General features: G+C 69.7%; 449 protein-coding genes, 2 tRNA genes, 1 pseudogene and 3 riboswitches (2 of these 455 only partly in view). Of the genes and pseudogenes, 245 read left to right on the top strand and 207 right to left on the bottom strand.

Translation table 11 applies throughout. From position 1 onward, the window contains the following. The 4 genes from ACY1JX_RS03405 to ACY1JX_RS03390 form a co-directional block, all read left to right on the top strand. Window positions 1-490 carry the 3' portion of a flavin reductase gene (locus ACY1JX_RS03405; RefSeq protein WP_462565217.1) on the top strand. Its footprint begins 17 nt before the window's first position, so the window shows 490 of its 507 coding nt (coding positions 18-507); its start codon lies beyond the left edge, outside the window; the stop codon is at window positions 488-490. 47 nt (window positions 491-537) lie between these two features. Further along, on the top strand, window positions 538-2,427 hold the full coding sequence (gene dxs, locus ACY1JX_RS03400) for a 1-deoxy-D-xylulose-5-phosphate synthase (RefSeq protein WP_462565216.1): 1,890 nt from the start codon (window positions 538-540) through the stop codon (window positions 2,425-2,427). Next, window positions 2,424-3,320: a proteasome assembly chaperone family protein gene (locus tag ACY1JX_RS03395; protein WP_286927851.1), complete on the top strand. Its 897-nt coding sequence runs from the start codon at window positions 2,424-2,426 to the stop codon at window positions 3,318-3,320. The genes dxs and ACY1JX_RS03395 overlap by 4 nt, the downstream gene beginning before the upstream one ends. Window positions 3,321-3,458: 138 nt before the next feature. Further along, entirely contained in the window at window positions 3,459-4,337 is an 879-nt protein-coding gene (locus ACY1JX_RS03390; protein ID WP_462565215.1) for an acyl-CoA thioesterase, read from the top strand. A 51-nt stretch (window positions 4,338-4,388) separates the two neighbouring features. Here the strand turns inward: ACY1JX_RS03390 and ACY1JX_RS03385 are convergent, their stop codons facing one another. Both ACY1JX_RS03385 and ACY1JX_RS03380 read right to left on the bottom strand, forming a co-directional pair. Then, window positions 4,389-5,267, bottom strand: coding sequence for a MaoC family dehydratase (locus ACY1JX_RS03385; protein ID WP_462565214.1), 879 nt, complete (start codon window positions 5,265-5,267; stop codon window positions 4,389-4,391). A 1-nt stretch (window position 5,268) separates the two neighbouring features. Then, window positions 5,269-6,600 carry a 3-oxoacyl-ACP reductase gene (locus ACY1JX_RS03380; protein ID WP_462565213.1) on the bottom strand — a complete coding sequence of 444 codons (1,332 nt, stop codon included), beginning with the start codon at window positions 6,598-6,600 and terminating at the stop codon, window positions 5,269-5,271. Between the two features lie 129 nt (window positions 6,601-6,729). Here ACY1JX_RS03380 and ACY1JX_RS03375 point away from each other — a divergent pair, with 129 nt between their 5' ends. Continuing rightward, the gene (locus ACY1JX_RS03375) at window positions 6,730-8,079 is read left to right on the top strand and encodes an acetyl-CoA C-acetyltransferase (protein WP_462565212.1); all 1,350 of its coding nucleotides are present in this window, start codon (window positions 6,730-6,732) and stop codon (window positions 8,077-8,079) included. A 73-nt stretch (window positions 8,080-8,152) separates the two neighbouring features. Here ACY1JX_RS03375 and ACY1JX_RS03370 read toward each other — a convergent pair whose 3' ends face one another. Next, window positions 8,153-8,806 carry a TetR/AcrR family transcriptional regulator gene (locus ACY1JX_RS03370; RefSeq protein WP_462565211.1) on the bottom strand — a complete coding sequence of 218 codons (654 nt, stop codon included), beginning with the start codon at window positions 8,804-8,806 and terminating at the stop codon, window positions 8,153-8,155. Window positions 8,807-8,935: 129 nt separating this feature from the next. On the opposite strand from ACY1JX_RS03370, the gene ACY1JX_RS03365 reads away from it, so the two are divergent. The 5 genes from ACY1JX_RS03365 to ACY1JX_RS03345 all read left to right on the top strand — a co-directional run bounded on the left by ACY1JX_RS03365 (window position 8,936) and on the right by ACY1JX_RS03345 (window position 14,246). After that, window positions 8,936-9,766, top strand: coding sequence for an SDR family oxidoreductase (locus ACY1JX_RS03365; protein ID WP_462565210.1), 831 nt, complete (start codon window positions 8,936-8,938; stop codon window positions 9,764-9,766). Further along, window positions 9,763-10,302 carry a carboxymuconolactone decarboxylase family protein gene (locus ACY1JX_RS03360; protein WP_462565209.1) on the top strand — a complete coding sequence of 180 codons (540 nt, stop codon included), beginning with the start codon at window positions 9,763-9,765 and terminating at the stop codon, window positions 10,300-10,302. Before ACY1JX_RS03365 ends, ACY1JX_RS03360 begins: the two co-directional genes overlap by 4 nt. 43 nt (window positions 10,303-10,345) lie before the next feature. Next, window positions 10,346-10,918, top strand: a complete 573-nt coding sequence (locus tag ACY1JX_RS03355; protein WP_462565208.1) for a dihydrofolate reductase family protein — start codon at window positions 10,346-10,348, stop codon at window positions 10,916-10,918. A 57-nt stretch (window positions 10,919-10,975) separates the two neighbouring features. After that, entirely contained in the window at window positions 10,976-13,060 is a 2,085-nt protein-coding gene (gene uvrB, locus ACY1JX_RS03350; protein ID WP_286927838.1) for an excinuclease ABC subunit UvrB, read from the top strand. Between the two features lie 184 nt (window positions 13,061-13,244). Further along, the gene (locus ACY1JX_RS03345) at window positions 13,245-14,246 is read left to right on the top strand and encodes a TerC family protein (protein WP_286927835.1); all 1,002 of its coding nucleotides are present in this window, start codon (window positions 13,245-13,247) and stop codon (window positions 14,244-14,246) included. 16 nt (window positions 14,247-14,262) lie between these two features. On the opposite strand, the gene ACY1JX_RS03340 is transcribed toward ACY1JX_RS03345, so the two are convergent. Beyond that, window positions 14,263-15,669 carry an APC family permease gene (locus ACY1JX_RS03340; protein WP_462565207.1) on the bottom strand — a complete coding sequence of 469 codons (1,407 nt, stop codon included), beginning with the start codon at window positions 15,667-15,669 and terminating at the stop codon, window positions 14,263-14,265. 102 nt (window positions 15,670-15,771) lie between these two features. Here ACY1JX_RS03340 and ACY1JX_RS03335 point away from each other — a divergent pair, with 102 nt between their 5' ends. After that, entirely contained in the window at window positions 15,772-17,046 is a 1,275-nt protein-coding gene (locus ACY1JX_RS03335; RefSeq protein WP_462565206.1) for a cytochrome P450, read from the top strand. An 88-nt stretch (window positions 17,047-17,134) separates the two neighbouring features. On the opposite strand, the gene ACY1JX_RS03330 is transcribed toward ACY1JX_RS03335, so the two are convergent. After that, entirely contained in the window at window positions 17,135-17,788 is a 654-nt protein-coding gene (locus tag ACY1JX_RS03330; protein ID WP_462565205.1) for an MBL fold metallo-hydrolase, read from the bottom strand. A 57-nt stretch (window positions 17,789-17,845) separates the two neighbouring features. On the opposite strand from ACY1JX_RS03330, the gene uvrA (ACY1JX_RS03325) reads away from it, so the two are divergent. From uvrA (ACY1JX_RS03325) to ACY1JX_RS03280, 10 genes are all read left to right on the top strand, one after another. Beyond that, the gene (gene uvrA, locus ACY1JX_RS03325; protein WP_181755593.1) at window positions 17,846-20,704 is read left to right on the top strand and encodes an excinuclease ABC subunit UvrA; all 2,859 of its coding nucleotides are present in this window, start codon (window positions 17,846-17,848) and stop codon (window positions 20,702-20,704) included. Window positions 20,705-20,722: 18 nt separating this feature from the next. Continuing rightward, window positions 20,723-22,666 carry an excinuclease ABC subunit UvrC gene (gene uvrC, locus ACY1JX_RS03320; protein WP_462565204.1) on the top strand — a complete coding sequence of 648 codons (1,944 nt, stop codon included), beginning with the start codon at window positions 20,723-20,725 and terminating at the stop codon, window positions 22,664-22,666. A gap of 8 nt (window positions 22,667-22,674) precedes the next feature. Next, window positions 22,675-23,538, top strand: coding sequence for an RNase adapter RapZ (gene rapZ, locus ACY1JX_RS03315; protein ID WP_286927827.1), 864 nt, complete (start codon window positions 22,675-22,677; stop codon window positions 23,536-23,538). After that, complete coding sequence (locus ACY1JX_RS03310; RefSeq protein ID WP_286927825.1) at window positions 23,535-24,500, top strand: gluconeogenesis factor YvcK family protein; 966 nt, start codon at window positions 23,535-23,537, stop codon at window positions 24,498-24,500. Before rapZ ends, ACY1JX_RS03310 begins: the two co-directional genes overlap by 4 nt. Window positions 24,501-24,551: 51 nt before the next feature. Continuing rightward, on the top strand, window positions 24,552-25,535 hold the full coding sequence (gene whiA, locus ACY1JX_RS03305) for a DNA-binding protein WhiA (RefSeq protein ID WP_078698295.1): 984 nt from the start codon (window positions 24,552-24,554) through the stop codon (window positions 25,533-25,535). 95 nt (window positions 25,536-25,630) lie between these two features. Then, on the top strand, window positions 25,631-26,629 hold the full coding sequence (gene gap / locus ACY1JX_RS03300; protein ID WP_078698294.1) for a type I glyceraldehyde-3-phosphate dehydrogenase: 999 nt from the start codon (window positions 25,631-25,633) through the stop codon (window positions 26,627-26,629). An 8-nt stretch (window positions 26,630-26,637) separates the two neighbouring features. Further along, window positions 26,638-27,834 (top strand): phosphoglycerate kinase, encoded by a 1,197-nt coding sequence (locus ACY1JX_RS03295; RefSeq protein ID WP_462565203.1) that lies wholly within the window; start codon window positions 26,638-26,640, stop codon window positions 27,832-27,834. Next, window positions 27,831-28,628, top strand: coding sequence for a triose-phosphate isomerase (gene tpiA / locus ACY1JX_RS03290; protein ID WP_181755600.1), 798 nt, complete (start codon window positions 27,831-27,833; stop codon window positions 28,626-28,628). Before ACY1JX_RS03295 ends, tpiA begins: the two co-directional genes overlap by 4 nt. Window positions 28,629-28,642: 14 nt before the next feature. Beyond that, complete coding sequence (secG, locus tag ACY1JX_RS03285) at window positions 28,643-28,879, top strand: preprotein translocase subunit SecG (protein ID WP_078698291.1); 237 nt, start codon at window positions 28,643-28,645, stop codon at window positions 28,877-28,879. After that, entirely contained in the window at window positions 28,876-29,232 is a 357-nt protein-coding gene (locus ACY1JX_RS03280) for an RNA polymerase-binding protein RbpA (protein ID WP_462565866.1), read from the top strand. Before secG ends, ACY1JX_RS03280 begins: the two co-directional genes overlap by 4 nt. Window positions 29,233-29,413: 181 nt before the next feature. On the opposite strand, the gene pgl is transcribed toward ACY1JX_RS03280, so the two are convergent. The 6 genes from pgl to tkt are packed head-to-tail and all read right to left on the bottom strand — an operon-like array spanning window position 29,414 to window position 37,394. After that, the gene (gene pgl / locus ACY1JX_RS03275; RefSeq protein ID WP_462565202.1) at window positions 29,414-30,112 is read right to left on the bottom strand and encodes a 6-phosphogluconolactonase; all 699 of its coding nucleotides are present in this window, start codon (window positions 30,110-30,112) and stop codon (window positions 29,414-29,416) included. Between the two features lie 2 nt (window positions 30,113-30,114). Continuing rightward, on the bottom strand, window positions 30,115-31,023 hold the full coding sequence (locus ACY1JX_RS03270; RefSeq protein WP_181755603.1) for a glucose-6-phosphate dehydrogenase assembly protein OpcA: 909 nt from the start codon (window positions 31,021-31,023) through the stop codon (window positions 30,115-30,117). Further along, entirely contained in the window at window positions 31,023-32,540 is a 1,518-nt protein-coding gene (zwf, locus tag ACY1JX_RS03265) for a glucose-6-phosphate dehydrogenase (protein WP_181755604.1), read from the bottom strand. The genes ACY1JX_RS03270 and zwf overlap by 1 nt, the downstream gene beginning before the upstream one ends. Beyond that, window positions 32,537-34,096 (bottom strand): glucose-6-phosphate isomerase, encoded by a 1,560-nt coding sequence (locus tag ACY1JX_RS03260; RefSeq protein WP_462565201.1) that lies wholly within the window; start codon window positions 34,094-34,096, stop codon window positions 32,537-32,539. The genes zwf and ACY1JX_RS03260 overlap by 4 nt, the downstream gene beginning before the upstream one ends. Window positions 34,097-34,098: 2 nt before the next feature. Further along, complete coding sequence (tal, locus tag ACY1JX_RS03255; protein WP_462565200.1) at window positions 34,099-35,187, bottom strand: transaldolase; 1,089 nt, start codon at window positions 35,185-35,187, stop codon at window positions 34,099-34,101. Window positions 35,188-35,210: 23 nt separating this feature from the next. After that, window positions 35,211-37,394, bottom strand: coding sequence for a transketolase (gene tkt, locus ACY1JX_RS03250; RefSeq protein WP_462565199.1), 2,184 nt, complete (start codon window positions 37,392-37,394; stop codon window positions 35,211-35,213). An 82-nt stretch (window positions 37,395-37,476) separates the two neighbouring features. Here tkt and ACY1JX_RS03245 point away from each other — a divergent pair, with 82 nt between their 5' ends. Genes ACY1JX_RS03245 through ACY1JX_RS03235 form a run of 3 tightly spaced genes read left to right on the top strand, consistent with a single transcriptional unit; the run spans window position 37,477 to window position 39,341 of the window. Next, window positions 37,477-38,412: a heme o synthase gene (locus tag ACY1JX_RS03245; protein ID WP_462565198.1), complete on the top strand. Its 936-nt coding sequence runs from the start codon at window positions 37,477-37,479 to the stop codon at window positions 38,410-38,412. Between the two features lie 27 nt (window positions 38,413-38,439). Beyond that, window positions 38,440-38,805 (top strand): hypothetical protein, encoded by a 366-nt coding sequence (locus tag ACY1JX_RS03240; RefSeq protein WP_462565197.1) that lies wholly within the window; start codon window positions 38,440-38,442, stop codon window positions 38,803-38,805. Then, window positions 38,802-39,341, top strand: coding sequence for an N-acetyltransferase family protein (locus tag ACY1JX_RS03235; RefSeq protein WP_462565196.1), 540 nt, complete (start codon window positions 38,802-38,804; stop codon window positions 39,339-39,341). The genes ACY1JX_RS03240 and ACY1JX_RS03235 overlap by 4 nt, the downstream gene beginning before the upstream one ends. Here the strand turns inward: ACY1JX_RS03235 and ACY1JX_RS03230 are convergent. Genes ACY1JX_RS03230 through ACY1JX_RS03220 form a run of 3 tightly spaced genes read right to left on the bottom strand, consistent with a single transcriptional unit; the run spans window position 39,235 to window position 41,809 of the window. After that, entirely contained in the window at window positions 39,235-40,107 is an 873-nt protein-coding gene (locus ACY1JX_RS03230) for a COX15/CtaA family protein (RefSeq protein WP_462565194.1), read from the bottom strand. The genes ACY1JX_RS03235 and ACY1JX_RS03230 overlap by 107 nt on opposite strands. Beyond that, window positions 40,098-40,868, bottom strand: coding sequence for an ABC transporter permease (locus tag ACY1JX_RS03225; protein WP_462565193.1), 771 nt, complete (start codon window positions 40,866-40,868; stop codon window positions 40,098-40,100). The genes ACY1JX_RS03230 and ACY1JX_RS03225 overlap by 10 nt, the downstream gene beginning before the upstream one ends. Beyond that, on the bottom strand, window positions 40,865-41,809 hold the full coding sequence (locus ACY1JX_RS03220; protein ID WP_462565192.1) for an ABC transporter ATP-binding protein: 945 nt from the start codon (window positions 41,807-41,809) through the stop codon (window positions 40,865-40,867). Before ACY1JX_RS03220 ends, ACY1JX_RS03225 begins: the two co-directional genes overlap by 4 nt. 31 nt (window positions 41,810-41,840) lie before the next feature. Between ACY1JX_RS03220 and ACY1JX_RS03215 the strand changes: the two genes are divergently transcribed. Next, window positions 41,841-42,929 carry an ATP-dependent DNA ligase gene (locus ACY1JX_RS03215; RefSeq protein WP_462565191.1) on the top strand — a complete coding sequence of 363 codons (1,089 nt, stop codon included), beginning with the start codon at window positions 41,841-41,843 and terminating at the stop codon, window positions 42,927-42,929. Window position 42,930: 1 nt separating this feature from the next. Here ACY1JX_RS03215 and ACY1JX_RS03210 read toward each other — a convergent pair whose 3' ends face one another. From ACY1JX_RS03210 to ACY1JX_RS03195, 4 genes are all read right to left on the bottom strand, one after another. Next, window positions 42,931-43,314 carry a DUF2510 domain-containing protein gene (locus ACY1JX_RS03210; RefSeq protein WP_462565190.1) on the bottom strand — a complete coding sequence of 128 codons (384 nt, stop codon included), beginning with the start codon at window positions 43,312-43,314 and terminating at the stop codon, window positions 42,931-42,933. Between the two features lie 105 nt (window positions 43,315-43,419). Next, the gene (locus ACY1JX_RS03205) at window positions 43,420-44,484 is read right to left on the bottom strand and encodes a DNA polymerase domain-containing protein (RefSeq protein ID WP_462565189.1); all 1,065 of its coding nucleotides are present in this window, start codon (window positions 44,482-44,484) and stop codon (window positions 43,420-43,422) included. 15 nt (window positions 44,485-44,499) lie between these two features. Continuing rightward, window positions 44,500-45,384: a hypothetical protein gene (locus ACY1JX_RS03200; protein WP_181755614.1), complete on the bottom strand. Its 885-nt coding sequence runs from the start codon at window positions 45,382-45,384 to the stop codon at window positions 44,500-44,502. Further along, entirely contained in the window at window positions 45,378-45,896 is a 519-nt protein-coding gene (locus ACY1JX_RS03195) for a hypothetical protein (RefSeq protein ID WP_462565188.1), read from the bottom strand. The genes ACY1JX_RS03200 and ACY1JX_RS03195 overlap by 7 nt, the downstream gene beginning before the upstream one ends. Window positions 45,897-46,021: 125 nt before the next feature. On the opposite strand from ACY1JX_RS03195, the gene ACY1JX_RS03190 reads away from it, so the two are divergent. From ACY1JX_RS03190 to ACY1JX_RS03150, 9 genes are all read left to right on the top strand, one after another. Further along, entirely contained in the window at window positions 46,022-46,738 is a 717-nt protein-coding gene (locus ACY1JX_RS03190) for a helix-turn-helix transcriptional regulator (protein ID WP_376785951.1), read from the top strand. Beyond that, window positions 46,735-48,171 carry a Fe-S cluster assembly protein SufB gene (gene sufB, locus ACY1JX_RS03185; RefSeq protein ID WP_181755616.1) on the top strand — a complete coding sequence of 479 codons (1,437 nt, stop codon included), beginning with the start codon at window positions 46,735-46,737 and terminating at the stop codon, window positions 48,169-48,171. The genes ACY1JX_RS03190 and sufB overlap by 4 nt, the downstream gene beginning before the upstream one ends. A gap of 32 nt (window positions 48,172-48,203) precedes the next feature. Continuing rightward, entirely contained in the window at window positions 48,204-49,382 is a 1,179-nt protein-coding gene (gene sufD, locus ACY1JX_RS03180; protein ID WP_462565187.1) for a Fe-S cluster assembly protein SufD, read from the top strand. Further along, complete coding sequence (locus tag ACY1JX_RS03175; protein ID WP_181755617.1) at window positions 49,379-49,705, top strand: Rieske (2Fe-2S) protein; 327 nt, start codon at window positions 49,379-49,381, stop codon at window positions 49,703-49,705. Before sufD ends, ACY1JX_RS03175 begins: the two co-directional genes overlap by 4 nt. Further along, entirely contained in the window at window positions 49,702-50,460 is a 759-nt protein-coding gene (gene sufC, locus ACY1JX_RS03170) for a Fe-S cluster assembly ATPase SufC (protein ID WP_462565186.1), read from the top strand. The genes ACY1JX_RS03175 and sufC overlap by 4 nt, the downstream gene beginning before the upstream one ends. 2 nt (window positions 50,461-50,462) lie before the next feature. After that, on the top strand, window positions 50,463-51,695 hold the full coding sequence (locus ACY1JX_RS03165) for a cysteine desulfurase (protein WP_181755619.1): 1,233 nt from the start codon (window positions 50,463-50,465) through the stop codon (window positions 51,693-51,695). Between the two features lies 1 nt (window position 51,696). Continuing rightward, on the top strand, window positions 51,697-52,152 hold the full coding sequence (gene sufU / locus ACY1JX_RS03160) for a Fe-S cluster assembly sulfur transfer protein SufU (protein WP_181755620.1): 456 nt from the start codon (window positions 51,697-51,699) through the stop codon (window positions 52,150-52,152). Then, window positions 52,149-52,508 (top strand): metal-sulfur cluster assembly factor, encoded by a 360-nt coding sequence (locus ACY1JX_RS03155; protein WP_181755621.1) that lies wholly within the window; start codon window positions 52,149-52,151, stop codon window positions 52,506-52,508. Before sufU ends, ACY1JX_RS03155 begins: the two co-directional genes overlap by 4 nt. 227 nt (window positions 52,509-52,735) lie before the next feature. Beyond that, the gene (locus ACY1JX_RS03150) at window positions 52,736-54,337 is read left to right on the top strand and encodes an ABC-F family ATP-binding cassette domain-containing protein (protein WP_462565185.1); all 1,602 of its coding nucleotides are present in this window, start codon (window positions 52,736-52,738) and stop codon (window positions 54,335-54,337) included. 18 nt (window positions 54,338-54,355) lie between these two features. Here the strand turns inward: ACY1JX_RS03150 and ACY1JX_RS03145 are convergent, their stop codons facing one another. The 3 genes from ACY1JX_RS03145 to ACY1JX_RS03135 form a co-directional block, all read right to left on the bottom strand. Further along, on the bottom strand, window positions 54,356-55,246 hold the full coding sequence (locus ACY1JX_RS03145; RefSeq protein ID WP_462565184.1) for a phospholipase A2: 891 nt from the start codon (window positions 55,244-55,246) through the stop codon (window positions 54,356-54,358). 150 nt (window positions 55,247-55,396) lie between these two features. Next, on the bottom strand, window positions 55,397-56,128 hold the full coding sequence (locus ACY1JX_RS03140) for an SURF1 family cytochrome oxidase biogenesis protein (RefSeq protein WP_462565183.1): 732 nt from the start codon (window positions 56,126-56,128) through the stop codon (window positions 55,397-55,399). After that, complete coding sequence (locus ACY1JX_RS03135) at window positions 56,129-56,410, bottom strand: DUF3099 domain-containing protein (protein ID WP_078698267.1); 282 nt, start codon at window positions 56,408-56,410, stop codon at window positions 56,129-56,131. Between the two features lie 60 nt (window positions 56,411-56,470). Between ACY1JX_RS03135 and ACY1JX_RS03130 the strand changes: the two genes are divergently transcribed. Then, entirely contained in the window at window positions 56,471-56,686 is a 216-nt protein-coding gene (locus tag ACY1JX_RS03130) for a dodecin (RefSeq protein ID WP_078698266.1), read from the top strand. Window positions 56,687-56,693: 7 nt separating this feature from the next. Here ACY1JX_RS03130 and serB read toward each other — a convergent pair whose 3' ends face one another. Continuing rightward, entirely contained in the window at window positions 56,694-57,926 is a 1,233-nt protein-coding gene (gene serB, locus ACY1JX_RS03125; RefSeq protein WP_286928992.1) for a phosphoserine phosphatase SerB, read from the bottom strand. A 50-nt stretch (window positions 57,927-57,976) separates the two neighbouring features. Between serB and ACY1JX_RS03120 the strand changes: the two genes are divergently transcribed. Genes ACY1JX_RS03120 through ACY1JX_RS03105 form a run of 4 tightly spaced genes read left to right on the top strand, consistent with a single transcriptional unit; the run spans window position 57,977 to window position 61,043 of the window. Beyond that, a complete protein-coding gene (locus ACY1JX_RS03120; RefSeq protein WP_181755625.1) occupies window positions 57,977-58,780 on the top strand; it encodes an ABC transporter ATP-binding protein in 804 nt (267 codons plus the stop codon). Window positions 58,781-58,788: 8 nt separating this feature from the next. Further along, window positions 58,789-59,238, top strand: a complete 450-nt coding sequence (locus ACY1JX_RS03115; protein WP_462565182.1) for an NfeD family protein — start codon at window positions 58,789-58,791, stop codon at window positions 59,236-59,238. Further along, window positions 59,239-60,324, top strand: coding sequence for an SPFH domain-containing protein (locus ACY1JX_RS03110; RefSeq protein ID WP_181755627.1), 1,086 nt, complete (start codon window positions 59,239-59,241; stop codon window positions 60,322-60,324). A gap of 5 nt (window positions 60,325-60,329) precedes the next feature. After that, window positions 60,330-61,043, top strand: a complete 714-nt coding sequence (locus tag ACY1JX_RS03105) for a lytic transglycosylase domain-containing protein (protein WP_462565181.1) — start codon at window positions 60,330-60,332, stop codon at window positions 61,041-61,043. A 16-nt stretch (window positions 61,044-61,059) separates the two neighbouring features. Here ACY1JX_RS03105 and ACY1JX_RS03100 read toward each other — a convergent pair whose 3' ends face one another. Beyond that, the gene (locus ACY1JX_RS03100; protein WP_462565180.1) at window positions 61,060-61,587 is read right to left on the bottom strand and encodes a YbhB/YbcL family Raf kinase inhibitor-like protein; all 528 of its coding nucleotides are present in this window, start codon (window positions 61,585-61,587) and stop codon (window positions 61,060-61,062) included. Window positions 61,588-61,605: 18 nt separating this feature from the next. On the opposite strand from ACY1JX_RS03100, the gene ACY1JX_RS03095 reads away from it, so the two are divergent. Beyond that, on the top strand, window positions 61,606-62,403 hold the full coding sequence (locus tag ACY1JX_RS03095) for a TrmH family RNA methyltransferase (protein ID WP_462565179.1): 798 nt from the start codon (window positions 61,606-61,608) through the stop codon (window positions 62,401-62,403). 16 nt (window positions 62,404-62,419) lie between these two features. On the opposite strand, the gene def is transcribed toward ACY1JX_RS03095, so the two are convergent. After that, entirely contained in the window at window positions 62,420-62,938 is a 519-nt protein-coding gene (def, locus tag ACY1JX_RS03090) for a peptide deformylase (protein WP_462565865.1), read from the bottom strand. Window positions 62,939-63,141: 203 nt separating this feature from the next. On the opposite strand from def, the gene ACY1JX_RS03085 reads away from it, so the two are divergent. Together ACY1JX_RS03085 and ACY1JX_RS03080 are read left to right on the top strand one after the other, a co-directional pair. Then, window positions 63,142-64,449: an acyl-CoA dehydrogenase family protein gene (locus ACY1JX_RS03085; RefSeq protein WP_462565178.1), complete on the top strand. Its 1,308-nt coding sequence runs from the start codon at window positions 63,142-63,144 to the stop codon at window positions 64,447-64,449. 14 nt (window positions 64,450-64,463) lie between these two features. Next, window positions 64,464-65,678, top strand: a complete 1,215-nt coding sequence (locus ACY1JX_RS03080; protein WP_194956257.1) for an acyl-CoA dehydrogenase family protein — start codon at window positions 64,464-64,466, stop codon at window positions 65,676-65,678. A 30-nt stretch (window positions 65,679-65,708) separates the two neighbouring features. Here the strand turns inward: ACY1JX_RS03080 and ACY1JX_RS03075 are convergent, their stop codons facing one another. Beyond that, window positions 65,709-66,728, bottom strand: coding sequence for a zinc-dependent alcohol dehydrogenase family protein (locus tag ACY1JX_RS03075; protein WP_286928981.1), 1,020 nt, complete (start codon window positions 66,726-66,728; stop codon window positions 65,709-65,711). Between the two features lie 19 nt (window positions 66,729-66,747). Between ACY1JX_RS03075 and ACY1JX_RS03070 the strand changes: the two genes are divergently transcribed. Continuing rightward, on the top strand, window positions 66,748-67,110 hold the full coding sequence (locus tag ACY1JX_RS03070; RefSeq protein WP_181755632.1) for an FKBP-type peptidyl-prolyl cis-trans isomerase: 363 nt from the start codon (window positions 66,748-66,750) through the stop codon (window positions 67,108-67,110). Window positions 67,111-67,123: 13 nt separating this feature from the next. Here ACY1JX_RS03070 and hrpA read toward each other — a convergent pair whose 3' ends face one another. From hrpA to ACY1JX_RS03050, 4 genes are read right to left on the bottom strand one after another with little or no spacing between them, the layout of a single operon-like run. After that, the gene (hrpA, locus tag ACY1JX_RS03065) at window positions 67,124-70,714 is read right to left on the bottom strand and encodes an ATP-dependent RNA helicase HrpA (protein WP_462565177.1); all 3,591 of its coding nucleotides are present in this window, start codon (window positions 70,712-70,714) and stop codon (window positions 67,124-67,126) included. Between the two features lie 11 nt (window positions 70,715-70,725). Continuing rightward, a complete protein-coding gene (locus tag ACY1JX_RS03060) occupies window positions 70,726-71,466 on the bottom strand; it encodes a CPBP family intramembrane glutamic endopeptidase (protein WP_462565176.1) in 741 nt (246 codons plus the stop codon). Between the two features lie 4 nt (window positions 71,467-71,470). After that, complete coding sequence (gene ypfJ / locus ACY1JX_RS03055; RefSeq protein WP_462565175.1) at window positions 71,471-72,370, bottom strand: KPN_02809 family neutral zinc metallopeptidase; 900 nt, start codon at window positions 72,368-72,370, stop codon at window positions 71,471-71,473. A gap of 19 nt (window positions 72,371-72,389) precedes the next feature. Further along, a complete protein-coding gene (locus ACY1JX_RS03050; RefSeq protein WP_286928975.1) occupies window positions 72,390-72,929 on the bottom strand; it encodes a DUF937 domain-containing protein in 540 nt (179 codons plus the stop codon). Window positions 72,930-73,011: 82 nt separating this feature from the next. On the opposite strand from ACY1JX_RS03050, the gene ACY1JX_RS03045 reads away from it, so the two are divergent. Further along, window positions 73,012-74,274 (top strand): DUF445 domain-containing protein, encoded by a 1,263-nt coding sequence (locus ACY1JX_RS03045; RefSeq protein ID WP_462565174.1) that lies wholly within the window; start codon window positions 73,012-73,014, stop codon window positions 74,272-74,274. Between the two features lie 379 nt (window positions 74,275-74,653). Then, window positions 74,654-74,739 (top strand) — tRNA-Leu (locus ACY1JX_RS03040). A 357-nt stretch (window positions 74,740-75,096) separates the two neighbouring features. On the opposite strand, the gene ACY1JX_RS03035 is transcribed toward ACY1JX_RS03040, so the two are convergent. Continuing rightward, entirely contained in the window at window positions 75,097-75,342 is a 246-nt protein-coding gene (locus tag ACY1JX_RS03035; protein WP_462565907.1) for a hypothetical protein, read from the bottom strand. Between the two features lie 558 nt (window positions 75,343-75,900). On the opposite strand from ACY1JX_RS03035, the gene ACY1JX_RS03030 reads away from it, so the two are divergent. After that, on the top strand, window positions 75,901-77,520 hold the full coding sequence (locus ACY1JX_RS03030) for a flavin-containing monooxygenase (protein WP_462565173.1): 1,620 nt from the start codon (window positions 75,901-75,903) through the stop codon (window positions 77,518-77,520). Window positions 77,521-77,601: 81 nt separating this feature from the next. Then, window positions 77,602-78,639: a zinc-binding dehydrogenase gene (locus tag ACY1JX_RS03025; RefSeq protein ID WP_462565172.1), complete on the top strand. Its 1,038-nt coding sequence runs from the start codon at window positions 77,602-77,604 to the stop codon at window positions 78,637-78,639. 83 nt (window positions 78,640-78,722) lie between these two features. On the opposite strand, the gene ACY1JX_RS03020 is transcribed toward ACY1JX_RS03025, so the two are convergent. Continuing rightward, window positions 78,723-79,622, bottom strand: a complete 900-nt coding sequence (locus tag ACY1JX_RS03020; RefSeq protein ID WP_462565171.1) for an SMP-30/gluconolactonase/LRE family protein — start codon at window positions 79,620-79,622, stop codon at window positions 78,723-78,725. 214 nt (window positions 79,623-79,836) lie between these two features. Here ACY1JX_RS03020 and ACY1JX_RS03015 point away from each other — a divergent pair, with 214 nt between their 5' ends. From ACY1JX_RS03015 to ACY1JX_RS02980, 8 genes and pseudogenes are all read left to right on the top strand, one after another. Next, on the top strand, window positions 79,837-81,405 hold the full coding sequence (locus ACY1JX_RS03015; RefSeq protein ID WP_462565170.1) for an AMP-binding protein: 1,569 nt from the start codon (window positions 79,837-79,839) through the stop codon (window positions 81,403-81,405). 83 nt (window positions 81,406-81,488) lie between these two features. Beyond that, a complete protein-coding gene (locus ACY1JX_RS03010) occupies window positions 81,489-83,312 on the top strand; it encodes a sigma-54-dependent Fis family transcriptional regulator (RefSeq protein ID WP_462565169.1) in 1,824 nt (607 codons plus the stop codon). A gap of 151 nt (window positions 83,313-83,463) precedes the next feature. Further along, the gene (locus tag ACY1JX_RS03005; protein ID WP_462565168.1) at window positions 83,464-84,411 is read left to right on the top strand and encodes an NAD(P)H-dependent flavin oxidoreductase; all 948 of its coding nucleotides are present in this window, start codon (window positions 83,464-83,466) and stop codon (window positions 84,409-84,411) included. Continuing rightward, complete coding sequence (locus ACY1JX_RS03000; protein ID WP_462565167.1) at window positions 84,408-85,286, top strand: crotonase/enoyl-CoA hydratase family protein; 879 nt, start codon at window positions 84,408-84,410, stop codon at window positions 85,284-85,286. The genes ACY1JX_RS03005 and ACY1JX_RS03000 overlap by 4 nt, the downstream gene beginning before the upstream one ends. Window positions 85,287-85,356: 70 nt before the next feature. Further along, a complete protein-coding gene (locus ACY1JX_RS02995; RefSeq protein ID WP_462565166.1) occupies window positions 85,357-85,650 on the top strand; it encodes a DUF1330 domain-containing protein in 294 nt (97 codons plus the stop codon). 391 nt (window positions 85,651-86,041) lie between these two features. Beyond that, window positions 86,042-86,317 (top strand): annotated as a pseudogene (locus tag ACY1JX_RS02990) (hypothetical protein); the annotation flags it as partial. A gap of 61 nt (window positions 86,318-86,378) precedes the next feature. Further along, window positions 86,379-86,522 carry a hypothetical protein gene (locus ACY1JX_RS02985; RefSeq protein ID WP_462565906.1) on the top strand — a complete coding sequence of 48 codons (144 nt, stop codon included), beginning with the start codon at window positions 86,379-86,381 and terminating at the stop codon, window positions 86,520-86,522. A gap of 20 nt (window positions 86,523-86,542) precedes the next feature. Next, window positions 86,543-87,781 carry an alpha-hydroxy acid oxidase gene (locus ACY1JX_RS02980; protein WP_462565864.1) on the top strand — a complete coding sequence of 413 codons (1,239 nt, stop codon included), beginning with the start codon at window positions 86,543-86,545 and terminating at the stop codon, window positions 87,779-87,781. Between the two features lie 135 nt (window positions 87,782-87,916). Here the strand turns inward: ACY1JX_RS02980 and acmB are convergent, their stop codons facing one another. After that, entirely contained in the window at window positions 87,917-89,116 is a 1,200-nt protein-coding gene (acmB, locus tag ACY1JX_RS02975) for a methyl acetate hydrolase AcmB (RefSeq protein WP_462565165.1), read from the bottom strand. A 193-nt stretch (window positions 89,117-89,309) separates the two neighbouring features. Here acmB and ACY1JX_RS02970 point away from each other — a divergent pair, with 193 nt between their 5' ends. From ACY1JX_RS02970 to ACY1JX_RS02960, 3 genes are all read left to right on the top strand, one after another. Beyond that, window positions 89,310-90,275 carry an alpha/beta hydrolase gene (locus tag ACY1JX_RS02970; protein WP_462565164.1) on the top strand — a complete coding sequence of 322 codons (966 nt, stop codon included), beginning with the start codon at window positions 89,310-89,312 and terminating at the stop codon, window positions 90,273-90,275. A gap of 38 nt (window positions 90,276-90,313) precedes the next feature. Further along, the gene (locus ACY1JX_RS02965) at window positions 90,314-91,369 is read left to right on the top strand and encodes a helix-turn-helix domain-containing protein (RefSeq protein ID WP_462565163.1); all 1,056 of its coding nucleotides are present in this window, start codon (window positions 90,314-90,316) and stop codon (window positions 91,367-91,369) included. A gap of 282 nt (window positions 91,370-91,651) precedes the next feature. After that, window positions 91,652-91,882: an integrase core domain-containing protein gene (locus tag ACY1JX_RS02960; RefSeq protein WP_462565162.1), complete on the top strand. Its 231-nt coding sequence runs from the start codon at window positions 91,652-91,654 to the stop codon at window positions 91,880-91,882. 53 nt (window positions 91,883-91,935) lie between these two features. Here ACY1JX_RS02960 and ACY1JX_RS02955 read toward each other — a convergent pair whose 3' ends face one another. Together ACY1JX_RS02955 and uvrA (ACY1JX_RS02950) are read right to left on the bottom strand one after the other, a co-directional pair. Continuing rightward, window positions 91,936-92,349 carry a GlcG/HbpS family heme-binding protein gene (locus tag ACY1JX_RS02955; RefSeq protein ID WP_462565161.1) on the bottom strand — a complete coding sequence of 138 codons (414 nt, stop codon included), beginning with the start codon at window positions 92,347-92,349 and terminating at the stop codon, window positions 91,936-91,938. Window positions 92,350-93,121: 772 nt separating this feature from the next. Next, complete coding sequence (gene uvrA, locus ACY1JX_RS02950; RefSeq protein WP_462565160.1) at window positions 93,122-95,572, bottom strand: excinuclease ABC subunit UvrA; 2,451 nt, start codon at window positions 95,570-95,572, stop codon at window positions 93,122-93,124. Between the two features lie 43 nt (window positions 95,573-95,615). Between uvrA (ACY1JX_RS02950) and ACY1JX_RS02945 the strand changes: the two genes are divergently transcribed. Further along, window positions 95,616-95,792 carry a hypothetical protein gene (locus tag ACY1JX_RS02945; RefSeq protein WP_462565159.1) on the top strand — a complete coding sequence of 59 codons (177 nt, stop codon included), beginning with the start codon at window positions 95,616-95,618 and terminating at the stop codon, window positions 95,790-95,792. A gap of 220 nt (window positions 95,793-96,012) precedes the next feature. Beyond that, window positions 96,013-97,149, top strand: a complete 1,137-nt coding sequence (locus tag ACY1JX_RS02940) for a low temperature requirement protein A (protein ID WP_462565158.1) — start codon at window positions 96,013-96,015, stop codon at window positions 97,147-97,149. 91 nt (window positions 97,150-97,240) lie between these two features. Here the strand turns inward: ACY1JX_RS02940 and ACY1JX_RS02935 are convergent, their stop codons facing one another. Then, the gene (locus ACY1JX_RS02935; protein WP_181755638.1) at window positions 97,241-97,504 is read right to left on the bottom strand and encodes a GlsB/YeaQ/YmgE family stress response membrane protein; all 264 of its coding nucleotides are present in this window, start codon (window positions 97,502-97,504) and stop codon (window positions 97,241-97,243) included. 90 nt (window positions 97,505-97,594) lie between these two features. On the opposite strand from ACY1JX_RS02935, the gene ACY1JX_RS02930 reads away from it, so the two are divergent. Continuing rightward, window positions 97,595-98,014, top strand: coding sequence for a Fur family transcriptional regulator (locus ACY1JX_RS02930; RefSeq protein WP_181755639.1), 420 nt, complete (start codon window positions 97,595-97,597; stop codon window positions 98,012-98,014). A 13-nt stretch (window positions 98,015-98,027) separates the two neighbouring features. Here the strand turns inward: ACY1JX_RS02930 and rpsN are convergent, their stop codons facing one another. The 3 genes from rpsN to rpmB are packed head-to-tail and all read right to left on the bottom strand — an operon-like array spanning window position 98,028 to window position 98,736. Further along, complete coding sequence (rpsN, locus tag ACY1JX_RS02925; protein WP_462565157.1) at window positions 98,028-98,330, bottom strand: 30S ribosomal protein S14; 303 nt, start codon at window positions 98,328-98,330, stop codon at window positions 98,028-98,030. Continuing rightward, window positions 98,330-98,500: a 50S ribosomal protein L33 gene (gene rpmG / locus ACY1JX_RS02920; protein ID WP_462565156.1), complete on the bottom strand. Its 171-nt coding sequence runs from the start codon at window positions 98,498-98,500 to the stop codon at window positions 98,330-98,332. Before rpmG ends, rpsN begins: the two co-directional genes overlap by 1 nt. Continuing rightward, window positions 98,500-98,736: a 50S ribosomal protein L28 gene (rpmB, locus tag ACY1JX_RS02915; RefSeq protein WP_286928968.1), complete on the bottom strand. Its 237-nt coding sequence runs from the start codon at window positions 98,734-98,736 to the stop codon at window positions 98,500-98,502. The genes rpmG and rpmB overlap by 1 nt, the downstream gene beginning before the upstream one ends. Before the next feature lie 60 nt (window positions 98,737-98,796). Between rpmB and ACY1JX_RS02910 the strand changes: the two genes are divergently transcribed. The 5 genes from ACY1JX_RS02910 (at window position 98,797) to ACY1JX_RS02890 (ending at window position 102,910) form a co-directional block, all read left to right on the top strand. Further along, the gene (locus ACY1JX_RS02910; protein WP_181755643.1) at window positions 98,797-99,060 is read left to right on the top strand and encodes a type B 50S ribosomal protein L31; all 264 of its coding nucleotides are present in this window, start codon (window positions 98,797-98,799) and stop codon (window positions 99,058-99,060) included. Next, the gene (gene ykgO / locus ACY1JX_RS02905) at window positions 99,057-99,179 is read left to right on the top strand and encodes a type B 50S ribosomal protein L36 (protein ID WP_023645249.1); all 123 of its coding nucleotides are present in this window, start codon (window positions 99,057-99,059) and stop codon (window positions 99,177-99,179) included. Before ACY1JX_RS02910 ends, ykgO begins: the two co-directional genes overlap by 4 nt. Next, entirely contained in the window at window positions 99,176-100,264 is a 1,089-nt protein-coding gene (locus ACY1JX_RS02900) for a GTP-binding protein (RefSeq protein WP_462565155.1), read from the top strand. The genes ykgO and ACY1JX_RS02900 overlap by 4 nt, the downstream gene beginning before the upstream one ends. 33 nt (window positions 100,265-100,297) lie before the next feature. Further along, complete coding sequence (gene rpmF / locus ACY1JX_RS02895) at window positions 100,298-100,474, top strand: 50S ribosomal protein L32 (protein ID WP_286928964.1); 177 nt, start codon at window positions 100,298-100,300, stop codon at window positions 100,472-100,474. A 411-nt stretch (window positions 100,475-100,885) separates the two neighbouring features. Next, window positions 100,886-102,910: a DEAD/DEAH box helicase gene (locus ACY1JX_RS02890; RefSeq protein ID WP_462565154.1), complete on the top strand. Its 2,025-nt coding sequence runs from the start codon at window positions 100,886-100,888 to the stop codon at window positions 102,908-102,910. A gap of 7 nt (window positions 102,911-102,917) precedes the next feature. Here ACY1JX_RS02890 and ACY1JX_RS02885 read toward each other — a convergent pair whose 3' ends face one another. Together ACY1JX_RS02885 and ACY1JX_RS02880 are read right to left on the bottom strand one after the other, a co-directional pair. Next, window positions 102,918-103,526 carry a TetR/AcrR family transcriptional regulator gene (locus tag ACY1JX_RS02885; RefSeq protein WP_462565153.1) on the bottom strand — a complete coding sequence of 203 codons (609 nt, stop codon included), beginning with the start codon at window positions 103,524-103,526 and terminating at the stop codon, window positions 102,918-102,920. Window positions 103,527-103,528: 2 nt separating this feature from the next. Further along, a complete protein-coding gene (locus ACY1JX_RS02880) occupies window positions 103,529-104,194 on the bottom strand; it encodes an enoyl-CoA hydratase/isomerase family protein (protein ID WP_462565152.1) in 666 nt (221 codons plus the stop codon). A 126-nt stretch (window positions 104,195-104,320) separates the two neighbouring features. Here ACY1JX_RS02880 and ACY1JX_RS02875 point away from each other — a divergent pair, with 126 nt between their 5' ends. Both ACY1JX_RS02875 and ACY1JX_RS02870 read left to right on the top strand, forming a co-directional pair. Beyond that, window positions 104,321-104,827, top strand: a complete 507-nt coding sequence (locus tag ACY1JX_RS02875) for a DUF2975 domain-containing protein (protein ID WP_181755649.1) — start codon at window positions 104,321-104,323, stop codon at window positions 104,825-104,827. Next, window positions 104,827-105,081, top strand: a complete 255-nt coding sequence (locus ACY1JX_RS02870; protein WP_462565151.1) for a helix-turn-helix domain-containing protein — start codon at window positions 104,827-104,829, stop codon at window positions 105,079-105,081. The genes ACY1JX_RS02875 and ACY1JX_RS02870 overlap by 1 nt, the downstream gene beginning before the upstream one ends. 49 nt (window positions 105,082-105,130) lie before the next feature. Here the strand turns inward: ACY1JX_RS02870 and ACY1JX_RS02865 are convergent, their stop codons facing one another. From ACY1JX_RS02865 to ACY1JX_RS02835, 7 genes are all read right to left on the bottom strand, one after another. Then, window positions 105,131-106,273 carry an HNH endonuclease signature motif containing protein gene (locus tag ACY1JX_RS02865; protein WP_462565150.1) on the bottom strand — a complete coding sequence of 381 codons (1,143 nt, stop codon included), beginning with the start codon at window positions 106,271-106,273 and terminating at the stop codon, window positions 105,131-105,133. A gap of 52 nt (window positions 106,274-106,325) precedes the next feature. Further along, window positions 106,326-107,009, bottom strand: coding sequence for a hypothetical protein (locus tag ACY1JX_RS02860; protein ID WP_462565149.1), 684 nt, complete (start codon window positions 107,007-107,009; stop codon window positions 106,326-106,328). After that, complete coding sequence (locus tag ACY1JX_RS02855; RefSeq protein WP_462565148.1) at window positions 107,006-107,530, bottom strand: metallophosphoesterase family protein; 525 nt, start codon at window positions 107,528-107,530, stop codon at window positions 107,006-107,008. The genes ACY1JX_RS02860 and ACY1JX_RS02855 overlap by 4 nt, the downstream gene beginning before the upstream one ends. Before the next feature lie 8 nt (window positions 107,531-107,538). Beyond that, a complete protein-coding gene (locus ACY1JX_RS02850) occupies window positions 107,539-108,054 on the bottom strand; it encodes an O-acetyl-ADP-ribose deacetylase (protein ID WP_462565147.1) in 516 nt (171 codons plus the stop codon). After that, window positions 108,051-108,509 carry a hypothetical protein gene (locus ACY1JX_RS02845; protein WP_462565146.1) on the bottom strand — a complete coding sequence of 153 codons (459 nt, stop codon included), beginning with the start codon at window positions 108,507-108,509 and terminating at the stop codon, window positions 108,051-108,053. The genes ACY1JX_RS02850 and ACY1JX_RS02845 overlap by 4 nt, the downstream gene beginning before the upstream one ends. A gap of 16 nt (window positions 108,510-108,525) precedes the next feature. Continuing rightward, window positions 108,526-109,920 (bottom strand): VWA domain-containing protein, encoded by a 1,395-nt coding sequence (locus ACY1JX_RS02840; protein ID WP_286928947.1) that lies wholly within the window; start codon window positions 109,918-109,920, stop codon window positions 108,526-108,528. 76 nt (window positions 109,921-109,996) lie between these two features. Next, complete coding sequence (locus ACY1JX_RS02835) at window positions 109,997-110,881, bottom strand: AAA family ATPase (protein WP_286928945.1); 885 nt, start codon at window positions 110,879-110,881, stop codon at window positions 109,997-109,999. A 23-nt stretch (window positions 110,882-110,904) separates the two neighbouring features. On the opposite strand from ACY1JX_RS02835, the gene ACY1JX_RS02830 reads away from it, so the two are divergent. The 6 genes from ACY1JX_RS02830 to ACY1JX_RS02805 all read left to right on the top strand — a co-directional run bounded on the left by ACY1JX_RS02830 (window position 110,905) and on the right by ACY1JX_RS02805 (window position 114,687). After that, window positions 110,905-111,294 carry an SRPBCC family protein gene (locus ACY1JX_RS02830; protein ID WP_286928943.1) on the top strand — a complete coding sequence of 130 codons (390 nt, stop codon included), beginning with the start codon at window positions 110,905-110,907 and terminating at the stop codon, window positions 111,292-111,294. Window positions 111,295-111,307: 13 nt separating this feature from the next. Next, window positions 111,308-112,597 carry a M20/M25/M40 family metallo-hydrolase gene (locus tag ACY1JX_RS02825; RefSeq protein WP_286928942.1) on the top strand — a complete coding sequence of 430 codons (1,290 nt, stop codon included), beginning with the start codon at window positions 111,308-111,310 and terminating at the stop codon, window positions 112,595-112,597. A gap of 73 nt (window positions 112,598-112,670) precedes the next feature. Further along, the gene (locus tag ACY1JX_RS02820; protein WP_286928940.1) at window positions 112,671-112,970 is read left to right on the top strand and encodes a YtxH domain-containing protein; all 300 of its coding nucleotides are present in this window, start codon (window positions 112,671-112,673) and stop codon (window positions 112,968-112,970) included. Further along, a complete protein-coding gene (locus ACY1JX_RS02815; protein WP_286928939.1) occupies window positions 112,967-113,377 on the top strand; it encodes a phage holin family protein in 411 nt (136 codons plus the stop codon). The genes ACY1JX_RS02820 and ACY1JX_RS02815 overlap by 4 nt, the downstream gene beginning before the upstream one ends. Before the next feature lie 12 nt (window positions 113,378-113,389). After that, window positions 113,390-113,656 (top strand): DUF3618 domain-containing protein, encoded by a 267-nt coding sequence (locus tag ACY1JX_RS02810; RefSeq protein ID WP_462565145.1) that lies wholly within the window; start codon window positions 113,390-113,392, stop codon window positions 113,654-113,656. Next, the gene (locus ACY1JX_RS02805; RefSeq protein WP_462565144.1) at window positions 113,656-114,687 is read left to right on the top strand and encodes a YihY/virulence factor BrkB family protein; all 1,032 of its coding nucleotides are present in this window, start codon (window positions 113,656-113,658) and stop codon (window positions 114,685-114,687) included. Before ACY1JX_RS02810 ends, ACY1JX_RS02805 begins: the two co-directional genes overlap by 1 nt. An 8-nt stretch (window positions 114,688-114,695) precedes the next feature. On the opposite strand, the gene ACY1JX_RS02800 is transcribed toward ACY1JX_RS02805, so the two are convergent. Both ACY1JX_RS02800 and ACY1JX_RS02795 read right to left on the bottom strand, forming a co-directional pair. Next, window positions 114,696-114,881 carry a DUF5703 family protein gene (locus ACY1JX_RS02800; protein ID WP_078701178.1) on the bottom strand — a complete coding sequence of 62 codons (186 nt, stop codon included), beginning with the start codon at window positions 114,879-114,881 and terminating at the stop codon, window positions 114,696-114,698. Continuing rightward, window positions 114,878-115,831, bottom strand: a complete 954-nt coding sequence (locus ACY1JX_RS02795) for an aldo/keto reductase (RefSeq protein ID WP_462565143.1) — start codon at window positions 115,829-115,831, stop codon at window positions 114,878-114,880. The genes ACY1JX_RS02800 and ACY1JX_RS02795 overlap by 4 nt, the downstream gene beginning before the upstream one ends. 48 nt (window positions 115,832-115,879) lie before the next feature. Between ACY1JX_RS02795 and ACY1JX_RS02790 the strand changes: the two genes are divergently transcribed. Then, entirely contained in the window at window positions 115,880-116,713 is an 834-nt protein-coding gene (locus tag ACY1JX_RS02790; RefSeq protein ID WP_462565142.1) for an undecaprenyl-diphosphate phosphatase, read from the top strand. Window positions 116,714-116,844: 131 nt separating this feature from the next. Here ACY1JX_RS02790 and corA read toward each other — a convergent pair whose 3' ends face one another. Further along, a complete protein-coding gene (corA, locus tag ACY1JX_RS02785; RefSeq protein ID WP_462565141.1) occupies window positions 116,845-117,798 on the bottom strand; it encodes a magnesium/cobalt transporter CorA in 954 nt (317 codons plus the stop codon). 47 nt (window positions 117,799-117,845) lie between these two features. Between corA and mshC the strand changes: the two genes are divergently transcribed. Further along, entirely contained in the window at window positions 117,846-119,069 is a 1,224-nt protein-coding gene (mshC, locus tag ACY1JX_RS02780; protein ID WP_462565140.1) for a cysteine--1-D-myo-inosityl 2-amino-2-deoxy-alpha-D-glucopyranoside ligase, read from the top strand. A 27-nt stretch (window positions 119,070-119,096) separates the two neighbouring features. On the opposite strand, the gene ACY1JX_RS02775 is transcribed toward mshC, so the two are convergent. The 3 genes from ACY1JX_RS02775 to ACY1JX_RS02765 all read right to left on the bottom strand — a co-directional run bounded on the left by ACY1JX_RS02775 (window position 119,097) and on the right by ACY1JX_RS02765 (window position 125,297). Further along, a complete protein-coding gene (locus ACY1JX_RS02775) occupies window positions 119,097-119,945 on the bottom strand; it encodes a PAC2 family protein (RefSeq protein ID WP_286928930.1) in 849 nt (282 codons plus the stop codon). A 9-nt stretch (window positions 119,946-119,954) separates the two neighbouring features. Then, a complete protein-coding gene (metH, locus tag ACY1JX_RS02770) occupies window positions 119,955-123,683 on the bottom strand; it encodes a methionine synthase (RefSeq protein WP_462565139.1) in 3,729 nt (1,242 codons plus the stop codon). Window positions 123,684-123,845: 162 nt separating this feature from the next. Continuing rightward, the gene (locus tag ACY1JX_RS02765) at window positions 123,846-125,297 is read right to left on the bottom strand and encodes an MDR family MFS transporter (protein WP_462565138.1); all 1,452 of its coding nucleotides are present in this window, start codon (window positions 125,295-125,297) and stop codon (window positions 123,846-123,848) included. A gap of 172 nt (window positions 125,298-125,469) precedes the next feature. On the opposite strand from ACY1JX_RS02765, the gene ACY1JX_RS02760 reads away from it, so the two are divergent. Both ACY1JX_RS02760 and ACY1JX_RS02755 read left to right on the top strand, forming a co-directional pair. Then, a complete protein-coding gene (locus ACY1JX_RS02760; RefSeq protein ID WP_462565137.1) occupies window positions 125,470-126,438 on the top strand; it encodes a carboxypeptidase-like regulatory domain-containing protein in 969 nt (322 codons plus the stop codon). A 51-nt stretch (window positions 126,439-126,489) separates the two neighbouring features. After that, window positions 126,490-127,323: a class I SAM-dependent methyltransferase gene (locus tag ACY1JX_RS02755; RefSeq protein WP_462565136.1), complete on the top strand. Its 834-nt coding sequence runs from the start codon at window positions 126,490-126,492 to the stop codon at window positions 127,321-127,323. Here the strand turns inward: ACY1JX_RS02755 and ACY1JX_RS02750 are convergent. Beyond that, window positions 127,303-128,460, bottom strand: a complete 1,158-nt coding sequence (locus ACY1JX_RS02750; protein ID WP_462565135.1) for an epoxide hydrolase family protein — start codon at window positions 128,458-128,460, stop codon at window positions 127,303-127,305. The two genes, ACY1JX_RS02755 and ACY1JX_RS02750, sit on opposite strands and share 21 nt — an antisense overlap. Window positions 128,461-128,587: 127 nt before the next feature. Here ACY1JX_RS02750 and ACY1JX_RS02745 point away from each other — a divergent pair, with 127 nt between their 5' ends. Together ACY1JX_RS02745 and ACY1JX_RS02740 are read left to right on the top strand one after the other, a co-directional pair. Continuing rightward, the gene (locus ACY1JX_RS02745) at window positions 128,588-130,051 is read left to right on the top strand and encodes a cobyric acid synthase (protein WP_462565863.1); all 1,464 of its coding nucleotides are present in this window, start codon (window positions 128,588-128,590) and stop codon (window positions 130,049-130,051) included. Beyond that, on the top strand, window positions 130,048-130,788 hold the full coding sequence (locus tag ACY1JX_RS02740; RefSeq protein WP_462565134.1) for a cobalt-precorrin-6A reductase: 741 nt from the start codon (window positions 130,048-130,050) through the stop codon (window positions 130,786-130,788). The genes ACY1JX_RS02745 and ACY1JX_RS02740 overlap by 4 nt, the downstream gene beginning before the upstream one ends. On the opposite strand, the gene ACY1JX_RS02735 is transcribed toward ACY1JX_RS02740, so the two are convergent. From ACY1JX_RS02735 to ACY1JX_RS02710, 6 genes are all read right to left on the bottom strand, one after another. Further along, window positions 130,727-131,686: a cobalamin biosynthesis protein gene (locus tag ACY1JX_RS02735; RefSeq protein WP_462565133.1), complete on the bottom strand. Its 960-nt coding sequence runs from the start codon at window positions 131,684-131,686 to the stop codon at window positions 130,727-130,729. The genes ACY1JX_RS02740 and ACY1JX_RS02735 overlap by 62 nt on opposite strands. Further along, the gene (locus ACY1JX_RS02730) at window positions 131,683-132,096 is read right to left on the bottom strand and encodes a histidine phosphatase family protein (RefSeq protein WP_462565132.1); all 414 of its coding nucleotides are present in this window, start codon (window positions 132,094-132,096) and stop codon (window positions 131,683-131,685) included. The genes ACY1JX_RS02735 and ACY1JX_RS02730 overlap by 4 nt, the downstream gene beginning before the upstream one ends. Window positions 132,097-132,104: 8 nt before the next feature. Next, window positions 132,105-132,863, bottom strand: coding sequence for a uroporphyrinogen-III C-methyltransferase (gene cobA / locus ACY1JX_RS02725; protein ID WP_462565862.1), 759 nt, complete (start codon window positions 132,861-132,863; stop codon window positions 132,105-132,107). Between the two features lie 203 nt (window positions 132,864-133,066). Next, a complete protein-coding gene (locus ACY1JX_RS02720; protein WP_462565131.1) occupies window positions 133,067-135,487 on the bottom strand; it encodes a cobyrinate a,c-diamide synthase in 2,421 nt (806 codons plus the stop codon). Then, window positions 135,484-136,098 carry a cob(I)yrinic acid a,c-diamide adenosyltransferase gene (gene cobO, locus ACY1JX_RS02715; RefSeq protein WP_241732836.1) on the bottom strand — a complete coding sequence of 205 codons (615 nt, stop codon included), beginning with the start codon at window positions 136,096-136,098 and terminating at the stop codon, window positions 135,484-135,486. The genes ACY1JX_RS02720 and cobO overlap by 4 nt, the downstream gene beginning before the upstream one ends. After that, the gene (locus tag ACY1JX_RS02710) at window positions 136,098-138,098 is read right to left on the bottom strand and encodes a VWA domain-containing protein (protein WP_462565130.1); all 2,001 of its coding nucleotides are present in this window, start codon (window positions 138,096-138,098) and stop codon (window positions 136,098-136,100) included. Before ACY1JX_RS02710 ends, cobO begins: the two co-directional genes overlap by 1 nt. 47 nt (window positions 138,099-138,145) lie before the next feature. Next, a riboswitch (cobalamin riboswitch) is annotated at window positions 138,146-138,290 on the bottom strand. A 70-nt stretch (window positions 138,291-138,360) separates the two neighbouring features. On the opposite strand from ACY1JX_RS02710, the gene cbiE reads away from it, so the two are divergent. Both cbiE and cobM read left to right on the top strand, forming a co-directional pair. Then, window positions 138,361-139,569: a precorrin-6y C5,15-methyltransferase (decarboxylating) subunit CbiE gene (cbiE, locus tag ACY1JX_RS02705; protein ID WP_462565129.1), complete on the top strand. Its 1,209-nt coding sequence runs from the start codon at window positions 138,361-138,363 to the stop codon at window positions 139,567-139,569. Then, on the top strand, window positions 139,566-140,321 hold the full coding sequence (cobM, locus tag ACY1JX_RS02700) for a precorrin-4 C(11)-methyltransferase (protein WP_462565128.1): 756 nt from the start codon (window positions 139,566-139,568) through the stop codon (window positions 140,319-140,321). The genes cbiE and cobM overlap by 4 nt, the downstream gene beginning before the upstream one ends. On the opposite strand, the gene ACY1JX_RS02695 is transcribed toward cobM, so the two are convergent. From ACY1JX_RS02695 to ACY1JX_RS02685, 3 genes are read right to left on the bottom strand one after another with little or no spacing between them, the layout of a single operon-like run. Beyond that, window positions 140,322-141,824 (bottom strand): precorrin-2 C(20)-methyltransferase, encoded by a 1,503-nt coding sequence (locus tag ACY1JX_RS02695; protein WP_462565127.1) that lies wholly within the window; start codon window positions 141,822-141,824, stop codon window positions 140,322-140,324. Beyond that, window positions 141,821-142,486, bottom strand: coding sequence for a precorrin-8X methylmutase (locus ACY1JX_RS02690; protein WP_462565126.1), 666 nt, complete (start codon window positions 142,484-142,486; stop codon window positions 141,821-141,823). Before ACY1JX_RS02690 ends, ACY1JX_RS02695 begins: the two co-directional genes overlap by 4 nt. After that, window positions 142,483-143,361, bottom strand: a complete 879-nt coding sequence (locus ACY1JX_RS02685; RefSeq protein ID WP_462565125.1) for a nitrite reductase — start codon at window positions 143,359-143,361, stop codon at window positions 142,483-142,485. Before ACY1JX_RS02685 ends, ACY1JX_RS02690 begins: the two co-directional genes overlap by 4 nt. Before the next feature lie 49 nt (window positions 143,362-143,410). Then, window positions 143,411-143,591: riboswitch (cobalamin riboswitch) on the top strand. A gap of 55 nt (window positions 143,592-143,646) precedes the next feature. Between ACY1JX_RS02685 and ACY1JX_RS02680 the strand changes: the two genes are divergently transcribed. From ACY1JX_RS02680 to cobF, 5 genes are read left to right on the top strand one after another with little or no spacing between them, the layout of a single operon-like run. Then, entirely contained in the window at window positions 143,647-144,675 is a 1,029-nt protein-coding gene (locus ACY1JX_RS02680) for an ABC transporter substrate-binding protein (RefSeq protein WP_462565124.1), read from the top strand. Beyond that, complete coding sequence (locus ACY1JX_RS02675; protein WP_181755684.1) at window positions 144,672-145,694, top strand: FecCD family ABC transporter permease; 1,023 nt, start codon at window positions 144,672-144,674, stop codon at window positions 145,692-145,694. Before ACY1JX_RS02680 ends, ACY1JX_RS02675 begins: the two co-directional genes overlap by 4 nt. Next, a complete protein-coding gene (locus ACY1JX_RS02670; protein WP_462565123.1) occupies window positions 145,691-146,452 on the top strand; it encodes an ABC transporter ATP-binding protein in 762 nt (253 codons plus the stop codon). Before ACY1JX_RS02675 ends, ACY1JX_RS02670 begins: the two co-directional genes overlap by 4 nt. Window positions 146,453-146,501: 49 nt before the next feature. Further along, a complete protein-coding gene (gene cobN, locus ACY1JX_RS02665; RefSeq protein ID WP_462565122.1) occupies window positions 146,502-150,101 on the top strand; it encodes a cobaltochelatase subunit CobN in 3,600 nt (1,199 codons plus the stop codon). Next, window positions 150,098-150,877, top strand: a complete 780-nt coding sequence (gene cobF / locus ACY1JX_RS02660) for a precorrin-6A synthase (deacetylating) (RefSeq protein ID WP_462565121.1) — start codon at window positions 150,098-150,100, stop codon at window positions 150,875-150,877. Before cobN ends, cobF begins: the two co-directional genes overlap by 4 nt. On the opposite strand, the gene ACY1JX_RS02655 is transcribed toward cobF, so the two are convergent. Further along, window positions 150,865-151,755, bottom strand: a complete 891-nt coding sequence (locus ACY1JX_RS02655) for a sulfite exporter TauE/SafE family protein (protein WP_462565120.1) — start codon at window positions 151,753-151,755, stop codon at window positions 150,865-150,867. The two genes, cobF and ACY1JX_RS02655, sit on opposite strands and share 13 nt — an antisense overlap. Before the next feature lie 157 nt (window positions 151,756-151,912). On the opposite strand from ACY1JX_RS02655, the gene ACY1JX_RS02650 reads away from it, so the two are divergent. The 10 genes from ACY1JX_RS02650 (at window position 151,913) to ACY1JX_RS02605 (ending at window position 164,253) form a co-directional block, all read left to right on the top strand. Then, on the top strand, window positions 151,913-152,977 hold the full coding sequence (locus ACY1JX_RS02650) for a nitronate monooxygenase (protein WP_462565119.1): 1,065 nt from the start codon (window positions 151,913-151,915) through the stop codon (window positions 152,975-152,977). Continuing rightward, window positions 152,974-153,708 carry an NUDIX hydrolase gene (locus ACY1JX_RS02645; RefSeq protein WP_462565118.1) on the top strand — a complete coding sequence of 245 codons (735 nt, stop codon included), beginning with the start codon at window positions 152,974-152,976 and terminating at the stop codon, window positions 153,706-153,708. The genes ACY1JX_RS02650 and ACY1JX_RS02645 overlap by 4 nt, the downstream gene beginning before the upstream one ends. A gap of 326 nt (window positions 153,709-154,034) precedes the next feature. Further along, the gene (locus ACY1JX_RS02640) at window positions 154,035-155,390 is read left to right on the top strand and encodes a hypothetical protein (protein ID WP_462565117.1); all 1,356 of its coding nucleotides are present in this window, start codon (window positions 154,035-154,037) and stop codon (window positions 155,388-155,390) included. 59 nt (window positions 155,391-155,449) lie between these two features. Next, complete coding sequence (locus ACY1JX_RS02635; RefSeq protein WP_462565116.1) at window positions 155,450-155,968, top strand: N-acetyltransferase family protein; 519 nt, start codon at window positions 155,450-155,452, stop codon at window positions 155,966-155,968. A 1,475-nt stretch (window positions 155,969-157,443) separates the two neighbouring features. Further along, a complete protein-coding gene (locus tag ACY1JX_RS02630; protein WP_462565115.1) occupies window positions 157,444-159,093 on the top strand; it encodes a flavin-containing monooxygenase in 1,650 nt (549 codons plus the stop codon). Further along, complete coding sequence (locus ACY1JX_RS02625; protein ID WP_462565114.1) at window positions 159,090-159,386, top strand: Dabb family protein; 297 nt, start codon at window positions 159,090-159,092, stop codon at window positions 159,384-159,386. The genes ACY1JX_RS02630 and ACY1JX_RS02625 overlap by 4 nt, the downstream gene beginning before the upstream one ends. A gap of 69 nt (window positions 159,387-159,455) precedes the next feature. Further along, a complete protein-coding gene (locus ACY1JX_RS02620) occupies window positions 159,456-160,328 on the top strand; it encodes an SMP-30/gluconolactonase/LRE family protein (protein WP_462565113.1) in 873 nt (290 codons plus the stop codon). Between the two features lie 222 nt (window positions 160,329-160,550). Next, the gene (locus ACY1JX_RS02615) at window positions 160,551-161,996 is read left to right on the top strand and encodes an aldehyde dehydrogenase (protein WP_462565112.1); all 1,446 of its coding nucleotides are present in this window, start codon (window positions 160,551-160,553) and stop codon (window positions 161,994-161,996) included. A gap of 120 nt (window positions 161,997-162,116) precedes the next feature. Then, a complete protein-coding gene (locus ACY1JX_RS02610; RefSeq protein WP_462565111.1) occupies window positions 162,117-163,370 on the top strand; it encodes a CaiB/BaiF CoA transferase family protein in 1,254 nt (417 codons plus the stop codon). 79 nt (window positions 163,371-163,449) lie between these two features. After that, entirely contained in the window at window positions 163,450-164,253 is an 804-nt protein-coding gene (locus ACY1JX_RS02605) for a crotonase/enoyl-CoA hydratase family protein (RefSeq protein ID WP_462565110.1), read from the top strand. A 4-nt stretch (window positions 164,254-164,257) separates the two neighbouring features. Here the strand turns inward: ACY1JX_RS02605 and ACY1JX_RS02600 are convergent, their stop codons facing one another. Then, window positions 164,258-165,583, bottom strand: coding sequence for an ISL3-like element ISPfr2 family transposase (locus tag ACY1JX_RS02600; protein ID WP_462565109.1), 1,326 nt, complete (start codon window positions 165,581-165,583; stop codon window positions 164,258-164,260). A gap of 631 nt (window positions 165,584-166,214) precedes the next feature. Further along, on the bottom strand, window positions 166,215-166,526 hold the full coding sequence (locus ACY1JX_RS02595; RefSeq protein ID WP_003941073.1) for a putative quinol monooxygenase: 312 nt from the start codon (window positions 166,524-166,526) through the stop codon (window positions 166,215-166,217). 65 nt (window positions 166,527-166,591) lie between these two features. Between ACY1JX_RS02595 and ACY1JX_RS02590 the strand changes: the two genes are divergently transcribed. Next, window positions 166,592-167,575: a GlxA family transcriptional regulator gene (locus tag ACY1JX_RS02590; protein WP_462565108.1), complete on the top strand. Its 984-nt coding sequence runs from the start codon at window positions 166,592-166,594 to the stop codon at window positions 167,573-167,575. A 635-nt stretch (window positions 167,576-168,210) separates the two neighbouring features. Here the strand turns inward: ACY1JX_RS02590 and ACY1JX_RS02585 are convergent. Further along, the gene (locus ACY1JX_RS02585) at window positions 168,211-169,299 is read right to left on the bottom strand and encodes an acyl-CoA dehydrogenase family protein (protein ID WP_462565107.1); all 1,089 of its coding nucleotides are present in this window, start codon (window positions 169,297-169,299) and stop codon (window positions 168,211-168,213) included. Next, window positions 169,299-170,432 (bottom strand): acyl-CoA dehydrogenase family protein, encoded by a 1,134-nt coding sequence (locus ACY1JX_RS02580; protein ID WP_462565106.1) that lies wholly within the window; start codon window positions 170,430-170,432, stop codon window positions 169,299-169,301. Before ACY1JX_RS02580 ends, ACY1JX_RS02585 begins: the two co-directional genes overlap by 1 nt. A 328-nt stretch (window positions 170,433-170,760) precedes the next feature. On the opposite strand from ACY1JX_RS02580, the gene ACY1JX_RS02575 reads away from it, so the two are divergent. The 11 genes from ACY1JX_RS02575 (at window position 170,761) to ACY1JX_RS02525 (ending at window position 183,780) form a co-directional block, all read left to right on the top strand. Next, entirely contained in the window at window positions 170,761-171,459 is a 699-nt protein-coding gene (locus ACY1JX_RS02575; protein WP_462565105.1) for an IclR family transcriptional regulator, read from the top strand. Window positions 171,460-172,445: 986 nt separating this feature from the next. After that, window positions 172,446-173,219, top strand: a complete 774-nt coding sequence (locus ACY1JX_RS02570) for an enoyl-CoA hydratase-related protein (protein WP_462565104.1) — start codon at window positions 172,446-172,448, stop codon at window positions 173,217-173,219. 5 nt (window positions 173,220-173,224) lie between these two features. Beyond that, window positions 173,225-174,388: an acyl-CoA dehydrogenase family protein gene (locus tag ACY1JX_RS02565; RefSeq protein ID WP_462565103.1), complete on the top strand. Its 1,164-nt coding sequence runs from the start codon at window positions 173,225-173,227 to the stop codon at window positions 174,386-174,388. After that, a complete protein-coding gene (locus ACY1JX_RS02560; protein ID WP_462565102.1) occupies window positions 174,381-175,499 on the top strand; it encodes an acyl-CoA dehydrogenase family protein in 1,119 nt (372 codons plus the stop codon). Before ACY1JX_RS02565 ends, ACY1JX_RS02560 begins: the two co-directional genes overlap by 8 nt. A gap of 3 nt (window positions 175,500-175,502) precedes the next feature. Then, the gene (locus tag ACY1JX_RS02555; RefSeq protein ID WP_462565101.1) at window positions 175,503-177,200 is read left to right on the top strand and encodes an AMP-binding protein; all 1,698 of its coding nucleotides are present in this window, start codon (window positions 175,503-175,505) and stop codon (window positions 177,198-177,200) included. Window positions 177,201-177,234: 34 nt separating this feature from the next. Next, window positions 177,235-178,098, top strand: coding sequence for an SMP-30/gluconolactonase/LRE family protein (locus tag ACY1JX_RS02550; RefSeq protein ID WP_462565100.1), 864 nt, complete (start codon window positions 177,235-177,237; stop codon window positions 178,096-178,098). 244 nt (window positions 178,099-178,342) lie between these two features. After that, window positions 178,343-179,515 carry a TetR/AcrR family transcriptional regulator gene (locus ACY1JX_RS02545; protein WP_462565099.1) on the top strand — a complete coding sequence of 391 codons (1,173 nt, stop codon included), beginning with the start codon at window positions 178,343-178,345 and terminating at the stop codon, window positions 179,513-179,515. Between the two features lie 640 nt (window positions 179,516-180,155). Continuing rightward, window positions 180,156-181,799, top strand: coding sequence for a flavin-containing monooxygenase (locus ACY1JX_RS02540; RefSeq protein ID WP_462565098.1), 1,644 nt, complete (start codon window positions 180,156-180,158; stop codon window positions 181,797-181,799). A 93-nt stretch (window positions 181,800-181,892) separates the two neighbouring features. Then, the gene (locus ACY1JX_RS02535) at window positions 181,893-182,177 is read left to right on the top strand and encodes a Dabb family protein (protein WP_462565097.1); all 285 of its coding nucleotides are present in this window, start codon (window positions 181,893-181,895) and stop codon (window positions 182,175-182,177) included. Window positions 182,178-182,258: 81 nt separating this feature from the next. Beyond that, entirely contained in the window at window positions 182,259-183,251 is a 993-nt protein-coding gene (locus ACY1JX_RS02530; RefSeq protein ID WP_462565096.1) for a zinc-dependent alcohol dehydrogenase family protein, read from the top strand. A gap of 190 nt (window positions 183,252-183,441) precedes the next feature. Continuing rightward, window positions 183,442-183,780 (top strand): hypothetical protein, encoded by a 339-nt coding sequence (locus ACY1JX_RS02525; protein ID WP_462565095.1) that lies wholly within the window; start codon window positions 183,442-183,444, stop codon window positions 183,778-183,780. A gap of 262 nt (window positions 183,781-184,042) precedes the next feature. Here ACY1JX_RS02525 and ACY1JX_RS02520 read toward each other — a convergent pair whose 3' ends face one another. Continuing rightward, window positions 184,043-184,630, bottom strand: coding sequence for a hypothetical protein (locus tag ACY1JX_RS02520; RefSeq protein ID WP_462565094.1), 588 nt, complete (start codon window positions 184,628-184,630; stop codon window positions 184,043-184,045). Next, window positions 184,630-184,878, bottom strand: coding sequence for a helix-turn-helix domain-containing protein (locus ACY1JX_RS02515; protein ID WP_462565093.1), 249 nt, complete (start codon window positions 184,876-184,878; stop codon window positions 184,630-184,632). Before ACY1JX_RS02515 ends, ACY1JX_RS02520 begins: the two co-directional genes overlap by 1 nt. 187 nt (window positions 184,879-185,065) lie before the next feature. Between ACY1JX_RS02515 and ACY1JX_RS02510 the strand changes: the two genes are divergently transcribed. The 10 genes from ACY1JX_RS02510 to prcA all read left to right on the top strand — a co-directional run bounded on the left by ACY1JX_RS02510 (window position 185,066) and on the right by prcA (window position 193,576). Beyond that, entirely contained in the window at window positions 185,066-185,722 is a 657-nt protein-coding gene (locus ACY1JX_RS02510) for an HAD family hydrolase (RefSeq protein ID WP_462565092.1), read from the top strand. A 73-nt stretch (window positions 185,723-185,795) separates the two neighbouring features. Beyond that, entirely contained in the window at window positions 185,796-186,713 is a 918-nt protein-coding gene (locus tag ACY1JX_RS02505) for a M50 family metallopeptidase (RefSeq protein ID WP_462565091.1), read from the top strand. Further along, complete coding sequence (locus ACY1JX_RS02500) at window positions 186,710-187,591, top strand: tRNA (adenine-N1)-methyltransferase (protein WP_286928842.1); 882 nt, start codon at window positions 186,710-186,712, stop codon at window positions 187,589-187,591. The genes ACY1JX_RS02505 and ACY1JX_RS02500 overlap by 4 nt, the downstream gene beginning before the upstream one ends. Before the next feature lie 92 nt (window positions 187,592-187,683). After that, window positions 187,684-189,333, top strand: a complete 1,650-nt coding sequence (gene arc / locus ACY1JX_RS02495; RefSeq protein WP_286928840.1) for a proteasome ATPase — start codon at window positions 187,684-187,686, stop codon at window positions 189,331-189,333. Between the two features lie 14 nt (window positions 189,334-189,347). Further along, entirely contained in the window at window positions 189,348-189,800 is a 453-nt protein-coding gene (locus ACY1JX_RS02490) for a GNAT family N-acetyltransferase (protein ID WP_462565090.1), read from the top strand. Window positions 189,801-189,870: 70 nt separating this feature from the next. After that, window positions 189,871-190,284, top strand: coding sequence for a VOC family protein (locus tag ACY1JX_RS02485; RefSeq protein WP_462565089.1), 414 nt, complete (start codon window positions 189,871-189,873; stop codon window positions 190,282-190,284). Between the two features lie 63 nt (window positions 190,285-190,347). Next, window positions 190,348-191,853 (top strand): depupylase/deamidase Dop, encoded by a 1,506-nt coding sequence (gene dop, locus ACY1JX_RS02480; protein WP_462565088.1) that lies wholly within the window; start codon window positions 190,348-190,350, stop codon window positions 191,851-191,853. A 16-nt stretch (window positions 191,854-191,869) separates the two neighbouring features. Continuing rightward, a complete protein-coding gene (locus ACY1JX_RS02475; protein ID WP_181755706.1) occupies window positions 191,870-192,064 on the top strand; it encodes a ubiquitin-like protein Pup in 195 nt (64 codons plus the stop codon). Then, the gene (gene prcB, locus ACY1JX_RS02470; protein ID WP_462565861.1) at window positions 192,064-192,876 is read left to right on the top strand and encodes a proteasome subunit beta; all 813 of its coding nucleotides are present in this window, start codon (window positions 192,064-192,066) and stop codon (window positions 192,874-192,876) included. The genes ACY1JX_RS02475 and prcB overlap by 1 nt, the downstream gene beginning before the upstream one ends. Window positions 192,877-192,883: 7 nt before the next feature. Further along, window positions 192,884-193,576 carry a proteasome subunit alpha gene (prcA, locus tag ACY1JX_RS02465; RefSeq protein ID WP_462565087.1) on the top strand — a complete coding sequence of 231 codons (693 nt, stop codon included), beginning with the start codon at window positions 192,884-192,886 and terminating at the stop codon, window positions 193,574-193,576. Window positions 193,577-193,788: 212 nt separating this feature from the next. On the opposite strand, the gene ACY1JX_RS02460 is transcribed toward prcA, so the two are convergent. Next, a complete protein-coding gene (locus tag ACY1JX_RS02460) occupies window positions 193,789-196,641 on the bottom strand; it encodes an immune inhibitor A domain-containing protein (RefSeq protein WP_462565086.1) in 2,853 nt (950 codons plus the stop codon). A gap of 169 nt (window positions 196,642-196,810) precedes the next feature. On the opposite strand from ACY1JX_RS02460, the gene pafA reads away from it, so the two are divergent. The 7 genes from pafA (at window position 196,811) to ACY1JX_RS02425 (ending at window position 204,892) form a co-directional block, all read left to right on the top strand. Continuing rightward, complete coding sequence (gene pafA, locus ACY1JX_RS02455; protein WP_181755709.1) at window positions 196,811-198,172, top strand: Pup--protein ligase; 1,362 nt, start codon at window positions 196,811-196,813, stop codon at window positions 198,170-198,172. Between the two features lie 68 nt (window positions 198,173-198,240). After that, window positions 198,241-199,149, top strand: a complete 909-nt coding sequence (locus ACY1JX_RS02450) for an FKBP-type peptidyl-prolyl cis-trans isomerase (protein ID WP_462565085.1) — start codon at window positions 198,241-198,243, stop codon at window positions 199,147-199,149. Window positions 199,150-199,159: 10 nt separating this feature from the next. Continuing rightward, window positions 199,160-200,116: a helix-turn-helix transcriptional regulator gene (locus ACY1JX_RS02445; protein ID WP_286928827.1), complete on the top strand. Its 957-nt coding sequence runs from the start codon at window positions 199,160-199,162 to the stop codon at window positions 200,114-200,116. Beyond that, entirely contained in the window at window positions 200,113-201,084 is a 972-nt protein-coding gene (locus tag ACY1JX_RS02440) for a helix-turn-helix transcriptional regulator (RefSeq protein ID WP_286928826.1), read from the top strand. Before ACY1JX_RS02445 ends, ACY1JX_RS02440 begins: the two co-directional genes overlap by 4 nt. 1 nt (window position 201,085) lies before the next feature. Next, window positions 201,086-201,304, top strand: a complete 219-nt coding sequence (tatA, locus tag ACY1JX_RS02435; RefSeq protein ID WP_181755713.1) for a twin-arginine translocase TatA/TatE family subunit — start codon at window positions 201,086-201,088, stop codon at window positions 201,302-201,304. A gap of 5 nt (window positions 201,305-201,309) precedes the next feature. Continuing rightward, the gene (gene tatC / locus ACY1JX_RS02430; RefSeq protein ID WP_286928824.1) at window positions 201,310-202,152 is read left to right on the top strand and encodes a twin-arginine translocase subunit TatC; all 843 of its coding nucleotides are present in this window, start codon (window positions 201,310-201,312) and stop codon (window positions 202,150-202,152) included. 19 nt (window positions 202,153-202,171) lie between these two features. Next, window positions 202,172-204,892: a DEAD/DEAH box helicase gene (locus tag ACY1JX_RS02425; protein ID WP_181755714.1), complete on the top strand. Its 2,721-nt coding sequence runs from the start codon at window positions 202,172-202,174 to the stop codon at window positions 204,890-204,892. Here the strand turns inward: ACY1JX_RS02425 and ACY1JX_RS02420 are convergent. After that, window positions 204,882-205,781, bottom strand: a complete 900-nt coding sequence (locus ACY1JX_RS02420; RefSeq protein ID WP_462565084.1) for a 5'-3' exonuclease — start codon at window positions 205,779-205,781, stop codon at window positions 204,882-204,884. The genes ACY1JX_RS02425 and ACY1JX_RS02420 overlap by 11 nt on opposite strands. A gap of 88 nt (window positions 205,782-205,869) precedes the next feature. Continuing rightward, on the bottom strand, window positions 205,870-207,417 hold the full coding sequence (locus tag ACY1JX_RS02415) for a M28 family metallopeptidase (RefSeq protein WP_286928822.1): 1,548 nt from the start codon (window positions 207,415-207,417) through the stop codon (window positions 205,870-205,872). A gap of 83 nt (window positions 207,418-207,500) precedes the next feature. On the opposite strand from ACY1JX_RS02415, the gene ACY1JX_RS02410 reads away from it, so the two are divergent. Genes ACY1JX_RS02410 through ACY1JX_RS02400 form a run of 3 tightly spaced genes read left to right on the top strand, consistent with a single transcriptional unit; the run spans window position 207,501 to window position 210,750 of the window. Continuing rightward, window positions 207,501-208,580, top strand: coding sequence for a M24 family metallopeptidase (locus tag ACY1JX_RS02410; RefSeq protein WP_286928821.1), 1,080 nt, complete (start codon window positions 207,501-207,503; stop codon window positions 208,578-208,580). After that, window positions 208,577-210,034 (top strand): apolipoprotein N-acyltransferase, encoded by a 1,458-nt coding sequence (gene lnt, locus ACY1JX_RS02405; protein WP_462565083.1) that lies wholly within the window; start codon window positions 208,577-208,579, stop codon window positions 210,032-210,034. The genes ACY1JX_RS02410 and lnt (ACY1JX_RS02405) overlap by 4 nt, the downstream gene beginning before the upstream one ends. Next, entirely contained in the window at window positions 210,007-210,750 is a 744-nt protein-coding gene (locus ACY1JX_RS02400; RefSeq protein WP_181755719.1) for a polyprenol monophosphomannose synthase, read from the top strand. Before lnt (ACY1JX_RS02405) ends, ACY1JX_RS02400 begins: the two co-directional genes overlap by 28 nt. Here the strand turns inward: ACY1JX_RS02400 and ACY1JX_RS02395 are convergent. The 5 genes from ACY1JX_RS02395 to ACY1JX_RS02375 all read right to left on the bottom strand — a co-directional run bounded on the left by ACY1JX_RS02395 (window position 210,740) and on the right by ACY1JX_RS02375 (window position 215,634). Continuing rightward, window positions 210,740-211,129 (bottom strand): RNA polymerase-binding protein RbpA, encoded by a 390-nt coding sequence (locus ACY1JX_RS02395; protein WP_181755720.1) that lies wholly within the window; start codon window positions 211,127-211,129, stop codon window positions 210,740-210,742. The genes ACY1JX_RS02400 and ACY1JX_RS02395 overlap by 11 nt on opposite strands. Before the next feature lie 84 nt (window positions 211,130-211,213). Then, complete coding sequence (locus tag ACY1JX_RS02390; protein WP_462565082.1) at window positions 211,214-212,560, bottom strand: MFS transporter; 1,347 nt, start codon at window positions 212,558-212,560, stop codon at window positions 211,214-211,216. Then, window positions 212,557-213,318 carry a glycerophosphodiester phosphodiesterase family protein gene (locus ACY1JX_RS02385; protein ID WP_462565081.1) on the bottom strand — a complete coding sequence of 254 codons (762 nt, stop codon included), beginning with the start codon at window positions 213,316-213,318 and terminating at the stop codon, window positions 212,557-212,559. The genes ACY1JX_RS02390 and ACY1JX_RS02385 overlap by 4 nt, the downstream gene beginning before the upstream one ends. Window positions 213,319-213,371: 53 nt before the next feature. Then, window positions 213,372-214,910 carry a UDP-N-acetylglucosamine 1-carboxyvinyltransferase gene (locus ACY1JX_RS02380; protein WP_181755723.1) on the bottom strand — a complete coding sequence of 513 codons (1,539 nt, stop codon included), beginning with the start codon at window positions 214,908-214,910 and terminating at the stop codon, window positions 213,372-213,374. A gap of 85 nt (window positions 214,911-214,995) precedes the next feature. Beyond that, window positions 214,996-215,634, bottom strand: a complete 639-nt coding sequence (locus ACY1JX_RS02375; RefSeq protein WP_462565080.1) for an MBL fold metallo-hydrolase — start codon at window positions 215,632-215,634, stop codon at window positions 214,996-214,998. A 26-nt stretch (window positions 215,635-215,660) separates the two neighbouring features. Here ACY1JX_RS02375 and ACY1JX_RS02370 point away from each other — a divergent pair, with 26 nt between their 5' ends. The 3 genes from ACY1JX_RS02370 to ACY1JX_RS02360 are packed head-to-tail and all read left to right on the top strand — an operon-like array spanning window position 215,661 to window position 217,976. Next, window positions 215,661-216,152: a phosphoribosyltransferase gene (locus ACY1JX_RS02370; RefSeq protein ID WP_181755725.1), complete on the top strand. Its 492-nt coding sequence runs from the start codon at window positions 215,661-215,663 to the stop codon at window positions 216,150-216,152. Window positions 216,153-216,159: 7 nt separating this feature from the next. After that, complete coding sequence (locus ACY1JX_RS02365) at window positions 216,160-217,302, top strand: serine hydrolase domain-containing protein (RefSeq protein WP_462565079.1); 1,143 nt, start codon at window positions 216,160-216,162, stop codon at window positions 217,300-217,302. Window positions 217,303-217,355: 53 nt separating this feature from the next. Then, window positions 217,356-217,976 (top strand): alpha-ketoglutarate-dependent dioxygenase AlkB, encoded by a 621-nt coding sequence (locus tag ACY1JX_RS02360; protein WP_462565078.1) that lies wholly within the window; start codon window positions 217,356-217,358, stop codon window positions 217,974-217,976. Here the strand turns inward: ACY1JX_RS02360 and ACY1JX_RS02355 are convergent. Beyond that, window positions 217,942-218,352 (bottom strand): DoxX family protein, encoded by a 411-nt coding sequence (locus ACY1JX_RS02355; RefSeq protein ID WP_181755728.1) that lies wholly within the window; start codon window positions 218,350-218,352, stop codon window positions 217,942-217,944. The genes ACY1JX_RS02360 and ACY1JX_RS02355 overlap by 35 nt on opposite strands. A gap of 14 nt (window positions 218,353-218,366) precedes the next feature. Beyond that, window positions 218,367-218,885 carry a GNAT family N-acetyltransferase gene (locus ACY1JX_RS02350; RefSeq protein WP_181755729.1) on the bottom strand — a complete coding sequence of 173 codons (519 nt, stop codon included), beginning with the start codon at window positions 218,883-218,885 and terminating at the stop codon, window positions 218,367-218,369. A 103-nt stretch (window positions 218,886-218,988) separates the two neighbouring features. On the opposite strand from ACY1JX_RS02350, the gene ACY1JX_RS02345 reads away from it, so the two are divergent. From ACY1JX_RS02345 to ACY1JX_RS02330, 4 genes are read left to right on the top strand one after another with little or no spacing between them, the layout of a single operon-like run. Continuing rightward, window positions 218,989-219,594, top strand: coding sequence for a DUF2975 domain-containing protein (locus tag ACY1JX_RS02345; protein ID WP_462565077.1), 606 nt, complete (start codon window positions 218,989-218,991; stop codon window positions 219,592-219,594). Further along, complete coding sequence (locus ACY1JX_RS02340) at window positions 219,594-219,818, top strand: helix-turn-helix domain-containing protein (RefSeq protein ID WP_181755731.1); 225 nt, start codon at window positions 219,594-219,596, stop codon at window positions 219,816-219,818. Before ACY1JX_RS02345 ends, ACY1JX_RS02340 begins: the two co-directional genes overlap by 1 nt. 45 nt (window positions 219,819-219,863) lie before the next feature. Then, on the top strand, window positions 219,864-220,883 hold the full coding sequence (locus ACY1JX_RS02335) for an LLM class flavin-dependent oxidoreductase (RefSeq protein WP_462565076.1): 1,020 nt from the start codon (window positions 219,864-219,866) through the stop codon (window positions 220,881-220,883). 26 nt (window positions 220,884-220,909) lie between these two features. Continuing rightward, a complete protein-coding gene (locus ACY1JX_RS02330) occupies window positions 220,910-221,563 on the top strand; it encodes a 4a-hydroxytetrahydrobiopterin dehydratase (protein WP_462565075.1) in 654 nt (217 codons plus the stop codon). Window positions 221,564-221,573: 10 nt separating this feature from the next. On the opposite strand, the gene ACY1JX_RS02325 is transcribed toward ACY1JX_RS02330, so the two are convergent. Beyond that, the gene (locus tag ACY1JX_RS02325) at window positions 221,574-222,818 is read right to left on the bottom strand and encodes an RNA polymerase sigma factor (protein ID WP_462565074.1); all 1,245 of its coding nucleotides are present in this window, start codon (window positions 222,816-222,818) and stop codon (window positions 221,574-221,576) included. Window position 222,819: 1 nt separating this feature from the next. Beyond that, window positions 222,820-223,245 (bottom strand): YciI family protein, encoded by a 426-nt coding sequence (locus tag ACY1JX_RS02320; RefSeq protein ID WP_181755735.1) that lies wholly within the window; start codon window positions 223,243-223,245, stop codon window positions 222,820-222,822. Window positions 223,246-223,398: 153 nt separating this feature from the next. On the opposite strand from ACY1JX_RS02320, the gene ACY1JX_RS02315 reads away from it, so the two are divergent. From ACY1JX_RS02315 to ACY1JX_RS02300, 4 genes are all read left to right on the top strand, one after another. Then, on the top strand, window positions 223,399-225,753 hold the full coding sequence (locus ACY1JX_RS02315) for an ATP-binding cassette domain-containing protein (RefSeq protein WP_462565073.1): 2,355 nt from the start codon (window positions 223,399-223,401) through the stop codon (window positions 225,751-225,753). A gap of 58 nt (window positions 225,754-225,811) precedes the next feature. Then, a complete protein-coding gene (locus ACY1JX_RS02310; protein ID WP_462565072.1) occupies window positions 225,812-227,014 on the top strand; it encodes an MFS transporter in 1,203 nt (400 codons plus the stop codon). A 73-nt stretch (window positions 227,015-227,087) separates the two neighbouring features. Further along, entirely contained in the window at window positions 227,088-227,999 is a 912-nt protein-coding gene (locus tag ACY1JX_RS02305) for a GNAT family N-acetyltransferase (protein WP_462565071.1), read from the top strand. Between the two features lie 27 nt (window positions 228,000-228,026). Beyond that, entirely contained in the window at window positions 228,027-228,884 is an 858-nt protein-coding gene (locus ACY1JX_RS02300; RefSeq protein ID WP_286928801.1) for an alpha/beta fold hydrolase, read from the top strand. On the opposite strand, the gene ACY1JX_RS02295 is transcribed toward ACY1JX_RS02300, so the two are convergent. After that, entirely contained in the window at window positions 228,867-229,595 is a 729-nt protein-coding gene (locus tag ACY1JX_RS02295) for a VOC family protein (protein ID WP_462565070.1), read from the bottom strand. The two genes, ACY1JX_RS02300 and ACY1JX_RS02295, sit on opposite strands and share 18 nt — an antisense overlap. A 19-nt stretch (window positions 229,596-229,614) precedes the next feature. On the opposite strand from ACY1JX_RS02295, the gene ACY1JX_RS02290 reads away from it, so the two are divergent. Further along, window positions 229,615-230,019, top strand: coding sequence for a VOC family protein (locus ACY1JX_RS02290; protein WP_462565069.1), 405 nt, complete (start codon window positions 229,615-229,617; stop codon window positions 230,017-230,019). Continuing rightward, complete coding sequence (locus ACY1JX_RS02285) at window positions 230,016-230,579, top strand: GNAT family N-acetyltransferase (RefSeq protein ID WP_462565068.1); 564 nt, start codon at window positions 230,016-230,018, stop codon at window positions 230,577-230,579. Before ACY1JX_RS02290 ends, ACY1JX_RS02285 begins: the two co-directional genes overlap by 4 nt. Here ACY1JX_RS02285 and ACY1JX_RS02280 read toward each other — a convergent pair. The 3 genes from ACY1JX_RS02280 to ACY1JX_RS02270 all read right to left on the bottom strand — a co-directional run bounded on the left by ACY1JX_RS02280 (window position 230,576) and on the right by ACY1JX_RS02270 (window position 232,091). Then, complete coding sequence (locus ACY1JX_RS02280) at window positions 230,576-230,962, bottom strand: amino acid-binding ACT domain-containing protein (RefSeq protein ID WP_181755741.1); 387 nt, start codon at window positions 230,960-230,962, stop codon at window positions 230,576-230,578. The two genes, ACY1JX_RS02285 and ACY1JX_RS02280, sit on opposite strands and share 4 nt — an antisense overlap. Further along, entirely contained in the window at window positions 230,959-231,411 is a 453-nt protein-coding gene (locus tag ACY1JX_RS02275) for an OsmC family protein (RefSeq protein ID WP_462565067.1), read from the bottom strand. Before ACY1JX_RS02275 ends, ACY1JX_RS02280 begins: the two co-directional genes overlap by 4 nt. A gap of 110 nt (window positions 231,412-231,521) precedes the next feature. Next, window positions 231,522-232,091, bottom strand: coding sequence for a dihydrofolate reductase family protein (locus ACY1JX_RS02270; RefSeq protein WP_462565066.1), 570 nt, complete (start codon window positions 232,089-232,091; stop codon window positions 231,522-231,524). A gap of 75 nt (window positions 232,092-232,166) precedes the next feature. On the opposite strand from ACY1JX_RS02270, the gene ACY1JX_RS02265 reads away from it, so the two are divergent. From ACY1JX_RS02265 to ACY1JX_RS02255, 3 genes are read left to right on the top strand one after another with little or no spacing between them, the layout of a single operon-like run. After that, a complete protein-coding gene (locus ACY1JX_RS02265; protein ID WP_462565065.1) occupies window positions 232,167-232,736 on the top strand; it encodes a TetR/AcrR family transcriptional regulator in 570 nt (189 codons plus the stop codon). A gap of 56 nt (window positions 232,737-232,792) precedes the next feature. Then, window positions 232,793-233,611: a DUF1206 domain-containing protein gene (locus ACY1JX_RS02260; RefSeq protein WP_181755745.1), complete on the top strand. Its 819-nt coding sequence runs from the start codon at window positions 232,793-232,795 to the stop codon at window positions 233,609-233,611. Window positions 233,612-233,659: 48 nt separating this feature from the next. After that, a complete protein-coding gene (locus ACY1JX_RS02255) occupies window positions 233,660-233,920 on the top strand; it encodes a hypothetical protein (protein ID WP_179424339.1) in 261 nt (86 codons plus the stop codon). Window positions 233,921-233,988: 68 nt separating this feature from the next. Here ACY1JX_RS02255 and ACY1JX_RS02250 read toward each other — a convergent pair whose 3' ends face one another. Next, a complete protein-coding gene (locus ACY1JX_RS02250) occupies window positions 233,989-234,513 on the bottom strand; it encodes a polymer-forming cytoskeletal protein (RefSeq protein ID WP_286928788.1) in 525 nt (174 codons plus the stop codon). Window positions 234,514-234,643: 130 nt separating this feature from the next. On the opposite strand from ACY1JX_RS02250, the gene ACY1JX_RS02245 reads away from it, so the two are divergent. From ACY1JX_RS02245 to ACY1JX_RS02215, 7 genes are all read left to right on the top strand, one after another. Continuing rightward, a complete protein-coding gene (locus ACY1JX_RS02245; protein WP_462565064.1) occupies window positions 234,644-236,152 on the top strand; it encodes a molybdopterin-dependent oxidoreductase in 1,509 nt (502 codons plus the stop codon). A gap of 69 nt (window positions 236,153-236,221) precedes the next feature. Further along, the gene (locus ACY1JX_RS02240) at window positions 236,222-236,839 is read left to right on the top strand and encodes a fasciclin domain-containing protein (protein WP_286928786.1); all 618 of its coding nucleotides are present in this window, start codon (window positions 236,222-236,224) and stop codon (window positions 236,837-236,839) included. A gap of 24 nt (window positions 236,840-236,863) precedes the next feature. Further along, window positions 236,864-237,454, top strand: coding sequence for an ECF RNA polymerase sigma factor SigK (sigK, locus tag ACY1JX_RS02235; protein WP_181755750.1), 591 nt, complete (start codon window positions 236,864-236,866; stop codon window positions 237,452-237,454). Next, entirely contained in the window at window positions 237,451-238,152 is a 702-nt protein-coding gene (locus ACY1JX_RS02230) for an anti-sigma factor (RefSeq protein WP_181755751.1), read from the top strand. The genes sigK and ACY1JX_RS02230 overlap by 4 nt, the downstream gene beginning before the upstream one ends. Window positions 238,153-238,177: 25 nt before the next feature. Continuing rightward, window positions 238,178-238,465, top strand: a complete 288-nt coding sequence (locus ACY1JX_RS02225; protein ID WP_462565063.1) for a DUF1905 domain-containing protein — start codon at window positions 238,178-238,180, stop codon at window positions 238,463-238,465. Between the two features lie 9 nt (window positions 238,466-238,474). Continuing rightward, a complete protein-coding gene (locus ACY1JX_RS02220) occupies window positions 238,475-238,717 on the top strand; it encodes a superinfection immunity protein (protein ID WP_206680006.1) in 243 nt (80 codons plus the stop codon). A gap of 4 nt (window positions 238,718-238,721) precedes the next feature. Continuing rightward, on the top strand, window positions 238,722-239,306 hold the full coding sequence (locus ACY1JX_RS02215) for a DnaJ family domain-containing protein (RefSeq protein ID WP_181755752.1): 585 nt from the start codon (window positions 238,722-238,724) through the stop codon (window positions 239,304-239,306). On the opposite strand, the gene ACY1JX_RS02210 is transcribed toward ACY1JX_RS02215, so the two are convergent. Continuing rightward, window positions 239,266-239,889, bottom strand: a complete 624-nt coding sequence (locus ACY1JX_RS02210) for an L-threonylcarbamoyladenylate synthase (RefSeq protein WP_462565062.1) — start codon at window positions 239,887-239,889, stop codon at window positions 239,266-239,268. The two genes, ACY1JX_RS02215 and ACY1JX_RS02210, sit on opposite strands and share 41 nt — an antisense overlap. 20 nt (window positions 239,890-239,909) lie before the next feature. After that, entirely contained in the window at window positions 239,910-240,056 is a 147-nt protein-coding gene (locus ACY1JX_RS02205) for a GPGG-motif small membrane protein (RefSeq protein ID WP_172806395.1), read from the bottom strand. 106 nt (window positions 240,057-240,162) lie between these two features. Between ACY1JX_RS02205 and ACY1JX_RS02200 the strand changes: the two genes are divergently transcribed. Together ACY1JX_RS02200 and cobA (ACY1JX_RS02195) are read left to right on the top strand one after the other, a co-directional pair. Further along, window positions 240,163-240,948 (top strand): phosphoadenylyl-sulfate reductase, encoded by a 786-nt coding sequence (locus tag ACY1JX_RS02200; RefSeq protein WP_462565061.1) that lies wholly within the window; start codon window positions 240,163-240,165, stop codon window positions 240,946-240,948. After that, window positions 240,945-242,150: a uroporphyrinogen-III C-methyltransferase gene (gene cobA / locus ACY1JX_RS02195; RefSeq protein ID WP_462565060.1), complete on the top strand. Its 1,206-nt coding sequence runs from the start codon at window positions 240,945-240,947 to the stop codon at window positions 242,148-242,150. The genes ACY1JX_RS02200 and cobA (ACY1JX_RS02195) overlap by 4 nt, the downstream gene beginning before the upstream one ends. Here cobA (ACY1JX_RS02195) and ACY1JX_RS02190 read toward each other — a convergent pair. The 3 genes from ACY1JX_RS02190 to ACY1JX_RS02180 all read right to left on the bottom strand — a co-directional run bounded on the left by ACY1JX_RS02190 (window position 242,098) and on the right by ACY1JX_RS02180 (window position 243,382). Beyond that, window positions 242,098-242,553: an SRPBCC family protein gene (locus ACY1JX_RS02190; protein ID WP_462565059.1), complete on the bottom strand. Its 456-nt coding sequence runs from the start codon at window positions 242,551-242,553 to the stop codon at window positions 242,098-242,100. The two genes, cobA (ACY1JX_RS02195) and ACY1JX_RS02190, sit on opposite strands and share 53 nt — an antisense overlap. 81 nt (window positions 242,554-242,634) lie before the next feature. After that, window positions 242,635-243,027, bottom strand: a complete 393-nt coding sequence (locus ACY1JX_RS02185) for a hypothetical protein (RefSeq protein ID WP_462565058.1) — start codon at window positions 243,025-243,027, stop codon at window positions 242,635-242,637. Further along, a complete protein-coding gene (locus ACY1JX_RS02180) occupies window positions 243,020-243,382 on the bottom strand; it encodes a hypothetical protein (protein ID WP_462565056.1) in 363 nt (120 codons plus the stop codon). Before ACY1JX_RS02180 ends, ACY1JX_RS02185 begins: the two co-directional genes overlap by 8 nt. A gap of 37 nt (window positions 243,383-243,419) precedes the next feature. Here ACY1JX_RS02180 and ACY1JX_RS02175 point away from each other — a divergent pair, with 37 nt between their 5' ends. Next, entirely contained in the window at window positions 243,420-244,211 is a 792-nt protein-coding gene (locus tag ACY1JX_RS02175) for a serine aminopeptidase domain-containing protein (protein WP_462565055.1), read from the top strand. Here the strand turns inward: ACY1JX_RS02175 and gcvP are convergent. The 10 genes from gcvP to ACY1JX_RS02125 all read right to left on the bottom strand — a co-directional run bounded on the left by gcvP (window position 244,157) and on the right by ACY1JX_RS02125 (window position 252,629). Then, window positions 244,157-247,012 carry an aminomethyl-transferring glycine dehydrogenase gene (gcvP, locus tag ACY1JX_RS02170; RefSeq protein WP_462565054.1) on the bottom strand — a complete coding sequence of 952 codons (2,856 nt, stop codon included), beginning with the start codon at window positions 247,010-247,012 and terminating at the stop codon, window positions 244,157-244,159. The genes ACY1JX_RS02175 and gcvP overlap by 55 nt on opposite strands. 75 nt (window positions 247,013-247,087) lie before the next feature. Beyond that, window positions 247,088-247,175: riboswitch (glycine riboswitch) on the bottom strand. A gap of 50 nt (window positions 247,176-247,225) precedes the next feature. Beyond that, window positions 247,226-247,798, bottom strand: coding sequence for a MerR family transcriptional regulator (locus ACY1JX_RS02165; protein ID WP_181755761.1), 573 nt, complete (start codon window positions 247,796-247,798; stop codon window positions 247,226-247,228). Between the two features lie 138 nt (window positions 247,799-247,936). Beyond that, a complete protein-coding gene (locus ACY1JX_RS02160; protein ID WP_181755762.1) occupies window positions 247,937-248,416 on the bottom strand; it encodes a bifunctional nuclease domain-containing protein in 480 nt (159 codons plus the stop codon). 13 nt (window positions 248,417-248,429) lie between these two features. Next, the gene (gene ftsR / locus ACY1JX_RS02155; RefSeq protein ID WP_462565053.1) at window positions 248,430-249,146 is read right to left on the bottom strand and encodes a transcriptional regulator FtsR; all 717 of its coding nucleotides are present in this window, start codon (window positions 249,144-249,146) and stop codon (window positions 248,430-248,432) included. Further along, window positions 249,143-249,568, bottom strand: a complete 426-nt coding sequence (locus ACY1JX_RS02150) for an FHA domain-containing protein (RefSeq protein ID WP_446678467.1) — start codon at window positions 249,566-249,568, stop codon at window positions 249,143-249,145. Before ACY1JX_RS02150 ends, ftsR begins: the two co-directional genes overlap by 4 nt. A gap of 96 nt (window positions 249,569-249,664) precedes the next feature. Further along, the gene (gene gcvH / locus ACY1JX_RS02145) at window positions 249,665-250,042 is read right to left on the bottom strand and encodes a glycine cleavage system protein GcvH (protein ID WP_078701086.1); all 378 of its coding nucleotides are present in this window, start codon (window positions 250,040-250,042) and stop codon (window positions 249,665-249,667) included. Window positions 250,043-250,065: 23 nt separating this feature from the next. Continuing rightward, window positions 250,066-250,755, bottom strand: coding sequence for a DUF881 domain-containing protein (locus ACY1JX_RS02140; RefSeq protein ID WP_462565052.1), 690 nt, complete (start codon window positions 250,753-250,755; stop codon window positions 250,066-250,068). Continuing rightward, window positions 250,748-251,080 (bottom strand): small basic family protein, encoded by a 333-nt coding sequence (locus tag ACY1JX_RS02135; RefSeq protein ID WP_181755766.1) that lies wholly within the window; start codon window positions 251,078-251,080, stop codon window positions 250,748-250,750. Before ACY1JX_RS02135 ends, ACY1JX_RS02140 begins: the two co-directional genes overlap by 8 nt. After that, the gene (locus tag ACY1JX_RS02130) at window positions 251,077-251,880 is read right to left on the bottom strand and encodes a DUF881 domain-containing protein (RefSeq protein ID WP_462565051.1); all 804 of its coding nucleotides are present in this window, start codon (window positions 251,878-251,880) and stop codon (window positions 251,077-251,079) included. The genes ACY1JX_RS02135 and ACY1JX_RS02130 overlap by 4 nt, the downstream gene beginning before the upstream one ends. Continuing rightward, window positions 251,877-252,629, bottom strand: a complete 753-nt coding sequence (locus ACY1JX_RS02125; protein WP_338072882.1) for a CDP-alcohol phosphatidyltransferase family protein — start codon at window positions 252,627-252,629, stop codon at window positions 251,877-251,879. The genes ACY1JX_RS02130 and ACY1JX_RS02125 overlap by 4 nt, the downstream gene beginning before the upstream one ends. A 118-nt stretch (window positions 252,630-252,747) precedes the next feature. Here ACY1JX_RS02125 and ACY1JX_RS02120 point away from each other — a divergent pair, with 118 nt between their 5' ends. Next, entirely contained in the window at window positions 252,748-253,365 is a 618-nt protein-coding gene (locus ACY1JX_RS02120) for a superoxide dismutase (RefSeq protein ID WP_181755768.1), read from the top strand. 79 nt (window positions 253,366-253,444) lie between these two features. Here the strand turns inward: ACY1JX_RS02120 and ACY1JX_RS02115 are convergent, their stop codons facing one another. Next, on the bottom strand, window positions 253,445-255,406 hold the full coding sequence (locus ACY1JX_RS02115) for a bifunctional copper resistance protein CopD/cytochrome c oxidase assembly protein (RefSeq protein WP_286928762.1): 1,962 nt from the start codon (window positions 255,404-255,406) through the stop codon (window positions 253,445-253,447). Beyond that, on the bottom strand, window positions 255,393-255,977 hold the full coding sequence (locus ACY1JX_RS02110; RefSeq protein ID WP_181755770.1) for a copper resistance protein CopC: 585 nt from the start codon (window positions 255,975-255,977) through the stop codon (window positions 255,393-255,395). The genes ACY1JX_RS02115 and ACY1JX_RS02110 overlap by 14 nt, the downstream gene beginning before the upstream one ends. 141 nt (window positions 255,978-256,118) lie before the next feature. On the opposite strand from ACY1JX_RS02110, the gene ACY1JX_RS02105 reads away from it, so the two are divergent. Both ACY1JX_RS02105 and ACY1JX_RS02100 read left to right on the top strand, forming a co-directional pair. Then, window positions 256,119-258,092, top strand: a complete 1,974-nt coding sequence (locus ACY1JX_RS02105) for a peptidoglycan DD-metalloendopeptidase family protein (protein ID WP_286928760.1) — start codon at window positions 256,119-256,121, stop codon at window positions 258,090-258,092. Window positions 258,093-258,201: 109 nt separating this feature from the next. Continuing rightward, the gene (locus ACY1JX_RS02100; protein ID WP_286928759.1) at window positions 258,202-259,125 is read left to right on the top strand and encodes an EamA family transporter; all 924 of its coding nucleotides are present in this window, start codon (window positions 258,202-258,204) and stop codon (window positions 259,123-259,125) included. 46 nt (window positions 259,126-259,171) lie between these two features. Here the strand turns inward: ACY1JX_RS02100 and ACY1JX_RS02095 are convergent, their stop codons facing one another. The 3 genes from ACY1JX_RS02095 to ACY1JX_RS02085 all read right to left on the bottom strand — a co-directional run bounded on the left by ACY1JX_RS02095 (window position 259,172) and on the right by ACY1JX_RS02085 (window position 262,822). Beyond that, window positions 259,172-261,013: a phosphoenolpyruvate carboxykinase (GTP) gene (locus ACY1JX_RS02095; RefSeq protein WP_286928758.1), complete on the bottom strand. Its 1,842-nt coding sequence runs from the start codon at window positions 261,011-261,013 to the stop codon at window positions 259,172-259,174. 175 nt (window positions 261,014-261,188) lie between these two features. Beyond that, window positions 261,189-261,977: an ABC transporter permease subunit gene (locus tag ACY1JX_RS02090; protein ID WP_462565050.1), complete on the bottom strand. Its 789-nt coding sequence runs from the start codon at window positions 261,975-261,977 to the stop codon at window positions 261,189-261,191. Next, window positions 261,974-262,822, bottom strand: a complete 849-nt coding sequence (locus ACY1JX_RS02085; protein WP_286928755.1) for an ABC transporter ATP-binding protein — start codon at window positions 262,820-262,822, stop codon at window positions 261,974-261,976. Before ACY1JX_RS02085 ends, ACY1JX_RS02090 begins: the two co-directional genes overlap by 4 nt. A gap of 155 nt (window positions 262,823-262,977) precedes the next feature. Here ACY1JX_RS02085 and ACY1JX_RS02080 point away from each other — a divergent pair, with 155 nt between their 5' ends. Continuing rightward, window positions 262,978-263,634: a Pr6Pr family membrane protein gene (locus ACY1JX_RS02080; protein WP_286928754.1), complete on the top strand. Its 657-nt coding sequence runs from the start codon at window positions 262,978-262,980 to the stop codon at window positions 263,632-263,634. Window positions 263,635-263,640: 6 nt separating this feature from the next. Here ACY1JX_RS02080 and ACY1JX_RS02075 read toward each other — a convergent pair whose 3' ends face one another. From ACY1JX_RS02075 to ACY1JX_RS02065, 3 genes are read right to left on the bottom strand one after another with little or no spacing between them, the layout of a single operon-like run. Then, window positions 263,641-265,110 carry a glycosyltransferase family 39 protein gene (locus ACY1JX_RS02075; RefSeq protein WP_462565049.1) on the bottom strand — a complete coding sequence of 490 codons (1,470 nt, stop codon included), beginning with the start codon at window positions 265,108-265,110 and terminating at the stop codon, window positions 263,641-263,643. Between the two features lie 14 nt (window positions 265,111-265,124). Then, window positions 265,125-265,934, bottom strand: a complete 810-nt coding sequence (locus tag ACY1JX_RS02070; RefSeq protein ID WP_462565048.1) for an aldo/keto reductase — start codon at window positions 265,932-265,934, stop codon at window positions 265,125-265,127. A gap of 9 nt (window positions 265,935-265,943) precedes the next feature. Continuing rightward, complete coding sequence (locus ACY1JX_RS02065; protein WP_462565047.1) at window positions 265,944-266,924, bottom strand: formylglycine-generating enzyme family protein; 981 nt, start codon at window positions 266,922-266,924, stop codon at window positions 265,944-265,946. Window positions 266,925-266,994: 70 nt separating this feature from the next. On the opposite strand from ACY1JX_RS02065, the gene ACY1JX_RS02060 reads away from it, so the two are divergent. Then, window positions 266,995-269,418, top strand: coding sequence for a sulfatase-like hydrolase/transferase (locus ACY1JX_RS02060; protein ID WP_462565046.1), 2,424 nt, complete (start codon window positions 266,995-266,997; stop codon window positions 269,416-269,418). Window positions 269,419-269,447: 29 nt separating this feature from the next. Here the strand turns inward: ACY1JX_RS02060 and ACY1JX_RS02055 are convergent, their stop codons facing one another. The 4 genes from ACY1JX_RS02055 to ACY1JX_RS02040 all read right to left on the bottom strand — a co-directional run bounded on the left by ACY1JX_RS02055 (window position 269,448) and on the right by ACY1JX_RS02040 (window position 274,843). Further along, a complete protein-coding gene (locus ACY1JX_RS02055) occupies window positions 269,448-272,102 on the bottom strand; it encodes a LuxR C-terminal-related transcriptional regulator (protein ID WP_462565045.1) in 2,655 nt (884 codons plus the stop codon). Window positions 272,103-272,202: 100 nt separating this feature from the next. After that, complete coding sequence (locus ACY1JX_RS02050; RefSeq protein ID WP_462565044.1) at window positions 272,203-274,347, bottom strand: LuxR C-terminal-related transcriptional regulator; 2,145 nt, start codon at window positions 274,345-274,347, stop codon at window positions 272,203-272,205. Between the two features lie 2 nt (window positions 274,348-274,349). Continuing rightward, window positions 274,350-274,580: a hypothetical protein gene (locus ACY1JX_RS02045; RefSeq protein ID WP_286928746.1), complete on the bottom strand. Its 231-nt coding sequence runs from the start codon at window positions 274,578-274,580 to the stop codon at window positions 274,350-274,352. Beyond that, window positions 274,577-274,843 (bottom strand): hypothetical protein, encoded by a 267-nt coding sequence (locus ACY1JX_RS02040; protein ID WP_286928745.1) that lies wholly within the window; start codon window positions 274,841-274,843, stop codon window positions 274,577-274,579. The genes ACY1JX_RS02045 and ACY1JX_RS02040 overlap by 4 nt, the downstream gene beginning before the upstream one ends. Window positions 274,844-275,061: 218 nt before the next feature. Here ACY1JX_RS02040 and ACY1JX_RS02035 point away from each other — a divergent pair, with 218 nt between their 5' ends. Genes ACY1JX_RS02035 through ACY1JX_RS02025 form a run of 3 tightly spaced genes read left to right on the top strand, consistent with a single transcriptional unit; the run spans window position 275,062 to window position 276,362 of the window. Next, window positions 275,062-275,499 (top strand): DUF6325 family protein, encoded by a 438-nt coding sequence (locus ACY1JX_RS02035; RefSeq protein ID WP_286928744.1) that lies wholly within the window; start codon window positions 275,062-275,064, stop codon window positions 275,497-275,499. Between the two features lie 35 nt (window positions 275,500-275,534). Further along, the gene (locus ACY1JX_RS02030) at window positions 275,535-275,813 is read left to right on the top strand and encodes an SHOCT domain-containing protein (RefSeq protein WP_286928743.1); all 279 of its coding nucleotides are present in this window, start codon (window positions 275,535-275,537) and stop codon (window positions 275,811-275,813) included. 3 nt (window positions 275,814-275,816) lie between these two features. After that, on the top strand, window positions 275,817-276,362 hold the full coding sequence (locus tag ACY1JX_RS02025; protein WP_286928741.1) for a potassium channel family protein: 546 nt from the start codon (window positions 275,817-275,819) through the stop codon (window positions 276,360-276,362). Here ACY1JX_RS02025 and ACY1JX_RS02020 read toward each other — a convergent pair. From ACY1JX_RS02020 to ACY1JX_RS02005, 4 genes are read right to left on the bottom strand one after another with little or no spacing between them, the layout of a single operon-like run. Then, a complete protein-coding gene (locus ACY1JX_RS02020) occupies window positions 276,313-277,596 on the bottom strand; it encodes a hypothetical protein (RefSeq protein WP_462565043.1) in 1,284 nt (427 codons plus the stop codon). The genes ACY1JX_RS02025 and ACY1JX_RS02020 overlap by 50 nt on opposite strands. A gap of 53 nt (window positions 277,597-277,649) precedes the next feature. Beyond that, window positions 277,650-278,522: a YhjD/YihY/BrkB family envelope integrity protein gene (locus ACY1JX_RS02015; protein ID WP_286928738.1), complete on the bottom strand. Its 873-nt coding sequence runs from the start codon at window positions 278,520-278,522 to the stop codon at window positions 277,650-277,652. Window positions 278,523-278,547: 25 nt separating this feature from the next. Continuing rightward, window positions 278,548-279,645: an AI-2E family transporter gene (locus ACY1JX_RS02010; protein WP_286928736.1), complete on the bottom strand. Its 1,098-nt coding sequence runs from the start codon at window positions 279,643-279,645 to the stop codon at window positions 278,548-278,550. Between the two features lie 34 nt (window positions 279,646-279,679). Beyond that, window positions 279,680-280,117 (bottom strand): DUF7144 family membrane protein, encoded by a 438-nt coding sequence (locus tag ACY1JX_RS02005; protein WP_286928734.1) that lies wholly within the window; start codon window positions 280,115-280,117, stop codon window positions 279,680-279,682. 168 nt (window positions 280,118-280,285) lie between these two features. Here ACY1JX_RS02005 and ACY1JX_RS02000 point away from each other — a divergent pair, with 168 nt between their 5' ends. Both ACY1JX_RS02000 and ACY1JX_RS01995 read left to right on the top strand, forming a co-directional pair. Next, entirely contained in the window at window positions 280,286-280,744 is a 459-nt protein-coding gene (locus tag ACY1JX_RS02000) for a DUF7144 family membrane protein (protein ID WP_181755791.1), read from the top strand. 116 nt (window positions 280,745-280,860) lie between these two features. Next, on the top strand, window positions 280,861-283,593 hold the full coding sequence (locus tag ACY1JX_RS01995) for a cation-translocating P-type ATPase (protein WP_462565042.1): 2,733 nt from the start codon (window positions 280,861-280,863) through the stop codon (window positions 283,591-283,593). 22 nt (window positions 283,594-283,615) lie between these two features. Here ACY1JX_RS01995 and ACY1JX_RS01990 read toward each other — a convergent pair whose 3' ends face one another. After that, on the bottom strand, window positions 283,616-284,131 hold the full coding sequence (locus tag ACY1JX_RS01990) for a hypothetical protein (protein WP_286928730.1): 516 nt from the start codon (window positions 284,129-284,131) through the stop codon (window positions 283,616-283,618). Next, a complete protein-coding gene (locus ACY1JX_RS01985) occupies window positions 284,128-285,207 on the bottom strand; it encodes a carboxylate-amine ligase (protein ID WP_462565041.1) in 1,080 nt (359 codons plus the stop codon). The genes ACY1JX_RS01990 and ACY1JX_RS01985 overlap by 4 nt, the downstream gene beginning before the upstream one ends. A 115-nt stretch (window positions 285,208-285,322) precedes the next feature. Here ACY1JX_RS01985 and ACY1JX_RS01980 point away from each other — a divergent pair, with 115 nt between their 5' ends. The 7 genes from ACY1JX_RS01980 to ACY1JX_RS01950 all read left to right on the top strand — a co-directional run bounded on the left by ACY1JX_RS01980 (window position 285,323) and on the right by ACY1JX_RS01950 (window position 293,451). Beyond that, entirely contained in the window at window positions 285,323-286,186 is an 864-nt protein-coding gene (locus ACY1JX_RS01980; protein WP_462565040.1) for a class II glutamine amidotransferase, read from the top strand. A 32-nt stretch (window positions 286,187-286,218) separates the two neighbouring features. After that, on the top strand, window positions 286,219-287,700 hold the full coding sequence (locus ACY1JX_RS01975) for an MFS transporter (RefSeq protein ID WP_462565039.1): 1,482 nt from the start codon (window positions 286,219-286,221) through the stop codon (window positions 287,698-287,700). Then, window positions 287,697-288,827: an aminopeptidase P family protein gene (locus ACY1JX_RS01970; RefSeq protein WP_462565038.1), complete on the top strand. Its 1,131-nt coding sequence runs from the start codon at window positions 287,697-287,699 to the stop codon at window positions 288,825-288,827. Before ACY1JX_RS01975 ends, ACY1JX_RS01970 begins: the two co-directional genes overlap by 4 nt. Window positions 288,828-288,917: 90 nt before the next feature. Then, window positions 288,918-290,378 carry an APC family permease gene (locus ACY1JX_RS01965; protein WP_462565037.1) on the top strand — a complete coding sequence of 487 codons (1,461 nt, stop codon included), beginning with the start codon at window positions 288,918-288,920 and terminating at the stop codon, window positions 290,376-290,378. After that, window positions 290,375-290,824 (top strand): hypothetical protein, encoded by a 450-nt coding sequence (locus ACY1JX_RS01960; protein ID WP_462565036.1) that lies wholly within the window; start codon window positions 290,375-290,377, stop codon window positions 290,822-290,824. Before ACY1JX_RS01965 ends, ACY1JX_RS01960 begins: the two co-directional genes overlap by 4 nt. A gap of 3 nt (window positions 290,825-290,827) precedes the next feature. Then, window positions 290,828-292,159 carry a M20/M25/M40 family metallo-hydrolase gene (locus tag ACY1JX_RS01955; RefSeq protein WP_462565035.1) on the top strand — a complete coding sequence of 444 codons (1,332 nt, stop codon included), beginning with the start codon at window positions 290,828-290,830 and terminating at the stop codon, window positions 292,157-292,159. Next, complete coding sequence (locus tag ACY1JX_RS01950; RefSeq protein WP_462565034.1) at window positions 292,156-293,451, top strand: threonine/serine exporter family protein; 1,296 nt, start codon at window positions 292,156-292,158, stop codon at window positions 293,449-293,451. Before ACY1JX_RS01955 ends, ACY1JX_RS01950 begins: the two co-directional genes overlap by 4 nt. A 4-nt stretch (window positions 293,452-293,455) precedes the next feature. Here ACY1JX_RS01950 and ACY1JX_RS01945 read toward each other — a convergent pair whose 3' ends face one another. From ACY1JX_RS01945 to ACY1JX_RS01930, 4 genes are all read right to left on the bottom strand, one after another. After that, window positions 293,456-294,925, bottom strand: a complete 1,470-nt coding sequence (locus tag ACY1JX_RS01945) for a SulP family inorganic anion transporter (RefSeq protein ID WP_462565033.1) — start codon at window positions 294,923-294,925, stop codon at window positions 293,456-293,458. Window positions 294,926-294,960: 35 nt separating this feature from the next. Then, window positions 294,961-295,107, bottom strand: a complete 147-nt coding sequence (locus ACY1JX_RS01940) for an ANTAR domain-containing protein (RefSeq protein WP_462565032.1) — start codon at window positions 295,105-295,107, stop codon at window positions 294,961-294,963. A 1-nt stretch (window position 295,108) separates the two neighbouring features. After that, complete coding sequence (locus tag ACY1JX_RS01935; protein WP_462565031.1) at window positions 295,109-295,816, bottom strand: GAF and ANTAR domain-containing protein; 708 nt, start codon at window positions 295,814-295,816, stop codon at window positions 295,109-295,111. A gap of 136 nt (window positions 295,817-295,952) precedes the next feature. Next, window positions 295,953-296,690: an ANTAR domain-containing protein gene (locus tag ACY1JX_RS01930; RefSeq protein ID WP_462565030.1), complete on the bottom strand. Its 738-nt coding sequence runs from the start codon at window positions 296,688-296,690 to the stop codon at window positions 295,953-295,955. Between the two features lie 114 nt (window positions 296,691-296,804). On the opposite strand from ACY1JX_RS01930, the gene ACY1JX_RS01925 reads away from it, so the two are divergent. Next, complete coding sequence (locus tag ACY1JX_RS01925) at window positions 296,805-298,355, top strand: protein kinase domain-containing protein (RefSeq protein ID WP_462565029.1); 1,551 nt, start codon at window positions 296,805-296,807, stop codon at window positions 298,353-298,355. Window positions 298,356-298,361: 6 nt separating this feature from the next. On the opposite strand, the gene ACY1JX_RS01920 is transcribed toward ACY1JX_RS01925, so the two are convergent. After that, window positions 298,362-299,360: an endonuclease/exonuclease/phosphatase family protein gene (locus ACY1JX_RS01920; protein ID WP_462565028.1), complete on the bottom strand. Its 999-nt coding sequence runs from the start codon at window positions 299,358-299,360 to the stop codon at window positions 298,362-298,364. Window positions 299,361-299,491: 131 nt separating this feature from the next. Here ACY1JX_RS01920 and ACY1JX_RS01915 point away from each other — a divergent pair, with 131 nt between their 5' ends. After that, on the top strand, window positions 299,492-300,250 hold the full coding sequence (locus tag ACY1JX_RS01915; RefSeq protein WP_462565027.1) for a ZIP family metal transporter: 759 nt from the start codon (window positions 299,492-299,494) through the stop codon (window positions 300,248-300,250). A 1-nt stretch (window position 300,251) separates the two neighbouring features. On the opposite strand, the gene ACY1JX_RS01910 is transcribed toward ACY1JX_RS01915, so the two are convergent. Together ACY1JX_RS01910 and ACY1JX_RS01905 are read right to left on the bottom strand one after the other, a co-directional pair. After that, window positions 300,252-300,896, bottom strand: coding sequence for a dihydrofolate reductase family protein (locus ACY1JX_RS01910; protein ID WP_462565026.1), 645 nt, complete (start codon window positions 300,894-300,896; stop codon window positions 300,252-300,254). Window positions 300,897-300,927: 31 nt separating this feature from the next. Then, entirely contained in the window at window positions 300,928-301,326 is a 399-nt protein-coding gene (locus ACY1JX_RS01905) for an NUDIX hydrolase (protein WP_462565025.1), read from the bottom strand. 33 nt (window positions 301,327-301,359) lie between these two features. Here ACY1JX_RS01905 and ACY1JX_RS01900 point away from each other — a divergent pair, with 33 nt between their 5' ends. Continuing rightward, window positions 301,360-301,824: a PPOX class F420-dependent oxidoreductase gene (locus ACY1JX_RS01900; RefSeq protein WP_462565024.1), complete on the top strand. Its 465-nt coding sequence runs from the start codon at window positions 301,360-301,362 to the stop codon at window positions 301,822-301,824. Here the strand turns inward: ACY1JX_RS01900 and ACY1JX_RS01895 are convergent, their stop codons facing one another. Continuing rightward, window positions 301,825-302,400, bottom strand: a complete 576-nt coding sequence (locus tag ACY1JX_RS01895) for an MOSC domain-containing protein (RefSeq protein ID WP_181755809.1) — start codon at window positions 302,398-302,400, stop codon at window positions 301,825-301,827. Between the two features lie 85 nt (window positions 302,401-302,485). Here ACY1JX_RS01895 and ACY1JX_RS01890 point away from each other — a divergent pair, with 85 nt between their 5' ends. Beyond that, entirely contained in the window at window positions 302,486-303,100 is a 615-nt protein-coding gene (locus tag ACY1JX_RS01890; RefSeq protein ID WP_462565023.1) for a dihydrofolate reductase family protein, read from the top strand. Next, the gene (locus ACY1JX_RS01885; RefSeq protein ID WP_462565022.1) at window positions 303,097-303,837 is read left to right on the top strand and encodes a gamma-glutamyl-gamma-aminobutyrate hydrolase family protein; all 741 of its coding nucleotides are present in this window, start codon (window positions 303,097-303,099) and stop codon (window positions 303,835-303,837) included. The genes ACY1JX_RS01890 and ACY1JX_RS01885 overlap by 4 nt, the downstream gene beginning before the upstream one ends. Window positions 303,838-303,845: 8 nt before the next feature. Here ACY1JX_RS01885 and ACY1JX_RS01880 read toward each other — a convergent pair whose 3' ends face one another. The 6 genes from ACY1JX_RS01880 to ACY1JX_RS01855 form a co-directional block, all read right to left on the bottom strand. Beyond that, window positions 303,846-305,219 (bottom strand): glutamate decarboxylase, encoded by a 1,374-nt coding sequence (locus ACY1JX_RS01880; protein ID WP_462565021.1) that lies wholly within the window; start codon window positions 305,217-305,219, stop codon window positions 303,846-303,848. Then, window positions 305,216-305,857, bottom strand: a complete 642-nt coding sequence (locus tag ACY1JX_RS01875) for a hypothetical protein (protein WP_462565020.1) — start codon at window positions 305,855-305,857, stop codon at window positions 305,216-305,218. Before ACY1JX_RS01875 ends, ACY1JX_RS01880 begins: the two co-directional genes overlap by 4 nt. A gap of 86 nt (window positions 305,858-305,943) precedes the next feature. Further along, window positions 305,944-306,768, bottom strand: a complete 825-nt coding sequence (locus ACY1JX_RS01870; RefSeq protein ID WP_181755813.1) for a bestrophin-like domain — start codon at window positions 306,766-306,768, stop codon at window positions 305,944-305,946. A 130-nt stretch (window positions 306,769-306,898) separates the two neighbouring features. Then, entirely contained in the window at window positions 306,899-308,023 is a 1,125-nt protein-coding gene (locus ACY1JX_RS01865) for an alpha/beta hydrolase fold domain-containing protein (RefSeq protein ID WP_462565019.1), read from the bottom strand. A gap of 100 nt (window positions 308,024-308,123) precedes the next feature. Then, window positions 308,124-308,675: a QsdR family transcriptional regulator gene (locus ACY1JX_RS01860; RefSeq protein ID WP_181755815.1), complete on the bottom strand. Its 552-nt coding sequence runs from the start codon at window positions 308,673-308,675 to the stop codon at window positions 308,124-308,126. Continuing rightward, entirely contained in the window at window positions 308,653-309,654 is a 1,002-nt protein-coding gene (locus ACY1JX_RS01855) for an epimerase (RefSeq protein WP_462565018.1), read from the bottom strand. The genes ACY1JX_RS01860 and ACY1JX_RS01855 overlap by 23 nt, the downstream gene beginning before the upstream one ends. Window positions 309,655-309,796: 142 nt before the next feature. On the opposite strand from ACY1JX_RS01855, the gene ACY1JX_RS01850 reads away from it, so the two are divergent. Together ACY1JX_RS01850 and ACY1JX_RS01845 are read left to right on the top strand one after the other, a co-directional pair. Then, a complete protein-coding gene (locus ACY1JX_RS01850) occupies window positions 309,797-310,717 on the top strand; it encodes an ABC transporter ATP-binding protein (RefSeq protein WP_462565017.1) in 921 nt (306 codons plus the stop codon). Continuing rightward, window positions 310,714-311,526 (top strand): ABC-2 transporter permease, encoded by an 813-nt coding sequence (locus ACY1JX_RS01845; protein ID WP_462565016.1) that lies wholly within the window; start codon window positions 310,714-310,716, stop codon window positions 311,524-311,526. Before ACY1JX_RS01850 ends, ACY1JX_RS01845 begins: the two co-directional genes overlap by 4 nt. Before the next feature lie 42 nt (window positions 311,527-311,568). Here the strand turns inward: ACY1JX_RS01845 and ACY1JX_RS01840 are convergent, their stop codons facing one another. From ACY1JX_RS01840 to ACY1JX_RS01830, 3 genes are all read right to left on the bottom strand, one after another. Further along, a complete protein-coding gene (locus ACY1JX_RS01840) occupies window positions 311,569-312,210 on the bottom strand; it encodes a phosphoribosyltransferase (RefSeq protein ID WP_462565015.1) in 642 nt (213 codons plus the stop codon). Then, complete coding sequence (locus tag ACY1JX_RS01835; RefSeq protein WP_462565014.1) at window positions 312,207-313,787, bottom strand: hypothetical protein; 1,581 nt, start codon at window positions 313,785-313,787, stop codon at window positions 312,207-312,209. The genes ACY1JX_RS01840 and ACY1JX_RS01835 overlap by 4 nt, the downstream gene beginning before the upstream one ends. 163 nt (window positions 313,788-313,950) lie before the next feature. Beyond that, window positions 313,951-314,310: a hypothetical protein gene (locus tag ACY1JX_RS01830; RefSeq protein WP_462565013.1), complete on the bottom strand. Its 360-nt coding sequence runs from the start codon at window positions 314,308-314,310 to the stop codon at window positions 313,951-313,953. Between the two features lie 438 nt (window positions 314,311-314,748). On the opposite strand from ACY1JX_RS01830, the gene ACY1JX_RS01825 reads away from it, so the two are divergent. Further along, on the top strand, window positions 314,749-315,975 hold the full coding sequence (locus ACY1JX_RS01825; RefSeq protein ID WP_462565012.1) for an ArsO family NAD(P)H-dependent flavin-containing monooxygenase: 1,227 nt from the start codon (window positions 314,749-314,751) through the stop codon (window positions 315,973-315,975). A gap of 148 nt (window positions 315,976-316,123) precedes the next feature. Here the strand turns inward: ACY1JX_RS01825 and ACY1JX_RS01820 are convergent, their stop codons facing one another. From ACY1JX_RS01820 to ACY1JX_RS01810, 3 genes are read right to left on the bottom strand one after another with little or no spacing between them, the layout of a single operon-like run. Then, window positions 316,124-316,264 (bottom strand): GNAT family N-acetyltransferase, encoded by a 141-nt coding sequence (locus ACY1JX_RS01820; RefSeq protein ID WP_462565011.1) that lies wholly within the window; start codon window positions 316,262-316,264, stop codon window positions 316,124-316,126. Between the two features lie 26 nt (window positions 316,265-316,290). Beyond that, window positions 316,291-316,473 (bottom strand): hypothetical protein, encoded by a 183-nt coding sequence (locus ACY1JX_RS01815; protein ID WP_462565010.1) that lies wholly within the window; start codon window positions 316,471-316,473, stop codon window positions 316,291-316,293. Between the two features lie 55 nt (window positions 316,474-316,528). Then, window positions 316,529-317,146 carry an arsenate reductase ArsC gene (locus ACY1JX_RS01810; protein WP_462565009.1) on the bottom strand — a complete coding sequence of 206 codons (618 nt, stop codon included), beginning with the start codon at window positions 317,144-317,146 and terminating at the stop codon, window positions 316,529-316,531. Between the two features lie 288 nt (window positions 317,147-317,434). Here ACY1JX_RS01810 and ACY1JX_RS01805 point away from each other — a divergent pair, with 288 nt between their 5' ends. The 5 genes from ACY1JX_RS01805 (at window position 317,435) to ACY1JX_RS01785 (ending at window position 321,896) form a co-directional block, all read left to right on the top strand. Beyond that, window positions 317,435-318,373 (top strand): PstS family phosphate ABC transporter substrate-binding protein, encoded by a 939-nt coding sequence (locus tag ACY1JX_RS01805; protein ID WP_462565008.1) that lies wholly within the window; start codon window positions 317,435-317,437, stop codon window positions 318,371-318,373. A 14-nt stretch (window positions 318,374-318,387) separates the two neighbouring features. Next, complete coding sequence (gene pstC / locus ACY1JX_RS01800; RefSeq protein ID WP_462565007.1) at window positions 318,388-319,332, top strand: phosphate ABC transporter permease subunit PstC; 945 nt, start codon at window positions 318,388-318,390, stop codon at window positions 319,330-319,332. Then, entirely contained in the window at window positions 319,332-320,240 is a 909-nt protein-coding gene (pstA, locus tag ACY1JX_RS01795; protein WP_462565006.1) for a phosphate ABC transporter permease PstA, read from the top strand. Before pstC ends, pstA begins: the two co-directional genes overlap by 1 nt. 133 nt (window positions 320,241-320,373) lie before the next feature. After that, window positions 320,374-321,144 (top strand): phosphate ABC transporter ATP-binding protein PstB, encoded by a 771-nt coding sequence (pstB, locus tag ACY1JX_RS01790; protein WP_462565860.1) that lies wholly within the window; start codon window positions 320,374-320,376, stop codon window positions 321,142-321,144. Then, on the top strand, window positions 321,141-321,896 hold the full coding sequence (locus ACY1JX_RS01785) for a winged helix-turn-helix domain-containing protein (RefSeq protein ID WP_462565005.1): 756 nt from the start codon (window positions 321,141-321,143) through the stop codon (window positions 321,894-321,896). Before pstB ends, ACY1JX_RS01785 begins: the two co-directional genes overlap by 4 nt. Here the strand turns inward: ACY1JX_RS01785 and ACY1JX_RS01780 are convergent. The 3 genes from ACY1JX_RS01780 to ACY1JX_RS01770 form a co-directional block, all read right to left on the bottom strand. Then, complete coding sequence (locus ACY1JX_RS01780; protein WP_462565004.1) at window positions 321,893-322,765, bottom strand: arsenate-mycothiol transferase ArsC; 873 nt, start codon at window positions 322,763-322,765, stop codon at window positions 321,893-321,895. The two genes, ACY1JX_RS01785 and ACY1JX_RS01780, sit on opposite strands and share 4 nt — an antisense overlap. A gap of 58 nt (window positions 322,766-322,823) precedes the next feature. Then, entirely contained in the window at window positions 322,824-323,168 is a 345-nt protein-coding gene (locus tag ACY1JX_RS01775; RefSeq protein ID WP_462565003.1) for an ArsR/SmtB family transcription factor, read from the bottom strand. 66 nt (window positions 323,169-323,234) lie between these two features. Then, window positions 323,235-324,572, bottom strand: coding sequence for an FAD-dependent oxidoreductase (locus ACY1JX_RS01770; protein WP_462565002.1), 1,338 nt, complete (start codon window positions 324,570-324,572; stop codon window positions 323,235-323,237). A gap of 91 nt (window positions 324,573-324,663) precedes the next feature. Between ACY1JX_RS01770 and ACY1JX_RS01765 the strand changes: the two genes are divergently transcribed. After that, the gene (locus ACY1JX_RS01765) at window positions 324,664-325,017 is read left to right on the top strand and encodes an ArsR/SmtB family transcription factor (protein ID WP_462565001.1); all 354 of its coding nucleotides are present in this window, start codon (window positions 324,664-324,666) and stop codon (window positions 325,015-325,017) included. Here the strand turns inward: ACY1JX_RS01765 and trxB are convergent. From trxB to arsB, 3 genes are read right to left on the bottom strand one after another with little or no spacing between them, the layout of a single operon-like run. Beyond that, on the bottom strand, window positions 325,014-325,964 hold the full coding sequence (gene trxB, locus ACY1JX_RS01760; RefSeq protein ID WP_462565000.1) for a thioredoxin-disulfide reductase: 951 nt from the start codon (window positions 325,962-325,964) through the stop codon (window positions 325,014-325,016). The genes ACY1JX_RS01765 and trxB overlap by 4 nt on opposite strands. Beyond that, the gene (locus ACY1JX_RS01755) at window positions 325,957-326,376 is read right to left on the bottom strand and encodes an arsenate reductase ArsC (RefSeq protein WP_462564999.1); all 420 of its coding nucleotides are present in this window, start codon (window positions 326,374-326,376) and stop codon (window positions 325,957-325,959) included. Before ACY1JX_RS01755 ends, trxB begins: the two co-directional genes overlap by 8 nt. Then, window positions 326,369-327,475 (bottom strand): ACR3 family arsenite efflux transporter, encoded by a 1,107-nt coding sequence (arsB, locus tag ACY1JX_RS01750; protein WP_462564998.1) that lies wholly within the window; start codon window positions 327,473-327,475, stop codon window positions 326,369-326,371. Before arsB ends, ACY1JX_RS01755 begins: the two co-directional genes overlap by 8 nt. Window positions 327,476-327,655: 180 nt before the next feature. Between arsB and ACY1JX_RS01745 the strand changes: the two genes are divergently transcribed. Then, window positions 327,656-328,027, top strand: coding sequence for an ArsR/SmtB family transcription factor (locus tag ACY1JX_RS01745; protein WP_462564997.1), 372 nt, complete (start codon window positions 327,656-327,658; stop codon window positions 328,025-328,027). Window positions 328,028-328,313: 286 nt separating this feature from the next. Here ACY1JX_RS01745 and ACY1JX_RS01740 read toward each other — a convergent pair whose 3' ends face one another. Beyond that, window positions 328,314-329,252 carry a DUF3152 domain-containing protein gene (locus tag ACY1JX_RS01740; protein ID WP_462564996.1) on the bottom strand — a complete coding sequence of 313 codons (939 nt, stop codon included), beginning with the start codon at window positions 329,250-329,252 and terminating at the stop codon, window positions 328,314-328,316. A gap of 118 nt (window positions 329,253-329,370) precedes the next feature. Between ACY1JX_RS01740 and ACY1JX_RS01735 the strand changes: the two genes are divergently transcribed. Both ACY1JX_RS01735 and ACY1JX_RS01730 read left to right on the top strand, forming a co-directional pair. Further along, window positions 329,371-330,027, top strand: a complete 657-nt coding sequence (locus ACY1JX_RS01735; RefSeq protein ID WP_462564995.1) for a DsbA family protein — start codon at window positions 329,371-329,373, stop codon at window positions 330,025-330,027. Further along, window positions 330,024-330,635, top strand: a complete 612-nt coding sequence (locus ACY1JX_RS01730; protein WP_462564994.1) for a vitamin K epoxide reductase family protein — start codon at window positions 330,024-330,026, stop codon at window positions 330,633-330,635. The genes ACY1JX_RS01735 and ACY1JX_RS01730 overlap by 4 nt, the downstream gene beginning before the upstream one ends. A 68-nt stretch (window positions 330,636-330,703) precedes the next feature. Here the strand turns inward: ACY1JX_RS01730 and ACY1JX_RS01725 are convergent, their stop codons facing one another. Further along, window positions 330,704-331,471, bottom strand: coding sequence for a cytochrome c biogenesis CcdA family protein (locus tag ACY1JX_RS01725; RefSeq protein WP_181756273.1), 768 nt, complete (start codon window positions 331,469-331,471; stop codon window positions 330,704-330,706). 270 nt (window positions 331,472-331,741) lie between these two features. Between ACY1JX_RS01725 and ACY1JX_RS01720 the strand changes: the two genes are divergently transcribed. The 3 genes from ACY1JX_RS01720 to ACY1JX_RS01710 all read left to right on the top strand — a co-directional run bounded on the left by ACY1JX_RS01720 (window position 331,742) and on the right by ACY1JX_RS01710 (window position 333,955). After that, a complete protein-coding gene (locus ACY1JX_RS01720; RefSeq protein WP_286928668.1) occupies window positions 331,742-332,119 on the top strand; it encodes a BlaI/MecI/CopY family transcriptional regulator in 378 nt (125 codons plus the stop codon). Then, window positions 332,116-333,147 carry a M56 family metallopeptidase gene (locus ACY1JX_RS01715; protein ID WP_286928666.1) on the top strand — a complete coding sequence of 344 codons (1,032 nt, stop codon included), beginning with the start codon at window positions 332,116-332,118 and terminating at the stop codon, window positions 333,145-333,147. Before ACY1JX_RS01720 ends, ACY1JX_RS01715 begins: the two co-directional genes overlap by 4 nt. A 223-nt stretch (window positions 333,148-333,370) precedes the next feature. Continuing rightward, window positions 333,371-333,955, top strand: coding sequence for a copper resistance CopC family protein (locus ACY1JX_RS01710; RefSeq protein ID WP_181755827.1), 585 nt, complete (start codon window positions 333,371-333,373; stop codon window positions 333,953-333,955). 60 nt (window positions 333,956-334,015) lie between these two features. Here the strand turns inward: ACY1JX_RS01710 and ACY1JX_RS01705 are convergent, their stop codons facing one another. The 3 genes from ACY1JX_RS01705 to ACY1JX_RS01695 are packed head-to-tail and all read right to left on the bottom strand — an operon-like array spanning window position 334,016 to window position 335,522. Continuing rightward, window positions 334,016-334,276: a hypothetical protein gene (locus ACY1JX_RS01705; protein ID WP_462565905.1), complete on the bottom strand. Its 261-nt coding sequence runs from the start codon at window positions 334,274-334,276 to the stop codon at window positions 334,016-334,018. Next, the gene (locus tag ACY1JX_RS01700; protein WP_087623239.1) at window positions 334,273-335,181 is read right to left on the bottom strand and encodes a cation diffusion facilitator family transporter; all 909 of its coding nucleotides are present in this window, start codon (window positions 335,179-335,181) and stop codon (window positions 334,273-334,275) included. The genes ACY1JX_RS01705 and ACY1JX_RS01700 overlap by 4 nt, the downstream gene beginning before the upstream one ends. Then, window positions 335,181-335,522, bottom strand: coding sequence for an ArsR/SmtB family transcription factor (locus tag ACY1JX_RS01695; protein ID WP_462564993.1), 342 nt, complete (start codon window positions 335,520-335,522; stop codon window positions 335,181-335,183). Before ACY1JX_RS01695 ends, ACY1JX_RS01700 begins: the two co-directional genes overlap by 1 nt. Before the next feature lie 193 nt (window positions 335,523-335,715). Between ACY1JX_RS01695 and ACY1JX_RS01690 the strand changes: the two genes are divergently transcribed. The 5 genes from ACY1JX_RS01690 to ACY1JX_RS01670 all read left to right on the top strand — a co-directional run bounded on the left by ACY1JX_RS01690 (window position 335,716) and on the right by ACY1JX_RS01670 (window position 340,237). Continuing rightward, the gene (locus ACY1JX_RS01690) at window positions 335,716-336,711 is read left to right on the top strand and encodes a flavin-containing monooxygenase (protein ID WP_462564992.1); all 996 of its coding nucleotides are present in this window, start codon (window positions 335,716-335,718) and stop codon (window positions 336,709-336,711) included. A 49-nt stretch (window positions 336,712-336,760) separates the two neighbouring features. After that, on the top strand, window positions 336,761-337,120 hold the full coding sequence (cmtR, locus tag ACY1JX_RS01685) for a Cd(II)/Pb(II)-sensing metalloregulatory transcriptional regulator CmtR (RefSeq protein WP_462564991.1): 360 nt from the start codon (window positions 336,761-336,763) through the stop codon (window positions 337,118-337,120). Next, complete coding sequence (locus ACY1JX_RS01680; protein ID WP_462564990.1) at window positions 337,117-339,033, top strand: heavy metal translocating P-type ATPase; 1,917 nt, start codon at window positions 337,117-337,119, stop codon at window positions 339,031-339,033. Before cmtR ends, ACY1JX_RS01680 begins: the two co-directional genes overlap by 4 nt. Further along, window positions 339,033-339,638: a cadmium resistance transporter gene (locus ACY1JX_RS01675; protein ID WP_146825579.1), complete on the top strand. Its 606-nt coding sequence runs from the start codon at window positions 339,033-339,035 to the stop codon at window positions 339,636-339,638. The genes ACY1JX_RS01680 and ACY1JX_RS01675 overlap by 1 nt, the downstream gene beginning before the upstream one ends. Window positions 339,639-339,712: 74 nt before the next feature. Continuing rightward, window positions 339,713-340,237, top strand: coding sequence for a signal peptidase II (locus ACY1JX_RS01670; RefSeq protein ID WP_286928659.1), 525 nt, complete (start codon window positions 339,713-339,715; stop codon window positions 340,235-340,237). 54 nt (window positions 340,238-340,291) lie between these two features. Here ACY1JX_RS01670 and ACY1JX_RS01665 read toward each other — a convergent pair whose 3' ends face one another. Both ACY1JX_RS01665 and merA read right to left on the bottom strand, forming a co-directional pair. Continuing rightward, window positions 340,292-340,453, bottom strand: a complete 162-nt coding sequence (locus ACY1JX_RS01665) for a hypothetical protein (RefSeq protein ID WP_181755834.1) — start codon at window positions 340,451-340,453, stop codon at window positions 340,292-340,294. A gap of 177 nt (window positions 340,454-340,630) precedes the next feature. Further along, entirely contained in the window at window positions 340,631-342,055 is a 1,425-nt protein-coding gene (gene merA / locus ACY1JX_RS01660) for a mercury(II) reductase (RefSeq protein WP_146825575.1), read from the bottom strand. 111 nt (window positions 342,056-342,166) lie between these two features. Between merA and ACY1JX_RS01655 the strand changes: the two genes are divergently transcribed. The 9 genes from ACY1JX_RS01655 to lnt (ACY1JX_RS01615) all read left to right on the top strand — a co-directional run bounded on the left by ACY1JX_RS01655 (window position 342,167) and on the right by lnt (ACY1JX_RS01615) (window position 348,867). Next, on the top strand, window positions 342,167-342,556 hold the full coding sequence (locus ACY1JX_RS01655) for a heavy metal-responsive transcriptional regulator (RefSeq protein ID WP_087623269.1): 390 nt from the start codon (window positions 342,167-342,169) through the stop codon (window positions 342,554-342,556). A gap of 106 nt (window positions 342,557-342,662) precedes the next feature. After that, window positions 342,663-342,797 (top strand): hypothetical protein, encoded by a 135-nt coding sequence (locus tag ACY1JX_RS01650; RefSeq protein ID WP_281285720.1) that lies wholly within the window; start codon window positions 342,663-342,665, stop codon window positions 342,795-342,797. 2 nt (window positions 342,798-342,799) lie between these two features. After that, window positions 342,800-342,979 carry a hypothetical protein gene (locus tag ACY1JX_RS01645; protein ID WP_087623232.1) on the top strand — a complete coding sequence of 60 codons (180 nt, stop codon included), beginning with the start codon at window positions 342,800-342,802 and terminating at the stop codon, window positions 342,977-342,979. Between the two features lie 723 nt (window positions 342,980-343,702). Continuing rightward, window positions 343,703-344,044, top strand: coding sequence for a BlaI/MecI/CopY family transcriptional regulator (locus ACY1JX_RS01640; protein ID WP_236757788.1), 342 nt, complete (start codon window positions 343,703-343,705; stop codon window positions 344,042-344,044). Beyond that, window positions 344,041-345,018, top strand: coding sequence for a M56 family metallopeptidase (locus ACY1JX_RS01635; protein ID WP_087625523.1), 978 nt, complete (start codon window positions 344,041-344,043; stop codon window positions 345,016-345,018). Before ACY1JX_RS01640 ends, ACY1JX_RS01635 begins: the two co-directional genes overlap by 4 nt. A gap of 172 nt (window positions 345,019-345,190) precedes the next feature. Further along, the gene (locus tag ACY1JX_RS01630; RefSeq protein WP_222593358.1) at window positions 345,191-345,970 is read left to right on the top strand and encodes a cytochrome c biogenesis CcdA family protein; all 780 of its coding nucleotides are present in this window, start codon (window positions 345,191-345,193) and stop codon (window positions 345,968-345,970) included. 15 nt (window positions 345,971-345,985) lie between these two features. Next, complete coding sequence (locus ACY1JX_RS01625; RefSeq protein ID WP_087625522.1) at window positions 345,986-346,600, top strand: TlpA family protein disulfide reductase; 615 nt, start codon at window positions 345,986-345,988, stop codon at window positions 346,598-346,600. Then, window positions 346,600-347,253, top strand: a complete 654-nt coding sequence (locus ACY1JX_RS01620; RefSeq protein ID WP_462564988.1) for a CueP family metal-binding protein — start codon at window positions 346,600-346,602, stop codon at window positions 347,251-347,253. Before ACY1JX_RS01625 ends, ACY1JX_RS01620 begins: the two co-directional genes overlap by 1 nt. Window positions 347,254-347,367: 114 nt before the next feature. Further along, the gene (lnt, locus tag ACY1JX_RS01615) at window positions 347,368-348,867 is read left to right on the top strand and encodes an apolipoprotein N-acyltransferase (RefSeq protein ID WP_462564987.1); all 1,500 of its coding nucleotides are present in this window, start codon (window positions 347,368-347,370) and stop codon (window positions 348,865-348,867) included. 34 nt (window positions 348,868-348,901) lie between these two features. On the opposite strand, the gene ccsA is transcribed toward lnt (ACY1JX_RS01615), so the two are convergent. Beyond that, the gene (ccsA, locus tag ACY1JX_RS01610) at window positions 348,902-349,774 is read right to left on the bottom strand and encodes a cytochrome c biogenesis protein CcsA (protein WP_462564986.1); all 873 of its coding nucleotides are present in this window, start codon (window positions 349,772-349,774) and stop codon (window positions 348,902-348,904) included. Between the two features lie 38 nt (window positions 349,775-349,812). Next, window positions 349,813-351,378, bottom strand: coding sequence for a cytochrome c biogenesis protein ResB (gene resB, locus ACY1JX_RS01605; protein ID WP_462564985.1), 1,566 nt, complete (start codon window positions 351,376-351,378; stop codon window positions 349,813-349,815). A gap of 203 nt (window positions 351,379-351,581) precedes the next feature. Between resB and ACY1JX_RS01600 the strand changes: the two genes are divergently transcribed. Both ACY1JX_RS01600 and ACY1JX_RS01595 read left to right on the top strand, forming a co-directional pair. Further along, window positions 351,582-352,187, top strand: coding sequence for a DUF305 domain-containing protein (locus ACY1JX_RS01600; RefSeq protein ID WP_087625517.1), 606 nt, complete (start codon window positions 351,582-351,584; stop codon window positions 352,185-352,187). A gap of 26 nt (window positions 352,188-352,213) precedes the next feature. Further along, window positions 352,214-353,194, top strand: a complete 981-nt coding sequence (locus tag ACY1JX_RS01595; protein WP_146825561.1) for a DUF3152 domain-containing protein — start codon at window positions 352,214-352,216, stop codon at window positions 353,192-353,194. Window positions 353,195-353,275: 81 nt separating this feature from the next. Here ACY1JX_RS01595 and ACY1JX_RS01590 read toward each other — a convergent pair whose 3' ends face one another. Then, window positions 353,276-353,521 (bottom strand): DUF2933 domain-containing protein, encoded by a 246-nt coding sequence (locus ACY1JX_RS01590; protein WP_313600928.1) that lies wholly within the window; start codon window positions 353,519-353,521, stop codon window positions 353,276-353,278. Window positions 353,522-353,890: 369 nt separating this feature from the next. Here ACY1JX_RS01590 and ACY1JX_RS01585 point away from each other — a divergent pair, with 369 nt between their 5' ends. Then, window positions 353,891-354,733 carry a F510_1955 family glycosylhydrolase gene (locus ACY1JX_RS01585; RefSeq protein WP_462564984.1) on the top strand — a complete coding sequence of 281 codons (843 nt, stop codon included), beginning with the start codon at window positions 353,891-353,893 and terminating at the stop codon, window positions 354,731-354,733. A gap of 113 nt (window positions 354,734-354,846) precedes the next feature. Here the strand turns inward: ACY1JX_RS01585 and ACY1JX_RS01580 are convergent, their stop codons facing one another. After that, on the bottom strand, window positions 354,847-355,209 hold the full coding sequence (locus ACY1JX_RS01580) for an ArsR/SmtB family transcription factor (protein WP_286928650.1): 363 nt from the start codon (window positions 355,207-355,209) through the stop codon (window positions 354,847-354,849). A 26-nt stretch (window positions 355,210-355,235) separates the two neighbouring features. Then, the gene (locus tag ACY1JX_RS01575) at window positions 355,236-356,450 is read right to left on the bottom strand and encodes an MFS transporter (protein WP_462564983.1); all 1,215 of its coding nucleotides are present in this window, start codon (window positions 356,448-356,450) and stop codon (window positions 355,236-355,238) included. Between the two features lie 164 nt (window positions 356,451-356,614). On the opposite strand from ACY1JX_RS01575, the gene ACY1JX_RS01570 reads away from it, so the two are divergent. Further along, entirely contained in the window at window positions 356,615-357,019 is a 405-nt protein-coding gene (locus tag ACY1JX_RS01570) for a four-helix bundle copper-binding protein (protein ID WP_286928646.1), read from the top strand. A gap of 13 nt (window positions 357,020-357,032) precedes the next feature. Here ACY1JX_RS01570 and ACY1JX_RS01565 read toward each other — a convergent pair whose 3' ends face one another. From ACY1JX_RS01565 to ACY1JX_RS01540, 6 genes are all read right to left on the bottom strand, one after another. Further along, window positions 357,033-359,492, bottom strand: coding sequence for a heavy metal translocating P-type ATPase (locus tag ACY1JX_RS01565; protein WP_286928644.1), 2,460 nt, complete (start codon window positions 359,490-359,492; stop codon window positions 357,033-357,035). Further along, window positions 359,489-361,834, bottom strand: a complete 2,346-nt coding sequence (locus ACY1JX_RS01560) for a heavy metal translocating P-type ATPase (RefSeq protein ID WP_286928642.1) — start codon at window positions 361,832-361,834, stop codon at window positions 359,489-359,491. The genes ACY1JX_RS01565 and ACY1JX_RS01560 overlap by 4 nt, the downstream gene beginning before the upstream one ends. 52 nt (window positions 361,835-361,886) lie before the next feature. Next, the gene (locus ACY1JX_RS01555; RefSeq protein WP_343286128.1) at window positions 361,887-362,270 is read right to left on the bottom strand and encodes a heavy-metal-associated domain-containing protein; all 384 of its coding nucleotides are present in this window, start codon (window positions 362,268-362,270) and stop codon (window positions 361,887-361,889) included. A gap of 26 nt (window positions 362,271-362,296) precedes the next feature. Further along, window positions 362,297-362,581 carry a metal-sensitive transcriptional regulator gene (locus tag ACY1JX_RS01550; RefSeq protein ID WP_087625510.1) on the bottom strand — a complete coding sequence of 95 codons (285 nt, stop codon included), beginning with the start codon at window positions 362,579-362,581 and terminating at the stop codon, window positions 362,297-362,299. A 260-nt stretch (window positions 362,582-362,841) separates the two neighbouring features. Continuing rightward, a complete protein-coding gene (locus ACY1JX_RS01545; RefSeq protein WP_087625539.1) occupies window positions 362,842-363,852 on the bottom strand; it encodes an ATP-binding protein in 1,011 nt (336 codons plus the stop codon). Between the two features lie 110 nt (window positions 363,853-363,962). After that, the gene (locus ACY1JX_RS01540) at window positions 363,963-364,730 is read right to left on the bottom strand and encodes a response regulator (protein ID WP_462564982.1); all 768 of its coding nucleotides are present in this window, start codon (window positions 364,728-364,730) and stop codon (window positions 363,963-363,965) included. Between the two features lie 153 nt (window positions 364,731-364,883). On the opposite strand from ACY1JX_RS01540, the gene ACY1JX_RS01535 reads away from it, so the two are divergent. The 4 genes from ACY1JX_RS01535 to ACY1JX_RS01520 all read left to right on the top strand — a co-directional run bounded on the left by ACY1JX_RS01535 (window position 364,884) and on the right by ACY1JX_RS01520 (window position 366,494). Beyond that, on the top strand, window positions 364,884-365,132 hold the full coding sequence (locus tag ACY1JX_RS01535; protein ID WP_462564981.1) for an SHOCT domain-containing protein: 249 nt from the start codon (window positions 364,884-364,886) through the stop codon (window positions 365,130-365,132). Between the two features lie 336 nt (window positions 365,133-365,468). Further along, complete coding sequence (locus tag ACY1JX_RS01530) at window positions 365,469-365,768, top strand: hypothetical protein (RefSeq protein ID WP_222593354.1); 300 nt, start codon at window positions 365,469-365,471, stop codon at window positions 365,766-365,768. Window positions 365,769-365,946: 178 nt separating this feature from the next. Next, window positions 365,947-366,192, top strand: a complete 246-nt coding sequence (locus ACY1JX_RS01525) for a YgaP family membrane protein (RefSeq protein WP_146825552.1) — start codon at window positions 365,947-365,949, stop codon at window positions 366,190-366,192. After that, entirely contained in the window at window positions 366,189-366,494 is a 306-nt protein-coding gene (locus ACY1JX_RS01520; RefSeq protein WP_286928632.1) for a hypothetical protein, read from the top strand. The genes ACY1JX_RS01525 and ACY1JX_RS01520 overlap by 4 nt, the downstream gene beginning before the upstream one ends. 109 nt (window positions 366,495-366,603) lie before the next feature. Here ACY1JX_RS01520 and ACY1JX_RS01515 read toward each other — a convergent pair whose 3' ends face one another. The 5 genes from ACY1JX_RS01515 to ACY1JX_RS01495 all read right to left on the bottom strand — a co-directional run bounded on the left by ACY1JX_RS01515 (window position 366,604) and on the right by ACY1JX_RS01495 (window position 376,008). Beyond that, window positions 366,604-367,167 (bottom strand): class I SAM-dependent methyltransferase, encoded by a 564-nt coding sequence (locus ACY1JX_RS01515; RefSeq protein WP_286928631.1) that lies wholly within the window; start codon window positions 367,165-367,167, stop codon window positions 366,604-366,606. Window positions 367,168-367,246: 79 nt separating this feature from the next. Then, window positions 367,247-370,381, bottom strand: a complete 3,135-nt coding sequence (locus ACY1JX_RS01510) for a beta-phosphoglucomutase family hydrolase (protein ID WP_462564980.1) — start codon at window positions 370,379-370,381, stop codon at window positions 367,247-367,249. A 10-nt stretch (window positions 370,382-370,391) separates the two neighbouring features. Beyond that, window positions 370,392-371,459, bottom strand: a complete 1,068-nt coding sequence (locus tag ACY1JX_RS01505) for a type II glyceraldehyde-3-phosphate dehydrogenase (RefSeq protein WP_286928627.1) — start codon at window positions 371,457-371,459, stop codon at window positions 370,392-370,394. Window positions 371,460-371,594: 135 nt separating this feature from the next. Further along, window positions 371,595-374,021: a phosphoketolase family protein gene (locus tag ACY1JX_RS01500; protein WP_462564979.1), complete on the bottom strand. Its 2,427-nt coding sequence runs from the start codon at window positions 374,019-374,021 to the stop codon at window positions 371,595-371,597. Window positions 374,022-374,064: 43 nt separating this feature from the next. Further along, a complete protein-coding gene (locus ACY1JX_RS01495; protein ID WP_286928624.1) occupies window positions 374,065-376,008 on the bottom strand; it encodes a copper-translocating P-type ATPase in 1,944 nt (647 codons plus the stop codon). A gap of 66 nt (window positions 376,009-376,074) precedes the next feature. Between ACY1JX_RS01495 and ACY1JX_RS01490 the strand changes: the two genes are divergently transcribed. After that, a complete protein-coding gene (locus ACY1JX_RS01490) occupies window positions 376,075-376,254 on the top strand; it encodes a hypothetical protein (RefSeq protein ID WP_286928622.1) in 180 nt (59 codons plus the stop codon). 140 nt (window positions 376,255-376,394) lie between these two features. Here ACY1JX_RS01490 and arcC read toward each other — a convergent pair whose 3' ends face one another. Genes arcC through ACY1JX_RS01475 form a run of 3 tightly spaced genes read right to left on the bottom strand, consistent with a single transcriptional unit; the run spans window position 376,395 to window position 379,561 of the window. After that, entirely contained in the window at window positions 376,395-377,330 is a 936-nt protein-coding gene (arcC, locus tag ACY1JX_RS01485) for a carbamate kinase (protein ID WP_286928620.1), read from the bottom strand. A gap of 1 nt (window position 377,331) precedes the next feature. Then, window positions 377,332-378,333 (bottom strand): ornithine carbamoyltransferase, encoded by a 1,002-nt coding sequence (argF, locus tag ACY1JX_RS01480; protein ID WP_286928619.1) that lies wholly within the window; start codon window positions 378,331-378,333, stop codon window positions 377,332-377,334. 4 nt (window positions 378,334-378,337) lie between these two features. Further along, window positions 378,338-379,561, bottom strand: coding sequence for an arginine deiminase (locus tag ACY1JX_RS01475; RefSeq protein WP_462564978.1), 1,224 nt, complete (start codon window positions 379,559-379,561; stop codon window positions 378,338-378,340). A gap of 229 nt (window positions 379,562-379,790) precedes the next feature. On the opposite strand from ACY1JX_RS01475, the gene ACY1JX_RS01470 reads away from it, so the two are divergent. Continuing rightward, window positions 379,791-381,314: a YfcC family protein gene (locus ACY1JX_RS01470; protein ID WP_462564977.1), complete on the top strand. Its 1,524-nt coding sequence runs from the start codon at window positions 379,791-379,793 to the stop codon at window positions 381,312-381,314. Between the two features lie 283 nt (window positions 381,315-381,597). Here ACY1JX_RS01470 and ACY1JX_RS01465 read toward each other — a convergent pair whose 3' ends face one another. The 4 genes from ACY1JX_RS01465 to ACY1JX_RS01450 form a co-directional block, all read right to left on the bottom strand. Continuing rightward, on the bottom strand, window positions 381,598-381,720 hold the full coding sequence (locus tag ACY1JX_RS01465; protein WP_286928615.1) for a hypothetical protein: 123 nt from the start codon (window positions 381,718-381,720) through the stop codon (window positions 381,598-381,600). A 234-nt stretch (window positions 381,721-381,954) separates the two neighbouring features. Beyond that, the gene (locus ACY1JX_RS01460; protein ID WP_286928614.1) at window positions 381,955-382,371 is read right to left on the bottom strand and encodes a pyridoxamine 5'-phosphate oxidase family protein; all 417 of its coding nucleotides are present in this window, start codon (window positions 382,369-382,371) and stop codon (window positions 381,955-381,957) included. 430 nt (window positions 382,372-382,801) lie between these two features. Further along, a complete protein-coding gene (locus tag ACY1JX_RS01455; RefSeq protein WP_286928612.1) occupies window positions 382,802-383,290 on the bottom strand; it encodes a transposase in 489 nt (162 codons plus the stop codon). A gap of 572 nt (window positions 383,291-383,862) precedes the next feature. Next, window positions 383,863-383,936 (bottom strand) — tRNA-Pro (locus ACY1JX_RS01450). A gap of 73 nt (window positions 383,937-384,009) precedes the next feature. On the opposite strand from ACY1JX_RS01450, the gene ACY1JX_RS01445 reads away from it, so the two are divergent. The 3 genes from ACY1JX_RS01445 (at window position 384,010) to ACY1JX_RS01435 (ending at window position 387,276) form a co-directional block, all read left to right on the top strand. After that, window positions 384,010-384,975 carry an L-lactate dehydrogenase gene (locus tag ACY1JX_RS01445; protein WP_462564976.1) on the top strand — a complete coding sequence of 322 codons (966 nt, stop codon included), beginning with the start codon at window positions 384,010-384,012 and terminating at the stop codon, window positions 384,973-384,975. Between the two features lie 143 nt (window positions 384,976-385,118). Beyond that, window positions 385,119-385,943, top strand: a complete 825-nt coding sequence (locus ACY1JX_RS01440) for a DUF4190 domain-containing protein (protein ID WP_462564975.1) — start codon at window positions 385,119-385,121, stop codon at window positions 385,941-385,943. Window positions 385,944-386,082: 139 nt separating this feature from the next. Next, window positions 386,083-387,276, top strand: a complete 1,194-nt coding sequence (locus ACY1JX_RS01435; RefSeq protein WP_462564974.1) for an HNH endonuclease — start codon at window positions 386,083-386,085, stop codon at window positions 387,274-387,276. Here ACY1JX_RS01435 and glsA read toward each other — a convergent pair. The 19 genes from glsA to nagA all read right to left on the bottom strand — a co-directional run bounded on the left by glsA (window position 387,273) and on the right by nagA (window position 413,182). After that, window positions 387,273-388,463, bottom strand: a complete 1,191-nt coding sequence (gene glsA, locus ACY1JX_RS01430; protein ID WP_462564973.1) for a glutaminase A — start codon at window positions 388,461-388,463, stop codon at window positions 387,273-387,275. The two genes, ACY1JX_RS01435 and glsA, sit on opposite strands and share 4 nt — an antisense overlap. Next, entirely contained in the window at window positions 388,463-389,785 is a 1,323-nt protein-coding gene (der, locus tag ACY1JX_RS01425) for a ribosome biogenesis GTPase Der (protein ID WP_286928606.1), read from the bottom strand. Before der ends, glsA begins: the two co-directional genes overlap by 1 nt. Window positions 389,786-389,794: 9 nt before the next feature. Beyond that, window positions 389,795-391,705: an ABC transporter ATP-binding protein gene (locus ACY1JX_RS01420; protein WP_462564972.1), complete on the bottom strand. Its 1,911-nt coding sequence runs from the start codon at window positions 391,703-391,705 to the stop codon at window positions 389,795-389,797. Then, the gene (locus ACY1JX_RS01415; RefSeq protein ID WP_462564971.1) at window positions 391,702-393,435 is read right to left on the bottom strand and encodes an ABC transporter ATP-binding protein; all 1,734 of its coding nucleotides are present in this window, start codon (window positions 393,433-393,435) and stop codon (window positions 391,702-391,704) included. The genes ACY1JX_RS01420 and ACY1JX_RS01415 overlap by 4 nt, the downstream gene beginning before the upstream one ends. Window positions 393,436-393,439: 4 nt before the next feature. Further along, on the bottom strand, window positions 393,440-394,774 hold the full coding sequence (locus ACY1JX_RS01410; RefSeq protein ID WP_462564970.1) for a GntP family permease: 1,335 nt from the start codon (window positions 394,772-394,774) through the stop codon (window positions 393,440-393,442). Then, window positions 394,774-395,283: a gluconokinase gene (locus ACY1JX_RS01405; RefSeq protein WP_462564969.1), complete on the bottom strand. Its 510-nt coding sequence runs from the start codon at window positions 395,281-395,283 to the stop codon at window positions 394,774-394,776. Before ACY1JX_RS01405 ends, ACY1JX_RS01410 begins: the two co-directional genes overlap by 1 nt. 37 nt (window positions 395,284-395,320) lie before the next feature. Further along, window positions 395,321-396,901, bottom strand: a complete 1,581-nt coding sequence (ffh, locus tag ACY1JX_RS01400) for a signal recognition particle protein (protein ID WP_462564968.1) — start codon at window positions 396,899-396,901, stop codon at window positions 395,321-395,323. Window positions 396,902-396,927: 26 nt separating this feature from the next. After that, window positions 396,928-399,237: a [protein-PII] uridylyltransferase gene (locus tag ACY1JX_RS01395; RefSeq protein WP_462564967.1), complete on the bottom strand. Its 2,310-nt coding sequence runs from the start codon at window positions 399,235-399,237 to the stop codon at window positions 396,928-396,930. Beyond that, the gene (locus ACY1JX_RS01390; protein ID WP_181755884.1) at window positions 399,171-399,509 is read right to left on the bottom strand and encodes a P-II family nitrogen regulator; all 339 of its coding nucleotides are present in this window, start codon (window positions 399,507-399,509) and stop codon (window positions 399,171-399,173) included. Before ACY1JX_RS01390 ends, ACY1JX_RS01395 begins: the two co-directional genes overlap by 67 nt. A 17-nt stretch (window positions 399,510-399,526) precedes the next feature. Continuing rightward, on the bottom strand, window positions 399,527-400,786 hold the full coding sequence (locus ACY1JX_RS01385) for an ammonium transporter (RefSeq protein WP_462564966.1): 1,260 nt from the start codon (window positions 400,784-400,786) through the stop codon (window positions 399,527-399,529). A gap of 57 nt (window positions 400,787-400,843) precedes the next feature. Then, entirely contained in the window at window positions 400,844-402,013 is a 1,170-nt protein-coding gene (ftsY, locus tag ACY1JX_RS01380) for a signal recognition particle-docking protein FtsY (protein WP_462564965.1), read from the bottom strand. Beyond that, window positions 402,010-403,611 (bottom strand): thiol reductant ABC exporter subunit CydC, encoded by a 1,602-nt coding sequence (gene cydC / locus ACY1JX_RS01375; RefSeq protein WP_462564964.1) that lies wholly within the window; start codon window positions 403,609-403,611, stop codon window positions 402,010-402,012. Before cydC ends, ftsY begins: the two co-directional genes overlap by 4 nt. After that, window positions 403,608-405,203: a thiol reductant ABC exporter subunit CydD gene (gene cydD / locus ACY1JX_RS01370; RefSeq protein ID WP_462564963.1), complete on the bottom strand. Its 1,596-nt coding sequence runs from the start codon at window positions 405,201-405,203 to the stop codon at window positions 403,608-403,610. Before cydD ends, cydC begins: the two co-directional genes overlap by 4 nt. After that, window positions 405,200-406,195, bottom strand: a complete 996-nt coding sequence (gene cydB / locus ACY1JX_RS01365; protein ID WP_462564962.1) for a cytochrome d ubiquinol oxidase subunit II — start codon at window positions 406,193-406,195, stop codon at window positions 405,200-405,202. The genes cydD and cydB overlap by 4 nt, the downstream gene beginning before the upstream one ends. A 10-nt stretch (window positions 406,196-406,205) precedes the next feature. Beyond that, complete coding sequence (locus ACY1JX_RS01360) at window positions 406,206-407,639, bottom strand: cytochrome ubiquinol oxidase subunit I (protein WP_462564961.1); 1,434 nt, start codon at window positions 407,637-407,639, stop codon at window positions 406,206-406,208. Between the two features lie 119 nt (window positions 407,640-407,758). Then, window positions 407,759-408,169 carry an acyl-CoA thioesterase gene (locus tag ACY1JX_RS01355; RefSeq protein ID WP_181755891.1) on the bottom strand — a complete coding sequence of 137 codons (411 nt, stop codon included), beginning with the start codon at window positions 408,167-408,169 and terminating at the stop codon, window positions 407,759-407,761. Beyond that, window positions 408,166-411,696, bottom strand: a complete 3,531-nt coding sequence (smc, locus tag ACY1JX_RS01350) for a chromosome segregation protein SMC (RefSeq protein ID WP_462564960.1) — start codon at window positions 411,694-411,696, stop codon at window positions 408,166-408,168. The genes ACY1JX_RS01355 and smc overlap by 4 nt, the downstream gene beginning before the upstream one ends. A 53-nt stretch (window positions 411,697-411,749) precedes the next feature. Beyond that, window positions 411,750-411,950, bottom strand: a complete 201-nt coding sequence (locus tag ACY1JX_RS01345) for a hypothetical protein (RefSeq protein WP_181755893.1) — start codon at window positions 411,948-411,950, stop codon at window positions 411,750-411,752. A gap of 83 nt (window positions 411,951-412,033) precedes the next feature. Continuing rightward, the gene (gene nagA / locus ACY1JX_RS01340; RefSeq protein ID WP_462564959.1) at window positions 412,034-413,182 is read right to left on the bottom strand and encodes an N-acetylglucosamine-6-phosphate deacetylase; all 1,149 of its coding nucleotides are present in this window, start codon (window positions 413,180-413,182) and stop codon (window positions 412,034-412,036) included. Window positions 413,183-413,229: 47 nt separating this feature from the next. Between nagA and ACY1JX_RS01335 the strand changes: the two genes are divergently transcribed. Together ACY1JX_RS01335 and ACY1JX_RS01330 are read left to right on the top strand one after the other, a co-directional pair. Next, a complete protein-coding gene (locus ACY1JX_RS01335; RefSeq protein WP_462564958.1) occupies window positions 413,230-413,736 on the top strand; it encodes a PH domain-containing protein in 507 nt (168 codons plus the stop codon). After that, the gene (locus tag ACY1JX_RS01330) at window positions 413,720-415,030 is read left to right on the top strand and encodes a PH domain-containing protein (protein ID WP_286928583.1); all 1,311 of its coding nucleotides are present in this window, start codon (window positions 413,720-413,722) and stop codon (window positions 415,028-415,030) included. The genes ACY1JX_RS01335 and ACY1JX_RS01330 overlap by 17 nt, the downstream gene beginning before the upstream one ends. Here the strand turns inward: ACY1JX_RS01330 and dusB are convergent. From dusB to ACY1JX_RS01315, 3 genes are read right to left on the bottom strand one after another with little or no spacing between them, the layout of a single operon-like run. Next, window positions 415,017-416,153: a tRNA dihydrouridine synthase DusB gene (gene dusB / locus ACY1JX_RS01325; protein WP_462564957.1), complete on the bottom strand. Its 1,137-nt coding sequence runs from the start codon at window positions 416,151-416,153 to the stop codon at window positions 415,017-415,019. The genes ACY1JX_RS01330 and dusB overlap by 14 nt on opposite strands. Continuing rightward, window positions 416,141-416,698, bottom strand: a complete 558-nt coding sequence (locus tag ACY1JX_RS01320) for a hypothetical protein (RefSeq protein ID WP_462564956.1) — start codon at window positions 416,696-416,698, stop codon at window positions 416,141-416,143. Before ACY1JX_RS01320 ends, dusB begins: the two co-directional genes overlap by 13 nt. Before the next feature lie 2 nt (window positions 416,699-416,700). After that, window positions 416,701-418,086 carry a glycine--tRNA ligase gene (locus ACY1JX_RS01315; RefSeq protein WP_462564955.1) on the bottom strand — a complete coding sequence of 462 codons (1,386 nt, stop codon included), beginning with the start codon at window positions 418,084-418,086 and terminating at the stop codon, window positions 416,701-416,703. A 162-nt stretch (window positions 418,087-418,248) separates the two neighbouring features. Here ACY1JX_RS01315 and ACY1JX_RS01310 point away from each other — a divergent pair, with 162 nt between their 5' ends. From ACY1JX_RS01310 to ACY1JX_RS01210, 21 genes are all read left to right on the top strand, one after another. Further along, a complete protein-coding gene (locus ACY1JX_RS01310) occupies window positions 418,249-419,346 on the top strand; it encodes an ROK family transcriptional regulator (RefSeq protein ID WP_462564954.1) in 1,098 nt (365 codons plus the stop codon). A 53-nt stretch (window positions 419,347-419,399) separates the two neighbouring features. Continuing rightward, window positions 419,400-420,647: an extracellular solute-binding protein gene (locus tag ACY1JX_RS01305; RefSeq protein ID WP_462564953.1), complete on the top strand. Its 1,248-nt coding sequence runs from the start codon at window positions 419,400-419,402 to the stop codon at window positions 420,645-420,647. 90 nt (window positions 420,648-420,737) lie between these two features. Continuing rightward, the gene (locus tag ACY1JX_RS01300; RefSeq protein WP_181755901.1) at window positions 420,738-421,637 is read left to right on the top strand and encodes a carbohydrate ABC transporter permease; all 900 of its coding nucleotides are present in this window, start codon (window positions 420,738-420,740) and stop codon (window positions 421,635-421,637) included. Then, window positions 421,634-422,461: a carbohydrate ABC transporter permease gene (locus ACY1JX_RS01295; RefSeq protein ID WP_462564952.1), complete on the top strand. Its 828-nt coding sequence runs from the start codon at window positions 421,634-421,636 to the stop codon at window positions 422,459-422,461. Before ACY1JX_RS01300 ends, ACY1JX_RS01295 begins: the two co-directional genes overlap by 4 nt. Then, window positions 422,458-423,906, top strand: coding sequence for a glycoside hydrolase family 3 N-terminal domain-containing protein (locus ACY1JX_RS01290; protein ID WP_462564951.1), 1,449 nt, complete (start codon window positions 422,458-422,460; stop codon window positions 423,904-423,906). The genes ACY1JX_RS01295 and ACY1JX_RS01290 overlap by 4 nt, the downstream gene beginning before the upstream one ends. Beyond that, entirely contained in the window at window positions 423,903-424,826 is a 924-nt protein-coding gene (locus ACY1JX_RS01285) for an ROK family protein (RefSeq protein WP_462564950.1), read from the top strand. The genes ACY1JX_RS01290 and ACY1JX_RS01285 overlap by 4 nt, the downstream gene beginning before the upstream one ends. Beyond that, on the top strand, window positions 424,826-425,584 hold the full coding sequence (locus ACY1JX_RS01280) for a glucosamine-6-phosphate deaminase (RefSeq protein ID WP_462564949.1): 759 nt from the start codon (window positions 424,826-424,828) through the stop codon (window positions 425,582-425,584). The genes ACY1JX_RS01285 and ACY1JX_RS01280 overlap by 1 nt, the downstream gene beginning before the upstream one ends. Before the next feature lie 43 nt (window positions 425,585-425,627). Further along, window positions 425,628-426,692: an ABC transporter ATP-binding protein gene (locus tag ACY1JX_RS01275; protein WP_462564948.1), complete on the top strand. Its 1,065-nt coding sequence runs from the start codon at window positions 425,628-425,630 to the stop codon at window positions 426,690-426,692. A gap of 38 nt (window positions 426,693-426,730) precedes the next feature. Next, complete coding sequence (locus tag ACY1JX_RS01270; protein WP_462564947.1) at window positions 426,731-427,666, top strand: metal ABC transporter substrate-binding protein; 936 nt, start codon at window positions 426,731-426,733, stop codon at window positions 427,664-427,666. After that, on the top strand, window positions 427,663-428,451 hold the full coding sequence (locus ACY1JX_RS01265) for a metal ABC transporter ATP-binding protein (RefSeq protein ID WP_338072891.1): 789 nt from the start codon (window positions 427,663-427,665) through the stop codon (window positions 428,449-428,451). The genes ACY1JX_RS01270 and ACY1JX_RS01265 overlap by 4 nt, the downstream gene beginning before the upstream one ends. Beyond that, entirely contained in the window at window positions 428,448-429,290 is an 843-nt protein-coding gene (locus ACY1JX_RS01260; RefSeq protein ID WP_181755908.1) for a metal ABC transporter permease, read from the top strand. Before ACY1JX_RS01265 ends, ACY1JX_RS01260 begins: the two co-directional genes overlap by 4 nt. Then, on the top strand, window positions 429,271-429,660 hold the full coding sequence (locus tag ACY1JX_RS01255) for a Fur family transcriptional regulator (RefSeq protein WP_181755909.1): 390 nt from the start codon (window positions 429,271-429,273) through the stop codon (window positions 429,658-429,660). The genes ACY1JX_RS01260 and ACY1JX_RS01255 overlap by 20 nt, the downstream gene beginning before the upstream one ends. Continuing rightward, window positions 429,648-430,511: a 3-methyladenine DNA glycosylase gene (locus ACY1JX_RS01250; protein WP_462564946.1), complete on the top strand. Its 864-nt coding sequence runs from the start codon at window positions 429,648-429,650 to the stop codon at window positions 430,509-430,511. Before ACY1JX_RS01255 ends, ACY1JX_RS01250 begins: the two co-directional genes overlap by 13 nt. Window positions 430,512-430,568: 57 nt before the next feature. Continuing rightward, window positions 430,569-431,027 carry a GNAT family N-acetyltransferase gene (locus ACY1JX_RS01245; protein ID WP_462564945.1) on the top strand — a complete coding sequence of 153 codons (459 nt, stop codon included), beginning with the start codon at window positions 430,569-430,571 and terminating at the stop codon, window positions 431,025-431,027. Window positions 431,028-431,066: 39 nt separating this feature from the next. Next, window positions 431,067-431,444 (top strand): VOC family protein, encoded by a 378-nt coding sequence (locus ACY1JX_RS01240; protein WP_181755911.1) that lies wholly within the window; start codon window positions 431,067-431,069, stop codon window positions 431,442-431,444. Continuing rightward, on the top strand, window positions 431,441-432,361 hold the full coding sequence (locus tag ACY1JX_RS01235) for a PfkB family carbohydrate kinase (RefSeq protein ID WP_462564944.1): 921 nt from the start codon (window positions 431,441-431,443) through the stop codon (window positions 432,359-432,361). The genes ACY1JX_RS01240 and ACY1JX_RS01235 overlap by 4 nt, the downstream gene beginning before the upstream one ends. Before the next feature lie 112 nt (window positions 432,362-432,473). Further along, a complete protein-coding gene (locus ACY1JX_RS01230; RefSeq protein ID WP_462564943.1) occupies window positions 432,474-432,833 on the top strand; it encodes an ArsR/SmtB family transcription factor in 360 nt (119 codons plus the stop codon). After that, a complete protein-coding gene (locus ACY1JX_RS01225; RefSeq protein ID WP_462564942.1) occupies window positions 432,830-433,333 on the top strand; it encodes an SRPBCC family protein in 504 nt (167 codons plus the stop codon). The genes ACY1JX_RS01230 and ACY1JX_RS01225 overlap by 4 nt, the downstream gene beginning before the upstream one ends. A 79-nt stretch (window positions 433,334-433,412) precedes the next feature. Continuing rightward, window positions 433,413-434,144, top strand: a complete 732-nt coding sequence (locus tag ACY1JX_RS01220; protein ID WP_462564941.1) for a M15 family metallopeptidase — start codon at window positions 433,413-433,415, stop codon at window positions 434,142-434,144. A gap of 24 nt (window positions 434,145-434,168) precedes the next feature. Continuing rightward, entirely contained in the window at window positions 434,169-435,749 is a 1,581-nt protein-coding gene (locus ACY1JX_RS01215) for a Na+/H+ antiporter (RefSeq protein ID WP_462564940.1), read from the top strand. A gap of 54 nt (window positions 435,750-435,803) precedes the next feature. Then, window positions 435,804-437,183 carry a pyridoxal phosphate-dependent decarboxylase family protein gene (locus ACY1JX_RS01210; RefSeq protein ID WP_462564939.1) on the top strand — a complete coding sequence of 460 codons (1,380 nt, stop codon included), beginning with the start codon at window positions 435,804-435,806 and terminating at the stop codon, window positions 437,181-437,183. Between the two features lie 6 nt (window positions 437,184-437,189). Here ACY1JX_RS01210 and ACY1JX_RS01205 read toward each other — a convergent pair whose 3' ends face one another. The 7 genes from ACY1JX_RS01205 to ACY1JX_RS01175 form a co-directional block, all read right to left on the bottom strand. Continuing rightward, entirely contained in the window at window positions 437,190-437,996 is an 807-nt protein-coding gene (locus ACY1JX_RS01205) for a methyltransferase domain-containing protein (protein WP_462564938.1), read from the bottom strand. Beyond that, entirely contained in the window at window positions 437,986-438,876 is an 891-nt protein-coding gene (locus ACY1JX_RS01200; protein WP_462564937.1) for a class I SAM-dependent methyltransferase, read from the bottom strand. Before ACY1JX_RS01200 ends, ACY1JX_RS01205 begins: the two co-directional genes overlap by 11 nt. A gap of 74 nt (window positions 438,877-438,950) precedes the next feature. Continuing rightward, a complete protein-coding gene (locus ACY1JX_RS01195; protein WP_462564936.1) occupies window positions 438,951-441,446 on the bottom strand; it encodes a polynucleotide kinase-phosphatase in 2,496 nt (831 codons plus the stop codon). Then, complete coding sequence (locus ACY1JX_RS01190; RefSeq protein ID WP_462564935.1) at window positions 441,443-442,840, bottom strand: 3' terminal RNA ribose 2'-O-methyltransferase Hen1; 1,398 nt, start codon at window positions 442,838-442,840, stop codon at window positions 441,443-441,445. Before ACY1JX_RS01190 ends, ACY1JX_RS01195 begins: the two co-directional genes overlap by 4 nt. Before the next feature lie 224 nt (window positions 442,841-443,064). Continuing rightward, on the bottom strand, window positions 443,065-443,457 hold the full coding sequence (locus ACY1JX_RS01185) for a VOC family protein (protein WP_462564934.1): 393 nt from the start codon (window positions 443,455-443,457) through the stop codon (window positions 443,065-443,067). After that, a complete protein-coding gene (locus tag ACY1JX_RS01180) occupies window positions 443,454-443,735 on the bottom strand; it encodes an ArsR/SmtB family transcription factor (protein ID WP_462564933.1) in 282 nt (93 codons plus the stop codon). Before ACY1JX_RS01180 ends, ACY1JX_RS01185 begins: the two co-directional genes overlap by 4 nt. A 36-nt stretch (window positions 443,736-443,771) precedes the next feature. Beyond that, complete coding sequence (locus ACY1JX_RS01175; protein ID WP_462565859.1) at window positions 443,772-444,590, bottom strand: pseudouridine synthase; 819 nt, start codon at window positions 444,588-444,590, stop codon at window positions 443,772-443,774. Between the two features lie 206 nt (window positions 444,591-444,796). Between ACY1JX_RS01175 and ACY1JX_RS01170 the strand changes: the two genes are divergently transcribed. The 3 genes from ACY1JX_RS01170 (at window position 444,797) to ACY1JX_RS01160 (ending at window position 446,565) form a co-directional block, all read left to right on the top strand. After that, a complete protein-coding gene (locus ACY1JX_RS01170) occupies window positions 444,797-444,997 on the top strand; it encodes a hypothetical protein (RefSeq protein WP_462564932.1) in 201 nt (66 codons plus the stop codon). 70 nt (window positions 444,998-445,067) lie between these two features. Beyond that, window positions 445,068-445,310 carry a DUF1272 domain-containing protein gene (locus tag ACY1JX_RS01165; RefSeq protein ID WP_462564931.1) on the top strand — a complete coding sequence of 81 codons (243 nt, stop codon included), beginning with the start codon at window positions 445,068-445,070 and terminating at the stop codon, window positions 445,308-445,310. Window positions 445,311-445,401: 91 nt separating this feature from the next. Beyond that, window positions 445,402-446,565 (top strand): HNH endonuclease signature motif containing protein, encoded by a 1,164-nt coding sequence (locus ACY1JX_RS01160; protein ID WP_462564930.1) that lies wholly within the window; start codon window positions 445,402-445,404, stop codon window positions 446,563-446,565. Here ACY1JX_RS01160 and cimA read toward each other — a convergent pair. Beyond that, complete coding sequence (gene cimA, locus ACY1JX_RS01155) at window positions 446,529-448,130, bottom strand: citramalate synthase (RefSeq protein WP_462564929.1); 1,602 nt, start codon at window positions 448,128-448,130, stop codon at window positions 446,529-446,531. The genes ACY1JX_RS01160 and cimA overlap by 37 nt on opposite strands. A gap of 152 nt (window positions 448,131-448,282) precedes the next feature. Further along, window positions 448,283-449,329 carry the 3' portion of an aspartate ammonia-lyase gene (gene aspA, locus ACY1JX_RS01150; protein WP_462564928.1) on the bottom strand. Its footprint extends 387 nt past the window's final position, so 1,047 of the gene's 1,434 nt are visible here — the last part of the coding sequence; its start codon lies off the right edge, out of view; it ends in the stop codon at window positions 448,283-448,285.

Below are 449,329 nucleotides of genomic sequence, written 5' to 3'. Positions count from 1 at the left end.
GCACCCGTTCGTGCCGGCCGACCGCGACAAGGACGCCTTCCGCCGGCTCCGGGGCCGCCTCCCCGCGCCGGTCACGATCGTTGCCGCCGGGGCGGGCCGCGACCGCGTCGGACTCACCGTCTCCTCGGTGCTGCTCGCTGACGGGGAGCCGCCCCGGATCGAGCTGCTCGTCGATCCCGACTCCGACCTGGGGGAGTCGCTCGACGTGGGCTCCCGCGCCGCGGCCAGCGTGCTGCAGCCCGGCGACGACTACCTCGCCGAGGTGTTCGCCGGCATGGCGCCGGCGCCGGGAGGCATGTTCACCGTCGGTCGCTGGACCGACTCCGCGTGGGGACCCCGACTCGAGGACCGCTCGTGGTGCGGCCTCACCGTGGACGAGGTGACCGAGATCGGCTGGTCGCTGCGCGTGACCGGAACGGTCCACGAGGTCGGCGTCGAGGCCTCCACCGGGACGGCCCACGCCCGCGGGCGCTTCCACGACCTCGGCTGACGGCCGGTCGTGGCGCCTCGCTGGCCGGGCGTCGTTACGATGGAGGAATGCCGTCAGTGCTCAGCTCCGTGTCCGGTCCCGCCGACCTGCGACGCCTGGACGACGAATCGCTGGCGCGGCTCGCTGCCGAGGTCCGTGAGTTGCTGATCGAGTCGGTCGCCGCGAACGGTGGGCACCTCGGTCCCAACCTCGGCGTGGTCGAGCTGACGATCGCGCTGCACCGCGTGTTCGACTCCCCGAACGACAAGATCGTCTGGGACACCGGACACCAGGCCTACGTCCACAAGATGCTCACCGGCCGCGCCGACCAGTTCGGCGACCTGCGCAAGGAGGGCGGCCTCTCGGGCTACCCCAGCCACGCCGAGTCGCCCCACGACTGGGTCGAGAACTCGCACGCCTCCACGTCGCTGTCGTACGCCGACGGCCTCGCGCGCGCCAACGCCGTGCAGGGCAAGGACGACCACGTCGTCGCGGTCATCGGCGACGGCGCGCTCACCGGCGGCATGGCGTGGGAGGCCATCAACAACATCTGCGCCGACAACTGCCGGCGCGTGGTGATCGTCGTCAACGACAACGGACGCTCCTACACGCCCACCGTCGGTGGCCTGGCGAACCGCCTCACGCAGATCCGCACCAACCCGCGCTACGAGCCGGCCCTGAGCGCCATCCGCGAGCGGATGACCACCGGCCCCAAGTTCGCCGAGGTCGCCTACGAGGCGCTCCACGCGATCAAGAAGGGCTTCAAGGACGTCCTCGCGCCGCAGGGCATGTTCGAGGACCTCGGCATCAAGTACCTCGGTCCGGTCGACGGTCACGACCGCCACGCGATGGAGCAGGCGCTCACGGCGGCCCGCAACTTCGGCGGTCCCGTGCTCGTCCACGCGATCACCACGAAGGGCCACGGCTACGACATCGCCGTCGCCAACGAGAACGACCAGATGCACCAGGCGACCCCGTTCGACCGCCTGACGGGCGAGGCCATCAGCATCGCGCCCGCGGGCTGGACCTCCGTCTTCCGCGACGAGATCGTGCGCATCGCCGACGACCGTCCCGACGTCGTGGGCATCACCGCGGCCATGCTGTACCCGACGGGGCTCGACGCCTTCGCCGACAAGTTCCCCGATCGCGTCCTCGACGTCGGCATCGCCGAGCAGCACGCCGTCACCAGCGCGGCCGGCATGGCGATGGGCGGCCTGCACCCGGTCGTCGCGGTGTACGCCACGTTCCTGAACCGCGCGTTCGACCAGGTCCTGATGGACGTGGCCCTGCACCGCCAGGGCGTCACTTTCGTGCTCGACCGCGCCGGCGTCACGGGTGACGACGGCGCCAGCCACAACGGCATGTGGGACCTCTCCCTCATGCAGCTCGTCCCCGGCCTGCACCTGGCCGCCCCGCGTGACGGCAGCCGACTGCGCGAGCTGCTGCGCGAGGCCGTCGAGATCGACGACGCGCCCAGCGTGGTGCGCTTCGCCAAGGGCCCCGTGGCCCCCGACCTCGAGGCCGTCGACCGCGTCGGCGGTGTCGATGTCCTGCACCGGTCCGACGACGCCCAGGTCCTCGTCGTCGGCGTCGGCACGATGGCCGCGATGGCGGTCGACGTGGCCCAGCGCCTCGAGCAGGAGGGCGTGGCCGCGACGGCGATCGACCCCCGCTGGATCAAGCCGCTGGACCCGGCCGTGCTCGACCTCGCCGCCGACCACCGTCTCGTGGTGACGATCGAGGACAACGGCCGCCAGGGCGGGGTGGGGTCCACGATCCTGCACGCCGTCAGCGACCGCGGCCTCGACGTGCCGGTGCGGATCCACGCCGTCGCGCAGGAGTTCCTCGACCACGCGAAGCGCGACGTGATCCTGCGCCGCCTCGGCCTGACCCCCGAGTCGATCACGCAGGACGCACTGGCCCGGCTCGGGGAATGTCCCGAGGGTGACCGGCGTTGACTCCGAAGTGGTTCTCACGACGACGTTCCGATGAATACGAGCGCGACCCGATCCCGCTGATCGTCGCCCTCGACGGCTTCCTGAGCGCGGGCTCCTCCTCGGTCCTCGCGGCCGAGCAGCTGCGCACCGACGGCGGCGAGGTGGTGCACGAGTTCGACCTCGACTCGATGCTCGACTACCGCGCCCGGCGGCCCCCGATCACGTTCCGGCGTGACCACTACGTCGACTACGTCGAGCCCGTCCTGCAGCTCACGCGTCACACCGACCGCGTCGGCACGCCGTACCTGCTGCTCGCCGGTCCCGAGCCCGACTTCGGCTGGGAGGCCTTCGCGGCCGAGACGATCGACGTCATCACCGAGCTGGGCGTCCCGCTCACGGTGGGCCTCGGTGGCGTGCCGATGGGCGTGCCGCACACGCGGCCGCCGCTGCTGACGATGCACGGCACCCGCCCCGAGCTGGTCGACCGGAAGAACTTCTGGAACGCCGAGGTCACGGTGCCGTCGTCCGCGCAGTCGCTGCTGGAGTTCCGGATGCGCGAGCACCGGCTCGACGCGATCGGCTACGTCGTGCACGTGCCGCACTACCTGGCGCAGATCGAGTACCCGACCGCCGCGATCGCCCTGCTGGAGGCCGTGGGCCTGCGCCTGGGCCTCGAGTTCGACCTCGAGGACCTCCGGGCCCGCCAGCCCGAGTCGATCACCGAGATCGAGCAGCAGATCGCCGAGCAGGACGGTGAGCAGGTGCTGGCCGGCCTGGAGGAGCAGTACGACATCTTCAGCCGCGGCGCGGCCGAGTCGCTGCTCGCCGACGACGCCAGCCTCCCGACCGGAGACGAGCTCGCGAGCCAGCTGGAGCAGTTCCTGGCCAGGCAGCGCAAGGACGATCAGGGCTGACCGAGCCTGGCGTGATCTCGATACACCGCCTCGCTTCGCTCGTCGGCACTCGATCACCGGAAGTTGTGACGACGGTTACGGCTGCGCCGTGCCGTCGTCGGCCCGGCGACGCCGGCCGACTTCGATAGGATCGCGATCGTGCCTGCCTCCGTGAACGAACTCGTCGACCTGCTGCAGATCGAACAGCTGGAGGTCAACCTCTTCCGCGGTGGTCAGCCCAAGGAGTCGCGCCTGCCGCGCGTCTTCGGCGGCCAGGTGGCCGGTCAGGCCGTGAGCGCGGCCCAGCACACCGTCACCGACGGGAAGCACCTGCACTCGCTGCACGCGTACTTCATCCTCGGCGGCGACCCGAGCATCCCGATCATCTACGACGTGGAGAGCGTGCGCGACGGCCGCTCCTTCGCCACGCGCCGGGTGTCGGCACGTCAGCACGGCGAGGTCATCTTCTACATGACCGCCTCGTTCCAGCGCGACGAGGAGGGCTGGGACCACCAGGACGTCCTGCCGCCCACGCCGGGCCCCGAGGAGGCCACCTCGATGCTCGACCTGGTGAAGTACATCAGCCCGGACGGCGCCGAGCAGTGGAAGCGCGAGTGGGGCGGGTTCGACATGCGCTACGTCGGGGACCCGCGGCCCGAGGACGACCCCTCCCGCCCGTACGTCCCCGTCGTGCAGCGCATGTGGTTCCGCGCGAGCGACGCTCTGCCGGACGATCCCGAGCTGCACCGCGCCGCGTTCACCTACTACAGCGACTTCAGCCTGCTGGGCGCCGCCCTGGTGCCGCACGGCCTCGTGATCAGCTCTCCGAAGGTGCAGCCGGCCTCCCTCGACCACGTGGTCTGGTTCCACCGGCCGTTCCGGGTGGACGAGTGGCTGCTCTACGACCAGACGTCGCCGTCGGCCTCCGGTGCCCGCGGCCTCAGCACGGCCCGCGTGTTCACCCAGGACGGCACGCTCGTCGCCACGGTCGCGCAGGAGGGCCTCATCCGCCCGGCCAAGCCCCGCGACGAGCGCTGACGAGACGAAAGGGCCCGCCACACAGCACGTGTGGCGGGCCCTTTCGTTCGCTCAGGCGGGCGTGATGCGCCCCACGAGGTGGGGAGCTGCCGAGCGGGCGTCGCGGACGCCGAACGTCGTCACGGCGCCCTCGGCCTCGGTGCCGAACACGACGGTGGCGGGCAGCAGGACCGGCTTCTTGAACTCGACGTCCACCGTGTAGGCGTCGGGCAGCCGGTTCTGCAGCGCGGCGAGGCTGTGCGCCTTCGTCCACATGCCGTGCGCGATCTGGCGCGGGAAGCCGAACGCCTTGGCCGTCCACGGGTAGAGGTGGATCGGGTTCCGGTCGCCCGACACGGCGCCGTAGCGACGTCCGAGGTTGCCACCGAGCTTCCAGTGGACGACTCCCTCGGGAGCGTCCACGCCCGCCAGCGGGGGCACTGCGGGCTCGTCGCCGCCCTTGCTGCTGCGGAACAGGACCGTCATGGTCTCGTCCCACACCAGCTCGCCCGCCACGTGGGCCTCGCTGACCAGCGAGATGAGGCGTCCCTTCGGGTGCGGGTCGTCCGCCGTGGCCCGCAGCGAGAGGTCGTAGATCTCCTCGCGACCGATCGGCCGGTGCTGGGTGATGCGGTTGCGCAGGTGCACCGCGCCCATGGGCGGGAACGGGAACGCCGTGTCCGTCATGAGGCTCAGGTGCAGCGTGTGCGCCGCGATGTGCGGGTACGTGGCCGGGAGGGTCTCGGCGCGGGCGAACCCGCACACCTCGTTGTATCGGTCGAGGTGCGCCAGGTCGGTGGCCACCCGCGTGCGCCGCAGGGTGACGTCGGGCAGGCCGCCGCGCTCGTGCTTGATGCCGGGCAGGCCGCCGACGACCGGGATCGCCGGCAGCGCCGCCTTGAGCATCAGCGGCAGGCCCGCGGGCGCCTTGTCGAAGGTGCGCGTGGTCACGTCAGGCACCGAGGAAGCCCTGGCCGCAGACCCGCACGACGTTGCCCGAGATCGCCGACGAGCCGGGGTGGCAGTACCAGGCGATCGCCTCGGCGACGTCGACCGGCTGGCCGCCCTGCGACAGCGAGCTGAGGCGGCGTCCGGCCTCGCGGATGCCCAGCGGCATCGTCTGGACCATGTCGGTCTCGATGAAGCCCGGGGCGATCGCGTTGACCGTGATGCCGTCGCCGGCGACCCGGGGCGCCAGCGCCTGGACGAAGCCGATGACGCCGGCCTTGGCCGTGCCGTAGTTCGTCTGGCCGTTGTTCCCGGCAATGCCCGCGATCGACGAGATGCCGATGACGCGGCCACCGGGGCGGATGAGCTTCTGCTCGAGCAGGTGGGCCGTGATGCGCTCCGGCGCGCCGACGCTGATGTCGACGACCTTCGCCCAGTTCTCGGCCTTCATGTTCCTGAGCCGCTTGTCGCGGGTGATGCCGGCGTTGTGGACCACGAAGTCGACGCCGTCGCCCAGGCCCGCGGCGATCGTCTCGGGCGCGTCGTCGGCGGTGATGTCGCAGACGATCGAGGAGCCGCCCAGCTCGGCCATGAGGGCGTCGAGGTCCTCCTGCAGCGGCGGGACGTCGAGGCCGATGATGGTGGCGCCGTCGCGGTGAAGCGTGCGCGCCATCGCTGCGCCCAGGCCGCGGGAGGCACCCGTGACGAGGGCGACCTTGCCGGCGAGCGGACGCGTCGGATCGGCGGGGGAGTCGGCCTCCGCGAGGTCGGTGGTGCCCAGGCGGACGACCTGGCCGTCGACGAACGCCGACTTGGCCGAGAGCAGGAACTGCAGGGTCGAGCCCACGGCGTCCTTGGACTCGGGCGTCACGTACACGAGGTTGGCGGTGCTGCCGTTCGCGCCGACCTCCTTGCCGAGCGAGCGGACGAAGCCCTCCAGGCCGCGCTGCGCGATGGCGGCGCCGACAGTCTCGGCGCGCTCGGGCAGCAGGCCGATCACGACGATCTTGGCGCTGCCGGCGAGGCTACGCAGGACCGGCGTGAAGAACTCCTGGAGGGTCACGGTGCCGGCGGCCGAGTCGATCCCGGAGGCGTCGAGCACGAGGCCCTTGTAGCGGCGACCCTCGGCCCGCACGGTGGTGGTGTCGATGCCGGCGCCCTTGAGCAGCCCGGGCAGTGAACCCACGACGAGGCCCTCTCCGCCGATCAGGACGGGACCGTCGACCAGCGCACCGCCTCGGTAGCGCTCCAGCTCCGGAGGGTTCGGCAGGCCCAGGTTCTTCACCAGGAACTGACCGATCGGGTTCTGGATCATCGACTTGTAACGGTCGCTCATCGCAGGATGTGTCCTATCTCTCGGATCTCTCGGATACCATCGGTATCTGAACGCGTTAAGGTGACTCTAGCCTGCACGGCAGCGCCACGGCAAAGGAAAGCGACGTAGGTCGCAGACGAAAGGTTCCGCATGGCTGACAAGCCCTCCACGAAGACCGCGAAGGCCACCAAGGCCGCCTCCCAGGACGCCGCCACCATCCGTCGCGTCGCCGTCATCGGCGGCAACCGCATCCCGTTCGCGCGCTCGAACTCGGTTTACTCGGGCGTCTCCAACCAGGAGATGCTCACGGCCGCGCTCGACGGGCTCGTCGACCGCTTCGGCCTCGAGGGAGAGCGGGCCGGCGAGGTCGTCGCCGGTGCCGTCCTGAAGCACGCGCGCGACTTCAACCTCACGCGTGAGGTCGTCCTCGGCTCCAAGCTCTCGCCCGCCACGCCCGCCACCGACATCCAGCAGGCCTGCGGCACCGGCCTGCAGGCGGCGTTCCAGGTCGCGAACAAGATCGCGCTTGGCAAGATCGAGTTCGGCATCGCCGGCGGCACCGACACCACGTCCGACGCCCCGCTGGCCGTCAACGACAAGCTGCGCAAGATCCTGCTGCAGGCCAACCAGGCCAACGCCAAGGGCGACAAGAAGGCACTGGTCAAGCTGCTCACCAAGATCCGCCCGAGCTACCTGGCCCCAGACCAGCCGCGCAACGCCGAGCCGCGCACCGGCCTGTCGATGGGCGACCACCAGGCGCTCACCACGCACGAGTGGGGCATCACCCGCGAGGCGCAGGACGAGCTGGCCGCCCGCTCGCACCAGAACCTCGCCGCCGCGTGGGAATCGGGCTGGCAGGACGACCTCGTCTCGCCGTTCAACGGCGTGGAGCGCGACAACCACCTGCGCCCCGACTCCACGGTCGAGAAGCTGGCCAAGCTCAAGCCGGTCTTCGGCAAGCAGCTCGGCGACGCCGCCACGATGACCGCCGGCAACTCCACGCCGCTGTCCGACGGCGCCTCGGTGGCGCTGCTGGCCTCGGAGGAGGAGGCCGCGCGTCGCGGCTGGGACGTGAAGGCGTTCCTCGTCGACTACGAGACGGCCGCGGTCGACTACGTCAACGGCGGCGAGGGCCTGCTGATGGCTCCGGCCTACGCGGTGCCGCGGATGCTCGAGCGCAACGGCCTGACCCTGCAGGACTTCGACTTCTACGAGATCCACGAGGCGTTCGCCGGCCAAGTGCTTTCCACGCTCGCGGCGTGGGAGGACGCGGACTTCTGCAAGCACCGCCTCGGCCTCGACAGCCCGCTGGGCTCGATCGACCGCAGCAAGCTCAACGTGAAGGGCTCGTCGCTCGCCGCGGCGCACCCGTTCGCGGCCACGGGCGGGCGCATCATCGCCAACCTCGCCAAGCTGCTGGAGGAGAAGGGCTCGGGTCGCGGCCTGATCTCAATCTGCGCCGCCGGCGGCCAGGGCGTCGTGGCGATCCTCGAGCGCTGACGCGACGGACGAACGAAGCGGGGCCGGTGGCATCAGCCACCGGCCCCGCTTCGTGTGCGTCGTTGGGGGAGTGTCAGTCCTGGATCTCGACGATGGCGCGCACCGAGCGCTTCGCGAGGTCGAGCACCTCGGTCGTGGGCAGGTGCTCCATCGTCGGCAGGCCCGAGTTCAGCTCGCGGATCGAGCGCTGGAACGTGACGAGGTTCAGGATGCCCAGACCCTGCGTGTACATGATGTTCGCGACGAGCTCGGGGTCCTTGACGTCGAAGTCGCCGCTGGCGTTGCCGGCCAGGATGGCCGAGGTGATGTGGTCGAAGCAGCGGTTGATCGCGGCGCCCAGCTCGGTGAGGCGGTCGAGGCTGATCTGCTCGAGCAGCTCGGAGCCGCGGTGGCGCAGCAGCGACTGCGCGCAGTCGACGAACGCGGGGTACTCGCTGCCGTAGGAGAGGAACTCGACGGTGATCGTGTCGATCCGCTCGATGGGGCTCAACCGGGAGTCGTCGGACTTGGCCAGACGGGTCTCGAGCTGATTGAGGTAGTCCACCAGCGTCATCGCGAAGAGCTCTTCCTTCGTGGTGAAGTGGCGGTAGATGATCGCGCGGTTGATGCCGACGGCCCGGGCGATGTCCTCGATCTGCGCGTCCCGCATTCGACGTTCGTCGAACAGGGCGCGGGTCGCATCGAGGATCTCGCGCGTGCGTTGCGCCCTGCGCTCGACGATGGCCATACCGACGACCTTATCGGCTCCGTCCGCGAAAGTGACGTCCGGCACCGCGCGCGCGTCAAGGCGATGTGACGCACAGCACGTAGGGTGTGCAGCATGGCGAAGTTGGACATACGTACCAAGCAGTGTGTCGTGACCGGTGCAGCCGGCGGGATCGGAGCCGCCACGGCGCTCGCGCTGGCTCGCGCCGGTGCGCGTCTGGTGCTCACGGACCTGGACCCGGTGGGGCTCGAGCGCACGGTGGAGCAGGTCAGGGCATCTCGGGGCCAGGTCGTGCTCAGCCGTGCGGTCGACCTCACCGACGCCGACGCGGTCCGACGCTTCGCCGCTGACGTGCGGGAGGAGGTGGGATCGCCCGACGTGCTGCTGAACATCGCCGGCATCTCGATCTGGGGCACGATCGACCGGCTCCAGGAGGAGCACTGGCGCCGGCTCCTCGACGTGAACCTCATGGGGCCCGTCCACGTCATGTCGTCCTTCCTGCCCGGGATGATCGAGGCGGGCCGCGGAGGTCACGTGGTCAACGTCTCGAGCGCCGCGGGGATCTTCGGGCTTCCGTGGCACGCGGCCTACAGCGCCAGCAAGTTCGGGCTCCGTGGCGTCTCGGAGGTGCTGCGGTTCGACCTGCGGCGGCACGGGATCGGCGTGAGCCTCGTCTGCCCCGGGGCGGTCGCGACACCGCTGGTGCGCGATCTCGAGGTCGTGGGCGTCGACCGCTCCGCGCCGTCGTTCCAGGCGATCGAGCACCGGTTCCTCCGCCACGCGATCAGCCCCGAGGCCGCGGCGGACGCCATCGTCAAGGGCCTCGAGCGACGGCGCTACTGGGTCTACACGTCACGCGACATCCGGCTCGGTCACTACGCCCAGCGCTGGTTCCCCTGGGGGTACGGACTGGCGATGCGGTACCTCAACCGGATGCTGACGCGCGCCGAGGCCCGGGCGATGAGCGGAGGGAGGCGATGAGGGCGCCGCGCGTCACCCCCGGCGGGCGCCGGCAGCTCGGGCCGGTGAACCACCTGCTCGGCCGTCTGCTGTCCCGCGGTGCGGGCGTCAGGAACGCCCACCTGTTCACCACGCTCGGCCGCAACCGCGGCCTGTTCCGCGCGTGGCTGCTCTACTCCGGTGCGCTGATGCTGCGCGGACGGCTGCCGCGCCGGGAGACCGAGCTGGTGATCCTGCGGGTCGCCCACCGGTGCGACAGCGAGTACGAGCGGCAGCACCACGTGCGGCTCGGTGCCAGGGCCGGCCTCGGGCGCGACGAGATGGAGCGGGTGCGTGCCGACGACCTCGCCGGGTGGAAGCCGTCGGACGAGGTGCTGCTCGCGGCCACCGACCGGCTGCTGACCGAGGACGACGTCGACGACGCGACGTGGCGGCGCCTGCGCGCCTACTGGGACGAGGCGCAGGCGATCGAGCTGTGCCTGCTCGTGGGCCAGTACCGCGGCCTCGCCACCACGATCCGCACGCTCGGCATCGCCCCCGACCGCTCGACGGACTGACGACCGTCGTCGTACGGTCGGACCACCGAGACGGGGAGGTCAGATGCACGACGTGACGTACTCGATGGGCCTGTCGCTCGACGGCTACATCGTCGGGCCGGACGGGGGATTCGACTGGGGCGCGCCGGAGGAGCAGATCAGCGACGTCATGGAGATCTCGATGGACGAGATCCAGGGCGTCTCCACCCACCTCATGGGCCGGCGGATCTACGAGACGATGCTCTACTGGGAGACCGCCGCCGAGGACCCGGACCTGGGGGACCAGGAGCGCCGCTGGACGGAGCTGTGGAACCCGTTGCCCAAGGTCGTGTTCTCGCGCACGCTCACCGAGGTGGAGGGCGCGGCGCGGCTGGCCACCGGCACGCTGCAGGAGGAGATCGAGCGGCTCAGGGCCGAGCCCGGCGACGGCGACATCGCGATCGCCGGGGCCACGCTGGCGGCGCAGGCCGCCGACCTCGGCCTCATCGACGAGTACCGCCTGCGGGTCAGCCCGGTGCTGGTGGGCGGCGGCATCCCCTACTTCACGCGCGGTCGTCAGCACGTCGACCTCGAGCTCGTCGAGAGCCGGGAGTGCGCCGCGGGGCTGATGTACCTGCGGTACCGCGTCCGGCGGTGATCACCCCGCGGGTCCTTCCGCGCGATTCTGTCGGTGTCCGCCCGTAGGCTCGAAGGCATGAGACCCGTCTCCGAACTCACGCGGCAGGTGGCACCGTTCGAGGTCGTCTCCGACTACCAGCCCGCCGGCGACCAGCCGGCCGCGATCGCCGAGATCACCCAGCGCATCCAGGGTGGCACCGACGACGTCGTGCTGATGGGTGCCACCGGCACCGGCAAGACGGCCACCACCGCCTGGCTCGCCGAGCAGCTGCAGCGCCCGATGCTCGTGATGCTGCCGAACAAGACCCTCGCCGCGCAGTTCGCCAACGAGCTGCGCGAGCTGCTGCCGAACAACGCCGTCGAGTACTTCGTCTCGTACTACGACTACTACCAGCCCGAGGCGTACATCGCGCAGAGCGACACCTACATCGAGAAGGACTCCTCGATCAACGAGGAGGTCGAGCGGCTGCGCCACTCGGCCACGTGGTCGCTGCTCACGCGGCGTGACGTCATCGTGGTGGCCACCGTGTCGTGCATCTACGGCCTCGGCTCGGCGCAGGAGTACCTGAACCGGATGATCGGGTTCAAGGTCGGCGACGAGATGGGCCGCGACCACCTGCTGCGCACGCTCGTGCAGGCGCAGTACGTCCGCAACGACGTCAGCGCCACGCGCGGCACCTTCCGCGTCAAGGGCGACACCGTCGAGATCTTCCCCGTCTACCAGGAGATGGCGGTGCGGGTGGAGTTCTTCGGCGACGAGATCGAGCGGCTGATGACCCTGCACCCGCTCACCGGCGAGGTGCTCAGCGACGACCAGGAGCTCTTCGTCGGCGCGGCCACCCACTACGCGGCCGGCCCCGAGATCATGGTGCGCGCGATCGAGCGCATCAAGGCCGAGCTGGAGGAGCGGCTCGCGGTGCTCGAGCGCGAGAACAAGCTGCTCGAGGCCCAGCGACTGCGCATGCGCACCACGTACGACCTCGAGATGATGGAGCAGGTCGGCACCTGCTCGGGCATCGAGAACTACTCGCTGCACATGGACGGACGGCCGCCGGGATCGGCGCCGAACTGCCTGCTCGACTACTTCCCGAAGGACTTCGTCCTCGTCGTCGACGAGTCCCACGTCACGATCCCGCAGATCGGCGCGATGTACGAGGGCGACATGAGCCGCAAGCGCTCGCTCGTCGAGCACGGCTTCCGGCTGCCCAGTGCGATGGACAACCGGCCGCTCAAGTGGCCCGAGTTCCTCCAGCGGATCGGCCAGACCGTCTACCTCTCGGCCACGCCGGGCGACTACGAGATGAACAAGGTCGAGGGTGACGTCGTCGAGCAGGTCATCCGCCCCACCGGCCTGATCGACCCCGAGGTCGTCGTCAAGCCGACGAAGGGCCAGATCGACGACCTCATCGGCGAGATCAACGACCGCGTCGCCAAGAACGAGCGCGTCCTGGTCACCACGCTGACCAAGAAGATGTCCGAGGACCTCACCGACTACCTGCTGGAGGCGGGCATCCGCACGCGCTACCTGCACAGCGAGGTCGACACGCTGCGCCGCGTCGAGCTGCTGCGCGAGCTCCGGATGGGGGAGTACGACGTCCTCGTCGGCATCAACCTGCTGCGTGAGGGCCTCGACCTGCCCGAGGTCAGCCTCGTGGCGATCCTCGACGCCGACAAGGAGGGCTTCCTGCGCTCGGGTCGCTCGCTGATCCAGACGATCGGCCGCGCGGCGCGCAACGTCTCCGGTCAGGTGATCATGTACGCCGACCGCATCACCGACTCGATGGAGAAGGCGATCGACGAGACGAACCGTCGCCGGGCCAAGCAGGTCGCCTACAACACCGAGCGCGGCATCGATCCGCAGCCGCTGCGCAAGAAGATCGGCGACATCACCGACATGCTCGCCCGCGAGGACGAGGACACCCGAGCCCTGCTCGCCGCCACGGGCGACCACAAGCGCAAGGGCGCAGCCGTCCCGCTGGGCCAGCACACGAAGGGTCTCGCCGACCTGCCCTCGGGCGAGCTGGCGTCGCTCATCGACCAGCTCTCCCAGCAGATGCACCAGGCCGCGGCCGACCTGCAGTTCGAGGTCGCGGCGCGCCTGCGCGACGAGATCGGCGAGCTCAAGCGGGAGCTGCGCGGAATGATGAGCGCCGGCACCTGAGTTGGCGCCGGCTTCGCGGCGCTGTCAGACTGGTCCGCGGAGGGGAGTATTCCCATCACCGGCGTGTCGTCAGCACGGGGGTCATCGTCGACCACCCCGGGGCGCCGGACCGGCCACATCTGCATTCCGGTGGAAGAGACCTCCGAGTCCTTGATGACCCGGAGAGAGAAGCAGAGGAACGCCTGTGAACGTCAGCACGCTCGAGTGGGGTGTCACCATCGCGGTGACGATCGCCATCCTGCTGTTCGACATCGTCGTGATCGCCCGCAAGCCGCACGAGCCCACCACGAAGGAGTGCGCGCTCTACCTGTCGTTCTACATTGGCCTGGCCATCGCGTTCGGCGCGTGGGTCTGGGGCTTCCACGGCAGTCAGTACGGCGTGGAGTTCTACGCCGGCTGGCTCACCGAGTACAGCCTGTCGATCGACAACCTGTTCATCTTCATCATCATCATGAGCAGCTTCGCCGTCCCGCGGAAGTACCAGCAGGAGGCGCTGCTCGTCGGCATCATCCTGGCGCTGATCTTCCGCGGCATCTTCATCGCGCTCGGCGCGGTGGCGATCAACGAGTTCTCGTGGGTCTTCTACATCTTCGGCGCCTTCCTGCTCTACACGGCGGTCAAACTGGCGAAGAACGACGACGAGGACGAGGACGTCGAGAACGCCGTCGTCCGGTTCGCCCGCAAGCGCTTCAACATGAGCGACCAGTGGGACGGCCTCAAGCTGGTCGTCCGCGAGAACGGCCGTCGTGCGATCACGCCGATGGCGCTGGTCATCATCGCGCTCGGCACCACCGACATCCTGTTCGCGCTCGACTCGATCCCGGCGATCTTCGGCCTCACGCAGGAGCCGTACATCGTCTTCACCGCGAACGTCTTCGCGCTGATGGGCCTGCGCCAGCTGTACTTCCTGCTCGGCGACCTGCTGCAGCGTCTGGTGTTCCTGTCCTACGGCCTGGCGTTCCTGCTGTTCTACATCGGCATCAAGCTCGTCCTGCACGCGCTGCACGAGAACGAGCTGCCGTTCATCAACGGCGGTGAGCCGGTGCACCACATCGGCCCGATCCCGATCCCCGAGGTGCCCACCCTGCTGAGCCTGGGCGTCATCATCGCGACGCTCACGATCACGGCCGTGGCCAGCCTCTGGTACTCCAACAAGTACCCCGACCGGGTGGGCGGCGGCCACTGACACCGAGCGGCTGGGGTCAGGGGATGTCGTGCGGCGGAAGGTCGTCCGGCGCCCCGACCTCCAGCCGCTCGCCCCGGCGACGGCTGAGGAAGTACATCGGCACCGACAGCACCAGGCCGATCACCAGCAGGATCCCCGCGATCTCGTACTGCTCACCCGGCCGGCCCGACAGCGGCGTCACAAGGTAGACGCACGTCACGATGCCGAGCACCGCGATCGGCGCCCGGGTCGAGAAGTGGGAGTGCTCCACGGTGTCCTTGCGCAGCACCAGCACGGCGGTGTTGACGACGGCGAAGACGGCCAGCAGCAGCAGGCTCGTCGTGCCGCCGAGGATGGCGACCGCCTCGGTGCTGGCGTTCGAGACGTAGGCGATCAGGCCCAGCGCCAGGCCGGTGGTCAGGGCGATCGACGCCCAGGGCGTCTGGCGCTTGCTGATCTTCGACAGGCTCCGGGGGATGATGCCCTGCTTCGCCATGCCGTACAGCAGCCGGCTGGCCATCAGCATGTTGATCAGGGCCGAGTTCGCGACGGCGAACATCGAGATGAACGGCAGGATCTGGTCGATCGGGACGCCGGGCGCGCCCTGCTCGACCACGGTGACCAGCGGGGTGTCGTTCCCGGCGAGCTCCCCGATGGGCACGATCGCCACCGCGCAGATCGACACGAGGATGTAGATCACGCCGGTGACTCCCAGGCCGGTCAGCATGATCTTGGGGAAGATGCGGTTCGGCTCGTGGCACTCCTCGGCCATGTTGACGGCGTCCTCGAAGCCGACCATCGCGAAGAACGCCAGCGAGGTGGCGGTGGTAGCCGCGAGGAACACGTTCTTGTCGTCGGGTGTCTCGAACGCGACGACAGCACCCCAGTCGGCGTTGCCGCCCGCGATCGCCCAGAGGCCCACCATGATCACCAGGAGCAGGCCCGAGAGCTCGATGAGCGTCAGCACGACGTTGGTCTTCACGCCCTCGCTCACGCCACGCAGGTTGATGGCCGCGATCAGGAACATGAATCCGAGCGCGATGAGCATGATCTCGAAGTTCGACGCCTCCCAGTCGAAGCCCACGGCGAGGTTCGCCGCGAACGCGCGTGCCGCGGTGGAGGCGGACGTGATGCCCGAGCACATCACGGTGAAGGCCACCATGAACGTGAACAGGTGGATGCCGAAGGCCTTGTGCACGTACAGCGCGGCACCGGCGGCCTGCGGGTACTTCGTCACCAGCTCGAGGTAGGAGAGCGCCGTCAGCAGCGCCACGCCGAAGGCGACGAGGAACGGCAGCCACGCGGCGCCGCCCACCTCCGCCGCGACCTGCCCGGTCAGGGCGTAGACGCCCGTACCGAGGATGTCCCCGACGATGAACAACAGCAGGAGCTTGGGTCCGAGGACCCGCCTGAGCTCGGTGGGCTGATCGGTGCTGGTCGCCATGGCTCCCCCTCGTAGGTTGCCTACACCTTCGTCCCACGCGCCCGAAACGGCAACCGCGCACGGTTCGTGAGGTGGGACCGATATCGTGTGCGGGTGAGATTGATGCGGAGAATCCGCGCGAAGGTGGTGTCGTCGCTGGCACGGCGGCACGTCGCCAAGCGCGGCATCGACCTCGCGAGCTTCTCCTTCATCCCCGAGGCCACGAAGGCCCCGCTGCAGCGGGTCGGTCTCGACCCGGTGCCCGAGATGGCCCGCATCCGGCACGAGGAGCCGCTGCACCGGCTCGACCTGCCGTTCGACTTCACCGCCTACCTGGTCACGGGATATGAGCAGTCGCGCCAGGTGATGACGGCCCGCGACACGTACTCCACCGACATCCGTCACCTGTTCTCCGGCGACGGACCCGCGACGTCGGACGACATCGGGGGACTGGGATTCACCGACCCGCCCGTGCACACCCGGCTGCGCAAGATCATCACGCCGGAGTTCACGATGCGCCGGCTGGCCCGCCTGGAGCCGATGATCGAGCAGATCGTCGACCGGGCGCTCGACGACCTCGAGGCGGCCGGCCCCCACGCCGACCTTGCGAAGACCTTCGCGTTCCCGATCCCGTTCAACACGATCTGCGCGCTGCTGGGTCTGGACTACGAGGACACGCAGGCCTTCTCGAAGCTGGGCAGCGCCCGCTTCGACGCGACCAACGGGGGAGCGGCGGCCTTCGGCGCGGTCTCCGAGCAGCGCGAGTTCCTCTTCGACGCGGTCGCTCGCCAGCGCAAGGAGCCCGGACCCGGGCTCATCGGCCAGATCATCCGCGACGAGGGCGAGCTGATCAGCGACCGCGACCTCGCGGGACTCGCCGACGGCGTGTTCACCGGTGGCTACGAGACCACCGCAGGGATGATCGCGCTCAGCACCATCATGCTCTCGCGGGACCGGGCCTACGCCGATCTCGTGCGATCGGGCAACCGCGAGACCCTCGACCGGGTCATCGAGGAGCTGCTGCGCTACTTCTCCGTCGTGCAGGTCGCGTTCCCACGCTTTGCGAAGCAGGACATGGACCTGTTCGGGACGAAGGTGAAGGCCGGCGACGTCCTGCTGGTCTCCCTGAGCAGCGCCAACCGCGACGAGTCCAGCGCCGGCGCGGGCGCCGACGCCTTCGACCCGCTCCGGATCCCCACGAGCGGCCACCTGGCGTTCGGCCACGGCATCCACCGGTGCATCGGCGCCGAGCTGGCCCGCATGGAGCTGCGCATCGCATTGCCGAAGCTGCTGCGCCGCTTCCCGGACCTCAGCCTGGCCGTCCCCGAGTCCGAGCTGGAGTTCCGCCAGCTCAGCTTCGTCTTCGGGATCGAGTCGCTCCCCGTCACGCTGGCCTAGCAGCCACGCGGGACGTCATACGGTGCGGTCGTCATGGCGACCGACTCGTATGACGCAAGCGGCTCAACCATGGCGGAGCAGCCGCAGGCTACCAACCGCGGGCGCGCCAGTCCGGCAGGCTCGGTCGCTCCGCGCCGAGGGTGGAGTCGTCGCCGTGGCCCGGGTAGAACCACGTGTCGTCGTCGAACCGGGCGAACAGCTTGGACTCGACCTCGCCGCACAGTCGCATGAAGTCGTCGGGCGACCACGTGCGGCCGACGCCGCCGGGGAACAGGGAGTCGCCGGTGAACAGGTGGGTGACACCGTCGGGGTCGTCGTACACCAGCACGATGGAGCCGGGCGTGTGCCCGACGACCTCGATCACCTCGAGCTCGCACGAGCCAACCCGCACCCGAGCGCCCGTGCGGACCCGGACGTCGACCTCGACCGGCAGCTCGTCCGCGTCGTCCTCGCCCGCGACGGTCTCGGCGCCCGTGGCAGCCACGACCTCCGCGAGCGCCTGCCAGTGGTCGGCGTGCCGGTGGGTCGTGATGACGCGCGCCAGGCCCCGATCGCCGACCAGCTCCAGGAGCCGCCCGGCCTCGTCGGCGGCGTCGATCAGCACCTGCTCGCCGGTGAGCGCGCAGCGCAGCAGGTAGGCGTTGTTGGCCATCGGTCCCACGGCGATCTTCGTGATCACCAGGTCGCCGGCCTCGCGGGTGTCGGGCGCGCCGCCGACCGTGACCTCTCCCGTGTACGTCATGGCCTCGACCCTACTCGTCGGGAGGTTTCTGTCAGGGCACCTCAGTACGCTGGACAGGTGAACGATCGTCTCGTGGTGAGGGGTGCGCGCGAGCACAACCTCAAGGATGTCTCCGTCGACCTGCCCCGTGACTCACTCATCGTGTTCACGGGCCTGTCGGGCTCGGGCAAGTCGTCCCTGGCGTTCGACACCATCTTCGCCGAGGGCCAGCGCCGCTACGTCGAGTCGCTCTCGGCGTACGCCCGCCAGTTCCTGGGCCAGATGGACAAGCCGGACGTCGACTTCATCGAGGGCCTGTCGCCCGCGGTGTCGATCGACCAGAAGTCCACCTCGCGCAACCCGCGGTCCACCGTCGGCACGATCACCGAGGTCTACGACTACCTCCGCCTGCTCTACGCGCGCGCCGGCCGGCCCCACTGCCCCACGTGCGGCGAGCCCATCGCCCGCCAGACGCCGCAGCAGATCGTCGACCGCATCCAGGACGACGAGGAGGGCACCCGCTTCCAGGTCCTCGCCCCGGTGATCCGCGGCCGCAAGGGCGAGTACCTCGAGCTCTTCCGCCAGCTCCAGCAGTCCGGCTTCAGCCGCGCGATCGTCGACGGCGAGATGATCATGCTCGCCGACGAGCCGCCCAAGCTGGCGAAGCAGAAGAAGCACACGATCGAGGTCGTCGTCGACCGCCTCACGGTCAAGCCCTCGTCCAAGCAGCGCCTCACCGAGTCCGTCGAGACGGCCCTCGGCCTGGCCGACGGCATCGTGATCATCGACTACGTCAGCCTCGACGAGAAGGACCCGGCGCGCCGTCGCCGCTTCTCCGAGCGCCTCGCGTGCCCCAACGACCACCCGCTGCAGGTCGACGAGCTCGAGCCGCGCTCGTTCTCCTTCAACGCCCCCTACGGCGCGTGCCCCGAGTGCCACGGCCTCGGCTCGCGCAAGGAGGTCGACGCCGAGCTACTGGTCCCCGACCCCGAGAAGACCCTCGCCGAAGGCGCGATCACGGCGTGGACCTACACCCAGGTCTCCGACTACTTCCTGCGCCTCATGCGCTCGCTCGGCGACGAGCTCGGCTTCGACGTCGACACCAAGTGGGCCGACCTGAAGCCCGAGTTCCAGGACGCGCTGCTGAACGGGCACTCCACGAAGGTGCACGTCCAGTACAAGAACCGCTACGGCCGCCAGCGGTCGTACTGGGCCGAGTTCGAGGGCGCGAAGGCGTTCGTCGAGCGCCGCCACGCCGAGACCGACTCCGACACGAGCCGCGACCGGCTCGAGGGATTCATGCGCGAGGTCCCGTGCCCCGCGTGCGGCGGCACCCGCCTCAAGCCCGTGATCCTGGCCGTCACGCTCGAGTCCGAGCGCTTCGGCGCCAAGAACATCGCCGAGCTCTGCCACCAGTCGATCGCCGAGGCGGCCGACTTCCTGCAGGACCTGGTGATGAGCGATCGCGAGCGCCAGATCGGCGAGCGCGTGCTCAAGGAGATCCACGAGCGCCTGCGGTTCCTGCTCGACGTCGGTCTCGACTACCTGGCGCTGGATCGCGCCGCCGGCTCGCTGTCGGGCGGCGAGGCCCAGCGCATCCGGCTCGCCACCCAGATCGGCGCCGGCCTCGTCGGTGTCCTCTACGTGCTCGACGAGCCGTCGATCGGCCTGCACCAGCGCGACAACCACCGCCTCATCGAGACGCTCGTGCGCCTCAAGAACCTGGGCAACACGCTGATCGTCGTCGAGCACGACGAGGACACCGTGCGCGCCGCGGACTGGGTCGTCGACATCGGCCCCGGTGCGGGCGAGCACGGCGGCCAGGTCATCGTGTCCGGCCCCGTCGAGGACCTGCTCAACAGTCCCGACTCGCTCACCGGCGCCTACCTGTCGGGTCGCCAGTCGATCCCCGTTCCCGAGGTCCGTCGTCCCCGCGACAAGGGCCGCCAGCTCGTCGTGAAGGGCGCCCGCGAGAACAACCTCAAGAACGTCGACGTGGCCTTCCCGCTCGGCCAGCTCGTCTCGGTCACGGGCGTCTCCGGCTCGGGCAAGTCCACGCTGGTGAACGACATCCTCTACACGTCGCTCGCCCGCCAGATCTACAAGGCGCGCACGATCCCGGGCCGCCACCGCACCATCGAGGGCACCGACCAGGTCGACAAGGTCATCCACGTCGACCAGTCCCCGATCGGCCGCACCCCGCGGTCCAACCCGGCCACCTACACCGGCGTCTTCGACCACGTCCGCAAGCTGTTCGCGCAGACGCCTGAGGCGAAGATGCGTGGCTACCAGCAGGGCCGCTTCTCGTTCAACATCAAGGGCGGTCGCTGCGAGGCCTGCCACGGCGACGGCACGATCAAGATCGAGATGAACTTCCTGCCCGACGTCTACGTGCCGTGCGAGGTCTGCCACGGCGCCCGCTACAACCGCGAGACGCTCGAGGTGCGCTACAAGGGCAAGACCATCGCTGAGGTGCTCGACATGCCCATCGAGGAGGGCGTCGAGTTCTTCGAGGCCATCCCCGCGATCGCTCGCCACCTGCGCACCCTGGTCGACGTCGGCCTGGGCTACGTGCGCCTGGGTCAGCCCGCACCCACGCTGTCCGGCGGCGAGGCGCAGCGCGTGAAGCTGGCCTCCGAGCTGCAGAAGCGCTCCACCGGCCGCACCGTCTACGTCCTCGACGAGCCCACGACGGGCCTGCACTTCGAGGACATCCGCAAGCTCCTCATCGTGCTCCAGCGTCTCGTCGACACCGGGAACTCGGTCATCGTCATCGAGCACAACCTCGACGTCATCAAGGCCTCGGACTGGCTCATCGACATGGGCCCCGAGGGCGGAAGCGGCGGCGGCACGGTCGTCGCGCAGGGCACCCCCGAGGACGTGGCGGCACATCCCGACTCGCACACCGGCCGGTTCCTCAAGCCCCTCCTGTCATGAGCGGGCGGGGGAGCGACCGTGGCTGATCCGTCCACCTACCGGCCGCGGCCGGGAGAGATCCCGACGAGTCCGGGCGTCTACAAGTTTCGCGACGAGCAGGGACGGGTCATCTACGTCGGCAAGGCCAAGAGCCTGCGGCCGCGCCTGAGCTCGTACTTCCAGGACCTCGGCAACCTGCACCCGCGCACGCACCAGATGGTCACCACCGCCGCGTCGGTGGAGTGGACCGTCGTCAACACCGAGGTCGAGGCGCTGGCGCTGGAGTACTCCTGGATCAAGGAGTACGACCCGCGGTTCAACGTCAAGTACCGCGACGACAAGTCCTACCCGTGGCTCGCCGTCACGGTGGGCGAGGAGATCCCGCGCGTCCTGGTGATGCGCGGAGCCCAGCGCAAGGGAGTCCGGTACTTCGGCCCCTACGGGCACGCCTGGGCGATCCGCGACACGGTCGACACCCTGCTCCGCGTGTTCCCGATGCGCTCGTGCAGCGCCGGAGTCTTCAAGCGAGCCAGGGCGGCGGGCCGGCCGTGCCTGCTCGGCGACATCGGGAAGTGCTCCGCGCCGTGCGTCGGGCGCGTCTCCCCGGAGGAGCACCGCGACATCGTCGACGACTTCCTCTCGTTCATGGGCGGCCAGACCGCCGGCTTCGAGCGGGGGATCGAGCAGCGCATGCGCGATGCCGCGGCGTCGCAGGAGTACGAGCTGGCCGCGAAGTACCGCGACGACCTGATGGCCATGCGCCGTGTCCTGGAGAAGCAGTCGGTCGTCCTGGGCGACGGTACCGACGCCGACGTCCTGGGCTTCGTCGACGACCCGCTCGAGGTCGCCGTCCAGATCTTCAACGTCCGCGGTGGTCGCATCCGGGGCCAGCGCGGGTGGGTCGCCGACAAGGGCGACGACGCCGGGCTGCCCGAGCTCGTGCAGAACGCCCTGATGACGCTGTACGCCGACGTCGTACCCTCGGCGATCCCGCGTGAGGTGCTCGTCCCGGCGCTGCCCGCCGACCACGAGGCGGTCGCCGAGCTGCTCACCGAGCGCCGCGGGGCGAAGGTCACGATCCGCGTCCCGCGTCGGGGCGACAAACGGGCGCTGCTCGACACCGTCGAGCAGAACGCGAAGCAGGCGATCGCCCGCCACAAGCTCAAGCGCTCGGGCGACCTCACCACCCGAAGCCGGGCCCTGGAGGAGATCCAGATGGCCCTCGACCTCCCGTCGCCGCCGCTGCGGATCGAGTGCTTCGACGTCTCGAACCTCCAGGGCACCGAGATCGTGGCGTCGATGGTGGTCTTCGAGGACGGCCTGCCGCGCAAGTCCGAGTACCGCCGCTTCACCGTGCGCCACGAGGGCCAGAGCGACGTCGCCGCGATGCACGAGGTCATCACGCGCCGGTTCGCCCATCACCTGCGTGCCCTGGAGCGCCAGGGCGACGCCGAGCCGGGAATCGATCCCGAGACGGGCAAGCCGCGCCGGTTCGCCTACGCGCCGTCACTCGTCGTGGTCGACGGCGGTCCGCCGCAGGTCGCCGCCGCGAAGCAGGCGATGGACGCGCTCGGCATCAAGGACGTCGCACTCTGCGGCCTGGCCAAGCGGCTCGAGGAGGTGTGGCTTCCCGATGACGAGGATCCCGTGATCCTGCCGCGCACCAGCGAGGGGCTCTACCTGCTGCAGCGCGTGCGCGACGAGGCGCACCGCTTCGCGATCACGCACCACCGCCAGCGGCGCAGCAAGTCGATGGTCGAGAGCCTGCTCGATCCGGTGCCCGGCCTCGGCGACAGCCGGCGCCGTGCGCTGATGAAGCACTTCGGCTCGCTCAAGAAGCTGCGCACCGCGACCGTGGAGGAAATCACGGTCGTGCCCGGGATCGGCCCCGCTACGGCAGAATCCATCGTGGCGGCGCTCCACGAGGGAGAACCGCCGGCGCCGGCCGTGAACATGGCCACCGGCGAGATCCTGGAGGACTGAGACCGACCATGACCAAGCTCACCGAGTTCGTCCTCGTCACCGGGATGACCGGCGCGGGCCGCAGCACCGCGGCCAAGGCGCTGGAGAAGCTGGGCTACTACGTGGTCGACAACCTGCCGCCGGGCATGCTCGACGAGCTGGTGTCCTCCGTCGACGCGGCTGAGGACATCGACCGGCTCGCGGTCGTGGTCGACTCCCGCTCCCGCACGTTCTTCTTCGGCCTGGTCGACGCGATCGAGTCGGTCCTGGACCTCGGCGTGAGGGTCCGCACGCTGTACCTCGAGGCCTCCGACGAGGTCCTCGTGCGGCGCCAGGAGGCGGCACGTCGGCCGCACCCGCTGAGCCGCCAGGGTCGCCTCATGGACGGCTTCGTGCGCGAGCGCGAGCTGCTGCGCACCATCCGTGGCCGTGCCGACATCGTCATCGACACCAGTCGTCTCAACGTCCACCAGCTGGCCCACCGGGTCCGGCAGGCCTTCGAGGTCGAGGACGAGCGCGGGCTCCACGTCACGATCGTGTCCTTCGGCTTCAAGTACGGCATCCCGATCGACGCCGACATGGTGGCCGACATGCGCTTCCTGCCCAACCCGTTCTGGGTCGACGAGCTGCGTCCCCTCAGCGGCCAGGACGCCGCGGTGGCCGAGTACGTGCACCGGCAGGAGCGCTCGCAGGAGTTCCTCGACCGCTACGTCGAGCTGCTCTCGATGATCACGAACGGGTTCCTGCAGGAGGACAAGCTGTTCCTCACCGTGGGGATCGGCTGCACCGGCGGCCGCCACCGCAGCGTGGCGATGTCCGAGGCGCTCGCCGACCGGCTGCGGGCCCGCGACGTCCGCACGCTCGTCGTCCACCGCGACCTGGGCCGCGAATGACGCAGGCGCGGTCCGGGGGCCCCGCCGTCGTCGCCCTCGGTGGCGGGCACGGCCTGGCCGCCACGCTGTCGGCCCTGCGCCAGGTCACCACCCGACTCACGGGCATCGTCACGGTCGCCGACAACGGCGGCTCGTCCGGCCGTCTGCGCACCGAGCTCGGCATCCTGCCTCCGGGCGACCTGAGGATGGCGCTGGCCGCGCTGTGCGGAGACGACGACTGGGGCCGCGCGTGGGCCGAGGTCCTGCAGCACCGGTTCGGGGGAGACGGTCCGCTGGCGGGCCACCCCGTCGGCAACCTGCTCCTGGCCGCGCTGTGGGACATGGAGCGCGACCAGGTGGCGGGGCTCGACCTCGTCGCGGAGCTGCTGGGCGCGCAGGGACGCGTGCTGCCGATGGCCAACGTGCCGCTCGACATCGAGGCCGACGTCGACTTCGGCCCGCCCGAACGGATCGAGCTGGTGCGCGGACAGGCCGAGGTGGCCACCACGCCCGGCCGGATCCTGGGGGTTCGGCTCGACCCGGGCGACCCGCCGGCCTGCCCCCAGGCCGTCGCCGCGCTCGAGACCGCCGACTGGGTCACGATCGGACCCGGCTCGTGGTTCACCAGCGTCATGCCCACCCTCCTGGTGCCGCAGCTGCGCCAGGCCCTGCTGCGCACGCCGGCCCGCCGCTGCCTGGTCCTCAACCTCGTGGCCCAACCCGGCGAGACCGAGCACCTCACGCCGGAGGAGCACCTCGACGTCCTCGCGGCCCACGCTCCCGACCTGCGCCTCGACGTCGTCGTGGCCGACACGTCGGCGGCCCGCGACGTCGACGCTCTCGCCCGCGGGGCCGCCCGGCTGGGGGCTCGGCTGGTGACGGCCGACGTGCGCGCCGCCGGGCAGTCGGGCCAGCACGATCCGGCCGCGCTGGCCGAGGTCTTTGCCACCACGTTCGCCCCCGCGTCACCAGCACAGGCATAGAGTGGCCCGAGCGGACATCTCGGGACGCTGGAACTGGAGGCTGATGAAGCGATGGCGATGACGGCACAGGTCAAGGCGGAAGTGGCCCGGATCCCGGTGACGAAGGCATGCTGCCGCAAGGCCGAGGTCTCCACGATCCTGCGCTTCTCCGGAGGCCTGCACATCGTCTCGGGCCGGATCGTGATCGAGGCCGAGCTCGACACCGCCGCCGCCGCCCGCCGGCTGCGCCAGGAGATCGCCGAGGTCTACGGGCACGAGAGCGAGATCATCGTCCAGCAGGGCGCCGGCGTCCGCAAGACCACGCTCTACGTCGTGCGCATCGCCCGGGGCGGCGAGCTCCTCGCCCGCCAGACCGGCCTCGTCGACGGCGGCGGCCGCCCCGTCCGCGGCCTCCCGCCGCAGGTCGTCTCGGGTCCGTCGTGCGACGCCGTCGCCGCGTGGCGCGGTGCGTTCCTGGCCCGCGGCTCCCTCACCGAGCCGGGCCGCTCGTCAGCACTGGAGATCGGCTGCCCCGGCCCCGAGGCCGCGCTCGCGATGGTCGGTGCCGCGCGTCGCGTCGGCGTCTCGGCCAAGGCTCGCGAGGTGCGTGGCGGCGACCGCGTCGTCATCCGCGACGGCGAGGCCATCGGTGCGCTGCTGACCCGCCTCGGCGCCCACGAGACGCTGCTGGCCTGGGAGGAGCGCCGGATGCGCCGCGAGGTGCGCGCCACCGCCAACCGGCTCGCCAACTTCGACGACGCCAACCAGCGTCGCTCCGCCCGCGCCGCGGTCGCGGCGGGGGCTCGCGCCCAGCGTGCGCTCGACATCCTCGCCGACGAGGTCCCCGACCACCTGCGCATGGCCGGCGAGCTGCGCGTGCAGCACCGCGAGGCCAGCCTCGAGGAGCTCGGCCAGCTGCACGATCCGCCGCTGACGAAGGACGCGATCGCCGGCCGCATCCGCCGCCTGCTCGCGATGGCGGACAAGCGTGCCCACGATCTGGGCATCGAGGACACCGAGGCGGGGCTCAACCCCGATCAGTACGCGGACGGCTGACCGATCCCGAGGGGCGACGCCCGGTGCATTCGACCGGGGGACGTCGGTAGGGTGAGGACGTAATCGAGTCTTCACCCGGCAACTCAGGAGCAACCGTGACTGTTCGCGTAGGTATCAACGGATTCGGCCGCATCGGCCGTAACTTCTTCCGCGCGGTGCGTGCCGCCGGCGTCGACGTCGAGATCGTGGCCGTCAACGACCTGACCGACAACAAGACGCTCGCCACCCTGCTCAAGTACGACTCGATCCTGGGTCGCCTCGACGCTGACGTGAACTTCGACGACACCGCGATCTACGTGGGCGACCAGAAGATCGTCGCCTTCGAGGACCGCGACCCGGCCAACCTCGACTGGGCCTCGGTGGGCGCCGACATCGTCGTGGAGTCCACCGGCTTCTTCACCGACGCCACCGCGGCCAAGGCCCACATCGACGGCGGCGCCAAGAAGGTCATCATCTCGGCCCCGGCCAAGAACGAGGACATCACGATCGTCATGGGCGTCAACGACGACCTGTACGACCCTGCCTCGCACACGATCATCTCGAACGCCTCGTGCACCACGAACTGCCTCGCGCCCATGGCCAAGGCCCTCAACGACGGCATCGGCATCGAGCGTGGCCTGATGACCACGATCCACGCCTACACGCAGGACCAGAACCTCCAGGACGCGCCGCACAAGGACCTGCGCCGTGCCCGCGCCGCCGCGCTGAACATCGTCCCCACGTCCACCGGTGCCGCCAAGGCCGTCAGCCTCGTGCTGCCCGAGCTGAAGGGCAAGCTCGACGGCTACGCGCTGCGCGTGCCCACGCCCACCGGCTCGGCCACCGACCTGACCTTCACGGCCAGCCGTGAGACCTCGGTCGAGGAGATCAACGAGATCGTCCGCAAGGCCGCCGAGGGCTCGACGTACCTCAAGTACAACGAGGACCCGATCGTCTCCACCGACATCGTCACCGACCCGCACTCGTGCATCTTCGACGCGCCGCTGACCAAGGTCACGGGCGACCTCGTGAAGGTCGTCGGCTGGTACGACAACGAGTGGGGCTACTCCAACCGCCTCGTCGACCTGGCATCCCTCGTCGGCAAGTCGCTCTGAGCTCCCTCGTGAAGACGATCGACGACCTGGGCGACCTGAAGGGCAAGCGCGTCCTGGTCCGCAGCGACCTCAACGTGCCCCTCGACGGTGCCACCATCACCGACGACGGCCGCGTGCGGGCCAGCGTCCCGACGATCCAGAAGCTGGTGAAGAAGGGCGCCCGCGTCCTCGTCGCCGCGCACCTGGGTCGGCCCAAGGGCGCGCCCGACCCGCAGTACTCGCTGTCGCCCGTCGCGATCCGGCTGAGCGAGCTGCTGGGCGAGAGCGTGCGCTTCGCGTCCGACACCGTCGGCGTGGACGCCCAGCGGACCGTGCAGGAGCTCAAGGACGGCGAGGTCGCCCTGCTGGAGAACGTCCGGTTCAACGCCGGCGAGACCAGCAAGGACGACGCCGAGCGCGGCGCCTTCGCCGACGAGCTGGCGGCCCTGGCCGACGTCTTCGTCTCCGACGGCTTCGGCGTGGTGCATCGCAAGCAGGCCAGTGTCTACGACGTGGCCCAGCGCCTGCCCGCCGCGGTGGGCGGCCTCGTGCAGGCCGAGGTCGAGGTCCTGCAGCGGCTCACGGCGTCTCCCGAGCGGCCCTACGCGGTCGTCCTGGGCGGCTCCAAGGTGTCCGACAAGCTCGGCGTCATCGACCACCTCCTCACGAAGGCCGACACGCTCGTGATCGGCGGCGGCATGGTGTTCACGTTCCTCGCGGCCCAGGGCCACGGGGTCGGGAAGTCGCTGCTGGAGCAGGACCAGATCGACGTCGCCAAGGGCTACCTCGATCGGGCCGAGCAGCTCGGCGTGTCCATCGTGCTGCCCACCGACGTCGTCGTGGCGCCGGAGTTCGCGGCCGACGCCCCGGCCACCACGGTCACGATCGACGCGATCCCGGACGACCAGATGGGTCTGGACATCGGGCCCGAGTCGGCGAACGCGTTTGCCGAGGTCATCCGCGGCGCGAAGACGGTGTTCTGGAACGGCCCGATGGGCGTGTTCGAGATGGCGGCCTTCGCGGCCGGCACCCGCACCGTGGCGCAGGCCCTCACCGAGGTCGACGGCCTGTCGGTCGTCGGTGGTGGCGACTCCGCCGCCGCCGTGCGCCAGCTCGGCTTCGAGGACTCCCAGTTCGGCCACATCTCGACCGGTGGCGGGGCGAGCCTGGAGTACCTCGAGGGCAAGACCCTGCCCGGACTGGCCGTACTGGAGGAGTCAGCATGACGCGTACGCCGCTGATGGCGGGCAACTGGAAGTCCAACCTGAACCACCAGGAGGCGGTGGTCCTCGTCCAGAAGCTGGCGTGGACCCTGTCGGACAAGAAGCACGACCACGCCAGGAGCGAGGTCGTGGTGATCCCGCCCTTCACCGACCTGCGCAGCGTCCAGACGCTCATCGACGGCGACAAGCTGCCGATCGGCTACGGCGCGCAGGACGTCTCCGCGCACGACGGTGGCGCGTACACCGGCGAGATCTCCGCGGCGATGCTGGCGAAGCTCGGCTGCTCGTACGTCGTCGTCGGCCACTCCGAGCGCCGTGAGTACCACGCCGAGTCCGACCAGCTCGTGAACGAGAAGGCCGCCAAGACGCTCGCCGCGGGCATGACGCCGATCGTGTGCGTCGGCGAGGGCCTCGAGGTCCGCCAGGCCGGTGAGCACGTCGCGTACACGCTCGCCCAGGTCGACGGCTCGCTGGCCGGCTTCACGGCCGAGCAGGTCGCCGGACTCGTCATCGCGTACGAGCCCGTGTGGGCCATCGGCACCGGCGAGGTCGCCACCCCCGAGGACGCCCAGGAGGTCTGCGCGGCCATCCGTGGACGCCTGGGGGAGACCTGGGGTACCGAAGCGGCCGACCAGACCCGTATCCTTTACGGCGGATCGGTCAAGGCGGCGAACGTGGCCGCGATCATGGCGAAACCCGATGTCGACGGAGCGTTGGTCGGCGGGGCCAGCCTGGTCGCGGAGGAGTTCGCCGGGATCGCCCGGTTCTACGACATGCCAGACCTCCAGGGGTCCTGACCGAAGGGAGAGACGTGGTCATCGCGTTCTCCGTGCTGCTCGCCCTGAGCAGCGTGCTCATGATCGTCCTCGTGCTGATGCACAAGGGCCGAGGCGGCGGTCTGTCCGACATGTTCGGCGGTGGTGTCTCCAGCTCGCTGAGCGGCTCGTCCGTCGCCGAGCGCAACCTCGATCGCATCACCGTCGGCACCGCCGTGGTGTGGGTCGTGTGCGTCTTCGCCCTCGGCCTGCTGCTGAAGGTGAGCAACTGATGGCCGCCGGAGCGATTCGCGGCAGCCGCATCGGCGCCGGCCCCATGGGCGAGGCCGAGCGTGGCGAGGCCGCACCGCGCCAGGCGATCTCGTACTTCTGCGTGAACGACCACTCGGTCACGCTGAACTTCGCGATCGAGGCCGAGGTGCCCGTCGAGTGGGACTGCCCGAAGTGCGGCATGCCCGCCAGCATGGACTCGGACAACCGGCCCGACGCGCCCAAGACCGAGCCGTACAAGACCCACCTGGCCTACGTGAAGGAGCGCCGCTCCGAGACCGAGGCCGCCGACATCCTCAAGGAAGCCCTCGACACCCTGCGCAGCAAGCGCAAGACCGGCGAGATCATCTTCTGAGGGCCGAGGCCGCTCTGCGGCCGACTCGCCCGAAGAGGTTGAGGTGCGAGGGCGCTCAGCGCCCGAAGCCTCGAAACCCGGACGACGAAGGGACCACGGAACCACCCGTGGTCCCTTCGTCATTCGGCGTGATCTCGATACACCGTCTCGCTGCGCTCGCCGGCACTCGATCACCGGTTGCTCAGCGAGGCAGGCGGGAGGCGGCGGCGGTGTCGAGGAACCAGACGGTCTCCTCGAGCCCGCGCGCGCCGGCGGCGGGCGCCTCGTCGATCGGCGTGCCGATCATGGCCTTCGCGACCGCCTCGGCCTTGTCGGCGCCCGAGACCACGAACCAGGTGGCGCGCGTGTGGTTCAGCGCCCGGTAGGTCAGCGAGATGCGCTCCGGCGGCGGCTTGGGCGAGTCGAAGACCTCGACGGCGAGGCGCTCGGTCTCGTGCACCTGCGGGTGGCCGGGGAACAGCGACGCGATGTGCGCATCGGGCCCGACGCCGAGCAGCACCACGTCGAACGGGTCCTCCGGCAGCGTCTTCGCGTAGGCGTCGGCCGCCTCGACCATCGAGAGCTCGCAGCCGTGCGCCGGCATGGCGTGGACGTGCTCGTCGGGGATGCCCAGGCGGTCGAGGAAGCCCTCGCGAGCCTGACGGTCGTTGCGGTCCTCGTGACCCTCGGGCACGAAGCGCTCGTCGCCCCACCAGTACTCGGCCACGCGCCAGTCGGCGTTCTCGCTCGACACGCGACCGTAGATCTTCGTCGCGATGGACCCACCGGTGAGCACGATCCGCGGGGTGCGTCCCGCGGTGGCGACGGCGTGCACGCGAGCCGCGAGCTGGCGCGACACCGCCAGCGCCAGGTCGTCGGCGCTGTCGAAGATCTCGATCATCCTCAGTCCTTTCCGGTGTGCAGGTGCTGCAGGGTCTCGCCGTAGATCTCGTCCGCGTCGAGGCGGCGCAGGTCCTCGGCCAGCAGCTCGGGGATCGTGCGGCGGCGGATCGGCACCACGCGTGGCGATGACCCGGGCACGCTGAACTCGCAGCTCATCTCGCTCGTGCGCTTGATGTCGATGTCGCCCACGTCGGTGAACAGGGTGACGCGCTGGATCTGCGAGCCGGAGTCGTCGTCGACGAACTCGATCGGCACGCCGAGGCGGCACTCGAGCCACGCCTGGAGCAGGACGGCGACCGGGTTGATGTCGTCGGCCAGGATGCGACCGCCGGTCGCCGAGCCCGAGGTCTGGTCGAGCGCCGCGGCGAGCAGGGCGCGCCACAGCGTGAGCCGGGTCCAGGCGAGGTCGGTGTCGCCCGGGTCGTAGCCGGGCGCGAGCTTGTGCAGCCACTGCACCGGCGCCGGCGTGCGCTCGGAGTCGGTCAGTCGACGGCGAGCGAGGCGACCGATGGGATCGAGGGAGGGCTCCAGCGGGCCCACCCCGGGCCACCAGACCACGACGGGGGAGTCGGGCAGCAGCAGGGGCAGCACGGCCGACTCGGCGTGCTTCACGAGCGGGCCGGACATGCGCAGCAGCACGGATTCGCCCGGAGAGCCCGCGCCGACCCGCACGCGGGCGTTGAGGCGCGGCTTGCCCCGTCCGTCGCCTAGAATCACGCCCAGGACGCGGGAGGGGTGCTCGTGCTGCAGGACGTTGGCCGACTTCATCGCCTCGGCCACGTTCTCGTCGTCGGTGACGATGAGGAAGGTCAGCACCATGTCCATCGCAGGACTGCCCGCGAGCGAGCGGCCCCGGGTCAGCGCCTTGGCCACCGCCGCGGCGTTCGTGTCCTCGAGTAGCAGGTCCATCAGGGTCGCCTCCAGACGCGGCCGTCGCGCGCCAGCATGTCGACCGCGGACTGCGGGCCCCACGTGCCGGCCTGGTACGTGTCGATCGAGCGCTTGCGGGACCAGTGATCCATCACCGGGTCGAGGATCTGCCAGGACAGCTCGACCTCCTGGTGCTGCGGGAACAGCGGCGGGTCGCCCAGCAGAACGTCGAGGATGAGTCGTTCGTACGCCTCGGGGCTGCTCTCGACGAACGAGCCGCCGTAGACGAAGTCCATGTTGACGTCGCGGATCTCCATCGTGGTGCCGGGCACCTTCGCGCCGAACCGCATCGTGACGCCCTCGTCGGGCTGGATCCGCATCACGAGGGCGTTGTGCCCCAGCTCGGTGACGTCGTTGCTCTCGAACGGCAGGTGCGGCGCCTTCTTGAACACGACCGCGACCTCGGTGACGCGCCGGCCGAGTCGCTTGCCGGTGCGCAGGTAGAACGGGACCCCGGCCCAGCGACGCGTCTCGATGTCGAGGCGCAGCGCCGCGAAGGTCTCGGTGAGGGACTTGGAGTCGATGCCCTCCTCCTCGAGATACCCGACGACGGGCTGGCCACCCGCCCAGCCCTCGACGTACTGGGCGTGGGCGGTGTGCTTGTCGAGGTCGTCCGGGAGCCGCACGCTGCGCAGGACCTTCTGCTTCTCGACGCGCAGGCTCGCGGCGTCGAAGGCGACGGGCTCCTCCATCGCCACGAGGGCCAGCAGCTGGAGCAGGTGGTTCTGGATCACGTCGCGGGCGGCGCCGATGCCGTCGTAGTAGCCCGCGCGCGAGCCGATGCCGATGTCCTCGGCCATCGTGATCTGCACGTGGTCCACGTACTGCGCGTTCCACACGGGCTCGAACATCTGGTTCGCGAAGCGCAGGGCCAGGATGTTCTGGACCGTCTCCTTGCCCAGGTAGTGGTCGATGCGGAACACGGACTCGGCCTCGAAGACGTTGCCGATCAGCTGGTTGAGCTCCTTGGCCGACTCGAGGTCGTGGCCGAAGGGCTTCTCGATGACCACGCGGCGCCAGCCCGTGCCGGGCTTGGCCAGGCCGTGCTCGTCGATCTTGGACACGACCGTGGGGAACAGGCCCGGCGGGATCGACAGGTAGAAGGCGTGGTTGCCGCCGGTGCCCTGCCGCTCGTCGAGCTTCGTGAGGGTCTTGGCGAGCTCCTCCCACGCGTCGTCGTCGTCGAACTGGCCCGGCACGAACTTGATGCCGGCGGCCAGCTGCTTCCAGACCGTCTCGCTCCACTCGGTGCGGGCGCCGGCCTTCGCGGCCTTCTTGAGCAGGGCGGCGAACGTGCCGTCGCCCCAGTCGCGCCGGGCGAAGCCGACGAGGCCGAAGCCCGGGGGCAGCAGGCCGCGGTTGGCCAGGTCGTAGATCGCGGGGATGAGCTTCTTGCGCGCGAGGTCGCCGGTGACGCCGAACATCACGACGGTGCAGGGTCCCGCGATGCGCGGCAGACGGCGGTCGCGCGGATCGCGCAGGGGATTGGGGCTCATGCCAGGGCGTCCTTGATCGCTCGCAGTCCGGCGTCGACGTCGTGCAGGTGCAGCCTCAGGACCGGGCGTCCCTTGTCGCGCAGGACCTGGGCGTCACCGGCGGCCTGCGACACGATGAACTGGCCGAGGGTGAAGTCCCGCCCGGGCACGGCGAGGTCCTCCGCCGGGTCGCACGTGACCTGCAGGAAGACTCCGACCGGGGTCCCACCCTTGTGGTACTGGCCGGTGGAGTGCAGGAAGCGTGGCCCCCAGCCGAACGTCACCGGCCGTCCGAGCCGTCCCGCGAGCTGCGGCGCCAGCGACTCCAGCCCCGTCAGCGACCAGCGGTCGAGGTAGAACTGCAGCGCGAGGTACTCCCGCTCGCCGACCCGGCCGAGCAGCTCGCTGATGGCGTCCTCGATGCTCTTCGCCGAGGACCCGTAGATGTCGGCGACCTCGCCGGCATGGTCGGGCTCGGGGAGCGAGGCGTCGCCGCCCAGCAGCTCGCGGGCCGCCGCCTTGGCGCTCTCGACGTCGGGCTGGTCGAACGGGTCGATCGACAGCAGGCGTCCGGCGACGGCCGTGGCGACCTCCCAGATCAGGAACTGTCCACCGAGCGAGCCGTGGACCGCTGCGGCCCAGGGAGCGTCGGGAACGTCCTCTGTCCCGAGGTGGACGACGAACTCGTCGGCCGTGGTGGGGTCGGTCGCCGACTGGGCGACGACCGGGAGGATGCCGGTGGCGTCCTTGCCCGTCGACTCCGCCACGAGCTGCTCGATCCAGTCGCCGAGGCCGTGACCGTCGTGGTCGAACAGGACGACCTTGTCGACTCCCTCGCGGGCGGCGACGCCGAGTGCGGCGCCGAGCTCGAGGCCGTCGTTCTCGGGGCTGTCGTCACTCAGCGAGGGCACGACCTCACCGGCCTGGTCGAGCAGCGCCCCGATGTCGGCGCCGGCCAGACCGCTGGGGACCAGCCCGAACGCCGTCAGCGCCGAGTAGCGGCCACCGACGTGGGGATCGGCTCGGAAGACGCGGTAGCCCGCGGCGGTGGCCTCCTCGTCGAGGGGCGAGCCCGGGTCGGTCACGATCACGAGGTGGCCGGCCGGATCGAGGCCGGCGTCGCGGAACGCCTGCTCGAAGATCCGGCGCTGGCTGTCGGTCTCGACGGTGCCGCCGGACTTGCTCGACACCACCACGACGGTGCTCTCGAGGTCGTGGACCGCCGACCTGACCATGTCGGGCTGCGAGGAGTCCAGCACGTCGAGCGACACGCCGGCGGCGGCGCAGATGACCTCGGGCGCGAGGGACGAGCCGCCCATCCCGCACAGCACCACACGCGTGATGCCGCGGGAGGCGAGCTCGTCGCGCAGGGCCTCGATGTCGGGGACGAGCGCGCGCGAGGACTCGTGCAGGGTCACCCAGGAGAGCCGGATGGACGCCTCGGACTCCGCCTCGGGACCCCAGAGGGTGCCGTCCTCGGCGAACAGCCGAGAGGCGAACCGTTCCGCGACGAGCGCCTGGACGGCACCGTCGACCGACTCGTGCTGGGGCGGGTGGACGCGGAGCCGGTTCGTCATGCTCAGGCCTTGTCGAGCTCGGCCCGGACGGTCTCGAGGAGCTCGGCCCACGAGTCGTCGAACTTCTGGAGCCCCTCGTCCTCGAGCTTCTCGACGACCTCGTCGTAGGAGATGCCCTGAGCCTCGAGGTCGTCGATCACCTGCTGGGCCTCGGCGGCGCGGCCGGTGACCGTGTCGCCGGTGACCTCGCCGTGGTCGGCGAAGGCCTCGAGCGTCTTCTCGGGCATCGTGTTGACCGTGCCCGGCACGACCAGCTCGGTCACGTAGAGGGTGTCGGAGTAGGCCGGGTCCTTGACGCCCGTGGAGGCCCACAGGGGCCGCTGCGGGTGCGCGCCCTTGGCGAGCAGCTCCTTGGCCCGGTCGGACCCGAAGACCTCCTCGTAGGCCGCGTAGGCCAGCCAGGCGTTCGCCAGCGCCGCCTTGCCGCGCAAGGGGCTGTCCTCGGGAAGCCGGCCGTCGACCTCGGCGTCGACGCGGCTGACGAAGAACGACGCGACCGAGTGGATCTTCGACAGGTCGCGACCTTCGGCCGCCGCCTGCTCGAGGCCGTAGAGGTACGCGTCCATCACGCCGCGGTAGCGCTCGAGGGAGAAGATCAGCGTGACGTTGACGCTGATGCCCTTCGCGATCGACGCGGCGATCGCCGGCAGGCCCTCACGGGTGGCCGGGATCTTGATCAGCAGGTTCGGGCGGTCGATCTCGTTCCACAGCCGCTCGGCCATCTCGACCGTGCCGTCGGTGTCGCGGGCGAGGCCCGGCTCGACCTCGATCGACACGCGGCCGTCGAAGCCGTCGGTGGCGTCGTAGACCGGACGCAGGATGTCGCACGCGTCGCGCACGTCCTTGGTCGTGATCGCGAAGACCGTGGCGTCGACGTCGGCGCCCGAGGCCTTGAGCTCCGCGACCTGCTTCTCGTACTTCTCACCCTTGGCGAGAGCGGACGCGAAGATCGTCGGGTTGGTGGTGACGCCCACGACGTGACGCTCGGTCACCAGCTGGGCGAGGTTGCCGGTCTCGATGCGCTCGCGGGAGAGGTCGTCGAGCCAGATCGACACCCCCGCGTCGCTGAGAGCCTTCAGTCGTTCGGTCATGTCGATCACTCCTGAGATGGTGGTCAGTGGGTGGTGTCGGGGAGCACCGGGCCGGTCGGTCGGGCGAAGACCGGCACGCCCCCCTCGTGCTGGGCGGCCTGGATGGACTCCATCGCCGCATCGGCCGTGGAGGCGGCCGTGATGCCGAAGCGCTCGTACAGCTCGCTGTAGTTGGCCGAGGCGCCGAAGTGCTCGAGGGAGACGATCCGTCCGGCGTCGCCGACGATGTCACGCCAGCCGAACGCGACACCGGCCTCCACGACCACCCGCGCCCGCACGTGGGGCGGGATGACGCTGTCGCGGTAGGCCTGGTCCTGCTCCTCGAACCACTCGCGGCACGGCATCGAGACGACGCGCGCGCCGATGCCCTGCTCGGCCAGCGTGCTGCGCGCCTGGACCGCGAGCTGCACCTCCGAGCCGGTGGCCACGATGACCACGTCGGGCGTGGCGTGGTGCAGCTCGGCGGGGGAGTCCAGCAGCACGTAGGCGCCCTTGGCGGCCTCCGACGCGGCGGCGTACTCGCCGTCGCGGGGGAACACCGGCAGGTTCTGGCGGCTGAGCGCCAGCGCCGCGGGGCGGTGGTGACGCTGCAGGATCGTGGACCAGACGGCCACGGTTTCGTTCGCGTCGGCCGGGCGGACGACGTCGAGGCCGGGGATCGTCCGCAGCGCGGCGAGGTGCTCGACCGGCTGGTGCGTCGGCCCGTCCTCGCCGAGGCCGATGGAGTCGTGCGTCCACACGTAGGTGACGGGCAGCTCCTGCAGCGCGGCGAGGCGCACCGCGGGGCGCATGTAGTCGCTGAAGACCAGGAACGTGCCGCCGTACGGCCGGGTGGGGCCGTGCAGCGCGATGCCGTTCATGATCGAGCCCATCGCGTGCTCGCGGATGCCGAAGTGCAGCACGCGTCCGTACCAGTCGCCGGAGAACTTCTTGGTGGAGTTCTGCGGCGGCAGGAAGGACGGCTGGTCCTTGGGGGTCGTGTTGTTCGAGCCGGCGAGGTCGGCCGAGCCGCCCCACAGCTCGGGCAGGTGCGGCGCTGCGGCCGACAGGAAGTCGCCCGACGCCACGCGGGTGGCGACGCCCTTCTCGTTCGGCTCGTAGACCGGGAGGTCGGCGTCCCAGCCGTCGGGCAGCTCGCGCGACGTCAGGCGGTCGAGCAGCGTCTTGCGCTCGCCGTTGGCCGTGACCCAGAGGTCGAAGCGGGTCTGCCACTCCTCGCGGGCGTCGGCGCCGCGCTGGATCGCGCCCCGCGTGTGCTCGAGCACGTCGTCGTCGACGGCGAAGTCGACCTCGGGATCGAAGCCGAGCAGCTCCTTGGTGGCCTTGATCTCGTCGGCCCCGAGCGCCGAGCCGTGCGCCGCGCCGGTGTTCTGCGCGTTCGGCGCGGGCCAGGCGATGATCGTGCGCAGCACGATGAGGCTGGGGCGGTCGGTGACGAGCTTCGCCGAGGCGAACGCGTCGGCGAGGGCGTGCACGTCCTCGCGGTACTCGCCGCCGCCGTGGGTCCAGTCGACGGTCTGCACGTGCCAGCCGTAGGCCTCGTAGCGCAGCGCGACGTCCTCGGTGAACGCCACGTCGGTGTCGTCCTCGATGGAGATCTTGTTGTCGTCGTACAGCAGCGTCAGGTTGCCCAGCTCCTGCAGGCCGGCCAGGGAGGAGGCCTCGCCCGAGACGCCCTCCTGCAGGTCGCCGTCGGAGCAGATCGCGTAGATGTCGTGGTCGAACGGGCTCTCACCCGGACCGGCGAAGGGATCGAAGAGGCCGCGCTCGCGGCGGGCGGCCATCGCCATGCCCACCGCGTTGGCGACGCCCTGGCCCAGCGGGCCGGTGGTCACCTCCACGCCGGGGGTGTGGCCGTACTCGGGGTGACCCGGCGTCTGGCTGCCCCACGTGCGCAGGCTCTTGAGGTCGTCGAGCGACATCGGGTAGCCCGACAGGAAGAGCTGGATGTACTGGGTCAGGCTCGAGTGGCCGCACGACAGCACGAACCGGTCGCGGCCGATCCACGACGGATCGGCGGGATCGTGCCGCATCAGCTTCTGGTAGATCAGGTACGCGGCGGGCGCCAGGCTCATCGCGGTTCCGGGGTGGCCGTGGCCGGCCTTCTGGACGGCGTCGGCCGCCAGCAGTCGCGCCGTGTTGACGGCGCGGTCGTCCACGTCCGACCAGTCGATCGTCGGTTCAGTGGCATGAGGGGCGTTGGTCACCGCGGCACTCCTGGGTCGTCACGTGGTTGGTCGAACGAGGTCTGCGTCTTGAGCCTATCCGTCGGGCATTAGACTCTGCCATGTGACCGTCACTCCGCATGCCTCCGACGAGCACACCCGAATCGATCGGCCCAGTCGCCGCGATGTGGTGCTCGCCTACGTGGCCCTGACCAAGCCCCGCATCATCGAGCTGCTGCTGCTCACCACCGTGCCGGTGATGTTCCTGGCGCAGCAGGGCGTTCCCGACCTGTGGCTCGTGGTGGCGACCCTGGTCGGCGGCACGCTCTCGGCCGGGTCGGCCAACGCGCTGAACTGCGTCGTCGACGCCGACATCGACCAGAAGATGCGTCGCACGGCGCGCCGTCCGCTGCCCCGTCACCAGGTGGGCACGCAGGCCGCGCTGAAGTTCGGCCTCATCCTGGGCGTGCTCTCGACCGCCTGGCTCGGCCTGACGGTCAACTGGCTCTCGTCGGCGCTCTCGCTCGCCGCCAACGTCTTCTACGTCGTGGGCTACACGATGATCCTCAAGCGGCGCACCACGCAGAACATCGTGTGGGGCGGCGCCGCGGGCTGCTTCCCGCCGCTGATCGGCTGGACCGCCGTCACGAACGAGCTGGCGTGGACCCCGATCCTGCTGTTCCTGGTCGTCTTCTTCTGGACGCCGCCGCACTTCTGGGCGCTGGCGATGCGCTACCGCGAGGACTACGCCGCCGCCGACGTGCCGATGCTGCCGTCGGTCGCCCCGTCGGCCGAGGTCGGTCGCCAGATCGTCCGCTACACGTGGGCCACGGTCCTGACCTCGGTGCTGGTGTGGCCGGTCGCCGACACGGGCTGGTTCTTCCCGTCGATGGCGATCCTGCTCGGCATCGTCTTCCTGCTGGAGGCCTACGACCTGCGGGCCCGCGCCCGCGAGACCGAGGAGCTGTCGATCATCAAGCCGATGCGGCTGTTCCACTTCTCGAACGCGTACCTGGCGCTGCTGTTCGTGGCCGCCGCGATCGATCCCTTCATCGGCTGAGCGCCTGACGCGCCGTAGGCTCGAGCCATGCGCGCCTTCCTCTCCTGGATCCTCCCGGCCGTCGCCACGTTCGCCGCGTGGTGGCTCTTCCTCGGGATGGACAAGAACGACACCTACTCCGTGCTGCAGGTGGTCGGCCTCGTCGTCGTCCTGATCGTGATCGGCATCGCCGCCGGTTGGCTCGCACGCAGCAGTGAGCTGCTCGGCGTCATCGTCTCCGCCGTGGTCGGCGTGGCCGCCGCCTGCTGGACGAGCTGGTCCGACGACGAATCGGGTCTGTTCGTCGTGGGCTGGGGGATGGTCGTGTTCGGCATGGTCGTCAGCACCGTCCTGGTCGTCATGATCACCTCCGCGTACCGCCAGTCCCGGCAGCGCCGCGACGCCCGGCCGTGACGACCCCGATCCGGCCCGTCGAGCCCGATGACTGGGCCCGCTGGCGTGCGATCCGGTTGCGCGCCCTCGAGGAGGACGCCCCCGCCTTCGCGTGCAGCGCGCACCGCTGGATCGAGGGGGGCGACACCGAGGAGCGCTGGCGCGAGAGGATCGCCGCGCCGGGCCGTCTCTTCCTGGCGACGCAGGACGGCCGGGACGTCGCGATGATCGGGCTGGCACCCGGTGACGAGCCCGAGCTGATCTCGATGTGGGTCGCGCCGGAGGCCCGGCGCAGCGGCATTGGCGTGGCGCTCGTCGAGACGGTCGTGCGCGAGACGGGGACGCGGCCGCTCCGGCTGCGTGTCATGGCGCAGAACGCCGGCGCGATCGCCTTCTACGAGAGGTGCGGGTTCGTGCCGACCGGCGATCCGGTCGACGAGGAGGGCACGCTCACGATGCGGCGGGCCGGGCCGCCAGCCACCACCACGTGGTCACCGCCAGCAGAACGGCCGCGCCGACCAGGTGTGTCGCCACCAGCACGATCGGCAGATCAGTGAAGTACTGCACGTAGCCGACCAGTCCTTGGGCCAGCCCGGCTACCAGCACGAGCAGGCCGATGCGGCGCGCGCGGTCGCGCAGCAGCACGATGGCGACGACGGTCAGGATGAGGAACAGCCACACCGAGATCGCGTGGGTCCGACTCCACCAGGCCGGGTCGAGGTCGTTGCGGGGTGCGTCGGCATCGCCCGCGTGGGGGCCGCTGCCCGTCACGATCGTGCCGAGGTAGATCGCCGCCAGCAGCACGACGTACGCCGCCCGCACCACCCAGGCCGCCCGGGGTTCCACCGTGCCCTCCGTCTCGCGCAGCGAGACCAGGAAAACGGTGGACGCGACGACCAGCGCCATGGACAGGATCAGGTGCAGCGAGACGATCCACGGGTTGAGGTCGGTCAGCACGGTGATGCCGCCGATGACGCCCTGGAACGGGATGCCGATCGCGATGCCCAGCACGAGGCGCAGCTGCGTGCGCGTGGCGCCGGTCCAGCGCCACGTGGCGACGACGGCGCCGATGGCGACGACGACCAGGACGTACGTCAGCATGCGGTTGCCGAACTCGATCGCGCCGTGCCAGCCGAGGGCGCCGTGGGGGACGAACGACTCGTCGGTGCACCGGGGCCACGTGGGGCATCCCAGGCCTGAGGCCGTCAGCCGCACCAGCCCACCCGTCAGGATGATCAGGGTGTTGGCGACGAGGTTGGCCCACGCCCACTTCTCGACCGTCGACCTCGACACGGTGCGTCGAGAGACCGCACTCACTCCCATCGGAACCACCTTCCGGCGGCTGCCGCGGCACCCACGGCCCACGCGGCGATCACCGCCACGGAGAACGTACCGGGCGAGCCGGTCATGAACGCGTCGCGCAGCCCCTCGCCGAGAGCACCCGAGGGCAGCAGCGCCAGCAGGCCGCGGACGGCCTCGGGGTACTGGTCGAGCGGGAGCAGCAGGCCTCCGCCGACCAGGAGCAGCACGTAGACGAGGTTGGCGAGGGCCAGCGTCGCCTCGGCGCGCAGGGTGCCGGCCAGGAGCAGGCCGAGCCCGCCGAACGCCACGGTGCCGAGCAGGCCCAGCACGAGGAGCCAGCAGGTGCCGGCCACGGGTGCCTCGGGCCGCCAGCCGAGCGCGACGGCCAGCCCGCCGAGGACCGCGAACTGCGCGAGCTGCAGGATCGCGACGGCGCCGACCTTGCCGGCCAGCAGTCCGCCGCGGGACAGGGGAGTGGCGCCGAGGCGCTTGAGCACGCCGTAGCGGCGCTCGAACGCCGTCGCGATCGCGAGCGACGTGAACGACGTCGAGACGATGGCGAGCGCGAGCACACCGGGCGCCAGCACGTCGAGCGGCTGCTCGCTGTCGATGAACCGGTCGGATCGCGAGCCCACGACGAGCAGCAGGATCGGGATCACGAAGGTGACCACCATCTGCTCGCCGTTGCGGACCGTGAGCTTCAGCTCCATCGCGGTCTGGGCCCAGGTGCGGCGCAGGCGCGAGGCCGCGCCCGGCGCGGGGGAGAGGTCGAGGGACGTCATCGCAGCTCCCGCCCGGTGAGCTCGAGGAACCGGTCCTCGAGGGTCTGGTGCTCGACCAGGACGGACTCGATCAGGACGTCGTGCGCGGCGCACCAGCCGGTGATGCGGTGCAGGACGGCCGGGTCGACCTCCGTGGTGAGCACGTACTGGCCGGGCTCGGGCTCGGCCACGGCGGCGCCCTCGGGCAGCTCCTTGACCAGGGAGTCGCGGTCGAGGCCCGCGCGCGTACGCAGGCGGATCGTGTTCTGGGCACCGGCGGCCACGAGCTCGGAGGGCGTTCCCGAGGCGATGACGCGGCCGGCGTCGACGATGTGGACGTGGTCGGAGAGCTCCTGGGCCTCGTCCATGTAGTGCGTCGTCAGGACGGTCGTCACGCCGTGGTGGCGCAGCTCGTCGACGAGGTCCCACGTGGCGCGGCGCGACTGCGGGTCGAGCCCGGCCGTGGGCTCGTCGAGGAACACCAGCTCCGGGCGGCCGACGATCGCCATGGCGAGGGACAGGCGCTGCTTCTGACCGCCGGAGAGGCGGCGGTACGAGGTGCGGCCGAACGACGCCATCCCGAGCCGCTCGACGAGGGGCTCGACGGGCAGCGGGTCGGCGTAGAGCGAGGCCATGTGGCGCAGCATCTCGCCGGCGCGGACACCCAGCCAGGCGCCGCCGGACTGCAGCATCACGCCGACACGGGGCCGCAGCTCGGTGGCGTCGGCCACCGGGTCGAGGCCCAGGACGCGCACCCGGCCCGACTGTGGGCGGCGGAACCCCTCACAGGTCTCGATCGTGGTGGTCTTGCCCGCGCCGTTGGGCCCGAGGATCGACGTGACGGTGCCCGGCTCGACCGTCAGGGTGAGTCCGTCGACCGCGCGGACCTCCGCGCCGCCGCGGCCGTACCGCATGACGAGGTCGCGAACCTCCACGGCGGGAGTCGTCGTCGTCGAGGGCACCAGAACATTCTAGGTGTGGCAGGTTGAAGCCATGGACCTGCCCGTGATGCCACCGCTGGCACCGATGCTCGCCAAGTCCGCGAAGCAGGTGCCGCACGCCGACGGCCACCTGTACGAGCCGAAGTGGGACGGCTTCCGCGCCATCGTCTTCCGCGACGGCGACGAGATCGAGATCGCCAGCCGTTCGACCAAGTCGCTCACCCGCTACTTCCCCGATGTCGTGGAGTCGATCCGGCAGAACGTGCCCGAGCGCTGCGTCCTCGACGGCGAGATCGTGATCGCCAGCGACGGCCGGCTGAGCTTCGACCTGCTGTCCAACCGGATCCACCCGGCCGAGTCGCGCGTCACCATGCTCGCCCGCGAGACGCCCGCCTCGTTCGTGGCCTTCGATCTCCTCGCTCTGGACGACCGCTCGTTCCTCGACGAGCCGCTGTCGGTCCGGCGCGAGGCGCTCGTCGAGGCCCTGTCGGCTGCACGGCCGCCGGTGCACGTCACCCGGGTGACCGCCGACCCCGAGGAGGCCGAGCGCTGGTTCACGACGTTCGAGGGCGCGGGGCTCGACGGCGTGATCGCGAAGCAGCTCGACGGGGCCTACGTCCCGAACGGCCGGGCGATGCTCAAGGTGAAGCACGCGCGCACGGCCGACGTCGTGCTCGCCGGCTACCGGCTCCACAAGAACTCGACCACCGAGCGGCCGCTGCTGGGCTCGATGCTCCTCGGCATCTACGCGGACGACGGGCGGCTCCAGCACGTGGGCGTCGCGGCCTCGTTCACCGAGGCGCGTCGCGCGGAGCTCATCGACGAGCTCGCGCCGCTGGAGCCGGCCGAGGGGGAGTCCCACCCGTGGGACCTCTGGCGCGACGAGCAGGCCCAGGCGTCAGGTCGCCTGCCCGGCGGGCAGAGCCGGTGGACGGGCACGAAGGACCTGTCGTTCGTGCCGCTGCGCCCCGAGCGGGTGCTGGAGGTCGCCTATGAGCACATGGAGGGGGAGGGGGACCAGGCCCGCTTCCGCCACATGGGCCGGTTCCAGCGCTGGCGCCCCGACCGTGAGCCGGAGTCCTGCACCTACGACCAGCTCGAGGAGGTCGCGCGCTACGACCTCGGCGACGTGCTGATCTGACTCACCAGGGCTCGAACTCCTCGAAGTCCTCCACCTGGAACGTCTCCACCTCGGTGGGAACCTGCTCGGACGAGGAGTCGCGGGCGACGGTGCTCATGAGGAACAGCAGGGCGACGGCCACGGCGGCGATCAGTCCCGCGATGACGAATCCGCTGATCCCGGCCCGTGCCTGGTGCGGCAGCGAGCCACGGATCGGCACCTCCTGGCCGTTGAGCAGCATGTACCCGTCGCGAATGCGTTGCCGCGAGCCCGTGGCGCGAGGTTCCGTCGCGGCGGAGCGACCTACTTCGACACGTTCGGTCCACGCGGATCCGTTCCAGTAGCGGCGTCCGCCGCCGCCGGCCGGATCGTCGTACCAGCCCGCGGGCGCCTGCTTCTGGGTCACCTGCTGACAGTAGCGAACCGCCCCGCCGGAGGGAGCCCGACGGGACGGCCCGTGCCAGTGGAACGGACGTCGGGGTTGAACATGACGTAACCCTCAGTTGCGTTGTCAGTCCGTCTGGTCGGCCTTCTTGCGCGACGGCTGCACGCGGCGCGGCTCGCCCGGCATCTTGGGGTAGTCCGGCGGGTACGGCATCTCGCCGAGTCCGTTCTCCTCGTCCCGGTCGTACCAGTCGAGGAGGGTCTGCAGCGAGTGGTGGACGTCGTCGATCTCCGACCACGGGTCGGGTCGTCGCTCCAGCAGCGCGGGAACGGTCGTGAGGTTCAGGTCGCGCGGGTCCTCGACGTCGAACAGCTCGTCCCACGTGAGGGGTGTGGAGACCGGCGCACCCGGCTTCGGGCGCAGGCTGTAGGCGCTGGCGATGGTGCGGTCGCGGGCGTTCTGGTTGAAGTCGACGAAGATCGCCTCACCCCGCTCCTCCTTCCACCAGGCGGTGGTGACGGCGTCGTCGCGGCGCTCCAGCTCGCGGCCGAACGCCAGCGCTGCGTGCCGGACGTCGGTGAACGTCCACTTCGGCTCGATCCTCGCGAAGATGTGCACGCCGCGGTTGCCGCTGGTCTTGGCGAAGCCGCGGATCCCGATCTCCTCGAGCAGCTCCTTGGCCACCTTCGCGACCCGTTGCGCGTCGTGGAAGTCGGTGCCCGGCTGGGGGTCGAGATCGATGCGGATCTCGTCGGGGTGGTCGACGTCGGCGCGGCGCACGGGCCACGGGTGGAACGTGATGGTCCCCATGTGGGCGGCCCAGGCGGCGACGGCGATCTCGGTGGGGCAGATCTCGTCGGCACGACGGCCCGAGGGGAAGTGGATGCGCACCGTCTCGAGGTACGGGGGAGCGCCCTTGGGGACGCGCTTCTGGTAAAACGCGTCGCCGTGGCCGTCGGCGCGGGTGGCCATCACCATGTCCTCGCGGACGCCCTTGGGCCAGCGCTCCAGCGTGGTGGGGCGCTCGCGCAGCGCGCGCATCAACCCGTCCTCGACGGCCACGTAGTACTGGACCACCTCGAGCTTGGTGATGTCCGGCGTGCGGTCGGTCTTCTCGTAGATCACGCGGTCGGGGCTGGAGACGCGCACGGCGCGCCCCCCGGCCTCGACCTCGGCTGCGGCTGCCCCCATGGGGCGACCCTACTGTCAGTCGACCTCGGTGACGATGGATTGGACTTCGAGGACCGGCACGGCGGTCGTGGCCGTCGTGCTGATCGTGAGCAGGTCCTGGGCGCCGGCCGGGACGTCGATGACCTGGCCGCCCATCTCGAAGCGGATGTCGTACGTGATCGTCATGGTGGCCTGGTAGTCCCCGGCTCGCCGGAACGTCATCGAGCACTCGTCCGACTTCGCGGTGACCAGCGGGCAGTCGATCGTCTGGCCGCCGGCGCTGACGGTCATGCCGCGCGGCGAGGCGATCGCTCGCATGCCGAGGGCGGGGGAGCCCACGACCTCGCCGGCGGGGGCGCCCTCGGCCCACCACCAGGTGTCGAGGTTCACCAGCGTGCGCGTGGGCGGGTTGAACACCGCGGTCACGGTGGGTAGCTGCAGGGCGCCGCGGGCCGCCTCGATGCGGTCGAGGATCGTGACCATCTCGAACTCGGTGTCCCAGTAGTAGGTGCGGATCTCCTCGGCGTCGGCGTTCTCCTTGCACGACGTGAAGATGAGCTTCTCCGCATCCTCGGGCTTGTCCTTCAGGCTCGGGTCGTCCTCGCGAGCCTTCTCGATGTCCTGGATCGCGGCCGGGTCGTTCATGTAGCAGGCGCGGTTGCCCTGGCAGAACTCGTTCCACAGATCGAAGAAGGTGCACTCGGGCGTGGCGGGGGTGCCGCCCCCGCCACCGTCGCCGCCGCCTCCATCGTCGCTGCCGCCCGACCACGTGATGCAGCCGTACTGCAGGCCGTCGGCCGCGGGATCGGTGTCGCCCCAGGCGGTGCAGACGGGGTCGGCGTGGGCCGGGACCATGAGCACGAAGAGCGTGACCATGACGGTGGCCAGCAGGGCGCCCGTGCGCCGGGCGAGGGTCAGCACGAGATCCCGCTCGGGGTGTCGGCCTCGCCCACGATGAGCCAGGTGCCGTCGGTCTGCTCGAGCCGGTGGCTGCTGGCGTACCAGCCGGCGGCCTCGGGCTCGACGACCTCGCCGTCGGCCTCGGCGCCCCACTTGTCCTCATTGACGCAGACCGTGGCGATCGCGGAGGTCCCGTCGACGGTGGCGGTGTAGTCCCGCAGTTCCGGCTCGCCGGTGCGGCGGAAGTTCCCGGCCTCGAACTGCGCGTAGCGCGCGAGCATCGGCTCGGTCTCCGAGGGGGCCAGGGTGCGGCTGAAGTCGGCCGTGTCGTAGGCGCCCGAGGTCTCGACCCGGACGCGCTCGTTCCAGTAGGCCTCGAGGACCGCGACGGCCTCGTCCTGCGCGGAGGCGGTCGGCGTGGGCGTCGTGGTGGCGGGCGTGTCGGAGCCGTCGTCGCCACCGCAACCGCCCAGCAGCAGCGCCCCGGCCAGTGCCATCGCGCACGTCGTGATGCGCATCCCCCTTGCAAGCATGGGCACGATTGTAGTGAAGAACCGCCGCCCGGTCTCCCACACGGTGGGCGCGACGGGAGTGAGGTGCGGCTCACTGAGGCGAGCCTTCGTTGAATGCGGGGAATCAATAACGCAACAATGGTGTTGTGAAATACGTGAGCGTGGATCATGAGGTGTCGTCGGTCGACGACCTCTCCACGCGCGATCGCGTCGCCGAGAGCATCCTGGAGAACGGTCCCAGCACCGCCACGAGCCTGGCCACCCGCCTCGGACTCACCCCCGCCGCCGTGCGTCGCCACCTCGAGCACCTCGTCGAGCACGGCCTCGTGGAGTCGCGCGAGGAGCGCGTCCGGGGCCAGCGTCGCCGCGGCCGCCCCGCCCGGGTCTTCGTTCTCACTGCCGCCGGCCGCGACACGTTCGCCCACACGTACGACGACCTGGCCGCCGACGCGCTGCGCTTCCTGCGCGCCACCGGCGGCGACTCCGCCGTCATGGACTTCGCACGTCACCGGCTGGCCGAGTTCCGCAACCGGTACGAGCGGCTGCTGGCTGACGTCCCGGTCGAGGACCAGGCCTCGGTGCTGGCGCGGGCGCTGACCGACGACGGCTTCGCGGCCTCGGCCAGCTCCACCCCGCTCGGCGAGCAGATCTGCCAGCACCACTGCCCGGTGGCCCACGTCGCCGAGGAGTTTCCCCAGCTGTGCGAGGCCGAGACCGAGGTCTTCGCCGAGCTGCTGGGCTCCCACGTCCAGCGCCTGGCGACCATCGCCCACGGCGATGGCATCTGCACCACGCACCTGCCCCGCACCACCCAGTCCACCCATGTCACCGCTGTGTCTCCAACTGAAGGGGAGTCGTCATGACGACCACGAACGACACGACCTCGATCGAGGACCTGAACCCGGGTCTGAAGGATGTCGGAAACTACGAGTTCGGCTGGCACGACGCCGACGTCGCCGGAGCCAGCGCGCAGCGCGGCCTCAGCGAGGCCGTCGTGCGCGACATCTCGGCCAAGAAGAGCGAGCCCCAGTGGATGCTCGACCTGCGCCTGAAGGGCCTCAAGCTCTTCAACCGCAAGCCGATGCCCACGTGGGGTGCCGACCTCGACGCGATCGACTTCGACAACATCAAGTACTTCGTCCGGTCGACCGAGAAGCAGGCGACCACGTGGGAGGAGCTCCCCGAGGACATCAAGAACACGTACGACCGCCTGGGCATCCCCGAGGCCGAGAAGCAGCGCCTCGTCTCCGGCGTCGCCGCGCAGTACGAGTCCGAGGTCGTCTACCACCAGATCCGCGAGGACCTGGAGCAGCAGGGCGTCATCTTCCTGGACACCGACACCGCGCTGAAGGAGCACCCCGAGCTCTTCGAGGAGTACTTCGGCACCGTGATCCCGGTCGGCGACAACAAGTTCGCCGCGCTGAACACGTCGGTCTGGTCGGGTGGCTCGTTCATCTACGTGCCCAAGGGCGTCCACGTCGACATCCCGCTGCAGGCCTACTTCCGGATCAACACCGAGAACATGGGCCAGTTCGAGCGCACGCTGATCATCGCCGACGAGGACTCCTACATCCACTACGTCGAGGGCTGCACCGCGCCGATCTACAAGACCGACTCGCTGCACTCGGCCGTCGTGGAGATCATCGTGAAGAAGGGCGCCCGCGTCCGCTACACGACCATCCAGAACTGGTCGAACAACGTCTACAACCTCGTCACCAAGCGCGCCACGTGCGAGGCCGGCGCCACGATGGAGTGGGTCGACGGCAACATCGGCTCCAAGGTCACGATGAAGTACCCGGCCGTCTACCTCATGGGCGAGCAGGCCAAGGGCGAGACGCTGTCGATCGCGTTCGCCGGCGAGGGCCAGTACCAGGACACCGGCGCAAAGATGGTGCACGTCGCGCCGAACACGTCCAGCTCGATCCTGAGCAAGTCCGTCGCCCGTGGCGGCGGCCGCACGTCCTACCGCGGCCTGCTCCAGGTCAACGAGGGCGCCTACGGCTCCGCCAGCACCGTCAAGTGCGACGCGCTGCTGGTCGACCAGATCAGCCGCTCGGACACCTACCCGTACGTCGACGTCCGCGAGGACGACGTGACCCTCGGCCACGAGGCGACCGTCTCCAAGGTCAGCGACGACCAGCTCTTCTACTTCATGCAGCGCGGCATGGAGGAGGACGAGGCCATGGCGATGATCGTCCGCGGCTTCGTCGAGCCCATCGCTCGCGAGCTGCCCATGGAGTACGCGCTGGAACTGAACCGACTCATCGAGCTGCAAATGGAAGGGGCTGTTGGATGACCGCGTTGACTCCCGTTGTGGGTGACGAGCGAATGGCTGGTGCAAACAACGACCAGCTGGCCGCCGCCTTGGAGTTGGACCACGTCCAGAGCCACCTGCACCCCGAGCCGTCGTACGACGTCGAGGCCCACCCCAAGCCCACCGGCCTGGAGGAGATCTGGCGCTTCACGCCGCTCAAGCGGCTGCGTGGACTGCTCGACGGCACGCCGTCGGACGCCAGCCTGGAGTGGAAGGACGAGCTCCCCACCGGTGCCACGCTGACCACGATCACCACCGACGAGGCCAAGGCGATCGGCGGCATCGCGCCGCTCGACCGCCTCGCGGCTCTCGCCGTGCAGAACGCCGGCGGCGCCACGCTGCTGTCGATCGACGGCGAGCTCGACGCCCCGGCGCGCATCCGCCTGAGCGGCACCTCGGTCGAGCAGACCGTGTGGGGCCACGTCGTCGTGAAGGTGGCGCCGTTCTCCAAGGCCACGATCGCGTTCGACCACGTCGGCTCGGCCACCTACGCCACGAACGTCACGTACGTCGTGGGCGACGGTGCCCAGCTCGACGTCGTGAACCTGGTCGACTGGGAGGACGACGCCGTCCACGCCGTGCAGAACGGCATCAGCGTCGGCCGCGACGCGGCGGTCCGCTTCTTCGAGTTCACCCTCGGTGGCGACCTCGTCCGCTCGTCGACCAACGTCGACTACCGCGGCCCCGGTGGCAGCGTCGACCTGCTCGGCATCTACTTCGCCGACGCGGGCCAGCACCTCGAGCACCGCCAGTTCGTCGACCACACGGCGCCCCGCACCCGCAGCAACGTCGAGTACAAGGGCGCTCTGCAGGGCCAGGACGCGCACACCGTGTGGATCGGCAACGTCCTGATCCGCAAGGTCGCCGAGGGCATCGACACGTTCGAGCAGAACGACAACCTTGTGCTCACCGACGGCGCGCGCGCCGACTCGGTGCCGAACCTCGAGATCGAGACCGGCGACATCGCCGGCGCGGGCCACGCGTCCACGACCGGTCGCTTCGACGACGAGCACCTGTTCTACCTGCAGAGCCGCGGCATCGACCCCACGGAGGCCAAGCGCCTCGTCGTGCACGGCTTCTTCAACGACATCATCCGCCGGATCGGCGTCGAGGACCTGCAGGAGCGCCTCCTGTCGGCGATCGAGGACGAGCTGGCCGCGGTGGTCGGCAACCCCGCGGCGGTGACCGAATGACCTTCAAGGAGGTCGCGAAGCTCGCCGACGTCCCCGAGGGCGCGGCGCTGGGCATCGAGTTCGAGGGGCACGACCTGGCCCTGGTGCGCGACGGTGACACCGTCTACGCCATCCAGGACTGGTGCTCCCACGCCGAGATCCCGCTGTCCGACGGCGACGTCGAGGGCTGCGAGATCGAGTGCTTCCTGCACGGGTCGCGCTTCGACCTGCGCACCGGCAAGGCACTGGGCCTGCCGGCCACCGAACCCGTCCCCGTCTACCAGACCAAGATCGAGGGAGAGACCGTCTGGGTCGACCTCCCGAACCAAGGAGAAACAGCATGAGCACCCTGGAGATCAAGAACCTCCACGTGTCCGTCGACACCGAGGACGGTGCCAAGGAGATCCTCCGCGGCGTCGACCTGACCATCAACTCCGGCGAGGTCCACGCCATCATGGGCCCCAACGGCTCGGGCAAGTCCACGCTGGCGTACTCGATCGCCGGACACCCCAAGTACAAGGTCACCGAGGGCGAGGTGCTCCTCGACGGCCAGAACATCCTCGAGCTGAGCGTCGACGAGCGCGCGCGTGCGGGCCTGTTCCTCGCGATGCAGTACCCGGTCGAGATCCCGGGCGTCTCCGTCGCCAACTTCCTGCGCACGGCCAAGACCGCCATCGACGGCGAGGCCCCCAAGCTGCGCACGTGGGTCAAGGACGTCAACGCGGCGCTCGAGCGGATGACGCTCGACCCGTCGTTCTCCTCGCGCTCGGTCAACGAGGGCTTCTCCGGCGGCGAGAAGAAGCGCCACGAGATCGCCCAGCTCGAGCTGCTGAACCCGAAGTTCGCGGTGCTCGACGAGACCGACTCCGGCCTGGACATCGACGCCCTGCGCGTCGTCTCGGACGGCGTCAACCGCTACTCGGCGCAGGGTGACCGCGGCGTGCTGCTGATCACGCACTACACGCGCATCCTGAACTACATCGAGCCCGACTTCGTCCACGTCTTCGTGGCCGGCAAGCTGGCCGAGACCGGTGGGCGCGAGCTCGCCGAGCTGCTCGAGGCCGAGGGCTACGACAAGTTCACCAAGGCGGCCGTCTGATCATGACCGGCTACGACGTCGAGGCGATCCGCAAGGACTTCCCCATCCTGTCCAGGACGATGGCGGGGGACCGCCCTCTCGTGTACCTGGACAGTGCCAACACGTCGCAGAAGCCGCGTCAGGTCGTCGAGGCGATCGAGCGTCACTACCTCGAGCACAACGCGAACGTCGCGCGGGCGATGCACCAGCTCGGTGCGGAGGCCAGCGAGGCGTTCGAGCTCGGGCGCGACAAGGTGGCGGGATTCATCAACGCGCCGCGTCGCGAGGAGGTCGTGTTCACCAAGAACGCCTCCGAGGCGCTCAACCTGGTGGCACGCGTCCTCGGCGACGCCGGTCGCGTGGGTGCGGGTGACGAGGTCGTGGTGACCCAGATGGAGCACCACTCCAACCTCGTGCCGTGGCAGCTGCTCACGCAGCGCACGGGCGCCGACCTGCGCTGGTACGGCGTCACGCCCGAGGGCCGGCTCGACCTCGACTCCCTCACCCTCACCGAGCGCACCAAGGTCGTCTCGGTCACGTGGGTCTCGAACATGCTCGGCACGATCAACCCGGTCGCCGAGATCGTCCGGCGCGCCCACGAGGTGGGTGCGCTGGTCGTCATCGACGCGTCGCAGGCCGTGCCGCAGCTGCCGGTCGACGTGGCCGCGCTGGGCGCCGACTTCGTCGCCTTCACGGGCCACAAGATGGTCGGTCCCACGGGCATCGGTGTGCTGTGGGGCCGCTACGACCTGCTCGCCGAGCTGCCGCCGTTCCTGGGCGGCGGCGAGATGATCGAGACCGTGTCGATGGAGCGCACCACGTTCGCCGCGCCGCCGCACCGCTTCGAGGCCGGCACACCGCCGATCGCGCAGTCGGTCGGCCTCGGCGCCGCGGTGGACTACCTCAGCGCCCTCGGCATGGAGAACGTCGCCGCGCACGAGCAGCGGATCACCGCCTACGCGCTGGACGCGATGAAGGAGCTGACCGGCGTCACGATCGTCGGCCCCAAGGAGCCGGTCGACCGCGGGGGAGCGATCAGCTTCACGATCGACGGGGTGCACCCGCACGACGTGGCGCAGCTGCTCGACTCGCAGGGCGTCGCCGTGCGCGCCGGTCACCACTGCGCGAAGCCGCTGCACGCGCACTTCGGCGTGCAGTCCACCACGCGCGCCTCGTTCTACCTGTACACGACCGAGGCCGAGATCGACGCGCTCGTCGCGGGGATCCGCCACACCCAGTCGTACTTCGGAGCCTGAGATGAACGCAGCGAACGTCGATGCGATGTACCAGGAGATCATCCTGGACCACTACAAGCACCCCCACGGTGCGGGTCTGCGCGACCCGTACGAGGCCGAGGTCCACCACGTCAACCCGACCTGCGGCGACGAGATCACGCTCCGTGTGCACCTCGAGGGCAACACGGTGGCCGACGTCTCGTACGACTCCGTGGGCTGCTCCATCAGCCAGGCCTCGGCCTCGGTGCTGAACGACCTCGTGGTCGGCAAGGACGTCGACCACGCACTGACCACACTCAACGCGTTCCAGGAGCTCATGCAGGGCCGCGGCCACGTCGAACCCGACGAGGACGTGCTCGAGGACGGGATCGCCTTCGCGGGCGTCGCCCAGTTCCCCGCGCGCGTCAAGTGCGCGCTGCTGTCCTGGATGGCCTGGAAGGACGCCGTCGCCCAGGCTTCGGCCAAGGAGGAAGCATGACCACCGACCACAGCGATCTGCCCGACGTGACCGTCCAGCCCGGCGCCACCACCCAGGAGGACGTCGAGGAGGCGATGAAGGACGTCGTCGACCCCGAGCTGGGGATCAACGTCGTCGACCTCGGCCTCGTCTACGGCGTGCACGTGGACGAGCACAGCAACGCCATCCTGCAGATGACGCTCACGTCCGCGGCCTGCCCGCTGACCGACGTCATCGAGGACCAGACCCGCGCCGCCCTCGACGGCCTCGTCAACGACTTCCGCATCGAGTGGGTCTGGATGCCGCCGTGGGGCCCGGACAAGATCACCGACGACGGCCGCGAGATGTTGCGCGCCCTCGGCTTCAACATCGGCTGACCGCCCGCCACCCCTCACCACTTTTGGAACGGGATGCACGTCTCTGAGCGATCAGAACGTGCATCCCGTTCCAAAAGTGCGCAGGAGCGCGGACGGCGGCGACGATTTCGCGCCCGGGGGATCGCTCCGTAGACTGGCTCGGTGGACATGATCCGGCTGGAGTGACGCGCGAGCACCTGCTCGACCCCTGCGTCCTCGCCCCGTCCATCCCTCACGAAGGCTCTTCCATGATCACCGCCTCCTCCGTGGAGCTGCGCTTCGGCGCGCGCGTCCTGATGTCCGACGTCTCCTTCCAGGTCGCCAAGGGCGACAAGATCGGCCTCGTCGGCCGCAACGGCGCCGGCAAGACCACCCTGACCAAGATGCTGGCCGGGGCCGGCGGCGAGCCCGCCGAGGGCACCATCACCCGCACGGGCACGGTCGGCTACCTGCCGCAGGACCCGCGCGTCGGCGACCCCAACGTCACCGCCCGCGACCGCATCCTGTCGGCGCGAGGCCTCGACGAGGCGCTGCGCAAGATGCGCAAGGCCGAGAAGGAGATGGCCTCGGAGGACTCGGCGCTCGCCGAGGACGCGATGCGCCGCTACTCCCGCGCCGACGCCGAGTTCGGCGCCGGGGGCGGGTACGCGGCCGAGTCCGAGGCGGCGACGATCGCGGTCGCGCTGGGTCTGCCCGAGCGCGTCCTCGAGCAGCCGTTGAGCACCCTGTCCGGCGGTCAGCGCCGCCGTATCGAGCTGGCGCGGATCCTGTTCTCCGACGCCGACATCCTGCTGCTCGACGAGCCCACCAACCACCTCGACGCCGACTCGATCGTGTGGCTGCGTGGCTTCCTGAAGAGCTTCTCGGGAGGCCTCGTGATCATCAGCCACGACGTCGACCTCGTCGCGGAGACCGTCAACAAGGTCTTCTACCTCGACGCCAACCGCGGCGTCATCGACATCTACAACATGGGCTGGCGGCCCTACCTCAAGCAGCGCGAGGCCGACGAGGCCCGGCGCAAGCGCGAGCGCGCCAACGCCGTGAAGCAGGCCGAGCGGCTCATCGACCAGGGCAACCGGATGCGCGCGAAGGCCTCGAAGGCGACCGCCGCCCAGCAGATGCTCAAGCGGGCCGAGAAGATGATGGCCGGCCTCGAGGACGAGCGCGCCGTGGACAAGGTCGCCAAGATCGCCTTCCCCAAGCCCGCTCCGTGCGGCAAGACGCCGCTCATGGCCACGGGACTGTCGAAGTCGTACGGGTCGCTGGAGATCTTCACCGACGTCGATCTGGCGATCGACCGGGGGAGCCGCGTCGTCGTGCTCGGACTCAACGGTGCGGGCAAGACCACGCTGCTGCGTCTGCTCGGCGGCGCCGACCGGGCCGACACCGGCGAGATCATCGCGGGCCACGGCCTCAAGATCGGCTACTACGCCCAGGAGCACGAGACGCTCGACACCTCGCGCTCGGTGCTGGAGAACATGCAGAGCGCGGCGCCGCACCTCACCGACACCGAGGCGCGCAGCGTGCTGGGCTCGTTCCTGTTCACCGGCGACGACACCGCCAAGCCGGCGGCCGTGCTCTCCGGCGGCGAGAAGACCCGTCTGGCGCTGGCGAGCCTCATCGTCTCGAGCGCCAACGTGCTGCTGCTCGACGAGCCGACCAACAACCTCGACCCGGCGTCGCGCGAGGAGGTGCTGGCGGCGATCCGCTCCTACGAGGGCGCGATCGTGCTGGTCACCCACGACGAGGGCGCCGTGCAGGCGCTCGAGCCCGACCGCGTGCTGCTGCTGCCCGACGGCGACGAGGACCTCTGGTCGGACACCTACGCCGACCTGGTCAGCCTGGCGTGATCGCCGCCCGACTCCCATTCAGCAGGTCTTGGACTTGAGCCGCTTGACCGAACTGGTTTTGTCGTTGAATTTGAATGCCGCGGCCTTCAGGTCCTTGATCGTCCGGCCTGCGCGGACGCAGATCTGGCGATCCTTGAAGTTGTCGTCGTCGTAGAGCACCCAGGCGTAGGCCGAGTTGTTCACGACGGAGCTGGTCTTGTCGCCGAAGCCGTATGAGTCCAGGTTCTTCACGGACGTCGCGGTCGAGTCGACGGGGTAGCCGGACTTGCCGCCGAACGTGATGCGGCGGTCTTTCTGGTTCTTGTCGTCGAACAGGCACAACGCGCCCGGGGTGCACTCGGAGTTGAAGAACGCGTTCTGCGGGTTGCCCCACAGTCCTGCCGAGCCGGCCGTGGACTTCGACACACCGCGATAGATCTTCTCGGCTTCGACGCGGCAGTGCAGAATCGTCTTTCCGGACGGGAGGTCCTTTCCGCGATTGGCGCACTGCCACTTCATGTCGGCCAGGAACCTCGTGTCGACCTTCGTCTTCTGTGCGTTCGTCGACCGGAGAGCCAGTCCGTGCTTAAGGTTCCTGCCGTGGTTGCGGTAGCCGAAGTCGTGACGATTGCAGGACGCGCGGAAGAACCTCTTCCACGCGGGGAGTACGACCGCGTCCGAAGCCGAGCAGCCGTCTGCGGACCAGTCGAGTCCCTGCCCGCCCGTAGCCCTGGTCCCCTGTGCCGTGCGCGCCTTGTTCGCGACGGTGGTGAAGTCAGCCAGGTTCTGCGTCAGGCGATGGTCGGCGGCCTTCGTCTTGGCCGCACGAGACGGCGCGGCATGGGCCGGCGCCGACGTGATGAGCATGGCCGCGATGGCCGAGAAGGCGATGAGAAGTGAACGGACCGCGGGACGTGATCGTGGCGTCATGCGCGCACACTACGGAGACACCGAGCCTCCGTGCAACAGTGAGTGGCACCTGCCGTCGTTTGCGCTGGTCAGCGGTCCGGCAACACCATGGCGGACCGTCGCGGTGAGGCAGAGCGACGAAGGTGTTACCGGCCTCACCACACACGGGACCTACACGGACACGGACGACTTGCGGCGCTCGATCAGCTCGGCCCGGACGAACCAGAAGTAGCCGAACGCGGCCAGCCCGGCGAAGAAGTACCACTGGATCGAGTAGAACAGGTGCGGTCCGGTGCCCAGGTCGGGCTCGGCCGGGCCTTCGAGGCCGTCCTGCTCGGGCGAGGTCATGGCGACGAAGCCCGGCAGCGGCTCGGCGCCGAGGAAGTCGGCCCACCGCTCGCCGTTGACGGCTCGCACCTGCCCGTCGCGCGGCGTCGTCGCCGCCTTGTCGGCCGTGCTGGCGGGCTGGAGCCATCCCGTGACGGTCACTGGCCCCGTGGGGGCCGCCGGGACGTCCTCGGGTGCCTCGCCGTTGCGCGGACCCTCGATCCAGCCGCGGTCGACGAGCACGACCGTGCCGTCGTCCAGCCGCAGCGGGGTGACGACCTGCACGCCCGGCCGGCTGTCGCGATGCGCGAACCGCACGGTGACCTCGTGCGCGGAGTCGAACGTGCCGGTGGCCGTGACGGCGCGGTACTCGAGGTCGGGGTCCCAGCCGTCGGCGACGACCTCGGCGACGGGCGCCGGGTCGGCCTTCAGGTTCGTCTTGACGACGGCGTTGTCGGCCTTGCGCTGCTCCCAGCGGTCGTACTGCCAGCCGCCGAGCATGAAGCACGTGACCGCCATGACGACGACGAAGACCGCCAGCCCGATCCAGCGCGGGCTTGCCAGGAAGCGCAGCACCTACTGGTCCAGCTGCTTGCGGTCGACCCCGAACGGGGACGGCCCGTCGCCCGAGCTGCGGATCGCCGAGTTGCCGATGACGACGGCCACGTAGGGCAGGAACACCGCGCCCACGAGGAGCACCCAGCGGATCCAGTGGTCGACGGCGACGAAGCCGATGAAGCAGGCCACACGGACGGCCATGGAGATGAGGTAGTTGCGCTCGCGATGGTCCACCTGGGCGCTGAAGGGCTCGCGCGCACTGGTGATCGAGTGCACCTCTTCGGGGTCGCGCCGGGCCATGTCCCCAGTCTACGCCGTGGGTCCCGCGCGCGGCCTGCGGCCGGGTGGGACGATGGCCCCATGAGCAACCGCACCTACCGTGTCACCGAGATCGTCGGAACGTCCCCGGTCGGGGTCAGCGAGGCCATCGACAGCGGCATCGCCCGCGCCTCCCAGACCCTGCGCCACCTCGACTGGTTCGAGGTCGTGGGCATTCGGGGCCAGGTCGAGGACGACAAGGTCTCGCACTACCAGGTCACCCTGAAGCTGGGCTTCCGCCTCGAGGACGACGAGTAGCAGCCGGTCAGGTCGCCGGCGGCGCGTCGGCGGCGTCGGCCGCCTCGACCTCCTCGCGCGTGATGCCCATGAGGTAGACGATCGCGTCGAGGTACGGCACGTTCACCGAGGTCTGCGCCTGGTCGCGCACGAGCGGCTTCGCGTTGAACGCGATGCCCAGTCCCGCGGCCGCCAGCATGTCGAGGTCGTTGGCGCCGTCGCCGATGGCCACGGTGTTGCGCACGTTGATGCCCGCCTGCTCGGCGAAGAGGCGCAGCGCCTCGGCCTTGCCGGCGCGGTCGACCACGCGCCCGAGGACCCGGCCGGTCAGCGCTCCGTCCTGCACCTCGAGGTCGTTGGCGGCGAAGTAGTCGATGCCGAGGTCGTCCGCGAGCCGCTCGATGATCTGTGTGAAGCCGCCGCTGACCAGGGCGAACCGGTAGCCGAGGCGCTTGAGCGTGCGGATCATGGTGCGCGCGCCGGGCGTGAACTCCAGGTCCCGGTAGACCTCGTCGAGGGCGGAGGCCGGCACGCCGCGCAGCTGGGCCACGCGCTCGTGCAGCGACTCGGCGAAGTCGAGCTCGCCGCGCATGGCCCGCTCGGTCACCTGGGCCACCGCCTCCTCACAGCCGGCGTGCGCCGCGAGCATCTCGATCACCTCGCCCTGGATCAGCGTGGAGTCGACGTCCATGACGACGAGGCGCTGCGCGTGACGCAGGATGCCGTGCTCCTGCACCGCCACGTCGGTGCCAAACCGGTGGCCGATCGCGGCCAGCTCGGATTGCAGGGCCTCCGACGCGGCGCCCGAGACCTCCATCCGGATCGCCGTGACGGGGTAGCGCGCCATGCGGACGATGCGGTCGATGTTGCCGCCGAGCTCGTTGATCCCCTCGGTCAGGGCCGCCAGGGCGTCGGGCATCAGCGGTGCGCCGAGGATGACCACCTGGGCGCGGCCGATCCTGCGGGGCCGGTTGTCGCCGGTGCCGTGGACGACCTCGACCTCCAGGCCCAGGTCGGCACCGACCGAGGCCAGGTCGGCCTCGAAGCCGGGCACCTCGTCGGGGATGGTCACCAGGACGCTCAGCACGAGCCGGCCGCGCACGACCAGCTGCTCGACGTCGATCACCTCGACGTCGTGCGCGTCCAGCGCGGAGAACACCCGGGTGGAGACGCCGGAGCGGTCGGGACCGCTGAAGGTGACCAGCACCGTGGGCTCGGTCAGGTGCAACGTGGGGACGTGGCCCGGGGCTGGCGTGCTCATCGTGTCGAGGGTATCGGCAGGACGTTGAGGCGAACCGATAGGTTGGACGTGTGACCGCCGTGTTCGACCTGACCGACGTCACGATCGTGCGCTCGGGCAAGACTCTCCTGGACCGCGTCTCGTGGCGCGCCGAACCGGGGGAGCACTGGGTCATCGTGGGCCCCAACGGAGCCGGCAAGACCACGCTGCTCCAGGTCGCGTCCGCGAACATGCACCCCACCTCCGGCACCGCCGAGATCCTGGGCGAGCGACTCGGCTCCGTCGACGTCTTCGAGCTGCGCCCCCGCATCGGCCACACCAGCGCCGCGATCGCCGAGCGCGTGCCGGCCGACGAGACGGTGCGCAACCTCATCCTGTCGGCCGCGTACGCCGTGCTCGGCCGCTGGAACGAGGAGTACGACGACGAGGACCACCGCCGCGCGATGGCGATGCTGGCCGAGCTAGGCATCGCGCCGCTGGCCGACCGCACCTTCGGCACCCTGTCCGAGGGCGAGAAGAAGCGCGTCCTGCTGGCGCGCTCGCTCATGACCGATCCCGAGGTCGTGCTGCTCGACGAGCCGGCCGCCGGCATGGACGTCGGCGCCCGCGAGGACTTGGTCGAGAGCCTCGAGGCCCTCGCGTCCGACGAGTTCGGCCCCTCGCTCGTGATGGTGTCGCACCACCTCGAGGAGATCGCCCCCGGCTTCACGCACGCGCTCCTGCTGTCGGGCGGCTCCGTGGTGGCGTCCGGGCCCATCGACCAGGTGCTCACGTCGCAGAACCTCTCCCTGGCGTTCCGCCAGCGGCTCGAGGTCACGCACGACGCGGGACGATTCTCGGCTCGGCGTCCGCCCTCGCGGCGCCGCGCGAACTAGGAGGCGACATGGACTGGTTCGGCGACGACATCTGGGTCACGTGGGCGGCGCTCGGCGTCCTCATGTGCCTCATCGAGCTGGCCAGCGGCGAGCTGATCTTCCTGATGTTCGGCATCGCGGCCTTCGCGGCCGCCGTGGCCGCCGCGGCCGGTGCGCCGATGGCGCTGCCGCTGGCGATCTTCGGCGTCGTCTCGGTGGCGCTGCTCGCCCTCGTCCGCCCGCGGATCGCCGCGCGGGTCCACGACGGGCCGTCGCTGCCCGTCGGCCAGCAGGGCCTGGTGGGCCAACTGGCGATCGTCGAGGAGGTCGTGAACCGCCATGCCGGTCGTGTCCTGATCGGTGACGTCCACTGGACCGCCCGCCCGGTGGATCCCGAGGCGACCTACGAACCGGGCGACGAGCTGCTCGTCGCCGCCATCGACGGTGCGATCGCCCGCGTCGTCCGTAAGGAGAGCTGAATGTTCGCATCCGCAATGCTGGTCTTCTTCATCCTGCTGGTGGTCCTGCTGATCGTGACCGCAGCGATGAGCCTGAAGATCATCCCGCAGAACTTCGCCGGGATCGTGGAGCGCCTGGGGAAGTACCGCACCACCCTGACGCCCGGGCCGCACCTGATCGTGCCGTTCCTCGACCGCGTGAAGTACCGGGTCGACCAGCGTGAGCAGGTCGTCTCGTTCCCGCCGCAGGGCGTCATCACCGAGGACAACCTGACCGTCGAGATCGACACCGTCATCCTCTACACGGTGAACAACCCGGTCGCCGCGACGTACGAGATCGTCAACTACATCGAGGGCATCCACCAGCTCACGACCACGACGCTGCGCAACATCATCGGCGGCATGACCCTCGAGCACGCGCTCACCAGCCGCGACCAGATCAACCGCACGCTGAGCGCCGAGCTCGACGCGGCCACGGGCCGCTGGGGCATCAAGGTCAGCCGGGTGGAGCTCAAGAGCATCGATCCGCCGCCCACCATCATCGACGCGATGGAGAAGCAGATGCGCGCCGAGCGGGACAAGCGCGCCGCGATCCTCACGGCGGAGGGTGAGCGTCAGTCGGCCATCCTGAGCGCGGAGGGCCAGAAGCAGGCCGCGATCCTCACGGCCGAGGGCCAGAAGCAGTCGGCGATCCTGACCGCCGAGGGTGAGAAGACCGCCGCGATCCTGACCGCGCAGGGCGAGGGCCGCGCGATCGAGACCGTCTTCCAGGCGATCCACGACGGCAACCCCGACCAGAAGCTGCTGTCCTACCAGTACCTGCAGACGCTCCCGAAGATCGCGCAGGGCCACAACGCCTCGACCTGGATCATCCCGGCCGAGGTCACCGCGGCCCTGAGCACCATCGGCAACGTCGTCGGCTCCATCCCCGTGGACGGCGGTGGCTCGCACAAGCGCGTCGACCTCGACGAGCCCGTCGAGACCGCCAGCACGGCCCCGGCCGAGACCAGCAGCGCCGTCGAGGAGGCCATCCGGGCCGCCAAGCAGGCCGAGTCGCCGATCTCCACCCAGGACGATCCGCCGACCGGTCAGCCCCCCACGGCCTGAGCCGGATGGACCGAACCAGGATCCTCGTCCTCGGCGCCGCCGTGCTGGCCACGGCGGCGATCGTCGTGGCCTGGCTGGTCGTCGGCCGGTCGGACGACGCCGATCCGATCAGCGGGCCCCCGGCCGAGCAGGCCGAGGAGGTCCCGCTGGCCGACGGCTCCACGACCGAGCCCGACGAGGACTGGGTCACCCGGACCGCCGCCGACCGCCAGATCCCGGTGCGGGCGATGCAGGCCTACGCCCGCACCGAGATCAGCGAGCGTGAGAGCGCGCCCGCGTGCAACCTCCGCTGGAACACGCTCGCGGGCGTCGGGTCGGTCGAGTCGGCCCACGGCACGCTGGGCGGCGCCGGCCTCGACGCGGCGGGCGTGTCGAGCCGCAGGATCATCGGCCCGCCCCTCAACGGCGAGAACGGCACCCGGGCCATCGAGGCCACCGAGGCGTCCACGGCCCTGCACGGCGACGAGCAGTGGGACCGCGCCGTCGGCCCGTTCCAGTTCCTGACGTCGTCGTGGGAGCTGTACGGCGCCGACGCCGACGGTGACGGCCGGGCAGACCCGCACGACATCGACGACGCGGCCCTGGGCGCCGCGCGACACCTGTGCGCGAAGGAGCGCGACCTGGCCGGCGACGGCTGGGTCAAGGCGGTCTTCGCCTACAACAACTCGATGGCCTACGTCGAGAAGGTCCGCGGCATCGCCGACAGCTACGCGAAGTAGCGTCAGGCCTGCGCCCTCACCACTGCCAGGTGCCGTGGATGATCGCGCGGCCGAGCGTCTTGAACGCGAGGTTGAACCCGACGACGGCGGGGGAGGCCGACGCGTCGACGCCCAGCGTCTCCTCGCCGACGGCGTGCACCACGAAGAAGTAGCGGTGCGGCTGGTCGCCCTCCGGGGGAGCGGCGCCCATGAAGTTCAGGCCGCCGCCGTCGTTGCGCACGTGGAAGGCGTCGCCGGGCAGGGAGTCGTCGCTCGCGCCGGCGCCCGTGGGCAGCTCGGTGACGTCGGCCGGGATGTCGACGGCCACCCAGTGCCAGAAGCCCGACACGATCGGCGCGTCCGGGTCGAAGCAGGTGACGACGAACGACTTAGTTCCCTCGGGTGCGCCACTCCACGCCAGGTGGGGCGACGTGTCGCCGTGGGCGTTGACCTGGTCCTCCTTCAGCGAGGCGCCGTCGGTGACGTCGTCGCTGACGACGGTGAACGAGGCGGCGGAGGGGAGCAGCGGGTACGGATCGGGAGTCACGGGTCGGTCGAGGCTCATGCCACCTAACCTAGTGCGGTGGCCGAACTCATCGCACTCGACGACCCCCGCGACGAGCGGCTCCGCGACTACACCGACCTGCGCGACGTGCAGCTGCGCCAGAGCGTGGAGCAGGAGCGCGGCATCTACATCGCCGAGGGCACGAAGGTCATCGAGCGGGCGGTCGCCGCGGGGCACGAGCCGAAGTCGCTGCTGCTCGCACCGCGCTGGCTCGGCACGCTGTCGGACATCCTCGAGTCGACCGACGCGCCCGCCTACGTGCTGGACGAGAAGTCAATCGAGCGGGTCACCGGCTTCCACGTCCACCGTGGAGCGCTCGCAGCGATGCACCGGCCGGCCGAGCGCAGCGTCCACGACGTGCTGGCCACCGCGCGTCGCGTCCTCGTGGCCGAGGACCTGGTCGACCACACCAACATCGGCGCGATCATGCGCAACGTGGCGGCGCTCGGCTTCGACGCGGTGCTGCTGTCACCGCGGTGCGCCGACCCGCTCTACCGTCGCTCGATCAAGGTGGCGATGGGGGCGGTGTTCTCCCTGCCCTGGGCGCGGATCGACGACTGGTACGCGGCCCCCGCACTGCTGCGCGAGCACGGCTTCACGACGTACGCAATGACCCTGTCCGACGACGCCGTTCCGATCGACGCGGTCGAGCCCGCGGAGCGCTCGGCCGTCATCGTCGGCTCCGAGGGCCCGGGCCTCAGCGAGCACTGGCAGCGCGAGTCGGACCACCGCGTGATCATCCCGATGGCGGCCGGCATCGACTCGCTCAACGTCGCGGCGTCCACCGCGATCGCCTGCTGGCAGTTCCGGCCCTGAGTCCCGCGTCGCCGGGTCAGTCCTCCTCGGGCTCCTCGCCGACCGGCCAGTCGTCCTCGTACTCGTCGGCCAGCTGCTGGTGCTGCTTGTAGAGCTTCTTGCGTGCCTTCTCCGGGACGCGGTCGCCGAAGACCGTGCCGAAGAGGTGGTCCGTCTCGTGCTGGAGGCAGCGGGCCAGCAGGCCGGTGCCCTCGAACTCGACCGGTTCGCCGTGGTGGTCGAAGCCCGTGACCCAGGCGTGGTCGGGGCGGCCGCACTCGGTGAAGGCGCCCGGCAGCGAGAGGCACCCCTCGTCGGCGACGTCGAGCTTGCGCTCGGTACCGTCGGGGAGGCGGAGCACGGGGTTGCAGACGACTCCGGTGATGCGCTGGTGGTCGGCGTCGGGGCAGTCGAACACGAAGACCTTGAGGTCCTCGCCGACCTGGTTCGCGGCCAGGCCGACGCCCTCGGCGGCGTACATCGTGGCCACCATGTCGGCCACGAGGACGGCGAGGTCGTCGTCGAACGCGGTGACGTCCTTCAGCTCCCGATGCATCACGGGCGTGCCCCATCGGGTGATGGGTCGCACGGAGCCTCCGGAGGGCAGGGGGCGGGACTGGTCGGCAGAGGGCGTTTCGGTCACGCTTCAGCCTATCGAGAGGCCGACACGCGCAGCCGCTGGCAACCGGGTCCCAATTCAGATACCATCGGTATGCGAAACTGTAAACGACAGTTTTTGCAATCACTGAGGGAGTGAACGTGGCGGGTAAAGACCCCATGGCCTACGGACTGCGCGCGCTGAACAAGCTGGCTGCCTCCGAGACGCTCGACCGCATCGGTCTGCGCAAGTTCGCCGAGCGCGCCGTGCATGGCTCGACGAAGGCCGGATTCCAGGCGATCGGTGCGGCCCAGCGCACGTTCACCAAGGTGGCGGGCAGCTCGCAGGGCAGCCGCGTGGCTGCGACGCAGCCGTCCGGCGTGTTCGACCTGACGCCCACCGAGGACCAGCAGATGATGGTCGACGTCATCGGCGAGTTCGCCGCCGAGGTGCTGCGCCCCGGTGCCGAGCAGGCCGAGGCCGCCGACGACACGCCCAAGGAGGTGCTGGCGCAGACCTCCGAGTTCGGCCTGAGCCTGCTCAACATCCCCGAGTCCCTCGGCGGCCTGGCCGAGCAGCGTTCGGCCGTCACCGGCGTGCTCGTCGCCGAGGCGCTGGCGAAGGGCGACATGGGACAGGCCGTCGCCTGCCTCGCGCCGTCGGCCGTGGCCACCGCGATCTCGCTGTGGGGCACCGAGGGCCAGCAGCAGACCTACCTGCCGTCGTTCACCGACGGTGACGTGCCGGCCGCCGCGCTCGTCGTGGCCGAGCCGGTGCCGATGTTCGACCCGCTGTCGCTGACCACGGTGGCGAAGCGCGCCGAGGGCGGCTACGTCCTCAACGGCCTCAAGTCCGGTGCCGTGCGCGGTGCCGAGGCCGAGCTGCTCGTCGTGGCCGCCGACGTCGAGGGCCGCGGCCCGTCGATGGTGATCGTCGAGGCCAACACCGACGGCGTTGCCGTCGCGGCCGACCCCGGCATGGGCCTGCGCGCGGCCGGACTGTCGCGGATCCAGCTGACCGACGTGCACGTCGGTGAGGACGCGATCCTCGGCACGGCGCAGGACTACCGCGAGATGGTCCGCCTGTCCCGGCTCGCGTGGGCCGGGCTCGCGCTCGGCACGGCGCAGTCGGTGCTCGACTACGTCAAGGAGTACGTCACCACCCGCGAGGCGTTCGGCGAGCCGATCGCCCATCGCCAGGCCGTGGCCTTCACCGTCGCCGACATGGCGATCGAGCTCGAGGGCATGCGGCTGGTCACACTGAAGGCCGCGTCGCGCGCCGAGCGCGGCGCCGAGTTCGCCCGGGAGACCGCGCTGGCCCGCCGCCTGAGCACCGAGTACGGCATGAAGATCGGCACCGACGGCGTGCAGATGCTGGGCGGCCACGGCTTCGTGAAGGAGCACCCGGTCGAACGGTGGTACCGCGACCTGCGTGCCGTCGGCGTGATGGAAGGAGCAGTCCTCATCTGAGGACGGGAGAGATCATGATCTACCTCGAGACCCCCAAGAAGTTCCGTGGCTTCGTCCAGCAGGCCCACGACGTCGCCAACGAGTTCCTGCGCGCCAACTCGCGCAAGTACGACCTCGCCGAGCACAGTTACCCCAAGGAGCTCGACCTCCTGGCCTCGCTGATCGACGGCCTGAACGAGTCGGGCAACAGCACGGGCGCCGGCGCTGCGGGCGTCCGCGTCAAGGACGAGAAGAAGAAGGACCAGGGAGTCCGCAACGCCACCAACATGGCGTCGGTGCTCTCGGTGATCGAGATGTGCTGGGGTGACGTCGGCCTGCTGCTGTCGATGCCGCGTCAGGGCCTGGGCAACTCGGCGATCGCCTCGGTCGCCACCGACGAGCAGGCCGAGCGCTTCAAGGGCACGTGGGCCTCCATGGCGATCACCGAGCCCAGCTTCGGCTCGGACTCGGCCGCCATCAGGACCACCGCCACGAAGGACGGCGACCACTACGTCCTGAACGGTGAGAAGATCTTCGTCACCTCGGGCGACCGGTCGGACTCCGTGGTCGTGTGGGCCACCCTCGACAAGACGCTGGGGCGCGCGGCGGTGAAGTCGTTCGTCGTGCCGAAGTCGCTGCCCGGCATCCGGGTGGAGCGCCTCGAGCACAAGCTCGGCATCCGGGCGTCGGACACCGCGGTCATCGTGCTCGACAACTGCCGCGTGCCGGCCGAGAACCTGCTGGGCGACCCGGAGATCGACACGTCCAAGGGCTTCGCCGGCGCGATGGCCACGTTCGACAACACGCGACCGCTCGTCGCGGGCATGGCCGTCGGCTGCGCCCGGGCCTCGCTCGAGGTCATGCGCGACCTCATCGAGCAGGCCGGCCTGACGATCGACTACGACCGCTCGCCGGCGCTGCAGCCGCACGTGGTGGCCGAGTTCCTGCGGATGGAGGCCGACTGGGAGGCAGCGCTGCTGCTCACCCTCGAGGCGGCGTGGATGGCCGACAACCGCCAGGCCAACTCGCTGCAGGCCTCGATGGCCAAGGCGAAGGCCGGCCGCTCGGGCAACGACATCACGCTCAAGTGCGTCGAGCTGGCCGGGTCGCTGGGCTACAGCGAGACCGAGTTCCTGGAGAAGTGGGCCCGCGACTCCAAGATCCTCGACATCTTCGAGGGCACGCAGCAGATCCAGCAGCTCATCGTCGCCCGACGGCTGCTGGGGCTCACCAGCTCCGAGCTGAAGTGAGCCCCCAGGGCTGAGCGCGGCGGGCCGCGATCAGGGACGCAGCAGCGCCTTGATCGCGGTCCGCTCGTCCATGGCCCGGTAGGCGTCGGACACCTGGTCGAGCGTGAACGTCTGGTCGAAGACGGCTCCGGGCTGCAGCGCGCCCGACAGCACCTCGGGGACCAGCTCGTCGAGGTAGCGGCGCACGGGCGCCACGCCACCGGCGAGGGCCTGGTTGCGACCGAACATCGCCGGGACGTTCAGCTCGACGCCGTGCGGCACGCCGACGTAGCCGACGGTGCCGCCGGGACGCAGGGACAGGAACGCCTGCTTCATCGACTCACCGGTGCCCACGCACTCGAGCACGGCGTCGGCGCCGATGCCGTCGAGGATCTCGCGGACCTCGGCGGCGCCCTCCTTGCCGCGGGTCTCGACGATGTGGTCGGCGCCGAAGCGGCGAGCCAGCTCCTGGCGGTCGGCGTGGCGCGACATCGCCACGACGGTGGAGGCGCCGAGCCGCTTGGCGGCCAGCACGCCCGACAGGCCGACCGCGCCGTCGCCGACGACCGCGACCGTGGAGCCGGCCGTCACGCCGGCGCTGAAGGCCGCGTGGTGACCCGTGGGGAAGACGTCGGTGAGCGCGAGCAGGTGCGGGAGGAGCTCGTCGTCCACGTCACCCGGAACGGCCACCAGGGTCCCGTCGGCCTGCGGGACGCGCACGAGCTCGGCCTGGCAGCCCTCGTAGCCGCCGCCGTTGACGCACGAGGTCTGCACGCCGTTGCGGCAGTGCGCGCAGGTGTTGTCGCTGTACATGAACGGCGCGATCACGAAGTCGCCGACCGAGATGCCGGAGACGTCCGTGCCGACGCGCTCGACGATGCCCACCTGCTCGTGGCCGATCTGGTGCGCCTCGGTCTGCGGCTTGTTGAGGCCGCGGTAGGGCCACAGGTCGCTGCCACAGACGCAGGCGGCCACGACGCGGACGATCGCGTCGGTGTCGGCCTCGATGTCGGGATCGGGCAGGGTGTCGAGTCGGATGTCGCCGGGGGAGTGAAGGACTGTCGCGCGCATGCGTGCAAGGATGGCAGACATGAGTGAAAAGCCTGAAGTCGATTTCACCCCCGGCCCCGCTCCGACGGACCTCGTCATCGAGGACGTCACCATCGGTGAGGGCGAAGAGGCCGTCAACGGCGGCGTCGTCGACGTCCACTACGTGGGCGTGGACTTCGAGACCGGCGAGCAGTTCGACTCCTCCTGGGACCGCGGCCAGTCGGCCAAGTTCCCGCTGCCGCAGCTGATCGGCGCCTGGCAGCAGGGCATCCCGGGCATGAAGGTCGGCGGCCGCCGCAAGCTCATCGCCCCCCCGGAGCTGGCCTACGGTCCCGCCGGCGGCGGACACCGTCTGTCGGGTCGCACGCTGGTCTTCGTCATCGACCTGCTCGGCGTCGGCTGAGCCGACACCCCCTTCAGAGCTGTGACGCGAGGGCGTCCAGCGCCTTCGCGACCCGTTGGGCCGAGATCGGCCCGACGGCGCGAAGCTCCTGCGCGAAGATGCTGACGCGCAGCTCCTCGAGCATCCACCGCACCCGCTGCACGGGCGGCGCCAGCCGCTGCCACGGGCGCAGGTCCTGCGTCTGCTCGTGGAACCGGGCCTCGAGCTCCCAGACGGGAGCCGGGTCCTTGGTCGAGGTCAGCCGCTTCGCCGCCGCCCGCAGGTAGATCGCGAGGCGCCCGACCTGCTCGGCGCCCATGTCGCGGATGAACCCGGGGTGCACGAGCCACGAGATCTGCACGCGCACGTCCTCGCCGGCCTCGTCCTTCCCGGGGTCGAGGTCGCCGAGCGCCTGCAGCGCGCCGATGACCTGGCGCACGATGCGCTCCGTGAGCGGCACCGCGTCGGCGCGTACGAGATCGCGCAGCCGTCGGTAGGCCTCCTCGTCGCGCACGGGGCCGCCGTGCTGCACCACGAGGTGGTCGAGGGCGGCGAGCCACGACTCCTCGATGACCGCCGCGGCGTCGCCCTGGGGCGAGGTGGCCAGCAGCAGCTTGTCCTGCAGCGACAGCGTGCGCCCGACCGTGCCGACCGGGGAACCGGTGGACAGCGCGATGAGCCGCGCGGTGCCCCGGATCGTGGCGACCCTCTGCTCGGTCTTCGTGCGCAGCACCCGCAGCGCCACGCTGGAGCCCTCGTCGACGATGGCGGGGAAGCCCGTCACCTGGCCGGCGGTGATGCTGGGCTCGAGCGTGCCGAAGTCCCAGTCCTTGATCCCGGTGCGCTCCTCCTGGCGGGCGCGCTGCTGCAGGTCGCGACGCAGCCGCGGCTCGAGGTCGCGACGGAGCGCGTCGAGGTCCTTGCCCGCCGCCAGCTCCTTCGTGCCGTCGACGACGCGGAACGTGGGGCGCAGGTGCGCCGGGAGCGCCGTCAGGTCGAGGAGCGACGGCTCGACCTCGAGGGCCCGCCCGAGCTCGGTACGCAGGTCGCGTGACGTGTCGAGCGTGGGGAGCACCCGCTCCGCCGACTGTGCGGCCGGCGCGAACCGGCGCCGTTCGGACTTGGGCAGCCCGCGGATCAGCTCGGTGACCAGCTCGAGCCGGCGGCCGGGGACGCCCCAGTCGAACTCCGCTCCGTCGATCGTCAGCAGGTCGTCGACGGGCACGGTGATCGTGATGCCGTCGTCCGCGGCCTGCGGGTCGAACCGGTACGAGACGTCCAGGACGGCGTCGAAGTCCTCGCTCTGCGAGGTCCACGAGGTGGGGAAGGCGTCCGCGTCGACGTCGGCACGGAAGAGCTCGTCCGTGAAGTCGAGGATCCGCTTGTCGGGCTGCTTCTTCCACCAGGCGTCGAAGTGCCGCACCGAGACGATGTCGGCGGGGATCCGCGCGTCGTAGAAGTCGACGAGCGTCTCGTCCTCCACCCGGATACCGCGGGTGCGGACGCGCTCCTCGAGCTCCTCGATCTTCGCGAGGCGGTCCTGATTGCGCTGCCAGAAGCGGTGGTGGGTGCGCCACTCGCCGCCCACCAGCGCATGCCGGATGAACAGCTCCCGGGCCAGCGGCGCGTCGTGCTGGGCGAGCATGACCGTGCGGTCGACGACGACCGGCAGGCCGTACAGCGTCGACCGCTGGGTGGCCACGGCGGCGCCACGGCGCGCCGACCAGCGAGGTTCGGAGTACTGGTGCTTCAGCAGGTGCCCGGCCGCCTGCTCGACCCACACCGGATCGATGCGGGCGTTGTCGCGCGCGAACAGCCGCGAGGTCTCGACCAGCTCGCCGGCCATCAGCCACCGCGGGGGCTTCCTGGCCAGGCCGGAGCCCGGGAAGATCGAGAAGCGGGCGCCACGGGCGCCCAGGTAGTCGCGGGTCTCGGCGTCGCGCAGGCCGACGTGGGACAGCAGGCCATGCAGGAGGGCCCGGTGGATGGCGTCGGCGTCGGGCTCCTCGCGGACCTTGCCGGGCTTGAGTCCGAGCTCGCGCGCCGTGCGGCGCAGCTGGGAGTTGACGTCAGCCCACTCCCGCACGCGCAGGTAGTGCAGGAACTCGTCGTGGCACATGCGCCGGAACTTGCTGTGCGACAGCTCGTCGCGGCGCTCCTGCAGGTAGTCCCAGAGCTTCAGCAGGCTGAGGAAGTCCGAATCGGGCTGGGTGAAGCGAGCGTGCTGCGTGTCGGCCGCCTGCTGCTTGTCCAGCGGGCGCTCGCGGACGTCCTGGATGGAGAGGCCGGCCACGATCACCAGGACCTCGGGCAGGACCCCGAGGCGATCGGCAGCAAGCACCATGCGGGCGTGGCGTGGGTCCAGCGGCAGCCGCGACATCGTGCGGCCGATCTTCGTCAGTCGGTCGGTGCCGTCGAGGCGCGGCGCCAGTGCGTCGAGCTCACGCAGGAGCGCCAGGCCGTCGGCCACGGCGCGGTGGTCAGGGGAGTCGAGGAAGCCGAAGTCGCGGATGTCGCCCAGGTCGAGCGCGGCCATCTGCAGGATGACGCTGGCGAGGTTGGTGCGCTGGATCTCGGGGTCGGTGAACTCCGGGCGGGACTCGAAGTCCTCCTCGTCGTAGAGCCGGATGCAGATGCCGTCGGCGACACGGCCGCACCGGCCGGCGCGCTGCGCGGCGCTGGCCTGCGAGATGCGCTCGATGGGAAGGCGCTGGACCTTGAGCCGGGCACTGAACCGCGAGATGCGGGCGAGGCCGGGGTCGACGACGTAGCGGATGCCCGGCACGGTGATCGAGGTCTCTGCGACGTTCGTGGCGAGCACGATGCGGCGGCGCGGGCCGGTCTGGAAGACGCGCTGCTGCTCGTGCGCGGCGAGGCGGCCGTAGAGCGGCACGACGTCGCCCAGCGACTGGCCCTCGAGCACCTCCGCGGTGTCGCGGATGTCGCGCTCGCCGGGGAGGAACACCAGCACGTCGCCGTCGCGGGGCAGCTCGCGGACGGCGCTGACGATCCCGTCGATCACGTCGTCGTCGCGGTCGAGTGGGCGGTAGCGGACCTCCACGGGGTACGTGCGTCCGCTCACCTCGATGATCGGCACGGGGCGCTCGGGCGTGGCGAAGAGGTTCGCGAAGCGATCCACGTCGATCGTCGCGGAGGTGACGACGACCTTCAGCTCGGGACGACGCGGCAGCAGCTCGCGCAGGTAGCCCAGCAGGAAGTCGATCGACAGGGATCGCTCGTGGGCCTCGTCGATGATGATCGTGTCGTAGCGCTCGAGCCGCCGGTCGTGCTGGAGCTCGGTCAGCAGCAGCCCGTCCGTAACGAGCCGGATCACGGTGTCGGCGCCGGACCTGTCGTCGAAGCGCACGGCGTAGCCGACCTCGGCGCCCAGCTCGACGTCGCACTCCTGCGCGATGCGCGCGGCGACCGACCGCGCGGCGATCCGTCGGGGCTGGGTGTGGGCGATCTTCGTGCGGCCGAGCTCGGCGGCGATCTTCGGCAGCTGCGTCGTCTTGCCCGATCCGGTCTCGCCGGCGATCACGACCACCTGGTGGTCGCGCAGGGCGTCGCGGATCTCGTCGTGCCGTGCGGCGATCGGGAGGGCGGGATCGAACTCGAGCTTCATCGCTCCCATTCTCACCGCAGGCCGATGGCGTCGGCGAAGAGGGCGTATCCGACGAAGGCGACCACGTCGAGGATCGTGTGGGCGATGACCAGCGGCATGACGCGGCCGGTGCGGTGGAACCACCAGGCGAACACGACGCCCATGGCGACGTTGCCGACGAACTGCCCGAAGCCCTGGTAGAGGTGGTAGCTGCCGCGCAGCAGGGCCGAGGTGGCGATGATCGCGGGCAGGCCCCAGCCGAACTGCTTGAGGCGGGTCATCAGGTAGCCGACGACGATGACCTCCTCGAGCAGCGCGTTCTGCAGCGCGGAGAGGACCAGGATCGTGACCGACCACCAGTAGAGGTCTTCAGGACTCGTGACGATGTTGGCCGTGACCCCCAGCGCGCGGCCCCCGAAGTAGACGCCGAGCCCGGGGAGGCCGATCACGGCGGCGAGCGCCGCGCCGAACCCCAGGTCGCGCCAGGGGCGGCTGCCGTCGAGGCCGAGGCGTCGCAGCACGGGGGGAGCCTCGTCCAGGCTCAGCAGGTACAGCGCGAGCGCGACCGGGACGAGCGCGAAGCCGATCGACAGCAGCTGGTAGGTCAGGTCCAGCCACGGGACGGTGTCGCGCGACGGGTTGAGGGTGGCCGTGGAGTCGCGCAGCGAGCCCTCGCTGAGCTTGCGCGCGAGACTGACGACCGAGTAGACGGCCGACTGGCCCAAGGAGAGGCCGAGGACGATCCAGACCTCGGCGCGCAGGCGCCGGGTCACGGGGTCACAGGTCGTTCGTGGAGAAGGTGTCGCACGAGTTCAGGTTGCCGGACTCGTAGCCCGTCTGGAACCAGCGCTGGCGCGACTCGCTCGAGCCGTGGGTCCACGTGTCCTGGTTGACCCGGCCGCCGCCGAGCTCCTCCTGGATGTGGTCGTCGCCCACGGCCGCGGCCGCCGACAGCGCCGAGTCGATGTCGGCCTGCGTGAGCGGCTTGATGAGCGTGTTGCCCTCCGCGTCCTGCGTGGAGGCGGCGTGGTTCGCCCAGACGCCGGCGAAGCAGTCGGCCATCAGCTCGATCCGCACGCCGCCGCTGCGCGGGCCGGTCTGGCCGTCCTGGCCCTTGGCCAGGATGCCGAGGATGTTCTGCACGTGGTGGCCGTACTCGTGCGCGACGACGTACATCTGCGCGAGGTTGCCGCCGTCGGCGCCGAACTGGCTGCTGAGCTGGTCGAAGAACGAGGCGTCGATGTAGACGCGCTCGTCGGAGGGGCAGTAGAACGGGCCGGTCTGGTTGGACGCGGTGCCGCACGGCGACTGGGTGGCGCCGGAGTAGATCACCGTCTGCGCCTCGCGGTACTGGCGGTTGATGTCGGCCGGGAGCGCGTCGGTCCAGTAGTCCTGGGCACTGTTGACCGTGCCGATGATGCGGCAGACGTCGTTCTCGTTCGCGTCGGCGCCGGTCTTGCACTCGCTCACGTCGATCGAGGCCGACTCGCTGCCACCGGTGAGCACCTGGTTGACGTCGAACCCGGACGACGTGCCGCCGTCGAGCGGGTTGCCGCCGAGGAACGCCACCAGGAGCATCAGCAGCAGGCCGCCGATGCCGCCTCCGACGATGGCGCCGCCCTTGCCGCCCCCGGTGACCTGGCTGGTGTCGAGGTTCGCGCCCTCGTTGAACGTCATGGCCAGATTCTAGGGACCCTCAGCGCTTGCCGCCGCCGAGCAGCCCCCCGAGGAGGCCGCCGAGGGCACCCTCGAGACCGCCGGAGGAGCCGGACCCACCGCCGAGGAGGCCTCCGAGCAGGTCCTCGATCCCACCACCGGCCGAGCCCTTCTGGTCGCCTCCGGTGACCCGCTTGGCCAGGTAGGCCATGACGATGGGCGCGAGGATCGGCAGCAGCTTCTTCACGAGGCCGGCGTCCTGGGCCCCGCTCGTCGACCCGAGCGCCTGGGCGACGTCGTCGGTCTTCTCGCCGAAGACGTTCTTGACGATCTTCTCCCCGTCGTCCGTGTCGATGGCGCCCACGTCGACGCCGCCGTCGATGAGGGAGGTGTCCTTCGTGGTGATCGCACCGCCGAGCGAGGCGGCCCCGGCGGGGTCCTTGGCGTTCGCGTCGAGTCCGCCGAGCAGTGCCGGGAGCGCCGCGTCGATGCCCTGCTGGGCGGTGGCCCTGTCGACACCGAGGCGCTCGGCGATCTGGTCCACGGGGATGAGGGTGCGCAGCTCGTCGATACCGGCCATGGCGACTCCTTCGTCGTGCGGCCCGCCGTCGGACCGGCGCTTCGATCGTATCGCCGGGCGAGATCCTGCCTAGGGTGGCGACATGACGGATCTGATGAGCCCCGTGCTGCCGATCTCGGGCGACGACGAAGCGCGGCGCGCCGGGCTGCGGCGGATGCGGACGCTCGCCACGTCGCTGCTCGTGCTCGCGGCGATCGTGTTCGTGCTGACGCACGGCCGCGACGGAGCGTGGGGCTACGTGAACGCCGCTTCCGAGGCGGCCATGGTGGGCGCGATCGCCGACTGGTTCGCCGTCACGGCGCTCTTCCGTCATCCACTCGGCCTGCCGATCCCTCACACGGCGCTGATCCCGAAGAAGAAGGACCAGCTGGCCGCGAGCCTCCAGGACTTCGTCGCCGACAACTTCCTGCGCGAGGACGTGATCCGCGACCGCATCGCCGCAGCAGGGCCGGCCGAGCGCGTGGGGCACTGGATCGCGGTGCCCGGGCGTGCGCACCGGCTCGTGGACGAGGGCGCTCGCGTGGCGTCCGACCTGCTCGGCCGCGTCAAGGAGGAGGACGTGCAGGCGGTCGTGACCGAGCTCATCGTGCCGCGCATGCTCGAGGAGCCGCTGAGCCCGGCCATCGGTCAGCTGCTGGGGGAGATCCTCGACGAGGGCGCCCACACTGGTCTCGTCGACCTCGGCCTGGACGAGCTGCACGGCTGGCTGGAGCGCCATCCCCACCGCATCACCGACCTGATCGTCGCCCGCGCCCCGGACTGGGCGCCCAAGTGGGCCAACACCATGATCGCCGAGCGCCTGTTCCGTGAGGTGCTGACCTGGGTGGCGGACATCCGCGACGATCCCCAGCACGACGCACGGGCGGCGCTGGACCACTGGCTCGTCGAGCTGGCGCACGACCTGCAGCACGACCCCGAGGCCATGGAGCGCGCCGAGCGACTGAAGGAGCGCATCCTCACGCAGACGAAGGCGGCGACGACGGCCGTGAAGCTGTGGGACTCGTTCCGCCGTGGGCTGCTCGACGCCCTCGCGGCCGAGGACGGGGTGCTGCGCCGCCGCATCGTCGAGGAGATCGAGCGGCTGGGGGAGCGGCTCCAGTCCGACCCGGTGCTCGCCGCCCGGATCGACGGCTGGGCCGGCGACGCCGCCGCCTACGTGGTGGAGCACTACGGCGGCGAGATCGCCACGGTCATCTCCGCGACGGTCGAGCGCTGGGACGGACAGGAGACCGCGGAGCGCATCGAGTTGCACGTGGGCCGCGACCTGCAGTTCATCCGCATCAACGGCACGGTCGTCGGCGGCCTCGCCGGCCTCGTGATCCACGCCGTGGCGCAGGTCCTGTGATCCACAGCTGTGGACGACGCCTGTGGACAGCTTGTGGACCGGAGCGCGCCCGCGTGTGGAGAACCTGTGGACGCGAAAATACCTGGAATCTCCTGCTGAAAAGCACTTGCGGCGCGGGTCACAGTAGCCTAGAAATGACCTACGCACTCCTCCGGGAGAGCGGGAAGGAAGCTCCGATTCCCTCCACGCGGACGGTGCAAACCGAACGCAGACGCCTGGTGATGCAGGTGTGGGAGAGAACCTCACGGGCGACCGGAAACGAAGGCAGCCATCACGCACCATCGATCCTGAAGGCCCCGGGAACTCATACTTCCCGGGGCCTTCTTCATGGCCCCGTGAGGGGTTTGCTAGAGTTCAGTGCTGCATGAAGTTCACACCTGTCCGGGTGGCGGAATTGGTAGACGCGCTAGCTTGAGGTGCTAGTGCCCTGTTAGGGGCATGGGGGTTCAAGTCCCCCCTCGGACACACACGAAAACCCCTCCAGTTGGAGGGGTTTTCGCTTTTTTCGGTGGCGGGACAAGAGACAAATGTGCTCCCTTGGATGGCACGAACGCCTCGTACGGACCGGCGGGGGACCGCAGGGGGCCACATTGCGCGTACCGGCGTCACTTGAGCCGAGGTGACGCTCGTTCTTAGCGGCGGATCCGTGATACGCATGGCCACAAGGGCAGTGCACGCGGACTCACCGGAACTGTCACCAGTTAGTCAGCAGACCCCACAGTTAGCCAGTCGAAGGGGGCTGCCAGCAGACTCGCGGCGCCTTCACCTGGGTCAAGTCCGCTGGGTGGTGTACTAGGTTGATCCCTCGGTTGGGCGTGTCGCTCAGGCTGTGAGTGCCTGAAGCTCGTGCTCGCTCACCTCCTCGGCGGTGGAGTTGTCGACGGCTTGGGCTCGGGCGAGGACGTCGAGTCCGAGGTAGCGGCGGCCTTCGGCCCACTCGTCGTGTTGCTCGGCCAGGACGGCGCCGACGAGCCGGATGATGCTGGTCCGGTCGGGAGACGGTGACGTGCAGGTGGTCGTGGTGTCCCCCGGTGACTGATCTGGGGTCGAACATGCGGTCGCCGTCATACGGCCGCCATCCCTCCGCGGCACGCTGAACGGACCAGACCCGGCCCTGCCAGATGAGGTACTCGACACCGAGCTGCTCGGCGTTCGCCTCGAGCCAGTGGGTCGTTCTCCAGCCGGTATCGAGGGCCGCACCGGTGGCGCGGGTGCCGATGGCGTTGCCGAAGGTGCCGTCGCAAGCCCGACTTGGGCCAGAACGTGAGCGGCTCGGGCCGTGATGCGGCCGGAGGTTGTGGGATCGTCGACGAGTTGCCCAGGGTTCGCGCCGGCAAGGCCCGCCGCGTCATCCGCCTGTGTGGCGCAGCTCGTTCCCGTCTCGGTCGCGTCGCTTTGGAAACGCCGACCTTGAAGACGCCGCGCGTCACGCCACCACGATGACGCCATGCGGTGCATCAGGACGTCCTGATTCGCCACACCGCGCCCCGATGCTGCGTGCTCCTGTGGCCGCGGGGTGGAGCGAAGTCGGACAGTCGGGCGCGGTGTGACGTACCTAACGTGATTCCACCGCCGCCGAGAGCCGGCGACGGTGAGCACATGATGAGGTGACAGACGATGACGGCTTTGACCCAAGAGACTGCCGTGGGCACCGAGGTCCTGGACGTTCTGGTGGTCGGGGGCGGGTTCTCAGGACTCTATGCGCTCGATCAGCTCCGGGACCGTGGCTTCGCGGTGAAGGTGTGGGACGCGGCGGGCGACTTCGGAGGGATCTGGTGGTGGAACTGCTACCCCGGCGCCCGAACGGACTCGACCGGGCAGGTTTACCAGTTCTCCCACAAGGACCTCTGGAAGGACTTCGACTTCACGGAACTCTTCCCCAGCCACGAGGGCGTTCGCGAGTACATGCGGTACGTCGACTCGAAGCTGGATCTGCGGCGGGACATCACCTTCAACACGTTCGTCGACAAGGCGCGGTGGGATGAGGAGAGTCGCACCTGGACCGTGAGCAGCACGGACGGCAGGACTCAGAGGGCGAAGAGCGTCATCGTCGCGACGGGCTTCGGATCGAAGCCGCTGTACCCGGACGTCAAGGGGCTCGACACCTTCGCCGGCGAGTGTCACCACACCGCACGCTGGCCCCAGGGCGGCGTGGACATGAGGGGCAAGCGAGTGGTCGTCCTGGGCACAGGCGCCAGCGGAGTCCAGGTCATCCAGGAAGCCGCTCCGGTCGCGTCGGAACTGACGGTGTTCCAGCGCACCCCGAACCTCGCGCTGCCCATGCGTCAGCGCCAGCTCACGCCGGAGGACAACGAGGCCTTCCGATCGGACCTGCCGCGGCGGTTCAAGGTCAGGTCGCGCGCCTTCGCCGGTTTCGACTTCGACTTCATGGAGAAGATGGGTGCCCACCTGACGCCCGAGGAGCTCACCGCCGAGTACGACAGGCTCTGGGAGCAAGGCGGCTTCGAGCTGTGGCTGGGCACGCTCGGGGACATGCTGGGCGACGAGAAGGTCAACCGGACCTTCTACGACTACTGGCGAGCGAAGGTGCACGAGCGCGTGAAGGATCCGGTGAAGGCCGAGTTGCTCGCCCCGCAGATCCCGATCCATCCCTTCGGCGTGAAGCGTCCTGCCCTGGAGCAGAACTACTTCGACGTGTTCAACCAGGACAACGTCCATCTCGTCGACCACAACGACGAGCCGATCATCGAAGTGGTGCTCGAAGGCGTGGTGACGAAGAACGGTCTGATCGAGGCCGACGTGCTGGCGCTGGCCACCGGGTTCGACAACAATCGCGGCGGCATCATGGCGATCGACATCGAGGGTGCCGACGGAGCGAAGCTACAGGACAAGTGGGCCGGGAAGGTCGAGACGAACTTCGGTCTCTCGACCGCCGGGTTCCCGAACCTGCTGTTCCTCTACGGCCCGCAGAGCCCTTCGGGCTTCTGCAACGGCCCGACCTCTGCTGAGGAACAGGGCGACATCGTCGTCGAGCTCCTGCAGCACCTGCGGGACAAGGGAGTGACCCGCTTCGAGAACACTCGCGAGTCCGAGCTGACCTGGACCGCGCACCTGGACGAGCTGTTCGAGGCCTCGATGTTCACGAAGGCGAAGTCCTGGTACTGGGGCGCGAACGTCCCCGGAAAGCCGGCGCAGATGCTCAACTACTGCGGTGGCCTGCAGAGCTACTTCGACCAGTGGAGTGCCGACAAGGCCGCCGGGTACGGCAACTACCAGCTGTCCTGACGAGCGACTCAGCAGGGTGGGGCGAGGCCGTGCGCCTCGTCCCATCTCTGCCACGCCGAGTGACTGAGAGAAGAAGATGTGATGAGAGCCATCGTCCTGCACGCTGCGGGAGACGTTCGGGTCGAATGCGTGCCCGATCCCGTGATCACGGAGCCGACCGATGTCGTCGTGCGCGTGACCGCGTCCTGCATCTGCGGATCCGACCTGCACCCCTACGGGGCGAAGCCAGCGGGCACGGAGCCCGCGCGCATCGGACACGAGTTCATCGGCGTCGTCGAGGAGGTCGGATCGGCCGTGACGTCACTGGGCTGCGGCGACGTCGTCCTGGCGCCTTTCGCCTTCGCCGACGGAACATGTTCGCTCTGCCGGGAAGGACTCCCCACCTCCTGCGCGCGAGGCGGCATGTGGGGGCGGGACGGCATGGACGGTGGCCAGGGCGAAGCCGTGCGAGTGCCCTTCGCGGACGCGAACCTGGTCAGACTTCCACCGGGCCTCGACCCATCGCTCACCCCGTCGTTGCTGGCGCTCAGCGATGTCTACCCGACGGGCCACCATGCTGCCGTCACAGGCCGCGTCACGCCCGGAAGCTCGGCGACAGTCATCGGCGACGGAGCCGTTGGCCTGCTCGCCGTCCTGTCGGCGAAGCGTCTGGGCGCCGAGCAGATCATCCTGATGGGCCGCCACCGGAGCCGCACCGACCTCGGGAGACGGTTCGGCGCCACGGACGTGGTGGCCGAGCGCGGCGAGGAGGGCATCGCGCGGGTGCGCGAGCTCACCGGGGGCCACGGGACGCACGCCGTCCTCGAGGCGGTCGGCCACCGGCCCGCGTACGACCAGGCGCTGGGCGTGGTGCGGCCGGGCGGCGTCATCAGCCGCGTGGGGCTCCCGCAGTACGACCAGGCGCCGCTTCCCCCCGGGACGATGTGGCGCGCGAACGTCACGCTCACCGGAGGACTCGCCCCGGCGCGGGTCTACATCGACGAGCTCCTCCCGGACGTTCTGGAGGGCCGGGTGGAGCCGGGGCTGGTGTTCGACTCCACCACGGATCTAGAAGGGGTGCCGTCCGGTTACGCCGAGATGGCAGCGCGGACGCGGCTGAAGGTCCTGGTGGAGCCATAGTCGCGGGTGGGACCTCATGGCTCGGGCCGGGCACCCACGCACGCTGGAAGCGGCGGTCGAGTGCCCGGCCCGAAGTGTCGACCTCAGGGAGTGCCGGCGTGAGGCACCTCGACCTGGACGGCCGCGACATACGCCTCGCGGGCGGCGCTGCGCTTCGCCTCGTCGAAGTCGGGTGCGATCGACAGGAACAGCGTCTTCCCATCGTCGCCACCCAGGGCGACCGCGAAGACGCCGTTCGGTGCCGTGCTGATCTCGTCCAGGATCTCGCCGCCCTCGGCGATGCGAGCCGCCCGCTGGTTCACGCAGTCGGCGATCCACACGGCGCCATCCGCGTCGAGCGCGAGTCCGTCAGGCACGATCGTGGAATGGCCGACCCGGACCTCCCAGTCCTTCTCGTCGCCCAGGTCGCCGTAGGCCGCGAAGTCGCGGCGGGGTCCGAGGGTTCCGTCCTCGGCGATGTCGAACTGCGAGACGCGGTTGCCGAACAGCTCGTTGACGATGAGTCTCTTCTCGTCCGGTGTGATGACCATGCCATTGGGGAAGGCGAGCCCGTCGGCGACGACCTCGGACGTTCCGTCGGGGCGCACGAGGGCGACGGTCGCGAAGTCGTGGGGAGCACCGCCCATGAGGTCGAAGCCGAAGTTCCCGACGTAGGCGTTGCCGTTCGGAGCGACGACCATGTCGTTGGCCGGGCCCGTGCAGTGCGATGAGATGTCGGCATGCTCGACGAGGGTGCCGTCGGGCTCGAGACGCAGCACACGGTGGTCCTTCATCGAGACCACGAGCATGCGGCCGTCGGGAAGCCATCCCAGGCCGGAGGGCTGGGCGTCGACGACGGCGATCTGCTCGACCGCGCCCTCCTTCGTCACCTTGTTGACCGTCTTGGTGTAGAAGTCGACGAACCAGAGCTCGCCGTCGTGCCAGCGGGGGCCCTCGGTGTAGGTGAATCCTTCCGCGACAGTGCGGAGTTCGCGTTGTGCCATGTCCACTCCCGGTCCTTCGTCTCGGAGTCCCGTGCTCGGGACGTCTCTGTCTCACACAGTGGCGCAGGTCACGCCCGTCGCGTTGTCCGAATACGCGACAGGAGCGGGAAGGGCTGTCGCGAATTCGGACGGCACGGTCCGAGCTCGGCGGTCGAGACTGGAGCTCCGTCGCCACGGGGCGGCAACATGGTCGTCAGGATCGAAGGAGAAGCCAATGGACGGGCTGATGATGAGTCAGCCGCTACTGATCAGCGGCCTGCTCTGGCGGGCGGAGAATGTCTTCGGTGGAGTGACGAACTCCGCTGTCACGGCGAACGGAGCGGTCGAGGACTTCACCTGGGCCGAGACCGCGGCCGACGCACGCCGACTGGCAGGTGCACTCGCTGCGCTGGGCGTGGAGCCCGGTGACCGTGTGTCGGCGCTGGCGTGGAACACCCGCGAGTACCTCACGACGTACTTCGGGGTTCCGGGCATGGGTGCGGTCCTGCACACGGTCAACCACCGCATGTCGACCCAGCACGTCGCCGCGACGATCCGGACTGCCGGTTCACGCGTGCTGCTCGTCGACGTGGACCTCCTGGACGTGCTCGCCGGCATCGAGGACGACCTGCCCGGGGTCGAGCATCTCGTCGTCATCGGCAATGGTGTCCCGGAGAGCCGCATACCTCACGTCCATCAATGGGGTGCGCTGCTGGACGCGGCCGACCCGATCAGTGCCTGGCCGCAGTTGGACGAGGACGCAGCCTCCGGGATCTGCTTCACCTCGGGTACGACGGGTCCTCCCAAGGGGGTCGTCTACAGCCACCGCAGCACGGTCCTGCACACGCTTGGCATCTGCATGGCCGGGGGAGTGGCGGTCAACGAGGCTGACAGCTATCTCCTGGTCACGAACATGTCGCACGTCAATGGCTGGGGAGTGCCGTACGCGTGTGCGCTCCAGGGTGCTCGCCTGGTGCTGCCCGGGCCGCACCCGTCCCCCCAGGGATTGCTGAGCCTGATCACCGACCAGCGACCGACCTGGTTCGTCGGCGCGCCGACCGTGGCCGCGATGATGCGCGACCGCTTCCGCGAGGCTCCCGACCGGTACGACCTGGCGGGTCTGGCGACCTTGTGGCTCGGCGGTCAGGCGCCGCCCACGGATCTGGTGGCTTGGTACGAGCAGTACGGGATCGGCACGGTCAACGGCTGGGGCATGACCGAGACGTCGCCGATCGCGACGTTCCACCACGGGCACCAGACCCAGGGCAGGCCGCTTCCCCTGGTGGAACTGGAGGTGGTCGACCTCGCGGGCGCCGCGCTCGCGTGGGACGGGCTGTCCACCGGCGAGCTCCGCGTGCGCGCGCCGTGGGTCGCGCGCGACTACCTCTCGAAGGACGACACGTCGGCCTCTTTCCCGGACGGGTGGCTCGCCACCGGCGATGTGTGCGTGGTCCACCCGGACGGGCAGTTGCAGATCCGCGACCGCTACAAGGACCTGGTCAAGAGTGGTGGCGAGTGGATCTCGTCGGTCGAGCTCGAGCACGCGCTGATGCTGCATCCGCAGGTTCACGAAGCGGCCGTCATTGCTGTGCCGGACCCCACGTGGGTGGAGCGCCCGATCGCCTGGATCGTCGCCGACGGGGAGGTGAGCGACGCGGAGCTGCGGATCCATCTCGAACGGAGCTTCCCGAAGTTCTGGATCCCGGATGAGTTCGTCCGCGCGGCGGCCGTCCCCAAGACCTCGGTGGGCAAGATCGACAAGGCGTCGATGCGCCGGGCCCAGGCGGAACGGGAGGGGGTGTAGCGTTTTCGGACACTGTGATGTGCATCACTCTTCTAGGGTGGAGCGTGCTACCACTGCGGAGTGGCCGCATGCAAGGAGTGGACATGAACGCACGGGATCAGCGACGCGCTTGGACGGAAAGTGACCGATCGTTCGGCGGTGACCTCGACGCGCGGGCGGACGCGAACCCGACGATTCGACGCGAGATCCAAGAGTCCTGGCGCCGATGTGCGATGACCGGCATCACTCCCGACAACGACGACATCCCCTACTTGCCGGATCTTCCGGAAGACAGCCGGCTGCTGCGCGCTGCTGAGCCCGTCGTGGCGCGACTTGCCGAGCAGCTCGCCGATTCACCGGCGACGCTCCTGCTCGCGGACAGCACCGCACGAATCGTCGATCGTCGAGCGGGGAGCCACGCCCTGCGCGACAAGCTCGATCGCGCCAGCGTCGCAGCCGGATTCGCCTACTCCGAGGAGTCGACCGGAACGAACGGCATCGGCACGGCGCTGGAGGAGCGCAAGCTCTTCGTGGTCAAGGGCCCTGAGCACTACCGCGAGTCCCTGCAGAGTCTGGCGTGCGTCGGCACACCGATCGTGCACCCGATCGGACGGCGAGTCGAAGGCGTCCTGGACATCACCTGCAAGCTGGAGGACGTCAACGACATGATGGCGCCCCTCGTGACGGCTGCCGTCCGCGAGATCGAGCAGCGCCTCTTCGAGATGGCCTCGCGAGACGAGCGCGCGCTGCTCGAGGACTTCCTGCGGACGTCGCGGCACGGATCCTCGGCGGTCGTCACCCTGAGCAGTGATCTGGTGATGGCCAACCCGGCCGCGACCAAGCTCATTCAGCCCTCCGACCACACCCTGCTGTGGAACTGGGCGTGTCTGCGCCTGGGCTCCCACGAGGAATTCATCGGCGAGGTCCAACTCGCCGACTCCACCGAGGTCATGGCCAAGGCGCGACGTCTCGATGATGGCCGCCGCACCGTCGGCATCGTGCTCGAGCTGCGGCCGAAGCGCGACCGCGACGACACCCGGGCCGGCACGGTGAGGGGTGCGGTGCCTCGCAGACCGATCGTTCGCGCGGGCGACGCCGCGCTATCGGGCCGCGGTCACGCGAGCCAGCTGCTGGATCGTGAGCTCGATCTCGTTGCCGCCGAACCGGGCCCCACCTTGATCACCGGAGCCCCGGGGGTCGGGAAGCGCTACACCGCACGCCGTCTCCACGCGCGCTGGTCGTCAGGGGGTGGACTCAGCGAACGGGACCTGTCGCTCCTCGACTCGCACGAGGCGGTCACCACGTTGCGAGACGTCGCCAAGTCCCTGCAGGCGGGGTCCTCCGTCATCCTGCGAAACTTGGACGCCGTCGAGGACAAGATCATGACGCGCGTCGTGGGGCTGATCGAGAAGGCGAACGAGCACAGCTGGCACTTGATCGTGACCGGTGCGGAGGAGCCTGGCCCGACCGCGGGTCGCGCTCATGCTCACCTGAAGCGACGTCTCCACGTCGTACCCCTCGCGCAACGCACCGAGGAGCTGGAGGACATCGCTCGGGCGATCCTGGCCGAGCGGAGCGACACGACGTCGCCGCAGCGGCTCCAGGCCGCAACGCTCCAGGCGTTGTGCCGACGGGCGTGGCCGAGCAATGTCCGCGAGCTCGAATCGGTCCTGTCGTCCGCGGCCGCTCGTGCGGTGCGCGGTGACATCGGGCTCCAGCACCTTCCCGCCGGCTACCGCGACAGCGTGTCGTCGCGCGCTCGCACCACGCTCGAGCGCGCCGAGTTGGACACGCTTCTCACGGTCCTTGAGGAATGCCGCGGCAACAAGTCGGCAGCGGCCGACCGGCTCGGCGTGGCGCGCTCCACGCTCTACCGCAAGGTCCGCGAGTACGGGATCGACACGGATCGCTTCGTGAAGGGGCTCTGACCGAGCGGACGCGTTGCAAAGTCGGACACCGGCAGAGGTGGAACTCCCGGCACAGTGGCAGGAGTCCACGCCGCAACGCAGGAGGTTCGCCTTGTTCCGCACCAGGTTCACCGAGGAGTTCGGGATCGAGCATCCGATCGTCTGTGGCGGCATGACCGCCGTGGGCACGGCGGACCTGATCTCCGCAGTCGCGAACGCAGGCGCACTCGGATTTCTCACGGCTCTCACACAGCCGACCCCGGCGGCGCTCGCCGAGGAGATCGCGCGGTGCCGGACGATGACCGACCGTCCCTTCGGTGTGAACCTCACGATCCTTCCGACGATCACCCCCGTGCCGTACGACGAGTACCGCGACGCGATCATCGACTCAGGGATCCGCATCGTCGAGACGGCAGGAGCCAACCCGGCCGAGCACGTGGCCGCCTTCAAGGCCGCCGGTGTGAAGGTGATCCACAAGGCCGTCGCCGTCCGGCACGCGGTGAAGGCGGAGGCGTTGGGGGTGGACGCGATCAGCATCGACGGCTTCGAATGCGCCGGCCACCCGGGCAACGACGACGTCCCTGGATTGGTGCTGATTCCGGCGGCCGCACGTGCGGTCGACGTCCCACTCATCGCCAGCGGAGGCTTCGCGACCGGAGGTGGTCTTGCGGCCGCCTTGGCGCTCGGCGCCAGCGCGATCAACATGGGCACGAGATTCGTGGCCTCGGCGGAAGCGCCCGTTCACGACAACGTCAAACAGCAGATCGTCGCCAACGACGAGCGCTCCACGGTGCTGGTGTTCCGTGAGTTCAACAACACGGCCAGGGTCGCCCGCAACGGGGTGTCCCGAGAGATCGCGCGGCGCGGCGCGGAGCCGGGAGCCACCTTTGCCGATGTCGCGGAGCTGGCCTCGGGTGCACGCGGCCGCCAACGCGTGCTGGTCGACGGGGACGTCGACGACGGCATGTGGTGGGCCGGCCAGTCCCAAGGCCTGATCTCCTCCGTCCAGACCTGCGCCGATATCGTGGCCGACATCCTCCACGAGGCGGACCAGGCGATCGAGGGTATCGCCGCCATGCGTGCGACTGCCGTCGGCGCCGGCGCAGGGAGGAAGCCGTGACGTTCACGACCCTGCGCCATGACGTGAGCGATGGAGTCCTCGTCGTGACGTTGAACCGGCCCGAGGAGCTCAACGCCTTCACCGTGACCATGGCGGCCGAGCTCGAGCAGACGTTCCGGGAGGTCAACCACGATGACCGCGTGCGTGCAGTCATCGTGACCGGCGAGGGACGCGCGTTCTGCGCCGGGATGGATCTCTCGGTGCCGGGTAATGTGTTCGGTCTCGACGAGACCCTCGCTCCCGATGTGAAGGACATGGTTCACCTCCGGGATCCAGCCATCGCGCACGTGCGGGACACGGGTGGTCGCGTGACCCTCGCCATCCACGACTGCCGCAAGCCCGTCATCGCGGCCATCAATGGCCCCGCCGTCGGCATCGGAGCCACGATGACGCTGGCGATGGACCGCAGGATCATGGCTGACGGTGCACGGATCGGTCTCGTCTTCGGGCGCATCGGCATCGTTCCCGAGGCGGCCTCGACGTGGTACCTCTCCCGGCTGGTCGGACCGTCCGCCGCGCTCGACCTGACCCTGAGGGCCGACATCTTGTCGGCGGTCCAAGCCGCGGAGGTGGGACTGGTCGACGAGACGACCCCCGCCGAGGATCTGCTCGCGCGAGCTCGCGACGTGGCTGACGCATGGACAAAGGGACGCTCCGCCGTCGCAGTCGCGCTGACCCGCCAGATGGTTCGCCGCAACGCATCCCTGCCCCATCCGGTCGACGCCCACCGCGTGGACTCGCTCGCGATGTTCTGGACCAGCGTCGGCGACGGGAAGGAGGGCGTCGCAGCCTTTCTCGAGAAGCGCGATCCTGACTTCGCCGGCCGCGCCTCCCAGCTGCCAGACTTCTACGACTCGTGGATCGAGGACGTGTGAGCCTGCGGCGAACACCGTCTGTTGCACATCCGGACACTTCGCGAAATCGCTCTGCTGGCACCGTGGACCCATGACTGCATACTGGATCGGTCTCTACCGCGAGATCCTCGACCCGGACCGACTGGCCGCGTACGCCGAGCTGGCCGGACCTGCCATCACTCGCGCCGGGGGCACATTCCTCGCGAGAGGTCTTCCCGCCGAGTGCTTCGAGGCCGGAATCCCGGAACGGTCGGTCCTGATCCGATTCGAGTCCGTCGAGGCAGCGCAGGCGGCCTATCATTCAGTCGCGTACCAAGCAGCCTTGCATGAACTTGGCGACGGCGCGATCAGAGACGTTCGTATCGTCTCGGCCTCCCGGATCTGAAGTAGACGAATGCTTTGAACGCAAGCCCGCGTGACCCAATCCGGGTACATGACGAGGGCCTTCGAGGATTGTCGCCCGGCTGGCGCGGAGTTGGAAGAGATCTCCAAGTTCACGACCAAATGACCGCTCACGCGCTGGCAGCCCCAGTTCAGAGGTCCAAGTCGCCCATGAGTGACCTGGACTTTCGCTTTGGCCGAGATCGCGGCGGCGGCGAGCGCCTGCACTGCGCCGAGGGAGACGAGGTCGGTGACCGCTACTCGTCCGGACTCGACGTCCATCGCGCCGGTGTCGACGAACTCGACCGAGACCCGTCGTGCTCCGCGGCAACCTGCTGGGCGCCCTCCAGGCCGCCAGGCGGTGCTTCACCTGGCGCAGGCGGCCCGGGCCACCGATGACGGCGATGCGCCGGCGGCCTCGCTCGACGAGGTGCTCAGCGGCGATCCGCCCGCCGCGCCGATCGTCGACCGAGACCGAGACCGAGGAAAAACTCCCGCGCCCCCGATTTCCGGTCGACCAGCTCGACGGCGGCGCCACGGGCACGCAGGCGGCGCAGGTGGTCCCCGCGATCGTCCGTAGCATCGTCGAGAGCATCGCCCAAGGGTTCGCCGAGGTCCTCGGCGCCGCGGCGGACCTGTCGGGTCGCGCGGTCGATGTCGTCCACCTCGTGGGCGGTGGCTCCAGCAACGACCTTCTGTGCCAGGCGACCGCGGACCGCAGCGGACTCCCGGGTGCTCGCCGGACCCGTCGAGGCGACCGCCATCGGCAACCTCGTCGTCCAGGCCCGCACCGTCGGCGCGCTCTCGGGCACGCGCGAGGACCTGCGCGAGCTCGTCGCGGCAACCCAGACCCTGCGAAACTATTCTTCGTCGTGACCCAGAGGAAGGGCGAAGTCATGGTCCAACGCCAACTGCCGCGACCAAGCGAGGTCTTCGACCTCCTGCGCTTCAAGAAGCCGGTCTGGAGCGCCAAGCGGCGCCGGCTCGACGCCGCGCTGACCATCTACGACCTGCGGCGCATCGCGGCGCGGCGGACGCCGCGTGCCGCCTTCGACTACACCGACGGCGCGGCCGAGACCGAACTGTCGTTGGCGCGGGCACGGCAGGCGTTCGAGGACGTCGAGTTCCACCCGCGCGTCCTGCGCCCGGCGGTCTCGGTGGACACGTCGACCACGATCCTCGGCGGTCCCTCGCGACTGCCGTTCGCGATCGCGCCGACCGGCTTCACGCGCCTCATGCAGACGGAGGGGGAGATCGCCGGCGCCGGCGCGGCTGGCGCTGCGGGCATCCCCTTCACGCTCTCCACGCTGGGCACCACGTCGATCGAGGACGTGAAGGCGGCGAACCCGAACGGCCGCAACTGGTTCCAGTTGTACGTGATGCGCGACCGGGAGATCTCCTATGACCTGACGCGCCGGGCGGCCGCGGCCGAGTTCGACACCCTGCACTTCACCGTCGACACGCCAGTCGCCGGCGCTCGCCTGCGCGACCGGCGCAACGGCTTCTCCATCCCTCCGCAGATCGCCCTCAAGACCGTGCTCAACGCGGCCGTCCGACCGTGGTGGTGGTACGACTTCCTCACCACGCCGAAGCTGGAGTTCGCCTCGCTCAGCTCCACCGGCGGCACCGTGGGCGAGCTGCTCGATGCCGCGATGGACCCGACGATCTCCTACGACGACCTGGACGTGATCCGCAGTCTGTGGCCGGGCAGGATCGTGGTCAAGGGCGTGCAGGACCTCGAGGACGCACGCGCGATGGCCGACCGCGGCGTGGACGGCATCGTGCTGTCCAACCACGGCGGCCGCCAGCTGGACCGAGCCCCGGTCCCGTTCCACCTGCTGCCCGACGTCGTGCGCGAAGTCGGCGCCGACCTGGAGATCGGCGTCGACACCGGGATCATGCACGGCGCCGACATCGTGGCGTGCATGGCGCTCGGAGCGGACTTCACCATGATCGGCCGCGCCTACCTCTACGGACTGATGGCGGGTGGACGCCAGGGCGTGGACCGCGCGATCGAGATCCTCGAGACGGAGATCGTGCGCACGATGAAGCTGCTCGGGGCCTCCTCCATCGCCGAGCTCGAGCCGGCCCACGTCACCCAATTGCGACGCCTCGTCCCCTTCGACCGGCCATAGCCGGGCGACTCACCAGGGGGGAGGGGGGCCGAGAACGGCCACAGGAGCACGGGCCGGACTCAGGTGCCGTTGGGCTGCATGCACGTCGTGGCGACAACGACCGGCTTCTGGGCCGTCCCCCCTCACCCGGTGAGTTCAGCCGGCAATCGCCTGGTAGGCAGCGGTCTCGAACTCGAGGAAACGGGTGAACGACTGGGCGTCCCCGAAGGGGAAGATCTGGGTGGCCCAGAAGCCGCCGAAGCCGTTCTCGCGGTCGATCCAGTAGAACAGGTTGGCCAGACCGGCCCAGCCGATGGCGCCGGCCGGACGGCCGGTCGGCCACGGCTCCTCGCTGTACTGGAAGCTGTAGGACCATCCCTTCTTGAGCCCGGGGAAGAACTCGGCGTCGTTGGAGAGCCACGGGATCACGCCGGGCAGCATCGTGACCTGGAGGTTGTCGGGAAGCTGGTTCTGGAAGCCGAGTTCGACCGACGCAGGTGAGAGCACTTGCTCGCCCGACGCACTGCGGCCCTCGTTGAGCCACATGCGGATGAACTTCAGGTAGTCGGTCACGGTCGAGAACAGGCCGTGGCCACCGAAGTCGACCTCGGGCTCGGTGGGGGCGGCGAAGTCGCTCGGCGTCAGCGTGCCGTCCGCCTCACGCTGGTGGTGGCGGACCTTGCGCGCCAGCAGGTCCGCCGAGGGAGCGAACGCGGAGTCGGACATGCCCAGGGGGGCGAAGATCCGCTCAGCGAAGATCTCGCCGAGCCGCTTGCCGGTAATCCCCTCGACGACCTGGCCGGCCCAATCGATGCTGCTGCCGTACTCCCACTTGGTGCCCGGGTCGAACAGCAGTGGCGTGGTGAGGGCGGCCCGGCTGGACGTGGCGACACTGGGCTGACCGTGCTCCTCGGCGAGCCGCTTGTACTTCTCGTTGAAGAAGTCGTAGCCGAAGCCTGCGGTGTGGGTCAGCAGTTGGTGCGTGGTGACGTCGCTGGCCGGAGCACGCAGGATCGGCTGCCCGGCGTCGTCGAAGCCCTCGATGACCTGCAACTCGCCGATCGCGGGCGCGTACTCCTTGGCCGGAGCGCTCAGGTCGAGATCGCCCGACTCGACGAGCTGCAGGACGGCGGTGCCCGTGATCGCCTTGGTCGTGGACCAGATGTTGAACACTGTGTCGGTGGTCATGGGGGTGTCAGAGGAGAGGTCCCGCACACCCGAGGTACCGAGATAGATGTCGGAGTTGCGGTCGGTGACGCCCGCAACGACCCCAGGGACTCGCCCTTCGCCGGAGACCGGTCCCTGGGAGGCGCTCTGGACGACGGCGTCGACTGCGGCAGCGAGGTTCTCGCTCATGGTTGTCCTTTCGTTGGGGGATACCACCTCAGCCTTGCGGTGATGTGATGGATATCACAACCGACGCGACGTCGCAATCCGCGATCTTTGTCCCGCCAAGTGGCGGGACCTGGCGAGAGCGCGACCGTAGACTTGCTGCGAGCATCCGCCCCGTCGGGGTTTGATCGACCGGGCTGATCAGAGGAGGAGAGAGATGCGACGGGTGGTGCCGCGGCCGAGGTTCGATGCCGAGTTGCGGGCCGGCTTGGCGGTCGTGGGTGGGATGTTCCCGCCGACGATCACACCTGAGCTCATCGACTTCATGCGGGTCTCGTACGCCTCACCGCCCATGACCGAGGTGCTCCACGAGCGACGGATCGACGTGACAGAGGTGGTGCTTCCGGGCTATCAGGGAGCCGATCTGACCGCCGCCGTGCTGCGCGCCCGCGACGCGAACGGACCCCGTCCCACGGTGCTCTATGCACATTCTGGCGGTTTGATGTTCGGCGACAAGTTCAGCGGCCTCGACCTCGTTCTGGACTGGGTCAGCGACTTGGGAGTCACCCTGGTCACCGTCGACTACCGGCTCGCTCCCGAGTTCCCCGACCCCTTCGCGCGGGAGGACATGTACGCCGCACTGGAGTGGGTCGCATCCAACGCAGAGAGTCTCGGCGTTCGTCGTGACCGGCTCCTGGTGGCGGGCGCCAGCGCCGGTGGGGGTCTGGCCGCGGGCCTGGCTCTGGCCGCGCGCGACCGTGACGGACCACCGTTGTGCGGGCAAGTCCTGGACTATCCGATGCTCGACGACCGCCTCATCACGGCCTCGACATCGCAGTTCGACGGTGTGGGGGTGTGGGACCGCATCAGCAACCAGACCGGATGGCAGGCGCTGCTCGGCGACCAGCGCGGCGGCGACGATGTCTCGCCGTACGCCGCTCCGGCCCGGGCGGGGCAGCTGGGCGGGCTGCCGCCCGCTTTCATCGACGTCGGGGCGGCTGAGATCTTCCGTGACGAGGCCATCGACTACGCCAACCGGATCTGGCGCGCTGGCGGAGACGCCGAACTCCACGTCTGGTCGGGCGCGTTCCACGCCTGCGACATCTTCGCCCCGCACACCAGCGTGGGTCGCTCGATGATCCGCACCCGCAACGAATGGGTCGAGAAGATCCTCGCCGACTAGGTGGATGATGGGCATCACGTCGAGAAAGGACGGGTGAGATGCAGGAGCTTCTGGGCCGGATCGCCCGCCTCGATCCGAGTTCGAGCCTGGGTCTGCGCGTGATCGCTTGTTTCGACGAGCTCATCGTGGGCAACGTGAACACCCACGCCCTGCTCGCCGCAGCCGCCTCGCTCGCCGGATGTACGGCCGGCTTCCGGCAGACCGACGCACACCCGGCGGTGCGAGTAACCCCCAAGGGCCTCCTCGACCGTGAGCCGACCCCGTCGCTACGCGACGACCTCACTGCTCGGGCAGGCGACGGGATGACCGTGTGGCTCGAACGAGGCGAGGCCCCTTGGACAAATGACGCGATCATCCTGGAGCGACTCGCCCTGGCCATCCGGATTCGCCAGGGCCGCGGTCTGCGTGAGCTCGACAACCGCCGCCACCTCGGCGTCCTCACCGAACGGAGCAGCACTCCCGAGGAACGGTCGAAGGCCGCCAGCGCCCTCGGGCTGGTCGCTTCCCGGTGTTATCGCGTGGTGGCGGCACCGCTCTTCGCTGTGTGGGAAGGCCGCCCTGCTGGACCTGAGGACGTGATCGGCACCCGGTTCGGCCCGATCCACGTCGTCGTCGTTCCCGAGAAGCACGAGCCGTTGCGTGCCTCGCCATGCGGGCTCGGAGTCGCTGCTCCCGCCCACGGACTCGACCGCTCGTTCCGCAGCGCACTCGTCGCCCTGAGGCTGTGCGACCCGCCACGCGAACCTCTGGTGGCTGCTGACGCCTACGGTGGTCTGATCGAGCTGCTCGCTGAAGCAGGCGATGACGCGCAACACCACTTCACCGACAACCTTGCCGCCATCGCTGAGCACTCCTGGGCACTGGAAACGGTCGCAGCGCTCGTGACGACCCAAACAGTGCGCGAGGCAGCCCGCGTGCTGAACGTCCACCACAGCACCCTGCAAGCCCGCTGTGACACCATCAAGGCCGACCTCGGTTTCGACCCCCTGCAAGGATTCGGCCGGACCCGACTCGGCACCGCATTCTTGCTGCACCGGTTGAGTCGATCGACCGTGTTGGACATGCCCACGCCTGATGGGGCCGCACCCCGGTAGCAACTGTTTCCCACCTCGCGACGAGCCCCGCACGTTGACGTCCCAGGTGCCGCCTTGGAGTCGGGTACGCCGCATCAAGGAGGCAGCCGACCTCATCGAGGCTCTCGAGGGCCGCAACCAGGACGTACGCCTGAGCAGTCAGCCCGCTGGCCCGGTCTTGCTGTCGACGTCAGGCCCTTCTGCGTCAGCTGGTCAGCGCGACTCCTGCGTCGGGGGCGGTGATTCGGCCGTCGATGACGGTGACGAGAGCATCCAAGTCGTCACGATGGGGTCCGCCAGTCGATGGGCCGGGTCGGATCTTGTTTCGACAATGCAGCTGCGGAGGCGTTCTTCTCGAGTCTGGAGTGGGAGGTTCTCGCACGCCACGAGTTCGACAGCACTCGCCAGGCCCAGGCCGTCGTGGCGGAGTGGTGCTACGGGTCCTACAGCCACGAGCGCCGGCACAGCTCAGCGGGCATGATGAGCCCGGTCAACTACGAGAACACCGCGGCCCCCAGCCGGGAAGCCGCATAGAGAAGCCCTCCACGATTCGGGGGGAACCACAACGGGCCGAACTGTCGTGGCGATCAGAACGCTGCTGCGGCTGCCTCGGCGACCGCCTGATCCTGCTCGCCGCTGCCTCCACTCACCCCTACGGCCCCGACGACAATGCCGTCGTGGCGGAGCGGGATCCCTCCGGCGAAGATCATCACCCGTCCCTGGTTGGAGCCCTGGATGCCGAAGAACTGCCCGCCGGGCTGTGCGCTCTCGGCCAGGTCTTTGGTGGCGATGTCGAATGCTCGCGCCGTGAAGGCCTTGTTGATCGAGATGTCGACGCTGCCCAGCCACGCGTTGTCCATGCGAATATGGGAGACGAGGTTTCCGGCCGCGTCGACCACGGCGATGTTGCTCGGCGACTCGATGTCGGCCGCCTTGTCCTGACCGGCGGCCATCACGCGCTGCGCGTCCTCGAGCGATACGGATGTGAGTGTGATGGGCATGTGCGCTTCTCCGTTGCGTCGTGATGGTGGTTTCGGCTTCTGACCATCGCAACGGGTCGCCGGGAAGTCACGGGCACAGCAGGTCGAAGTCACAGGGCGCGACTTGGGTGCAGAGCACAACTCCCGCCCGCATGGTCCAACGCTGTTCAACGGGGTACCGGCGGTTGTAACACTGGCCGCCTGCACAGTTGGCGAGGTCCGTTGAACTTCCAGGCATTCGAACTCGCGCCCGGCACACACCTGTGCGCCATGTGCCGAGGCGTCGCTCAGCGCGACGAAGTGCTCGGCCCCTACGTCTCGGAGGGCCTGTCGGACATGTCGCCGAGTGCACCCCGACGAGCTCGACAAGGCCTCGAGAAGACGTGCGAGCAGGTTCGCCGAGGCATTCCTTGATGTGGCGAGATCGCTGGTGACGCATGTTCGACCGAGACCCGATCATGAGCCCTCCCCGATGGGAGGCGACGCGTTGACCGATCCGGCGCGGACATCCCCGACTGCGAAGACGCCGGGGATGGAGGTCTCCAAGGGCCCCGCGTTGCTGTCGGTCAACACCGACGCGGCCGGCGTCGGCGAGGCGGTCCGGACCGCGGCGAACACACGTCGCGCACCACGCCACGGCGTACCCTCCCGCCAGTCGTGGATCTCGTCGCGTCCCTCGCTCGCGTCCCTCGTCGATGACTGCGGCGCGGATCGAGCAGCAGGCGATGAGGCAGGCGACGTCGCCGGCGTCGGACGCTGCGTAATTAGTCGCTGATGATGCTCGGGATCTGGCTCATGAGTCTGCTCGTGGTCGATGAGTCAGCCGGCGCGCAAGGTACGGCGCCGTGGCACTGCCCTCGGCCGAGGCGACGTCGGTCGGGGTGCCGGTAGCGACCACCCTTCCACCCGCGTCGCCACCGCCCGGACCGAGGTCGATGACCCAGTCTGCGGTGGCGATCGTGTCGAGGTCGTGCTCGACGAGGACGACGGTGTTGCCGGCCTCGACGAGCAGGTGCAGCTGTCGCAGCAGCAGGGCGATGTCGGCAGGGTGGAGGCCCGCCGTCGGTTCGTCGAGCAGGTACAGCGCGTGGCCGCGGCGAGCGCGCTGCAGCTCGGTGGCCAGCTTGATGCGCTGCGCCTCACCGCCGCTGAGCTCCGTCGCGGGTTGGCCCAGCCGCAAGTACCCCAGCCCCACCTCGCGCAGCGTCTCGAGGCTCCGGGAGGCCGCGGGGATGTCCGCAAGGAACCTCGCCGCGTCGTCGACCGTCATCGCCAGCACGTCGGCGATAGTCCTGCCCTCGTAGGTCACCTCCAGCGTCTCGGCGTTGTAACGGGAGCCATGACAGGTCGGGCACGCCGCGTAGGTGCCTGGCAGGAACAACAGCTCGACAGCAACGAAGCCCTCGCCCTGACAGGTCTCGCACCGGCCCTCGGCGACGTTGAACGAGAACCGGCCGGCGCCATAGCCGCGGGCCTTCGCCTCGTCCGTCGCTGCATACAGCTTGCGCACCGCGTCGAACATCCCCGTGTACGTCGCCAGGTTGGACCGCGGCGTACGCCCGATGGGGCGCTGGTCGACCAGGACGAGACGGTCGAACGACTCGAGTCCCGACGCGTCCTCCACGTCGACCTCGAGGTCGGCCTGGTCGGGGTCCTCGGGCGCCAGGCCCAGATGGCAGCGCACGAGCTCGGCGAGCACCTGCGTGACCAGCGTCGACTTCCCCGACCCGGAGACGCCGGTGACCGCCGTCAGCACGCGGAGCGGGATGTCGACCGAGACGTCGGTGAGGTTGTGGCGGGAGACGCCGCGCAGGTGCAGGTGGCCGTGCGGGGACCGCGGCGTGTGGTCGAGGGGCTCGGCGCGCCCGAACAGGTACTTGCTCGTGGCGGACTCCTCGACGTCCTCCAGGCCGGCCACCGGGCCGCTGTAGAGCACCCGACCACCGCCCTCCCCGGCGCCCGGCCCGATGTCGATGACCCAGTCCGCGCGGCGTACGACGTCCATGTCGTGCTCGACCACGAAGAGTGAGTTGCCCGACGCCTTGAGCCGGGCCAGCACGTCGAGCAGGGGCTCGGCATCGGCCGGGTGCAGGCCGGCCGAGGGCTCGTCCAGCACGTAGATGACCCCGAACAGGCCGGACCGCAGCTGGGTCGCGATGCGCAGGCGCTGGGCCTCGCCGGGCGACAGGGTCGTCGAGGAGCGCCCGAGGCTGAGGTAGCCCAGGCCGAGGTCGAGCAGCACCTCGATGCGCGCGACCAGGTCGGCGCAGATCCGTACCGCCACCTCGTTCGTCTCCTCGGGCAGCTCGGCGACGGGCCGCAGGACAGCGACCACGTCGGCGAACGACATCGCGTTGACCTCGGCGATGGAGCACCCGGCAACGGTGACCGCGAGCGCCTCCGGCCGCAGCCCGCTGCCGTGACACTCAGGACAGGCCACGCTGCGCACGAACCGCAGCGCCCGTTCGCGCATCCGCTCGCTCGTGGAGTCGGAGAGCACGTGCATGACGTGCTTGCGGGCGCTCCAGAACTTCCCGTAGTAGCCGTGGTCGATGCGGTCCCGTTGGGGTTTGATCAGCACCGATGGCTGCTCGTCGGTGAAGAGCAGCCAGTCCCGGTCCTTCTTCCTCAGCCTGCTCCAGGGCTTCTCGATGTCGATGTCGAGACCACTCACGATGCTGCGGAGGTTGGCGCCTTGCCAGGCACCGGGCCAGGCCGCGATCGCGCCGTCGCGGATGCTCAGCGACGGGTCCGGGACGAGGAGCTCCTCGGCCACGTCGTGCACGACGCCGAGCCCGTGGCAGCGCAGGCAGGCACCGGCGGCGGTGTTCGGCGAGAAGGCTTCGGCGGCCAGGTGCGCGGCACCCGACGGGTAGGTCCCCGAGCGCGAGTAGAGCATCCGGAGCAGGTTCGACAGCGTCGTGATCGTGCCGACCGTCGACCGGGAGCTGGGCGCACCACGCCGCTGCTGGAGGGCCACGGCCGGCGGGAGTCCGGTGATCTCCTGCACGTGCGGCGCACCGACCTGTTGAAGCAGCCGGCGGGCGTACGGCGCGACCGACTCGAAGTAGCGGCGCTGCGCCTCGGCGTACAGCGTGCCGAACGCGAGCGACGACTTGCCGGATCCGGAGACCCCGGTGAAGGCGACCATGGCGTCGCGCGGGATGTCGACGTCGACGTCGCGCAGGTTGTGCTCGCTGGCGCCCCGCACGTGCACGAAGGTGTCGCTCGGGTCGTAGGTCACGACCCATCTTGACACGCTGCACGCGTGCAGAGAATCCCGGGACATGACCTTCTACCGGTTCCTGGACGCCATGGGTGACGTCGTCGAGGAGGGCGACTTCGAGCACCACGCCGCAGCGCTCGCCTGGGCGAGGGACGGCGACCACGACGAGGACGTGCACCGGGTCGAGTACCTCGGGCCGCAGGACGACTGGCGCTGGGCGGGTCCGCTGCTCGACTGACAACGTTCGCCATCGAGGGCGCCGAGGGAATGTACGCGTACGGCGACGCGCTACGCCGCATCTCTTGACCGAGTCGAGAAAGGATCGGTGGGCAAGACTGCGTGGGTCACTGGCCGAGATGCGCTGGCTCCCGGCGCGCGTGCCTTGCGGTTGGAGCATCATGGTGATCGTCTGCGGGCAACGACGCCGCTGCGCCGTCCAATCCGTCGGGAGGGCATCAATGGATGTCAATGCCTCTGAGCCACGCACCGAGACCGACGACCGGACCACAGACACCCTCGAGCTGTTCTTCGACCTGGTCTTCGTGTTCGCGATGTCCCAGGTGACCCACTTGATGCTCACCGAGGGCTCGTGGCTGGGACTCGGTCGAGGCGCGTTGGCGTTGACCGCGGTGTGGTGGGCCTGGGTCTGCTTTGCCTGGTTGACCAACACCACCGCCGATGCCGGAGTGGCGGCACGGATTCTGACTATTGCCGCGATGGCAGCGATGCTGGTCGCCGCTATCGCGTTACCCGACGCGTTCGCCGATCGGGCTCTGGTTTTCGCGGTGGCCTACTTGTGTGTGCGGCTCGTGCATCTGGTGCTCCTGGTTCTCGAGACAGGGCAGAGCCGCGAGCAGCGGTCAGCGGCCATGCATCTGAGGGAGACCGCCCTCATCCCGAGCTTCTACCGCTACGCGGGGTACGAGTCCAACCCGTTCAACGCGGACGGCTGGACGCCTCACGCCGGTGAGCCGGGCCTGCCCATCAGGCTCGGCGGTAGCACGATCGACAACGACTACCAGGAGCTGACACTCCGGCCCGCGCCCGGCGAGACCATGCGTGTCAAGTACGACGTCCGGCACTCGCCCGTGCTCCGCATCGCCGGCACGCCGAAGCTCGGGGCCCGCTTGTCAGCGTCGCTGAGCGAGAAGGTGCCCGGGCGGACCTACAGCTACCGCTGGACCGTCGGCGGCCGGCTCGTCTCGCGAAGTGCTTCGCTCCTCCTGACCGCGGCGCAGGGAGGGAAGCAAGTCCAGCTCGACGTCGACGTATTCGATGGCAACCAGCGCGAGTTCACCCTGCAGGAGTCGACGTCGGTGCCGTTGGGGCGACTCACCGCGCCCACACCACGCATCGTCGGCAAGGCGAAGGTCGGATCACGGCTCAAGGTGTCCACCGGCACCTGGACCAAGGGGACGCGTCTGGAGTACCGCTGGTACGCCGGAGCCCGGCGGGTGGGACGCACCACGCGACCCACCTTCGTCGTCCCTCGCAACGCAGCGGGACGGAAGATCCGGGTCAAGGTCGCCGGTCGACTCCCCGGCTACGCCTCCGTCTGGCGGACGTCTCGGTACACGGCAACGGTGCGCCGCTGACCCCGGGTCGGAACCTCGGCCACACGAGAGCGGCGGGTGGCCCGAGTCTCCTCAGGCCACCCGCCGCGATGGTGGTGATGCGTCGATGGGGTCAGGCGCGCGTGTGGTTGCGCTTTCCGGCCAGGCCCTCGGCGACGCCGATGAGCAGGACGGCAGCGATCACCGCGAGGACGAAGCCCAAGACGTTGAGCTCCCAGATGTCTCCCGTGCCGAAGAACTGGGCGATCAGGCCGCCGATGAGGGACCCGACCAACCCCAGCGCCAGCGTGGCGAGGATGCCGAGGTTCTGCTTGCCGGGCTTGATGAGTCGAGCGAGCGCTCCGATGATGAGGCCAGCGACGAGGAATCCGATCATGGTTCATGTCTACCGGGATTGGGCGGAACGGCACCTCGAGGAGCCTCGGTGTGAGAAAGCCGACGTGGGCTGCGAGATAGGCTCGGCCTCATGGCCAGTCGCACCGCCCCCGCGGTTTCCAACGAAGCGGGACGCAGGAACAGCCGGCCCCGGCGCCTCGTGCGCGAGTACATGGAGGACTGCGCGACGTTCAGCAGCGCGCAGCAGGTCCACGACGCCCTGCGCGACCAGGGGGACAAGGTCGGGCTGGCGACCGTCTACCGCAATCTGCAGGTCATGGCCGAGGCCGGTGAGCTCGACGTCCTCCGCCACGGCGACGGCGAGATGCTGTTCCGCAAGTGCGGCGAGGTCCACCACCATCACCTCGTGTGCCGCAGCTGTGGCCTGACGATCGAGATCGCCGGACCCGCCGTGGAGCGCTGGGCGGCGAAGGCCGCCGAGGACCACCGGTTCGCCGACGTGACGCACTCGGTCGAGCTCTTCGGCCTGTGCGCGACCTGCGCGCGCTGACCACCTGAGTGGCTCACCAGCTCGACTTGGTGATCCCGGGCAGCTCGCCGCGGTGCGCGGCATTGCGGAAGTTGATCCGCGAGAGCCCGGCCTTGCCGATGTGTCCACGCGGCCTGCCGTCGGTCTGGTCACGCTTGCGGACGCGCACCGGACTGGCGTCGCGGGGGAGTCTCGCCAGCGACCGCACTGCGGCGCGAATCTCGGCCGGATCCGACGCGGTGCGGATCGCCTCCTTGAGCTCGGCGCGACGCGCGGCGTGGCGAGCGACGACCTCCTTGCGGCGTTCGTTGGCGACGATCTTGGACGTCTTGGCCATCAGCGTTCCTCTCGGAAGTCGACGTGCTGACGCACGAGGGGGTCGAACTTGCGCAGCGTGATCCGGTCGGGATCGTTGCGGCGGTTCTTGCGGGTGACGTAGGTGTAGCCCGTGCCCGCCGTCGAGCGGAGCTTGACGAGCGGGCGGATGTCGTTGCCTCGCTTGACCATCAGATCCGCACCCCTCGCGCCAGCAGATCGGTGACGACCGCGTCGATGCCGCGGCGGTCGATCGTCTTGATCCCGCGGGCGCTCAGCGTCAGCGTGACGCGGCGGCTCAGGCTCGGCACCCAGTAGTGCTTCGCCTGGATGTTGACGTCGAAGCGCCGCTTCGTCCGGCGGTGCGAGTGGGAGACATGGTGACCGAAGCCTGGCTGGGCTCCGGTGACCTGACAGACGCGCGACATGGTGACCTCCTATGTTGTAGAATGAGAATCGTTATCAATAACTGAGGTTAGCAGGAGCCAGTGAAGAAGGACATCCACCCCGGCTACGAGCCGGTGGTCTTCCGGGACAAGTCGTCGGACACGACGTACCTGACCCGATCGACCCTCACCAGCGATGAGCGCATCGAGCTCGACGGCGTGACCTACCCGGTCGTCGACGTGAACATCTCCAGCGCGAGTCACCCGTTCTGGACGGGCCGTGGTCGCGTGGTCGACACCGAGGGCCGGGTCGAGCGGTTCCGCCGCCGCTACGGCATGAACACCGAAGGAGGAGAGGGTCGATGAAGGTACGCAACTCGCTGAGGTCGCTGAAGAACCAGCCGGGCTCGCAGGTCGTGCGGCGACGTGGTCGCACCTACGTGATCAACAAGCAGAATCCTCGACTGAAGGCGCGGCAGGGATGACGTCGCTCCACCGCGTGCCGGTGATCCTGATCAGTGGCATCGAGGAGGAGCCCATGGCGGCCGCGGCGATCGCACTGCAGTGGGACCTGCCTCGTGCCGTCTCGGTGCGGCACGTCGTCGATCCGGAGCGCGAGGTCCTGTGGCGGATCGTCAGTGACGTGACCGGCATCGTCGAACGGATCGAGATCGACGTCGAGCACGCCTGCGTGAGCTGCGCGATCCGTGAGGACGTCGTCCCCACGCTCGAGCGCCTGGGCGCGGACGGGCGCTGGGAGACGATCATCGCCCAGCTGCCCGTGACGGCCGAGGCGGTGCAGGTCTGCCGCGTGATCGGCTGGGCACCCGAGGACGTGCCCCACGTCCGCATTGCCGCGTCGTTGGTGGCGCTGTCCAGTGACAGACTCCTCGACGACCTCCTGGGTGGCGACATCATGAGCGAGCGCGACCTGCCCGTGCGTGCCGACGACAACCGCGGGGTCGCCGAGGTGGCCTGCGCCATGGTCGAGTACGCCGACGTCATCGCGGTGGGGGACGGGCTCGACGACGACGAGCGCGACGTCCTCGTGGCCCTCGCCCGCCCCGGTGTCCCCGTCGCCGAGTCGTTCAGCCAGGTCGACGCCCGTCCGCTCGAGGTGGGCGTGCACGACCACCGCCGCAACGAGTCGTGGGTGACGGAGGTCCGTCGTGACGCCCTGCTCACCCGTGAGCTGCACGCGGCCTGGGTGCTGGACTTCGCGTCCGACCGCCCGTTCCACCCCGATCGGCTCCGGGAGGCGATCGCCCTGCTCGGCGGCGGTCCCCGGCGGTCCCGCGGGTGCTTCTGGCTGCCGAGCCGGCCCGGACAGGTCTGCGTGTGGGACGGCGCCGGCGGCCAGCTCAGCGTGGGATCCACCGAGACCTGGGGCAGTCAGCGGCCGTTGACCCGCATCACCGTCGTCGGCATCGACGACGGTCGTGACGAGCTCGAGCGTGCCTTCGCCTCGTGCGTGCTGACCGATGCCGAGATGCACGAGCGCGGCCCGTACTGGGAGGTGGCACGGGACGGCTTCGAGTCCTGGCTCGGCCCCATCCGCCGCGCAGCCTGAGCAGACCCCGACCACTTACCTGAGGAGCCACCCATGGCCGTACCCAAGCGCCGCACGTCCCGCAGCAACACCCGTCACCGCCGCTCGGCGTGGAAGGCCACCCCGGCCGACCTCGTGCCCGTCGAGGTCGAGGGCCGGATCCACCGCGTCCCGCGTCGGCTCGTTCGCGCCGCCCACCTCGGCCTGCTCCGCCTCGACGACCGCGTCTGAGCGTCGCGCAAGCTCTCGGAGGCTCACCGCGTGCCCGCGCGGGATGTGGACGCCCACCGGGGTAAACTGCCACTGTCAGGGCGTCTTCCATGCCCAGCCGGTCTGCGCTGGGTCGAAGGCACAACGGACACCAGTGGGTGTCGGCCGACCGCGGCGCGGCGGCTCTCGCTCCTCATCTGGTTCCCAGATCTGTGGCTGCTCGGGTGGCCGCTCCCTCGGTTCGTCAGCCGCGTGGCGACCGAGCAGTGACCTCGTGAGAGGTCCCATGGTGCTGCCGCCGAGAAGTGGTCAGCACGTCAGTCAGAGGAGAGAAGTTTGGCCAGACGAGGCCGGAGTCGGTCAAGCTCCACCGGGGCCGCATCCCGAAGCCAGCGCGGTGGACGTGCCGTCGAGAACGAGGGCATCATCCCGGTGCTCGCCCGCGCCGTGCGAGAGGTCGAGGCGGGCGTCCAGCGCAGTCGCGCCAACTCCTCGATCCGGACGAAGTTCCAGACCGTCGCACTGCTGGCGCGCGAGGAGCGTACGCGCGTCAAGACCGCCACGACCCTGACCGAGTCCCAGCGCGCCGAACAGCTCAAGCGACTCGACGGCATCGGGACGATCCTGGCGAAGACCGCGGCCCTGGACTCCACGTTGCTGTCGCTGCTCGCCGAGGACGCCGAGGTGTCCGATGCGGCCAAGGAGCTCAGGCGCGACATGCTGGTCGCGGCCGGCGTCGAGCTCCCCGACGAACCGGAGCCGCCGGTCGAGGAGGACCTCGCGCCTGCGGCCGGCCGCCAGGTGGTTCCCCAGTCGGTCATCTCCCGCCGGCTGGCCGACCCCTTCCTCGCGCCACAGTTCGAGACCGTCGAGCGCCGCACGCCTCCGCCCCGTCGCCTGGCCAGCTGGGAGCTGATCGGGCCGCTGCTCTCGTCGTTCGAGCGTGCCTCCAGCGGCTCGGCCGCCTGTATGGACCTGCCCGACCCGATTCCGGTTCCCGTGCCGGACGGCAAGGAGCTGATGCGCCACCAGGCCGAGCTCGTCGCCGCCGCAGCCGAGGGGCACCGGACCTTCCTGCTGGCCGACGAGCCCGGACTGGGCAAGACTGCCCAGGCGCTCCTGGCGGCGCAGGCCGCGAACGCCTACCCGCTGCTCGTGGTGGTCCCGAGCGTCGTGAAGTCCAACTGGGCCCGCGAGGCTGCCATGTGGACCCCACAGCACAAGTCCACGGTCATCCAGGGCGACGGCGACACGATCGACGGATTCGCCGACATCGTCATCGTCAACTACGAGGTGCTGGACCGGCACGTCGGCTGGCTCGGCGACCTAGGGTTCCGCGGGATGGTCCTCGACGAGGCGCACTTCATCAAGAACAAGTCGTCGCAGCGCTCGCAGCACGTCCTGCAGCTGTCCGAGCGCATCCGCTCCCGCACCACGCGCCCGTTGCTGATGGCGCTGACCGGCACCCCGCTGATCAACGACATCGAGGACTTCCGCGCCATCTGGCAGTACCTGGGCTGGATCGACGAGAAGAAGCCCCGCCCCGAGCTGCTGCACGCGCTCGAGGACACGGGACTGACGCCGCTCGACCCGGGCTTCTTCCCCGCCGCCCGCTCCCGCGTCATCGACATGGGCATCGTCCGCCGCCGCAAGGTCGAGGTCGCCGCCGACATCCCGGCCCGGCGCATCGCCGACCTCCGGGTAGAGCTCGACGACGAGGCCGGACGCTCGATCCGCGCTGCCGAGCGTGAGCTCGTCCAGCGGCTGGTCTCGCGGTACGAGCAGGCGCTCGAGACCCGCGGTTCCGTCGGGTCGTCCGAGGACGTCGATCACGACCTCGTGCGTCGGATCGCCGCCCGGGAGCGGGAGGAGTCGGCGAAGACCGAGGAGAACGTCTTCGCGATGATGCGGCGCATCGGCCAGGCGAAGGCCGGACTTGCCGCCGACTACACCGCGCAGCTGGCGCACAGCGTCGGCAAGGTCGTCTTCTTCGCCAAGCACGTCGACGTGATGGACGTGGCCGAGAAGACCTTCGAGAAGCGGGGCATCCGGTACTCCTCGATCCGCGGCAACCAGACGCCGTCGGCGCGGCAGAAGAGCATCGACGCCTTCGTGAACGATCCCGACGTGGCCGTCGTGGTCTGCTCGCTGTCGGCCGCCGGCGTGGGCGTGAACCTGCAGGTCGCCTCCGACATGGTGCTCGCCGAGCTGTCCTGGACCGACGCGGAGCAGACCCAGGCCATCGACCGGGTGCACCGCATCGGTCAGGACGAGCCCGTCACCGCGTGGCGGATCATCGCCTCGCGGACGATCGACACCAAGATCGTCGAGCTCATCGACAGCAAGGCGGGCCTCGCCGCCCGGGCGCTCGACGGCTCCGACGAGGAGGTCGTCGACTCGGCCGACGTTCAGCTGGAGACCCTCGTCGCCCTGCTCACCGACGCGCTGACCTCCTGACGAGCCGTCACGCCGGCGGTTCGGCGCTCGTGATGCCTCGCACGGCCTCGCGCAGCGCGTGGTGTGCGAGCGTGCTGTCGAGTCGGTCCGCACTGAGCAGCAGCTTCGCGGGCAGGTCGACGACGCAGATCCTGACCAGGGCGACGGCTCGGCGGTCGGTGCGCCGCCAGAGCTGCTCGGCGAGACCCGTGATCAGCTCGCCGAGCTCGAGCCGGAGCCGCTCGACCTCGTTCCTCTCGTCCGGGCCCACGTTGCCGGTGAGGAGGTCCGTGGCGTCGACGGCGAGCAGGAGGCGGGAGGCCTCGGGGTTGGTCCGGGCATAGGTCGCCAGCGACAGGGCGGCGACGGCGATCCCCTCCTGAGGTCCGTCCGCGCGCACGGCGGCTTCCACGAGGTCGCGCTGGTAGCGCAGGAACGCCACCGCCTCGCGCACCCAGACCCGCGCCAGCAGGTTGTCGCGGGAGCCGAAGGCGTGGTAGATGACCCCGTTGGCGGCACCGGCACGGGCGCTCAGGGCGCGCATCGTCACACCCGTCGCGCCGTGCTCGACCCAGAGCGCTCGTGCGTGGTCGAGCAGGACGTCGGGATGGTGCTCCCTGGGACGGCCGCGTGCCATCCTCAGCTCGCCCGCGGCTTCAGCGCTTCGAGGGCCGGGGCGAACATGACCTGCTTGATCTTGCCCAGGGTGGCGCGGTCCTTTCCGGCGAGCGGGGCGACCCGGGCTGCCGCCGTCTCGACGAGCGTGTCCTGCGGGGCGACCCCGTCCACGATGCCCGAGGCCTGTGCCGCCGGGCCGTCGTAGCGACGTCCGGTGGTCATGGACTCGACGGCGGCCGACGGCGTGAGCTTCGCCTGGATGAGGGCCGCCATGCCCTCCGTGAACGGGATGTGGATGTCGACCTCGGGGAAGCAGAAGTAGCCCCGATCCTCATGCATGACCCGGAAGTCGTGCGCCATCGCCAGCATCGATCCGGCACCGAAGGCGTGGCCGTTGATGGCGGCGATCGTGGGGACGGGCAGCGTGAGCACTGCGGCGAAGAGTCCGTGCACCCGGTCGACGTAGGCGTTCAGCTCGTCGGGGTGCTGCGAGAGCCACTCGAGGTCGAGACCGTTCGAGAAGAACTTGCCCGTGCCCGTCGTGACCAGCACGGCCGGCTCGGTGCCCTCCGCGAGGCCTCGAAGGTCCTCCACGGTTTGGGCGAGCAGGTCCGGCGAGAACCGGTTCTCGTCGTCGCCGAGGTCGAGCGTCCATACGGGTCCGTCGTGGTTCGTGAGCATCGTCATGTCGCCCAGACTAAAGGAGCGTGCGCTCCAAAAAAGAGCTGAGGGTCCTCCCGTGACCGGACGCCATTGCCAGACCTATCGAGTTACGATAGGTTTCGGTCAAGAGGCGGCGCAAAGGAGTCGAGAATGAGCAAGTGGGCTATCGCAACGTTGCGCGTGGTGATCGCGATCGCGCTGCTGGGATCCGTGGTGGTTCAGGCGGGGATGGTGGCCCTGCTGTGGTGGGACACCGACGAGGAGCCGACGGCCTCCGGCGTCGCGCTCGTGATCATCGGGGTGCTGGGTGTGGTGACGCTCCAGGTCGTCGCGGTCTGCATCTGGCGGCTGCTGACGATGGTGCGACGTGGCACGGTCTTCTCGCGTGCGGCGTTCCGGTACGTCGACGGGGTCATCTGCGCCATCAGCGCCACGGCGGTGCTGATCTTCGCCGTCGCCGTGTGGGCGCGCTTCGCCAATCACGCCACGCCCGGGGACGAGGTGGCGCCCGGACTGGTCGGCCTGATCTGCGGGTTCGCCCTCGTCGCGGCCGGAGTGGCCCTGGTCGTCTACGTGATGAGGGCCCTGCTGGCGCAGGCCGTCGCACTGGACTCCGAGACCAAGCACCTCAAGTCCGAGCTGGACGAGGTGATCTGATGCCGATCATCGTCGACATCGACGTGATGCTGGCCCGGCGCAAGATGGCGGTCGGCACGCTCGCGGACCGCATCGGCATCACTCCGGCGAACCTGGCGGTGCTGAAGAACGGGCGGGCCAAGGCGGTGCGGCTCACCACGCTCGCTGCACTGTGCGAGGCGCTCGACTGTCAGCCCGGTGACCTGCTGCGGTGGGAGCCCGACGAGGACCCTGCGGAGGTCACCGACGCGAGCGGGCAGGAGGCCCGGTCGTGACCCACCTCGTCGCGTTCAGTCGGCCGACCTCGCGATCAGCGGCGACGCGTCAGGCCGTACGGCGGGGGACGACGATGTCGAACTCGATGAGGAACGGCGGTGCGGGCAGGTAGTTCTCGATGTGTCGGGTGGGCGCACCGAGGTGGCGGTCGTCGAGGTGACCGTGGGACTTCATGTTGTGGTGCTTCCGGCACAGGCAGCGGAGGTTGGATCCGCTGGTGGTGCCGCCGCTGTCGTAGGCCTTGGCGTGGTCGAGGTCGGTCTCGTGCACCGGGGCGCGACATCCGGCCACCCGGCAGGTTCCGTCGCGCCATCTCAGTGCCTGCCGCAGTGATTCCGGTGGCCGGTAGGCCAGGACCGTGGTGTCGAGAACCTCACCGATCGAGTCGAGGACCAGTCGGCGGAAGACCGTGTGCTCGGACTGGGCGAGCTCACGAACCCATGCGGTCTCCACGGCCTCGCCGTCGAGGGTGAAGCCCGGGCCGCCAGTGAGGCCGATGAAGTCCGTGACCGGGATGCCCATGTCGGGGGCGAGGTCAAGGCAGGAGGTGAGCCACTCGACGAGCTGGTCGGCCTGCTTCTGATCGCGGGTGCGGCGTTCCTTCTCACCCGTCTCCGCGTCGACCGCCGGCACGGCCCGGGCGGCGCGCCCCAAGCGGTCGCCGATGACGATGGCGACGCCGGTGGGCAGCAGGGCGTTGAGCCAGGACGTGCCGTCGTCGTTGTGCGTGATGGAGACGCGACGGTCCTCGGTGGCGCGCGCGGCCTCGGCGCTCACCTGCTCCGGCTCGAGCCGCGCACGGAACCGGCGCAGCCAGGCCCGCAGCTCGGCGATCGTGTGGGAGGCCGCATAGTCGGGAGCGGAACGCTCCAGCACCGAGAGCGCCTCGGAGGTCTGCAGCTTCTCCGCCGTCGCCGCGATCGCCGAGACGCGCACCGCGTCGATGTCGCCCTCGCGAAACGACTCCCACACGAGCGGCGCCCTGTCGCGGAGCGTGGCCGCCTCGTGGACCAGGGCCCACACGTGCTGCTCGCTGACATGCAGCGCCTGGGCGATGTCCAGGGTGACCGCGCGCCGGGCCAGGTCCTTCGACAGGAGGATCTCGTCGGTGCGGTCGATCTCGGGCGGTGCGCTTGGCGTGGAAGTGGACGGCGAACTCCCATTCCTCGAACTCGGCGATCGCCCGCGCACGACGCACCGCATCGCCTGCGGTGATCGCCCGGTTGAGGTCCATGCACCCAACTTAGTGGGCGCCACCGACAGAATCGTTGCGTTCGACCAGCCCCAGGATGGCCGCGCCCACGGCGCCCGGATCGACCAGCTGGTGGAGGTGTCCGCCCTCGAGGGTCGCCGTCGGCCAGCCGGCTTCCTGGGCCAACCGGAGTTCCGCCGCGTACGTGTCGCCGAACGCGAGGTACGCCGCCGGGCGCTCGGCCCACTCTCGGGGGACCGGCACGCTGCTCGTGAAGTAGGAGAGGGGCAGCCGCTGCTGCTCGGCCGCGACCGTCTCGAAGGTGATGTCGTCGGGGAAGAGGTCTGCGATGTCGGGCCACCAGTCGGTCCACCGGGGCAGGCGCCCGTCCGGGTCGACCAGGTCGCGCAGGAAGTCCAGGAACTGCTCCGGCGCGAGCCGCGTCTGCCCGCCGTCGACGGCAGGCAGGGCGGCGTCCACGTGGACGGTGCGCTCCACGTCCAGGAGAGCGGCGAGCTGAGGAGCGTAGAGACCGGCATTGCTGTGAGGGACGAGCGTGACCGGGCCGGCTGGCGCCGCGCGGACGGCCGCGTCGAGCACTCGCTCTGGCGTGCGCGGCTCGGAACCGAAGTCCACCACCGTGGCCGCATGGCCATTCCCGTGCAGCCAGGCCTCCACCGGCCGCCAGGTGGCGGGCCCGAGGAGAGGACTGGGCACGAGGAGGAACGCGGTCATCGCGCTCGCGCCGGAGTCCTCGGTGGCAGCTCGTGCAGCTCGACGTCGCTCAGGACACCTGCATCGGCGACCGCCGTCATGTACGTGCAGAACGGCTGGCGGCGGCGGTCGGTGGGGGAGCCGGGGTTCAGCAGGCGGAGCCCGGTCGCGGTGGTCGTGTCCCACGGGATGTGGCTGTGCCCGAACACGAGGACGTCCACGTCGGGGTACTCGGCGCTGCACCGGGTGTCGCGGCCCTTCGACGCACCCGTCTCGTGCACGACGGCGAACCGGACTCCGTCGATCTCGGCCCGGGCCACCAGCGGCAGGCGCTCCCGCAGTTCGCCGTGGTCGTTGTTCCCGTACACCGCGACGAGCCGCTTCGCGCGCGCCTCGAGGTCGTCGAGCGTGGCGACGTCCACCCAGTCGCCGGCGTGGAACACGACGTCGGCTTCGTCGACGGCCTCCCAGACCTGAGCGGGGAGCTGCTTCGCCCGCTTGGGCAGGTGGGTGTCCGCGATCAGCAGCAGTCGGGTCGCCATGGGATCAGTCAACTCGGTTCGCCGGCGGCCGCGAGCGCCGCCTCGATCTCCCGCTGGGCCGCCGCGTCGTACCCGACCAGGATCACGTGCTCCACCTCCGTGGAGGTCGTGCGGACCGCGCGCACGGCCGCCGCCACCGACTCCGCCTTCGACCAGCCGTAGACGCCGGCGCTCACCAGCGGGAACGCGACCTCGCGCGCACCCAGGTCGTCCGCGACCTCGAGGGACCTGCGGTAGCAGGACTCCAGGAGGGCGGGGTCGGTCTGACCCGCGTGCCGGTTCGGGCCGACGGTGTGGATGATCCAGCGGGCGGGGAGGTCGCCGGCCGTGGTCCAGCCGGCGTCGCCCGTGGGCAGCCCGTCGGGGAACCGCGTGATGCAGTCGGCGAGCACCGCCGGACCGCCCGCGGCGTGGATCGCGCCGTCCACCCCGCCCCCGCCGCGCATGGCGGAGTTGGCGGCGTTCACGACGGCGTCGACCTCGAGGGTCGTGATGTCGGCGTGAATCGCGGACAGCCGGGTCATTCCGCGCGCTCGACCCACGCCTGCTGGCCGGGCTCGATCGCGTCGAGGACCACGGTGCCGAACGCGCCGAGGACGAAGGTCACGGGCTCCTCCGTGTCGACGCCTTCGGGAAGCTCGAACGTCGAGGTGGTGGGGACGTAGTCCATCGTCGCGGGGCGGCCCTCCTCCGGGCTCACCTGCACGACCACCTTCTGGCCCTCGGCGTTGACCTGGTTGACCACGGCCGGGTTCGTGCTGCTGCCGTAGGTGATCACGTGGATCTGACCCTCCTCGCCGACGGCCACGCCGGCGGGGGAGTCGAGCGTCTCCTCGACGCCGGACGGGACGCCGCGGCTGGGCGCGGGAGTGGCCGACGTGGGCGAGCCGCTGCCGGGGGAGTCGTCCCCGGACGAGCCGCAGGCAGCCAGCGCGAGAGCCAGGACGGGCAGCACCGCAAGACGGGTCAGCGAGCGCATGGGCCCCCTCCTTCGCTCAGACAGGAAGCAATCGTGTCACGAAGTGCGTCAGCTGATCCACGTTGGCGCACTCGTGCATCGGGACGATCTCCGCGTACGCGAGCGCCTCGGAGTCGCCCAGGCCCCACCGGGTGTGGTGCTCGGGGTTCAGCCAGTAGGTCCGGCGCGACCTCATCGCGATCTCGTGGAGCGCGTCGAACCGCGGATTCTGGTTGTTGTTCCGGGCATCGCCGAGGATCAGCACGGCCGTGCGGGGGCCGACCGCGTCCAGGAAGAACTCCTGGAAGTCCAGGAAGGCCTCGCCGTAGTCGCTGCTGGTGTGCCACTTCGTGATGCGCGCCTCGGCGCGGATCCGCGTCTCGATGTCGCCACCGCCGGAGACCGCGCCGTCGCGCACGATCTCGGTGACCTCGGCCATCGCGTTGACGAAGGCGAAGACGCGGATCTTGCTGAACTGCGCGCTGAGCGCCTGCGTGAGCAGCATCGTGAAGTTCGAGAATCCCGACACCGAGCCGGAGACGTCGCACAGCAGCACGAGCTCGGGGCGCGTCGGACGGGGCTTCTCGAAGACGGGCTTCATCGGCACGCCACCGGTGCCCATCGCGCGGCGCAGGGTGCGGCGCATGTCGATCTTGCCGCGACGGCGGCGGCGACGACGAGCGGACAGCCGTGTGGCGAGGATGCGCGCGAGCGGCTTCACCGAGCGGCGCAGCTCCTCCAGCTGCTGGCGGTTCGCGCTGAGGAAGTCGACGCGGTCGCGCGAGGAGCGCACGGCGTGGCGGGCCACGAGCTCGCGCCCACGCAGCTCGGCCGACCGTCGTCGCGCCTCGGCCTGCACCATCTCGCGGAAGGCCTCCACGCCCTGGCGCACCTCGTCACGCGCGAGGCGGTCGGTGAACTGGGTGCCCAGGCCCTGGCCGCCGCTGCCGCTGCCTCCACCGGGGCGCATAGCCATCGCGGCGGCGATCAGCGTCTGGGGCTGGAGCCGGTCGATCGTCTGGTAGGCCGACCAGCCCGCCGTGTCGGTGCCGGGCTGACCCACCTCGCCCAGCACGTCGACGGCGATCTCGGCGATCTGGGCCAGGGTGCGGGGGTCGCGGTCGAGCAGCGCCATGAGGAGGAGCTCGCGGATCTGTTGGACGTCGAGGTTCTCGTCGGCGTCGCGCGCGGCCTCGGGCCGGCCAACGCCGACCGGGAAGAACAGGTCGAAGGTCTGATCGAAGACGTCGCGCTGCCCGCCACGTCGCACCAGTGCGGCGGCGAGCCCCTCACGGAGGAGGTCACGGTCGTCGAGCCCCAGCACGCGCATGACGTCGGCGGCGTCGATCGACTCGCTGGGGCCGGCGTTCACGCCCTTGGCGCGCAGCGCCTCGACGAACTCGACCAGCCGGGTCGCGAGCTGGGTGCTCATGCCACTGCGCCCGAGGCGAAACGACTGTACGGACGCATCGACCTGAGGAGTCGCATGATCGCTCGCTGGCGCTCGCTCATGAGAGCACGGCGTCCAGGTCCAGCTTGGTGCGGGCCTTGTCGATGTCGTCCTGGTGCTTCAGCACGACGCCCAGGCTCTCGGAGACGACCTCGGTGGTGAGCGTGTCGGCACCGAGCGCGACGAGCGTGCGCGCCCAGTCGAGCGTCTCCGAGACGGAGGGGGCCTTGCGCAGCGGCATGGCGCGCAGCGCGTTCACGACGCGGACGAGCGAGTCGGTGAGGGCGTCGTCGAGGTCGGGCACCTTGAGCGCCACGATGTCCCGCTCGAGGTCGGCGTCGGGGAACTCGATGTGCAGGAAGAGGCAGCGGCGACGCAGGGCCTCGGACAGCTCGCGGGTGGCGTTGGACGTCAGCACCACGAACGGGCGCTGCGTGGCCGTGACCGTGCCGAGCTCGGGGATCGTGATCTGGAAGTCGCCGAGCACCTCGAGCAGCAGGCCCTCGATCTCGACGTCGGCCTTGTCGGTCTCGTCGATCAGCAGCACCGTCGGGCCGTCGTTGCGGATGGCCGAGAGCAGCGGGCGGGGGAGCAGGAACTCCTCGGAGAAGATGTCCGACTTCGCCTCGCTCCAGGACTCGTCGTGCCCGGCCGAGATGCGCAGCAGCTGCTTGGCGTGGTTCCACTCGTAGATCGCGCGGGACTCGTCGACGCCCTCGTAGCACTGGAGGCGGACGAGCTCGGCGCCGCAGGCCTGCGCGACGGCGCGCGAGAGCTCGGTCTTGCCGACGCCGGCCGGACCCTCGACGAGCAGCGGCTTGCCCAGCTCGCTGGCCAGGAAGACGGTGGTGGCGACGGCGTCGGAGGCGAGGTAGCCCGCGGTGGCGAGGCGCGCCTTGACGTCGGCGACCGAGGTGAACGGCATGGTGCCCTTGTTGAACATGGATTCAACTCTACGCTGTTCCCATGCCCAGAACGGTAGTGAGGTACACGTCACACCTCGATGCGGTCGACGCGTTCGCCCGCGTGACCGACTGGGAGCGCCATCGCGTGCCCCTCACGACGATCACGATCACGCCCGAGGGATTCACCGCCAGGACCGCGGTCGGCCCGGTCGGATTCGACGATCCGATGCACGTCACGCGGTGGGAGCCGCCGCACCGCGCCGACCTGCAGAAGCAGGGCCGCGTCGTCCGCGGGAGTGCGTCGATCACGGTCGAGCCGAGCGGCTCCGGCTCGGTGGTCACGTGGGACGAGGACGTCACCGTGATCGGTGTCCCGCGGCTGCTGGACCCGGTCGTCCGCCAGTTGCTGCGGCTCATGGTCTCGACGGTGCTCCGCCGCCTCATGTCCTGACTAGGCTGGGGGCATGACCGCCGCCGAGAACGAGGTCGTCGACCTCTGCCGTGACCTGATCCGGATCGACACGTCCAACTTCGGCGACTCGTCCGGGCCGGGGGAGCGGGTGGCGGCCGAGTACGTCGCCGCGAGCCTCGCCGAGGTCGGCATCGAGTCCACCATCCTCGAGTCGGAGGCCGGCCGGGCATCGGTGCTGGCTCGCTGGGGCAACCAGGACTCGTCTCGCCCCGGGCTCGTGATCCACGGTCACCTCGACGTCGTGCCGGCACAGGCCGCCGACTGGTCGGTCGACCCGTTCGCCGCCGAGATCGTCGACGACTACGTCGTGGGCCGTGGCGCGGTCGACATGAAGGACTTCGACGCGATCCTGCTGGCAGTGGTGCGCGAGCGCCAGCGCGACGGCCGGATCCCCGACCGCCCGATCCTGCTGGTCTTCACGGCCGACGAGGAGGCCGGCGGCCAGCTCGGCGCGCACTGGCTCGTCGCCGAGCACCCCGAGTGGTTCGAGGGCTGCACCGAGGCCATCGGCGAGGTCGGCGGCTTCTCCACCGAGGTGAACGGCAAGCGCCTGTACCTGCTGGAGTCCGGCGAGAAGGGCATCGCGTGGCTGCGGCTCACGGCCACGGGCACGGCGGGTCACGGCTCCATGCGCAACCACGACAACGCGATCACGCACCTCGCCCGCGCGCTCGTGCGCATCGGCGAGCACGAGTGGCCGGTCGAGCCCGGTCCGTCGATGCAGCTGCTGCTGGAGAAGGTGCGGGAGCTGACAGGGCTCGAGGGCACCCCCGACGAGCTGCTGGAGCACTTCGGTCCCGCGGTGCGGATGATCGGGTCGGGGCTGAGGAACTCGACGAACGCGACGATGGCGCAGGCCGGGTACAAGCACAACGTCGTGCCGGGGGAGGCGGTCGCCTACGTCGACGGCCGCCCGCTGCCCGGCCACCACGAGACCTTCGTCTCGCGCGTGCAGGACATCGTCGGCGAGGGCGTCCGGGTGGAGCCGTACCACGAGGACATCCCGCTGGAGTACGGCTTCGAGGGCGATCTCGTCGACGCGATGACGGTGTCGCTGCTCAAGCACGACCCCGAGGCGCACGTGGCGCCCTTCCTCATGTCGGGCGGCACCGATGCGAAGGCCTGGCACAAGCTCGGGATGACCTCCTACGGCTTCACGCCGCTGCGGCTGCCCGGCGATCTCGACTTCACGGCCCTCTTCCACGGAGTCGACGAGCGGGTGCCGATCGACGCGCTCCAGTTCGGCACGCGCGTCTTCGACGAGTTCCTCGATCTGGCCTAGGCCGCATACCCCCGCGTCGGCTGGGTACACCTCGGTGGCAAGCAGTCACACAGACGAAAGTGGGGTGGCCACCATGGCCGGAAAGTTGACGTTCCTCGTGGGTGCGGCAGCCGGATACGTCCTGGGGACGCGTTCGGGACGAGAGCGCTACGACCAGATCGTGGGCCAGGCGCAGAGACTGTGGAAGGACCCGCGGGTCAAGGACGCCACGGAGAAGGTGCAGCACGCTGCGCAGGAGCACATGCCCGGGTCCAGCAGCGGCTCCGGCTCGAGCACCGGCTCGACGAGCAGCACCAGCGGATCTGCCGGCGGCAGCACGAGCGGAAGCACGCCCGGCGGCACGGGCTTCGACAGCGGAGTCGGCGGGCGATGAGCCAATACGAGTCCGGTCGCGACTCGTCGGCCTCGACCTCGGAGCTGATCTCCAGACTCAGCGATGAGCTGAAGACGCTGGTGCGCGACGAGATTCGACTCGCGCAGATCGAGGTCGGCAGCAAGGCCAAGCGGGCAGGTGTCGGCGCCGGGATCATCGGCGCCGGCGGGCTGCTGGCGCTGTACGGCCTCGGCGTGCTGATCGCCGCAGCCATCCTGGCACTGGCGCTCGTCGTCGACGCCTGGCTGGCCGCCCTGATCGTCGCCGTCGTGATCTTCGTGATCGCCGGCATCGCGGCACTCCTGGGCAAGAAGCGCGTCCAGGAGGCCGGCGCACCGGTTCCGCAGGCGACCGTCGAGAGCGTCAAGGCCGACGTGGACGCCGTCCGTCACGCCCGAGACCACTAACCGGAGGACCCCATGACCGAACCACACGAATCCGAAGTCCTCCGCGACGAGGTCGAGAAGACCCGCGAGAACCTCGCGGAGACGGTCGACGAGCTGGCGGCGAAGTTCGACGTCAAGAGCAGGGCCAAGGAGTCGGCGCACGAGTTCACGTCATCCGCGAGGGAGACCGTGATCGATCCCGACGGCAAGCCGCGGCCGGAGGTGCTCTCGCTCGCGGCCGGGGTCACGTGCCTCGTGCTGGCCTTCGCCGTGCTGCGATCGCTGCGCCGGAGCAGCTGATGGCGGCCGAGCCCGGGGGCGAGCACGCCCCGAGTTCGCCGAAGGACCTGAAGAAGCGACCGTGGCTCTACGTGGTGCGCAAGACCGCGCGGGAGTTCTCCGAGGACCAGGGGACCGACCTCGCGGCGGCGCTGACGTACTACTCGGTGCTGGCGCTGTTCCCGGCCGTGCTCGCCATGCTGTCGCTCGTCGGTCTCGTCGGCAGCAGTGAGAAGACGGTCGACGCGATCCTGCAGGTGCTGCGCGACGTGGGCGCCACGGGTGCCGCGGACACCCTCGAGCCCACGCTGATGCAACTGGGGCAGAGCCAGAGCTCCGGGCTGGGCTTCATCATCGGCCTCGCGGCCGCGCTGTGGTCGGCCTCGGCGTACGTCAACGCGTTCTCGCGAGGCATGAACCGCATCTACGAGATCGACGAGGGCCGGCCCTTCTGGAAGCTGCGTCCGATCATGCTGCTGCTGACGCTCGTCACGGTGATCCTCGCGGGACTCGTCGGCCTGAGCCTCGTGCTCACCGGCCCGGCCGCCGAGGCGGTGGGCAAGGCGATCGGCATCGGCGAGACGGCCGTGACGGTCTGGAACATCGCGAAGTGGCCGGTCATGCTGCTCGTCGTCGTGCTGATCGTGGCACTGCTGTACTACGTCACGCCCAATGTGAAGCAGCCGCGCTTCCGCTGGATCAGCGTGGGCGCGGTCGTGGCGATCGTCACGTGGATCATCGCCTCGGCGCTGTTCGGGCTCTACGTGGCGAGCTTCTCGAACTACGACAAGACCTACGGCTCGCTGGCCGGTGTCATCGTGTTCCTGCTGTGGCTGTGGATCACGAACCTGGCGCTGGTCTTCGGCGCCGAGCTCGACGCCGAGCTGGAGCGCGGGCGCGAGCTGCAGGCGGGCCTGCCCGCCGAGGAGGAGATTCAGTTGCCTCCCCGGGACACGACCGTGATCGAGAAGAACCGCAAGAAGTACGAGGCCGACGTCAAGCGCGGCCGCGAGCTGCGGCGCACCCGCGGGGAGTCGGACGAACCGAGCTGATCAGGTGGTCAGACCGTGGCGCGCATCCTGATGATCTTGCGCCGCAGTCGCACCGTGCGGTGACCCGTCGGGTCCTTGCGCAGGCGGTCGAGTTCCCAACCCTGGAACTCGGCCGCCTGGGTCAGCCACTGGCACACGGCGTTGCGGGACTTGGTCCGGGAGATGGAGACGTCCCAGAACTCGTACTCGATCATCGAACTCCTTCGGACACGTCACTGAGGGCGGCGACGATCTCGGAGGGGAGCTCCAGCAGCTCCGATCCGAGGGACTCCTGCAGCTGGGCGGTGGTGCGGGCGCCGACGATGGCCGACGCCACGAGCGGCTGGTCGCGAAGCCAGGCCAGCGCGACGTGCGCGATCGGCACGCCGAGACCCTCGGCGGCGGCGGCCAGGGCATCGACGACGCGGGCCTTCGACGGAGTCAGGTGCGGGGCGACGAACGCCTCCCAGCGGGCGTCGGCGGCCCGTGAGTCGGCGGGGACCCCGCCGCGGTACTTGCCCGTGAGGACGCCGCGGCCGAGCGGCGACCACGCCAGGATGCTGAGGCCGGCGTGCTGCGCGGCCGGGATGACCTCGATCTCGGGCTCGCGCCGCACCAGGGAGTACTCGACCTGCGTGCTGACCAGCGGCACCCCGCCGCCGAGCCGCGCGAACGCGTGCTGGGCGGCCACGGTCTGCCAGCCGGTGAAGTTGCTGATGCCCGCGTAGCGCACCTTGCCCGAGCGCATGGCCTGGTCGAGGGCGGCCATCGTCTCGTCGACGGGCACGGACTCGTCGAAGCGGTGGACCTGCCACAGGTCGAGGTGGTCGGTGCCGAGGTCGGCCAGCGACTGGTCGAGCTGGCGCAGCAGCGAGCGCAGGGAGCCGTCGGTGACGACCCTGCCGTCGCGACGGACGACGCCGGCCTTGCCGGCGAGCACGATCTCGTCGCGCACGCCGTGCTTGTCGAGCAGGGCGCCGATGACCCGCTCGCACGCGCCGTCGCCGTAGATGGGGGCCGTGTCGAGCAGGGTGCCGCCGGAATCGAGGAAGAGCCGCAGCTGCTCCTCGGCCGCATACTCGTCGACCGCCGCACCCCAGGACATCGTCCCGAGCGCGAGCCGCGACACCTGGAGACCCGAGCTCCCGAGCCGACGCACGTGCATGCGACGAGATTAGTCGGTGCCCTGAAGGTTCGTGTGTAGGCTCGCACGGTGGATCTGCTGCGCTCCGTGATCCTGGGCATCGTCCAGGGCCTGACCGAATTCCTTCCGATCTCGAGCAGTGCGCACCTGGCGATCGTGCCGCAGCTGCTCGGCTGGGAGGACCCTGGCGCCGCCTACACGGCGGTGGTCCAGATCGGCACCGAGCTGGCGGTGATCCTCTACTTCTGGCGCGACATCGGGACCATCGGGTCGGGGTGGGTGCGCGGCGTCTTCAGCGCGCAGGCCCGGCAGCAGCCCGAGTGGCGCATGGGCTGGTTCATCATCATCGGCTCGCTGCCGATCGTGATCCTCGGACTGCTGCTGGAGGACCTGATCGACCGGGAGTTCCGGAACCTGTGGTTCATCGGCAGCATGCTGATCATCCTCGGTCTCGTGCTCGGGCTGGCCGAGAGGATCGGGCGCAAGACCAAGCCCATCGCCGACCTCAGGACCCGCGACGCGATCCTGCTGGGCCTGGCCCAGGCGTGCGCGCTCGTGCCGGGCGTCTCCCGCTCCGGAGCGACCATCTCGATGGGCCTGTTCCTGGGTTACGAGCGCCAGGCGGCCACCCGCTACGCGTTCCTGCTGGCGATCCCCGCCGTCGTGGGCGCCGGCGTCTACAAGCTCAAGGACATCCCCGGCGGCGAGAACGCCTACGGCATCGGTCCGACGATCGTCGGCACGGTCGTCTCGTTCGTCGTTGGCCTCGCGGTCATCCACTGGCTGCTCCAGTACGTCAGCAACCACTCGTACAAGCCGTTCGTGATCTACCGCGTCGCGCTGGGGTCCCTCGTGCTGATCCTGCTGTGGGCCGGCGTCATCACCGCCACCGTCGCCGCCTGACGGACGGATCTTGTGGGGGTTCGGCCCATATAGGGGCCAGACCGCCACAAGATCGGGCCGGGTGGCCGGTTGGCGACGAAGCATGATGCATTTGGGTACCTCAGCGGGGCGCAAAGCATCATTGTTCGTCCTCAGAGCCAGCCGGACTTCTTGAAGCGCCGGTAGACGTACAGGCAGGCGCCGCCCATGGCGGCGAGGCAGGCGGGGTAGCCGTAGGTCCAGGTCAGCTCTGGCATGTGCTCGAAGTTCATGCCGTAGATCCCGGCGACGGCGGTGGGGATGGCGAAGAGGGTGGCGCCGGCGGTGAGCTTCCGCATGTCCTCGTTCTGCTGCACGCTGAGCTGCGCGAGGTGGGCGTTCAGCGCGTTCGACAGCAGGCTGTCGATCGAGTCGATCGCGTCGAGGGCGCGCTGGAGATGGTCGCCGATGTCGCGGAAGTAGGGGCGAAGGTCCTCGGGGTCGGCCACCTGGGCGAAGCGCAGGATGGGGTCGCGCAGGGGAGCCACGGCGTGACGGAACTCCAGGGTCTCGCGCTTGAGGCGGTAGATGCGCGCGGAGTCGCGGGTGCGGTCGGCCGAGAAGACCGAGGACTCGACCTCCTCGACGTCGGTCACCAGCTCGGCGGCGACGTCCTCATAGCGGTCCACGATCGCGTCGACCACGGCGTGCACGGCGGCGATCGGCCCCTGCTTGAGGCGGTCGGGGACCAACTCGGCCCGGCGGCGCGCGACCGAGAGCTGGGGCCCGCCGTGGCGGACGGTGAGCACGTAGTGGTGCCCGAGGCAGATGTTGACCTCGCTGGTGGTGATGTCGTCGTCGCTGTACGACACGATCCGCAGCGAAAGGAAGAGGTGGTCGCTGAACCGGTCCACGCGGGGCCGCTGGTGCGGTGACAGCGTGTCCTCGATCGCGAGAGGGTGCAGCCCGAGGGCCCCGCCGAGGCGCTCCATCTCCTCGTGCGTGGGGTCGCTGACGCCGATCCAGAGGAAGTCCTGGCCCGTCAGGTCGGCCAGCGTGTCGTCCAGGGTCTCGGGGTCGCGGTCGGTCTCCTCGCGCACTCCGTCGAGATACACCGCGCAATCCATGATCACCTGCTCATTGTGGACTTCACGGTCCCGATAGGCTCGACGACATGCAGAGTTGGTCCCGCCCGCCGATCCCTCGACTCTCCGACTCCGGGCTCGGATCGGGACCAGGGCTCCACGTCCACGACACCGCCCGCCGCGAGGTCGTCCCCTCCACGCCCGAGGGTGCCGCGCGGCTCTACGTCTGCGGCATCACGCCCTACGACGCCACGCACCTGGGTCACGCCAACACCTACCTGGCGTTCGACCTGCTGCAGCGGGTGTGGCTCGACCAGGGGCTCGACGTGCACTACACGCAGAACGTCACCGATGTCGACGACCCGCTGCTCGAGCGCGCCACCGCCACCGGCATCGACTGGGTCCAGCTCGCCGAGCGTGAGACGCAGCTCTTCCGCGAGGACATGACCGCGCTGCGCATCCTGCCGCCCGAGCACTACGTCGGCGCGGTCGAGTCGATCCCGCTCGTGGTCGACCTCGTGAAGCGGCTGGAGAAGACGGGCGCCGTCTACAAGGTCGACGACGACCTGTACTTCGAGGTGCGGTCCGCGGCCGGCTTCGGCACGGTCTCGGGCTTCGACACCGAGACGATGCTCAAGATCTTCCCCGAGCGCGGCGGCGACCCCGACCGGCCGAGCAAACGCGACCCGCTCGACTGCCTGCTGTGGCAGGCCGAGCGACCCGGCGAGCCGGCGTGGGACACCGAGCTGGGTCGCGGCCGACCGGGCTGGCACATCGAGTGCTCGGCGATCGCGTTGCACCACCTCGGCACGGCATTCGACGTGCAGGGCGGTGGATCCGACCTGGTGTTCCCGCACCACGAGATGTCGGCCGCCGAGGCCGAGTCGGCCACAGGCGAGGCGTTCGCGCGCGCCTACGTCCACGCCGGCATGGTCGGCTACGAGGGCGAGAAGATGAGCAAGTCCAAGGGCAACCTGGTGCTCGTCTCCAAGCTGCGCGCCGAAGGTCGAGACCCGATGGCGATCCGCCTCGCGCTGCTGGCGCACCACTACCGCGAGGACTGGGAGTGGTTCGGCGACGCGATCGAGACAGCCGAGTCGCGACTGGCCACGTGGCGCGCCGCGGCCGACCGCTCGACCGGCCCGTCGGGCGCCGAGCTCGTGGAGCAGCTGCGTGCCGCGCTGTCGAACGACCTGAACGCGCCTGCGGCGTTGGCCGCCGTCGACTCCTGGGCCTCGAACCGCGGCGACGACGTCGACGGCCCCCGGGTCATGCGCACCGCGGTGGACGCGCTGCTGGGCATCGCACTCTGACGCAGCGAGATCGGCTCCGCGAAGGGGTCAGGCGTCGTCGCTGCCGCGGCGGCGCAGGTAGCGCTCGAACTCGCGGGCGATCGCGTCGCCGGAGGCCTCGGGCGTGTCGCCGGCGTCGCGCTCGTTCTCCAGCGTGCGGACGTAGTCGAGCAGGTCCTCGTCCTGGTCCATGAGCTCGTCGGCGCCGCGCTGCCACGCCTCGGACATCTCACGCAGGACGCCCTGCGGCAGGCCGACGCCGATCGCGTCCTCGAGAGCGCCCAAGAGGCCGAGCGTGGCCTTGTAGCAGGGCGGCTCGGCCACGTAGTGCGGCACGGCGGCCCAGATGCCCGCGGTGGCCAGGCCCGCGCGCGCGGCCACGTCGCTCAGCACCGAGGTGATGCCGATCGGCCCGGTGTAGCGGGACTGGTCGAGCGACAGGCGCTCCATCAGCACGGGGTCGTTCGTCGAGCCCGTGACGGGCACCGGCCGGGTGTGGGGTGTGTCGGCCAGCAGCGCGCCGAGGGTGATCAGCTCCTGGACGCCGGCGGCCTGGGCCAGCTCGACCACCGAGGCGCAGAACGCCTGCCAGCGGTAGTTCGGCTCGACGGCGCGCAGCAGCAGCACGTCGCGGTCATGACCCGGAGGATGGGCCAGGTAGAGCGTGGGCGTGGGCCACACGATGTCGCGGCTTCCGTTCTCCGACGGAGCGATCACCGGGCGGACGGCCTGGAAGTCGTAGAACTCCTCGGGGTCGAGCTCGGCGAAGATCTCGGCGTCCCACTCCTCGAGCAGGTGGTCGACCGTGCTCGTGGCGGCGTCGGCCGCATCGTTCCAGCCCTCGAAGGCGGCCACCATCCACGGGTTCCTCAGGACGGGGATGTCGGCATCGGTCACGCCTTCAGCCTACTCATCCTCGGTTCGGTAGCCGAGGTTCGGCGACAGCCACCGCTCAGCCTCGGCGATGGTCCAGCCCTTGCGCTCGGCGTAGTCCTGCACCTGGTCGCGCCCGATGCGCCCCAGCACGAAGTACTGCGACTGCGGGTGCGAGAGGTACAGGCCGCTCACGGAGGCGCCCGGCCACATGGCCATGCTCTCGGTCAGCTCGATGCCCGTGCGCGCCTCGACGTCGAGCAGCGACCAGATGGTGCTCTTCTCGGTGTGCTCGGGGCAGGCGGGGTAGCCCGGCGCGGGCCGGATGCCGTCGTACTTCTCCTTGATGAGCTCGGTGTTGCTGAGCTTCTCGTCGGGGGAGTAGCCCCAGATCTCGGTGCGGACCCGCTCGTGCAGCCGCTCGGCGAACGCCTCGGCCAGCCGGTCGGCGAGCGCCTCGACCATGATCGCGGAGTAGTCGTCGAGCTCGGCCTTGAACTCCTTGACCTTCTCGGTGCTGCCCAGGCCGGCGGTGACGGCGAACGCACCCACGTAGTCGGGCACGCCGGCGTCGACCGGGGCCACGAAGTCGGCCAGCGAGCGGTGCGGGACGCCGGGACGGTGCTCGGTCTGCTGGCGCAGGTGGTGGAACCGCGTCAGCTCGGTGGTGCGCGACTCGTCGGCGTAGACGATCGTGCTGTCGCCCTCGCGCGCCGCCGGGAAGAGTCCGGCGACACCGCGAGCGGTGAGCCAGTCCTCGTCGATCATCCGGTCGAGCATCTCGTTGGCGTCCTCGTAGAGCTTGCGCGCCGCCTCGCCGTGGGTGGGGGAGTTGAGGATGTCGGGGAACGAGCCCTTCATCTCCCACGCGTTGAAGAACGGCTGCCAGTCGATGTACTCGCGCAGCTCCCCGAGCGGGTAGGGGCCGAACTCCTGGACACCCAGCTGGGCCGGGACCGGCGGCGTGTAGTCGGACCAGTCGAGCGGGGTCTGGCCCGCGCGGGCGGCGTCGAGCGGCAGGATCGTGCGGGCGTCGCCGCGCGAGGCGTGACGCTCGCGGAGCGCGTCGTAGTCGGTCTTGATGTCGGCCATCAGCTTCGGTCGCTGCTCGTCCGACAGCAGCGCGGCCACGACGGGCACCGAGCGCGACGCGTCCTTCACCCACACGACCGGCCCGGGGTACTTGCGGTCGACCTTGACGGCCGTGTGGGCGCGCGACGTGGTGGCACCGCCGATCAGCAGCGGGATGTCGAACTCCTGGCGCGCCATCTCGGCGGCGAAGTTCTCCATCTCGTCCAGCGAGGGCGTGATGAGGCCGGACAGGCCGATGACGTCGGCGTTGTGCTCGCGCGCGGCGTCGAGGATCTTCTGCGCCGGCACCATGACGCCGAGGTCGATGACGTCGTAGTTGTTGCACTGCAGGACCACGCCGACGATGTTCTTGCCGATGTCGTGGACGTCGCCCTTGACGGTGGCCATGATCACGGTGCCGTTGCTGTTGCTGACGTCGTCGGGCGACTTCTCGGCCTCGATGTAGGGGATCAGGTAGGCGACGGCCTTCTTCATGACTCGCGCCGACTTCACGACCTGGGGCAGGAACATCTTGCCGGCGCCGAACAGGTCGCCGACCACGTTCATGCCGTCCATGAGCGGGCCCTCGATGACCTCGATCGGGCGGCCGCCGCGGTCGGAGATCAGCTGGCGCAGCTCCTCGGTGTCGGACTCGACGTGGGCGTCGATGCCCTTGACGAGGGCGTGCGTGATGCGCTCGCCGACGGGCAGGTCGCGCCACTCCTCGGTGGCCGCCTCGGCCTTCTCGCCGGTGCCGGCGTAGTCGGAGGCGATCTCCAGCAGTCGCTCGGCCGCGTCCTCGCGACGGTTGAGGATGACGTCCTCGATGCGGTCGCGCAGCTCGGTGGGCACGGTGTCGTAGGGCACCAGCGCGCCGGCGTTGACGATGCCCATGTCCATGCCGGCCTCGATGGCGTGGAACAGGAAGACTGCGTGGATCGCCTCACGCACCGCGTTGTTGCCGCGGAACGAGAACGACACGTTGGAGACGCCGCCCGAGATGAGGGCGCCCGGCAGGTTCTGCTTGATCCAGCGGGTGGCCTCGATGAAGTCCAGGCCGTACGCGGCGTGCTCCTCGATGCCGGTGGCGACCGCGAACACGTTCGGGTCGAAGATGATGTCCTCGGCCGGGAAGCCGACCTCCTCGGTCAGGATCCGGTACGCGCGCTGGCTGATCTCCTTGCGGCGCTCGAGGTTGTCGGCCTGGCCGTCCTCGTCGAAGCCCATCACCACGATCGCGGCGCCGTACTTGCGGCACAGGCGGGCGTGCGCGACGAAGGGCTCCTCGCCCTCCTTGAGGGAGATCGAGTTGACGATGCACTTGCCCTGGATGGCCTTCAGGCCGGTCTCGATGACCTCGAACTTCGACGAGTCGACCATGACCGGGACGCGGCTGATGTCGGGCTCGCCCGCGATCAGCTTGCAGAAGCGGTCCATCGCGGCGACGCCGTCGATCATGCCCTCGTCCATGTTGATGTCGATGACCTGCGCGCCGTTCTCGACCTGCTGCAGTGCCACCGCGAGGGCCGCGGGGTAGTCCTCGGCCTTGATGAGGTTGCGGAACTTGGCCGAGCCGGTGATGTTCGTGCGCTCGCCGACGTTGACGAACAGGGAGTCCTCGGTGACGGTGAGGGGCTCGAGGCCCGACAGGCGCAGGGCCGGGGCGATCTCGGGCAGCTCGCGCGGGTGCAGGCCGTCGACGGTGGCGGCGATCGAGCCGATGTGCGCGGGGGTGGTGCCGCAGCAGCCGCCGACCACGTTGAAGAAGCCACTCTCGGCGAACTCGCGCAGGATGGCCGCGGTCTGGTCGGGCGACTCGTCGTACTCGCCGAACGCGTTGGGCAGGCCGGCGTTGGGGTAGCAGGAGATGTGACAGTCGGCGATGCGCGAGAGCTCGGCGATGTAGGGACGCATCTCGTCGGCGCCGAGGGCGCAGTTCAGGCCCACGAGCAGCGGGTTCACGTGGCGGATCGAGTGCCAGAACGCCTCGACGGTCTGGCCCGACAGGGTGCGGCCGGACGCGTCGGTGATGGTGCCCGAGATGACGACGGGCCAGCGGCGACCGGTCTCCTCGAAGAGCGTCTCGACCGCGAAGATCGCGGCCTTCGCGTTGAGGGTGTCGAAGATCGTCTCGATCATCAGCAGGTCGGAGCCGCCGTCGACCAGGCCGCGCGCGGCCGTGAGGTAGGCGTCGACGAGCTCGTCCCACGTGACGTTGCGGGCGCCGGGGTCGTTGACGTCGGGGGAGATCGACGCGGTGCGCGTGGTGGGGCCCAGCGCGCCCGCCACGTAGCGCGGGTGGTCGGGCGTCCCGACGGCGTCCGCGGCGGCGCGCGCGAGCCGCGCCGAGGCGTAGTTCAGCTCGTACGCGACGTCGACCATGTCGTAGTCGCGCAGGGAGATCGCGTTCGCGTTGAACGTGTTCGTCTCGATGATGTCCGCGCCCGCCTCGAGGTACTCGCGGTGGATGCTCTCGATGATGTCGGGCTGGGTCAGCGTGAGGAGGTCATTGTTGCCCTGGACGTCGCACGACCACTGGGCGAAGCGATCACCGCGGTAGCCGGCCTCGTCGGGGCGGTCGCGCTGGATCGCGGTTCCCATCGCGCCGTCGAGCACGAGGATCCGTCGCGCCATCGCCTCGGTGAGGGCGTCGGTGGCGTCGGGGCGGAACTGCGGAACGAACTCGGTCATGGGTGGAAATCCTCAGCGGGGCATCGGCGATGGATGCTGGGAACCTTCAGCCGGCGGCGGGCTCGCCTGGGCCTCGGGAAGGTTCCGAACGATGACGTCCACTCTACGGTAGTTCCCACCCGGTAACCGGGACCCGCCGCAGAGTGGAACGTGACGCCCGGCTCAGGCTGCCGGAGCCTCGGCTGCCGCGCCCGCCTTCGGGCCGCGGACGAACAGCGCCACCACGACGGCCAGCGCGGAGATCGCACCGCCGTAGAAGAGCGCGGCGTGGACACCGGCGGCCGTCGCGTCCACCACCGAGGCGCCAGACTCCATCTCGGCGACGGACCGGCGGGTCATCACGGTGACGAAGAGTGCGGTGCCCGCGGCGCCTGCCACCTGCTGGAGCGTGGAGACGGTCGCGCTGCCGTGCGAGTACAGGTGGTGCGGCAGCGAGCCGAGCGCCGAGGTCATCAGCGGCGTGAACATGAGCGCCAGGCCGACGCTCATCAGCACGTGCACGGCGACGACCGTGCCCTGCGACGTGCCGGTGTCGAACATCGCCATGGACCAGAGGGCGACCGAGGTGACCGCCGCTCCCGGCGCCACGAGCGGGCGCGGACCGTACTGGTCGAACAGGCGACCGACGAACGGCGCCAGCAGGCCCATCGTCAGGCCGCCCGGCAGCAGCACGAGGCCGGTCTCCAGCGTGCTCAGACCGAGCACCGACTGCAGGTAGATCGGCAGCAGGATCAGGGTGCCGAAGAGCGCCATCATGCTGACCGCGACCAGACCGGCCGCGATCGTGAAGGTGCGGTGGGCGAAGGTGCGCAGGTCCAGCAGGGCCCGCTCGCGCAGCGAGAGCTGACGTGCCACGAAGAAGACCAGGGCGACGGCGCCGATGACGATCACGACCCACGGCTGGACCGGGACCTCGCCCGCGGCGGCCTCGCCGATGCTGCTGAGGCCGTAGATCAGTCCGCCGAACGCCAGCGCGGACAGGACGACCGAGAGGGCGTCGATCGGCACGTCGATGGGCTCGGTGACGTTGCGCACCCACGCCGCGCCCAGCCCGAGGGCGACGAGCGCGATCGGGAGCACGAGCCAGAACATCCAGCGCCAGTCGAGCTGGTCCAGCACGATGCCCGAGATCGTGGGGCCGACGGCGGGCGCGACCGAGATGACGATGGAGACCGTGCCCATCATCCGGCCGCGGCGGTCGGCCGGGACCAGGTTGAGGATCGTCGTGATCAGCAGCGGCATCATCAGCGCCGTGCCGACCGCCTGGATCGATCGCGCCGCGACCAGGACCCCGAAGGTGGGCGCCAGGGCCGCGAGCAGGGTGCCGGCGGTGAAGGAGATCATCGCCGCCATGAAGATCCGGCGCAGCGGGTAGCGCGTCAGCAGGAAGCCCGTGACCGGGATGACCACGGCCATGGTCAGCAGGAACGCGGTCGTGAGCCACTGGGCCGTCGAGGCCGGCACGTCGAACTCCCGCATCAGCTCGGGCAGGGCGACGCTCATGATCGTCTCGTTGAGGATGACGACGAACGCCGAGCCGACGAGCAGGGCGATGAGGCGCCCCGCGCGGTCGGTGCTCGGAGCCGGGGGTGCCTGGGTGGCGGTGGTGGTCACGAAACTCCTGGTGAAGACGTCTGCGGGTGGTCGACCGAGCGTGGGGCGACAGCGACGTGCAACGTTCGGCGAGCCCCGCTTCTTCCCCAGGTGCCACAGCCGTGACATCTCTCACACGCCCGCCTAGGCTCGGGACCGAGAGCACGAAAGTCGGGCTCGGGGGGATGGTTCCATGCGTTGGATGGCGTCGGCCGTTGCGGCCTCGATGACGGTGGTATTGGTGGGAGCAGGGGTTCAGCCTGCCGTGGCGGAGGCTCCTGACTCCGTCGTGACAGGGCGGATCGTCGATGACCTCGGCGGCCCGGTGAAGGGGATGAAGGTCAGGTTGGACCCGGAAGGCTCGGCCTCACCGATCGACCTCGTGACGTCGGCGACCGGCGAGTTCCGCACCGATGCAGCCGTTCCCGGCCAGTACACCCTGGCGGCGGAGGAGTCGTTCGACTACTGGGACCTCACACCGGTGAAGTACACCTGGCTCGGACCGGTGGCGGTGACGGTGCAGGCCGGATCCACGTCGTTGGGCACGTTCACGGTGGCGCGCGGGGGAACGCTTCGCGCGACGGTCATGACGCCCACCGGGCACCGCCTGCCGGAATACCTCGTCTACGCCGACGGTGCCGCGGGGCCGCTGTCGGGGAATCGCGACGCGTTCACCGACGAACGCGGCATCCTCACCCTGCGCGGGCTGCCGGCCGGATCGGTGCCGCTGGCCGGCACGAAGGACTGGTCGCCCCGTCTCCCGACAGTGAAGTTCCCGCCGGTCAGGATCTCCCAGCCCGGCGCGGTCGTCCGTGGAGTGAAGCTGGTCACGAAGGTGCACTGGTCGACGTTCCTGCGCGACCGTGGCTACGTGAAGGACGGGGTGCCGCTGGCCGGACCCGGCGAGGCGCGCTTCGGTGTCCGGATCGGCAACACCTACGGCAAGGACGCGGAATTCGACCTCTGGCGCGACAAGCCGCTGCGGCTCTCGCTCTACCGCGACGGGAAGCGGATCAAGAACCTGTACGTGAAGGTCGGAAAGTCCAAGATCTACACGCTCGACAAGCAGCCCAAGGGCGAGCACACGTACAAGTGGATCTGGGGCGGTGACGCCGACACCTTCCGGATCGCGTCGAAGCCGCTGAAGATCACGGTGCGCTGAGGACGCCGTACGCCTCTGGAACGTGCGCCGGGACGGGCGTACGTTGCAGACATGGGCGACGCGGAGGCGGAGCGGGATGCGCAGTTCCGCGGCGGCATTCCGGAGGTCTACCAGCGGCTCCTCGTGCCGATGATCTTCGAGGAGCCGGCCGAGAGCCTCGCCCGCGTGGTCTCAGATCTCGCGCCGGGGGAGGTCCTCGAAACCGCGGCCGGCACCGGGGCGCTCACCGCCGCTCTGCTGCGGAGCTGTCCCGGCGCGAGGATCACCGCCACGGACCTCAACCAGCCGATGCTGGACGCCGCCGCGGCGGCCGTCCCGGACACGGCGGTGAGGTGGCAGCAGGCCGATGCGCTGGACCTGCCCTTCGACGACCAAGCCTTCGACGTGGTCGCGTGCCAGTTCGGCGCGATGTTCTTCCCCGACCGTGTCCACGGGTACCGGGAGGCAGCCCGCGTCCTGAGGCCGGGCGGGTCGTTCGTCTTCACCGTCTGGGACCGGATCGAGACCAGCGAGGTGCCGTGGGTCATCCACGCCGCGCTCGTCACCGCCACGCCCGACCACCCGGTGGACTTCCTGAGTCGGACGCCGCACGGCTACTTCCACCTCCCGCGCATCCGGGACGACCTCGAGGAGGCGGGCATGCCGGGCGCCACCATCCGGGCCGTGGAAGGAACGAGCCGCACCACCCCGGCGGAGGCCGCACGGGCGTTCTGCCAGGGCACTCCGCTGAGGGTGGCGATCGAGCACCACGAGACCCTCAAAGTCGAGGATGCGACGGCGATCGCCGAGGACGCGCTGACGCGGCACTTCGGTCCGGGTCCGATCGAGGCGCCGACGCGATGGATCGAAGTGGTCGCCCGGCCCTCAGCCGCTGTGCGGCGCTGACGCGCGGAGCGGCCGGAAGAAGTCACGGAGGTCGCGGACGAGGCGCTCGGGCTGTTCGAGGGCGAGGAAGTGCCCGCCGCGCTCGGGCCCTCGCCACAGCCGGATGTCGGTGTAGGTCCTGGCGGCGAACTCCCGCGGATATCCGGTGTCCTCCGGGGTGAGGATCAACCCCGCCGGAACGGTGACGGGCGGGAGCGGCGGCGTCGAGTCGTCATCGCGATAGGGCAGGAACGAGGTGCCGATCGTGTTGGTGACCCAGTACAGGGTCGCAATGCTCATCAGGGTGCCGCGGTCGATGGACGACTCCAGGTCGCCGTCGCAGTCACTCCATTCGCGGTACTTCTCGATCAGCCAAGCGGCGAGGCCGGCGGGGGAGTCGGAGAGTCCCGCCGAGAGGGAGTTCGGCCGCGTGGCCTGGATCGCCGCGTAGCCGTCGTCGTGACCACCGAGGTCGCTGCTGCGCTGCTCGAGATATCGCTGCTCGGCCGAGGAGAGTGGCCGCGCCGGATCGAGCTGGGGGTGGAGGTTGGGGTGGTGGGTGAACACGCCGAGCACGCGCTCGGGATGGTGCGCTCCGAGGAAGTTCGTCACGTGGGAGCCGATGTCGCCGCCGTACGCGCCGAAGGACCGGTACCCCAGCTGTTCCACGACCTCGACCCAGAGGTCCGCGATGCGTGACGGCTCGGTCGGCCCGTGTGGCAGCTGCTCGGAGAATCCGAATCCGGGGAGCGACGGGATGATCACGTCGAAGGCGTCCGCGGGGTCGCCACCGTGGCTCGTGGGATCGGTCAACGGACCGATCAGGGGGAGGAACTCGAGGAACGAGCTCGGCCAGCCGTGTGTCAGGACGAGCGGAATCGGCGCATCCGTCACTTGCGCGGGCACGTGCAGCACGTGGACGTCGGTGCCCGACGCCCGCACGATCCTCTGGGGGAACCGGTTCACCGCTCGTTCGGTGAGTCGCCAGTCGAAGTCGTGCGCCCAGGAGGAGACGAACTCCGCGAGATACGCCGGGTCGGTGCCCGCCTCCCAGCCAGCACCGGCGCGTCGCGGGAGCCGTGTCCGCTCGAGGCGCTCGCGCAGGTCGGTGAGCGTCGCCGCAGGGACCTCGATCGTGAACTCGCGCACGTTCGTCATCCCGCCGACGCTACTGCCGGTTCCGCGGGAGGGCGAGAGTGCGGCACGCTTGCCCGGGCGATGGTGGAACCGAAGCGGACGGGATACTGGTCCGGTGGACTCCCAGGCCCGCCGCACCGCCCGGCTGATGGTGGCGGGAACGACCTCCGACGCCGGCAAGAGCCTGGTGACCAGCGCCCTGTGCCGCGCCTTCGCCCGTCGGGGCGTCCGCGTGGCGCCGTTCAAGGCGCAGAACATGTCGAACAACTCGATGGTGTGCGCCGATGGTGCCGAGATCGGCCGGGCGCAGTGGGTGCAGGCGCTGGCCGCCCGCGCCGAGCCCGAGGCGGCGATGAACCCCGTGCTGCTGAAGCCGGGCGGCGATCGTCGCAGCCACGTGGTCGTGATGGGCGAGCCCGCCGGGGAGATCAGCAGCCGCGAGTTCATCGGTGGCCGGGTGCACCTGGCCGGCGCGGCCTACGCCGCGTACGACGACCTCGCGTCGCGGTACGACCTCGTCGTCGCCGAGGGGGCCGGCAGCCCCACCGAGATCAACCTGAGGGCCGGCGACTACGTGAACATGGGGCTGGCGCGGCACGCCGACATGCCCGTCGTGGTGGTCGGCGACATCGACCGCGGGGGCGTTTTCGCGGCGTTCTACGGCACGGTCGCGCTGCTCGAGCCCGAGGACCAGGCGCTCGTGGCCGGCTTCGTCGTGAACAAGTTCCGGGGGGACGAGTCGCTCCTCGCGCCGGGGCTGCGCCAGCTGGAGCAGCTGGCGGGACGCCCCGTCTTCGGCACCCTGCCGTGGAGCCCTGATGTGTGGCTCGACTCCGAGGACGCCCTCGACCTGCAAGGCCGTCGCACCGGGAGCGACGCGGCACTGCGGGTCGTCGTCGTGCGGCTGCCCCGGATCAGCAACTTCACCGACGTCGACGCGCTCGGCTTGGAGCCCGACGTGGACGTCGTGTTCACCGCCGATCCCCACGACCTCGCCGACGCGGACCTGGTCGTCCTGCCCGGCACGCGGGCGACGATCTCCGACCTGGCCTGGCTGCGCTCGCGCGGCCTCGACCGGGCGATCCTCCGCCATGCGGAGTCGGGGCGCGCGGTCCTGGGGATCTGCGGCGGGTTTCAGATGCTGGGGCGCCACGTGCACGACCCCGAGGGGATCGAGGCCGGTGATCCGGCCAGCGTCCCCGGTCTGGGGCTGCTGCCCGTCGAGACGACCTTCGCCGCGGAGAAGACGCTGCGGCTGCCGCGTGGCGAGGCGCTGGGTGCGTCCGCCACGGGCTACGAGGTCCACCACGGCCGGATCAGCCGCGACGCGGGCGCCACGGACTTCCTCGGTGGGGTGCAGGACGGTGCGGTCCTCGGCACGATGTGGCACGGCAGCCTCGAGTCCGACGAGCTGCGCACGGCCGTCCTCGATCTCGCGGCCCGGGCCCGCGGCGGCTCGTTCGTCGCGTCCGGCGTCGACTTCGCCGCGGCCCGCGACGCGCGCCTCGACCTGCTGGGCGACCTCGCCGAGAAGCACCTCGACGTCGACGCCCTGCTCACCCTCGCCGAGCAGGGTGCGCCGTCCGTCCCGGTCATCGGGCCGCACGCATGAGGGTCCTCGTGCTCGGTGGCACGCGGGAGGCGCGCGACCTCGCCGGCCGGCTCGTGGAGGACGGCGACTCCGTCGTGACGTCGCTCGCGGGGCGTGTCGCCCGGCCTCGGCTGCCGGTGGGTGACGTCCGGGTCGGTGGCTTCGGCGGCGTCGAGGGCCTGACGGAGCACCTGCGCGACGAGCGGGTGCAGGTCGTCGTCGACGCGACCCATCCGTTCGCGGAGGGCATCAGCGCGAACGCGGCCGCCGCGTGCCGCGCCGCGGGCGTGCCGCTGCTGCGGCTCGAGCGCCCGGGCTGGTCCGGCCGTCCCGAGGCGGCGGGCTGGCACTGGGTCGACGACCACGACGAGGCAGCCCGCGTGACCGCGACGCTCGGCCGGCGCCCCTTCCTGACCATCGGACGGCAGTCCCTCCACCGGTTCGTCGGTCCGTTGCGCGACCACGCCTGCGTCGTGCGCGTGGTCGACCCGCCGGAGATCGAGCTGCCTGCCGCCTGGACCCTGCTTCAGAGCCGCGGTCCCTACACGCTCGAGCACGAGCGGGAGGTCATGGCCGATGTCGACGTGCTGGTGACGAAGGACTCGGGCGGGGACCACACCGAGGCGAAGCTCGACGTGGCGCGCGAGCTCGGTGTTCCGGTGGTCATCGTGCGTCGTGCGGCCGGACCCGAGGGGGTCACGGCCGTGGGTGACGCCGGTGACGCCAGGGCCTGGGTGCGAGCGCAAGCCCCACGCTGAGGGCCGCGGCGGCCCAGGCCACCGCGGTGGCGAGTCGCGTGGCTCGCGGCAGGTCCGCGACCGCGGGCGCGGGTCCGTCGCCCATCTCGGCCCGGTGCTCCACGCGACCGGCGTAGTCGTTGATCCCGCCGAGTGTCACGCCGAGCGCGCCGGCGAAGGCCGCCTCGACCGGACCGGCATTGGGACTGGGATGGTGACGCGCGTCCCGGACCCAGGCGCGGAGCGCGTCCGACCGACGTCCGCCCACGTGCGGCGCGAGCCCCACCGCAAGGGCCGCCGACACCCGTGACGGGACGAGGTTGGCCACGTCGTCGATCCGCGCGCTGGCCCAGCCGAAGCGCTCGTAGCGCGCCGAGCGGTGGCCGACCATCGCGTCCAGCGTGTTGACCGCGCGGTACCCGACGAGGCCGGGGACGCCGAGGGCCGCTCCCCAAAGCAGGGGCGCGACCACGGCGTCCGACGTGTTCTCGGCGAGCGACTCGGTGGCCGCGCGGGCGACCCCGTCGGCGTCGAGGCGGCTGGGATCGCGGCCCACGAGGTGGGTCACCTGCACCCGAGCAGCGGGCAGGTCGTCGCGTCCGAGCTGCTCCCCGATGATGGAGCCCTCCCAGACGAGGGAACGTCCGCCGACGACCGCCCAGGTCGCCGCGGCGGCCAGCAGGGTGCGCTGCCACGGGCGACGGCAGGCGCGCTCGGCCAGCACCGCCGCACCGACGAGCGGTGCGGTGACGGCGAAGTGGTGGAGCGCTCCGGCACCTCGGTGGTCCCGGTAGGTGTGACGCTCGACGGCGGCAGCCCAGCGGCCCAGCCCGGCGACGGGATGGAAGCGGGCGGGATCGCCCAGGGCACGGTCGAGGACGAAGCCGAGCGCCAGACCGGCGGCGAGGGAGCGGCTCACGGAGTGCCCGTCACGTGGATCTGGCCGTTCGCGGGGACGGAGCACGGGTCGCCGGTCAGCAGCTCCACCGCCACGGCGATCGTGTCCCCGTGGCTCACCGCGAGCAGCTCGCCGGGGTGCTCGCCGACGAGGGACAGCACCCGCTGCCTCACCTGCGCGACGGTCTCGGCGTGATCCATCTCGACGAGCCGGTCGTCGACCACGACGTCGAGCCCGAGGACGTCCGCGACGACGCTCGCCGTCTGCCGTGCGCGCAGCGCGGGAGAGCTGAGCACGACGTCGACGGTCGTGCCGCGCAGCTCCTCAGCGGCCTGGCGAGCCTGGCTTCGGCCGAGCTCGGTCAGCGGGGGAGCCGGGTTCCGGTGCTGGAGGCGTCCTTCGGCGTTCCAGGTGGACTCGCCGTGTCGCATCCACCGGATCACGGCTCGAGCGCGGCGACGTGGCCCACGACGGCGACCGCGGGGGCACCGATCCCGGAGGCGGCGGCGTCGGCCGCGGCGTCCCTCAGGGTGCTGCGGACGACCCGCTGGCTGGGCAGGCTGGCATCGGAGACGAGCGCGCACGGGGTCGACTCTTTGAGCCCACCCTCGATCAGCGCCTCGACGATGGCGGGCAGGGTCCGCACCCCCATCAGGACGACCAGCGTCGTGCCGGAGCGGGCGAGCGCGGCGTAGTCCAGCGTCGAGTCGGGGTGACCCGGCGGCACATGACCCGAGACGACGGTGAAGCCCTGGACGAGACCGCGATGGGTCACCGGGATCCCGCCGAGGCCCGGGCCGGCGACGCTGGAGGTCACGCCCGGCACGACCGTGGTCGGGACGCCGGCCGCGGCGCACGCCTGGACCTCCTCGAAGCCCCGCCCGAACACGAACGAGTCACCGCCCTTGAGCCGGACGACATGGCGACCGGCGCGGGCGTGCTCGATGAGGACGCGGTTGATCTCGTCCTGGCTCGTGGAGCGGCCGTAGGGGATCTTGGAGACGTCGACGACCTCGACACCGGGCTTCGCCCACCCGATGGCCTCCCAGGGGGCGAGCCGGTCGGCGACGACGACGTCGGCCGACTCGATCGCCGCGCGGCCGGCGACGGTGATCAGGCCGGGGTCACCCGGGCCAGCGCCCACGAGCGTGACGCGTCCGGCCGACGCCGGCCGGGACGGCGGGGCCTCGCGCGGCACGCTGCGCAGCACCACCTCGTGGGCCGACTCGTCGGCGTGTTCCGGGACCCAGTCGACGAGCCCGCGACGGGCGAGGTCCTCGATGGCGGCGCACACGGTGGGGGCGCCGACGGTGACCTTCGCGTTCTCGCGCAGCAGTCCGGCGATGGTGGGGACGACCGTCTCGTTGCCATCGAGGACGAGGACGGAGCGCCCGGCGACGTTCAGTTCCATGCGGCGTGGACTCCCAACGTGGTGAGCAGGTGACGGGTGGCCTCGGGCTCGCGCACGGCGAGGCGCGCCCACGAGTCGTCGAGGCCGGGGAAGGTGTCGGCGCGTCGGACCGCGATGCCCGCACCGCGCAGCCGTGCGTGCGTTCCCCGCCCGAGGCGTGCCAGCACGAAAGGAGCGTCCGAGGGCACCACGTCGACGCTCAGTTCGGCGAGTCCGTCGACGAGGACGCGGCGGTGCTGGACGGCCAGCCGGGCGCGACGCTCCGCCTCGGCGGCAGCGTCGGGACCCGCCGTGGCGACCACGGCATGGAGCGCCGGCGTGCCGACGGACCAAGGCGCCTGCTGGCCGCGCAGGTCGGCGACGACGGCCGGGTCGCCCACCACGTAGCCGGCGCGGATCCCCGGCATCGACCACAGCTTGGTCAGGCTCCGGACGACCACCAGGCCGGGCAGGGCTCGTGAGGAGAGCGTCTGCGGCTCGCCCGGCACGAAGTCCATGAACGCCTCGTCGATGACGACGACGCGGCCCGGCCGGCACAGGGACGCCAGCGGCGACGCCCCATGAAGGCGCCCGGTCGGGTTCGTCGGGTTGCCCACGACCACGAGGTCGGCGTCGTCGGGCACGGCGTCCGGGTCGAGAGCGAAGTCGTCCTCGGCGCGGCACAGGACGTGACCCGGCACGTGACCGGCGGCCCGCAGGGCGACGTCCGGCTCGGTGAACTGCGGATGCACGACGACGGGTCGCCGCCACCGGCGCGCGCGGGCGATCAGGGAGAACGCCTCGGCGGCACCCGCCGTGACCAGCACCTCGTCGACCTCACGACCGTGACGTCGTGCCACCGCGACGTGCGCGGCGGAGGACTCCGGATAGGACGCCGATCCGGCCACGCCGTCGCGGAGCGCCTGCTCCAGCCACGCGGGACGGGGCAGCCGGCTGACGTTGACCGCCAGGTCCAGCAGTCCGTCGGACGCCTCGACGTCGCCGTGATGACGGAGGGGGTCCGTGACGGGCGGCAGCGAGGCGCCCGTCGCCGTGACGGGAGGAGCGGCTTCCGGAGCCGAGGCGACCGGAGCGGCGGAGTGCATGGCGTCCGCGAACGACTGGGCCAGGCCGGGGTGGCCGGCCCAGTGCACGTGGAGGTACGACGCGCTCAGCGTCGGGCCGGAGAAGCCGACGGCGCGGTCGTCCACCGTCCAGGCGGGCCGGTCGCCGTGGACCGGGGTGACGGTCGTGCGGTGGAACTCGTGCGTGGTGACGGTCGTGCCGACCGGGCCGAGCAGCTGGTCGGAAGCCAGGGCGGGACGCCGGTAGGAGAGCGTGAGACGGGGCGTCATCACGGCGTCGGCGTCGAGCGCGCCGACCATCGGGTGGCCGTCGACGCTGCGGCAGAGGTAGAGCAGGCCCGCGCACTCGGCCACGGTGGGCACGCCGTCGAGCACGGCCTCGCGCAGGTGGGCCCGCAGGCTGGCGTTGGCGCTCAGGGCGGCGGCGTGGACCTCGGGGAAGCCACCGCCGAGGTAGAGGCCGCGGGTACCGGCCGGGAGGTGGGCGTCACGCGCCGGGTCGAACGGCACCACGGTGCAGCCGGCGGCCTCGAGCAGCTCGGTGGTCTCGGCGTAGCGGAACGTGAACGCCCGCCCCGCGGCCACGGCCACGACGGGGGAGTCGGCGCCGCCCGGCCGGACGTGCGCGGCCGGGTCCCACGGCTGCGCGTCGAGCGTGGGCGCCTGCCGTGCCAGCTCGAGGACGGCATCGAGGTCGACGTGCGCCGCGACCTGGCCGGCCAGACGCTCCAGCGCCCCGGCGGCCTCGTCGCGCTCCTCGGCGGGGACAAGCCCCAGGTGGCGGGACGGCGCGCTGACGCCGTCGTCACGGTGCAGGACTCCGAGGACGGGGATGCCGGTCGACTCCACGGCTCGGGCGGCCTCGGCGGCGTGCCGCGGGGATCCGGCCTTGTTGAGGATGACGCCCGCGATGGTCACCGTCGGATCGAAGCCCGCCATCCCGTGCACCACCGCGCCGATGCTGCGCGAGGCGTGCGAGACGTCGACCACGAGGACGACGGGGGAGTCCGTGAGGGTCGCGACGTGGGCCGTCGAGGCGAACCCGTCGCCGCCGATCCGTCCGTCGAAGAGGCCCATCACCCCCTCGACCACCGCCACGTCGGCAACCCGGGCGCCGTGCAGGAGCAGCGGCACCATGAGCGACGGATCCGTCAGGTGCGGGTCGAGGTTGCGACCGGGACGACCGGTGGCGAGCGCGTGGTAACCGGGATCGATGTAGTCGGGTCCGACCTTGTGCCCGGAGACGGCGAGGCCTCGTCCGGCCAGCGCCGCCATGAGCCCGGTGGCCACGGTGGTCTTGCCGTGCCCGGAGGCCGGAGCCGCCACGACGAGGCGCGGGAGGCTCACCACTCGATGCCTCGCTGGCCCTTCTGCCCGACGTCCATCGGGTGCTTCACGTGCTGCATCTCGGTGACGAGGTCGGCCACCTCGACCAGCCTGGGGTCGGCGCGGCGGCCCGTCACGACGACGTGCTGGGTGCCCGGCCGGTTGCCGAGGGTCTCGACCACGTCGTCGACGTCCACCCAGCCCCACTGCATGGGGTACGTGAACTCGTCGAGGACGTAGAACCGGTGGCGCTCGGCGTGGATCCGCCGCTTGACCTCGGCCCAGCCCTCGGCCGCGTCGGCCGCGTGGTCGGCCTCGGTGCCGCCCTTGCGGCTCCACGACCAGCCCGAGCCCATCTTGTGCCACTCGATCGGCCCGCCCTCGCCGGTCTCCTCGTGCAGCCGGGCGAGGCGCTCGAGCACGGTCTGCTCGCCGATGCGCCACTTCGCCGACTTCACGAACTGGAAGACCCCGACGTCCCAGCCCTGGTTCCACGCCCGCATCGCCATCCCGAACGCCGCGGTGGACTTCCCCTTGCCGTTGCCGGTGTGCACCATCAGCAGGGGTCGGTTGCGTCGCTGCCGCGTCGTGAGGCCGTCGTCCGGCACGGTCAGCGGCTTGCCCTGCGGCATCAGGCTGCTCCCTCGCGCGAGGAGGTGGCGGCGTGGACCACATCCGTCAGGCCGTCGGCCGTCACCTCGCCGAGTGGGACGTGGTCGGCGCGCAGGTGACCGGCCAGCTGGGCGGCCAGGCCGAGCCGGAAGCGGCCGGTCTCGCAGTCGACCACGACGCTGTCGAGGCCGGTGGCGGCCAGATGCGCGGCGGACCGGTGGGCCCGGCCGAGCGCATCGGCGCCCGAGGTGGCACGCCCGTCGGTGACCACGACCAGCAGCGGGCGCCGGGACGGGTCGCGCAGCGCCTCGCGGCGCAGGATCTCCGCCGAGCGCTCGAGGCCCTCCGCCAGCGGGGTGCGACCGCCGGCCGGCAGCTCGGCGAGGCGGCGTGAGGCCACGTCGACCGAGCCGGTGGGCGGCAGGACCACCTCGGCGGTGTGCTGACGGAACGTCACGAGGGCGACCTTGTCGCGGCGGCGGTAGGCGTCGAGCAGCAGCGAGAGCACGGCGGTCTTGACCTGCTCCATGCGGCGCCGGGCGGCCATCGAGCCCGAGGCGTCGACGCACAGCAGCACGAGGTTGGACTCCTGGCCGACCGTCTCGGCGCGGCGCAGGTCCGACGGCGAGAGCGCGAGGCCACGCCCGTCGACCAGTCCGCCGCGGCTCCGCTGATGCGGGGCGGCCGCCGCGATGGTGCCGGGAAGGTGGAGGCGACCGGACGCCGCATCGGGCCGCTGGCCGACGACGCGGCCCTGTGGCGTGCGGGCCCGGGAGCGTCGCCCGGACTGGCCCTCGCCGGTGCCGCGGACCACGAGCAGTCGCGCCCGGGTGGGGGCCCCGGCCGCGGCGACCGAGCCGGCGCCGGCCGGCTGCGGCTGCTGCTCGTCCTGGTTCGGGGACGCGTCGGGGGCGTCAGCGGGGCGCTGGTCCTCGGGACCGTCCTGGGGCGAGTCCGAGCCGGAGCCGTCCGGACCACCCGGGCCGTCGTCGTCGGGTCCGGGGTCGGGCTCGTCGTCGCCGAGCAGGTCGTCGAGGCGGTCCTCGTCGAGTCCGGGCTCGTCGAACGGGTTCCGGCGACGGCGGTGCGGCAGGGCCAGCCGCGCCGCGACGCGGACGTCCTCGCGGGTGATGTGGGTGCGCCCCTGCCATGCCGCGTGGGCCGCCGCGGTGCGGGCGGTGACGAGGTCGGCGCGCAGGCCGTCGACGTCGAACGCGGCACAGATCTCGGCGATCGTGGTGAGCGAGTCGTCGTCGAGGACGACGTCACCCACCAGCTCTTGGGCGGAACCGAGGCGGGCGCGCAACGCGTCCTGCTCCTGGGCCCAGCGGGCTGCGAAGCCGGCGGGATCGGCGTCGAACGCGAGGCGGCGTCGCACGACCTCGACGCGCAGCGCCGGCTCGCGGGGAGCCGACACCTCGACGGTCAGACCGAACCGGTCGAGCAGCTGCGGGCGCAGCTCACCCTCCTCGGGGTTCATGGTGCCGATGAGCACGAACCGCGACGCGTGCTCGACCGAGACCCCGTCGCGCTCGACGCTCACCCGTCCGGTCGCGGCGGCGTCCAGCAGCAGGTCGACGAGGTGGTCGTGCAGCAGGTTGACCTCGTCGACGTAGAGCAGGCCGCGGTGGGCGCGGGCCAGCAGACCGGGCTCGAACTCGACCACGCCGTCGCGCAGCGCCGAGTCGAGCTTCAGCGAGCCCGTGACGCGGTCGTCGCTCGCACCCACGGGCAGCTCGACGAGCCGCACGGGGCGCTCGTCGACGGGCGTCCCGGCGTCGAACGGTCCGTCGGGCGAGATCGCCGTCGGGTCCGCCGGATCGATGGAGAACCGATCACCCCGGTAGGCGCGCACCGGCGGCAGCACGTCGGCGAGTCCGCGCACGGTGGTGGTCTTGGCGGTGCCCTTCTCGCCACGCACCAGGACGCCGCCGATGAGCGGGTCGATCGCGACGAGGGTGAGGGCGAGGGTCATGTCGTCGGAGCCGACGACGGCACAAAAGGGGTACTGCGTTGGCATGTAGGGCTCCCGCTCGATCTGCCATGACGGTCCGCGACGCGGGCAGCGTCGCGGGTCGGATCGAGGCCGGTCTTCGGACTTCCCAGGTCTGTGCCTGAGTCACCGCAGCGGGCCCTGTGCCGGATTCTCACCGGCTTCCCAGATTCTCCCCGTGGCCATCGGCCGTGGGGCACCTCGAACCTTCGACCACACCCTAGACGCCGCCGGCAGGCCTCGGGCAGGGGGCCCGACCTGCGGACCCGGCGGGTTAGGGTGCTCGACCATGGATGCGCACGTGACCGTCGTCGGAGTCGGGGCCGACGGCTGGGATGGCCTGCCGGAGTCCTCACGGTCGCTCGTGGGGGCCGCCGCCACCCTGCTCGGCGGACGCCGTCACCTCGACGCGATCCCTGCGGTTGCAGGGCAGGACCGGGTCGCATGGCCCTCCCCGTTGCGTGAACGGCTCCCCGCCCTGCTGGACGAGGCGCGCGAGCCGGTCGTCGTCCTCTCGTCCGGCGATCCGCTCGTGTCCGGCATCGGCACCACGCTGCTCGAACTGCTCGGTCTGGAGCGGGTCACGGTCGTCCCGGCGGTGTCGTCGGTCGCGCTGGCCCGGGCGCGGATGGGCTGGCCGGCCGAGTCGGTGACTGTCGTCAGCGTCGTCGGGCGCGATGTCCGGCTCGTCGTCCCTGCGCTCTCAGCCGGGCGGCGGTTGCTGGTGCTGTCGAGCGACGAGACCACTCCTGCGGCCGTGGCGACGCTGCTCGCCGACCTGGGCTGGGGCGACTCCGAGCTGGTCGTGCTGGGCCACCTCGGCTCCACCGACGAGTCGCGGGCCACGTCGACGGCGCGAGCCTGGGACATCACCGACGTGCCCCGCCTCAACGTCCTGGCGGTGGAGGTTCGCGGCTCCGGCCCGGGCTGGGCGGCCGGGGGAGTCCTGCCCGACGACGCGTTCCAGCACGCCGGCCAGATCACCAAGCGCGACCTGCGCGCCAGTGCGCTCGCGCGGCTGGCGCCGGCCCCGGGCCAGTTGCTGTGGGACGTGGGCGCCGGCAGCGGCTCGATCGGCGTCGAGTGGATGCGCGCCTGGCCCAGTGCCCGGGCGATCGCCGTCGAGCCACGACCCGACCGCCTCGCGCTCATCCGCGGCAACGCCGACGCCCTGGGAGTCCCCGCGCTCCAGGTCGTCGAGGGCTCGGCTCCCGAGGCGCTCGAGGGTCTCGACCGGCCGGACGCGGTGTTCGTCGGCGGGGGAGCGACGGTCGACGGGGTCCTCGACAGCTGCTGGGACGCCCTGCGGCCCGGCGGCCGCCTCGTCGTCCACGGCGTCACGGCCGAGACCGAGGCCGTGCTGCTCGAGCGATACCGTCGCCACGGCGGCGAGCTCGTCCGCCTGCACGTCGAGCGGGCCGAGCCGCTCGGATCCTTCACCGGCTGGACGCCCGCGCGCGCCGTCAGCCAGTGGTCCGTCACCAAGGGAGACTCATGACCGTCCACTTCGTCGGGGCCGGCCCCGGTGCCGCCGACCTGCTCACCCTGCGCGCGGTGCGCCTGCTGGAGGCCGCCGACGTGTGCCTCTACGCGGGTACCTACCTCGACGCCGAGGTGCTGGGGCACTGCCGCGAGGGCGCCCGTCTGGTCGACACGCAGCACCTCGACCTCGACGAGATCACGGAGCACCTCGTGAGTGCGCACGCCGAGGGCCTCGAGGTCGTCCGGCTGTGCTCGGGCGACCCGTCGCTGTACTCCGCCGTGCACGAGCAGGCACGTCGGCTCGACGCCGCGCAGGTGCCGTGGGACGTGACGCCCGGGGTGCCCGCCTACGCCGCCGCGGCCGCGATCGTGGGTGCCGAGCTGACGGTTCCCGAGGTCGCTCAGTCCGTCGTGCTGACCCGCACCCAGGCCCGCTCGACCGCCATGCCCGAGGGCGAGCGGCTCGCCGCCTTCGCCGCGACCGGTGCGACGCTGGCGCTGCACCTGGGGATCACCCGCACGCGCGAGCTGGCCGCCGAGCTGGCCGAGCACTACGGCCAGGACTGCCCCGTCGTGGTGGTGTCGAAGGCGACCCAGCCCGACCAGCTCGTGCTGCGCGGCACGCTGGGCGACATCGGCGGTCAGGTGGAGCAGGCCGGTCTGCGGCAGGCGGCCGTCATCCTCGTCGGGCCGGCGCTGGCACCCGACGTGCGCGGCGGCGAGTCGTTCCTCTACGCCGCCAGCCGGGAGCGCCGCGCTCGCGGCTGATCACTCGACGTAGCGAGGGCTCCAGACGCGTCCGGACGGCGTGACCCGGGTCGACGAGGCGCCGATCAGCAGCAGGCACTTCATGTCGACGGTCTCGGGATCGAGGTCGCCGAGCGTCGTGACCGTGAGGCTCTCCTCGGCGCGGCCCACGTCGCGACCGACGACCACGACGGTGCCGGGCGACTTGTGCTCCAGCAGCACGGCCTTCGCCTGTGCCACCTGCTCGGTGCGCGACCGCGACCGGGGGTTGTAGAGCGCCAGGACCAGGTCGGCCTCGGCGACCGCCCGCAGGCGGCGCACCACGACGTCCCAGGGCTTCAGCCGGTCCGAGAGGCTCATGACGGCGAAGTCGGCGCCGATCGGCGCGCCGGCGCGGGCGGCGACGGCCTGCACGGCCGAGATGCCGGGCACGACGCGGACCGAGACGTCGGCGTAGCGCGGGTCCTCGGCGGCCTCGAAGACGGCCGAGGCCATCCCGAAGATCCCGGCGTCGCCGCCCGACACCACCGCGACCCGCTCGCCGGCCAGGGCGAGGTCGAGCGCCTCGCGGGCCCGGTCGACCTCGACCGTGTTGCCGGAGGCGTGTCGGACGAGACCGGGTCGCTGCGGGACGCGCTGCACGTAGGGCCCGTACCCGATCACGTGACCGACCTCGGCCAGCACCTGCGAGGCCTCGGGCGAGATCCAGTGGTCCGGTCCCGGGCCCAGTCCCACGACGACGACCTCGGCCTCGGCGGCCGGGGCGACGGCCTCCGCGGCAGGGTTGTCGTAACGCGCCACACCGGGCCGGGTGTCGCCGGGCACCAGGACGATCGAGAAGTAGGGGACCGTCTCGGGATCGACGTCCGCCACGGGCAGCACGCGCTCGGCGTCCATCGAGGCGCGCTCGACGTACCAGGAGCCCTCGACGCGTCCGGCCTGCTCCAGCGCGGAGCGCACCTTCGCGAAGGTCCGGCCGAGCTTCATGATCACGGCCCCGTCGGTGTCGGCGAGGCGGCGGGCCAGCTCGGGCTCCGGCAGGGTGCCGGGCAGCACGGTCAGCACGTCGGTCTGGCGCACGAGCGGCAGCGCGGTGGTGGCCGTGGCCGCGGCGAACGCGGGGACGCCGGCGACCACCTGGGTCTCGAAGTCGGGCGAGAGCCGGTCGTGCAGGTACATGAACGAGCCGTAGAGCATCGGATCGCCCTCGGCCAGGACGACGACGTCGCGGCCGGCCGCCAGGTGCGCGCGCACCCGCTCGGCGCACTCGGCGTAGAAGTCGGCCATCGCCCCGGCGTAGCCACCGGGGTGCTCGGTCGTCTGCGTCGTCACGGGGTAGACGAGGGCCTCCTCGACCACCCCCGCCGGGATCAGGTCGGCCGCGATCCGGCGCGCGTTCGACTGCTTGCCCACGCCCTGGTGGAAGACGATCACGTCGGCCGCGCCGATGAGCCGGGCGGCCTTGAGGGTGATCAGCTCGGGGTCGCCGGGGCCGACTCCGACGCCGTACAGCCGCCCGCTCACTCCGCCTCCTGGGCCAGGGCGTTGAGCGCCGACGCGGCCATCGCGGATCCGCCCCGGCGTCCGGTGACGGCGAGGAACGGCACGTCGAGGCCCGGATCGTCGGTCGCGAGGTCGATCAGGGCCTGCTTCGACTCGGCGGCGCCGATGAAGCCCACCGGCGTGCCGATGATCGCGGCCGGCCGCGGACCTCCGTCGCGGAGCGTCTCGAGGAGGTGGAACAGCGCCGTGGGCGCGTTGCCGAACGCGACGACCGCGCCCTCCAGCCGCTCGGTCCAGAGCGACACCGCGGCGGCCGACCGCGTGGTGCCCCACTCCTTCGCGAGCGTCGGGACGGCGGGGTCGCGCAGGAAGCACAGGACGTCGTTCTCGCGCGGCAGCCGGGCCCGCGTCACGCCGGCGGCGACCATGTGCGCGTCGGTGATGATCGGGGCCCCGGACTCCAGCGCGGAGCGGGCCGCGGACACCAGACCGGGATGGATCACGAGGTCCCGGGTCAGGTCGGTCTGACCGCACGCGTGGATCATCCGGACCGCCACCTTCTCGGCGTCCGCGGGGATGCGCGACAGGTCGGCCTCGGCGCGGATCGTGGCGAAGGAGTCGACGTAGATCGCGGCGCCGTCGGTGACGTAGTCGTAGCGGCGCGACGGTGGGGCGAGAGTCATGCGTTCTCCAGGTCGGGGACGATCAGGGTGCGCCACGGCGTCACCACGAGGTGCTGCGCTCCGTGCGCGCGGACCTCGTCGAACAGGCGGGCGTCGAGCCGGCCGTCGGGCACCGGCAGGTGCCACGCGATGCGGCCGTCGACCTGCTCGATCCTGCCAAGGTCCGGGGGAGCGCTGCTCACCCGGGTGCCGGGGTGGGGCTGCGACGGTGAGGCGAGCAGGGCCGCGCCGCCGCCGGGGAGCTCGTCGACGTGCCAGGGCGACTTCGCCCGGGCTCCCGCGAGCTCGACGAACCGCGAGGCGAGCGCTGCGAGAGCCTCTGGGGCGGCGGGCAGGGGGACCACGGGCCCCCACGATGCGCTGCCGACACGGACCTGGGCGGTGTCCGCGTCGAGGGCGACGAGTCCCAGGTCGAGGTCCCGGTCGAGCACGTCGCCGCGCCCGTCGTCGAGGACGAAAATGAAGCGGCCGGCCAGGGCCGCGAGGGCCGGCTCGGCACACAGCCGGCGGTCGAGCTCCTCGACGACGGGTCGCAGGTCCGCCCGCCCGCCGGACCGGCCGGTGAGCGGCGACGCCATGACGTTGCGGATGCGCTCGTGCGACGTCGAGGGCATGAGGCCCGTGGCCATCACCGCGTCCACGACGGCGTCGGACAGGCAGCCGTCGTCGTGCGGGATCGCCCGCACCTGCAGGTTGGCACGGCTGGTCAGGTGCACCGTGCCGTCGCCGTGGTCCCGGGCGACGTCGAGGAGCCCTCCGAGGGCGTCGACCGACACGGCACCGCCCGGGATGCGGATCCGGATCAGGGCGCCGTCGTCGGCGATCCACGGGCGCAGCAGGCCGGGGCACAGGTCGCGTCGAGTCCGTCCGGTCACCCGGTCATGGTGTCAGGCACCCTCCTGGCGACGCGCCGGCGGACGGGCTGCTACGTTCGTGGCGCCAGTCAAACTCAGCGATGAGCCAGGGAACCCGGTGAGAGTCCGGGACTGACGCGCAGCGGTGAGGGTGACGGGCGGGGCACGAAGCCACTGGACCGAGAGGTCTGGGAAGGCGCTCCGTCCGGTCGATCCCGAGTCCGAAGACCTGCTGGCCCTCACGGCGACCGCCGTTTGGTCCACCGGGCTTCGCGAAAGAGCCCCAGACCTCGAAGGACCGCGTCCGTGCGTACTCCATCCCGTCGTCCCCTCGTCCTGCTCGTCGGTGCCGCGCTCGCGCTGAGCGCCTGCTCGAGCAGCGATGCCACCCCCGATCCCGAGACCGCCGCGGGCTACCCGCGCGAGGTCGAGAACTGCGGCCGCACCACCGCCGTCACGGCACCTCCCGAGCGCATCGTGTCGCTCAACCAAGGTTCGACCGAGATCCTGCTGTCCCTGGGGCTCGCCGACCGCATGGCCGGCACCTCCACCTGGACCGATCCCGTCATGAAGGGCCTCGAGGAGGACAACGCGAAGGTCGAGCGACTCGCGGACAGCACGCCCTCGATGGAGCGGGTGCTCCAGACCGAGCCCGACCTCGTCACCGCCTCGTTCGCGAGCGTGCTCGGCCAGGGCGGCGTCGGCACGGCGGACGCCTTCGAGAAGCTCGGCGTCCCGACGTACCTGTCGCCCGCCGAGTGCGAGGGCAAGGAGAACGAGGGCGACGGCGACGGCGCGCGCACCGGGGTCCTCGAGATCGACACGATCTACCGCGAGGTCACCGAGCTCGCCGGGCTGCTCGACGTCGAGGCGCAGGGCGAGGAGCTCGTCGCCAGCCTGCAGGACCGGGTGGCCGCAGCGTCCGCGAAGGCGCCGGACGAGGAGGTCACCGTCCTCTACTGGTTCGCCAACAGCGAGGCGCCCTACATGGCCGGCTGCTGCGGTGGCCCCGGCATCATCACCCGCGCCCTGGGCCTGAAGAACGTCTTCGACGACACGAAGTCCGAGTGGCCCCAGATCGGCTGGGAGACGGTCGCGGAGCGCGACCCCGACGTCCTCGTGATCGGCGACCTCACCCGCAAGAGCCAGACGGCCGAGACGGCGAAGGCCAAGATCGAGTTCCTCGAGACCAACCCGGTCACCCGGGAGATGACGGCGGTGAGGAACCGCCGCTACGTCGCCCTCACCGGCGCCGCCCTGAACCCCTCGATCCGCACCGTCGAAGGACTGGAGCAGGTCGCCGACGCACTGGCCGACTTCGGCTTCTCACGGTGACGACGACCCGGCGCGCCTGGTTCCTGGGCTCCGCAGGACTGGCCCTGCTGGTGGCCTCGGCCTGCATCGCGGTCACGATCGGACCCTCCGACGTGGGTCCGCGGTCGGTCGTGTCCCTGGCGTGGTCGCGACTGGCCGGGGGCGAGTCCGGGCTGAGCCGGATCCAGGAGGGCATCGTCTGGGACCTGCGGCTGCCGCGCACGCTGCTCGCCGCGGCGTGCGGTGCCGGGCTGGCGGTGTGCGGCGTGATCCTGCAGTCCCTGCTGCGGAACCCGCTCGCCGATCCGTTCGTGCTGGGCGTGTCCTCCGGGGCCTCGACCGGCGCGGTGTCGATCGTCGTCCTCGGGGTCGGTGCGGGTGCGGTGGGCCTGGCCGCCGGAGCGTTCGTCGGCGCCATCGGGGCGTTCCTGCTCGTGCTCGTCCTGGCCGCGGCGGCGGGCGGGACCACCGACCGCGTCGTCCTCGCCGGGGTCGCGGCCACCCAGCTGTTCTCAGCGCTGACGTCGTTCATCGTCTTCACCTCTGCCGACGCGGAGCAGACGCGCGGCGTCCTCTTCTGGCTGCTCGGGTCGCTGGGCAGCGCCTCCTGGTCCGACGTCGCGGTGGTCGGCGTGACCGTGGTCGGAGCCGTGATCGCGTGCCTGCTGCTGGCATCGACGCTCGACGCGTTCGCGTTCGGCCAGGACAGCGCAGCCACGCTCGGCATCGACGTCGCCCGTGCACGGCTGATCCTGCTCGTCGTCACGGCCCTGACGACCGCGGTCATCGTCAGCACCTCGGGGGCGATCGGCTTCGTCGGCCTCGTGCTGCCGCACGTCGCGCGGGCGATGGTGGGCGTCAACCACCGGCGCATGCTGCCGCTCGCGGCGATCAGCGGGGCCGTGTTCCTGGTCTGGGTCGACACCGCGGCTCGCACCGTCATCGCGCCCCAGGAGCTTCCGGTCGGCGTCGCCACCGCCCTGCTGGGCGTCCCCGCCTTCGCCCTCATCCTGCTCCGGCGGAAGGGTGCGCGGGCATGAACCTCACCGCTCACACCGTCTCGTGGTCCGTCCGCGAGCGGCTGATCGTCGACGGCGTCAGCATCACGGCCGCGCCCGGCTCGATGGTTGGGCTGCTCGGCCCCAACGGCTCGGGCAAGTCGAGCCTGCTCCGGCTCCTCGCGGGCCTGCGCGCGCCCACGACCGGCGTCGTCCGCCTCGGCGATGACGACCTCGCGTCCCTGCGGCGCCGCGAGATTGCCCAGCGGGTCGGCGTGGTCGAGCAGGAGTCCGCCACCGACACGGACCCGCTCGTGCGCGACGTCATCGAGCTCGGTCGCATCCCGCACCGCCGCTCCTGGCAGCCCGTGGGGGAGCGGGACGTCGAGGCCATCCGCCGCGCCGCCGCCGCGACCGGAGTCCTGGACCGCCTCGAGCAGCCCTACGCCACGCTGTCCGGCGGCGAACGGCAGCGGGTGCAGATCGCCCGCGCGCTCGCCCAGGACCCCGAGGTCCTGCTGCTCGACGAGCCGACCAACCACCTCGACGTCCGACACCAGCTCGAGGTGCTGCGACTCGTGCGCGACGCGGAGGTCACGGCCGTCGCCGCCCTGCACGACCTCAACCTCGCGGCGGCGTACTGCGACGAGATCGTCGTCCTCGCCGACGGCCGCGTCGTGGCCGCCGGAACACCCGTCCAGGTGATCACCGAGGAGCTCGTCGCCGACGTCTACGGCGTGAAGGCCTTCGTCGAGCGCCATCGCATCACCGGCGCGCTCACCGTGGTGTGGCAGCCATGACCCTCGATCTGCATCTCGCCTCCCCGACCACCTCCACCTAAGGAGCCCCATGACCCGCATCGCCCTCATGTCCACGTCGGACACCGACCTGCTCTCGGCCCGTGCCAGCGGCGCCGACTACACCTGGGCCAACCCGGCCCGGGTCGCGGACGAGCGGCGGGACGAGCTCACCGCCGACGCCGATCTCGTGGTCCTGCGCGTGCTCGGATCGCCCGAGGACGTGCGCGACGTAGCAGCGGTCATCCGGCAGTCCGGCCGGCCGCTCGTCGTGCTCGGCGGCGAGCGCACGCCCAACGCCGCGCTGATGGAGCTGTCGACGGTGCCGATCGGCATCTGCGCCGAGGCCCACCGCTACCTCGCCGAGGGCGGCACCGAGAACCTGCGCCAGCTGCACGCGTTCCTGTCCGACACGGTGCTGCTGACCGGTGAGGGATTCGAGCCGCCGGCGCTGCTGCCGGAGTGGGGTGTGAGCCGCCAGCCCGCGCCGAGCGACCTGCCGCGGGTGGGCATCCTGTACTACCGGGCCCACGAGGTCAGCGGGAACCACGCCTTCGCCCACGAGCTGGCGGACGCCATCGACGCCACCGATCGGGCCTGCGGGGTGCCGATCTACGTCTCGTCGCTGCGCGCAGCGGCCGACGAGCTCTTCGCCGAGCTCGGCGCCCTCGACGCGATCGTCGTCACCGTCCTGGCGGCCGGAGGCTCGAAGCCGGCGGCCGTGAGCGCCGGCGGGGACGACGAGTCGTGGGACGTCGAGCGTTTGCGGGCGCTCGACGTGCCCGTCCTCCAGGCGCTCGCACTCACCTCCAGCCGTGCGGAGTGGGAGGCGTCCGACGACGGCGTGACCCCGCTCGACTCCGCCACCCAGATCGCCATCCCGGAGTTCGACGGGCGCCTCATCACGGTGCCGTTCTCCTTCAAGGAGGTCGACGCCGACGGCCTGCCGCGCTACGTCACCGACGCCGAGCGCTGCGCCCGCGTGGCCGGCATCGCGGTGAACCACGCCCGGCTGCGCCACGTGCCGCCGGCGGAGCGGAAGGTCGCGCTCGTGCTGTCGGCCTATCCGACCAAGCACAGCCGCATCGGCAACGCCGTCGGGCTGGACACTCCCGTGTCGGCCATCCGGCTGCTCCGCCAGCTGCGCGACGCCGGCTACGACCTCGGTGAGCCCGGCGCGATCCCGGGTCTCGACCCGCTGCCGCCGGTCGAGGGGGAGGAGCCGGACACGACGTCGGGCAACGCCCTGATCCACGCGCTCATCGAGGCCGGCGGCCAGGACGAGGAGTGGCTGACCCAGGCCCAGCTGAGCGAGTCGCACGTGCGGATCAGCCGCGACGACTACCTCCGGTGGACCGCCCACCTGCCCGCTGCGCTGCGCGAGGAGATGGTGGAGACCTGGGGCGAGGCGCCCGGCTCGCTGTTCGTCGATGACGCCGGCGACATCGTCCTGGCGACCCTGCGGGCGGGCAACGTCGTGATCCTCATCCAGCCGCCGCGCGGCTTCGGCGAGAACCCGGTCGCGATCTACCACGACCCGGACATGCCCCCGTCGCACCACTACCTCGCGGCCTACCGATGGCTCGAGCAGGGCTTCGGTGCCGACGCGGTCGTCCACCTGGGCAAGCACGGCTCGATGGAGTGGCTGCCGGGCAAGAACGCCGCGCTGTCGGCGGCGTGCGCCACCGACGCAGCGATCGGCAGCATGCCGCTGATCTACCCGTTCCTCGTCAACGACCCGGGCGAGGGCGCCCAGGCCAAGCGCCGGGCCCACGCCACGATCGTCGACCACCTCGTGCCGCCGATGGCGCGGGCCGAGGGCTACGGCGACATCGCGAAGCTGGAGCAGCTGCTCGACGAGTACGCCAACGTCGCCGCGATGGACCCGCCCAAGCTGCCCGCGATCCGCCAGCAGATCTGGACCCTCATGCAGTCCGCCCAGATGCACCGCGACCTCGGCCTCGAGGAACGACCCGGCGACGAGGAGTTCGACGACTTCCTACTGCACGTCGACGGCTGGCTGTGCGAGATCAAGGACGTCCAGATCCGCGACGGCCTGCACGTCCTGGGCCAGGCACCGGCAGGGGAGGGGCGCGTGAACCTCGTCCTCGCGGTGCTGCGCGCCACGCAGGTCTGGGGCGGCCAGAACCGCGCCCTGCCGGGGCTGCGCGCCGCGCTCGGCCTCGCCGACGACGCCCCGATGGCCGAGGTCGACGCCGTCGAGGCTCAGGCCCGTGGCCTCGTCGAGGCGATGGAGAAGGCCGGCTGGGATCCGCAGGCGATCGACACGCTCCACGACGACCCGGTGGTCCGCGACGTCCTGCGCTTCGCGGCCGAGCAGGTCGTGCCGCGCCTCGCGGCCACGACCGACGAGCTGACGAACATCCTGCACGCGCTCGACGGCGGCTTCGTCCAGGCGGGCCCCTCCGGCTCGCCGCTGCGCGGACTCGTGAACGTCCTGCCGACGGGCCGGAACTTCTACACCGTCGACCCGCGCGCCGTGCCGTCGCGACTGGCCTGGGACACCGGCCAGGCGATGGCCGAGTCGCTCGTCACCCGTCACCTCGAGGACACCGGCGAGCACCCGCGCTCGGTGGGCCTCTCCGTCTGGGGCACGTCCGCGATGCGCACGTCGGGCGACGACATCGCCGAGGTGCTCGCGCTGATGGGCGTGCGGCCGACGTGGGACCCGGCGTCGCGCCGGGTCAACGGGCTCGAGGTCATCGGGCTCGAGGAGCTCGGTCGCCCGCGCATCGACGTCACCGTGCGCATCTCGGGGTTCTTCCGGGACGCGTTCCCGCACGTCATCGAGATCCTCGACGACGCGGTCCAGCTCGTGGCCGGCCTCGACGAGCCGGACGAGCTGAACTTCGTCCGAGCGCACACGCGGCAGGACCTCGCGGAGCATGGCGACGAGCGCCGCGCGACGACGCGCATCTTCGGCTCCAAGCCCGGCTCGTACGGCGCGGGCATCCTCCAGGTGGTGGAGTCCGGCTCGTGGCGCGACGACGCCGACCTCGCCGAGGTCTACACCGCGTGGGGCGGCTTCGCGTACGGCCGCGGGCTCGACGGCGTCGCGGCCAGCGACGACATGCGGACGAGCTACCGCAGGATCGCAGTGGCGGCGAAGAACATCGACTCGCGCGAGCACGACATCGCCGACTCGGACGACTACTTCCAGTACCACGGCGGCATGATCGCCACGGTCCGCGCGCTGACCGGCACCGAGCCCAAGGCGTACGTCGGCGACTCGACGACCCCCGACGCGGTACGCACGCGCTCGCTGCAGGAGGAGACGAACCGCGTCTTCCGCTCGCGCGTCGTGAACCCGCGCTGGATCTCGGCGATGCAGCGCCACGGCTACAAGGGCGCGTTCGAGCTGGCCGCCACGGTCGACTACCTCTTCGGCTTCGACGCCACGGCCGGCGTCGTCCACGACTGGATGTACGAGTCGCTCGCGAAGGAGTACGTCCTGGACGAGACGAACCAGGAGTTCATGCGCCGCTCGAACCCGTGGGCGCTGCGCGGGATCGTCGAGCGGCTCAACGAGGCGGCCGACCGCGGCCTGTGGGACGAGCCCGACCCGGAGGTCATGGCCGAGATGGCGCGCGTCTACCTGGAGGTCGAGGGCGACCTCGAGGACGACGCGTGACGCGCCGGCTCGCTCTCGTCGGCCTCGGCCCGGGGGATCCCGAGCTCGTCACCGCCCAGGCCGCGCGCGTCCTGAACGAGGTCGACTTCTTCCTCGTCGCGGACAAGACCGAGCAGCACCCGGGCACGGCCGACCTCATCACGATGCGCGAGGCGATCTGCGACCGGCACGTGACGGGGGAGTGGCGCATCGTCCACGTGCCGGATCCGGAGCGCGACCGTGCCGACCCGGCCGACTACGGGGCCGCCGTGCGCGACTGGCACGAGGCGCGGGCCGTGGCCTTCGAGGAGGCGCTGCTGGAGCACCCCGGTGACGCCGCGATCCTCGTGTGGGGCGACCCCGCGCTGTACGACTCGGCGATTCGCCTGGCCGACCGCATCGTCGAGCGCGGGAACTTCGACGTCGCGGTCGAGGTGGTCCCGGGCCTGAGCAGCGTCCAGCTGCTCGCCGCGCGGCACGGGCTCGTGCTCAACACCATCGGCGGCCCGATCACCATCACCACCGGGCGTCGCCTGCTGGACGACGCCGCCGAGGGCGACAACCTCGTCGTCATGCTCGACGGCTCGCTCACCTGCCGGAACCTCCCCGACCCGTCGGCCTGGCGGATCTGGTGGGGCGCGAACCTCGGCTCTACCGACGAGCAGCTCGTTGCCGGGCGGCTCGACGAGGTCGCCGACGAGATCACGGCCCGCCGGGCGCAGGCCCGGGCCGCGCGCGGCTGGGTGATGGACACCTATCTGTTACGCCGGCGCGTGAGCGGCGGTCAGGAGGCCTGAACCAGCACCGCGGCCCTGCGTTCGTCCCTCTCGCGGCGCCACGCCTTGGCGGCCACCGTGCCGGTGGCGCCGACAGCGAGCATGATCAGCACGGCGTCGAGCCAGCTCGGCAGTCCGCCCAGCGCATCGAAGATCGTGACGCCATTGACCAGGATCACCAGGCCGCCGACCATCGTGCCCATCGCGGCATGCGGGAGCCGACCGGCCAGGCGCGCCGCGATCGGGGCCATGACGATGCCGCCGAGGGCCAGACCGATGACGGGCAGCCACGGGATGCCGTGCTGCGCAGCACCGGTGAGGAATCCGAACGAGACGGAGACGGCCACCAGGAACTCGGCGGCATTCGCTGTTCCCACGATCTTGCGCGGTTCGTGACGCGTGACGGTCATCAGGCTGGGCGTCACGACCGGGCCCCAGCCGCCGCCACCGGTGGCGTCGACGAAGCCCCCGAGCAGTCCGATGGGGGAGAGCCAACGTGCCGTGTGGCCGTTCCTGGGCGTCGGGATCAGCCGCACCCCGAGCCCGAACCTCGCGAAGATCACCAGGCCGAAGAAGACCAGCAGGCCTGACATCCAGCCCTTCGCCGAGGCGAGGCTGATGTTGGTGAGCACGACGGCGCCCAGGAAGCCGCCTACCGCGCCCGGCAGCGCGACGCGGACCAGGACCGCCGTGTCGACGTTGCCCTCGCGCCAGTGCGACAGGCCGCTGATCAGCGTCGTCGGCAGCTTCGCTGCATGGGTGGCGGCACTCGCCGTGACGGGGGCGACGCCCATGAACAGCAGCACGGTGGCCGACGTGACGCCGAAGCCCATGCCGAGGGTGCCGTCGACGAGCTGCGCGAGTCCGCCCGCGAGCGCAAAGGCGACGACGATCCCCATGTCCACCTGCCTCCGACGTCCGTTGTGTCCAAACACCAGTAGGTTACGAGAGTTTGACGCCAATGGGACGGGTGTCCGAAACGTGGACCACCTTCTGCGGTGACTACGTTGGATGTTGCTCATCTGTCGATGAGCACCTCGGACGAGAGGAACGACCATGTCCCACGCGCGTGCCCGACCTCTGCCCGCGCCCCTCGACCGGAGCAAGCCTGTCTGGGTCGCGCCGATGGCGGGCGGACCGTCGACGCCCGGCCTCGTCGCTGCTGCAGCTCGAACGGGCCACTTCGCCCAACTGGCCGCGGGGTACAAGAGCGCCGAGGCGATGACGCGCGAGGTGCGCGAGGTGCGCGACGCCGGCACGGAGCTGTTCGGCGTCAACCTCTTCGTCCCGAACGTGCACCCGATCACCGCAGCCGCCTACGAGGACTACGCGCGCTCCTTGCTGCCCACCGCGGAGCGGCTCCACCACGACGCCGCACCCGTGGCGCTGCGCGAGGACGACGACGCGTGGGCCGCCAAGATCGCCGCGCTGGTCGCCGAGCCGGTCCCGGTGGTGAGCTTCACGTTCGGGCTCCCGTCGGCAGCCGTCCTCGACGCCCTCCACCGCGCCGGGTCGGTCCTCGTGCAGACCGTGACGTCGCCACTGGAGGCGCGTCGTGCGGAGGCGGCGGGCATCGATGCGCTCGTGGTCCAGGGCTTCGCCGCAGGCGGGCACTCGGGTGTCTGGGACGCCGACGCCTGGCCCGCCGACGTCCCTTTGTCCCAGCTCGTCGAGGAGGTGGCCGGCGCGGTGTCCGTCCCGCTCGTGGCCGCCGGTGGCATCGCGACGCCCGGGGACGTCGACGCGGCCATGGCTGCGGGAGCGTCCGCCGTCGGGGTGGGGACCGCGGTGCTCCGCGCCCCCGAGAGCGGCGCCTCGGACCTCCACAAGAACGCGCTCGCCGACCCGCAGTACACCTCGACCACCCTCACCCGCGCGTTCACGGGCCGACCGGCGAGAGCGCTGGTGAACCGCTTCGTGCTCGACCACGACGAGGCGGCGCCCAGTGGCTATCCGGCCCTGCACCATCTCACCCGGCCGCTCCGTGCCGCCGCGGTCGAGGCGGACGACTCCTCGGCACTCAACCTCTGGGCGGGGGAGCAGTGGCGTCGAGCCACGGACGCACCGGTGGCGGAGGTTCTCGAGGCCCTTCTGTCCGCAGGCACGAGAATGGGGCCATGAGCCTCACTGTTCCGACGCCCGTTCCGTACGACGCCGCGCTCCGCGAACGGGTCGCCTCCCACCTCGCCGGACATGAGAGGCGAGTTGCCGACACCGAAGGCAGGCGCCACGCGGCGGTCGCCGTCGTCGTCGTCGACTCCGCGTCTGGCGAGGCCCGGGTCGACCCTCCCCGGGACGCTGCGGACGAGGCGGCACCCGGTGTGCATGAGCTCGACGGGCGCATGGACAACGTCTCCGGTGGCGCGGCTTTCCTGCTGAGCCGGCGCTCCGGGCGCCTCCGTACGCATTCGGGTCAGTGGGCCCTGCCGGGCGGTCGGATCGATCAGGGGGAGGACGCCGTCGAGGCGGCGCTCCGGGAGACGGACGAGGAGCTCGGCGTGAGGCTGGGCCGCGAGGACGTGCTCGGACTGCTCGACGACTACCCGACGCGCTCGGGCTACGTGATCACCCCGGTTGTGGTCTGGGGCGGGGGACCGCTGGACCTGCGGCCGTCGCCCGACGAGGTGCTCGCGGTCTACCGCGTCGGACTTCACCAGCTGCTGCGGAGCGACTCGCCGCGGTTCCTGGACATCCCGGAGAGTGACCGACCTGTGGTCCAGATCCCGCTGGGTGACACCGACCGCGTCCATGCGCCCACCGCAGCCGTCCTGCTCCAGTTCCGCCGGCTGGGACTCGAGGGGGACCCGACCCGGGTCGACGATCTGGAGCAGCCGACGTTCGCCTGGCGCTGAGCGGACTCCCTCGCAGGAGATGATGGCCTCGTCGATCGGGACGCCGGATCGAGTGTGACGGTGCATGCGTCGAGCCCGGTGCTTCGTCGCCGGCGGAGGCAGTCCGTGTCAGCGGACGGACCCGCTGACCCACTTCATCGGAAGGCCCAGGGTGAAGCAACCCTCCAGGAGGGTCGCCGAGTACTCGCGATCGTCGCTACCCCCGACGACGTGCTGACGGCTCGAACCCCGCCGTCATCTCGTCCGGTGGGTCTGGTGGAAGGAGCCCGACGTGCTGCGTGAGCCGCTCCATCGTTTGAACATGCTCCGCCTGACACAATGACGGGGTGATCGGAGCCAATCTGGCTGCAGCCTCCATCGCTCTGGTCGCTGCCTGCTTCCTTGTGTCGGTGCGCGCCTCCGCGGCCGCGCGGCCGATCGCGATCCTGTGCATTGCAGCGGCCTTCTGGTCGGTGGGCGCTGCGTGGAACTACGCCGAGCCCGGCTCCAACTCCGGCGCGAACGCCTGCATTCTCGCGGCCGCATCCTCTGCCGCAGCCGCTGCCTTCGTGGCTGCCCAGCGCCTCGTGTCGGGTCGATGGTCGATACCCACCCTGGTGACGATCGTGTTCTTCGTCGAGCCGATGGTGATCGTGTTCGTCCGCTTGGTGGTGTACCCGGAGCTTTCCTCGGCCGAGTTCCGTCGCACCGCGCCGTTCATCGCCCACGCGGCCTACTGCTTCGCCCTGCTGCTGAGCGTGATCCTGACGTTGAACGTCCGTCAACGGCACCCCCAGCGTCGCGTTCGGATCTTCGTACTCACGTCCCAGGTCCTGGTCATCGCGATCATCGCGATGGAGGTCTCAGCCAGCGAGCAGACCCACTTCGTGCTCGTCCTGGCCGCCCTCTTCGCTGTCTGGGTGGCGCGCCACCCCGACGATTGGACCAACTCGAGAGCCCGTGCGGACAGTCTGCTCAACTCCATCGGCGTCTTCTTGTTCGTGTTCGATCACTTGGGCCGGCTGAAGGACTGGAACGGAACAGCCGATCGCCTCATCGAGCTGATGGGACAGCAGCCACAACGCGACCTCACCGCAACGCAGATTCTCGGTCGTCCCCTTCCGTTCGAGGATGGCCAACCGATCGACCTCCACCTTCTGGGCGGGCGAATGCGCACCTCCGCCCACATTCACAAGGTCGACCCCACCTCGCGGACGAGTCGAAGCGACTGGGTCGTGATGCTGCGGCCCGTGCGGTCCAGCGTGAGCCAGTCCTCGTTCCCGTCGATCTCCGGAGGCCTCGCCGGCCACGACCCAGCCACCCAGACCCTCAATCAGCGCGAGACCATGGACCTGCTGCGCGCTGCCACGACGCGCGGTGACGCGGCAGTCCGCGTCGACGTCCTTCCGGCAGACGCGCAAGCCCGTGAGGACGAGACCATGTTCGTCGTCGCCCGGCGCCTGGAGATGATGTTCCCCGACGTGCGATGGGGACGACTCTCGGCCTGGGTCTTTGTCGCCGTGTTCAAGCGCGCGGAGGCTGATCAGGCGAAGCTGCTGATCGACGACCAAGCGCAGACTGCCCTGGGTCTCGATGCGTCCGTCGCCACGACGATCTGCGTGCCCACGCCAGACGAGGACTCCGAACGTTTCGTCCTGCGAGTCCAACTGCTGCACAGCCCCTATGGCTCATCAGACTCTTGATGGCAATGTCCCGACACACAGCATGGAGTCAACTACTCCGTCCCGTGAAAGGACACCTGATGAGGAATCACCCCCGCTCCCAGTCCACCCACGTCCGTCCGGCCTTGGTGACCGACGTGCCCAAACTGGCCGAGATGATCCAGGCCTTGGCCGACTTCCACGGCGAAGGTCAATTTTGTCGAATGACCTGGCCCATCCTTCGCATCCAGCTCTTCGGAACCGATCCCACCCTGAGGGCCCATGTGGCCGAGCGGGACGGGCGCGTCACCGGGATGGTGCTGTGGTACCGCACGTACTCGACGTGGGACGCCGCGCCGGGCATCCACGTCGAGGACTTCTACGTGGACCCTGAGGCCAGGGGCCACGGCACGGGTCTGATCCTGATGACCGAACTCGCACGACTCGCCGTTGACCAGGGTTACACCCGGCTGGAGGGCCAGGTGATCAGCAGCAACCCCCTGCGCAGCGCCCTCATCAGTCACGGCGGCGACCAGATGGACGTGTGGGAGACCTACCGCATCGACGGGGACGACCTGCTCGCACTGACCGGTCGAGAGCCGGCAGCCGCCGCGATCTGAAGGTGACTGTGGCCACGGTCGAACCCGACCGTGGCCACGGTCCACGATCGTTGGCCAAGCGGTGACATCTGAACGCCGTCGCCAGGTGTGCCGCAGGAAGAATGGTCAGCATGCCGAATCCTGATCCTCGCAAGATCCGTGAGCCGTTCGTGAGCACCGACCCCACACCCGTCTCTGCGGAGACGATCGCGGGCGACGGCGCGCTGCTCCCCGCCGCCGTCCTGTGGGACATGGACGACCTCCGCGTCGTTGGTCGACACACTCGGGGGCTTCTGGATCCACGTCAGTGCAGGTCAGAGGGGGTTTGGCTGCTCGCTGGGGCTGAGCTGACACATTGAACCGCACTCTGGTTCCTGACGGGATGTGGTGGATGAGTCGCATCGATAGTCGCAAGATCCACATGCGCCGGGGGGATCCTCAGGTCGTGCTGGTGGTTCCTACGCCAGGGGAACTGCCCCGAGTGTCAATCAGACCGTGGCACTCTGGCGAGATCGTGAACGGGTTTGTGCTGGGACGCGACGGCCAGCGGCACTCGCTCGCGATTGGGCCACATGCTCCTTCAGCCTTGAAGAGCTACTGAGCGCCGTGGCGGCGTCGGGTGGTCCTGGCGATGGCGGCGGTCGGGAGCTTGTTCCTCATGTTCGCGTTCCGGTGAAACCGTCTCAGACTCCGGGCGCACGACACGCGCTCAGTCGCGGTTTCACGACGTCTCCTTTTTTCGAGCAGGACGGCGGAGCGAGCTCCTCTGTGCGCTCCGGTGATACGTACGGCAGCAGATGTCAAGAGCCGCCAACTGGCCACGGTGCGAAGTGCCGCTGACTCGAAACGCCGGGTTGGCGCCCGTCCACCCGGGATAAGCGAATGCCCTTCGCGCGAGTGGAGGATGCACCCACGGCCAACCCGCTGGATCACCATCCAAGGGAAAGCATCGATCAAGAAGGAGCACGATTGCGCCCGGTGCCCAGGACCGCGTCGGCTCAGGAGATCGTGGCCCGCAACCGAAAAAGTGCCGGCGCCAGCAATGGACCTCTTGGGGACAGTGCGTCCGACAGGAGCGCGCGATCGAATGAGTCATCGAGCGCCAGTGCCGCCGAGCATGGCGAGCACCAGCTCGGCGGACAAGGCGACGACGCTGAATGCCTCGAGTTTTTCGATGGCGCAGCTGGCGACCGCGTCTGCGGTGTCTCGGTCGTCCGGCTCGTCCTGCTGGGCGACTCACGACAGCGAGCGCTCAAAGGCCGACCGGGCGGGCGGCTGAGCGATCGCGAGCCCCGTAAGTTTACGTAGATAAGAAAACCCTTGCCTACTTGCGTATAGTGCTCGCCGAGACTATGGTGTAGATCACACACCGGGAGAGATCCGACAACACCGAAGTACCGGCTCTGTCTCCCAACCTCGACCTTCCCCGATTCGCTCGCCGGAGATCAGCAACGAGCTGACCCCGTCACATTTCGATGCCTTGAAAGGTGGAATCGATGACCGCAACGCACGTTCCTGAGAATGCTGTGGAACAGGCTCCAGAAACCAACACCTACGACGTGGTCGTCGTCGGGGGAGGGTTCGGTGGCATCTATCAACTGCGCCATCTCCGTGACCGGGGATTCTCCGTGATCCTCCTCGAGGCCAGTGGCAGCTTCGGGGGCGCTTGGAGCCTCAACCGCTACCCGGGGGCGCGGGTCGACAGCCACGCGCAGGTGTATCAGTTCACCGACGAGTTCCTCTGGAAGGACTGGGACTTCTCGCAGCTGTACCCCGGCCACGAGGAAATGCGCAGCTACTTCGACTATGTCGACTCGAAGCTGGACCTGAGCAAGGACTGTCGTTTCAACACGAAGGTCGTGAACGCGACGTTCGACGAGGGTGAGCGGATGTGGACACTCGAGTCGAAGGACGGAGCTACGTTCCGGTCGCGGTTCGTGGTGTTCGCCACCGGCTCGACCACGGAGCCCTACGTGCCGAACATCCCCGATATGGATGCGTACCAAGGAGAGCTCGTCCACACCGCTCGTTGGCGCGAGGACCTGGACATGACGGGCAAGCGGGTGGCCATCGTCGGAACTGGGGCGAGCGCCGTTCAGGTGGTGCAGGAGGCAGGCCCCGTCGTCGAGCACCTCACGGTCTTCCAGCGCACGCCCAACATCTCGCTGCCCATGCAGCAGAAGCACCTGGACGACGAGGCAAAGGCTGCGATCAAAATGGAGATGCCCCATATCGCAGGCTTGAGTCGGGAGACGCACGCGGCGATCGACTACGACTTCGACCCTCGAAGCGGTGTCGCCACCGCGGAAGAAGAGCGCAATGCCCTCTTCGAGAGCCTGTGGAACAAGGGTGGATTCGCCTTCTGGTTGGGGAACTTCTCGGACTATCTGTTCAACGAGGAGACGAATGCGCTGACGTACGAGTTCTGGAAGAGCAAGATCAGGCCCCAGATCACCGACCCGGTCAAGGCAGACCTGCTGGCGCCTGAGGTGGCCCCCCATCCCTTCGGGGCCAAGCGGCCGGCCCTCCACCAGAACTATTACGACGTGATGAACCAGGCGAACGTCTCGATCGTCTCGACCAAGGGCAACTCCCTCGTGGGGTTCACCGAGACCGGGATCCGCACGGCCGACGGCGTGGAGCACGGCGAGTTCGACATGATCATTCTCGCCACAGGCTTCGACAACAACACCGGCGCGCTGACCTCCATCGACGTGCGGAACGCCGGTGGCGTCACACTCCGTGACAAGTGGAGCGAGGGCGTGGACGCGTACCTGGGGGCCTTCACCTCCGGGTTCCCGAATGCGATCTTCGTCTACGGCCCCCAGAGTCCCGCTGCCTTCGGGAACGGGTCCACCAATGCCGAGCTCCAGGGCGAGGTCATGATCGAGTTCCTCGAATTCCTTCGGTCGAACGGATACACCCGTTTCGAGTCGACCGCTGCCGCGGACGAGGCGTGGACCGCGCAGATCAATGAGACCGACGACTTGGCGCTCTTCAACAGGGCCAAGTCTTGGTACAACGGGGGAAACATCCCTGGAAAGAAGATGCAGATGCTTCAGTACCTGAACGGCATCCCCACGTACCTGCAGTACTGGCAGAAGGAAAAGGAATCCGGATACGCTGAGGGGCTGACGGTCGCATGAAGTTTCATCACTTGGTCGCAGTCTCCTGGGCACGGCCGACCGACGAGTCGACGATCGTGGCCTTCGCAGATGCGCTGAACAAGCTCTCCGCCGAATGCACCGACGTGTTGCTGAGCTATGTGCATGGCAAGGACACCAGTGCGCGCGAGATCAGTAGCGACTACGGGATCTCCGCCACGTTCAACGATCGGGCAGGCTACGCCGAGTACAACGAACATCCTGCTCATATCCGCGCCAAGGAGCTGCTCGCCGAATTCGCAGCCTCATACACGGTGGTGCAGTTCGATGCCTGACTCGCGCGCAGGATTGCGCCCACCCCGTAGCGGCAATCGCCGTATCCACGACTACCGGAAGAACACGCAATGAAGACGCACCAGGCACTGCAGACCATTTCACGTGGCCACGGCTACCTCGAAGCACCGCGCTGGCACGATGGCCGCCTCTGGGCCAGTGACTTCTTCGGCAAGCACGTTCTCACTTTCGACGCGGACGGCAACCACACGACGTTCGCGACTTTCGAGGAGTCGCCGTCGGGGCTCGGATTCCTCGAGGATGGATCGGTCCTCGTGGTCCTTCTCGACCCGGCGAAGAAGAAGATCGTACGAGTCGCATCAGACGGCTCCGTCAGCGAGCACGCCGATGTCGCGCAGGTTGCCGGCGGCATGGCCAATGACATGCTGGTTTCACCCACCGGTCATGCCTACGTCGGCAACTTCGGCTTCGACATCCTGACTGAAGATCCGCGGCCGACGAATCTGGCTCACGTGACGCCCGCGGGGGAGGTGCACAGGGTCGATGGAGACGTGACGTTCCCGAACGGGGCTGCTCTGAGTGCGGATCGTCGGACCCTGTTCCTGGCGGAGACCTTCGGACACCGGATTGACGCGTTCGACGTGAACGACGATGGCTCTTTGACCAACTTCCGCGTGTGGGCACAGCTCGACGAGAGCATGCACCCCGATGGGATCGCACTGGACACCGAGGGTGGCGTCTGGTTCGGCAATGGCCTGACCGACGGTCCCGACAGCGGCTTCTATCGTGTCGAGGAGACCGGTGAGATCACTGACGTGGTGCTCGTGCCCGATGCGTGGTCCGTGGCGTGCACGTTCGGTGGCCCGGACCTGGACGTGCTGTACATGTTCTGCAATGCGACCACCCTCGAGCAGTTCGGGGAAGGCAAGTCGGACGGCAGCGTCCGCACCGCCCAGGTGAATCGTCGCGGGGTCGCGCAGTAGCCCTGCCGGCGCCGGATTCACCGGGAAGCGGTCCGTCCTCGTGAATCTCAAGAGGGCTGGGGCGGACTTCGACATGGCGTCACGGCGCCCTGTGGAAGTCCGTTCCGGCTCCTCACCGGTTCCATCGCCTTGCTCTTCTCCTTCAGCCGCTCAGCCCGGACCGTTCTTCTCCAGAGCGCTTGAAGAGACGAGACGCATCACCACACTTGGAAAGGTTTAGCCGTGTCTATCGCCGGTGGCCTGGATCGCAGGCATTTCTATATCAACGGTCAGTGGCAGGCGTCCGATGACGCGGAGCTGATCACCATCGAAGAGGCCGCCACCGAGCGACCGCTCGGCGTTGCCGCCATGGGTGGCCCCGCAGAGATCGATCGAGCCGTCGAGGCTGCGCGGGCGGCGCTCGCCGGCCCTTGGGGGCGCAGCACCCCGCACGAGAGAGCCGCTGTCATGCGGCGGCTCGCCGACAGCCTTGAGCGCCGAGGCGACTCCACCGCGCGCTTGGTCAGCCAGCAGAACGGGACGATCACGCCTCTTTCACGCATCAGCAATGCTGCGGGTCCGGTCGCCTTCCTGCGCGCGATGGCGGAGGCCGCCGAGACTCGGTCGTTCGAGACGCTTCGTGCCAGCAACAAGGGTCAGACCATCGTGCGGCAGGAGCCCGTCGGTGTCGTCGGCGCCATCACTGCGTGGAACTATCCTCAACTGCTGGCGATGTCCAAGATCGCACCTGCACTCGCCGCCGGGTGCACCATCGTCCTGAAGCCCGCCCCGGAGACTGCCCTCGACGCCTACGTCTTCGGCGAGGCAGGAGAAGAGGCAGGCCTGCCGCCTGGAGTGCTCAACATCGTTGCTGGTGGCGTTCGCACGGGAGAGGCCCTCGTGGCCCATCCGGACGTCGACAAGATCGCATTCACCGGGTCGACGGCCGCGGGGCGGGCGATCGCCGAGTCGGCAGGCCGGTCCCTCAAGAGGGTGTCGCTCGAGCTCGGCGGCAAGTCCGCAGCGATCGTGCTGCCTGATGCCGACCTGGATGTCTTCGCCAAGAGCCTGGACGACGCCGTGTTCAAGAACGGCGGTCAGACGTGCACCACCAACTCTCGGATCCTGGTGCCCCGTGGTCGTGCCGATGAGGTCCTGGAAGTCCTCGCCGCCTACGTGGATGACTTGGTTCTGGGGGACCCGCTCGACGACGCGGTCACTTTGGGACCGATGGTGAGCAACCGACACCGGGAGCGAGTACGGAGCTACATCCGGCTCGGCGAGTCCGAGGGATCCCAGCTCGTCCGTGGTGGCTCTCAATCGCCCGTTGGCATGCCGCAGGGATGGTTTGTCTCGCCGACCGTCTTCCGCGGCGTGCGCAATGACAGCCGCCTCGCGCAGGAGGAGATCTTCGGCCCCGTCATCTCGGTCATCTCATACGAGTCTGAGGATGAGGCCGTTCAGATGGCGAATGACACCCCCTTCGGCCTGGGCGGCGTCGTCTTCACCCAGGATCACGACCGTGGCATGGACGTCGTGTCGCGCATGAGGTCCGGCACCGTGGGAATCAACTACTACTCGCTCGACATGGGATCCCCGTTCGGTGGAATGAAGGCCAGTGGGATCGGTCGGGAGTTCGGGCCCGAGGCGCTGGATCACTATCTCGAGTACAAGTCCATCTATGTCTGATGCTCCAGGGGTCCTGCGACCACACTCCCCATCCACTCGCCTGAAGCAGCTGGTGATGTGCAGAGCCAACCCGTCCCATGGGCCGGTTGCGGCCCCCGATGTCCGCCGAAATGAGTTTCCGTGAGTGAGTCCACCATCAACGTCCGGTTGCCCAACGCCTTTGACGAGCCTTCCGGATCAGCCGAACTGCCCCCGCGCACCGGCGCGCTGACAGACCTCCGCGTCGTCGACCTGTCGCGGGTCCTCGCGGGCCCGTTGTGCGCACAGGTGCTCGCCGACCACGGCGCAGACGTGACGAAGGTCGAGCCGCCGGCCGGTGACGAGACCCGCGCTTGGGGCCCGCCATTTGTTCCCCAGGGTCACAGCGCCTACTTCGACGGGCTCAATCGCAACAAGCGCAACATCAGCGTCGACCTGCGAGTCGAGGAAGGGCAGCAGCTGCTGCGCCTGATGCTGGCCGATGCCGACGTCCTGATCGAGAACTTCAAGGCCGGGACGCTCGAGAAGTGGGGGCTGAGCGATCACGTGATCGCCGCGGAGTTTCCTCGCCTCGTGCATTGCCGAATCACCGGATACGGCACCGACGGCCCGCTGGGTGGCGCGCCAGGGTACGACGCGGTGCTGCAGGCACTGTCGGGGCTCATGAGCATCAATGGCGAGGCGGACGGCGAGCCGATGCGCATCGGTATCCCGCTGGTGGACATCATGACCGGCCTCAACGCCGTGAACGGCATTCTCATGGCTCTCCACGCGCGGCACGAGACCGGGCGCGGACAGCTGGTCGACCTCGCGCTGCTCGACAACGCGGTGTCGATCCTGCACCCGCACGCCGGTAAGTGGTTCGCCACTGGTGTCCCACCGGAGCGCACCGGCGTCGCCCACCCCACCATCAGCCCTTACGAGACGTTCCAATGCAGTGACGGACCGATCTTCATCGGTGCCGGCAACGACCGCCAGTTCGCGTCGCTCGCGATCGCGTTGGACGCGCCGTGGCTCGCCGAGGATCGTCGATTCACGACGAATGCCCACCGGATGGCCAACGCAGCACTGCTGCGCGAAGCCCTTCGTGAACTGATCCTTGGTTGGGAGCGCGAGGCCTTGGCAGACACCCTTCGACATGCCGGTGTTCCTTCGGGGGCCGTGAACAACGTCGGCGAAGCCCTCGACCTTCCGCAGGTTCGACACCGGGAGATGGTGATCGAACGCGACGGATATCGAGGGCTCGGCCTACCCGTGAAGCTGTCAGGCTCCCCGGGCTCGGTGCGCTTCGGGCCCCGCGAACGCGGTGCCGACGCCGATGACGTGCTTGCCGAGCTCGGCCTGACCGAGAACCAGGTCGCGCGTCTGCGCGCCGCCGGAGCGCTTCCGGACTAGTGGATGGGCGGCGCGGGACTCGAAGCCATCAACGCCAGGAGAACTCTCTCCGAATGAATCTGTGTAGAGGACGAACTTCATGAATGACTCAATCCTTCTCGTCGAGCGCGTCGACCACGTCGAGACGTGGACGTTGAACCTGCCGGACGAACGCAATCCGATCTCCGGCTCCCCGATGGTCGAGGCGCTCTGCGAGCGCGTTGCCGCTGTCAATGCCGACCATCAGGTTCGCGCGGTGGTGCTCACCGGTGCCGGCACGGCGTTCTCCGCGGGAGGCAATGTCAAGGACCTGATCGATCGTCGCGGAATGTTCGGCGGCAGCCCCTACGAGATGCGCGACGGCTACCGCAGGGGCATCCAGCAAATCCCTCGCGCGCTCTACCACTGCGAGGTTCCTGTCATCGCCGCGGTCAATGGCCCGGCGGTCGGCGCTGGGTGTGACCTCGCCATGATGTGTGACCTGCGGATCGCCTCGACCCGCGCGTTCTTCGCCGAGAGCTTCGTCCAGCTGGGGATCATTCCCGGCGACGGCGGCGCGTGGCTGCTGACCAAGGCCGTCGGCCCGATGCGCGCAGCCGAGATGGCGCTCACCGGCGATCGTGTGTCCGCAGCCACTGCACTGGAGTGGGGCATGGTCAATGGAGTCGTCGAGCCGGACAACCTGCTTGACGCCGCGAACGCCCTTGCCGCGCGCGTGGCCAAGAACCCACCGCACTCGGTACGCATGGCCAAGAGGTTGCTCCGAGAGTCCCAGCACCAGTCGCTGGAGTCGCTGCTCGAGCTGTCGGCTGCCATGCAGGCGCTCGCGCATCACACCGAGGACCACGGCGAGGCGCTGGCGGCGTTCTCCGACAAGCGCGCCGGCAGCTACCAGGGGCGTTGACGGCTCATCCCAATCGGGGGTGTAGGAGTTGGGGTCTGAAGCCGCCGGTCTCGAGCAGGCTTCGGGCGATGTAGTTGGTCAGGTTGCGGAACCCGAGTGCGGAGCCGCGCAGGTGTTCGAGCCGTCCGTTGAGCGCCTCGGTCGGCCCGTTGCTGGTGCCGGGTCGTTCGAAGTAGGCGAGCACGTCAGCGGCTCGCTTCTTCAGGGTCCGGCCCAGGGTGGTGAGCTCGGTGAGCACCTTGGGGACGCCGGCGCTGAGGTCGGTGATCAGCTTCTCCATGAGCTCGCGGCCACGTTGCCGGTCCTCGTGGCGATAGGCGGCGATCATGCGCTGGTAGACACCCCAGGTCGCCTCGACCTCGACGTGAGCGTCATCAACGAACAGCGCGCGTAGCCTGTCGCTCTGCTTGTCGGTGAGCAGGTCCGCGCCGGTGTGCAGCGTGCGCCGCGACTTGTAGAGCGGGTCGTCCCTGAACCCACGGTGCCCGTGGATCGCGAGTTGGACCCGGCGCCGGCACCTGTCGAGGGCGTCACCGGCCAGGCGCACGACGTGGAAGGGATCCATCACCGTGACCGCGTCCGGGATCTCCTCTGCAGCGGCGGTCTTGAACCCGGTGAAGCCGTCCATCGCGACCACCTCGACCGCGTCACGGAAGGCGTCGCCGCGGTCGGCGAGCCAGGTCTTGAACGCCGCTTTCGACCGGCCCTCGACCATGTCCAGCAGCCTTGCTGGGCCGGCGCCATCGCGGACCGGGGTGAGGTCGATGATCACGGTGACGTACTTGTCGCCACGCCTGGTGTGGCGCCAGACGTGCTCATCGACGCCAATGACCTTCACGCCCTCAAACCGCGTGGGGTCGTTGATCAGCAGCCGCTTGCCTTCAGCCAGGACCGCGTTGTTGGCGGTGTCCCACGCGACCCCGAGTCCCTCGGCGACACGGGCGACGGTGAGGTGTGCGACCACGATCTTTTCCAGCGCCCACCGCAGCCCGGTGCGCGAGAGCTTCGCGCGTGGCTCCGCCGCGGCGCTGGTGTCTTGGCGCCACACGTGTCCGCAGTCGGCACAGCGGTAGCGGCGCACTACAACTTCCAGCTCGGTCGGTCGCCAGCCCAGCGGCTCGTGGGCCAACCGCCGGATCACGGTGTCACGAGCAGCGCCTTCGCTGCCGCACCGTCGGCACCACTGATCTGGTTCCACCACGCGGCACGCGAGGACCGCACGATCCGGTTCAAGTCGTTGTCCGGTCACGCTCAGACCGAGGCCGTCGAGTCGAGCGAAGGCGGTCAGGTCAGGGCGGCCGAAGCCGGCCGGCGGGGTAGCGTCGGACACGTCGAGGTCTTTCGGATGGATGGCGTAGGAACCTCCGTCGTCGGGAGACCTCGACGTCTATCTGCGGACGACGCGCCCGGCCGACCTACACCGTCATCTGAGAAGACCCCTGAAACGTCTTCGACGACGACGGGACCGGCGAGGAGGAGGGCGCGGTGAGCTAAAGGAATGGAGCTTGCTCGGCTTCGACGCCGCCGCAAGCTCCGGTGAAACGGTCGGTACTGGTCGGTCGTCGTCGGTCACCACCGGATGGCGGCGTCCCCCACGCTCGGCGTTTGCGCAGGTCAGCGGCTCGTTCGCCCAGTGGGCGCATCAAGCGATAGACCCAAAGCCGACGTGATTAGGTCGTCGGTTCGATTCCGACAGGCGGCTCCGGCGAACAGCCCCTGACCTGCGGAAACGCAGGGCAGGGGCGGTTCGGTTCTGGTGGTCGCGCGATGCGCTGGCCTCACGGCTCTGCCCGACACCGACGTCGCTCTCCTCTGCGACGGACCCCTCGCCGGCTGAGCGCTCGCGGCCGGCATCCTGTCCGTGTGCCGATAGGCCTCGCACCGCTCGGCAACGCAGCGTGGCGTTGCGTCGCGACCTGGCGACGGCTCGGCGGGGCGCGATCGTCTCGTGCGTTGGCGGACTACGGGAGCTTGGACGCGAGGACGTCGGCCGCCAGGATCTCGGGTGCTGCGCCGAGGAGGTGCTGGTTGGCCATCAGGGCTGCGACGATGGCGCCGTTGGCGTGGGCGTCGCGAGCGGCCTCGTCGGGGAATGCATCGAAGATCCAGAAGGTGTCGGCGTGGGTCCTGACCGCGAACCAGACAATCGTTCCTACTTCTTCGTTGGCGAGCGCGACAGCGCCGGCGAGCAGATCGGCGAGCGCGTCGTGCTGTCCATCGGCCGCGACGATCTTGGCGACGAAGGCATACGGAAGTGAAGCGGGTGTGGACATGAGGGGTTCTCCTTGAAGTCGGGGTTCTTCGTGGGGCGAGTTCAGCGTATGACGAGCGAGGGCCGATGGGGAGTGGCGTATACGACAGTATTGCTATCGTTCGCGCCATGCGTATCGGACTGATCGCGATCGACGGCTGCTTCGGTTCGGCTGTCGCGTCGGTCATCGACATCGTGCGGGTGGCCGACGGAGCCCGCGGCGATATCGACCCGCGGATCGACCCGATCGAACTCGCCATCCTCGGACCGAAACGGCGAGTGACCACGACGGCATCGATGACCCTGTCGGTTGACCACCCGCTGTCGGAGTCCGGAGAGTTCGACGTGGTCGTCGTCCCTGCGCTTGGAACCCTCACGGCCGCCGCTACCAACGACGCCCTCCAGAGCCGAGATGCTCGTTCGGTCATCGCCTCGCTCGGGCGCCTCGACGACGCGACCACCCGGATCGCCGCGGCGTGCACCGGCGTGTTCGCCGTCGCCGAGACCGGACGGATGCATCATCGGCGGGCGACGACCAGCTGGTTCCTGGGGCCGGAGTTCCTGAAGCGCTATCCGACCGTCGCCCTCGATCTCGACACCATGGTCGTCGTGGACGGGAACCTCGTCACCGCCGGCGCCGCGTTCGCCCACATCGACCTCGCGCTCTCACTCGTGCGATCGATCAGCCCCGACCTGGCCCAACATGTCGCCAAGCTCCTCATCATCGACGAGCGTCCGTCGCAGGCGGCCTTCGTCGCCTACGAACATCTCCGGCACGAGGACCCGATCGTCGTCGAGTTCGAACGCCTCGTGCGCGCCCGCTTGGACGAACCGTTCAACGTCGCCTTCGTCGCGCAGTCGCTCGGCACCAGCCGGCGCACCCTCGAACGACGAGTCCGTGCGGCGCTCAACCTCACTCCGCTCGGCTTCGTCCAACGGCTTCGCATCGAACGAGCTCGGCACCTCTCAGCAACCACGGACCTCACCTCCGCCGAGATCGCGCTACGGGTCGGCTACGCGAACGCCGAGACTCTGCGCTCCCTCCTGCGTAGGGAGCGACGCCGTTCCTGACCTATCGCCATGCCTGTAGCCGGTGTCCTAGTGCTCGACTGGAATCACCTCTCAGCACGTCGCGTCGACGCTCCTGCGTCGCCCCTGGACGACCCACTCGACACGCCCGCAGCACAGGTTATGTGACGTGTCCCGGCTTCCCGGACGGTCGGGGTTGGGTGGCTGTGATGTCGCTGCGTTCTCGTCGAGGGGGTCAGCAGACTCGGTCAGGGTCGATTGGGATGAGACGCGAAGGCGGTCAGGTCAGGGCGGCCGAAGCCGGCCGGCGGGGTAGCGTCGGTCACGTCGAGGTCTTTCGGATGGATGGCGTAGGAACCTCCATCGTCGGGAGACCTCGACGTCTACCTGCGGACCGACGCGCCCGGCCGACCTACACCCTCATCTGGGAAGAGCCGCGTTGACGCCGGAGATCGAGTCGGTTCCTGGCCGGTAGGTCGCCGATTTCTGTCACGAAGCAGTGTGAGGTGCCCGTCCCCGTTGGGGCGGGCACCACTGCTTCGGCTGGATCGCGGGCGATCGCGACGTTGCGGCCAGGTGGCGCGGCGTTCGCGGCGCATGCTCCAGCGCACCTTCGGTCGCGCGCGGCTGCGGCGTGGACCGGGGAGGATTGGCTCTCGGGACGGCGAATCGTGCGATCACGACGTCGAGGTACGGCACACCATGTCGAGGTACCGACGTGCGGCGCCCTCGACACGGGTTCCCTCCGCGATCATGGGCCATGCCCCGTCCATGCCGCCGGCGACGACCGCCCGCGAGAGGAAGCCTTCCCAGAACGCCGGTGACCCGAACTCGCCCCGCCACTGGAGGGCGGGAAGCGTGAACCTGTGCAGATGGTGCTCTTGGGTGGTGCCGATCGCGCCGTGTACCTGGTGGACGTTGCGCACCGCCACGGCCAAGGCCTGCGAGACGACGCTCCGCGCGACCGCGACGCGGAACCCGGAGAGCTCGCCGTCGAGTCCGCTGGCGAGGGCGTCGGCAAGAGCGGTGTCCACAGCGGCGCGGGCGAGGACGGACTCGGCAGCTATGTCCACGACAAGATTCTGCACGGACTGGAACTTCGACAGGGAGCGACCGAACTGGCTGCGGTCGGTGGTGTACTCGATCGCCAAGGCGAGCATGCCGTCCATCGCGCCGACGCACTGCAACGACCGAGCCAGCGCGCCGTGCAGGACGTACGCCTCAACGGCCCCGATGGGTACGGGGGACCATGAAACGCTGTCTCGTAACGCGACGGAGCCGGTCGGAACCGTCGAGATGCCCTCGCGGGGCGTGATCGACACGTGGCTGGTCGGCACGTCCGCGAGCTCGTAGGCGTCGCCGGCGGGACGCACGCACACGACGGTGGAGGTGGCACCGGCCCACGGAACGTGGTGCGCGGTCCCTGCAGGATCGAGCAGCGCGACAGTGGTGGTGCCGTCGGACGAGTCGTCGACCCCTGCGGCGCGCCGAAGGGGTCCGGCCAGCAGGTCGGTCTCCGCGTAGGGGACAGCCACGCCGGCGCGGGCGGTGGTACGCAGGAGTGCGGCGGCTTCGATCCAACCGGCTCCGCTACCCCCGATGGCCTCGGGCGCGGTGAGCCGGGCGACCCCGACCTCCTGCAGCGTCGACCACACGGCGTCGGGGTCGGGTCGGACGCCCGGGCCGGAGAAGCCAGAGGCGACGTCGGCGAGCATCGCCTGCAGGTCCTCGTCGACGGAGAGGTCAGTGGTCGCAGCGGTGGTCATCAGCGCATCCCCAATCCCCGCGCGATGACGCCGCGGAGAATCTCGTTCGTTCCGCCGCGGAGCGTGAAGCCCGGACGCTGGTGCAGGCCCGCGCGCAGGAGGGCCTGGATCTCCTCGACCGCGGCGTCGCTGCTCGTGCCGGCGGAACCGGGCGTGAGCTCGTCGCCGAGCCGGGTCGAGACGGCATCGACGATGTCGCCCTCCGTCATGGTGCCGAGCACCTTGACCAAGGCGGCGGCCGTGTCCGCGGGTTCGCCGCGTTGGAGGGCTCCAGCGACGTTCTGGCTGAGTGCGTGCAACCCGGCGAGCCGGGCGACCGACCGACCGAGGTCGGTACGGGCGGGAAGCCCACCCGCCGCGACCGCGCCGACCTCCGCGGCGAACAGGCGGAACGAGGACAGGAATCGTTCCGGCCCACTCCGCTCGAAGGCCAGTTCCGAGTTGACCTGCTCCCACCCGTTGCCGGGGACTCCGAAGACCATCGAGTCGGGTACGAAGACATCCTGCAGGACGACCTCGTTGAAGTGTCGATCACCTGAGAGGGACACGATGGGCCGAATGGCAACGCCCTCACTGCGCAGATCGACGATGAACTGGCTCAAGCCCGCGTGGCGGTTCGAGGTGTCCAGGGGTTCGGTGCGGCACAGGACGAAGAAGGCCTCCGCGTGATGGGCGCCGGACGTCCAGACCTTGGTTCCGGTGATCGACCAGCCGCCGTCCACCCGCACGCCCTTGGTGCGGACGCTCGCGAGATCAGACCCCGAGTCGGGTTCACTCATCCCGATTCCGAAGAAGCACTCGCCGGCGGCGATCCGAGGCAGATACTCGCGCTTCTGCTCGTCCGTTCCGTATCGCAGGAGCGACGGCGCGATCTGGCGGTCGGCGACCCACTGCGCCGCGACGGGCGCGCCGACGGAGAGCAGTTCCTCGGTGACGACGAAGCGCTCGAGGAAGGTGCGCCCGTGGCCCCCGTATTCGGTCGGAATCGTCATGCCGACCCAGCCGCGCGCGGCCAGGCGGCGGGTGAAGTCCTCGTCCCACCTGATGAGCCAGGTGTCGATCCACGGGGTCAGTCGACCCGAGGCGATCTCTTCGGCGAGGAATGCGCGGACCTCAGCACGCAACGCGTTCATCTGATCCGTCGCCACCGTGGTCGGTGGCGAGAGAGCCGATCCCATGGGACCTCCTGATGAGTCCTGCCCGGGCGAACCCGCGCGATTGGTCAACCGAGTCGCTGCTCGGGATGCAGCACGGTCGTGTCAAGGGCCACTCAGAGCGCGTGTCACGCGCCGCCGCTGAGGAGGATCCCCGTCGCTTGAATTGTCACAGCATCCATCGAGATACGCAATAGCGCAGAACGTTACGTATATACGAGCGTGTTAGGGTGTCACCATGGCTGACGTCCCTGCGACTCCCGGATCCGTACGGCCCGAGCAGGTTCCCGTGCGCCCCCGTCACCGCATGATCGACCGCGTTGCGGCCATTCTCGAACTGGTCGCCCGGTCCGGCTCCGGCCTCACTCTCACTGCCGTGGCCAAGGCCCTCGACGCCCCGGTGAGCTCAGTGCACGGACTGCTCAACGGTCTCGTCGCCGCCGGCTACCTGGACGAGCGCGAGCACATCTACACGCTCGGCACAGCGCCCTACGTGCTGAACGTCATCGCGGGACGCCCTCCGGTCACGTCGATCACCCACCAGCAACTGCAGCAGGTGCATGCCGAGGCCGGCCTGACCACTGCGCTGTCCGCCGCGGTGGGCGACGACCTGTTCTATGTCGACCATGTCTCCTCCGAACCAGAGTATGCGTACCTGGCGGAGAATCGCTTGCGGCGCTCACTGCTCCGCACCTCCGCAGGTTGGCTACTGCTTGCCGACCGTGAGCAGCGCGACGTCTGGGCCTACCTCAACTCCCGCCCGGAGGCCGACGCCGACTACGTCGAGCAGTTCCTCTACGCCCTTGACGAGCTCCGGGCCACCGGCGTGTGCGCGGCCCCCGGAGTGGCCGTCGAGCGCGGTGACGGCGTGTCGGTGGCTCTGCGAGAACGCGGCCGAACCATCGCCGCACTCGGTGTGGTCGGCGTTCGAGATTCGATCGTGGAGCGGCGCGACGAACTCACCGAGATCTGCCTCCGGCACGCCGAGCAGTGGGGATTCCGCTGACCTGCCGGACGGCATGAGCGCCAAAGTCCGCTGCGCCGCGCGTGTTGCACGTCGAACACGCTCCGGCGCGATGGCAGGGGGCTGACTGCCGAGACGGCCAGCCTGGGGCAGTTGCGTCTGACGGATGGCCGGACAGGACGTCCAGACACGTTCGACGCGCCGCGTCGACACGCGCCGGATGGGGGAGTGATCCGTTTCTGCCGACCGGCGCCAGTCCCGCGGATCAGACGGGTGCAGCGGACCCCGCGAAGCCGCGGCAGCGGGAGGCCGGCTGCCCGGACGGGTCGCCGACGGCAGGTCTCTCGCTCTTCAGCTCGTGGGGCAAAGGTGCACGCCAGTGTGGCGGCGTACGTTCGCCGGATGGTCGGGAATTGGCCTCACTCACCCTCCCTTGGGACGTACCGGGGACTACTCGCGGCTTGGTCTGCACTCTGGCAGAGAGCTCGCGCCAGCTCGACTCTCGTCGCTTCGTCGTACCTCCGGGCGAGTGGGAAAGCTTCAGACCCGGAAAACCCGTCCGTGAGGTTGTCGGTCGCCTTTCGTGCGTAGTGCGGGCCGCAGTCGGTCCGCGAACTGTCAGTTGATTCGCTTGTTCGCCTGGCGAAACGGATCGGACTCAGTCGCTGGGTGGAACGACCCAAAGATCGTGACGAGTCCCGTTCGTCGAACGCGAGCGAGCGACACAACGACGCAGGTCGGATGTCACTGCCGGGCAGCGGTCGCGTCAGATGCCTGGTGCACGTGAGCGGCGATCGGACGCCTGCTCCCTGCCTTGGGCCGTGAGCCATGGGCCGGGAGGCAATGTGTGGGATCGTGCTCTGATCAAAGGGCATCGATGTTAGTGGTCATTGACATACGCTCTCATCCTGCTCTAGATTGCGAATGCAGCACCGAGGATTTCATGCACGGGTAGATGAGTCGCAATGTACGTTCGTGGCCCAGACTTCGCTCGTGCTCAGGCACTACACAGACAGGACGATCAGGACATGGCGCAGTTTGAGTTCATCGAATGGCAGGAGCACGGCGCGACTGCGACTGTGTGGTTGAACCGTGCACCGGCGAACGCGGTGAACCAGGGGATGTACCTCGAGATCAAGGAGTTCTTCGACAACGTCGACGTGCACCTGCCGGAGGCGCGGGTCTTGGTCCTCGCTGGTCGGGGCAAGCACTTCTGCGCCGGCAATGACGTGGAGGAGTTCAAGACCCTGGACCCGGAGAACTCGCCGGGACGGATGAAGGAGGTGCGTGAGGCGTTCTTCTCCATCTATGACAGCACCAAGCCGCTCATCGCCGCGGTGCAGGGCGCTGCGGTCGGTACCGGACTGGCCATCGCCGCCTCCTGCGACCTGGTGGTCGCCGCCGAGAGTGCCCGGTTCGGGCTCCCGGAGGTGAACGTCGGTGTGATGGGTGGAGCGAAGCACCTGTCGCGGATGGTGCCTCAGGGCGTGGTCCGGCTGATGCACCTGAGTGGTGATCTGGTTCCGGCGGGCAAGCTCCTGCCGTATGGGGGGATCGTGGATGTCGTTCCCGACGAGAAGCTGTATGAGACGGCGCAGTCCTTGGCCGAGTCGCTGGCGCGGCACAGCCCGGCCGCGTTGCGGTTCGCCAAGCAGAGCTTGAACACCATCGAGTACATGGATCTGAAGAGTGGCTACGAGTTCGAGCAGTCCTTGACCGGTGAGCTGTCGGGTCACGAGGACTCCAAGGAGGCGCTCAACGCATTCTTGGAGCGCCGCACGCCCGTGTACACGGGGCGGTGAACGTCGTGTCGACGGTGGACCTGGGTGCCTATCGCGCGCTGGCGCGGGAATGGCTGGCCGCGGCCGACGTTCCGCATGTGCCGCTGGACCTGGATGAGCGGTTCACTGTGCTTCGCGAGTGGCAGCACACGTTGTTCGACGCCGGCTGGATCGGCATCAGTTGGAGTCGGGAGGCCGGTGGACAGGGCCTGACGCCGATGCATCAACTGGTGTTCGCCGAGGAGTTGGCGCGGGCACGGGCGCCGATGCCGATCGGGCTCATCGGGCTCGATGTGGTCGGCCCGTCCATCGACCATCACGGTCAGTCGTGGCAGCGTGAAGAGCTGTTGCCCCAGCTGTTGTCCGGCGAGCACATCTGGTGCCAGGGATTCTCCGAGCCGAATGCAGGCTCCGACCTTGCCTCGTTGCGGACCCGTGCGGTGATCGATGGCGACGACTTCGTGATCTCGGGCCAGAAGGTGTGGACGAGCTGGGCGCACAAGTCGCAGTGGTGTGCGTTGCTGGTGCGCACCGATCCGGACGTGCACAAGAACGCCGGTATCAGTTACGTCCTGGTGGACATGAGTTCACCGGGGATCACTCCGCGTCCGCTGGAGCAGATGACCGGTGAGCGTGAGTTCTGTGAGGTGTTCTTCGACGAGGTGCGGGTACCGCGCCGCAATCTGGTCGGTGAGCTCAACCAGGGCTGGACGGTGGCCACGCACACGCTGGGCATAGAGCGGGCCGCTTACACAGTGCGCCGGCGCGTCGACTACGAGGTCGCGTTCGAGGATGCCGTGGCCGCCTTGCGTGAAGGTGACCTGCCGGGGCCGGAGACCGCCCTCGGGCGGCGTGTTCGCGGGGCGATCGGACGGGCGCAGATCGCGTTGCGCGTCTTGGGCGCCCAGACCCGCCAGACTGTCAAGCGTCTGGACGCCGGCGAGGTTCCGACTCCCGAGGACTCCGTGGACAAGTTGCTCCTCAACGGCATCGAGCAGACCGTGTTCGGCTCGATCGCCGAGCTGCTTGGCCCGTCGCGGGCGCTGGCGGGATCGACGCCTCTCGGGCTTGAGGCCGACCGTTGGGTGCATGACCACCTCTACTCGCGATCAGCCTCGATCTATGGGGGCACGTCGCAGGTCCAGCGCAACATCATCTCCGAGCGACTTCTAGGACTTCCCCGTGGCTGACAACGACACCATCGCTTCTCTCGCGGCAACCGTCGACGACTTTCTGCGGTCCGCCTACGACGCTGATACTCGCCGGCGCATCCTCTCGTCGGCCGACGAGCGTTCGAGCCTGGTTCCCGCTCTGGCCGAGCTCGGAACGTTTTCCGTGGCCTTGGAGGAGGAGCATGGTGGGCTCGGGCTTCCGCTGTCGGCATTGGGCCCGATCTTCATGCAGTACGGCCGTCACCTTCTCGCCGGCCCGATGCTGGAGAACTCGCTCTTGCCCGGCACCGTGTACGAGCATGCTTCCGAGGAGGGCCGCAAGCTCTTGACGGACGCGGTGGAGAACGGGTCGGTGCTAGCGTTCCTCGATCCTGCCGTGACCGACCATTGGTCGGGACGACTCGGCTCGGTCACGAGCGTGGACGGCAGGCTGCACGGGACGTTCGAGGCGGTCCGCTTCGGTGGTGAGGCGACGGCCCTCCTTGTTGTCGCCGACCGGGACGGACGCCCCCTGCTGCACCTGATCGAGCCGACGATGCCGGGGGTGCGGATCGAGGCTGTCGGCAGCGCTGACCCGGCCCTGAACTTCAGCCGGGTCACACTCGACGGGGTCGAGGGGGCTCCGGTGGGCGACGCGGCGACAGCGCCGGAAGTCCTGGCGCGAGTCCGGCGGTGGAGCCGTGTGCTCATCGCTTGTGAGCTGAGCGGGATTGCCACCCGCTGCGTCGAGTTGGCCGTCGAGTACGCGAAACAGCGTGAGCAGTTCGGAAGGGTCATCGGCTCCTTCCAGGCGATCAAGCACATGCTGGCGGACATGCACACCGATGCGGTCTCCCTGCACAACTTCTGTGAGGCCGTGGCCGGCGAGTTGGACGAGCTCCCCGACGCCGAGGCTGACCTCAGCGCCGCGGCATTGAAGGCCCATGCCGCAAGCGTCGCCGTCTCGGTCTGCGAAGGCGCGATCCAGGTGCATGGTGGCATCGGCTTCACCGCGGAGGCCGACGTCCACTGGTACTACAAGCGTGCGCTGGCGTTGCGGGCCTGGTACGGCGACAGCACCGAACTCGAGGAGAAGGTCGGAGCGCTCGTGCTGGACCAGCCGGCCGCACAGACGGTCGAAAGGGTCTGAACCATGGTCACCACAATTCTGAACGGGGACGTCATCGCGGAGTCCACCGCATCGGGGGCCTGGCAGGACAACTTCATCGACGCCTACCTGTCGGACGCCGCCCGGACGGTCCCCGACCGCACCGCTGTCGTCGACCGCGGACGAACGTGGACCTACGCAGAGCTCGACGCCATCGTCGACGCCCTCGGCGCGGCACTCCAGCGCCACGGCATCGGACACGGCGATGTCGTCTCGTGGCAGTTGCCGAACTGGGCCGAGGCGTGTGCGGTCCATCTTGCCGCGATCCGGATCGGCGCGATCAGCAATCCGATCATGCCGATCTTCCGCCACTCAGAGACCCGATTCACCCTGGAGCAGGCGAAGTCCAAGATCGCGTTCATCCCAGCGACGTTCCGCAACTTCGACTTCCCCGAGATGTTCGCGGAGATCTCGTCGGGCTTGTCGGCGTTGCAGACGGTCGTGGTCCTGGGCGAGGCGCGACGGGATCACGAGGTCTCCTTCGAGGACTTCCTCGACGGCTTCCACGGCAGCAAGCCTGAGCCGGTCACTCGCGACGCCAACGACCTGGTGCTCCTGCTGTACACCTCCGGGACGACCTCGGCCCCGAAGGGCGCGTTGCACACGCACAACACGCTCGACTACGAGAACCGAAGCATGATCGAGCTGCTCGGCCTGACCCAGGACGACGTCGTGTTCATGCCGTCTCCTGTGGGGCACATCACCGGTATCTTGTACGGCATCCAGATGCCGCCGATGCTGCGAAGCGGTGTCGTTCTGTTGGACATCTGGGAGCCCACGGCCGGCCTGGAACTGATCCAGGAACACCAGTGCGACTTCATGCTCGCAGCCACACCGTTCCTGCATGGACTGGTGCACCACCCGTCGCTCGGCGACTACGACGTCTCATCGCTGAGGAACTTCCTGTGTGGAGGCGCGGACGTCCCGCCGGATCTGATCATCAACGCCACGACCGCGTTGGACTGCATGGTCGCGCGGGTGTACGGGTCGACCGAGTATCCGACCGCCACCAGCGGCAGCGCCGCCGACCCGCTGGAAAAGCGCGCCAACACCGACGGCCGCGCCATCGGTCTGGCCCGCATCAGGATCGTCGATGAGCACGAGAACGACCTCGGCATCGGGGAGGAGGGCGAACTGCTCGCACGAGGGCCCGAGATGTTCGTCGGCTACCTCGACGCCGAGTTGAATAAGTCCGCGTTCACCGACGACGGCTGGTTCCGCACCGGAGACCTCGGCCGAGTCGACGCTGAGGGTCACCTGGAGATCACCGGCCGCAAGAAGGACATCATCATCCGGGGCGGCGAGAACCTCAGCGCGAAGGAGGTCGAGGACCACCTCTTCGCCCACCCCAGGGTTGCCGAGGTTGCCGTCGTGGGCTCACCCGATCCGGTGCTGGGCGAGCGGGTCTGCGCAGTCATCGTTCCCGAGCCGGATGCGACCGTGGAGCTTGCCGAACTCATCGAGTGGCTGCTGGAGCGCAAGATCGCCAAACAGAAGCTTCCCGAGAGCCTGATCGTGCTCGACCAGATGCCCCGTACAACCAGCGGAAAGATCCAGAAGTTCAAGTTGCGTGACCTGGCCAAGGACCGGGTTGAGCAAGGGGCGTCCTCCCGAGCATCAAATCACGCGGGCGACAGCCCATCGACCTTGTCCACCCTTCGATCGAACTACCCAACCACCTAAGCGACGGCTGTAGGTCGTCGCGGAACGGAATGTCATGAACGAGCACGAGCTGAGCATCTTCTCCACCGGCCACCAGTTCCTGGAGGGCCCCCGCTGGCAGGACGGAAGCCTGTGGGCCAGCGACTTCTTCACCAAGACGGTCAAGCGGTTCGCAGCCGACGGCTCTTTCCAGACCGTCGTCGAGGTCGAGGGCGCCCCCTCCGGCCTGGGTTTCCTCTCTGACGGATCGGTGCTCGTGGTCTCCCAGGCCGACAAGTGCGTCCTGAAGGTTGCGCTCGACGGCACACAGAGCATCCACGCGGACTTCAGCCAGTTCGCCGGCGGCATCGGCAACGACATGCTCGTCACCAAGGCCGGCCACGCCTACGTGGGCAACTTCGGGTTCGCGCTCGGTGAGGAGGACCCCAAGACGACCCGCCTGGTCCACGTCGACCCCAGCGGCAAGGCGGAGCAGGTCGGCGGGGAGCTGCTCTTCCCCAACGGCATGGCGATCCAGAACGGCTCGGTCCTGCTGGTCGCCGAGACCTGGAACCACCGGATCACCGCCTTCGACATCGCCACCGACGGCTCACTGAGCAACCAGCGGGCTTGGGCGCAGCTCGACGACGCCTACCACCCGGACGGTATCGCGCTCGACGCCGACGGCGGCGTGTGGTTCGGCAACGCCCTGACCCTGGAGGAGGACAGCGGCTTCTACCGTGTCGTTGAGGGCGGCGAGATCACCGACAAGGTGAGCAACCCCGGCGCCTGGTCCGTCGCCTGTGCCTTCGGCGGTGACAACCTCGACACGCTCTACATGACCTGTAACACCACGACGCTGGAGGAGTTCCACGTCGGCAAGTCCTCGGCCGCGATGGCCACGGCCAAGGTCGGGCGCAAGGGCGCGCCTGCGGCCTGAGCATGAGTATCCAGGTGGATGACCGAGTGGGGGTCCCGGCAACCGTGTCGGGGCCCCCTCGACTGATCACTTCCCCCCAGGGGTGCCCTTCGTGGCGATTTCACCGCGCATCACGACGCTGCGCGGCCCCGGAGGCGTAGTACTGTTCTGCTCGTTCGGTCTGCAACGCGATGTGCGGCCGGCTGGCTGAGCGGGAGGGCCGGGGAGTGTCGAGAGGAGCCACGGGATGAGCGGTGCGTCTGCCGTGAAGGACTCAACGCGGCGTCCGCGGGATCGCGGGCAACAGATCGCCCTCAACGCGCGGGAGCTGTTCACCGCCCACGGCTATCACTCGGTCAGGATGGACCAGATCGCCGAAGCGAGCGGTATCACGGCACGAGCCCTCTATCGTCACTACGCCAACAAGCGGGCCCTCCTGTCTTACGTGATCCGTGAGGACCAGCAGCGATTGGTGACGACCCTCGAGCAACTCGCGGCGGCCGACAACCCCGGCAGCGTTGGCGAACGTCTCTCGACGCTCGCTGAGGTGGGCCTTGAGAGTCGGCGCCTTTCGGTGCTGTGGCAGCGGGAGGCCCGACACCTCGACCCAGACGACTTCTTGCTGGTGCGCGAGCGCACTCGCTGGATTGCCGAACAGGTGGGGCGCCTGGTGGTTGCACCAGCGACCCCCGACCTCGACGACTTCGCCAGGGAGGTCCGGAGTTGGTCGGTGGTCAGCATCCTGACCAGCCCTGCCTTCTACGACAGCGGCCTTTCTCGTGCCAAGCTCAAGAAGGTTCTCGTTGAGGCGTGCGAGCGAGTCATCGGTGTTGCAGGCAGTTCCCACCCGGACTCGGGTGTTCAACCGGTCGCGCACCCCCGGACGCCCGCCTCGCGTCGCGAGCAGCTCCTTTCCGCTGCGGCGTGCGCCTTCCAGCGCAACGGATATGCCGGGGTCAGTATCGACGACATCGGAGCCGAGGTCGGGGTGGTGGGCCCGGCGATCTACCGGTACTTCGACACCAAGGCCGGCATCCTCGTCGCGGCGACCAATCGCTTCTACGAGTGGCAGGCGCTCGAGCTCGCCCGAGCTCTGACTCGGCCCGCGCGCGACGCTGACGTGTTCGACGCCCTGGTTGAGGGCTACGTCGAGCTGGCAGTGCGGGCTATCGACCTGTTGGCCGTTTCCTTGACGGAGAGCCACTACCTGCCCGAGGACGAGCGCGATCGGTTCAACCGCATCCGAGAAGAGAACACGCTCGAATGGCAACGCTGGATATCGGCGACACGTGACGATCTCGACGAGGCGACAGCGTCGACCCTCGTCCACATCAGCAAGGGCATCGTCCACGACCTTGTGCGTATCGCGCACCTGTACCGCGAGCCCGCTTTCGCCTTCGAGCTCAGGACAGCCGTCACGGCGGTCGTTCACGTCTGATCCGTCCCGGGTCCGCGCATCGTGGGGGACGGGGCTCCTTCGGCGCCGATGCCTGCTGCGCTCTGATCCGCCGAACCGTGTCACGTCCTGGGCGGCTCTGCCGGGCGGAGCCTAGGTTCTACGTTCTCGGATGTCACCGGCGACGCCTCTCAGAGAATAGACATGTCGTGAGCGTCCCATGACATCGAGCCTGTCGGCGTTTGGCCGTGCGTGCCTACGCTGTTAGTCCTCATTTCCCAGAAGCGGACTGCTCAACTGCGCTCGTGCGAAATCTCGTGCTCGTAGTCCACCGCATAGTAGGGCGCGCATGTGACAACGCGGCGTGATACACGACGAACTGCCTGGGATGGCTAGCTTGGCAGGAACGGAAATCTTGTTAGTGATGCTTGACATCATTTAGTGGTGCATGTCACTCTTGTGATGTCAGACGTACACCATGAGTTATCGCTAGAGGACTTCGGTCCAGGGGGTCTTCCGCCGTTCGCGATCCGAGCAGGCGTCAGTCCACAGGCGACAACCAGCGAGCGCGACACGTGAGCCAGCGGCTCGGCTTCCCCCAGCACCACACCTCCGGAATGACACTTCGACCCCAGCGACCGAGCAGCCACAACGGACTGCGATGTCGCGAAAGGAACACCACGTGAACACCTTGCTCACCGACCCCCGCCCCGTGACCGAAGAGCTCGACGTCCTCGTCGTCGGCGGCGGTTTTGCGGGCGTCCACCAGCTCGAGAACCTTCGTTCGCGCGGCTTCACCGTCAAGCTTTACGAGGCCGGCTCCGAGGCCGGTGGCGTCTGGCACTGGAACCGGTATCCCGGGGCGCGCGTCGACACCCCGGCCACGGGCTACCAGCTCTCCGATGAGCGCATCTGGAGCGAGTGGAACTGGTCCGAGGTCTATCCCGGCCAGCAGGAGCTCCAGGAGTATTTCCGCTTCGTCGTCGACAAGCTGGACTTGGCCAAGGATCTCCGCTGCAACTCACGCGTCGTAGCTGCCCGGTTCGACGAGGACGAGGCCAAGTGGACTGTGGAAACGCGTGACGAGAAGACCGGCGAGACCTTCTTGACCCGCGCGCGGTTCCTCCTGCCGATGCTCGGCACCGGGTCCAAGGCGCTCTACCCCAACATTCCCGGCCTCGACGACTTCAAGGGCGACTGGTTCCACACCTCGCGGTGGCCCGAGGGCTACGACGTCACCGGCAAGCGGGTCGCCGTCATCGGGACCGGTGCCAGCGGCGTTCAGGTCATCCAGACAATCGCTCCGGACGTCGGGCACATGACCGTCTTTCAGCGGACGCCCACGACGGCTCTGCCGATGATCTCCACCAAGCTCGACCAGGCCGCGAACGATGAGCTTCGCAAGACCTACCCTGAGCGTTTCAAATATCGTCAGACGACATTCTCCGGCATCGACTACGACGTGATCTACACCCCGACCGCCGAGATCTCCGACGAGGAGTTCTACGGCAAGCTGGACGAGCTCTGGGCCTTGGGTGGCCTCCAGATCTGGCTTGGCGGTTACGCCGACATGTTCTTCAACCGCGAGGTGGGAGACAAGATCTACGCCTACTGGCGTGAGAAGACCCTGTCTCGAGTCAAGGATCCCAAGCTGGCCGAGAAACTGATCCCCGAGACCCCGCCGTACCCGTTCGGCACCAAGCGCTGCCCGCTGGAGTACACCTACTACGAGACGTACAACCAGGACAACGTCGAACTGGTCGACCTCCTCGAGAACCCGATCGAGAAGGTCACCGAGAACGGCATCGTCACCGCCGACGGCACGCTGCACGAGTTCGACGTGATCGTCCTGGCGACCGGCTTCGACTCCTTCACAGGAGGCTTGACTGATATCGACATCCGCACCACCAAGGGCGAGAGGTACAGCGACGTGTTCAAGGACGGCGTACGCACGTACCTTGGGCGCGCCACCGCTGGGTTCCCGAACGTCCTGTACGTGTATGGCCCGCAGAGCCCGTCGGCGTTCTGCAACGGCCCCACGTGCGCTGAGCTCGAGGGCGACTGGGTGGTCGACGCCATCAGTTACATGCGCGACAACAACCTGACGCGCATCGAGGCCACGCCCGAGGCTGAGGACGAGTGGTACGAGCACTTGGACGCCCTGGCCAACGCCACGACGTTTAAGCTGGCGAACTCCTGGTACATGAACGCCAACGTGCCGGGCCAAAAGACAGAGTTGCTGGCATACCCCGGTGGTCTGTCGATGTACCTGGAGAAGTGCCACGATTCGGTGCTGAACGGGTACGCCGGTTTCGCGCTCTCCTGAGAGCGCGTTACTCAGTCACGGGGCGTCGCCATCGACTGCCGATGGCGACGCCCACCCCCACACCCCAAGGAGAAGGCTGATGTTGTCCACTGTGTGACTGTCAAGTTCAAAGACGACGCGGCGCCAGATCAAGTGGCGGCGTTCGACGCGGCGCTCGCGGCCCTGCCGGGTCAGATCGACCTGATTCGCCGGAGCCGCCACGGTCGAGATCTCGGAGAAAGGCCGACGAACGCCGACTACGCGCTGATCTCGGAGTTCACCGACGCCCAGGCGTTCCACGCCTACCTTGAGCACCCGGCTCACCAGGCCCTCGTGCGCGACCACCTCATCCCGTTGGCGGATTCGTTCCACAGCACACAGTTCCTCACGGAGGTCTGACGTCTCACAGCCAACCCTCGCGCCCGACTGGCTCGCCCAGACGGACTGAAACGTCGAAATCGCTTAGTTGAACAGAGGTAAATGATGCCCAAGGTCGTCCGCTTCCACGAGTTCGGTGGTCCCGAAGTACTTCAACTGGAGGAGCACGACCTCGGCGCCCCCGGGCCCGGCGAGGTCTTGCTTGACGTCGAGGCGATCGGATTGAACCGCTCGGAGGCCAACTTCCGACGTGACCGCTACCTTGACAGAGCAGCCGCCCTGCCAACGGGACTTGGGTACGAAGGCGCTGGAAGGATCCTCGCAACCGGCCCAGACGTCACGAGCTGGAGGGTCGGAGACGCCGTCAGCGTGATTCCGCTGTTCCGCCAGAGCCGCTATCACATGTACGGCGAGCAAGCCGTCGTGCCAGCCTCGTCGCTGGTCCCTCGTGCGGCGTCCGTCAGTGCGGTCGTTGGCGCGGCAACGTGGATGCCGTTCTTGACCGCGTACGGCGCCTTGGTGGACATCGGCCGATTGCGTTCCGGCGGACATGTGGTGATCACGGCTGCCTCGAGCAGCGTTGGGCTCGCGGCGATCCAGATTGCTCGGCGCGTCGGAGCGATACCCATCACGACGACCAACGACCCGGGAAAGAGTCAGCGCCTGTTGGAGGCGGGCGCTGCGCATGTCCTGGTTACTGAGGAAGACGACCTCACTTCGTCCATTCTCGACCTGACTGGTGGACGCGGCGCAGACATGGTCTTCGACGCTGTCGCTGGTCCTGGTGTCGAAGCACTGGTCGCGGCGACCGCGCCAGAAGGGGTGCTCTTCGTTCACGGGAAGCTGTCGGGCCAGCCCACGCCGTTGCCCGGACTGGCGAGCATGCGTCCGGTGTACACCCGCCCTTACACCGTCTTCGAGATCACCGATGACCTGCAGCGTCTCGCGCAGGCCGTGGACTACATCGCCACCGGCATTGCCTCCAACGATCTGCGCCCAGTCATCGATCGCACTTTCACCCTCGATGACATCGTTGACGCTCACCGCTACCTCGAGGCCGGAACCCAGGTCGGGAAGATTGTCGTCACCACCTGAGCAACGCAGGGACGCCATCTGACCTCATGGAAGGCCGGGACGAGCCGTGGGCGAGGCCGGCTCCCGCCGGTGGTCGCCGCGCCGGGTCCGGCGATCTTGTACCGCGTCGGCCCACATATGGGCCAATCCGGCACAATATCGCCCGTGCGAGGGCCTTCCGGTAGCGTTCGGGGCGCGGGAGCAGGCAGTGATGGATGGATCCGGCGACACGACCGAGCGGCCGTTCACGCTCGACGAGATCCTCGGCATCCTGGACGGGAAGCCCGAGTTCTCGACGGATGACTCCGTCGTGACAATGCGCAACGCCACCTCGGACGAGCGGTCGTTCGAGGTCCACGTCAACGGCGCGCTCGCGTACCTCGGCACGTACCTGCCGAAGGCGCGCCGTCAGACCCGTCGCATGCGGCGGGAGGCGCTGCGGTACTTCTACATCTGGGGAGATGAGTTTATCGGCGCCACGAACCCCGAGGGCGATCCGATCGTCATCGACGCGCGCGGACTTCGCCTCAGCCGGGACGTGCCTGCCTGACGATGTGGACGAGGTCAGGGCGCGCAACTGTACGCGCGACGGGCGGAAGTTGCGGAGGCAGCGACTAGCGAGCACCATGGCGACCGAGTGTGGGCGCTGTCGACGGAGCCGCGACGCTCCGATCAGCGACCCGCCGCGGCCCCTCTCGGCCGGGCCGCTTCGCCGGTCGGGATGGTGGAGCAGGTGGCCACGCCTGACATCGCGCCCGACGCGCTTCGCCTGCCCGCCGTTGTCCTGGGGGACATGGAGGACCGGCGCTTTTTCACTGACGCATCCCGGCGTGCTCGGAGTTGGCTGGATTCTTCACGATCAGTCCCTCATCGAGGGCATCAAGGAAGACGGTGTTCACCCAGTTCGCGTACCTGGCGACGGTCGAGGTCGCCAGTCCCTTGCGGTGACGTTTGGCCGATGGAGGCTGCTTCGTTCCGCGTTCGAGTCCGCGGTAGGCCGCGGCGAGGTCGGTGGCGCGGATGTCCGTCAGTTGGAGGCTCCCGATGTAGGGGTCCATGGCGTCGATGACGCGCTGGATGTACATCCGTGTGCCGTTGCCGACGCAGTGCCCGTCGAGCCAGCGTCGCGCATGTGGAGTGAAGGTGTCGCGTCCGACGGCCTGCGGGATCTTGCGGATCACGTCGGCGCGCACCAAGGTGAGCGCCGCGTCGGCGTCCTCGTAGCTGGCGAACCCGGCGCAGGTATGGGTGCGGGTGCCGGCCTCAGGGTGGCCCGGTTCGACGGGAACCCGGATCTCGTAGCGCCACCGCGGACCGGACTTGGTCGGGTACGTGCTGATGGAGCCGGTGCCCTTCTCGCGACGAGCGCGCCCGACGATGGGTTTGGCCCGCGGGCTCATCAGGAGACTTCCGCAGAGGGTCGACTCGTCGCGTCGACACCGAAGGCGGCGAGGAAGGGTCGCCGGGGGATGAGCAGGCGACGGCCGAGGCGGACGACGGTGATCGTGCCGTCCTCGATGGCTCGGTCGATGGTGCGCGGGTCGACGTCAAGCAAGGTGGCGACCTCGGTGCGGTTCAGCACCTCGCGGTCGGTGTTCAGGAGCTCGGCCCAGGTGCGGATCGGGGCTGCGATGGTGTGGTTCGTCATACCCGTCAGGTGTGCGCCGGGACCCTTCCGGCGGTGCTGAAAGCACCTGGACGCGGGACGTGCGCCACGGCGGATTTCTATGCCGTGGTGCCCCGATCTAGGGTGGATAGTCGCATGGATAGTCGCATCGGACGGTTTTGAAGCCATGTTGAGTGCCGCCAATTCTCGAGAAACTGCAGGTCAGAGCATGAATGCGCCCTGGAAGCACCCGAAAGCCGTTCTGTGGGACATGGACGGCACGATCGTCGACACCGAGCCCCTGTGGATCAACGGCGAGTACGAGCTCGCCGCGCAGCACGACGCCGTGTGGACGGAGGAGGACGCGCTCACGCTCGTGGGCAGCGACCTGCGCGAGGCGGCCGTCTACATCAAGCGGCGCATCGGGTCCGACATGGCGCCCGAGGAGATCACCGACTGGCTCGGCGGGCGGGTCGCGGCGGGCCTGCGCGAGAAGCAGGACTGGCGGCCGGGCGCCGTCGAGCTGATCACCGCGCTCCGTGAGGCCGGCGTGCCGCAGGCGCTCGTCACCATGTCGTACGCCTACATCGCCGAGCCGGTCGTCGAGGCCCTCGGGTTCGACGCCGTCGTCACGGGTGACAGCGTCACCCACGGCAAGCCCCACCCCGAGCCCTACCTGACGGCCGCGCGGCTGCTCGGCGTCGAGGCCGCCGACTGCGTCGCCATCGAGGACTCCCGCACTGGTGCCGCGTCCGCGAACGCGGCCGGGTGTCACGTCGTGGCCGTGCCGCACGCCGTGAACGTGCCCGAGGCGCCCCGCCGCACGATCGTCACCAGCCTCACCCACCTCAGCGTGGCCGACCTGGCCCGGCTCGCCGACCGTTGACCGGAGTGAACACGACTTCCGTGACTGCGGACGAAGTCCCGGCTGCCCGACACGGCGCCAGTAGGTTGTACCCATGAGTGGCGGTTGGCGCATCGCGCGCATCGCGGGCGCGGACATCGTCGTGCGCCCCTCCTTGCTGGTGATGGGCGTCATCCTGGTGATCGTCTTCGCGCCGCAGTTCGACTCCCTCGGCGCGGGACCCAACCCCTACCTGACCGCGGTCGTCTTCGTCCTGAGCCTCTACGTGTCGGTGCTCCTGCACGAGCTGGCGCACCTCGCGGCGGCCCTGTGGTTCGGCATGAGCGTCTCCTCGGTGGAGCTGCACCTGCTCGGCGGCGAGACCCGCATCGAGGGCGACTCGCGCCACCCATGGCAGGAGCTCGTCACCTCGATCGTCGGCCCGCTGGCCTCCTTCGTCCTCGGCCTCGCGGCACTGTGGGGCGCGCAGATCACCTCCGGCGCCACCTACTCGGTGCTGTGGTCCGTGGGCTTCATCAACCTGCTGATCGCGGTCTTCAACATGCTGCCGGGCCTGCCGCTCGACGGTGGGCGCGTGCTGCGCGCCCTGATCTGGGCCACCACGGGCAGTGAGGCCAAGGGCGTTCGCGTCGCCGGCTGGATCGGTCGCGCCGCCGCCCTGGTCCTCATGGCGATCGCGGTCTCGATGCTGTTCGGCGACGACACCTTCGCCATCGGTCGCGCGCTGCTGCTGCTGGCCGTCGCGCTCTTCCTCTGGCAGGGCGCCTCCTACGCCCTGCGCCAAGGTGTCGCGCTTGCGCGGATCGGCGCGCTCCGGGCCGAGCAGCTGATGCGTCCCGAGCCCCCGCCGACCGACGCCGTGCCGATCTCGGTCGACCTCAAGGGCCGCGACTTGCTGGTCGCGATGGCCGAGAACCCCGCGAACGCCTACGCGCTGGTGGACGGCCGGGGGACCGTGGTGGGAACCCTCTTCGCGTCCTCGGTCGACCGCGCCTATCGTGAAGCCGGATGAACCACCAACGCACCGGCCCCTTCGTCGAGGGCGAATGGATCCGCCTCTCCGATCCCAAGGGCCGCAAACACAACATCCAGCTCGTCGCCGGCAAGGAGTTCAGCACCAAGAAGGGCCAGGTCCGGCACGACGACATCATCGGCCGCCCCGAGGGCATCGTCGTGGAGACGTCGCTGGAGTTCCCCTACCAGGTGTTCCGCCCGCTGCTGTTCGAGTACGTCGTCTCGATGCCGCGCGGCGCCGCGATCATCTACCCCAAGGACGCGGCGCAGATCCTCGTCCAGGCCGACATCTTCCCCGGCGCACGCGTCATCGAGGCCGGCGCCGGCTCGGGCAGCCTGACGTCCTACCTGCTGCGCGCGATCGGACCCGAGGGACACCTCGAGTCGCACGAGCTGCGCGAGGACTTCGCCGAGAAGGCCCGAGCCAACGTGGAGCAGGCGCTCCACGGCGTGCCCGACACCTGGACCCTCACCGTCGGCGACCTGCGCGACGCGGCCGACGGACCCGAGGTCGACCGCATCATCCTCGACATGGTCGACCCCTGGACCTGCATCCCGCTCGCGCTCGAGCGGCTGGTGCCCGGCGGCATCGTCTGCGGCTACGTCGCCACCACCACGCAGCTGTCGCGGTTCGTCGAGACGCTGCGCGAGTCGGCGGGCTTCACCGAGCCGCACGCGTGGGAGACGCTCGTGCGCGACTGGCACCTCGAGGGCCTGGCGGTCCGGCCGAACCACAAGATGAACGGGCACACCGCCTTCCTGGTCACGGCCCGCCGACTCGCCCCCGGGCAGCGGCCGATGCCCAAGACGCGACGACCCGCTCCCGGCGCCTACGGACCCGACTACGTGGGCCCGCGACCGGCCGACGTGGACTGACGCAACCGGATCGCAACACGATCGTTCCGAGATGGACTGGTGAGGACGTCGTCGCCGGGTAGGGTCATAGCAACCCCTCCAGGAGGTGTCACATGACCGGTAGCGAGTACACCGACAGGTACGCCGAGGCCCGCCTCGCCGACGTCGAGGCGCGCCTGGCCAGCACGGCCGCCCAGAACGAGCGCCTCACGTCCACACTGCGTGAGGCCCGCGACCAGATCGTGGCGCTCAAGGAGGAGGTCGACCGCCTCGCCCAGCCGCCCACGGGCTTCGGCACCTTCCTCAAGCTGAACGAGGACGACTCGGTCGACGTGATGACCGGCGGCCGCAAGCTGCGGGTCAACGTGAGCCCCGCGGTCGACAAGACCGGCCTGCGCAAGGGCCAGGAGGTCATCCTCAACGAGGCCATGAACGTCGTCGCCGCCCTGGAGTTCGAGCAGGTCGGCGAGGTCGTGATGCTCAAGGAGCTCATGGCCGACGGCGAGCGCGCCCTCGTCCTGGGCAATGCCGACGAGGAGAAGGTCGTGCGCCTGGCCGACGTCCTCGCGGGCCAGCGTCTGCGCGCGGGCGACTCGCTGCTGCTCGACAGCCGCGCCGGCTACGTCTACGAGCGCATCCCGAAGTCCGAGGTCGAGGAGCTGGTCCTCGAGGAGGTCCCGGACATCGACTACACGAGCATCGGCGGACTGGGCAACCAGGTCGAGATCATCAAGGACGCCGTCGAGCTGCCCTATCTCTACCCCGAGGTCTTCGTCGAGCACGAGCTGAAGCCGCCGAAGGGCATCCTGCTCTACGGCCCGCCCGGCTGCGGCAAGACGATGATCGCCAAGGCGGTCGCGGCGAGCCTGGCCAAGAAGGTCAGCGAGCGCACGGGGGAGGAGGGTCGCTCCTACTTCCTCAACATCAAGGGCCCCGAGCTGCTGAACAAGTACGTCGGCGAGACCGAGCGGCACATCCGCCTCGTGTTCCAGCGGGCGCGCGAGAAGGCCAGCGAGGGCACCCCGGTCATCGTCTTCTTCGACGAGATGGACTCCCTGTTCCGCACCCGCGGCTCGGGCGTCTCCTCCGACGTCGAGAACACGATCGTGCCGCAGCTGCTCAGCGAGATCGACGGCGTCGAGGGACTCGAGAACGTGCTGGTCATCGGCGCCTCGAACCGCGAGGACATGATCGACCCGGCGATCCTGCGTCCGGGCCGCCTCGACGTGAAGATCAAGATCGAGCGCCCCGACGCCGAGGCCGCCCGCGACATCTTCAGCAAGTACCTCACCACGACGCTGCCGCTGCACGAGGACGACCTGCGCGAGTGGGGCGGCGACCGCACGGCCTGCGTCCACGGGATGATCCAGCGCACCGTCGAGCGGATGTACACCGAGAGCGAGGAGAACCAGTTCCTCGAGGTCACCTACGCCGGTGGCGACAAGGAGGTCCTGTACTTCAAGGACTTCAACTCCGGCGCGATGATCCAGAACATCGTCGATCGCGCGAAGAAGATGGCGATCAAGGACTTCCTCGACCACCAGAGCAAGGGCCTGCGGGTCCAGCACATGCTCCAGGCGTGCGTCGACGAGTTCAAGGAGAACGAGGACCTGCCCAACACGACCAACCCCGACGACTGGGCGCGGATCTCGGGCAAGAAGGGCGAGCGGATCGTCTTCATCCGCACGCTCATCACGGGCAAGGGCGGCAATGAGCCGGGTCGATCGATCGACACGGTCGCGAACACGGGACAGTACCTCTGACACTCGAACTGCGCGTGGTCCGCTACGACCACCCGGACGCCGTGAAGCTGACCGAGCTGGTCCAGGCCGAGTACGTCCGGCGATACGCCAGCGAGGTGGGCGACTCCTCGCCGATGGCCCCTGAGGAGTTCGACCACCCCAACGGGATCTTCTTCATCGGCTACGTGGACGAGATCCCCGTGGCAATGGGCGGCTGGCGCCGCGGCGGCCCGAACGGCGAGACCGACGGCGAGATCAAGCGCATGTTCGTCCTCGACTCCCACCGCGGGCAGGGTCTCTCCCGCCAGGTGCTCGACGAGCTGGAGCGCAGCGCCGCCCGCCAGGGCATCACGCGCCTCGTCCTGGAGACCGGCACCGAGCAGCCCGAGGCGATCGCGCTGTACCGCTCGGCGGGCTACGTGGACGTGCCAGCCTTCGGCTTCTACGCCGAGTACGACGACTCGGTCCACCTCGGCAAGATCCTCTGACGCGCTGAGCGGTCGTCGAGCGCCTCGCGTCGCATACTGGGCGGAAGCGCGAGACACGACGGAGGTCGGCATGGCCATCAACACGTACCTGTTCTTCAGCGGAGGCACCTGTGCGGAGGCGTTCGAGCGCTACCGCGACATCCTCGGCGGCGATCTCTCGATCACCCGCATGAGCGAGGTGCCGCAGGACAGCCGCATGCCCGGGTCGGACCCCGACTCCGTGATGCACGCGGCGCTGGTGTTCGGCGACCGGATGCTCATGGGCTCGGACGACCCGACCGGCGACGGCGGACCCCGGCTGGGCTTCAGCGTGGCGTACACGGCCCCCGACACGGCGACGGCGCAGCGGGTCTTCGGCGCGCTCGCCGAGGGCGGCGAGACCACCATGGCGCTGGAGCCGACCTTCTGGTCGGCCGCGTTCGGCACGTGCACCGACCGCTACGGCGTGCCGTGGATGGTCGACGTCGCGTCGGGCGCCGCGTAGACGGCCGCGTCCGCCGCGTTCGGAGACCCGCGATCGCGGGGCCGTGCCGCGTAGGGTGAAGACGTGAGCGTCCGACGAGTGCAAGGGTCCGAGGTCGAGTACGGCATCGCCGTGCAGGGACAGCCCCTGGCCAACCCCATGGTGGCGGCCACCCACGTCGTCAACTCCTACGCCGCGGCCAACGGGCTCACCCGCCGGGCCCGGTGGGACTACGAGGAGGAGAGCCCGCTGCGCGACGCGCGCGGGTTCGACCTCGGCCGCGACGTGGCCGACCCGTCGCAGCTCACCGACGAGGACATGGGCCTGGCCAACATCATTCTCACGAACGGTGCGCGGCTCTACGTCGACCACGCGCACCCCGAGTACTCCAGCCCCGAGGTCACCAGCCCGCTCGACGTGGTGCGCTGGGAGAAGGCCGGCGAGCTGGTCATGCTGCGCGGCGCCCAGCTGGCGGCCCGGGTGCCCGGCGTGGCGCCGATCATGCTCTACAAGAACAACGTCGACAACAAGGGCGCGGCCTACGGCTCGCACGAGAACTACCTCATGCGCCGCGACGTCCCGTTCCTGTCGATCGTGCGCCAGCTGACGCCGTTCTTCGTCGGCCGCCAGATCATCACCGGCGCGGGCCGGGTCGGCCAGCACCAGGACGGCAGCGTCCACGCCTTCCAGATCAGCCAGCGCTCGGACTACTTCGAGGTCGAGGTGGGCCTCGAGACGACGCTCAAGCGGCCGATCATCAACACCCGCGACGAGCCGCACGCCGACCCGAAGAAGTACCGCCGCCTGCACGTGATCATCGGCGACGCGAACCTGTCGGAGACCTCCATCTACCTCAAGCACGGCACCGCCTCGCTCGTGCTGGCGATGATCGAGGCCGACGCGCTGCCGGAGCCGCTCGAGCTGGCCGATCCGGTACGCGCCCTGCACCAGATCTCCTACGACCCCACGCTGCGCACGGCCGTGAAGCTGGCCGACGGCCGCACCATCACCGGCCTCGACCTGCAGGGCCACTACCTCGAGCACGCCAAGAAGTTCGTCGAGAGCCAGGGCGACGACGACCCGCAGACCCTCGACGTGCTGGAGAAGTGGGAGTCGGTCCTCACGCGCCTGGCCGACGACCCCATGAACCTCGTCCGCGAGCTCGACTGGGTGGCCAAGCTGGCGCTGCTGGAGCAGTACCGCGAGCGCGACGGCCTCGAGTGGGACCACGCGAAGCTGCACCTGATCGACCTGCAGTACCACGACGTGCGCCCCGAGCGAGGGCTCTACCACCGGCTGGTGGCCGGTGGCCGCATGGAGCGCCTCCTCGACGACGCCACGATCGAGGAGGCCGTCACCGAGCCGCCGCACGACACGCGCGCCTACTTCCGGGGCCGGTGCCTGCAGCGGTTCTCGTCCGACATCGCCGCCGCGTCGTGGGACTCGGTGATCTTCGACCTGCCGGGGCACGACTCGCTGCAGCGGGTGCCCACGATGGAGCCCCTCAAGGGCACCGCCGAACACGTCGACGGACTCTTCGGACGCGTCGAGTCCGCCGCAGAGCTCTTCAGGGCCATCACGGGCCGCTAGTGGATAGGGTGGAGACATGGCCGAGCAACAGCACAAGACGACCCGCAAGAGCGACGTCGACGAGGAGCAGGTCGAGACTCCCGCAGTCGACACCGAGCACAAGGAGAAGCTCGACGACGACGTCGACTCCATCCTCGACGAGATCGACGACGTCCTCGAGGAGAATGCGGAGGAGTTCGTGCGCAGCTTCGTCCAGAAGGGCGGGCAGTGATGCTCGATGGAGGCTTCCGCGCCGTCGGATCCTCCTCGTTCACCGAGTTCCTCGCCACGCAGGCTCCTGACCTGCTCCCGAACGCCGCCGTGGGCTCGGTCTCCGGGCTCGACGTGACGCACGGGACCACGATCGTCGCCGCCACGTTCGACGGGGGAGTCGTGATGGGCGGCGACCGCCGCGCCACGATGGGCAACGTCATCGCCCAGCGCGACATCCAGAAGGTCTTCCCGACCGACGAGTTCAGCTGCGTCGGCATCGCGGGCACCGCCGGCATCGCGGTGGAGATGACGCGGCTGTTCCAGGTCGAGCTCGAGCACTACGAGAAGATCGAGGGCACGACGCTCTCCACCGACGGCAAGGCCAACCGGCTCGCCACACTCATCCGCGGCAACCTCGGCATGGCCATGCAGGGGCTCGCGGTCGTGCCGCTGTTCGCGGCCTTCGACCTCCAGGCGCAGTGCGGCCGCATCTTCGCGTTCGACGTCACGGGCAACAAGAACGAGGAGCGCACCTTCCACTCGGTGGGCTCCGGCTCCACGTTCGCCCGCGGCTCGCTGAAGAAGCTCTACCGCACGGGCATGTCCGAGACCGACGCCGTCACCGCCGTGATCCAGGCGCTCTACGACGCGGCCGACGACGACACCGCCACCGGCGGACCCGACCTCACCCGACGGATCTTCCCGCTGGTCTCGGTCATCACCGCCGACGGCTACCGCGCGTGGGACGAGTCCAAGACCGCTGCCATCGCCGACGTCGTGATCGGCGGGCGCATGCAGTCGCCCGACGGCCCGTCCGCCCCGCTGACCTAGGAGCGCCATGACCACCCCCTTCTACGTCTCGCCCGAGCAGCTGATGAAGGACCGGGCGGACTTCGCCCGCAAGGGCATCGCCCGGGGCCGCAGCGTCGCGGTCGTCCGCTACGCCGACGGCATCGTCTTCGTCGCCGAGAACCCCTCGCGCGCGCTGCACAAGATCAGCGAGATCTACGACCGCATCGGCTTCGCCGCCGTGGGCCGCTACAACGAGTTCGAGAACCTGCGCATCGCCGGCGTGCGACTGGCCGACATGCGCGGCTACTCCTACGACCGCAGCGACGTCACGGGCCGCGGACTGGCCAACGCGTACGCGCAGACGCTGGGCACCATCTTCTCCAGCGGGGGAGAGAAGCCCTACGAGGTGGAGATCTTCGTCGCCGAGGTGGGCGCCACGCCCGCCGCCGACCAGATCTACCGGCTCACCTACGACGGATCGGTGGCCGACGTGCCCTCCTACGGCGTGATGGGCGGCCAGAGCGACAAGGTCGAGGAGCACCTCGGCGCGCACTACCAGCCCGACCTGCCGCTCGCGGAGGCGCTGCGGCTCGCGCTCACGGCCCTGGGCAACGACACCGAGCCCGCCCGCACGATCGCCCCGGACGACCTCGAGGTCGCGGTGCTCGACCGCACCCGCAGCCAGCCCCGCAAGTTCAAGCGGCTCGGCCAGGCACAGGTCGCCGAGCTCCTCGGCTGACGCTCGCACGGCTCCAGCCTGATCTCGATACACCCATCTCGCTCCGCTCGCCGGGCACTCGATCACCGGGACCGCCGGCGAGGAACGAGCGTGTGTATCGAGACCGTTCGTCGCCTTGCCGGCACGACCCCGGGCACTCGATCACCGGGACTGCCGGTGGTCGAGTGCCCGCGAGGAACGAGCGGGTGTATCGAGACCCGCTCGCCTCTCGGCTACGGCGCCGTGGGCGGCGTGATCCTCAGCAGGGCCTCCATGTTGCCGCGGAACGACTTCTGCACGCTGACGCCGGTGCCGTAGCCGACGCCGTCGTCCTCGGGGTTGCCCGAGCCGAGCGGCGTCGCCAGTCCGACGTCCGTGCCGTACAGGTCCGTCCGCGGCGCGCCGTTCTCGTCGACGACCCGCGTGCTGTACGGGGCGTTGCTCACCGACGGCACCACCGTGGAGGCGTCAGCGTCGCGGTAGAAGAGGCTGCTGCCCCGCACCTCGATGCCCGGGTACCAGCCCCGGTCGTCGGTGAACGACCGGACCGCGCGCTGCGAGCCGAACCGGTTGCACGCCTCGTTCGTGAAGTCCGGCTGCGTCGTGCACTCACGGAAGGCGTAGCTGCCGAACAGGTTGAACGCCGCGTTCGACGACTGCGGACGCGAGGGCAGGTTCTTCAGCGTGCTCGTGTCGTTGGCCGCGTTCGCCCCAGTCCTGCGGAGCGGGTCGAAGTGGCTGTCGACGATGAGCAGGCCGCCCTTGGCGCCCGTGCTGGGCAGGTCCGTGAGGTTGTTCAGCACGTGGTTGGCGTCGCCGTACGACGTGTCGCGGTACCAGACGAGGGCACCGGGCGCGTTGTACCGAATCTTCTCGACCTTCCAGGCGCCGTCCTCGCCGAGCTTCTGGTACGTCGTGTCGTAGGCGTACTTCAGGCCCTTGTCGAAGCCGTCGAGGTTGCGCCACTCCACCATGTAGTACTGCGCGTTGGACGTGGTGCCGCTGTCGATGACCCAGCCGGCACCGCGTGCCTCACCGGCCACCCACGAGTCGATCGTGGCGGTCCAGCCGTTGAGGCCGCTCTCGACGTCGTCGGTGAAGGTGGTGGCCCCGCCGCCGGTGACCGAGAAGTCGTCGGCGAACCAGCCGCGCTCGGTGAACGCCGCGTCGGTCGACTGCATCAGCCGGACCTGGATGGTGTCGCCCGCCCAGGCGCTGAGGTCGATGTAGTCGTGACGCCAGCCGTCGCTCGTCCCGGTGAGGCCGTACCTGCGGTTGCCGAAGGTGGCCAGGTTCCCGTTGGGATCCGGGTAGTCGTCGGGCGTGGTGACCTCCTCGCCGGCCTCGTCATAGACCTTCTGCGGGGTCCACGTCGCGCCGCCGTCGGTGGAGACCTCGACAAAGCCGAAGTCCCAGTCCTGCTCGATGACGTAGTTGTTCCACATCCAGAAGCGGGCGTCCGCGGCGTCGGGCACGTCGATCGTGCGCGACAGCGAGTTCATCGCCCAGTTCTGGTCGTTGTTGCCCCACCACATGTTGTCGCCGCTGTGCGGGGTGGCCCGCGTGACGATCTTGTCCGGCAGGTTGATCTTGATGCCGTCCTCGGAGCCCTTGGGCGTCCGGCTGGTCTGACCGACCTTGACCGTCCTGGCGCGGTCGCCGGGGTCGATCTCGAGGGGATCGGCCCAGCCGAGGATCCACTTGTCCCAGATGCCCATGTGGGTGGGCATCGACTGGAAGATCGGGCCCGAGTGCGAGCCGGAGGACATCAGGTCCCAGAAGTCCACGTCGGAGTCGCCGCCACTGGCGGTGTCGTACAGATCGGGCAGACCGAGGTCGTGGCCGTACTCGTGCGCGAACACGCCGACGCCGGAGTCCTCGGGCTGGACGATGTAGTTCGACAGCCGCAGGTTCGTGCCGGGCACCGGGGCGCCGCCGGCGACCGCCGACGAGTGCGCCCAGAGCGCGTACGGACCTTCGGCACCGCCACCGCCGGACTTGTCCTCGCCGGCGTGCACCAGGACCACGTGGTCGATCACGCCGTCGGGCTCGAGCAGGTTGCCGTCGCCGTCGGTGTCGCCCTGGTCCTCGGTGTCGTAGTCGGCCCAGGGGAAGTTCGGCTGCGCCTTCGCGAGCGCCGCCACCGCGTCGATGGGCAGCTGGCCGGCACCGAGCGGGTTGTCGGGGTGGCCCTGCATGTCCTGGACCGCGCCGTAGACCCAGTCGCCGTTCTCGTCCTGGTGGCAGACCGTGGCGCCGTAGTACGCCTCGGAGCGGTCCACGGTGACCCATGGCGTCGCCGCTCCGCCGACGGTGTACGCGCCCTTGGACATCTCCTCGTACATGTTCTTCATCGTGTAGCCGGAGATGTCGATGCCGCGGCGGCCGTCCGGGCCGCGCAGGTCGGTGCGCACCCGCTGGGTGATGCCCTTCTTCGAGTAGAGCATCGCGTTGTAGTGCGCGGGCGAGAAGTCCTTCACCCACATGGAGTTGTTGTCCTCGAGGTCGCTGTTCGCCGGGTTCGGGATCTGGTTGTGGGTGGGCCCGTTCTGCACGTTGCCCGGCACGCAGGTGTCCGAGCCGTAGCCGTCGGGCACGTAGCTGCCGGTGAAGTCGTCGTTCGCCTGCTCGTTGAACTCGACGAGGATCGTGAGGAGCTTCGCCTGCTGCGTGCTCTTGGCCTGCTTGAACCGCCGGTCCCGGACCTCCTTGGGACTGCGGCCCGTGCGCAGCGACTCCGCCTCGACGCGGGCCAGCTGACGCGCTGCCACCGGGTTGCCCTGGCTGTGCTTGCGGTCGACCTGCTTGGCCTTGATGAGGGCCTTCTGCTGCTTCTGGACCGACTGCTTCGACACGCGCTTGCCCTTGAGCTCCACCGCCCGGTCGGGGGTGGACGAGATCTCGGCACGCGGTGCGACGTAGTTGATGTAGCCCGGGGCGACGGCCGCCGCGCCACCGGACGGCGCCGGTGGGGGAGCGGCCGACACGGAGCTCGAGCTGAACGCCAGCCCGGACGCGGTCAACGCCAACGTGGTCGCGCCGACCAGCCAGAGGCCGGTCCTGCGCGGAGATCGATAAGTGGTCATGGTGCTCCTCAGAGAACCGGGCCGAAGTCCGGTGGTCCGTGCCCCCGTGGACGGACTCCTGACATCGTGCGCCTCTCGTGACCCGTTTGGGAAGAGCCAATGTGGCAGGCACCACACCGCGGCCGCCAGGATCGCGTGCACGTGCGGCGTGCGGGACTAGGCTGTCGGCATGGACCGGCGGATCTTCGGGATCGAGAACGAGTACGGCGTCACCTGCTCGTTCCACGGCCAGCGCCGCCTGTCTCCCGACGAGGTCGCGCGCTACCTGTTCCGGCGGGTCGTCTCCTGGGGGCGCAGCAGCAACGTGTTCCTGCGCAACGGCGCCCGGCTCTACCTCGACGTCGGCAGCCACCCCGAGTACGCGACGCCCGAGTGCGACGACATCGTCGACCTCGTCACGCACGACCGGGCGGGGGAGCGCATCCTCGAGGGCCTCATGCTCGACGCGCAGCAGCGCCTCGCCGAGGACGGCGTCGAGGGCGACATCTACCTGTTCAAGAACAACACCGACTCGGCCGGCAACTCCTACGGCTGCCACGAGAACTACCTCGTGAGCCGCGGCGGCGAGTTCAGCCGCCTGGCCGACGTCCTGATCCCGTTCCTCGTCTCGCGCCAGATCATCTGCGGCGCGGGCAAGGTCCAGCAGACGCCGCGCGGCACGGTCTTCAGCGTCAGCCAGCGCGCCGAGCACATCTGGGAGGGCGTCTCCAGCGCCACCACCCGGTCGCGGCCGATCATCAACACCCGCGACGAGCCACACGCCGACGCCGAGCGGTTCCGCCGGCTGCACGTGATCGTGGGCGACTCGAACATGAGCGAGACCACCACGATGCTCAAGGTGGCCACCACCGACCTCGTGCTGCGGATGATCGAGGGCGGCGTCACGATGCGCGACCTCACGCTGGAGAACCCGATCCGGGCGATCCGCGAGATCTCGCACGACATGACCGGACGACGCAAGGTGCAGCTGGCCAACGGCCGCGAGCTCTCGGCCCTGGAGATCCAGGCCGAGTACTTCGCCAAGGCCGCCGACTTCATCGACCGCAACGGCCTGCGCACCCCCACGATCGATCGCACGATGGACCTGTGGGAGCGCACGCTGAAGGCGGTGGAGAGCGAGGACCTCAGCCTCATCGAGCGCGAGATCGACTGGGTCATCAAGTACCGGCTCCTCGACCGCTACCGCACGCAGCGCGGGCTCTCGTGGGCCGATCCGCGCATCGCCCAGCTCGACCTGGCGTACCACGACATCCGCCGCGACCGGGGGCTGTTCTACCTGCTCGAGAGCAAGGGGTCGGTCGCGCGCGTCACGAAGGACCTCGACGTCTTCACCGCCAAGTCGGTCCCGCCGCAGACCACGCGGGCCCGCCTGCGCGGTGACTTCATCGCCAGGGCGCAGGAACGGCGTCGCGACTTCACCGTGGACTGGGTCCACCTGAAGCTCAACGACCAGGCCCAGCGCACCGTGCTGTGCAAGGACCCGTTCCGCTCCGAGGACGACCGCGTCCAGCGCCTCATCGACTCCATGTGACTCTCAGACGTTCCTTGGGATCGGCCGTTAGTGTGGCCACGGCATCGATCCCCAGGAGGAACCTCACCGTGCGTCGTACCGCTCTCGTGACCGCCATGGCCACCGCATCCTTCGTTCTCGCCGGCTGTGGCGGCGGCACCGACCTCGACGGGATCGAGGTCTCCAAGGGCAGCACGCCGAAGGTCACGGTCGAGCAGGACTACACCACCGAGAAGACCGAGTCCCGCGTCGTCTCCGAGGGTGGCGGCGACGAGGTGGCCGACGGCGACACGATCAAGATCAACTACGTCGCGGTCAACGGGCGCACGGGCAAGGAGTTCGACAACTCTTTCGAGAACGAGACCCCGATGACGCTCACCCTGAACGAGAAGACGGCGCTGCCGGGCTTCTACAAGGGGCTCGTGGGCCAGGACATCGGCTCGCGCGTCCTCGTCTCGGTGCCGGCCAAGGACGGCGTGTCCCTCCTGCAGAGCGCCGACTCGCTCGGCCTGGAGAAGGACGACACGATGGTGTTCCTCTTCGACCTGGTCTCCAAGGTGCCCACCGAGGCCAGCGGCAAGGCCATGAAGGCCCCCGCCTCGCTGCCGAAGCTGACGTACGACAAGGACAAGCGCCCGGCGAAGTTCGCCAAGACCAAGAAGACGCCCGCCGAGGTGAAGAAGTCCGACTCGGCCGTCCTGATCATGGGCGGCGGCGAGAAGGTCGCCAAGGGCGCCACGCTCAGCGTGCAGTACGTCGGCCAGCAGTACCCCGACGGCAAGGTCTTCGACCAGTCCTGGGCCACGGGCCCGCGCCAGATCTCGATCGCCGAGGGCTCGGCCATCCCGTGCTGGAGCGACCAGATCCCCGGCCACACGATCGGCAGCCGCGTCGTCGTCACCTGCTCGTCCGACGACGCGTACGGGAAGGACGCGAAGAAGAACGGCCAGCCCGACGGGCCGCTGATCTTCGTCGTGGACCTGCTCGACGCCAGCTAGTCTTTCGCTCATGGCCCAGCGGAAGACCGAACGGTTGATGAACCTCGTCTTCACCCTCTTGGCCACCAGCCAGTACCTGACGAAGGAACAGATCCGTTCCTCCATCGCGGAGTACCGCGAGGACAACGACGTGGCGTTCGAGCGCAAGTTCGAGCGCGACAAGCAGGAGCTGCGCGACCTCGGCCTCGAGATCGAGACGGGCACGTTCGACGCGCTCGGCGGCGTCACCGGCTACCGGCTGCTGCGCGCCGAGGTGGAGCTGCCCCAGATCGACCTCACCGTCGAGGAGGCCGCCGTGATCGGCCTGGCCGGCCAGCTGTGGGACCACGCCGGCATGGCCGCCGAGACCACCACGGCGCTGGCCAAGCTCAAGGCGATCGGCCACGACTTCGACCCGTCGGTCCTGCGGATGACCGAGGCGCGCTTGCGCGCCGAGGAGCCCGCGTTCGATGCCGTCTTCGACGCCACGGGCCGCCGGATGCCGATCGCGTTCGAGTACCGCCGCCCCGGCGGCGAGACCTCGGTGCGCCACCTCGAGCCGTGGAGCATGACCTCGTTCCGTGAGCACTGGTACGTGGGCGGCTTCGACCGCGACCGCCAGCGACCGCGCCTCTTCCGGCTGTCGCGGATCGTCGGGGCCGTGCTGCCCGACGGCGAGCCGGGGGAGTACGAGGTGCCCGACGACGTCGACCTGAAGAAGGTCGCACGCGCCCTCCACCCGCCCGAGCCCGACGCCACCGCCGTCCTGAGGGTCAGCGCCGGCCGGGCCCAGTCGCTGCGCCGTCACGCCGTGCGCGTCGACCGGCTCGACGACGCCACCGACGAGGTCGAGGTCGCCTACGCGGTGGTCGGCGACCTCGCCGACGAGATCGCGTCCTACGGCGCCGACGCGATCGTCGTGTCGCCGCCCGAGCTGCGCGACGCCGTCGTCACGAGACTGCGCACCGTCGCGGAGGTGCACGCGTGAACCCGTCGCTGAAGCAGGTCGTCCGGATGCTGGCGATGGTGCCGTACCTGCAGAGCAACCAGGGCATCCCGCTGGCCGACCTCGCCCGCGAGTTCAAGATCAAGCCCGCCCAGGCCCAGCGCGAGCTCGAGATCATGATGCTCACGGGCTGGGGCGAGTACCACGGCGAGCTGATCGACTTCGACGTCACGGCGCTGCAGGACGAGGGTGTCGTCTACATCCGCGACGCCGAGTTCATGGCGCGCCCGCTGCGGATCTCGCGCAGCGAGGCCGCCGCGCTGATGGTGGCCCTGCGCACGCTGCGCCAGTCCGCCGCGGGCGACCAGGCCGCCCTCATCGACTCGGCGCTGGCGAAGCTCGCTGAGGCCGCCGGGACCGAGGTCGACACCCCGGTGGACGTCCTGCTGCCCGAGGTCGACCCCGCCGTCCAGGCCGCGGTGGCCGAGGCGCTGGCCGGCAAGCGCCAGCTGCACATGGTCTACGCCAACGAGACCCGCGACGAGCAGACCGAGCGGGTGGTCGACCCGCACCGCGCCTTCACGCAGGACGGGCACCGCTACCTCTCCGCGTGGTGCCACAAGGTGGAGGCCGACCGGCTGTTCCGCGTGGACCGCATCGTCGCCGCCGCGGTGCTCGACGCGCCGGTCACCACCGACGCCGACGAGCGCACGCGGCTCGAGGACCTCTTCCCGCAGGGACCCCACACGCCCTCGGTGCTCGTCGAGATCGAGCCCGGCGCCGACTGGCTGCTCGGCCAGTACCGGATGGACGTCGTGGAGCAGCGGCCCGACGGCGCCGTGCGGGCGCGGCTGTTCGGCAGCGATCCGGCATGGCTGCGCCGCGTGGTGATGCGCGCGGGCGGGCGGATGCGGGTCGTGGAGCCGGGGAAGTTCTCCTCCGAGGTACGGGACGCCGCCCGCTCAGCACTGGCCGCGTACGATGGAGTCACTTCCGATCAAGGAGCCTGACATGCCCAATCTCGGTGCCACGGAGATCCTCATCATCCTGGGGATCGTGATTCTGCTGTTCGGCGGTCGCAAGCTTCCCGAACTCGCTCGCGGCTCAGGCCGCGCCCTGCGCATCTTCAAGTCCGAGATCCGCGAGAGCGAGCAGGAGGAGAAGCAGGCCGAGACTCCTCGCACGATCGACCCGGCCGCCACCGAACGCCGCGACGACCCCACGCGCTGACCCGGGTGGCCCTGGGATTCGGTCGGGCCGGACGTGAGTCCGCCCCCGGCGGCGAGATGCCGCTCTTCGACCACCTCGCCGAGCTGCGCTCCCGCCTGGTGAAGGCGTTGGCCGCCATCGTCGTCGGCGTCGGCGTCGCCTGGTACTTCTATCCCGAGATCCTCGACTGGCTGACCGCGCCGTACGAGCAGGTCCGTCCCACCCTCGAGGACGAGGGCATCGACACCGAGCTCGTCATCAGCGGGATCGGTGGCGCGTTCCAGTTCCAGCTCAAGACCAGCGTCATCGCCGGACTCGTGCTCTCCAGCCCCGTGTGGCTGTGGCAGCTGTGGGCCTTCGTCCTGCCGGCGCTGCACCGCCACGAGAAGCGTGCCGCGCTGCTGCTCACCGCCACGTGCCTGCCGCTGTTCCTCGGCGGCGCGTGGATCGGCTACTGGACCTTCCCGAAGGCGATCGAGCTGCTCGTCGGCTTCGCCCCCGAGGGCTGGACCAACCTGCTGAACGGGGCCGACTACCTCAGCTTCGCCACGCGCATGATCCTGCTGTTCGGCATCGGCGCGCAGATCCCCGTGGTGGTCGTGATCCTCAACCGCATCGGTGCCGTGAGCGGTGCGCAGCTGATCCGGGCGCGCCCCTGGATCATCATCGGCATCTTCGTGTTCGCGGCGATCGCCACGCCCACCGTGGATCCCGTGACGTTCCTGTTCCTCGCCATCCCGATGAGCGTCCTGTACTTCATCTCGGAGATCATCGCGCGCGTCACCGACCGTCGGCGCGGTCGTTCGGACGAGCAGGTCGACGACGAAGAGGCGTCGACACTCGACGCTCCCCGAGGCCTCGACGACTGATCCTCCGTAGGCTGGGGACATGTCCACCCCGGCCGAGCAGTACGCCCGATTCCGCAAGGACCAGAAGCACCCGCACGTCGCAGCCTTCCGGGACCTCTACCCGTTCGGGCTCGACGACTTCCAGGTGCGTGCCTGCGAGGCCCTCGAGGACGGCCACGGCGTGCTCGTGGCGGCGCCCACCGGCTCGGGCAAGACGCTGGTCGGCGAGTTCGCCGTCCACCTGTCGCTGGCCACGGGGCGCAAGTGCTTCTACACCACCCCGATCAAGGCCCTCTCGAACCAGAAGTTCAGCGACTTCGCCGACCGGTACGGCGCCGAGAACGTGGGCCTGCTGACCGGCGACAACACGATCAACGGTGAGGCGCCCATCGTCGTCATGACGACCGAGGTGCTGCGCAACATGATCTACGCCGGCTCCTCGACGCTGACCAACCTCGGCCACGTCGTCATGGACGAGGTCCACTACCTCGCCGACCGGTTCCGCGGCGCGGTGTGGGAGGAGGTCATCATCGGCCTGCCCCCGTCGGTCTCGATCGTGTCGCTGTCGGCCACCGTCTCCAACGTCGAGGAGTTCGGCGCCTGGCTGCACGAGGTGCGCGGCGAGACGGTGACGATCGTGGAGGAGAAGCGGCCCGTGCCCCTGCACCAGCACGTGCTGGTGGGCCGCAAGATGTTCGACCTGTTCGAGCCGAACTCCACCGAGGTCAACCACACCCTCGAGCAGATGGCCCGCGACGACGCGCAGTGGAACCGCGCGTTCGCCAAGAACCGCTCGCGCCGCCCGCAGAAGGGCGGTCGCCGCCCGCGCAGCCGCCACCGCACGCCCGACCGCATCGACATCGTCCTCAAGCTGGAGTCCGAGGGCCTGCTGCCGGCGATCGTCTTCATCTTCAGCCGTGCCGGCTGCGCCACGGCGGTCGAGCAGTGCCTGGCCGCGCGCCTCATCCTCACGTCCCAGGAGGAGCGCGAGGCGATCCACGAGCACGTCGACGCGGCCTGCGCGCACCTGCCCGAGGACGACCTCGCCGTCCTGGGGTTCCACGAGTTCCGCGAGGGCATCGGACGCGGCATCGCCGCGCACCACGCCGGCATGCTGCCGACGTTCAAGGAGTGCGTGGAGGACCTGTTCAGCGCCGGCCTCGTGAAGGTCGTGTTCGCCACCGAGACGCTCGCGCTGGGCATCAACATGCCCGCACGCTCCGTGGTGATCGACCGGCTCACGAAGTGGAACGGCGAGAACCACGTCGACGTCACGCCGGGGGAGTACACCCAGCTCACCGGACGGGCCGGACGCCGCGGCATCGACGTCGAGGGCCACGGCGTGGTGCTGTGGCAGCCCGGCCTGGACGCGCGCCACGTGGCCGGCCTCGCCTCGACGCGCACGTATCCGCTCAATTCCTCGTTCCGCCCGTCGTACAACATGGCGGTCAACCTCGTGCACCAGGTCGGTCGCGGCCGGGCCCGTGAGCTGCTCGAGATGTCGTTCGCCCAGTTCCAGGCCGACCGCGCCGTCGTCGGTCTCGCCCGCAAGGTGCGCAAGGCCGACGAGGCGATCGAGGGCTACCGCGAGTCCGTCAGCTGCGAGCGCGGCGACTTCATGGAGTACATGGGCATCCGTCGCCGCATCGGCGAGCTGGAGTCCGCCGGGTCGAAGTCGCGCCGCGCCGCCAAGCGCGAGGAGGCGATGGAGTCCCTCACGCGGCTCAAGCGGGGCGACGTCATCAACGTCCCGGCCGGCAAGTTCTCCGGGCTGGCCGTGGTGCTCGATCCCGACACCGGCAACCGCGAGGGCCCGCGCCCGATGGTGCTGACCGCCAACCGCCACGCGCGCCGACTGGCGGTCGTGGACTTCCCCACTCCGGTCGACCCGCTCATGCAGATGCGGATCCCGAAGTCGTTCAACCCGCGCGACGCCCAGTCGCGGCGCGACCTCGCGTCGTCCCTGCGCAACCGCGCGGGGCACCTGGCCGAGTACCCCGTGGCGTACCGCGAGGGACCGACCGCGGAGGACCCGCGGATCGCCGAGCTGCGGCGCGAGCTGCGCGACCACCCCTGTCACGCGTGCCCCGACCGCGAGGCACACGCCCGCTGGGCGGAGCGCGCGCTCAAGCTCGATCGCGAGACCGACAGCATGCGCCGCCGCGTGGAGCAGCGGACGAACAGCGTCGCGCGCCAGTTCGACCGCGTGTGCGAGGTGCTGGACTCGCTCGGCTACCTGAACGGCGACGATGTCACGCCCGAGGGCCGGCGCCTGCAGCGCATCTACGGCGAGTCCGACCTCGTGGTCAGCGAGTCGCTGCGCCACGACGTGTGGGGCGCCCTGTCGCCCGCCGAGTTCGCCGCGGTCGCGAGCGGGCTCACGTACGCGGCGCGCAACTCCGACGAGGCACCGCCGCCGCGCTTCCCGACGAAGGCCGTGGCCCAGGCCGCCGAGTCGATGGGGCTGCTGTGGCTCCAGCTCGACCAGCTCGAGCGCGAGCACCGGCTGTCGTTCCTGCGCCGGCCCGACTTCGGGTTCGCGTACGCGGTCTGGATGTGGTGCGAGGGCACCAGCCTCGATCTCGTGCTGGGCTCGGCCGAGATGGCCGCGGGCGACTTCGTGCGCGCGATGAAGCAGCTCATCGACACCGTGGCCCAGATCGCCGACGCGGCCGGCCCGGGACCGCTGCGCGACACCGCGCGGTCGGCGCTCGACGAGCTCCGTACCGGCGTGGTGGCCTACTCGAGCGTCACGTCCTGACGGACGCGAGCAGCCGGTCGACGGGGCCGGCCACGTTCCACTGCTCGCCGAAGGCACGCAGGGCGGCCTCGTCGATCACGCCGGTCACGGGATCGTCCAGGTCGAGGTCGGGGCGCACCGTGACCACCCGGACCGCCGCGTCGATGTAGTCCGAGCTGTCCAGGAGCGACTGGCGGATCCGTGGGCGCAGGGAGGACGACGGATCCGCGGCGGCGGCCCGGATGCCGTCGAGGTCCGCGTACTCGTTCAGCAGCGCCGCGGCGGTCTTGTCGCCGATGCCCTTGACGCCGGGCAGCCCGTCGGAGGCGTCACCGCGCATCACCGCGAAGTCGACGTACTGCTGGGGCTCGACGCCGTACTTCTCGCGGACCCACGCGGCGTTCACGACGTCGTGCTTGCCGACACCTCGCGCCGTGTAGAGGACGCGGACGTCGCGGGCGTCGTCGACGAGCTGGAACAGGTCGCGGTCGCCGGTGACCACGTCGATCCCGGTCTCCCAGCGGTTCACGAGGGTGCCGATCACGTCGTCGGCCTCGGCCTCTGGCGCACCGACCACCGTGGCGCCGGCCAGCGTGAGCGCCTCGGCGATGAGCGGGACCTGGTGCGCCAACAGGTCGGGCGTCTCCTCGATGCCAGCCTCCGGGTCGGCGACGCGGTGGGTCTTGTACGTGTCGAGCAGCTCGACGCGCCACGCCGGCCGCCAGTCGTCGTCCCACGCGGCCACGACGGCCTCCGGCTCGTACCGGTCCTGCAGCGTGGCGAGAATGTCGAGCATCCCGCGCACGGCGTTCACGGGCCGCCCGTCGGCGGCCCTGATCGAATCGGGCACGCCGTAGAAGGCGCGGAAGTAGAGGCTGGCCGTGTCGAGGAGGAGCAGTCGCGAGGACATGGCGTCATGATGGCACGCCCGACGGACACCGCTGCGAACGTGCGTCGTCCCCGCCACCGGGACCGGTGACGGGGACGACACGTGGTGATCAGCGCTGAGCGAGGGTGCCGGGCACCTTTCCGCGGACCTTGGCCTGACCCTGCTTGGCCGCCTTGCGGCTGCCGTCGGGGTAGAGACCGGCCTTGGAGAGTCCGAGCGTCGCCACCGCGAAGGCCGCGGCGTCGCCCATCTCGTTCAACGCGTTGACGTTGACGTTCGTCATGTCGTCACACGCCTGGTGGTAGCACTTGTCGTACGCCACGCCGGCGGTGCCGCCGTAGAGCGCGACCTGCTCGGGCGTCTTGACCCCTTCAGCACCGGTGAACAGGCCACCGGCCGGGATGCCGACCGCGATGAACGGGCCGTAGTCCGACCGTCCGTCGAAGGCGGTGGGCTCGCTGGCCAGACCCTTGCTGTCGAAGTAGTCCGTGAAGACCTTCTCGATCTCACCGGACCCGGCCGGGCCGGGATCCGAGTCGGACCCATCGCCGTCGTACACGAACCGCGCGTAGTTCGGCGAGCCGATCATGTCGAAGTTCAGGTTGGCGTAGATCCGCGACAGCTCGTCCTCGGGGAGGTTGGCGACGTAGTGCTCCGCGCCGAGCAGGCTCAGTTCTTCCGCACCCCAGAAGGCGAAGCGAACAGGACGCTGGAGTCCCTTGTAGACGCCGGTGCTGCTCAGCTGCTTGGCGATCTCGAGGGTCGTGGCTGAGCCGGAGCCGTTGTCGTTGATGCCCGGCCCCTCGGCCACGCTGTCGATGTGTGCACCGACGACGACGACCTGGTCCGGGTTCTTGATCTTCTTCAGCACCGACTGCGGCACGTCCGCGATCACGTTGTAGGTGCTCCGCTCGAGGTCGGACTCGACGTCGGTGGTCAGCGTGCCCGTGGGGGTGCCGGCCGCGACGAACTCCGCGCCCTGCTCGAAGCTGAGGCCCGACACGGGGACGGTCTTCGGCGTGCCGAGGGTGCCGGCGACCACGTCGGTCCGGCCCGGCTGGCCCTCGTTGAAGACGAGCACCGCGTCGTAGCCCGCGGCCACGGCGTTGTCGACCTTCACGGCGAAGTCGCACGTGCCGCGCTGGACGAGCGCGATCGCGTCCTCGGCCGGAGCCGGATCGAAGTCGGCCGCCTCACAGCCCGAGTTGCTGCTCCCCGCCTCGGGGCCCGGTGGGATCTGGACGTCGTTGGTCGGGATGATCGGTCCGGTCACGCTGCCGCTCGAGGAGTACGTGAACACGGAGGTCTCGATCGACTCCCCGCCCACGGTGAGCGTCGCGGGAGTGAGCTCCTGGAAGAACGGGAACGTGAACTCCTGGACCGTGACGTCGTAGCCGGCCTTCTTCAGCTCGCGCGCCACGTAGGCGGCCGAGGCGTCGTAGCCGGGGAGGCCGGACGCCCGGTTCCCGCCGTTCGCGTTCGCGATGGCCTGGAACTGGCGGAGGTGCTTCAGAATGCCGTTGACGGTGACCGCCTTGGTCAGCTTGGTGGCCTGACCTTGGGGTGCCGTCGGGCCGGACTTGGCCACTGCGGGTGACGCGGTGACGAGTCCTGCCGTGAGGATGGCCGCGGATGCGGCGATGACTGCCTTCTTCATGGATCCCCCGATCCTTAAGGGTGTGGAGCAGATAGGCCCTACGTTCACACAGGATCGTCGGGAGCGCTAGGTAACCTCGTGCTGTGACTGAACGCCTCGACCGCGCCCGCCTGCTCGCCGGACACCAGGGCATCGACGCCCTCCTCGTGACCCCGGGGGCCGACCTGCGTTACCTGACCGGCTATGCCGCCAAGCCCCTGGAACGTCTGACCTGCCTCGTGGTGACCCAGCTGGGCTCCCACCTCGTGGTGCCCGGCCTCGAGCGCGCGGCCGCCGAGGCCGCGGGCGTGAGCATGCCGATCGTCACCTGGTCCGAGACCGACGACCCGTACGCGCTCGTGGCCGAGCTGCTCGGGTCGCCCGACGTGGTGGCGGTCGACGACCAGATGTGGGCCTCGCGCGTGTTCGCCCTCCAGGAGGCGCTGCCCGAGTCCGGGTTCGTGCTCGGCGGCGAGCTGGTGTCCGCGCTGCGCACCGTCAAGGAGCCCGCGGAGGTCGACGCGCTGCGCGAGGCCGGTGCCGCGATCGACCGCGTCCATTCCCGCATGGGGGAGTGGCTGCGTCCCGGCCGCACCGAGCGCGAGGTCGGGGCCGACATCGCGCGCGCCATCGTCGAGGAGGGTCACGAGCAGGTCGACTTCGTGATCGTCGGCTCGGGCCCGAACGGCGCGTCGCCCCACCACGAGGTCTCCGACCGGGTCATCGGGGCGGGCGAGCCGGTGGTGGTCGACATCGGTGGCACCACCGCCGCCGGCTACTGCTCGGACTCCACCCGCAACTACGTCGCCGGCGGCGAGCCCGACCCGGGCTACATCGCGATGCTCGCGGTGCTCCAGCGCGCCCAGCAGGTCCAGCGCGAGTACGCGCGTCCGGGCGTCACCGCCGAGTCCGTCGACGCCGTCGGTCGCCAGGTCATCGCGGACGCGGGCTACGGCCACCTGTTCATCCACCGCACCGGCCACGGCATCGGCCAGGAGACCCACGAGGAGCCCTACATCGTCGAGGGGAACACCCTCGAGCTCGAGCCCGGGATGGCGTTCTCCATCGAGCCGGGGATCTACGTCGAGGGCCAGTGGGGTGCCCGCATCGAGGACATCGTGGTCTGCACCGAGGACGGCATCGAGGTCCTCAACGACACTTCGCGCGATCTCGTCCGGCTGTGAGACGGCTCCTCGCGGCCGCCCTCCTCGGCGTCGCGTCGGCGGCGGCCTTCGAGCCGCTCGCGCTCCCGGGCCTGATGGTGGTCACCGTCGCCGGGTACCTGTACCTCGTGCGCACGCTGCGCGACGACTCGGTGGGCCGGGTGCTGGCGGTCGGGTTCGTGTTCGGCCTGGCGTTCATGGGGCCGCTGATCTGGTGGATGAACGCCGTGGACCCGTGGGCCTGGGTGACCCTCGTGGCGATCGAGGCGCTCTTCCTGGCCCTGATCACGTGGGTCTTGCGTGTGGCCGTCTGGGCGCCGTACTGGCCCGTCTGGGCGGCGGCGGTGTGGACCGCGGGCGAGCAGGTCCGCGGCGCGTTCCCGCTGAGCGGGTTCCCGTGGGGGCGCCTCGCGCACACCGCCATCGACACGCCGCTCGAGGGCTGGGTGCGGCTCGTCGCCCTGCCCGCCACGTCGTGGCTGATGGCCCTGCTGGCCGGACTGCTCGTGGTCGCTGTCACCGAGCGACGCGCCCTCGTGCTGGTGGCCGCGATCGCGATCCCGGCCATCGGCGCGGTGCTGCCCATCGGCATCGCCGACGGGGGAGAGACCAAGACCTTGGCGGTCGTCCAGGGCAACACCCCGGGGCCCTTCCTGCAGTGGCCCCGCGCGGCGATCTTCCGCCTCCAGGTGGCCGAGACCGAGCGGATCGACCAGCCGGTCGACGTGGTCATCTGGCCGGAGAACGGGTCCGACCTCGACGTCCGCTCCAACGAGTACGCCCGCGAGGAGGTCATCGCGCTGTCGCGGCGGCTCGGCGCGCCGATCCTGGTGGGCGCGATCCTCGACGGGCCCACCGACGACACCGCCTACAACGCGTCGGTCCTGGTCGACGAGAACGGCCCGAGGGACGACCTGTACCTGAAGCAGTACCCGGTGCCGTACGGCGAGTACGTGCCGTTCCGCGCCCAGCTGGGCTCGCTCGTGCCGCGGTTCGACCGCGACATCCCGCGCGACATCGTGGCCGGCGACGAGGCGGGCGCGATGACGCTCGACGGCCTCACGATCGGCCTGACGATCTGCTGGGACATCGCCTACGACGGCGCGGTGCACGGCGCCGTCGACCTCGGCGCCGAGGTGCTGGCCGTGCAGACCAGCAACGCCAGCTTCATGGACTTCGGGCGCGGCGTGCAGCCGCAGCAGCAGTGGGCGATCTCCCGCCTGCGCGCGATCGAGACGGGACGCTGGGTGACCGTCGCGTCCACCAACGGCATCTCGGGGATCGTCGATCCTCACGGCCGCGTGGAGGGCAGGGCGCCGGTCAAGGAGCCCGCCACCGTGGTCGCCGAGGTGCAGGCCGCGCACGGCACGACGCCCGCCACGCGCTGGGGATCTGGATGGACCATGGTGATCTACGTCATGTCCGTGGCAGGATGGGCCCACGGTAAATGGAAGTTACGAACGGAGCGGCCGTGAAGACGCTGGTCATCATCCCGACCTACAACGAGGCGGACAACGTCGGCTGGATCACCGACCGGGTCCTGGAGCAGCAGCCCGAGGTCGAGATCCTGGTCGCCGACGACAACTCGCCCGACGGCACCGGTGAGATCGCCGACAAGCTGGCCGAGGCCGACCCCCGCGTGCACGTCCTGCACCGGCAGGGCAAGGAGGGCCTCGGCGCCGCCTACCGTGCCGGGTTCGCGTGGGGCCTCGAGCGTGATTACGACGTCCTCGTGGAGATGGACGCCGACGGCTCCCACCGTCCCGAGGACCTCGGCAAGCTGCTCGACTCCGCGCGCGCCGGTGCGCCGCTCACACTCGGCTCGCGCTGGGTGCCCGGCGGCTCGGTGGTGAACTGGCCCAAGCGTCGCGAGGCGCTCTCGCGCGGGGCGTCGCTGTACGCCCGGCTGATGCTCGACCTCGGCGTCAGGGACGCCACCGCCGGCTTCCGGGCCTTCCGCCGCGAGACGCTCGAAGCGATCGACCTCGACGCCGTGGAGTCGCAGGGCTACTGCTTCCAGATCGACATGACCCGTCAGACGCGCCTCGCCGGGCTCGAGGTCGCCGAGGTGCCCATCACCTTCGTCGAGCGGGTGCACGGTCAGTCGAAGATGAGCCTCGACATCGTGAAAGAGGCCCTCACACGGGTCACCGTGTGGGGCCTCCAGCGGATGAATCCGTTCAGGCGCTGACGGACTTCTTCCGCGACTTGCTCTTGCGGTGCAGGTGCGGCGGGCCGATCTCGCCACCGCGCAGCATCTCCAGCCGCTCGGTGAGGATCTCCTCCAGCTCTTCCTCCGAACGCCGCTCGAGGAGCATGTCCCAGTGCGTGCGCACGGGCTTCTCCTCCTTGCGGTCCGGCTCGGCGCCGCCGACGCGACGTCCCATCTGGCCGGTCTTCGGGTCTTCCCACTCGGCCGGAACCTCGGCCTCTTCCGACATCGTCACCGTGAACGTGTGGCCGTCGGCGCACACGTATTCGATCTGCTGCCGCGGTGCCATCTCGACTCCGCGCTCGTCCTCGAAGCTCTGGGCTCCCAGCCGCGCTCCGCGCAGGGCTCGTTCTGCCATGGTCGGTCCCCCTTCAGGTGGTGTCCGTCCATTCCAACGTACGCCAGATCCGTGAGATTCCCCTGAGAGCGACGTTTCGCCCCGTCAGCGCGTGAGGCTCCTCGCACGGTCCTCGATGTGTGCGGGCACCCGCAGCAGCAGGAGGAGACCCAGGGCCAGGATGATCATGATGCCGAAGATGCCCCAGCGATCCGTCGTGGTGCCCAGCAGGAGGTTGCCGGCCCAGATCGTCAGGGCGAACGCCAGCGGAGCCATGAATGACACGGCGCGGCCGGTCATCGCGTAGAGCCCGAAGTTCTGGCCCTCGCGGCCCGGCACGGTGATGCGGGTGAGGTAGGTGCGCGAGGCCGACTGGGCCGGCCCGACGAACAGGCACAGGCCGAGACCGAAGATCCAGAACATCCGGGGGCCCTCGACGAAGAGCAGCACGACACCGCACACGAGCATCGAGACGAGCGAGAACACGATCACCGCGCGTGGCCCGATCCGGTCGTCGTAGCGGCCCGCGAGCAGCGCGCCGGCGGCGGAGATCACGTTGGCGGCGACGCCGAAGAGGATCACGTCGTCCTTCGTGATCCCGTAGACCGACACCGCGAGCACGGCACCGTAGGCGAACACCCCGGCCAGCCCGTCGCGGAAGAAGGCGCTCGCGATGAGGAACTTCAGGGTGTCGCGGTCGTCGCGCCACATCGTGGTCACGTCGTTCCAGATCCCGCGGTACGAGTCGACGATGCCCACCTTGGCGGAGTCCTCGTTCGCGGTGGCGGGCAGCTCGGGGACCTTGAGGAACAGCGGGATGGCGAAGACCAGGAACCACACGGCAGCGACGAGGGCGATGACGCGGATGTTGAGCCCGTTCTCCGACGAGACGCCGAAGATTCCGCGGGTGTCGCCGTCGCCGGTGACGAAGCCGAAGTAGCAGATCAGCAGCAGTACGATGCCGCCGAAGTACCCCATGGCCCAACCGAAGCCGGAGACCCGCCCGACGTCGTCCGGCGTGGAGACCTGGCGCATCATCGCGAAGTAGGGGACCTGGGTGAGCTCGAAGATGACCGAGCCCGCGGCCATGAGCGTGAGGCCGAGCCACAGGAAGTGCCAGTCGTTCTCGACGAAGAACAGCGACGCCGTGATGAGGACGACCGCGAGGGTGAGCCAGAAGAGGCTCTTCTTGCGCGCGCCACCGGCGTCGGTCCGTCGGCCGAGGGCGGGCGCGATCACCGCGATCAGCACGGCCCCGGCGGCGCTCGAGAGTCCGAGCCAGGTGGCTGCGCGGAAGGGACCGGGGACGTCGTCGCCGACGCCGTCGACGAGGTAGACCGAGAAGATGAAGGTGACGATCACGGCGTTGAACGCCGCCGAGCCCCAGTCCCAGAGGCCCCAGGCGACCACGCGCCCCCGGTCACGCCGGGTGGCCACGATCTCGTCGCTCATGCGGGCTCCTTCCACTGGCCGCGCTCCTGCAGCACCTGCCGGAGCAGGTCGGTGCGGTCGGTCATGATCCCGTCGACCCCGAGGTCGGCGAGCCGGTGCATCTCGGCGGGCTCGTCGACCGTCCAGACATGGACGAACTTGCCGGCGCGGTGGGCCCGGCGCAGGAACCTGGGTGTCATCACGCGGGCGCGCCCGTGGCGGACCGGCACCTGGAAGATCAGGGGCGCCGCCGGGACGCGCCCGGTGAGCACCATCTGCGCGACCTCGCGAGAGGACGCCGAGGTGACGACCCGGGGGAGTCGGGCCCGCATCCGCACGAGGCGCGCGTGGGAGAACGACGCGAGGCAGATCCGGTCGAGGATCTCGAGCCGCTCGACCAGGTCGGTGGTGGCGTCCACGGCGTCGTCGGCCTTGACGTCGATGTTCCAGCGGGCCTCGGGAAGCGCCTCGACGAGGGTCTGCAGCCGCACGATCGGCTCGCGGTCGCCGAGCAGCGCCTCGTCGATCTCGGCCGACGTCAGGTCGGCGATCGCGGTGTCCCGGCCGAGCAGCCGGTCCAGCTTCGCGTCGTGGCACGCGTACACGACACCGTCGCGGCTGCAGCGCACGTCGGTCTCCATGTAGCGGTAGCCGAGGTCGTAGGCATGGGTGAACGCGGCGAGCGAGTTCTCGATCCCGAGGTTCTCCTCGACGGTGGCGCCCCCACGGTGCGCGAAGGCGATCGGCGGGGCCGGCTCGAGGTACGGCGGTGTCCTCACGCGACCAACCTAGGGCACCTGTGAGGGCGGAGGAGGCAGGTGCGCGGAACGCGTCAGATGTCGCGGAAGGTCTCGATCTCGGCGCCGAGCGCGTTGAGCCGCAGCGCCAGGTCCTCGTAGCCGCGGTTGATGACGTAGACGCTGCGCAGCACCGACGTGCCCTTGGCCGCGAGCATCGCGATGAGGATGACCACCGCGGGTCGCAGCGCGGGCGGGCACACCAGCTCGGCACCGCTCCAGTGCGTGGGGCCGTCGATCAGCACGCGGTGCGGATCGAGCAGCTTGACCTTGCCGCCGAGCTTGTTCAGCTCGGTCAGGTAGATCGCGCGGTTCTCGTAGACCCAGTCGTGCAGCATCGTCTGGCCCTCGGCGGTCGCCGCGATGACGGCGAAGAAGGGCAGGTTGTCGATGTTGAGGCCGGGGAACGGCATCGGGTGGATCTTGTCGATCGGGGCCCGCAGCGTGGACGGGTAGGTGGTGATGTCGACGAGCCGCGTCTGGCCGTTCTCGGCGAGGTACTCGGCGGAGCGGTCGTAGGCGAAGCCCATCTCCTCGAGCAGCGCGAGCTCGATCTCCATGAACTCGATCGGCACGCGCCGCACGGTGATCTCCGAGCCGGTGACGATTGCCGCGGTGATCAGGCTCATCGCCTCGATCGGGTCCTCGCTGGGGGCGTACTCGACGTCGCCGCGGATGTCGCGCTTGCCCGTGACGCGCAGCGTGGTGGTGCCGATGCCCTCGATCTGGACGCCGAGCCGCTCCAGGAAGAAGCACAGGTCCTGGACCATGTAGTTCGGGCTCGCGTTGCGGATCACGGTGGTGCCCTCGTAGCGCGCCGCGGCCAGCAGGGCGTTCTCGGTGACGGTGTCGCCGCGCTCGGTGAGCACGATCGGGCGCTCGGGGGAGACGCCGCGGGCGGCCGAGGCGTGGTAGCTGCCCTCGGTGGCCAGGACCTTGAGACCGAACGGCCGCAGCGCGGTCATGTGCGGCTCGACGGTGCGGGTGCCGAGGTCGCAGCCGCCCGCGTAGGGCAGCTCGAACTCGTCGACCCGGTGCATCAGCGGGCCGAGGAACATGATGATGCTGCGGGTGCGCCGGGCCGCGTCGGCGTCCATCCGGGCGAGGTCGAGGCGCTCGGGGACGACGAGCTGGAGGTCGTTCTGCTCGTTGAGCCACGTGGTGCGGACGCCGATCGACTCCAGCACCTCGAGCAGGCGGTTGACCTCCTCGATGCGGGCGACCTTGCGCAGCACGGTGGTGCCGGTGTTCAGCAGGGCCGCGCACAGCAGCGCGACGCCGGCGTTCTTGCTCGACTTGACGTCGATGCTGCCCGAGAGCGTGGTGCCGCCCTTGACGCGCAGGTGGCTCGGGCCGGCGACCGGCGCGACGCTCACGAGCTCGGAGTCCAGGGCCGATCCGATGCGGGCCAAGGTGTCCAGCGTGAGGTTCTGCTGGCCCTTCTCGATGCGGTTGATGGCACTCTGGCTGGTCTTCAGCTCGGTGGCCAGCTGTGCCTGGGTGAGGCCGGAGTGCTGGCGCGCGTCGCGGATCAGGGTGCCGATCCGGGCGAGGTAGGAGTCGCTCTGGGTCATATGCTCCAGCGTATATCAGTTGTGAGATAAAGCCAGTCTGGCCATGGTGAGTGTCGACACGGTGTGAGTGTCGACACCGCGCCGATCAGCGCGCCAGGGCCCCATCCTGGGGGAGCCGCTGGAGGTCGGCGACGCCGCCGTGGCCCTCCACGTGGGTCCAGTAGATCCCGTACGCGACCTCGGAGATCGTGCAGTCGTGGATCGGGAAGGCGGTGCGGGGCGCCACCGCGCGCAGGAACTCCACGGTCTCACTGACCTTCGCCCACGGCGCCGACAGCGGGAGCGCGAGGATGTCGACGCCGCTCGGCCGGTACTCGTACGTGTCGCCCGGATGGAACAGCGTCGGCTCGCCCTCGGCCGTGACGAGGACGCCGACGTTCCCGACCCGGGGGAGCGCGGGCAGGATCTCGGCGTGACGCGAGCCCACTCCGGTGAGGGTGAGCCCGCCGACCTCGAAGGACGCGTCGGCGCCCGTGGGCTCGAAGCCGTCCAGCTCGGCGGCCGTCTCCGGCTCCGCCAGCAGCCTCGCCCGCGGGTTCGCCGCGACGAGATCGCCGATCCGGTCGCGGTCGACGTGGTCGGCGTGCTGGTGCGTGACGACGACGGCATCGAGGTCCGTCAGCGCGAAGGTGGCCGGGACGCTGAAGGCGCCCGGGTCGATGAGGATGCGGGTCCCGGCGGCCTCGACGAGGACGGCGGCGTGCCCGAAACGGGTGACGTCCATGTTCGTCATCGTGCCACGATGGGCGCATGGACGACCGCGAGATCCTGACCTGGCACACCTACGGCACGGCGGTCCGCGAGCTGGCGCAGTCGGTGGCCGACTCCGGCTTCGCGCCCGACATCGTCCTGGGCATCGCCCGCGGCGGGCTGATCCCGGCCGGGTCCGTGGCCTACGCGCTGGACTGCAAGAACCTGTTCACGATGAACGTCGAGTTCTACACCGGAGTCGGCACCACGCGCGACGAGCCCACGCTGCTGCCGCCCTTCCTCGACCTCGCCGAGCTGAACGACCTGTCGGTGCTGGTCGTCGACGACGTGGCGGACAGCGGGAAGACCCTCGAGCTCGTGGCGCGTGTCTGCTCGGAGCACGCGGGGGAGGTGCGCTCCGCCGTCATCTACGAGAAGCCGCGCACGATCCTCGCGCCCGACTACGCCTGGCGACGCACCGACAAGTGGATCAACTTCCCTTGGTCGAGCGAGCCCGTCATCACGTCGCGCACCGGCGTGCTGGACGCCTGAGTCCCCGATGAGCCTCGACCGCGTCGCCGGGACCATGCGCGACGTCGCCACGCGGATGGCCGTCCCCGGCCTCACCTGGGCCACGATCTCCGGCCCGCGCCAGACCGTCCAGATCGGGTCCGCGGGACCGCTCGGCCACGACACGATCTTCCGCATCGCCTCGATCACGAAGCCGATCGTCGGCGTGCTGGCCCTGCGGCTCGTGGACGAGGGCGTCTTCGCCCTCGACGACGCGATCGACGCCTGGCTGCCGGAGTTCGCGGACCGTCGCGTCCTGCGGGAGCGCGGAGGGGCCCTCACCGACACCGTGCCGGCCGCTCGGCCGACCACCGTGCGAGACGTCCTGGCGATGGGATCCGGGCTCGGCTGGGACATGAAGGCGGCGCCGGACGACCCCCTCGCGCGGGAGTTCGACGCGCGCGAGCTCGGTTCGGGCTGGGAGCCTCCCGTGGTGCGCCCGGACCGCTGGGCCGAGCTGGCGGGCGCGCTGCCGATGGCGCACCAGCCGGGGGAGGGCTGGATGTATCAGTACTCCTACGACGTCCTCACGGTGCTCATCGAGAGGGCCACCCGGCGGCGGCTCGATCTCCTGCTGCGGGACAAGGTCTTCGCGCCCCTCGACATGGACCACACGGGCTACGCGGTGCCGATGAACGACGTCGACCTGGTGCCGTCTGCCTGGTTCCCGAACCGGCGGGGCGACTTCGTGGAGGTGGCTCCCACGGGCGACCCGAGGCTCATGAACGTCCCGGTGTTCCGGTCGGGCGCCACCGGGCTGCTCTCGAGCGCCGGCGACCTGGCGAAGTTCGCCCAGATGCTCCTGCGCGAGGGCCGAGGTCCTCGTGGACGGGTCATCTCGCGGGCGTCCTTCGCGGCGCTCACCACCGACTCCGTGGTCGCGCCGGCGCGCGCCATGGCCCGGGAGTTCCTCGAGCCGAACCTCACCTGGGGGCTCGGGGTAGGCGTGGACCTCGACTCGCGGTACCCCGGCTCGCACGCGGGCCGCTTCGGCTGGGACGGCGGCACCGGCACCAGCCTGTGGGTCGATCCGGTGTCGGGCGTCGGAGGCGTCCTGCTCACGAGGCAGGGCCTGGGCACGCCGGAGCCGCCGGAGTACCTCGAGGCGTTCTGGGGCGCCGTGCACGCGTGACACGCCGGGGCTGATGAGAACACGTGTTCGGCGAAGCGGCGTAAAGTGTTGGCATGTGGTTCCAAGGTTCCCTGCTCGACGGTGACGCCGGTGTGCGCGTGGGCCCGCTTGACCGCGTGCAGCGCCACCCGCTGTCCGACGGCGCCTGGGTCGACACGCTGCCCGGATGGGTGAGCGGCTCGGACGAGCTGTTCGAGACGCTGCGCACGGAAGTGCCCTGGCGCGAGGAGCGGCGGGAGATGTACGAGCGCGTCGTCGACGTTCCCCGGCTGCTCTGCTTCTACGGCCCCCGGCGCCCGCTGCCCCATCCCGCGCTGGACGAGGCGCGCGACGCACTGTCCGCGTACTACGCCGACGAGCTCGGCGAGCCCTTCGTGACGGCCGGCCTGTGCTTCTACCGCGACGGGAACGACTCGGTCGCCTGGCACGGCGACCGCATCGGCCGCAGCCGCACCGAGGACACGATGGTGGCCATCCTGTCCCTCGGTGCCGAGCGCAAGCTCAGCCTCCGGCCCGCCGGGGGAGGCCCGCAGACCGGATTCAGCCTCGGCCACGGCGACCTCTCGGTCATGGGCGGCAGCTGTCAGCGCACGTGGGAGCACGCGATCCTCAAGACCGCGCGTGCCGTGGGACCCAGGATCAGCGTGCAGTTCCGCGTCGCCGGCGTTCTCTGACCAGCTCGAGCGCGTCGGTCGACCACAGCGCCCACACCACGAGCACCGGCTGGAAGAACAGCCGGGCCAGACGGGCCCGGTCGCTGTCGAGACCGAAGGCGTCCACGCCGTTCAGGTACTGCGAGACGTTGCCCGGGAAGACGGCGACGAAGAACGCGGCGGCCACCAGCCCGATCACCCGGCGGTGCCGGGGGACCGCCATCAGCGCGGCGCCCAGGGCGATCTCCACGACGCCGGACACCACGACCACGAACTCCTCGTCGAGGGGGATGCTGTTCGGCACCTGCGCGTCGAACTCGTCGCGGGCGAAGGTCAGGTGGCCGATGCCGGCGAACGCCAGCATGCCGCCGAGCAGGATCCGGCCGATCGTCTTCATGCCCCGACGCTAGGTCAGTCGCCGAAGATGCGCTCGTAGAGGACGTGGTCGTGCCACGTCCCCGCCAGGCGCAGGTAGTCGCGCGCCACACCGAAGCGCACGAAGCCATTCTTCTCCAGGACGCGCTGGCTGGAGTGGTTGTCCAGGCGCGTGCCGGCCTCGATCCGGTGGAGGCCGAGCCGCACGAACGCGAGCTGCACGATCTCGTCCACGGCGGCGCTGGCCAGCCCCTGGCCCTGGTGCGCCTCGTCGACGTAGTAGCCCAGCACGCCCTTCATCGAGGGCCCACGGACGATCTCGTTGAGGTTGACCCGGCCCACCACGGAGTCGTCGGGGCCGAGGATCACCCGAGGGAAGGACACGCCCTCCTCGTACCGGCGGAGCGCGTCCTGGATGATCGCGCGCTGTCCCTTCTCGGTGAAGTAGACCTCGGGACGCTTCGGCTCCAGTGCGGCCATGGCGCGACGATTGCGGCGCAGGACGTCGGCGAGCGCCTCGGCGTCGGTCGTGGCGACGAGTCGGGTGACGGCCATGGCGAAATCATGTCAGGCACGGACCACGGGGCGGCGGAGGTTTGACGCGGGTCACATATCGTGTTTCGATAGCATCGACAAACGATATGAAGCGAGGTCTTCCATGAAAGCGCCCTTCGGCACCGCCACCCGTTCGGACCTGTGGCTCGCCGTGGCCCTCGCGGCCGCGGTCATCGTGGGCACGGCGATCGACGCGGCGCGCCGGGTCGTGGAGATCCTGCCGAATCGCGACGTCCCGGTCGAGGTCTACTTCGAGAGCCAGCAGCAGGCGATCGCGATCACCGGGCTCACCGAGCCGGTGCGCGTCGACCTGGACCATGCCACGATCCGCGTCTCGGACCTGGCACCGGCCAGCTACGTCTCGGCGATCGCCGCCGTGGTCGTCCCGGCCCTGGCCGTCATCGGCGTCATGGTGTGCATCTCCTGGCTGTGCCGCAACCTCGCCGGGGGCGTGTTCTTCAGCCGGACCAACACCCGATTGGTCACCGCGACGTCGTTGCTGATCGTCGGGGGCTGGATGCTGAGCTCCCTGGCCAGGACCATGGCCAGCAACGGAGCGCTGGCCACGGTCTCGCCCGAGGCCGCCGACGTCTCCGTGACGATGCAGTTCTCCCTGATGTACCTCTTCATCGCGATCGTCGTGGGCAGCCTGGCCGCGGCGTTCCACGCGGGGGAGCGGATGCAGCGGGACGCCGAAGGTCTGGTCTGATGCCGCCGGAGGACGACGAGCACCGGGTGCACTGCCGGCTCGACGAGCTGCTGGCGGACCGGGGGATGACGCTCACGCGCCTGGCCGAGATCGTCGGCGTCACGGTGGTCAACCTGTCGGTGCTGAAGAACGACCGCGCCCGCGCGATCCGGTTCACCACCCTCACCGCGATCTGCGAGGCTCTCGACTGCGAGATCGGGGACCTGCTGGTCATCGCGGAATGACAGCTCATCGCGGAATGATTGGCGCCGCGCAGCGTTGACCCCGACATGAAGAACATCGGCTTCCTGTCGTTCGGGCACTGGTCCGACTCGCCCCAGTCGGCGACCCGCTCGGCCCGGGACACGCTCCTGCAGTCGATCGACCTCGCCGTCGCGGCCGAGGAGCTGGGCGCCGACGGCGCGTACTTCCGCGTGCACCACTTCGCCCGCCAGCTGGCCTCGCCGTTCCCGCTGCTCGCCGCCGCGGCCGCGCGCACGAGCCGCATCGAGCTGGGCACCGGCGTCATCGACATGAGGTACGAGAACCCGCTGTACTTCGCCGAGAACGCCGCCGCCGCCGACCTCATCTCCGGCGGCAGGCTCCAGCTGGGCATCAGCCGGGGATCACCGGAGCAGGTCGTCGCCGGCTACCGGTACTTCGGCTTCGAGCCGCCCGAAGGCATGAGCGACGCCGACATGGCCCGCGGCCACACGCAGGTGCTCATGGAGGTGCTCAAGGGGGAGGGCTTCGCCGAGCCGAACCCGCGGCCGATGTTCCCGAACCCTCCGGGCCCGCTCCCGCTGGAGCCGCACTCGCCCGGGCTGCGCGACCGCATCTGGTGGGGCGCCGGCTCGCGCGCGACCGCCGAGTGGACCGCCGAGCAGGGCATGAACCTGATGAGCTCGACGCTGCTCACCGAGGACACGGGCGTGCCGTTCCACCAGCTCCAGGCCGAGCAGATCCAGCGCTTCCGCGACGCGTGGAAGGCGGCCGGTCACCAGCGCGAGCCCCGCGTCTCGGTCAGCCGCAGCATCTTCCCGCTCGTGTCCGACCTCGACCGGTCCTACTTCGGGCACGAGTCGCGCAGCACCGACCAGGTCGGCTTCCTCGACGGTGGCTCGGCGCGCTTCGGCCGCTCCTACGCGGCCGAGCCCGACGTGCTGGTGAAGGAGCTCGCCGAGGACGAGGCGATCGCGGCCGCCGACACGCTGCTGCTCACCGTCCCGAACCAGCTCGGGGTCGACTACAACGCCCACGTGATCGAGAGCCTGCTGACGCACGTGGCTCCCGCACTGGGCTGGCGCTGATCGCGACCCGGGTCGATGCTGTCCTCATGAGCACGCTCGACGTCCCGACGATCATCGCCGCCGGCCTGGATGACTGGCGCCCCCTCGTCCACAGCCTGCACGCCCGGTTCCGAACCGGCGACTTCGCGCAGGGCCTGGAGTTCGTCGTGGACATCGGTGCCGCGGCCGAGGCGGCGAACCACCACCCGGACGTGAAGCTCACCTACACGCACGTCGACATCACGCTGATCAGCCACGACTCCGGCGGGATCACCGACCGCGACCTCGACCTCGCGCGCACGATCAGCGACCTGGCGGGGGAGCGGGGGTTCGAGTCCGACCCCGCGCGCCTGGCCATCGTCGAGATCGCACTCAACGCCCAGGACAAGGACGCCATCGGCCCGTTCTGGGCCGCGATGCTGACGGGCGACGCGAACGCCTACGACGGCGAGCAGGTCACCGACGACACCGGCCAGGTGCCGCTGCTGTGGTTCCAGCCCACCGAGGAGCGCACCGAGGTCCCGCCGATGTGCTTCCACCTCGACATCTGGATCCCCGTGGGCCAGCTGCCGTCCCGGATCGAGGCCGGCGTGGCCGCGGGCGGGCGCGTCTTCGACGATTCGGAGTCGCCGTCCTTCGTCGTGCTGGAGGACGCCGAGGGCAACAAGGCCTGCCTCTGCACCGTGATGGACCGTGGCTGACCGGACCTGATCAGGGGGAGCCGAACTCCAGCGACGCCGCGCGCGCCTGCAGCCAGGCCCGCTCGAGGTCGTTCCCCGCAAGCTCGGCCGCCGCGATGAACTGGCCGCGTGCCTCCGCGGTGCGGCCGAGCCTCAGCAGCAGATCGGCGCGCGTGCTGGCGACGAGGTGGCTGCGCGCGAGCGTGCCCTCGGCGTCGATCCGGTCGATCTCGGCCAGCGCGGGCTCCAGGCCGCCCTCGGTCATCGAGAGCGCCGCGGCGCGGTTCAGCCGGACGACGGGTCCCGGGACGAGCGCGGCGAGCGCGTCGTAGAGCACCAGGATCCGCTCCCAGTCCGTGGCGGCGAACGACGGCGCCGTGGCGTGGCACGCGGCGATGGCGGCCTGCAGCGCGTAGGGGCCCCGGCCGCGACCCAGGCCGTCGACCCGCTCGAGCGCCTCGACGCCGCGGGCAATCTGCGACCGGTCCCAGAGCCGGCGGTCCTGGTGGGCCAGCGTCACCGGGTCCCCGTGGCGGTCCGTGCGAGCTGCAAAGCGCGACGACTGCAGCTCCATCAGCGCGACCAGCCCGTGGATCTCGGGCTCGCGGGGCAGCAGACGGCTGACGACGCGGCCGAGGCGCAGCGCCTCCTGGGCGAGGTCGCGGCGGACCCAGCGGTCGCCGGCGCTCGCGGCGTAGCCCTCGGTGTAGAGCAGGTAGATCACGGTGAGCACCGCCGAGAGCCGGGTGGACCACTCGGTGTGGTCGGGCACCTCGAACGGCACGCGGGCCTCGCTGAGGGTCCGCTTGGCGCGGACGATGCGCTGCTGGACCGCCGGGACGGTGGACAGCAGCAGGCGCGCGATCTCCGTGGTGGAAAGTCCGGCCACGACGCGCAGGGTCAGCGCGACCTGGGCCTCCCGGGCGAGCACGGGGTGACAGGCGGTGAAGACGAGGCGCAGCAGGTCGTCCTCGATCGGCTCCCACGCCGCGTCGTCCTCCTGGTCGAGCTGGTGGGCCATCGTCCGATGACGCTCGTCGAGCGCCGCCCTGCGCCGCCAGCCGTCGACTGCCCGGCGCCGGGCCACCGTGGTGAGCCACGCGCCGGGGTTGCGGGGCACGCCCGACTCGGGCCAGACGCGCAGCGCCTCGGCGACCGCGTCCTGGGCGAGGTCCTCGGCCTCGGAGAGATCGCCGGTCACGCGAGCCAGGGTGGCGACGACCCGCGGGCCCTCGATGCGCCAGACGGCATCGAGGGTCGCGGCGAGATCGTCCATGTCAGGCGTTGCCGAGCTGCTCGCGCCAGCCGGCCTCCTTCTGCACGTACTCGTTGTCGGCGAAGTCCTCGAAGTCGGACTCGTCGGTGATGCGACGCACCTCCAGCTTCGACCCGGGGCCCAGCGGGCAGCGCTTGGCCCACTCGACGGCCTCCTCGCGCGAGGCGACCTGCAGGACCCAGAAGCCGTTGAACAGCTCGTGCGTCTCGCCGTAGGGACCGTCCGTGACGATCGGCTCCTCGGCGGAGAAGTCCACCACGAAGCCCTCCGACGGGTCGGAGAGGCCGTCGCCCCCGGCCATCACGCCCGCGTTCATGAGCGCCTCGTTGTACGCGCCCATCGCGTTGATGATCTCCTCGAAGTCCATCTCCTTCGACGCCGCGAGGGCCTCGTCGTTGGTGCGCATGATCAGCATGTACTTCTTCATGATTCCGGTCCTCTCGTCGGACGCACCTTGCGTCCTCTCACCATGACGTCGAACGGCGTTGGCCGAGATCGACAGCCTCCACGAAAAAAGTTCGTCGAATCTCGTCCGGGCCACGGTATAGGTTCTGCGAGGGAACAGGAGAGGACCTTTCGCATGAGTCATCCGGCCGACACGCACGACCTGATCCGCGTCCACGGCGCCAGGGTCAACAACCTCAAGGACGTCAGCGTCGAGCTGCCGAAGCGGCGCCTCACGGTGTTCACCGGCGTCTCGGGCTCGGGCAAGAGCTCCTTGGTGTTCGGCACCATCGCCGCGGAGTCCCAGCGCCTCATCAACGAGACCTACAGCTCCTTCGTGCAGGGCTTCATGCCCACGATGGCCCGTCCCGACGTCGACGTCCTCGACGGTCTCACCACCGCGATCCTCGTCGACCAGGAGCGCATGGGCTCCGATCCGCGCTCCACGGTCGGCACGGCCACCGACGCGAACGCGATGCTCCGGATCCTGTTCAGCCGCCTCGGTGAGCCCCACGTCGGCTCGCCCCAGGCGTTCTCCTTCAACGTGGCGTCCGTCAGCGGCGCGGGCGCCGTCTCGTTCGAGACCGGCGGCCGCACGGTGAAGGAGCGTCGCGAGTTCTCGATCACCGGTGGCATGTGCCCGCGCTGCGAGGGCAGGGGAGCGGTGTCGGACTTCGACCTCACCGCCCTCTACGACGAGACGAAGTCGCTCGCCGAGGGCGCCCTGACGATCCCTGGCTACTCGATGGAGGGCTGGTACGGCCGGATCTACCGCAACGGCGACTTCTTCCCCGGTGACAAGCCGATCAAGGACTTCACGAAGAAGCAGCTCGACGCCCTGCTCTACAAGGAGCCGACCAAGATCAAGGTCGAGGGCGTCAACATCACGTTCGAGGGGCTCATCCCGAAGATCCAGAAGTCGATGCTCTCGAAGGACCGCGAGGCGATGCAGCCGCACATCCGCGCGTTCGTCGACCGGGCGATCACGTTCCAGACCTGTCCCGAGTGCGACGGCACGCGCCTGAACGAGGGCGCGCGGTCCTCGAAGATCAAGGGCCTCAGCATCGCCGACGCCTGCGCCATGCAGATCACCGACCTCGCGGCCTGGGTGCGCGAGCTCGACGAGCCGTCGGTGGCGCCGCTGCTGTCGGTGCTGGGCGACACGCTCGACTCGTTCGTCCAGATCGGCCTGGGCTACCTGTCGCTCGACCGGCCGGCGGGCACGTTGTCCGGCGGCGAGGCCCAGCGCACCAAGATGATCCGACACCTCGGATCGTCGCTGACCGACGTGACGTACGTGTTCGACGAGCCCACGGTGGGGCTGCACCCGCACGACATCGACCGGATGAACGAGCTGCTGCTGCAGCTGCGCGACAAGGGCAACACCGTCCTGGTGGTCGAGCACAAGCCCGAGGCCATCGCGATCGCCGACCACGTCGTCGACCTCGGTCCAGCGGCCGGCAGCGGCGGTGGCCAGATCATGTTCGAGGGCACCTTCGACGGCCTGCGCGCGAGCGACACCGTCACGGGGCGCCACATCGACGACCGGGCCTCCCTCAAGGACTCGGTGCGCACCCCCACGGGCCAGCTCGAGGTGCGCGGTGCGAACTCGCACAACCTGCAGGACGTCGACGTCGACATCCCGCTCGGCGTCCTCGTGGTCGTCACGGGCGTCGCCGGGTCGGGCAAGAGCTCGCTCATCCACGGCTCGGTCGCCAGGAACGACGATGTCGTCGCGATCGACCAGGGCGCGATCCGCGGGTCGCGACGCAGCAATCCCGCCACCTACACCGGCCTGCTCGATCCGATCCGCAAGGCGTTCGCGAAGGAGAACGGCGTCAAGCCCGCGCTCTTCTCGGCCAACTCCGAGGGAGCCTGCCCGAACTGCAACGGCGTCGGCGTCGTCTTCACCGACCTCGGCATCCTGGCCACCGTGGAGTCGCCGTGCGAGGTGTGCGAGGGCCGCCGCTTCGACGCCGCCGTGCTCGAGTACAAGCTGGGTGGGCGCGACATCAGCGAGGTGCTGGCGATGCCGGTGGCCGAGGCGCACGCGTTCTTCGCCAAGGACGGCGTCAACGTCGCCGCCGCCGCGAGGATCCTCGCCCGCCTCGAGGACGTGGGCCTGGGCTACCTCACACTGGGCCAGCCGCTGTCCACCCTGTCCGGCGGCGAGCGCCAGCGCATCAAGCTGGCCACCCACATGGGGGAGAAGGGCGGCACCTACGTCCTCGACGAGCCCACCTCCGGCCTGCACCTGGCCGACGTCCAGCAGCTGCTCGGACTGCTCGACCGCCTCGTCGAGGCCGGCAAGTCGGTCATCGTGATCGAGCACCACCAGGCCGTGATGGCGCACGCCGACTGGATCATCGACCTGGGTCCGGGCGCCGGCCACGACGGGGGCCGGATCGTCTTCGAGGGCACCCCGGCCGACCTCGTGGCCCAGCGCGCCACGCTCACCGGCGAGCACCTGGCGGCCTACGTCGGCTCCTGATCGTCGGAAGGTGGGGCTGCTGGGGCCAGGTGTGACCTGTCCTACACTCGGCCTCATCATGCGAGCGCTTCCCACCGAACGGACCCCGGTCCGCCGTCAGGTGGGCTTCGTCGTCGTCCTGGTCGCACTGACGGTCTTCCTGATCGGCGCCAGCGCTCCCTCACCGTTCTACCCGGTGCTGCAGGAGCGCATCGGCTTCTCCTCGGTCACGATGACGCTGATCTTCGCGGTCTACGCCGTGTCGATGCTGGTGACGCTGCTGCTCACCGGATCCCTGTCGGACCACCTCGGCCGGCGGCCGGTCATGACCGCCGGACTCCTCGTCCTGGCGGTCAGCATGACCGCGTTCTGGCAGGCCGAGAGCGTCGGTCTTCTCATCACCGCACGCATCGTCCAGGGATTCGGCGCCGGCCTCCTGATGTCCTCGATGTCCGCGGCGGTCGTCGGCCTTCAGCCCGTGAGCCACCCGGGCTGGGGCGCGATCGCGAACTCGGTCACGCCGCTGGCCGGACTCGCCGCGGGAGGCCTGATCGCCGGTCTCGTCCTCGAGTACGTGGACGAGGATCCGTTCACCGCGATCTTCGGCGTGCTCACCGGCGTGTTCGTGCTGATGGCGCTCCTGGTGTGGGTGGCGCCCGAGACGTCGGCCCGGCGATCGGGTGTCTGGGCCTCGCTCCGACCGAACGTCGGCGTGCCTCCCGAGGCCCGCGCCGCCTTCCTCCGGGCGCTTCCCGCCCTCGTCGCCGGGTGGGCCACGAGCGGCTTCTACCTCTCCCTCGGCGCCCCTTTGGTCGCCCAGGAGCTCGGCGGCGACAGCCACGTCATGCAGGGTCTGGCCATCACCGCGATCAACGGCGCGGGCGCCGCGATGTGCTTCGTCGCCCGTGGGTGGACCGGCCGTCGCGTCACGCTGTACGGCACCACCACTCTCGCTGTCGGCACAGCCCTCACCCTCGTGGCCCTCGCTGCCGGGAGCCTGCCCTGGTTCCTCGCGGCCGCCGTGTTCGCGGGCACGGGCTTCGGGGCCTCCTTCATGGGCATCATGCGCTCGGTCACGCCGTTGGCACCGCCCGAGCGCCGGGGCGAGCTGTTCGCCGCCGTCTTCGTGGCGAGCTACGTCGCCTTCGGTGTCCCGGCGGTCATCGCCGGGTTCGCGGTCGGCGAGTTCGGCCTCACGCCCACCGCGATGGTCTACGGTGCGGTCGTCGTGACGCTCTCGGCGCTGGCCGCGGTGCTGCGGAAGTTCGGCTCCGCCGACTGACGAGCGGTACGTTGAGGAGGGAAGGCGAACGCCTTCCCCTCGTCATGTTTCCGGCAGACAGGACCCGACGCCCGTGGCCGTGATCCTCCTGTGCGACGCGGCCGGGTCGGGCAAGTCCACGTACGCCCGCCGCCTCGAGGCCGACGGCTGGGTTCGGCTGTGCTTCGACGTCGAGACGTGGCGCCAGGGCGTGAGGGCGCTGCCGGCGCCGCCCGAGATTTTGCCCGGGATCGAGGAAGAGCTGGAGGCCCGCCTCGCCGAGGTGGTACGCGCCGACCGTGACGTCGTGGTCGACCTCTCGTTCGCGACGCGCGCGCTGCGGGACGCCTACCGCGGGCTCGCCGCGGACCTCGGTGCCGTGGCCGAGACCGTCCACCTGCCGGTCGACATGTCGACAGCGCTGGACCGCGTCCGTCAGCGGCGGGACACCGGTCCGGACGACTACCGGCTCACCGACGAGGTCGTGCGAGCTCAACTGGAGGGTTTCGACGCCCCGACGTTCGCCGAGCACCCGCTGACGATCGTCGACGGTGACCTCGTGCTGCGTCACGCACGACCTGCCGACGTGGGGGAGCTGCTGGAGTTCTGGTCCGGATCGGCGAAGAACGCGTCGCGGCCGCAGGACTCCGAGGTCGCGGTGGAACGGCTGCTCGCGCGCGATCCCGCGGCGGTGATCGTGGCCGATGTCGATGACCGGATCGTCGGCACCGTGATCGCGGGCTGGGACGGCTGGCGGGCGCATCTCTACCGACTCGCGGTCGGGAGGGACATGAGGGGACGCGGCATCGCGCGGCGGCTGCTGCGGCACGCCGAGGAGCGACTCATCGATCTCGGCGCGAGCCGTCTCGACGCGATGGTCCTGGACGGGAACGAGGCAGGAGCCGCGGTCTGGCGAGCGGCGGGTCATGCGCCGCAGGGGGAGTGGAGCCGGTGGGTCAAGCCGGTCGGGCCGCGGGAGACCCCCGGCGGGGCTACCGTGGAGTAACACCCGACGAGGATCAGGAGGCTGCCCGTGTCCACCTCAGCGCGGACGATGGTCCTGCACGGCCACGAGCTGTCGTACCTCGACCGGGGCGACGGACCCGTGGTCCTGTTCATCCACGGGATCCTGGGCTCCCAGCACAACTGGGTGCACCTCGTGAACCGGATCGACGACACCCAGCGGGTGATCGTCCCGGACCTCTTCGGGCACGGCGCCTCGGCGAAGCCGATGGGGGACTACTCGCTGAGCTCGCACGCGGCGACGCTGCGTGACCTGCTCGACCGGCTCGGTGTCGACACCGTCACGGTGGTGGGCCACTCGCTCGGCGGTGGCATCGCGATGCAGTTCTACTACCTGTTCCCCGATCGGGTCGAGCGTCTCGTCCTCGTGGCCAGCGGCGGGCTCGGCCGCGAGGTGAGCCCGCTGCTGCGCGCCGCGACGCTGCCGGGCGCGGAACACGTGCTGAGCGTCGTCGCCTCCGGCTGGGTGCTCGGCAAGGTGGAGTCCGCCGGGCGCGCTGCGGCCAGGATCGGCTGGAAGCCCGGCGCCGACGTCGGCGCCATCTGGCGCGGCTTCACGTCGCTCGGCGACAAGGAGAGCCGCAAGGCGTTCCTGGCGACGACCCGTGCGGTGGTCGACCCCGGCGGCCAGACGGTCAGCGCGCACGACCACCTCGGGGACGTGGGCCCGATCCCGGTGCTGCTGGTCTGGGGGAGCAGGGACCGGATGATCCCCGCCTGGCACGCGATCAAGGCCCAGGAGTCGGTGCCGGGCTGTCAGGTCGAGCTGTTCGAGGGCGCCGGGCACTTCCCGCACCTCGACGACCCCGACCGCTTCGCCGACGTCCTGGCCCGGTTCATCGCCACGACCTCACCTGCGGCTGGCTGAGGACAGGACGCAGAACTCGTTGTCGTCGGGATCGCGCATGACCACCCAGTCCACCGTGCCCTGACCGATGTCGGTGCGGGTCGCGCCGAGTCGCTCGAGTCGCTCGACCTCGGCCTGCTGGTCGCCCGTCGGGCGCAGGTCGAAGTGCCAGCGGTTCTTGGGTGGCTTCTCCAGCAGCGGGGGACCGCCCCACGAGATCTTGGTGCCGCCGTGAGGTGACTGGATCGCCGTCTCCTCGTCCTCGTCCCACACGAGCAGCCAGTCCAGGGCCGCCTGCCAGAACAGTCCGACCTCGCGGGTGCCGTCGCACGACAGGGCGCCGATCGTGCCGCAGCCGGCCAGGAACTTGTTGCCGGGCTCGATGACGCAGAACTCGTTGCCCTCCGGATCCTCGAGGACGACGTGCTCGGCGTCCGCGCCCTGGCCGATGTCGAGGTGGCGGGCACCGAGCTCCACGGCCCGCGCGACCATCGCCTCCTGGTCGTCGAACGACGCGCTGGTGAGGTCGAAGTGCATCCGGTTGGGGAGGGTCTTGGGGTGCCGCGTGGGCTGGATGTCGATGGCGAACCCGAGGGCGTCGGGGGAGGGCAGCGTGAGCACCCCCTCATCGTGGGTGTCGACGACCTCACGGCCGAGGACCTGGCCCCAGAAGGTGGCGAGCCTCGCCGGCTCGCTGGCGTCGATGACGAGTGCTTCCAGTCGACTGCTCATGAGTGCCACGCTAGACCTCATGACTCCGCACAGCATCGTCATCGGCCTGCCCATCGCCGACCGTCCGAGGTCGCGCGACTTCTACCGCGACGTCCTGGGATTCGAGGCGCCGGGCGAGCTGGCGGACGATGGCGTCCCGGAGCCGCTGCAGCTCGCACTGTCGGAGACGGTGAGCGTGATGCTGGTGCCGACCGGGGGATTCGGGTGGGCGATCGGCGGCCGTCCCGTGGCGCCGACCGACCAGCACGAGTGCGTGTTCACGCTGTCGGTGCGATCGGAGTCCGACGTCGACGCGCTGCTGGAGCGGGCGCGGTCCGCGGGCGCCGAGATCGTCACCGGGGCAACCCGGCAGCCCTGGGGCTACACCGGTACGTTCGCCGATCCCGACGGCCACCTGTGGTCGGCCCTGGTCGACCAGGGATGACCGGAGACCTGACGTCGATCGAGGCGACGTGGACGGACCCCGGCTCGTCACCGCGGGAGGTGGGCCTCGTACGGATCCCGTTGCCCGTGCTGGACGCGCTCGCGCGCGGTGACGGTGAGTCGGCCGAGCGGCTCGCCGAGCTGGAGCTCGGGTCGTACGTCACGGGACCCGACTGCCTGTGGCTCTGGGAGATACGCCGTGACCAGCTCGTGGTGAGTCCTGACGACCACGCATGGGTGACCCGCCTGATCGTCGATGGTCGCTCCGGCGACGTCGTCGGCGTGGCGGGCTTCCACGGGGCGCCGGACCAGCGCGGCATGGTCGAGATCGGCTACCGGATCGACCCGGACCGACGTCGGCGCGGCTACGCGCGGTCGGCCCTCCAGGTGATGCTGGCGATCGCGAACGCGGAACCGCGGGTCGACGTCGTTCGCGCGACGGTCAGTCCGGACAACCTCGCGTCCCGGGCGCTGCTCGACCAGTACGGCTTCCGTGAGGTCGGCGAGCAGTGGGACGACGTGGACGGGCTCGAGACGATCTTCGAGCGGCCGGCAGGCTAGGCAGGGTCGGGCCCGTCGGTCAGTCCCAGGGCGCGGGCGGCGCGGGAACGATCGTCGACGACGAGGACCTTGCGTCCGTCGTGATCGGTGTACTGGACGTCGAGCCGGACGCCGGCGACGTCGAGCTGTCGCATGAGTCGTCCGAGCGCGCCGGGGACGTCGGCCTCGAGGGGGACCAGCAGCACCTCGCTGACCGCGATCACGTCGATGTCAGCTTCCGCCAGGGCACGGGCGGCCGCGTCAGCATCCGCGACGAGGTAGTGCGCCGTCCGCTCCCACATTCCTCCGCCGAGGAGGTCGACGCCGGCGGCCCCCAGGACCGCACCGATGCGCTCCAGCGACGCCGCACCGTCACGGGCCACGACGGCGATGTCGCGCATCACGCGACCAGCTCGATTGTGGGCTCGATGCGGACAGTGGCGTTCAGGGTGTTGGCGATGAAGCACTGCCGGTGCGCCGCCTCGACCAGCCGCTCCACGGTGGCCTCGTCCGTGTCGCGGGCCGTGATCCGGGGTCGCAGCACGACCTCGGTGATGCGCATGGACTCCGCGGCCTGCGGCATCACGGCGGTCGCGTCGTCCTCGTAGGTCAGGACCTCGACCTCGGCCAGCGCGGCGACCGCCAGGAATGACAGCAGCTGGCACGAGCTGGCAGCGGCGAGCAGCAGCTGCTCGGGGTTCGTCATGCTGGCGTCGCCGCGGAACGAGGCATCGGCGCTCACCGGCAGCGTTCCGCCGGCGAGCTCGACGTCGTGCGTCCGGTCGTACGCCCGGTAGCCGTCGCCCGTGGACCCATTCCACGCCAGGCGCGTGGAGTACTCGTGAGTGGACATGGAACGACCGTAGGATCACGCTCCGACAGATCTGTCGTCGCTCTGCACGGTTGTCCGATAATGCACATTATGTCAGTTATGCACGAGGCGGCCCGCGGAAGAGGCTCCCCTCACGTGGACCGCAGGTACTCCTCGATCACCAGGCCGGACTCGAACCGTCGCGTGCTGACGAGGTCGAACGGCGCGACCGTCGGGTCGGCGCCGCCGAACAGGCGGATGCCGTCACCGAGGACGATCGGATACCGCTTGAGCACCAGTCGATCGATCTCGGACAGCAGCGAGCCGGCGAGCTCGCCGCCACCGCACAGGTAGATGCCCAGGCCGTCCTCCTGCTTCAGCTCCCGGATCGTGGCCAGCGCGTCGGCCGTGTAGGTGACGCCGTCCGGCGGCGTGGCCTCCGAGCGGGTCGCCACGTACTCGCGTAGGTGGGCGTACGGGTTCAGAATGCCCTCGTCGAGGGCGATCTGGTAGCTCCTGCTCCCCTGGATCACCGTGTCGAACCGGGTGCGTGGCGGCGCGATCCCGAGCGCCTCGAGGAATCCCGACGGAACGGCGTCCGCGAAGTCGCTCGTGAGGACGGCGGCGTGATCGCCGGTCACCGGGAAGGCATCGAAGGCACCGTCGGGTTCGGCGATGAAGCCGTCGATCGAGACGGCGACGTAGAAGACGAGCTCGCGCATCATCTCTCCATTCACTACGGATGTTGTGGTTGAAACGTACCACGACGCCCGTCGTGGTAGCGATACCCTGAGGCCATGGTCCGCAATGTCGAGCGCCGCACGCTCCTGGCCGACGCCGCCGTGAGAGTCCTCTCGCAGCAGGGCTCCCGGGGGCTGACGCACCGGGCGATCGACCTCGAGGCCGGCGTGCCGAAGGGCACGGCGTCGAACTACTTCGCCTCGCGCGACGGCATCATCGACGCGATCCTCGTGCGCATCGGCGAGCGCCTCTCCCCCGATCCCGAGATCCACGCGGAGCTCGCGCGGCGCACCCCCGGCATCGACCTGTTCACGGACTACCTGAAGGACATCGTCCACCGGCTGACGGCGGAGTCCGACGTCATGATCGCGCTGTTCGAGCTGCGCCTGGAGGCCACGCGCCGCCCCCATGTCGCGGAGGCGCTGACGAGCTGGCGCCGCGACGGCCTGGCCGCCGACGTCGAGTTCAACACGTCCATGGGCCTGCCCGGTGACGCTTCGGACATCGCCCTGTTCCACTACGCGATCGACGGCCTGGTGTTCGACCGTCTGACCGTCCCGCTCGACGAGACCGCGGACGTCGACGCGCTCGTCGAGACCCTCGCGCGTCGGATCCTCGGCACCTGAACGTGCGCGGCCGTCGTGAACGGGCCGCGCCGTCCCGGACGCCCTAGGCTCGGGCCATGTCCCCCCGATCAGCAAGATCCACCGCGCGCGCGGTGGACGACCATCCCGCGCTGGACTACGTGGCACGTGCCGGACTGGTGGCGTTCGGCATCGTCCACCTGATGATGGGCTGGCTCACCCTCCAGCTCGCGTTCGGCGACCGCGAGAACAAGGCCGACAGCACCGGCGCCGTCCGTGAGCTCGCCCAGCAGCCCTTCGGCGAGCCGATCGTGTGGGCCGTGGGCCTCGGCATGGTGCTGCTCGCGGTGTGGCAGGCGATCGAGGCCGCGGTGGGACACCGCCAGGAGGACGACCCGAAGCGACTGCGCAAGCGGGTGACGAGCCTGGGCAAGGCGGTCCTGTACGCCGTCATCGCGTTCAGCGCCTTCAAGGTCGTCACCGGGTCGAGCTCCTCGAAGAAGGACGGCACCGCGTCGTTCAGCGCCAAGCTGATGGACCTTCCCCTCGGCCAGGCGCTCGTGGGGCTCGTGGCCCTCGGGATCGCCGCCGTCGGTGTCTACCTCATCTACAAGGGTCTGACCGAGCGCTTCCTCAAGGACATCGAGGCCGGCGGCGCCAGCGGCCGCGTCGGCTCGGCCTACGTCTGGCTGGGCAAGATCGGCTACGTCGCCAAGGGTGCCGCGGTCCTGGGCGTCGCCGCGCTCTTCGGCTACGCCGCGATCACCCACGAGCCGGACAAGTCCGGCGGCATCGACGAGGCGCTGCTCACCGTGCTGGACCAGCCGTTCGGGCCCGTCGTGATCGCCCTCGTCGGCGCCGGTTTCGCGGCGTTCGGCCTGTTCTGCTTCGCATGGGCACGCCACATCGACCGCTGATACAGCCCAAACGGGCCGTACGTCGAACACCCGTTCTACAGTGGTCCCATGGGTCACAACCGGAGGTACGGCGACCGCTTGTCGGCGCTGGACCCTCCGGCCGTGACTCCCCCGCCTCGCATCCGGCCCCAGCACGTCTGGGTCAACCTGTCGACCGTCCAGCACGCGCCCGCGGTGTATCCCGGGGTGCTCGTGGAGTGGCGACCCGTGGTGAAGGGCTGGGAGGCGCTGTGCACGTGGGCCTCGCCGGACGGTGTCGTCCACACCGGGTGGCTGCCCGCCGCACGGCTCAAGCCGGCCTCCGGGTGAGTGACCCTCCCGAGACGCGGACGGCCCCCGGAGCGGGTGCTCCAGGGGCCGTTCCGGGCTGAGGTCGGTCAGCGGCGCACGAGGCGACCAGCGCCACCCTCGCTGAGCGAGCCCTCGACGTCCGCGCCACGCCAGATCAGCAGGTGGCCGGCGCCGCGCTCACGGACGCTGCCGTCGATCTCCGCCGCGCGGTAGATGCGGACGTGGCCGCTGTGGAGTTCGGTGACCGTGCCGTCCACGTCGCCCGCGACGGTCAGGTTGCCGCTGTCGCGCTCGGTGATGTTGCCGTCGACGGAGCCGGAGGGCGTGACCGTGACGGAGCCGCGACCGAGCTGGCGGACGTTGCCGTCCACGTCACCGCGGATGATGATGTTGCCGTGGCGCACCGTGAGGTTCCCGTCGACGTCGCCGTTGACCACGAGGTTGCCCTTGCGGATGCTGATGTTGCCGTCGATGTCGCGGTTCTTCTTCACCGTGAAGCTGCCCTTGCGGCTGATGTTGCGGTTGTCGTCGTCATCCGCGGAAGCCATCGCGGGCAGTCCGGCCAGCAGGACGCCGCCGGTCAGGGCGAGGGCGAGGGTCTTGGTCTTCATCGTGCGCTCCTTCGTTCGGTACGTGATGACCCCATCGTGCAGAGCCGAAGTGAGCCGGAGGTGAACGAAACATGAGAGTGCTCTCATGTTCGGGTCCCATCCGTTCGGCGCTCCGCAACGAACCCCTTCCATGAATCGCCACGAAGCCGTCTCGGGAGTCACCTCGGGGCTGACCGCAGCCCTGGCGGGGCTCGCCGCCGGGCACCTCGCCGCCGCACTGATCGCGCCGGCCGCCTCCCCCGTGCTCTCCGTCGGGAGCGCGGTGATCGACCGGACACCGACAGCCCTCAAGCAGTTCGCCATCGAGCGGTTCGGCACCGCCGACAAGCCGATCCTGCTCGGAACGGTGCTCGTCGTGACACTGCTGCTCGCGGCGCTCGGCGGCCTGCTGGCCCGCCGGTCGTTCATCGCCGGCGCCGCCGTCGTGCTCGGGCTCGTGGCCGCTGCGGGCTGGGCCGCGCTGGCCCGCCCCGCGGCTCGCCCCGTCGACGTGCTGCCAGCCGCCGTGACCGCGATCGTCGCCATCGTCGTCCTGCGCTGGCTCTCCCCTGGGCCCGACGAGCCCGACGAGGTCGCGGACGGCCCCGGCCGACGACGCCTCCTGATCGGGACCGGAGCGATCGTGGGTGCCGCGGTGGTCGTCGGATCGGTGGGCCAGTGGCTCACGGTGCGCGCCCGCGACGTCACCAACATCGTGTTCCCTCGCGCTCGCAAGCCCCTGCCGCCCCTCCCCCGTGGACTCGAGGCGCAGTACCGCGGCATCTCGTCGTTCCGCACGGACCGCGACGACTTCTACCGCGTCGACATCAACCTGACGGTCCCCGTGGTCGACCACGAGACCTGGACCCTGCGGATCGACGGCATGGTCGACCGACCCTACGAGCTGACCTTCGACGAGCTGCTCGAGCTCCCGCTCGTCGAGTGCGACATCACCCTCACCTGCGTCTCCAACGAGGTCGGCGGCCCGTACGTCGGTGCGGCCCGCTGGTTGGGGGTCCGGGTGTCCGATCTGCTCGAGCGGGCGGGGGTGCGGTCCGGTGCCGACCAGATCCTGAGCACGGCCGTCGACGGCTTCACGATCAGCACTCCCCTGGCGGCCGCCCAGGACGGCCGGGACATGATCGTGGCGGTCGCCATGAACGGTGAGGCGCTCCCCCGCGACCACGGCTTCCCGGCCCGCCTGGTGACTCCGGGGCTCTACGGGTACGTCGGCGCCACGAAGTGGCTCACCCGGCTCACCGTCACGACCTACGAGAAGAAGTCGGCCTACTGGACCGACCGCGACTGGGCCATCGACGGGCCGATCAAGATCTCGTCGCGCATCGACACGCCCGCCGCGCTGAAACCCGTCGGCGCGGGTCGCGTCGTCGTCGGCGGCGTCGCGTGGGCTCAGGGTCGCGGCGTGGGCGCCGTCGAGGTCAAGGTGGACGACGGCGACTGGGAGCCCGCGGAGTTCGGCCCCGATGCCGGTGTGGACTACTGGCGCCAGTGGTACATGCTCTGGGACGCCGAGCCCGGCCGCCACACGCTCACCGTGCGTGCCAAGAGCCTCGACGGGGAGGTCCAGACCGAGAAGCGAGCGGCGCCTTTTCCCGATGGTTCCAGCGGATACCAGCAGATCGTGGTCCAGGTCACATGAATCGACCCATCCGGATGCGCCCCGGCACCGAATGACTGACAACTTCGTCACCCAATGAGAGGCACGATCATGAACCGCTTGCTCCCCCGCCGTACCGCAGCCGCCGCTGCCGCCGCCTTCATGTGCGTCGGTCTGGCCGCCTGCAGCAGCAGTGGCGACGACTCCAGCAGCAGCGAGTCGACGACGCCCTCCGCGTCCGAGTCGATGGCCGCCGAGGCGATGACCGGTCCGTTCGGCCCCGGCTGCTCCGCCGTCCCCACCGAGGGTGAGGGCTCCGTCGACGGCATGGCCGACGACCCGGTCGCGACCGCCGCGTCCAACAACCCCCTGCTCACCACGCTGGTCAAGGCCGTCACCGCCGCCGACCTCGTGGACACGCTGAACAGCGCCGAGGCCCTGACGGTGTTCGCTCCGACCGACGACGCGTTCGCCAAGATCCCCGCCGCCGACCTGGACGCCCTGCTGGCCGACAAGGACGCGCTGACCAAGGTGCTGACGCATCACGTCGTCGAGGGCCAGCTGGCGCCCGAGGACGTGGCCGGCGAGCACGAGACCCTCGCGGGTGACACGATCACCGTGGAGGGTTCCGGCGAGGAGTTCACCGTGGGCGAGGCGGCCGTGATCTGCGGCAACGTCGACACGGCGAACGCCAAGGTCTACGTCGTCGACTCCGTCCTGATGCCCTGACCTGCGACTGACGGGACAACTCCGGTGAACCACCTGCGAGCAGTGCCCTCGGGCGGCGAAGAGTCGCCGCCCGAGGCGCTGGCCGACACCCTGAGGCGGTGCGGACGCGGCGACGAAGCCGCCTTCGCCACGCTGTACGACGAGACCTCCGCGCGCATCCACGGACTCGTCCGGCGGATCGTGCGGGACCGCGCCCAGAGCGAGGAGGTCACGCAGGAGGTCTACCTCGAGGTGTGGCGGCAGGCAGCACGGTTCGACCCCGCTCGCGGGTCCGCCCTGAGTTGGCTCATGACGATCGCGCACCGCCGGGCGGTGGATCGGGTCCGCAGCGCGGAGGCCGCCACGGCACGCGACACGCAGCACGTCCTGCGGGACGTCGCGGTGGCGCATGATTCGACGAGTGAGATGGTCGAGGCCCGGCTGGACGCCCAGCGCGTCCGCCGGGCCCTGGCCGGCCTCACCGAGACGCAGAGGGAGGCCATCGACCTGGCCTACTTCAGAGGTTGTACACACACCGAGGTCGCCACCATGCTGGACGTGCCCGTGGGCACGGCGAAGTCCCGCATCCGGGACGGCCTGATCAGACTTCGTGACGCGATGGGAGCAGAAAGATGAGCGACGTGCACGCGCTGTCCGGCGCCTATGCTCTCGACGCCGTCACCGACGCCGAGCGAGAGAGCTTCGAACGGCACATGGCGGGCTGCGAGGCCTGCCAGGCCGAGGTGGCCAGCCTCCGCGAGACGGCGGCCGTGCTGACCGAGCTCAGCCTGGAGGAGCCGCCCCCGGCGCTGCGCCAGTCCGTGCTCGCCGCCATCACCGAGGTGCGTCAGCTCCCGCCCGAGCCGGCCCGGCGTTCCCGCCGGCACCGCTTCGATCCTCGCCTGCTGCTCGTGGCCGCCGCGTCCGCCGTGGTCCTGGCCGCCGGCGTCGGCGTCGCTATCACCGAGCCGTGGAACGACGGGACCTCGCAGGTCCTCTCCGCGACCGACCGCGTCCTGGAGGACCCGCAGGCACAGCGGGTGACCCAGACGTTCGACGACGGCGCGAGCGCCACCGTGGTGCGCTCGGCCGCCGAGAAGCGCGCCGTGCTCGTCACCCACGACATGCCCGCGGCCCCGGAGGGTCACTCCTACGTGGTGTGGCTCCAGCAGGGCGACGAGATGGTCAAGGCCGCGACGATGCCCCAGGGCCCGGACAACACCGTCCTGCTCGAGGGCGATGCGCTCACGGCGTCCGCGGCGGGCGTGACGGTCGAGGAGGACCCGGACACGTCCGAGCCGACCAGCGACCCGATCGCCCTGTTCGCCTTCTGACACCGTCATCGGGCAGGCTCGTGCCGTGTACGAGTTCGAGGCGACGCTGTGGCGCTGGCGTGAGGACGGGGCGTGGCACTTCGTCACGCTGCCGGAGGACGTGGCCGACGACATCGACGACCGCACTCCCGTGCGTGCCGGGTTCGGCTCGGTCAAGGTCGAGGTGACCGTGGGGTCCCAGACCTGGAACACCTCGGTCTTCCCCAGCAAGGAGCTGCGCTCGTTCATCCTGCCGATCAAGAAGTCGGTCCGGGAGGCCGCCGGGTGCTCGGAGGGCGATCGAATCCTCGTGGCACTGGCCGTTCAGTCGTAGGCTGGGACCGTGAACGACCTGATCACCGACCAGCGCGGCCGACCGTTCCAGACGGTGTTCGGCTGGATCATCGCCATCGCCACGGCCGGGTACATGCTGCCGTGGGCGATCGCCGCCACGCGCGGCAAGTCCAACACCGGCGCCATCTTCTGGCTCAACCTGCTGTTGGGATGGACGGTCGTGGGCTGGATCATCGCGCTCGTCATGGCCTGCACGTCGCACCAGGTGCTGGGGATCAGGAACCCCCGCTGAGCCGATGAACGACGACGCCCGCCGCCGCGCCGCCCGGTACCGCCTGGAACCGGACGCTGACACGGCGGGTACGGACGAGTCCGAGGACGACTCCCCTCCCCCGCCCCGACGGCGTCCGGAGGACCAGACCCTCTGGGTCGACCAGCAGATCCGTGCCGCGATGGCGCGCGGCGAGTTCGACGACCTGCCGCTCGCCGGGAAGCCTCTCCCCCACATCGACACCGCGGCCGAGCCTGACTGGTGGCTGAAGCGGTTCATCGAGCGCGAGAACATCACGGGCGTGCTGCCCGAGGCGCTGCAGTTGCGCAAGGATGACGAGGTGCTGCGCGACGAGCTCGACGGGCTCAGGTCGGAGCGCGCGGTGCGCGAGGCCGTGGAGGAGTTCAACCGCCGGATCGTCGCCGCACGACGCCAGCTGCAGGGCGGCCCGCCTGTGGTCACCGCGCTGCGCGACATCGAGGTCGAGGCGGCCGCCTGGCACGAGCGGCGCGCGGCCCGGGCCCGCGAGCGCCTCGCACAGCCCCCGGAGGACCCGGCCGGGCCGGGACCTATTCGAAGGGCGTGGGATCGCCTGCGCCGACGCGGATGACCTCGGCGTAGCCCTCGGAGAGGTCGACGACCGTGGTGGGCTGCGCGATGACCTCCTCGCCGGAGTCGACGATGGCGTCCACGCGGTCGCCCAGCTCCTCGCCGATCTGCCAGGCCTGGGTCATCGCCTCGGTCTCGCCGGGCAGGATCAACGTCGAGCTCAGGATCGGCTCGCCGAGCTCCTCGACGAGGGCCCGGGTGATCCGGTGGTCGGAGATCCGGACGCCGACGGTCTTCTTCTTCGCCTGCAGCAGGCGCTTGGGCACCTCGAGGGTGCCGGGAAGAATGAAGGTGTAGGGGCCGGGGGTCGCGGCCTTGACGGCGCGGAACACGGCGTTGTCCACGTGGACGAACTGGCCCAGCTGGGCGAAGTCGCGGCAGACGAGGGTGAAGTGGTGCTTGTCGTCGAGGCCACGGATGGACCGGATGCGCTGCAGGGCGTCGGCATTGCCGACCTGCGCGCCGAGGGCGTAGCCCGAGTCGGTGGGATAAGCGATCATCCCGCCTCCCCGCAGCAACGCGACCGCTTGTTGGACGGTGCGTTGCTGCGGGTCGACGGGATGAATGTCGAGATAGCGAACCATGTCGCCACCTTAGGCGTCTGTTACGTGAAGAGGCTCACGCCGCCCGGCCCGACCAGCAGAGCGATGACGATGAGCACTGCGCCCATCACGAAGTCGCGCTGGACGAGACGGATGATGCCGAAGATCGCGATGATCACCGCAGCAATCCACAAAATGGTGTCCCACATGGGGGTGACTCCCTTCGTTAGGTTCGACTCCACCTTGCCGTGAGTTGGCGATGTTCGCATGTTGGACGAGTGGGAGTCGTGCACGGCGGCGAACTAGGTTGGAGGGGTGAGCAGCCCGACCCTGGCCGAACGGCGCGAGCGCCAGCTGGCCCACGACCGCGACCGCAGCGAGCACCTGGCAGCCCGGGCGGAGCGCCCGCGGCGCTCCCCTGACGAGCTGCGTGCCCTCGCGTTGCAGGCCTCGACGCGGTTCGCCGACGGCGAGACCGATGCCCTGCTGGCGTGGGTCGCCGAGGAGTTCGGGCACCTGACCGCCGTGGCCTGCTCGATGGCCGACGCCGTGCTGCCGCATGTTGTCGCACGTCACATCCCCTGGGTCGACACGCTCTTCCTCGAGACGGGCTATCACTTCGCCGAGACCGTCGGCACCCGTGACGCGGTCGAGTCGTCGATGCAGCTCACGATCGTCGACGTCATGCCGCGCCAGAGCGTCGCTGAGCAGGACGCCCAGTACGGCGAGCGCCTCTTCGAGCGGGATCCGGCGCTGTGCTGCCAGTTGCGCAAGGTCGAGCCGCTCACCGAGACGCTCGGCGGCTACGAGGCCTGGATCACCGGCGTCCGCCGCGACGACAGCCCGCTGCGCGCCGACACGCCCTTCGTCACGTGGGACGAGAAGAACGGCCTGGTGAAGATCAACCCGCTGGCCGACTGGACCTTCGACCAGGTCCTCGACTACGCGAACGAGCACGACGTGATCCTCAACCCGCTGCTGAACGACGGCTACCCGTCGATCGGCTGCGCGCCCTGCACGCGCCGTGTGGCGCCCGGTGAGGACCCCCGGGCCGGCCGCTGGGCCGGCCTGGACAAGTCGGAGTGCGGCCTGCACACGTGAGCACCTTCCCCCTCGGCCTGAGGATCGCCGGTCGCCGCGTGGTCGTGGTCGGCGGAGGTCACGTCGCGACCCGCCGCGCCTTCTCCCTCCTCGAGGCCGGCGCCGACGTCCACGTGGTCTCCCCCGCCGTGTCGGACTCGCTCGCCTCGGCGATCGGCCGCGGCACGATCACGTGGCACGAGCGGGCCTACCGCACGGGCGACCTCGACGGTGCCTGGCTGGTGCAGACCGCCACCGACGTCCCGCCGGTCGACGACCTCGTCGCCGACGACGCCGAGGCGGCGCGCATCTTCTGCCTCAAGGGCGGCGACCCGGAGCGCGCCACGGCCTGGACCCCCGCGGTGGCCCGCGTCGACGACATCACGATCGCCGTCAGCGGCGGTGGCGACGCCGGCCGCGCCGCAGCCCTGCGCGACGCGGTGGCCACGGCCCTGCAGACCGGCGACCTCCCGCTGCGCCACCGCACCCACGCGAAGGGGCTCGTCGCGCTCGTCGGCGCCGGCCCCGGTGATCCCGGCCTGCTCACCACGCGGGGCCGGCGCCTGCTCGCGGAGGCCGACGTCGTCGTGTTCGACCGCCTCGCCCCGCAGTCCGTCCTGGCCGAGCTCGCCCCCGACGTCGAGGTGATCGACGTCGGCAAGCAGCCCGACCACCACCCCATCCCGCAGGAGCGGATCAACGAGCTCCTCGTCGACCGCGCCCAGCAGGGCAAGGTCGTCGTGCGGCTCAAGGGCGGCGACCCCTACGTCTTCGGGCGCGGTGGCGAGGAGCTCCTCGCGTGCCGCGCAGCCGGGGTCGAGGTCGAGGTGGTCCCCGGGGTCACGTCGGCGATCGCCGTGGCCGCGGCGGCGGGCATCCCCGTCACGCATCGCGGGGTCGCGCGCGGCTTCTCGGTGCTCACCGGGCACGAGGCCGTCGGCGAGCTGCCGCGCCGCGGCGACCACACCCTGGTGCTCCTGATGGGCGTCAAGCGGCTGCGCACCACGGCCGAGGAGCTCATTGCGGCGGGGCACGACCCGCACACGCCCGCTGCCGTCGTCGAGCGCGGCTTCGCCCCCGACCAGCGCACCACGATCGCCACCCTCGGCACGATCGCCGACCGCGCCGCCCACGCGCAGGCCCCGGCCATCACCGTGATCGGCGACGTCGTCAGCCTCGCTGCCGCAACCACCGGTTCAGTCGCCGCTCTCCCGACCTCATGACCAGACCGTGCGCCAGCACGAACGCCGGGCGCAGCACCCGCTCCGAGCGCAGCATCCACGGCGCGGTGGTGTCCACGTGCCAGTCGATGGTCAGCAGGGTCCGCCCGGCGCGGCCCGGCGCGAAGTCGAGGTGGGCCGACCCGTCGAGGTCGCCGCGCGAGCGGAACCGCATCGTGGTGGTGGGCTGCAGGTCGAGGTCGTGCACCGTGAAGCGCAGCCGGTAGCCGAAGGCGCTGCGCGCGACGAGATCGATCTCCTCGCCGCGGTGGGCGGTCACGCTCACCGCCTCCCACCACGGCAGCGGGTCGTCCTGCTCCAGGAACTGCTCCAGGGTGCGCCAGAGCCGCTCGGGGGGCTCCGCGACGTCCCAGACCGACCGGAACTCGTACGCACGATCGCTCATCAGACCGTGTCGCTGCCGGGATTCGGGCACGAGGCGGGTTTCAATGGGATCAGCCCCGCGCGGTATGAGCGCACGGGGCTCTCACCTTCCCCGGGTGCGGCGCAGCCACCACAGGCCGACGAAGGGCAGCACGAGCGGGACGAAGCCGTAGCCGGCGCCGAAGCCCGACCACACCGTCTGGTCGGGGAACAGCTCGGAGTCCACGATGCTCAGCAGTCCGACACCCAGCACGCCGACGAGCTCGAAGCCGATCGCCGCGGTGGCGACCCGGCGGTTGCCGGTGGCCAGCGCCCACGTCGCGATCCCGTAGACGACACCGGCGACGGCCGACAGCGCATAGGCGACCGGGGCCTCGTCGGCCTTCGTCACGAGCTGGTAGACCGACCGCGCCGTGGCGGCCACGGCGAAGACGGCGTAGACCGCCACGAGGGCGCGTCCGAACCCGTGCTGTGTGTCGGTGTCGTGCTCAGCCATGTCCCACCCAGATCTGGTGCGTACGGATCAGCATGACCGACACCGTGAACATCGCCACCGCGACCACGCCGGTGCCCCAGCGGGTCTTGTCGCCGATCCCCCACAGCACCGAGGCGGGCGGGATGAGCACGGTGGTCGCCAGGTACGACACGTACAGCGCCCTCTCGACGTCGCGGTCGGTGCCGGTGACGGCCACGATCCCCCAGACGAGGCAGGCCAGGAGCAGGACCTCGACCACCGCGACGGAGTAGAACAGCGGGTTGCTGAAGCGGTACGACCTCGCCGTGTGCCAGCCCGCGAACACGGCGGCGGCGAGGGCGGCGGCGGAGGTCACGTAGACCAGGGCGTCAGGCATGTCAGACGTGAGTCTTTCACGCTGGCAGGATGGTCGGGTGAGCACCCCGGTCGTCCTGATCTCGCCCGCGATGGCGGTCCCCTCGTCCTTCTACGGCCCCCTCGAGGCGGCCTTCCGCGAACGCGGCTGGGAGGCGCGCGCCCTGCCCCGGCGTGGCTTCGAGCGCGACCTTCCCCGGGCGTCGCGTCGTCACGACTGGTCGTACGCCGACGAGATCGCCGACACCCAGGCCGCCATCGATGCGGCCCGGATCGAGCATCCCGACCGGCCGGTCGTGCTGTTCGGGCACAGCCTGGGCGGCCAGCTCGGCGGTGCGGTCCAGATCGGCCCCCGTCCGGCCGACGCGATGGTGCTCGTGGGCGTGTCCCTCCCCCACTTCCGCCACTACCCCCGGATCGGGCTGCCGCTCGCGGCGATGGCGCTCACGGTGCCGGTGGTCGGCCTCGTCCGGGGATACGTGCCGAAGCCGTGGTTCGGCGGTCCCGGTGCGCGCACGCTGATGCGCGAGTGGGCACGCGTCGTCCGCACCGGTCGCCCGCCCTACCCCGTGCAGCGCCGCATCACGCTGCCGACACTGGCCGTGCACCTGGCCGGCGACGGCTTCTCCATCGAGGCGGCTGCCCACCGGTTCGAACGGACACTTGTCGACAAGTCGGCCCTGACGAGCTGGGAGTACACCCGCGACCTCGTACCCGAGGGCGGCTCCACCCACCACGTGCTGTGGGCGAAGCACCCCGGACCCGTCGTCGACCGCGTGGTGCGCTGGTGGACCGATCAGGCGAACGCCTCGATCGGCGGGCAGGAGCAGACCAGGTTCCGGTCGCCGTAGGCGTTGTCGATCCGACCCACCGGCGGCCAGTACTTGTCCTGCGTCGTGCCGGCCGGGAACACGCCCTCGGCGACCGGGTACGGGTGCGTCCAGTCCACCAGCTCGTGAGCGGCGTGCGGGGCGCTCACGAGCGGGTTGTCCGAGGCGTCGTACTCCCCCCCCGCGACTCGGTCGATCTCGGAGCGGATCGCCAGCATCGCCTCGCAGAAGCGGTCGAGCTCGGCCAGGTCCTCGGACTCGGTCGGCTCCACCATGAGGGTGCCGGCCACCGGGAAGCTCATGGTCGGCGCGTGGAACCCGTAGTCGATGAGGCGCTTGACGACGTCGTCGATGCTCAGTCCCGCGTTCTTCGTGATCTCGCGCAGGTCCAGGATGCACTCGTGGGCCACGAGGCCGTGGTCGCCCGAGTAGAGCACCGGGAACGCCTCGCCGAGCCGCGCCGCGACGTAGTTGGCCGCGAGCACGGCCACCGACGTGGCGTCGGTGAGGCCGTCGGCGCCCATCATCGCCACGTAGGCGAACGGGATCGGCAGGATGCCCGCCGAGCCGTAGGGGGCGGCGCTGATGGTGCCCGCGGCCTGCCGGCGGTCGGCGTCGGGGTGGAAGGGGTGCTTGGGCAGGAACGGCACGAGGTGCTCGCCCACGGCCACCGGACCGACGCCCGGTCCACCGCCGCCGTGCGGGATGCAGAAGGTCTTGTGCAGGTTCAGGTGCGACACGTCGCCGCCGAAGTCGCCGGGGCGGGCGTGGCCCAGCAGCGCGTTGAGGTTGGCGCCGTCGACGTACACCTGGCCGCCGTGCTCGTGGACGATGTCGCACAGCTCGCTGATGCCGTGCTCGTACACTCCGTGCGTCGAGGGGTAGGTCACCATGATGGCGGCGAGGTCGTCGGCGTGGGTCTCGCACTGCGCGCGCAGGTCGTCGAGGTCGACCTCTCCGGCGTCGGTGGCCTTGACGATCACGACGCGCATGCCCGCCATCACCGCCGAGGCCGCGTTGGTGCCGTGCGCCGAGCTGGGGATGAGGCAGACGTCCCGCGCCTCCTCACCGCGGCTGCGGTGGTACTCGCGGATCGCCAGGAGCCCGGCGAACTCGCCCTGCGAGCCGGCGTTGGGCTGCACCGAGACGGCGGCGTAGCCCGTGACGGTGGCCAGCCACGACTCCAGCGTCTCGACCAGCTCGATCATGCCCGCGGCGTCCTGCGCCGGCACGAACGGGTGCAGGTCGGCGAAGCCGGGCCAGCTGATCGGCTCCATCTCGGTGGTGGAGTTCAGCTTCATCGTGCAGCTGCCCAGCGGGATCATGCCGCGGTCGAGCGCGTAGTCACGGTCGCTGAGCCGGCGCAGGTAGCGCAGCATCTGGGTCTCGCTGCGGTGCTCCACGAACACCGGGTGGGTCAGGATCTCGTCGTCGCGCAGCCAGGCCGGCTCGAGCGAGGCGTCGGCCTCGTGTGGCAGGCTCCCGGCGCCGAACGCCGCGAGCACGGCCTCGAGGTGCGCGTCGGTCGTGGGCTCGGAGACGGCGATGCCGACGCGGTCGTCGTCGAAGCGCCACAGGTGGATCTCGGACTCGCGCGCCGCGGCGACGACCTCGGCGGCCCGCCCCGGCACGACGGCCGTGACGGTGTCGAAGAAGCGGTCGGAGGCGACCTCGACGCCCGCGGCACGCAGGCCGGCGGCCAGGCGCGACGCGCGGCCGTTCACCTGCGTCGCGATCTCGCGGAGGCCCTCGGCACCGTGGTAGACCGCGTACATCGCGGCCGTGACCGCCAGCAGCACCTGGGCGGTGCAGATGTTGGACGTGGCCTTCTCGCGGCGGATGTGCTGCTCCCGCGTCTGCAGCGCGAGGCGGTAGGCCGGACGTCCGGCCGAGTCCACCGAGACGCCGACGAGGCGTCCGGGCAGGTGGCGCTCGAGCCCTGAGCGCACCGCCATGAAGCCGGCGTGCGGTCCCCCGTAGAACATCGGGACGCCGAAGCGCTGGGTCGAGCCCACCACGACGTCGGCGCCGAGGCTGCCCGGCGAGCGCAGCAGGACCTGGGCCAGCGGGTCGGTGACGACCACGGCGAGCGCCCCGGACGCCTTGACCGCGTCGATCACGGGCGCCAGGTCGATGACCGTGCCGTCGGCCCGCTGGTAGGCGATGATGACCCCGCTGAAGTCCCCCTCGGGCAGGCCCTCGCGCAGGTCGGCCTCCACGAGCGGCAGCCCGACCGCCTCGGCCCGCGTGTGCAGGACGGCGAGGGTCTGGGGCAGGAGTCCGTCGTCGACCACGACCGGCAGGTCGGTGCGCTTGCGGTCGGCGCGGCGCACGAGGGTGAGCGCCTCGGCCGCGGCCGTGCCCTCGTCCAGCAGCGACGCGTTCGCGGTGGGCAGACCGGCAAGGTCCTCCACCATCGTCTGGAACGCGAGCAGCGCCTCGAGTCGGCCCTGGGAGATCTCGGGCTGGTAGGGCGTGTAGGCGGTGTACCAGGCGGGATCCTCCAGGACGTTGCGGCGGATGACCGCCGGGGTCGTGGTGGGGTGGTAGCCCAGGCCGATCATCGAGACGCCCGGGGTGTTGCGGTCGGCCAGCTCACGCAGGCGGGCGGTGGCCTCGGTCTCGCTCGCGGCCGCCGGCAGTCCGTCGAGGACCGAGCGGATGCCCGACGGCACCGCGGCCTGCATCAGCGCGTCGAGGCTGTCGTAGCCCAGCCGCTGCAGCATCGCGGCCTGGTCGGACGCGCGCGGACCGATGTGACGGTCGACGAAGCGGGTGGCGGGCTGGCGGGCGGACTGGGGCGTGGGGACCGACTGCGACATGGGCGGGGCTCCGAGGGCTCGACGACAAGGCCCTCCCCCTCTGTCGTCGTGCCGGTGGCACGCCTTCAGAGTCGCCTGTGACGTACGGTCCTGTGGCCTGAGAGGTTCCGGGGAGGAATTGCCCCTTCGGCGCCCTGGGACGGGACTCTCCCGTACGGGTCGAACGGCGTGACCAGCCTACCCCGAGCGATGTCGGGGCGGGCGGAGCGTCCGTCAGTTGGCCTTGCGGGCGCGGCGCTGCGACAGCTCGTCGCCGGCGACCGGGACGTCGGCCTCGGCGCGCTCGGTGGGCAGCTCGTGGAGCGAGCCCTCGATCTCCTTCCACACACCGCCGATGGCGATGCCGAAGACGCCCTGACCGCCCTGGAGCAGGTCGACGATCTCGGTGGCGGAGCGGCACTCGTAGACGCTGGCGCCGTCGCTCATGAGGGTGACCTGCGTGAGATCCTCGGTGCCGCGCTCGCGGAGGTGGTCGATCGCGGTGCGGATCTGCTGGAGCGAGACACCGGCGTCGAGGAGACGCTTGATGATCTTGAGCAGCAGGATGTCCTTGAAGGAGTACAGGCGCGCGGTGCCCGAGCCGGTGGCCGAGCGGACCGTGGGCTCGACCAGGCCGGTACGGGCCCAGTAGTCGAGCTGACGGTAGGTGATGCCGGCGGCGTTGCACGCGGTCGGACCGCGGAACCCCGTGTCCTGGGGCATGGGCGCGAGGTCGTCGTCGAACAGCAGGCCCTGGGCGCTGGCGTGTGCCTGCGCCTCCGCTGCCTCGTCACGAGGTTCGATCATGTTCACGCCTTCCTGGCGGCCGGTGGACCGGCCTCCCACAACAAGAGAACCACACCACTGTGGTCTTGCGTACCCTCAAGTTAGACGTGAGAGTCTCTCGACGCACGCACCGCCGCGCGTGTCGGCGGGTAAAAAGTCTCAACCCTCACTTGAAGGCTTCTCGAAGTCCTCGGGGTCGACGTGGTCGAGGAACTCACGGAACTGCTCGACCTGCTCGTCCTCGTCGGGCGTCTGCGCGAAGCCGGCGACGTCGAGCACGTCCTCGGCACACACCACCCGGACCCCCGTGCGCAGGGCCAGCGCGATCGAGTCGGACGGTCGGGCGTCGACCACCGCTCCCCCGGCGAAGGCCAGCTCGGCGTAGAAGACTCCGTCGCGTACGTCGACGATCCGCACCTCAGTCAGCTCGTCGCCGAGGCCCTCGATGATCGAGGCCATCAGGGCGTGCGTCGGCGGCCGCGGGGCCACGGTGCCCTGCTGGGCGAACGCGATGGCCGAGGCCTCGATCGCGCCGACCCAGATCGGCAGGTAGCGCGTGCCCTCGCGTTCGCGAAGCAGCACCAGCGGCTGGTTGGTGGGCATCTCCACCCGGACTCCGACGATGTCGAGTTCGCGCACGGCGACCTCCCTGTCAGGAACGCAGGCCGGCGCGCACGAGCACCGTGTGCAGGCGCACGTTGAGCGCGGCCAGCTCGGCGAGGTTGGCGGCGGCACCGGACTGCTGGCGGGTGGCCGGCGGGACGACCTGCTCGAGCAGGCCCAGCTCGCGGTCGGCGGCGCTGCGGAAGCCGCGCAGGTGCCGCGGCTCGAGACCCAGCTCGGCGAGCTGGCCCACGAGGGACGCGACGACGAGGTCGTCGGTGTCGTAGTACCGCTGGTTGGGGCGCCGACGGATCAGCTCGAACTCCTCGACCTGGTCGAGGGTCTGCGCGTCGATCCCGGCGGCGTCCATCAGCTCCTCGCGGGTCATGCGGGTGGCCCCGCCGCCCTCGGTGACCGACTGCGGCGTGGGCGTGCCGTCGGCGGCGAGGGTCACCTGCGGCACGCGCAGGGTGGCGCGCAGCTCGGTGTCGGGCACCTCGCCGGAGTCCATCTGGTCGAGGACCTGACGGATGTGGCTCAGCGGCCAGTAGCGGTCCTTCTGCATGCGCAGCACGAACCGCAGCCGCTCGACGTCGCCGTAGCTGAACTTGCGGTAGCCCGACGGCGTGCGGCGCGGCTCGACGAGACCCTGCTCGTCGTAGTAGCGGATGCGGCTCTGCGAGATGTCGGGGAACTCGCCGGAGAGCTCGGCGATCACCTGGGAGATGCCGAGCAGCGGTTCGCGCCCGGCCTCACTCGTGGTCACTGACCACCTTCGGAGGCCACGGTGCCGGGAAAGTAGATGAGGCGGTACTTGCCGAGCTGGACCTCGTCGCCGCCCGCGAGCGGGATGTCCCCGTCGATCCGGTCGCGGTTGACGTAGGTGCCGTTCAGGCTGCCCAGGTCGGTGACGACGTACCCGCTCCCGCGGCGCGAGAAGGTCGCGTGACGGCGGGAGACGCTGATGTCGTCGAGGAAGATGTCGCTCGAGGGGTGGCGGCCGGCCGAGACGACGTCCTGGTCGAGCAGGAAGCGCGAGCCGGCGTCGGGGCCGCGCTGCACGAGGAGCATCGCGTTGCCGACCTGCAGGTTCTCGACCGCGAACACGTCGCCGGCCGACATCTCCTCGGTGTCGGCGTCGATGACCGGGATGAAGTTCGTCTCATCGAAACCGTCCGGCGTCGTCACCGCGATCAACTCCGTCTCAAGTAGAGCTTGAAGGTTTGCTCAAGTGGGGGTTCAAAGTTCCTTCGACCCCAAACCTAACACCCGCGACCCGACCGGTCAGCCGGTCACCAGAGCCGAGTACGCCTCGGCCGTGAGCAGGCCCGACGTGACGTCGTCCTCGCTCGTGCGGACCTTCAGGAGCCACCCCTCGCCGTAGGGATCGGAGTTGATCACCTCGGGGGTCGCCTCGAGCGCGTCGTTGCGGGCGATGACCTCGCCGGAGACCGGCGTGAAGACGTCGGAGACCGACTTGGTGGACTCCAGCTCGCCGACGACGGTGCCGCCGTCCACGGAGTCGCCCTCGGCGGGCAGGTCGACGTACACGATGTCGCCGAGCTGGTCCTGCGCGAAGTCGGTGATGCCGATGATGGCGACGTCGCCCTCGACGCGCACCCACTCGTGCTCGGCGCTGTAGAACAGGTCCTCAGGAATCATGGTCGTCCTCCATCTTCAGGCGATCAGTCGTTCGCGGGTCGAGCGTACTGGGGCTCGGGGGCGTCAGCCACAGCGGTCACACGCAGGCGTTGGCGCTTCTCGACCGAGACGTCTCCCCCGCGGCTCTCGACGCGATCGGCGAGCCCGCCGCGGAAGGTGACGGCGTCGGCGAGCGTCTCGGGGTCGCCGATCACCTCCATCACGTACGGGGGCTTGAGCACGCGGCCGCTCACGCGGACCCCGGCGTCGTCGTCGAGGAACCAGGTCTGGGCCACCACGCGAGCGACGCCGTTCAGGGCGATGACCTCGGCGCCGGCGTCACGCATCTCCTGCACCGCGTCGAGCAGGACCGAGGCGGTGACCGCGCCCGCGGGCGCGGTGATCGAGATCTCGATGCCCGATCCCTCGGCACCGACGGTGCCCGCCAGGATCGCCAGGGAGTTGGCGCGCTCGACCGCGGCCTTGCGGGCCTCGGCCGAGCTCTCGCTCGAGTCGCGCAGGTCGTCGCGGGACGCACGCAGGGTCTCGATCTGCTGCGACAGGCGCGTGTTCGTCGCGTCGAGCGACTTGAGCAGCTCGGCCAGCTCGACGCCACGCACCCCGCTGAAGTCGTCGGTCTCGTCGTCCTGGCTCCACTGCACCGTCATGGTGAAGGCCAGCAGGCCCACGAGGAGCGCCACGATCCAGGCCGAGCGGCTGCGGAGGTCACGCATGGAAGATCAGCCTGCGGATGGCAGCGGAGTTGGCGAAGATCCGGATGCCCAGGACGACGATCACGCCGGTGGACAGCTGCGAGCCCACGCCCAGCTGGTCGCCGAGGAACACCATCAGCGACGCGATGGCCACGTTGGACACGAAGGAGACCACGAAGACGCGGTCGTCGAAGCGACCCTCGAGGAATGCGCGCGCGGCTCCGAGCACGGCATCGAGCGCGGCGATGATGGCGATCGGCACGTAGGGCTGGAGCGCGGTGGGCACCGTGGGCTGCAGCACGAGGCCGATCGTGACACCCACCACGAGACCGATGACCGGGATCACGAAGCGCTCCTCCTCAGGGGTTCGGCCGAGACCCTCAGCCGCGCCTCAGGGGCAGCGGGCAGCTCGACATCGTCTGATCCTCGCACGGCGAACCTGATGCCATCGGCTTCGGCACGCGCGGCGAGGTAGCGACCCGACGGCCCCTGCTCCCACTGGTTCTCGAGGGTCTCCTGATCGCCGATCGCCTCGATCACGACCGGTTCGGTGACCGATCGGTAGTTCACGGTGATCGCCTCGCCCGCCGAGCGGATCGCCGACGTCGACGTGAGCCGGTGTCCGCCGACCGCCACCGCCTCCGCGCCGGCCAGCCACAGGCCGTTCACGATGAGCTGGACGTCGCTGTCGGAGAGCTCGCCCCCGGGCCGGTCCTCGTTGGCGGACGACTCCACCGTGAGCTCGATGCCCGGGCCGACGACCGGCGTGGACCCGGCCGCGACGCGCAGCGCCTCGGTGCCGGGACCGTCGACGACGGACTCGGCCTGGAGGTCGGCGATCTCGCCCTGCAGCCCCGCGACGGTCTCCTGCTTGCTCGCGACCAGGTCCTCGCGCACGCGAATGTTCTCGATCAGGGCGTTGCGCTCGACCTCGGTGGCCGGGCGGTCGATGCGCGTCTGGACGGCGGCCACGGTGATCATGAGTGCGAAGACCGCCACGGCGACTCCGGCGAGCAGCTTCGAGACCTGGCCGGGCGCGGTGTCGTGGGCGGCGTAGTAGTCGTCGTCGAGCGCCGTGGCCGCGAGCCGGTCGAGGATCGACTCGGCCTCCCGGACGGAGGAGGCCTCGTCGGTCCGCTCGCTCATCGCGACCGGGGGGTCGAGGCCAGCAGCCGCCGCACCTGCACGGCGTACAGGATGCCCGCCCACCAGTAGAGGCTGACGCCCCAGATGGTGAACGCCCAGCCGAAGACGCGCGCGAGGTTGGCCACCGCGCCGTCACCGTCGCCGAGGAGCAGCAGCGGGAAGGCGTAGAGGAGTCCTGCGGTGGCGGCCTTGCCCAGGAAGTGGACCGGCAGGGCGCTGAAGCCGCGCGTGCGCAGGAACGGCACGAGGGAGAACAGCACCACGTCGCGCAGCGGCAGGATCACGGCGAGCCACCACGGGATGATGTCGCGCAGACCCAGGCCGACGACGACCGCGAGGATGTAGAGCCGGTCGGCCACGGGGTCCAGGACCGCGCCGAGCCGGGTGGTCTTGCCGGTGGCGCGGGCGATCTTGCCGTCGAGGTAGTCGGTGATGCCCGAGACGACGAGCACGCCGATGGCGAGCAGGTCCGCCTCGGGGACCAGCACGAGCCACAGGAAGACGGGAACCAGCAGGATCCTGATGGCGCTCAGCAGGTTGGGCACCGTGAACAGCTCGCCGCTGAGCGAGGGCTTCTCGGGCGTGGGCTCCTGCGCGGCCTTCGGCAGCGACTCGGGTCGCGCCTCGGGCGACGGTTCCACCGGGGCGGGGGCGGGATCGGCTCGCTCGGAGCGCGAGTCGGCCTCGGAGGTCGCAGCGACCTCGATCTCCTCCTCGCCCTCGATCCGGCGAACGCGCTTGCCTGCCACGGCCACAGCCTACCGGCGGGGGTCCCGCGATCCGGGCCGACCTTGCCTCGGGGAACACAACTGACAGACTGAGGCTTGTACCCAACGAGGACTTCACTCACAACGACCAGGAGGACGCGTGGCCGACTACACCCTGCCCGATCTGCCCTACGACTACGGGGCACTCGATCCCCACATCTCCGGCAAGATCATGGAGCTGCACCACAGCAAGCACCACCAGAACTACGTCAACGGCCTCAACACCGCCCTCGAGAAGCTCGAGGAAGCGCGTTCGGTCCAGGAGTTCGGCACGATCAACCTGCTCGAGAAGAACCTCGCGTTCAACCTCGGCGGCCACATCAACCACTCCATCTTCTGGAAGAACCTCTCGCCGGACGGTGGCGACAAGCCGACCGGTGAGCTGTCTGCTGCCATCGAGGACAACTTCGGCTCGTTCGACGCCTACCGGGCGCAGTTCGAGCAGGTCGCCCTCGGCATCCAGGGCTCGGGTTGGGCCATCACCGCGTGGGACACGCTGGGTCAGCGGCTGGTCATCGTCCAGCTCTACGACCAGCAGTCCAACATCCCGGCGACGCTGATCCCGATCTCCCAGCTCGACATGTGGGAGCACGCGTTCTACCTCGACTACCTCAACGTCAAGGGCGACTACGTCAAGGCGTTCTGGAACATCGCGAACTGGGCCGACGCCCAGGAGCGCTTCACCGCGGCCACCAGCGGCGGCCAGATCCTCTTCTGACCCGCTGCCCCGGTCGGGGCGAACCACACGACTGCCCGGTCACCGCGAGGTGACCGGGCAGTGGTGTGTCCGGGGTGCGTCAGCGACGCGAGGCGTCGTCGCGCAGGCCGGCCAGGTAGGCGTTGTACTGCTCGAGGGCCGCGTCGTCGTCGCGGTCGGCGGCACGGTCCGACCGGGTGGCCTCGCGCGAGTCCGACCGGAACCACTGCACGAAGATCGCGCCGATCACCAGCAGGAGCGGGATCTCCCCCATCGCCCAGGCGATGCCGCCGCCGAGGTACTGGTCCTGGGCCAGATCGGTGAGGTAGGGACGCTCGAGCGCCTGGTAGTACGACTCGGCGATGACGACGTTCGAGGACATCAGCGCCACGGAGAAGAAGGCGTGGAACGGCACCGAGAGCATCAGCACTCCGAACCGGGCCAGCGGGCTGAGTCTCACCGGCGAGGGGTCCACGCCGATGATCACGTAGTAGAACAGGAAGCCCGAGAGCAGGAAGTGCAGCTCCATGAAGGCGTGACCCGTGTGCGAGCGCATCATCGACTCGAACAGGCCGGTGTAGTAGACGGCGTAGAGCGTGCCCAGGAAGATCACGGCCGCCACGATCGGGTTCGTGTAGAAGCGGGAGACCCGCGAGTGGAGGGCGTCGCGCAGCAGCGACCGGGGCGAGTGCTCGCCGGGGCGGCGGGGGCCGGGCAGCGTGCGCAGGGCGAGGGTCATCGGGGCGCCGAGCACCAGGAAGATCGGCGCCACCATCGACAGCATCATGTGCGACACCATGTGCAGGCTGAAGGCGACGCTCGAGTACTGGCCCAGCCCGCCGAACGTCGCCCACGCGACGATGGTCAGGCCGAGGAACCAGCTGATCGTGCGGCCGACGGGCCAGGAGTCGTTGCGACGGCGCATCACCAGCAGGCCGGCGACGTAGAGCGCCGTGCCGAAGCCGACCACGGCCAGGCCGATGCCGTCGGGGTAGAAGCCGAACAGGATCCGTGTCACCGTCGGCTCGGGCGGCAGGGAGCGGCCCAGCAGGAGCTCGGCCGGGGTGGTGAGCACGTCCTCCCCCACCGGGGTGGCGGTGCGGCCGAGGACTACCGCCAGCGCGAACGTCACGGTCATCAGGGCGACCTCGAGGATCGCGAAGCGCGCGAAGCCCGCGCCTCGCGAGCGCAGCCGCCGCCGCTGGGCCACGCCGATGGCCCCGAGCCCGATGAGCGCGACGGCCTTCAGGATCACCAGGACCCCGTACGTGGAGTCCAGTCCCCCGAGCGAGCCGAGGTTGACCGAGGCGCTCACCACGCCCGAGACCGCGACCACGACGAAGCACCATGCGGCGAGGGTCGAGTAGCGGGCCACGGCGTCCTCGAGGCGTCGGCTGCGGCGCAGCGCCACCCAGCCCAGGGCGATCAGGCCGCCCACCCACAGCACGACGCCGACCAGGTGCAGCACGAGGCTGGCGGTCGCGAGCATGTGCGAGCCGGACGAGGCCGAGTGCCCGGTGAGCCCGACCGCGGAGATGCCCAGCAGCGCCACGCCCACGCAGATGGCGAGCTGGCGCACCGAGAAGGTCCAGGAGGTCCACAGCGCCACGACGAGCGCTGCGAGCGCCTGCGCGAGCAGACCGCGGCCGGTGGCGAAGACCGAGGCGAAGTCCCACAGCTGGCCGATGCCCACGTCGTGCATCGGGCGGGCGTAGAGATCGGCGACGTTGGCCCAGTAGAAGACCAGCGACGCGACGAGCCAGCCCCACGCGGTGCGCGACGCGATCCGCACCGCCTGCACCGAGAGACCCTCGAGCCGGTCGCCCGAGGGCAGCAGCACCACGGCCACCAGCAGGAAGCCGACCGTGGCGGTGGCGAGCAGGTTCGACAGGAAGCGGGAGATCGGGATGGCCCATCCGACGACCGGCCCGGGGTCGGGCAGGCCCACGGGCACGGGCTGCGGGCTGGCGCCGCTCAGGACGACGACAGCGACGAGCGCGACCAGGCCCAGGCCGCCGACCGCAGCGGCGAACGGGAGACCCGGGCGGTCAGGGACGGTCATCGTCGGACGACGTCGAGCGGCGGCGGAGCACGGTGGCGCCGCCGATGGCGAGCACCACGACGACCACGAGGGCGCCGAGCACCAGCGGCGAGGACCACACCGAGTCGTCCTTCGCGTCGGCCGAGGTCTCGGCGGGATCGGCGGGATCGGCCGAGATCTCCTCGGAGGGAACGGTCGTGGGGGTTCCCTCGTCGGCCGGCGCCTCGTTGGCGACGGCGTCGGGGTCGGTGACCGTGAAGCGGGTGGTTCCGATGATGGGGTGGCCATCTACCGAGACGACGCGATAATTGACCTCGTACGCGCCATCGGGTGCTTCACTCGACGGCGTGACGACGACTCGCGGACCGTCGACCTGCACCTCGGCATCGACGGCCTTCCCGTCGACGCTCACGCCCACCTCCGACGGCTCCCGCAGGTTCTCGGTGAAGGTCAGCACGACTCGCTCGGGGACGGCCTCCAGGCGAGCTCCGTCCGTGGGGTCCGAGGAGATCAGGGACGTGTGCGCTCGGGCAGGCACCGACCATCCGAGGATGACCGCAGTGACGAGGAGCACAAGAGAAGTCAGACGCACTCCTTCAGCCTATCCGGCGGTTGTTCGGAGGGTTTCTGGCCCTTCGGGACCAGAGTCGATGGCACGACCAGAGTGACTGATGGGGATTGTGTGAACAGGAGGTTGGGGCACGTGGTTCACTCACCCGTGGAGGTGTCACACGTGCGTCTGACTCGGGTCATCGCGACAGTGACGGTCACGCTCGCCGCTCTGGCGCTGCCGACCGCCGCTCACGCCGTCGACCCCACGCCGTCCCCGACCACCGGCCCGAGCGGCTCCACGCCCTCGCTGGACGTCCCCGATCCGCTCGCGATCGCGCCGAGCGCCGTCACCGAGCTGACCACCCTCGCCCTGCGCTACGAGGCCAACCTCAGCGTGGCCGAGGACCGCCGCAAGGAAGCCGTCGAGCGCCAGCGCGACGCCGACCGGCAGCGCACCATCGCCCGCGCCTACGTGGCGCAGGTGGTCGAGTACGCGATGTCGCCGAGCGGCGACCCCTTCGCCCAGAAGCTCACGGCGCTCGCGGCGGCGGAGAACCCCGAGGACCTCATCACCGGGATCTTCAGCACCGAGCAGGTCACCGAGGCCCAGGAGGGACACCTCGGCGACGCGAAGCGGGCGTTCGACGCGGCCCAGGTGCTCCAGGCCCGCGCCGACCGCGCCACGAAGATCGCGGAGAAGGCCGAGGCCAGCGCGGCCCGTCAGCTCAAGCAGGTCGGCAAGATCGCGAAGCAGCTCGGCCTCGGCGCCTCGTCCACGCCCGCGGGCCTGCCCCAGACCCGCGTCGAGCAGGAGTCCTGGAACACCGCCTCCACCACGGCGTGGAAGCGCTACACCCGGCAGCTGACCCGGCTCGGCGTCAAGGCCCCGCCGGCGGGACGCCTCAAGGCCACGCGCGGCGTCGGCAGGGCCACGGTCGGCTCCACCACCGTCGAGGTGCTGCCCGCCCAGACCATCCGCATGATCAACGCGCTGGTCGGCCGGATCGGCGACGACTACGCGGCCAGGAACGCCTCGGGCGCCTGGAGCTGCGGCGGCCTGCTGCAGGTCGAGGGCGGCTACGACCTCAGCGGCACCCCGGCCCAGCTGTACGCCCGCACGGTCAAGGTCCGGAAGGCGCAGATGCTCCGGGGCGACCTGGTCTTCTCGGCGAACAAGGCCTCCGGCATCCACCACGTGGGCGTCTACATCGGCGGCGGCCGCATGATCGACGCTCCGGCCACCCGCGGCCAGGTGGGCGTCTCGAGCGTTCCGGAGAAGCCCTACGCCATCACCCGCCCCGCGCTGGGCACGGGCCGCAACACGCCTCCGAAGGGCACCGCCTCCTCCCCCACCACCATCTGCAACGCCACGAAGGCCACCGCGGCCACTCGCCAGGGCTGGACCTTCCCGCTCAAGCAGGGCACGTACTCGATCTCGGCCGGCTTCGGCATGGGCGGCAGCATGTGGCAGTCCACCCACACCGGCCAGGACCTCGCCGCACCCGCCGGCACCCCGATCTACGCCTCGCGCGGCGGCGTCGTGAAGCTGGAGGAGATCGGCTGGGCCGGCACGCTCGTCACGGTGTCGCACCCCGACGGCACGGCCGAGCGCTACGCGCACTCCTCCAAGGTGCTCGTGCAGGACGGTCAGACCGTCAACGCCGGCGACGAGATCGCCCTGGTCGGCTCCCGTGGCAACTCCACGGGCCCGCACCTGCACTTCGAGATCCAGGTCGACGGCAAGTTCATCGACCCGATGCCGGTGCTAGTTCAGTACCTGACCAACAGCGGCGCCGGCAAGGGCTGGGGCGGCTACAGCAACGGGCAGGTCCCCCGCGGCGTCCTGTGCGCCACCGGCGACACGATGCTGCGCTGCGACGTGGCCAAGCGGGCCAAGCGCCTCGCGGCAGACTTCCGCGGCAAGTTCGACGAGCCGCTGGAGTTCCGTGCCGGGTACCGCGACATCGTGGGCCAGATCCAGCGCGGTCCCGAGGGCACGCTCGTCGACATCCCCGGCACCTCGCCCTTCGGCTGGGGCACGCGCTTCGAGCTCGGCTCGCTGAAGAAGGCCGAGCAGGCCTGGGTCGCCAAGCGCGCCCGCGCCCTGGGGCTCAAGGCCGAGGGCGGCAACGCCTGGTCGCTGCCGACCGCCTGACCGTCGCGGAGGTTTGGCCGGATCCCTGCGGGTGATGGCGCTCAAGCGCTGGAGATCTGTCGGAGCGTCGCGGTTGGATGGATGTCAGGACCACGAGGACAGGACGGTCATGACAACGCAGCCGACCACCACCCAGCGAGCCGACGTCTCCCCCGCCGCCCTGTGGTGTGCGCTCGGGGTGGTCTACGTCGCGTGGGGATCGACGTACCTGGGGATCCGGGTCGTGGTCGAGGACATGCCCCCGCTGATCTCGGCGGGAGCCCGCTTCCTGACGGCCGCCGTGCTGATGGGGACGTTCCTGGCCCTCCGGTCGGGTCCGCGGGTGCTGCGGGTCCGCCCGCGGGAGCTGCGGGGAGCGGCCATCGTGGGCGTCCTCCTGCTCGGCGGCGGCAACGGCGGCGTGGTGCTCGGCGAGCGGACAGTGCCCTCGGGGATCGCGGCGCTGCTCGTCGCGATGGTTCCCCTCTGGCTGATCCTGCTCCGCTTCGCCAGTGGCGCCCGCCCGCGGCTGCTCACGTGGGCCGGGGTCCTGGTCGGATTCGTCGGTCTCGCCGTGCTCGTGCTCCCCGGTGGCGGCGCCGGCGGCACGACCGCCGGGATCCTGATCATCGTCGGTGCCTCGCTGAGCTGGTCGGTCGGCTCGTTCATGTCCCAGCGGATGCCGATGCCGGCGAACCCGTTCGTCGCCACGGTGTGGGAGATGCTGGCCGCCGCGATCGCGCTCCTGGTGATCGGCACGGTGAGCGGAGAGCGCCTGGGTGACTTCGGCGATGCCTCGACGTCGTCGTGGATCGCGCTGGGGTACCTCGTGGTGTTCGGGTCGATCGTCGCCTACTCGGCGTACGTGTGGCTGCTGCAGAACGCGCCGCTCTCGCTCGTGTCGACCTACGCCTACGTGAACCCCGTGGTCGCGGTGCTGCTCGGCGCCCTCATCCTCGCCGAGCCGCTCACCGGCGCGATCGTCACCGGCGGCGCGATCGTCGTCGTGGGGGTCGCGCTGGTGGTCCGGGCCGAGCGGCCGCGACCGGCATGACGAAAGGGCCCCACCGCAATGCGGTGAGGCCCCTCCGTTCGGTGCGTCAGGCCTCGTCGAGGTCCTGGGCGACGCGACGGTGCGCCTCCCAGATGCGCTCGGGCAGTCCGCCGAACTGCTTGAGGTGCTCCTCGCGCAGGCCGATCTCCTGCTTCCAGCGGTCGACGTCGATCGACAGGAGCTGGTCGAGGGTGGCGTCGTCGATCTCCAGGCCCTCGAGGTTCAGCTCGTCCTTCGTGGGGACGACGCCGACGGGGGTCTTCGTGCCGGTGACACGGCCCTCGCGGAAGTCCATCATCCACAGCAGGGCGCGCAGGTTCTCGCTGTAGCCGGGCCACAGGTAGCCGCCGTCGGCGTCACGCTGGAACCAGTTCACGTGGGCGAACAGCGGCTTGTCGGTGACCTGGTCGAGGATGTCGAGCCAGTGCTGGGCGTAGCGGCCCTCGGGCAGCGCCAGGAACGGACGCATCGACATCGGGTCGTAGCGCAGCTGGCCGGCCACGCCCTCGGCCGCGGCGGTGGCCTCGGCACCCAGCGTCAGGCCGTCGTAGACGCCCTCGGCCGGGTCCTCGATCGCGCGGATCAGCGGCTCGCGGTCGCGCGTACGGCCGCCGTAGATGATGCCGTCGATCGGCACGCCCGCCGGGTCGTTGTAGTCGGGCGACTCATTCGGGACGTTCGTCATCGTCGACGTGAAGCGGCAGTTCGGGTGGGCCCACACGTGGGCCTTCGAGCGCTGCTCGTCGGCCGGACGCTCGGAGATGAGGTGGCCCTTCCAGTCGCGCCAGCCCTCGACGTCCTCGGGGTAGTCGGGCGACTTGCCCTCCCACCAGGTCTCGTGGGTGTTCACGTTGTACGCCGTGTTGGTGAAGATGGCGCCGGTGCCCTCGCGGACCGCGGCGAGCGCGTTCGGGTTGGTGATCGCGTTGGTGTCGATCGCCACGCCGAACACACCGAACTCGGGGTTCATGCCGTAGAGCTTGCCGTCGTCGCCGACCCACAGCCACGCGATGTCGTCGCCGAAGAACTCGACGTAGTAGCGGTCGCCGAGCACGCCCGGGGCCACCATCATGGCGAGGTTCGTCTTGCCCGAGGCGCTCGGGAAGCCGCCGGCGATGTGGTACTTCTTGCCGGTCTCCTTGTCCTGGATCGCGATGAGCATGTACTGCTCGGCGAGGAACTTGCGCGAGGCCCAGCCGTCCCAGTTCGCCTGGCGCAGGCCGTGGGCGATCTTGCCCAGCAGCGCGTTGCCGCCGTAGGACGAGCCGAAGTGCAGGATCGTGCGCTCGTCGGCGACGGTCACGAAGTAGCGCTTGTCGTCGGGGGTGCCCTGGCCGAGGTTCTCCAGGTCGCCCGTGACGTGCACGGCGCGCACGAAGCTCTCGGGGTCGTTCAGGTTCTCGAACAGGTCGACGCCCACGCGAGCCATGCGGATCATCTGGAGCACGACGTTGCGGTTGTCCGTCAGCTCGATGCCGGCGGCGTAGGCCTCCAGCGGCGAGCCGGGCGCGGCCATCAGGTAGGGGATGACGTACATCGTCTTGCCCTGCGAGGCACCCGTCATGTTGCCGATGACGACGGGCTTGATCTCGTCGGCGTGACGCCAGTTGTTGTAGACGCCCTGGTCCGCCGGGTCGCTGGTGGCGACGATCGTCCGCTCCTCGGAGCGTGCCGTGTCCTTGTGGTAGCTCTGCGAGTAGTAGAGACCTTCACCGGCCGGCTCGAGCTCGCCTGCCTCGAGCGCCTCCTGGAGGAGCCGCGCGTCATCGCTGGCGCTGACGACCTCGATGCGATCGGGCTGGGTGACCCCCGCCCAGTGCTTCACGAACTCATGGACGTGGGGGTTCTTCAACCCCGCCTCGTCCAGGACCTTGTCCACGTCGACCATCGGTCTGCCTGTTCCTCTCCTGGACCAGCCCGCCGGCCGGTCCGGTCCCGTCGATGTTCCGTCCCGTGCCGACGGACATTTCCGACGGCACGATCCCGGAGATTACCGCGACCCTACCGCGCCTTCGGTGCCATCCTCCGGCGGGCCCTGTGGGGAATGCCACACCACGAAAGGGTCACAGTCGCGTGACCACGCGGTCCCGGTCGAAGCGACGGACGGCGAGGTGGAAGACCACGAGATCGCCCACCACGGAGAGCAAGCCGACCACCACGACGACCCGCCCGTCGAAGGCCAGGGCCCCCGCCGCCTGCGACATGATCAGGATGATCACGGGCAGCACGAGCAGTCCGGCGACGGCCTGGGCGCCCTGCAGCGTCGAGGCGCGGTGCGAGATCAGGACGATGCAGCCGATGGCGAAGAACGACACCAGCGGGGCGATCACGCCGACGAGCGCGAGCCACGTACCGGTCGGGAAGGACCAGCCGTGCTGCCAGGGGCGGGCGGACGCGGAGACGACCACGGTGAACAGCGCGGTGGACAGCCAGGTCACCAGCACCGCGGGCCCCCACGAGACGAGGATCTTGCCGATCACGAGCTCGCGGTCGGTGAGCGGCGTGAAGAGCAGGCCCTCGAGCGTGTCGCGCTCCTTCTCCCCCACGAACGCCGCGGTGGCCAGCACCGTCGCGATCACGACGGGGATCATCAGGAAGATCGGCGCCATGAAGTACTCGACGACCGCACGGGTCGGGTCGGCGGCCACGTGGGGCGGCAGGCCGTCGAGGTAGGAGGTGAGGAAGTCGAGCCGTGCCAGGGCCTCGGGGCGGCTCGTGGCCGCGATCAGCGTGGCGGGCAGCACCAGCGCGAAGACGATCGGCAGCATCACGATGGGCAGGAGGGTCTGGCGGTTGCGGCGCAGCTCGATCCAGTCCTTCGTCACGAGCGCGCGGACCCGGCCGGCGTTCACGCCTCCTCCCCCGCCAGCAGCGCGAAGTAGAGGTCGTGCAGCGAGGGCGCCGTGCTCTCGGGATCGGGCACGGCGACTCCCTCCGCCCTGAGCCCGGCGACGACCCGCTCGGCGATCTCGCGCTCCGACACGCGGATGACGTACTCGCGGTCGGGCCAGTGCGAGGCCACGAGCTCGGTGACCTCGCCCGCCGCCACGATGCGCCCGCGGTCGAGCATGACCACGTCGTCGCACAGCTGCTCCAAGCCGTGCAGCTGGTGGGTGCACAGGACGATCGTCGTGTCCCCGTCGGCGCGGAGCTTCGCGAGGTGACCCAGCACGTCGAGGGCCGCTTCGGGGTCCAGGCCCGCGGTCGGCTCGTCGAGGAAGATCAGCTCCGGCCCCGGCAGCAGGGCCCGCGCGATCTTGGCCTTCTGACGCAGGCCCTTGCTGAGCGAGCCGACGGGACTGTCACGGCGGTCGGAGAGGCCGACGACCTCGAGCACCTCGGACAGACGCCGCTCGGTGACGGAAGGACCGAGTCCGTGCAGCGCACCCCACGTGCGCAGGTTCTCCGCGACGGTCAGCCGGTGGTAGAGATTGGCCTCGGTCTGGACGCCGATCCGCGCACGCAGTCGCGGCGCCGACTCGGGAGTCACGGCCTCGCCGAAGAGCTCCACGGTGCCCGAGGTGGGCCGGAGCAGGCCGGTCAGCATCCGCACGGTCGTCGACTTGCCCGAACCGTTCGGCCCGAGGACACCGAGCACCCGACCCCTCCCCACGACGAGGTCGAGATCGGAGACGGCGACGCGGTCGTCGAAGACTCTCGTCAGGGCTGTCGCGCGGACCACGGGTTCGGACGTCACCTGAACATCATGGGTGGTCGGTCCCGGATCGTCATGCGGTTGGGCTCATCCCGGAGGCACGACTGCCTCGGCGCTTTGCCAGACTCAGGGCCGAAGCGTGAGCACCGACGGTCCACTCGGCCTCGGCGCCGCAGACCGAGAGCGAGGGACCCCCGGTGGACGCAACGCGATTCGCACCATCCGTCGCGCTGCCGCGCGCCTGGCACGGACTGACCGCCGCGACCGCTCTGGTGGCACTGCTCCTCCAGCTGGGACTGGTTTTCAGCGGCGCGTCCGTCCTGGTCGAGACCGAGCGCCCGGACCTGCCTGTCCGACTCGCGCGCTTTGCCGCGTACTTCACGATCCAGAGCAACCTGCTGGTCCTCGTGTCGGTGCTCGCCCTGGTGCGCGACCCTCGGGCCGACGGTCGGTGGTGGCGTGCGCTGCGCCTCGCCGGCGTCATGGGCATCACGGTCACGGGACTCGTGCACTTCTTCCTGCTGCGTCCGCTGCTGGAGCTCGAAGGCGCGAGCCTCGTGGCCGATCGCCTGCTGCATCTGGCGGTGCCGGCCCTGGCCGTCGTCGGCTGGGTCGTGTTCGGGCCGCGCGGCCGCATCGATCGTCACGCGACCCTCGTGGCCTTCGCCTGGCCCGTCGTGTGGCTGGTGGTGACGCTCGTGGTCGGGTGGACGACCGGCTGGTACCCGTACCCGTTCCTGGACGTCGCGACCTCGGGAGGCGCTGACGTGGCGATCGCCTGTGCGGGCATCGCCCTGCTGGTCCTGGTGTGCCTGGCCGCCCTGACGTGGCTGGACCGACGTCTCGACACGTGACTCGCGTCAGCGCAGCACCGTGGGCGGCTCGCAGCGAACGTCGTCCGGCACGGTCGGTGTGACCCGCTGGACGTCGCGGCGCAGCAACACGTCGAGTCCGCAGACGCCGGTGAGGCGGCGGTACCTCCGGTCGACGATCCGATCCGCGGCACCGCTGGTGATCCCCCAGCCCTTCAGCGACCCGTTCATCACGAGCCACGTCGGTGCGTCGTCGCCGGAGACGACGCGGGAGAACTCCTCGAGCGCGGAGTCGTCGGTGCGCACCGGCAGGCTCCACAGATGGGCATAGGGAGAGTCGAGCCCCGAGGCCAGGACGAGGTCCGGGCGGCCCCACGCGCTGACGACCGTGTCGCCGACCTCGGCGGACGCGGCGATCATCCGGCCGGCCCCGACGCGTCCGTCCACCGTGTCGACGGCCGGCAGCACGACCATCGCGCCGATCACCGCGGCCACCGCGGAGTACCCGAGGACGACGGGCACGACGATCCTGGTGCGAGCCGCGATCAGGCCGGTTCCGACGGCGACGGGTGCGGCCAGCTCGACGAGGTAGTGGTTCCACCAGCTCCCACCGGCGAGCACCGAGAGGCAGCCGAACGCGGTGGCCGCCGCGGCGGCGAGTGCTGCGGGTGACCGGAAGCGGTCGGCGAGCGGCGCCAGGAGGACGCCGAGGACGAGGATCAGCTGACCTCCGAGTGCGGCGCGGCCCAGCATCTCGGCCGGTCGGCCGCCCGTGGCGCCCGGAGGTTCGTTGGCCATCACGTCGGCGGCTCGGAGGCGGAACGCGAAGAGCGCGTCGAAGAGCTGGACCGGGTCCGTGCCACGGGCCCACGCGGCCAGGACCGCAGTCACGGCCAGCAGGACGGCACCGGCGAGGGCCCAGGCGGCCAGTCGCACGGCCTCGCGGGCTCGGAGACCTCCCGCCGTGACGGTCAGGACCAGCAGGACCAGTGCGAAGACCGCGCCGTCGGCGTGGTTCTGCTTCGTGAGGACGGCACCCGCGAGCGCCGCTCCGGTGGCGAGCGCCCAGCGCGGTCCGGGTTCCTGCACGGCGCGCACCGCTGCGTAGATTCCCGCGGCGATCCACGGGGCGGCGAGCAGCTCGCCGTTGACCCGCTCGGCGCCGAGCCAGGGGCTCACCGTGAGGATCGCCGCCGTGACTGCGGCCCAGCGCGCGGCGCGAGGGCCGGCCAGGCGGCCCGCGGCGGCTGCGCACGCCACCACCGTCAGGACGACCGCCACCAGACCCACGAGGCGCAGGGCCACGACTCCCCCGGTGCGTGCCGCGAGCTCGGCCCACGCGATCAGGAGCGGAGGCCGGTCGACCCAGAAGTCGCCGTACAGCGAGTCCCCACGCCCCCACTGACCGCCGACCAGGAGCAGGCCCGCCTCGTCCGGTCCGGGCAGGACCGCGAGGAACGGCAGTCGCACCAGCACGGCGGCCAGGACGACCAGCATCACGGCGCGTGGCGTCGTCATGGTGTGGGTACCGTTCAGTCCTCGACGCGGGTGGCGGGATCCCCGTCGAACAGGCGCCCGTCGGGACGACCCAGCGCCGTCAGCCGCTCCACTGCCGCCGGGTCGAGCTCGATCTCCACGGCGGCCAGGTTCTGCCGCTGCCGCTCGACCGACGAGGCCTTCGGCAACGGAACCGTGCCCACGGCGGCGTGCCAGGCGAGCACGGCCTCCGCCGGGGTGATCCCGTGCTGACGGGCGACGTCGACGACCACCGGGTTCTCGAGCAGGTCGCTCTTGCGGCCGAGGGGGCTCCACGCCTGGGTGACGATCCCTCGCTCCCGGTGGTGCGCCAGGGCGTCGACCTGCGGGAAGTAGGGGTGCAGCTCGATCTGGTTCACCGCGGGGAGGACCCCCGTCTCCCGCTCGAGCCGGTCGAGGTGCTCGGGCAGGAAGTTGCAGACTCCGATGTGGAACACGAGACCGCGCTGCTGCGCGTCGACCAGCGCCTGCCACGCCTCGACGTAGAGGTCGCGCGACGGGTTCGGCCAGTGGATGAGGTGGAGGTCGAGGTGGTCCAGGCCCGTGCGCAGGACGCTCTCCTCGATGGACGTCACCGCGAGGTCGTACGCGTGGTGCCGACCGGGCAGCTTCGAGGTGACGACGACCTCGTCACGGTCGACGCCGGAGCTGCGGACGGCGGTGCCGACGGCGCCCTCGTTCTCGTAGTTCATCGCCGAGTCCAGCAGGCGGTAGCCCGTGTGCAGCGCGGAGACGACCGCGTCCACGCCACTCAGGCCGTTGAGCTTGTACGTTCCGAAACCGACTGGAGGCAGTGAGAGGCTCACGGCTCGACTCTAGGGCGACTCGGACCCCTCGGCGCGGCTGGCACAGCGGAAGCCCAGGTTGCCGGACGCCGAGTCCGGGGTGTTGCGCGAGCGTGCGGCCACGCGGTAGCGATTGCAGTAGGAGTCGTGGCACAGGAAGGATCCCCCGCGCATGACCCGGGTCGTCCCGGACACGGGTCCCGTCGGCGAGGTCGGGGGCGACTCCTCGTAGTAGTGCGCGTCGAACCAGTCGGCACACCACTCCCAGACGTTGCCCACCATCTGGTGTAGTCCGTATCCGTTCGGCTCGAAGGCCGCTGCCGGCGCCGTGGCCAGGTGGCCGTCGTCACCGTGGTTGATCGACGGGAAGACGCCCTGCCAGATGTTGCACCTCCACGCGCCGTCCGGGTTCAGGTCGTCCCCCCACGGGTACCGCCGGCCCTCGGTCCCACCGCGCGCGGCGTACTCCCACTCGGCCTCGCTCGGCAGTCGCTTCCCGGCCCACGCGGCATAGGCCCGCGCGTCGTTCCACGAGACCTGGACGACGGGGTGGTCGCCACGGTCGGAGAGGTCGGAGCCGGGACCCTCCGGTGCACGCCAGGTGGCTCCCTCCACGACCAGCCACCACGGTGTGTGGGCCGCGCGCCCCAGCACGTCGCGCGCATCGCCCGCGAACGCCGCCTCGAACACCGCCGACAGCCCCAGGTCCTCGGCGTCGGTGACATGGCCGGTGGCGTCGACGAACTCCGCGAAGGCGTCGTTGGTCACGGTGGTGGCGTCCAGCGAGAAGTCGTGCAGCCGCACCGGGTGGACGGGCGTCTCCCCGTCGTTCGGATCCCCGTCGCCGAACGGGTCGCCCATCGACGTCACGCCGCCAGGGACCCTGACCTGTCGCATGCCCCGACGGCCCACGATGGGTGGGAGCAGCTCGACGTCGCGGCGCGTCGAGGACGCCCCCGGAAGTCCCGGGACGCAGCAGGGCGCGAGGCCTTCGTGGGTCATGTGCGCCATCCTCGGACGCCCGACGGGAGCGCCGAATCATCCCAAGTGGATGACGAGACCCGGGTCCTGCGGGGACACGATGGCAGTCATCGACCGCCGCACGCGGGTGGTCCCCGACGGAACGGGTCTGCCCATGCAACCGAACGAGGACGCCATGCGACGCGATGTGCTCCCGGTCCCGGATCGGGCACCCGTCGGGCTGGTCACCTACGACGCCAAGGACCCGGACACGCGCCATGAGCCCATCAGGCCCATCCGCCCGCCCAGCACCGCGCCGAACGTGCTGGTCGTGCTGCTCGACGACGTCGGGTTCGGTGCCTCGAGTGCCTTCGGGGGCGTCATCGCGACGCCCCATGCCGAACGCCTCGCCTCGGCCGGGCTGAAGTACAACCGGTTCCACACGACGGCCCTGTGCTCACCGACGAGGGCCGCCCTCCTCAGCGGCCGCAACCATCACACCGTCGGGATGGGCGGCATCACCGAGATCGCCACGTCGGCGCCGGGCTACGACTCGCGGCGTCCCAACACCTGTGCGCCCCTGGCGGAGATCCTCAAGCTCAACGGATACTCCACGGCCCAGTTCGGGAAGTGCCACGAGGTCCCGGTCTGGGAGACGAGCCCGCTCGGCCCGTTCGACAACTGGCCCACGGGAAGCGGCTTCGAGTACTTCTACGGGTTCATCGGCGGCGAGGCCCACCAGTTCTACCCGGCCCTCTACGAAGGCACGACCCCCGTGGAGCCCGACCGCACTCCTGAGGACGGCTACCACCTCATGGGCGACATGACCGACAAGGCGATCGGGTGGATGCGGCGCCAGAAGTCGCTCATGCCCGACAAGCCGTTCTTCGCCTACTTCGCCCCGGGCGCCACGCATGCTCCTCATCACGTGCCTGCCGAGTGGATCGACAAGTACGCCGGGCGCTTCGACGCGGGCTGGGACGTCCTGCGCGAGGAGATCTTCGCGCAGCAGAAGCAGATCGGCGTCATCCCCGCCGACGCGCAGCTCACGCCCCGCCCGGCCGAGATTCCCGCGTGGGACGAGATGCCCGACGAGCTCAAGCCGGTGCTGCGCCGCCAGATGGAGGTCTACGCCGCCTTCCTCGAGTTCACCGACCACCACGTCGGCCGGCTCCTGGACGCGCTCGAGGACCTCGGGGTGTTCGAGGACACGCTCATCTACTACATCATCGGCGACAACGGCGCCTCGGCCGAGGGAACCATGAACGGCACCTACAACGAGATGATCAACTTCAACGGTGCGGCCGCGCTGGAGACACCGGAGTTCCTCATGTCGAAGCTGGCGGACTTCGGTGGACCCGACTCCTACAGCCACTACTCGGTGGGGTGGGCCCACGCGATGGACACGCCGTACCAGTGGACCAAGCAAGTCGCCTCGCACTTCGGCGGCACGCGCAACGGAGCAATCGTGCACTGGCCGCGCGGGTTCACGGCCGCCGGAGCGGTGCGCTCCCAGTTCGCCCACGTCATCGACGTCGCCCCGACCATCCTCGAGGCGGCCGGGCTGGCCGAGCCCACCTTCGTCCACGGCGTGCAGCAGACGCCGATGGAGGGCGTGTCCATGCGGTACTCGTTCGACGACGGGACCGCCGCGGACCGGCACGAGACCCAGTACTTCGAGATGTTCGGCAACCGCGGGGTGTACCACCGCGGGTGGACCGCCGTCACGCGGCACAAGACACCGTGGCTGCTGATCGGCGAGGACGTGCCCGCCTTCGACGACGACGTCTGGGAGCTCTACGACACGAACACCGACTGGACCCAGAGCGAGGATTTGGCACAGACGCACCCCGAGAAGCTGCACGAGCTGCAACGACTCTTCCTGATCGAGGCGGTGCGCCACCAGGTGCTGCCGCTGGACGATCGAGCGGCCGAGCGCCTGTCGCCCGAGGTGAGCGGCCGGCCCCAGCTCGTCCGCGGCAACCGTCAGCGGCTCTACGCCGGGATGGGACGTCTCTCCGAGCACTCGGTGGTCAGCATCAAGAACGCGTCCCACGCCGTCACGGCCGAGGTCACGGTGGAGGACGACGCCCACGGCGTGATCATCGCCCAGGGTGGCAGCATCGGCGGCTGGACCCTGTACGTGAAGGACGGCTGCCTGCGGTACTGCTACAACCTGTTCGGCATCCATCGCTTCTACGTCGGCAGCGAGACGAGGCTGTCCGCCGGGCGTCACCAGGTGCGGATGGAATTCGACTACGAGGGTCCGGGCCTGGGCAAGGGCGGCACGGTTCGCCTGTACGTGAACGGGGAGGAGGTCGGCGAGGGCAGGGTCGACGCCACGGCCGCGATGATCTTCTCCGCGGACGACACGTGCGACGTCGGACGCGAGGACGGAGCACTCGTGGCCGACGACTATCCCGTTCCGAACCACTTCAGCGGCGAGGTGCACTGGGTGGAGATCGCGGTCGGCGAGGACGCCCAGGACGCGGATCATCACCTCGCCCCCGAGGAGATGCTGCGCATCGTGCTCGCGCGGCAGTGATCTGGTGACCCCGCGGGGATGGGTGGCAGTCAGCGCGGGAGCAGTTCGAGCTCCCGCGCGATGCGGACCGCGGCGTTGCGGCGGGAGACCCCGAGCTTGCGCGGGATGTTCCGGACGTGGGTCCGCACGGTGTTCACCGAGATGTACATCTCCGCGGCGATCTCCTCCGTCGTGAGGAGCGCGGCGAGGTGGCCCAGGACCTCCGTCTCCTTCTCGGTCAGCTGTTCCACCGGCGCGGTCCGCTCGACCGGTTCCGACGGCCGTCGGGTCGCTGGACGGTTCATCGGCGCGCCGGACCGCTCGAACAGCCAGGCGTGCGACGCCGCGAGCTGGCGGTCCTGGAGCACCAGCTGCCGCACCGGCGCCGGAGCCTCGTGGAAGGGCCGCCGGAGGGTGATCGGGCGCGCGAGCACCAGCGCCTCCGTCACCGCTCGCTGCGCTTGCACCCCGGCTCCGCCGCGCAGCAGCCGCGCGCACTCAGCGAGTGACGCGGCGACGCGAACGGCCACGGGGCCCGCGGGGTCGCGGGCCTCCGCCATCGCGACCGCCGCGCACACGTCGTGGCCCGCGGCGAGGTCCACCTGCGCCCGCAGGAGCGCAAGGGCAGCGGCGACCGAGGGGTCGTCCAGCCCTTCCATCGCGTCCTGTGCGGCCTGCACGTCGCCCCGCGCGACGAGCCACCCGGCGACCTCGACACGCAGGCGTGCGGCGAGCCAGCGATCGCCGTCCGGGAGTCCGTCGAGGGCGGCAGTGACGCCACTGACGGCGGCACCTCGATCGCCCTGAGCGGCGCGGAGCCTCGACCTCACGAGCTCGAGGAGCGTGCGCGAGGCAGGATCGGACAGGACGGAGCGCGAGGACTCGGCTGCCTGGAGGTGATCGGTGGCGGCGCGCAGCTCGAACTGTTCGACGGCCACCCAGGCCAACGCGATCTCCGCTGCCGCGGACCGGTCCTCGACGGCGAGGCCGGCCTCGCGGGCCGCACGGACCGCGTGCGCCGCAGCGGACGAGGCAGGGCCCAGATCTCCCTCGCAGCACGACACGAGCGCCAGCAGCCCGAGGCACTCGACCATCAGCGGCGCCGAGCCACTGCGATCGGCGGCCACGGCGCCCGCGCGAAGACTGAACCGCGCGTCCGCCGTGAGCCCCTGACGGACCTGGGCGATGCCCTTGGTCGCGAGCGCGAGCGGCACGAGCGCCGAGTCGCGACGCGTGTGGTCCCGCTTCGCCTCCTCCGCGGTGTCGGCCAGGACGCGTGCCTGGGCCGGGTCGGCGATCTCACGACCGCGGAGGGCGAGCAGCAGTGCGCGTGCTCGCTCCAGGTCGGGTTCCAGACGCGGTCCGCCCTCGACGGCGAACCGGAGCATCTCGGCGTCGAACCGCTCCTCGTCCCGCTCGGCCAGCGCGAGCGTCGCACGGACCAGGACGGCCGCGGGTGCCTCGACGTCGGCCGGCACGGCGAGCATGACCTGGACGAGCGGGTGGGTCGGGTCGGCCAGGAGCAGCTCCGCCCAGGCATCGTGGTCGGCCACGAGTCGGGCGACGTCCTCCCACGCCTCGATCGACGCGTGGTGGCGAGCCGCCGTCGCGAGCGTCCCCCGCGCGGCGTACCACCGCGCGGCCCTGCCCTGGAGGAGCGTCCAGGTCTCCGGCAACCGGTAGCCCAGCTCGGCCCGCAGCAGGTCTCGCAGGAACGGGTGGAAGCGGTAGTGCTCGGGATGGTCGGGCACGGGTTCGAGGAAGACGTTCACGTGCGCGAGCGACGACAGTGCCCGGTCGGCGCCGTCGCCGGCCAGGGTGTGAGCCAGCCCCGGCTCGATGACGTCGGGCACGCTCAGCGCCATCAGCAGGTCCAGGTCACGGGACGACAGATCGGCCAGGACCTCGCCCATGAGGTACTCCGCGATGCTGCCGCTCTCCCCCATCACCTGGCCGATGTCGGCGTCCGGGTCGTCGTGGTCGAGCAGCAGCCTTCCCGCGAAGCGCATGCCGGTGACCCAGCCGCGCGTCCGCGCGTTGAGCTCGTGCACCGACTCGCTCGTGAGGGTCACGCCCATCTGGCCCAGGAGCCCGGCGGCCTCAGTGTCGTCCAGGGCGAGATCGGCCATCCTGATCTCGGTCATCGACTCTTCCAGCCGGTACCGGTACAGCGGCAGGACGGGATCGGACCGGGTCAGCAGCACCAGACGCAGACGATGCCCGGAGTGTCGCAGCAGGAAGTCGAGGTCGGTGGCGACGCTCGACGAGCTCACCTCGTAGCCGTCGACCACGAGGGTGACCGGATCGGACGCGGAGGCGATCGCGAGGGCCAGGTCGCGACGCAGGTGTGGATCCAGGCCCGCGTCGCCGGAGGGCGGTGATGACGGAGGAGACACGATTCCCAGCCGCTCGAGGGCCTCGATGAACGACGGCCACAGCACGTCACCTGGATCGAAGGTGATCCATTCCAGCCGTCCGGGCGCGCGGGTCGAGGCCCAGTCGGCAACCAGGCCGGTCTTGCCCGTCCCCGCGGGCGCACTGACGAGGGTCAGCGGGGCAGCCGGATCGCTGTCGAACCGGTCGAGCAGTCGTGGCCGGGAGACGAACTGGCGCGGGCGTTCGGGGATCCCGGGCCAGCCCCCGTAGGAGGAAGGGTACCGAGGCGGATCTTGATCGGACGGGTCGTTCGAAGGACGTGACACCATAGCTTTCGCCTCCCCTGCAAGCACGCTAGTGACCGCGGTTCGGCGTCAGATCACACGAATCGTATGAAGCCCGTGTGATGCCTGGGTTTGATGAGGTGCGTCACTGGCTGAGCAGGCCGAGCACGGTCGCCCTCGCGACCGCGTCGCCACGACTCGAGACCCCGAGCTTGCGATAGATCGAGGCGATCTCGGAGTTCGCCGTGTTGCGGGACACGAACAGCCGCTCACCGATCTGGGCGATGGTCAGGTGCGTCTGGAGGTACGGCAGGACGCGCAGCTCCGCCGGTGTCAACGGGGCGGTGACGGTGTCGCGACCCGGCTCGGGTCCGCCCTGCATCATCTCGATGAACCCGTCGAACTCGGCACGCAGGACACCCAGGTCGGGGCGCTCCCGGAAGATGTCGTGGAGCTCGCGCACCAAGGCGCGAGCGCCCGCGTGGTCCCCCGTGGCCCAGAGCAGCTTCGCGGCCTCCAGGCGGCCCTTCACCGCCGGGAACGGCCGGGCGTAGGTGCTCACCCCTCGCGCGGCGACCGCCGACGCGAGGTCCCGGAGCGCGGACGCCGAGTCGCCGCGGCGCAGGTGCCCCCGCGCTGACGCAGCGTGGGCGAGCAGGGCCCAGGGATGCAGCGCCGACCGCATCGCCGCGAGTGCCGCGAGACAGCCGCGCACGTCGTCGGCGCCCTCGTCCCAGGCGCCGCGGTCCATCGCGATCCAAGCGAGGGTCGCCCGCGTCCCCATCACCACGTCGTGGCGGCCTTCCTCCTGCGCTTCGAGCGCTGCCCGCTCCAGGCACTCCACGGCCTCGTCGGACTCGCCGAGCAGCAGGTGGGCCTCGCCGCACAGCGCGAGCGCCACCGTGCGCCGGCCACTCCATCGTTCGAAGCCCTGCACGGCGAGTCGGGCATCCTTCAGGGCGCGGTCCGGGCCGTCGGGGCACATCGCCGAGCGCAGGATCGCGACCTCCGGGGCCCGTTCTGCCTGGAGGGTCTGCCCGTCGAGGTGGGCCAGCCACCGTTCGGCGGCGGCAGGACGTCCTGTGAGGGTCGCGACCCAGCCCTGGACGGCGGCGAGACGCGGATGAGCGGCGATCCGTTCGTCCCCGAGCGCGGTGAGCCAGTGCTGGACGGTGGCGATCTCACCCGCCTCCAGCGCGGCGGGTGCGATCCCGGCCACGAGCTCGGCGGTGCGGTCGTGGTCGTCGGTGGCCAGCAGGTGCTCGACGGCGACCTCCGGGGCTCCGGACCGCTCGAACCAGTCGGCCGCGCGACCGTGCAGGTCCCTGACGACCTCGGTGTCCTCGCGCTGCAGCTCGGCGACGAGGAACTGCTGGAAGAGCCGGTGATGGCGGTACCAGCTCCGGCCCGGACCGACGGGCGTGACGAACAGGACGGCGGACTCGACCTCGCGCAGTCGTGCGGCCGAGTCCCGGCGCCCGAGAACGGCATCGCAGACGCCCCCGCCCAGGCGGTCGAGGATCGCGGACCGTTGCAGGAACTCGCGGAGCGCCGGAGTCAGCGGGGCCAGGACCTCGACCTCGAAGTAGTCCGCGATGGCCCGGTGGTCGCCTCGGACGGCCGAGGGAGAAGGCAGTCCCCCGTGCGCGGCGAGGGCGATGCCCGCCGGCCACCCCTCGGTGGCGACGACGAGACGCTCGGCCTCCTCCCGGTCGAGCTCGACGCCCGCGTGCGAGCAGAGCGCGCGCGCCTCCCGAGGGCCGAACGCCAGCTGGTCGCTGGTGAGCTCCGCGGCGCCTCCGCCGGCCCGCAGCCGCGACAGGTGGGGCTGCGAGTGACGGCTCGCCGTGACGACCTGCGACCCCGAGGGCACCGCCGCGACCACCATGCGCAGCACCTCCTGGCACGAGGGCGACCGCAGCACGTGGACGTCGTCGATGAACAGCACGAAGGGTCGGCGACAGGCGCTCATCGCCGCGGCGAGCCGGTGAGCCCCGACGACCCAGGCGCCGGGAGCGGTGGTGGTCCGGGACGACTCGGGCGTGCGCACCGCGTCGAAGAACGCGGTCGCCAGGACGCCCAGCAGCTGCTCCACGTCATCGTCGGAGCGGTCGAGCCTCACGGTCGCGACGACGCGGCGCTCGGCTGCGGCCCACTGGGACAGGAGGACGGACTTGCCGTAGCCGGCCGGGGCGGTTACTCCGACGACCCGGTAGGACCCCGCACGTGCGGCCTCGATGATCGTGCTGCGGCTGACCCCCGCCCCGGACGCTGCCGGGTCTCCAGTCATGCTCAGAGAGTAGCGGCGGGCGGCCCCACGACGAAGACGGACTCGATCCGCAGACCGTGCTCGTGCAGCGCTGCCATCAGGGTCCCGAGGTCGGTGGTCGATTCCGCGAGGAGCGTCGTGTACGTGCGGGTGCGTGTCTCGCACTCGGGCCCGAGCGCGTTCTGCAGGACGGGACCCAGTCCTCCGTCGATCGTCAGCTCGAACTCCATGACAGGCGCCTCGCGGTCGGTCATGACTGTTCCCCCTCCGTCTGGTCCTCGCCGGAGCCCTGCTCGGGGACGACGATCCGCCGCACCTCGACGACCTCCAGCCCGTACGTGCGCAGGAGCGCGAGGAAGCCGTGCAGCTCGGCCTGGTCGCGGATGCTGGCGCGCACCGAGGTGCGCAGCTCGCGGGTGACGACCTGGATGTCCGTCAGCTCGAGCAGGACGTCGTCGGGAACGCTGCCCTCGATCCGGACCTCGAACACCTGCCTGTGCGGGCGTTCCTTCGTCATGAGCCGACCTCCAGACCGGTGCTCTCCTGGATGCAGTCTGGCCCGTCGCACCACTGCTCCTCATCGTCACGACCAGATGAGTTCGTGATGGGGCCGGCGCCGCGTGCGGGTCCCGGTTCGTCCCCGCAGGATGAGGCCCGGGTGGGGGCGCGGCTCCTACCGTGATCGGGACGCGCACCACCGCGCGTCCTTCAGTCACAAGGGAAGGCGGCATCGTCATGGACGAGGTCGAATGGGGACCGGTCGGCTACCTGGTCGTGGAGTATCCCGGCGCGAAGATGACCGGCGAGGGCCTGCGCGAGCTGGTCGCGCTCACCGAACGCGGGACCATCCGGGTCCTGGACCTGGCCTTCGTGATGAAGGCGGAGGACGGCACGATCAACGCCTTGGCGATCGCCGACCTCGACGGTGACGGCGAGCTCGACCTGGCCATCTTCGAGGGAGCCTCCTCGGACCTGCTGGGCGAGGACGACCTCCGCGAGGCGGGCAACGTCCTCACCCCGGGCAGCGCCGCGGCGGTCCTGCTCTACGAGAACCGCTGGGCCGCGTCCTTCGTGAGTGCCCTGCGGCGCAGTGGCGCCGAACTGGTCGCCGCGGGGTTCATCCCGCTGGACGACATCGCCGAGGCGCTGGACGCTGCCGAAGCCGCCAGCTGACACCACCGACCCACCCATTCGAACGGAGCAGGACCATGCCAGGACTCATCAGGGGCGTCGCCCGAACGGCGGCCATCGCCGGGACGGCCACCGCCGTCTCGAACCGCGTGTCACGCCGGCAGGCGTCACGCTGGGCGGCGGAGGCGCAGCCCGCCTACGAGGCCGCCCCTCCCCCGCCCCCGCAAGCCGCTCCCGCCCCCGCCGCGAACGACCCGATCGCCCTGCTGAGCGACCTGGGCCGTCTCCACGAGGCCGGCACGCTGACGGACGAGGAGTTCGCCGCACAGAAGGCACGGATCCTCGCTCAGATGTGAGCCATGATCCGACCACGGCCTGACCCCGCGCGACGCGAGGCCTGGGCCCTCGTCCGGCGAGCCACCGTGCGGGTCGTCGTGGCCGTGACGGTGCTCGTCACGGCCTACTACCTGCTGCCGGCGCGCGAGGACGGTACCGACCTGCCCTGGTTCCTGGCCTCGCTGGGCATCTTCGCCGCGGTCGTGGCAATCCAGGTGCCCATCATCGTGCGATCCGATTTTCCGGTGATCCGTGCCGTGGAGGCCCTATCGCTGGCGATCCCGGTCTTCCTGCTGATGTTCGCCCGCGGGTACCTCTCGGCGTCGCTGGGCGACCCGGACGCGTTCAGCCAGCAGCTCGACCGCACCGATGCCCTCTACTTCACCGTCTCGACCTTCGTCACGGTCGGCTTCGGCGACATCGTGGCGCACTCCGAGGCGATGCGCATCGCGGTCACCGTGCAGATGATCCTCGACCTCGTCGTCCTCGGCGCCGTCGTGAGGATCTTCGCCTCGGCTGCTAAGCGGGGACTGTCGGCCCGGGACGAGCGGCCGGATCCTGCGGCCTGACCACGCGCCCGGCACCCGCCAGCACCTGCAGCACGGCCAGCAGCACGAGGGCCAGCGCGAGGGACCACCACCACCGCTCCGGTGAGATGTCGTTGCCCCAGGCGAGCACGACCACGGCGAGGCCGACGGCCACGACCCGGAGCCACGCGACGTTGTCCGTGACCCACCGCCAGCCGAGACCCAGGCGCTCCCCCAGCGCCGTTGCCCCGGCATGCTCCAGGCCACCACCGACCGCTCGACGCACGGCGATCCCGGAGCGGGTCGTCCCGGCGAACCAGCCGGCGACCACCAGGGTCAGGCCGAGCAGCAGGACGACCTGGCGCCCCTGCTCGAGGTAGGCGGACAGGGTCTCGTAGAACGCGGTGCTCGCCGGCCCGAACGAGGTCTCCGCGAGTGCGTCGGCGAACAGCTGCTTGCCGATGGCGAGCGCGATCGCCAGCACGAACGCGTTCACCGCGATGGCGACACCGACGGCGACGGTCATGCGCGGCCGGCGCCGGGCGAGGACGATGGCGCCGAGGTACAGGGCACCGACGACCGGCAGCGCCCAGCGCGCCACCGGATCGCTGAAGGCGTAGATCGTCCGCAGCTGCTGCACGCGAGGTGCCTCCATCAGCACGATCTGCCGGTCGGTCTCGGGGATCGGCGCGTTCTCGACGAAGGTGATGCCCCGGTCGACGAGCCGCGCCTTGACCTCGTCGATCACCTCGGAGACGTCCAGGACGACGTCGTCACCCTGCAACGACACCGCTCCCCCGTCGCGACCCTCGAGGATCCGCTGGAACGCCTGCTGCGCGCGGATGTTCAGGCGCATCCAGATGTCCTCGAACGCGTCGGACGCCAGGAACGCGCGGACCTGTCGCTCGATGGCCCCGTTGACAGCGGCGGAGAGGGGCGCTGCCAGGAGCTCGAGCCGCGGTGCCTCGTCTGCGAGGCCCGCGAAGGCCTGTTCGAGCAGGCTCTCGACGTCGACCTGATCGGTGATCGCGGTCGTCACCCGGGTGGCGAGCACCTCCTGGACCTCGGGCGACTGGACGAGCGGGCCCACGGTCTCGACGTACCGTTCGGCGTCGTTCAGCGTGCGCTGGCCCCAGTAGGCGATCGCCGCGGGCGTGGTGAGCACCGCGGCGAGCACGAGGCACAGCACGGCGGCCACCGAGCGGCCTCGCGACGTGTCGTCGGGCCTTCGGGGCTCGAGGGGCGCATGGGATTCCTGCACGGTGTCCTGGGTCATCGGGGATCTTCCTTCCGCTCCAGCGAGTCTTGCGGTGTCCGCGGCGGCGGGCATCATGCTTCCTGGGTGAGTCCGTGGTCACCGCGCAGCCAGATCCCGGCGCGGCCGCGGTCGCTCACGACCACCTGGCCGATCACCGCGGTCCCGATGAAGACGAAGGCCACGATGTAGAGCCACGCCAGGTACGTGAATGCCATGCCGATGGGTCCGTACCGCTCGGCGCTGACGTCGAGGGCCCACGGCAGCCACACGTCGGCGGCGGGCCGGACCACCATCATCACGAGGCCGAAGACCACGGCTCCCGGAACCATCCACCGCGCGGCCACCCGGCCGGCCAGCAGCACCCAGGGCACGAAGACCGCGACGAGCACGTCGGTGGCCAGCGAGAGCGCCGCGGGCCACAGGAACCGCGGCGGGAACACCCCGGCGCGCTGGGTCAGGTTCTGCACGACGACCACGGCCATGAGCAGGACCATGACGACGGCGAACCACCGCCACGTCGAACGCAGGGTCATCCGTGGCCGGTCGACCTCCCAGACCACGGCGAACGCGCGGGTCAGCGCGCGGGACAGGCTCGTGGCCGAGACCAGGACGAGCAGCGCGCCGGCCACCCCGAAGGCGGCCTCGCTCGAGCCACGCACGGCCTCGTCGATCAGCTCCTCGGACGATCCCGTCGCCCCGATGACGTCGGAGATCTGGTCGGACCCGGCTCCCAGGAACGTCACCGCGACGATGAGCAGCGGCAGGATCGAGCTGAAGAACTGCGCCGCGATCGTCATGGCCCGGTCGAAGATCTCGACACGCACGCACGCGCCGGCCACCCGCAGCAGCGTCCGCCCGATCCACAACGAGAGGAACCAGTCCACCGGTCCCTTGGCCCACCCGGGCAGACGGCTGATGACCGCGTCAACGCGACGTTCCAGCACGCCGGCTAGCGGCGAGCCGTCTTCGTCAGCCCCGTGGCTCATGCTCGCCGTCGTCCCGAGGAGACGGGTGCCCCGAGATCAGCGGCAGCGCCCACGACAGTCGGGGATCGGCCTCCACCAGCAGGGCCTTCATCAGGAGGCTGAGCGGAACCGCCAGCAACGCCCCGACCGGCCCGAGCAGCCAGGCCCAGAAGACGAGCGACAGGAACGTCAGCGTCGGCGACAGTCCGACGCTCTCCCCCACGATCCGCGGCTGGATGATCGACTGGATCACGAAGTTCACGACGCAGTAGATGGCGATCACGGCGAGCATGAGGCCCGGCCCGTCCTCCAGCAGCGCGATGACAGCCGGTGGGACGAGGCCGATGACGAAGCCGATGTTCGGGATGAAGTTCGTGACGAAGGCCAGGACGGCCCACACGAAGGCGCCGGGCACCCCGATGGCGTAGAGCGCAGCACCGTCGATCACCGCCACGATGAGCCCGAAGATCGCCGCCACCGCCATGTAGGTGCGCGTGCCGCGGGCGAAGTGCGCCAACGCCTCGACGAGATCGCCGAAGCGCGACCCGAGGATCCTCAGGTTCTCCCGGGCGCCGTTGGTGTCGAACGCCATGAACAGCAGGACCGTGAAGAGGAAGAACACGTCGGTCAGGGCACCGAGCGTGCCGGCGAGCAGCGATCCCACGAGATCGACGAGCCGCGACGGGTCCATGGCGCTGACGACCTGGTCGATCTGCTCCTGGTCGACCCCGAGCTTTCCCAGGGCCGACAGGGCATCGTCGATGGTCGAGGTGATGTCGGCGGTGTACTGCGGCAGCAGGGCGGCCAGCTGGGCCACCGACACGATCAGCGCCAGGGTGATCAGCACGATGAGCAGGTAGGCCGACAGGAGCATCACGAGTGAGACCGCCCACTCGGGCAGCCGGGTCCTCTCCAGGCGCCGGCGGATCGGGTGCACGGTGACCGTGAGCACCAACGCCAGGAAGACGGGTCCGACCAGGCCGGAGACGGCGTGCACTCCGCCGAGCACGATCGTGAGCGCAGCCAAACCGACGACGAGCGTCAGGACGCCGGAGACGGTCCGGCCGGACACCCGGGAGCCCGGGTCGCCATCGATGCTCATGCGGGCCTCCGTGCGGTCGTGGTTCTGCCGTCCCTCACATCAGGCCGCGGGAGGAGTCGTTCCGTGGCCCGAACTCGGTCCCCCGGTCCACGAGCGCCCAGATGATCAGCACGTCGATCGCGATCACGAGCAGCGACCAGATCGGGTAGTACGGGATGAACGCGAAGTTCACGAGCATGCTGAGGGCCGCCAGGGCGATGCCGACGCCGCGCGCCCAGCCCTTCCCGGAGAAGATCCCGAACCCGGCGAGGACAATGATCACGCCGGCGATCAGGTGGATCCAGCCCCACGTCGAGGCGTCGACCTCGAGGACGTAGTCCGGCACCTTCACGTAGAACTCGCTCTTCGCGAGGGCCACGATCCCCATGTAGACGTGGAAGATGCCCATGATGATCATCATCACCGCGGCGAATGCGATGAGGCCGAAGGCTGCTCCCCCGGAGCTGCGTGGGGTCGTGCGCGCTGTGGTCATGTCGCTGCGTCCTTGTCACGTCGGTGGCGACCTTCCGGCCGGGGGCCGTGTGGTCCTTCCTGACATGCAAGCGCCCATGGGCCGGTGAGCGGATCATCCGTGAGGGGTGAGGCAGGCGGTTCGTGCAGGCTCCAAGACTGGAGGAAGCCTCACCAGAAAGGCACCATCATGTCCCGCACCGCAGAGCCCGCCGGGCCCGCCACCACCCCCTCCTCCGACTACCAGACCGTCCAGCCGTCGTCCGTCTCCGGCTGGGCCGGTTGGGTCTACTTCGCCGCGTTCATGCTCCTGCTGCTGGGCGTCCTGCACGCGATCACCGGCCTCGTGGCCCTGTTCAAGGACGAGTACTTCGTCGTCGCCAGCAGCGGCCTCGTCGTCAACGCCGACTACACCGCCTGGGGCTGGGCCCACCTGATCGGGGGCATCATCGTCGCGCTCGCGGGCCTCTCGCTGATGTCAGGCGCCACCTGGGCCCGCATCGTGGCGGTCCTGGTGGCCATGCTGAGTGTCATCGTGAACTTCGCCTTCATGGCCGCCTACCCGTTCTGGTCGGTCCTGATGGTCACGATCAGCCTCCTGGTGATCTGGGCCGTCATCGTGCACGGTGACGAGCTGCGCAACGCGTAGCCGGTCCTGCCGCGGCGCCCTCACCCTGCGCGGGTGAGGCGCCGGGCAGGCGCCGCCCCCATGCTCGGGCGAACGGTGCAGCCCCGCGACCTCGTTCGCGGCGACGGGAGGACCCCATGACCACGGATCAGCGCACGACGACCGACCTGCTGCCCGCCGACCTCGATCCGGTCGGAGCCGAGGCCTCCCGCGTGGCGCTGGCGCTGGGCGTCGTCCCGGCCACGGGACTGAGCGAGCAGGAGGCCGCGGCCCGGCTCGACCGCGTCGGCCCGAACCGGTTGGATGAGGGAACGGCCGAGCCGGGATGGCGGGCCTTCCTGCGGCAGTACCAGGACTTCATGCAGGTGATCCTGCTCGCCGCGGCGCTCATCAACCAGATCGTCACCCAGGAGACCGGGACCACGGTGGTGCTCGCGGGTCTCACGGTCTTCAACGCCGTCATCGGGCTGCGCCAGGAGGCCAAGGCCGAGGCGAGCGTCAAGGCCCTGTCGCAGATGATGAAGACGATCGCCCGGGTCCGCCGTGACGATCGCGCGATCGAGGTCGACGCCGAGCAGCTGGTCCCTGGCGACATCGTCCTGGTCGAGGCCGGCGACCGCATCCCTGCGGACGGCCGGGTGTCCCTGGCCGCGACGCTGGAGATCGAGGAGGCCGCCCTCACGGGCGAGAGCCTCCCGGTCGGCAAGTCCGACCGCCCGGTCGAGGGCACCGACGTGCCCCTCGGTGATCGCACCTGCATGGTCTACATGAACACGGCCGTCACCCGCGGGCGCGGCGAGTTCATCGTCACCTCCACGGGGATGGCCACCGAGATCGGCCACATCGCCAACCTGCTGGCCGGGACCTCGATCGGCAAGACGCCTCTGCAGAAGCAGCTCGACTCGCTGTCGAAGATCATCGCGGGCATCGCCGGCATCGCTCTCGTGCTCGTCCTGCTGCTGGGCCTGGCCCGCGGGGAGTCGTTCGACACCCTGTTCATCACCGGCGTCGCGCTGGCGGTGGCCGCGATTCCGACGGGCCTGCCCGCCGTCGTGACGGCCCTGCTCTCGATGGGCACGCGCGAGATCGCCAACCGCCACGCCATCGTCAAACGCCTCCCCGCCGTGGAGACGCTGGGCTCGACCTCGGCGATCTGCTCGGACAAGACCGGAACGCTGACCCTCAATAAGATGACGGCGCGCGAGCTCGTCATCCCCGGCCACCACCGGTACACCGTGTCGGGCGAGGGATACGCGACCACGGGCGAGATCAGCCACGTCGGCAGCGGCGCGTTCGACCTCGCCCCCTACCTGCTGCCGATGGTGCTGTGCGCCGACGCGGTCCTCGACGGGGAGAGCCTCATCGGCGACCCCACCGAGGGCGCGCTGATCGTGCTGGGAGCGAAGGGCGGCCTCGACATCACCGAGACCCGCGCGGCCCACCCGCGCGTCGCCGAGGTCCCGTTCGACTCCGAGTACAAGTTCATGGCGACCTTCCACGAGATGACCGCGGACGACGGCTCGGCCGTGGTGCGCTGCTACGTCAAGGGCGCCCCGGACGTGCTGATCGACCGGGCCACCACCCTGCGCCGTCCGGACGGATCCGTGGTGCCGATCACCGACGACAACCGTCACCTCGCGCTCGAGGCGAACGACCGGATCGCCGCTGCCGGCGAGCGGGTCATGGTCGTCGCGCAGCGCGATCTCGATCCGGGTGTCGTGCGCGCCGGTGGCGACCTCATCCAGCACGTGCACGACCTGACGCTGCTCGCGATGGTCGGCATCGTCGACCCGCCGCGGGCCGAGGCGAAGGCCGCGATCGCCGAGTGTCGCGACGCCGGCATCCGCGTGCGGATGATCACCGGTGACCACGCTTCCACCGCGGCGGCGATCGCGAAGGAGCTCGGCATCACCGGCGAGGCCGTGACCGGGGCGGAGTTCGCGGCGATGTCGGACGAGGAGCTGATGGGCCGCCTGGACGACATCGGCGTGGTCGCCCGCGTGGCGCCCGAGGACAAGGTGCGACTCGTCCGCATGCTGCAGCAGAAGGGCGAGGTCGTCGCCATGACGGGCGACGGAGTCAACGACGCTCCCGCGCTGAAGACGGCCGACATCGGCGTCGCCATGGGGATCACCGGCACGGAGGTCTCGAAGGAGGCCGCCGTCATGATCCTCACCGACGACAACTTCGCCACGATCGTCGAGGCGGTCTCGTACGGCCGCACGCTGTACGACAACCTGCTCAAGTACCTGCGCTTCCAGATGTCGACGCTCGTGGCCTACATCGCGGTGTTCCTCGTCGCCGGAGTCATCGGTATCGCCGACGGCGCTCCCCTGAACCCGCTGCAGATCCTGTGGCTGAACATGGTCGTGGACATCCCGCTGGCGATCGCGCTCGGCTTCGACCAGCCGGCGCGGGGGCTGATGGCCCGCCCGCCGCGACCCGTCGGTGCGCCGGTGCTGTCGCGGGCGAACTGGATCCGGCTGTGCATCCAGGGCGCCGTGATGACGGCCGGATCGCTCGCCGCCTACCAGATCGGCGCCGACTGGGAGGACGCCCTGCTGGGCGCGACGATGCTGCTGACGACGCTCTCGCTGTTCCACCTGGCCGGTGCGCTGCTGAGCCGCGACCAGGAGAACACGATCTTCGACCGCGACGCCGTCCCCGCGGTGACGCAGCTGCGCCGGTACGGCATCGCGCTGATCGCGATCATCCTCATCACGTCGCTGGACTTCCTCCAGCGCATCTTCGGCACCACGGCGATGACGTTCGAGCAGTGGTGCACGTGCATCGGTCTCGCCGCCACGCTCGTGGTCATCGAGGAGATCGTGAAGCTGGTGCTCCGCAGCCGGCGCACCGCGCGGGCCTGACCCTTCCCGGCGGTCCGACCGGTCAGTGCAGCAGGGTGTTGAGCGCGACCATGAACAGGCCCAGCAGCGCGGCGAACGCTGTCTCGGCGCCGGCCCGCCAGCCCGACACCCCGGCCTGGTGCGCGGCGAGGTAGCCGTAGCCCGCCATCAGCACCACGGTGACCCACAGGCCGGCCAGCATCGCGGTCGCGACCTCGCCGCCCAGCGCCAGCACCACCGCGCAGACCACGAGTGGGGGCAGCCCGCCCCAGAACACCGGCGCCTCGTGGCGGGTGCTCCGGACCAGTCGCAGCGCCAGGTGGTCGGGGTCCCCGTCCATCCCCCGCCCCAGCGCGTGCGTGTACGCGTGGGACAGCCAGTAGATCGTCAGGACGCCACCGGCGCCGAGCAGGCTCACCTCGGCCGCCGTCTTGTGGCTCAGCAACGCGAGGGTCGCACCCATGACGAGGGCGCCGTGGATCATGCCCGAGGGGTGCAGGTCGGCGAGGCGCTGGGCCAGCCGCATGCGGTTCCCATGGCTCCTGCGGTCCTCGGTCATCGTGTCGCTCCGTCCCCGATCGTGGCCGCCGTCACGGCGTCGACGAAGCGACTGTAGTCCCCCGTCGATGCGAGGAGCCGCCGTTGACGCTGCGCCCCGGTGCCGCACCGGTGGACGCGCTCGAGCCCCGCCACCACGAGGTCGGTCTCCGCGGAGCTTCCGATGCCCGGCAGGATCGTCCGCAGCAGCCGGGTGACCACGACGGCGCGGGTGACCTCCTCGGGCCCGGTGGTGGGTGGCCGTCCGTGCACCGCGACGGCCAGCAGGGCCGACCGCAGCGCCGGGTCCGAGACCGGCAGGTCGGGTCGTCCGGCCTCGATGTCGGAGGCCAGGACCGTCACGAGGGCGCGGCAGATCCCCGCGAGCATCGCGGTGTCGGCGGTGTCCAGGCACGTGTCCGCGACGCGGATCTCGATCGTCGGGTAGCGCGGTGACAGCCGCGCCAGGTGGTAGACACTGCGCAGGTCGAGCGCGTCACCGTGGTCGACCAGCTCCGCGACCGACGCGTCGTAGGCGTCGGTGCTGGTCCAGGACCCGGGCGGGCCGAAGGTCGGCCAGCTCAGCTGCCGGACGTACCGGGTGCTGCTCCACCCGGTGTCGCGGCCGCCCGACACCGGGGAGTTCGTGCCGAGGGAGAACAGGGTCGGCAGCCACCGCCGCAGCCGTGCCAGGACCCGTACGGCCAGGTCGCGGTCGGGCACACCCACGTGGATCTGGCAGGCACACGTCCCCGCGACCGCCGCGGCATCGGGGAACCGGGTGGCGAGGTCGCGGTACCGGGGCGAGTCCGTCACGAACTCGAGGCCGGGCTCGCCGACCGGCGGCACGCCCAACGCCGCCAGGCGCACGCCGACCGCGTCGCACGCCGACGCGACCCGCCGCCGGAGGTCGACCAGCTCGCTCGCGAGCGCCGTGAGATCGGTGCACACGTCGGTGGCCGTCTCGACCTGGTAGGTCATCAGCTCGGGCTTCACCCGGTCGTCGGCGACGTCGCGCACGACGTCGGTCGCGGCAGCGACGACCGCCCCGGCGGGATCGAGGAGCAGGAACTCCTCCTCCACGCCGACCGTGAGCATGGACTCATCGTGGATACCGCCCACGGAGGCCGCCTCATCCTCGTGGGATGAGGCGGTACGCCGCCACCGTGGCACACGCTGCCGAGGAGACCGAGGCGTTCCCAAGGAGGCTGCTATGTGTCGCTGGTTGGCGTACTCGGGCAGTCCCATCCTGTTGGAGGAGCTGCTCTACAAGCCCGTGCACTCGCTGATCGACCAGAGTCAGCACTCGCGGATGGGCGTGGAGACCACGAACGGTGACGGCTTCGGGATCGGCTGGTACGGCGTCGACGACTCGCCGTCCCTACCCGGCGCGCGCCGCAACGACGTGCCCGTCCTCTTCCGTGGCGTCGGGCCGGCCTGGGGGGACGAGAACCTGCGCGAGCTCGCACGTTCCACGTCGTCGGGACTCTTCCTGGCCCACATCCGGGCCAGCACCGGCACACCGGTCCAGCAGTCCAACTGCCACCCGTTCCGGTACGACCGCTGGCTCTGGGTGCACAACGGGGCCATCCGGGACTTCCACACCCTCAAGCGCGACCTCGTGCTCGCCGTCGATCCGGAGCTGTACCCGGCGATGGCCGGGTCGACCGACTCCGAGGTCATGTTCTTCCTGGCGCTCACGTTCGGCCTGCGCGACGATCCCGTCGCGGCAGTGGAGCGCATGGTCGGGTTCGTCGAGGCCGTCGCCCGCCGGCACGGTGTGCCGGACGCGATGCAGATGACCGTCGCGACCACCGACGGCGAACGGCTCTGGGGCTTCCGCTACTCGACGGTGGGCCAGAGCCGCACCCTCTACGTCAGCTCGGCGCTCTCGGCCCTGCGGGAGCTGTATCCCGAGAATCCCGTCTTCGCCGGCCTCGACGACGAGACGCGCGTGGTCGTCTCGGAGCCGCTCGGCGATCTCGCCGGGGCGTGGAACCCGATCCCCGAGTCCAGCTACGGCGTGGTGGAGGCCGGGGACGACACCCTGGGGCACTTCGAGCCCCGCGAACCCTGACGGAAGAGAGCCCGATGGACAACCGAGCTGCCGTGAGCACCCGCGCAGGCGGAGTGCTCGCCGCCACCTGCATCTCGACCCTCGTGGTGAACGCGAACACGTCCGCGGTCAGCATCCTGCTGCCTGCCATCTCCGAGGACACCGGCATGTCGGTCACCGACCTGCAGTGGGCGGTCACCGGCTACTCGCTCGTGGGCGCCGCGGTGATCGTCACCTCCGGCTCGCTGGGCGACGTCTTCGGCCGCAAGCGCGTCTTCCAGCTGGGCCTGCTGCTGTTCGTGGTCTCCTGCGTCATGATCGCGCTCGCCCAGTCCGGCGGGATGGTCATCGCGGGCGGGGTCATCCAGGGCGCGGCGGGCGCGACGATCCTCGCCTGTGGCCTGAGCCTGCTGTCGGTCGCCAACGACGGCGAGCAACAGCTGAGAGCCGTGTCCCTGTGGGGGGCGGCGGCCGCCGTGGGCGCGGCGGCCGGACCCCTCCTCGGCGGACTCCTCGTCGACTTCACGGGGTGGCAGGGGCTGTTCTGGATCGATGCCGTCGTCGCCGTGGTCTGCATGGTGCTGACCTTCCTGACCGTGGGCGAGTCGCGGGACCCCGACCGGCCACGGTCGATCGACTACGCCGGCACGGTGCTGATCGCCGCCACGCTGACGCCGCTCATCTTCGCGTTCACCAAGAGCGGCGACTGGGGCTGGCTGTCCGCCGCCACGCTGGGCTGCTTCGCCCTCTCGATCGCCGCGGGCTATGCGTTCATCGTCGTCGAGGGCCGCGTCGCCGTCCCGCTGCTCGACCTCGCTCTGCTGCGCAACCGGGTCCTCGTCGGCTCGACGATCGCGATCCTGATCGGTGCCGGCACGATCAACGGCTTGATGTACCTGCTGAGCCTGTACTTCCAAGACCCCGCCACCTTGAACTTCAGCCCTCTCGAGGCCGGCCTGGCCACGCTGCCCGCCACGATCGGCCTGGTGGTCGTCGCACCGCTCGTGCCGAAGCTGGCGGCGAAGTTCGGGGGTAGGCAGACCATCGGCGTCGGGTTCCTCCTCACCACGATCGGCTTCGTCATCGTGGGCTTCACGGACGCCGACTGGAAGTACATGGCGTTCCTGCTGCCCCTCGTGCTCATCGCGGTCGGCATGGGCCTGTCGAACGGCCCGGCCTCGTCGGCCGCGACGGCCTCGGTGCCCCAGAGCCAGGTGGGTGGGGCCTCCGGTGTCTCCAACATGGCCCGTTACGTCGGCGCCGCGGTGGCCACCGCTCTGGCGGCCACCATCTACGGCACGGTGATCGCGAACCGCACCGCCGACGGCGCCGCCCAGGCCGATGCGCTGGCGGCCGGCCTGGCGGGCGCGGCGTGGCTGATGGCGATCTTCAGCTTCCTCGGCGTCCTCATGGCCCTGGTGATGAAGCGGCACCGTCCCCCGGCCGGCACGCTGGACGACGCCGCCGCCTCGGCCGCCGCCGCCCTCCACACGCTGCCGACCTCGGCGACGGCCGGCGTGGGGACCGGACGATGACCGTCCCGGCCGCCCCGGAGCCCTTCACCGCCGACGTCTACGCCGCACGGATGCGCCACGCCGTCGACGAGGCCGACCGGGCGGGACTCGATGGGATGCTCGTGATGCCGGGCCCCGAGCTCGTCTGGCTGACGGGGTACCGGCCCACGGCGATCACCGAGCGACTCACCACGCTGGTGCTCACCGCGGACCGCGAGCCGACGCTCATAGTCCCGATGCTCGAGCGTCCCGACGCCGAGGGCGCCGACGGGGCGGGTGCCCTGCGCTTCGTCGACTGGGCCGACGGGGACGACCCGTTCGCGCAGGCCGGGGCGCTGATCGGCGGGTCGAGCCTCCTGGGCATCTCCGACTCGGCGTGGGCACTGCACCTGCTCGGGCTGCAGGACGCGGTCCCCCGCGTCGCGTTCCGCTCCCTCACGCAGGCGCTGCCGATGCTGCGCGCGGTGAAGGACGAGGCCGAGCTCGCCCGGCTGGAGGCCGCTGGCGCCGCCGCGGACGCAACGTACGGGGAGATCCTGAGCGTGCGTTTCGCCGGACGGAAGGAGACCGAGGTGGCCGCCGACCTGGCCCGGCTGCTGCGCGACTTCGGCCACGAGCAGGTCGACTTCACGGTCGTCGGATCCGGTCCGAACGGCGCCAACCCGCACCACGAGGCGGGCGACCGGACGATCGAGGAGGGTGACGCCGTCGTCCTGGACTTCGGCGGCCTCATGCACGGCTACGGCTCGGACACGAGCCGCACCGTGTCCGTCGGGGAGCCCTCGGACCTGGTGCGGGAGGTCCACGAGGTCGTCCGCCAGGCCCAGCAGGCGGGCTTCGAGGCGGTGGCCCCCGGGGTCGCGTGCCAGGACGTCGACCGTGCTGCGCGCCGCGTGATCACCGATGCCGGGTACGGCGAGCAGTTCATCCACCGCACCGGTCACGGCATCGGCACCACGACCCACGAGCCGCCCTACATGATCGAGGGCGAGGCGCAGCCTCTCGTCGAGGGCATGTGCTTCTCGGTGGAGCCGGGCGTCTACCTGGCCGGACGGTTCGGCGTGCGGATCGAGGACATCGTCACCGTGACCCCCTCCGGCGGCCGGCGGCTCAACACCACGGACCGCTCCCTGGCCGTCGTGGAGTGACCTCACGTCACCCGCCAGGGGTGAGGAACGCTCGCTCCCGCGTCGCGAGACTCGGAACATGACGACCACAGCAGTGCCCCGGGGTGAGCCGTGAGTACCGCCGACATCCCCGCCGACCGTGCTCCCGTGAAGGCAGCACGCGCCAAGGCCACCACGACCCAGTGGATCTCCTGGATCGCCCTGGCGATGATGACGACCAGCTCGGTGGCCAGCCTCCGTGCGGCGCCCACGATGGCCGTGTACGGCCTGGCCTGCGTCTTCCTCTACCTGCTGCCCGCGATCGTCTTCCTGCTCCCCACGTCGCTGGTCTCGGCCGAGCTGGCGTCGGGCTGGGAGGGCGGCATCTACAAGTGGGTGTCCGAGGGAATCTCCAAGCCCATGGGCTTCCTCGCCGTGTGGTGCCAGTTCGCGATGACGATCTTCTACTATCCGAGCCTGTTGGGATTCGTGGCCAGCACCCTGGCCTACGTGTTCAACCCAGCGCTCGCGAGCAGCGGCGTCTGGACCGCGGCCGTCATCATCGTCGTCTACTGGTCGGGCGTGTGGGTCTCCGCGCGCGGCACGAAGGGCGTCGCCGGGTTGGCCAGCGGTGGCCTCATCATCGGCACGCTCGTGCCCGGTGTGGTGCTGGTGCTGCTGGGCGTCGTCTTCCTCGGCCAGGGCAACGAGTCGGCCGCGCCGATGTCGGCGGACAACCTGCTGCCGGCCTGGGCGGGGCTCTCGAGCCTCGTGCTCATCGTGAACAACTTCCTGTCCTACTCGGGCATGGAGATGAACGCGGTGCACGTCAGCTCGCTGAAGAACCCGGGCAAGGAGTTCCCGAAGTCGATGTTCCTGGCCATGGGCCTGGTGCTGACGATCTTCATCCTCCCGGCCCTGGCGATCGCGTGGATCGTGCCCGCGGAGGAGCTGTCGCTCACCGCCGGCGTCATGCAGGCGTTCGACGCGGTGTTCGCGAACTTCGGCTGGTCGTGGCTGACCCCGATCGTCGGCATCATGCTCGTCACGGCGTCGCTCGGCGGCATGCTCACGTGGCTCGCCGGCCCCTCGAAGGGCCTGCTGCTGATCTCGCGTCAGGAGGGCTACCTCCCGCCGTTCCTGCAGAAGCTGAACAAGAACGGCGTGCAGCAGAACATCCTGGTCGTGCAGGGCCTGGTCACCACGGTGATCGGCCTGGCCTACGCGCTGATCCCCGACGTCTCCAGTGCCTACTGGATCTTCTCGGTCATCACCACGCAGGTCTACCTGATCATGTACCTGCTGATGTTCGTGGCGGCGATCCAGCTGCGACGCAAGCATCCTGACCACCCACGCGGCTACCGCGCCCCGATGCTGGTCGGCATGTGCGGCGTCGGCTTCGCGGCCTCGCTGGCGGCACTGCTCGTCGGCTTCATCCCGCCGTCGCAGTTCGCGTCCGGCAACTCCGGCGTCTACTTCGCGATCGTCGGCGGCGGCGCGCTGGGCCTGGGCCTGGTCGTCCCGTTCCTGTTCTACCGCTTCCGCAAGCCCTCGTGGAAGCAGCCCGAGCCCGACGAGGTGATCGCGTCATGAGCACCCACACCGAGAACCAGAGCTCACGGGAGAGGTCGTGGATCTACATCACGGCCTGCGTGCTCCTCGCCGGCGCCGCCATCGTGGCCGTGCTGCTGTTCGAGGACGTCCGTGAGAGCAACCGCGCCCAGGACAGGGCCGACGAGCTGATCACGGCGCTCGAGGAGGCCGGGGTCGCGCAGACTCCGGACCGGGACAGGATCGTGCGCGTTCTCGGTGACGACGGGGGCTCCGTGTGCGACGACCCGAACAGCGCCCTGCGCCGGGCGACGTTCTACTCGATGCTGACGAACGGCGCGACGGGACCGGGCACGCGCCCGGTGATCGCCGACAGCCGGGCCGTGCAGGGACAGCTGCTCATCATGGAGGTCTACTGCCCCGACGAGCTGGACGAGTTCCGCGAGTTCGTGGACGACCTGAAGACCGACGACCACGTGGGCGACTGAGCCATGGACCTCAAGCAGCGCATCACCGATCTCATGGGCGACGTGCACGACGAGCTGGCCGAGCTCGTCGCCATCCCGTCCGTGGCCGATCCGCGCCAGTTCCCGCCCGAGGAGTGCGAGCGGGCGGCGGCCTGGGTGCGCGACAGGTTCGCCGGGGTCGGGTTCGACGTACGTCTGGAGGAGACGGCGGACGGCAGCCAGGCGGTGGTCGGGTCCCGCGCCGGGTCCCGGCCGGACGCGCCGACGGTCCTGCTCTACGCCCACTACGACGTCCAGCCGCCCGTCGACGAGCAGGCCTGGCGCACTCCCCCGTTCGAGATGACGGAGGTGGACGGCCGCTGGTACGGCCGTGGCACTGCCGACTGCAAGGGCAACATCCTCATGCACCTGACCGCGCTGCGCGCCCTGGGCGACGACCTCGCGGTCAACCTCAAGCTGGTGGTGGAGGGGTCGGAGGAGCAGGGCACCGGCGGGCTCGAGGAGTTCGTGCAGGCCAACCCCGAGCTCTTCCGGGCCGACGCCATCCTGGTCTGCGACACGGGGAACGCCGCCGTGGGTCGGCCGGCGGCGACGGTGAGCCTGCGCGGCATGGTGAACGTCGTGGTGACGATGGAGTCGGCGACCACCGAGCTGCACTCCGGCATGTTCGGCGGCGCCGCCCCCGACGCGCTGGCCGCGCTGGTGCAGGCGCTCTCGACCATGCGCGACGAGGACGGGGACACCGTCGTCGACGGGATGGAGAACACCCAGGAGTGGACGGGGGCGCCCTACCCGGACGCCCAGTTCCGCTCCGATGCGGGGGTGCTCGACGGCGTCTCGCTGCTCGGCAGTGGGAGCGTGTCCGACATGCTGTGGGCGCGGCCGGCGCTGACCATCCTGGGCATCGACTGTCCCCCGGTGGTCGGCTCGGCGGCCGCGATCGTGCCGAAGGCGTCGGCGCGGCTGAACCTGCGCATCCCGCCGGGCATCACGCCGCAGGAGGCCGAGTCCCGCCTGGTCGCCCACCTGGACGCGGCCACGCCGTGGGGGGTGCACTGCAGCGTCGAGATCGAGGCCACGGGATCGCCGTTCCAGGCCGCGACGGACGGCCCGGCCTACCGGGCCCTGGCAGCTGCGATGCAGGAGGCGTACGGAGTGGAGATGACGCATCTCGGACAGGGCGGGTCGATCCCGCTGTGCAACGTCTTCGCCGAGCTGTACCCCGAGGCGGAGATCGTTCTCATGGGCGTGGAGGAGCCCCAGGCGCTCATCCACGCCCCGAACGAGAGCGTCGACCCGACCGAGATCGCGTCCATGGCCCTGTCGGAGGCGCTGTTCCTCCAGCGCTTCGCATGACGGACCGGCGCGAGGTCTACGAGACGCTGGACCTCGCGTTGCGGATCGGGGAGGTCCTGCTGTCCTCGGGGGCGGGGGCCGCTGACGTCAGCGCCACGATGCTGGAGGTCACCCGCGCCTGCGGGGTGCGCAACGTGTCGGCGGACGTGACGTTCGTCGACCTCACCCTGCGCCACCAGCCCGGCCGGGACGAGGCCGCCGCGATCCAGGTCCGCCGCGTGAACCGGCGCCCCGTCGACTACGCCGACCTGATCGAGGTCGACCAGGCCGTGAGTGCCATGGTCGCCGGCGACACCACGCGGCTCGAGGCGCGGGACCAGGTCGCACGCATCGTCTCGACCGGGCACCAGCGGAGACGGTGGTCCGTGACGGTCGGCTGGGGCTTCATGGGTGCAGGGATCGCGCTCACGCTGGGCGGCGGACCGCTGGTCTGCCTGCTCGCGTTCATCGCCGCGTGCGGCATCGATGCGACCCAGCGCCTGCTGCCGCCCCAGCGCATCCCGCCGTTCTACCAGCAGGCCGCGGGCGGCTTCGTCGCCACCATGGTCGCGGTGGGCGCCTCCGCGACGACGCTCGACGTGAACCCGTCCCGCGTCGTCACGGCCGGCATCGTGATGCTGCTGGCGGGCGTCGGCATCCTCGGTGCCACGCAGGACGCGCTCACCGGATTCCCCGTGACGGCTGCCGCTCGCGTCATCGACGCGTTCCTGAACACCATGGGCATCATCGCCGGGGTCGCAGCGGGCCTGACGGTCGGCGACCTGCTCGGGGTCGATCTCTTCAACGTCACCGTCGTCGGCGCGTCCGGGCTGGCCGAGGTGGGGGCCACGGTGATCGGGGCCGCGACGGCGGCCGCCGCGTTCGCCTACGCGTCCTACGCCCCGCTGCGTGCCCTCGTGGCGGTCGCCCTGGTCGGGGCGCTCGGGCAGGCCGTGCTGCTGTCGGTCAATGCCACCGACGTCGGGCGCACCTGGGGCGCAGCGACCGCTGCGGTGGTGATCGGCGGGGTCTGCCACCTCGTCGCCGGCCGGTTCCTGGTGCCGCCCCTCGTGGTCGTCGTTCCGGCGATCGTCCCGCTCCTGCCGGGCCTGGACGTCTACCGTGGGCTGGCCCTGCTCGCCGAGGGCGAGGACGGCGTGCTCGAGCTGGCGTCGGCCCTCGCCACGGCGCTCGCCCTGGCATCGGGGGTGATCCTCGGGCAGTACATCGCGCGTCCGCTCAAGCGGGAGGCGCACCGCATCGAGCGACGGCTCTCCGGCCCGCGGATGGTGGGCCGGGGTCAGGTCGACTAGGAGCTCACTCCCCCGCGTCGAGGTGCCCGGCCAGGCGACCGTGGCGCTCGCGACTCGCCTCGTTGAGGCCGCGGATCGTCACCGTCTTGCCCTTGGCCGCGTACTTCGTCTCGATCGCGTCGAGGGCCGCGACGCTCGAGGCGTCCCAGATGTGGGACTCCGAGAGGTCGATGACGACGTTCGGCGGATCGCCGGCGTAGTCGAACTGGTAGACGAGGTCGTTGCTGGAGGCGAAGAACAGCTCCCCCACAACCTTGTAGACGCGGGTCTCCGGATCGGGCTGGGCGACGTCGACGACCTCAGTGAAGTGGGCCACCCGTCGGGCGAACAGCACCGAGGCGACCACGACACCGGCGACCACGCCGATCGCGAGGTTCTCCGTCGCCACGACCACCGCGACGGTCACCACCATCACGAGCGTCTCGCTGCGCGGCATCCGGCGCAGGGTGGACGGGGCGACGCTGTGCCAGTCGAACGTGCCGACCGAGACCATGATCATCACCGCCACGAGCGCGGCCATCGGGATCGTCGCGACGGCGTCGCCGAAGCCGACCACGAGCACGAGCAGGAAGACGCCCGCGAGGAACGTGGAGATCCGTGTGCGTGCACCCGACGCCTTCACGTTGATCATCGTCTGGCCGATCATGGCGCAGCCGCCCATGCCGCCGAAGAGGCCGGTGACCACGTTGGCGACACCCTGACCCCACGACTCGCGCGTCTTGTCCGAGTGGGTGTCGGTGATGTCGTCGACGAGCTTGGCCGTCATGAGTGACTCCATCAGGCCGACGAGGGCCATCCCCACCGCGTAGGGGGCGATGATCCGCAGGGTCTCGAGCGTCCAGGGCACATCGGGGGTGAACAGCGCCGGGAGGCTGCTGGGCAGCTCACCCTCGTCGCCGACGTTCGGCACGTTGAGCGCGGCCACGACCGTGATCGCCGTAAGGACCACGATCGCCACCAGGGGCGCCGGCACCACGCTCGTGATCCGCGGGAGCAGGACGATCACGATCAGTCCCGCGGCGACCATCGGATAGACCAGCCACGGGACGTCGACCAGGTGCGGGATCTGCGCCAGGAGGATGAGGATCGCCAGGGAGTTGACGAAGCCGACCATCACCGAGCGCGGGATGAAGCGCATGAGCCGCGCGACGCCGGCCACCGCCAGCACGATCTGGATGAGCCCGCCGAGGATGACAGTGGCGATGAGGTAGTCGAAGCCGTGGTCGCGCATGACGGGCGCGACCACGAGGGCGACCGCGCCGGTGGCCGCCGAGATCATCGCCGGGCGGCCGCCCAGGATCGCGACCGTCACGGCCATCGTGAACGAGGCGAAGAGGCCGACCTGCGGGTCCACGCCCGCGATGATCGAGAAGGAGATCGCCTCGGGGATGAGGGCCAGCGCGACCACGAGACCGGCCAGGACCTCGGTGCGCAGCAGGCGGGGAGACTTCAGCGCGGCACGAACCGAGTGCACCTGACCGGACTCGGGGACGCGACCGACCGGAGCGCTCAGGACCGACCCTGCACTTCCGCGATGAGCGCGTCGGCCCACTCGGTGAGCGGGCGGCCGGCCTCGGCGGCGTCGTCGACCAGCCGGTCGTAGGCGTCCTCCATCGAGAGGCCGTGACGCTCGGCGAGCACACCCTTGGCGTCCATGTCAGTCACCCTCCACCGTGAAGTTCCGAAAGTTGATCTGGCGTTCGAGAACGTGCTCCGCCACCTCGAGCAACGTGGTTCCTGCCGAGAACGCCTGCGCCTTCAGCAGCGCGATGGCGTCCGTGGGACGCACCCCGACCTGGGCGATGACCATGCCCGTGGCCTGGTGCACCTTCGCCTGCGACGACCACCCCACGTCCTGGGATCCGCCGCCGAGCGCGTTCGCCGGGTCCTCGAGGAGCGCGGCGCCCAGCGCCGCGCCCAGGAAGCGGTAGACGCCCGCCTCGATCTGGTCGGGCGACTGCCGGTGCACGCTCAGGACGCCCACCGTGTGGTGCTCGAAGATCAGGGGCACCGACGTGACCAGGCCCGAGAAGCCCAGCTGGACAACGCGCTCGTGGAACAGGGGCCACGCCTCGTCGTCGCCGTCCAGGATGTCGGCGGTGCTGACGTCGCCCGAGTCCAGGGCGGCGGGCGTGGGGCCCTCCCCGACCACGGTCTGGAGGTCCTCGAACGTCGCTGCCAGCTCGTCGGTGGAGCAGGCGGTGACCCGCAGGTCCGACTCCCCGGGCAGCACGATCGAGGCCCCATCCGCGCGGAGCATCCGCCGGCCCGCCTCGCACAGCCGCTCGATGAGGGGCTCGACGTCCTGCAATGAAGCGAGGATCGCCGCGAGCCGGGAGATCACGTGGTCGTAGGTCTCGGTCATCAGGAATCCCCCATCCCGGTCGCGGCCGCCAGAATCCACCTGCGACCCGTGGGACGTTGTGGCTCCACGACCTCAGGATAGTTCAGCGAGCGCTTGGTGATGCTGGCGCGGCGCTGCTGGTGACCCACCAGTGAGCTCAGGCCCCGGGCAGGCCCCGTTGCTCGACGACCTGGCGCGCGACGTCGCGCAGCTTGACGTTCTCGGTCTGCGAGATCCGACGGAGCACGTCGAACGCGCGATCTGCGTCGATGTCGTAGCGCTCCATGATCATGCCCATCGCGATGCCGATGAGCTTGCGGGCGTCCACGGCCTTGCGCAATCCCTCGATGTCGAGGTTCGCTGCCAGGGACGCGGAGGCGTGACGGGCGAGGATCATCGTGACGGCCAAGTCGTCCTCGTCGAAGGCCCGCGGCTCACGCGCGTAGACGTTGAGCGAGCCGTACCGACGGCTCTTCGTCGCCAACGGGACGCTGAGCACACTGCGATACCCCAAGTCGGCGACGGCGGCGCCCCATCGTGGCCACCGGGTGTCGGTCGTCGTGTCCTCGACGCTGTAGATGGTCTCGCTCTGCTCGAGCGCGGCGAGGCACGGTCCTTCGTCGAGCTTGATCTGCAGCTCGTGGGCCCGGACGACAGCGTCGCTCGTAGCGCCCGCCGTGTCGATCTGGTTGCGACCGAGTAGCAGCATGACGCCGGCGTCGTCACAGGCGATCGCGGAGCGCGAGTAGTCCGCGATGCGCTCGATCGTCTGTTCGCTGTCAGCGGCCTCGTGCAGCGCAAGGACGGTCTGGGCCAGATCGAACGGGTCGTGCTGACCGGAGCGCTCGGGCTCTTCGGCAGGCGAGGCCGGACCAGTCGGCGACTCCGTGGTCATGCGTACCGCCTTTCCGCGCAGATCGGCCCCCCAAGTGCATCGCGAGCACGTTCGCTCTCACCCTACGCCAACGCCCGCATGCGGGTACGACGACGCCGTCCTAGGGTTTCAGACATGGATGTGCGACTGAGTCAGCGGTACACGCTGGGCGCGGTCGTCGGCTCCGGTGGGATGGGAGCGGTCCACCGGGCCACGGACACCGTGCTCGGGCGGACCGTGGCGGTCAAGGTGCTGCGCGGCGACCAGAGCGGCGACGACATCGGCCGCGCGCGCATGCGCAGCGAGGCCCATCTCGCCGCGTCGATCCACCATCCCGGCGTCGCCCAGGTCTTCGACTACGTCGAGGACGACACCACGCCGGACGGGCCCACGTTCATCGTCATGCAGTACGTCGAGGGGCACTCCCTGAGCCAGCTGCTGAGGGAGCGCGGCCCGATGCCGCCCGAGCAGGTGATGTCCGTGGTGGAGCAGGTGGCCGACGGGCTGCAGGCGGCTCACGACGCCGGCATCGTCCACCGCGATCTGAAGCCGGCCAACATCATGCTGACTCCGGCCGGGCGGACGGTCCTCGTCGACTTCGGGATCGCGCAGGCCGCCACGAGCGAGCCCCTGACCGACACGGGCTCCCTCGTCGGCACCACCGACTACATCAGCCCCGAGCAGGTGCGCGGCAGGAGCGCGACGGCTCAGTCCGACGTCTACGCCCTCGGCGTGGTCGCCTACCACTGCCTGACGGGCCGGTCGCCCTTCCGGCGCGACACGCACATCGCCACGGCGATGGCGCAGCTGCACGACGAGCTGCCCCCGTTCGATCCCTCCGTGCCCGCGGAGGTCCAGCAGCTCATCACCGCGATGACGGCGAAGGACCCGGCGGACCGCCCGGCGACGGCGGGCGACGTGGCGCGCCGCGCCGCCGCCATCGGTGCCGCTACCTCGATCGAACTCCCTGCGACCTTCGAGGTGCCGAGGCCCGCACGCGCGGCCGTGGAGACGAGCGTCCCCCTCGCGACTGCCACGCAGAAGGCGGTCGTCACGCGGCACCGACGCCCGGTGGGTGCCTACGCCGCCGTGGGCGTGGCCGTGCTGGTTGCTGCGCTGCTGCTGGGCGGCCGCGAGCTGCTGTTCGGTGGCGCCCCGGTGATCCCGGACGTCGTCGGCCTCCAGGCGGCCGCCGCTGCCGACCGCATCGAGGACGAAGGACTCACCTCGCGGGCCGAGATCGTCGACGTGGCCGGCACGCCGAAGGGCGAGGTGGTCGAGCAGTCCCCCTCCCCCGGCACCGAGGGCACCGACGGCGCGCCCGTCACACTGTCGGTCGCCTCGGGCAAGGTGCGGATCTCCGCGAAGAGCCTCATCGGCAAGCCGTTCGCCGAGGCGGCCGCGGTGCTGGAGAGTCGCGGCTTCGTCGTGGAGCGCGACGACGTCACGCGTGCCGGAGACACCGGCGAGGTGGTGGCGGTCGACAAGTCCGGGCGACTGCCCGACGGCTCCACCGTGACCCTGTCGGTCGCGGTGGCCCCCGTGGCGGCCCCCGCGCCGACCGGCTCCGGTTCCGGGGACGCAGGCTCGTCCTCGGGAAGTGGCAACGGCAACTCCGGCAAGGGCAACTCCGGGAAGGGCAACTCCGGAAAGGGCAAGAGCAAGGGGAAGGGCAAGGGGAACTGACGCCGCTCAGTCGGCCTCGGTGACGCGCATCCCGAGCGGGAAGTGGTCGGAGAACCCGTTCTCGTCCACCGGGTGACCCATCCCCCCGAACGGCACGGGGCGCGGGTACGGTCCGTCGTCGGACGTCCCCGGGAACCTCAGGATCTCCACCGAGGCCTCGTCCACCCGCAGGGGTCCTTCCCCCGTCATCGCGCGGTTCACCAGCACCTGGTCGAGCATGTTGGGCTGGTTCTGCCAGTAGAACGTTCCGTCCGGCTGCCCCGACCTGCCGCCGGCCACCGGCCAGGCGAGGTTCCACAGCAGCGGGATCTCCGCACCGGTCACGCGGTTGCGCTGGCGGGTGCTGAGCGCGTGCTGCACGAGCGAGGCGTCGAAGGGCTCGTCGTTGAAGTCGCCGAGGACGATCACGGGCGTCTCGGGTCCGTGCACCTCGAGGACCCGTTCATGGAAGTAGGCGAGGGTCTCCCCCGCGATGTGGCGGTAGCCGGCCGACTCGAACTGGCCCCCGCTGCGCGACGGCCAGTGATTGCCGAACACGGTCCAGGTCCTGGCGCCGTGCGTGGTGCGGAAGTTCACCTGCACCAGCTCGCGCGTGGCGTTGCGGCGCATGACGACGTGGAAGAACGTCTCGTTCGGGGGGACCTCGAGCAGCGACGTCTCATACAGGAACGCGACGTCGATGCCGCGCGCGTCGTCGGTGTCGGCGTGGGCGATCCCGTAGTGACGTCCCGGCAGCCGCTTCTCCAGGTTGGCCACGAGGAGGTTGAGCACGAACCGGTTCTCCACCTCGCACACGCCGAGCAGGTCGGGTCCGGCGCCGCCGTTCATCTGGGCGATCACCGAGGCGAGCTGGTCGATCTTGCGGTTGCGCAGGGTGCGGGTCCAGCCCACCAGGTCGTTCCCGATCGTCCGGCGGAGCTTCTCGGTACGACGCGTCGCGGGTGCCTTCTCCTCGTCGAAGAGGTTCTCCAGGTTCCACCAGGCGACGTAGTAGTCGACGGACATGCGTCCACCTCCTCGCTCACCGATCACGAGCGCCCGGCGCCGCCGGCTGATACGGCTCCGATCCGGGTCCGTGGGTTTCATCATGCGCCCGGAACGGCTCACCCGGGCCATCCGGCTGACATCATCGGGGCATGGACGTGCCGCTCTGGGTCGAGGCGGGCCTGTGGGGCCTACTGGCCGGCGGCGCCCTGGTCATCGGCGCGGCCGTCGCGTGGTTCGTGGACGTGCCGCGCCGCGTCGTGGCCTCGATCATGGCGTTCGGCGCCGGCGTGCTGATCTCGGCCCTGGCCTTCGACCTGGTCGACGAGGCCGAGGAGCTGGGTGGGCTCACGCCCACCGTGCTCGGCTTCCTCGCCGGCGCTCTCGTCTACGTCGCGGCGAACCTCGTGCTGGCGCGGTACGGCGCCCGCCACCGGAAGCGGTCCGGCTCCGAGCAGGCGTCCGAGCAGGAGCAGGCGGGCAGCGGCACGGCCATCGCGATCGGCGCCCTGCTCGACGGCGTGCCCGAGTCGGTGGTGCTCGGGCTGTCGCTCGTGAGCGGCGGCGGGGTCGGGGTGCCCGTGCTGGCGGCCATCTTCGTCTCCAACCTCCCCGAGGGACTTTCCAGCGCCGCGGGCATGAAGCGCAGCGGCCGGTCGGCCCGTTACGTGTTCGGCGTGTGGGGCGGGATCGCGGTCGCCAGCGGACTGGCCGCGATGGCCGGCTGCCTCCTGCTCGACGAGGCCTCGCCCACCACGATCGCCGCCATCACCGCGAGCGCCGCCGGCGCCATCTTGGCGATGGTTGCCGACACGATGATCCCCGAGGCCTTCGAGCGCACCCACCTCTACGTGGGCCTGCTGGCGACGATCGGCTTCCTGTGCGCCTTCACGATCTCCCGGGCGGGCTGACTCAGCGGCGCCAGAACAGGTGGTGCACCACGCCGCTCGGGCTGGGCACCTGCTCCAGGTGGAAGCGGTCGAGCAGGTCCTCGGGCGCGTTCCACAGGCGCTCGCCGCGACCGAGCTCGGTGGGCACGACGACGACGTGCAGCGTGTCGATCAGGTCGGCCGCGAGGAACTCGAGCACCGTGGCGACACCTCCACCGATCCGCACGTCCTTGCCGTCCGCGGCCTCCATCGCGCGGGCCAGCGCCTCCTCGGGCGTGGCCTCCAGGAAGTGGAAGGTGGTGTCGCCCAGCGCGAACGACGGGCGCTCGTGGTGGGTCAGGACGAACACCGGAGTGTGGAACGGCGGCTCGTCGCCCCACCAGCCCTGCCAGTCGTGGTCCTCCCACGGTCCGCGCTGCGGCCCAAACTTGTTGCGGCCCATGATCTCCGCGCCGATGTTGTTGCCGAAGTCGCGGGTGAAGTAGTCGTCGAGCCCGCGCGTGCCGCCCGGCTCGGTCCGGCCCGGCCAGTGGGCCGTGGCCAGCATCCAGCCGGCGAGGACCGCCGGATCGGCGTGCCCGAACGGCCGCTCGAGACTCTGGCCCTCCCCGCTGCCGTACCCGTCGCGGGAGAGCATGAAGTTCTGGACACGGACGATCGGGGCCATGGGGCCACCTCCGATGACGACGAGCGGGATGTCACGACCCTAGGCCCGCGCGGCGCAGGTGGTCGAGGAGTGAGTCCACGAGCGGCAGGTCGCCGAGCTGCTGGAGCGGGATCCACGCCGCCTCGTCCGCGTCGTCACCGGCTCGCAGCGCTCCGCCCGTCACCGTCGCGGCGAAGTCGTGGATCTCGAACTCGCGACCGTCGCCGGTCGGGATCCGGACGACCCAGAGCTCGGGGCCGACCGTCACCGTGAGGCCGGTCTCCTCGAGCACCTCGCGGGAGCAGGCGGCCTCGAGCGACTCCCCCGGCTCGACCTTGCCGCCCGGCACCGACCACAGCCCGCGGCCCGGCTCACGGCCGCGGCGGACCAGCAGGATCCGGCCCTCCTCGACGACGACGGCGCTCGCGGCGAGCACGGGATCTTCCGACACGCCCTCATCATCTCCCGGGCGTAGCGTGATCCCATGCCCTCCATCGCCACCACCACCCGGGTCGGCCTCGACGAGCTGCTCGAGTTCGTCCGTCCCCGGCACCGGTTCATCCTCATCACGCATCGCTCCGACGGGAGGCCCCAGGCCTCCCCGGTCACCGGGGGCGTGGACGACGCGGGACGACTCGTGGTCTCGACCTACCCCGAGCGCGCGAAGACCCGCAATGCCCGCCGGGACGCGCGGGTCAGCGTGGTCGTCCTGTCCGACGAGTGGAACGACGCCTGGGTCCAGGTCGACGGGTCGGCCGAGGTCCTCGACGTGCCCGAGGCTCTCGACGCCTTCGTGGAGTACTTCAGGAACATCTCCGGCGAGCACCCTGACTGGGACGAGTACCGCCGGGCGATGGTCGACCAGGGCAAGAGCCTCATCCGGATCACGCCGACGTCATGGGGCCCGATCGCCACGGGCGGGTTCCCCGCCCGGCTCGTGCAGGACTAGTCAGACCGGGGCGAGTGGTGCGTGCGGCTCGGCCGGAAGGGTGACGGTGATCGGACGGCCCGGGACGACGTCGCCGCCGGACTCCACCACCGCCATGACGCCGGCCTTCCTGATCACCGTGGGCACCGAGGTGCCGACCGGGCGTCCGGCCGGTGTGCCGTCGTCCTTCGCCAGCACGACCTTGACCAGCCCGGGCTTGAACCGGTTGATCTGGACGCACGGGTTGCGCAGCCCGGTGAGCCGCACCACGGGCCCGCCGAAGTCCAGCCGCGTCCCGGTGGGCAGTCCCAGCAGGTCGACGCCCTCGGTGAGGACGTTCTCGCCGAGGTCCCCGGGACCGAGCTCGTAGCCCTGGGCGAGGGCCTCGTCGAAGAGCTCCGCGTGGATCAGGTGCACCTGGCGCAGGTTCGGCTGCTGGGGGTCGCGCTTGACCCGGGAGCGGTGCTTCACGAAGGCGCCGGCATGGGCATCGCCCTCGACCCCGTGGCCGGCCACGAGGGTGATCGAGTCGACCGGCACCTTGCTGAAGCGGTGCTGGTCGTCCCGGCTGACAGCGACGACACGGGGCTGGGGCACGTGACCATGCTGCCAGAGGCGGGGCTGGCCGTGAGGGTCGCGCCGGGCGCACACTCGGAGGCAGGAACGCACCACCGGAGGCACCATGACCGCGACCTACACCTTCGACGTCTTCGCGAGCGTCGACGGCTACGGCTCCTACCGACCGCCGGGCGACTGGGGCGGCTACTGGGGCAAGCAGGGGCCCGAGTTCGTTGAGCACCGCGATCGGCTCTACTCCGACGAGGCGCGCATGGTCTTCGGCGGCACCACCTTCCGGGAGTTCGTGGAGATGTTCGCCGCGTCGCAGGACTGGCCCGAGATCGAGGACTCGTGGGTGGGACGGATGCGCCGGATGCCCGCGACGGTGGTCTCGTCCACCGTCGACCCCCAGGCCGACTGGGTCGACGCGACCATGGCCCGGGGCGACGCCGTCGACGTCGTGACGCGGCTGAAGGAGGAGTCCGACGTGCCGCTGCGCTCGCACGGCAGCCTCTCGCTGAACTGGGCGCTGCTGGCGGCCGGACTCGTGGACGTCGTGCAGCTGACGGTCTTCCCCGTGATCACCGGTCAGACCGGTGAGCGGCCGGTCCTCGGCGGAGCCGCCGACTTCGACCTCGAATTGGTCGGCACCCGCACCTTCGACGGCCAGACGGTCGAGCTGACCTATCGCCCCTCGCTCCGCACCTGGGACTCCAGCACGCCTACGCTGACGACGTGACGAGCTCGACCACGGCGGCGAGGCCCCTCCTCGCCGTGCTGCACCTGCGCACCCAGCGACCCCACGACCCCGCGTTCCAGGTCGCCCTCGACGCGCTGAACGCGCCCACGCTCCGGGTGGCCGAGGAGCTCGGGTGGGACGTCGTGCCGGTCGCCTCGGCCGAGGTCCGTCCCGAAGTCACGGCGGATCTCGTCGACCGGGCCGACGCGGTTGTCCTGATGGGCGGCGAGGACGTCGATCCGTCGTTCTACGGCGGACCCTCCACGTACCCGGGCTCAGGACACCACGAGCCGGACGCGGACCGGGCCCACGTCGACGCGGTGCACCGGTGTCTCGCCGCGGGAACGCCGCTGCTCGGGATCTGCCGCGGGCTCCAGGTGCTGAACGTCGCCCTGGGTGGCACCCTCGTGCAGCACCTCGACTCGTCGCACCGGCACCGCGCGGAGGGCGACGACCACTTCGTCCGGAACCGCGTCACCGTGACGCACGACGGTCTCGGTGCCGCGGTGGACGCGTCGCAGGACGTGCGCTGTGCCCACCACCAGGCGGTCGACCGCGTCGCGGCCGGCCTGGTCGTCGCGGCTCGCGCGGCGGACGGCGTCGTCGAGGCGGTGGTGCACGAGTCCGCCCCGATCACCGGCGTGCAGTGGCACCCGGAGCACGCCGAGACCGCCGACCTGCAGCTGGGAGCGCTGCTGCGCCGCCTCACGGACCAGGCTCCCGTGACCGCCTCCTGACGGCGCAGTCAGAAGCCGGTGCCGATCTTCGTCTGCTGACGCTCCCGGTGGTGCGCCCCGCCCTTGGCGTCGAGGGTGGTGCAGGCGTCGGCGATGTCCTGGGTGAGCCGCTCGACCTGCTCGCGGCTCATCGTCTCCTTCACCAGGGCTCGCATGATCTTCACCTTCTCGGCGTTGGGGGGAAGCGTGTAGGCCGGCACCATCCAGCCGCGCTCCGCCGAGAGCTGCCACGAGACGTCGGACTCGTCGTATCCCTCGTGGTCACCGTGCAGCCGGAACGCCACGAGGGGCAGCTGCTCCAGGTCGGCACCGATCACCTCGAAGCGGCCGCCGGCCCGCAGGTTCTCGGCCAGGGCGGTGGCGTTCTGCTTCATCTGCTGCATGACGTAGGTGTAGCCGTCACGGCCGAGGCGGACGAAGTTGTAGTACTGCGCCAGCACCATGGACGCGCCGGTCGAGAAGTTCAGCGTGAAGGTCGCGTCGGTCTTGCCGAGGTAGTTCTCGTAGAAGACGAGGTCCTCGGCCAGGTCGGAGGTCTCACGGAAGACGAGCCACCCGATGCCGGGGTACACCAGGCCGTACTTGTGCCCGGAGACGTTGATCGACCTGACCTGCTCCAGCCGGAAGTCCCAGGCGGTGTCGGGGTAGAGGAACGGCCACACGAAACCGCCGCTGGCACCGTCCACGTGGATCGGGATGTCGAGGCCACGCTCCGACTTGATTTCCAGGAGCAGCTGGTTCATGCCGGCGATGTCGTCCATGTGGCCGGTGAACGTCGTGCCGAGCACGCCGACGACGCCGATCGTGTTCTCGTCGAGGTGCGGCGCCACGTCGTCGGGGCCGATCGTGTACTTGTCCTCGGCGAGCGGGACGATCCGGGGCTCGACGTCGAAGTACCGGCAGAACTTCTCCCAGACGACGTGGACGTCCGCACCGAAGACGAGGTTCGGGCGATCGGTCGACGCGTTCTCGGCCTCCCGACGCTGCTTCCACTTCCACTTGAGCGACAGGGCGCCGAGCATGATCGCCTCCGACGACCCTTGTGTCCGGCAGCCGGTGGTCTCCCCCGGCGCGTTGAAGAGATCGGCGAGCATGCGCACGCACCGCTGCTCGATCTCGGCCGAGATGGGGTACTCAGCGTGGTCGATGAAGTTCCGGTGCAGGTTCTCGGCGATGATCCGCTGCGCCTCGGGCTCCATCCAGGTGGTGACGAAGGTGGCGAGGTTGCGCTGGGGATCGCCCTCGAGGTTCAGGTCCTCCTCGAGCAGCCGGAACGCGTCCGTCGGACGCATCCCGCTCGCCGGGAAGACGGTGGCGGGGGCCCGCTCCGTCAGGAAGCGATTGCCGTAGAGCGACTCTGCCTGCTTCTCGTCGAGTGTCATGTGACCAGACCGTCCGTTCGTTTCGAGGTGGGTGTGTCGAGGGCCTGGAGGATCGCGCCGCCCACGAAGCAGACGGCGCCGGCGAAGGTCCCCCAGTTGACGAGCCCCACGTTGACCAGCTGGTCGGTCGCGGGGCGGGTGAAGGCGGCGAGTCCGGCGAGGAAGAAGAACGCCGAGCCGAGCTGGTTCACGGCCGCGACCCACCACGTCAGGACACCGGGGCGCACGACCCACCGTCCGTCGCCGACGTCGACCAGGGCCAGGTGCCCCGATGCGAGGAAGCAGAGGCAGCCGATGATGTCGGGGATCCAGATCCAGCCGTTCGACTGACGTGGGGTCAGTCCGTCCGCGAAGGCGGCCACGAGGCTGACGGCGAAGAACAGGGTCCCGACGAACAGGACCACCGCGCTGAGCCGGGCCCGGGAGCGGGCTCGGCCGGCGAGCAGCACCGACAGGTAGCCGCCGAGGCTGAAGAAGAACCCGCCGACGAGGTACGTCACCGTGGCGACGGTCGGATCCTCGGGACCCAGCTGTGCCAGGGCCGCACCGGCGGCGAAGAGCGAGCCGCCACAGACGAAGGAGCCAGCGCACAGGAGGTTCAGCCGGACGGGACCGCGCGTCGACAGCACACCGTCCATGGGTCTGCTCCCCTCGCTCCGCAGTCCATCGTCCGCGCCGCAGCGGGGACGGCCATCACCCAGAAGGGATGAGTGGCTTCCGCCTCTCACAGCGCCCGGCCGCGCCTGTCGCAGGGAGGTGTCACCTCGACGTCCGCCACCTCGAACTCGGTGTCGAGCAGGCGCAGGGTGCGTTCCATCGCGGTGGGCTGGAGGCGCCCGACGCCGCTTCCGTGCGGGTGGTCGAAGAAGATCAGCAGCAGCACCAGCGCTCCCATGACCACGGTGACGCTGCCGATCAGGGCCACCTGGGTTCCCACCCCCTCGGCCGGGTCGGCGAACAGCAGCATGAATCCCAGGAGGACCAGCGAGAGCACGCCCAGCGCGATCCACAGGGGCAGCGGGACGATCCCCTCGGCGCCGTGCACCCGTGCCAAGCGAGCATCCTCGCGGGCGGCCGTCTGGTCCATCCACCGGTCGTAGGCCGACTGCTGGGTCTCGGTCCCTGGCGTGACGTCGACCATGGTCAGGAAGAGCTCGGCACCCCAGGGGTTCACCCGCTCACCGAGGCGGCCCTCGTCCAGGGTGTCCCACTCCGTGGTGGCCACCGATCGGGCGTAGCAGACGAGCTCGCCCGAGAGGTCCGCCGCGACGGCGGGTGCCATGAACTGCGCGGTCTGCGCCTGCTGCAGCACGAGGACGGCCTCGGTCTCGGCACCCTGGCGGGAGGCGTCGTACGAGCTGAAGCCCAGGAAGATCAGGAAGCCCAGCAGCACGGAGAAGCCCGTGGCGACGGCGCCGAAGACACCTGAGGCCCTGTCGCCGTCGGAGAAGTGGCTGCCCTCGGGCGCCCGGGTGCGCGCGAAGAGCATGAGCGCCGCCGCAGCCGCGGTGAGGAGAGTCAGCGCCCCGACTGCCGCGAGCACGTTCACCGTGGCCTCCCATACGTCCGGACGATCCCCGACGCTAAGCGGCGGGCCGGCCCCCGTCCTCATCCCACGAAGGTGAGGTGGGCGCCGGCCCTCGTCGTACGGTCAGGCTCACCTGGGCCGAGATCTTCCCCTAGTCGCCCGCCGCCTTGCGCCGGGCGCGGTCGACGGCGAACCCCGCGACGTCCCGGACGGCGGCCTCCTGCGGCCCCGGCAGCCACTGACGGAAGATCACGTCGCCGCCGTGGATGAGCCCGAGGTTGACCCGGGCCGCGACGTCGACGCCCGCGCGCGCAAGCTTTCGCGCGAAGGCGACGCCCTCGTCGCGCAGCGGGTCGAGCTCGTTGACCGAGACCACGAAGGGCGGCAGCCCGCGGAGGTCGTCCTCGGTCGCGAAGTACGGCCAGGCGAGCGGGTCCTCGGCGTGCTCACCTGTCGGGTCGTACGCGCGAACGAGCAGCGCCATCCCCGCGGTCTCGATGAAGTAGCCGTCGTTCTCGACCAGCGACGGCAGCTCGGCGATGCGCCGGTCGCGGTCCCAGGAGTAGCCGCCACTGATGTACGGGATGCACGCGTAGACGCCGTCGATCGCGTCGACCCGGCCGCGACTCTTCGCGAGGAGCGTGGTGGCGATGGCCAGGTTGCCGCCCCCGGACTCTCCCTGCACCACGAGGCAGCTCAGACCGAGCGCCTCGCGGTTCTCGTCGGCCCACAGCACGCCCGCGAGGCAGTCCTCGACGCCCGCGGGGAACGGGTGGTGGCCCTCGGAGGTCCACGCGTTGCGGAAGTCGACCATGACGACGACGCACCCGGAGGCGGCGATGTCGGTGCACCACCGACGGTGGAGCCGGTTGTCGGTCCTGATGATCGTCATCCCGCCGCCGTGGGTGTAGACGACACCGGGCAGCGGGCCGTCGACGCCTGCGGGCCGGAAAATGTGCAGCACGATCTCGTTGCCGTCGACACCGGTGATCGTCTCGGTCGAAGTCTCGACATCGTCCCGGTCCCCCGGGAGGTCGATCGGGATCGAGTCGTAGACGGCCTGGAATCCCTCGTGGGCGGCGCCGACCGCGGCCAGGACGGTCTCGAGGTCGTCGTCGGCGGACACCGGCGGTGGGACGGCCACGGCATCGAGGCCGAAGGCCGCCATGGCCTCGACCATCGCGGGCGGGAACCGGTCGTCGGTCCGGGGCCCGCGCGACTCGTCGCCGAGTCGGCCGGGCAGGGCGTAGGTGGATCGTTCGGGGGTCACGGTCATGGGAGCACCTCTGTGGCGTAGGTCACGTTTGCCAGGAGCATAGGACCGCGAATGCAACATGACAATAGTTCTGTTGCATCCTTGGTGGTCCGGCCTGCGCTCAGGGCCGCAGCAGCGCCTCGAGCACGCGCTGGGCTGCCTCCGGCGCGGGGGGCGCGCCGGTGATGCTCGGCAGGTAGACGTAGGACTCCACGAGGCGCACGCATGCATACGCCAGGTCCTGCGCGGGAACCGTGTCCGTCGTGCGTCCCTCGGCCACGTCACGCTCGACGTACCCGCGGACCGCGCCCACGAGCCGTGCGTGGAACCCGTACTCCGCCGTCGTCATCACCCGCATCAGGAACGCGTTGTTCTCCTCGTTGAACCGGCGCACCTCGGGCCAGGAGAACATCGCTCGCAGGAACCCTCCGATCACGGCGGGAACGCGCGGGCCGGGCGAGTCCTTCGCCTTCTCCCACTCCTGACGCAGAGTCAGGTCCGTCAGCTGCCAGGTGACGTCGACCAGCATCTGCTCCTTGGTGCCGACCCAGCGATAGAGGGTCACCCGGTTCACCCCGAGCTCGTCGGCCATCCGCCCGAGGTCGAACCGCTCGCCGTTGAGGTAAGTCCGGCGACCGAGCCGGTAGGCGTCATCCTTCGTCGGGCGCCCCATGGGCCCTCCTTGATCCCACGGTGTCGTCCAGCGCCGGCCGCAGGTCGGGCCAGCGGAACTCGAAGCCGGCGGACTCAAGTCGCTCCGGCAGCACCCAGCGGCTCTTGAGCAGCAGCTCGGACTCGTTCCGCAGCACCCACATCGCGGGCTCCAGCATCCACCGCGTCGCGGGCAGGCCGATCGGCATGCCGACGGTCCGGCGCAGCTCGGCCATGAGGGTGCGGTTGTCGCTCGGGTTCGGCGACGAGAGGTTCACCGGACCCTCGATGCCGGCGTGCTCCTCGATGAACCGGATCGACGCGAGGACGTCGTCGATGTGGATCCACGAGAACTTCTGCCGGCCGCGCGAGTGGTGCATCGGCACCGGTCCGCCGGTCGGGTTCGTCCCGATCCCCCGGTAGCGCCGGTGCTGGAACCAGCGCCCGTCGTACTGTGGCCCGCCGATGCCCAGCCGCGCGACGCGTCCGAGCAGGTCGGACGCCGGACCGCCCAGCACGATCGCCATCCGCAGCGCCACGCGGCGGGTTCCCGGCAGCTCGCCGGCGAAGAGCTCGTCCTCCCAGCTGCGCGCGACGTCGACCGAGAACCCCGTGCCGAGCTCACCGTCGGACTCGGTCTGGGGACGGTCCATCGCGTAGCGGTAGATCGTCGCGGTGCTGGCGTTGAGCCAGAGCCGTGGCGGCTCGTGGGCGGCCGCGATCGCCTCGCGCAGCTGTCGGGTCGTCTCCACCCGTGACCGCAGGATCTCGTCGCGGTTGGCGTCGGTGTAGCGGCAGCCGACGCTCTTGCCGGCCAGGTTCACCACCAGGGCCGCGCCGTCGACCAGTCGCGCGAGCCCGGCGGGGTCCGACCACGTGGCGTCCGGGCCGTTGCGGCCCACGCGTGCGACGTCGTACCCGCGCTCCGTGAGGTCCTCGACGAGCCGGTGCCCGATGAACCCGTTCCAGCCGGCGACGACGGCTCGCTCTCGCACAGTCATGCCCGCACGCTAGCGGCTCGGCGACACGCGTGCCCTGAGGAACACCGGAGTCGGCCCCCGGGGGTGCTCAGGGTCACGTCAGGGCGATCTTCGGGGTCGCGCCCGATGTGCCGGAGGGGTCCGGACCGCGACGCTTCTCGACATGATCACCGTCGAATCCCTCTCCAAGTCCTACGGCTCGCACGCCGCCGTGGACGATGTCTCCTTCATCGCCGCGCCGGGCCGGGTCACCGGCTTCCTCGGGCCGAACGGCGCCGGCAAGTCCACCACCATGCGCGTCATGGTCGGACTCACGCCGCCCAGCAGCGGCGACGTCCACGTCCTCGGTCGCCGCTTCGAGGACCTCCCCGATCCCGGCCGTGAGGTCGGCGTCCTCCTGGACGCCTCGGCCCAGCACGCCGGCCGCACCGGCCGCGAGATCCTGACCGTCGCCGCCGTCACGATGGGCCTGCCGCGCTCCCGCGTCGACGCGATGCTCGAGCGAGTCAGCCTCACCCCGGACGAGGCCGGTCGCCGCGTCCGCAACTACTCCCTGGGCATGCGCCAGCGGCTCGGCATCGCCACCGCCCTCCTGGGCGATCCGGAGGTGCTGATCCTCGACGAGCCCGCCAACGGCCTCGACCCGGCCGGCATCCGCTGGATGCGCGACCTGCTCCGGGGCTTCGCGGACGACGGCGGCACGGTGCTGCTCTCGTCGCACCTGCTCCACGAGATCGAGGTCATCGCCGACGACCTGGTCGTCATCGGCAACGGCCGGATCGTCGCGCAGGGCACGAAGGACGAGCTGCTGGCCAGCGCCGGCACCCTCGCCCGGGCCGCGGACGGAGCCGCCCTCGCGACGGCGCTACAGACCGCGGGCATCACCGCCACACCGAGCTCGGGCGGCGCCGTGCTCGCGGAGGCCGACCTGACCACCGTCGGCACCGTCGCGTTCGACGCGGGCATCCCCCTCCTGGAGCTGCGTGCCGCGGACGGCGCCCGCCTCGAGGAGATGTTCCTGTCCCTCACCGCCGACACCCAGCGCGACGACGTCCAGCACCGCACCGAAGGAGCAGCAGCATGAGCACCACGATCGTTCCCGCCACCACCGGGATCGCGCCCCGCGAGCCGCGCACCGTGCCCGCACGGATCCCGTTCACACGGATCCTGCGCGTCGAGCTGCGCAAGATGTTCGACACGAGGTCGGGCTTCTGGCTCATGGCCAGCGTCGTCCTCCTCTCGGTGATCGCCACCGTGGCAACGCTGATCTTCGTCGACGCCGAGGACCTGACGTACGAGCACTTCGCCAGTGCGGTCGGAGCCCCGATGTCGGTCATCCTGCCGATGATCGCGATCCTCGCGGTCTCGAGCGAGTGGAGTCAGCGGACGGCTCTGACGACCTTCACGCTGGTCCCCCACCGTGGTCGCGTGCTGGCGGCGAAGGCCGTCATCACGGTCGTCATCGGCGCCGTCTCGATGCTGATCGCCGGCGCCGTCGGCGCGGTGGGCAACGTCGTCGGCACCTCGATCGCCGGAGTCGATCCCACGTGGACGATCACCGTGGGCGAGTTCGCCCAGATCATCCTCGCCAACGAGATCGGGATGCTGATGGGCCTGATGCTGGGCATCGTCCTGCGCAACTCCCCCGGCGCGATCGTCGCGTACTTCGTCTACTCCCTCGTCCTGCCCGGCGCGTCCAGCGCCCTGGCCAGCACGAACCAGTGGTGGGCGGACAACGGCGCGTGGTTCGACCTGAACTGGGCCACGATGCGGCTCTTCGACGAGACCCTCACCGGTGAGATGTGGGCGCAGCTCGGCGTCTCGGCGGTCGTCTGGCTGGTCGTCCCGCTGCTGATCGGCACCCGGGCGCTCCTGCGGTCCGAGGTGAAGTGACGCGAGGCACCACGAGGGCCCCGGGGCGACCCGGGGCCCTCGTCATGCGTTCAGGAGTGCGGCGACCTCCTCGTCGGTGACGGGCTCGAAGCGTCGGTACCAGCGGCCGACGGCCCCGAAGGGCTCGGGCGACTCGACCACCACCAGGGCGTCGGCGGCGTCGAGCTCGTCGGCCGCCGACGACGGGGCGACCGGCGCGGCGACCACGACGCGCGCCGCACCCTGGAGTCGCGCCACCCGGCACGCCACCTGGGCGGTCGCCCCGGTCGCGATGCCGTCGTCGACGATCAGCGCCGTACGAGCGGTGAGGTCGATCCGCTGGCGATCGCCCCGCAGTCGTCGGACCCGGGCCTCGAGCTCCTCGCGCTCCCGGCGTTCGACCGCCCGAACCTGCTCGTCGGTGACCCCGTGGAGCGCGACCTCCGCTCGGTCCAGCACCTCGCACCCGTCCTCGCCGATCGCGCCCATCGCCAGCTCCGGCCGAAAGGGGTAGCCGAGCTTGCGCACGACGATGACGTCGAGCGGCGCGCCGAGCTCCCGCGCGACCTCGAAGGCGACCGGCACTCCCCCGCGTGGCAGACCGAGCACGACGACGTCCGGCGCGGCCAGGTGGTGCACACGCCGCGCCAGCTGCCGGCCCGCATCGACCCGGTCGGCGAACGGCAGGACGGAGCGGAACCTCATGACAGGAAGCGGGTGACCCAGCCGAGCCGGTCGTCGAGCCAGCCGAGCAGGCCGAGCGTGCTGGTGATCGTCGCGGGCGGATCGGACACGAGCGTGTCCGCGCGCAGGATCCGGTCGAAGTCGATCTCGACCGGGTCCGCACGGCGCTTGCCGTGACGGTCGAAGAACTCCACGCCCGCGAGGCGGAGCACCCGGATCAACTCCTGGGCGAGGATCCCGTAGCCGATCGTCGTCGGGTGGACGCCGTCCAGGGAGAACAGTCCGCCGTCGGTGCGGCCCTCGGGCCCGGCGCGGAAGAACCGCGTGGTGGGCACGGGGTCCAGCCGCTGGAGTGCCGCGGGCAGCTCGTACTGCTCCCACCAGGCCGGCCGCGCCCAGGGACTCTCCACGTAGCGGCGGGTGGCGAGCCGGTCGAGGAGGCCACCCATGTCGAAGAGGTACCAGTCGAGTCCGTCCTCGCGCGCCGCACGCACCGACGCGATGATCGTCTCGTTGTACGCGTCGATGGCCGAGTCGATGGCGCGGACGTCGTCCTCCGTCAGGTGCGGGTCGTGCCGAGGGTCGAAGTCCTCGTCGGTGATCCAGGGACGCGTGTAGTACGGGAAGTAGCGCGAGTCGGGGCGCACCTTCTCGTGGGTGCCGCGGGCGAGCGGCGCGATCGTGACCGACGGGATGGTCGTCACGACGACGTGCTGCGCCTCGATCGTCCGGAGCCGTGCGACCAGGTCCGCCCAGTCGGCGCGGAACGCGCTGGGGCGCCACAAGTTCGAGCCGGCCCGGGTGTCGCGACGTTGATCGAGGGTCATCTCCGCGTAGGACTCGGGGGTCCACGCGATGTCCAGCGAGACCACCGGTCCGAGAGCGTTGTTGGAGCCCAGCGCGACGACGAGCGTCTCGACACCCTCGCCGGCAGCGAGGTCGGCCACCGAGTCGAGCACCGTCCGGCCGGAGTCACCGCCCGCGGCACGGTGCAGGATCGGCCACGCGGCTCGCGCGGGGTGATGCTCCACGAGCTGGGCGAGGAAGTCGTCGGACGGCTTCGTCGCGAGCAGCCTCTCGACCCTCGCCTCGGTGGTCACGACGGGGTCGAGAACGTCCCAGCTGTGGACGCCGGTGTTGTGGAACGGGCTCCCGTCCTCCGGCTCCCGCGACCCCGCGCCACGCTCCCAGTGGTCCTCGATGTCGTCCATCCGGTCACGGAGCCAAGGAGCCGCCCGGACGGCCTCCAGGAGATCCAGGCCGCTGCCGAACCGCCGGTCGAACTCGCGCGCGAGCCGCTCCAGGTCGACCGGTAGCCCGCCCGGACCCGTCGGCCACTCGTACGTCGGGAAGGTGAACTCGTCGGCGCTCAGTCCGAGCTCGAACGCGATGATCGCCGGCCAGCTGAGATCGGTGCGGTGGATCGCACCGCTCATGAATCCCTGGACCAGCGAGTCGCCCACCGTGACGAGCCGGTGGCGGGCGGGCTGCTCCGGGGCGACGGGCGCCAGGGTGACGCCGAGCGTCGGATCGTCCTCGGGACGGCGCGGCTCGTCGCGGATCCGCACCTCACGTGGAATCGGCTGCCGTGCCGGCATGACACCTCACCCTCCGGGCCTCTTCCAGCACGCTACGCCCGCCGGGACGGAGCGTCCACGGACTACTCGACCGACCCGCTGTCCGTCGTCAGCTCGACGTTCGCCCACACCTCCCAGGGCAGGGAGGTGAGCCGATCGGTGATGGCATGCCGGTCCGTAGGCTTCAGGCCCTCGGGTCAGAGCCCCTTCCGACGAGCAACGCGACGAAGGAGAACCCGTAGACCGCGCCGGCCACCGGGAACAGGCGCAGAACGGCGAAGGGATACACGAACTCCTCATCGCCTCGTGGCCCGAGCGCCAGCCACGCCAGATATCCCGTGAGCAACGCCGCCACGCCGAAGCACAGGCGGGCGGCCGTCCGCTTCACGGTCACGGCCGCAGCGAGCGCCGTGACGGCAGCGGCGACCCACGCCCATCCCAGAACGTCCTGTGGCGCGATCGTGAAGAGGCCGAGAACTGAGGCGGCGGCGAAGAGTGGCGACAGGAAGGCCACCGCAGGGACACGAACGTCGGCTTCACTCACGAAGGTCACCAGCCACCAGAACAGCGACAGTCACTGCCCATCACCCTCTCGCCTTCCCCCGGTCCGACTGCGCGCCAGCGTAGGCGACGAACGCGGCGGGTGTTCTCACTCTGGAGGCGTGGAGGTCCTGAGGAAAAGACGAAAGCCCCGGTCTCCCGGGGCTTTCCGTTGTCGGGCTGACAGGATTTGAACCTGCGACCCCCTGTCGAGTCCGCGCTCCATACGAGCAAGGACGTTGGGTACCGAGAACCACGGAAATCCCTCCAATGGTGGGGAGGATCCCTTTGGGTCACTTCCGACGATACCCGACTGCCCACAACGAACGCTGGGCCAATCAGGCCACATAACGGCCACCGGAACGTAGGCCCGTCCCACCTGACAACGTCAGACGGGACAGAATCGCAGGAGCGAACGACCGGCTGCCCCGACGCGGCGTTGATGAGTCCGAAACCAGCAACGGAGGTCACGGTGGAGAGCCAGCGGATGGGAGCGTCCTCCCGAGACGACTCCCCCTCTGAGACCGCTGGCGCGAAGACGCGAGAGGTCGAGGTCGCCGTGATCGGTGGCGGTCAGGCCGGACTCGCGACGGGGTTCTACCTACGCCGCGCGGGCATGGTCCCGGGGCGTGACTTCGTCATCCTCGACGCTGCCGATCGGCCCGGTGGAGCATGGCCCCGGACGTGGGACGGGCTCCGGTTGTTCTCACCGGCGGGCTTCTCCTCGCTCCCGGGATGGATGATGCCAGCCTGGGACGACGCGACCCGTGGCTTTCCGCCGCGGGACCACGTGGTGGACTACCTGACCCGGTACGAGGAGCGCTACGAGCTGTCGGTGCTCCGGCCGTGCCGTGTGGAGTCCGTGACGCGCCTTGATGAGGACCCCCACGGGTCGCTCGGGGTCGTCGCCGGTGACCTCGCGGTGGCTGCTCGATCCGTGGTCTCCGCCACCGGCACCTGGGAGCGACCGTTCTGGCCGACCTACCCGGGCGCTGCGGCGTTCGCAGGCCGGCAGCTGCACGCCGCCGACTATCGCAGGCCTGACGAGTTCGCCGAGCAGCACGTCGTGGTGGTGGGCGGCGGCAACTCCGGCGCCCAGATCCTCGCGGAGGTATCCACGGTGGCTGCCACGACGTGGGTGACCAGCCGTCCGCCCAGGTTCCTGGCCGACGAGGTGGATGGAAGGGTGCTGTTCGAGACGGCCAGCGCCCGCGTCAAGGCGCTCGCCGAAGGGCGAGAGCACAGCGGGGTGGCCGGGCTCGGGGACATCGTCATGGTGGCCAGCGTGAAGGACGCCAGGGATCGTGGCGTGCTCGAGGCGCGGCCGATGTTCGACCGGCTCAGCACTGACGGCGTCGCGTGGGCCGATGGCACGGAGCAACCGTGTGACGCGGTCATCTGGTGCACCGGCTTCCGACCGGAGCTCCGCCACCTACGACCGTTGGGCCTGCGCCTCGAGGGTGGACGCATCGCGGTCGGAGGCGCCTCCGGCACGCAGGCGATCGGCGAGCCGCGGCTGTTCCTGGTGGGATACGGGGACTGGACCGGACCGGCCTCGGCAACCTTGGCCGGCGTCGGCCCCACGGCTCGGTCGACGGCGGCAGCCATCACCGGGACGCGTCGGCGGGCGGCGGGGGTGACCGTCGCTCAGTCGATGCCCGCGACCTGACTCCGGCGCTCGACCAGGACGGTGTCTCGCCATCTGCCTGCGGCGGGACCGACGACGGCCTTCGCGAGGCGGGTCCGGGTGCCGATGGTCCGGAAGCCGTGCCGGTCGTGAAGGCGAAGGCTCGCAGTGTTCTGGGGAAGATGCTCGACTAGATGGTCCAGATGCCGGCGTCCTCCGGGGACTCGATGAGCGCTTCGAGGAGCAGCCCGCCGATCCCGCCGCCGTGGGCTTGCGGCGCGACGTAGATCGAGTGCTCGACCACACCCGCGTACACGGGTCGGCTGGACACCGGCGAGCAGGCGGCCCACCCGGCCACTACTCCGGAGGCGTGCACTGCCACGAGACGGTGGTCGAGAAGCCGTGAGAGTCGAACGACTCCCAGGTCGGGACCACTGACTCGAAGGTCGCGTGTCCGGCGTCGATGCCGGCTGCGTAGATGGCCTCCACCTGTGGCCAGTCCTCGGGAGTCAGCCCGAGGATCGCGATGTCCTCTCTCACTCCCCCATGGTGGCCCGTGGCCTGAGACCGGCCGCTGGCAGGCTCCGCGCGGTTCTCAGACGTCGAGGTCGCGGAGCAGATCCGTGACACGACGCTGGATGTCGTCCCGGATGTCTCGTGCCTCTTCGAGCGTGGCACCCTCGGGGTCCGAGACGTCCCAGTCCTCGTACCGCTTGCCGGGGAAGTAGGGGCACTCGTCGCCGCATCCCATGGTGACGATGACGTCCGCAGCGTGCAGGACGTCGTCGGAGAGGGGCTTCGGGTACGCCTCGGCCAGCTCGATGCCGCGCTCGGCGAGCACCTGGACCGCGAGAGGGTTGACCTCGCCCGTGGGCCGGGACCCGGCCGAACGCACGTGCAGCTTCCCTGGCGCCAGGTGCGCGGCGATGGCGGCGGCGATCTGTGAGCGTCCGGCGTTCTGCACGCAGACGAACAGGAGCTCTGGGACCTTCTTCGCGATCAGTCCCTTCGTCTGGGCCGAGGCCGTCAAGAGCTCGCGAGCGTAGCGGCTGACGAGCAGCGGGACGTGTCGTGCGATCTTCGCGTCGGTCAACAGCGACTCGGCTGCGCGATCGACGAACTCCCTGACTTCGTCGAGCGTGAACGTGCCTTGGTGCTCGTAGGCGATCTCCGCCGCGATCGCCTCTCGGTTCAACTCGTGCGACTGGTCCACTGTCCTGCCTCCTTGGGCTTCGGGTTGAGCGACGGCTCGATCGGATCGGTCGAGAGTTCGCGATCGTATATCGAAGTTCGTCAATGGATACTCTAGTCGACAATTCATCGATTCAGTCCAATGAATAATGGCTGATCAGAACAGCCGGCTCCATCCATTTCCACCCGTGTTCGCACCTTCATGTGCGCGTCCGGCTGCGTTCATCGTCCGTTCACATAGACGGCGTTCTATCTATCGTGTTCGATCAAAGACGCGCCGCCCCCGCGGCCAAACTGATGGGAAACGTGCATGTTTCGCTCCAAGACGCTCACGTCGACGTTGAGTGCTTCCGTCCTGCTGCTCACCCTGGCCGCCTGCGGTGGCGGTTCCAGCGCAGAGGAGGACGCCGCGTCAGGGTCGGTTGCGGTGGACGGGTCCTCGACCGTGTACCCGATGAGTAACACGGCGGCCGAGCTCCTCTCGGAGGAGCAGCCTGACATCGAGGTGTCCGTCGGTTTCTCGGGCACCGGTGGCGGGTTCGAGAAGTTCTGCGCCGGTGACATCGACATCTCGGACGCGTCTCGACCCATCAAGGACGAGGAGAAGACGGCCTGTGAGACCGGGGGCGTCGAGTTCACCGAGCTGCACGTCGCGACCGACGCGCTCACGGTGGTCACCCACCCGGACCTCGGTGTGGACTGCCTCACGACTGATCAGGTCGTGCAGCTCTTCGCCCCGGACTCCAAGATCACGAACTGGAAGGACCTGGATCCGAGCTTCCCCGACCAGAAGGTCACGGGTTTCATCCCGGGTACTGATTCCGGGACGTACGACTACATGGCGGCCGACGTCGTCGGTCACGAGTCCGAGGCGCTGCGTGAGGACTTCGAGTCCTCGGAGGACGACAACGTGCTGGTCCAGGGCGTTTCGGGCACCAAGGGAGGCGTTGGCTTCTTCGGCTACTCCTACTTCGAGGAGAACGCTGACAACCTGAAGGCGGTCGCCATCGACGACGGCAGCGGTTGTGTCAAGCCTTCGTCCGAGACCGCGCGGGACGGCTCGTACACGCCCCTGTCCCGTCCACTGTTCATCTACGTCAAGAACAGCGCCTACGCCGACAACGAGGCCGTCTCGACCTACGTCGACTTCTACGTGGAGAACCTGACCGACATCGCCGAGTCGGCGCAGTTCATTCCTCTCAACGACGAAGACCTGGCGGAGACGCAATCCGCCGTCGAAGCGCTCTGACAGCCGGCCCACACATGTCTCAGTTCACCCAGGCAGGCCCGCCCGCGAGGGCGGGCCTGCCCGGCGGTCCGCTCCTCACCGCGAAGCGTCGTCCGGGTGAGGCCGTCATCAAGGGGCTGCTGATCGCCTCGGCCCTCCTCTCGGTCGCCATCACCTTCGGCATCATCGTGGCGCTGGTGGAACCGGTCATTCATTTCTTCGGCCAGGTCCCGCTGGGCGACTTCTTCTCGTGGACCGACCAGGGCAGCAAGGATCTGCGCCCCGCGGTGCTCCCGCTGCTGCTCGGCACCTTCATGGTCACGGTCATCGCCCTGGCGCTGGCGATCCCTTTGGGAGTCGGAGCCGCGATGTACCTGTCCGAGTACGCCACGCGCCGCACCCGCGCCTGGCTCAAGCCGACGGTCGAGCTGCTGGCCGGCGTGCCGTCGGTGGTCTACGGCTTCTTCGCGGTCTTCTTCCTGACTCCCACGGTGTTGAACGGGTGGCTCGGCCTGGACGTGTCGTTCACGAACTCGCTTGCGGCCGGCATCCTCGTCGGCGTCATGATCATTCCCACGATCGCTTCGCTCTCTGAGGATGCGCTCAGTGCGGTGCCCCAGGCGCTGCGCCAGGGATCCCTGGCGATGGGCGCCAATCGGATGCAGACCTCGCTGCGGGTGGTGCTGCCGGCGGCCATCTCCGGAGTCGCCGCGGCGGTCGTGCTGGGCATGTCCCGCGCCGTGGGCGAGACGATGATCGTCGCACTCGCGGGAGGCTCGGCCAAGAACACGTCTCCCGACGTCGGCGAGGGTCACCAGACGATGACCGCCTTCATCGCCCAGACCGCCCAGGGTGAGAACCCCGTGGGCACGGCCAGCTACAACATGCTCTTCGCCGTCGCCCTGCTGCTGTTCCTGGTGACACTGATCATCAACGCGATCAGCATCGTCATCGTCCGTCGCTACAGGCAGGTGTACTGATGAACGTCGCAGCGGTTACCGCGTCCCGCGCCACCACTCAAGGTCTCCGCACCGGCGGGAACAAGGATCGCAACGTCGCGTCCCTCGTCTTCCTGTGCGCGCTGTGGTTCTCCTTGTTCTTCGGTGTCACCGTGCTGGTCGTCCTCATCGTCGACACCGCGATCGCGGGTGCCGGGCGTTTCGACGCCAACCTGTTCACCAACTACGAGTCGACGGTGCGCAAGGGCGAGACAGGCTTCCGTGCCGGCATCCTCGGCTCCTTGTGGCTCATGATGAGCACGGCGCTTCTGGCGATTCCCCTGGGGATCGCGTCTGCGGTCTACCTGGAGGAGTTCGCCGACTCCAGGGCTTGGTACAACAAGTTCGTCGAGGTCAACCTCCAGAACCTGGCCGCCGTGCCGTCGATCATCTACGGCATGCTCGCCGCAGCGATCATGACGATCCTCGGATACAGCTATCAAGGGATCGTCCTGGGCGGCGCGATCGCCCTCGCACTGCTGATCCTGCCCGTCATCATCATCTCGACCCGCGAGGCCCTGCGCGCGGTGCCTCAGGAGATTCGGCACGGGTCGCTGGCACTGGGCGCGACGGTGTGGCAGACCACGTGGCGCCAGGTGCTTCCGTCGGCGGTCCCGGGCATCGCCACGGGCACGATCCTCGGCCTCTCGCGCGCCATCGGCGAGGCGGCGCCACTCATCATGATCGGCGTGGCGACGGTCCGGTTCGATCCCGCGTGGCTCACCGACAAGGTCGCGGCCCTGCCCGTGCAGATTTACAACCTCGCGTCCGCCCCGCAAGAAGAGCTCCAGCGGGCCGCATCGGCCGCCATCATCCTGCTGCTCCTCATGATCTTGGGCATGAACGCCCTCGCCATCCTCATTCGCAACAAGTTCCAGCGGAACTGGTAGGAGTCCAGCTGACATGACGATCCACTCCCCCACGAGCACGACGGACGAGATCCTCGACGTGACCGACCAGACGGAGGCGGTGAACAACGGCGACGCCTCCGACGTCGCAAGGACCGCCCCGCGCGGGCCGGTGATGGAGACGCGCGATCTCAACGTCTTCTACGGCGACTTCCACGCGGTCCACGACGTGAATCTTTCCTTCGGACGCCACGAGATCACCGCGTTGATCGGACCGTCCGGGTGCGGGAAGTCCACGGTGCTGCGGTCGCTCAACCGGATGAACGATCTGGTCGCAGGCGCGAGGGTCCAGGGAAGCGTGACCTACCACGGCGAGGACATCTACGGCCCCAAGGTGGATCCGATCGCCGTTCGCCAGCACATCGGGATGGTCTTCCAGAAGCCCAACCCCTTCCCGAAGTCCATCTACGACAACATCGCCTACGGCCCTCGTGTGACGGGGATGAAGGTGACGGACATGGACGCCGTGGTCGAGGACGCCCTCCGCGGCGCCGCACTGTGGGACGAGGTGAAGGACAAGCTCAAGTCCCCGGCCTACGGTTTGTCCGGTGGGCAGCAGCAACGACTGTGCATCGCGCGAACCATCGCCACTCGGCCCGACGTCATCCTCATGGACGAGCCGTGCTCGGCCCTCGACCCGATCGCCACTGCGCGCATCGAAGACCTGATGAGCGAGCTGAAGACGGAATTCACCATCATCATCGTCACGCACAACATGCAGCAGGCCTCGCGGGTCTCCGACAGAACGGCGTTCTTCACGGCCCGCCCGGACGAGACCACCGGAAACCGCACCGGGCTGCTCGTGGAGTTCAACCGGACCCAGGACATCTTCGAGGCTCCGGCTGACCCCCGGACGGAGGCGTACATCACCGGGCGGTTCGGATGACGGAGTTGCGGGTGCTGGCCCCGAGGTCCGCGGACCAGCACGCCAGCCGCTCGCGCCTGCGGCGCCCACCCGAAGCCGACACGATCCTGCTGCTCGAGTCCGATGCGCAGACCGTCACCGAGCTCCAGTCGAGTCTGCGACCTCTCGGCCTGACGGTTCTCGCTGCATCGGACCCCCTCCGGCTGGTGGCGCGCCTGAACGCCGCGGGCGTCTGCGCGGTCGTCCTGAATGCCACTCCCGGTCCGGTGCCCCTGTCAGAGGTGGTCAAGGTGATCCGGTCGGAGTCGGCCGTCCCGGTCCTGGTGGCCTGTGCCAGCACCGATGTGGCGTCGATCGGGCCGGCCGTGCTGGAAGGAGCTCGGGCCATCGCTCTGCCGTACCGCGTCGGCGAGATCGCTCAGATCATCGACCAGAGTCCGCTTCCGCGACAGCGAGCAGATCGCCTCACGCTGGGCGTGCTGACGCTCATTACCGAATCCATCGACGCTCATGTCCGCGACACACCGCTCGACCTCAGTGCTCTGGAGTTCGACCTGTTCCACATGCTGGCCGAACGCGCCGGCTACTCCGTGACACGCGACGAGCTGATCGATGCGCTCTGGTCCGACTGCAGGACGTCCGCAGACGACCTGCTCGTCGCCGCGGTGAAACGGGTGCGCCGCAAACTCGCCGAGGCCGGAGTGCTCGACGCCATCCAGACGGTGAGAGGCGTCGGCTACCGCCTCAACCCCGGAGTGTTCAGCTCGCCCTAACGCAGACCCGGCGCCGTGATCACACCGAGCTCCTCCAGGAGTGTCTCGACTCGACGACGGATGTCCTCGATGATCGCCCGAACCTCGTCCCGTGAGCATCCGACCGGATCCATCACCGGCCAGTCGACGTACCTGCGCCCCGGCACGATGGGGCAGGCGTCACCGCATCCCATCGTGACGACGGTGCCCGACGCCTGGATCACTTCCCGCGTGAGCGGTCGCGGGAACTCAGTCAGATGATCGATGCCCAGAGCGGACAGCTCGGCGCGGACCGCCGGGTCCAGGTGCGCCGCCGGCATCGATCCGGCCGTGCGCACCCGGACACGTTCTCCCCCGATCGACCGCGCGAGCGCGGCAGCGATCTGCGACCGACCTGCGTTCCTGACGCAGACGAAGAGGATGTCGGCCCGGCGCCGTCCATCCCGGCCCGAGAGCGACGCCAACGCTGAGAGTCGGTCCGCCGCGAATCGCGCGGTCAACTGCGGCAGGAAGCGCCGAACTGTGGCCCGCGACGCGAGGAGGTCGTAGCTGTCCTGGACGAACTCCCGAACCGTTTCGGCGGCAACGATGCCGTCGTACCGGTCGATCAGCTCCTCGCTGATGTCCTCCAACGAGCGCTCGTGATCCCGTGGTGCGGGCTCAGGCTGACCGCCCGAGGGCTCGGCAACCAATCCCCCGAAGCGCACCAACGCGTCATGGGTGGGTCGGACCGAAGACTCGTCGGCCTCGAGCAGTCCCGCCGCGACCATGGCGTCCACGTGCGACGTGACGCCATCACCGTGCGCGCGTTGCAGCAGGTCGATCCTCATCTGGCCCGAGGGCGCCGCCATGACCATGGCGAGGAGATGCACACGGATCGGATCGGCCATGGCTCGCGCCTGAGCGGCTGGGGACACCGGGGAGCGAGTCATGGTGCCGGCCGGACGACTAGCGCAGGAGATCGGCGATGGCGCTCAACCGGTCCGGCACGATGCTGTACCAGACCTCCCGGCCGACGGGGGTCCGCGACAAGATCCCGGCCTCGTGCAGCACCTTGACATGGTGACTGATCGTGGGCTGGCGCAGCTCCAGCGCCTCGGTCAGGTCGACGACCCGCGCGCGCCCACCTTCGCTCAGATGCACGAGGCTCAACAGCTGCAGTCGCGTGGAGTTCGAGACGACACTCAGCAGCTGAGCCGTGTCCTCGGCCTGCTGCCGCGTCAGAGCAGGTCGCAGGACCGCCGCCGGCCGCGACGGCTGCGAGCCATCGGGACGCGGGGCTCTGGAGACCATGCATCAAACATAGCCGGTCATCGATCGGACGCAGCGCGGCGGACATGCTGCTTCAACCGCCGCTCATCAGACCGTCGGGCTGCCGAGCTGAATGAGCTCAGGCGCAGCGGGCGCGGCGCAGCAGCTCCCCCCTTCGGCAGCCTCGTCGTCGAACAGTCCGGCACCGCCGCAGACGCCGGTGTCGGGAAGCGTCAGCTCCACCCGCTCCGCGGCTTCGTGGTCGCCGGCGATGGCCGCGACGACCGAACGCGTCTGCTCGAAGCCCGTCAGCGCGAGGAAGGACGTCGCACGACCGTAGGACTTCATGCCGACCAGGTAGAACCCGCTCTCGGGCTGGGCGAGCTCCTTGGCGCCGTGCGGGTAGACGGTGCCGCAGGAGTGCTCGTTCGGGTCGATCAGCGGCGCCAGCTCGCGAGGTGCCTGCAGCACCGGATCGAGGTCCAGTCGCATCTCCGACAGCATCTGCAGGTCGGGGCGGAACCCGGTCAGGACAACTACTTCGTCCACGTCGGTGACGATCTGTCCGTCGAAGGACTCGATGGTCAGTCTGTCGTCGTCCTCCCGCGAGACGCGCGATGTCCGGAAGCCGTTCATCGTCGTCACGGGTCCGGCTTCGACTGCTGCCTGGGCCTGCTGACCGAGCTCACCCCGCGCCGGCAGCTCGTCCTGGCCGCTGCCGGCGAACGCCTCCCCCACGTTCGCGCGCCGGACGAGCCAGGTGATGCGCGTCTCGGGCGCAGTCCTGGCCAAGGCGGTGAGCCCGATCAACGCGCCCTTCGCCGAAGCGCCCGTCCCGGCCACGACGACGTGCTTTCCGGCGTAGCGGTCGAGCTCTTCGGCGTTGCCGAGGTCCGGAATCCGGTAGGAGATGCGGTCCGCTGCCTGGTGCTCACCGATGGCCGGGACGCCGTCCCCGCCGAGCGGGTTGGGACCACGCCAGGTGCCGGAGGCGTCGATCACCGCACGGGCGCTGAGGTGCTCGGCCCCGAGAGGCCTGGTCACGTGGACGGTGAACGGGGCCTCGTCGCGACCCGAGCTCACCAAGCGGTCGCGCGACTGCTTGGCCACGGCCGTCACCGTCGTGTTGAAACGGACCGAGCCACCGAGCGCATCGGCCAGGGGCTGGAGGTAACCGGCCACCCAGTCAGCACCCGTCGGGTAGCGCTTCGGGTCAGGCGGGGTCCACCCGGCGTCGGCCAGGACCTTCTCGGCCGCAGGGTCGATCAGCTCGGACCACGCGGAGAAGAGCCGCACGTGGCCCCACTCCCGGACGGCCGCACCTGCGGCGTCTCCCGCTTCCAGGACGATGAAGTCCACTCCACGGCCACGCAGGTGGGCGGCGGCCGCAAGGCCGGCGGGACCCGCACCGATCACGACGACGGGTAGGTCGGAATGCTCAGACATCAGGGACGCTCCTCGCGTACATTGACGATTGTCGATGCCTCGACTCTAGCGCCTCATTGAAGAATGTCAATGAACGATCTAGAGTGGTGGCATGGTCACCGAACTCACCGTGCTCGAACCGGTCTCGACGAGCTGCTGCTCCCCCGTCACCGGCGGCGTCCTGAGCGATGCGGAGGCCACGAGCCTCGCCGCCCGGTTCAAGGCGATGGGCGACCCGAGCCGCCTGCGGCTGCTGTCCCTCATCGCCGCCACCGAGACGGGTGAAGCGTGTGTCTGCGACCTGAACGAGTCGCTCGACCTGAGCCAGGGGACGGTCAGCCACCACCTGGGGATCCTCGTCAAGGCCGGACTGCTGACCCGGACCAAGCGCGGGCAGTGGTCCTTCTACGCACTCGTCCCCGGCGCGATGGGGACTCTCGCCCGCGCGCTGGACGCTGACGCCTAGGCGTTCACCAATCCCGCCTCGATGTCGGCGAGGAAGCGCTCGGCGTCCAGGGCGGCCTGGCAGCCGGTGCCCGCGGCCGTGATGGCCTGGCGGTAGGTGTGGTCGACGAGGTCGCCCGCGGCGAAGACGCCGCGCAGGTTGGTGGCGGTGGAGCCGGGCTGGACGAGGACGTAGCCCTCGTCGTCGAGGTCGACCTGGCCGGTCAGCAGCTCCGAGCGCGGGTCGTGGCCGATCGCGATGAACAGGCCGCTGACGTCGAGTCGGCGGGTCTCGCCGGTGACGGTGTCGCGCAGCGTGACGCCCTCGAGGATGCCGTCGCCGTGGATCTGGTCGACGGCGCTGTTCCACGCGAACTCGAGCTTGTCGTTGGCGTAGGCGCGGTCAGCCATGATCTTGCTGGCGCGCAGCTCGTCGCGACGGTGGATCAGCGTGACCTTGTCGGCGAACCGCGTGAGGAACAGCGCCTCCTCGACGGCGGAGTCGCCACCACCGACGACCGCGATGTCCTTGCCACGGAAGAAGAAGCCGTCGCACGTGGCGCACCAGCTGACGCCGTGGCCCGAGAGCGCGTCCTCGCCCTCGATCCCGAGCTTGCGGTAACCCGAGCCCATCGCGAGGATCACGGCGTGCGCGCGGTAGGTGTTGCCGTTGGCCAGGGCCACGGTCTTGATGTCGCCGGTGAGGTCGACCGAGGTGACGTCGTCGGACACCAGCTCGGCGCCGAAGCGGTCGGCCTGGGCGCGCAGGTTGTCCATCAGGGCCGGGCCCATGATGCCGTCGGGGAAGCCGGGGAAGTTCTCCACGTCGGTGGTGTTCATCAGGGCGCCACCGGCGGTGACGGAGCCCTCGAACACGAGCGGCTTGAGGTTGGCACGCGCGGCGTAGATGGCAGCGGTGTACCCGGAGGGGCCGGAGCCGATGATGATGACGCTGCGGACGTCAGACACGGTTCGACTCCTCGGGCGACAGGGAGGCGATGAGCTCCTCGATGCGGCTGCGGATCTCGTCACGGATCGGGCGCACCGCCTCGATGCCCTGACCGGCCGGGTCCTCCAGGACCCAGTCCTCGTAGCGCTTGCCCGGGAAGTACGGGCACTCGTCGCCGCAGCCCATCGTGATGACGACGTCGGAGGCCTTCACGGCGTCCTCGGTGAGCTTCTTGGGCTGCTCGCCGGCGATGTCGATGCCGACCTCGCGCATCGCCTCGACGGCGACCGGGTTGATCTGGTCTCCGGGCATGGAGCCCGCGGAGCGGACGTCGATGCGATCGCCAGCCAGCGCGGCCAGGAAGCCGGCGGCCATCTGTGAGCGGCCGGCGTTGTGGACGCAGACGAACAAGACGGAGGGACGATCAGACATGCGGTGCTCCTTGGTCGGAGGTGGTGGAGGGAGTGAAGAACTTGCGGGCCCAGAGGGCGACATAGACGAGCCCGACGAGAACGGGGACCTCGATCAGCGGGCCGACCACGCCTGCGAGGGCCTGGCCGGAGGTGACGCCGAACGTGCCGATCGCGACGGCGATGGCGAGCTCGAAGTTGTTGCCGGAGGCGGTGAACGCCAGGGTGGCCGTCTTGGCGTAGCCGAGGTCGAGCCACTTGCCGAGCACCATCCCCAGGCCGAACGTGATCGTGAAGTAGGCCAGCAGCGGCAGTGAGATGCGCACGACGTCGAACGGCTGGCTCGTGATCGCGTCGCCCTGGAGGGCGAAGAGGACCACGATGGTGAAGAGTAGGCCGTAGAGCGCCCAGGGTCCGAGCCGGGGAAGGAACGTGTCCTCGTACCACTCACGTCCCTTCGCCTTCTCCCCGATCGTGCGGGTCACGAATCCGGCGACGAGCGGGATGCCCAGGAAGACCAGCACGCTCCCGGTGATGGACCAGAACGAGAACTCGGCCGAGGTCGTCTCCAGACCCAGCCATCCCGGCAGCGTCTGCAGGTAGAACCAGCCGAGCGCGCCGAAGGCGAACACCTGGAAGACGGAGTTGACGGCGACGAGCACCGCTGCGGCCTCGCGATCTCCGCACGCCAGGTCGTTCCAGATCAGCACCATCGCGATGCAGCGCGCGAGGCCGACGATGATCAGGCCGGTGCGGAACTCCGGCAGGTCCGGCAGCATCAACCAGGCGAGGGCGAACATCAGCGCCGGCCCAAGGATCCAGTTCATGAACAACGAAGCACCGAGCAGCTTGTGGTCGCCCGTGACGCGCTGGGTCTCGTCGTAGCGGACCTTCGCCAGGACCGGGTACATCATCACGAGTAGGCCGATCGCGATCGGCAGCGACACGGAGCCGATCTTCACCGAGTCCAGCGCCTCGTCCAGTCCATCGACCGTGCGACCGAGAATCAGACCCAGCGCCATCGCCAGGATGATCCACACCGGCAGGAAGCGGTCCAGCCTCGACAGGTGGGCGACGACTTCGGTTTCGGATCTACTGTCTGCGGCGGGTGCGGACGTCACGTGCGGCTCCTCGAGGACCTCGGTCCTCCATCGACGGTTGTCTATCTAGAGATCGAGCCTACCCCGCGTTTCCGGTCGACCTTGCCATGCCGGATGAACGCCCGGTGAACTGTTCCGACCAGCTCGACACCCCCGCGACCTTTGCGGTTCCCTCTTGCCGAATGGGGACATACTGGGCCCATGGCTAACCCCAACGGACAGGACGCCAGCTGCTGCATCCCGCTGACCGCCGCCCCGATCACTCCGGACGACGCGACCGAGCTGTCACGCAAGTTCAAGGCCCTCGCAGACCCCACCCGCGTGCGGCTGCTCTCCCTCGTGGCGGCGCACGAGGGCGGCGAGGCGTGCGTCTGCGACATCACCGAGCCCGTGGGTTTGAGCCAGCCGACGGTGTCCCACCACCTGAAGATCCTCGTCGAGGCGGGACTGCTCGGCCGCGAACAGCGCGGCACGTGGGCTTTCTACTCGATCGTCCCCGGAGCGCTGGGCCACCTGTCCGACGTGCTGCGAGACCCGACCGCGCGAGAGACGCAGAGCCTCGCCATCAGCTGAGACTTCCACAAAGTGCTCCTCTGAAGTCACAGTGCTTCCACCGAACGCGGGCGCCGTCCCGTTTGCGCCTGAGGAAGTCCATTGACCGAACAGGGAGCGGGGTGAGCGTTCACTCCGCAGGAGCGCGGGAGGCTCAGTGGAGTGAGCGTATCCGCGTAAGAGCCTGAGCAGATCGCACTCCTTGTCAGGAGCGGAGTGGGCGTCCACGACGGGGGGGAAGTTGAACGCCCACTCCTGGGAAACGAATCTACTATGAAACGTAGTAATTCGTGCGCACCTCACCGCGTCACGCCTTATTGCCCTCCGCCGCCGTGGGCCACGGGTTCGCGCGACACCCACCGAGTCCCTTCGTCTGCTGGGACATGACGGGCGAGGTCTCACCGACGCCCGGGCAGGCATCATGACCGTTTCCGAGAGCGTGTCCGAATTCGTGATTGATGAGGTAGGTGCGGTAGCGAACGAGCTCGGATCCGTATGCATCTGCGCCATGGGCCCATCGCCACGCATTCAGGACAACCATCTCGCCGTTGCGACATGACAACCGTCCCCCCGTATCCAGCGGTCTGCAAAGCCGATCGGTCGTCGCGGGCGTAGCGAGTCGAATCCGGAACATCGAGCCCGTGGAGACTCTCCGGAACTTCTCGGTGGTCACCGACGTCCATCCGCGACCGTCGGACAGCACGTCCTCGACGAACCGGGCCACGTCGTTCGCCGAGTACGGAAGACCCTCCTCGACCTCCACCAAGTAGGTGACCTCCCGACCGGACTCACGTGGCGCAGCGGGCTCAACGCCAGCGACGGCGAACCTCCCGCTTCCAGACTCGGGAATCGCCGGGGCCGCGCGTGGTGTCCTGTCGCCATCGCGGGAGGTGCGGCTCGCGGGCCCGTTGATCTCAGCTGAACTACGGCCCGGCGTCGGGCTTGTCGCAGCCGGGCGTGGTTGAGCCGCTCCGGCCGGTTCCCTAGCACGTGTCGCATCCTTCACGCCCCTCTCAGCGATCGCGTCACCGAGGACGATCCCACCTGCCAGGAACAAGACGGTCGACAGGGAAAGCCACCGCCTGCTGCGCCTTCTCACCTTTCGCCGGGCGCCGGGGCGTGGTCGCCGCCGACGCGCTGCGACCCGCCGGCCGGGAACGGCGAGAGACGCTTGAGTGCAATGCGGGGCGCGCCACGCCGAGACCGCGGCCCCAGCGAGCAGGAGAAGACCGACGACCTCGGACATCACGTTCCTGGCACCTGCAATCGAGCTGACGGCACACTGAGGCGATCCCCGCCCAAGTTGCCGTGTGGGACGACTTACTATTGGCGATAGTAATGCGCCCAGTTCAAGGAGCGAACAGTTGACCAGACAGACCAAGATCGCCGCAGTCATCGCCGGCGTCGTGATCGCCGCACTGGCTGGCGTGTTCATGACCTCGGCGGGCGATGATTCCAGCGATCCGACCGCGGATGACGCACAGGTGCAAGAGGCTCTTAGCCGGACCGACGCCCATGTGCTCGGGAAGAAGGGCTCCAGCGATGTGACGTTCGTCGAGTTTCTCGACTTCGAATGCGAGGCGTGTGGTGCCGCGTACCCGATCGTGGAGGACCTCCGAGAGAAATACGCGGGCGAGGTGACCTTCGTTGCTCGGTACTTCCCGTTGCCGGGTCACTTCAATGCGGAACGCGCCGCATGGGCCGTCGAGTCGGCGGCCCGTCAAGGCAAGTTCGAGCAGATGTACCGAAAGATGTACGAGACGCAGTCAACCTGGGGCGAGGCCCAGGAACCGCACGACAAGCTCTTCCGCGGCTTTGCTGAAGACATCGGTCTGGACATGAGCCAGTTCGATACCGACTACGGATCCGACGCGGTCAAGGCCCGAGTGCAGCGCGACATCGATGACGGCATCGAGCTCGGCGTTCGCGGCACTCCGACGTTCTACGTCGACGGAGAGCTCTTTGAGCCGCAACGCGTCGAGGACTTCACCCAAGTGATCGACGAGGCACTGGCGAGGTGAACGGCGCCGAGCACGGGTCGTCAACGCGCGAGACGGCGATGGCATGGCTGTTGTTGGTCGGCGGGTCCATCGGCCTGCTCGCCTCAGCGGTCCTTCTCGTCGAACGGTTCGAGCTCGCCGAGAATCCCGCCTACACCCCGTCGTGCAGCTTGAATCCGGTGTTGAGCTGCGGCTCGATCATGGAGTCAGCTCAGGCCGCGGTGTTCGGCTTCCCCAACCCGATCCTGGGCGTCGCGGCATTTCCCGTTCTGATGACCACCGGCGCGGCGATGCTCGCGGGCGCTGAGTTCCGGCGCTGGTTCTGGGTGGGACTACAGGTCGGCGTCACGGCGGGCATGGGTTTCGTCTTGTGGCTGGTGTTCCAGAGCCTCTACCGGATCGGCGCGCTCTGCCCGTACTGCATGGCAGTGTGGGCCGTCATCATTCCTACGTTCTGGTACCTCACGCTTCGAAATGCCCGAGCACGAATCTTCGGGGAACGAGTGGCTGCGGCTCGAGTCACGCGCTGGGCCGAGGTGTGGCACGCGCCCGTCCTGCTGGTCGCGTTCCTGTTCGTGTTGGGACTGATCGGCGCCCGCTTCTGGTCTTACTGGTCGACGCTCATCTGAGTTGACTCGAGTTCCCCTCACGCGTTCGCCTTCGCCGGAACGCGCAGGCCAGCCTCTCGGCCGCACGATCACAGGGGCGTCTGCCACGTCCCGATCCAGCCACGCATGTCCACCAAGAAATCTCCCCACAGGCCGGTGACCTGCAAGAGGCCCAGACCGATCAGCATCACGCCCCCGAAGCGGGTGATCGCCACGGTGTGCTTCCGGGCGAATTGGAACACCCGCATCGCCCGGCTCACACCCACGGCTGCAAGGACGAATGGCAAACCAAGGCCGACGCTGTAGGCAAATGACAGGAGTGCTCCCCGGCCGGCCGTCCCCGACGTCGTCGCCATCGTCAGCACCGCGGCGAGCGTCGGTCCGATGCAGGGCGTCCATCCGATCCCGAACATGACGCCGAGGAGAGGCGCACCAGCGAGTCCGATCCGAGGCTGGAACTTCGGACGAAAGGTCCTGGAGAGAGACGGGACCGAGTCAAGCGCGCCGACGAACAGCAGGCCCAGGATGAGTGTGAAGATCCCGAGCACGCGAACCAGCGCATCCTGGTAGTCCAGCAGGCTGCTTCCGAGCGCCCCGACGAGGGCCCCGTAGGAGGTGAAGACTGCGGCGAACCCAAGTACGAAAAGAGTCGTCCCCATCACGACGACTGATCGGCGGCGCGCGTCTGGACCCACCACTTCGGCCCCAGCGGCGCCGCTGACGTAGGCGAGGTAGCCCGGCACGAGAGGCAGGCTGCACGGACTGAGGAACGAGACCAACCCCGCCAACAGGGCGATGGGAATCGCGATCAGAAGAGGACCGAATGCAACGGTCTCACCGACCGAGTGCGCCACCATGGCAAGTTCCTTTGCGACTAGGGCTGCGGCGCCGCGGACCTCTCGCTCCGACCCTGAGGTCCGGCGTCGGCAGACTGGCGCCTATCTACTAGGCATCTTAGTTGGCCGGTATCTGCGTACTCGCACGGCCCGGACCAGGGGCGAGAACGCGGCGCCGAAGAGGCTGCGCTGCCGCCCAGCCGCGTGTCTCACGTGACGCGGCACGGGAACTGGCCGCTTCACACTGCGCTGGCCGCCACTACGATGGGAGTTCGTACTGGAGGAGATCGGATGCACGGACTGGGTCCACTCGAGGGGACGATCATGCAGGTGATGTGGTCGAGCGATGAACCGCGATCGGTTCGTTCGATTCACAGTTCCTTGGCCGCCGACAGAAAGATCGCCTACACCACGGTGATGACGGTCATGGACAACCTCTTCACCAAGGGGTTACTTCGACGAGAGCGCCAGGGCCGGGCGTATCTGTACACGGCCTCCGCCAGCCGCGAGGACCATACGGCCGCCCTTCTGGGCAACGTCCTTGCCGACGGGGGCGACCGAACGGGCGTCCTGATGCGATTCATCGAACAGCTCGACGATTCCGAACTCGACGCCCTGCGGGATGCCGTCTCCAACCCCGAACGAACCAGGCCGGACGGCACAAAGTGATCGGCGCGGCCCTGTTGCTGACTTTCTTCGCCACGATGCTGATGGCGTGCCAGTATGCGCTGCCCTCCGCGACATGGTTGCATCGCGCACCCCGCCTGGGCATCGCCGTGTGGCAGGTCGCCATCGCCGCCGTGACCGGGTCGTTCGTGCTGGGCATGATGGCCCTCACCATGCCGGGCCTCTCAGCTGCCGCCGCTCTCGCCGAGTTCGCGAGGGCATGCGTGATCGAACTGCAACGCCAGTCCGCGCACCCGGGGCGGGCGACTCTCACCACCGTGAGCCTGGTGATCTTGGGCCTCCTCGCCTGGCGCATGACGTCGACGCTCTGGTCTCAGCGGCGGGCCGACCTGCGCGCCCACCGCGATCACCTGGCAGACCTTGCGTTGGTGGCAGAGCCCGGACACCAAGGAGTCCTCAGCGTCGACCACGAGGCCGCCGCCGTCTACTGCCTCCCGGGCAATCGCCGCGCCGGAACGCACGACACCGTCGTGGTGACCACAGGTGCACGCGCAGCGCTCACCGTTGCCCAGCTGGACCTCGTGCTTCGGCACGAGCACGCCCACCTGAACTCGCGGCATGCTCGACTCGTGGCACGTGCTCGGGCACTGAACCGGGCGTTTCCGCGCGTCGGCTTCTTCCGGGTGGCACACGAACAGCTCGCGCTACTCGCCGAACTACAGGCCGACGATGCTGTCAGGGCCGACGAGCGTAGATCGTTGGCCGATGCCCTCTATCAGCTGGCCATCACGAACCAACGAGTGCCCACGGCGAACGGACTCTCAGCGACCGGGTCCGATGTCATCCTGCGAGCCCGACGGCTGATGCGCCCCCATGAGCCGCTCGGACGGACCGCTCAGACGATTCTTGCCACATCCATTCTGCTTCTCGGCACGACGCCGGTCGTCCTGTCGCTCATTCCTGGAGGCCTCAGCGAATCGCACGACTGCTGTTCCAGCACAGGCGTCGTTGCTGCGCCGGAGGCGTCTGATTCCGGGGCGACGATCAGTCCCTCGCCCTCCGGCCGCTGAGGAACGGCTCCTCCCCGGGTGGGGTCACGCCCTTACCGATGAACTATGGTTCTTAGTAGATCATCTGCAAGCCCGCGACATCGATGCCCACCTGGCCCCGATGGCTGCGTGGCGCGCCTGGACTCAAGGAAGAACCGTGACCACCCAACACAGGGCCCCGCTCTCCGCCCGATCTCGCAAGGCTCTCCCCGGCACTCGGCGGGGTACGTGGCTGGTCCGTACAGTGACCGCAGCCTTCGTTACGCTCCTCGTGCTCGCTCCTGCCCCGTCAGCGCAGGCGCACACGGGCCTCACCTCGTCCGATCCGGCGGACGACTCCACCGTGCAGACGACTCCCGACCGCATTCAGTTGCAGTTCACCGACCCGATGTCCAAGGAGTTCTCCAAGGTGAGCCTCACGATCGGCACGTCACCGCAGCAAGTCCTGGTGTTGGATCCGTCGACGAGCGGGCCGACGGTCTCGGTTGACCTTTCGGACGCAAGATTGCCGACCGCTCCCCCGGGCTCGGGCGATGTGGCGTGGGATGTGGCGTACCGAGTGATCTCGGCCGACGGGCACCCCGTGGACGGCAACGTCCGTTTCAGGGCGCCGCTTCCCCCGACCCCGAGCTCACGTGATGCGAGCTCCCCTGCGAGTGAGACTCCGAAGGGCGAATCCTCCTCGACCGTGGACGAGGACGGGGACGACTTCCGAACCACGGCGATTCTGATCGGCGTGGGTGTCAGCCTGTTCTTCCTTCTCCCGCTGTCGGTCTTGCTCTGGGCGATCGGGCGCGACCGGCGTCGCCAGCGGGCGACCAGCGAATGAACCCCCTCGCCTCCCCCATCAGATCCCGTCACTGAGTGACGTTGATGTGCGGTGACCTGATCACCCGATCGCGGCGTGTGGCTCCGCAGCACGACGGCGTGAGCCGTGGCATCGGTCTTGATCGACGGTCTGCCCAGGGACGGTTGCGCTATCGCCGAGCCACGGCTGCTGGGCTCGCCGCATCGTCCTCACGAACGACCAGAGGAGCAAACCCACCAGCATGAACAGCCCCAAGGTGTAGATACCGGCCAGCCAGCCGATGGGTTCGCTCCCGTCCGCATTGATCCCCTGCTCCATCATGATCTCGAGTGGGATCCTCACCAGCTCACTTCCTCGCACTGCTGAGTGGGGGCCAGCTCCGTCTGCAGCGTGGCGTGCTCGATCCCATAGGTGGTGGCCAGGACTCCCTGGGCCTTGGTCAGGACCAACTGCCCGTCAGAGCCCTTCTCCACCACGAGATGCGCGGTCGCGACGTTCATACCGGAAGTGAGGGTCCAGAGGTGAAGGTCGTGCACGCCCGCGACGCCTGGGAGTGCTTCGAGCGTCTCGACCACCTCGTCCACGACGATGCCTTCAGGGACATGCTGGCCGAGGACGGCCAGCACCTGTCGGCCAAGCACCACCGCTCGTACGGCAACGAAGATGCCGATCGCGACGGCGACGAGCGTGTCCCAGATGGGCTGTCCACTGACGGCCACCAGGATGCCCGCGGCGATCACACCGACGCTTCCCGCAGCGTCGGCAACCACCTCGTAGTACGCACCCTTGACGTTCAGGGACTCGCGCGATCCCTCGCGCAGAAGAAGCATCGAGACGATGTTGACGACCAAACCGAGGGCTCCCACCACGAGCATCGTCCCGGTGGCAACCTCAGGAGCGTCGCCAATTCGACTGATGGCCTCGATGACGACATACGCCGCCACGCCGAGCATGATCAGCACGGTGAAGCCTGAGGCGAAGACCTCGGCCCGGTAGGAGCCGTAGGTCTTGCGGCCCGTGGTGTCCAGCCGCGTCGCGATCCGCGTCGCTACGAGCGCGGCCCCCAAGGCCACCACGTCGGCGGACATGTGCCCGGCATCGGAGATCAGGGCCAACGAGTTCGACATGAGACCGAAGACCAACTCGACGAGGAAGAACGCGAACACCAGCACGAAGGTGACCGCCAAGCGCCACCGGTGGCGACCGCCGGCGTGACCTGCAGCACCGTGGCCGTGACCCGCGCCCATCACCGACCACTCTCCACGCCGGCATCGCCGCTGACACCGTGGCCGGGATCGACTGCCAGGACGAGCTCGTGCAAGTCGCCCAACGCGTGACCCAGCCGCTGATCGGCCAATTCGTACCGGGTGCGGCGCCCCTGAGGTACCGCGACCACCAGCCCACAACCCCGCAAGCACGCCAAGTGGTTCGAGATCGACTGTCGACTCACGTCCAACGCATCGGCCAGATCCGTAGGGAACGCCGGTGATTCACGCAGAGACATGAGGATCTTGGCGCGCGTGGGATCGGACAGGGCGTGACCGAATCGAGCGAGCGCATCCAGAGCGGTCGAGGTTGCAACGTTCATGAGCTGATAGTACATAGAATTATGAATTCACTCAAGCGTGTAATCTCTGATCGGCGCGCACCGTGACGCCTACTATCTTGAATAGTAGCGGCGTCCCCGTATCGCCAGTCCAGGAGGAGTCGTAGTGTCACCAACGTCCCCGCCGGAGTCGCTTCCCGTCGCCATCGTGGGGGCCGGGCAGGCCGGACTCGCGATGTCGCATGCGTTGCTCGAGCGGGGCCTACGGCCAGCCGAGGACTTCGTCCTCCTGGACGCAGGATCCGCCCAGACGATTTCCTGGCGTCGCCGCTGGGATTCACTCACCCTGTTCACGCCGGCTTGGCACTCTCACCTACCTGGGATTCGGATGCCAGGGGCTCAGCGGCGCTACCCGTCAACGAAAGATGTCGCCGACTACCTCGACCTCTACCGCGCGAGCCTGGGCGTGGAGCCAAAGTGGGATACGCGCGCCATTTCCGTCCACCCCCAGCGGGACGACTCCCTGGTCCTTCAAACGTCGACGGGATCGTTGCGCGCTCGCGCAGTCGTGGCGGCGACAGGGCCCTTCGCGATCCCCCAGTACCCCGGCTTCGCTAACGACACAGTCGTAGACGGAGCCAACCTCCACAGCGACGCCTACCGGAACCCTGACCAACTCCCCCGCGGTCCGGTCCTCGTCGTCGGCTCCGGAAATACCGGGATCCAGATCGCCAAGGAGCTCTCGGCTCATCGTTGTGTGTCGATCGCCCAAGGCTCTCCACAACCGCGCCTTCCGCACCGGCTGCTCGGAGTCGACCTCTTCAGGTGGCTGCAACTGACAGGCGTGCTCTCGGCGCCGTCCAACGGTCTCATCGGACGCCGCATCTCAAGGCGCGAGTTGGTGGTGGGCCCAGGCATGGTCGACCTGGCCTCGAGAGTCGTCCACCTTCTGCCTCGTGCGGTGAATGGGAACCGCGACAGGATCTCGTTCGCCGACGGCGTCGACCGCAGATTCGAATCGGTCATCTGGGCTACTGGCTATCGCAACGGATTCGAGTGGTTGCCCGAATCGGTCGTCGGCGCGGACGGCACAATTGATCAGCAGGACGGACGCACTCCGATCAGGGGGTTGTACGTCCTCGGAGACTCGTGGCTTCGCAACAGGGGCTCAGCGCTCCTCGGAGGCGTGGGCACGGACGCTCGACTGATCGCCCGGCACATCGTCCCGTGACTCGCGGGGGCCTTCGCCAATGGTCAGCACTCAGTGTATAGTTCAGCGCATGCTGACCATTGCTTCGCGTCTCGACGTCATGAACCGGCTCGGCCGTGCCATGGCCGACCCCACGCGCTCCCGCATCCTCATGACACTCCTCGAGGGACCGAGCTATCCCGCCGTGCTCTCGCGCGACTTGGAGCTGACTCGATCCAACGTCTCGAACCATCTGACGTGTCTGCGCGACTGCGGCATCGTGGTGGCGGAGGCCGAGGGTCGTCAGACACGCTATGAGATTGCCGATCCCCATCTCACCGCCGCCCTCGTCGCCCTGGTGGACGTGACCTTGGCCGTGGACGTTCACGCGCCGTGCGTCGACTCGACGTGCACCGTGGCGGGCTGCTGCGAGACGGGAGCGGGCGCATGAGCGCGGCGTGTGGATGCGACCACGATTCTGTCCCCACGACGGGCGAGGACTTCGAGGACTCGGAGCGGCCGTGGTGGAAGGACAGCGGAGTCATGGTGCCGGTCTTCTCGGGTCTGGCATTCCTCGCCGGCCTGGTCGCCGAATGGTCCGGGGCCGAGACACCCGCCCTGGCGCTCTTCTGGGTCGGCCTCCTCTTGGGCGCCTCGACCTTCACCCCTGCCGCGATCCGAAACCTGTTCAAGGGCAAGCTCGGGATCGGCCTGTTGATGACGATCAGCGCGATCGGCGCTGTCATTCTCGGCTACGTCGAGGAGGCCGCGGCGCTGGCCTTCTTGTACTCGATCGCGGAGGCCTTGGAGGACAAGGCGATGGACCGGGCGCGCGGAGGGTTGCGGGCGTTGCTCAAGCTCGTGCCCGAGACGGCGACGGTGCTCCGTGACGGTGTCGCGGAGCAGGTCCAAGCCAAGGATCTGGTCGTCGGCGACGTGATGATGGTCCGACCCGGCGAGCGGATCGCGACGGACGGACTCGTCCGCTCAGGACGGTCGAGCCTGGACACCTCGGCCATCACCGGCGAGTCGATCCCGGTCGAGGTCGAGCCGGGTGACCCGGTGTCAGCCGGGGCGATCAACAGTGCTGGCGCGCTGGAGATCGAGACCACTGCGGCCGGCACTGACAACTCGCTCACCACGATCGTGGAGCTGGTCGAGCAGGCTCAGGCAGAAAAGGGCGACCGCGCCCGGCTCGCCGACCGGATCGCGCGGCCCCTCGTCCCGGGGGTCCTCATCCTTGCTGTGCTCGTCGCGCTCCTCGGATCGATCCTGGGCGACCCAGACGTGTGGATCACTCGCGCCCTCGTCGTGCTGGTGGCGGCGTCGCCCTGTGCGCTGGCGATCTCCGTCCCTCTGACCGTCGTCGCCGCCATCGGTGCGGCCAGCAAGTTCGGCGTGATCGTCAAATCCGGTGCGGCCTTCGAACGTTTCGGCACCGTCCGCCACGTCGCCGTCGACAAGACCGGCACTCTCACCCGCAATGAGCCTGCCGTCACCGCGGTCCTGGTGGTCGAAGGCATCACCGAGGCTCAGGGACTGGCGTGGGCTGCCGCGTTGGAGCAGCACAGCACACACCCGCTCGCTGCGGCGATCACCGCCGCCGCCCAGGACGTTCCCCTGGCCGCGGAGGTGACCGAGCAGGCGGGACACGGCATCGAAGGCACCGTCGACGGGATGAAGATCACTGTCGGCAGCCCGCGCTGGCTCGACGCCGGAGAGCTCGGCGCGCGTGTCGAGGATCTGGAAATGCAGGGCATGACGGTCGTGATCGTGCACCGCGACGGCGTCCCGGTCGCGGCGATCGGCGTCCGCGACGAGCTGCGCCCCGAAGTCCCTGACGTCGTGCGCACCCTCACCGATCACCGAGTGGGCGTGACCATGCTCACCGGCGACAACGCTCGAACCGCTCGAGCTCTCGCCGCGCAGGCCGGGATCGACGATGTCCGCGCCGAGCTCCGACCCGAGGACAAGGCCGCTGCGATCACCGAGCTGTCCGAAGCGGGATCGGTCGCCATGATCGGCGACGGCATCAACGACGCCCCGGCTCTCGCCGCCGCGGACATCGGCATCGCCATGGGAGCGACAGGCTCCGACGCGGCGATCGAGTCCGCCGACGTTGCCTTCACGGGCCATGATCTGCGCCTCATCCCGCGGGCATTCGAACACGCGCGGCGTGGACGGCGCATCATCAACCAGAACATCATCCTGTCGCTGCTGATCATCGCCGCGCTGCTTCCACTCGCACTGTTCGGTGTCTTGGGGCTGGCCGCCGTTGTGCTGGTCCACGAGATCGCGGAGGTCATCGTGATTCTCAACGGGCTGCGCGCCGCCCGCACTCCCGCGCCGCGATTGGAGGGCTGATGCTGACGACTGTCGGTTCGGCCATTGGCCTGTTCGCGGCTACCAACATCGATGACATCGTGGTGCTCACCGTGCTGTTCCTCGCCTCCCGCAATGGGAGTCCGCGCCCGTGGCAGATCGTCGGGGGGCAATACGTCGGATTCATCACGCTTGTCGCGATCAGTGTGGTCGCCGCGCTCGGCTTGACGATCGTGCCGGATCAATGGGTCGGACTGCTCGGACTGATCCCTCTCAGCATCGGCATCTGGACGCTCATCCGCGGTTTGCTTCGCAAGCGCAACGGCGAGGACAGCGATTTGACCCTCGCAGCCGGGCTCTGGAGTGTCGCCGGGATAACAATCGCCAATGGGGCTGACAACATCTCGCTCTACACGCCGATTTTTCGCACCAGCGCCCCGGCCGACGTCGCGGTCATGATTGCGGTCTTCCTCGTCCTCGTCGCCGTTTGGTGCGCCGCTGGACGACTGATCGGAACCCGCGAGGTCGTCACTGAGGCGCTGGAGCGCATCGAGCACTGGCTCGTGCCCACGGTCTTCATTGGTTTGGGCCTGTTCATCCTGATCGAGTCCGAGGTCATCACCCGGTTCTTCGAGGTCATCGGATGACTCGTCGACCGAGGGCGAGGGCGAATCAGGATTCGGCCGAAGGGGTGCGCCGTGGGGGTCGCTGGCGGTTCGCGGTGACGGCCCTCCTGCTTGGCGGGCTCGTCGTTCTTGTCGATCAGTGGACCAAGAGCTGGGCCGAGAGCACCCTCATCGAGGGTGAGCGGACGCCGTTGGTTGGAAGCCTGTTCGGCCTTCAACTGGCGTACAACCCGGGCGCGGCGTTCTCCTTTGGCGAAGGGTTCACGTGGGTGTTCGCCTTGGTCTCTGTCGCCGCTGTGGTCGTCGCGACGGTTTTCGCGTTTCGCGTTCGGCAGCTCGGGTGGACGCTCGTGGTCGGTGCGCTGGGCGGAGCTGCAGCCTCTCACGCCAGCGACCGGCTGTTCCGCGAACCAGGATTCGGCCGTGGACACGTCGTGGACTTCCTTGCCTACGGCAATCTGTTCATCGGGAACTTCGCCGACATCGTGATCGTCACGGGGGCGGTGGCCGGAGCCCTCCTGATGTGGCGGGAGGAGCGTGCCCGCGAGCAGGCTTCGACTACGACGATCCTCCGCCGGCGAATTGCCGAGAACCTTCCACCCGAGGACGACACGCGCTAAGAGATTCACCGGAGCAAACCCTCGTCTCTGGTTGAGATCGGCTCAGCTCGAGAGTCACTTCCCGGGCTCGTCGTGGGCGTGCTGGCGGCCGGGCGAGCCGGCGACGAACGACCACGCCGCCGGCCGAGCGTGCGACGGGACCTTCGGCAACGCCATCGGCACGCGAGCCGTCGGCGCTGCCCTCGAGAACGGCTGGAACGCGACGAACGGGCTCAAGGCGAATGCCGAGCGTATCGGGGTCGAGTACCATCGAACGCTCGGTCAAGTCGAATTCGGCGGAGGCACCGAGATGACCGGGACAGCGGGTACGGCCAGGCCTTCCGCTCCGCGAGCGCAAGAACCGTCCGCATCGGCGGCATCGCCCTCGCCTGTGAGTACCAGTGCCGACCGCGTTCACGCGCAGCACGACAGCTGTGAGACGTCGGTGGTGAAGGCTCTTGCGGCGAGCCGGAGTCCTTCGGTCATGGTGAGATAGGGGGCCCACGCGTCGACGACTTCGGCGATGGTCTTGCCGAGCAGGTGGACTCCGGTGGCGGCGAGCTCGCCGGCGTCCTTGGCGACGGCAGTGATGCCGAGAATCTCGCTTGTGTCGGCGTTCACGACGATCTTGATGAAGCCACGGGTATCGCGGTTGACCAGTGCTCGGGGCACGTGGTGCAGCGGCAGGACGCGGCAGTCGCAGCGGATTCCCGCGCCTATCGCCTCCTTCTCGGTCGTCCCGACCGCGCCGATCGCGGGGCCGGTGAACGTCACCCGCGGCAGACGAGAGTAGTCGACGGTCCGGTCGACGTGGAGGAACGCGTTCTCGGCCACGAGGGTGCCGTGGTGGGCGGCGACGTAGACGAACTCGGGGTGCCCGGTCACGTCGCCCGCGGCCCAGATCCGCCGATTCGAGGATTGCATCCTGTCGGAGACGACCACCTCGCCGGACTCCCCTGTCTTGACTCCGACAGAGTCGAGATTGAGTCCGTCGGTGACGGGGCGGCGTCCGAGGGCTACCAGGACTTGGTCGGCGCGGAAGTCCTGCGAGACGCCGGATACGTCCGCGGTCACCACGACCAGCCCGGTCCCTGCGGCCCGGGTCACCCGGGTGGGCACCGCGCGGCGGACGACGCGGATGCCCTCATCGGCGAAGACGTCCTCAAGCGCCCAGGAGACTTCAGGCTCCTCCTTCGATGCGAGTCGGGAGCGGGCCAGCAGCGTGACCTCGGAGCCGAGTCGGGCGAACAGTTGGGCCTGCTCCAAGGCGACGTAGCCACCGCCGAGGACGAGGAGAGACCTGGGGACCTCGAGCAGCTCCATGGCCGTGGTCGAAGTCAGGTACCCCGCGCTATCCAGGCCGTCGATCGGCGGGACCCACGGTCGAGCGCCGGTTGCGACCATGTAGTGCTCGGCCTCGACGGTCGCGGCCATCCCATCGGCGGCGGTGATGTTCAGCATCGGCGCATCAGGCGAGCCCGCGAACGCGGCGACTCCCTGACGCACTTGCCAGCCGTAGGATTCAGCAACGTCGGCGTATTTCTCGCCCCGCAGCGACTCGACCAGCGCCACTTTTCCGGCGACCAGCGCGGGCATGTCGATTGGGCCCGCCGTCGTTGAGATCCCCGGGAAACGGTCCGGGGCGTCGGCGGCGGAGTACCGCGCGCCAGCCGCGGCAATGAGCGCCTTCGACGGCACGCACCCAGTGTTCACGCAGGTCCCGCCGAGCGTGCCGCGCTCGACCATCACCACCGACTTTCCCAGCGCGGTCGCGCGGATCGCCGCGGCGAACGCCCCGCCGCCCGATCCGATGATGGCAAGGTCGTACTTCGTAGGCATCGCTGCTGTCTCCTTCAACCCTTCGGTCTTCTTCTGATCTGTTCAGCCATACTTGACGTTCCAGTGCAGGGGAAGGTCAAGCGTGCTCCTGCCGAACGAGAGGTGACCGCGATGCGCATCGGGGAACTGGCCGCTGCGGCTGGGACCACTCCGAAGACTCTCCGCTTCTATGAGGAGTCGGGACTGCTGCCCCCAGCCGATCGGACGCCGTCGGGTTATCGGGACTACGCGCCCGACGCTGTCGCCCGGATCGACTTTGTTCACCGCGGCCAGGCGGCGGGACTCACCCTCGCTCAGATCCGCCAGATCCTCGACATCCGCGATGACGGCGCCGCGCCGTGTGAGCACGTGCGCGATCTGCTCGACGAGCGCCTAGCCGAGATCGAGCAGCAGATCGCTAGGCTCACCGCCCTGCATGACACTATTGCCGAACTCAGGCACGACGCCGCGCAGCCGGACCCCGACACGTGCAGTCCCGAGCAGGTCTGCCGCTACCTATAGTTCTCCGCATCGGGAAGGAGACAGACCGCGGCCGGCCACCCGGTCGCGATGCCAGCACGCCCCAGCGTCATGGCCCGCCCGATGCACGCGTGAACACCTGCAGGGCGTGACCCATCGACTCCCCGAGATGCCGCCCGCGTCCAGTCCGGACGTCGGCGCCTTAGGTGCGGACGCGAGCCTGCGCCGTCTCGTCGGCGCCCTACTCACGCATGGCCTGCTGGCCGCGGTCCTGAACTACTGATCGTGGACGACTCCACCGGGGACGTACGGATCGACAAGGACGTCAAGACCCTCGACAACGGATTCGCTGGGTTCTGGCTGCCCTTCGACATCGAAGGGGCGATGACGATCCGTTCGGACGACAAGACCGGCAGCGTCGAGTTCGACACCGAAGCCGACGCACCGACGCACCCACCTGCCTGACCACCCTTCAATTGGCTTGAGGTCCCTATACCCCCTAGGGGTATAGTGGCCATATCTTGAGGACACCCACCAGCTAGACCGTGACATCGCCATGCGCCCTTACGAGCGGGAATTGGCCGGGCGCACGCCTGACCGGAGGCACGAGACCCCACTGGCGAGAGCGAGAGGGTCTTGCAGTCTCCGAGACGACACACGCCGGGTCGGTGAGTTTTGCGCCCATAAGCGGCGACAGATCTCGGCGTACGTCCTGCCACCGACCTACGCTCATTCGTCGATGGAAGCGTGCCATTGACGGATCGGTCGGAGCGGGGGTCTCGCGGCTGGCTGCCTGGATTGAACCTGCGACCCCTGACGAGTCCGAGCTCCGTACGAGCCAAGACGGTGGGTACCGAGAACCGCGGAAATCCCTCCAATGGTAGGGATGATCCCTTCGGGTCACTTCCGACGATACCCGACTACCTGCAACGAGAACTGGGCCAATCAGGCCACAAAGCGGCCAGTATGGGACGCGCTTCGTTCGATCCAGTCGAGTCGTGTCCCAACTGAGTACGAGCAAACCGATGCCCCCCTCTACGCGCACCGAGCGGTAGACGGCGTTCCTAGGTCACGCCATCTGTCACTGCGTAGATGCGGCCACGGCGAACCAGATTCACGGACCCCGGATACGATGTCCCATAGTAGACCGAGAGTTGGTGAGCGATGGGCCCGCTGGAGACATCCGTGATGCAACGCCTGTGGGCTGTCGAGCAGCCCCAGACCGTACGCGAGGTCCAGGAGTTCATCGCGGCCGACCGGACCATTGCCTATACGACAGTCATGACTGTGCTGGACAACCTCCATGGCAAGGGGTTCGTGACCCGTGAGCGTCAGGGCCGCGCCTACGTCTACAGCCCGCGCGAAACTCGCGAGGAGTACACCGCTTCATTGCTCGGCAACGCACTCGCCGACGGCGGGGACCGGCGCGGGGTGCTGATGCACTTCGTCGACCGCCTGGATGAGGAAGCCTTGGCGTCTTTGCGTCAACTCCTCCAAGAGCCGGGGAATGACCCCGAGGGCGTCCCATGAGCCATGCGGCGGGGTTCTTCGCCCTGGCAGGGGCATTCATGCTGGCCGGCCACTTCGGGCTTGGTCGTGCTCGTTGGACCCATCGCTCCCCACGGCTCGCCATTGCGTTCTGGCAGGCCCTCGCGGGCGCGGTCGTAGTTTCCCTGCTGCTCGGGTCGATCTGCCTCGCACTGCCCGGGTTCTCGCCGGTGGGCACCGCAGGAGAGATCCTTCACGCTTGCTTCGTCGAGCTTCGGCGACAGTACTCAACCCCGGCGGGGGCGGCGGTCAGCGCCGTTGGATTCGGACTGTTCTTCCTGGTGATGTGGCGCGTTGCCCGAGCACTCACGAGGCATCATCGCGAAGCGACTCTCGCCCGCCGCCAGCACCGTCAGGCTCTTGCTCTCGTCGAAAGCCCACTCGGTCAGGACGTGGTCGTGCTCGATCACGGTTCCGCGGCTGTCTACTGCATCCCCGATGGACGCAGGTCGCGCCGGGGGAAGATCGTCGTGACCCGCGGGGCCGCCGACCACCTGACCGCCAGGCAGTTGGAGTTGGTCCTGCGACATGAGCGAGTTCACCTCGCCGCACGTCACGATCGTCTGGTCCAACGGTCGCTGGCTCTCGCGGAGGCACTCCCGCTCCTGCCCTTCTTCGGCGTCGCTCACCAGGAGATCGCCGATCTCGCGGAGATGCATGCTGACGACGGTATCGAGACCGAGGACGGCCCCGAACTTGCCTCAGCACTGCTTCAACTCGCCGTCATGACCCCATCGCGTGTTCCCTCCGGTGCCTTGGCCGCCACAGGAGGCGCGACGCTGGCTCGGGCACGACGACTGGTCCGGCCGCAGCCGCCGCTCCGCCGGATGACCACTGGTCTGATCGTGGCGGCAATCGTGGGGACAGGTGCGGCGCCGGCGCTCCTGACCGCCTACTCGGGCGGGGAGAGCGGCTTCACCCACGCTTGTTGCAGTCGCCCCGCTCTCTTCTCCTGACTCAAACGGCGGGCCGCCAGCACGCGACACCCCGAGACACTCGAGCACCATGTACTATCTTCCTTAGTAGATGGATCAACGTTCGTTCTCGACCGATTAGGGGTATGACCGTGGTGCGACAAGGGCCGATGGGTCCATGCACTCGAGGTGCCGGTGAGCTCGGCGGACTCCCATGATCGAGCTGCAGGAAACCATCCTCTCCGGATCGCTGATCCTCGCAATGCTCGTAGCGGTGATCGCTGGCGTCGTCTCCTTCTTCTCACCGTGCTCCCTCCCCCTCGTGCCCGCATACCTCTCTTACGTCGCGGGAGTCGAGGGGCAGGAATCAACCGTGGCGCGCCAACTACGCGGCGAGGCTTCTCATGGCCGCGGGCGCACACTGGTCGGCGCCGGACTGTTCGTGCTGGGATTCGCTGCCGTATTCACCAGCTACGGCGCGCTCTTCGGCATCCTCGGTTCCCAACTCGTTGAGCACCAGGACCAGATCATCCGCTGGTCCGGAGTCCTCACGGTGCTGATGGGCCTGGGCTTCGCGTTGTCCGGCTCGGGCCTTCGGTTCGTGAACAGAACCGTCCGACTCAAGTACCGGCCGCGCGTCGGCCTGGCCGGTGCCCCTCTACTCGGAATCGTCTTCGGAGTCGGGTGGACCCCCTGCATCGGACCCGCGCTCGCGGCGGTACTCGCTCTGGCCACAACGTCAGCCACCGCGGGACGAGGAGCTGGCCTCGCCTTCGCGTACAGCTTGGGCCTGGGGATCCCTTTCCTGATTGCCGCGTTCTCCGTGACCAACTGGATGCGACGCACCGCATGGGCTCGCAAGCACTCCGCGAACATGGCTCGAGTCGGCGGCGGTTTCCTCATTGCTCTGGGCGTCCTGCAACTGACCGGATGGTGGTCCGAACTGATGGCCGCCACCCAAGGCCTTGTCGACACGTGGAATCCTCCGATCTGAAAGCGGTCCTGACCCGTGACTACTCCATCTCGAACCCCCCACCGCACCAGGAAGAGGACTCTCGCAGCACTTGCCGTCCTGGCGACGCTCGGCATTCTCGCGTGGTGGTGGTCCAGCAACGCGTCCACACCAACATCGGCCGCCCGAGCCGACGGAGGATCAATCATCGAGGAGTACGAATCGGCGGATCGCGTCCAGTCGCGGCCGTTCAAAGCCCGCTTGCTCAGCGGGAAGACCATCGACACGGACAGCTTGCGCGGCGAGGTGACCGTCTACAACGTGTGGGGTTCATGGTGCGTCCCTTGCGCGACCGAGGCACCTGACCTCGTCGAGGTCGCCCATCAGTACGGCGATGCGGTGACATTCATGGGCATCAACGTTCGGGACAACGAGGCGGCGGCACGTGCCTTCGAACGCGATTACGAGATCCCGTACGACAGCGTGATCGCTCAGGACTCATCGACCGCGACACTGTCGTTCGGTGGAGCCCTGACGACTTCAGCGGTCCCCACGACACTCGTGGTGGATCGCCGGGGCAGAGTTGCCGCCCGAGTCATTGGTCCGGCCACCGCGGCGACTCTGCGTAGCCTGCTCGAACCAGTACTTCAGGAGACGGACGACGTCCGGTAATGGCGCAGAACCGACAGGTCACGACCCACCAGTTCCAGATGAAGAAGAGGAAACGCACACCGATGAAGAGACTGTTCTGTATCGCGATTCTCGGGATCCTCGTCTTGTCCGCTTGCGGCAGCTCGTCACCAGAACGTGGCGGGAACGAAGATGCGAAGGGCGACTCCGCTGACACGCAACAGATCCTGGAGCCGTATGGGCTCGCCGGAAAATCTGCAGATGAGGTGATCAACGAGTTGGATCGCCTCCCGGTGGACCAGCGACCGACTGACCTGATGGCCTCGGTGAGAGCGAACGAGCTGATCCTCAGCGCTGGCGGCAGTGAAGGCAGCGTCCCGTTGGACCGTGACCGCTTCTACCTGTCCGCAGCACCCTTCATTTCGCAAACGCACGAGTGCTTCTTCCACTCGCTGACCACGTGCAAGGGCGAGTTGGGTGACACCGAGGTGCGCGTGAAGATTGTGGACAAGACCAACGACACGGTGATCGTGGACGAGGACGTCGAAACGTACTCGAACGGGTTCGTCGGATTCTGGCTGCCGGCCGACATCGAGGGGACCATGTCGATTCGCCTGGGCGACAAGACAGGGACCGTTGACTTCACCACGAAGCCGGACGCACCCACGTGCGTGACAACGCTCAAACTCGTCTGACTCGATGTGCCGCCTGGGGTGGTCCGGGTGATCGTTTTCGAGACCACCTCGAGGGGCCCGCTTCGCCGACTCTTGCCTGACTTCTCGGCCGCGCCCACGAGCCTGGTCCCACGCATGGGGTCTTCAGTCATCGCCATGAGCCTCGGGGGGCTCCTAGCGGCATCGTCCTTCGAGCCACTCGGATTCCGCGTGGCGGCTCCTGTCGCGATGGCACTCCTGTGGTGGGGAATTCAACGCGAGTCTCGGAGCCGTGCGCCAGTACTGGGCCTGTGCTTCGGACTCGCGTACATGCTTCCGCTGCTCTGGTGGTTGGACGAATCCATTGGCACGGCCGCGTGGCTGGCACTCGGTACGGCACAAGCTCTCTTCCTTGCGATCGCCAGCCTGGGCATCCGGGTGGTCCGCGACGTGCCTGCGGCGCCGCTGTGGGGCGGGCTGATCTGGGTCAGCGCGGAGACGATACGAAGCAGCTGGCCTCTGGGCGGGATGCCTTGGGGGCGACTGGGAGTCACCGCCCTCGATTCGCCGTGGGAGCCCGCCCTTGCTCACCTCGGTATCGCCGGCACCAGTCTGCTGGTCGCGACGACCGGGTTCGGGGTGGCCCACCTCGTCCTGCTCCCCCGGCGCGTCATGGTCCTGTGGCTCGTGATTCCGATGACCATCGGCCTGGTCGCGGCCACGCTGCCCTTCCGCGTCCCCAGCGTTGGATCCGCTCGAGTCGCGGTGGTTCAGGGCGGGGTGCCGGGCGACGGCACCGACCTGGTCGCACACCACCGGGCCGTCACCCGCAATCATCTCGCGGCCACCCAGCGGCTGGCGACGTCACTGACGGCGCAAGGGCGATCGGTGGACCTGGTGGTGTGGCCAGAGAACGCCACTGCCCTTGACCCGGCCGGGGATCCCGCCCTGAGTGAGGCGATCGGTGATGCGGCAGTGGCTGTCGACGCGCCAGTGCTCGTCGGCGCGATCGTCGACGGTCCCCGTCCTGAGCAGGCGTTCAACCGGGGAGTCCTGTGGTCCTCCGATGGCATTCCCGTCGACTCCTACACCAAAGCTCACCCGGTGCCGTTCGGCGAGTACATCCCTTGGCGACCGATCATCGGTGACCGGTTCTCGCGCTTCGAGGAGATCCCTCGCGACATGCTGCCCGGGAGCGGACAGGTGCCGTTGCAGGTCAACGGCGTGCCGGTCGCCGACGCCATCTGCTTCGACGTGGCGTACGACGACGTGCTGCCCGCCCAAGTGAGACGCGGCGCTCGCGTGGCCGTGGTGCAGACCAGCAACGCCACGTTCACCGGCACCGCTCAACCGGCACAACAGTTCGAGATCACTCGCGCTCGAGCCGTCGAACTGGGCAGGGACGTCGTGGTGGCATCGACCAACGGTGTCTCGGGGTTCATCTCAGCGGACGGCTCGGTCCGCGCACGGAACCAGTCCCGAGGCACCGAGGTGTTGATCGAGACGGTGCAGCTTCGTGCTGGTCTCACTCCGGCGGTGCGCTTCGAGCAACAACGCACGCTGGTGATCGTCGGTGGCGCCATGGTCGCCCTGCTTCTCGCAGCATGGCGATACGCAGCGTCGAGACGAGCCCGACGCGCCAGCGATCCCGCGTGAGGAGCAGCGCGCCGGGCTCCGTGCGTCGCGGGTCTCAGACTCCTGCGTAGGAGTGGAGTCCCCCGACCCACATGTTGACGCCGATGAAGTTGAACAGGAACGCGATGTACCCCGCGATGCTGAACCAAGCGGCGCGTTTGCCCCGCCAGCCGGCGGTCGACTGGGCGTGGAGGTACGCGGCGTAGAACACCCAGGTGATGAAGGCCCAGGTCTCCTTCGGATCCCAGCCCCAGTAGCGTCCCCAGGCTGCTTCGGCCCACACCGCGCCGGCGATGACCGCGAACGTCCAGACGGGGAAGGCGAACACGATCAACCCGTAGGAAACCCGCTCCAGCATCTCGTCACGTTCGGGGTGACGCCCGGGCCGGACCAGCTGCACGGCCGAGGTCACCGCTGCGACGGTGAACGCTCCGCCCGAGACGATCGCGGCCCCGACGTGGATCGCCAACCAGTACGAATCGAGAACGGGGATCAGCGCATCGACGGGTGTGTACAGGACCGTGACCGCGCTTCCGAGAGTCACGAGTACCAGTCCGATCACCCAGATCCCCAGCCTGTGGAGCGGATACCGGGACAGGCCCGCGACATAGGCTCCGAGAATCGCGGTCGAACCCACGATCGCGAACTCGTACATGTTTCCCCACGGCGCTCGCTCGGCCGCGATTCCGCGTGCCAGGACCGCGGCCGCATTGAGCACGAGGCCCATCACGACCATGACCGACGCGATCCGCGCGGTCCGCTCGCTCCACGGCGGGCCCACCTCGGGCTCGTGCTCGAGTGCGCCGCCCGCCGCTGAGGACGCGGCGGCTGGTGTGGTCACTGGTTCTTTCGCGACGCCTCGCTGCCGTGTGGTGCGTTGAGCCATGCTCACCGCATAGAGGCAGAACGCCAACGCGAGGATCATCATGGTGGCGACGACAAGATCGTCCGACAGCCGAGCCCAGGTCATGACGGGGTCCTTTCCAAGGATTTGTTGAGGCTGAGTAGTTCTCGTTCAAGGCGGACCAGATCAGCGGGGGGAAGATCCCTGCGGGTCAGCGACTGGCCGGCGATCTCCACCGTGACCGTCGACCCGGAGTCAACGGCACGAACCCACACCCGCCTGCGACGCACGACCAGCGACGTCGTGAGGCCGACCATCAGGAAGATCGCCGCGACCAGCGAGATCTCCTTGCCCGGGTCATAGGCGATCTGGAAGTTGGCAAACCGTGACACGCCATCGAAGGTGATGCTGCCGGCTCCGTCGGGCAGCTCCAACGAGTCGCCCACCCGCATCTGCTTCTGGGCCACTTCCTCCATGCCGTCGAGCTCGATGGCGTACACCGACTGAGGAGCACCCCGGTCCATCCCGAGATCACCGGTGTAGGCAGTCAGGTCCAACCGCGGGGCAATCAAACCGGGGAACTGCGAGCGGTCGCCCTCATTGGTGGGAGCCGTCGGCAAGAAGAGACCCTCGAACCCGAGCTGTGTCGGCTGGGCGTTCGGCGCCTTGACGACTCCGTCGCTCGTGAAGTTGTTCTCGATCGGCAGGAAAATCACCGGACCGGCGAACACGACCTCACCGGTACCGTCGCGGACCGTGACGCGCGGCGCGTAGCCGTGCCCCGTGAGGAACAACTTGGTTCCCTCGATGTCGAGGGGCTGATTGGGTTTGATGCTGGCGGACTTCTCTGTTCCGTCGGCCTGCAGGTAGGTCACGGTGGCGTCGAACTTGCGAGGCTCCCCCGCACGCGAACCGCTGAGGGCGAACTCGGCGTCCAAGCCGTCCAAGGTGACCGAGAACGGAGTCAGCTCATCGACGCGGGTGAGGGCCGACCGGGAGAACTCGTCGTAGGACGACTCGACGTTGGTGAAGGTTTCGCCATCGGCCAGCGCGGCTCGACCTTCGAACCCGAGGAGCTTGCCACTGGCCATGCCCACCAACAACAGCAACAGCGAGAGGTGGAACATGAGGTTCCCGACCTCGCGGACGTAGCCCTTCTCCGCCCGGACTTCCCCAGGCGCCTGCACGACCCGGTAACCGCGCCGCGAAAGAATCTCAGTAGCGCGTCGCAGCACCGAGCCACGGTCTGACTGCACGGACAGCTCGCGATGACCATCCATCCGCGACAAGCGGGTCGGAGCACGTGTCGGCTCCGCGCGACACTCCTGCCAGAGCTTCGCGCATCGAGGGAGGACACAGCCGGTCATGGACACGAGCAGCAGCAGGTACACCGCCGCGAACCACGGAGACGCGTAGACGTCGAACAAGAAGAGTCGGTCGAGCCATGGCGCCATGGTGGGATGGTCTCGGTAGAAGAGGGGGACGGCCGCGGGATCGGTCGCCACGTTCCGTTGTGGCAGGAACGACCCGGGGATCGCCGCCAGCGCGAGCAGCGCCAGTAGGATCACGGCGGTCCGCATCGACGTCAGCGTTCGCCACGCCCAGCGGCCCCAGCCCCACCCGTAGACAGTCCGGGTTGGCGTCGGCGACTTCGACTGATCTCTCTCCTTGAGCGCCTCGTCGACCATGGCTGGAGTCTACTATGCTTCCTAGTAGTTGAACTCTCGCCTTCAACGTGTGTACGACCGCCCCGGTCGACCAACCGGGAGCCTCGGACCCGGCGCAGTCCCGGAGTCTTCATGGAACCTTGAGGACTGAGCGTGGTCGCTCTTCACATTCGGGAGGCAGACTCGCTGGCGTACTGAAGACGACCAGAGATGGAGAAAACCTGATGAAGAGGAAGCTGGCGGCTCTCACGCTGTTCGCGACGATCGGTCTCACCCTGGCCGCATGCAGCGACGATTCCGATGGCGGAAAGTCGAGCGACACGGGCTCCTCCTCCAGCCAGAGCGCCCCGTTCAATGACGCGGATGTCACGTTCGCCCAACAGATGATCCCTCACCACGAGCAGGCGATCGAGATGGCCAAGGTCGCCGAGACACGTGCCGGCAGCGACGAAGTCAAGTCCTTGGCTGCCGACATCGAAGCCGCGCAGGGTCCCGAGATCGAGACCCTTGAGGGCTGGCTCGAGAGCTGGGGTGAAGACGTGCCGTCCGGGGAGATGGACCACGGGGACATGAACCACGGGTCCAGTGACGAAGGCGGCATGGCCGGGATGATGGACGAGGAGGACATGAAGTCCCTCGAGGATGCATCTGGCGCTGAGTTCGACCGCATGTTCCTGCAGATGATGATCGAGCACCACGAGGGTGCGGTCGCCATGGCCGAGACGGAAGTCCAGGACGGCGAGAATGCCGACGCGATCGCGATGGCACAGAAGGTGATCAGCGACCAGCAGGCTGAAATCGACCTGATGAACAGTCTCCTCGGGTCCTGACGCAGCGTTTTCGCAGCATCTCCACCATGATTCCGACCTGCCGTCGGAATGGATGCTGCAGCCGACTGGCGTGCCGCTGGGTCACTTCCCCCCCCAGCCCGGCGGCACGCCGCCCTTCCAGATCGAGCGAGGTCGTGACAGGTTCCCGAAGAAGGAGTCGCAGTGGAGCCGCCAGCCCGGTGGCTCCGCGAGGACACCGGCGCCGTCAGCCCCAGCGCGCGCGAAGACCCAGGACCGCGTGGATAGGACTACCCGCGTCGGCCGCAGCCGTGGTTGCAACTGCTTTCCTCGTCCCTTATGTCGGCAACGGACAGAAGCAACTCCCCGATGACCCAGCTTCCAACGGTTCGGATGCTCGGTCAGAGTTGCCACGTGCCAGACCGTCGCCGCCGAAGGACCACGTCGAAAGCCGGGGCAGCCGTTCCGCCCGGCCACCCGCGCGGCGATCCACGGACACGGACAAACCGGTCAGTGTCCCAGAGGCAGCGTCAGGCAGGTTCCAGATCGCACCTACCCCTTCTGCCCCGCGGAAATCCACGCCCACGACCATGACCTACCAAGTCGAAGTCGAGGAGGGCCTTTCGTTCGCGCCAGCGGGCTTCGCGCGAGCCGTGGACGCCACCCTCAGCGATCCCCGGGGGTGGGCGTCCCCTGGCCACGAATTCACTCGCGTGGCGAACGATGCCTCAGTGAGGATCATTCTCGCGTCGCCACAGACGGCGGATGACCTGTGCGCTCCCCTTGACACCGCCGGCCGCCTCTCGTGCCGCAATGGGGATCGGGTCGTGATCAACGCCTGGCGCTGGGTGAATGGCGCCCCGTCTTACGGGAAGGACATCGGTGCATATCGTCGGTACCTGATCAACCACGAGTTCGGCCATGCGCTCGGGCTCCCCCACGCCGCTTGCCCAGGCAACGGCGCGCCAGCTCCGGTCATGCTCCAACAGACCAAAACCCTCGATGGGTGTCGAGCCAATGCGTGGCCGGGCGGGGTCGATCGACCCTGAGGCACCCTTTTGGACGCTCGCGTTGTGCGCCCGGGTGAGATTGATGGCCTTAAGCGGTCAGAAACGACACTCCACGTGGCCTCAGTGTCCGCTGCGGGGCCCGCACCGCTGAAGGTCCTTCTCGACGGGCCGCGAGTCGTCGTCCTCGTCAGCCTCGCCATGCGTTTCAGGCATGAAAAGAAGCATCATCAACGGGCAAGCGAGCAGGAGGATGAGCACGAATCCCGACGGTGGCGCACCCATGGCGAACGCACCGACCAGCACGGCCGCACTTACGGCGACGAACCACACCAACTTGCCATTGAACCGGTTCACGTCGAACTCCACTCCCTGGGACGAACCACCCCAGCATCCGCTCCCCGACTCCCGACTGGGGCGCTGATTCCGTGAAGGTTCGCTGAAGATCCCGCTTCGTGAATCAGCCGGGTGCTGCTGGGTCCTTGCTCGACAACACGCACAAGTGCGGCCACGGCGCCACGTTCGTTGTACGACGTCCCATTGCCCGGGAGTGAAAGGCCGAGCCGGTCACGCTGAAATCTTCAGGGAAGCTTCATTGCGCGGTGAACATTCCGACACATGTTTCGTGTTGGCTCTATAGGGATTTCAAGCAAGCTAGCCGGAGATGACCTGTATGACGCCACGAGCCGGCCACGCCGGAGAGTTCACCGTTACCGTCCTCGACAGAAGGGCTGTCACGTGAGTAACACCCGCCGCGCCTGTGCGGCAGTTGTTGTATCCGCCGTAATCGTGTCCTCGCTCGCGGCCTGCGGCACGGCAGCACCAAAGATCGAGTCAACGTCGGGCGATGCCATGGGGCACGTTCACGGCATGGGAATCGACCCCGCCGACGGGACTCTCTTCGTGGCATCTCATCTGGGCCTGTTCACCGTGGAGGAAGGGTCGCCACCGCGGCGGGTCGGGGAAGCTTGGCACGATCTCATGGGATTCTCGGTGATCGGTCCCGGGCATTTCGTCGCGAGTGGTCACCCGGACCTGGCAAGCGACCTGCCCACGCATCTCGGTCTGATGGAGTCCATCGACGCGGGGAAGACGTGGCGGCAGGTGTCCCTAGCGGGAAAGGCAGACTTCCACGCACTCGATGGCACTGACTCTCGGCTGGCGGGCTACAACAGCGTTTCCGGACAGCTGCTTCTCACGAGCGACCGTACGAACTGGATCACGATCGATGAACGTCCGGTGATTGACGTCGCCACCGATCTCGACTCGACCGACCTCTTCGTGACGACCCCGTCCGGCGGATTGATTCGTTATCCCGCGAGCGATGGAGCTCGCGCGCGGACCGTCGTCGCACCGTCCTTGGCGTACATCGATGGGGGCCAGGACGGTCTCGTCGTGGGCATTGCAGCCACTGGACGTGTTCATGTGAGTCGCGACGGCGGTGAGAGCTGGAGAGCGGGAGGTGCGCTCCCGGACTCCCCGGAGGCACTCGAAGTGACGCCGGATCGCTGGTACGCAGCCGCGGGTGGTGCCGTCTTCGAATCGACGACCTCGGGTGCCACGTGGAGTCGCCTCACCTAGTCATGGTCTGTCCGGCGAAAGCCGCACATCGCTCCACGAGTGTGCTCCCCGAACGACCTCCCCTGGTCCTCGACGCGTCCCGCTCACGCCTGTTCCACGGCGGTCAGGGCGACTCAGAGGTGTGGTTCTTCGCCCGAGACGAGATGGTCCGCCTGGTTGAGACCTTCCCGCACCAATCGTGCGACGTGTCCGCTGAGGATCCGGTAGACCTGATGGCGACCGTCGCGCTGGGCGTCGACGAGACCGGCGAGGCGGAGCTTCGCCAGGTGCTGGCTGACCGCCGTGCGCGAGGCTTCGACCGCGTCGGCCAGTTCGCCGGCTGTGGCAGGTCCCTCCGTGAGCAACCACAGGAGCTCCAAGCGCGTGGGCTCTCCGATCAACGCGAACACGTCAGCAGCCTCACGCAGGCGCTCGAGGTCGGGGCGCTGCGGATGGTCCAGGCTCGAACGACGCGGCGTCGGGATCGGATCGCTCATGGTGCTGCCGATCCTGCCACCTCTTGCTACCGAGTGAGTACCGGTCGGCGCGACGATGCCACGGCGGCCGCCAGTCCCAGGACTGAGATCGCGGTCATGACCGCGGCGGTGGTCGGGACTCCGAATTGATCTCCCGTCCATCCAGCGACTGGGTAGGCGAACAGGAAACAGGCGTGGGACAACGAGTAGCTCGCGGCGAAAGCACCGGCCCGTTCGCCCTCGGTGACACTCCGGTTGATGACTCTTCCCGATGGCGTCAGGATCGCCGACGTCGCAGCGCCAATGACAGCCCAGATCACCAGCAGGGGCGCCCAACCATGGTCGCCTCCCGTCACGAGAACAGCCAGCACCAAAGCCGCGGGCACGGTGACGCCACCTGCGAGCATCAGCGTCCGGTCGCTGATCGTGTCGAGGAGTCGCGGTGCCGCCAACGCCACGACCATGGATCCGGCGCCGTAACAACCGAGCGCGACCGCCAGTGAGGTCGAGCTCAAGCCGAGTGTTTCGCGAACGACGACGACGGTGTTGACCAGGACGAGCGAGGAGGCGGCCGCGACCACCAGGTTCAACGCCATCAAGAAGCGCAGCGGCCCGCGCGTGACGAACAGGCGCATGCCATCTGTCGCGCGTCGCCAGAACGACACTTCCGCCTTGTGAGGCCGGACCGAAAGCCCAGCCGTGATGACCATGACCGCAGAGACACCGAACCCGACGGCCGTCCCGGCAAACAGGACATGGAAAGACACCACGGTCAGGAGCGCCGCCGCGATCATGGGGCTGACGAGCGATTCCAAGTCATACGCCAGTCGCGACAGCGACAACGCCCGCGTGTAGTCGCGCTCGTCGGGCAGGACCGCGGGAATCACCGCTTGGAACGTCGGAGTGAACGTCGCCGACGCGGTCTGCAGCACGAAGATCAGCACGTAGATCTGCCAGACCTCACTCACCCATGGCAAGCCCACTGCGACCCCGCCGCGCACCAGATCCGCCGCGACCATCACCCGACGCGGCGGCAGACTCGCAGTTGCCGCGGTCAGAAGCGGGGAAAGCAGCACGTAGGCGACCATCTTGATCGTCGACGCAGTAGCCACGACCGTTCCCGCCGATCGCGGCGCAACATCGAACGCCAGCAAACTCAACGCAACGGTCAGGAGGCCCGTGCCAAGCAGCGCCACCACCTGCGCACTGAACAGGTGCCGGTAGGCACGATGCCGCAGGACGGAACGCTCGACCAAGATCACTCGACAACGTTACGTGCGCACATCTGCACGTGTAAACATTCCGCGGGAGGATCTCGGTCAAGCGAATGATCCAACAGTCGGACGGGTACTGATCATGAAAGGGCGGTTCCCACCGGTCGTCAGACGCAGGTCACCCGCCGCCATCATTTCGAGGAGGAGGAACCATGGTTCACACGAAGATGCTGGATGCCTACCCGAAGGATCTGGGTCAGATCGACAAGCAGAAGTTGGCCGAGTGCATCGCAGCCTGCTTCGAATGCGCCCAAGCGTGCACGGCTTGTGCTGACGCGTGCCTGGCCGAGGACATGGTCGCCGAATTGACCACATGCATCCGCACCAATCTGGACTGCTCCGACATCTGCACGGCCACAGGCAAGGTGCTTTCGAGGCGCACCGCATACGACGCCGATGTGACCCGAGCGTTCTTGGAAGCCTGTGCCGTCGCGTGCAAGGCTTGCGGCGACGAGTGTGAGAGTCACGCCAGCATGCACGCACACTGCCGCATCTGCGCCGAGGCTTGCCGCCGGTGCGAGGAGGCCTGTCGCGACCTCCTCGCCAGTCTGGGCTGAGGCACGAGCTCCCTCAGGACGCCCGCTGCATCTCGGAGTTCTGGGTGGGATCGTTGTCGGGCTGCTGCCCGGGCAGCCGGAGTCGCTTGAGCAGCAGTGCGTTGACTGCCACCAACAAGCTGGAGCCGGACATCGACAAGGCGGCGACCTCGGGCCTGAGGACCAGGCCGAAGGACGGCTGGAAGACACCAGCCGCGATGGGTAGCGCGATCGCGTTGTATCCCACCGCCCAACCAAGATTCTGACGCATCTTGCGCAGCGTGCCTCGGCCGATCGTCAGCGCCACGGGGACGTCCAGGGGGTCCGACCTCATGAGAACGACGTCTGCGGCGTCGATCGCGACGTCGGTACCCGCGCCAACCGCGATGCCGACGTCTGCCTGCACGAGAGAAGGTGAGTCGTTGACTCCGTCACCGACCATCGCCACGGTGCGCCCCTGCGCCTGCAGTTGCTTGACCTGGTGTGCCTTGTCCTCGGGCAGGACATCCGCGATGACGTCGTCGATTCCCAACTCCTCGGCGATCCGCTCGGCGGTCGCACGGTTGTCGCCGGTGAGCATGGCGACCCTGATGCCCGCCTCGTGAAGTGCGGAGATCGCGGCGGCGGACGTCTCGCGGACCGCGTCGGCGATCCCGATCACCGCGACGACCCGATCATCGACGGCAACGAACACCGCCGTGCGACCGCCGGCGGCGATCTCGTCGCGCTGCGCACCCAGGTCACCGATGGTGATCGCTTCGGATTCCATGAGGCGACGGTTGCCGATGGCGATCTGGTGGCCGTCGACCTCGGCGAGGGCGCCGATGCCCGTGACGTTGCGGAACGCGGTGGCGCGCAAGCGCGGCACATCGGTTGCATCGACGTGGCGCACGACGGCCTGAGCGAGAGGATGTTCGGACTCTCGTTCGAGTGCGCCCGCGAGCGCCAGGACCCGATCGCGATCGAAGTCGCCGACAATGACGTCCGTGACCTCGGGCTCCCCCTTGGTGAGGGTGCCGGTCTTGTCGAAGACGACGGTGTCGACGCGCGCGGAGCTCTCGATGGCGGTGGCGTTCTTGAACAGAATCCCGCGTTTCGCGCCGAGGCCGGAGCCGACCATGATTGCTGTCGGCGTGGCGAGTCCAAGGGCGTCGGGGCAGGTGATCACGACCACGGTGATGGCGAACAGCAGCGCAGTCTGCACGCTTGCGCCGGCAGCGAGCCAAACCAGGAAGGTGCCGACTCCACCGACCAGTGCGACCAGAACGAGCCAGAATGCGGCCCTGTCCGCGAGTCGCTGTCCCGGCGCTTTGGAGTTCTGCGCCTGTTGCACCAGCGCGACGATCTGTGCCAGAGCGGTGTCAGCGCCCACCTTGGTGGCGCGCACCCGGATGGTGCCGCTGGCGTTGATGGTGGCGCCGATGACCCGATCGCCGGGCCCCTTGTGCACCGGGAGGCTCTCGCCGGTGACCATGGACTCGTCGACCTCCGACTCGCCCTCTTCGACGGTGCCGTCAGTGGCGATCTTCGCCCCCGGCCGGATCAGGAGAAGGTCATCGACCTCGACCTCGGAGGTGGGAACTTCGACCGGTTCGCCTTCGCGGAGAACGACCGCCAACGGCGGAGCCAGATCAAGCAACGTACGGATCGCGTCGTTGGCGCCGCCTCGTGCCCGCATCTCGAACCAGTGGCCGAGCAACACGAACACGGTGAGCATGACAACGGCCTCGTAGAAGACCTCACCGCCCCCAGTGACGGTGACTCCGAGGGAGTACAGCCAGCCGGCTCCGACGGCCACGGCCACCAGCACCATCATGTCCAGCGTCTTGGCCCGGAGCGCCCGCCAGGCGCCGTCGAAGAAGATCCAGGCCGAGTAGAAGATCACCGGCAGGGACAGGATCAAGGCGAAGATGTCATCGCGCATCCCGAACGGAGCGGCCGCGTCGAAGCCGAGCATGTCCCGCCCCATCGGCGAATACAGCGTGATGGGTACCGCGAGCAGCAGGGCGACCAGGAATCGGTTGCGCATGTCGCGAACCATGTCAGCCATCGACATCGTCCCGTGACCGCCGTGGCCCATCGCATCATGCGGTGACGAGATCGGCGAAGCCGCGCCTGCGTGGCTGCTGCCCGCGTCGTGACCGTCGTGCTGGAGCTCGTGGTGGTGCTCGGCGTGCTCGTCACGGCCAGGCTCGAGCATCGGATCGCACACATGATTGGGAACCGACTGTCCCGCGCAGTGGAATCCGCATTCGCGCACCCAGTCCCGCAGATCGCTCACGCTGGTGCGCTTCGGGTCATAGGTGACGGTGGCCGTCTGGGCGACCGGGTTGGCATCGACGGAGAGCACCCCGGGCCGGCGCGACAGCATCGCTTCGGCTACGTTCTTGCTGGACGCCCACTGGACCCCAGAGACCTCGATGATGGCGGTGGTACCCCCGTCACGCTGCGCGTGATGGTCGCGGTGGCCGCTCGTGTGCTGGTGCGTCGTCATCGTACTGCCTCCACATGGGAAAGGTTGGTCTTGCTTGAGTCAAGGCGAGCGTGCGACGTCTCGGCTGTCTGCGTCGAGACGGGCTGGAAGCGCCGCAGTCGCAAACTGTTCGACACGACGAACACCGAGGAGAACGCCATGGCAGCGCCGGCGATCAGCGGGTTGAGCAGACCGAGCGCGGCCAGGGGCAGCGCCGCAACGTTGTAGGCGAAAGCCCAGAACAGGTTGCTCTTGATGGTCCGCAGCGTGCGCCGAGAGAGCCGGATCGCGTCCACGGCGGCGCGCAGGTCGCCGCGAACGAGAGTGAGGTCGGAAGCCTCGATGGCGGCGTCGGTGCCGGTGCCCATGGCGATGCCCAGGTTGGAGGTGGCCAGTGCCGCGGCGTCGTTGACGCCGTCTCCCACCATGGCGACCGTGCGGCCCTCGCGCTGCAAACGCTCGACAGTGGCGACCTTCTCAGCGGGGAGGACCTCGGCGATCACCTGCTCGATGCCCACCTCGGCGGCGACGGCACGGGCAGCGCGTTCGTTGTCACCGGTGAGCAGAATCGGCTCGAGTCCCAGCTCCTTGAGCTCGGCCACGGCCTGCGCACTCGTGGGCTTGATCGCGTCGGAGACCACGACGACCCCGCGGGCCGCTCCGTCCCAGCCAGCGGCGATCACGGTCCGGCCTTGCTGTTCCGCGGCCTCGACCACTCCCGCCAGGCTCGCGTCGAGGGGTTGGTTCCACTCTCGGGCCAGCCAGCCGGGGCGGCCGGCCACGACCGCGTGGCCGTCGACCACCCCGGCGACGCCGAGGCCTTGGGTCGAGGAGAATCCCTCGACATCGGGCAGCTGCGACTCGAGTCGTTGGCTGGCCCCGGTGGCAATGGCCTGACCGATGGGGTGTTCCGAGGCGTTCTCGAGGGCACCGACCAGCCGGAGCAGATCGGCACTGTTCACACCATCGGCGGGGACCACATCGACCAGTTCCATCCTTCCGGTGGTCACGGTGCCGGTCTTGTCCAGGACGATCGTGTCGACCACCCGAGTGGACTCGAGCACCTCCGGGCCCTTGATGAGCACGCCGAGTTGGGCACCGCGGCCGGTCCCGACGAGCAGTGCGGTGGGGGTCGCGAGACCGAGGGCGCAGGGGCAGGCGATGATCAGCACCGCCACCGCGGCGGTGAATGCGGCGGTGACGCTGTGACCAGTCAGCAGCCAAGCGGTGAGCGTGACCAAGGAGAGCACGAGCACGATGGGCACGAATACGGCCGAGACACGGTCGGCGAGTCGCTGGACCTGCGCCTTGCCGTTCTGGGCGTCCTCGACCAGCCGTGCCATCTGGGCGAGTTGGGTGTCGGCTCCGACGCGGGCGGCCCGGACCACCAGACGTCCGCCGGCGTTCACCGTGGCGCCCACGACGACATCACCGGGCCCGACCTCGACGGGGACCGACTCGCCCGTGAGCATGGACGCGTCGATTGCCGATGTACCGTCCTCGACGACGCCATCGGTGGCGACCTTCTCGCCCGGGCGCACCAGGAACCGGTCGCCGACCTCAAGTTGGCCCACCGGCACGCGCACCTCCGTGCCGCCGCGCAGGACGGCAACGTCCTTGGCGCCCATGTCGAGCAGGGCGCGTAAAGCCGCTCCAGACTGGCGCTTGGCTCGAGCCTCGAAGTACCGGCCCGCAATGATGAAGGTGGTCACCGCCGCCGCGACCTCCAGGTAGATGTGGACGTCAGCTTCACCATCCGGGAAGAGGTCGAACGGCATCCGCATGCCAGTCATCCCGGCGTGGGTGAACAGCAGCGCCCACAACGACCAGAGCCACGCGGCGGTGACTCCGACGGAAATGAGGGTGTCCATGGTCGCCGCGCCGTGGCGCGCGTTGGTCACCGCGGCACGGTGGAACGGGGCCGCCCCCCAGACGACCACGGGTGAGGCCAGCGTCAGTGAGATCCACTGCCAGTTGTCGAACTGCAACGCCGGAATCATCGACATCGCCAGGACCGGGACGGAGAGCACGGTTGAGACGATCAGGCGCTGTCGCCAGCTCGCGGCCTCCAGATCCCGGTGGTCCGTCTGCGCGTCGGTCGAAGGGTCGTCACCGCTGGCCGCCTGAGTGGGCACGGTCGCGGTGTACCCGGTGGCCTCCACCACGCTGACAAGATCGGCAGGGGTGAGCGTCGTCGGATAACTGACCTTGGCCTTTTCGGTGGCGTAGTTGACCGTGGCCGACACACCCTCGACCTTGTTCAGCTTCTTTTCGATCCGCGCGGCGCAGGAGGCACAGGTCATCCCGCCGATGGCGAGCTCGACGTCGTGCAGCGCGTCGACCGTAGGGGTTGGTTGTGCCATGACTGTGTCTCCTGCCTGGATTGAATCGGGATGCGCGTGAGGGTTTCGGTGCTCAGGCGAGTTGGTAGTCGCCGGCCTCGTCGAGGGCGGCGGCGACCTGGGTCTGGTCGAGTGGCTCGGCGCTCGCGACGGTGACTGTCGAGGTACCGCCGGCGACGAGGTCGACGGTGACGTCGGTGACTCCGTCGAGGCTCTTGAGTTCGCCGGTGACGGCGCTGGCGCAGTGGCCGCAGGTCATTCCGGTGACGGCGTAGGTGTTGGTGGTCATGTCGCTCTCCTTCGGCGCGGCGATGGTGATCGCCTCAGTGGTGGTGTCGGTCGAACTGTCGGACTGGGTGTTGGATCCGCAGCCGCATCCCCCGCAGCCGCACCCTCCGCCGTCGCCGACGGAGGAGTCGAGCAGTTGTAGATTGCGGCTGTCGTCTGACACGGACATGGGTGCTCCTTCGTTTGATGGATCGATCATGAGCGGACGAGTCGCCGGATCGCTGCGGAGGCCTCGTTGAGCTTCTGCTGGGCCTCGGCAGGGTCGGTGGGGTGCGTCAGGCAGTGCTCGAGATGCTGGTCCAGCAGTAGCAGCGCGACGCCTTCGAGAGCCTTCGTGGCCGCCGACAACTGGGTGAGGATGTCGATGCAGTACTGCTCCTCGTCCACCAGCCGCTGCAGGCCGCGCACCTGACCCTCAACGCGACGCAGCCTGGCGAGGACAGCCTGCTTCTCGGTGATGTATCCCGGTTCAACGGCCATCGCGAAACTCCTTCGGAGGATACCCCTCGGGGGTATCGGTCTTCGCTACTGACCATACCCCCACCGGGTAATGAAAAGCACGGCCGCGAAGAGAACTTCGTCGAACCTTCATGTTCGCCGCTTCCTGCCCTGTCAGACGCTGATGTCGTTCACCGAGTCGGTGTTGAACACGGCCATGATGACCAGGGCAGTAGGTGAAAGACCGCGAGGTTCTGTGATGTTTCGCTGAAGATCCGGACCGTTCAGTCCGCGCGGACGAGTTACTTGAGGCAGGGAAAGCGCAACGTGAACGTCGTGCCGCTCTCGGGCCCGGAACTGATCACCGAGATGCCACCGCCTTGTGCCTCCACGAGCGCCTTGGCGATCGCCAGACCGATGCCAGAGCCACCGTGGCCGCGGTCGCGGGCGCTGTCGGCGCGGTAGAACCGGTCGAACAAGTGCGGCAGGTGCTCTGCCGCCACCCCCTGGCCCGTGTCGCTGACGCGGTACTGCACCCAGTCATCGATGCGGCGACAGTCCAGGGTCACGGTCCCGCCCGTCGGAGTGTGGCGCAGAGCGTTGTCGAGCAGGTTGCCGAGCACCTGTCCGAATCTGTCGGAGTCAAGGCAGACCTGGCCGGCGTCGGCGAGTTCGCTGAGCAGGTGAACCCCCTTGGTTGCGAACCGGTCACGTGCGGCCTCGATGGCCGCCGCAGCAGCATCCGCTGCAGGCACGGGTCGCAGCGTGACGTCGAGCCCTTCCTCCGCTCGCGAGACGGCGGTCATGTCCTCGGCCAAGCGCCGCAGTCGGCCTGTCGAGCCTCGGATGACGCCCAAGGTGTCGTCATCGAGGTACCGGATGCCGTCCTCGACGGCCTCGAGATGGGCGTCGATCGTGGCCAAGGGGGTGCGCATCTCGTGGGCCAGGTCGGCCAGCATGCTGCGGCGGGTCGACTCCGTCGCTTCGAGTTTCTCGGCGAGGCGGTTGTAGGTCAGTGCGAGCGAGGCGAACTCCTCACCCAGTCCCGGGTCGGGCACCCGGGCGCCGTACCGGCCGGCAGCGACCTGTGCCGCCGCCGCCGCGACGTCGCTGATCGAACGCTGAACCCGGCGGCTGAAGTACCAGGAGACGGCCAGCGCTGCGAGCACCGAGGCGATCAGCGCGAGAGAGATGGACAGAACCAGCGCGGAGGCGAAGGCCTCTTCCACATGGCGGATCTGCTCGGCGGTGTGTTCGTCACCGGCCTGTTGCAGGTGGTCGCTGAAGATGCCGGGGCCCACGACGGAAGCCACGAGCCACGTGGTCAGGGCCCCGGCCACGAGCACCAGGGCTTGGGCCACCAAGAGCCGAGCGGCGAACCGAGAGCGGACACGGGTCGTGTCCACGCGAGCTCGGCGGTCGGTCACTGGCCGGTGCCCATCCGGTAGCCGACTCCACGGACGGTCCGGATGAATCGGGCCTGACTGGCGTCGTCGTTGAGTTTGCGCCGCAAGTGTCCGACGTGGACGTCGACCAGGTGTTCGTCGCCGACCCAGGTGGGACCCCAGACGGTGTCGATGAGTTGCCGGCGGCTGAATGCCATCTGCGGGTGGTCGGAGAGAGCGGTCAGGAGCTCGAACTCGGTGCGCGTCAACGACACCGGTTCCCCCTCGAGCCAGACGTCTCGCCCCAGTGGATCGACGACCAACGCACCGAAGGTCCGGGCCCCTTCCACGTGGTCGTCTGCCCCATCCGGCTTCCGAGGTCGGCGCAACAGTGCCTGGATCCGGGCCATCAAGATCCGAGGGCTGAAGGGTTTGGTCATGTAATCGTCCGCCCCCACCGAGAGTCCGATCAAGGTGTCGACCTCCTCACTGCGCGCTGTCAGCATCACCACATAGGCATCGGAGAATGTGCGCAATTGCCGACAGACCTCCACACCGTCCAGACTCGGCAGACCCAAGTCCAGCACCACCACATCCGGATCGACGGTTCGAGCGACTTCCAATGCCTCCATACCGTCGTGGACCACAGCCACCTCCAGGCCTTCGCGTTCGAGGTAGCTGCCGATGACCCCCGCAAGGTGCGTCTCGTCCTCGACGACCATCGCCCGCAGGCCCGTCGGGGGACGAACACCCGCGGCACCTCCCGCCGGTGAGCCGGCCGTTCCGTTGATCACGTCCTCGCCCATACCCGACATGATGGCAGTCCATCTGCCCTACCAGCCCAGATCAGCACCGCGGGCGGCCCATCCTTCAGCGAACCTTCACACGAAGACCACTATGTCGCCCTGGTGCCGGGTCGATCATTGAAAGTACGAGGCCCGACGGAGGAGCTGAGCACGATGATGGGTTGGTATCACGACGGCACGGGATGGGTCGGTTGGATCCTCATGACCCTGGCCATGGTCGCGTTCTGGGCGTTGGTGGTCGTTGCAGTGATCGCGATCTTCCGCGGCACTCAGAGCACTGATGCATCCCCTTCTGATCGCAGGGACCCGATGCAGATCCTTAACGAGCGGTTCGCCCGCGGCGAGATCAACGAGGACGAGTACCACGCCCGCAGCACCGTGCTGCGCACCTCACAGCGGTAGGAGAACCAACCACCGTCTTGTCGCCGCAACGAGATCGACGGCGTGCCATGAGGACCCAGGTCCGATCGTGGTCATCGTGCCCGATGGCGGGCCTTGGAAGTGAACTTCGAAGCCACAACCCGAGCCAGGGGACGACCCACCATGCCACGACATTCACCACGCCGAGACCGGCATGATGACCACGCTGTCCCACCGGACGGGCGGCTGACGATGCCCGCACACCACGTCCCGGATCGTGAGCTCAACTTGGCGGAACTCGCTCGTCCTGAATCTGACAAGCACGTGGGCGTCTTCGGGACTGCATGGGACGCACTGACCGCGCTTGTCGGCGCCATCATGGGCCTGCTCCCCCACCTGCTGCACCACGTCGGCCTTCTCGGCGGAGCAGTACTGGTGACCGGCGCGACCGGCAACGTGCTGTTCGCCGTCGTCGGACTGGTCTTCTCCATACCGCTACTGCGACGTCTTCATCGACGATTCGACTCGTGGAAGGCGCCCGCCCTCGCGTTGGGTGTGTTCGCGCTGATGTTCTCCCTCTCGGCCTTCGTCATCGGTCCCGCCATCAGCAACGGCGACCAGGAACGGGTTCCCGTGCGGACCGTTGATCCGGACGAGCACGAGGGTCACCACGGCTGACGACCCGCGCCATGACGCCGGCTGCTGCGTGTCCCGGAAACCCAACGGTCGACATGGCACCCCCCACCGAGCGCTTCTTCAACGAACCTTCACGAGACAACGCCGGTCACCTTCACCGCGCGGCGAGAACATCGAATTGGACCGGATATCGGCGGTCGACCAAGAGTTGGAGGAGATCATGAGTAAGCGGTGGAGCATCAACATCACCCCTGCCGAACGCGTCGCTCGAGTGGTCGTCGGAGCGCTCGGCACCGTTACCGGAATCGTGCTGCTGGCTGGCGCCTCATCCACCTGGGCTGTCGTCCTCGAACTGCTGTTGCTGGCGGCAGGCCTCGACCTCATCGTCACCGGAGCGCTCGGACACTGCCCGCTGTACGCCAAACTCGGGCACATGCCCGCCTCCTTGAAAGGAAAGACATCATGAGTACGCCACACGGCATGGATCACGGTGCGCACAGCGATGGGCACGCGGGGCACCATCCGCGGGAGTCCTCGCCGAGTTCCGAAAACCACCATGGCGGGCACGAGTCCGACAGCGTCGGCCACGGGACACATCGCGGTCATGGATTGATGATGATCATCTGCTGCATCCCGATGTTGGTCATCGCCGGCCTGCTTTTCCTGACCGGTATTGCAGGTACCAACATCATCGTCGTCGCACTGCTGTGCACCGCGATGATGGCGGCCATGATGTTCGTCATGCCCGGCGGGCACGACCACAAGTGACACGGCCCCCAGACCGCATGTGAGGGACGTCAGCCGATTTGAGCCGCAGCACGACATCGGGACTGGGCACCGCTGCCGGGCACAGGTCAACGCCGCTCCCCGCACGCGGTCAACGCGCTCTGAGTCGCGCCCGGAACCGGAAGTCGTCAGGTCGGGCACCAATCTCGACCTCACCGAACCCGGCGACTTTCAACCGTGTCGATAGCCGCTCCGGCTCGACCACGGTGAAGGTGTCACCGATGTGCGCCAGCGCGAGCAGGGGACCTGATCGGTTGTCTGAGCCCGCGAAGATTCCACGCGCGCGAAGGACCCTGGCGGCCTCGGCGTACAGGCGGTCCTGCGCCGCTGCCGAGGGTAGGTGGTGCAGCATCGTGAAGCAGACGATCGCGTCGAATGAGTCCGGCGCGAACGGCAGTGCCGTCGCGTCGCCGTGGCGCACGTTCACGCTTGGGTGCCGTCGCGCCAGTGCAGTGGCATCAGCTTCGTCGTACTCGACGCAGGTCAGCGAGCCCACGCGCGGCAACAGCCAGTCCGTTGTCAGCCCTGGGCCCGGGCCGAGCTCCAACACCGCCGCTCGCTCGAGTTCGATCCCCTCCAGCGCCCAGGGCAGCAGCACACCCACGTGCCACCGCCAGAACCGAGACCGGCAGTAGAGACGATGCAGCAGGTTCACCGTCGAGTCCTCCTTTCGAAAGCGCGGTGTCACTCAGACATGGCACCACGACCGAGCACGTGCTGGCCTGCATCAACGCTCAGGTTCGTGCCCCCTGCCCTGACGAGGATCTGCCGGTGGTGGCACGTCGGTCGGGTTTCACCTGCACCCGGTCCGGGGTGACCGTCACCCGCAGCCGCCGGCCACGATGGACCACGGTGAAGCGTGCAGATCCCAGACCGTCGGGCAGACGCGGATCGAACACGAGCTCCTCATCCTCGCGGCGCATTCCGGCGAAGGCGCGGGTGATGATGTCGATGGTCCCGGCCATGGCCCCGAGATGGATCCCTTCCCTTGTGGTGCCGCCCTGGGTGTCGTCCAGGTCGGCGGTCAACGCCTCGCGGAAGGTGCGCCAGCCTCGGACGGGATCCATGCGAGCCAGAACGGACGCGTGCGCTACGCGGCTCAGCGTGGAGCCGTGCGCGGTGCGTGCCAGGTAGTAGTCCACCGTGTCCTCGACGAGGTGGGGTTGGGCGCGATAGCCCAGATGTTGCAGCATCTCCACGAGCCCATCGGGGCCGAGCAGGTAGACGAGCATGAGCACGTCGGCCTGCTTTGCGAGCTTGTAGCCGTTGGTCGCGTCTCCCTCGGCCTCCAGGATCAGGTCGAGCCGGCCGATGTTGCCGTAGGCGTCCCGATAGTGGTCCCAATCCAGCTCGGCCAATCCTTCGTAGCCACAGAACTGGCTGATCACCCCGTCATGGAACGGGACGGTGAGACGGCGACCGAGGTGCTCCCACCGGTCTGGCTCGTCGGGCCCGATGTCGAGTCGGGTGCGCAGTTCGTCGCAGTCGTGCACGGCGGTCAGGTCCAAGATGTCCAGGGCGCGTCGACACAACCAAGCAGCGAGCACGTTGGTGTAGGCGTTGTCCCGCAGTCCTTGTCCCGGGGCGTCGGGATACCCGTCGTGATACTCGTCGGGTCCCATCACCCCGGCAATGTGGTAGCGATCGTTGTCGTCGTCGTAAGTGGCCAGGCTGCTGAACAGGCGGACCACCTCGATGATCAGGTCGGCGCCGCGATGGGCCAGCCAAGCGACGTCGCCGGTGGCCTCGTAGTACTGCCAGGCGTTGTAAGCGATCGCGAGCCCCACGTGGCGTTGGCGTCGGGAGTTGTCGGGCATCCACCGACCCGAGCGCAGGTTGTACAGCTGGTGTGGTGTCTCTTCTCGGCCGTCGCTGCCGCTCTGCCACGGGAACATCGCTCCGGCCAGTCCGGCGACGCTGGCGGCGCGGCGGGCAGCGTCGAGACGTCGAAGCCGATAATCGAGCAGCGCGCGGGTCACCCAAGGCATGTGCGGTGTCAGCACCGGCAGCACGAACAACTCGTCCCAGAACACATGCCCCCGGTAGCCCTCGCCGTGTAGGCCCCGGGCCGGCACCCCGGCGTCGATGTCGGCGGTGTGCGGGGACAGCGACTGCAACAGGTGGAACACGTGCAGATTCAATGTCAATTGGGTCTGTCGATCGGCCTCGAGCTCGATCGCGAAACGGTCCCAGAGCCGTTGCCATGCCGCCTCGTGGTCAGGCAGCAGGTCGTCGAGCCCACCCGGGGCCCAGGTCAGCTCATCCAGAGCCGCCAGCCGCGGCGCTGCGATCGCCCGGTCCCGGGAGGTAAAGATCGCCACGGTCTTGACCACCGTGACCGGCACCCCGTCCTTTAGGGTCAACTCGAACCGGTGCGCCGCCCGATCCTCCTCGGCGGTCATTGAATCGGTGGCAACTCCGCCCGTCACCGTGGTCCGGACGGCGGTGGCGATGCGGATCTGGCTCTGGGTGGTCTCGACCTCCACCAGCAGCGTGCTCGGATCGACCCTCTCGCTCCTCACCGTGCGCAAGTGCTGGTCGGCCAGCGGCCGATACTCGGCGACATTGCGGTTGCGTACTCCGGCGTCGACACCGCTGGCCAAGGTCACCGTGCCGCTCCAGCCGTCGGCAACCAAGGTGGTTTCCAGTGCAGCTAGGTGCGGGCGAGCCATCGACACCACGCGGCGTTGAATCAGCCTCATCCGGCGACCGGCGGGATCGGTGAGTACCGCGTGCCGAGTGAGCACCCCGCGGCGCATGTCCAGCTCGCGGCGCTCTGCAGAGGCCACCAGGCCACCCTGGGACCACCATGGCTCCCCCGCGGTGCGCACATCCAGGCAGAGCCAGTTCGGGGCGTTGACCAGGTGTTCGTCCTCCACCTCTCGACCGTGCACGGTGGAGGTGAGCCTGTTGTAGACCCCTGCCAAGTAGGTGCCCGGATAGTGCACCTCGTCCGCGGACCGCTCCGGGGCCGCACCCCTGGTGCCGACGTATCCGTTCCCGAGCGTGGTCAGCGCTTCTCGATGCCCCTCATGAGCCGGGTCGAACCCCTCGTAGACCAGTACCCACGGGTCGGCCCGCAGGGAGCCGAGATCCAATTGAGAGACGTCCTCAACCACCACGTCAGCGCCCTCGGCTTCCAGTGACTCCCGCTGCCCAGACCGGTCGACCCCGACCACCAGCCCGAAACCGCCGCGGCGGGCCGCTTGAACCCCGGCGATGGCATCTTCGACCACCGCCGTCCTGCCCGGGGCGACGCCGAGGAGTCGTGCGGCCTCCCGGAAGGTCGCCGGGTCGGGCTTGCCCGGCAAACCGGTCTCGGCGGCGGACCCACCGTCCACGACGACGTCAAACACCCCGTCCAGATCGGCAGCAGCAAGAAGCGCTTCGGCGTCACGGCTTGCGGTCACCAAGGCGACCGGCACTCCCCCGTCGCGAAGCCGGTGCAGCAGGTCCAGGGTGCCGGCGAACACTCGAACGCCGTGCTCGGCAAGGAGTTCACGGTAGACCTCGTTCTTTCGCGAGGCCAGGCCGTACACGCTCCAACTTCCTGACGGGTCCTGCGGGGTCCCCGTCGGGATTTCAAGGCCCCGCGCCGCCAAGAAGGTCGCGACCCCGTCCTCCCGTGTCCGCCCGTGCACGTAGCGCCGGTAGTCGGCGTCCGTGTCGAAGGGGGCGGGCGTGCTGTGGGTGCTCGTCCTGGCCCGCTCGTCGTCCAGTACCGCGTCGAACAGTCGTTTCCACGCCTTCGCGTGGAGGTCGGCGGTGTCGGTGACCACGCCGTCCATGTCGAAGATCACCGCGTCGTGGGGTGGTACGGCACCGGTCGGCACCGTACCGCTCGGCACCACTGGCGGTCGCTGCTCCATCTCTTGGTGGTCACACACCGGTGACCGGTGGTTCCAGAAAGGGGAGAAACTTCTGACGCATGCCCAGAACCTGGTCGGTCATCGCGATGGAGGTTGCCCCGTCAGTCACGCTGCCGGTCAGCGCTCGGATGGCATCAATGGTCTCCGGGACCACGATTGCTTCGTTGCCGACTTGGTAGGTCAAGAACGCCTCGTCGTCCTGCACGGTCAGGACGTCCTCCCAGATCGCCACCTCCCACATGTCGCCGCGAGGTCGACCGAGATCTCGCATCAACTCGACGGTGGTGTTCAGTGCGGTCAAGCCGTCGGTCATCTTGATGAACGCGATCCGGGGCGCGGCCCGCAGTACCTCGAGCACTTCTTCGGAGCTGGAGGGTCGAGTCAGTTGCAGAGTCCAATAGTGGTTGTGAGTCTGGGTGTGCGCGGCTTTCGCTGCCATCGTCACCACGTCAAGGTCGGGTCGCACCGTGAGTGCATCCGGTCCCTGATGCGACGGAATGGAGGCCTCGGGCACCACGGTGTTCATCACTCCACCCAGGTGGGAGTCGCCCGGGTCGCTGGCCCGTCGAATCAAGACGCCACGCGCTCGACTCAACAAGCCGGCGTCCTGCAAGGGTCCCAGTACCCGCACCACGCTGGTGGTGTTGCACGACACCACACGGGTCATGTCGCGCCCCACCGCGCTGGCGTAGTTCGCCTGCGCCACGAAGGAGTGCCCGGTGGTGGCATGACTCTCACCGCCCTGCAGCACGGCCTTCACCCCGGCCGCCCGATAGGTCGCCAAATTGGTCGCCCCGACCTTCTTCGGTGTCGTGTCCACCACGACGTCGATGTCCCCCAGCAAATCCGCCAAGCTCCCGGCCACCGGTACACCAGCAGCCCGCAGCGCGGTCTCGCCCTGATCTGTCGCGGCGAACATCGCGATGTCATGGCCGACCGCGGTACGCGTACTCCAATCCGCGACCACGTCGGCGACGCCGACCAACGCCATGTCCGGCATGGCGCGGACCGCGTCGGCGACGCGCTTGCCGATCACCCCGTAGCCGTTGACCGCGACGCGAATCATGTTCTCACTCATGCGAGTTCTCCTTTCCAAACCGGTTGGCCTCATGCACTGCTTGTCCTCGCGCGCTTCCCCGCCTCTGAGGAGCGTTGTCCAGTCACGCCTCGCCCTGCTCACCGAGCCCAACGACGCCCTCGCGAGCGGTGAGGATCAAGGCTCTGGTTCCTCCAGCGGATTCGGTCCGCTTGTTGACGGTCCCGTGTGGCTGCTCCACTGCCAGTTCCGGATCTCGGGCATGTCCTGGCCGTGGCTGCGGATGTATTGGCGGTGCTCGATCAGTTTCGTTTGCAGTGCCTCCCGGGCATGCGCGGAAACCGCGTGGAGTCGCGGCACGCGATCGAGCACGTCGATGGCGAGGTTGAACCGGTCGATCCGGTTGAGCACGCACATGTCGAACGGGGTGGTGGTGGTTCCCTCCTCGACATAACCGCGGACGGCGAAGTTCTGGTGGTTGGTCCGGCGGTAGGTCAGGCGGTGGATCAGCCACGGGTAGCCGTGATAGGCGAAAACCACTGGCGTGTCGGTCGTGAACAGGGAATCGAACTCGGGGTCGGTCAGACCGTGCGGGTGATCCCGCTTGTCCTGCAGGCGCATCAGGTCCACCACGTTCACCACCCGGATGCGCAGTTCCGGGAAATAGTCGAGAAGGATCTGCGTCGCAGCGAGGGTCTCCATCGTCGGAACGTCCCCGGCGCAGGCAAGGATCACGTCGGGTTCCTGCCCTGCGTCGGTACTGGCCCACTCCCAGATCCCGATTCCCTTCGTGGCGTGAACGATGGCGTCCTGCATCGACAGGTACTGCGGTTGGGGCTGCTTCCCGGCCACGATCACGTTCACGTACTGACGGCTACGCAGGCAGTGGTCAGCGACCGACAGCAGGGTGTTCGCATCCGGCGGCAGATAGACACGGATGACTTCAGGTCCCTTGTTGATGACGTGGTCGATGAAGCCTGGGTCCTGATGGGAGAAGCCGTTGTGGTCCTGGCGCCACACGTGCGAGGTCAACAGGTAGTTCAACGAGGCGACCGGGCGGCGCCACGGGATACCGTTGGTGACCTTCAACCACTTGGCGTGCTGATTGAACATCGAGTCGACGATGTGGATGAACGCCTCGTAACAGGAGAATATCCCGTGCCGACCGGTGAGCAGGTAGCCCTCCAGCCACCCCTGGCACGTGTGCTCGGACAAGATCTCCATCACCCGCCCGTCCGGAGCCAGGCCGACGTCCTCGGACAGGATCGGTGCCATCCATGCGCGGTCGGTCACCTCCAGAACGGCACCCAATCGGTTGGAGTTGTTCTCATCTGGGGCGAACACTCGGAAGTTCGTCATGTTGTCGCCCATGACGTCGCGTAGGAAGGTGCCCAGCACCCGGGTCGCCTCCACCGCGCCGGTTCCAGGATGTTCAACCGGGACCGCGTAGTCGCGGAAGTCGGGCATCCGCAGATCCTGCAACAGCAACCCGCCGTTGGTGTGTGGGTTGGCGCTCATCCGGCGTTCCCCGGTCGGGCGCAGGTCGCGGATGCTCGCCACCGGTGCGCCGTCCTCGTCGAACAACTCCTCGGGCCGGTAGCTGCGCAGCCACTCCTCGAGCACGGCGCGGTGGGCGTCATCCTCGCGCGCGTTGGCGAAGGGAACCTGGTGGGAACGCCAGAATCCTTCGACCTTCAGTCCGTCGACCTCCTTGGGCCCGGTCCAGCCCTTCGGGGAGACCAGCACGATCATTGGCCAACGTGGCCGCTGCGTATGCCCTTCTTCACGGGCCAGGCGGCGGATCTCGGCGATCTCGTCGAGACAGCGGTCCATGGCGGCGGCGAAGTCGCGATGCATCTGCTCCGGATCGGAGCCCTCGACGTAGTACGGGGTATGACCGTAGCCACGGAGCAGCCCGTCGAGTTCGTCTCGGTCGATGCGACCCAGCACCGTGGGATTGGCGATCTTGTACCCATTCAGGTGCAGGATCGGCAGCACCGTCCCATCGCGGGCGGGGTCGACGAACTTGGTCGAGTGCCAACTGGCGGCCAGCGGCCCGGTCTCCGCCTCCCCGTCACCGACCACGGCGGCCACGATCAGGTCGGGATTGTCGAAGGCTGCGCCGTACGCGTGGGACAACGCGTAGCCCAGCTCGCCACCCTCGTGGATCGACCCCGGTGTCTCCGGGGCCACGTGGCTGGGAATCCCGCCGGGAAAGGAGAACTGGGTGAACAGTCGGCGCATCCCTTCCTCGTCCTGGGACACATCGGAGTAGACCTCGCTGTACGTGCCCTCCAACCAAGCGGCCGCGACCGGACCGGGACCACCATGACCGGGTCCCATGACATACATCATGTCCAGATCCCGAGCCATGATCGCGCGGTTGAGATGGGCGTAGATGAAGTTCAGACCCGGCGTGGTGCCCCAGTGCCCCAGAAGCCGCGGCTTGACGTGCTCGTCCCGCAACGGCTCGCGAAGCAGCGGATTGCCCATCAAGTAGATCTGACCGACAGAGAGGTAGTTCGCCGCCCGCCACCATGCGTCGATCCTGGCGAGTTCATCGTTCTTCAATGGGGTTGAAGTGGATTCCTCGTTGATCGTCATCGGTTTGTCCCTTTCTCTCGATCACCGCCGGCGCCAATTCCGTTCATCGCTTCGCCTCGACAGGCTCCGCTCCCTCCGGCGCGTCCTCGTCGATCGTCGCGTGACGGAGCTCGACCCGGCGGAGCAGTTGGGCGTTGAGGGCGACGACGATCGTCGAGACGCTCATCAGCACAGCAGCCAGGGCGGGCGGCATGCTGATCCCGGCCCAGTGGAATGCGCCGGCAGCGACGGGAATGGCGAGCACGTTGTAGCCCGCCGCCCACCACAGGTTCTGCAGGCTCTTGCGGTAGGCGGCCTTCGAGAGCCGAATGATGCCTGCGACCGCCCGCGGGTCCGAGCTGGCCAGGATGAGCCCTGCAGATTCGATGGCGACATCTGTGCCAGCACCGATCGCGATGCCGACATCGGCACGGGCCAGAGCCGGGGCGTCGTTGACGCCATCGCCGATCATGGCCACCTTGAGCCCACGAGCCTGCAACTCGGCAACCTTGGCGTCCTTCTCCTCTGGAAGTACTTCCGCCATCACCTCGTCGATCCCGAGATCCTTGCCGACAGCATCGGCGACCTGGCGGGCATCGCCGGTGATCATCATTACTTGTCGGTCCATCGCGTGAATTTCATCGACAGCGGCGCGAGCCTCGGAGCGCACCTCATCCTCGAGTGCGATCCCCCCGATGATCGTGTCCCGTCGAACCAGGTACAACACCGAGGAGCCGCGGTCCTTCCACCCCCGGGACCACTCGGAAAGGTCACCCGGTTCGGTCAAGGACCGTTCCCGCAGCAGTGCTGGCCCGCCGACCGCGTGGGCGTCGCCGTCAACGGTGGCTTCGACCCCACGGCCAGCGCTCGATCGGAAGTCGGTGGCGGCTGGCACGTCGCCGTGTGCCTTCGCTGCATCGACGATGGCCCGCGCCAAGGGATGCTCACTGTCGGACTCGACCGCTGCGGCGAGGCGCAGCACGTCCTCCACGGACACACCGCCAGAACCGCTGGCGCCCACCACCTTGTGCTCCCCCTTCGTGAGGGTGCCTGTCTTGTCGAACAAGAAGGCGTCAACGGTGCGGCTCTGTTCCAAGGCGAGTCGGTCCTTGATCAAGATGCCGTTGCGGGCCGCGGTCGCCGAGGAGATCGAGGTGGTCAACGGGATGGCCAAGCCCAGTGCGTGCGGACAAGAAATCACCAAGACCGTCACGACCCGGGTGACGGCCTCATCGACATCACCGAGCAGGAACCACACGACGGCGGTGATGACAGCGACACCGGTCGCCACGTAGAACAGCAGTGCGGCAGCCCGATCGGCCAGCACCTGCGTGCGGGACTGTGACGCCTGGGCCTCGGCCACCAGTCGCTGGATTCCGGCGAGCGTCGTCTCCTCACCGACTGCGTCGACCCGAACCCGGATCGCCGAGTCTGTCGAGACGGTGCCCGCCACCACCCGGTCCCCCACATCCTTGGCGACCGGTTTCGATTCGCCGGTGATCATGGACTCATTGAGTTCGGCGGCCCCATCGACGATTTCGCCGTCAGCGGGTACTCGCGCTCCCGAGCGCACCAGCACGACATCGCCGTCGTGCAGATCCTCGATCGCCACGGGCTCGATCGAGCCGTCCGGTCCGACTCGTTCTGCTTCGTCGGGAAGGAGTTCAGCCAGTGCAGCTACCGCGTCCTGAGCCTGGCCGAGTGCCTTCATCTCCTGCCAGTGGCCGAGCAGCATGATCGTCACCAGGGCGGCGAGCTCCCACCAGAAGTCCAGGTCGAACCAACCGAGCGACGTCGCCATCGACGCCACGTAGGCGACGATGATCGCCATCGTGATCAGCAGCATCATCCCCGGTTTGCGTTCCTTGATCTCGCGCCAGCCGCCCTCCAGGAACGGCCAACCGCCCCAGAAGAAGATCACCGAACCCAGGACGGGGCCCACCCACTCCCGACCTGTGAATTCGAGTTCGTACCCGAACCAGTCCATGACCATCCCGCTGGTGATCACCACCGGAACGGTCAGCAGGAGACTCCACCAGAACCGACTTCGGAACTGCTCAGTGTGGTGTCCGGCGTGTTTGCCGCCATGCGCGTGATGGCCGTGACCGCCGTCTTCGCCATCTCGTCCGGCACCAGCGCCGTGGCCGGCGTGGCCGTGATCCTCACCGCCGGGGTGGTCACCGGGGTGCTGGGGTCCCTCGCTGACTCCAGCCACATCGCTCGCCGGGTGGTTTCCGTGATTTTCGTGGTTTGACACTGGCCCTCCAATATTTCAAGTCATCGTGCCCGACCTGTTGTCCGGAAGCCAGGACCGAAATCGAACAACACGTCTGGTCAGGTCAACTTGGCCCGGCGGCCGCGATCGGCCCTGTGGTTCATTACCCTGGCGGCTGTCTATCGCATCGGGAGCCCGTCGTACTCGCCCGTTGGGGTGACGACGGTTCCGGCGTCGCCCCGCAGGATCGCCGGGATGTCGTCGAGTTGTCCGATGATCCCGATGCCGCCGGTGAGTTCGACGAACCGGCAGATCGCATCGACCTTGGGACCCATCGATCCGGCTGGGAAGTCCAAGCGGCGCAGTGCGCTCGGGGTGGCGCGCTGGATCACCCGGGCGTCGGGGGTACCGAAGTTCTCTTGGACGCCGGAGACATCGGTGAGCACCAGCAGGGCGTCGGCCTCCAAGGCCTCGGCCAGGACCGCGGAGGTCATGTCCTTGTCCACGACCGCCTCGATACCTTCGAGTTCGCCCTGCTCGTTGCGGATCACCGGCACGCCGCCACCGCCGGCGCAGATCACGATGGCACCGCTGGTCAGGAGCAGCCGGACCAGCCGGGTCTCGACGACTCGCTCCGGGCGAGGTGAGCCAACGACGCGGCGCCAGTGTGGTCCGTCGGGCTTGACCGTCCAACCACGCTCGTGCGCGAGACGTTGAGCCTGCGTCTCATCGTAGACCTCGCCCACGAACTTGGTGGGGTTCTCAAGCGCAGGGTCGTCCGCGCTCACCAGTGTCTGGTTGATGACCGCGGCGACCTGTCGACCCGGACTGGCATTCTGCATGGCTTGCAGGAGCCAGTAGCCGATCATTCCCTGGGTCTGGGCACCGAGTACGTCGAACGGGTACGGCGTGCTCAGGCGCGGATCAGAGGCCGACTGCAGGGCCAGGATTCCAACTTGCGGTCCGTTGCCGTGGGTGATCACCAGTTCGTGGTCGCGAGCCAGCGGTGCGAGCGCTCGAACGGCTCGCTTGACGTTGTCCTCCTGGATCTCCGCATCCGGGCTCTGTCCTCGCTTGAGCAGAGCGTTGCCGCCCAGGGCCACGACGATGCGCATGTCAGTCCCCCAGGGTGGCCACGAGGATGGCCTTGATGGTGTGCAGCCGGTTCTCGGCCTGGTCGAACACGATCGAACGTTCGGATTCGAACACCTCGTCGGTCACCTCGACGCCGTCCATCCCGGTCTTGTCGTAGATCTGCTGACCCACGACCGTGTTGCGGTCGTGGAAGGCCGGCAGACAGTGCATGAATCTCACGGCCGGGTTGCCGGTGCGCTGCACCATCTCCTGATTGACCTGGTAAGGCCGAAGCAGGGCGATACGTTCGTCCCACACGTCGTCGGGCTCGCCCATGGAGACCCAGACGTCGGTGTAGAGGAAGTCCACCCTCTTGACCCCTTCGGCGACGTCGTCGGTCAGCAGGAGCCGCGCGCCGGTACGTTCGGCAATGGTGCGGGCCCGGGCGAAGGTGTCGTCGTCGTTCCACAGTTCCTTCGGCGCGACGATGCGGACGTCCATGCCCATCATCGCGCCGGCGATCAGCAGTGAGTTGCCCACGTTGTTGCGGGCGTCTCCGCAGTAGGCGAAGGCGATCTCGTGGTCGTGTTTCGTGCTGTGTTCGCGCATCGTGAACATGTCACACAGTGACTGGGTCGGATGCCACTGGTCGGTCAGGCCGTTCCACACCGGGACACCGGCCTTCGCGGCGAGCTCCTCAACGTTGGCGTGGGAGGAACCTCGGTACTCGATCCCGTCGAACATCCGGCCCAGGACCCGGGCGGTGTCGGCGATGGACTCCTTGTGCCCGAGTTGGGAGCCAGAGGGGTCCAAGTAGGTGATGAGTGCGCCTTGGTCGTAGGCGGCGACCTCGAACGCGCAGCGGGTGCGGGTGGAGGTCTTCTCGAAGATGAGGGCGATCTCCTTACCGGTCAGACGCGGCACTTCGGTGCCGGCGTACTTGGCCGCCTTGAGTGTCGCCGTCAGGTCAAGTAGGTGCTTCCACTCGGTCGGGGTGAAGTCGAGTTCCTTCAGGAAGTGGCGGCTGCGCAATGTCCGTGACATCGGCTCAGATCCCGTCTCTCTCGATCGGACACGTCATGCAGCGCGGTCCGCCACGGCCGCGACCGAGCTCATCGCCCTCGATCGTGATGACCTCGATCCCGTTCTTGCGCAGGTGCGTGTTCGTGGTGACATTGCGCTCATAACCCACCACGACGCCAGGCCGGACCGCGAGCACATTGCACGCGTCATCCCACTGCTCACGCTCGGCGGCCCGGATGTCCTGGGTGGCGGTGAGCACGTTGATCCGGTCCAGACCGAGGGCGCCGGCGATCGCCGTGTGCATGTCCTCGGGCCGGTGCGGGGTGACCTTCAGCTCCTTCTCGTTGTCACCGGGCTCGACCGTGTAGGAGGGCAACATCGGCATGCCGGCGTACTGGGTGAACGTGTCCTCGTTGAGCATGGTCATCACGGTGTCCAGGTGCATGAACGCGCGCTTGTGGGGCATCGCGAGTGCCACGACCTTGTTCGCAGCGCCTCCGGCGAACAGCTTGGTGGCCAACCGTTCGACACCTTGCGGGCTGGTCCGCTCACTCATCCCGACCAGCACCGCCCCCCGGCCCAGGACCAAGATGTCACCGCCCTCGGTGGTTGCCGCGCCGTCGGCGCGACCTTCACCCCAAATTTGGAAGTCCTCGTCGGCAAAGTGCGGGTGCCAGCGGTAGATGGCTTCGTAGTGCACGGTCTCGCGGGACCGGGCCCTCTTGCGCATGGAGTTGACGGACACACCGTCGTAGATCCATGCGGACGTGTCCCGAGTGAAGATGTGGTTGGGCAGTGGAGCCAGCAGGAGGTCATCCATGTCCAGGGCGGCGATCACGAGCGATCCGGGTCCCTCGACCCGTTCCAGCAACTCGCGCTTGGTCATCCCGCCGATCAGGAACCCGGTGGCCTCGTCACCGGACATCGCATCGAAGGTGTTGCGCACCGTGTCGATCGCCATCGGTCCGTAGACGCGCTCGTCGAAGCTGCCGTCCAGGACGAACTTGCGGGCCTCGGGGATCTCGATGACCTCGCGCAGCAACTGGTCGAAGTAATGCACCTCGACGCCGCTCTCGCGCAGGGCTTCGGCGAACCCATCGTGCTCCTTCTTCGCCTCCTTGACCCACAACACGTCGTCGAACAAGTACTCCCGCATGTTCGACGGCGTCAGACGGCCCAACTCCATGTCAGGCCGGTGCAAGATCGCTTGGCGCAACCGGCCGACCTCTGAATCCACGTGGAGCGACATTCGTTCCTCCTGAGTCCATGACGAACGGTCATGTAAGCACAGGCGGCACACCGGAAGGTAGGGATAAGCATCTGCCAGCTGAAAGCTTCATGGAAGTTTCACGAACCCTTTATGGTACCGAGAATGACTGCTACGAGAGTAAAAAGTGAGGACCGTCGAATGGTGGACCAAATCGCGATTCGACGGCAGGATGCGCCGTACGTGATCTGTTCCTGACTGAGGAGTGCCCATGACGCCCACGACCGCCAGAAGTGACATGCCGGTCCAATCGGACGGCGCTAAGTGGCACTTCCCGAGCGCATTCACCGTCCTGTTCGTGGTGACGCTGGCGGTGTGGTTGCTGGCCTTCATCATTCCCACCGGGGCCTACCAGGTAGACGATGACGGTCGCCCGATCCCGGGAAGCTACGAGTCGACCAGTACCGAGTTCGGTATCTGGGATCGACTCCAAGAGCTGTTCCTTGCTCCGGTCAACGGTCTCTACGGGGTCAAGAACGCCGAGAGCGGGTTCATCGGCCCCTACGAGACCGGCGAACTGTTCGGCGCCGCCGGGGTCTTCCTGTTCGTGCTGGCGATCGGCATCTTCATCACCATGGCGATGCAGACCGGCGCCATCGAAGCCGGGGTCGCGCGCATCGCGAAGCGTTACAGCCACCGCGGAGCGCTGGTCATCGCGCTGCTGATGGTGGTGTTCTCCATCGGGGGGACCACCGAGGGCATGGCCGAGGAGACCCTCGGCTTCTACGCGCTCGTGGTCCCGCTCATGCTGAGTCTCGGCTACGACCGCATGGTCGCCGCAGCGACGATCCTGGTCGGTGCGACCATCGGCGTGCTCGCCTCCACCGTCAACCCCTTCGCCACCGGCGTCGCCTCCGACGCTGCCGGCATCTCCATCGGGGACGGCATCGTCTTCCGTCTCGTCATGTATCTGATCTTGGTCCCGGTCGGCGTCTGGTTCGTTCTGCGCTACGCCCGCAGGGTCAAGGCCGACCCTGCCACCTCCAAGACCGTTCCAGCCCGAGGCGATGACGAGATCGCGCGGGCGGGGATCGGCGACGTCGGGCCACTCGAAGGCACACACAAAACCGTGCTCGGCATCGTCGCTCTGACCTTTGTCTTCATGATCTTCTCCCTGGTGCCGTGGGCCCAGATCATCGAAGGCACCGATGCAGAGAGCTACCCCTGGCAACTGGACTGGTACTTCCCCGAACTGGCCGCCCTGTTCCTGATGATGTCGCTCGTCGTCGGTCTCATCGGCAGGCTCGGTGAGAAGCAGATCGCCGACACCCTGGTACGGGGGGCCGGGGAGTTCATCGGTGTCGGTCTGATCATCGTCCTTGCCCGCGGTGTCACCGTGATCATGAACAACGCCGAGATCACCGACACCGTCCTGAACTCCATGGAAAGCCTCGTCAGCGACACCTCCTCCTGGGTGTTCGGCGCCTTGGTGTTCGTGGTCAACATTCCCCTGGCCTTCCTGGTTCCCTCCACGTCCGGGCACGCCGCGCTGGCCATTCCAATCCTTGCCCCGCTGGGTGATTTCGCCGGCGTCTCCCGGGCGATGGTGATCACCGCTTACCAATCCGCTTCAGGGCTGGTCAACCTGATCACCCCTACTTCCGCGGTCGTCATGGGCGGGCTCGCTCTCGCCAAGGTGCGCTACGACCAGTGGCTGCGATTCGTGGGTCCTCTGCTCGGGATCCTCTTCGTCGCGTGCCTGGTGCTGATCAGCATCGGTTCGGCCATCAGTTGACGGCGGGTCTGGCCAGCAACCGAGGCTGAGACCAAGCGCAGGTAGTCGCTGCCTCCGCAGCGCCGCCGCGTCGCGTATCGAGGGTCCCGACATCGCGTAGTGAGATGATGTCGTCGGGAAGTTGGGCGTCCCGAAGACCGAAGAATGTGCCCGCGCACGGGGATCCAATTTGGAAGGCATTCGCATGCGTGACTCCATGTCGTTCCTGCGGCAGCGGGTCCTGACCATGTTCGTCCTCGCCGGTCTTGCCCTCGGGGTGGGCTTCTGGGTGCTCGGGGAGAACTCAGTGCTCGCGGTGACGGCTTTCGTCGTCATCGGGATTGTCATCGTCGTGACGGCGGTCGACCTGCTCCGCGACCTGATGGCGGGACATTGGAGGGCTGGACATTTTGGCCGTGATCGCCATGGTGGCGACTCTGGCCGTCGGCGAGTATATGGCCAGCCTCATCATCGCTCTCATGCTCACCCACGTTGTACGTAATTTGCGCAGTGACCGGGAATCTCCCGGTCGGCTCGAAGTCGCTGACTCGGCTGTATCGGTACGCGCACGAGTCCCCGGGCGTTCGAACCCGGTCGCGGTGCCCAAGGCATCACCGACAGCGATCATTGACGACACGGCAGACCCTCCAGCCCTAATCCTTCACGGCTCAACGGCGGAGACGCGCCGCCCGGCGATGGAGTCAAGCGTCACCTTGATAACAAGCGGCCGTGAGCCCCCTGCCCAAGGATGAAGGCGTTCCATCACTCTCTCAACGGTAGCGGCGTCGTCGACCCCGGACGCCTCGCCTCGGACGGTGACGTTCCAGCCCACCCGGAATACGTCGTCGTGGCCGACGCCGAAAGCCACGTCGGGATGGCCTTGTGCAAGCACCGAGAGCACGCTGTCAGGAAAGGTCCGCATGTAGATCGCACCATCGAGCACAGCAAAGTTGACGGGTATGAGTTGCTGACCCTCTTCATTGACGAAAGCAATATGCCCAACCGTCGTCGTCTGGAGCCTCGCACGGCACTCAGCCTCCGAGAGCGTGGTGATGGAACCTCTCGCGGCGTTCGTCATCCGAGGGTCCCCTTTCGCTCGAGGTGATGCGACACATAAACGCACGGTCCAGCCCACCCATACTCGCATGATCCGCAACCGCAAGCCGATCCGGAATTCAGGCTCCTCAGGGAGCTTCCACGTCATGACTGATAGGTAGGTCCCTCCTGTCAAGTGGCAGAGCGAGGCGCCCGACCTGGATATCGCCGCGTCGGGCCCCTCTTGGCTTCGTGGACTGGCCGGTGGTGAGCGTGTCGTTGGCGACGCGCGGTCAGACCGATATGCGCGGGTTGGGTACCGCAGGACGGTTGTTCGGCAGGAGTGGACCGCGTGTCTAGAAACGAGCGTCACCGAGCGGCAGTGCCCGGCTGCTCATAGTTGTTTGCGCGGATCACTCCTCACGCTGCCACCACCGAACTGTTGTCGACGAAGCCAGCTTGAGGTGGCCGGTCTACTCCTTCATGACGGCCAAGGACCAGCACCAGCCGGCCAGTTCGCGGGCGATGGCGACGTTGGCCACGACATGGCGTTTGCGGCGCTCGGTGAACCGGACCCAGCGGGCGTGGAGGCGCCGGTTTCCCTCGTCACCGCGCACCCGGGCTGCCGGGCCAGCCTTGCCCGGCGCATAACGAGCTTTATGGTGCCAGGCCGATTCGACAAGCAGCCGCCGGACGTGAGTGTTACCGGCCTTGGTGATCGGGCCCTGGACCCGTGACCGGCCAGAGGAGAACTCCGAGGGCACCAAACCGACGAACGATCCGATGGTGTTGCCAGTGAACTGTCCCAGTCGCCGATCTCGACCGCCAGAGCGAACCCGGTCAGGGTCGAGACCCCGCGCAGGCACCCGAGCCGACGCACGACCGCCGTGAACTCGCTGTCCGCCGCCATGGCCGCGATCTGAAGTGTCCAGCAGAATGGGCGTCGAGACGAGGACCTCCACGCAATGTCCGATGGCCGGCACGCGCGACAGCCAGCGTTACTCGTCGCATTCCGAATATCGCGACCCAGATGAACTTCAGGGAGTTCCAGAAGAAGAGCATGACCAGGAGGTTGACCCACCCCGGTCCACCGGACTCGACGATCACGGCACAGAAACGCGACCCGTATAGGTACCCGAGTGCGAGCATGAGTCCGATGGGGGTGGCCCAGGTGCAGCCACCTGACGAATGGAGCCAGGTGATGGTGACGTTGGTGGGCGCGGCATGTCGCAGGTAGTCGTGGATGGTGGCGCTGGCCCAAAGCGACAAGGATCGGGACGTCGAGGTAGGCGGAGAGCTCCTCGACGCTCATCATCGGTTCCAGTGCGGAAAGGGTGTGGGTGTCGTTCATGCCGAGTAGGTGTGCGCACTCGACCGCGGTACTCGTCGGCGCTCGGAAGACGTCGGCGCCGATTGCGCGGGAGGTGTGAGCGGAGGCTGTCTTCGCATCCAATGTGGAGACAAAGTGGAGACTTGGCCATTCTGCGTCTCTTTCGGTACCGGGAATTCCGCTGGAATTCCCGGTACCTCACGGTCGGGCTGACAGGATTTGAACCTGCGACCCCCTGACCCCCAGTCAGGTGCGCTACCAAGCTGCGCTACAGCCCGTGACAACCTGCAAGAGTCTAGCGCAGGTCTCGCCGAGGTCGTCATCGGGCCGGGGGCACCTCACAATGGGGCCATGGCCGTCATCGAGAACTCCAAGGTCGCCATCGTGGGTGCGGGCAGCGTGGGCACGGCGATCGCCTACGCCTGCCTGATCCGACGCTCCGCGCGCACCATCGCGCTGTACGACGTGAACCGGCCGAAGGTCGAGGCGGAGGTGCTGGATCTGCAGCACGGCGCCCTGTTCACCGGCAGCAGCCAGATCATCGGCGGGGCCGACCCGTCGGTCGTCGCCGGCGCCCACCTGGTGGTGATCACCGCGGGTGCGAAGCAGGACCCCGGCCAGACGCGCATCGACCTGGCGGGCACGAACGTCAGGATCCTCGAGCAGATGCTGCCCGTCCTGATGCAGCACGCCCCGAACGCCGTCTACGTGCTCGTGACGAACCCGTGCGACGTCCTCACGGTGGCCGCCCAGCAGATCACCGGGCTGCCGGACGAGCGCGTGATGGCGTCCGGAACGGTGCTCGACACGTCCCGGTTGCGCCAGCTGCTCGCCGTGCGCGCCGGGGTGGCGCCGCACAGCGTGCACGCCGACATCGTGGGCGAGCACGGCGACACGGAGTTCGCGCTGTGGTCCCAGGCCCGCATCGGCCCGGTGCCGATCCTCGACTGGGTCCCGTCATCCACGGCGGAGGACCCGCGGCCGTTCTCGCACCGCGAGCTCGACGACATCACCGACCGGGTCCGCAACGCCGCCTATGCCGTGATCGAGGGCAAGGGCGCCACCAACTACGCGATCGGCGTCTCGGCCACCCGGATCGTCGAGGCGGTGCTGAGCGACGAGAACGCCGTCCTGCCCGTCAGCATCGTCCATCGCGGCCACCACGGGATCGACGGCGTGGCCCTCTCCCTGCCGAGCATCGTGAACGCGAAGGGCGTCGCGCGCGTGCTGGACGTGCGGATGACGGCGCACGAGGAGCGGCAGCTCCAGGCCTCGGCCGAGGCCCTGCGCAAGGTGCAGCAGGACCTCGGGATCTGACGTCTGTTCACCGGCTGGGTCGCGCCGGTGGGCCTGTCCGATTCTCCGGACAGAACCCAGCTCTCCCCCTAGGCTTGGCGGGTTTGTAACCGCGACGCGCCGCGCCACTCGATGCGCAGCGCGTCTTTCCCCCCAGAGGAACCATGCCCAACTCGGAATATCCCCACCCGTCGCCGCTTCAGCAGCAGGACACGCCCGTATCCGTCCAGGTCAAGGGAAGCAACGGTCTCGCGACCGCCGGCTTCGTCCTCGCCCTTCTCGGCCTTCTCGGCTCGTGGATCCCGGTGCTCAACATCATCGGCATCTTCGTGAGCGTCATCGGCATCATCCTTGCCGGTGTCGGTCTCGCCAAGTCGAAGAAGGCGCTGGCCGGCAAGGGTCTGGCCATCGCCGGTCTGATCATGGGCGTCCTCGGTATCGTGATCGCCGTCGGGATCAATGCGGCTTTCGTTGGTGCGGTCGATGACGCCGTCGACGAGGCAACGGACACGAGCGTCGAGGCCCCGGCCGACGATGCCAAGGCTGAGGAGAAGTCGTCCGACGACAAGCTCGGTACGACCCGCGCGAACCCCGCACCCCTTGGTTCGGAGATCACCGGCGGCGACTGGACCGTCAAGGTGAACTCCGTCAAGCAGATCGAGAAGGACTCGCTCGACGCCCGCGCGGCCGACGGCTCGATCCTCCTCCTCGTCAACCTGACGGCGACGTACAACGGCGATGACGAACAGGGCTCGACGGCTTGGGCGAGCATCAAGTTCGCCGGTTCGGACGGCAGTACGGTCGACTCCACCGACGGCTCGACCCTGTTCATCCCGGAAGACGGATTCGATTCCATCAAGACCGTCTACAACGGAGCGTCGGTCAAGGGCGACCAGATCCTCGAGGTCCCGGCCGACGGCTGGGAGAACGGCGTCCTGGCAGTGTCTCCGGACCTGTTGAGCGACGACACCTTCGTCGCGCTGAAGTGAGGCACTGACAGCAACTCCGACCGTCGAACGGCCTCGCCTCCGAAGGGATGTGCGGGGACGTTCGACGTCAGTGCGCCGTTTGGGCTCGGGGTGATCGACGCCCAACAAAACTGTCAGTGGTCGTCCCTAGATTGAGCACATGGAACGACCCGAGGAGCTGCTGCTGCAGAGCGCGGCACGTGCGCAGGCACGGGCCGAGTTCGCCTCCTGGTCGCTGATCCTCACGGCCCACGAGTCCGGGTGCGCCGAGGTCGACGCGGAGGACGCGCCCGAGATCGGCAAGGACCTCGGCCGGCGCGGCGTCACCCTCGAGATCGCCCGGGCCCTCCGCACCACGGAGCACCGCGTGTGGGGCATCGTCAACGACGCCGGGATCCTGCGCGAGCGGGCACCTCGCACGTGGATCGCCTTCGGCGACGGCTCCATCGACGCTGCGCGAGCCATGCTCATCGCCGACACGATCGACAAGCTGGCGCACATGCCCTCGGTCGAGGTGCTCGACGCCAGCGTCGTGCCCTTCGCCACCTCCCACACCGTCGGCGAGCTGCGCGCCTGGCTGAACCGCATGCGCGCACGGCTCGAGCCCGAGGAGGTCGAGGCGCAGGCCGACCGCGCGGTGGAGACCCGCCGGGTCGACATCAGCCACAACGGCGACGGCACGTCCTGGCTCAACGCGCTCCTGCCCACCCACGTCGCCATCGCGGTCGGGAATCGCCTCCTGCGGGCGGCGAAGCAGCTGCCGAAGATGGACCTCGACACGGGCGAGATCGACCGACGCACCCGCGACCAGCGCCAGGCCGACCTCGTCGGTCACTGGCTCACGTCCTGCACCGGCACCGAGACCGACATCCGGGCCGAGATCGCGATCAGCATCGACGCGGCCGACCTCGTCGGGCTCACCGAGGGGCCGGGCATCACCCGCGACGGCGAACACGCGCTTCCCGCCGCGTGGGTTCGCGAGCTGGCCGCCTCCGAGACCACGCTCTTCCGACGGCTCGTCCTCGATCCGGTGGGGCGGGTACTGGACACCACCAGCCTGGGCTACCAGCCACCGGACTCGATGCGAGCGGCGTTGCACTGGCGCGACGGCACCTGTCGGGTGGCCGGGTGTCGAGCGCCGGCGGCCGAGACCGATCTCGACCACGCGCTGGCCCACGACCGCGGTGGCACCACCAGCGCGGCGAATCTGCGATGCCTCTGCCGCAAGCACCACAACATGAAGTCCCACGACAGGCTCCCCGAGAAGTTCATCGCCCCTGCGGTCGAGCACCGCGAGCGATGGCGCCTGCCCTCGCCCGTGGTGGTCGAGCTCGACCTCTGGCCAGCGGCCTAGTCGGAGCTCGGCTGGGCCAGCCGGTCGGATCCCTCGAAGTCGATCACCGTCACGCCGAGGCCGTCCAGCTCCAGGCGGCGTCGGGCCTCCGCGGCCATCCGGCGCCCCACGTCGGTGACCTCGTCGACCCGGCTGATGTCGAACACGACCTCCGAGGTCTCGGGCGGGTGCTCCACCAGGTGGCGGATCAGCGACTCGGCGCTCGCGAACAGCAGGTCACCGCCGAGCACGTAGACCGTCGTCCCGTCCTCGACCCGCACGTCGGCCAGCGCCGACCGCGACGGGCGACCAGGGTTCATCAGGTGCATGCCCATGTCGTCGGACAGCCGGCGCATCATCTCGACGCCGCGCGCGCTGTTGCCGTGCGCGTCGAGGCCGGGCGAGAACACGGCGACGCCCACCTGGCCGGGCAGTACGCCGATGATGCCGCCCGAGACGCCGCTCTTGGCCGGGATGCCCACGGTGCTGAGCCAATCGCCCGCCGCGTCGTACATGCCGCACGTGGCCATGACGCTCAGAACCTGGCGGGTGGTGCGCTCGGCCATGATCCGCTCCCCCGTCTCCGGGTGCACGCCACCGTTCGCCAGGGTCGCCGCCATCCGCGAGAGGTCGCGGACGTCCACGGCGAGCGAGCACTGCCGCACGTACCGCTCGACAGCGTCCCGCGGGTCCTCCACGATGCCGTAGGCCGCCATCAGGTGGGCCAGCGCGAGGTTGCGGTGGGTGGAGCCCATCTCGGACTCGTACACCGCCTCGTCGACCTCCAGCTCACGGCCGGCCAGGCGCGAGGCGAAGTCCGCGAAGCGCTCGAAGGAGCCCACGAGGCCCGCGGTCGCGATGGCGCCCGCGTTGATCATCGCGTTGTGGGGGCGGCCCGTCTCGGAGTCCACCGAGATCTCGTTGAAGGCCTCGCCCGACGGCTCGACGTCGATCTTCGCGTGCACCGCGTCCCAGCCGAGGTGCTCGATCGCCACGGCGTACGCGAACGGCTTCGACATCGACTGGATGGTGAAGCGTTGCTCCGCGTCGCCGGCGCTGTGGTGGGCGTCGTCCACGGTGCTGAGCGCGACGGCCGACAGGCTCGGATCGACCTTCGCCAGCTCGGGGATGTAGTCGGCCGGCTCGCCCTGGATGCCACCGCAGGCCTGGAGGACCTCGTCGAGGTAGTCGGGGACGGGCGAGCGCATCAGCGGCGCTCGCGCTTCTTGCGCGGGCGCTGCTGGAGGTGGATGGGGCTGCCGACGAAGCCGAACTCCTCGCGCAGGCGTCGCTCGATGAAGCGCAGGTAGCCCGCCTCCAGCTTGCCGGAGGTGAACAGCACGAAGGTCGGCGGCGCCGTGGACGCCTGGGTGCCGAAGAGGATCTTCGCCTGCTTGCCGCCGCGCACCGGGTGCGGGTGCTCGGCAACGAGGCGACCGAGGAAGGAGTTGAGCGCGCCGGTGGACACGCGGGTCTCCCAGCCCTCGAGTGCCGCATCGAGCGCGCGCACGAGGCGGTCGATGTGCCAGCCGGTGCGGGCGGCCACGTTGATGCGCGGCGCCCACGGGATCTGGACGAGGTCGCGCTCGATCTCGCGCTCGAGGTAGAAGCGGCGCTCGTCATCGACGAGGTCCCACTTGTTGAAGGCCAGCACGACGGCGCGGCCGGTCTCCTCGATCGTGTTGATGATGCGCAGGTCCTGCTCGGAGATCGACTCGCTCGCGTCGATCACCATGACGGCGACCTCGGCACGCTCGATCGCGGCCGACGTGCGCAGGCTGGCGTAGTACTCGTGGCCGGTGGCGGTCTTCACGCGCTTGCGGATGCCGGCGGTGTCGATGAAGGTCCAGACCCGACCACCGAGCTCGACCAGCTCGTCGACGGGGTCGACCGTGGTGCCCGAGACGTTGTCGACGACGACGCGGTCCTCGCCGGCGAACTTGTTCAGCAGGCTGGACTTGCCGACGTTGGGCTTGCCGACGATGGCCACGCGGCGCGGGCCACGCGGCGCGTCGAAGTCCTCCTCGGGGGCCTCGGGCAGTGCGTCGAGGATCGCGTCGAGCATGTCGCCGCTGCCACGACCGTGAAGCGCCGAGACCGGGTACGGCTCGCCGAGCCCGAGGTTCCAGAGGCTGGCGGCCTCGAGCTCGCCCTTCTGGTCGTCGACCTTGTTGGCGGCCAGCACGACCGGCTTGCCGGAGGCGCGCAGCAGCTTCACGACCTTGTCGTCGATGTCCGTGGCGCCGACGGTGGCGTCGACGACGAACAGGATCGCGTCGGCGACGGCGATGGCGACCTCGGCCTGGGCGGCGATGCGCTCGGCCATGCCCTTGGCGTCAGGGTCCCAGCCACCGGTGTCGACGACGGTGAACGCTCGCCCGTTCCAGATCGCGTCGTACGGGACGCGGTCGCGGGTCACGCCGGGGACGTCCTCCACGACGGCCTCTCGCCGTCCGATGATGCGGTTGACCAAGGTCGACTTGCCGACATTGGGACGGCCGATGACGGCGAGGACGGGCTGTGTGGACACCCGCACAGCCTATCGGGGCGGTGTGAACGTCGTGGAGGCGAACTGGGCCGCGTACAGCCGTTGGTACGCGCCCTGCGCCGCGATGAGCTCCTCGTGGGTCCCCTGCTCGACGATCCGGCCTGCTTCCATGACCACGATCAGGTCGGCGTCGCGGATCGTGGAGAGCCGGTGGGCCACGACGAAACTGGTGCGACCCGAGCGCAGATCCTTCATGGCCGACTGCACGAGCGCCTCGGTGCGGGTGTCGACCGAGCTGGTCGCCTCGTCCAGCACGAGGATGGCCGGATCCGCCAGGAACGCCCGCGCGATCGTGAGCAGCTGACGCTGGCCGGCGCTCACTCCCCCGCCGTCGTCGGTGATCACCGTGTCGTAGCCGTCGGGCAGCGTGCGCACGAAGTGGTCCACCGAGGCGGCCTGGGCGGCGGCCAGGATCTGCTCCTCGGAGGGGTCGTCCGCGCCGTACGCGATGTTCTCGCGGATGGTGCCGGAGAACAGCCACGTGTCCTGCAGGACCACACCGAAGTCGTCGCGCAGCTCGCGGCGGCTCATCTCCGCGATGTCGACGCCGTCCAGCGTGATGCGTCCGCCGTCGACCTCGTAGAAGCGCAGCACGAGGTTCGTCAGCGTGGTCTTGCCCGCACCGGTGGGACCGACGATCGCGACGGTCTGGCCGGGCTCGGCGACGAGGGACAGGTCCTCGATCAGGGGCTCGTCGGTGTACGAGAAGTCGACGTGGTCGAAGACGACTCGTCCGCGCAGCGGGTCGGGCTCGGGGGCGTCCACGCGGTCGGGGCGCTCACGCTCCTCGTCGAGGAACGCGAAGACCCGCTCGGCCGATGCCATGCCGGACTGCAGCAGGTTCACCATCGCGGCGACCTGCGTCAGCGGCTGCGTGAACTGGCGCGAGTACTGGATGAACGCCTGCACCGAGCCGAGCGACAGGGTGCCGTTGGCGACCTGGAGCCCGCCCACCACCGCGACCAGCACGTAGTTGAGGTTGGAGACGAACATCATCAGCGGCTGGATGACGCCCGAGATGAACTGGGCGCGGAACGAGGCCCCGAACAGCTCGTCGTTCGTGGCAGCGAACTCGTCCTCGGCGACCTGCTGGCGTCCGAACACCTTGACGACCTCGTGCCCGGTGAACGACTCCTCGATGATCGCGTTGAGCCGGCCGGTCTGGGTCCACTGCGCGACGAACTGCGGCTGGGAGCGCTTCATGACGCCGCCCGTGATGGCGATCGCCACCGGGATCGTCACCAGCGCGATGATCGTCAGCAGGGGCGAGATCCAGAACATCATCGCAAGCGTGCCGATGACCATGAGGATGCTGGTGATCATCTGGCTCAGCGTCTGCTGGAGCGATTGGGCGAGGTTGTCGAGGTCGTTGGTCGTGCGCGACATGATCTCGCCGCGCTCCTGGCGGTCGAGGTGGGCCAGCGGCAGGTGGTTGAGCTGGTCCTCGACGTCGTTGCGCAGGTCGGCGACCATGCGCTGGACGACCGTGGTGGCCAGCACGCCCTGGAGCCACATGAACAGCGACGACACGACGTAGATCACGGTGACGATCGCCAGGACCGTGCCCAGCTCGCGCATGTCGATGCCCTGGCCCGGCTGCAGGTCGATCGCGCCGACGAGCTCGGCCAGCTGGTCCTGCCCGTCGGCCTTCAGCGACGCCACGGCCTCGGCCTTCGTCATCCCCTCGGGGAACTGGCTCGAGATGAACCCGTCGAAGATGATGTCCGTCGCGTGCCCGAGGATCTTCGGACCGATGACCGAGAGCGTCACGCCGATCAGCCCGAACGCGGCCAGCGCGAACACCATCGTGCGGTCGAGCAGCAGGCGGCGGAACACGCGGCCGAACGTCGCGCGGAAGTTGTTCGCCTTCGCGGGCTTCTGGGGTGCCCCGTGCCAGCTCATCGGGCCTCCTCCGGCGACAGCTGCGACAGGACGATCTCGCGGTAGACCTCGGAGGTCTCCATGAGCTCGTCGTGCGTGCCGGTGCCGACGGCTCGGCCCTCGTCGAGCACGACGATCCGGTCGGCCTGGCGGATCGTGCTGATCCGCTGGGCGACGATCACGACGGCGGCGTCGGCGGTGACGGGCTTCAGGGCGGCGCGCAGGGCGGCATCGGTCGCGTAGTCCAGCGCCGAGAAGGAGTCGTCGAACAGGTAGATCCGGGGACGCTTGACGATCGCACGGGCGATCGCGAGCCGCTGTCGCTGCCCTCCGGAGAAGTTCGAGCCGCCCTGACTCACCGGTGACTCGAGCCCGTCGGGCATCGCGCGGACGAAGTCCTCGGCCTGGGCGATGCGCAGCGCGTCCCAGAGCTCCTCGTCGGTCGCCTCGGCCCGGCCGAACCGCAGGTTGTCGGCGATCGTGCCGGTGAACAGCAGGGCCTTCTGCGGCACGAGCCCGATGGCCCGCCACACGTCGGCGGGACGCACGTCGCGCACGTCGAGGCCGTCGATCAGGACCCGACCCCCGGTGACGTCGAACAGTCGCGCGACGAGTCCGAGCACCGTGGTCTTGCCGCTGCCGGTCGAGCCCACGATCGCGGTGGTCTCCCCCGGCCTGGCCACGAGCGACACGTCCTCGATGACGGCGTTCTCCGCACCCGGGTACGAGAACGACGCACCCTCGACGTCGACGCGGCCCTGCGACAGCTCGACGCTCAGCACCTCGGGGTCGAGGTCGATCGCGGGCTCCGTGCGCAGCACCTCGGTGAGCCGCTCGGCCGACACCTCGGACCGCGGCCACAGCATGAACATGAAGGTCGCCATCATCACGGCCATCAGAGTCTGGATCAGGTACTGCTGGAACGCGGTCAGCTGGCCGATCTGCAGCTCGCCCGCGCCGATGCGCGACGCGCCCCACCACAGCGCGAGCACCACCGACAGGTTCATGATGCCCATCAGCAGCGGGAAGAAGATCGTCATCAGACGGCCGGCGCCCACGGCGACCTGGCGGTTGAGCTCGTTCGCGTGCGCGAAGCGGGCGGCCTCTTGGTCCTCTCGGACGAAGGCCCGCACGACGCGCACGCCCGTGATCTGCTCGCGCATGATCTGGTTCAGCGTGTCGATCCGCTCCTGCATGAGGCGGAACAGGGGTCGCATCTTCGCGATGATCAGCCCGAGCGAGATGACGAGCACCGGCAGGACGATCAGGAAGACGGCCGACAGCTGAACGTCCTCGCGCAGGGCCATGACGAGCCCGCCGATGCCCGTGATCGGGGCGGCGACCATCATCGTCAGCCCCATGAACAGCAGCAGCTGGACCTGCTGGACGTCGTTGGTGTTGCGGGTGATCAGCGTGGGAGGTCCGAACGAGGCCATCTCGCGGCTGCCGAACGACTGCACCGTGCCGAAGACCTCGGCGCGCAGGTCGCGGCCCACGGCCATCGCGACCCGCGAGCCGATGAAGACCGCGACGACGTTGCACACGACCTGCAGGACCGTGACGGCGAGCATCAGCCCGCCCACGTGCCAGATGCGGCCGATGTCGCCCTGGGCCACGCCCTCGTCGATGAGGTCGGCGTTCAGCCCGGGCAGGTACAGCGTGGCCAGCGTCTGGACGAGTTGGAAGAGGCACACCACCAGGACCGGGACCCGGTAGGGCCGCAGGTGGTGGCGCAGGAGCGCGATCAGCACCCGGTCAGACTACGAGACCGAGCAAGAGGACGACGATCAGTCCCGAGACGGACAGCACGGTCTCCATGATCGACCACGTCTTGATCGTCTGGCCGACCGTCATGCCGAAGTACTCCTTGACCAGCCAGAAGCCGGCGTCGTTGACGTGGCTGAAGAACAGCGAGCCGGCGCCGATCGCCAGCACGAGCAGCGAGACCTCGGGGCTGCTCAGGTCCCCTGCCAGGGGCGCCATGATGCCCGAGGCCGTCACCGTGGCCACCGTCGCCGAGCCCGTGGCGAGGCGGATCAGCACGGCCACGAGCCACGCCACGACGAAGACGGAGAAGTTGGATCCCTCCACCCACTCGGCCACGACGTCGGCGATCCCGGTGTCGACGAGCGTCTGCTTGAAGCCGCCACCGGCGCCGACAATGAACACGATGCCGGCGATGGGTCCCAGGGAGGCCCCGAGGGTGTCCATGATCGTGTCCCACTCCATCCCGCCGGCCCGGCCGAGGGTGAACATCGCGACCAGCACCGAGATGAGCAGGGCCACAAGCGGGGTGCCGACGAAGTCGAGGGTCGACCGCAGGACGCCCTCGGCCTCGACGATGTCGGCCACCGTCTTGGCCAGCATGAGCACGACGGGGAGCAGCACCGTGGCGAGGGTCAGCGCGAAGCTCGGCCGCTTGCCGGTGTGCACCTGCTCGTCGGCGTCGAACAGGTGCGGCGTGGGCACGTCCACCCAGCGGGTGGCCACGCGCGCGAACAGCGGCCCGGCGACGATGATCGTGGGGATCGCGACGAGGACGCCGAGGCCGAGTGTGAGGCCCAGGTCGGCACCGAGCGCGTCGACGGCGACGAGGGGTCCGGGGTGCGGCGGCACGAACCCGTGCATCGCCGACAGGCCGGCGAGCGCAGGGATGCCGAGGCCGATCAGCGACTTCCCCGACCGGCGCGCCACCAGGAAGATCACCGGCATCAGCAGCACGAGGCCGATCTCGAAGAACATCGGCAGGCCGATCAGCGCGCCGATGCCGGCCATCGCCCAGGGCAGCATCCGGTCGGACGACTTTCCGATGATCGTGTCGACGATCTGGTCCGCTCCCCCGGAATCGGCCAGCAGCTTGCCGAACATCGCGCCGAGGGCGATCAGCATGCCGACACCGGCCACGGTCGTGCCCACGCCGGCGCTGAAGCTCTCGACCGTCTTGGACATCGACATGCCGGCGGCCGCGCCGACGGTGAGCGAGCCGAGCGTGAGGCTGAGGAACGGGTGCAGCTTCGCCACGGTGATCAGGACGACGATGACCGCGATGCCCAGGAGGGCGGCGAGGATCAGCTGGGTGGAATCGGACATCAGGCGTGTGCCTCCGTGGTGCGCAGCCAGAGCAGGAACGCCGCGGCGATCCTCTCCGGCGTCTCGGTGACGTCGAAGACGACGCCGTTCTCGTCGGCCTCGAGCGGCTCGAGGGTGGCCTCCTGCGACTCCAGCAGCGAGACCGGCATGAAGTGGTCGCGACCCTCCATGCGGGACAGGATGAGCTCGTGATCGCCCACCAGGTGCAGGAACACGGTGCGCGGCGCGTGCCGGGTCAGCACGTCGCGGTACACCCGGCGCAGGGCGGAGCAGCTGATGACGCCGCCGTGCTCGTCGTGGTCGGCGAGCCAGCCGCCGATCAGGTCGAGCCAGGGCCAGCGGTCCTCGTCGGTCAACGCCTGGCCGGCCGACATCTTCTCGATGTTGGCCTGCGGGTGGTAGTCGTCTCCGTCGGCGTACGGAACCCCTGAGTCGTCGGCCACCGCGTGACCCACCGCGGACTTGCCGACCCCCGAGATCCCCATGACCACGACCAGCGGCGGACTCATGGCCCACACGCTACGCCCGCGAGCGGACCAAGTCGCGTCAGAGCAGGTCGCGCAGCTCCTTCGGGAGCTCGAAGTCGTCGGCCGCGGCGTTCTGGTCGAAGCCGAAGGCACCGGCCCCGGCGGGCTTGGCCGGCTCGGCCTGCGCGGCAGCGGCGCGCTTGGCCGGGTTGCCCGAGACGCGCTTGCCCTTCTTCTTGTTGTTCTGCTTCGGCTGCTTGGCCCCGGCGCGCTTGCCCGCGCCCATGCCGGGCATGCCGGGCATCGCGCCCATGCCGGGCACCCCGCCGCCCTTGGCCATGCGCTGCATCATCTTGGCGGCCTCGAAGAACCGGGTGACGAGCTGGTTGACGTCGCTGACCTGCGTGCCCGAGCCGCGGGCGATGCGGGCGCGGCGCGAGCCGTCGATGATCTTGGGGTTGTCGCGCTCGGAGGGCGTCATCGACCGGATGATCGCCTTGATCTTGTCGATGTCCTTCTCGTCGAAGTTCGCGAGCTGGTCCTTGAACTGGCCCATGCCCGGCAGCATCCCGAGCATCTTGGACATCGACCCCATCTTCGACAGGGCCTCCATCTGCTGGAGGAAGTCGGCCAGCGTGAAGGAGCCGCCGGCGACCTTCTCGGCGGCCTGCGCCGCCTGGTCGGCGTCGAAGACCTTCTCGGCCTGCTCGATGAGCGTCATGACGTCGCCCATGTCGAGGATGCGCGAGGCCATGCGGTCGGGGTGGAAGACGTCGAACTCGTCGAGCTTCTCGCCCGTGGAGGCGAACATGATGGGGCGACCGGTGACCGAGCGCACCGACAGGGCGGCACCACCGCGGGCGTCGCCGTCGAGCTTCGACAGGACGACGCCGGTGAAGTCGACGCCCTCGAGGAACGCCTCGGCGGTGCCGACGGCGTCCTGGCCGATCATCGCGTCGATGACGAACAGCACCTCGTCGGGCTGCGTGGCCTCGCGGATGTCGGCGGCCTGCTTCATCAGCTCGGCGTCGATCGCCAGGCGGCCGGCGGTGTCGATGACGACCACGTCGTGCAGCGAGCGCTTCGCCTCGGCGACGGCGTCGCGCGCGACCCGCACCGGGTCGCCGATGCTCTGGGTGCCCGAGCCGGTCTGGGCTCCCTCGACGTTGCCGGCCTCGGGAGCGAAGACGGTGACGCCCGCCTGCTCGCCGACGACCTTCAGCTGCGTGACGGCGTTGGGACGCTGGAGGTCGGCCGCGACGAGCATGGGCGAGTGGCCCTGCGCCTTGAGCCAGCGACCGAGCTTGCCCGCCAACGTGGTCTTGCCGGCACCCTGCAGGCCCGCGAGCATGATCACGGTCGGCGGGTTCTTGGCGAAGCGGATCCGGCGCGTCTCGCCGCCGAGGATGCGCACGAGCTCGTCGTTGACGATCTTGATGACCTGCTGCGCCGGGTTGAGCGCCTGGCTCACCTCGACGCCGCGGGCGCGCTCCTTGACGTTCGCGATGAACTCGCGCACGACGGGCACCGCGACGTCGGCGTCGAGCAGCGCGACGCGGATCTCGCGGGCGACAGCGTCGATGTCGGCATCGGACAGCTTGCCCTTGCCGCGGAGTCCCTTGAATGCCGACTGGAGCCGGTCCTGCAGCGAATCGAACATAGGTCCCCAGAGTAGCCGAGCGCCCGTCAGGCGAGGGCGTCACTCACCGCCTGGCGCAACGCGCGGGCCGCGTCGTCGCCCAGGGCGGCGTTGTCGTCGTCGGTCACGTAGAACACGTCGCGCGCCTCGTCGCCGTACGTCGACAGGTGCACTGACCGGATGTGGAGCCCCAGCGTCGCGATCGTGTGGCACACCGTCCACATCAGCCCGCGCCGGTCTAGGGTGCGGACCTGGAGCAGCGTCGCCGTCTGCTCGCGCGCGTCGAGGACGTTCACGCGCGGCTCGTACTCGTCGCGCTCGAGCCGGTAGGCCAGGCGCTGGGCGAGGTCGACGCGGCCCTCGAGCACCGGACGGATGCGCTCGGCCAGGGTCGTGGCGTCGACCGTGGACCTCGTGACCTCCCACAGGGTGGCCGCGACGTCGTCCACCGTGACCGAGCGGCACGACCGGATGTTCAGGCCGGCCACCGTGAGCGCTCCGGCGAGGTCGGCCAGCATGCCCCGGCGGTCGGGAACGGCGATCGTGAGCAGCGAGCCGTCGTGGTGGGGCTGCACGGCGAGGGTGAACTCCCCCACCACCTCGCGGTCGAGGTCGGGCATCGGCACGTGGGCCGGCCAGCCGGCGTAGTCGGATGCCGGCGCCGCGGTGCCGCGGAGGTGGTCGCGGACCTTGCGCACGAGGCCCTCGACGAGGCTGCGCCGCCAGTCGCTCCAGGCCGCGGCGCTCGTGGCCCGCGCGTCGCACGCGGTGAGGGCGGACAACAGGTCGAGCGCCGCCTCGTCGGGGATGAACTCCGCGACGTTCGAGGCCGTGAGGGGATCCTCGATGTCGCGCCGGGTGGCGATGGTGGGCAGCAGCAGGTGGCGCCGCACGAGCCAGCCGATCGTCACGGCATCGGTCTCGTCGAAGCCCCAGCGGCGCGCGATCGCGACGGCCATCGGCTCCCCGACCTCGCTGTGGTCGCCCGGCGCGCCCTTGCCGATGTCGTGCAGGAGGCCCGCCACCGCCAGCAGGTCGGGGCGGTCCACCTCGCGGTTGAGCTCGTCCGCGTTCACGGCGGCCTCGAGGCTGTGCCGGTCGACGGTGAACCGGTGGATCGGCGAGGACGAGCCCCGCAGGCGGATGCCGGCCCACTCGGGGAGGAACGGGTCGATCAGCCCGGCGAAGTCCAGCTGCAGCCACACCGGCACGAGGCGGCGTCCCGACGAGACGAGGTCGATCAACCAGCGGTGCGTGGACGCGGGCATCGGCTCGTCCGGCCACCGGATCTCGCGTGCCATCCGGTCGAGCGACGCCTGGTTGATCGGGAGGTTCCGACGCGCCGCCACAGCGGCGGCACGGAACAGCAGCTCGGGGTCCGCCGCGGGGGCCGCGTCGGTCGTGAGCACGACCTCGGCGTCGAGGACGCCGACGCCCGGGACGACCTTCTCGATGATGGGGCCGCGGCTGCCGACCGACCGGTGCGGGCTGCGCGCGATGTCGTCGAGACGTCGCCAGGCGCGGGCCGTGAGGTGGTCGAGCCGGCGGCCCACGTCGCGTGCGTGCACGTCGAGGTCGGCCGGGGTGAGCCCCAGCCGCGCGGCGATGTCGGGCACCAGCTCGGGAGCCAGCTTGTCGGTGCGCCGGCCGCCCACCTCGTGGAGCAGGTCGCGCACGTCGAGCAGCTCGGCGGTCAGCTGGGCCACCTCGCGCGCGGGCACGTCCACCAGCCACGTGGCCGCGATCGCCCGCAGCAGCACGGCGTCGCGGAGCCCTCCCCCGGAGTTCTTGAGGTCGGGGACCGCCTCGTAGGCCAGCTGTCCCGAGCGCTCGAGCCGCGCGTCCCGGTCCTGGCGCACGGCCTGGAGACGCGAGCGGGCCTCCCTGCGCCACCCGGCCATCACCGTGGAGCGCATGCCCACGACGGCGCCCGCGTCGCCGGCCACGTAGCGGGCGTCGACGACGCCGATCGCGACGCGGTGGTCCGTCGCGGCCAGCTGCTCCATCTCGGTCAGCGACCGGACGGAGTGGTCGAGCGGCACCTTCGCGTCCCACAGCCGGCTCCACAGCGCCGCCGCCCGCGCGTCGACCTCGGCGGGGTCGAGGTGGTCGGCGTGGACCAGGACCACGTCGACGTCGCTGTGCGGGGAGAGCTGCGCCCTCCCGTAGCCGCCGATGGCCGCCAGGGCCAGGCCGGTCTCGATGTCCCCGGCCACCGCCGCGAAGGCCTCGCGCAGCACCCGGTCCATCGCGTCGGCCCGGCCCCGGCGGGCCTGGTCGAGCGCCTCGTTCAGAGCGCCGCTTCGTCCGTCTCGCCGGTACGGACCCGGACCACCGACTCGACGGGCATGACCCACACCTTGCCGTCGCCGATCTTCCCGGTCTGGGCCGCGGACGTGATCGTGGCGACCACGCCCTCGACGTCGGCGTCGTCGACGACGACCTCGAGGCGGATCTTCGGCACCAGGGAGACGTCGTACTCGGCGCCCCGGTAGACCTCCGTGTGGCCCTTCTGCTGGCCGTAGCCGCTGGCCTCGGTGACGGTCATGCCGGCCACGCCGGAGGCGGCGAGCGCCTCCCGGACCTCTTCCCACTTGTGCGGCTTGATCACCGCGGTCACGAGCTTCATACGATCATTCTCCGTTCTCAGAAGCTGGATCCGGTGGACCCGGCGATGTCGTAGGCCGATTCTCCGTGCTGGGCGAAGTCGATCCCGTTGGTGACCTCGTCCTCGTCGTCGACGCGCCAGCCGATCGTGTACTTGATGGCCAGGGCGATGAGCGTGGTGAACGCGCCCGTCCACACGATGGCGATGAGCGCCGCCATGGACTGGTTGAACAGCGACTCGAAGCCACCGCCGTAGAGCAGCCCATCGACGCCACCGGGCGCGGAGGCGGTGGAGAACAGGCCGATGAGCAGCGTGCCGACGAGGCCGCCGACGAGGTGGACACCCACCACGTCGAGCGAGTCGTCGAGGCCGTACTTGAACTTGAGGCCGACCGCCCAGGCGCACAGGGCACCGGAGGCCGCGCCGATCGCGATGGCGCCGACGATGCCGACCGCGCCGCAGGCGGGGGTGATCGCCACGAGCCCGGCGACGATGCCCGACGCCGCACCGAGCGAGGTGGCCTTGCCGTGGAGGATCTTCTCGACCGCCAGCCAGGCCAGGATCGCGGCCATCGTGGCGACGGTCGTGTTCATGAAGGTCACGCCGGTCTCGGTCATGAACTGGGCGGTGTCCTTGGCGGCGCCGTCACCCTCGGCGAAGACGATCGAGCCGACGTTGAAGCCGTACCAGCCGAACCACAGCAGCGCGGCGCCCATCATCGTCAACGGCAGGTTGTGGGGGCGCATCTGCTCGCGCGGCCACCCGATCCGCCGGCCGATGATCAGCGCGAGGATGCCGCCCGCGATGCCCGCGTTGATGTGCACCACGGTGCCGCCGGCGTAGTCCTGGGCCGGGAAGTGCTCGGCGATGAAGCCGCCGCCCCACACCATGTGCGCGATCGGGAAGTACGAGAACGTGACCCACAGCGGCAGGAAGACCAGCCAGGCCGAGAACTTCACCCGGTCGGCGATCGCACCGGAGATGAGGGCCGCGGTGATGATCGCGAAGGTCATCTGGAACGCGACGGCGATGTAGTCGCCCCACTCGACGCCCTCGAGCCCGAAGAGCTCGAAGGGGCTGGCGAACAGGCCGCCGACGTCCTTGCTGCCGAAGGACATCGACCAGCCCCAGAGCACGTAGACGAGTCCGACGACGGCCGCGGCCACGTAGGACATCATCATCATGTTCAGCACGGAGCGGGCGCGGGTCATGCCGCCGTAGAACAGGGCGAGCGCGGGCACGGTCATGAAGAGCACCATGGCCGTGGCCATGAGCATCCAGGCGTAGTAACCATCCATGCCCGTCACTGTGGCCGGTCCCGATTTCGCGTCGGAACGCTCCGTGTTACGTCTGTGTTACGCCTCCAGGAGGGCGTCGACGAAGTCCGCGGGGTCGAACGGCGCGAGGTCGTCGGGGCCCTCGCCGAGGCCGACGTACTTCACCGGAACGCCCAGCTCGCGCTGCACGGCGATGACGATGCCGCCCTTCGCGGTGCCGTCGAGCTTGGTCAGCACGATGCCCGTGACGTCGACGACCTCGCCGAACACGCGCGCCTGCGTGAGCCCGTTCTGGCCGGTGGTGGCGTCGATGACCAGCAGCACCTCGGTGACCGGGGCCTGCTTCTCGATGACGCGCTTGACCTTGCCGAGCTCGTCCATCAGGCCCGACTTGGTGTGCAGGCGTCCGGCGGTGTCGACCAGGACGACGTCGACGCCGTCGGCGATGCCCTGCTTGACGGTCTCGAAGCCCACGCTGGCCGGGTCGGCGCCCTCGTGGCTGCGCACCGTGGGCACGCCGACGCGGGCGCCCCACGTCTCCAGCTGGTCGGCCGCGGCGGCGCGGAACGTGTCGGCGGCACCGAGCAGGACCGAGCGGTCCTCGGCGACGAGCACGCGGGCCAGGCGGCCCACGGTGGTGGTCTTGCCGGTGCCGTTGACACCGACGACGAGCACGACGCCCGGAAGGCTGTCGTCACCGGTGGTGTGCATCGTGCGATCCAGCGAGGGGCCCACGAGGCCCAGCAGCTCGTCGCGCAGCACGGCCTTGGCGCGCTCGGGGTCCTTGACGCCCTCGGCGGCGAGCCGGGCGCGCAGGTTCGTGACCAGCTCGGTGGTGGGACCGACGCCCACGTCGGCGGCGAGGAGGGTGTCCTCGATCTCCTCCCACTGGTCCTCGGTGAGGTCGCCGCCGCCCAGCAGCGAGAGCAGGCCGCGGCCCAGGCTCGTCTGCGAGCGCGACAGGCGCGAGCGCAGGCGCGCGAGGCGGCCCTGCGGGGTCTCGGGGCGCTCGAGCGTGGGGGCCGCCGGGGCGGCCGGCTCCTCCTCCAGAACCCCGGCCTCGAGCTCCTCGACCTCGTCGAGGTCGACCTCGCGCAGTTCGGGATGCTCGATCTCACGCTCGGTGAGCTCGTCCATAACGTCGGGCGGCGGCAGCTCGCGGCGCGGCTTGGCGATGAGGTACGCGAGGCCGCCACCGAGGACGACGACGGCGACGGCGATCAGGACGACGAGGGTCTCGGTGGTCACGGGTCCACCCTAGACAAGCGGACGACGTCGTCGAACCGGGCCAGCACGGCCGGGCTGTGCGAGATGACGACGAGGCTGCGCCCTCCGGGACCCGCCAGGGCGAGGACGTCGTCCATCAGTGCCGCTGCCGTCGGCGCGTCGAGGTGCTCGGTCGGCTCGTCCAGCACCAGCACGCGGTGGTCGGCGAGCAGCAGCCGCGCCAGGCACAGTCGCTGGCGCTCGCCGCCGGAGAGCCGGCCGCCGTGCTCGCCGACCGGGGTGTCGAGGCCCTGCGGCATGGCGTCGACCGACACGAGCAGCCCGGCGGACGCGAGCGCGGCGCGCAGTCGCTCGTCGTCGGCCTCCGGATCGGCGATCCGCAGGTTCTCGCGGATCGAGGTGTCGAACACGGCGTCGTCCTGGCCGAGGTAGCCGATGCGGCGACGGACGTCGGCGGCGGACAGCTCGGTCGTGGGCACTCCACCGAGCGAGACGGTGCCGTGCCACGTCGGCAGCAGCCGCAGCAGCGCGTAGCCGAGCGTGGACTTGCCGACACCGCTGGGACCGGTGATCGCCATCGCGGCACCCTCGGGCAGCTTGAACGACACGGGCGCCGTCACGGGGGCGTCCCAGCCGACGCGGACGTCCTCGACCACGAGGTCGTTGCCGTCCGGCAGCGGGCGCGGCTCGGCGGGGTCCTCGACCGGCGCGCCCAGGTCCGCCAGGGCGGCGAGTCGCGCTGCCGCCGCCGTGACCTCGGGTCGCAGCCGCTCGGCCTCCGACCAGCCGTCCCACGGCTCGACCAGGGCGATCGGCGCCAGCAGGACCACGCCGACGAGGACCGGGTCGAGGCCGCCGGACAGGGCGGCCAGGACGGCGACCGTGAGCCCGGCGACTGCCAGGACGACGGCCGACCCGATGCCGGCGACGCTCGCGCCGCCGGACTGCGCCGACTCGGCGTCGCCGGTGGCGGTCGAGGCGGTCGCCCGGGCCTCGTCGGCGGCACCGAAAGCCACCAGCTCACGCGCGGCGACGGCCGCGGCGGCGACCTCGGCGGACAGGCGCCCCTGCGCCTCGGCCCGGCCGCTGCGCCGACTGCCGGCGCGTGCAACGAGCCACCGCAGGGACAGCGCCGCCAGCGCCACGCCGGCGGCGATGACCAGGCCCGACGGACCGTCGATCAGCGCGACGACCACCACGACGACGGCCGTGGCCGCCAGGCCGATCCACCACGGAATCCGCAGCCGCAGCAGCCGGTCCTGCATCCGGGCGACGTCGGCGACGACCCGGCTGACGAGGTCGCCGCGGCGCAGGTCGCCCAGGCCGGCGGGCGCCGCGCGGTCGAGGTCGGTGTAGGTGGCGACGCGCTGGTCCACCGCGTCGGCGAGGGCGACGTCGTGCGTCAGCAGCCGCTCCACGTAGCGCAGCACCGACCGCGAGATCCCGAAGAAGCGCACCGAGACGATCGCGACCATGAGGTAGAGCACGGGCGGCTGCTCGGCGGCCCGGACGATGAGCCACGCGGAGGCCAGCAGCAGTCCGACGGCCGCCAGCTGGGCGGTGACGCCCATGGCCAGTCCCGTGCCCAGGCGCGCGCGACGCGAGTAGGTCCGGCTCATGCGGCCACCTCGACGACCCGGTCGGCCGCGGCCACCGTCTCGGGGCGGTGCGTGACGACCAGCACCGTGGCGCCCGACTCGCGCAGGGCGGTCAGCACCGTGGCCTCGTGATGGGCGTCGAGGCCCGCGGTGGGCTCGTCCAGCAGCACGAGCCAGGCGCCCGATCGCCGGATCCGCAGCAGGGCCCGCGCCACCGCCACGCGGCGTCGCTCCCCCGCCGACAAGTCGGTCGTGCCCTCGCGCACGACTCGGTCCAGGGAGAGGTCCAGTCCCGCGTCGCCGGCGGCCGCGGCGATCTCCTCGGCGCTCGCGCCTCGCTGGCCCAGCGCGACGTTCTCACCGAGGGTGCCGGCCACGAGGTGCGGCGTCTGCGGCACCCAGGCCACGGACTCCCGCCAGGCGGCGATGTCGAGGTCGGCCAACGCCGTGTCGCCGACGGTGACCGATCCGGCGTCCAGCCGCTCGAAGCCGAGCAGGACGTCGAGCAGGGTGGACTTCCCGCCGCCGGAGCGACCGACGACAGCGAGGAACTCCCCCGGCTCGACCCGCAGCTCGTCGACCGCCAGCGACAGCGCGCTGCGGCCGGGATGCGTCAGTCGCGCGCCGCTCACCGTGATGGTTGACGGCCCGGCCGGCGGCGCGACGGTCCCCTCGTGGCGGTCGTGGTCGAGCAGGTCGAGCAACTCGGCGGTGGCCGTGGCGCCCTCGGTGCTGTCGTGGAACATCATCCCGACCCGGCGCACCGGCAGGTACGCCTCGGGCGCCAGCAGCAGGACGAACATCGCGTCGCGCAGCTCGAGCTGACCCTCGACGACGCGCAGGCCGACACTCACGGCCACGAGGGCCACCGAGATCGTCGAGATCAGCTCGAGCACCAGCGAGGACAGGAAGGCCAGCCGCAGGGCGCGCATCGTCTCGACCCGGTGCCGGTCGCCGACCTCGCGGATCCCACGCTCCTGGCGCCGTCCGAAGACCTTCAGCACGACGAGGCCGTCGAGCACGTCGGTGAAGTGCCGGGCCAGACGCTCCATGGCGGCCCAGCGGCGCTCCACCCGGTCGCGCGTCAGCATGCCGACGAGCCACATGAAGAGGCCGATGAGCGGCAGCGTGACCACGATGATCACCGCCGACAGCAGGTCGGTCCACGCGATCACGGCGATGACCGCGGCCGGCACGATCGCCGCGAGCGCGAGCTGTGGCAGGAACCGCCCGACGTAACCGTCGAACGCGTCCATCCCGGGGCCGAGCAACGCCACGAGGCGGCCACTCCCGGGCCGCGGGCCGACGCGGCGCGGGTCGAGCAGGTCGTCGACAACCTCGGACCGCAGCTCGGCCTTCACCCGGATGGCGGCCCGCTCGCTGACGACGCCGTGCGCCCACGCGATCACCGCCCGCAGCCCGAAGGCCGCGGCGATCGCGAGCGGGAGCAGCAGGACCTCGTCGCCGGTGAACCGGCGGGCGACGACCTCGGCGACGCACCAGGACACGCCGATGATGAGCAGCGCCGTGACGACGCCCAGGACCACCGACCACACCAGGTGGGTGCGGACGGTGGCCGAGCGGCGGACGAGCCGCGGGTCGAGGGGTCTCACGCCGGGATGTGCTGGACGCCGATGCGCTTGCGGAACACCCAGTACGACCACGCCTGGTAGATCAGCACGATGGGCGTGAACGCCACCGCGACCCAGGTCATGATCTTGAGCGTGTAGGGCGTCGACGACGCGTTCTCGGTGGTCAGGCTGAACGCCGGGTCGAGCGTCGAGGGCATCACGTCGGGGAACAGCGCGACGAACAGCATCGTCACGACGCCGGCGATCGCCACGGCCGTGCCGACGAAGGCCCAGCCGTCGCGGTCGCGCATGCTGGCGGCGAGGCCACCGAGGAACGCGAGGGCGGCCACGCCGCCGATCACCCAGACGGCGAGGTCGCCGTCGCGGGCCGCGGTCCAGCCGATGAACGCCACCGCGAGCACCGCGACGACGGCACCGAGCCGCTGCGCGAACGCGTGCGCCCGCACGCGGATGTCGCCGACGGTCTTGAGCGCCACGAAGAACGCCCCGTGCACGAGGAAGACCGACGTCGTGAGCAGGCCGCCGAGCAGCGCGTACGGGTTGAGCAGGTTGAAGAACCCGCCGACGTACTCGTGGGACTCGTTGATCGGGACGCCGCGGACGATGTTCGCGAACGCCACGCCCCACAGCAGGGCCGGGACGAACGATCCGATGATGATCGCCCAGTCCCATCGGTCGCGCCACTCCTGCTGGTCGCGCAGGCCGCGGTACTCGAACGCGACGCCACGCACGATCAGGGCGATGAGGATGAGGAACAGCGGCAGGTAGAAGCCGCTGAACAGCGTGGCGTACCACTCGGGGAAGGCGGCGAACATCGCGCCGCCACCGACGATGAGCCACACCTCGTTGCCGTCCCACACCGGACCGATGGTGTTGACGAGGACGCGCCGCTCCTTCTCGTCCTTGGCCAGCAGGCCGACGAGCATGCCCACGCCGAAGTCGAAGCCCTCGAGCACGAAGTACCCGACGAACAGGAAGGCGATCAGGACGAACCAGACGGTGGTGAGTTCCATGGCGGTCTCCTCAGTACGCGAACGCCAGCGGGGCGTCGGAGTCGTCGTCGGGGGCGGAGGGCGGGTTGGCGTCGGGCAGGCCCTTGTCGATGAACCGCAGCAGCAGCTTGACCTCCACCACGGCCAGCGCGCCGTACAGCAGCGTGAAGCCGAGCATCGAGGTCCACACCTGTGCGGCCGAGACCGACGGCGAGACACCCGCCTCGGTGGGCATCAGGCCGAAGACCACCCACGGCTGGCGCCCCATCTCGGTGAAGATCCAGCCGAAGGAGTTCGCGAACAGCGGCATGAGGGGAAGGACCATCGCGGTCCACAGCAGCCAGCGGGTCGTGCGCGCACCGGGCGCCGGCACGCGACCCCGGCGCAGGGCCCACAGGATCCAGGCGCTCGCGGCCATCGCCACGAAGCCGAGGCCCATCATGAGGCGGAAGCTCCAGTAGGTGACGGGGATGTTCGGCGAGAAGTCGGTGATCCCGGAGTCGGCGTACGTCTTGGCGTACTCCTCGTTGAGCGAGTTGATGCCGCGCACCTCACCGTCGAGGCCGCCCGTGGCCAGCTGGGACAGCAGGCAAGGGACCTCGACGCTGAACAGCGGCTTCGAGCCGTCGAGGGTGCCGACCGTGAACAGGGAGAACGGGGCGCACTCGTCGGCGTCCTCGTAGAGCGCCTCCGCGGCCGCCATCTTCATCGGCTGGACCTCGGTCATGACCTTGCCCTGGATGTCGCCGGTGATGACGACACCGAGGCCCGCGATGAGCAGCGTCACGGCACCGAGCTTGGCCGCGCTGCGGAACGCCTCGGCGTCCCGGTCGGGGCGGCGGATGAGGTGCCAGACCGCGACCGCGGCCACGAACCCGCCGCCGACCATGAAGGCCGCGAACAGGGTGTGCGGCAGCGTGATGAGGGCGACCTTGTTGGTCAGCACCGCCATGAAGTCGTTCAGCTCGGCCCGGCCGCGCTCCTCGTTCATGGTGAAGCCCACGGGATTCTGCATGAAGGAGTTGGCCGCGAGGATGAAGTAGGCCGACAGCGCCGTCCCGATCGCGGCGATCCAGATCGTCATCAGGTGCAGGCCGGGCTTGAGCCGGTCCCAGCCGAAGATCCACAGGCCCAGGAACGTCGACTCCAGGAAGAAGGCCAGCAGGCCCTCGATCGCGAGTGGGGCGCCGAAGATGTCGCCGACGAAGCGGCTGTAGCTGCTCCAGTTCATGCCGAACTGGAACTCCTGCACGATGCCGGTGACGACGCCCATGGCGAAGTTGATGAGGAAGAGCTTGCCGAACATCCGGGTCAGGCGGAGCCACTTCTCGTTCCCGGTGCGCCACCACGCCGTCTGCATGATCGCCACCAGGAACGCCATGCTGATCGTCATCGGCACGAACAGGAAGTGGTAGACGGTCGTGATGCCGAACTGCCACCGGGCGAGCTCGAGTGCTGAGTCCACACTGGTCCTTCCGACTGCGGGTCACACCGTTGTGATCCACCCGCGAGCGTAGGTCGCGGCAGGGTCAGGAAGGTGCGGTCGAGCACCCGACGTGGCGGACATCACCCGCCCCGTCCGTCTCAGACTGCGAGGGGCTCCAGCACCGTGCGGATGACGTCCGGAATCGGGGTGACCTTGCGGTCCTCCCCCGTCACGTAGACGTGCACGAACCGGCCGATCGCGGCCGGTTCGGGGTCGTCGTCCTGGTACAGGCTGATCTCGTAGACGACGCTGGAGTTGCCCAGCTTCGTGACCGTCAGGCCCGCCACGACGTCGAGCGGGAACTTGAGCTCGCGCAGGAAGCGGCACGAGGACTCCGCGACGATCCCGTAGGCCGGGAGGCGGCGGATGTCGGTGCCGGTCTCGCGGATGAGGTAGCCGTTCACGGCGGTGTCGAAGTAGGAGTAGTACTTCACGTTGTTGACGTGACCGTAGACGTCCTCGTCCTCCCACCGGGTGGTGATGGTGAACGTGGCTCCGGGACGGCTCATGCCGACTCCTCCTCGCGCAGGCGCTGGCTGATCACGGCCGAGACGCCGTCGCCGCGCATCGTCACGCCGTACAGGGCGTCGCAGACCTCCATCGTGCGCTTCTGGTGCGTGATCACGATGAGCTGGGAGTTGGCGCGCAGCTCCTCGTAGATCTCCAGCAGGCGGCCGAGGTTCGTGTCGTCGAGCGCCGCCTCGACCTCGTCGAGGATGTAGAACGGGCTGGGACGCGCCTTGAACAGCGCGACCAGGAACGCGACGGCCACCAGCGAGCGCTCGCCACCGGAGAGCAGCGACAGCCGCTTGACCTTCTTGCCCGGGGGCCGGGCCTCCACGTCGATGCCTGTCGCCAGCATGTCGGACGGATCGGTGAGGATCAGGCGGCCCTCGCCGCCGGGGAACAGGCGCGAGAAGACGTCGTTGAACTCCCGCTCGACGTCGGCCCAGGCCTCGGTGAACACCTGCTCGACCTTGGCGTCGACGTCGGCGACGATCTCGAGCAGGTCCTCGCGGGTCTTGCGCAGGTCGTCGAGCTGCTCGGAGAGGAACTGGTGACGCTCCTCCAGCGCGGAGAACTCCTCCAGCGCGAGCGGGTTGACCTTGCCGAGCATCGCCAGCTCACGCTCTGCCGTCTTGAGGCGCTTGGCCTGCTCGGTGCGGTCGAACGGGATGGGCTCACCCTCGCCATCGATCGGCAGCACCATCTGGTCGGGACCGTACTCGGCCACGAGCGTGTCGGCCTCGACGCCGAGCTCCTCCAGAGCGCGCTCCTGCAGGGCCTCGAGCCGCAGCCGCAGCTGGGCGCGGGCCATCTCGTCCTTGTGCACCGAGTCGGTCAGCCCCTCGAGGTCGGACGACAGGCCACGGACGGTGGAGCGGGCCTCCTTGAGCCGCTGCTCGCGCTCGGACCGCGAGTGCTCGATCTCCACCCGGGTGCGGGTGGCGTCGGCGTACGACTGCTCGAGGTGCTGCAGGGCGGTCTCGGCCGCCTGCAGCACGGCCGTGGCCGTCTCGGCCTCGCGGCGGCGGCGCTCGGCGCGCACCCGGGCGCGCTCGCGGGCCTCACGCTCGGCCTCGGCGGCCTCCAGCAGCGACGCGACCTGGGCGCCGAGGGCCTTGGCGCGCTCCTCGGCGGTGCGCAGCGCGAGCCGGCCGTCGGTCTCGGCGCGACGGGCGGCTGAGGCCGCCTCGGCGCGCCGCTCCAGCTCGGCGGTGTCGGGCTCGACGTCGGGCGCGTCCTCCGCGGCCGTGAGCCGCTCCTCCAGCTCGGACAGACCGGCGACGTCGCGGTCGCGGGCCTCCTCGGCGGCGGCGATCGCGGTCTGGAGGCGCTCCGCCTCGGCGGCCGCGGACCTGCTGGTGGTGCCCAGCTGAGCCAGCTTCTCCGCGACGGCGGACATCGACGCGTCCGACTCGTGCAGGCGGGCCAGCGCGGCGTCGACCCGGTCGTTCGCGGCCTCGGCAGCGGTGGTCGCGCGCTCGGTCTCGAAGCGCAGGGCCTCCAGCTCGTGCCCGGTGCGCTCGATGGTCTCGGCGGCCTCGTCGATCGCCGCGGTGACCTCGATCAGGCTGGGCGAGCTGGTGGAGCCGCCCTCGGCGAAGTGAGCTCCGATGCGGTCGCCGTCGGCGGTGACGGCCGTGACGTCGGGCAGGTCGGCGACGAGCCGCTTCGCCGCCGCGAGCGTCTCGACGACCGCGACCTTGTGCAGCAGGCGGCGCAGCGAGCCGCGCAGCTCGGCGGGCGCCTCGACGAGCGACTCGGCGTAGACGGCGCCACCGGGCAGGGCGGGCCAGTCGTCGGTGGACACCTGGCCCGAGCCGAGCAGCAGCCCCGCGCGGCCGAGGTCCTCCTCGCGCAGCAGGTGCAGCGCGTCGATCGCGCTGTCGACCCGGTCGACAGCCACGGCGTCGGCGGCGGTGCCGAGGGCGGCGCCGACGGCGGCCTCGTGGCCCCCGCGGACGGTGACCAGGGCGGCGACGGAGCCGAGCACGCCGTTGAGCCGGTCGGAGGCCGCGAGCAGCGCGCCCGAGCCGTCCTTGCGGTTCAGGCCCAGCTCGAGGGCCTCCTTGCGCGCCGTGGCCGTGGCCAGGCGGCGCTCCAGCTCGTCGCGCTTCGACGTGAGCTCGGTGACGGCGGCCTCGGCGGTGGCCAGGGCCGCCTCGGCGCCCTCCAGCTCCTCGTCGAGGCCGGACTCCCCGGCGCTCAGTCCGGCGATCGTGCTCTCGAGCGCGCTGAACTCGTGCTGCGACTCCTCGGCGCGCTGCCGGGCCTCGGCGCGGGCGGCCGTCAGGCGGCCGATCTCCTCGCCCGCGGCGGCGGCGCGGCTCTTGAGCCCGTTGACCTGGCCGTGCAGGCGGGCCAGCCCTTCGCGGCGGTCGGCCGCGGCCCGCAGCAGTCCGGCGATCCGGCGCTCCTCGGTGGAATAGGCCTCCTCGGCCTCGCCCCGCGCGGCGATGGCTGCCTGGAGAGCCTCCGCGGCCGTGGCGACGTCGGCCTCGAGCTCGACGAGTCGCTCCTGGGCCCGCCGGGCGTCGGCCTCCAGCTCCTCGGGGTCGCGTCCGTCGACACGGTCGGACGAGGCGTCGGCGGCGAGCCGGATCCGGTCGCGGGCGACGTTGGCCGTGCCGTGGAACCGCTCGCGCAGGCTGCCGAGGGCGTAGACCGTCTCCTGGGCACGGGCGAGCAGCGGCGCGTCGGTGGCGAGGGCCTGCTCGAGCTCGGCCTCGATGCGCCGGGCCTCGGCGAGGGCCTTCTCGACCTCCTCGCGACGGGCGCGCAGCGCGTGCTCGTCGGCCAGCTCGGTCTCGATCGTGGTGCGTGCGGCGACGATGTCGTCGGCGAGCAGTCGGGCGCGCGCGTCGCGGACGGTGGCCTGGATCCCTGCGGCCCGGCGGGCGACCTCGGCCTGGCGGCCCAGCGGCTTGAGCTGGCGGCGCAGCTCGGTGAGCACGTCGTTCAGCCGGGTCAGGTTGTCCTGGGTGGCGTCGAGCTTGCGGAGCGCCTTCTCCTTGCGCTTGCGGTGCTTCAGGACGCCCGCGGCCTCCTCCACGAAGCCGCGACGCTCCTCAGGGGTGGCGCGCAGCACCGAGTCGAGCTGTCCCTGACCGACGATGACGTGCATCTCGCGACCGATGCCGGAGTCGCTGAGCAGCTCCTGGACGTCGAGCAGGCGGCACGTGTTGCCGTTGATCGCGTACTCGGAGCCGCCGCTGCGGAACATCGTGCGGCTGATCGTGACCTCGGCGTACTCGATCGGCAGGGCGCCGTCGGAGTTGTCGATCGTCAGTACGACCTCGGCGCGGCCGAGGGGCGCGCGGCCGGCGGTGCCGGCGAAGATGACGTCCTCCATCTTGCCGCCACGCAGCGTCTTCGCGCCCTGCTCGCCCATCACCCACGACAAGGCGTCGACGACATTGGACTTGCCGGAGCCGTTGGGGCCGACGACAGCCGTGATGCCGGGTTCGAGGGCCAGCGTCGTGGACGACGCGAAGGACTTGAATCCCCGCAGCGTGAGGGTCTTCAGATACACGACGTCAGCCTAGTGCCTGCGATGTCGGCCATCGCAGGGGAAACGCCGCAGGATCAGCGTGCAGCGGATTCGAGCAGCTCGGCGAGGTCGCCGTCGTGGGCGGTCTCGGCGAGGCGCGCGAGGAGGCCGTCGTTCTCGGCCTTCAGTCGCAGCACCTCGTTCTCGAGGTCGCCGATCCGGCGGCGCAGGACCGCGACCTCGTGAGCGTGCTCAGGGGACGGGCCACCGACGTAGCCGTACAGCGCTTTGGCCATGTTCATCCTTGTTCAGGAGAGGTGGAGGGCAGGGCAGCCGCGAAGGCTGCGTCTACCAGTGTCCCACCGGGTCGGGCGCTCGGTCAACCGGGGCGCCTGCCTGCGATCCACGTGTGCGTGACCCGCAGCTCGGCGGCGTCCAGCACGACGAGATCGGCGGGGGTCCCGGGCGCGAGCGTGCCCAGCTCGGGGGCGCCGAGGGCGACGGCGGGCACGGTGCTGGCCGCCCGGATCGCCGTGGCGACGTCGACCCCGGCGTCCCGGACGACGTGGGCGATGCACGCGTCGAGGCGCACCGCGGCGCCGGCGATCGTGCCGTCCTCGCGGCGCGCCGGCTGGTCCTCCTCGATGACGACCGCGGCACCGCCGAGCTCGTACCGCCCCGGCGGCATCCCGAACGTCGACAGGTCGTCGGTGACGAGCATGATGCGGCCCGCGGCGCTGGCGAACGCGACCCGCAGGGCGATCGGGTCGACGTGGTGCAGGTCCGCGATCAGGCCGGGGGTCAGACGGGAGTCGGTCAGCGCGACGCCGACCACGCCACCGTCGCGGTGCCCGAGACCGCGCTGGGCGTTGTAGAGGTGGGTCACGAGGGTCGCGCCGGCGTCGACCGCGCGGGTGACGGTGGCGTCGTCGGCGTCGCTGTGGCCGATGCTGACCCGGACCCCGGCACGCACGAGCCGTTCGATCGCCTCGATGGCGCCGGCCCGCTCGGGGGCCAGCGTCACGTAGCCCAGGTCCGCTCCCCCGGCCTCGATCAGCGCGTCCACGCGCTCGGGCGTGGGGTCGACCAGGAACGCCTCGTCGTGGGCGCCCTTGCAGGCGGCCGAGATGAACGGTCCCTCGACGTGCGCGCCGAGCAGGCGCGTCGCACCGGGGCGGCCGGCGAGCCGCGCCCGCTGGCCCCTGAAGTCGCGCAGCTGCTCGACGAGGGACTCGACGGGGGCGGTGATGAAGGTCGGCGCGATCGCCGTGACGCCCGTCGTGGCGAGGCCGTCGACGATCCGGTCCCACTCGTCGGGAGTGGCGGCGGCGAAGTCCGCCCCGTAGGCGCCGTTGATCTGGGCGTCGACGAGCCCCGGCGCCAGGATGCCGTCGTGGTGCTCGTCGGCCGCCCGCGGCGGCGCGCCCGTGCCGGAGGCCACGATCATGCCGTCGGCGATCTCGACCCAGCCCGGCTCGAGGTCGACCCGGACGTCGACGACCGCCTCGGCGCTGATCAGGTGTCCCACGAGAGGGGACCGTACACGCTGCGCGGGGCAGCCCTAGGGTGGATCGCATGCGTCAGGACCTGTTCACCAGCCCGGAGGGCGAGTGGACCGCCGTCTCCCCGCAGCTCGCCACGGCCCGCGGACTCATCGGCTCGGCCCTCGGGATCGTGCTCCTGCTCCTCTCGGTGGGCCTGTGGATCCCGTTCGACGGAGCGCTCGGCGGATGGGACTGGCTCGTGTGGCTGCCCGCCGGCGGCGGCTTGGCGCTCATCGCGTGGATCTGGTGGTGGGCGCCGCGCAACCGCCGCAGCTGGGGCTACGCCGAGGCCGAGGACGACTTCGTCGTGCGCGGCGGCATCATGTTCCGCCGCCTCGTGGTCGTGCCCTACGGCCGGATGCAGTTCGTCGACGTGCAGTCGGGCCCGGTGGCCCGCGCGTTCGGGTTCGCCACCGTCACGCTGCACACCGCCTCCACGGCCACGGCGGCCGAGATCCCCGGCGTCCCCCTCGACGAGGCCACGCGCCTGCGCAACCGGCTGACCGACCTCGGTGAGGGTCATGGCGCCGGCGTCTGAGGCCCACCGCACCCACCCCCTGACCGCGCTCCTGCAGGGCCTGATCTGGGGAGCGGGCGTCGCGGTGGCGTTCGCGTGGCAGGCTCTCGACTTCAGCGACCCCGAGTGGTGGACCCTCGCGTCCCTGCCGGCGGGCTTCGTCCTCGGCGCGGTGGCGGGCTGGGTGAGCTGGCTCTTCACCCGCTACGTGATCGACGACCAGGAGGTCCGGGTCGAGAAGGGCGTGCTGTTCAAGTCCTCGCGCCGGATCCCGTTCGAGCGGTTGCAGTCCGTCGACATCAACGAGCCGCTCATCGCCCGCGTGGTCGGGCTCTCCGAGCTGACGATCGAGATGGCCGGCGGCTCCGACTCCCGCACGCGACTGCGCTTCCTGACGTTGGCCGAGTCGCGGCGCCTGCGCCGCCTCCTGCTCGAGCGCGCCCACGGGACGCCGCAGGACCCCGAGGGCGAGGGCGAGCTCGCGGTGCAGGAGCAGCGCCAGGTGCTGCACGTCGTGCCGCCGGACCGCATCATCATCGGCACGCTGCTCTCGCTGGACTTCGTCGCCACGGTGCTCGCCGCGCTGGGATCGATCGGCTTCGCCCTCTTCACCGAGACCGGCTGGGCCCTGCTGGCCATCCTCATCCCGGCCCTGTGGGGCATCGGCCAGATGATCACCAACCGGATCTTCGCCCAGTGGGACTTCACCCTGTCCCGCGGTCCTCGCGGCCTGCGGATCGAGCGCGGCCTGCTGAGCCGCAGCTCGCAGACGATCCCCTACGACCGCGTGCAGGGCATCGCCGTCGTGGAGCCGATCGTCTGGCGCCGCTACCGCTGGTCGCGCCTCGACGTGGACGTCGCCGGCTACGGCGCCGTCTCGGACGACAGCGGGGGCGTCTCCTCCACGACCCTGCTCCCGATCGCCGACCTCGACCTCGCCCAGCGGATCGTCGACGAGCTGATCCCCGATCCCGATCGGGGCACCGGCGCCCGCGTGCGTCCCACGAGCCGCTCGCGGCTCTTCGCGCCGGTCGGCTGGAGGTACCGCTGGCTGGAGTCCACCGCGCACACGGTGACCACGGCGACGGGCTGGATCACGCGCAGCCGCTCGATCGTGCCGCACCACAAGGTGCAGTCGGTCGAGTTCTCGCAGGGGCCGCTGCAGCGCCGCCTGGGCGTCGCCTCGGTGCACGTGCACACGCCCGACGGGCCGGTCTCGGCCCAGGCAGCGCACCTCGACGCGGAGGTCGCCCGCCGGGTGTCGTTCGACGAGGTCGAGCTGGCGCGCGAGGCGCGCCGGGTCAGCCGCCGCTGATCGCGTCCTCGGCCGCCGCGTCCATGGCGCCCGACATCTCACGCGAGTCGAGCCAGCCCTCGGGCAGCACGACCTTGCGCGGGGAGCCCTGGCGGCCGCGCGGCACGCCCAGCTCGCTCACCGGGAACGGGACATCGGGGTCGAGGTCGCTGAGCAGCTCGTCCAGCGCCCGGTAGGAGCTGACGTGCCCGAGCCGGTCCCGCACGCTGGAGCCGGCGGGGAAGCCCTTGAGGTACCACGCGACGTGCTTCCGGAACTCCACGCAGCCGCGTTCCTCGCCCAGCCACTCCCCCAGCAGCTCGGCGTGGCGGCGCATGACGGCCATGACCTCGCCGAGGTTCGGCAGGGTGGCGACGGTGCGGCCGTCGAAGGCGGCCGCGAGGTCGCGGAAGAGCCACGGCCGCCCGAGGCAGCCGCGGCCGACGACGACGCCGTCGCAGCCGGTCTGCTCGACCATCGCGAGCGCGTCGGAGGCCTCCCAGATGTCGCCGTTGCCGAGCACCGGGATGTCGACCGCGGCCTTGAGCTCGCCGATCGAGTCCCAGTCGGCGCGCCCGCTGTAGTGCTGCGCGGCGGTGCGGCCGTGCAGCGCGATCGCGGCACAGCCGGTGTCCTGGGCGATGCGGCCGGCGTCGAGGTAGGTCAGGTGGTCCTCGTCGATGCCCCTGCGCGTCTTCATCGTGACCGGCACGCCGTACGGCTCCGCGGCGCTCACGGCCGCGGTGAGGATCTGGCCCAGCAGCGTGGCCTTCCACGGCAGCGCCGAGCCGCCGCCCTTGCGGGTCACCTTGGGCACGGGGCAACCGAAGTTGAGGTCGACGTGGTCGACTCCGTGGTCGGCGCACAGGATCTCCACGGCGCGGCCCACGGTGTCGGGATCGATGCCGTACAGCTGCACCGAGCGGACCTGCTCGCCCTCGGCGAACGTCAGCATCGACAGGCTCGTGGCGTCGCCCTCGACGAGGCCGCGGGTGGTGATCATCTCGCACACGTAGAGCCCGGCGCCCTGCTCGGCGCACAGGCGCCGGAACGCCACGTTCGTGACGCCGGCCATCGGGGCGAGGACGACCGGCACGTCGACGTGGACGCGCCCGAGGTCGAGGCCCCGCGTCAGGGTCGCCATCGGACCGCCGTGGTGACGCCGCCGGGCTGGAAGTCGACCGACTCGACCGCCGTGCCCCGCGGGACGAAGTAGAGCAGGCAGCCCTTGGCCGTCTGACCGGCCGCGAAGGAGGCACCGACCTTGGGCGCGCGGCACGCGGTGAGCCCGGCCGGCGTGGCCGTCGGCGGCACGAGGACGTCGCCCGCGAGGTGCAGCCACCACGGCACGCCCTCGGGGAACTCCGCCGCGGCCGGACCGCGGTTCCCCATCACGACGCGCACGTAGTACGGCTGCATGCCCTCGGGCACCGTGAACAGCGACAGGTCGCGGCGCGGCGCCTTGTCGATCCGGGCGACGCCGAGCGTCATCGCAGTGCCGGCCTCGTCGTCAGCCGACGGGTAGGCCACGGCCAGCGACTCGCCGACGTTCCTCTCGGTGCCCGGGTCGGACAGGGTCAGACCCGCCGGCACCTCGAAGCCCGGCTCCGGCGCCGCCGACTCCTGGGCGTCACCGCCCGAGCAAGCGGCCAGCGCGAGCAGCAGCAGCGCTGCGGCGAGGGCGCGCACGCTCAGCAACCGATGAGGCGCGACGCGAGGTACCCACTGACCTGGCTCAGGCCGATGCGCTCCTGCGACATCGAGTCGCGCTCCCGGATCGTGACCGCGTCGTCCTCGAGGGTGTCGAAGTCGACCGTGATGCAGAACGGCGTGCCGATCTCGTCCTGGCGGCGGTAGCGCTTGCCGATCGCCTGGGCGTCGTCGAAGTCGACGTTCCAGTTCTGGCGCAGCTCGGCGGCGAGGTCGCGCGCCTTGGGCGAGAGGGCCTCGTTCCGCGAGAGCGGCAGGACCGCGGCCTTGACCGGCGAGAGCCGCGGATCCAGGCGCAGCACGGTGCGCTTGTCGACGCCGCCCTTGGCGTTGGGCGCCTCGTCCTCGGTGTAGGCGTCCACGAGGAACGCCATCAGCGAGCGGTTCACGCCGGCTGCCGGCTCGATGACGTACGGGGTCCAGCGCTCGTTGTTGGCCTGGTCGAAGTACGACAGGTCACGGCCCGAGTGCTCGGCGTGGGTCGACAGGTCGAAGTCGGTGCGGTTCGCGACGCCCTCGAGCTCACCGAACTCCGAGCCCGCGAAGCCGAAGCGGTACTCGATGTCCACGGTGCGCTTGGAGTAGTGCGAGAGCTTCTCGGCCGGGTGCTCGAACAGGCGCAGGTTGTCGGGGTTGACGCCGAGGTCGGTGTACCACTTGAGGCGCGTGTCGATCCAGTACTGGTGCCACTCCTCGTCCTCGCCGGGCTTGACGAAGAACTCCATCTCCATCTGCTCGAACTCGCGGGTGCGGAAGATGAAGTTGCCCGGCGTGATCTCGTTGCGGAAGCTCTTGCCGATCTGGCCGATGCCGAACGGGGGCTTCTGGCGGGACGAGCCCATGACCTGCGCGAAGTTCACGAAGATCCCCTGGGCGGTCTCGGGGCGCAGGTAGTGCAGGCCCTCCTCGGACTCGACCGGGCCGAGGAACGTCTTGAGCAGGCCGTTGAACATGCGCGGCTCGGTCCACTGGCCGCGGGTGCCGCAGTTCGCGCAGACCAGCGTGGACATCTCGACCGCGTCGGGGTCGTCGAGGCCGTGCTTCTCGGCGTACGCCTCCTGGAGGTGGTCCTGGCGGTAGCGCTTGTGGCACTGCAGGCACTCGACCAGCGGGTCGACGAAGGCGGCGAGGTGGCCCGAGGCCTGCCAGACCGGCGTGGGCAGGATCACCGAGGAGTCGAGGCCGACGACATCGTCGCGGCCCTGCACCATCGAACGCCACCACTGGCGCTTGACGTTCTCCTTGAGCTCGACGCCGAGCGGCCCGTAGTCCCAGGCGGAGCGGGTGCCGCCGTAGATCTCGCCGCACTGGTAGACGAAGCCGCGGCGCTTGCAGAGGCTGATGACGGTGTCGATGACTGAGGCCATGGAGGAAATCCTGTCCGGCTGGATGTCGGCGGGCCGTTGCGCGTCGTCGTGACAACGCGCGCCCGAGGTCAGCGATCCACGATACCCCCGGCCTCACGGCGGTCCGCGATCAGTTCCCCCGAATGCCTTGACGGGCTTTAGTTAGTTTGGTTTATTAACTCTGTGACCTCGACCACAGTGACCCGCCGTGCGGTGGGCAAGGTGCGCCCGGCCGACACCCGTCGGCACCACCGCACCCTGCTGCTGCAGCACCTCATGGACCACGGACCGACGACCCGCGCCGACCTCGCTCGCGAGACCGGCCTCACCCGCGTGACGGTGTCGGACCTGGTCGCCGAGATGCTCCAGGAGTCGCTGGTCGACGACATCGGCGCCCGCCCCGGCACCCACCTGGGCAAGCCCGCGACGCTCGTGGCGATCTCGAAGGACGCGCCGGTCATCGTCGCGGTCGACCTGTCCGACGACTCCGGCTTCGACGGCGCCGTCGTCGACCTGCACGGTCAGGTCCTCCTGCGCGAGCAGGCCCCGTTCACCCGGGGCGCCGACGCCGTGGACGACCTGTCCACGCTCGTCGCCCGCCTCGTCGAGAGAGCCCCCCGCCGCGTGCTCGGCATCGGGGTCGGCACGCCGGGCATCATCGACGACGCGGGCGTCGTCCTGCAGGCGCCGAACCTGGCCTGGGACGACGTCCCCCTCGCCGCCACCCTGGCCGAGCGCCACGAGCTGCCGGTGTGTGTCGGCAACGACGCCAACATCGCGGCGGTCGCCGAGGGCGCCTTCGGCGACGGCGACGACGCCGGCCTGCTGATGGTCACGATCGGCCAGGGCGTCGGCGGTGGCATCCTCGTCGACGGCCACCCGGTGGCCGGTCCCCTGCGCTCGGCCGGCGAGATCGGCCACATCGTCGTCGATCCCGACGGCGCCGCCTGCGCCTGCGGGAACCGCGGCTGCCTCGAGACCCTGCTCAGCGCGCCGGCCCTGCGGGCCGCCGGGTCCGACGAGGCCCGCCGCCACGTCGGCGACCTGCTCGGATCGGTCCTGACGCCGATCGTGACCACCCTCGGCATCGCCGACGTCGTCCTGCACGGACCGACCGACCTGCTCGACGGCCCGGTGCTGGAGGCAGCACGCGCCGCGGTCGCCCGCCAGAGTCTCCCCTTCGTCGCCCAGCGCATCAGGATCCGCCTGGTCGCCCACGACGAGCTCGTCCTGACCGGGGCGGCGGCGCTGGTGCGCCATCGCGAGCTGGGAGTCGTGTGAGGTGCGCCGCGCCGAACACTCCACCACCACACATCATGCAGGAGAGGCACATCATGAAGCTCCGTAAGTTCGTGGCGAGCGCGGCCGTGGCCGGGATCGCCCTGAGCGCCCTGGCCGCGTGCGGGGGCGACGACGACTCGTCGTCCGACGCCGGGTCCGACACCATCACCCTGTGGCTCGCGGGCAAGGAGGACACCCCGACCGAGGCCAGCGACTGGCTGACCAAGGAGTTCGCCGCCCAGAACGACGGCAAGACCCTCAAGATCGAGCGCATCGACTGGGGCGAGCTGCTGACCCGCCTGAACACCTCCCTGCCGAGCGACGAGTCGCCCGACGTCGTGGAGATCGGCAACACCCAGGCCGCCTCGTTCACGAGCATCGGCGCCTTCTCCGACCTGACCGACAAGGCCGACGAGCTGGGTGCCATGGGCCCGGAGTCGTTCGTCGAGGCCGGCACGTGGGAGGACAAGCTCTACGCGGTGCCGTACTACTGGGGCTCGCGCTACGTCTTCTACAGCAAGAAGGCCCTCAAGGACGCCGGCCTGGAGCCCCCGAAGACGCTCGAGGACTTCAGCGCCGCGGCGACGCAGCTGAAGGCCGACGGCGGCGACAAGTACAGCGGCTTCTGGCTGCCCGGCCAGGACTGGCGCAACGGCATCAGCTGGATCTTCGCGAACGGTGGCGACATCGCCGTCCAGGAGGGCGACGCGTGGGTGGGCAAGCTGTCGAGCCCCGAATCGATCCAGGGCCTCGAGCAGTGGCAGCAGTTGGCCGAGAAGGCCACCACCGCCCCGAAGGACGGCAAGGACGAGGAGGCGTGGACCCCGTTCAACAACGGCGAGGCCGCGATGTTCATGGCGCCGAGCTGGGCCCGCTGGTCGGTCGCCGAGGACAAGGCCGAGGATCTCGGCGGCTTCGCGCTGCCGGGTGTCGACGGCGAGGCCGCCCCGGTCTTCGCTGGCGGCTCGAACCTCGCCGTGTCGGCCAAGTCGAAGAACCAGGACCTGGCCTTCGAGGTGCTCAAGCTGATCTACAGCGACGACTACCAACAGCTGCTCGCCAAGAACGGCCTCGGCCCGGCGAACGACGAGTTCACGTCGCTCATGGGCGACGACGAGTTCGCCACGGCGGCCATCACCGCGGCCGGCAACTCCAAGCTCACCCCGACCTCGCCGAACTGGGCGGCGGTCGAGACGTCGAGCGTCATGGAGGAGTTCTTCGGTGCCATCGCCAACGGCGAGGACGTCGCCACGGTCGCGAAGGCCACCGACGCCAAGCTCGAGGCCGAGCTCAACAAGTGACACGCTCGCGGTGAGGAGTCCGGTGGGGCCCGGTCGTGAGGCCGGGCCCCGCCGCCTGCCGGGAGCACACTGCCCAGGGAAGGAGGAACGATGAGCACGCAGACGGCCGCCCGCAGGTTCGGGCCCTACGCCCTGCTGACGCCGGCGGTGGTGATCCTGGGGATCGCCATGGGCTATCCCCTGGTGCGCCAGGTCGTGATGTCGTTCCAGGAGTACGGCCGGGCCCAGCAGTTCGGCCAGGCGGCACCCTTCGTCGGCCTGGAGAACTACACGCAGCTGTTCACCGATCCCCAGATGTGGGCGGTCGTCGGCCGGTCGCTCGCGTTCTGCGCCGTCAACGTGGTCGTGACGATGGTCATCGGGATCTCGCTGGCAGTGCTGCTGAAGCACGTGTCGCGCGGGCCCCGGCTGACCCTGCAGATCGCGATGCTGCTCGCGTGGGCCATGCCGGTGATCGCCGCGATGACCTCGTGGCAGTGGCTCTTCGACACCCGCTACGGCGTCATCAACTGGACGCTCGTCCGCCTCGGGTTCGAGTCCTTCGACGGCCACAACTGGCTGACGAACCCCTGGTCCTTCTACTTCGTGGCCACCGTGATCGTCGTGTGGATGAGCGTGCCGTTCGTCATGTTCACGATCTACGCGGCGCTGACCCAGGTGTCCGAGGAGGCGCTCGAGGCCGGCGAGCTCGACGGTGCGAACGCCTGGCAGCGGTTCCGGCACATCGTCTACCCGACGATCCGCCCCGTCCTGACGATCACGCTGCTGCTTCAGGTCGTGTGGGACCTGCGGGTCTTCGCCCAGATCTACTACCTGCAGGGCGTCGGCGGCACCCCGAGCAAGACGCACCTGCTCGGCACGTACATCTACACGCTCGGCATCGGCCAGAGCGACTACGGCATGGCCTCCGCGCTGGCGATGTTCGTGCTCGTGCTGACGCTCGTCCTCACCGCGGGTTACGTCCGCGCACTGCTGAAGGAGTCGCGATGACGCGCACGACGACCCGCCGCCTGTGGGGTGCCCTGGCCGTCGTGGTCGCGGTCCTGTGGGTGTTCCCGGTCTACTGGATCCTCAACAGCGCGTTCCAGCCCGCCGACCGGCTGCGCTCCCCCGAGCCGGCCTGGTTCCCCCGCGACCTCACGGGCTCGGGCTTCGCGAGGGTCTTCGACGACGCCTTCGTCGACTCGTTCCAGCTCAGCATCACCGTGACGATGATCGCCGTGATCTGCGCCGGGCTGTGCGCCTTCCTGGGGGCCGTGGCGATCTCGCGCTTCCGCTTCCGCGGGCGCGCCCAGTTCGTCCTCGTTGTCCTGGCGATCCAGATGATCCCGCCGGAGGCCCTCTTCATCAGCCAGTACAAGATGCTCGGCGACGCCGGCCTCTACAACACGATCGGCGGCCTGGGTCTGCTCTACATCGCGATGATCCTGCCCTTCACCATCTGGATGCTGCGCGGCTTCGCCGACGGGGTCCCGATCGACCTAGAGGAGGCCGCGATGGTCGACGGCTGCAGCCGCACCCGCGCCTTCTTCACGATCACGTTCCCCCTGCTGGCACCGGGGCTGGTGGCGGCCAGCGTCTACGGGTTCCTGCAGGCCTGGAACGAGTTCACCCTCGCGGTCGTCGTCATGGACCCGTCGAACCGCACGCTGCCGCTGTGGCTGCGCGGCCTGTCCGACGTGTCCAACGAGGCGATCGACTGGCCCGGCGTCATGGCCGGCGCGACGATGGTGGCCGTTCCGGTGATCGTGTTCTTCATGATCGTCCAGGGCCGGATGACCTCCGGCCTCGTCTCGGGGGCGGTGAAGGGATGACCGACGACTCGGTGCGCGCCGACGCGCACGGCGTGATGCTGGCCGCGTTCCACGGCCCGCGGGTTCCCTCGTGGCTCGCTCAGGCGTTCGCCGACGGGCTGGCCGGGATCTGCCTCTACGGCGACAACCTGCCCGCGGACGGCGACGTCCGCCACGTCGCGCGGGCGGTCGCGGCGCTGGACCCCACCCGGATCCTCGCCCTCGACGAGGAGGGCGGCGACGTGACCCGCCTCCACATGGCGACGGGCAGCCCCCATCCGGGCAACGCCGCGCTCGGCGTCGTCGACGACGTCGCGCTGACCCGCACGATCGCGGCCGGCATCGGTGCCGAGCTGCGTGAGGCCGGCGTGTGGCTGGACCTGGCGCCGTGCGCCGACGCGAACAGCAACGCCGCCAATCCCGTCATCGGCACCCGCAGCTTCGGCGCCGACCCGGCGCTCGTGGCGCGCCACGTCGCCGCCTTCGTCGAAGGTCTGGCCTCCTCAGGAGTCGCCGCGAGCGTGAAGCACTTCCCCGGGCACGGCGACACGAGCGCCGACTCGCACCTCGAGCTCCCGCGCGTCGACGCCTCCGCCGCAGTCCTGCGCGAGCGCGAGCTGGTGCCGTTCCGGGCCGCGATCGAGGCTCGGGCGGCGTCGATCATGACGTCCCACGTGGTCCTCGCCGCCTTCGATCCCGACCGTCCGGCCACGTTGAGCCCGGCCGTCCTGACCGGACTGCTGCGCGACGAGCTCGGCTACGACGGCGTGATCGTCAGCGACGCGCTCGACATGGCCGGCGCCAGCGGCACCCTCGGCCTCGGTGGCGCGGCGGTCGCGTCGCTCGCCGCCGGTGCCGACCTGCTGTGCCTCGGCCCGGAGTCCTCGAGCGAGCCCGGTGCGCTCACCGAGGCCGTGGAAGCGGTCGTCGCGGCGGTCGAGGCCTTCACCCTGGAGCGCAGCCGGCTCAGGGACGCAGCGGCGCGGGTCGAGCGGCTGCGCGCCGACTGGTCGGGTCGCCCTGCGCCCGAGCCGGGAACGATCGAGACCGCCCGGACCGCCTCCGAGAAGGTCGCCGCGGAGGTGGTGGCCCGGCTCCGCATCACCCCGCTGACGGGCCGCGCCACCGTCGTGCGCATCGACACCGGCACCAACCCCGCCGTGGGCTGGACCGACTGGGGCCGCCTGGACGTGGACGCCGACGTCGTCGACCTGACCGCTCGCGACCTGGAGGGCGTCGGGCCGTTCGGGGGCGAGGTCCTCGTGGTCGCACGCCGGGCCGCCGCCCATCCCGAGGTCCGCGCCTGGATCATCGACCAGCTGGACGCCAATCCGCAGGCGCGGCTCGTCGAGCTGGCATGGCCCGATCCGAGGTTGGCGGACCGCTCCGACGTCCTGTGCACGATGGGCTCGTCGGCCGCCCTGCTGACCGCGCTCTCGCGCGCGCTGAGGGGTGACGCGTCATGACCACCCCGATCCTCGTGGGCCTCGACATCGGCGGCACCTCCGTCAAGGCGATGGCCGTGTCGCCCACCGATCCCACCGGTCCCGCGCTGGCCGAGCTGCGCCGCCGTACCGAGCTCGGCGCCGATGGCATCCGCGACGGCATCACCGCGGCCGTCCACGACCTCGCCGCCGCCGTCGGCCCCGACTCCGACGTCGTCGGCATCGGCGTGGGCATCCCCGGGTTCGTCTCGAAGGGCACCGCGTCGCATGCGGTCAACCTCGGACTCGGCGCCGAGCCCCTCGACCTGCTGCCGACGCTGAGGGCGCTCACGCCCGGGCCGGTGGGCGTGGAGAACGACGTCAAGACCGCCGCGCTCGGCGCCCGCGGCTGGCTCGCGCAGCACGATCCGGGCGTCGACGACTACGCCCTGCTGAACATCGGCACGGGCCTGGCCGCGGGGATGGTGCTCGGCGGTCGGCTGCGCGCCGGGGCGACCGGTTCGGCCGGCGAGATCGGCCACCTCGTCTTCGACCGCAGCGGCCCGGTGTGCCCGTGCGGGCAGACCGGCTGCCTCGAGCTGTACGCCTCCGGCAGCGGCCTGCGGCGGCGCTGGTCGGGCACCGCACGCCAGCTGTTCGCCGCGGCCGAGGCCGGGGACGAGGCGGCGGCCCGGACCGCGGACGACCTCACGGCCGGGATCGCGCACGCGATCACGCTCCTGGCCTACGGCCCCGATGTCGCGCTGATCCTCGTGACCGGTGGCGTCGTCTCCCGCAACCCCGCACTGCGTGCCGCGGTCACCGCCCGCCTGCACCACGACGACCGCGCCCTCGTGGGCCGCGCCGTCCCGGTCGCCGACCGGGTGCGCTGGCTGCCCGATCACGTCGCGGTCGGCACCCGCGGTGCCGCGCTGCTGGTCACCGAAGGAGTGATGGGCTGATGGAGGTCGTCGTCACCACGAGCCCGGGCGAGGTCGCCGCGGACGCGATCGCCGGGCACCTGCGCCCGGGTGCGGTCCTCGGCCTGGCCACCGGCTCCTCCCCACTCCCGGTCTACACGTCGCTGCTGCGCCGGCGCGACACCGGTGAGCTCTCGTTCGACGGCGTGCGCGCCTTCACGCTCGACGAGTACCTGGGCCTGCCCCGCTCCCACCCGCAGAGCTACCACTCGGTGATCCGGCGCGACTTCACCGACGGGGCGGGCATCGAGGTCGACGGCCCCGACGGCGAGGCGACGGACGTCCCCGCCGAGGCGGCCCGCTACGAGGCGGCCATCGCCGCCGCAGGGGGCATCGACGTGCAGCTTCTCGGGATCGGCACGGACGGCCACATCGGATTCAACGAGCCCGGCTCCTCCCTGGCCTCGCGCACCCGCACCAAGACGCTGACCCCGCGGACCCGCGAGGACAACGCCCGCTTCTTCGGCTCGGTCGACGAGGTGCCGATCCACGTGCTGACGCAGGGCCTGGGAACGATCCTCGAGGCACGTCACGTCGTGCTGGTCGCCACCGGACCGGCCAAGGCGGCCGCGGTGGCCGCTGCGGTCGAGGGGCCCGTGAGCGCGTTCTGCCCCGCCTCGGTGCTCCAGCTGCACCCGCACGTGACGTGCGTCGTGGATCCGGACGCCGCCGCGGACCTGAAGTTGATCGACTACTACCGCTTCACCGTGGCCCACAAGCCGGACGGGCAGCCGTGGTGACCGTGACCCCAGCGCCCATGAACCCAGTTGAAGGAGCAGCATCGTGGCATCGGTGACTTTCGAGAAGGCGACCCGGATCTTCGACGGGCAGGAGCGTCCGGCCGTGGACGCGATCGATCTCGCCATCGAGGACGGCGAGTTCCTCGTGCTGGTCGGTCCGTCCGGCTGCGGCAAGTCCACGACGCTGCGGATGCTGGCGGGCCTGGAGGACGTGGACGCCGGCCGTGTCCTCATCGGGGACCGCGACGTGACCCACCTGGCCTCCAAGGACCGGGACATCGCGATGGTGTTCCAGAACTACGCGCTCTACCCGCACATGACGGTGGCCGAGAACATGGGCTTCGCGCTCAAGATCGCGCGCGTCCCCAAGGCCGAGATCCGCACGCGGGTGGAGGAGGCCGCGGCCATCCTCGACCTGACGCCCTACCTCGATCGCAAGCCGAAGGCCCTGTCCGGCGGGCAGCGCCAGCGCGTCGCGATGGGCCGGGCGATCGTCCGATCGCCGCAGGTGTTCCTCATGGACGAGCCGCTGTCGAACCTCGACGCGAAGCTGCGCGTGCAGACCCGCACCCAGATCGCGGCGCTCCAGCGCCGGCTCGGGACCACCACCGTCTACGTGACCCACGACCAGGTCGAGGCGATGACCATGGGCGATCGTGTCGCGGTCATGGACGCCGGGGTCCTCCAGCAGGTGGCCACCCCTCGGGAGATCTACGACCGTCCCGCGAACGTCTTCGTCGCCGGGTTCCTCGGCTCCCCCGCGATGAACCTGCTGGACCTGCCCGTCGTCGACGGGGGCGCGAGGCTCGGCGACGCCGTGGTCCCGATCGAGCGATCCGTGCTCGACCTGGTCGGTGCCACCGTCACGGTCGGCGTGCGGCCGGAGAACCTCGGCATCTCCGAGCAGGGGCTGCCGATCACCGTCTCCGTCGTCGAGGAGACTGGCGCCGACGCCTACCTGTACGGGCACACCGAGAACCTCACGGAGAACCTCGTCGCCCGCACCGACTGGCGCCGTCCGCCCGAGAAGGGCAGCCACATCCGCCTCGCGCCCCTGGATCTCGCGGACGTCCACGTCTTCGACCCGGCCACCGGCCACCGCCTCTGATTTGACAATCGTTCTCAACCCTCTTGAGAATGGTTGTCATGAAGCTGCTTGCCGGTGCCGCGTGCACCGCCCTCCTCGCCGCAACCCTCGTCGCCTGCGCGGGAGGCGGTGACGACGACGGACGCACCGAGGTCGTCACGTCGTTCTATCCCGCGCAGTTCCTCGCCGAGCGGATCGGCGGCGACGACGTCTCGGTCACCACGCTCACGTCCCCCGGCGCGGAGGCCCACGACCTCGAGCTCACGGCCAAGCAGGTCATGAAGGTCAACGAGGCCGACGTCGTGGTGTACCTGTCGAACTTCCAGGAGGCCGTCGACCACGCGGTCGAGGACGCCGACCGCGACGGTGCCTCCACCGTCGACCTGGCCGAGGGCGTGGCGCCGATCGAGGGCGAGGAAGAAGGTCACGAGGAGGAGGGCCACGACCACGAGGGTCATGACCACGACCACGGCGGCGTCGACCCGCACGTGTGGCTGAACCCGGCCAACATGGTGACCGCCGCCGCAGGCGTGAGGGACGCGCTCGTCGAGGCGGATCCCGACAACGCGGCCACGTACGAGGCGAACGCCGACGAGCTGATCGCCGAGCTCGAGCAGCTCGACGCCGACTTCACGAGCGGTCTGGCCTCGTGCGAGCAGACGGAGTTCGTCACGTCGCACGCGGCCTTCGGGCACCTCGCCGCGGCCTACGGCCTGACGCAGATCGCGATCAGCGGCATCGACCCCCAGTCCGAGCCGACCACCGCGGCGCTGGCCGAGATCACCGAGGAGGTCAAGGACCACGGCATCACCACCGTGTTCACCGAACGCCTCGCGTCCTCCGCCCTGGCCGAGACGGTCGCCCGCGAGACCGGGGCCGACACCGCGGTGCTCGACCCGATCGAGGGCCTGTCGGACGAGACGAGCGACGAGGACTACGTTTCCCTCATGCGACAGAACCTCGACGCACTGACGAAGGCGAACGGCTGCTCGTGACGTCCCCCTCCGTCCCTCCCGTCATCGACGCCAGCGGCGTCACGGTCGACCTCGGCGGCACCCAGGTGCTGCGCGGGGTCGACCTGCGGGTGATGCCGGGTGAGTTCGTGACGATCCTGGGTGCCAACGGATCGGGAAAGTCCACGCTCGTGCGCGCCCTCGTCGGACTGCTGCCGCACCGTGGCTCGATCGAGCTCTTCGGCACCCCGCTCGGGCGCTTCACCGACCACCAGCGGATTGGGTACATGTCGCAGCGCCCGGAGGTGTTCTCCGGCGTCCCCGCCACGGTGAGCGAGGTCGTGGTGAGCGGTGCCCTGTCGCGCCGCCCGCGCTTCGGCTGGCCGTCGCGCGCCGACCGCGCCGCGGCCGCCGAGCTGATCGAGCGTGTCGGTCTCGCCCACCTCGCGAAACGGCCGATCACGCACTTGTCCGGCGGCCAGCAGCAGCGCGCCCACATCGCGCGGGCGCTCGTGGCCGACCCCGATCTCGTCGTCATGGACGAGCCGATGGCGGGCATCGACGCGCACAGCGCCGAGGTCTTCGCTGGCCTGCTGGGCGAGCTCGACGAGCGCGGCACCGCGATCGTCATGGTGGCGCACGAGCTGGGCCCGATGGCGCCGCTGGTGGACCGCGCGGTCCACCTCGACCGCGGGCTGGTGGAGTACGAGGGACCCGCGGTCGGGCCCGGGACCCACGACCACGCGCACGACCACGCGCACAGCAGCGAGCCGTCCGTGACACGGCCCGTGCCCGCCGAGGGCCCTCTTCCTGGAGGCACGTCATGAGCGTCCTGTCGTACGCGTTCATGCAGTACGCCCTCGTCGCCGCGGTCATCACGGGCCTGTCGGCACCGGCCGTCGGCACGTTCGTCGTGCAGCGCCGGCTGGCCCTGCTCGGCGACGGGCTGGGCCACGTCGCGCTCACCGGTGTCGCGCTCGGCCTGCTGACGGGCGTCGCCCCGCTGGCCACCGCGGTGGTCGTCGCAGTGGGCGGCGCCATCCTGCTCGAGGTCCTGCGCAGCATCGGACGCACGAGCGGCGACCTCGCCCTGGCGATGCTGTTCTACGGCGGCCTCGCCGGCGGTGTCCTGCTGACGAACCTCGCGGGCGAGTCCGCAGCCGTGCTGAACCAGTACCTGTTCGGCTCGATCATCACGATGAGCCGGGCCGATCTCGCGGTCGTGACGGTGCTGGGCCTCGTCGTGATCGCGACCACTGTCGCCCTGCGGCCGCAGCTGTTCGCCCTGTGCCAGGACGAGTCGCAGGCGCGCGTCATGGGCATCCCCGTGCGGCTGTACGGGATGCTCATCGCGGTGCTCGCGGCGGTGACGATCACGGTCGCGATGCGCACGGTCGGCCTGCTGCTGGTCTCGGCACTCATGGTGGTGCCGGTGGCCGCGGCCCAGCAGCTGACGCGCAGCTTCCGCTCCACCCACTTGGCGGCCATGGGGATCGGCCTGTTCTCGGCCGTCTCCGGGCTGCTCGTGAGCGTCCAGATCGACACCCAGCCGGGGCCCACGATCGTGGTGATCGCCCTCGGCGTGTTCATCGTGGCGGCGCTGGCCCACGGCCTGACGCACGTCCGTTCCCGACAGGAGGCACCTCATGGTCGAGGCACCGCGTAACACCCGCCAGCGGCGCGCCGTCGCCGACCTCATGGAGGACCTCGACGGCTTCCGCTCGGCCCAGCAGATCCACGCCCTGTTGGAGGATCGCGGCGACAACGTCGGCCTGTCCACCGTCTACCGCACCCTGCAGGCACTCGCCGAGGCCGACGAGGTCGACGCCCTGCGCTCCGACGACGGCGAGACGCTCTACCGCCGCTGCAGCCGCGGGCACCACCACCACCTCGTGTGCCGCGCGTGCGGGCGCACGGTGGAGGTGGAGGGCCCGACGGTCGAGAAGTGGGCCGACCGCGTGGCTGAGGAGAACGGCTTCGCCGACATCTCACACACGCTGGAGATCTTCGGCACCTGCGGATCATGCAGGTCCTGAGCCGCACCGACTGGCTTCCCCTGGCGGAGGCCCACCGCGAGCGGGCTCGCAGGTACACCGGGCCTCACCTCGCGCGGCGCGCGAACAGCGAGAAGCACCCCGTCGCGGACTTCCTGTTCGAGTACTACAACCTCTCCCCCGGTGCCCTCGAGCGCTGGCACCCCGGGCTCGGCGTCGGACTGGCCGACGCGCCGGAGTACGCCGCGCTCGGGGCCTACGTCGAGGACGACGGCGTGGCCTCGGTGGACACCTCGCGACTGGCGAAGCGGCTCCCGGGGCTGCGCTGGACGCGTGACCTGCTCACCCGCACGGCCTCGCGCCCGGCGCGGACCGGGTGCTTCGGGCTGCACGAGTGGGCCATGGTCTACCGCGACGCCGACGACCGGCGCCATCCCGCTCCCCTGCGCCTGGGCGGCGCCGGCACCGACGAGGTGGTCGAGTCGCACAGGCTGACGTGCACCCACGTCGACGCGTTCCGGTTCTTCACCGACGAGGCGCGACCGCTCAACATCGAGGAGCTGGGTCGCGAGCACCAGCTCGAGTGGGAGCAGCCGGGCTGCCTCCACGCGACGATGGACCTGTACCGGATCGCCTTCCGGCTGCTGCCGTTCGTCGAGTCGACGATCGTCCTGGACACCTTCGAGCTGGCGCTGGCCGTGCGCGAGGTCGACATGATGGCCTCGCCGTACGACCTCAGCGACCTCGGCTACGAGCCCATCCGCATCGAGACGCCCGAGGGCAAGGCCGAGTACGTGCGCCGTCAGCGCGACTTCACCGACGCCGCCGCTCCCCTGCGGGCGCGCCTCCTCGCCTCGGTCGAGGACCTGCTCAGCACCCCGGTGGTCGAGTAGCACGCGAGCGCAGCGAGCGGCGTATCGAGACCACGCTGCGCCGGATATCGTCGACCCGTGACGACCCCCACCATCACCGCCCGGAGCGGCCCGGACCTCAGCGGCCGCGAGGTCTACGAGATCTGGCGCATCCGCGACGTGGTGTTCGCCGTGGAGCAGCAGTGCGACGAGCCCGATGTCGACGGCGTCGACCTGGCCGACGACTGCGTCCACCTCTGGATCGCCGACGACAACGGCATCGTGCAGTCGTACCTGCGCACCTACGTCGCCGGCGGCGTCCGGAAGGTCGGGCGCGTGGCCACGCTCAAGGAGGCCCGCGGACAGGGCCTGTCGGGAGCCCTCATCCGTGAGGTCCTCAGCCGCTGGGGCGACCAGGAGATCCGCATCGGCGCCCAGGCCTACCTCGAGAACTGGTACGGCACCTTCGGCTTCGTCACCTCCGGGCCCCACTACACGGAGGCCGGCATCGACCACATCCCGATGACCCGCCAGCCCTCCGCGCAGCCGAGCACCTGAACCCTCGGGTGCCTAGGCTGGGCGACCGGAGGTACTCCCATGAGCGGTGACGAAACCTACGGCAGCGTCCGCTACATCGTGCAGGACGTGCAGGCGTCCATCGACTTCTACGTGAACCGGCTCGGGTTCACGCTGCGCGCCCATCCGGCACCACCGTTCGCCGACGTGACCCGGGGCTCGCTGCGGGTCCTGCTGTCCGGCCCGGGCAGCTCGGGCGCTCGCGCCACACCCGCCGACCTCGACGTCCCGGGCCGCAACCGCATCCACGTGGTCGTCGACGACCTGGCCTCCGAGGTCGACCGGCTCCGTGCGGGTGGCGTCGAGCCGACCACGGACATCGTCAGCGGTCCGGGTGGGCAGCAGGTCCTCGTCGCGGACCCGGACGGCAACCTCGTCGAGCTCTTCCAACCGCGGTGAGCGCCGCACGAGCTCCCCGCGCCCTCGTCGTCGGCGAGGCACTGGTGGACGTCACCCGCAAGCCCGACGGCAGCGTCGCCGAGCACCCGGGCGGCTCGCCCCTCAACGTCGCGGTGACGATGGCGCGCCAGGGCATCGACACCACGCTGGCCGCGCAGGTGGGCGACGACCACTTCGGCTCCCTCGTCCGGGCCCACCTCGATCGCAGCGGCGTGAGGCTCGACGGCACCGGCTCGTCGGCGCCGACCGCGTCGGCCACCGCCACGCTCGACGCCGCTGGCGCGGCCACGTACGAGTTCGACCTGCACTGGGACCCCGAGTCGCTGCCCGACCCGGCGGACTTCGACCTGGTCCACGTCGGCTCGATCGGTGCGTGGATGGCTCCCGGCGCCGACGCCGTCGCCGACCTCGTGCGACGTGCGCACGCCGGTGGCCGGGCAGTCGGCTTCGACCCGAACGTGCGGCCCGCGCTCGCGCCGTCGGTGCCGGTGCTCCGCCAACGGGTCTTCGACCTGGCCCGGCTCAGCCGCTTCGTGAAGCTGAGCGACGAGGACGCGGAGGTGCTCGCTGACGGTCACGGCGACCCGCTGTCGGTGCTCCGGGAGCTTGCCACACACGGTCCCGTGCTGGCCGCCCTCACCCGAGGCGGTGAGTCGGCGGTGCTCCGCTCCGGTGACACGGAGGTCGAGGTGCAGGTCCCCGAGGTCGAGGTCGCCGACACCATCGGCGCGGGCGACACGTGGATGGGCACCCTGCTCACCGAGCTGCTGCGGCGCGGCTGGACCGATCGGACCTCGTTCACCGCCGAAGAGCTCCGCGAGCTCGGGCAGGCCGCCGTCGCCGCAGCCGCGATCACGGTCTCGCGCCCCGGCGCCGACCCGCCCTGGCGCGGCGAGCACCTCCCGCCGCCTGGATGATGTGCCGCTTCGGCCCATATCTGGGCTCAATCGCTACAAGATGCGACCCGGCGCGACTCGCGCGCGACCACGACCGTTGACATTCAGGTAACCACTGCGTTACCAATGAACCGTGGATTCGTTCACCGCTCTCGCCGACCCGGTGCGCCGGGCGTTGCTGCGCCGGCTCAGCCGGGGGCCGGCGCGCGTGGTGGACCTCGCGGCCGAGCACCCGATCAGTCGGCCAGCGGTGAGCAAGCACCTCAAGGTGCTCGTCGAGGCCGGTCTGGTCTCCGCGGAGGACCACGGGCGGGAGCGCCACTACGCCTTCGTCGACGAGGGTCTTGCCCCCGTGCGAGACCTCCTGCAGGAGCTCACCCCGCAGCCACGCTTCAGTGAATCCGTGCTCGACGGCCTGGATCTCGAGGTCCGACGCACCGTCAGGGACCACCGGGGCGCCCCGGCGCCCGCTTCCTCCGAGGAGACCGCATGACCCCCGACCCGACCGGACGCCGCGAGACCCGCCACGGCAGCGACGGCATCGTGCTCACCCGCACCTTCCGAGCCCCCGTCGAGGCCGTGTGGGCGGCGATCACCGAGAGCGACCGCCTCGCCCGGTGGATCGGCACGTGGAGCGGTGACCCCTCGTCCGGCTCGGTCGAGTTCCGCATGAACGCCGAGGGCGACGACGTCCAGGACGAGACCTTCACGATTCACCGCTGCGAGCCACCGCACCTGCTCGAGGTGTCCTCACCCGCCGGCGACACGGAGACCTTCGACCTTGTGCTGGAGCTGAGCGAGGACGCGGGCACGACCACCCTGACGTTCAGCCAGTCCATGACCGACCCGGAGCTGGCGGCCAACGTCGGCCCCGGCTGGGAGTACTACCTCGACCGCCTCGTCGCGGCGGAGACCGGCAGCGACGTCGCGGCGATCAGCTTCGACGACTACCACCCCGGGCAGTCCGACCACTACCGAGGACTTTTCGCCTGACAGACTCTCGGGGGTGCAGTCCAGACCCGACGGGAGCCGATCCACGATGCCACACCTCCTCCGCGTGACGACCGTGGTCATGACGTTGGTCCTGCTCGCCGGCTGCAGCGGAGCGAAGGACGACGAGCCCGCGGCGACTCCCAGCAGCGCCAGCGCGACACCGACGGCCACGACGCCCGCGCCGTCGCCCACCGCCACGACGCCTGCTCCCCCGCCGGCGTCGCGGGTCCGCGAGGTTCCCCCGGCGCAGTGGAACGCCATCGTCGAGGCCGGCATGGTGCGTCCGGAGTGCCCGATCCAGCGCCGTGAGCAGCTCAGCCGCGTCGACCTCAACTTCGTCGACTTCGAGGGCCGCACGCGCCGCGGTCACCTGATCGTCAACGCGGACGTTGCGCGGAGCATCCAGCGGATCTTCGACCGCCTCTTCGCCGAGGAGTTCCCCATCCGCAAGATGAAGGGCGTCGAGGCCTACGGCGGCGACGTAGCGAAGAGCCTCGCGGCGGACAACACCTCAGCCTTCAACTGCCGCCGCGCCGACCAGATCAACGCGCCGTTCAAGGACTCGCCCCACGCGAACGGTCGCGCCGTCGACATCAACCCGCTCGAGAACCCGTGGATGGACCTGCGCTGCGACTGCTGGACCCCCTCGGCGCGCCACGCCGAGCGCACCCCGGGGCCCGGCAAGATCTTGGAGAAGGGTCTCGTGTGGCGGCTGTTCGACCGCGAGGGCTGGATCTGGCAGAACATCGACGTGCCCGACTACATGCACTTCGACACGGGCTACCCGTCGCGTCCCTTCGGCGGCGCCTGACAGGGCGTGCGTCAGGATTGACCCGTGCTCGGACTCGAGATGGTCGTCCTGCTGGGAATCGCGATCGTGGCGTGCGGCGCGCTCGCGAGCCGCTACCCGATCGCCCCCGCCATCCTGCTGGTCGTCGCGGGCGTGCTCATCGGGTTCGCGCCGACCCTGCGCGCGGCGCACCTGCCACCCGAGGTCATCCTCTTGGTGTTCCTGCCCGCGCTGCTCTTCTGGGAGAGCCTGACGACGTCGCTGCGGGAGATCCGCAACAACCTGCGCGTCGTGGTCCTCACGAGCACCGTCCTGGTGGTGGCGACGGCCGGCGCCGTCGCCGCGACCGCCCACTACGTGCTCGGCATGTCGTGGGGCCCGGCGTGGGTGCTCGGCGCGGCACTCGCGCCCACCGACGCCACCGCGGTCGGCGTCCTGGCCCGCCACCTCCCCCGTCGCACGGTCACGACCCTGCGTGCCGAGAGCCTCATCAACGACGGCACCGCCCTGGTCATCTACGGGCTCGCGGTGGGCGTCACCGTGGGTGAGGAGGTCCTCACCGGGTGGCACGTCACGTGGCTCGTCGTGCTCTCGTACGGCGGCGGCCTCATCGCGGGTGCGCTGGTCGGGCTGCTCAGCTGGCAGATCCGCCGCCGGATGAACGACCCGATGCTCGAGGGCATCGCGATCTTCGTGACCCCCTTCGCCGCGTTCCTGGCCGCCGAGGCGATCGAGGCGTCCGGCGTGCTGGCCGTCGTCGCCTGCGGGCTCTTCCTGAGTCAGGTCGCCCCGCGCATCACCGGCGCGGCCACCCGACACCTCGTGGTCCCGTTCTGGTCGCTCTCCACCACGATGCTGAGCAGCGCCTTGTTCGTGCTGATCGGTCTCGAGGCGCAGTCCGCGTTCCGCGCCCTCTCCAGCACGACCATGGCGCGGGCACTGCTGGACACCCTGCTGGTGGCCGCCGTCGTGATCGGCGTGCGGTGGGTCTGGACCTACACGACGCCCTACCTGATCCGTGCCGTCGACCGGCGCCCGGTCCAGCGGGAGCGTCGCGTCAGTGCTCGCCAGCGCACCGTCACCGCGACGGCCGGCTTCCGCGGTGCGGTCTCGCTCGCTGCGATCCTCGCCGTGCCGCGCACGGTCGACTCGGGTGCGCCCTTCCCCGACCGCGACCTCATCGTGCTCATCGCCTGCGGCGTGATCATGCTGAGCCTGCTCCAGGCGCTGCTCCTGCCGGCGATCGTTCGGTTCGCCCGGCTGCCCAGCGACACCTCGGTCGACGAGGAGATCCAGCTCGCCGAGGTCCTCACCCTCGACGCCGCGATCGAGGCGATCGACGACACGGCCACCGAGCTCGGTGTCGGCGAGCTCGTGACGACGCGGGTCCGCCACGAGCTCGACAAGCAGCGACGGCTCGTGGAGGCGACCGGGGCCGACGGCGACCCGCTGGTGGAGCACCACGACCAGTACACGAGCCTCTCGCTCGCCCTCCTCGCCCGCCGGCGCGAGGCCCTCGTGCAGCTGCGCGACGAACGGCGCATCGACGACATCGTGCTGCGTCAGGTCCAGGCCAGGCTCGACATCGAGGAGATCCGCTTCTCGAGGCCCACGCTCCCCGAGTGACGGTGGCGTCCGCGGGCTATGGACTCCCCCTCGTCGGTGGGTCATCCTGACGAGATGGACCGGCCGCCGGACGCATCGGAAGCCCTCGCCCGTGCTCACGAGCACGCCCTGAGCTGGCTGGCGACCCTGCCCGACCGTCCCGTCCCGCCGGCCGCCTCGGTGGCCGACGTGATCGCGGCTCTCGGCGCCGACCTCCCCGAGGGACCGACCGATCCGGTCGAGGTCGTCGACCTGCTGGCCCGGGCGGCGGAGCCGGGACTGACCGCGATGCCCTCGGGCCGGTTCTTCGGCTTCGTGATCGGCGGCACCCACCCGGCGGCGATGGCAGCCGACTGGCTGACGTCCGCATGGGACCAGAACTCCGGGATGCGCACGGTCACCCCGGCGGCCACCGCTGCCGACGACATCGCCGAGGCGTGGGTCCTCGACCTCCTGGACCTGCCTGCGGACGGCGCGGTCGGCTTCGTGACCGGTGGCACCACGGCGAACTTCACGTGCCTGGCAGCGGGCCGCGACGCCGCGCTCACCCGCGCGGGCTGGGATGTCGGCACCCGCGGGCTGGCCGGCTCGCCGGGCGTGCGCGTGCTGGCCGGTGCCGAAGGACACGGCTCGGTGGATCTGGCGCTGCGGTACCTCGGCCTGGGTGCGCCCGAGCTCGTCCCGGTGGATGCCGAGGGACGACTCTTGGCCGAGGCGCTCGGAACGATGCTCGACGAGGGCGACGACGAGTGCCCGACGATGGTCGTGCTCCAGGCAGGCAACATCCACTCCGGCGCGTTCGACCCGTTCGACGACGCCATCACCGCGGCGCACGAGCACGGCGCGTGGGTGCACATCGACGGAGCGTTCGGACTCTTCGCTGGTGCCAGCCCGTCGTTCAGGCACCTCGTCCACGGCTACGAGGCCGCCGACTCCTGGGCGACCGACGCGCACAAGACCCTGAACGTGCCCTACGACTGCGGACTGGCGATCGTCCGCGACCCGGCCGCGTTGCGTGCGGCGATGTCGATGCACGGCGACTACCTCATCCAGGACGCTGCTGGCGACCCCTTCGAGAAGGTCCCCGAGCTGTCCCGCCGCGGTCGCGCGTTCACCGTGTGGGCCGTGCTGCGGTCGCTCGGACGCCGTGGCGTCGCCGAGCTGGTCGACCGGATGGCCGGGCACGCCCGCGCTTTCGCGGACGGCATCGCCGGCATCGAGTCCGCCGAGGTCCTCAACGACGTGGTGTTCACGCAGGTCTGCGCCGCCTTCGGCGACGACGACCGCACCCGCGACGTCGTCCGCCTGATGCTGGAGGACGGCACCGCCTGGACCACCGGCTCGGTGTGGCACGACCGGGCGGTGCTGCGCATTTCCGTCAGCAACTGGTCGACGACCGACGCCGACGTTGAGCGCACGCTCGACGCCCTCCGCTCCGCCGTGGCCGCGTCCTGAGCAGGATTACCTGCGCTTTGCGACGACGGCGTACAGCGTGACGGCGAAGACGAACGCTCCCTCCGCCGCGCTCTCCTCGAGTGCCTGCCTCCACGCGGCCTCCTCCCCCGCGGCCGCCGCACGACGAGCGGCGAGCTCCAGGACGATGGACACCGGTGGCTGGTCGAGGGCACGCGGGCGCAGCATGAACGTGTCGGTGGTGACGCGGGCGTCGACGAACCCGTGACGCCGGACGAGGTCGAGGAGCTGGGCGCCGGCAGCCGGCGACGGGACCCCCGCCCAGTCCTCGAGCCAGGCCGCGGCCAGGTACGGGTCCCCGGGCCAGGTCGCGATCGTGCGCCAGTCGGTATCGATCAGGCCGACCCGGCCGCCGGGACGCAGGACGCGAGCCATCTCGCCGACCGCCACGGCCGGGTCGGCGAGGTGCTGAAGCACACGCTCGCAACGCACTAGGTCGAGGGCGCCGTCCCCGGCCGGGAGCTCCTCGGCCGTCCCCTGCACGAACCGTGCAGGATTGCGCGCTGCCTCGCCGCGCCGCCGGGCCTCGGCCAGCATGGTCTCGCTCGGGTCGACTCCCGTGGCCGAGCCGGTGGGCGCGACGAGGACCGCAAGGCCCCGGACGTCCTCGCCGGTGCCGCAGCCCACGTCCAGGACGTGCATCCCCGGGAGCGGGTCCAGGTGCTCGATCAGCCAGGCGTGCAGCCGTTGGATCGGCGGCAGCTGCGCCTGGAGGTCGAGGGCCATCAGCGCGGCCGCCCGTCCCTCCTCGGAGGACGAGTCCACGTCGCGGAAGGTGAGTGCGTCATCGTTCATCGTCGGTCTCCTTGCGTGCGCTGATCAGCCAGACGGCCGACGCGAACTGAACCCCTCCGGGACCGGCGTGCGTCGCCAGGCTCTCGCGAAGCCGCTCGACCGCGGCGTCGCGCTCGTCCTCGGGCAGCTCATCGAGGAGCCACGCGAACAGCCCTCGCAGGAAGCCGAGGGCGTCGTCGACGTCGGCCCCGAACCACTCCTGCCCTTCCAGGCCGTCCACCTCCACGTGTGTCCACCCCGCCGCCTCGAGCACGTCGCGGATCCGCTCGGGCCTGGACAGCGAGAACATGCCGGGAGCGTCGAGGTCGGCGGTCGGTCCGGGAGGCCCGCCGAGCACACCGAGGGTGCCGCGGATCCACTCGTTGCGGTCGGGCGGCTGCCACGTCATCAGCACCATCCGGCCACCGGGTCTCGTGGCGTGACGGAGGTTGGCGAACGCCGCGACCGGGTCCCCGAAGAACATGGCGCCGGTGCGGGAGACGACGACGTCGTGGTGGCCCGGCTCGAACGGGTGCACCTGCGCATCGGCACGGAGGAAGCGCACGTTGTCGAGCCCTTCGTCCTCGGCCCGGGCGCGGGCGACGTCGAGCAGCTGGCTCGACAGGTCCACCCCGAGCGCCTCGCCGTCGACGGACGCGCGAGCGGCGCGGCGTGTGGTGAGCCCGCCCCCGCAGCCGACGTCGAGCACGCGCTCGCCACGACGGACGGCGACGGCTGCCTCGAAGCGCTCCTGGTAGTCCGCCACGGCACGGTCGAACCGGTCGGCGTGCGCCGCCCAGTACTCGCCACCGGGCCCGTCCCAGGACTCCGCCTGCGTCCGGTTCGTCTCGTGGACCGTCGTGTCCCGATTGCCCGCTTCCATCGCGCCCTCCACCTTCACCCGGGTCTCCTCCCCAGTGACCTCCCGGAGAGGGGTTCGCGTCAAGGGACAGCGCACGCAGCGACGATGAAGCGCTACAGACGCGGGTCGACCGGCTCGGACTCCATCGCGAGCACCGCGAAGACGCACTCGTGGACTCGCCACGTGGGCTCGCCGCTGACGTGGCGCCTGAGCGCCTCGAGTCCGAGGGCGTACTCGCGCAGGGCCATCGAGCGCTTGTGACCGAGGTTGCGGTCGCGGAGGCGCGCGAGGTTCTCCGGCTCGGTGTAGTCGAGGCCGTAGATGATGCGCAGGTACTCGCGGCCCCGCACCTTCACCCCGGGCTGGACGAGGCCCTTGGGTCCGCGGGTGAGGTTGGCGAGCGGCTTCACGACCATGCCCTCGCCGCCCGCGCCGGTGAGGTCGCTCCACCACGCGACACCCGCACGCACCGAGGCCCCGTCGGCGGGGTCGACGACCAGTCGGCCGGTCGTCGTGAAGAGGTCGCCGTCGGTCTCGGCCAGCCGGTCGGCGATCGCGAGGTGCCACAGGTGGTCGCGGGTCTCGAAGGTCTCCGAGTCGCTCGCCAGCACCTGGAACGGCGCGATCCGGAGCCCGTCGAGGCCGTCGACATCCCAGACGTACCGACGGTAGGCGGCGGTGTACGCGTCGGCGTTGTCACGCCGGCGGCTGGTGCGATCGGCGAGGTCGCCGACGTCGAGGCCTCGTGCGGCCGCCGCGCCGAGGACGTCGAGCGTGCCGGCCAGGCCCGCGCGTGCCGCGGCGCCGACGGCGGCGTACTGCTCGCGGATGAGCGCACCCGCCTTCGTCGACCACGGCATGATCTCGGCGTCGAGCACCAGCGATGACGTCCCGAGCTCGTCCCAGAGCCTCGCCGCGGCGACGGCCGAGGCGACCCGGTCGAGGACGGCGCGCTCAGTCGCGGCGTCGAAGAACGCGCGCCCGGTGCGCGTGTGCACCACGCCCCCGCCGTCGCGATCGACGACCACCACGGCGCGCGAGCCCATGTGCTTCTCCTCGCAGATCACCTGGCCGGCGCCGGTCCGCGCGAAGTGCGTGAATGCCTGCTCGGGGTGCTCCAGGTGGTCCTCGAGCGCCGAGGTGTCGCTCGGCGACATGGTCGGCGGGAGGTACACGAGACGGGTCGGGTCGACTGCGAAGCGGCTCATCACCTCGAGCGCGCCGGCGGCGTTCTCCTCGCGCAGCGAGATCCGACCCATGGTCGAGGTCTCGATGATCCGCGGGCCGAGCACGTCGGCGAGGCGCAGCGTGTCGGGCTCGCGCTTCGGCGGCGCGAGGGGCCGGACGGGCTCGTAGTAGGTCTCGGCCGCGACGACCTGGACGACCTCGCGCTCGGGGTAGCGCAGAGCGGTGAGCGAGCCACCGAAGACGCAGCCGGTGTCGAGGCACATCGTGTGGTTGACCCACTCCGGCGTGGGCGTCGGCGTGTGGCCGTAGAGGACCATCGCCTGACCGCGGTAGTCCTCGGCCCACGGGTAGCGGACCGGGAGGCCGAACTCGTCGGTCTCGCCGCTGGTGTCCCCGTAGAGCGCGAAAGCACGGACCCGGCCCGAGGCACGGCCGTGGTAGCTCTCCTTGAGCCCGGCGTGCGCCACCACGAGGCGGCCGCCGTCCAGCACGTAGTGCGCGATGAGGCCGTCGAGGAATCGAGCGACGTCGGCGCGGAACTCGTCGGTCTCGGCCTCCAGCTGGGCGAGGGTCGTCTCCAGGCCGTGGCTGACCGTGACCTTGCGCCCGGAGAGCGCGTTCGACAGCTTCGCCTCGTGGTTGCCCGCGACGCAGAGTGCGTGGCCGCGCGCCACCATGCCCATGACGAGCCGCAGCACCCCCGGCGAGTCGGGGCCGCGGTCGACGAGGTCGCCGACGAAGATCGCACGGCGCCCCTCCGGGTGGGCGGCGTCGACGGGCCGCCCGGCGTCGTCACGGGTGATCGCGTAACCCAAGTCGTCGAGCAGCTGCTCGAGCTCGGCCCGGCAGCCGTGGACGTCGCCGATGACGTCGAACGGTCCGGTGACGTCGCGCAGGTCGTTGTGCAGGCGGGTGCGCTCGAACGTCGCCTCCTCAATCTCCTCGACCGACGACAGCACGTGGACGTGCCGGAAACCCTCGCGCCGCAGCGACTTGAGCGACCGCCGCAGCTGGTCGTGCTGCCGCTTGACGACGGATGCGCCGAACGTGCGGTCGGGCCGCTCGGCGTTCCGCGCGACCGACACCGCCGGCGGCACGTCGAGCACGACGGCGGTGGCCAGCACGTCGTGCGCCTTCGCCACCTCGATCAGGCTCCTGCGGGCGTGCGGCTGCACGTTCGTGGCGTCCACGACGGTCAGCAGGCCGCGCGACAGGCGCTTGCCGACGATGAACTCGAGCAGGTCGAACGCGTCGGTCGTCGCCGACTGGTCGTTCTCGTCGTCGGACACCAGCGCACGGCAGGCGTCCGACGAGACGACCTCGGTCGGGAGGAAGTGCCGCGCCGCGAACGACGTCTTGCCCGCGCCACTCGCGCCGACCAGCACGACGAGCGACACCTCGGGCACCTGGAGCACGCTCATGCGGCCACCTCCTCGGCGCGACGGAACACGGCCAGCTGAGTGGGGGTGCCCCGCTCGGGATCCTCGGCGCCGACGCCGGAGCGCTCGACGGTGTAGCCGTAGCGGGCGGCGACGCCGTCGCCCCACGCCGCGAACTCGCCGCGCGACCACTCGAATCGGTGGTCGACGTGGCGGAAGCCGCCTGCGGCCAGCGCCGGGTAGAGGGCGTTGTACTCGCTGTTGGGCGTCGTCACGACGACCGATGCGGGCCGCATGAAGCCGAAGACGTTCGCGACGACCGCCGGCAGCCGGTCCTCGTCGACGTGCTCGACGACCTCCATCAGCACGGCGAGGTCGAAGCCGACCAGTCGCGGGTCCTGGTACTGCAGGGACGACAGCCAGAGGTCGAGCCGACCAGCCTGCCGCTCGGTCATGCGGTCCACGTGCAGGCGCTTGGCTGCCACCTCGAGGGAGCTCGCCGACACCTCCGTGCCGACGACCTTCTCGACCCCCTGCGTCTCCAGCAGACGGCGGAGCAGCGCTCCCTGGCCGCAACCGAGGTCGAGGACCGAGCCCGGACGCAGCCGCTCGACCTGCTCGATCACGGCGTCGTGCCGGAGCCGGACGAGCGGCGGCTCGCCCTCCTCCGTGGGCATGGTCGGCCCGGATGTCCCGTCGAGCTCGTCGAGGCGCTCACGGACCTCGTCGACCATGTCCCGCTGGCGCGCCAGGTAACGGCGGCTGATCAGCTCGCGCTCGGGGTGGGTCGCCAGCCAGCCGGTTCCGGCCCGCACGAGCTTGTCCACCTCGTCGGAGCTGACCCAGTAGTGCTTGCCGCCGTCGAGCACGGGCACCAGCACGTACAGGTGGTTGAGCGCCTCGCTGAGGGTGAACGACCCGGTGAGCGTGACCGCGCAGAAGTCGGAGTCGCCCCAGGCAGGGATCTCGGGGTCGAGCACGATCGGCTCCGCCCCGACGGCCCAGCCGAGCGGCTCGAACATCCGGGTCACGAGGTCGACGCCGCCAGGCATGGTCGGCACCTCGATGCGCAGGTCCAGCGTCTGTTCGACGAGCTCCGGCCGCGGCTTGCACTGGCCGTTCAGGGCGCTGCGGAAGACCTTGCCCATCGCCACCGACAGCAGGGACGTCGCGGCGTAGGGCCGGTCGTTCACGTACTGCGCGAGCGAGAACCCCTCGTTCCGCCCGCGTCGCCCGCGCACCAGGCCGATGGGGTCGACCTCGAGCACCAGCGCGACGGTGCAGCGCTCGGGCGAGACCTCGGGGTACAGGACCGTCGCCGTCCCGCCGTACACGTCGAACGTCTGCACGCGGTCGGGGTGCTTGTGCAGCAGGTAGCCCAGGTCGCTCGCATCGGCGAGCGTCCCGCTCCGGGTGGCGGTGATCGTCAACAGCACCCGCCCATTGTGACGGGCCGGACGCGTGGGGCTTGCCGGAACGTCCCGATCAGCCGGGTCGGGCGTCGAACCCCGTCTCGCGCAGCACCCTCGCCGGGACGCCCGCGACGATCGCGTTGGCCGGCACGAGCCGCTCTGGGTCGACGACCTGGCCGCCCACGCACGAGCCGGCGCAACTTACTTCAGCAGCGTCGTGACGTTCCGGTCCGGATGACGCGGCCGGCTCAGGCGTCCTTGAACTGGGCGAGCTGCAGGAGGTTGCCGCAGCCGTCCTCGAACACGGCGATGACCACCGGGCCGACATCGGTCGGCGGCTGGCTGAACGTCACGCCGGAGGCGACGAGTCGTTCGTACTCGTGCTGCGCGTCATCGACCCCGAGCATGCAGAACGGGATCCCGTCCGCGAGCAGCGCGTCGGTGAACGCGGCCGCTGCCGGATGCGCCTTGGGCTCGAGGGACACCTCCGTGGCGTCCACGCTGTCGCCGAGGCGCACGGTGAGCCATCGGTGCTCACCCATCGGCACGTCGGCCGTGACCTCGAAGCCGAGCGTGCCCGTGTAGAAGTCGACGGCCTCCTGCTGGTCGTCGACGAAGATGCTGACCGTCTGCAGTTTCATGAGCGTTCCTCTCGTGGTGGCCATCGCTCAGCGATCTGGGCGAGCGGCCCGGTGTCGATCGTGTGCAGCTTGTAGCGGCCGCGGCGCTCGGTCCGCACCAGTCCCGCTTCCTCCAGGACGTCGAGGTGCTGCGAGACCGCCTGCCGCGTGGGCGTCAGGTCGTGCTTCATCGCGAGCCGCGAGCACAGCTCGAAGAGCGTCTGCTCGTCGCGCTCCAGGAGCTCGTCCAGCAGCGCACGGCGGGTCGGCTCCACGATGGCCTTGAAGACGTCACCCACACCCTCACGTTATGCAAGTCGTCACTTGCCTGTCAATCAGGGGTGGAGTGGGAAGCTCCGGCCACTGACGAAGCGGCGCTCCGAGCCGTCCACCGGATCGGTGAACCACAGCTCGCTCGCGAGCAGCTGGAGCGGCCGGGAGAAGTCGTCGACCGACGCGTCGGTCACCTTCGGGTAGAGCGGATCGCCGACGATCGGGCTCCCGAGGCCGGCCAGGTGGACGCGCAGCTGGTGGGTGCGACCCGTGCGGGGCGAGAGCCGGTAGACGGCCAAGTCGCCGTCACGGGACTCCATCTCGACCAGCGTCTCGGCGTTGACCGGCGCATCGGGGACGACCTCTGCCCGGAGTGCGCCCCGCTCCTTGCGCAGGTGGTTGCGGACCACGACCGGTGACTCGAGAGCGGCCTGCCACGGCGCGAGGGCGTGGTAGGTCTTGCCGACCCGGCGGTGCTCGAAGAGGGTCTGGTACGGCCCGCGCCAGCGACGCTCGGTCGCCAGCAGCAGCACCCCGGACGTGACCCGGTCGAGCCGGTGCAGCGGCGTCAGCTCGGGCAGACCGAGCTCGGCACGGAGCCGCACGACCACGCTCTGCACCACGTGCCGGCCCCGCGGGATCGTCGACAGGAACGCCGGTTTGTCCACGACGACGATGCGCTCGTCGCGGTGCAGGATCCCGATCTCACCGGGCACCTCGACCTCGTCGCGCAGGTCGCGGTGGAACCACACGAACGTGTGCGGCGCGTACGGGTCGTCGACTCGGACGGGTGTCGAGTCGTCGTAGACGAAGCGCTCGTCGGCCAGCATCTGGCCGACGTCGGCGCGCTCCGACAGCCGGTGCTCCAGCCACGCCGACATCGTCGGCCACGGCGGCCCGTCGGGCTGACGATCGGGTGTCCGCAACCACGCCGCCTCCAGGCCGTGACGGGACGGCAACGGCGATCGCGGGGGCACGGCCCGAGTCTAGGCGCGGGCGGCCCCAACTGGAGAGCGATACCCGGAGTGCGCGCGGAGCTCGGGCGGTAGCGTTGGCGGCTCATCCCCGTGATGGAGGAGAGGCTCACGTGAACGGCGTCAAAGAGGCTTCGATCACCGTGGCTGCCATCGCGATCGAAGTGGCGTTCATCTTCCATGTCACCGAGACCGGACCCCTCGGCGAGCTCGGCACCCCGGCGGGCCTCGTCCTGTGGGTGCTCGCGCTGATCGTCGTTCCATTCGTCCTGCCCGACCTCTTCCGCTCGTCCCGCGACCAGCCCGAGGAATAGCGCGTGATGGCGCCCGGAGGTGAAAGACCCGGGAAGGCTGCATGCGACGCCCACCCGCGACAATGGCGGAATGCTGGAACTGCGACCGGGCTGCGAATGCTGCGACACCGACCTGCCGCCCGAGTCCACGGACGCCATGATCTGCACCTTCGAGTGCACCTGGTGCGCACGGTGCGTCGAGACGTGTCTGGGTGGTGTGTGCCCGAACTGTGGCGGCGACCTCCAGCGTCGTCCGATCCGTCCTGCCGCACACCTCGGCGCCGACCCTCCGTCCACCCAGCGAGTCCTCCAGCCGGGACTCCACCGGACCTAGCTCACCGGACCAGCACCCTGGAACCACAGGTCAAATCCTCCGCGTGCAATGACCCCGAGCCGGTGTCGGAGGGGCTCACTACGTTGGGTGCATGACCTCGGAACTCACCGCTCGCGCACTCGACGCGGCACGTCGCGCTCGCGCGGTGGCGGAGTTCGAGGAGTGGAAGCTCATCGCCGCCCACCACCGGCGACGCGTCGCCGAGATCGACCGCACCGACGAGATCATCCTCGGCAAGGACCTGGCACGGCGTGAGGTCACGCTCGAGATCGCCCAAGCGCTGAAGGTCACCGAGCACCGGGTGTGGGCCATCGTGTTCGAGGCCGAGACGCTGCGCGAGCGCACTCCCCTCGTCTGGGACGCGTTCCGGCTCGGCGACATCGACGCGGCGCGCGCCGGCGCGATCGCCGACACCGCCGAACGCCTCGTCGAGCGCGAGAGCTGGGCGAAGCTCGAGACCACCGTCGTCGACTACGCCGCCGCCCACACCGTCAGCGAGCTGCGGGCGTGGCTGCGCCGATTCCGTGCGCGCATCGAGCCCGAGGAGGCGGCCGACGAGACGGCGAAGGCCCTCGACGAGCGGCGCGTGTCGGTCACCCACCTCAGCGACGGCACCAGCTGGCTCAACGCGCTCCTGCCCACCGGAGTCGCCATCGCCGCCGCCGAACGACTCCGCAAGGCCGCCAAGGCGGAGCCGACGATCGATCCCGAGACCGGCCACCGCGACACCCGCACGCGCGACCAGAAGCAGGCCGACATCCTCGGCCGGTGGCTCACGTCCTGCACCGGCACCATCACCGACATCCGCGCCGAGATCGCCATCAGCATCGCCGCCACCGACCTGATCGGCCTCACCGGCGGGCCGGGAATCACGCGCGACGGCGAGCCGCTGCAGCAGGCATGGGTCCGCGAGCTCGCAGCGAGCGAGCACACCGTCTTCAGGCGGCTCGTGCTCGACCCGGTCGGCGAAGTGCTCGACACCACGGTCCTGTGCTATCGACCCACCGAGTCGCTGAGAAAGGCGCTGCACTGGCGGGACGGCACTTGTCGCGTCGCCGGGTGCAGGGCGCCGGTGTTCGAGACGGATCTCGACCACGCGAAGGACTACGACTCCGGCGGCGAGACGTCAGCGAAGAACCTCAGGTGCCTGTGCCGGAAGCACCACAACATGAAGTCCCACGGTCACCTCGACGACCGCCACCTCGGCGCGCCCGCGCGCTACAGCGCCGCGACCCCGTGGGAGCGCAGGCCGTAGGTCAGCGCGTCCACGAGCGCCTCGAACGACGCCTCGATCATGTTCGAGCCCACGCCGACGGTCACCCACGAGCTCTTGCCGTCGGTCGTCTCGATGAGGACGCGCGTGACGGCATCGGTGCCGTGGCCCTGGTCGAGGATCCGCACGCGGAAGTCGATGAGGTGGAACTGGGCCACGTCGGGGTAGATCCGCTCGATCGCCTGGCGCAGCGCGTGGTCGAGGGCGTTGACGGGTCCGTTGCCCTCCCCCACCACCACGGCGCGCGTGCCACCGGCCACGACCTTGACGATCGCCTCGGCGCCGCCGTCGCCGGCCGAGCCGGCGATGACGCGCCACGACTCCACGTCGAAGTACTCCGGACGGCGACCCGTGACCGCCTCGGTCAACAGCAGCTCGAACGACGCGTCGGCCGCCTCGAACGTGTACCCGTCCTGCTCCATCTGCTTGACCTGGTCGGTGATCCGCGTGAGCAGCTCGTTGTCTCCCGAGAGGTCGAAGCCCAGCTCGCGGCCCTTGAGCTCGATCGTCGCGCGCCCGGCCATCTCCGAGACGAGCAGGCGCATGTCGTTGCCCACGAGCGCGGGATCCATGTGCTGGTACAGGTCAGGATCCACGCGAATCGCGCTGGCGTGCAGGCCCGCCTTGTGGGCGAACGCCGACACGCCGGTGTAGGGCTGACGCGCCACCGGCGGGTAGTTCGTGATCTCGCTGATCGCGTGCGAGATGCGCGTGGCGTCGGCCAGCACGCCCTCGGGCATCACGCTCATGCCCAGCTTGAACTCCAGGTTGGCCACGCACGTGACGAGGTCGGCGTTGCCCGTGCGCTCGCCGTAGCCGTTGATGCAGCCCTGCACGTGAGTGGCGCCCGCGCGCACCGCCTCGATCGAGTTCGCCACGGCGCAGCCCGTGTCGTTGTGCGCGTGGATGCCCAGTCGCGCACCCGTCGAGGCCAGCACGTCGGCCACGATCTCGCCCACCTGGTGCGGCAGCATCCCGCCGTTGGTGTCGCACAGGACGGCCACCTCGGCGCCGGCCTCGATCGCGGTGCGGACCACCTCCAGCGCGTACTCGCGGTTGTCGAGGTAGCCGTTGAAGAAGTGCTCGCAGTCCACGAACACCCGCTGGCCCTCGGCCCGCAGGTACTCGACCGTGTCGCGCACCATCGCGAGGTTCTCCTCCAGCGTGGTGCGCAGCGCCTTGGTGACGTGCTGGTCGTGGCTCTTGGCCACGATCGTGACCACCGACGCGCCCGAGTCGCGCAACGCGGCGATCAGCGGGTCGTCAGCCGCGGCGACCCCCGCCCGGCGCGTGGAGCCGAACGCGGCCAGCGTGGCGTGCTTCAGGTCCAGCTCCTTGGCGGCCAGCGCGAAGAACTCGGTGTCCTTGGGGTTCGAGCCGGGCCAGCCGCCCTCGATGTAGCCCACGCCGAGGTCGTCCAGGTGCTGGGCGATGGCCAGCTTGTCCTGCACGGAGAGGTTGAGCCCCTCCTGCTGGGCGCCGTCGCGCATCGTCGTGTCGTAGACGTGGAAGTCCGCCGGGTCGTGCTTCCCGAAGGTGGTGCTCATGGTCGTCCTGCTGTCTGGTCGGGCCAAAAAAAAGCCTCCCGGGTACGGGAGGCGGCGCGTCTGGGATGAAGATTCAGACGCGCTTTCCAATGATGATCACGAAGGTGGTCATGGCGACAGGGTACACCCCTGCCGCCGGGCCACCTCACCCCTCACACGCCGCCGGAACGGTCGGCCGGCTTCGGCCCCAGATGGGCCAGCGTCTCGGGCCGCAGGATCCGTTCGAGCTCGTCCTGCGGCAGCAGGCCCTTCTCCAGCACGAGCTCGGCCACGCCGCGGCCGGTGGCGAGCGCCTCCTTGGCCAGCTCGGTCGCGGTCTGGTAGCCCAGGTACGGGTTCAGGGCCGTGACCAGGCCGATCGAGTTCGCCACCTCCATCGCCAGGTGCTCGGTGTTGGCCGTGATGCCCTTGACGCAGTTCTCCGTCAGGGACGTGATGGCCGTGCGCAGTCGGTAGAGCCCGGCTGAGAGCGAGTAGCAGATCACGGGCTCGAACGCGTTGAGCTGCAGCTGGCCCGACTCGGCCGCCATCGACACCGTGACGTCGTGCCCGATGATCTGGAAGGCGACCTGGTTGACCACCTCGGGGATCACCGGGTTCACCTTGCCGGGCATGATGCTCGACCCGGCCTGCCGCGCCGGCAGGTTGATCTCGCCCAGCCCCGCGCGCGGCCCCGACGACAGCAGCCGCAGGTCGTTGCAGATCTTCGACAGCTTCACCGCGACCCGCTTGAGCACGCCGGACATCTGCACGAACGAGCCGCAGTCCTGGGTGGCCTCGATGAGGTCCACCGCCGTTACCAAGGGGAGTCCGGTGATCCGCGACAGGTGCTGGCGGGCCAGCGGGACGTAGCCGTTCGGGGCGTTGAGCTGGGTGCCGATCGCGGTGGCGCCGAGGTTGATCTCGTGCAGCAGCATCACGGCCTCGCGCAGCCGCGTGCGGTCCTCGGCGATCATCAGCGCGTACGTGCCGAACTCCTGGCCGAGCGTCATCGGCACGGCGTCCTGCAGCTGGGTGCGGCCCATCTTCAGCACGTCGTGGAACTCCACGGCCTTCGCGGCGAACGCCTCCTGGAGGTCGCCCATCGCGGCGATGAGGTCGTGGGTCGCGTTGATGACGGCGATCTTGACGGCCGTCGGGTACACGTCGTTCGTCGACTGGCTGAGGTTGACCTGCTCGTTCGGGTGCAGCCAGGTGTA

Source organism: Aeromicrobium sp. JP4, assembly GCF_054957925.1.
Note: the sequence above shows the minus strand (reverse complement) of the source record. Positions and strands in the feature narration are given on the sequence as shown.

Bases quoted from the DNA above. Each gene is read 5' to 3' on its own strand.
- dxs (WP_462565216.1), top strand. From the start codon at position 538: ATGCCGTCAGTGCTCAGCTCCGTGTCCGGTCCCGCCGACCTGCGACGC.
- ACY1JX_RS03380 (WP_462565213.1), bottom strand. From the start codon at position 6,600: ATGAGCGACCGTTACAAGTCGATGATCCAGAACCCGATCGGTCAGTTC.
- ACY1JX_RS03375 (WP_462565212.1), top strand. From the start codon at position 6,730: ATGGCTGACAAGCCCTCCACGAAGACCGCGAAGGCCACCAAGGCCGCC.
- ACY1JX_RS03370 (WP_462565211.1), bottom strand. From the start codon at position 8,806: ATGGCCATCGTCGAGCGCAGGGCGCAACGCACGCGCGAGATCCTCGAT.
- ACY1JX_RS03360 (WP_462565209.1), top strand. From the start codon at position 9,763: ATGAGGGCGCCGCGCGTCACCCCCGGCGGGCGCCGGCAGCTCGGGCCG.
- ACY1JX_RS03355 (WP_462565208.1), top strand. From the start codon at position 10,346: ATGCACGACGTGACGTACTCGATGGGCCTGTCGCTCGACGGCTACATC.
- uvrB (WP_286927838.1), top strand. From the start codon at position 10,976: ATGAGACCCGTCTCCGAACTCACGCGGCAGGTGGCACCGTTCGAGGTC.
- ACY1JX_RS03340 (WP_462565207.1), bottom strand. From the start codon at position 15,669: ATGGCGACCAGCACCGATCAGCCCACCGAGCTCAGGCGGGTCCTCGGA.
- ACY1JX_RS03335 (WP_462565206.1), top strand. From the start codon at position 15,772: ATGCGGAGAATCCGCGCGAAGGTGGTGTCGTCGCTGGCACGGCGGCAC.
- ACY1JX_RS03330 (WP_462565205.1), bottom strand. From the start codon at position 17,788: ATGACGTACACGGGAGAGGTCACGGTCGGCGGCGCGCCCGACACCCGC.
- rapZ (WP_286927827.1), top strand. From the start codon at position 22,675: ATGACCAAGCTCACCGAGTTCGTCCTCGTCACCGGGATGACCGGCGCG.
- ACY1JX_RS03310 (WP_286927825.1), top strand. From the start codon at position 23,535: ATGACGCAGGCGCGGTCCGGGGGCCCCGCCGTCGTCGCCCTCGGTGGC.
- whiA (WP_078698295.1), top strand. From the start codon at position 24,552: ATGGCGATGACGGCACAGGTCAAGGCGGAAGTGGCCCGGATCCCGGTG.
- tpiA (WP_181755600.1), top strand. From the start codon at position 27,831: ATGACGCGTACGCCGCTGATGGCGGGCAACTGGAAGTCCAACCTGAAC.
- pgl (WP_462565202.1), bottom strand. From the start codon at position 30,112: ATGATCGAGATCTTCGACAGCGCCGACGACCTGGCGCTGGCGGTGTCG.
- ACY1JX_RS03270 (WP_181755603.1), bottom strand. From the start codon at position 31,023: ATGGACCTGCTACTCGAGGACACGAACGCCGCGGCGGTGGCCAAGGCG.
- zwf (WP_181755604.1), bottom strand. From the start codon at position 32,540: ATGAGCCCCAATCCCCTGCGCGATCCGCGCGACCGCCGTCTGCCGCGC.
- ACY1JX_RS03260 (WP_462565201.1), bottom strand. From the start codon at position 34,096: ATGACGAACCGGCTCCGCGTCCACCCGCCCCAGCACGAGTCGGTCGAC.
- tal (WP_462565200.1), bottom strand. From the start codon at position 35,187: ATGACCGAACGACTGAAGGCTCTCAGCGACGCGGGGGTGTCGATCTGG.
- ACY1JX_RS03240 (WP_462565197.1), top strand. From the start codon at position 38,440: ATGCGCGCCTTCCTCTCCTGGATCCTCCCGGCCGTCGCCACGTTCGCC.
- ACY1JX_RS03230 (WP_462565194.1), bottom strand. From the start codon at position 40,107: ATGGGAGTGAGTGCGGTCTCTCGACGCACCGTGTCGAGGTCGACGGTC.
- ACY1JX_RS03225 (WP_462565193.1), bottom strand. From the start codon at position 40,868: ATGACGTCCCTCGACCTCTCCCCCGCGCCGGGCGCGGCCTCGCGCCTG.
- ACY1JX_RS03215 (WP_462565191.1), top strand. From the start codon at position 41,841: ATGGACCTGCCCGTGATGCCACCGCTGGCACCGATGCTCGCCAAGTCC.
- ACY1JX_RS03205 (WP_462565189.1), bottom strand. From the start codon at position 44,484: ATGGGGGCAGCCGCAGCCGAGGTCGAGGCCGGGGGGCGCGCCGTGCGC.
- ACY1JX_RS03195 (WP_462565188.1), bottom strand. From the start codon at position 45,896: ATGCTTGCAAGGGGGATGCGCATCACGACGTGCGCGATGGCACTGGCC.
- sufB (WP_181755616.1), top strand. From the start codon at position 46,735: ATGACGACCACGAACGACACGACCTCGATCGAGGACCTGAACCCGGGT.
- sufD (WP_462565187.1), top strand. From the start codon at position 48,204: ATGGCTGGTGCAAACAACGACCAGCTGGCCGCCGCCTTGGAGTTGGAC.
- ACY1JX_RS03175 (WP_181755617.1), top strand. From the start codon at position 49,379: ATGACCTTCAAGGAGGTCGCGAAGCTCGCCGACGTCCCCGAGGGCGCG.
- sufC (WP_462565186.1), top strand. From the start codon at position 49,702: ATGAGCACCCTGGAGATCAAGAACCTCCACGTGTCCGTCGACACCGAG.
- ACY1JX_RS03165 (WP_181755619.1), top strand. From the start codon at position 50,463: ATGACCGGCTACGACGTCGAGGCGATCCGCAAGGACTTCCCCATCCTG.
- sufU (WP_181755620.1), top strand. From the start codon at position 51,697: ATGAACGCAGCGAACGTCGATGCGATGTACCAGGAGATCATCCTGGAC.
- ACY1JX_RS03155 (WP_181755621.1), top strand. From the start codon at position 52,149: ATGACCACCGACCACAGCGATCTGCCCGACGTGACCGTCCAGCCCGGC.
- ACY1JX_RS03150 (WP_462565185.1), top strand. From the start codon at position 52,736: ATGATCACCGCCTCCTCCGTGGAGCTGCGCTTCGGCGCGCGCGTCCTG.
- ACY1JX_RS03145 (WP_462565184.1), bottom strand. From the start codon at position 55,246: ATGACGCCACGATCACGTCCCGCGGTCCGTTCACTTCTCATCGCCTTC.
- ACY1JX_RS03135 (WP_078698267.1), bottom strand. From the start codon at position 56,410: ATGGCCCGGCGCGACCCCGAAGAGGTGCACTCGATCACCAGTGCGCGC.
- ACY1JX_RS03130 (WP_078698266.1), top strand. From the start codon at position 56,471: ATGAGCAACCGCACCTACCGTGTCACCGAGATCGTCGGAACGTCCCCG.
- serB (WP_286928992.1), bottom strand. From the start codon at position 57,926: ATGAGCACGCCAGCCCCGGGCCACGTCCCCACGTTGCACCTGACCGAG.
- ACY1JX_RS03115 (WP_462565182.1), top strand. From the start codon at position 58,789: ATGGACTGGTTCGGCGACGACATCTGGGTCACGTGGGCGGCGCTCGGC.
- ACY1JX_RS03110 (WP_181755627.1), top strand. From the start codon at position 59,239: ATGTTCGCATCCGCAATGCTGGTCTTCTTCATCCTGCTGGTGGTCCTG.
- ACY1JX_RS03105 (WP_462565181.1), top strand. From the start codon at position 60,330: ATGGACCGAACCAGGATCCTCGTCCTCGGCGCCGCCGTGCTGGCCACG.
- ACY1JX_RS03100 (WP_462565180.1), bottom strand. From the start codon at position 61,587: ATGAGCCTCGACCGACCCGTGACTCCCGATCCGTACCCGCTGCTCCCC.
- def (WP_462565865.1), bottom strand. From the start codon at position 62,938: ATGCATCGGGAGCTGAAGGACGTCACCGCGTTCGACGACGACCTCGCC.
- ACY1JX_RS03080 (WP_194956257.1), top strand. From the start codon at position 64,464: ATGATCTACCTCGAGACCCCCAAGAAGTTCCGTGGCTTCGTCCAGCAG.
- ACY1JX_RS03075 (WP_286928981.1), bottom strand. From the start codon at position 66,728: ATGCGCGCGACAGTCCTTCACTCCCCCGGCGACATCCGACTCGACACC.
- ACY1JX_RS03070 (WP_181755632.1), top strand. From the start codon at position 66,748: ATGAGTGAAAAGCCTGAAGTCGATTTCACCCCCGGCCCCGCTCCGACG.
- hrpA (WP_462565177.1), bottom strand. From the start codon at position 70,714: ATGAAGCTCGAGTTCGATCCCGCCCTCCCGATCGCCGCACGGCACGAC.
- ypfJ (WP_462565175.1), bottom strand. From the start codon at position 72,370: ATGACGTTCAACGAGGGCGCGAACCTCGACACCAGCCAGGTCACCGGG.
- ACY1JX_RS03050 (WP_286928975.1), bottom strand. From the start codon at position 72,929: ATGGCCGGTATCGACGAGCTGCGCACCCTCATCCCCGTGGACCAGATC.
- ACY1JX_RS03045 (WP_462565174.1), top strand. From the start codon at position 73,012: ATGACGGATCTGATGAGCCCCGTGCTGCCGATCTCGGGCGACGACGAA.
- ACY1JX_RS03035 (WP_462565907.1), bottom strand. From the start codon at position 75,342: ATGACGGCGACCGCATGTTCGACCCCAGATCAGTCACCGGGGGACACC.
- ACY1JX_RS03025 (WP_462565172.1), top strand. From the start codon at position 77,602: ATGAGAGCCATCGTCCTGCACGCTGCGGGAGACGTTCGGGTCGAATGC.
- ACY1JX_RS03020 (WP_462565171.1), bottom strand. From the start codon at position 79,622: ATGGCACAACGCGAACTCCGCACTGTCGCGGAAGGATTCACCTACACC.
- ACY1JX_RS03015 (WP_462565170.1), top strand. From the start codon at position 79,837: ATGGACGGGCTGATGATGAGTCAGCCGCTACTGATCAGCGGCCTGCTC.
- ACY1JX_RS03010 (WP_462565169.1), top strand. From the start codon at position 81,489: ATGAACGCACGGGATCAGCGACGCGCTTGGACGGAAAGTGACCGATCG.
- ACY1JX_RS03005 (WP_462565168.1), top strand. From the start codon at position 83,464: ATGACCGCCGTGGGCACGGCGGACCTGATCTCCGCAGTCGCGAACGCA.
- ACY1JX_RS02995 (WP_462565166.1), top strand. From the start codon at position 85,357: ATGACTGCATACTGGATCGGTCTCTACCGCGAGATCCTCGACCCGGAC.
- ACY1JX_RS02980 (WP_462565864.1), top strand. From the start codon at position 86,543: ATGGTCCAACGCCAACTGCCGCGACCAAGCGAGGTCTTCGACCTCCTG.
- acmB (WP_462565165.1), bottom strand. From the start codon at position 89,116: ATGAGCGAGAACCTCGCTGCCGCAGTCGACGCCGTCGTCCAGAGCGCC.
- ACY1JX_RS02970 (WP_462565164.1), top strand. From the start codon at position 89,310: ATGCGACGGGTGGTGCCGCGGCCGAGGTTCGATGCCGAGTTGCGGGCC.
- ACY1JX_RS02965 (WP_462565163.1), top strand. From the start codon at position 90,314: ATGCAGGAGCTTCTGGGCCGGATCGCCCGCCTCGATCCGAGTTCGAGC.
- ACY1JX_RS02960 (WP_462565162.1), top strand. From the start codon at position 91,652: ATGGGCCGGGTCGGATCTTGTTTCGACAATGCAGCTGCGGAGGCGTTC.
- ACY1JX_RS02955 (WP_462565161.1), bottom strand. From the start codon at position 92,349: ATGCCCATCACACTCACATCCGTATCGCTCGAGGACGCGCAGCGCGTG.
- ACY1JX_RS02945 (WP_462565159.1), top strand. From the start codon at position 95,616: ATGACCTTCTACCGGTTCCTGGACGCCATGGGTGACGTCGTCGAGGAG.
- ACY1JX_RS02940 (WP_462565158.1), top strand. From the start codon at position 96,013: ATGGATGTCAATGCCTCTGAGCCACGCACCGAGACCGACGACCGGACC.
- ACY1JX_RS02935 (WP_181755638.1), bottom strand. From the start codon at position 97,504: ATGATCGGATTCCTCGTCGCTGGCCTCATCATCGGAGCGCTCGCTCGA.
- ACY1JX_RS02930 (WP_181755639.1), top strand. From the start codon at position 97,595: ATGGCCAGTCGCACCGCCCCCGCGGTTTCCAACGAAGCGGGACGCAGG.
- rpsN (WP_462565157.1), bottom strand. From the start codon at position 98,330: ATGGCCAAGACGTCCAAGATCGTCGCCAACGAACGCCGCAAGGAGGTC.
- rpmG (WP_462565156.1), bottom strand. From the start codon at position 98,500: ATGGTCAAGCGAGGCAACGACATCCGCCCGCTCGTCAAGCTCCGCTCG.
- rpmB (WP_286928968.1), bottom strand. From the start codon at position 98,736: ATGTCGCGCGTCTGTCAGGTCACCGGAGCCCAGCCAGGCTTCGGTCAC.
- ykgO (WP_023645249.1), top strand. From the start codon at position 99,057: ATGAAGGTACGCAACTCGCTGAGGTCGCTGAAGAACCAGCCGGGCTCG.
- ACY1JX_RS02900 (WP_462565155.1), top strand. From the start codon at position 99,176: ATGACGTCGCTCCACCGCGTGCCGGTGATCCTGATCAGTGGCATCGAG.
- rpmF (WP_286928964.1), top strand. From the start codon at position 100,298: ATGGCCGTACCCAAGCGCCGCACGTCCCGCAGCAACACCCGTCACCGC.
- ACY1JX_RS02885 (WP_462565153.1), bottom strand. From the start codon at position 103,526: ATGGCACGCGGCCGTCCCAGGGAGCACCATCCCGACGTCCTGCTCGAC.
- ACY1JX_RS02880 (WP_462565152.1), bottom strand. From the start codon at position 104,194: ATGACGATGCTCACGAACCACGACGGACCCGTATGGACGCTCGACCTC.
- ACY1JX_RS02875 (WP_181755649.1), top strand. From the start codon at position 104,321: ATGAGCAAGTGGGCTATCGCAACGTTGCGCGTGGTGATCGCGATCGCG.
- ACY1JX_RS02870 (WP_462565151.1), top strand. From the start codon at position 104,827: ATGCCGATCATCGTCGACATCGACGTGATGCTGGCCCGGCGCAAGATG.
- ACY1JX_RS02860 (WP_462565149.1), bottom strand. From the start codon at position 107,009: ATGACCGCGTTCCTCCTCGTGCCCAGTCCTCTCCTCGGGCCCGCCACC.
- ACY1JX_RS02855 (WP_462565148.1), bottom strand. From the start codon at position 107,530: ATGGCGACCCGACTGCTGCTGATCGCGGACACCCACCTGCCCAAGCGG.
- ACY1JX_RS02850 (WP_462565147.1), bottom strand. From the start codon at position 108,054: ATGACCCGGCTGTCCGCGATTCACGCCGACATCACGACCCTCGAGGTC.
- ACY1JX_RS02845 (WP_462565146.1), bottom strand. From the start codon at position 108,509: ATGCGCTCGCTGACCCGTCTTGCGGTGCTGCCCGTCCTGGCTCTCGCG.
- ACY1JX_RS02840 (WP_286928947.1), bottom strand. From the start codon at position 109,920: ATGAGCACCCAGCTCGCGACCCGGCTGGTCGAGTTCGTCGAGGCGCTG.
- ACY1JX_RS02835 (WP_286928945.1), bottom strand. From the start codon at position 110,881: ATGTTCAACAAGGGCACCATGCCGTTCACCTCGGTCGCCGACGTCAAG.
- ACY1JX_RS02830 (WP_286928943.1), top strand. From the start codon at position 110,905: ATGCCCAGAACGGTAGTGAGGTACACGTCACACCTCGATGCGGTCGAC.
- ACY1JX_RS02825 (WP_286928942.1), top strand. From the start codon at position 111,308: ATGACCGCCGCCGAGAACGAGGTCGTCGACCTCTGCCGTGACCTGATC.
- ACY1JX_RS02820 (WP_286928940.1), top strand. From the start codon at position 112,671: ATGGCCGGAAAGTTGACGTTCCTCGTGGGTGCGGCAGCCGGATACGTC.
- ACY1JX_RS02815 (WP_286928939.1), top strand. From the start codon at position 112,967: ATGAGCCAATACGAGTCCGGTCGCGACTCGTCGGCCTCGACCTCGGAG.
- ACY1JX_RS02810 (WP_462565145.1), top strand. From the start codon at position 113,390: ATGACCGAACCACACGAATCCGAAGTCCTCCGCGACGAGGTCGAGAAG.
- ACY1JX_RS02805 (WP_462565144.1), top strand. From the start codon at position 113,656: ATGGCGGCCGAGCCCGGGGGCGAGCACGCCCCGAGTTCGCCGAAGGAC.
- ACY1JX_RS02800 (WP_078701178.1), bottom strand. From the start codon at position 114,881: ATGATCGAGTACGAGTTCTGGGACGTCTCCATCTCCCGGACCAAGTCC.
- ACY1JX_RS02795 (WP_462565143.1), bottom strand. From the start codon at position 115,831: ATGCACGTGCGTCGGCTCGGGAGCTCGGGTCTCCAGGTGTCGCGGCTC.
- corA (WP_462565141.1), bottom strand. From the start codon at position 117,798: ATGGATTGCGCGGTGTATCTCGACGGAGTGCGCGAGGAGACCGACCGC.
- mshC (WP_462565140.1), top strand. From the start codon at position 117,846: ATGCAGAGTTGGTCCCGCCCGCCGATCCCTCGACTCTCCGACTCCGGG.
- metH (WP_462565139.1), bottom strand. From the start codon at position 123,683: ATGACCGAGTTCGTTCCGCAGTTCCGCCCCGACGCCACCGACGCCCTC.
- ACY1JX_RS02760 (WP_462565137.1), top strand. From the start codon at position 125,470: ATGCGTTGGATGGCGTCGGCCGTTGCGGCCTCGATGACGGTGGTATTG.
- ACY1JX_RS02755 (WP_462565136.1), top strand. From the start codon at position 126,490: ATGGGCGACGCGGAGGCGGAGCGGGATGCGCAGTTCCGCGGCGGCATT.
- ACY1JX_RS02750 (WP_462565135.1), bottom strand. From the start codon at position 128,460: ATGACGAACGTGCGCGAGTTCACGATCGAGGTCCCTGCGGCGACGCTC.
- ACY1JX_RS02745 (WP_462565863.1), top strand. From the start codon at position 128,588: ATGGTGGCGGGAACGACCTCCGACGCCGGCAAGAGCCTGGTGACCAGC.
- ACY1JX_RS02740 (WP_462565134.1), top strand. From the start codon at position 130,048: ATGAGGGTCCTCGTGCTCGGTGGCACGCGGGAGGCGCGCGACCTCGCC.
- ACY1JX_RS02730 (WP_462565132.1), bottom strand. From the start codon at position 132,096: ATGCGACACGGCGAGTCCACCTGGAACGCCGAAGGACGCCTCCAGCAC.
- cobO (WP_241732836.1), bottom strand. From the start codon at position 136,098: ATGCCGCAGGGCAAGCCGCTGACCGTGCCGGACGACGGCCTCACGACG.
- ACY1JX_RS02710 (WP_462565130.1), bottom strand. From the start codon at position 138,098: ATGCCAACGCAGTACCCCTTTTGTGCCGTCGTCGGCTCCGACGACATG.
- cbiE (WP_462565129.1), top strand. From the start codon at position 138,361: ATGGATGCGCACGTGACCGTCGTCGGAGTCGGGGCCGACGGCTGGGAT.
- cobM (WP_462565128.1), top strand. From the start codon at position 139,566: ATGACCGTCCACTTCGTCGGGGCCGGCCCCGGTGCCGCCGACCTGCTC.
- ACY1JX_RS02690 (WP_462565126.1), bottom strand. From the start codon at position 142,486: ATGACTCTCGCCCCACCGTCGCGCCGCTACGACTACGTCACCGACGGC.
- ACY1JX_RS02670 (WP_462565123.1), top strand. From the start codon at position 145,691: ATGAACCTCACCGCTCACACCGTCTCGTGGTCCGTCCGCGAGCGGCTG.
- cobN (WP_462565122.1), top strand. From the start codon at position 146,502: ATGACCCGCATCGCCCTCATGTCCACGTCGGACACCGACCTGCTCTCG.
- ACY1JX_RS02655 (WP_462565120.1), bottom strand. From the start codon at position 151,755: ATGGGGATCGTCGTCGCCTTTGCGCTCGCGGGCGGACTCGCGCAGCTC.
- ACY1JX_RS02650 (WP_462565119.1), top strand. From the start codon at position 151,913: ATGTCCCACGCGCGTGCCCGACCTCTGCCCGCGCCCCTCGACCGGAGC.
- ACY1JX_RS02645 (WP_462565118.1), top strand. From the start codon at position 152,974: ATGAGCCTCACTGTTCCGACGCCCGTTCCGTACGACGCCGCGCTCCGC.
- ACY1JX_RS02635 (WP_462565116.1), top strand. From the start codon at position 155,450: ATGAGGAATCACCCCCGCTCCCAGTCCACCCACGTCCGTCCGGCCTTG.
- ACY1JX_RS02630 (WP_462565115.1), top strand. From the start codon at position 157,444: ATGACCGCAACGCACGTTCCTGAGAATGCTGTGGAACAGGCTCCAGAA.
- ACY1JX_RS02625 (WP_462565114.1), top strand. From the start codon at position 159,090: ATGAAGTTTCATCACTTGGTCGCAGTCTCCTGGGCACGGCCGACCGAC.
- ACY1JX_RS02620 (WP_462565113.1), top strand. From the start codon at position 159,456: ATGAAGACGCACCAGGCACTGCAGACCATTTCACGTGGCCACGGCTAC.
- ACY1JX_RS02605 (WP_462565110.1), top strand. From the start codon at position 163,450: ATGAATGACTCAATCCTTCTCGTCGAGCGCGTCGACCACGTCGAGACG.
- ACY1JX_RS02595 (WP_003941073.1), bottom strand. From the start codon at position 166,526: ATGTCCACACCCGCTTCACTTCCGTATGCCTTCGTCGCCAAGATCGTC.
- ACY1JX_RS02590 (WP_462565108.1), top strand. From the start codon at position 166,592: ATGGGGAGTGGCGTATACGACAGTATTGCTATCGTTCGCGCCATGCGT.
- ACY1JX_RS02585 (WP_462565107.1), bottom strand. From the start codon at position 169,299: ATGACCACCGCTGCGACCACTGACCTCTCCGTCGACGAGGACCTGCAG.
- ACY1JX_RS02580 (WP_462565106.1), bottom strand. From the start codon at position 170,432: ATGAACGCGTTGCGTGCTGAGGTCCGCGCATTCCTCGCCGAAGAGATC.
- ACY1JX_RS02575 (WP_462565105.1), top strand. From the start codon at position 170,761: ATGATCGACCGCGTTGCGGCCATTCTCGAACTGGTCGCCCGGTCCGGC.
- ACY1JX_RS02570 (WP_462565104.1), top strand. From the start codon at position 172,446: ATGGCGCAGTTTGAGTTCATCGAATGGCAGGAGCACGGCGCGACTGCG.
- ACY1JX_RS02555 (WP_462565101.1), top strand. From the start codon at position 175,503: ATGGTCACCACAATTCTGAACGGGGACGTCATCGCGGAGTCCACCGCA.
- ACY1JX_RS02550 (WP_462565100.1), top strand. From the start codon at position 177,235: ATGAACGAGCACGAGCTGAGCATCTTCTCCACCGGCCACCAGTTCCTG.
- ACY1JX_RS02530 (WP_462565096.1), top strand. From the start codon at position 182,259: ATGATGCCCAAGGTCGTCCGCTTCCACGAGTTCGGTGGTCCCGAAGTA.
- ACY1JX_RS02525 (WP_462565095.1), top strand. From the start codon at position 183,442: ATGGATGGATCCGGCGACACGACCGAGCGGCCGTTCACGCTCGACGAG.
- ACY1JX_RS02520 (WP_462565094.1), bottom strand. From the start codon at position 184,630: ATGAGCCCGCGGGCCAAACCCATCGTCGGGCGCGCTCGTCGCGAGAAG.
- ACY1JX_RS02515 (WP_462565093.1), bottom strand. From the start codon at position 184,878: ATGACGAACCACACCATCGCAGCCCCGATCCGCACCTGGGCCGAGCTC.
- ACY1JX_RS02510 (WP_462565092.1), top strand. From the start codon at position 185,066: ATGAATGCGCCCTGGAAGCACCCGAAAGCCGTTCTGTGGGACATGGAC.
- ACY1JX_RS02505 (WP_462565091.1), top strand. From the start codon at position 185,796: ATGAGTGGCGGTTGGCGCATCGCGCGCATCGCGGGCGCGGACATCGTC.
- ACY1JX_RS02500 (WP_286928842.1), top strand. From the start codon at position 186,710: ATGAACCACCAACGCACCGGCCCCTTCGTCGAGGGCGAATGGATCCGC.
- arc (WP_286928840.1), top strand. From the start codon at position 187,684: ATGACCGGTAGCGAGTACACCGACAGGTACGCCGAGGCCCGCCTCGCC.
- ACY1JX_RS02485 (WP_462565089.1), top strand. From the start codon at position 189,871: ATGGCCATCAACACGTACCTGTTCTTCAGCGGAGGCACCTGTGCGGAG.
- ACY1JX_RS02475 (WP_181755706.1), top strand. From the start codon at position 191,870: ATGGCCGAGCAACAGCACAAGACGACCCGCAAGAGCGACGTCGACGAG.
- prcB (WP_462565861.1), top strand. From the start codon at position 192,064: ATGCTCGATGGAGGCTTCCGCGCCGTCGGATCCTCCTCGTTCACCGAG.
- prcA (WP_462565087.1), top strand. From the start codon at position 192,884: ATGACCACCCCCTTCTACGTCTCGCCCGAGCAGCTGATGAAGGACCGG.
- ACY1JX_RS02460 (WP_462565086.1), bottom strand. From the start codon at position 196,641: ATGACCACTTATCGATCTCCGCGCAGGACCGGCCTCTGGCTGGTCGGC.
- pafA (WP_181755709.1), top strand. From the start codon at position 196,811: ATGGACCGGCGGATCTTCGGGATCGAGAACGAGTACGGCGTCACCTGC.
- ACY1JX_RS02445 (WP_286928827.1), top strand. From the start codon at position 199,160: ATGGCCCAGCGGAAGACCGAACGGTTGATGAACCTCGTCTTCACCCTC.
- tatA (WP_181755713.1), top strand. From the start codon at position 201,086: ATGCCCAATCTCGGTGCCACGGAGATCCTCATCATCCTGGGGATCGTG.
- ACY1JX_RS02425 (WP_181755714.1), top strand. From the start codon at position 202,172: ATGTCCACCCCGGCCGAGCAGTACGCCCGATTCCGCAAGGACCAGAAG.
- ACY1JX_RS02420 (WP_462565084.1), bottom strand. From the start codon at position 205,781: ATGTCCTCGCGACTGCTCCTCCTCGACACGGCCAGCCTCTACTTCCGC.
- ACY1JX_RS02415 (WP_286928822.1), bottom strand. From the start codon at position 207,417: ATGAAGAAGGCAGTCATCGCCGCATCCGCGGCCATCCTCACGGCAGGA.
- ACY1JX_RS02400 (WP_181755719.1), top strand. From the start codon at position 210,007: ATGGAAGTTACGAACGGAGCGGCCGTGAAGACGCTGGTCATCATCCCG.
- ACY1JX_RS02395 (WP_181755720.1), bottom strand. From the start codon at position 211,129: ATGGCAGAACGAGCCCTGCGCGGAGCGCGGCTGGGAGCCCAGAGCTTC.
- ACY1JX_RS02390 (WP_462565082.1), bottom strand. From the start codon at position 212,560: ATGAGCGACGAGATCGTGGCCACCCGGCGTGACCGGGGGCGCGTGGTC.
- ACY1JX_RS02380 (WP_181755723.1), bottom strand. From the start codon at position 214,910: ATGACCCAGAGCGACTCCTACCTCGCCCGGATCGGCACCCTGATCCGC.
- ACY1JX_RS02375 (WP_462565080.1), bottom strand. From the start codon at position 215,634: ATGGACGTCACCCGTTTCGGGCACGCCGCCGTCCTCGTCGAGGCCGCC.
- ACY1JX_RS02370 (WP_181755725.1), top strand. From the start codon at position 215,661: ATGGACGACCGCGAGATCCTGACCTGGCACACCTACGGCACGGCGGTC.
- ACY1JX_RS02365 (WP_462565079.1), top strand. From the start codon at position 216,160: ATGAGCCTCGACCGCGTCGCCGGGACCATGCGCGACGTCGCCACGCGG.
- ACY1JX_RS02360 (WP_462565078.1), top strand. From the start codon at position 217,356: ATGTGGTTCCAAGGTTCCCTGCTCGACGGTGACGCCGGTGTGCGCGTG.
- ACY1JX_RS02355 (WP_181755728.1), bottom strand. From the start codon at position 218,352: ATGAAGACGATCGGCCGGATCCTGCTCGGCGGCATGCTGGCGTTCGCC.
- ACY1JX_RS02350 (WP_181755729.1), bottom strand. From the start codon at position 218,885: ATGGCCGTCACCCGACTCGTCGCCACGACCGACGCCGAGGCGCTCGCC.
- ACY1JX_RS02345 (WP_462565077.1), top strand. From the start codon at position 218,989: ATGAAAGCGCCCTTCGGCACCGCCACCCGTTCGGACCTGTGGCTCGCC.
- ACY1JX_RS02340 (WP_181755731.1), top strand. From the start codon at position 219,594: ATGCCGCCGGAGGACGACGAGCACCGGGTGCACTGCCGGCTCGACGAG.
- ACY1JX_RS02335 (WP_462565076.1), top strand. From the start codon at position 219,864: ATGAAGAACATCGGCTTCCTGTCGTTCGGGCACTGGTCCGACTCGCCC.
- ACY1JX_RS02330 (WP_462565075.1), top strand. From the start codon at position 220,910: ATGAGCACGCTCGACGTCCCGACGATCATCGCCGCCGGCCTGGATGAC.
- ACY1JX_RS02325 (WP_462565074.1), bottom strand. From the start codon at position 222,818: ATGGACGATCTCGCCGCGACCCTCGATGCCGTCTGGCGCATCGAGGGC.
- ACY1JX_RS02320 (WP_181755735.1), bottom strand. From the start codon at position 223,245: ATGAAGAAGTACATGCTGATCATGCGCACCAACGACGAGGCCCTCGCG.
- ACY1JX_RS02315 (WP_462565073.1), top strand. From the start codon at position 223,399: ATGAGTCATCCGGCCGACACGCACGACCTGATCCGCGTCCACGGCGCC.
- ACY1JX_RS02310 (WP_462565072.1), top strand. From the start codon at position 225,812: ATGCGAGCGCTTCCCACCGAACGGACCCCGGTCCGCCGTCAGGTGGGC.
- ACY1JX_RS02295 (WP_462565070.1), bottom strand. From the start codon at position 229,595: ATGAGCAGTCGACTGGAAGCACTCGTCATCGACGCCAGCGAGCCGGCG.
- ACY1JX_RS02290 (WP_462565069.1), top strand. From the start codon at position 229,615: ATGACTCCGCACAGCATCGTCATCGGCCTGCCCATCGCCGACCGTCCG.
- ACY1JX_RS02285 (WP_462565068.1), top strand. From the start codon at position 230,016: ATGACCGGAGACCTGACGTCGATCGAGGCGACGTGGACGGACCCCGGC.
- ACY1JX_RS02275 (WP_462565067.1), bottom strand. From the start codon at position 231,411: ATGTCCACTCACGAGTACTCCACGCGCCTGGCGTGGAATGGGTCCACG.
- ACY1JX_RS02270 (WP_462565066.1), bottom strand. From the start codon at position 232,091: ATGCGCGAGCTCGTCTTCTACGTCGCCGTCTCGATCGACGGCTTCATC.
- ACY1JX_RS02265 (WP_462565065.1), top strand. From the start codon at position 232,167: ATGGTCCGCAATGTCGAGCGCCGCACGCTCCTGGCCGACGCCGCCGTG.
- ACY1JX_RS02260 (WP_181755745.1), top strand. From the start codon at position 232,793: ATGTCCCCCCGATCAGCAAGATCCACCGCGCGCGCGGTGGACGACCAT.
- ACY1JX_RS02255 (WP_179424339.1), top strand. From the start codon at position 233,660: ATGGGTCACAACCGGAGGTACGGCGACCGCTTGTCGGCGCTGGACCCT.
- ACY1JX_RS02250 (WP_286928788.1), bottom strand. From the start codon at position 234,513: ATGAAGACCAAGACCCTCGCCCTCGCCCTGACCGGCGGCGTCCTGCTG.
- ACY1JX_RS02245 (WP_462565064.1), top strand. From the start codon at position 234,644: ATGAATCGCCACGAAGCCGTCTCGGGAGTCACCTCGGGGCTGACCGCA.
- ACY1JX_RS02240 (WP_286928786.1), top strand. From the start codon at position 236,222: ATGAACCGCTTGCTCCCCCGCCGTACCGCAGCCGCCGCTGCCGCCGCC.
- ACY1JX_RS02230 (WP_181755751.1), top strand. From the start codon at position 237,451: ATGAGCGACGTGCACGCGCTGTCCGGCGCCTATGCTCTCGACGCCGTC.
- ACY1JX_RS02215 (WP_181755752.1), top strand. From the start codon at position 238,722: ATGAACGACGACGCCCGCCGCCGCGCCGCCCGGTACCGCCTGGAACCG.
- ACY1JX_RS02210 (WP_462565062.1), bottom strand. From the start codon at position 239,889: ATGGTTCGCTATCTCGACATTCATCCCGTCGACCCGCAGCAACGCACC.
- ACY1JX_RS02205 (WP_172806395.1), bottom strand. From the start codon at position 240,056: ATGTGGGACACCATTTTGTGGATTGCTGCGGTGATCATCGCGATCTTC.
- ACY1JX_RS02190 (WP_462565059.1), bottom strand. From the start codon at position 242,553: ATGAGCGATCGTGCGTACGAGTTCCGGTCGGTCTGGGACGTCGCGGAG.
- ACY1JX_RS02185 (WP_462565058.1), bottom strand. From the start codon at position 243,027: ATGGCTGAGCACGACACCGACACACAGCACGGGTTCGGACGCGCCCTC.
- ACY1JX_RS02180 (WP_462565056.1), bottom strand. From the start codon at position 243,382: ATGCCTGACGCCCTGGTCTACGTGACCTCCGCCGCCGCCCTCGCCGCC.
- gcvP (WP_462565054.1), bottom strand. From the start codon at position 247,012: ATGTCGCAGTCGGTCCCCACGCCCCAGTCCGCCCGCCAGCCCGCCACC.
- ACY1JX_RS02165 (WP_181755761.1), bottom strand. From the start codon at position 247,798: ATGATCGAACCTCGTGACGAGGCAGCGGAGGCGCAGGCACACGCCAGC.
- gcvH (WP_078701086.1), bottom strand. From the start codon at position 250,042: ATGATTCCTGAGGACCTGTTCTACAGCGCCGAGCACGAGTGGGTGCGC.
- ACY1JX_RS02140 (WP_462565052.1), bottom strand. From the start codon at position 250,755: ATGCGTGACCTCCGCAGCCGCTCGGCCTGGATCGTGGCGCTCCTCGTG.
- ACY1JX_RS02130 (WP_462565051.1), bottom strand. From the start codon at position 251,880: ATGAGCGAGCGGACCGACGAGGCCTCCTCCGTCCGGGAGGCCGAGTCG.
- ACY1JX_RS02115 (WP_286928762.1), bottom strand. From the start codon at position 255,406: ATGACCGTCCCTGACCGCCCGGGTCTCCCGTTCGCCGCTGCGGTCGGC.
- ACY1JX_RS02100 (WP_286928759.1), top strand. From the start codon at position 258,202: ATGACAACGCAGCCGACCACCACCCAGCGAGCCGACGTCTCCCCCGCC.
- ACY1JX_RS02095 (WP_286928758.1), bottom strand. From the start codon at position 261,013: ATGGTCGACGTGGACAAGGTCCTGGACGAGGCGGGGTTGAAGAACCCC.
- ACY1JX_RS02075 (WP_462565049.1), bottom strand. From the start codon at position 265,110: ATGACGACGCCACGCGCCGTGATGCTGGTCGTCCTGGCCGCCGTGCTG.
- ACY1JX_RS02065 (WP_462565047.1), bottom strand. From the start codon at position 266,924: ATGGCGCACATGACCCACGAAGGCCTCGCGCCCTGCTGCGTCCCGGGA.
- ACY1JX_RS02060 (WP_462565046.1), top strand. From the start codon at position 266,995: ATGGCAGTCATCGACCGCCGCACGCGGGTGGTCCCCGACGGAACGGGT.
- ACY1JX_RS02055 (WP_462565045.1), bottom strand. From the start codon at position 272,102: ATGGTGTCACGTCCTTCGAACGACCCGTCCGATCAAGATCCGCCTCGG.
- ACY1JX_RS02050 (WP_462565044.1), bottom strand. From the start codon at position 274,347: ATGACTGGAGACCCGGCAGCGTCCGGGGCGGGGGTCAGCCGCAGCACG.
- ACY1JX_RS02045 (WP_286928746.1), bottom strand. From the start codon at position 274,580: ATGACCGACCGCGAGGCGCCTGTCATGGAGTTCGAGCTGACGATCGAC.
- ACY1JX_RS02040 (WP_286928745.1), bottom strand. From the start codon at position 274,843: ATGACGAAGGAACGCCCGCACAGGCAGGTGTTCGAGGTCCGGATCGAG.
- ACY1JX_RS02035 (WP_286928744.1), top strand. From the start codon at position 275,062: ATGGACGAGGTCGAATGGGGACCGGTCGGCTACCTGGTCGTGGAGTAT.
- ACY1JX_RS02030 (WP_286928743.1), top strand. From the start codon at position 275,535: ATGCCAGGACTCATCAGGGGCGTCGCCCGAACGGCGGCCATCGCCGGG.
- ACY1JX_RS02025 (WP_286928741.1), top strand. From the start codon at position 275,817: ATGATCCGACCACGGCCTGACCCCGCGCGACGCGAGGCCTGGGCCCTC.
- ACY1JX_RS02020 (WP_462565043.1), bottom strand. From the start codon at position 277,596: ATGACCCAGGACACCGTGCAGGAATCCCATGCGCCCCTCGAGCCCCGA.
- ACY1JX_RS02010 (WP_286928736.1), bottom strand. From the start codon at position 279,645: ATGAGCATCGATGGCGACCCGGGCTCCCGGGTGTCCGGCCGGACCGTC.
- ACY1JX_RS02005 (WP_286928734.1), bottom strand. From the start codon at position 280,117: ATGACCACAGCGCGCACGACCCCACGCAGCTCCGGGGGAGCAGCCTTC.
- ACY1JX_RS02000 (WP_181755791.1), top strand. From the start codon at position 280,286: ATGTCCCGCACCGCAGAGCCCGCCGGGCCCGCCACCACCCCCTCCTCC.
- ACY1JX_RS01995 (WP_462565042.1), top strand. From the start codon at position 280,861: ATGACCACGGATCAGCGCACGACGACCGACCTGCTGCCCGCCGACCTC.
- ACY1JX_RS01990 (WP_286928730.1), bottom strand. From the start codon at position 284,131: ATGACCGAGGACCGCAGGAGCCATGGGAACCGCATGCGGCTGGCCCAG.
- ACY1JX_RS01985 (WP_462565041.1), bottom strand. From the start codon at position 285,207: ATGCTCACGGTCGGCGTGGAGGAGGAGTTCCTGCTCCTCGATCCCGCC.
- ACY1JX_RS01980 (WP_462565040.1), top strand. From the start codon at position 285,323: ATGTGTCGCTGGTTGGCGTACTCGGGCAGTCCCATCCTGTTGGAGGAG.
- ACY1JX_RS01970 (WP_462565038.1), top strand. From the start codon at position 287,697: ATGACCGTCCCGGCCGCCCCGGAGCCCTTCACCGCCGACGTCTACGCC.
- ACY1JX_RS01960 (WP_462565036.1), top strand. From the start codon at position 290,375: ATGAGCACCCACACCGAGAACCAGAGCTCACGGGAGAGGTCGTGGATC.
- ACY1JX_RS01955 (WP_462565035.1), top strand. From the start codon at position 290,828: ATGGACCTCAAGCAGCGCATCACCGATCTCATGGGCGACGTGCACGAC.
- ACY1JX_RS01950 (WP_462565034.1), top strand. From the start codon at position 292,156: ATGACGGACCGGCGCGAGGTCTACGAGACGCTGGACCTCGCGTTGCGG.
- ACY1JX_RS01940 (WP_462565032.1), bottom strand. From the start codon at position 295,107: ATGGACGCCAAGGGTGTGCTCGCCGAGCGTCACGGCCTCTCGATGGAG.
- ACY1JX_RS01935 (WP_462565031.1), bottom strand. From the start codon at position 295,816: ATGACCGAGACCTACGACCACGTGATCTCCCGGCTCGCGGCGATCCTC.
- ACY1JX_RS01930 (WP_462565030.1), bottom strand. From the start codon at position 296,690: ATGACCACGGAGTCGCCGACTGGTCCGGCCTCGCCTGCCGAAGAGCCC.
- ACY1JX_RS01925 (WP_462565029.1), top strand. From the start codon at position 296,805: ATGGATGTGCGACTGAGTCAGCGGTACACGCTGGGCGCGGTCGTCGGC.
- ACY1JX_RS01920 (WP_462565028.1), bottom strand. From the start codon at position 299,360: ATGTCCGTCGACTACTACGTCGCCTGGTGGAACCTGGAGAACCTCTTC.
- ACY1JX_RS01915 (WP_462565027.1), top strand. From the start codon at position 299,492: ATGGACGTGCCGCTCTGGGTCGAGGCGGGCCTGTGGGGCCTACTGGCC.
- ACY1JX_RS01910 (WP_462565026.1), bottom strand. From the start codon at position 300,896: ATGGCCCCGATCGTCCGTGTCCAGAACTTCATGCTCTCCCGCGACGGG.
- ACY1JX_RS01900 (WP_462565024.1), top strand. From the start codon at position 301,360: ATGCCCTCCATCGCCACCACCACCCGGGTCGGCCTCGACGAGCTGCTC.
- ACY1JX_RS01890 (WP_462565023.1), top strand. From the start codon at position 302,486: ATGACCGCGACCTACACCTTCGACGTCTTCGCGAGCGTCGACGGCTAC.
- ACY1JX_RS01880 (WP_462565021.1), bottom strand. From the start codon at position 305,219: ATGACACTCGACGAGAAGCAGGCAGAGTCGCTCTACGGCAATCGCTTC.
- ACY1JX_RS01875 (WP_462565020.1), bottom strand. From the start codon at position 305,857: ATGGACGGTGTGCTGTCGACGCGCGGTCCCGTCCGGCTGAACCTCCTG.
- ACY1JX_RS01865 (WP_462565019.1), bottom strand. From the start codon at position 308,023: ATGACCGTGACCCCCGAACGATCCACCTACGCCCTGCCCGGCCGACTC.
- ACY1JX_RS01860 (WP_181755815.1), bottom strand. From the start codon at position 308,675: ATGGGGCGCCCGACGAAGGATGACGCCTACCGGCTCGGTCGCCGGACT.
- ACY1JX_RS01855 (WP_462565018.1), bottom strand. From the start codon at position 309,654: ATGACTGTGCGAGAGCGAGCCGTCGTCGCCGGCTGGAACGGGTTCATC.
- ACY1JX_RS01850 (WP_462565017.1), top strand. From the start codon at position 309,797: ATGATCACCGTCGAATCCCTCTCCAAGTCCTACGGCTCGCACGCCGCC.
- ACY1JX_RS01845 (WP_462565016.1), top strand. From the start codon at position 310,714: ATGAGCACCACGATCGTTCCCGCCACCACCGGGATCGCGCCCCGCGAG.
- ACY1JX_RS01840 (WP_462565015.1), bottom strand. From the start codon at position 312,210: ATGAGGTTCCGCTCCGTCCTGCCGTTCGCCGACCGGGTCGATGCGGGC.
- ACY1JX_RS01835 (WP_462565014.1), bottom strand. From the start codon at position 313,787: ATGCCGGCACGGCAGCCGATTCCACGTGAGGTGCGGATCCGCGACGAG.
- ACY1JX_RS01825 (WP_462565012.1), top strand. From the start codon at position 314,749: ATGAGTCCGAAACCAGCAACGGAGGTCACGGTGGAGAGCCAGCGGATG.
- ACY1JX_RS01805 (WP_462565008.1), top strand. From the start codon at position 317,435: ATGTTTCGCTCCAAGACGCTCACGTCGACGTTGAGTGCTTCCGTCCTG.
- pstC (WP_462565007.1), top strand. From the start codon at position 318,388: ATGTCTCAGTTCACCCAGGCAGGCCCGCCCGCGAGGGCGGGCCTGCCC.
- pstA (WP_462565006.1), top strand. From the start codon at position 319,332: ATGAACGTCGCAGCGGTTACCGCGTCCCGCGCCACCACTCAAGGTCTC.
- pstB (WP_462565860.1), top strand. From the start codon at position 320,374: ATGGAGACGCGCGATCTCAACGTCTTCTACGGCGACTTCCACGCGGTC.
- ACY1JX_RS01785 (WP_462565005.1), top strand. From the start codon at position 321,141: ATGACGGAGTTGCGGGTGCTGGCCCCGAGGTCCGCGGACCAGCACGCC.
- ACY1JX_RS01780 (WP_462565004.1), bottom strand. From the start codon at position 322,765: ATGGCCGATCCGATCCGTGTGCATCTCCTCGCCATGGTCATGGCGGCG.
- ACY1JX_RS01775 (WP_462565003.1), bottom strand. From the start codon at position 323,168: ATGGTCTCCAGAGCCCCGCGTCCCGATGGCTCGCAGCCGTCGCGGCCG.
- ACY1JX_RS01770 (WP_462565002.1), bottom strand. From the start codon at position 324,572: ATGTCTGAGCATTCCGACCTACCCGTCGTCGTGATCGGTGCGGGTCCC.
- ACY1JX_RS01765 (WP_462565001.1), top strand. From the start codon at position 324,664: ATGGTCACCGAACTCACCGTGCTCGAACCGGTCTCGACGAGCTGCTGC.
- ACY1JX_RS01755 (WP_462564999.1), bottom strand. From the start codon at position 326,376: ATGTCTGATCGTCCCTCCGTCTTGTTCGTCTGCGTCCACAACGCCGGC.
- ACY1JX_RS01745 (WP_462564997.1), top strand. From the start codon at position 327,656: ATGGCTAACCCCAACGGACAGGACGCCAGCTGCTGCATCCCGCTGACC.
- ACY1JX_RS01740 (WP_462564996.1), bottom strand. From the start codon at position 329,252: ATGTCCGAGGTCGTCGGTCTTCTCCTGCTCGCTGGGGCCGCGGTCTCG.
- ACY1JX_RS01725 (WP_181756273.1), bottom strand. From the start codon at position 331,471: ATGGTGGCGCACTCGGTCGGTGAGACCGTTGCATTCGGTCCTCTTCTG.
- ACY1JX_RS01720 (WP_286928668.1), top strand. From the start codon at position 331,742: ATGCACGGACTGGGTCCACTCGAGGGGACGATCATGCAGGTGATGTGG.
- ACY1JX_RS01700 (WP_087623239.1), bottom strand. From the start codon at position 335,181: ATGGGCGCGGGTCACGGCCACGGTGCTGCAGGTCACGCCGGCGGTCGC.
- ACY1JX_RS01695 (WP_462564993.1), bottom strand. From the start codon at position 335,522: ATGAACGTTGCAACCTCGACCGCTCTGGATGCGCTCGCTCGATTCGGT.
- ACY1JX_RS01690 (WP_462564992.1), top strand. From the start codon at position 335,716: ATGTCGCATGCGTTGCTCGAGCGGGGCCTACGGCCAGCCGAGGACTTC.
- cmtR (WP_462564991.1), top strand. From the start codon at position 336,761: ATGCTGACCATTGCTTCGCGTCTCGACGTCATGAACCGGCTCGGCCGT.
- ACY1JX_RS01680 (WP_462564990.1), top strand. From the start codon at position 337,117: ATGAGCGCGGCGTGTGGATGCGACCACGATTCTGTCCCCACGACGGGC.
- ACY1JX_RS01675 (WP_146825579.1), top strand. From the start codon at position 339,033: ATGCTGACGACTGTCGGTTCGGCCATTGGCCTGTTCGCGGCTACCAAC.
- merA (WP_146825575.1), bottom strand. From the start codon at position 342,055: ATGCCTACGAAGTACGACCTTGCCATCATCGGATCGGGCGGCGGGGCG.
- ACY1JX_RS01655 (WP_087623269.1), top strand. From the start codon at position 342,167: ATGCGCATCGGGGAACTGGCCGCTGCGGCTGGGACCACTCCGAAGACT.
- ACY1JX_RS01640 (WP_236757788.1), top strand. From the start codon at position 343,703: ATGCAACGCCTGTGGGCTGTCGAGCAGCCCCAGACCGTACGCGAGGTC.
- ACY1JX_RS01635 (WP_087625523.1), top strand. From the start codon at position 344,041: ATGAGCCATGCGGCGGGGTTCTTCGCCCTGGCAGGGGCATTCATGCTG.
- ACY1JX_RS01630 (WP_222593358.1), top strand. From the start codon at position 345,191: ATGATCGAGCTGCAGGAAACCATCCTCTCCGGATCGCTGATCCTCGCA.
- ACY1JX_RS01620 (WP_462564988.1), top strand. From the start codon at position 346,600: ATGGCGCAGAACCGACAGGTCACGACCCACCAGTTCCAGATGAAGAAG.
- lnt (WP_462564987.1), top strand. From the start codon at position 347,368: ATGGGGTCTTCAGTCATCGCCATGAGCCTCGGGGGGCTCCTAGCGGCA.
- ccsA (WP_462564986.1), bottom strand. From the start codon at position 349,774: ATGATGATCCTCGCGTTGGCGTTCTGCCTCTATGCGGTGAGCATGGCT.
- resB (WP_462564985.1), bottom strand. From the start codon at position 351,378: ATGGTCGACGAGGCGCTCAAGGAGAGAGATCAGTCGAAGTCGCCGACG.
- ACY1JX_RS01600 (WP_087625517.1), top strand. From the start codon at position 351,582: ATGAAGAGGAAGCTGGCGGCTCTCACGCTGTTCGCGACGATCGGTCTC.
- ACY1JX_RS01595 (WP_146825561.1), top strand. From the start codon at position 352,214: ATGATTCCGACCTGCCGTCGGAATGGATGCTGCAGCCGACTGGCGTGC.
- ACY1JX_RS01580 (WP_286928650.1), bottom strand. From the start codon at position 355,209: ATGAGCGATCCGATCCCGACGCCGCGTCGTTCGAGCCTGGACCATCCG.
- ACY1JX_RS01570 (WP_286928646.1), top strand. From the start codon at position 356,615: ATGGTTCACACGAAGATGCTGGATGCCTACCCGAAGGATCTGGGTCAG.
- ACY1JX_RS01565 (WP_286928644.1), bottom strand. From the start codon at position 359,492: ATGACGACGCACCAGCACACGAGCGGCCACCGCGACCATCACGCGCAG.
- ACY1JX_RS01560 (WP_286928642.1), bottom strand. From the start codon at position 361,834: ATGGCACAACCAACCCCTACGGTCGACGCGCTGCACGACGTCGAGCTC.
- ACY1JX_RS01555 (WP_343286128.1), bottom strand. From the start codon at position 362,270: ATGTCCGTGTCAGACGACAGCCGCAATCTACAACTGCTCGACTCCTCC.
- ACY1JX_RS01550 (WP_087625510.1), bottom strand. From the start codon at position 362,581: ATGGCCGTTGAACCGGGATACATCACCGAGAAGCAGGCTGTCCTCGCC.
- ACY1JX_RS01540 (WP_462564982.1), bottom strand. From the start codon at position 364,730: ATGGGCGAGGACGTGATCAACGGAACGGCCGGCTCACCGGCGGGAGGT.
- ACY1JX_RS01535 (WP_462564981.1), top strand. From the start codon at position 364,884: ATGATGGGTTGGTATCACGACGGCACGGGATGGGTCGGTTGGATCCTC.
- ACY1JX_RS01530 (WP_222593354.1), top strand. From the start codon at position 365,469: ATGGGCCTGCTCCCCCACCTGCTGCACCACGTCGGCCTTCTCGGCGGA.
- ACY1JX_RS01525 (WP_146825552.1), top strand. From the start codon at position 365,947: ATGAGTAAGCGGTGGAGCATCAACATCACCCCTGCCGAACGCGTCGCT.
- ACY1JX_RS01520 (WP_286928632.1), top strand. From the start codon at position 366,189: ATGAGTACGCCACACGGCATGGATCACGGTGCGCACAGCGATGGGCAC.
- ACY1JX_RS01510 (WP_462564980.1), bottom strand. From the start codon at position 370,381: ATGGAGCAGCGACCGCCAGTGGTGCCGAGCGGTACGGTGCCGACCGGT.
- ACY1JX_RS01505 (WP_286928627.1), bottom strand. From the start codon at position 371,459: ATGAGTGAGAACATGATTCGCGTCGCGGTCAACGGCTACGGGGTGATC.
- ACY1JX_RS01500 (WP_462564979.1), bottom strand. From the start codon at position 374,021: ATGACGATCAACGAGGAATCCACTTCAACCCCATTGAAGAACGATGAA.
- arcC (WP_286928620.1), bottom strand. From the start codon at position 377,330: ATGCGCATCGTCGTGGCCCTGGGCGGCAACGCTCTGCTCAAGCGAGGA.
- argF (WP_286928619.1), bottom strand. From the start codon at position 378,333: ATGTCACGGACATTGCGCAGCCGCCACTTCCTGAAGGAACTCGACTTC.
- ACY1JX_RS01475 (WP_462564978.1), bottom strand. From the start codon at position 379,561: ATGTCGCTCCACGTGGATTCAGAGGTCGGCCGGTTGCGCCAAGCGATC.
- ACY1JX_RS01470 (WP_462564977.1), top strand. From the start codon at position 379,791: ATGACGCCCACGACCGCCAGAAGTGACATGCCGGTCCAATCGGACGGC.
- ACY1JX_RS01465 (WP_286928615.1), bottom strand. From the start codon at position 381,720: ATGGCGATCACGGCCAAAATGTCCAGCCCTCCAATGTCCCGCCATCAG.
- ACY1JX_RS01460 (WP_286928614.1), bottom strand. From the start codon at position 382,371: ATGACGAACGCCGCGAGAGGTTCCATCACCACGCTCTCGGAGGCTGAG.
- ACY1JX_RS01445 (WP_462564976.1), top strand. From the start codon at position 384,010: ATGGCCGTCATCGAGAACTCCAAGGTCGCCATCGTGGGTGCGGGCAGC.
- ACY1JX_RS01440 (WP_462564975.1), top strand. From the start codon at position 385,119: ATGCCCAACTCGGAATATCCCCACCCGTCGCCGCTTCAGCAGCAGGAC.
- ACY1JX_RS01435 (WP_462564974.1), top strand. From the start codon at position 386,083: ATGGAACGACCCGAGGAGCTGCTGCTGCAGAGCGCGGCACGTGCGCAG.
- glsA (WP_462564973.1), bottom strand. From the start codon at position 388,463: ATGCGCTCGCCCGTCCCCGACTACCTCGACGAGGTCCTCCAGGCCTGC.
- ACY1JX_RS01420 (WP_462564972.1), bottom strand. From the start codon at position 391,705: ATGAGCTGGCACGGGGCACCCCAGAAGCCCGCGAAGGCGAACAACTTC.
- ACY1JX_RS01410 (WP_462564970.1), bottom strand. From the start codon at position 394,774: ATGTCCGATTCCACCCAGCTGATCCTCGCCGCCCTCCTGGGCATCGCG.
- ACY1JX_RS01405 (WP_462564969.1), bottom strand. From the start codon at position 395,283: ATGAGTCCGCCGCTGGTCGTGGTCATGGGGATCTCGGGGGTCGGCAAG.
- ffh (WP_462564968.1), bottom strand. From the start codon at position 396,901: ATGTTCGATTCGCTGCAGGACCGGCTCCAGTCGGCATTCAAGGGACTC.
- ACY1JX_RS01390 (WP_181755884.1), bottom strand. From the start codon at position 399,509: ATGAAGCTCGTGACCGCGGTGATCAAGCCGCACAAGTGGGAAGAGGTC.
- ACY1JX_RS01385 (WP_462564966.1), bottom strand. From the start codon at position 400,786: ATGGATGGTTACTACGCCTGGATGCTCATGGCCACGGCCATGGTGCTC.
- cydC (WP_462564964.1), bottom strand. From the start codon at position 403,611: ATGAGCCGGACCTACTCGCGTCGCGCGCGCCTGGGCACGGGACTGGCC.
- cydB (WP_462564962.1), bottom strand. From the start codon at position 406,195: ATGGAACTCACCACCGTCTGGTTCGTCCTGATCGCCTTCCTGTTCGTC.
- ACY1JX_RS01355 (WP_181755891.1), bottom strand. From the start codon at position 408,169: ATGAGCCGTCCCGGAGCCACGTTCACCATCACCACCCGGTGGGAGGAC.
- ACY1JX_RS01345 (WP_181755893.1), bottom strand. From the start codon at position 411,950: ATGGCCAAAGCGCTGTACGGCTACGTCGGTGGCCCGTCCCCTGAGCAC.
- ACY1JX_RS01335 (WP_462564958.1), top strand. From the start codon at position 413,230: ATGCGTCAGGACCTGTTCACCAGCCCGGAGGGCGAGTGGACCGCCGTC.
- ACY1JX_RS01330 (WP_286928583.1), top strand. From the start codon at position 413,720: ATGGCGCCGGCGTCTGAGGCCCACCGCACCCACCCCCTGACCGCGCTC.
- dusB (WP_462564957.1), bottom strand. From the start codon at position 416,153: ATGGCGACCCTGACGCGGGGCCTCGACCTCGGGCGCGTCCACGTCGAC.
- ACY1JX_RS01315 (WP_462564955.1), bottom strand. From the start codon at position 418,086: ATGGCCTCAGTCATCGACACCGTCATCAGCCTCTGCAAGCGCCGCGGC.
- ACY1JX_RS01305 (WP_462564953.1), top strand. From the start codon at position 419,400: ATGAAGCTCCGTAAGTTCGTGGCGAGCGCGGCCGTGGCCGGGATCGCC.
- ACY1JX_RS01300 (WP_181755901.1), top strand. From the start codon at position 420,738: ATGAGCACGCAGACGGCCGCCCGCAGGTTCGGGCCCTACGCCCTGCTG.
- ACY1JX_RS01295 (WP_462564952.1), top strand. From the start codon at position 421,634: ATGACGCGCACGACGACCCGCCGCCTGTGGGGTGCCCTGGCCGTCGTG.
- ACY1JX_RS01290 (WP_462564951.1), top strand. From the start codon at position 422,458: ATGACCGACGACTCGGTGCGCGCCGACGCGCACGGCGTGATGCTGGCC.
- ACY1JX_RS01285 (WP_462564950.1), top strand. From the start codon at position 423,903: ATGACCACCCCGATCCTCGTGGGCCTCGACATCGGCGGCACCTCCGTC.
- ACY1JX_RS01280 (WP_462564949.1), top strand. From the start codon at position 424,826: ATGGAGGTCGTCGTCACCACGAGCCCGGGCGAGGTCGCCGCGGACGCG.
- ACY1JX_RS01270 (WP_462564947.1), top strand. From the start codon at position 426,731: ATGAAGCTGCTTGCCGGTGCCGCGTGCACCGCCCTCCTCGCCGCAACC.
- ACY1JX_RS01260 (WP_181755908.1), top strand. From the start codon at position 428,448: ATGAGCGTCCTGTCGTACGCGTTCATGCAGTACGCCCTCGTCGCCGCG.
- ACY1JX_RS01255 (WP_181755909.1), top strand. From the start codon at position 429,271: ATGGTCGAGGCACCGCGTAACACCCGCCAGCGGCGCGCCGTCGCCGAC.
- ACY1JX_RS01250 (WP_462564946.1), top strand. From the start codon at position 429,648: ATGCAGGTCCTGAGCCGCACCGACTGGCTTCCCCTGGCGGAGGCCCAC.
- ACY1JX_RS01240 (WP_181755911.1), top strand. From the start codon at position 431,067: ATGAGCGGTGACGAAACCTACGGCAGCGTCCGCTACATCGTGCAGGAC.
- ACY1JX_RS01225 (WP_462564942.1), top strand. From the start codon at position 432,830: ATGACCCCCGACCCGACCGGACGCCGCGAGACCCGCCACGGCAGCGAC.
- ACY1JX_RS01220 (WP_462564941.1), top strand. From the start codon at position 433,413: ATGACGTTGGTCCTGCTCGCCGGCTGCAGCGGAGCGAAGGACGACGAG.
- ACY1JX_RS01210 (WP_462564939.1), top strand. From the start codon at position 435,804: ATGGACCGGCCGCCGGACGCATCGGAAGCCCTCGCCCGTGCTCACGAG.
- ACY1JX_RS01205 (WP_462564938.1), bottom strand. From the start codon at position 437,996: ATGAACGATGACGCACTCACCTTCCGCGACGTGGACTCGTCCTCCGAG.
- ACY1JX_RS01195 (WP_462564936.1), bottom strand. From the start codon at position 441,446: ATGAGCGTGCTCCAGGTGCCCGAGGTGTCGCTCGTCGTGCTGGTCGGC.
- ACY1JX_RS01185 (WP_462564934.1), bottom strand. From the start codon at position 443,457: ATGAAACTGCAGACGGTCAGCATCTTCGTCGACGACCAGCAGGAGGCC.
- ACY1JX_RS01175 (WP_462565859.1), bottom strand. From the start codon at position 444,590: ATGTCGGCGTGGCTGGAGCACCGGCTGTCGGAGCGCGCCGACGTCGGC.
- ACY1JX_RS01165 (WP_462564931.1), top strand. From the start codon at position 445,068: ATGCTGGAACTGCGACCGGGCTGCGAATGCTGCGACACCGACCTGCCG.
- ACY1JX_RS01160 (WP_462564930.1), top strand. From the start codon at position 445,402: ATGACCTCGGAACTCACCGCTCGCGCACTCGACGCGGCACGTCGCGCT.
- cimA (WP_462564929.1), bottom strand. From the start codon at position 448,130: ATGAGCACCACCTTCGGGAAGCACGACCCGGCGGACTTCCACGTCTAC.